The organism is Kocuria sp. CPCC 204721, from assembly GCF_040980945.1.
Lineage (GTDB): Bacteria > Actinomycetota > Actinomycetes > Actinomycetales > Micrococcaceae > Kocuria > Kocuria marina.
Window position 1 is genome coordinate 171,703 of the sequence record NZ_JAVKPO010000001.1, and the last position, 388,421, is coordinate 560,123.

Genomic DNA, 388,421 nt, shown 5'->3' on the forward strand with positions numbered 1-388,421 from the left:
GCAGTGCGGCGAGCGAGTGCACGAAACGCTTCTTGGCCTCCTGCCCGGGCACGGTGTGCAGGTCGGAGATGTGCAGGATCCGCACGGGCCGGGAGCCCTCCGGGAGCACACGCACCGTCTCCTGGCGCAGTTGGAATCGACGCCGCTCCCCGAGTGAGGCCCACGCGAGCGTCCCGGCGCCAGCGGCGAACAAGCCCGCTCCGGCCGCGGCGAGGGAGCGGGCGACCGGGGCGGATGCGGTGGAGTCCGCCACTACTTGCGCGCCGACATCACGCTGGGCGTCGGCGAGGAGAACCGGGAGGTGTCGTAGTCGGGGGCCACGGTGCGCATGTAGTTCTGCCACTGGCCACCCGCGTACGTGGCACCGTCCACCCACTCGGTACCCGAACCGCCGGTCCGCCCGCCGATGCTCAGGCCGTTGAGGGAGCGGGAACCGAACTCGTAGTTACCCACCCACGAGGCGGTCGCGAGGCCCTTGGTGTAGCCGAGCATCCAGGTCTGGGTCGAGTTGTCGGTGGTGCCGGTCTTGGCGGCGGAGGCATCCGGCAGCCCGATCGAGCGCTGGTACCCGGAACCGCGCACGAGCACCTGCTTGAGCACCTCGTTCACGCCCTGGGCCACCTCCTTCTTGATCACCTGCTGGCAGCTGTCACCGGGGACGTCGTAGTTCTTCCCGGTGTAGTCCACGACCTTGGTGACAGCGCGGGGCTCGCACATCACGCCGTCGTTCGCAAAGCCGGAGAAGGCACGCGCCATTGTCATGGGGGAGATGTCCACCGAACCACCCAACAGGGAGGACAGGACGGTGGTGTCCACGGGATCACCGGTCTTACCGTCGTGGATGCCCATGGCCTTGGTTAACTCACCGATCTCGCACAGGTCCAGGTCCGCGGCCATGGCGTACAGCGCCGAGTTGATGGAGTTGTAGATGCCGTAGTCCACGTCCATGACCCGGGCGTATCCCTCGGTCGCGTTCTGGAAGCTGAACCCGTTGCCGTCATCACCCGGTTCGATCTTGTACCCGTTGGGCAGGCACGAGGCCTTCCAGCGGAAGTCCGCGGGGTAGTGCAGACGACGCGCGTCCACGCTCGCCTTGATGCCCTTGCCCGCGTTGATCCACTGGGCCAGGGTGAACGGCTTGAACGTGGAGCCCACCTGGAACCCACCGGCACCGCCCATGGAGCTGTCCACGTTGAAGTTGTACGTGGTGTTGGAGGTGCCCTCCGCGGCGGAGTAGTTGGTGTTCTGCGCCATGGACACGATGTGACCGTTGCGGGGCTCCAGGGAGACCAACGCCGTGGAGACGTTGTCCGGGTTGTCGTCCTTGGGCTGGGTCGCGTTCACCTGGGTGTCCGCGGCCCGCTGGGCCTTGGGGTCCAGGGTGGTGGTGATCGTCAGACCACCGCGCTGCAGCGTGGCCAGGCGCTCCTCCGGCGTGGCACCGAACGAGTTGGACTGCATGACCTGGTTCTCCACGTAGTCACAGAAGTAGGGAGCGGTCCGCGCGGCCGAGCACCCGGAACTCGTGGGGTGGATGTCCAGGTTCAGGGGCTCGCGGGCCGCCTGGTCCGCTTGCTGCTGCGTGATCGCGCCGGTCTGCACCATGGTGTCCAGCACCACGTTGCGCCGCTGCACCGAGGCCTCCGGGTTGACCTGCGGATCGTAGTAGTTGGGGGACTGCACCATGCCCGCGAGCGTGGCGGCCTGCGCGATGCTCAGCTGGGAGGCCGGGATGCCCCAGTAGTACTCGGAGGCCGCCTGCACACCGTAGTTCTGCCCGCCGAAGAGCACGATGTTGAGGTAGCCCTCCAGGATCTCGTCCTTGGACTTCTCCTGCTCCATGGACAGCGCGAGCTTGATTTCCTTGATCTTATCCACGATGCCCTTGTCCGCGCCGATGGTGCTGGCCTGCTCGCCGGCCCGGACCTGCTGATCGATGATCAGGTTGTTCACGTACTGCTGCGTGACGGTGGAGGCACCCTGGCGGTTGCTGGGGCGCAACACGTTATTGCCCATGGCGCGCACGATGCCCCAGGGGTCCACACCGCCGTGGTCGTAGAAGTCGCGGTCCTCGATGGACAGCAGCGCCTTCTTCATGTTGGGGGAGATCTGGTTCAGGGAGACCGGTTCCCGGTTCTGCGCGAAGAACGTGGCGATCTCGGAACCGTCCTTGGCCACCACGGTGGAGGAACGGGAGAGGGGGCCCATTTCCATGTCCGCGGGAAGGGACTTGAACCAGCCGATGGACGCGTTGGCGGCCAGTCCGGCGGCCGCGGCGGGGGGAACGAGGAGTCCGGCTGCCACCACCCCGGCAACCACCGACACGGCGATGAACGCCACGATGTTGCCCAGTACCGAGGTGGGCTCGGAGCCCGAGTTGTTGCGTGATGCCATTGGGCCAGTCTATAGGCCGGGTCCTGTGCGAATCGTGTACCGGAGAGGGGGGGGCACACGGCCCGCGAACCTCGTGCGGGAGCGCTCCCGGCGCGCTGCGGGGGCGGGACCAGTAGGGTGGTGGCCATGACCACATGGGAATACGCCACCGTTCCGTTGATGATCCACGCCACCAAGCAGATCTTGGACAACTGGGGTGAGGACGGCTGGGAGCTCGTGACCGTCCTGCCCGGCACGCAGGCCGCGGACACCCCCGCGGGCAACGTGAACGCCCCCGTCCAGACCAACCCGATCGCCTACTTCAAGCGGCCCAAGAACTGACCCGCGGGGAAGAGGACATCATGGACAAGAGCTACGAAGACCGGCTCGCGCAGCTGGGTCTGGAACTGCCGGGCGTGGCCCGGCCGCTCGCGGCCTACGCCCCGGCCGTGGTGAGCGGGAAGCACGTCTACACCGCAGGCCAGCTGCCGCTGGTGTCCGGGTCACTACTCGAGACCGGCGTGGTGAGCGAATCCGGCGCCGAGGGGACCGTGTCCCCGGAACGGGCCGCCGAGCTCGCCGAACGCTGCGCGCTCAACGCCCTGGCCGCGGTGAAGTCCCAGATCGAGGACCTGGACCGGATCCAACGCATCGTCAAGGTCACGGGTTTCGTGGCCTCCGCGACCGACTTCTACGGTCAGCCCGCCGTGGTGGACGGCGCGTCCACCCTGCTGGGCCGGGTGTTCGGGGACGCCGGCGTGCATGCCCGCTCCGCCGTGGGTGTCAGCGTGTTGCCGCTGAACTCCCCGGTGGAGGTCGAACTGGTCGTCGAGTTCCACTGACGATGAGCGGGGGCCGCGGGAACGAACGCATCTTCGCGGTGCCCCGCGCCTATTCCACAGCCGCCCGGGCCTGGATGGAACGGGGGTTGGGGTTGCACGGTTCCGCCCCCCGCCACGGCGCCGCCACAGTGTTCGTGCGGGACGGCGAGCACGGCGTGGAGACTCTCATGCTCCACCGCCCGGGCCGCCAGTCCATGGGCACGCTCTCGTTCCCCGGCGGGGTGTGCGAGACCAGCGACGACGAACCCCTGGACTGGCACGGCCCCACCCCCGCGCAGTGGGCCGACAAGGTGCTCTCGGAGGACATCGGCCGCACGCGCCGCAGCGTGGTGGCCGCCGCGCGCAAGGTGTTCGTGGAGACCGGGATCCTGCTCGCGGGAACCCCGGGTCACGGTGTCGCCGAGAGCGTGGACGGCGCGGACTGGATGACCTCGCGGGAACGGTTGGCTGCAGAGGAGTTCTCCTTCGCGGACCTGCTGGCCAAGCGCAGTCTCACGTTCCACAGCGAATGCCTCCGGCCGCTGTCCCACTGGATCACCTCGGACTTCATCCACCAGCGCGTGGACCTGCAGTTTTATTCGGCGGCCGTTCCCGTGGGCCAGCGCCCCGTGCCGCTGGCCACGCAGCGCGGTGTGGCGTGGCTCGATTGGGTGGACGCGCGCGCCCTGTTCGAGGACCCGTGGTCCACACCGGTGCCGGAGCTGTTCCGGCGCCAGTCGGAGGAAGCCAGCCTCACCGACGACCCCTGGCACTTCGACCTCAACGAGCTCACGACCCCCGGGGTGCAGTGCGCCCTCGAGGCGGTTGCGCACGCCAGCTCGGCGGTGGCGTTCCTCGCGGCCCGGCGGGACCTGCGGGTGAAGAGTCCCCGACTGGATCTGCGCGACGGCGAACCTGTCCTCGTCCTGGACGAGTGACCTCCCGGGTGGGTCGCATCCCGCGCGCCCTCACGCACCCCGTACGCATCCCGTGTGAAAGGCGACGGCGCCCGTGGCGGGTGCCACGAGCGCCGTCGGCGGAAGAACCGGCGTCAGCGGGAGCGCTGCTTGAGGCGCTGCAGGTCCAGGATGACCACGGCGCGCGCCTCGAGGCGGATCCAACCGCGCTGGACGAACTCGGCCAGGGCCTTGTTCACGGTCTCGCGGGAGGCACCCACGAGCTGGGCGAGTTCCTCCTGGGTGAGCTCGTGCGCCACCAGGATGCCGTCCGTGGCGGGGCGGCCGAACCGGTCCGCGAGGTCCAGCAGGGCCTTGGCCACGCGGCCGGGGACGTCCGAGAACACGAGGTCCGCGAGGTTCTCGTTGGTGCGGCGCAGGCGCCGGGCGAGCGCCTGCAGCAGCTGCGCGGAGACCTCGGGGGAGCGCTGGATGACCTTGCGCAGGTTCTCGTGCTTGAGCCCGTCCAGGCGGGTCTCGGACACGGCGGTCGCGGAGGTCGAGCGGGGGCTGGGGTCGAACAGGGCCATCTCGCCGAAGATCTCACCGGGACCCATGACGGCCACGAGGTTCTCGCGACCGTCGCTCGCAGTGCGCCCAAGCTTCATCTTGCCGGAGACGATGAAGTAGAGCTGGTCCCCCGGATCACCCTCGTAGAACAGGGTGGCACCGCGGGAGAGGTTCACCTCGGTGATCTCCTCGGTCAGAGCGGCGAACGCCTCATCGTCCAAGGAAGCGAACAGCGGAGCGCGGCGTAGGACGTCTGTATCCAAGGTAAAACTCCTCACGGATTGCGGATGAGCCCGGACAGGGGCACATGATCTGAGTACGTTCCATCGTAACGAATTTCACACCGCCCGGGTCCACCCCGGTGGTTATGCCCGGTGTGAACGCGCCGCGAATTCCGGGTGTTCCCGCTCGTGTTCATCCATTGTTCACGATCCACGATTTACCCAGCCCCCCACCGTATGCTCGGCTGAGCACGCACCCGATCCCCGCGTGTTCCCCCTCCGTGAGGACTTCGATGACCCTGTCCCTGAACATCCTGGACGTGCTGCTGATCGTGGCGCTGGTGGCGTATCTCGTCGCAGGGCTGAGCCGAGGGTTCTTCCGCTCGTTCGCGTCCCTCGTGGGGCTAGTGCTCGGCGCCGTGGTGGCGTTCTGGGCCGGCCCCGTGGTGTCCGCGTACGTCTCGGACGAATGGCGGATCCCGGCCGTGCTGCTCACCGTCCTCGTGGCCCTGGCCCTGGGTCAGTGGCTGGGGTCGATCGCGGGTAACGCCCTCGCGCGGATCACCGAGAGGACGGGACTGGGGATCCTGGACCGCGTGGGCGGCGGGGTGCTCAACGTGGTCGTGGCCGCCCTGGTCATGGGGCTCGTGGGTTCGCTCGTGGGTCAGCTGGGCCTTCCCGCGCTGTCCCAACAGGTCGCGTCCTCGCAGGTGTTGCGCGGTATCGAGCGGGTCACCCCGGAGCCCGTGCGCCAGGCCATGACACAGACCCGCAACGCGATCAGCGGCGCCCAGGGCATCCGGCAGCTGGACGAACTACTCTTCCCGTCCCAGGCCGCCCCGGACCCCACGGACACCCCGGACACCCAGAGCGTCGCGGACGCGGGCCAGTCCGTGGTCCAGGTCTACGGTACGGCGGCCCAGTGCGCCCAGAACCAGACGGGTTCGGGATTCGTGGCGCAGCCCGGCACGGTGGTGACCAACGCCCACGTGGTCGCGGGCGTGGACCAGCCCGTGGTCCAGACGCGCGACGGTCGCGTCTACCGTGCGCAGGCCGTGCAGTACGACGCCGCGTCCGACCTCGCGGTGCTGCGCGTCCCCGATCTGCCCGAGGCACCCCTGGCCCTGCAGAGTTCGGTGACGAGCGGACAGACCGTGTCCTTCGCGGGCTACCCGCTGGGCGGTCCCTATACGCTGCGCCCGGCCACGATCCAGGGTCAGGCGGTGGCCCCCGTGCAGAACGTGACCACGGGGCAGACCCAGACCCGCAGCATTATCCAGATCGCGGGCAACGTGGAGCAGGGCAACTCGGGCGGTCCGCTGCTCAACGCGGACGGTGAGGTCGTGGGCGTGGTCTTCGCCAAGGCCGTCACGGACCAGGTGGGGTATGCGATCCCCGTGGCTCGTGTCACCGAGATCCTCGCCGCGGCGGGGGACTCCACGGAGTCCGTCCCCACGGGTCAGTGCGTGGTGTCCTGAGCGGACATCCTGTCGGTAGCAGCTGAACACCGACAAGCAGCGGCTGAGCACCGATGACCGGCGGTCGAGCACGGACGAGCGGTGGCCGGGTGCCGAGTGCGCCAGCAGGGAGGCGCGGTCCGGGGCCAAGGACGCATTCAGGGGATCACGCAGCGGGCGCAGGTCGTACACGTCGTTGAGGTACTGCGGTTGCCACAGGGCAGTGACGAACCAGTCCTCGTCCGCCATGCGCCGGTCGACCGTGCCGATGATGGCCCGCGGGTCACCGATCTCCTGGCGCCACCTCAGTACACCTCATGGCCGCCGGGCAACCACGCATCGGCGAACAGCTCCACGTCCTCGGCGGCGGCCACCTGGTGGAAGGACTCGTCGATGTGCCTGTACACCAGGGGCACACCGGACCGTGGATCTGCTGCGGTCAGGGTGCGTCCTAACTCTCGATGTTCTTACCCAGTTCGTTGGCGATCACCTGCACGCCCAGTTCGTACCCCAGGACACCGGCACCGGCGATCACGGCCGTGGCCTGCGGTGACACGAAGGACGTGTGCCGGAAGGCCTCCCGGCGGTGCACGTTGGAGATGTGCACCTCCACGATCGGCATCTCGCACATCTCCAGGGCGTCGTGCAGGGCCACGGAGTAGTGGGTCAGCGCCGCGGGATTGATCACGATCCCGCACGCCTCGGTGCGCGCCCGCTGGATCCAGTCCACGAGCTGCCCCTCATAGTTGGACTGCTCGAACACCACGTCCAGCCCGTACGACTGCGCGCGGACGCGCACATTGCGTTCGACGTCCGCAAGGGTCGTGTGCCCGTAGATCTCGGGCTTGCGGGTGCCCAGGGTGTTGAGATTGGGCCCATTCAGGACGTGGATCGGCAGCTCAATCATGGCTCCATTCAACAACACGGTCACGTGGAGCGACACGGCACCTCCGAACAAGGCGGCGCCGACCAACAGTGCGGCACCGACGAACAGTGCGGCGTCGTCGAACACCCTGACAACACCGGACGACGCCGCCACGATGACCTCTTCACGCGAGGCACCGCAGCGGCGTCGTGCGCCGGGGCCGGGGTTACTTTTGGCCGAGCGAGTCCACGATCTGCTGCATGACCGTCTGGTCCGCGAGCGTGGAGACGTCACCCACGGGGCGGTCCTCGGCGACGTCCTTGAGCAGACGGCGCATGATCTTGCCCGAGCGGGTCTTGGGCAGCTCGGGGACGATCAAGACCTTCTTGGGCTTGGCGATCGGGGAGATCTCCCGGCCCACGTGCGCGCGGATCTCCTCGGCGAGCTCGGCGGCGTCCCGGTTCTCGGCGGTGGCCTGGTCCGAGAGGATCACGAAGGCGAAAACCGCCTGGCCCGTGGTCTCGTCCTGGGCGCCCACCACGGCGGCCTCGGCCACGGACGGGTGGGAGACCAGCGCGGACTCGATCTCGGGGGTGGACAGGCGGTGGCCGGAGACGTTCATGACGTCGTCCACGCGACCCAGGATCCAGACGTCCGCGTCCGCGTCCCGCTTGGCACCGTCGCCGGCGAAGTACTTGTCACCGAACTGGCCCCAGTAGGTGTTGACGAAACGGTCGTCGTCCCCCCAGATGGTGCGCAGCATGGACGGCCACGGCTTGCGGACCACCAGGAAACCGTCGGTCTCGTTGGGCAGGGAGTTGCCGGCGTCGTCCACGACGTCCACCGCGATCCCCGGCAGCGGGACCTGCGCGGAACCGGGCTTGGCGTGGGTGACCCCGGGCAGCGGGGAGATCATGATCGCGCCGGTCTCGGTCTGCCACCACGTGTCCACGATGGGGCAACGCTCGCCGCCGATCACACGGTGGAACCAGGTCCAGGCCTCGGGATTGATGGCCTCGCCCACGGTGCCCAGCAAGCGCAGCGAGCTGAGGTCCCACTCGCCGGGGATCTCCTCGCCCCACTTCATCATGGTGCGGATGGCGGTGGGGGACGTGTAGAGGATGCTCACGCCGTACTTCTGCACGATCTCCCAGAACCGGCCGCGGTGCGGGGAGTCCGGGGTGCCCTCGTAGATCACCTGGGTGGCGCCGTTCACGAGCGGCCCGTAAGTGATGTAGGTGTGGCCCGTGACCCACCCGACGTCCGCGGTGCACCAGTAGACGTCCGTCTCCGGCTTGAGGTCGAACACGTTCTTGTGGGTGAACGCCGCCTGGGTGAGGTAGCCGCCGGTGGTGTGCAGGATGCCCTTGGGCTTGCCGGTGGTGCCGGAGGTGTAGAGGATGAACAGCGGATCCTCGGCGTTCTGCTCCGAGGGCGTGTGCTCGGTGGAGGCGTTCTCGGTGACCTCGTGCCACCACACGTCACGGCCGTCCTGGAACGCGACGTCCTCGCCGTTGCGCTTGACCACCACCACGTGTTGGACGGAGCTCCCGCCCTTCTCCAGGGCGGCGTCCACGGCGGGCTTGAGCGTCGTGGGCTTGCCGCGGCGGTAGGAGCCGTCCGCGGTGACCACGAGCTTGGCCTCGCCGTCCTCGATGCGCGAGCGCAGGGCGTCCGCGGAGAAGCCGCCGAAGACCACCGAGTGGATCGCTCCGATGCGCGCGCACGCGAGCATGGTGACCACGGCCTCCGCGATCATGGGCAGGTACACGGCCACGCGGTCGCCCTTGCCCACGCCGAGCGCCTCGAACGCGTTCGCGGCCTTGGAGACCTCGTCCTTGAGCTGCGCGTACGTGTAGGACGCACTGTCCCCGGGCTCGCCCTCGAAGTACAGGGCCACGCGGTCCCCGTTGCCGGCCTCCACGTGGCGGTCCACGGCGTTGTACGCGGCGTTCAGGGTGCCGTCCTGGAACCACTTGGCGAACGGCGGGTTGGACCAGTCCAATACCTCGGTGAACGGGGTGGACCACGTCAGCAGCTCGCGGGCCTGGTCCGCCCAGAACTCCTCACCCTGCTCCTCGGCCCGCGTGTACAGCTCCGCGGTGGCGTTGGCCTGGGCGGTGAACTCCTCGCTGGGTGCGTAGGTCTTCGACTGGGATGCTGCGGATTCCGGGGACATGGTGCTCCTTACTTGGGCCGTGTCGTGCCGCTCGCGGGCACGTGGTGCAGTTCACATTCTTGTTCTCCAGCCTAGTCGAGGTTCCCGCCCGTGCTCGATCCATGGCGGCCGGTGTCGCGCGCACCGTCACGGCGGCCGCGCGGTTTGACCCCCGCCACGGCGGCCACCATGATCGAGGACATGGACTCCCCGGCCGCCGCTGCCCACGTGCGCTTCGTGCCCCCGCGCCAGGCCGAGCAGGCGGCCGCGCGGCGTCGTCGTACCGGGGGCGAAACGCGGTTGGCGACGACGCGGCGCGCGCGGCGGATCCAGCGCGAGCTCGCGCGCAGCTATCCGTACGCCGTGGCGGAATTGGATTTCGACGACGCGTGGCAGCTGCTCGTGGCCACGGTGCTCTCCGCACAGACCACCGACGTGCGCGTCAACTCGGTAACGCCGGGGCTGTTCGCCGCATATCCCGGGCCTTGGGAGCTGGCCGAGGCGCCGGCCGAGGACGTCGAGGAACGGGTGCGCTCGCTCGGGTTCTACCGGTCCAAGGCGCGTTCCATCCAGGGGCTGGCCACGCGGATCGTGGACGAGTACGACGGCCGTGTCCCGGGTACGCTCGCCGAGCTCGTGACCCTGCCCGGCGTGGGGCGCAAGACCGCGAACGTGGTGCTCGGCAATGCGTTCGGGGTCCCCGGGATCACGGTGGACACGCATTTCGGCAGGCTCGCGCGCCGCTTCGGCTGGACCGACCAGGAGGACCCCGTCAAGGTCGAGACGGACGTGGCCGCCCTGTTCCCGCCCGCGGTGTGGACCGAGCTGTCCCACGAACTGATCTACCACGGGCGGCGGATGTGCCACGCGCGCAAACCGGCGTGTGGAGTGTGTCCGGTCGCGGATCTGTGCCCCTCCTACGGCACGGGCCCCACCGATCCACTGGCCGCCCGGAAACTGTTGGCCTACGAACTCGCCCCGGGCCGCGAGGAGCTGCTCGCGGGCTTCCTGGCCGGGCGCACGCGCCGCGAACTGCGCGCCGACGGACACACCCTCGGCGCGTGAAAGGACTTCGCATGACCCCCTCCGACCCTCACGGTGCCGACCCCCGTGATCAGCTCGTGGAGCTCGCCCGGCACGGTGATTCCGTGATCATGCACGACCGCGAACCGTGGCGGATCGGCGAGCTGGACGAGAACCACCGGCACTCCGCGGTGCTCATCCTCTTCGGCGCGCTGGACGCCGTGCCCTCGCACTACGCCGAGCACACGGACGGGCCGGGACGTGACCTGGACGTGCTGCTCGTCCAGCGCGCCGCGACCCTGCGTGCCCACCCCGGCCAGGTCGCCTTCCCGGGCGGGCGCCTCGATCCGCCCGACGGCGAACCCGGCACCTTCCTGGACGTGCCCGGCGGGCGCGTGAGCGCACCCCATATCCGGGCGGCACTGCGGGAGGCCCACGAGGAGACCGGGGTGGACCCGGACGGCGTGGAGGTCCTCGGTGCACTGCACCCCGTGCCGCTGCCCGTGAGCAACCACCTGGTTACGCCCGTGATCGGCTGGTGGCGCAGCCCGTCCCCCGTGGACGTGGTGGACCACGCCGAGTCCTCCCTGGTGTTCCGGGTGCCGGTGCTGGACCTGATCAACCCCGCCCACCGGTACTACGCGACCGTGACCCGCGGGCAGCACACCTACGAGTCCCCGGCGTTCGACGTGCGCGTGGCGGGCGTGGCCGAGCCCATCACCGTGTGGGGGTTCACCGGCGTCATCATCGACCGCGTGCTCGACTGGCTCGGCTGGTCCGTGGAGTGGGACCGCTCGATCAAGCGCCCCGCGCCGAGGTTCGGGCCGAAGGCGTAACCCTTTCAGCGCCGTTCACCCTCGGTCCCCGTCGAGGCGCATGGTGCGGACGGTCCGCGAGGTCACCAGCAGGACGCTATTCAGGAGCGGGACGTCTCAGCGTAATGCCGGTGCGCGCAGCCGCGGTCACTTCGCATCCGCGTACGACGTCACTACCGTCGTGGCCACCGGGACCGCCACGGGTACCCTGCCGAACACCGTGATCACCGCTTGTTCGGCCGCCTGCGTCACGAGGTCCCGCACCCGGGGCGCATGCTGCTCGGCACAGTGGACCATGACCTCGTCGTGCAGAAAGAACACGAGCTGTGCGTCCAGGCCGGCGTCGTGCAGACCCTGTCGGATGTGTCCCAACCACGCGAGCGCCCACTCGGCGGCCGAGCCCTGGACCACGAAGTTCCGGGAGAACCGGCCGTGACCGCGCGCAGCCTGGGTGGCCCGGCGCTCGCCGGCCTGGGTGGCCGTGGCGCGCTGCACCTCAAACCATTCCGCCCCGGGAACGGGTGACCAGCGGCCCAGGTAGGTGCAGACCTGGTGCCCCAGCTCGCCCACGCGCGCGGCGTGTTCCACGTAACCCACGGCGCGCGGGAACATCCGGGCCAGGTGAGGCATGAACCGCCCGCCGGCCCCGGACGTCGCACCGTACATCGCGCCCAGCAGCGCGAGCTTCGCGTGCGCCCGCTCCTTTAGTTCCGAACCGCGTGCCTCGCCCTGCAGTGCGATGGACTCGTAGAGGTCACGGTCGCGGGACGCCTCGGCCAGAGCGTCGTCGCGCGCGAGGATGGCCAGCACGCGCGGCTCGAGCTGGGCGGCGTCGGCCACGACGAGCGCGCGGCCGGGATCCGCGCGCACGGCGCCGCGGATGTACTTGGGGATCTGCAGCGCACCGCCGCCGCGCGCGGCCCATCGTCCGGTCACGACGCCGCCCACGACGTACTCGGGGTGGAAGCGCTCCTCCCGCACCCATGTGTCCAACCAGTGCCACCCGGTCGCGGAGAAGATCCGGGAGAGTTTCTTGTACTCGAGCACCGGTTCCACGATGGCCACGCGCTGCTCCTGCGGCCGGCCGTTGACGAGGGCCCAGTCCTGCAGTCTCCACGCGCGCGTGGTGTCCACGTCCACCCCGGCGTTGCGCAGGGCCTTGAGCAGCTCCACGGGGGAGTCCGGGTTGAGGGTGGGGGCGTCGAGCACGTCACGTACCCGCCGGGCGAGTTCTTGCATGCGCGCGGGCCGCTCCTCACCGACCGGACGGGGGCCGAGCAGCTCCTCGAGGATCTCCTCGTGGGCCCGGGGGCTCCAGGGGACGCCGTGGTGGCGCATGTCCGCGGCCACCAACGCGCCCTGGGACTCGAGGGCCAGCAGGCGTTCGATCCGCCGGGGATAGCGCGCGGTCTCGCACGCCCGGTTCTGCGCGGCAAGCTCCGCGATCAACTCGTCCGTTCCGGGCCCGCGCTGCTCGACGACGGCGAACAGCGACCCCTGGCTGCTCGGTTCGGCCGGGGCGCGCGGACCGGGCACGCGGCGCGGGTCCGCGGGTTCGATCACGGGACGGTAGTCGAGTGGGCGGGGTTCGTCCGAGGTCGGATCGGGCGCGCCGGATCCGGGGGCGGTCGCAGCCGTGGCAAGGATCGTGGCGCACAGTCCCAGGTCCCGGCAGCGGGTCACCCACACGCCCGCGGCGAGCAGCAGTGCGGCGGGGACGGAGGTCTCGAGCCACGTCCACACGGGAGGCACCACGCCCGCGGCACGTGCCGCGTTCTCGCGCCGGGCGACCTCGAAGGCGAGGCCCTCGTCCGTGACGGTGTGCGGCTCCCCGGCGGGCTTGCCGTTCGCGGAGACCAGCCGCAACACCCAGGACCCGGGCTCTGCGGCGGCCACCACGATGTGCATGCTCCCAGTATGGGGCGTGGATCGGGTACGCACGGGCCCCCCTGGCGGAGCCGCGCGGGATAGGCGTAGCGACCTGCGTCACAGAGACCTAGTGACAATTGAATACGCGTTACTTCGAAGAGCGACATGAACGTTCACAACGAGGTGATGGATCCGGAACGTACGGGACTGGGTGAACCTCATCCCGTGCAGATGATCAGTCCCAGCGGCGAGCGTCTGTCCCCGAACGGATACGAGCTCGATACCCTCGAGATGACCGAGCTGATGACCATGTACCGATCCATGGTCCTGTTACGCAGATCCGACCAGGAGGCCACGGCTCTCCAGCGCCAGGGCGAGCTGGGACCGCGGCCCAGGCGCCCGGGGTCGAGAACACCACCATGACCCTGGCCGCTGCCATCAACCGGGGACTGCACAAGGCCCTCGAGGACGATCCCAGGGTCGTGCTGTTCGGGGAGGACATCGGCGCGCTGGGCGGGGTCTTCCGCATCACGGACGGGCTGCAGAAGGACTTCGGTGACCAGCGGGTCATCGATGCTCCCCTCGTGGAAGCGGGCATCGTGGTGACCTCCGTGCGCAAGACGGGTCGTCTCGTGATCGTCCATGAAGCGCCCACGAGTTTCGGTGAGGGCGCTGAGATCGCCGCGCGGGTCGGGGAGAAATGCTTCTACGACCTCGAGGCACCCGTGATCCGCGTGGGCGGGTTCCACACCCCGTACCCGGCGTCGCGTTCCGAGCACCACGACTTGCCCGACGTGGACAGAATCCTCGACGGGATCGACCGGGCTCTCGAGTATGGAGGAGGAGATCATGAATACAGCCCAGTTCAAGCTCCCGGACGTCGGCGAGGGCCTCACGGAAGCGGACATCCTGACCTGGAAAGTCGCTGCCGATGACGCCGTGAAGGTTAACCAGGTGATCGTGGAGATCGAGACCGCCAAGTCGGTCGTGGAACTGCCGTGTCCCACCGCGGGATCGGTGGCGACGATGCTCGCCCCCGAGGGAGCCACGGTGGAGGTGGGGACGCCCATCATCGACATCGTGGCCGAGGACGCCGGAGTGGATCTCGCCGCGCTGACCGGAACGGGTCCGGCCGGCGAGGTCACCCGCAGGGACCTCGCGCAGCACCTGGTAGGCACCGGTGGTCTCCCGGAGGTCGCGCCGACGACGTCGCCCGGCGCCCCGGAGGGCGACGAGACGTGGACCATCCCGTTGAAGGGCGTCCGCAAGGCCACGGCGCAGGCGATGTGGCTTCTGCGTTCACCGCGCCGCACGTCACCGAGTTCCTGGACGTGGACGTCACGCGCACCATGGAGCTCGTGGCGCGCAGCCGCGGTGCGCCCGGGTCACCCCCCCCTGGCCGTGCTCTCGCGCGCTACGTGCTGGGCCCTGCACCGGACTCCGGAGCTCAACGCCTCGCTGCAGGGTGAGCAGATCACGGTCTGCCGCCGCGTGCACCTGGGGATCGCCACGGCCACGGACCGCGGTCTCATGGTCCCCGTGGTCCCGGACACGCACGCGCTGTCCGTGGGCGAGCTCGCGCTGCGGATCCGCGTGGGAGACTCGGGGCCATGAGTGCTGAGCCGACTGAGACCCACGACGTCCCCTGGGCCATGCAACTGGTGGTGTACCGGGATCGTGGGCGCCCCGCACGGGAGGTGGACGTCGCGGAAGCGGCGGCGCGCGCCGTCGTGATGCTGCTGGGCGACGAACGCAGCGCCCCGGGTAGGCCATGGCACGAGGCCGTGCGGACGTGGCGGGACGTGCAGATCCGCAAACTTGTGCGGCGCGCGGACGGCAAGCGCTGGGAGGACGCGCAGGCGTTACCCGGGGTCACGGTGGCGCAGAAGGCGCCGACTACGGCAGCGGACGAGCACGGCACCGCGGCCGTGAGGGCGTTCGTGCCCGCACCCGTGCAGCCCCTGCCCAAGCAACTGCACAAGCTGCAGGTGTCCGGCACGCAATTCCCCGCCGTCGGGGCCTCCGCCACGCAGAATGCCGTGGTCACCGTGGAGGTGGCCCCGGGACTCGGGATCTCGAGCGGCAAGCTCGCGGCGCAGTGTGGGCACGCCGCGCAGCTCGCGTGGGAGGCCATGCCCGAAACAGTGCGGGAACGCTGGCGCGTGGACGACTACCGGGTGCGCGTGGAGTTCCCCTCGCGGGAGGAGTGGGGCGGGGTCCAGAGGCCGGTCACGGTCACGGACGCGGGGTTGACCGAGCTGGACGGCCCCACCGACACCACCCGGGCGTGGTGGGTGGAACCCGCCTGAGCGGCGACTCAGCTGAGAGCCGGGCCTCATGGGGCATGCACCGCGCCCGGTCGGGCGGTGCTCAGGTCACGCTCGTGTGCGTGCGCTCGGCCTCCCGTGCCACGCCGCGGAACAGCAGGGACAGGTTTGCCTCGCTCCCGGCCAGGCCCCACAGTTCCAGTGGCATCCGAGGACGCGAGGTCGCCACGATCTGCGACGCGGTCTCCGAGACGGGTCGCAAGACGAATCGGACGCGCGCGCCCCACGACGAGAACGTGATTCCCACCGAGATCCGCCCGCCCTGCGCATCGAGTTCTCGCAAGCCCAGTTTCGCGTGCTGGGCGCAGGCACGCTCGACCAGTCTCCGAAGTTCGGAGACGGGCACCGGTACCGTGAGTTGCCCTTGGCTGCGGGCACCGCATGAGGTGATGATGTAGTCCTCGCCCCGCTCGGTCTGCGGGCGCAGAGCGAAGAACCCGGGGATGATGATGACGGCCAGGAGAAGCAGAGCCACCACCATGATGCTGACCCGGCCCCAGTGGAATACCCAGAGCAGCAGGGCGAGCACCAGCAGGCAATAGAGCACATTCAGGATCACCGCCTCGACGGCCGATGTTCGTGTCACAGGGTTGAGGTCCATCAGCTCATGGTGGTGCTTCCCCGGACAACTGTGCACCACCGGTGACCGTTCCGTAATACTCGGCGAGCGCGCACGACGGGAGGGAACCCTCCGTCCCCGCGGCGGGCGATCTGCACAGCACCCGGCACGCCGCGGCGGGTGCCCGCAACGCTGCACAGTGCGGGCCAGCGGGCGCGGAACGTGGGTGTCACCGGCCAGGTTGGTGCCATGAACACCGCATCCATCACGGCTCCCGTCGACCCTCCGGGCGCCTCGCGTCGAGCCCGCCGCGCGGCCAGTCGGTCTTACGCAGCCTTTGACAGTGGCCATGGCGATCAGGGGTGTGGTCCGCTCCCTGCCGGGCCGGTCCCTGCGGATCGCGAGTCCCCGATCGCGGCGCGCTCGCGGGTCAGCGCAGCGGGGGGACGTGCACCGATGGGAAGCACGGCGACGGGCAGCGTGCAGTTGCTCAGCACCACCCCTGACCTCGTGGAGGCCGTTGAGGCCGTGTGTATCGGCGCCGGGGTTGCGCTCAGGGTGACGGACGACGGTGCGGGGGCGCGAGCGGCGCCGTCAGACGTCGTGCTTGTGGATGCCGCCTGGGCCGGGGACGTCGTACCCCGCGGGGCGGTGGTCGTGGCGCTCACCGAACACGCCGACGCGTGGGACACCGCGGTGAGGTTCGGGGCGTCCGCCGTGGTGGTGTTACCGCACGCGGCCGCGTGGCTCGCGGACATGATCTCCCGCTCGTCCGATTCCGAACTGCCACGCACGACCGGGCGGGTGTACGGCGTCGTCGGCGCTACCGGGGGAGTGGGCGCGTCCACGGTGGCGTGCTGGCTCGCGGGGCACTTCGCGGCCCGGGGGGTGGACACCGCGCTCGTGGACGGTGACCCCCTGGGCGCGGGCCTCGATCTCGCGCTGGGGGAGGAAACCACCGACGGGCTGCGGTGGCCCGAGCTCAATCAGTTCTCGGGCACCGTGGCGGCCGATCAACTGTGGGCGGCCATGCCGCGCCTGGATGCCCTGCGGTACCTCTCATGGGATCGCCACGCGAGCCTAGCGCACACCGTTCCGATGGCCACAGTGATCGCCGCGCTGCGTGGCGCCGCTGCGGTCCAGGTGGTGGATCTGTGCCGCTCGGACCTCGAACGGCAAGCGCGCTGGTGCGATGCCGTGCTGGTCCTGGCTTCCCGCACCGTGCGCGGGATCCTGGCCGCGGAACACACGGTGCGGCGTTGCGCACCTGTTCCCGTGGTGAGTGCGGTGTGCGGGGTCAACGTCGCGGACGTGGATCCCCCGGTCGTGGCCGAGGCCACCGGCGTGCCGTGCGTCGCGGCCGTTGCGTTCGACGCTCGCGTGCCCCAGCACCTCGACGATGGCACCGTCCTACGTCGCGGCCGGCACACCCGCCACGCGAAGACCGTGGCGCAGATCGTCCGGGCATTGGAGGAGCTGTCATGACGGTCTCATGCACGGTGTCCCACGATCACGACGCCGCCCGGCCCGGTCCGCGCGATGCGTCGGGGCCGGAAGTAGTCGACCACACCGCAACCCGGTCCGGCCCGTGCGTCACGCCAGGGCCGGAAGCTGCCGCGCACGACGCCGCGTTCGTGGACCAGGTGCGCGAACGCCTCCTGGCCGAGGGCGGTCCGGTCACCGACACCAGGATCGCCAAGGCCGTGCGGGAGACGGGCCGGGTGCTCGGGGCCGTCGGCTCCGTCCGAGCAGCGCAGCACGTCAAGGCGCAATTGACCGGGCTCGGGCCGTTGGAGCCACTACTGCCGGCGACCGGACTGAGCGACGTCTACGTCAACGGCCACGAGAACGTCTTCGTGGAGACCCACGACGGGATCCAGCGTGTCACGAGCCCGTTCACGTCCGAGGCGCACGTGCGCGCGCTCGCGGTGCGGCTCGTGACCGCGGCCGGGCGAAGGCTGGACGACGGCCACCCGTGCGTGGACGTGCAGACCGCCACCGGGCTACGGGTGCATGCCGTGATCCCGCCGGTGTCCACGTCGGGGACACTGCTGTCCATCCGTTTCCGGGCTCCGCAGCGGCTGTCGCTCGCGGATCTGGTGCACTCCGGGACCGTGCACCCGTTCCTCGCGGACGTCCTCACGGATGCCGTGGCCGCACGGGCGAATCTCATGATCAGCGGCGCCACCGGTTCCGGAAAGACCACCGTGCTGTCCGCGCTACTGTCCCAGTGCGCGCCGGGACAGCGCCTCGTGCTCGTGGAGGACGCCGCGGAGCTGAACCCCGATCATCCCCACGTGGTCGGCATGCAGTCCCGGCAGGAGAACGTGGAGGGGGCCGGTTCCGTGGACCTCACGGACCTGGTCCGGCAAGCGTTGCGGATGCGCCCGGATTGGCTCGTGGTGGGGGAATGCCGTGGCGCGGAGGTCCGCGAGTTGCTGACCGCCCTGAACACGGGGCACTCCGGTGCGGGAACCGTGCACGCGAACTCCGCGCGGGCGGTTCCGGCCCGGCTCGCCGCCCTGGGGTCCCTCGCGGGACTCAGCCGTAGCGCCGTGGATCTGCAGGCTGCCAACGCGCTGGACCTCGTGGCCCATGTGAGCCGCACCCCCGCCGGACGCAGGCTGGATTCCCTGTGCACTCTCCACCTCGAGGACGGTGTGCTGAGCACCCGGCCCGCTCTGACCGTGGAGTCCGGGCATCCGGTCGAGGGGCCCGGGTGGCCACAGCTGGCACGGCTGCTGGCCCGAGGGCGTGACGCATCATGATGCTCGCGTTTCTCCTCTTCGTCCTCACCGCGGCCGCGTTGCTCGTCTGGAGCAGTGGCGGCGCGCGCGGGGGCAGCCTCGCAGTACCCGCACACCGCTCGGGTGATGACGACGCCGACGGCGGTGCCGAGCGTTCGGTGGGCCCGGGCGTGTTCGCACGGTGGCGTCGTCGTGATCGTGCCGCGGAAGCGATGCAATGGGTGACCGTGGTGCGCCGACTGGCCGCGCTGCTGCAAGCGGGGCGGGCACCCGCCCGGGTGTTCGGCGAACTGCCCGCGGTCTCCACGGGCTCGGGACCCACGGGGCGGTGGATCGCCCGGATGTGCGGGGACGTCCACGCCGCCGCCCAGGTCGGGATCCCGGTGTCCGCCAGTCTGACGCGCTTCGCGAGTGCTCCCGTGCCCGTGGGTGATCGCGCCCTCGCGGCCACCGCGCGGTCCGTGTGCGCCCAGCTCGCCGCGTGCTGGGAGATCTCGGAGCGTTCCGGGGCGCCCCTGGGGCGCACGCTCTCGGGCGTGGCGGAGTCCCTAGAATCGCAGCTGGACGCGCAGGCCGCCCGGGACAGTGCCCTGGCAGGACCGCGGGTCACGGTGCGGACGCTGTCGTGGCTGCCCGTGCTCGCGCTGGGGCTCGGTGTGCTCATGGGCACGGATCCGATCACCACGCTGCTGACCACGTGGTGGGGTCGGCTCGCGCTCGCGGCGGGTGCCGCCCTCAGCATCGCCGGGCGATTGTGGACCCGGGCCCTGATGCATCGCGCCGAAGTGGAGAGCGCGTCATGATCGGGGCGCTGATGGCGGGTGTTCTCGCGGGATGCGGTGTGCTTGTGTGGCTTTCTCCCGGCTCGCGGCTGCGGATCCCCCGCGGACGACGACGTTCCCCGCGTGAGCTCGGGTCGTCCCGTTCGGGGTTGAATGGTGGGTTTCTTCGTCCTGGCTCAAGGGCCACGTCGACCGTTCACGGCGGATTGGCCCGGGGCAGGGACATCGGATCGACCGGGGTGAACGGGTGGTCGTCTGGGTCATCCACGACCCCGGGAACGACCGGGGATGCTCTGAGTGTGGCGACCTGGGCAATGTCGACGGACGCATCGCTGGGTCCCTCGGCCCGTGCAGCAACTGCGACGGCGGCGTCGATCCCCCCTCTACCCGCCGCGGCACTCGTGGAACTCACGGCATGCCAGCTTGAGACCGGACTGCCCCTCGCGGAGGCCGTGTCCGTCCTCGCGAACAGCTGCGCTGGAGCTGTCCACCAGCAGCTGGGCCGGGTTGCGGCCGCCCTGCGACTCGGGCTCCCGTGGGACGCGGCGTGGCCCGCGGATCAAGAACTGTCCCGGGACATGCGCGACTTCCGCGACGCTCTCGAGTTCACGGCCACCTCCGCCACGGCCTCGGCGTCCGTCCTGCGGGGTCAGGCGGACCTCGTGCGGCGAGCGCAGTACCGTCGCGCCGAACGGGCGGCCGAGGCGCTCGCCGTGAAGCTCGTGCTGCCGCTCGGCCTGTGCTTCCTGCCCGCGTTCATGTGCTGGGGTGTGGTCCCCGTGCTCATGAGTTTGCTGCCCAGGGTCTTCGGATCATGACCGGCCACGCGCGCCTGCACGGCGCTCACGCTGCGGGGAGGGGGAGGGGGCCGCCCGCAGGATGCTGCGCCCCGATCTAGACACGTATTTGCAACCTTCCACTTGTCACGAAGGCGGGTGCGCGACACCGCTGCCATCTCACCCCTCAACACATCACGAACACCCAACGAACAGGAATACCACCATGTCCACGATCACGCTTCCCGCCTGCACCACCGCGTTCGACGATCCCACGGAGATCCCCGTGGAGGATGCGACCCAGTCGATGCCGACCGCCGAGGTGCGGCCCCGCACCGCCGTCGATCCGGACGACCCGGACCTCGGGGCGTCCACGGCGGAGTACGCGGTCATCGTGCTCGCGGCCGCCTCACGGGGTACTAACTGGGTCGGTTCGGTGCCCGGGGACAACACCCCGCGTATCTCCACACGCTGGGCGAACCCCCGGTGTGACTGCACCACCTGCACGTCCAATTGGTAGGCATCCGCCAATGTAGCCATGTCCCGCGGGGTCGAGTTCTCGTCCGGTGGGCCGACCTGCCGCAGCTTCGCGGCCCAGTCCAGCTGTTGGGCGTCGATCTCGGCCTGTTCAGTCTGGGCGGTCTCGATCAGCTCCGCCAGCTCGTCTAACCGGTCCTCCAACTCAACGATCTTGCGGCGCACCGTGGCCGAGTCGGTGTCCATAGCGACCTCCACCAGCCGGTCCAACCGCTGGGTGACCTTCTCGCGCTGGGCGGTAAGCTCCCGCAACCGCTCGGGCTCGGCCTGTTGCCGCAGCGTGTCGAACCACGCGGTGACCGTCGCGGCCATCGCCTGCGGGTCCCAGATCAACGACAACAACCGTCCAAACACGTACTCCTCTAGCGGACCGGCCTGTAACTGGCTGCACGAACACGGATCAGGCGAACGTTTGCCCGAGCAGCGGTAAGCCCGTGCCCCGGTGGTTTTCAGGCTCTTACTCAGGTCTACCCCGTAGGCGTGGCGGCCACACGGCATCGTCAAATGACCACTCAGGGGATGCACGGTGGTGGTGCGGCTGGTCTGGTTCGAGCGGTCGCGACGACGCCGCACGGCTTGCCCGATCGCCTCGAACTCCGCCCGGGTCCAGGGTGGGGAGGGCAGTTGCAGTGTTAGTGGCTCGCCCGCCAGCGGCTCCCCATCCCGGTTGGTCTTGGTCGAGCGGTACCGGTTCTGGCGGGTCTGATCCCGCGGGTGGCCGTACACCAGCTGACCGGACCACATCACCGGGTTTTCCGCCACACGCCGCACGGTCGAGGACTGCCAGGTGGTGCCACCGTGAGGGGCGATACCCGCCGCGTCCAGCCGTTTGGCGATCTCATAGGAGGACACGTCATCCACTAGGTAACCGTGTTTGATGATCTCCAGGGCGCGGCGTTGGTCCGGGTCGGGTTCCAGCTTCCCGTCCCCCACACACCGCCAACCGGTCGGGGGGCGCCCACCGGGCCAGGTGTTGCGGGTCCGGATCGCCTCGCGTTTACCGTCGATAGTGCGTTCACGGGTCTGCTCCACCTCAAGTTCCGCCACCGCCGCCAGCATGGTGCGGATCATCCGACCCATCGGCGTGGATAGGTCGATGCTTTCCTTCAAGGACACGAACGTCACGCCGTGGTCAGTCAGCCGGTCGGTAAGTTCCAAGATCTGGTTCGCGGACCGGGCGCAGCGGCTGAGGCTGGGCACGACCAACACGTCCGCCTCGCCAGCCTCACAGCGTCGGATCACCTCACGCCAACCCGGGCGGTCCCTGCGCCTGCCACTGAGCCCGGCGTCCTGGATGATCTCCAGCTCCAGTCCATGCTGAGTGGCGTAGGCGGTGATCTGCTGGCGCTGCACGTCCAGGGACAGCCCGTCGTTGACCTGACCGGCCGTGCTCACTCGGATATAGCCGATAGCTCGCATAGTGACTCCTAGGTGTTCGGTTACGGGGGTCGGTGCCCGCGGTTAGGGTGATGTTGTGCCGCCGCGGGATGGGCTCGCGGGCAGGCGTAGGGAGGACCCCCAATGAGTGACATGACGATCCGTGATGATCGACCGGCCGTTCTGCGATATGGCGACTACCAATTTGTTATGACCGCCGAGGCCGCACAGGATATTGTCGACCGCCTGCGCTTCTACCTCGAGCGCCCCTCGGACCGGCTCATGCCGGATATCGAGTTTGAGGACCACCAGGGTAACTACCACCGGATCGTCCCGCAGTCGGGCCTGCTGGTAGCTGTGTCAGTTAAGAAGGGTCACTGACGTTAGTGCGGTGTCGTGCGGCTTCGATCCGCTGGCCACGCTCGATCATCCGCTTGGCCTTGGCCTGCAACGCCGGTGACAGTTGCTTGGTGATCGTACGTCGGACCGTCGCACGCTGCTTCGGGTCCTGCGCGGCCAACACAGCGCGAGCCAACTGACCCGCGTGCCGTGCGTCATGACCGGGCAGGTAACGGGCCTTGGTGGTCTTGGTCTGGTCACCGCATCCACAACGGCACAGGTTCGGGGTGGTCACGGCGGCGGTGTCGGTGGTGTTCATCGGTCCGTCCTGTCAGCTTGGCGGTGCATCGGGTTTGTTGTTCTGTACTAGCCATTGTACTATATAGCCTTGCCATGAGACAAGATGTCGATTATAATGAGCGGCTCTTCCTGGCCCTCCGTGACCCTCACGCCACCGTCGGTACCTAAGCGCCCGGGACGGTCTCCGACATCACGTCAGATACCGTCCCGGGGCTGGGTGACCCGTACCCGGGGGGAGTTAGAAGATTGAAAATCAATTGCTTCGGCCCTTCCCCGGGGAGGCTCCGGGCCTCCATCCACTGAATTTAACCCCCTACCCCTGGGGTCAGCTGGCCGTCTTCAAACCTCGGAGTTGGGCCTTCAACGCGGCCGAACCCGTCAGCGGGGTGTCCGACTTGGCCTGGTCGGCCTTCGAGCGGGTGGCCTCGACCCTCGCACGGATCAGGTTGATCTCTTCGCGGCCCGCTTCGTTCAACCCAAGGGTTTTCAGGGCGGCCACGAGGTGGGGTGCCAGGTGCAGGGCTTTGACCTTCTCCCCGTCGGATTGGTCCGGGTCGCTGATGACCGCGTCGATCTGGCGGGCGTAGGCGCGGGCCACCTCGATGGTGGCTTGGTCCTGGCCGCCCAGCCGGTCACCGGCTGCCTTCACGCTCTTGTTGACTGCTGCGAGCAGGACGCCGCGTCGTTGGGTGGTTGCCATGGGGTTCTCCTTAGGGTCAGGCCGCGACTGGTTCGCGGGTCTGGTGTTTGGTTTGGTAACGCTGTTTCATGTATTCACGGTGGCAGGCCAGGCACCGGCCGCGTGATCCGGTGTTGGCCGGGGTCTTGAGGTGTTTACCCTTGCGGCATTTCGGGACGGGCTTAGGTTTGGGTCGCTCGCAATGCCTGCAGTGGAAGGTCCCGGCATCCAGATCCAACCGCACGTTGGTGGGGTCCTCCCGCATCGGGTGGCCCGCCTTACACCGGGCGGGCAACCTAAGTAACCTTTGCTCATCGGCCGACAGCCCTAACGCCGCCTCCATGACTAACAGCGCGCTGTCTTGCCTGCTGTGGCGTTGGCGGTCGGCAAGACTGGCGGGGTGGTCACGGTCCGGCAGTGGGCGGCCGCGCCAGGCCGTGTAGTAGGTGGTCATGCCTGCTCCTCCCTGGTATTTTCCCAGGGAACCACTTCGGGGCGCTGGGCGGAAGATCGCCGGCGAGCGCGCCAAGCCGCCTGGTTTGCCCGACGGCACCGCCTGCACTCACGCCGACCATCGGGGCGTACGTACCGGGTCGCCCCGCCCTGCAGGTGGCCACGGCGGCAGCGGTCGCGCCCGTGGTGGTAGGCGCGCTGGGCGGCTAAGCGGCGCTCGCGGTGTTCCCCCGGTTGGTTCCGGCGCTCGCGCACTGTGGTGTTATACCGGTCGCGGTTCTTCTCGCGCCACCGGCGCTGGGCCTGCACGTAGCACGGCTTGCACTGCCGGGCCAGCCCCCCGCCCGGGGTGGTCTTGTGTCGGACGTTGTCCGGGTCGCTCAGGTCGTGCAGGCCACGACGACACAGGTCTGGCAGCCGGGTGGGGTCTTCGTGATGCTGGTCCGCCTCGGTGTGCCGCTGGTAGGGGGTGAGGTTCTTCGCGTTCACGGCTGGCGCTCCTGGTCCGGCTCGGTCATGCTGGCAATAAGGTCCGCCAACCATCCGGGGTGAACGGTGGCCTCAAACACGATCAACGAGCACGGCCAGTCCTGCTCCCAGGCGACCCGCCCAGACCGGGACGGCGGGCGGGACGGACCGAAGTAACCGCGGGCGGCTTGGGCCACCGTCTCACGGGCTCGGGTCATCCGGTGCCCGGGCTCGCACCACAGCACCCCGATGTGTCCTTCCCCGGGGCTGGGGTACTCCACGAACACTGACAGCGGCAGACCACCCGGGGCGTTTGCCCACAACTCCAGGTCATCCACCCGGCACAGGGTCCAGCCCCAGCCCGCCAGCTCCTGGGCGATGTGGGTGGTCAGTGTGACGGGCAGGCCAGCGCGATGCGAGACCAGGTGGTCTTGGGGGTTGTTGGTCTTAGTCATCTGGGGTGCCTCCTCGGGGCTGGTGTTGCTGGGTGATTGATTGTTTTTTTGCTTAGATAGGGGGCGGCAGAAGTCCACGTCCACCCCCTTTCAGGGGGGGGTGGACGCGTGGACTCTTCGGTGGGGTGCCCCGCGTGGACCCGCCGTGGACCTGCGCGTGGACCGTTCCCCCGCGTCACGACGGGGCGAAGCGGTAGTGGCGTGGACTTGCGTGGATTTCTGCGTGGACCTAGGGTCCGGGAATACCGCGTGGACCTGTGCGTGGACTTCTGCGTGGACTTCGTGGACCCGTTGTGAATAGTTCACAGGACCATCCCCGCGTTCTTCGTGGCAACCATCCGGCCGTGGTCCGTGACCCGGTAGACCGTGGTGCTCTGGTTGGCCCGCGTCTCCTTCTTAGAATCCGCTAGACCCTGTTGGACCAACCGCGACAGGTCCCGCCGCGAGCGCTCGATTTCGGCCTTGTCCGTCCCGCGGCCCATCGCCTCAGCCAGCTCACGGGGTGACATCCCCCGCCCATCCGAGGCCGCGAGGATGGCCAGCGGGTCGGAGTCGTGCACCACGTAAGAGTGACCGTTGGCGTGGTCGTGATGCACCCGCAGCGGGCCTACCAACGCGATCGGCTGCTTTAGGTGCACCAACTCCACCTCGATGTCACCTGCCTCGCCCCACAGCAGCAGCACCGATCCAGCACCGGAGGTCAACCAGGTCGAACCGTAGACAGCTCCCAGGTCGTTGGGCTTCGAGCCCTCGCCGTTGCCGCTCTTCTTCTGGTGGTGCAGCTCCACGACCTCGATACCGTTGGCGATCAGCAGTTGGCGGGCTCGGTTATAGGCCGCGCCAACCTCGTCTTTGGATAGCCCCACCGCCGCATCCTTCAAGCTGTCCACGATGACCGTGTCCGCGCCGTGCTCCTGAGCCATCCACAGCAGGGTCTCCGGCTTCAGGGCGAGGTCAGCGGGTGGCGGGCCTTGGTGGATGGCCAACCGCTGGGTGACGGTCTCGCGCTCGCTGGGGGTGAAGTGGCGGGCCAGTGACCGGGCGATCTGCCTCGGACGGTCCATCGCCAGATACAGGACCTTCGAGCCAGTGGGTTTCACGGGGTAGCCCAACACCTGCCCGTCGCCTAGGCCGATCCGTGCCCGGACCAGCTGGCCGGTCAGGGTGGTTTTGCCGACGCCGGGCGGCCCGACGATCATCAACGCTTCACCCTCGGCCCACAGCACGTGATCACCGGTGCCCCACACCCCACCCGTGGTGTCAGGCAGTTCGAACAGGAACGACCCCGCGTCCACAGCTTGACCGGTCTCGGTCTGGCCTTCCTGGTCGAGGACCCGCTGAGCTTCCCGGGACAGGCGCAGCTGACGGACCCGCTCCTGAAGCTCCCGTTCGTATGCCAGGCGGGTGGCCTCCTCCACCGTCCCGAGTTCGCGGGGTTGACCTGAGCCCGCGGACCAGGCCGAGGCGTAGGTGGCGTTGAAGCCCTCCCACCCGTCATCCGGGATCAACCCGTTAGCGTGACAGGCACGTTCGGCCATGGTGCGCACGTCATCCTGGGTGATTGCCGCGTCCTGTGCACTGGCGATCTGCGCCAGGGACATCACGGACTTGTTGAGCTGGTCGTTACGTCCGCCGCTGGTGGTGTTGGCAAGCCGGTCGTACTCCAGCCACAGCGCGTGCCGCTGGCCCTCGGGGTACAGAGGCAGACTCGAGGGGGTGGTGTCGTGACGCTCGGAACCCTCATTGGTCTTGCTGGGCCGGGTGGCCGCGATCAACTCACGGGAGGCCACGTGCAGGCGGCCCACGGACGGCAGGTCGGTCACCATGTCCGGGTCTGAGTCGCTGGTGTCCAGGTAGTAGAACCCCTCGCCGGTGTGTGACCCGGGGGCGACGACGTAACCGCCGTCCCCGCGTACGTCGATCCCGCTATCACCGTCGGCGCTGTTGCTGACCGGGGCGGCGTCAGGGTCGACCTGGTAGTACAGATGTACGCCGCCGGAGGGGGTGTGGACCACTGCCGGTTCGGGCAGGTCGAGTCTGGCCGTGCGGTGATGCCACGAGCGGAGACCATCGGCCTCGTGCTTGATGTCGAGGTCAACCACCATCAGGCCGGATGTCCCGGTCGCGATCCCGATGTTGGCGTCCGGATGGCTGGCCCACCACCGTTTGATCTGGTCTTGGTCGCGTGTGGCGTCCTTGAACCCGTGGCTACCCGACATCGGGTCTTTACGTCCGGGCTGCAATGGGAACACCGCATAGCCCTTGGTCGCGTAGTCCAGTGCGATTTCGACCAGCGGCACCGGGCCTTGGTCCTTGACCCGCTGGGCCTGTTCTGGTGTCAGCTTCGGCATCACCGATCACCACCGTTCAGGCGGGTGATGGCCTCGCGCAATGCAGCGTTCTCGGCCCGCAGGCGGATCAGCTCTTCACGTTCGGCGCGGCGCTTTGCGGCCGCCTCGCGGCTACGTTGGCCTATCTCAGCGCGGCGCTGCGGGTCCGCGTACTTGGTTTTGATGGCCGCGCTGATTCGCGCTTTGTGTTCTGGGGTGAGTGCCATGTCATTCACCCCCACCCGTGGTCTGGTCGGTGGTGACGGGCTGGCCGCCGAAGATGATAGCCAGCAGCCGCTGGTAGCGGTCCTGCTGATTCGCGCTGGGTGCCATCGGGCTCTCCTCTTGGGGGTGCATAGGTTGACCCCCCGTCTTTCGTGGCCATAGCCACTGAAACGAGGGTCCCCCGCACTCCCTGAGGGGCGGCTCTCCCGGCGTCTTACCGTTCGAAGGATCGCGGCGCGTCTCGCGCTGACAGGACAGAGGACCCAGATAACCAGCCTGTCGGGCGGTCCGTGGTGGCCCCGCCTGCTAATTACAACGAAATCACTTCTGTAAGACTCGTGTCAATACTCCTATTCTTGCCACTTGTCAACCCGACTTCGGATATGACAAGACCCCCTGGCGGGCTCTACGCCAGGGGGTCTTGTCCCCGATGACACCGCACGCGAGAGCGGATACAACCAGGAAAACACGGCCCTAACCGTGGGCACAATATGGGCTCAGCCCTTGATCGTGACCTCCGTGGCAAAGATGTCCACCAGCCCCGCAGGGGCGAACAACGGCGGGGACTTCACGGGCGGAAGCTTTGCCACCGAGTAAGCCCGGGTCTCGGCGGTCACCCCGTCAGTGTTCGTGAACCCCGTCGGGACGATGAACACGTCCCTCTGGTGTACCGCCGTGCCCGGGGGCAGGTAGATGATCCCAACCGACAGGTTGGTGGCCAGCGACTGGGCTGAGCTGAACTCACTGTTAGTGATGTCGTCGATCCCAGCCTCGATCTCGTACTCGGTGTAGGTGTAGATCACCTGGTTCTGACTGTTCTTGTACGACCCGGTGACCTTCTTGTACACGATCCGGGTTTTGTTCATCGCTTCCCAGAGCACCTCACACCCCCCAGCTCAGTTGGTACGGCTGCAGGGTGCGGCGCTCGTCCGCGAACAATGGCACCGAACCTGCGCGCATGTTCTGACCCTGGGTGCCCGCCTGGTAGGAGGTCACGTTGCCGCCTGGGTTCATCCGGATCCGCGCCTCGACCGCCTTCGCAACCGCCAGCATATCACCGACCTCCTCCGGTTCGTATCCGTGGCGCAGGTGTAATGTCACCCCGCGCAGTGAGGGTGCCCAGGGTTGCCCGGACTCCTTGCGGAGGATACCCGACGCGGACCAGTGCACCTGCACGGGGGTACCGTTCTCGGTCACCCCCGAGACATCCAACACGTGCTTGGACGGCAACAACAGCGACAAGGACCCGGACCCGTCCAAGATCAGGTCTTGTTCTATGACCGGTGCGACGTGCCAACCACAGAAACTACGGACGGTGGCCATCGCGGCCTCTAGCGGATCAACCGCCGTTTGACCGGTGGGAAACATTGAAGGGTAAACCATGGTATGTCCTTAGTGTTTGGACCCGGTAAGCCAGTGGGCACCGGCTGGCGAACCAACCGATGCCCACTGATCAGACCCGGATCAGGCGGAAGCCAAAGCGATCTTGACCACACCCATCGGGCGGGTCACGGCCGGGGCCAGACGCCACTCGACGCGGGTGCGCAACTGGTTGCGGGCGAAGTCGTCCGCGTGGGTAGTCGAGGCCTCGACCCGCATACCCTCCTTGTAGACCAGGTGAACCGAGCCATCCGCCAGCGCGATGCCCTGACCGGCCGGGATCTCGGTGGAGACCACCACCGGCACACCCCAGACCCGACGCTGGGCGCGGTTCACGGGGTTGTCCTGCAACTCCAGGTCACCGGCCGAAGTGCGGGCCAGCTCGATCCGCTCCCAGTCCAGCGGGTTCAGCGCGAACACCGAAGCCGGGAGACGCAGGGTCTCCAGCGCGGTGATGGCCTTGCGCAACGTGGTGATCTCGTCACCCGCGTAGCTCACGACCTGCACCCCGGAGGTGTTCAGGACACCGGTCTGGTTGGTCGAACCTGCACCCGTGTCTCCGTGCAGGATCAGGTCTTCGATGGCGGGCTGCAGACCCTCCACCAGCTCCTGATGCACCGCGTTCATCACCTCGGGGTGGTCTTCCCCGTCGAACGTGCCGTAGGGCTGGCTCAGGTGCGCGATCGTCACCAGCTGCCCCTCCACCTTCGTGAACGCGTAGCTCGACTCGGGCTTGACCGCACCGGGGCGGACGATCGCGGCGTTGTGGTTGCGCGTGGTCTGGCGCGCGTACTCGAACACCGGGCTGGTGACCGGCTTGGTCGGGATGACCTGCGACAGCCCGACCACGTCACCCTGATCCAGGCGGACCGGGGCTCCGTTGAACAGGTCCACCGGCTGGGCCTCGATCCCGAATGCCTTGGCCCGGACGACCTCGGTGAGCTTGTCCGCGGTGGGTGCGATCCCCTTGGTGTTCAGGTAGCCCACCGTCTCACCCCGAGCGTTGGTGCCCTTCGCACCGGGTCCGGCATGCAGGGTGGCTACCAGCTGGTCGCCCTGCTGCGCGCGCTCGATGCGCTCGTTCAGGGACTTGATCTCGGCGTCCTTCGCCTCGATCTGGTCGACCTCCTGCGGGGTGAACTCCCGGTTCTGGTCCTGGGCGGCCTTGGCCAGCGCGCGGACCTCGGAGATCAGGGCGTCTCGTTGCTGCTTGAGATTCATCAGTGTTACCTCGTTCGGTATTGCGACCGTGGTGGTCGCTGCCAGAACGAGTGCTTGAGTGGCTTGGGCCTTGCCGGTCCCTGCGGCCTCGCGTCCCCGGTTCGGGTGGTCCGTCCGACGCTTACCGTGTGGTCCCGGTCCTCGGTGTTGGCCGAGCACTCGACGGCCGTTGGCCGCAACACCATGAAACTACAACTTATGCCGCGTCAACAATGCCCCCGATAGCGAATGGCACCCAAGTACCTCGTGATGCAGTCGTGCTCGCGGCCGCCGCGTTCGGCGGCGTCATGGCCGCGGTGCTGTCCTCGGACTCCGTGTCGGGCATGTTGCTCGGCATCATCCAGAAGGCCCTGGCCGTCTGAACCGCGCACCCACCGGGCCCGGGCCGTGGGAGGGCCGCGTAGGACCGGCCACCCTGCGGCCCGGGCCCGGTGCCAGAACCGCATACACCCGAACCACTCCGAGCCCCCGGGCCTGCCGCGCTTCTGTTCCGGCGGACCCGTTCGTCGGAGTGGGGCCACCACCACGCCGCCCGGAACTGCCACGGTCCCCAGTTACACCGTGGTTCGAACACCGTGGAGTGCCGGTGAGCGAGCGCGTGGCCGTCGGTAGAAGGAGGACTCCCATGAGAAGGTCAAGAACCGTGCCGGCGCACGATCGCGCCGAAGCCTCACCGGGACAGCCGGAGCACCCACCACGACATCCGGATGCCGGAGCGGTCACGGTGGAAACGGCCGTGATTATGCCCGGTCTCGTCCTGCTCCTGGCCGTTCTGCTCGCGGCCGCAGCTGCCGGGATGACGACCGTGCGCTACGAGGAAGCCGCCCGGGCCTCCGCGCGCGCCGCCGCCCGGGGAGAAACCGGCGAGGTCGTGGAACGCACGGCGCGTGAGATCGCCGGGGACACCGCCGTCGTCCGGGTGAGCGTCGCGGACGACCGGGTCACGGTCGCGGTGAACGGCCCCGCCCCGGGGATCCTGGGGACGTGGAGTGATTGGCGCTTGCAGGCCACGGGCAGCGCGGCCGTGGACACCGCTCTCGGAACCACCGGGGGTCCGAGCGCCGGGCCGGGGACGCTTGATCATGCGAGGCCGTGACATGACGTCGGACGAGGTGCACGAGCGTCGCCGGACTCGAGCAGTGGGCGCGGGAGATCATCGCGACGAGGGGTCCGGCACGGTGCACGGTCTGACACTGGCCGTGATGCTCTGCTTTGTCCTCGTGGTGGTCCTGCTCGTCGGGCAGGCCGCGATCCTCACGCACCGTGCGGCCAAGGCGGCGGATTTGGCAGCACTCGCCGCGGCCGACGTCGCTCGCGGCCTGAGCCCCGGCGTCCCGTGCGATGTGGCTGCGCGGGTGGCCGCCGACAACGGGGCGCAGTTGTCCGAGTGCGCGGTGGTGGCCCCTGAGAACACGATCGTGGACGTCACCGCGGTGATCGAGTTGCCGCAACCCCTCGCGTCACTGGGCCCGGCCACCGGGGTGTCCCGGGCCGGACCGCCGCCGGGGGAGCCGTGAGCTCCGGGAACTTCACCCCCGGAGCAGCCATCAGCCCCGCAGCAGGCGCCCGCCCCGGAGTGGTCCCCCACCTCGGAGTAGTCAGCCATTGCGGGACGGCCACCCGCCGCGTGGCAGCCGCGAGCGCATCACGGCGCGAAGGACAGTACCCCGTTGAGCACTTTGAGCGCCCCCGCCTTGTCGAGTGGATTGTTGCGGTTGCCGCACTTGGGGGACTGCACGCACGAGGGGCAACCGGACTCGCATTCGCACTGCGCGATCGCGTCCCGGGTGGCGGTGATCCAGTGCCGGAACATGTCGTACCCGCGCTCAGAGAAGCCCGCACCGCCGGGGTGGCCGTCGTGCACGAAGATCGTGGGCAGTTCGGTGTCCACGTGCAGGGCGGTCGAGAGCCCGCCCACGTCCCACCGGTCACAGGAGGCCAACAGTGGCAGGAGCCCGATCATCGCGTGTTCCGCGGCGTGCAGGGAGCCGGGGATGTCCGGTTCCTCGATCCCCATCGCGGCCAGCTGACCCCCGGAGACCGTGAACCATGTGGCCGTGGTGGACAACTGGCGGGGCGGCAGATCCAGGGGTTCCTCACCCGCCACCTCGTTGGACGCCACCAGTTTGCGTTGATAGCTGACCACCTGGGTGGTCACGTCCACGGCCCCGCGGTGAATGCTCACGGGACCCCACTGCATCGAATCGCGCACGTCCCGCACGCGGACCTCGGTGATGTCCCGCGCGACCGTGTAGAAGTCCGGGAACGCGCGGCGCACCGCCGCCACGTGCAGTTCCTCGTCCAGTTCCTCCACCAGATAGGTTCGGCCCTGATGCACGTAGACCGCGCCCGGGTGGGCTTGGTAATGCGATTGCGGAGCGCCCATGGTGCCGAGCACCGAGCCGGTCTCCGAGTCGATGATCTGCACGGGACCGCCGTCCCCGGAACGGATCGACACCATGGTGGCGGGCTGTTCGGACCGGGTCCAGAACCACCCGCTCGGGCGTCGGCGCAGGTGCCCCGCGTCCGTGAGGGAGTCGACGACGTCGCGCGCGGTGGGCCCGAACAGCTCGAGTTCGTCGGGGCGCAGGGGCAGTTCTGCGGCGGCCGCGCACAGGTGCGGTGCGAGCACGTAGGGGTTGGAGGCCTCGAACACCGTGGCCTCCACGGGGACGTCGAAGATTGCCTCGGGGTGGTTGACCAAGTAGCCGTCCAGGGGATCGTCACCGGCGATCAGCGCCGCCAAGGCGTGCTGGCCCGCCCGCCCGGCGCGGCCGATCTGTTGCAGGAAGGACGCGCGGGTGCCGGGCCACCCGGCGACCAGGACGGCGTCGAGCCCCGCGATGTCGATCCCGAGCTCGAGTGCGGACGTGCTCGCGACCCCCAGCAACCGCCCGTCCCGCAACTGCTGTTCCAGCTCGCGGCGTTCCTCCGGCAGGAATCCGGAACGGTAGGCGGCCACGCGATGACCGAGCGAGGGGTCCACCTCCTCGAGCTGCCGGTGGGCCGCCTGTGCGATGGTCTCCGCGCCGCGGCGGGAACGGATGAACGCGATCGTGCGGATCTGACGCAGCACCAGGTCGGTGAGCATGTCGGAGGCCTCGGCTGTGACCGTGCGGCGACGGGGCGCGCCGTTGTCCGAACCGCCGGGCGACTGTTCCGGCTCCCACAGCACCACGGTGCGCGAACCGTGGGGCGAGGTGTCACGGGTCACCGCCGTCACGTCCTGTTCGGACGCGCCGATGAGTTTGGCGAATGACTGCTGCGGGGACGCACTCGTGGCGGACGCCCCCACGAACACGGGGGAGGCCCCATAATGCGCCGCGACCCGGACAAGTCGGCGCAACAGGACGGCCACGTGCGAACCGAACACCCCCCGATAGGAATGTGCCTCGTCCACGATCACGAACCGCAGCCGCCGGAAGAACCGAGACCAGCCGATGTGATGCGGCAGGATCCCGTGGTGGAGCATGTCCGGGTTGCACAGGATCACGTCCGCGTGCTCCCGGATCCAACGGCGCTCGCCGGGATCGGTGTCCCCGTCGTAGGTCGCCGCGCGCACGTCCGCGAAACCGAGTGCACGCAGGGACGTGAGCTGGTCCGCGGCCAGGGCCTTGGTGGGCGAGATGTAGAGGGCCGTGGCCTCGTCCGGATGGTGCAGCAGGCCGGGGCGTTCGGCCACCGCGAGTTTGCCCCGGTGCACGGCGTCGAGCACGAGGGACTGGTAGACCAGGGACTTCCCCGAAGCGGTGCCCGTGGCCACGATCGCGTGTCGCGGAGCGGTCAGCGCAGCGATCTGGTGCGCGTACGGTTCATGGATACCCAGCCGTTCATATGCGCTGACCACGTCCGGGTGCAGCCATTCGGGCCAGGGCGCGTGGGTGGGTTCGCGTTCCGGGATCTCGCGCACATGACGTACCTGCTCGGGGCGGGGTCCGCGTCCGAGCAGGTCCACCATCTCCTGCGAAGTCGTCACCGTGACATTGTGGCCCACACCGGGCGGGGACGACGCCGCCCGGCCACCAATGCGCGGGGCCCGCCACGCGTCGTCGGCTCCCTGCCTGTGCGGGGACCCGGTGCCGGAATCCGATGCGGGGACGACACCGCCACCTGGCCCACGTCCCGCACCCGCATGGAATCATGGGGGTATGAGCAACGCTGAGCACCCGCACCCCATGAACATCGCCCACGAGCACGATGACGCGTCCCAGGTCCCGCCCATCACCGAGCTGAGCGAACAGGAGAGCTGGGAGCTGCTGAAGCAGGCACGCTTCGCGCGGCTGGCGACTCGCGACGGCGACGAGATCGACATCACCCCGCTGAACATCGTGACCGACGGCGAGAAGATCTTCTTCCGCTCCGCCAAGGGCACCAAGGTCCTGCACCTGCAACTGAACCCGAACGTGACGGTCGAGATCGACCGCGCCGCCGGTTCACAAGCGCACTCCGTGGTGGTGCGCGGCACGGCCGAGATGATCACGGACACGGACCGGATCGCGTACGTGGAAGAGCTTGGTCTGCGACCGTGGTTGGAGACGGAGAAGATCGAGTTCGTGGAGATCACGCCCACGCGCATCACGGGTCGCGCCTTCCGGTTGGGTCACTGACGGGTGGTCTCTTCCTGTCCCAACGACGCCGCTCCCGGGCCCGCGTTCAGCGTGGTCCCGGATGCCCCGCGCTCCGATGACCCGGCGCTGATCGCCCGCCTCCACGACGACCTCGTGGCCGCGGGGTTCACGGTGGACGGGGTCACGGACCTCGTGGGCGAGCAGGCCATGTCCGCGTGGTCGCGGGACCAGGCGGTCCCTGCCCGTCGCGCCCTGCAACGGCGCTCGCAGGACCTCCGTTCGGTGCCGGGCGGTGCGGAAGATACTCACTCCTCACCGCGCGGCGTCGGCAACGCTGCGGATTCCGCGGGCCATGACGTCGCCGCGTTGATCACCCTCGCCGCGTTCTTCCTGCTCGGGGACCCCGTAACGGCCACATCGCTCGACGCCGCGCTGCCCTCCGTGGGCGCTTCCGGCCTACAACGGTTGGGTCTGGTCGAGGCCGGCGTTGAGCCGGCCGATGGTGCCGCCGATGCCGCCACCGAGTCGGCCGAAGGCGCCGTCGACGCCGCTGCGCGCGGGCTCGGTGAGAACTGCCCGTCCCACGCGAACCCGGACGAGAGCGCAGCGGCGGATACCCCCGCGCCCTCCGTCACAGTGCGTTCCGCGGTGGATCTGCGGCCCTACGCCACGGATTCCTCGGCCGAGCTGTACGTCGCGAGCGACCTGGGTGCGTTCCAGCGACCGGGCGTGCTGCGCCATGACCACGTGCTGGGCATCGGGGGTGCATCGCTGACCCTTGTGCAGTCCACACCGCGCCGGCCCGTGGACACCGCCCTGGATCTGGGGACCGGATGCGGGACCCAGACCTTTCACCTCTTGGCCCACGCGCGCCACGTCACGGCCACGGACATCTCCGAGCGCGCCCTGGCCACCGCGCGGTTCAACCTGATCCTCAACGCCGAGGCACTGGACGTGGACCCGTGGGACTTGCCCGCCCGGGTGAGCCTGGAACGGGGGAACCTGGTGGAGCCCGTGGCGGATCGCCGGTTCGACATGGTCGTGTCCAACCCGCCCTTCGTGATCACGCCGCGCAGCCCGGACGAACACGCCGGGGACCGCTTCACCTACCGGGACGGCGGTCTGCCGGGGGACCGGCTCGTGCGGGAATTATTGGGCGCGCTGCCCACCGTGTTGAACCCGGGGGCCACCGCGCACCTGCTCGCGAACTGGGAGATCCCGCGTGATCCGCACGAGGAGCCCTCGACCACGTGGTCCCGCGGGCCGGCGTCGTGGGTGCCGCCGGGAACCGGCGCGTGGCTCGTCCAACGTGAAGTGCAGGACCCGTGCGAGTACGCCGAGACCTGGTTGCGGGACGCGTCCCAGCAGCGTGACGTCGCCGACTACGAACGTGCCTACGCGGCCTACCTGGACGACTTCGACTCCCGGGATGTGGCCGCGGTGGGCTTCGGCATGGTGTGGTTGTACCGCCCGGGTGAGGAAACACCGGATATCGCACCGCGGATCTTCGAGACCGTCCCGCACCCGATCCAGCAACCCATCGCCCCGGCGCTCGCCGCGGAGTGGGAGCGCATGCTGCGCATGGCGCGCGACGAGGCGGACCACGGCGCTCGCGGCCCGGCAGCGGCGTCGGGCACCGATCCCGCATGGCTCGCGCGGCACTACACCGTGGCGCAGGACGTGACCGAGGAACGCCACGGCACACCCGGGGCCCCGGACCCGGCCCTGATCCTGTTGCGGCAGGGGGCGGGACTGCGTCGGAGCGTAATCCTCTCGAGCGAGGCGGCGGGCTTCGCGGGCGTATGCGACGGCGAGCTCAGCGCGGGGCAGATCCTCACGGCCCTCGGATCGCTGCTGGGGTGGCAGGACGGCCCGGCACCCCAGCTGCTGCGTGAAATCAAAGGCCTGATCACACATGGCTTCCTGACGGAGGTGTAAGACTAAACCCATGAGCGAGAACCTGAATCCCTTCCGGGTCATGGATTCCCAGCGGGTCTGGGAGTTGTTGGGCGACATGCCGTACGGCCGCCTTGCCGTCCAGGGCGCGGGCCTCGTGGACATCTTCCCGGTCAATCACGTGGTCAATCAGCGCAAGATCTATTTCCGCACGTCACAGGGCACCAAGCTGGCCAGCCTGGTGGTGAACAACCACGTGGCGTTCGAGGTGGACAAGGTCGAGGGCACCCACGTTGAATCTGCGGTGGTCCACGGCCGGGCGCGCCGGTTGGAGACCCGGGCGGAGGTGGAGGCGGCAGAACAATTGCCGCTGACCTCGTGGGCACCGAACTACAAGTTCCACTACGTGGTCCTGGAGCCGGACGACGCCACCGGACGCGAATTCACCATGGGTGAGGAACCGGATCACGACCTGTGGTGATCCAGCGTGTCGTACGCTGACGTCCCGGGCACGGAGTGAACGCGGCGCGCGGAGGAATCGAGCGCCGTCGCCCACGCCCACCGGCCGATCAGCATGAACGGCCAGCATTGAACACAGACCCGCCCCGCAACCACGGGTCATGACGAGGAGCACCTTTGGCATCCAAGGCCACCAAGAACGCCGGTACGGGCAAGAGCCTGCTGATCGTGGAGTCACCGTCCAAGGTGAAGACGATCGCGGGGTACCTGGGGGACGCCTATGAAGTGGAGTCCTCCATGGGCCACATCCGTGACCTGCCGCAGCCCTCCGAGCTGCCGACGGACATGAAGAAGGGCCCGTACGGCAAGTTCGCGGTGGACGTGGAGCACGAGTTCGACCCGTACTACGTGGTCAACCCGGACAAGAAGAAGAAGGTCACGGAGCTCAAGCGCAAGCTCAAGGACGCGGACGCCCTGTACCTGGCCACGGATGGTGATCGCGAGGGTGAGGCGATCGCGTGGCACCTGTTGCAGGTGCTCAAGCCCAAGGTCCCCGTGTACCGCTTGACGTTCCCGGAGATCACCCGGGAGGCCATCGAGCGCGGGTTCGCGCAGTTGCGGGAGATCGACCAGGACCTCGTGGACGCCCAGGAGACCCGCCGCATCCTGGACCGGCTCTACGGCTACGAGATCTCCCCTGTGCTGTGGCGCAAGGTCTCCTCGGGGCTCTCCGCCGGGCGCGTGCAGTCCGTGGCCACCCGCCTGGTGGTCCAGCGCGAACGGGAGCGGATCGCGTTCGTGCCCGCCGACTACTGGGACCTCACCGGCACCTTCTCCCGGCCCGAGGGGCAGGACACCGGGCGGGCCTTCACCGCGCGGTTGAGCTCCCTGAACGGCCGCCGCGTGGCCACCGGCAAGGACTTCACGGACCGCGGCGAGCTCAAGGCCTCCGGGCAGAACGCCCCCGCCGCGCTGGACGAGACCGTGGCCACGGCGCTCGCGGCCGGATTGCAGGACGCCGAGTTCTCGGTCCGTTCGCTCGAGACCAAGCCCTACACGCGCCGTCCCGCCGCACCGTTCACCACCTCCACGTTGCAGCAGGAGGCCGCTCGCAAGCTGCGTTTCACCTCGCGCACCACCATGCGGGTCGCGCAGCGGTTGTACGAGAACGGCTACATCACGTACATGCGTACCGACTCGGTCGCGCTGTCCGATCAGGCGGTCAACGCCGCGCGCTCGCAGGCCAAGGAGCTCTACGGCGCGGAGTTCGTCCCCGCCTCCAAGCGCGTGTACGCGTCCAAGTCCAAGAACGCGCAGGAGGCCCACGAGGCCGTGCGTCCCGCGGGGGACACCTTCCGCACCCCGTCGCAGGTGCGCTCGCAGCTGTCCGTGGACGAATTCAAGCTCTACGAGCTGATTTGGAAGCGCACCGTGGCCTCCCAGATGGAGGACGCCAAGGGCAGCACCGCGACCGTCCGCCTGGGCGCCACGGCCACCTCCGCCGCCGGTGAGCATTCCGGGGCCGACGCCGAGTTCTCGGCTTCCGGGACCGTCATCACCTTCCGGGGGTTCCTGGCCGCGTACGAGGAAGGCCGGGACGTGAACCCGGATCTCGCCCATGAGAACTCGAAGCAGTCCGAGAAGTCCGAGGACAAGCGGCTGCCCGTGATGGCCGAGGGTGACGCCCTGGACGCCTCCGAGGTCACCGCGGACGGGCACACCACCACGCCCCCCGCCCGCTACACCGAGGCCTCCCTCGTGAAGACCCTGGATGAACTGGGGATCGGGCGGCCCTCCACGTACGCCGCGACCATCTCCACGATCATGGACCGCGGTTACGTGCAGGTGCGCGGCTCGGCGTTGATCCCGTCCTGGCTCGCGTTCTCCGTGGTGCGGTTGTTGGAGGAGCATTTCTCCGACTACGTGGACTACGACTTCACGGCGGAGCTCGAGGAGGACCTGGACCGGATCGCCCGTGGCGAGGCCGAGCGGGTCAAGTGGCTCGAGGGGTTCTACTTCGGTGACACCGCCTCCGAACCAGGACTCAAGCCGCTCGTGGACGACCTCGGGGAGATCGACGCCCGCGCCGTGAACTCGATCCCCGTCACGGACGAGATCACGTTGCGCGTGGGCAAGTTCGGTCCGTACCTCGAGACCGGTGGCACGGTGGATCCGGAGACGGGGGAACTGACCGACCCGGTGCGCGCGAACGTCCCGCTGGACCTCGCCCCGGATGAGCTCACGCCCGAGAAGGCGCGGGAACTCATGGAGATCGGCAAGGCGGACGGCCGTGAGCTGGGCGTGAACCCGGACACCGGTCGGATGATTGTGGCCAAGGACGGCCGTTACGGTCCCTACGTCACGGAGGTGATCCCGGAGCCCACGCAGGAGGAACTGGACGCGATCCCCACCGAGTACTACAAGAACGGCAAGCCCAAGCCCAAGAAGGTCGAGCGGCCCAAGCCCAACACGGCATCCCTGTTCTCGTCCATGAACCTGCAGGACATCACCCTGGACGACGCCCTCAAGCTGCTGTCTCTTCCCCGGGTGCTGGGTGAGGACACCGACGGTGAGACCATCACGGTGCAGAACGGGCGTTACGGCCCGTACCTGAAGAAGGGCTCCGACTCCCGGTCGATCGGTTCCGAGGACCAGATCTTCACGATCACCCTGGACGAGGCCAAGACCATTTACGCGCAGCCCAAGCAGCGCGGTCGCCAGGCCGCCAAGCCCCCACTCGCGGATCTGGGTGCGGATCCCCTGACCGAGAAGCGCATGGTCATTAAGGAAGGCCGCTTCGGCGCGTACATCACGGACGGGGAGACCAACGTGACGGTCCCGCGTGCCGAGGCGATCGAGCAGATCACCGCGGCCCGCGCGTCCCAGTTGCTCGCCGAGAAGCGGGCGAAGGGCCCGGCGCCCGCCAAGACGACGTCGCGCTCTCGCAGCTCGGCCAAGAGCGGCACGGCCAAAAGCGGGACGGCGAAACGTTCCACGGCCAAGGGTGCGACTACCAAGAGTGGCGCGGCCAGGAAGAGCACGCGCAAGACCGCCGGCGCGGGGCGTTCCGCGAGCAAGTAGGACCGGTTCGTGCGGCGGCGTCCCGGCGGCGTCGTCCCCGCGGTCGTCCCGAAGCCCCGCGATCCGGTCCGGCCCAACGGCCCCCACCCAACGCCTCCACCCAGCGAGCGAAGGAACTCACATGCGGCTCTCCGTCCTGGACGTCGGCTCCAACACGGTGCACCTGCTCCTGCTGGACGTCTACCCGGGGTCGCGGCCGGAACCGTACGCGTCCCACAAGATGGCGCTACGGCTCGTGGACTACCAGGACGACGACGGTCGGATCACGGACGAGGGCCGGGACCTGCTCACCGGGTTTGTGGTGGAGGCGCGTGACTTTGCCGTGGAGCACCGCGCGGAGGACCTGCTCGCGTTCGCGACCTCCGCGATCCGGGAGGCCACCAACGGCAACGCCGTGCTGGACCACGTCCAGTCCACGTCCGGGGTCACGCTCACGGAACTGTCCGGGGACCAGGAGGCGGCCGTGACGTTCTCCGCGGTGCGCCGCTGGTTCGGCTGGGGCGCCGGGCGCGTCCTGGATTTCGACATCGGCGGAGGGTCCTTCGAGATGGCGATCGGCACCAACGCGTTGCCCACGGTCGCCACGTCCGTCCCGCTCGGTGCGGGTCGGCTGTACCGGGCTTATCTCGCGGGGTACGACGTCGCACCCCCGGCCCGCTTCAAGGCCTTGCGCAAGCACGTGCGCACCACGCTGCGTCCCGCCGTGGACCGGATCGCCGCCGGGGGACAACCGAATCTGGTCGCGGGCACGTCCAAGACGTTCCGCTCGCTCGCGCGGATCTGCGGGGCGGCGCCGTCGGGCCAGGGACCGTACGTGCAACGCGTCATGCACCTGGAGGACCTACGCTTGTGGACGCGGCGCATGGAGGCCATGACCGTGGCCGAACGCGCGGACCTGCCCGGTGTCTCCGAACACCGTGCCGCGCAGGTGGTGGCCGGGGCGATCGTCGCGGAGACCGCCATGGACCTGCTCAAGGTTGAGTCGCTGCGGATCTCCCCGTGGGCCCTGCGGGAAGGACTCATCCTGCGACGCATGGACCGGCTGCTGCGGGACTCCACGAGCTCGACCGTCGATCCCAAGGACCTGGTGACCAGCTCATGACCGACACACCCGTCTACCGCCCGCACGTGGCCCTGTCCACGAGTTCGCTGTACCCGCAGGGTGTCCCCGAGACGTTCGACGCCGCCCAGCGCCTGGGCTACGACAGCGTGGAAGTGCTCGTGACTCACGAGCGCATGAGTCAGCTGACCCACCAACTGCTGGACAACATCCAGAAGTACCAGCTGCCCATCTCCACGATCCACGCGCCCACGCTGCTGTTCACGCAACAGGTGTGGGGCAAGGCGTGGACCAAGATCCAGATGGCCGCCAAGCTCACGCACCAGGTGGGCGCGGAAGTCGTGGTGGCCCACCCGCCGTTCCGGTGGCAGCGCAAGTACGCGCGCAACTTCGTGGCCGGTGTGCGTGAGGTCTCCCGGATGACCGACACCAAGATCTCCGTGGAGAACATGTACCCGTGGCGCGTGGGCGGGCGTGAGGCCGTCGTCTACTCGCCGCATTACAGCCCCCTGGGTCAGGACTACGACTGGGTCACGTGGGACTTCTCCCACGCGGCCACCGCCAAGATGGATTCGCTCGCGGCCGTCAAGGAACTCGGTTCCCGGTTGGGCCACGTGCACCTCACGGACGGTTCGGGTCAGACCATGGCGGACGAGCACCTCCTGCCGGGGCGGGGCGTACAACCGGTCGCCGAGACCCTCGAGTACCTGCGTGAACAGCGCTGGCAGGGTGTGGTGGGGGTCGAAGTTTCTACACGCAAGACCAAGGACGCGGACGAGCGGGACGAGTGGCTCGCCGAAGCCCTGTCTTTCGCGCGCCGCCACATGACGGTGGAGGGCTAGCCCGTCGGACCCCGGACCCGGCGCACCGCGGCGGGCCGTTGCCGCCACCCCTTCCGCCTCACACCGCCTTGCACCGCCACCCCTTTCCTCCACCACCCGTCCATGGTGGCGCGCACATCTGCGCTGCGATACGCACGGTTTCGGCCCCGAATCCGCGCATTCTGCAGCGAGGATGTCCCGGGCCGCACCGGCGTGGGAGCGGGCTGAGGTTGCCGCTTCCGCCCGGTCACCAGGGGCGGATACACACAAGTCCCGGAACAGCCGTCTGGACACGGGATCCGTGTCTTTTCGGGCCATGAATGTTCGCAGCCGCGGGGCGCGGTGCTTCCCCGGCCCCGTATGGAGTGCTCCCCGCCGACCCCCACGGCACGGAGTCCCATCCGGCGCGCTCGCGGGGACCGTCCGCCGCGCGATACCGTTCAAGGAGAGTTCCGTGACCGCAACAACACCCCGTGAGCCCTACTGCGCGGCAACAGCACGAGAAGGCCCCCGGGCGGGTGTGAAAGGACTGATGGCATGAGCGAGCTGACCCTGGCGTTCCTGGGAACCGGTTCCATGAACGGTGCGATCCTGCGAGGGGTCCTGGCGGGCGGCACCGAGAAGGGGGCGGTGCGCGCGACGACCCGATCGGCGTCGTCGGGGGAGGAGCTGCGTGACGAGACCGGCGTGACCGTGTTCGCGGGCGAGGAGGACGCGGAGGCGAACCGCACTGCTGTGAAGGGCGCGGACGTCGTGCTGCTGGGGGTCAAGCCGTACGCGATCCTGGACCTGGCGCGCGAGATCGCACCCGCTCTGGACCCCGGGACCGTGGTGGTGTCCGTGGCCGCCGGTGTCACGCTGGACGCCCTGCAGAAGGCCCTGCCGCAGGGGCAGCCGGTAGTGCGCTCGATGCCCAATACGCCGTCGAGCGTGGGCCGTGGCGTGCTGTCCGTGACCCCGGGTGAGCACGTGTCCCGCGAGCAGCTGGACGCGGTGAAGGACGTGCTGGCCGCCGTGGGCACGGTCGTGGAGGTGCCCGAGAACCTGATCCGCGCGGTCACGGGTGTGTCCGGCTCGGGCCCCGCGTACGTGTTCTACCTGGCCGAGGCCATGCAGCACGCGGGGGAGCAGCTGGGCCTGGACCCGGAGACGGCGCGCGTGCTCGCGAAGGAGACGGTCTCCGGCGCGGGCGTCCTGCTCGCTCCCGACGACGCTGATCCCGCCGCCCTGCGCAAGGCCGTCACCAGCCCGGGCGGCACCACGGAGCAGGCGATCACCACGTTCGACGAGAAGGGCCTGCGCGAGATCATCGCGGCCGGCGCGGAGGCGTCCGCGACGAAGGGTGACCACATGGAGAAGGAATACGGCGGCGAATGACGTGAACCGCCCGGCCCACCACACGAGACCACGCAAGGCGGTAGCACCATGAGCACGTTCGGCATCGAGGAAGAGTTCCTGCTGGTGGACCGCGGGGACAACCTCCCCGCACGGCCCACGCCGGAACAGTCGGCGCAACTGACGTCGCTGACCGCTGGCGGCGGTGCGGCCACCCCGGAATGGCTCTCGTGTCAGGTCGAGGAGACCTCCCCGGTGTTCCGCGACGCCGCCACGGCAGTGGACTCGCTCGTGGAGTTCCGCACGGCGCTGCGCGAGGCCACGAACGCCATGGGCATGGACGTGGTGGGCGTCGCCGCAGCCCCGGACGTGCGGCCCGAACCCGCGCAGATCACCCACGACGCCCGCTACCAGCGACTTGCCGGCCAGACCCCGGCCATCGCGGCGGACCAGTACATCAGCGGGATGCACGTGCACCTGGGGTTCCCGGACCTGGAGGTCGCGGTGCGCGCCCTGAACGGGCTGCGGGGCTGGTTGCCCGTGCTCGTGGCCATCGGTGCGAACTCGCCCGTGTGGCGGGGCGTGGAATCCGGGTTCGAGAGCTGGCGTTCCATCCACTATCGCCGCTGGATGACCAACGGCGTGCCGCCCCACTTCCAGGACCTGCACGACTACGACTCACGCGTGGCCATGCTCACCGCGTTCGACGCCGTGGAGAGCCCCGCGAGTCTCAGCTGGCTCGCCCGGTTGTCCCACCGCCACGACACCCTGGAGATCCGCGCGTGCGACGTCCAGTTGGAGGCCCAGGACTCGGTGGCCATCGCGGTGCTCACGCGCGCCCTCGCGAACTACGCGCTCGAGACACCGCCCGCGGTCGCGTTCACCCAGGAGTACCTGGACATCGCACTGTGGCAGTCCGCCCGGTGGGGGCTGAGCGGCCGGCTCCTGGATCCCGTCACGGCCACCCTGGTCCCAGCCGAGGAACTCGTGAGCACCCTGCTGGAACGGGTGAGCGGGCACTACACCTCGCAGGAGGACCGCCGCTTCGCCGAGGCGGGGGTGCACCATATCCTCGAGCGCGGTAATGGGGCGAGCCGTCAGCGCCGGGCGTTCGGCCGCGCCGGCGTCCCCGGGATCATGGCGCTCGCCACGCGGGCCATGACGGCCGCGCCGTCGGATGCTGAGTAACGCGGGGTAGCGTCACGCGCGTGCGCCGTAGCGGGGGACGACGTCGCTCGCGGGCGTCGGTCACGCCGGTCACCGAGGAGCGCGTGCCGGTCGACGCTGACCGACGCTGACCGGCGCCGACCGGCGTCGGGCCGTGATGCCGGACCACAACGGCCCGCCGAGACGCAACCGGGTCAGGGGCGTGCGGCGAACCGTTCGATCAGGTCAACGTGCCCGGACACGATGAGCAGGTCCCGCGAGCTGACCGTGGTGTCCGGGCGGGCGTAGGTGAAGTCCTCGCCCGGGGACTTCACACCCACCACGGTCACGCCGTACTTGGAGCGGATGTCGGACTCGCCCAGCGTGAACCCCTGCGTCTCCCGGGGCGGGTACATCTTGACGATCGCGAAGTCGTCGTCGAACTCGATGTAGTCCAGGAGCCGCCCGGAGACCAGGTGGGCGGTGCGGCGCCCGGCGTCGGCCTCGGGGAAGATCACGTGGTGGGCGCCGATGCGCGCGAGGATCTTGCCGTGGGCGGGGGAGATGGCCTTGGCCCAGATCCGGTCGATCCCCAGGTCCACGAGGTTCGCGGTGGTCAGCACCGAGGACTCGATAGACGTGCCCACACCCACCACGGCGGAGGAGAACTCGGCCGCGCCGAGCTGGCGCAGGGCGTCGATGTCCGTGGCATCGGCCTCGACTACGTGGGTGAGCTGGCCGGACATCTTCTGCACGAGGGCGGCGTCGCGTTCCACGCCGAGGACCTCGCGCCCCTGCTGGATCAGCTGCAGGGCCGTGGCAGAGCCGAAGCGCCCGAGGCCCACCACCAGGACGGGGACGGAGTGGGAGGAGTTCTTAGCCAATGATGGGCCTCTCTTCCGGGTACGTGTAGAGCCGGCGCCGCGAGCGCAGGGCCAGGGCCGTGGCCACGGTGTTGGTACCGATGCGGCCGATGAGCATGATGACGGACAGCACGTACTTCCCGGCGTCCGGGGCGCCCGCGGACACACCGGTGCTGAGACCGCACGTGGCGTACGCGGAGATGACCTCGAACAGTACGTGGTCCAGGGGCATGTGGGTCAGGGCGACCATGATGCTTGAACCCAGCAGCACCACGGAGGCGCCCATCATGATCACGGAGATCGCGATGCGCAGCACGGAGTCAGGGATGGTGCGGAAGAACGCGATCACGGACTGGTCGCCGCGGGCCTCCGCGAGGATGGCCAGGAAGACGACGGCGAGTGTGGTCACCTTGATCCCACCGGCCGTGGACGCGGAACCGCCGCCGGCGAACATCATGGCGTCCGTGAGTAACAGCGTGACCTGGGACGTGTCGGTCATGTCCACCAGGTTGAAACCGCCCGAGCGCATCATCACGGACGCGAAGAACCCCTGGAAGATCCGTTCGGGGACGGACTGTCCGCCCAGGGTGTCCGGGTTGGCCCACTCGATGGCCGTGAACAGCACCCACGCCAGCAGCAACAGTGCGGCGGTGGTGACCACGGTGAGTTTGGCGTTGAGGTTCCACCGGGTGAACCGGAACCCCACCTGACGCAGCACCAAGATCACGGGGAAGCCCAGGGACCCCACGATCACCCCGATGCACACGGGCAGCAGGATGAGCCACGCGGTGGGCCCGGCGTGGTCGTAGGGCACGAGCCCGTCCGTGTGGGGCGTGAACCCGGCGTTGTTGAAGCTCGAGATCGCGTAGAACACCCCGTGCCACAGGGCCGTTCCCAGGGGTTCTCCTTCGGCGAGGAACCCCACGGAGAGCACGAGCGCCAGGGCGGCCTCGATGCTCACGGAGGTGATCACAATGATCTGCAGCAGCGAGCCGACCTCACCCAAGCGCCCGATGTTGAGGGCCTCCTGAGTGATGAGCTTGGACTTGAGCCCGAGCTTGCGCCCGATGGCCAGCGCCAGGATGGACGTGAGCGTCAGGGTGCCCAGACCGCCCACTTGAATGGCGATCAGGATGACTACCTGGCCGAACACGGACCACTGCGCGGCCGTGGACACCGTGGTCAGTCCGGTCACGGTCACGGCGGAGGTCGCGGTGAACACGGCGTCCACGAACCGGGTCTCCTGACCGGGATTGGCGGACAAGGGCAGCCACAACAGGGCCGCGAAGCCCAGGTCCACGATCACGAACACGATCACCGCGAGCCGCGCGGGCGAGGAACTCGCGATCTGGTCCACGAAGTCCCGGATGCCTCGCGCCGTGCGTGTGGTCAGCGGTTCATCGGAGGGCGCGGGGGATGCAGGCTCCTCGACGGCGTTGGGTTGTTCGAGCTCGCTCACGGCACCTCCTCGCGGGATCCGATGGACGGTCGGGTCACGCGGAATCCTACGGTCCCGCGGGGGTGGATCGGCGCAACGACCCCTAGTATCCCCCGTCACAGTGCGCTGCAGCGACTGCCGTACGCGCGTGAGTGTTCTAATGGAGGTGTGAGCTCCGCGACAACGGGCAAGGATGCCGTCTACCCCACCAGTGTCTACTGGGATCCCCGGTTGCTCCAGTACAACTTCGGGGACTACCACCCCATGAGCCCCACCCGCCTGGACGCGACCATGCGGTTGGTGCAGAACCTGGGCCTGGACACCGCGCCCAACGTGCGGGTCACCGTCCCCGAGGTCCCGGACGACTCCGTCCTGGAACTCGTGCACACCAAGACCTACGTGCAGTCCGTGCGCGCCGTCTCGGAGGACCCCACGCGGCAGATCCCCGAATGCGGTTTGGGCACCGAGGACACTCCCGGCTACGAGGGCATCCACGAATCGAGTGCGCGCCTGGTGGGCGGCAGCTACCAGGGTGCCGTGGACCTGATGAGCGGTTCCGTGGTCCACGCCGTGAACTTCGGCGGTGGCATGCACCATGCCGCGGCGGACAAGGCCTCAGGTTTTTGCGTGTACAACGACTGCGCCGTGGCCATCCAGCATCTCTTGAACAACGGAGTGCAGCGCGTGCTCTACGTGGACGTGGACGGCCACCACGGGGACGGCACCCAGTCGATTTTCTACGACGAGCCCCGCGTGATGACCGTGTCCCTGCACGAGACGGGCCTGTCCCTGTTCCCGGGCACGGGCTTCGCCAACGAGATCGGCTCCGGGGCGGCGGCCGGCACCGCGGTCAACGTGGCCATGCCCACGCGCGCGGACGACTCCCAGTGGCTTCGAGCGTACGACGCCGTGGTCCCCCCGATCGCGCGCGAGTTCCGTCCCGAGGTGATCGTCTCCCAGCACGGCTGTGACTCCCACTTCCAGGACGAATTGACCCATTTACGCATGAGCGTGGACGGGCAGCGTCAGATCGCGTTGGCGGTGTCCGAGCTCGCGGCGGAATTATGTGAGGGCCGGTGGATCGCCACGGGTGGCGGCGGGTACGACTGCCACGACGCCGTTCCCCGCTCGTGGGCGCACCTCGTGGGGGTCGCCTCGGGATACCCCGTGGACGTGAACACGCCGGTCCCGCAGGCGTGGCGCAGCTACATGGCCGAAAAGTACGGCGGGCGCCCGCCCGAGCGCATGGGCGACGACGTCGACATCTGGTGGCGCTCGTGGGAGATCGGCTACGACCCCAGTGACGAGACCGACCGCAGCATCATGGCCACGCGCAAGGAGGTCTTTCCCCAGTGGGGACTGGACCCCTGGTACGACTGACCCTGGCAGGGCTGACGCTGGTGGGACCGACCCGTGACGGGAAGGTCTGATTGGGTCGGGGTGGGCAGCCCGTCTAAGGTGAATCCCATGTCCCACGACGCATATTCCGCCTTGTCCGACCCCACCCGACGCCGCATCCTCACGGCCCTGTGCGGCGGGCCCCGGCCGGTGGGCGAACTGGTCACCGCGCTCGAGGTCTCCCAGCCCACGGTGTCCAAGCACCTCAAGGTCCTGCGCGACGCCGGGATGGTCACCACGCGCGCCCAGGGACAGAAGCGCTTCTACAACCTCACCGCCGAGCCCTTCGTGGCCGTGCTCGACTGGGTGAACGAGCTGGTCGCCGCCGCGAACGAGGCGGACACTCCCGTGACGGATACGCGCGAGTCCGCCCCGGCCGAGGGCGATGAGCCCGCCATGGCGAACGACGTCGCTGCGCAGCTGGCCGTCGACGACGCTGCGCAGCTGACCACGGACGCCTCCGCCGAGTCGACCGACCATGACGCCGCACCGTCGCCCGAGGACGCCCCGCGCCCGGAGCCCGTACGTGTCGAGGCCGCTGACCTCGACGCCGCCCAGGAACCTGTGCGCGAACCCGAGCGGTCCCTGCCGTGGTTCACGGCGGAGGTCACCGACGTCACGACGGAGGCCGCGGAGGCCACCAACACCTCGGACGATCCCGAGGTCCTGGACATCCCCGCTCCCACGGTCACCCCCGGATCCCCGGTCGATGATCCCCGTCCGGAAGAAAATTCAGGCGAAACAGAGACGCCCGCAGAAGCCGAGTTTTTCGACGAATCATCCCAGGAGTCCGAGAAAGTCGTGCAGTTCAGCTCGGGAGTCACCGGAGAAGCTATCAATTCCGCTGATCCGGAGGGCCTGGCCAGCGAACGGGAGGCCCAGGTCACAGGGGATAGTCTGGACGACGGTGCCCACACCGAGCCCGTTGCGCAGCCCCGTGCCGCGCATGATGCCGAGCCCCACGATGCAGAGCCCCGCGCTGTCTCCCCGGAGACGAACTCGCCCGAGATCGCGGAGCTCATCCGACCTCGCGGGGCCGCGCATCGCCGTCAGAGTGGTCTGCTGTCCACTCTGACGGGTTTCCGGCGCCGCAACCGCGGTTCACGCCGCGGTTGAGTGGGAGCCGCAGACCTTTCAAGAGGGCAGGAGAGACATGCACGAGAAACTGATCCCCATCCGACAGATCGTCACGGCGCGCAACCCGGGTGAGTCCGAGTTCCACCAGGCCGTGGACGAGGTCTTCGAGTCGTTGGGTCCCGTGGTGGCTCGCCATCCGGATCTGTTGGACTCCGCGATCGTGGAGCGTATCTGCGAACCCGAACGTCAGATCATTTTCCGTGTGCCGTGGATGGACGACCAGGGCCAGGTGCACATCAACCGCGGGTTCCGGGTGGAGTTCAACTCCGCGCTGGGTCCTTACAAGGGTGGCTTGCGGTTCCACCCGTCGGTGTACCTGGGCATCGTGAAGTTCCTGGGTTTCGAGCAGATCTTCAAGAATGCGCTGACCGGCATGCCCATCGGCGGCGGCAAGGGTGGATCGGACTTTGACCCGTCCGGGCGCAGTGACGCGGAGATCATGCGGTTCTGCCAGTCCTTCATGACCGAGCTGTACCGCCACATCGGTGAGTACACGGACGTCCCCGCCGGTGACATCGGCGTGGGCGGGCGTGAGATCGGGTACCTCTTCGGTCAGTACAAGCGCATCACCAACCGCTACGAGTCCGGTGTGCTCACGGGCAAGGGCCTGTCCTGGGGCGGTTCGCTCGTGCGCACCGAGGCCACGGGCTACGGTGCGGTGATGTTCGCGGAGGAGATGCTCAAGACCCGCAGGTTGGACCTCGAGGGCCGGGACGTGATCGTCTCCGGTTCGGGCAACGTGGCGATCTACGCGATCGAGCGGGCCCAGTCGCTCGGCGCCAAGGCGCTCACGGCGTCGGACTCGAGCGGTTACGTGGTGGACAGCAATGGCATCGACCTCGAGCTGCTCAAGCAGGTCAAGGAGGTTGAGCGGGCCCGGATCAGCGAGTACGCCGAACGGCGCGGCTCGAGCGCCCGATTCGTCTCCGACGGTTCGGTGTGGGACGTCCCCGGCACGGTCGCGCTGCCGTGTGCCACGCAGAACGAGCTCAACGGCCGTCAGGCCAAGACCCTGCTCGAGAACGGGATCTTGGCCGTCGCCGAGGGTGCCAACATGCCGTGCACCACCGAGGCCGTGCGTCGGTTCCAGGAATCGGACGTGCTGTTCGCGCCGGGTAAGGCCGCCAACGCCGGCGGTGTGGCCACGTCCGCGCTCGAGATGCAGCAGAACGCGTCCCGCGACTCGTGGAGCTTCGACTACACGCAGCAACGCCTGCGGGAGATCATGCGCGGGATCCACGATCGCTGCGCGGAGACCGCCGAGGAGTTCGGGATGCCGGGCAACTACGTGGCCGGTGCGAACATCGCGGGGTTCCTCAAGGTCGCCCGGGCCATGGTGGCCCAGGGCATCATCTGAGCACGGCCGCGTCCGGAGAGCGGCGCGCCGGGCGCCCGACCGTGCCATACGGCGGTCGGGCGCCGTACGACGTTTAGGGTGGGATATATGGCAACGCATCGAGAGGTTCTGCAATGGCTCGAGAACGAGCTGTTCGACGCAAACCTGGTGCTGGGTCAACGACTGCCCACCGACAAGGACCTGGCCGCGATCTTCCGGGTGTCCCGCAACTCCATGCGTGAGACCCTCAAGATCCTGGAGGCCCAGGGCATCGTCAAACTCTTCGAGGGCCCGCACCGCAGCATTCTCCCCATCCTGGTGCGCGAACCGGCCGCGTCCGCGGGTCCCGCACTGCAGTTGCACATAGCGACGTCGCAGCACCCGTTGCGTGACATCGTCCAGACTCGCGTGATGCTCGAGACCTCGGCCCTCGAGAACGCCGAGAAGCACAGCATCCCGCGCGAGGAACTGCACGCGATCATGGCGCAGATGGACGAGGACCTGGGGCTCAAGCAGTTCCACCACCTCTACGTGAGCTTCCACATCGCGCTGGTCAAGGCGGGCGGCAACGCGGTGAACGCGGCATTGTTCACCGCCCTGCGGGACTCGATCTACGAGTACACCCTGGCACTCGTGGGTCATGTGCCGCTGTGGAGCACCACGTCCAGCCGCATCCGCGCCGAACACCGGGCCATCGTGGGCGCCCTCGAAGCGGGGGACCACAACCTGGCCGCCCGCCTCGTGGCCGAACACATCACCTACCAGTACGAGGAAGCCGGCGTGGACCCGGACGACTCCCGCGCCTCGGTCGCGGAACCACGCTCGCTGGACCGTGTGGCGTCGTCCCGGGACAAGCGCACGGCCACGCCGCGGGGGCGTTCCGTCACGGAGCAGGACGGGCGGCCAGAACAGGACGAGGAACTCGACGCCGATCGCCGCGCGAGCGCCTGAGCGCCCGTTTTCGGGCCCGGCGGGGTCGCACGGTAAGGTAGGCCAGTAGTTTGCCGTTAAACGTATGTTGCCCCCGCGTTAGCAGGGGCGGGGCGGTGTTCACCCGCGGCCCCCAGCAAATACCACTGTCCAGAGAACTGTGAGGGATCCTATGGGTTCGGTCATCAAGAAGCGCCGCAAGCGCATGTCCAAGAAGAAGCACCGCAAGCTGCTTCGCAAGACTCGTCACCAGCGCCGTAACAAGAAGTAAGCGCGCCCGTGATAGGCCCCGTTCCCGCTATGGGAACGGGGCCTTCACCGTGTGCGCAGTGTCCGTGTGCGTAGCATGGGCCGCATGACGCAGCAGCCCGTGAGCCCCGACCGTCTCGATCCCGCCCGTCCGGCCGAACCGGGCCCCGCCGTGCAGGCGGAACCCGCAGCGGCGACGACGCGCGGGACGACGACGGCTCCCGCAACGGCGACGGCGCGTGGAACCGGCGCGGGCGCCGGTGCCGCGGGGCGGCAGGACGGGCGCGAGCGACGTCGTACGCCACTGCTCTCCGGCGCGGACTGGACCCGCCCGCGCCCGGCGCACACAGTGACGCTGCTGACCAAACCGGGATGCCATCTGTGCGAGGACGCGCGCGAGGTCGTGACCGGGGTGTGCGAGCAGACGGGCAGCGAGTACCGCGAGCGGGACATCACGGGCGATCCGCAGCTGCTGCGCGACTACGCCGAGTACATCCCCGTGGTCTTCGTGGACGGAGCCCCGTGGGACCGGTTGCGCATCGACGCCGCCCGGTTGCGCGCCGTGCTGTCCTGACGGGGTCAGTTCCGTGCCGACCGGGCCGATTGGGGGCTGACAGCGGGGTTTGAGACACTGGGGGCATGCCTTCAGCAACCGTTCACCTCTTGCGCCACGGCGAGGTCCACAACCCCGCGCACGTGGTCTACGGGCGGCTCCCGGACTACCACCTGTCCGAGAAGGGCGCTCGGATGGCCGAGGCGGCCGCGGCGGACCTGGCCCGGCGGGTCCAGGATGGCGATCGGATCGTTCTGCTGGCGTGCTCGCCGCTGACCCGCACGCGGGAGACTGCCGCACCCGTGGCCCGCGAGCTGGGGCTCGAGGTGCGCACGGACGAGCGGTTGATCGAACCGGCCAACCACTTCCAGGGTCTGCACGTGACCGGGCGTGAGCTCGCCAAGCCCAAGCACTGGCCCTACATGCTCAACCCCTTGCGGCCCTCGTGGGGTGAGCCCTACAAAGCGCAGGTCGAGCGCATGGCACAGGCCGTGCGGGAACTCGCCCGGGACGCGGTGCGCCGTGGTGGCGACGGCGCCCAGGCCGTGGCCGTGTCCCACCAGTTGCCGATCTGGCTCACGCGGTTGTCCGCGCAGGGCCGTCCGTTGCCGCACGACCCGCGGCGGCGTGAGTGCAACCTCGCGTCCCTGACGTCCTTAACGTTCGAGGACGTGGACGCCGCGCAGGTCCCGGAGGTCTCCTACCGGGAACCCGCCGCCCACCTCTATCCAGGCGTCAATCAGCTTCCCGGCTCATAATTGATCTCTCACCCCACGACCTCTTCCCAGGAGTTCTCCCCGTGACTTCTCCGCGTTGTTCATCCGCCCGTTCCCTGCCTGCCCGTGCCCGAGTGCGCACGGGAGCGGTCGCCGTGGTGGTGTGTCTGGGGCTCGCGCTCGCGGGGTGCTCGTCCTCGGGCAACGACAGCCTCGCCCAGCAGGCCAACGCCGGCGGCGAGAAGGGCTACGTGGCCGGTGACGGTTCCGTGAGCGAGTACGCGCCGGAGCAGCGCGGGGAGCCCGTGCAGTTCGAGGCCGAGATGTTCGACGGCAGCACCGTGAGCGCCGAGAGCCTGCGCGGCAAGCCCGCCGTCGTGAACTTCTGGTACGCAGGGTGCGCGCCGTGCCGCGCGGAGGCCCCGGACCTCGTGGCCCTGCACCACGAGTACCAGGACCGCGCGCAGTTCCTGGGCGTGAACCTGCGCGACCAGCAGCCCACCGCGGAGGCGTTCGAACGCAACTACGGGGTGGACTACCCCTCCGCGTCCGATCTCAACGGGGCCGTGCTGCTCGCACTGAGCGACTACATCCCGCCGCAGGCCGTCCCCACGACCCTCGTTCTGGACGAGCAGGGTCGCGTGGCCGCCCGCGTGCTGGGCAAAGCGGACAAATCCACCCTGGACGCCCTGATCAAGGACACGGTGGCTGAGTCCGCATGAACGGCAATCCCTTCGCCGAGGTCGTCCTCGACGGTTCACTGATTGCCGCGCTGCCCGTGGCGCTGCTCGCGGGATTCGTCTCCTTCGCCTCACCGTGCGTCCTGCCACTAGTGCCCGGGTACCTGGGCTACATCACCGGGCTCACCGGGGTGGACCTGCGGGAACAACGGCGCGGGCGGATCCTCACGGGCGTGGTGCTGTTCGTCCTGGGGTTCTCCGCGGTGTTCGTGCTGATGTCCGTGGTGCTCGCGCAGCTCGGCGCGTTCGCGTGGTTGTTGGGCCAGCAGTGGATCATGGTGGTGCTCGGGATCCTGGTGATGCTCATGGGCGTGGTCTTCATGGGTGGTTTCTCGTGGTTCCAGCGTGACCGCAAGATCGAGCGCCGCCCGCCCCCGGGGCTGTGGGGTGCGCCCCTCCTGGGGATGGCCTTCGGTTTGGGATGGGCCCCGTGCATCGGCCCGACCTTCGCCGCGGTGCAGGCGCTCGTCTACGTGGACGGCGCGTCCACCGGCAAGGCCGTGGTGCTCACCACCGCCTACTGCCTGGGACTGGGCGTCCCGTTCGTGCTGATCGCCCTGGCGTTGCGCCGGGGCATGGGGGCCATGTCCTTCTTCCGCAGGCACCGTCTCACGCTGCAGCGCGTGGGCGGTGCCGTGCTCGTGCTCATCGGGGCCGCCATGGCCACGGGCGTGTGGTCCGCACTGGTCTCGTGGGTCCAGTCCGAATTCGTAACCGATTGGGTGATGCCGATATGACCGAGACGCGCACGCCACGCCCGAAGAAGGCGCAGCGTTCCGACGTGGAGGTCCCCTCACTGGGTCCCCTCGGCATGGCCCGGTGGGCCTGGCGGCAACTGACCAAGATGTCCACGGCCCTCGTGCTGTTGTTGTTGCTCGCGATCGCCGCGGTCCCGGGATCCCTGTTCCCCCAGCGGGTCCAGGACCCGGACGCGGTGACCAGCTACATCGAGGCGAACCCCACCATGGGTCCGTGGCTGGACCGCCTGCAGCTGTTCGACGTCTTCTCCTCCTACTGGTTCTCCGCGATCTACCTCCTGCTGTTCATCTCGCTCGTGGGCTGCGTGCTCCCGCGCGCCGTCCAGCACTTCAAGGCGTGGCGTTCCAAGCCGCCGCGCACCCCGCGCCGGATCTCCCGGTTGCCGCAGTACCGCAAGGTCATGCTGGGCGGGCGCGACGGCGCTGCCGCACCTTCCCCGGACGACGCCGTCGAGCAGGCCGCCGCCGCCCTGAAGAAGCGCGGCTACCGGGTGCAGACACAGGACCTGGGCTCCGCGGCGCCGTCGGTCGCGGCCGAGCGCGGGATGCTCAAGGAAGTGGGCAACATCCTCTTCCACGTAGCGCTGCTGGGCGTGCTGGTCTCCGTGGCGATCGGTGCCCTGTTCGGGTACAAGGGGCAGAAGATCATCGTGGAGGAGGAGTCCTTCGTGAACACCCTCGTGGACTACGACTCCTTCAACCCGGGGACCAATTTCGACCCGGACTGGCTCAACCCCTTCTCGGTGCGGCTCAACAACTTCCAGGCCACGTTCAACCGGGACACCTCCGATCCCCGGAACTACGGTCAGCCCACCGACTTCAACGCGGACCTGACTGTCACGGACGAACCCGGGGCCACACCCCAGGACGTGAACCTCGCGGTCAACAAGCCCCTCAACGTCAACGGCACCAAGGTGTACCTGGTAGGCAACGGTTACGCGCCCGTGATCCGCGTGACGGATGGGGAAGGCAACGTGGCCTACGAGGGCCCCGTGGTCACGGTCCCCTCGGACTCCGTGTACACGTCCTCGCTGACCCTCAAGGTCCCGGACGCCCGCCCCGATCAGCTCGGGTTCGTGGGGTTGTTGTTGCCCACGGCCGTCTCGGAGCCGGGGGAGATCCCGCGCTCCGCGGACCCCGCGCTGAACAACCCCGCGCTGATCCTGTCCTCGTTCTACGGGGACCTGGGCCTGGACAGCGGGCAACCGCAGAACGTGTACGTGCTCAACACCGAGAACCTCACGGAACTGAACTCCATGACTTCGGCCAACGGCCCGATCCTGCTGGACGGTCAACACCGCGAGGTGCAGTTGCCCAACGGCAAGGGCAGCGTGGAGTTCCTGGACGTGAAGCGCTACGTGGGTCTGGACGTGCACAGCGACCCCGGGCGGATCCCCGCGTTCATCTTCTTCGTGCTCGCGTTCATCGGGCTCATCATGAGCCTGTTCATCGCGCGCCGGAGGGCGTGGGTGCGGGCCACCACCACGGAGGACGCCAACGGGGTGCGGTGTACTGTTCTGGAGTACGGACTGTTGGCGCGTGGCGAGGACCACCGCTTGGGCGCGGAAGCGGAAAAACTGACAGCTCTGTGGACGTCATTGTGGGAGGACCGCGGCGTGCGGGAGTTCCACCTGAATTCGAAGGCGTGAACTAATGGGTAGCAACATCAACGTGACCTTGGGCAACTGGAGCGAATGGTTCATGCTCCTGGCCGCCATGACCTACCTGGTGGTGTTCGTGGCCTTCGTGTGGGACATGGCCTCCCACTCCAAGACCCTCGGCCTGACTGAACGTGCCCGGCGTGACACCGCCGAGGGCGAGGCCAAGGAACTCGTGGGCGCCACGGCCGCGCATTCCGGGGCCCGGGCGGCGGGTTCCGCCACGGTCGGTTCCACGGTGTCGCGTTCCGCGTTCACTCGCTCTTCCACCGGGGGTGCGTCCGGCGACGGCGCGGGGACCGGTGAGTCCGTCGCGGATGAGTTCCGGACCTCGGCGGACGGCGCCAAAGGCGTGAACGAGTTCGAGGCGCTGGACTACCAGCACAACAGCCGCCGCCCGGCTGCCCGCGTGGCCGTGACCCTCATGGTCATCGCGTTCCTGCTGCACGCGTTCGCGGTGGTCTCCCGCGGTGTCGCCGCGGACCGTGTGCCGTGGGCCAACATGTACGAGTTCTGCACCACGGGCGCCCTGGTGGTGGCCGGCGTGTACCTCGTGACGCTGTTCTTCAAGGACCTGCGCTTCGTGGGACCCATGGTCTCCGGCCTCGTGCTCATCATGCTGTGTCTGGCCACGATCGCGTTCCCGACCCCCGTGTCCCCCTTGCAGCCCGCACTGCAGTCCTACTGGCTCATCATCCACGTGTCCATCGCGGTCGCGGCCTCCGGGATCTTCACCATCACGTTCGCGATGGCCGTGCTGCAGTTGCTGCAGTCCCGCCGCGAGAAGAAGCTGGCCACCGGCGAGGACGCCCGTCTGGGCTTCCTGCGGGCCGTGCCCACATCCGTGACCCTCGAGAACTTCTCGTTCCGGCTCAACTCCGTGGGATTCGTGTTCTGGACCTTCACCCTGGCCGCCGGTGCCATCTGGGCGGATCAGGCCTGGGGTCGGTTCTGGGGCTGGGACACCAAGGAGGTCTGGACCTTCGTGGTGTGGACCGTCTACGCCGCCTACATGCACGCGCGCGTGACCCGCGGCTGGAACGGCAATCGTTCCGCGTGGCTGTCGATCGCGGGCTACCTGTGCGTGGTGTTCAACTTCGCGGTGGTCAACACGCTGTTCCCGGGCCTGCACTCGTACTCGGGCCTGTGAGTCCTCCGCGGGCATGAGCCCGTGACATGAGTTCGCGAAACAGGTGAGCCCCGTCCCTCATGGGGCGGGGCTCACGTCATGTTCAGTGGGTATCTCGGGCTCGTTAGCGGGGAGTGGAACCACCGGGACGCGAGTCGTCGCCGCGCGGATCGTCGGGGTCCAGGCCGTCCGCGTCGGGATCGTCCCGGGGGGCGTCTGAGTCTTCCGAGTGGGAGCCGCTGCGGGGGGCGGCGTCGTCCGGGTCGTCCGCGCGGACATCATCCGCCGGGTGGTCGGGGGAGGGAGCAGCGAGGCGCGGGTCGGAGGGATCCAACACCGGTTCCTCGGCGTCGGGGCGTTCGCCCGGGGCGCGACCGGTGCGCTTGAGTTCGTTCTCCCATTCCTGGAGCTTGCGAGCGCGTTCCTGTTGCTTGCGCCGCTCCTCGAGGTTGCGCAGGAACTGGGGGTCGTCGTCCGGGCCGCGGCCGCGCTGGGGTTCGCGGGCGGCGTCGTCCTTGCGGGGGCGGCCGAAGAAGAGCCACAGCACCGCCCCGACCACCGGCAACAGCAGGATCACCAACAGCCAACCCCACTTGGGAATGGCCCGCACGGCGTACTTGTCCGACTGCGCGCACTCGATGAGCGCGTAAATGATGACGCCCACAGCGAGGGCGCCTGCTCCGATGATCAGGATCGCTCTGCCCATGCGGATCATCCTAGGGGAGTGGACTGGGCAGTTCCTCTTCGGGTCAGCGCGGCGGGTGGGGGAGCGCGTCCCGTCCGGATCGGGCCCGGGCAGGAAGGCGCCCTGACCAGGGCCGGGGCCTTGAGCGGGGAGGGCGTCCGAGGCAGATGCCCCGCACGGGCAACGTCCTGTCCAGATCGGGGCTTCTCGCAGGCAACCACGGTGCCCGGGAAGCACCCAGGGCGGGCCCGTAGAATGGTTGGGTGAACTTCGTGAAGTATTCCCTGCTGCGCCTGGGCATCCTGGTGGTGCTCTTCCTGCTGTGCATGTACCTGGGGCTGGGGTTGGTCTTCTCCGGGATCGCGGCCGTGGTGGCGGCCTTCGCGATCTGCTACATCTTCTTCCCCAAGCTGCATTACGCCGCGGGCCAGGACTTCCACCGATGGATCTCACGCACCCCCAAGCCCACCAACCGGGTGGCCCTGGAGGACCAGGAGATCGAGGACTCCTACACGGACCGCGAGGCTCGCAAGGACGTCTGAGCGTCCGCCCGCGGGGTTCTGGCCCGGGGCACTTCAGCGGTCGCGATGGCGCACACCCGGAGCACGACGCCATGATTCAAGCGGCGGGGAGTGTCAGCCCAGGTACTGGTGCACCAGCACTGCGATCGCGTAGAGCACGGTCACTCCCAGGTTGATGAAACCGCACTGCTTGAGCACGGGGATCAGCTCGCGCCGGTCGGTGGTCCTGAGCACGGTCACGGCCGCGCCGATGGCCAGTGGCGTCACGGCATAAATCAGGAGCACCCACGGGTTGTGGGGCACGAGCAGCAACGGCAGGACCATCCCCACGAACAGCTCCGTGGTGAACGTGAGCCGGGCCTTCGGATCGCCCAGACGCACGGCCAAGGTCTTCTTGCCCACGGCGCGGTCCCCGGGGATGTCCCGGACATTGTTGGCCATGAGCAGCGCGCACGCGAACAGCCCGGTGGAGATCGCCAGGACCCACGACTCCAGGTTGAGCCGCCCGGCCTGGGTGATCGTAGTACCCAGGGTGGCCACGAGGCCGAAGAAGATGAACACGAAGAGATCGCCGAGTCCCATGTACCCGTAGGGCTTCTTGCCACCCGTGTAGCCCCATGCCGCGAGGATCGCCAGGACACCCACCGCGGCGAGCCACCACTGGTGGGAGACCACCACGAGCGCGATGCCCGCGAGCGCGGCCAGCCCGAAGCACACGAACGCCGCGGTCTTGACCTCGCGGGGGGATGCCGCACCGGAGCCGGTCAGACGCAACGGGCCCACGCGATCGTCGTCCGTCCCGCGCACGCCGTCCGAGTAGTCGTTGGCGTAGTTCACCCCGATCTGCAGGAACAGCGCGACCAGCAGCGCGAGGACCGCGGGGCCCAACCGTGCGGCAGCCATCCACTGGGCGGCGGCGGTGCCGGCGATCACGGGGGCCGCGGCCATGGGAAGCGTACGCAGACGTGCTCCCTCGACCCACTGAGCTGGTGTGGCCACGGTGCAACCTTTCGAGAACGGGGACGGGTTCGTGTCATTGTTTCACGCGCTGTGCACGTGCACACGTTCCGGGGACACGATGAGCCCAGGCGGTCTCAGCGGCCCGGCCGTGGAGGCGGTCGCGGATTCCGGTCGGGCGCTGGGGCGCCTGAGTGCGTCAGACATGCGCGGTCTCGCCGAGCCCAAGGGATGACGACGGCGCGAACGCGGTAAGCCGCCCGGTCCGGTTCAGCCCACCACCATGGCGGTGACGCGCTGGTCGGGATCCCACCGTCGCAGGCCCGTGATCTCGACCGCGCGCGGTGCGGGCACGTCTGCGAGTACTTCCAAGGCCTTACCCACCTGAGACGCGGTGAGTCGCTTACCCAGGGTCAGGTGCGGAACCCACGGGCGCGCCGGGGGTCGGGACTCCGCCGCGATCCGTTCCAGCTCGCGGACGGCCTCCGTGACCCCGGGTGGCACAATCACCGACTCCGCGAGCACGAACGGCCCGTGCCCCACAGCGAGCAACCCAGGGATGTCCACGGAACACGGCAACAATGCGGAGAACACCTCCCGTGCTCGGGCCAGGACGTGTTCGGGCATCGAGGGCGCGGACAGTGCGGTGATGTGCGGGGCGTTGGACGCACCGCGATGCGTGGCGAGGCTCGGTAGACCGGCCCCGTGCAGTGCCGCCCACCGCGAGCGGATCAGATCATCTGAGGCGGGGGAGAGCACCAGGTCGAGGGAGTGCGCGGGCATGATGTCACCTCGTCCCGTCCGTGGGGTCGTCGCGAAGGACCGCCCGGCCTGTCGCGGTCGGCAGCCACACCCCGGCCCCGTGGAACGCCGGCGCGCTATACATCGGGGCTCGCGAACAACGCTTCGGCGGAACGGCGGTCGGGTTTCCCCGTGGCCAGCATGGGCAGTTGCGCCACGTGACGCCACAGCTTGGGCACCGCGGGGGCTCCGAGCCCGTCCCGGATCGCCGAGGACAGTTCATGCTCCACGGCCTTGAGGTCCGAGCCCTCCCGCAGCGCGATCAACGCCGCGACCGCCTGCCCCCACTCCGGGTGCGGCACCGCGAGCACGAGTGCCTGGCGGACCCGCTCATCACGCTGCAGTTCGGCCGCGACCAGTCCCGCGGAGACCTTCACACCGCCGGTGTTGATGACGTCGTCCGTGCGGCCCAGCACCCTGAGCGTCCCGTCCTCCCGCAGCACACCGAGGTCGTCCGTGCGGTACCAGCGCACGCCGCCGATCACACGGAAGTGGTCCGCGGTCTGGGCGGGATCGTCCAGGTAGCCGTCGGCCACGGCCGCCCCGCCCAGCCAGATCCGGCCCTCCCGGCGCTCGTTCGGGTCGGGTACGGCGCTGGATGGTGCGCCGTCGGGGACGATCCCGGCGGTGACGGCGTCGAGCGCGGCGTCGTCGTACACGCAGCCCCCGCACGTCTCCGACATCCCGTATGTGCGCACCACGTGCACGCCCTCGTCCGCGGCGCGCGCGGCGAGGTCGGGGTACAGCGCGGAGCCGCCCACGAGGACGGCATCGAAGCGGGCGAGGGCGGCGACGGCGCGCGGGTCGGGTGCGCCGTCGCGCGGGTCCAGAATGCGTTGCAGCTGCGTAGGCACCACCGAGACGTAGCGCACCGGATGGGTGAGACGCTGCGCGGCGTCCGCGAACGCGGCGGGGGTGAAATGCTCGGTGGGCATCGCGACCGGGCGCGTGCCCGCAAGCACCGAGCGCGCCAGCACCTGGATGCCCGCGACGTAGTGCGCCGGTAGGCACAGCAACCATTGACCGGGGCCTGCCGTGGCACGCTCGGTGGCGCGACCGGAGGCCGTGAGAGCTTGCGTGCTCAGCACGGTCTTCTTGGGGCGCCCGGTGGAGCCGGACGTCGCCACGACCACCGCAGGGCCCGGTCGGGACAGGGCTGCGGTCAGGCGCGGTACGAGCTCGAGTGGATCCCCGGGGACGGGCCCGTCCAGGGTGACGACGTCGCTCGGCAGCGCCCGCGCCTCGGGTGCCGGCACGGGCTCACCCGGCAACGCGGGATCATTCGGATAATCCGACATGCCGTGATGTTCAGAAGTAGTAGGGGAACGCGGACCAGTCGGGGTCGCGCTTCTGGAGGAAGGCGTCCCGGCCCTCGACGGCCTCGTCGGTCATGTAGCCCATGCGGGTGGCCTCGCCCGCGAAGACCTGCTGGCCCACCATGCCGTCGTCCGGGAGATTGAACGCGTACTTGAGCATCCGCACGGCCTGCGGGGACTGGGCGGTGATCTTGCGGGCCCACTCGACGCTCGTCGTCTCGAGGTCCGCGTGCGGGACCACCCGGTTGACCGCGCCCATCCGGTGCATGTCCTCGGCGGAATATTCATCCGCGAGGAAGAAGATCTCTCGTGCGAACTTCTGGCCCACCTGGCGGGCCAGCAAGGCGGAACCGTAGCCGGCGTCGAACGAACCCACGGTCGCGTCCGTCTGCTTGAACTTGCCGTGCTCGCTCGACGCGATGGTGAGGTCGCACACCACGTGCAGCGAGTGGCCGCCGCCAGCGGCCCAACCGGAGACCGCGGCGATCACGACTTTGGGCATCGTGCGGATCAGGCGCTGGACCTCCAGGATATGCAGGCGTCCGGCGCGGGCCGGGTCGATGGAGTCCGCGGTCTCACCCTCGGCGTAGTGGTAGCCGTCCCGGCCGCGGATGCGCTGATCGCCGCCCGAGCAGAACGCCCACCCGCCGTCCTTGGCGGAGGGGCCGTTGCCCGTGAGGATCACGGCGCCAACGTCCGAGGACATCCGGGCGTGATCCAGGCTGCGGTACAGCTCGTCCACGGTCCCGGGACGGAATGCGTTGCGCACCTCGGGCCGGTCGAACGCGATCCGCACCCACGGCAGATCCCTGACCACGTCCCCGTCCCGTTCCACCCCGCGGTGGTAGGTGATGTCCTGCAGGTCCTCGAAGCCCTGCACCGGACGCCACTGCTGCGGGTCGAAGATCTCGGATACCTGCTCGGGAAGCTGCGCTTTGGTCATGGGTACCACTCTAGGCAGGTGGCCGGGGCGCCGTCCCACTCGGCGTCGGGTCCGTTGACGTCGCTGTGCCCGCCGACGCTGCTCGGTCGTGGCCGTTCGAGCGGCCCGCCACCGCGACCGCGCCCGCTCCGACGACCACGGCCACGAACGTCGAGGTGAGGAACGTGAAGGTGAGCATTCCCGTCACCGCTGTCACCACCAACAGGATGACACCGGCGACGATCGCGCCGACGCCCAGTGCGCGGCCACGTTTCGCGGTCGAGTCCATGCCCACCTCTCCGTCGGGGGCTGCCCACCTTAACAACCGCGTCCGAGGGCTCGGCCATACTGGAACCCATGAGTGCCGCCCCGTTCGACGTCCGCCGGATCGGCCGGGGCCTGCCGTTCGCAGAGTCCGTGCCGGCTCTGCAGGAGGCGCTGCGCGGGGGCGCGGCCGTGGTGCAGGCCCCGCCCGGGACGGGCAAAACCACTCTCGTGCCGCCGATGGTGTCCAACGCGGTCCGGGAAAACCTCGTAGGGGCGTCCGGTGCGGATGCTGATCCCGTCACCGGCCGCGTCGTCGTCGTCCAGCCCCGCCGGGTGGCCGCTCGGGCCGCCGCGCGCCGGCTGGCCGCGCTCACGGTGACGGAGCCGGGCGGCGTCGTCGGCTGGAGCGTGCGGGGCGAGCGCAGGACGTCGAAGGCCACTCGGGTGGAGTTCGTGACCCCCGGCATCCTGCTGCGCCGACTGCTGCAGAACCCGGAACTGGCCGGGACCGCGGCCGTGGTGCTGGACGAGGTGCATGAGCGGGGCGTGGAGTCGGACCTGCTCGTGGGGATGCTCGCGGAGCTGCGGCAGCTGCGGGAGGACCTCGTGCTCGTGGCCATGTCCGCCACGGTGGAGGCGAAACGGTTTGCGGCCCTGCTGGGAGGGGACGCGCCCGCTCCGGTGGTGGACTGCCCGTCCGCGCTGCATCCGCTCACAGTGGAGTGGGCGCCGGGCCCGCAGCGCCTCGACGAACGGGGTGTCACCCCCGCGTTCCTGGCTCATGTGGCCCGCACCGCCGCGGCGGCTCATGCCCGCGCCGTGGCCACCGACCCGACCGTGGACGCCCTCGTGTTTCTCCCCGGCGCCCGGGAGGTCTCCCATGTGGCGGCCGAGCTGCGCGCCCTCACCGACGCCGAGGTCCTGGAATTGCACGGTCAGCTCAGCCCGCGCGAGCAGGACCGCGCCGTCGCGGGCCGCGCGCCGGGGGAGCGCCCGCGCATCGTGGTCACCACGTCCCTCGCAGAGTCCTCGCTCACCGTCAACGGCGTGCGCCTCGTGATGGACTCTGGTCTGGCCCGCCAGCCCCGCCGGGACGCCGGGCGCGGGATCTCCGGGCTCGTCACGGTCTCGGCGTCCAAGGCGTCGGCCGAGCAGCGCGCCGGCCGCGCCGCTCGCCAGGGCCCGGGCACGGTGGTGCGCTGCTACGACGACGCCGCCTGGGGCGCCATGCCCGCCCACTCCGTTCCCGAGGTGCGCACGGCGGACCTCACCGCCGCGTGCCTCGCGCTCGCCGTGTGGGGCTCACCGGGAGGTGAGGGGATGGCCCTGCCGGACCCGCTGCCGCCCCGTGCCCGCGCGGACGCCGAAGCCGAGCTGACGCGCCTCGGCGCGGTAGCCGAGGACGGCCGCGCCACCGGCCTCGGACGCCTGCTGGTCTCCCTGCCGGTGAAACCCCGCTGGGGTCGCGCCCTGTTGGACGGAGCGGACCTCGTGGGTGCTAGAACGGCGGCGGAGGTCATCGCCGCCGTCTCCGACGGCGTCCGCGTGCCCGCCGCGGACGTCCCCGCGCTGGTGCGCGGGCTGCGCTCCTCCCGCGGTGACGAGTCCGCTCGGTGGCGCCGCGAGGCGCAGCGGTTGGAGCGGATGGCGGCGCACCCCGCGCTGGCGGGCGACGGTGCGGCGGAGGGGGCCGAGGAGAACACGGAAGCGCCGCCCCGCGGGCCGGAATCGGACGTGCCCGACGACGTCCGGGAGGGTGTCGTCGTGGCCCTGGCGCGGCCCGAGTGGATTGCCCGGCGGATGGACGCCCACGGGGACCAATGGCTGCTCGCCTCCGGAACACGCGCGGGGCTGGAGGCCGGGAGCCCGCTGCGTCACCACGAGTGGTTGGCCGTCGCCGAACTGACGCGCGCCGCGGGCAGGGTTGCCGCGGGCACCGGCGCGGTGATCCGTGCGGCGGCACCCCTGGACCTGGCGCACGCGCAGCTCGCCGCCGGTCCGCTTGCCCGCACTGAGACGCGCGCGAGCTTCTCGAACGGTCGCGTGAGCACCCGCGAGGTGCGTGCGGTGGGCGCGATCGAGCTCTCCGCCACGCCCGTCCGCGCGGATCCGGACACCGCCGTGCCCGCCATCCGCGCCGCGCTCGCCGCCGAGGGCCTGGACCTGCTGCCGTGGGACGACGCCGCCCGCGGCCTGCGCGCCCGGCTCGCGCTGCTGCGTCGTCACCTGGGGGAGCCGTGGCCCGCGGTCGACGACGCCGCCCTGGTCGAGCGCGTGACCGAATGGCTCGCCCCCGAACTGCGGGACGTGGCGCGTGGCGGGTCGCTGCGGTCGATCCGCGTGGTCGATGCGCTGCGCAGGCTGCTGCCCTGGCCGGAGGCGGCGCGCTTGGACGAGCTGGTCCCCCAGCGGCTCACGGTTCCCAGCGGGAACACCGCCCGGATCGACTACCCGGCGGTCTTCTCGGAGGACGAACCCGCCCGTCCGGCGGTGGTCGCGGTGAAACTGCAGGAGTGCTTCGGGTGGGCGCAGACGCCGCGCGTCGTGGCCGGGCGTGTGCCCGTGCAGTTCCACCTGCTCTCCCCGGGGCGGGCCACGCTGGCCATCACGGAGGACCTCGCGTCCTTCTGGTCGGGGCCCTACGCCCAGGTGCGCGCGGAGATGCGTGGCCGCTACCCCAAACACCCCTGGCCCGAGGACCCGTGGAACGCGGTGGCCACAGCCAAGACCTCCCGCGCGCTGCGGCGGGACGGCTGAGCGGGGGCCCGTGCGCGGGCGGACAGCGCGGGCCCGGTGTGCGAGCGCGGCCCGGGCGGTGGGGTCTGGACGGTTGCGCCGGGCCGGGCCGGGGCGGTGCAGGTGGGTGGAGGCTGCTGAAGCCTGACCACGGAGGTGGTGCGGTGCGGACGGGACGGCCGTGGACACCCCGTTTGAGATCCGCTGTGAGCTGCGTTACGGTGAAGTTTCGCCCCACCCCGGAGTGCATCACCACGTGCGCCCTGGGTCCGACCGTTCACCTCACGGCGCGGAAGCACCGGGCAGCACGACTGGCAGACGACCCGCACCGGCCCCTCATCGTCCAGGCCGGTCCGTGTGATCGGCTTGCCCGCGCTACCCCACCTCACCCGTCACGCCGCACGGGAGGGCCGGAGAGCACCCGCGCAGCCGCGGCTCACCGCCCGCACGTGCCCGGACACCGAGGTCAGAGGGGGCGTGTCCGTTCTCAGACACAGATCGCGAAGTGACTCTCATGACCACCACCACTGCGGAAACCACCATGACCATCGATCCCACCGAGACCCCCGCCGTGGGCCCGGAGCTGGCCCGTTCGTGGCTGCTTGTCAACGGCTCCCACACGTCCCGTTTCGACCAGGCCGCGCAGAGTGCCGCGGACGCCGTGGTGCTGGACGTCGAGGACTCCGTGGCACCCGCGGACAAGGCCCAGGCCCGCGAGAACGTGATCGCGTGGCTCGGCTCCCGCAACCAGGAGGGTCAGGTCAACCGCGCGTGGGTGCGCGTCAACGGCTTCGGCACCGCCTGGTGGGAGGACGACCTCCTGGCGCTGAGGGACGTCCCCGGCCTGGACGGCGTGATGCTGGCCATGACCGAGTCCCCCGAGCACGTGACCCGCACCGCAGAGATACTGCGCGGCACCCGCATCGTGGCCCTGGTGGAGACCGCCCGCGGGGTGCAGAACCTGCAGGACATCGCCACCGCGCGCTCCACGTATCGCTTGGCGTTCGGGATCGGCGATTACCGCCGTGATACGGGCTTCGGCGAGAACCCGATGGCGCTGGCGTACACGCGCTCGCAGTTCACCATCGCCTCCCGCGCCGCGAACCTCCCGGGTCCCATCGACGGCCCGGCGGTGGGCGCGCTGGGTGCCAAGCTCGCCGAGGCCACCGGCGTCACGGACGAGTTCGGCATGACCGGCAAGCTGTGCCTCATGCCCGAGCAGACCGCCACGGTCAACGAGGGCCTGTCCCCGTCCCTGAGCGAGCTGTCCTGGGCCACCGAGTTCCTGGGGGAGTTCGAGGCCGAGGGCGGTCAGATCCGCAACGGTTCCGACCTGCCCCGACTGGCCCGGGCCCGCAAGGTGTTGGGGCTGGCGTCGGCATTCGGGATGCGCTTGCCGGAGGGCTACGACATGCACTTCGAGGCCCCCACCGACACCTACCACTGCTGACCTGGGCAGGGCGTGTGGCCCGGACCCGGGAGCGCCTTCAAACGTGGCCGTGGCTTGGGAGTGTCTGGAAAGTCGGCCGTGGCCTCCGCGTTGAAGCACACTCGAAGAGCGCAGCCCACGACGGCGCGGGACACCCCCGCCCCGACGTGGGCTGCTCATTGCCAGGCATCGCCGTCGCGGCCGAAAATGGGGTGGGGACCGCGCGGTGCCCACCGCGCGGGACGCCACCGAACGGCGTCGCCGTCCCCGTCAGCTGATCCGGGTTCGCGGGTCCCCCGCGGGCTCGGTCGGACCGAGCGCGTCGAATGGAGAATGAGCCGTGAGCCCGTCAAACGAAACTACCGTGCGCCGCACCAAGATCGGGATCGTGGGGGCGGGATCCGTGGGGACATCCCTGGCCTACGCCGCGATGATCCGGGGCACGTCCACGGACATCGCCCTCTACGACCTGCAGACCGCCAAGGTGGAGGCCGAGGCACTGGACCTCTCCCACGGCCAGATGTTCGCCCCGGGCATCCGGGTGGAGGGCTCGGACGACGTCGCCGTGCTCAAGGACGCGGACATCGTCTTCGTGACCGCCGGCGCCAAGCAGCGCCCCGGGCAGACCCGCCTGGATTTGGCCGGTGCGAACACCGCGATCCTCAAGTCGCTCATGCCGCAACTGGTGGAGCAGGCGCCGCAGGCAGTCTTCGTGCTGGTGACCAACCCGTGCGACGTGCTCACCGTGGTGGCCCAGCAGATCACCGGGCTTCCCCACCAGCGGATCATGAGCTCCGGAACCGTGCTGGACACCTCCCGGCTGCGCTGGTTGATCGGCAGCGAGGCGCAGGTGAACACCAGCAGCGTGCACGCCTACATCATCGGTGAGCACGGGGACAGCGAGTTCCCCGTGTGGTCCTCCGCGAGCATCGGTCAGGTACCGCTCGGCGAGTGGGAGGTGGACGGGCGCCGGCCCTTCACCACCGAGCGCCTGGACGAGCTCAAGGACCAGGTGGTCAACGCCGCCTACCGCGTGATCGAGGGCAAGGGCGCCACCAACTACGCGATCGGCCTGGCCGGGGTGCGTATCGCGGAGGCCGTGCTCAAGGACCAGCAGTCGGTGCTGTCCGTGTCCACCGTGCTGGAGGACTACTACGGCGTGAGCGGTGTGGCCCTGTCCGTGCCGTCCGTGGTGGGGGGCGCCGGTGTGGGCCAGCAGCTGCGCATTCCCATGGGCGAGCCCGAGAAGCAGCAGCTGCGCGCGTCAGCGGGGACCATGCGGTCCTCGCTGCACGACCTCGGCTTCTGAGCCCGCGCGCCCCGGCGGAACGGGTTTCGCAGGAATGAACGACGCCCTCGCACCGTGCGGTGCGAGGGCGTCGTCCGTCTGCGCCGCGGCGCAGGCCGTGGAACTCAGACGGTCCCGGGGGTGGTGCCACCGGCGGCCGCCTTGGCCGCGGCGGCGGGATCGGCTTGCTCGGGGTGGTGGACCAGGCGGAGGGTCTCGTCGAACTCGCGCTGGATCTCGGGGTTCTCCCGGTGAGTGGCCAGCGAGACGATGATGCCCACCAGACCGCCCAGGATGAAGCCCGGGATGATCTCGTAGAGGTCGCTCCACGGGGTGTACTGCCACAGGAACACGGTCGCGGCACCCACGACCATGGCGCTGATGGCGCCCGCGTTGGTGAGCTTGCGCCAGAACAGGCTCATGAGCACCACGGGGCCGAAGGCGGCACCGAAGCCGGCCCACGCGAAGCCCACGAGGTCCAGGATGGTGGAGTTCTGCTCCCACGCGAGAGCGGCCGCCACGAGGGCCACGAGCAGCACGCCACCGCGGCCCAGCCACACCTGCGCCCTGGGGGACGGGGTGCGCTTGGCGGCCAGGTTGTAGAGGTCCTCCACCAGCGCGGAGGAGGAGACGATCAGCTGCGAGGAGATCGTGGACATCACGGCCGCCAGGACGGCGGCGAGCACGAGGCCCGCGATCAGCGGGTGGAAGAGCACCTGGGACATGTCCAGGAAGATGGCCTCCGGGTCCGTGGGCTCCTGGCCCGGGCGGTTGCCGTAGTAGGCCATGCCCACCAGGGCGGTGCCGATGGCACCCAGCACCGTGAGGATCATCCAGCCGATGCCGATCCGGCGCCCGGACTTGGCGTCCGCGGGGGTGCGCAGCGCCATGAAGCGCACGATGATGTGGGGCTGGCCGAAGTAGCCCAGGCCCCACGCGAGCGAGGAAATGATGCCCACCGCAGTGCCGCCCGCGAACAGGGACAGCGCGTCGGGGTTCACGTTCTCGATCCGGGTGGCCATCTCACCGGGCCCGCCCACCAGGAAGATGCCCACGATCGGCACGAGCAGCAGCGCGCCCAGCATCAGCAGACCCTGGAACAGGTCCGTGTAGGACGCCCCCAGGAAGCCTCCGAAGAATGTGTAGAGCACGGTCACCCCGGCCACCAGGAGCATGCCCGTGAGGTAGCTGGTGCCGAACGAGGACTGGAAGAACACACCCCCGGCCACCATGCCGGAGGAGACATAGAACGTGAAGAACACCAGGATGATCACACCGGAGATCACGCGCAGGATCCGGGTGTTGCCCTTGAGCCGGTTGTCCAGGAAGGACGGGATGGTGATCGAGTTGTGGGAGACCTCGGTGTAGGCCCGCAACCGGGGAGCCACGATCTTCCAGTTGATCCACGCACCGATGGTCAGCCCGATCGCGAGCCACGCCTCCACGAGACCCGAGAGATACACGGCACCGGGCAGACCCATCAGCAGCCATCCGGACATGTCCGACGCGCCGGCCGACAGCGCAGCCACGCCGGGCTTGAGGTTGCGCCCGCCCAGCATGTAGTCGTCGAGGTTCTTGGTCTTGCTGTTGGCCCACAGGCCAATGCAGATCATGGCGATGAAATACGCCAGGATCGCCAGGAGTTGGTACGCCTGATCGGACATACTCGTGCCTTCCGGTACGGGGTCGTTGGACTGCGTCCACTGTATAGGGGAGGTGACGCAGATCCCATGTGAGCCGTGTGAGACGGTTCACAACCCTACCGCTCCGGAGGCCCTACGGACGCGTCACCGGCCACGGTGTGAAGGTCGCGGGTTCGCGCCGCCATGAGCTCGGGTCCCAGGAGTCCAGCACGTCCGCGGTGGTGCGCACGGGGTGGATGATCCCCAGAGAGCCGGCGAGCCACGCGAGCACGTCCTGCGCCGTGTACCCGATGTCCTCGAGCTCCCCGAGCGTGACGGCGCCGTCCCGCTTGGCGAGCCGCGCCCCGGCGGGACCGAGCACCAGCGGCACGTGGGCGTACTCGGGCACCCGGTGCCCCAGCAGCCCCGCGAGATACGCCTGTCGCGGAGCGGACGGCAACAAGTCGTCCCCGCGCACCACCTGGTCCACACCCTGTTCGGCGTCGTCCACGACCACGGCCAGGTTGTACGCCGGCGTCCCGTCGTTGCGCACGAGCACCATGTCGTCCACGGCTCCCGTGTACTCGCCCACGAAGTGGTCGTGCACCGTGAACTCCCGCGTCTGCGCCCTCAGCCGGATGGCGGGGGGTCGCTGGGTACGACGTCGCGCGCGCTCGGTCGCACTCAGGTTCCGGCACGTGCCGGGGTACGCGCCCGGGATGCCGTGGGGAGCGGAGGCCGCCGCGTGGATCTCCTTGCGCGTGCAGAAGCACTCGTACGTGAGGCCCGCCTCGGTGAGGTCCTGTACGCGGTCCAGGAATCGGGGAATGCGTTCGGACTGGTAGTCCACGGGGCCGTCCCAGTCGAGGCCGATCGCCCGCAGATCCGCCACGTTGCGCTGTGCTGCCCCTTTCTTGACCCGGTCCAGGTCCTCCACGCGCAACAGGAAGCGGCGCCCCGTGGCCCGCGCGAATCCCCACGCGGCCAGGGCCGTGCGCAGGTTTCCCAGGTGCAGGTCCCCCGACGGCGACGGCGCGAAGCGGCCCGCCGGGGTCACGGGGGTGTCGGGGTTGGTCGAAAACACGCGGCACACAGTAGCACCGCCCCGCCGTGGGTTCCCGTCGCGCGGGGCGGCCGGAGCGGCGTCGTGCCCCATGCCCGGTGGCTTGCGGCGATACGTAGAGGGTGCGGGGTTGCCGATAGAGTGAGCCCCATGGCACGCACCCAGGAGTTGCGCCCCGGCGTCTATGTGATCGGCACCGAGAACTGGAGGTTGAACTCCGGTCTGGTGCTGGGCACTCAGCGCGCCCTGGTGATCGACACGGGTGCGGGGCCTCGCCAGGGCCGGGAGATCCTGACCGCGGTGCGTGAGCTCACGGAGCTACCGCTCACCGTGGTGAACACGCACGCGCACTACGACCACTACATGGGTAACGCGGTGTTCACGCGCGCCGGGGCCACCGAGTTCTGGGCGCACAAGGCGTGCGCGGCCGCGATGGCGGAGGTCGGCGAATACCAGCGCAGTTTCGTGAGCACGCAGGAACCCGAGATGGGTGAGGGCCAGGGCATGGACACCCAGCTCGTTATGCCCACCAACACTCTTCCGGGGGACGGTCGCAGGCCTTCCCTGACCCGGATCGACCTGGGGGAACGCCCCGTCACCCTGTTCTTCCTGGGCCCCGGTCATACGGACAACGACGTGTGCGTGGGCGTGGACGACGTCGTCTTCTGCGGTGATCTCGTGGAGGAGGGGGCGGACCCCAACTTCGAGGACGCCTACCCCCAGCGCTGGGTGGAGTCCTTGCGCGCGCTCGCGACTCTGGAACGCTACCGGGTGTTCGTGCCGGGCCACGGCTCGCCCGTGACCGGCAACTTCGTGTCCCAGCAGGCGGACACCATGGAGCTGGCCATCCGGCGCGCGCGGGACGTGGGCCTCTCCGGTGAGGGCCCGTCCACCGCCTCGATGTACCGCTTGCCGTACCAGGCCGGCGTGGCCAGGGTTTTCCTGGACCGATTGGCGGCGATCTAGCCGGTCGTCACTCCCGGACGTCCGATAGCAGTTGCGTTCGTTGTCACCGGGTCGCCGTCACCGGGTCGTGTCGCGCACTCGCCGCGCCACGAGCGACCACCCCAGGGCCGCGGCCGCCGCGATGCCCACGTACCCCGCCGTGAGCGTGACCCGCCCGGCGAGCGTGCCCGCCACGGTCGGGGAGGGCCACCAGATTGCTGCCGCGAGCAATGCCGCGGCCACCACGGTCAGGGTGATCGCGGTGCCCAGCCGGGGTCGCGCGGGGAATTGCGGGCGGTACACGGGCGCTCCGTAGGGAGCGGGCTGCGACCACGTCGGCCGGGGCTGCTGGTGCCCGTACTGCGCGTGCGGGTACCCCTGCTGAGCCTGCGGGTACGATGCCGCCCGCTCCTGCTCACCACGCTGCTGTTCCGCGAACTGCCGCTCGGCGCGCTCGTGGGCCGGCGGAAGAAAGGCACTCTCGCCCCGGTCCTCGCTCCATTCGATGTCCTGGCGTCTACGCGAACGGTTCTTCCGGAACTGCCGGTAGAACTGGAGCGATGCCGCTCCGGGGCGGGCGTCGGTACGGGAGAGAGCGGCGTCGACGGCGCGTGCCACGAGGGTTGCCACGACGCCCCACCCGCCCACGATGAGCAGCGCGGCCGCGGCGTCCGTGGGACGGTGCCAACCGTTGAGGATGGTGAGCATGCCAGTGACCGCCGCTATCAGGGCTCCCCAGCGCCCCGCCCTGGCCCGCAGGTGGGGAGGCGCCACGAGCAGCACGGCCATGAGCGCGGAGGCCGCCGCGGTCGTGTGACCGGACGGGAACGAGTTGGACGCGATCTGCTGGATCCCCCAATCGGGTTTGTCGAGCACCCCGTGCTTGAGGAACTGGGTGGTCACGTTCGCAGCGAACGCCGCCCCCGCGGCACATACGGCGGCCGTCCAACGGCGGTAGCGCACGGCCCACACGAGCGCGAGGACACCGGCGGCCACCGCCCCGAGCTCCGGGACGTACTGCGCGAGGACGAGGGCCGCGCCGGGGAAGTAGACATTGCGGTCGGCCTTGGCCTGGGCCAGGGCGACCTCGTCGAGTGCCTGACCCGTGACCGTGTGCAGACTGCCGTACGCGATGAGCATGACCAGACTCCACAGCACCGCGAGCGCCAGGAAGGCACCGACCACGGTCCGGGTGGTCACCGAGCGGGCGGAGGTCCCGGCCGGTGGGCCGGCGAACTGCGGGTAGGAGGCCTCGGGGCCGCGGGGGGAGGGGGCGTGGGACACGGAAGACTTACCTCACCGATAGAAGGACAGGTGGGCCCACCCGGGTGTGGCGGGCCCGTCCCCATGGTGACACGTTCCGCCCGGACGGTGCTGTGAGTTCCGGGGTGGGCCGCCCGGGCCGGGAGCGCCACCAGGGTGGTCCTCAGTGAGCGAACGAGTTCTGGGGCGACATCCGGACCTAGCGTGCTCATTGGGGCGAGTTCCGAAGGCGAGATCTGCCAGATATCAAAAGCGTTCGGTAACTAATCAATATGGATTTCGTCCGAATGGTCGAATTGCGTAGTCCTACCCTTACGACAACGCCAATTTTATGCTAACCGATCCAGTTTTTGAGGCGGATGTTGTCTGTAGCGGCTGAACTGCTTGTGAGTTACCGAGTGAGATCCATATCGTGTGAGACAAAACACAGAATGTCATTCCATTCCTCCAAGGAGATATCATGCAGTTTCATGTAGATGGCTATCAAACCGGTGATCCCATGACTATGCCCGCTCAGGGCTCGGGGGTGGATCGTCCCGCCGAGTTGCCCGACACCATGGACGTGCTGATCGTGGGGTGCGGTCCCGCCGGGTCGATCACCGCAGCACAGCTGTCCCGGTTCCCGGAGGTCAACACCAGGTTGATCGAACGCCGGGGACACCGATTGCCGTTGGCCAATGCGGATGGCGTGCACTCCCGGACCATGGAGACGTTCCAGGCGTTCGGCTTCGCCCACGAGATCTACGAGGAAGCGCACACCATCACGGACATGGCGTTCTGGAAGCCTGATCCCCAGGACCCGGAACGTATCATCCGCGAGATGAGCACCCGCGAATTGCCGGAAGAATTCAGCGAATGGCCCATGATGCTGATCACCCAGGTGCGCATCATCGATCATTTCAATCGGTTCATGAAGAACGCGCCCACTCGGATGGAACCGGATTACGGCTACGAATTCGTGGACATGGAAGTCGCCCCCGAGGAAGAGAACCGCGAATACCCGATCACGGTGACCCTGCGCCGCACGGCCGGACCCGACGAGGGCCAAGAGCTTCAGGTGCGTACCAAGTATGTGGTGGGGGCGGACGGCGCTCGGAGCAATGTGCGCAAGTCCCTGGGGTATCGACTGCATGGCAAGCAGGCCAACCATGCGTGGGGCGTGATGGACATCTACGCGGACACCAACTTCCCGGACGTTCGCAAGAAGTGCACCATCAAGTCCTCGACCGGTCGCACCATCCTGCTCATCCCGCGCGAGGGCGGGTTCCTCTTCCGGCTCTACGTGGATCTGGGTGAAGTGGCGGAGGGTGATCGCTCCGTGCGTGAGACTCCACTCGAGGACGTGATCGCCACTGCGCAGCAGATCATGAGCCCGTACAAGCTGGATGTGAAGAACGTGGTGTGGCACTCGATCTACGAGGTGGGTCACCGCGTTTCCGACCATTTCGATGACCGCGCCTCGGAGAAGACCTCCAGCCAGGACCCCCGCGTGTTCATCACCGGGGATGCGTGCCACACGCACTCGGCCAAGGCGGGGCAGGGTATGAACGTGTCCATGCAGGACGGGTTTAACCTGGGGTGGAAACTGGGCCACGTGCTCTCCGGAAACAGCCCCGTGGAACTGCTGCGCACCTACGCGGAGGAGCGCAAGGACATCGCCCATCGTCTGATCGAGTTCGACAAGGCATGGTCCACCCTCATGGCGCAGCCGAGTGACCAGTTCGAGAACCCCAACGAACTGGAGGATTTCTACACGAAGAACGCCGAGTTCAACGCGGGCTACCTCACCAAGTACGAGCCATCGATGATCACGGCGGACACCAAGCACCAGGAACTCGCTGAGGGATACCCGCTCGGTAGGCGTTTCAAGTCCGCCATGGCGGGCCGTGTGTGCGATCTGGTGCCCATGCACATCGGGCACGATCACTTCGCGGACGGTCGGTGGCGTGTCTACGTTTTCGCTGACGACGCAGCTCCGGGAGTTTCCCAGACCCTCCAGGATTGGGCCCACTGGGCTGAAGGATCGCTGTCGCCCGATCTGTTCGACACCAAGTTGATCCACCGCCAGCGGCACACCGAATTCGATGTCTCGGACGTGCCGGAGGCGTTCAAGCCCAAAACCGGCACGTTCCGACTGACGGACATGGAGAAGGTGTTTGGCACATTGGAGGGACACGACATCTTCGAAGAGCGCGGTATTAGCGCGGACGGTGCGGTGGTAGTGGTCCGCCCCGAACAGTACGTGGCCGGCATCTTCCCGCTGGGGGACACGGCGGAGATCGAGGAGTTCCTCTCAGGCGTATTTCCTTCGGTGCGCTCCGCGGCAATGATCACCGTCTGAGTCCCAGCCGCACCAGCGTTTCTTCACGCGCTGACCGGCTGACACTGGCGCCTCGGACCTCTCGATCCGGGGCGCCAGTGCATCAGGCTGACCCAGGCGACCACCCACAACGCGGATCCTCGTTCGTGTCGTTCCGGGGCGTCGTCGTACTCGCCCAGGACACGATCGAGCCAGAAACGTCCTTCGCTGAGGTAACCGTCCGACACCCAGTGGTGACGCAACGCCACCGCCAGGCGTGCAGCAGCGTTGATCTCACCGGGGGTGGCTACGGACCACTGCAATGCCGCCATGGAATTGGGGCGTTCCGTGCGAGCGCGCAGGATGAACTCCCCCTGGCGCGGAGTAGACCACTGTTCGACCATGGTTTCCGCCCGGCGAAGAAAGCAATCCCGGTGACGACGGCGCAGCTCAGTGGCCGCGCCGTCGTTCAGCCGGTCGGCGCCGTATTCACGCACGGTCATGAGCTGGCGGTAGCGCACTGCCTCCCCGTTGCGTTCGGTGAGCAGGATGGACTTGGCCACGAGGCGATCCAACAAGTCCAGAACGAGATCCGGGACGAGACCATCGAAACTGCAGATCTCCTCGGCGGCTTCCAGATCGAAACTGCTGGGGAAGACTGACAGCCGTTGCCACAGCACCTGCTCCTCCGGGGTGCAGAGCTCGTAACTCCAGTCGATCAACGCTTGGAGTGTCCGGTGCCGGGGCTGAGCAGTGCGAGACCCGCGGCTCAACAATCGGAAGCGCTGGTCCAGGCGATCGAGCAACTGGGTCACGGACATGCTCTGCAACCGCGCAACGGCGAATTCGATGGCCAGTGGCATGCCGTCGAGGCGCGTGCACAACTCGATCACGGCCCTCTGGTTCTCGGGAGTGATCGCGAAGTCACCCACCACGTTCCGTGCACGGTCCACGAACAAGGCAATCGATTCGAAGCGTTCAAGGTCCTGAACCGCATGGTCGTCCTCCACGGAGGGTGTCGCCAAGGGAGGCACGGGATAGATCGCCTCGCCGGCCATGCTCAGGGGCTCACGGCTGGTGGTGAGGATCCTCACCCCCGGGGCCGTGGCCAGGACACGGTCCACCAACTCCCCGGCCCCGGACAGCACGTGTTCACAGTTGTCGAGGAACAGCAACAACTCCTTGTCCTGCAGGTAGTCCGTCACTCGTTCCAGCGCCCCGCGATTCGACTGGTCTTGAATGGCCAGGGCGGAGGCGACTATCGGGCTGATGGGGGCACCGGGGTTGAGGGATCCCAGATCCACCATCCACGCACCGTCGCGAAAATGGGCCTGCAAGCGCTGACCGACTTCCATCCCCAGGCGGGTTTTGCCCACGCCTCCGGGACCCGTGAGGGTCGTCAACCGCGAGCGGGACACCGTGGCCCGCGCTTCCTTCAGTTCCCTGCGACGTCCCACGAATGAGGTCGAAGCGGTACTGCTCGTCGCAAAGGACTGACTACCTACGCGGTTGACCATGCCCATCATCTTCTCGCGGCGAGGCCCGGAACAGAACTCACGAACCCTTACGGCGTACCCACCAGCCCGGACCCGTCAGCTGCGCGTGCGCGTGAAGGACGAGATCCGGGTGATCTCCCGGCCCACGATGAGCGCCTGCATCGAGTCGGTGCCCTCGTACGTGGAGACCACTTCCATGTCGGTGAGGTGACGGCCGATGTGGTACTCCAGCAACAGCCCGTTGCCGCCCAGCATGTCCCGGGCGGTGCGGCACATGGCCAGGGCTTTGCGGGAAGTGGTCATCTTGACCATGGAGGCCATGGCGTCCGTGAGTTGGTCGCGCTCCTGCAACTGCGCCATGCGGGTGCACAGCAGCTGCATGGAGGTCAGGTCCGAGAGCATGGTGGCCAGCCGCTCCTGCACCAGCTGGTAGCTGGCGATCGGCATCCCGAACTGTTCGCGCTCCAGGGCGTAGTTCGCGGCGATCTCGAACGCCGCCATGCCGTGCCCCACGGCCTCCCACGAGGCACCGCCGCGGGTGGCCTTGAGCACCTTGTTGACGTCCTTGAAGCTGTGGCAGTTCTCCAGCCGGTTCTCCTCGGGGATCCGCAGGTCCTCGATCACGATGTCCGCCTGGTTGATGGCGCGCTTGCCGATCTTGCCGTCGATCACGGTGGGGAGGTAGCCCTGCGGGTACTCGCCGTCCTCCTGTTTCTCCACCACGAAGCATTTGACCTGTCCGTCCGCCTCGTCCCGGGCATAGAGCACGATCACGTCCGCGGCGTGGCCGTTGCCGATCCACCGCTTGTGCCCGTTGAGCACCCAGTGGTCCCCGTCCCGGCGCGCGGAGGTCTCCAGGGACACCGAGTCCGAGCCGTGGGTGGGCTCGGTGAGCGCGAACGCACCGGTCGTCTCGATCTTCGCCATGGTGGGCAGCCACCGCTGGCGCTGCTCCTCATTGCCCAGCATGTAGATGCTGCCCATGCACAGGTTGGAGTGCACGCCGAAGAACGTGTTCACGGAGCCGTCGATCCGGCCCATCTCACGGGCCACCAGCCCGGCGGCCTGGCGGGAGAGTCCGGGGCAGCCGTAGCCCTCGATGAACGTTCCCACGACCCCCAGGTCGGCGAGGCCCTTGAACGCGGGGAGGGGGTGCTCGCCGCGCTCCCAGAACGCGTTGATCGCGGGCAGCACGTGCTCCTGACCGTAGGCGCGCACGCGGTCGCGCAGGGCGATCTCCTCGGCGGAGAGTTCCTGGTCCAGCAGGAAGAAGTCGGGGTTCTCGAGCAGTTCGCTCATCACGGGTCCTTTCGGTGGCCGGGAGGCGGGGCTCCGCCTCGCTGCGGCGCGAGATTCTGGTGTGGGGAGGGGCTACGCGCGGTTCGGGGCCGCGCCCGGGGAACCGGCGGCGCCGTCGTGCGCGGCGGCGGGCACTGCACCGACGGCCGCGCGGTCCGGTGCGGGGGCGTCGTCGTGGGCGGCGCGACGGGAACGCAGCCAGGCCATGACATCGGTGCCGTCCGCACCGAGGGCGGGCGGGGCCTTGTCGTAGCGCACCGGGGTGCGACTGAAGGTCACGGGGTTCTTGATCAGGGGCACGGCCTCGTCGCCCTCGCCCACCTGCACCACGGGGTCCAGGCCCAGGGAGGCCGCGTACTCCACGCCCTCGGGGATGGTGAGGATGGGGGCGCACGGCAGGCCCTCCGCCTGCAACCGGGACGCCCACACCTCGGCGGTGTCCGAGGACAGCGCCTTGTTGAGCAGCGGGCGCAGCTCCTCACGGTGTTGGTTGCGGTTCTCCACGGTGTCGAAGCGCGGGTCCTCCGCGAGCTCGGGCAGGCCCAGCACCGTGACGAAACGCCGGAACTGGGGGTTGTTGCCCACCGTGATGATGAGGTCCTTGTCCGCGGTGGGGAACGGTCCGTACGGGAACAGACTGGGGTGGTCGTTGCCCATGCGCTGGGGGTCGTTGCCGCACGCCGCGTAGCCCGTGGTCTGGTTGACCAGGGAGGACAGCGCGCAGGAGAGCAGATCCAGGTGGATGTGTTGGCCCCTGCCGGAGACGTCCCGCTCGTGCAGGGCGCCCAGGATGGCCACTGCGGCGTGCAGCCCGGTGAGGACGTCGAACATCGCCACGCCCGCCCGCTGGGGTGGGCCGTCCGCGGAGCCGGTCACGGACATGAAGCCCGAGACGCCCTGGACCAGCAGGTCGTAGCCCGGCAGGTGTGCGCCGCGGTCCGTGCCGAATCCGGTGATGCTCGTGTGGATGAGCCCGGGCCACCGCTCGGCCACGGCTTCGGGATCCAACCCGTAGCGGGCCAGCCCGCCGGGCTTGAAGTTCTCTATGAACACGTCCGCGGCGTCGATGATCTCGTAGGCGGTCTCCAGGTCCGCCGGATCGCGCAGGTCCAGCACGATGGAGTGCTTGTTGCGGTTCACGGAGAGGTAGTAGGTGCCCACCCCGTCCCGGCTAGGCGGCTTGTACCCGCGGGTGTCGTCCCCGGTGGGGCTCTCCACCTTGACCACGGTGGCGCCCATGTCCGCGAGCAGCATGGTGCAGTAAGGCCCCGCGAGCACGCGGGAGAAGTCCGCGACGACCACTCCGCTGAGCGGCCCGGAGGTCGCAGGATCCTGGGTGAGGGACATGAACGCTCCACTGGGACGGGGAATGTGTTTCATCCCACACAATCACCGTCATTAGGTTCTGTCCAATACAAGAAGAGCGATGGACTGATGCGCGTGTGGCAACAATCGCGTAGGCTCCGCCCATGGAAGTCCACGAAGCCAAGGCGTTCCTGGCGGTTGCCGAGGAACTGCACTTCGGGCGCGCCGCCGCCAACCTGCGGATCGCGCAACCACCCCTGAGCCGGCTCATCAAGAGCATCGAGAAGTCCCTGGGTGCTCAGCTGTTCGAGCGCAGCACTCGGCAGGTCTCGCTCACCCCGGCCGGGGCGGCCCTCCTGGAGCCCGCGCGCGAGCTGGTAGCGGCCTCGGAACAGGCCCGCACCGCGGTGGCCAAGTCCATGACCGGAGAGACCGGGCGCGTGCGCCTCGGGTTCGCGGGAGCGTCCATCAACCGGCAGGTGGGGGAGCTGGCCCGCCACGTGCGCACCCACCGCCCCGGGGTACACCTGGAGCTGCACGGCTCGCAGTTCTCCCACACCGCCATGCAGAAGGTGCTGGGCGGCTCCCTGGACGTGGCCATCGGGCGGTGGGACTTCATCCCCTCGGAGCTGCGCTCGTCCGTGCTGGGCCACGAGGAGGTCATGGTGGTGCTGCCCAGCAACCACCCGCTGGCGGACGCGCCCCGGGTGGAGATGTCACAGCTGGCCGAGGAGTCCTGGGTGATCCTGCCCTCGGGTCCGGGGGCCGCACTGCAGAACCGGCTGACCTCCCTCGCCACAGCAGCGGGCTTCGTGCCACGCGTGGCCCAGGTGGCGCCGGACTCGTGGACCCTGGTGGTGCTCGTGGCCGCCCAGATCGGCTGCGCCCTGAGCCTCGACACCGTGCGGGACAACGTCGCCTCGGACGGCGTGGTGTTCCGGCCCCTCGCCCAGCCGCAGCGCCCCCTGGACGTGCAGCTCATGTGGCGCGCGGCGGACCCCAACCCCGCGCTGTGTGCCGTGGTGCGCCTGGCCCAGAACCTCTACGGGGACCCCCGCGGCCAGGCCGCAGAGGTCCCCGGAACCTAGCGGGTCCTACTCGTAGTCGTACCAGCCGTGGCCGGTCTTTCGGCCGTAGTCACCGGCCTCGTACTTCGCCTTGATGGACTCGGCCGGCAGGGACGCGGGGTCACCGGTCTGCTCGTACTCGGCCAGCCGGATCAGGTAGACCACGTCGATGCCCACCATGTCCATGAGCTCGAAGGGGCCCATGGGGTGGTTCAGGGCGGTCTTGGCGGCCACGTCGATGTCCTTGTAGTCCGCCACCCCGTCCTCGTAGAGCTTCAGCGCCTCCGTGCGCAGGGCGCCGAGCAGGCGGTTGGCCACGAAGCCCGGAACCTCCTTCTTGAGCTCCACGGGGGCCTTGCCGATCGAGCGGGCCAGCTCCATGGCGGTCTCCACGGTCTCACGGGAGGTGCCCTCGTGGGGGACCACCTCCACGCACTTCATCACCAGCGCGGGGTTGAAGAAGTGCACGTTGCACACCTTCTCCGGGCGGTGGGTGGCGTCCGCCACACGCGAGGACACGATGTTCGAGGAGTTGGTGGCCAGGATGGTGTGCTCGGGGCACACCGCGTCCAGCTCCGCGAAGACCTGACGCTTGATGGTCAGGTCCTCCACGGCGGCCTCGATCACGAAGTCCGCCTGCGCGGCGCACGCGTCCCGGTCCGTGGAGAACGTCAGGCGCCCGAACGCGGCGTCCACGTCCTGCTGGGTGCGCCGGCCCTTGCTGACGTCACGGTCCATGCGGGAGTGCAGCTGCTCGGAGGCCTTGTCCACGGCCTCCTGCTTGATGTCCACCACGTCCGTGTCGTACCCGGCGAGGGCGCAGACCATGGCGATCTGGGAGCCCATGGCCCCGGCACCGATCACGGTGATGTGCTGGATCTCCTTCAGGGGGTTCTCGCTCACTTGCTCACGTCCTTCTGTGCTGCACTGTGGAAATCGGGGGTCCGCTTCTCCAGGAACGCAGTGGTTCCCTCGGCCTTCTCGGCGCTGCTGTAGAGCACGGACTGGGCCAGGCGTTCCAACAGGATCCCGGTCTGGTGGTCCACGTCGAAGCCGTGGCGGATCACGGTCTTGGCCAGCTGGATGGCCAGCGGGCCCTTGGCCATGATGGCCTGCGCCGTCTCGCGGGCGGTAACCAGCAGCTCGTCCGGCTCCACCACCTCGGTCACCAGCCCCATGTCCAGGGCCTCGTCCGCCTTCACACGTCGCCCGGTGAGCACGATCTCGGTGGCCCGGCCGAGGCCCACGAGCTTGGCCAGGCGCTGCGTGCCGCCCGCGGCGGGCATGATGCCCAGCCCGGTCTCGGGCAGCGCGAACTGCGCATTCGTGGAGGCCACGCGGATGTCGCATGCCAGGGCGAGCTCGTGGCCGCCGCCGAACGCGTAGCCGTTCACCGCTGCAATGGTGGGCTTGGGGAACTGCTCCACCTTCTCGTACACACCCTGCATGGTGGCCTTCAGCCCGTCCTTGGGCGTGCGTACGGCGAGCTCGTTGATGTCCGCGCCCGCCACGAACGCCTTGTCCCCGGCGCCGGTGAAGATCAGCACCTGCACGTCATCGTTCTCGGCCAGCTGCGAGAGGGTCTCGGTGATGGCTCGCAGCACGGTCGCATTGATCGCGTTGCGCACCTCCGGCCGGTTCACGGTGACCAGGGCGATCCCGTCCGTGACGTCCACGGTCAGGACGTCGGTGTTCTCTGCGCTCATGATGCGTTCTCCTTCGTGTTCTCGTGCGGGGGGTGCGCACCCGCGGGGGCACCGCCGGTGCCGTGCGCGCCGTGCGTGCCGCGGGCGGCGTCGGGAACCTCGGCTCCCTCCGGCACCCGGGTGATCTGCCCGGTCTCGGGGTCGACGACGGCGCGCGGCCGGCGCAGGCGCGCGAGCACCGCGGCCGCGACCACCAGCGCCAGACCGATGAGCGTGACCGGGGCCCCAGGCAAGAACATCATGAATCCGCCCACCGCGAGAACCACCCGCAGATACAGGGGCAGCTGGCGTTCCACGAACGTGAGCCAGCCGCCCATGGCCGCGGCGATCGCGTAGACCGCCACGAGGCTGGAGAGGAAAGCCAGCCCGATGTGCACGGGCTCGCCCTGGGCCACCAGTGCGGGGTTGAGCGCGAAGCCGAACGGCACCACGTACTTCACGGCGCCGAGCTTCATCGCGGAGAAGCACGTGGCCATGGGCGAGGCCTTGGAGATGCCGGCCGCCGCGAAGGCCGCGAGCCCCACGGGCGGGGTGATGTAGGAGACCGACGCCCAGTAGATGACGAACAGGTGTGCGGCGATCGGGTCCACGCCCAGGGCCGTGACGGCCGGGACCATCACGATGGCCAGGAACACGTACGCGGCGGAGATCGTCAGGCCCATGCCCAGGATGAAGCACACCACGGCGCCGGCGATCAGGATGAGCACCACGTTGTCGCCCACCAGGGCCACCAGGTCGCGGGACAGGGACAGGGCCACGCCCGTGGCGGTCAGCCCACCCAGGATCAGGCCCACGCCCGCGATGATGCCCACGATCTGCGCCAGCGTCTTGCCCACGTCCACGCCCATGTCCACCCACTGGCGGGGGCCGAACGTGACGCTGGGCTTGACCAGGGCGATCAGCAGCAGGATGGCCACCACCCAGTACGGCACCCGGGCCTCGGAGTCCGTGGTGAACAGCAGCGCCGTGAGCACGGCCAGGGCGCCGAGGTAGGGCCAGCCCATGGCCAGGGCGTGGCGGGCGCGCGGCAGCAGGTTCTTGGGCGTGCCGCGCAGGCCACGCTGGGCGGCGTAGCCGTCGATCTGCAGGAAGATGCCCAGGTAGTAGAGGATCGCGGGGATGGTGGCCGCCACCAGGATGGACGTGTACGGCACGCCCACGAAGGAGACCATCAGGAACGCCGCGGTGCCCATGATGGGCGGGGTGATGGAGCCGCCGGAGGATGCGGTGGCCTCCACGGCCCCGGCCACCCGGGCGCTGAACCCGGAGCGCTTCATGGCCGGGATGGTCATGGGCCCCGTGGTCAGCACGTTGGACACCGCCGAGCCGCTCATCATGCCCATGGCCGCGGAGCTCGCCACGGCCACCTTGGCGGAGCCGCCGCGGTAGCGGCCGAACACGGCCATGGACAGCTCGTGGAAGAAGTCCGCACCGCCGGTGTGCTGCAGCACCACGCCGAACAGCAGGAAGCCCACCAGGATGGTGCCCGCGGTCTGCAGGGGCAGGCCCAGTACGCTGTCCACGCCCATGGTGTGCACCTGGGCCAGGGTGGGCAGGTCGTAGGAGATGCCCTGCAGGAAGGACAGCGGGATGATCCCCGCGAACAGCGGGTACACGGAGAACAGGAACGCGATCACGAGCACCACCAGACCGGCGGCCCGGCGCAGGGTCTCCAGGATCAGGGCCCAGAACACGAAGCTCAGCACGGTGGCCAGGGTGGGGGCCATGTACTGCCAGCCGTACTCCTGGATCTCAATGCCATGCACCGCGAAGTACGCGCTGGTGCCCACCACGGCCAGCAGCAGCAGGACGTCGTACCACGGCACGCCCCGCCGCTGCCGAGCCGCGGCCCCGGGGGCGTGCTTGCGGATGGGCGTCACGATGAACACGATCGGCACGAACACCGCGATCAGCAGGTACAGGAACGAGTTGGTGGGGATGGTCACCCCGCCCACGTTCCAGAAGAACACCTGGTTCATGGTCAACAGCACGCCCACCACGGTCAGCACGATCACCAGGCTGCGCCAGAACGGCGTCAGTCGGGGGCTCGCGTCGTGCAGGGAGACGTCCGAGGGCATGGTGGGCTGGGCGGCGTCGTCGCCCCCGTGCGGGTGCGTGGCGGTGATCTCAGCGCCGGTGCGGGGGTCGATGGCCGGCCCGGGGGTGGTGATGGGGCCGACGGTGCCAGCGGGAGCCGAGGCACTGGCGGGGCCGGCGGCGTCGCCGGTCTGGTACGGGGTGCTCATGCGTGGCCTCCGGAGGGTGCGGTGGTGGACGAGGCGCCGGGCAAGGTGCCGGGGGTGTCCGGGAGCTCGGGAAGGTTGGCCTTCTTCCAGTCCACCCACTCCTTGCGCGCGGACTTGGGGTCCTCACGGTCCTTGTGGTCCTGCCAGAACGCGGGCCAGGCCTCGTGCATGCGGCGCTCGCGCTCCAGCAGGGCGTCCTGGCGGGTCTGCAGGTCCTTGCTCCAGCGGCCCTTGCGGGTGAGGAACTCCACCATGGCGTCGTGGAACGGGATCACCAGGGGCGTGAGCTGGATCTGCTCCGTGCCGAAGCGGTGGGCGTCCGGGGTGGTGTCCTTGTAGTCCGGGTAGTAGCGGTCCATGTCCGCGACCAGTGCGGCGACCTCGTCCGCGGGGCGGTCCGCGCGGGCGACCACCGGGATGGTGTACTGCATGTTCACCGCCGTCTCCCCCTTGGCCAGGCCCGCACCCTTGGAGAACTCGCCGGGTTTGACCATCGGCGCCAGCTCCTTCCACGTGGAGTACTGGGAGGGCGTGCCGCCGCCCAGGCCCAGCCAGCGGATGGGGTACTGGGAGGCCAGCTCGGAGACGTTGGCGCCCACCACGTTCTGGTAGAGGGTGTCGATCTGACCGGTCTTCAGCGCCTCGATCTGGCCGCTGTAGGTGACGTCCACCATCTGGACGTCCTTGCCGGTGAGGCCGCCGTAGTTGAGGATCGCCTCCATCTTGCGGTTGATGGACGTGCTCGCGATCAGCTTGGGGAACTTGCGGCCCTTGAGGTCCGCCACGGTCTCGATGCCACTGTCCTTGCGCACCAGCACCCCGTAGTTGCCCGGGGGAGTCCACACGAGGCGCAGCGCCTGCGGGCCCCACTGCTCGGAGCAGTACTCGTCATTGCCCTCGAACGCGTAGTAGTACTCGTCCCCGGTGCGCGAGTACTGGGCCGTGCCGTTGATCAGCGGGGCCAGGCGCCCGATGCCGGTGTCCGAGGTCATCAACCGGATCTGCCGTCCCGTGCGCTGGGTCAGGGTGTTCGCGACCGCCGCGAGGTCGTTGTACGTCCCGGTGCCCACGCCGTAGGTGGACCACACCAGCTGATGCGTGCGGTCGGTCGCGCGCGGGCCTCCCGCGCAGGCCGACAGGCCCCCGATCACGGGCAACGACGCCGCTGCGGCTAGCAACGATCGTCGGCTGAGGGTTCGTGTCATGGTGCCTCCACGGGAGTGATGCGATGGACCCACCGGCCCAACGCCGCCGCAGGGTGCGCGGGGGCCGGTTCGGCCGGTGGGTACATTCATACCGTCAATTGCGTGACCCACGACACTTTCCGGTCGATTGATGCCTAACCAGTATCGCCGAGGGTCAGGTGGGGCAATGCGTCACGGTGACGGCGGCGGGTCCCTGCCAGTCCTCGAACTCTGGAGCACGTTTGGGCCAACGTGCGCATTTTGAGGCACGTTCTGGCCAGCCCCCGGACTGTGAGGCACGTTGAAGCCACGAACAGCGGGTATTCCTGGCCTCGACGCGCCTGAAAGTGCACCCGGTGGCTCGAGAGTGCCTCAAATGTCAGGCAGTGGGCGGGGTGTCGCTCTCGCGACGTCGCATCGCGGCCAGGTGGACACGCAGGTCCGCGAGGAGACGACGCCGCTGCAGCTCCACCGTGCGACCGTCACCTCGGTCGGTCCGAGGGTTCGATCGTCCGCCGGGCCGGCGTCGGAACGTGGTCGCACCGCGGGCAACTCTGGCCGACTGGCCAATCGACCCGTGCGGCGCGCTCCCCGATAGGCTCCGGCCATGGACACTTCCGCTCTGGACTACGTCGTGACCGAGTGCAAGGCACTACTCGAAACCCGGTTTCCGGACGGGTCGGAGCACGGTGCGGCGGTGGCGGGCCGGGACGATCCCACGGCGGTCGTGTGGAAGCGATTGGCGGACCTGCTGCCGGACTACTGGCTGACCGCGCTGACGGGTGACGCTCGCCCCGGCTGGCTGTTGTGACGGGATGCCCCGCGGGGAAGTGGGCCCGGCATAGGGTTCCCTCATGAGCACTCGAGGAATGAGCGTGGGGGAGCGAGCGGCGTCGTCGGCGGTGGCGCCCGAGGAGGACATCGACCGTTTCGACGCGGAGGCCCGGCGATGGTGCGCCGAGGCCGTGGCGAAGGTGCGGGCGGAGGGCAACCGGTCGTCGGACACGCACCTGCTATCGGTGCCGCTGCCCGAGGAGTGGGGCGTGGACCTGTACCTCAAGGACGAGTCCACGCATCCCACGGGCTCGCTCAAGCACCGCCTGGCGCGCTCGCTGTTCCTGCACGCGCTGTGCAACGGATGGGTGCGCAGGGGGCGGCCGGTGATCGAGGCGTCGAGCGGGTCCACGGCGGTGTCCGAGGCGTACTTTGCACGGCTGATCGGGGTGCCGTTCATCGCCGTCATGGCCCAGGGGACCAGCCGTGACAAGATCCGCCTGATCGAGCTGCACGGCGGTCGCTGCCATTTCGTGGAGCGCCCGGACCAGGTGTACGACGTCGCTGCGGGCCTCGCGCGCGAGACCGGCGGTCACTACATGGACCAGTTCGCGTTCGCCGAACGGGCCACGGATTGGCGCGGGAACAACAACATCGCGGAGTCGCTGTTCGCGCAGATGTCCCAGGAGCGCTATCCGGATCCCGCGTGGATCGTGGCCACGGCAGGCACCGGCGGGACCTCCGCGACGATCGCCCGCTACGTGCGCTACACCGGCCGGCAGACGGGGGTGTGCGTGGCGGACCCGGAGAACTCGGCCTTCCTCCCGGCCTGGCGCGAGCAGGACCCCTCGGTGACGACGCCGCTCGGGTCCCGGATCGAGGGCATCGGCCGGCAGCGCGTGGAGCCGAGCTTCATGGGCTCGGCGATCGACCGGATGATCCGCGTTCCCGACGCCGCCGCGGTCGCCGCGATCCGCCACCTGGACACCCTGATCGGTCGCAAGGCCGGGGCCTCCACGGGCACGGGGCTGTGGGCGGCGTTCCGCATCATCTCCGATATGGTCCGGGCGGGGGAGCGGGGCAGCGTGATCGCGCTGCTGTGCGACCCCGGGGACCGCTATCTGGACAAGTACTACTCGGACGAGTGGCTCGCGGGGGAGGGGCTGGACATCGCCCCGTACCTGGAGCGGTTGGAGGGCTTCATGGGGAGCGGGGAACTGGGGTGAGCGCCGGCGTAGCGACGGCCGGGACGATGAGGATGGGCAGTCAGCGTTGTGGGGTGCCCCTTGGAACTGGCTTCTAGCCGACTCCTACGGTCCGCTTTTCGAGTTCCGTAGCACATAGGGGCAAGCCGACGCGAGCGAGACCCTCGAGGTACCCATTCCACGTGATCTTCGGATTCCGCATGTCAACCACCACTTCTGTGGCGATGCGGACCACGGTTGAAGGGTCCAAATCCAACTGGTCGAGTAAGAAGTCATCCGGAGACCGCACCGAGTTCCGGCACGGAACAACCTGTGCGAGTGCACACCTCGTGGACAACGTCAGGCCATCTTGTCGCAGCCTACTGGCAGCACTCATCAGCATCCACGAGCGCAGATGTTGAGGCACCTCTCGGTTGGTAGGTAGACTGGTCTACCTACCAACCGAGGGGTGCGACATGAGTCAAGGATCAGCGCGGGAGCGGTTGCTCGATGCTGCGGCGAGACGCTTCTACGAGGACGGCGTGCACGCAACAGGGATCGACACGATCACCTCTGAGGCCGGTGTCGCGAAGAAGAGCCTCTACAACAACTTCTCGTCCAAGGAGGAGCTCGTCCGCGCCTACATCAACGCCCGCCACGAGGAGTGGCTCGACCTCCATCGGCAACGCTCTGCGAAAGCTTCGACAGCCGCGGACCGGGTCGTGGCAGTCTTCGACGCCTACATCGACCACGCGGACGACGCCCACAGCAAAGGCTTTCGAGGATGCGGGCTGCTCAACGCGGCGGCCGAGTTTCCGGCCGGACACCCCGCCCGCTCGTCCGTACGCGCGCACAAGGAGCAGGTGGAGAAGATTCTCGCCGAGAACCTGGAATCCATGACCACCGAAGCCGAGGCACTGGAGCTGGCCGAGCACTTCAGCTTCCTTCTCGAAGGAGCCGTCGCACGGTCGGGCCTCGAAGGAACCCCTGCGCGCCTGGAGCACGCCCGGGCCATCGCATCGCGGATGCTGGCCGCGCTGTGAGGCGAGGCTCCCCCACCGGCATCATCGCGGTGCTCGCCGCCGCCTTCCTGTGGGGCACCACGGGGACTGCGGCGACGTTCGCACCGTCAGTCGGGCCGCTGGCCATGGGCGCGGCAGCGCTCGGCATCGGCGGCATCCTGCAGGCAGCCATCGCCGCTCCCTCGCTCCGCCGGGAACGGCCCGCACTGTCTTCGCAACGTGGGACTGTGCTCGCCGGGGCCGGAGCCGTGCTGATCTACCCGCTGGCCTTCTACAGCTCGATGCATCTGGCCGGTGTCGCGGTCGGCACGGTCGTGTCCCTCGGCTCTGCCCCGATCGCCTCGGGCCTCCTGGAGCGGGCGATCGAGCGACGCAGACTCAGCGGCTGGTGGATGCTTGCCGCAGCGCTCGGCATCGCTGGCAGCGCAGTACTGTGCGCTGCGAAGATGCACGACGCGCCAAGCGAGACGCTCCCCACGGTCGCCGGCGTCATCCTCGGCCTGGTTGCTGGCGCGACCTACGCCATGTACTCGTGGAGCGCTCACCGCCTCATGAACCGCGGCGTCGGGCGCGCCGCAGCGATGGGCGCTGTCTTCGGCCTGGGCGGCATTGCCCTCATGCCCGTACTCCTGCTGACCGGCGCACCGCTCATCGCTTCCGCCCAACCGATGATGGTCGGAATCTACATGGCACTGGTCCCGATGTTCCTGGGTTATCTGCTCTTCGGGTACGGCCTCACGCGCGTCACCCCAAGCGCCGCGACAACGCTCACGCTCGCTGAACCCGCGATCGCCGCCCTCCTGGCCGTGGTCATCGTCGGTGAGCGCCTCCCCGCCATCGGATGGGCTGGACTCGCAGGCATCTGCGCCTCGCTCCTGGTCCTCTCGCTCGCACCTGCGACACAGGCGCGTGCCGCCGAACCGTCGCGTTCGCGCGAGCTCCCGATAAGTCAGGAAGCTTGAATCAGTCCGCCCGAGATAGACATCGGGCAAGACCTCGAGATGCGCCCCCGGGTCAGGCTCCTACTCGTCCACCGGCTTACCGGAGCGGTAGAAGTGGTTGTCCCAACAGATGTAGCGGTGGAGACCGCCACCCATTCCCGAGGACGAGCGCACACGCGCCCCACAGGACCCGCAGTAGTAGACGCCAGAGCCGATGTGCTTCCGGGCGGTGTCGGCACGGTTGACCGTGCGGCGGGGGTCGGTCAGCCAGGACTGCACGGCGTCGAACTGCGCCTCGCCGACCAAGGCGGGCCAGGCGGCCGTTCCCATCTGCTGCCCCTTGTAGACGGACCGGCCCGCGTACCGTGTGTTGCGCAGGATGGTCGAGACGGACGAGGACGACCAGCCCCCGCCGCGCCTGGTCTTGATGCGGTCCTCCTCCAGGCCCCGGGCGATGCCCTTCAGGGTGTCCCCAGTGGAGAAGCGCTTGAAGATCCGACGGATGACCTCCGCCTCCTCCGGGATGACCTCGCCAGCCAGGGTGTAGCTAGTCAGCCGCACGCCCTTGGGCGGCTTCCCGTGCTCGGCCCTCTGGCGCTGGGCACGCGACTGGCGGGCACCCTTGCGCTCCACCTCCGCCCGGGCCACAGCGGCCTTGATCCGGGCGTACATGAATCCGCCGTCGGTAGTCAGGTCGGCCTCACCGTTGGCCGTGACCAGCTTGAGCCCGTGCTTCGCTGCACGGTCAATCCAGTCTTCAAGCTGTCGCGGCTGGCGCGTGAGGCGGTCCAGGTCCCAGCACACCAGGGCCTCGAACTGGCCCGCGTCGTAGTCCTCGCAGAGCTGGTCGTAGCCGGGGCGCTTCTTACGAGCGTCGGAAGCGGAGATGGAGTTGTCCACGTACTCGCCAGCCAGGGTCCAACCCCGGTCCTGGACGATCTCGAGGCAGTCCTTCCGTTGACGCTCGACGGCCAACCGTTCGCCAGTGGCGTCGAGGGAGATACGGAGATATAGGGCGCAAGTCACCATGCAGTAATTTTTTGGCTTTACATGCCTTTCTGCAATGGAACTACAGCCGCCCCGCAGTCAATCACCCAAAGTGTTCAGCGAAGAATCCTGGGAGGACGGTGACATCTTCGACCATCCTTGTGGACACAGACACGCCCAGCTTGTATTCCTTCAACAAATGGCAAAGCCGCTTCCCATCGATGAGGTCCAGCGGAGGAGCGCCGTCCCGCGTGGATTCGTTCTTTGCCTCGGCAGTGAACGTGCCCGTCGTGATCAACAGTCCCTTTTCTCCACGACCGGCCATAGCACCCCGGAAGTCCCGCACTGCCCCAGCGCCGACACTGCCTACATACCTCTTGCACTGGAAGAAAACAGGGAACGACAACAGCGACAGGCGATAAACACCCTGACCGTCTATTCCACCATCGCCAGAGCGGCCGGTCACCTGGGTATTGACGAAGCCCGCTTCGCGCAATAACCGTTGAGCCAGGCGTTCGAAGGCTCCGGGAGACAGCTTCATCACTTCATCCAGCAGCTCGTCCTGCCACGTGATTTCCTCCCGTTCCCCGTCAGTGGAAGGCAAAGGCGACTCGTCGCTGGAGTCAGATTTGCGCTTGTTCCGGTAGGCGGACAGGTACGTCTTCCGCAGTGGTTCGAGTTGGCTCTCGGCTACTACACGGCCGTCGTCGGTCAGGCTCCAAACTCCGCGTTCGGAGTTTATGGCCAGACCCATCCCCTTCAGGTATGTTCGTGCCCACGCTAAGCGATATTCGATCTCTGTCGAGGGACCGTCCTTATGGAGGACGGACTGCTGAGCCTCTGTGAAACCACCGTCCGCAATCACCTTGTCATTGAGTTCTTCGATGGTCGCGGATCCGCCCAGCTCGCGCAGAGCCACGACGGCAGGCCAATGGAACTCGTGATACTTCGGGATCTCAATTTCACTCATAGTGCTTGCAGCCTATATCGGCCAAGCAAGCGCTCCGCCAATCAGGCGTGGAAGCCACGCACGATGTCACTTGCCCTTGGTGGCAGACACGTTTCCGTGACGGAGCTCTACCGCGGCCTAGTCCGCCAGCTCTATGCCAATCACGGATTCGCTCCCGGATTGGGACGCACTTTCAGACCCATTGCGTAGCTGATTTCCTCGTCGATGAGCTCTTCAATCGCGGAAAGTTCGGATGCCAATGTGGCCAAGCCGGTGTCCATCCACCCCTTGATGCTGTACTGAGGCGGATTCGACCGGCCGAGCTGCCTCTTCATCGTGGCCAAGGTCGGCGTTTCACTCGATTCCGCGGGGCCAAACACCTCGCCGCCAACGAACACCCCGTGAACGACGTCATTGCGAAGTTCAAGGGCCTTCTCCAGTCGCTCCGCTAACTGCTCATCAGCTACCTTCTTGAACTCGGTCACTAGTTGCCCACCAGATGCCGCCCATCCCTTCGTCGGGATGTTGGGATCACCGCCCTGCACCATTGTCGTGAGGTGGACCAGTTCGCCAGCTTTGTCCTCTAGCCACGCTGCGGACATCACGACGTGTCCGACTGACTGGATGAGTTCCGGGGGATAGAGGCTCTCAACCGTTGTCGCCATTACTTGCCCTTGGTGGCAGACACGTTTCCGTGACGGAACTCCATCGCAACGTCATAGGGCTTGAGGGCGGTCGCCGGGAAGTCCTTCTGGTTGGATGTCACGATGAGCTCGGCTCTTGAACGGACCGCTGCCGCCAGCACATGTCTGTCCTTGGGGTCATTGGTCATGGCAGGCACGAGGCTCTCGTAGTTCTCGACCAGAGCGTCGGGGAAGAAGCCCCGCATGGCGTTCACGCGTCTGCGAGCGCTGTGCGGGTCCTTGTGAAGCTTCTTCACCAGATTGCGCTCTACCTCGTTCAGAATCTCATCCGACCAAAGCGGCCTGAATTGCTTGGCCGTGGCCAGACGCAGTAATAGATCTGCGATAGGCATGGGAATCAATACGCATGCATCGAGAACCACCGGGAACGACATGGGGATTTACCGGGTGGCCGGGTCTGTCGGGATGTCGAAGTATGTGCCGTGGTTCGCTGCCTCGTGAGTTGCCTGTCGGAGACCTTCGCGGCGTGTCTTCTCGAGGTGTTCTTCGTAGGCAATGAGATCAGTCAGCAGGACTCTGCGGTGCCTTCCGACCTTGGTGAATGGGATATCACCTTGCTCCAGCAGCTTGACCAGTGTTGGCCGGGAGATTCCCAGATGATCAGCAGCCCTCGCTCTGCCGCAGCCGCTCCCATAGGTCGAACGCCAGAGCGGGTACCGCTGGACAAGGTTGGCGCCAGTTAGGAGTTGCGGGTCTTTCCAGGAGTGGCATTTCCGCCCCGCCCGGCGACGAGGCGGCGCGTCCCCTTCGCGCAGTAGGCGACCACCCGCTCGAGAGGTCCCTGCCCAAGAGTCCGCTGCCAGATGACGGCGAAGACGACGGCCACCAGTACGTGCACGAGGTACCAGAGGTAGGGGGAGTCGTAATGCAACTCGAGGGACAGCGCCAGCAGGTGCGCCGAGTACAGCGTAAGGGTCATCGATCCCATCGCGGCGAATGGCACGAGCCAGTCCCCGATCTTCTGGCTGATGAGCAGGAACACCCCCAGCACCGCCAGACTCAGTCCAAGGCTGGTCGCAATGGCCAGCGGCGTGTTGGAATGCGGGGTCGTGATGGCCAGCCACCACCCGGTGTCGGTTGGTAGCGAGTCGGTACCCCACACCAGGATCTCGTCGAGCGTGGACTCGCTTAAACGCGATGCCTCCTGCAATACGGAGTAGCCCCCGAGGCCGTAGAGGAGCACGGCGGACACGAGCTGGGCCAACACGGTGAGCGCGACGCCCACGATCACCAAGCGGACCTGGGTGCGCACTGCTCGCAGATCCAAGCGGCCCAGCCCCATCCCGACCAGCAGATACGTCATGTACGGCAGCGCCGGGTAGTTGCCGGTCAGCAGAAGCTGAGACAGCGTGCCCGCGGGGTTGCTGAGGACATTGGGCAGCGTGGGGTTGTAATACCACCACTCCGGCAGGACATCCAGCATGCGCTGCATCAGCAGGGGCGAGAGGATCCCGAACCCGGCGGCCCAGATGAACAGCGTCTTGGGGCGGGCATGCAGGAAGGGGATGGCCAGGATGAAGAACATGCCGTAGTAGAACAGGATGTTGTAGGCGGGAGGGTCCTCCGGCATCGCGGCGTTGACGGTCATACCCACCGTGACGATCAGCAGGGCGCGGACCAGGACACTCACCCGGTCAGCGGTCAGGGCTCGCCCCTCGCGTGGTTGCCGGGCGCCGGAGCCCAGCGCCAGGCCCACTCCGGCCAACAGCGCGAACAGGGCCGCCGAGTGCCCGGAGAACAACCGCCAGGACCAGCTGGCCTCCCCGGTCTGTTCGTTCCACGCGGGCAGCAGGTGGATGGCCATGAGCCCGATCAGTGCCAGCCCCCGGGCGGCATCGATCCCCACCAGTCGCCGCTTGCGCGGCGCCCCGTCCGTTGCGGTTGCCACGTCCCCCGTGCCCCCGCGTCGTGTCGTATTCACTCGTACTCCTGAGTTCTCCCCGGCCTCGCGGCCCCCTAACACGTGCTTTCAGGGATAAGCCCTACCCTGCCCGCGACCGTTCCCACAAATCGAACGCCATGGCCAGTTCCACCAGATCGGTGGGCGGGAGCTCCTGGAGCCGTTTGGCGATCGCCTCGGACTGGCGGTTCTGATTCCATACGGAATCCTCCAGCACAAGACGCACCTGCGGGGAATGCGAGAAGTCCGCCCTGGTGTTGTTGCGCGCCTGTTGCTGCAGGTCCGTGTTCTCGGCGGCTTCGCGGACCAGTAGTTCCACGGTGCTCACCTTGTGCTCGTCGCTGGCATCCAGGCCTCCGAGGAATCTGTTGACCTTCTCCACCAGCTCGGCCTTGGCCGCCCGCTCGCGTTCCTGCTGGCGGGCCATGCCGGCTTCGGTCATGCCTTGCAGACCCCGTGCTTCGCCGTCTTCCAGTTGCAGGTCCTCGTCCCGCTGCTTCTCGAGCCGGTAGTGGGTGAGGACGACATCGTCCGCCGTCACAGTCTCGCGCTCGCCGCCGTCTAGCTGTTCCCGGAGCAGGCGTGCCAGCAGATCCGCGAACACGGAGAGCTTGAGGTAGTACGTGTCCCCGAAGTTGAGGATCTGGGAGAAGAACGCGTAGGACGTCGTGTACTGGCCCAGCAGGGAACGGAACTCGTCGAGCTCGTCGCGCGCTGCGGCGTCGTCGTCGTACACGGCACGGGACCAGCGGTTGGTGAATCGCTCGACCGCCGGGGCGAGCGCAGAGGTCAGCGTGCCGCGCTTGCTGCGCGTGTTCGACCACGCCGCCCACACCCGGTCGACCTCCGCGGGTGTGTAGATGTTGGCGGCATCCAGCTTGGTCATCTGTTTGGCCACGAGGTCCGGGTCCGAATCGGTTTCGATGCGCGCGTCCTCGTAGTAGTCCTGGAACGCCGCCAGAATCTGGGCGGGGTCGTTGACGAAGTCCAGCACGTACGTGTTCTTCTTGCCGTCCGCGCGCCGGTTGAGCCGTGACAGCGTCTGCACCGCGGCGATCCCGGAGAGCTGCTTGTCCACGTACATGGCGGTGAGCAGCGGCTGGTCGAAGCCCGTCTGGTACTTGTTCGCCACGATCAGGATGTTCTGGTCCTCCTGGCTAAACACCCCGGCCAGGTCCCTCCCGCGCAGTTCCGGGTTCATGGACGCCTCGGTCACCTCCGGCACGGCCGCATTACCGATCGCGGTAACATCCGGATCCGGCAGCGAGCCCGAGAATGCCACGAGGGTTTGCAGCGGCAGCTTTTCGCGTTCGATGTGCTTCTGGAACGCCCGCTGGTACTTCACCGCGGACGCACGCGACCCCGTCACCACCATGGCCTTCGCGCGCCCGCCCAGCTCCTTCTTCACGGTGTGCTGATAGTGCTTGAGGATCACGTCCACCTTGGAATCCACGTTCGTGGGGTGCAGCTCCACGAACCCGATGTACGCGCGCGTCCCCTTGCGCACGTCCACCTCGTCCTCGGTCGACGACGCCGCAGTCCCCGTCCTGCCCTCGGGCACCGTCTCGGGGTCCGCGCCCTTGAGGGCGATCCGGGCGGCCATCTCGTACGTGGTGTAGTTCTTGAGCACATCCAGGATGAACCCCTCCTGAATGGCCTGCTTCATGGAGTACAGGTCGAAGGCCTGTCGCTTACCGTCCGGACCCGGGGTGCCGAACAGATCCAGGGTCTTGGCCTTGGGGGTTGCGGTGAACGCGAAATAGCTGATCCGACGACCGTCGTCCGCCTGTGCGGCCATCTGGACCAGGGCGTCCTGGTCCGCGCCCGGCTCCAGCTCGGTCTCCTCGCCCGTCTGCGCCACGGTCGGGTCGTTGCGGTACAGCAGGTCCTTGACCGACGACGCCGCCGCGCCGGTCTGCGACGAATGCGCCTCGTCCGCGATCACCGCGAAGCGCTTGCCCTCGAATGTCCCGCCCTTTTCCCGGATCTTGGCGAGGGCGTGCGGGAAGGTCTGCAGGGTCACGCCGATGATCTGCGTGCCCGCCCGCAACGCTTCCAGCAGGCGCTCGGTCTTGGAGCCCTCGGAACCGGAGGTGATGGGTTCGAAGGTTCCCGTGGTCACGACCAGCTGATCCACCGCGTCCTGGAGCTGGCGGTCCAGCACCTGCCGGTCCGCAATGACGAACACGGTGTCGAAGACCTTCTCGCCCTCCGGAGTGTGCAGGGAGGCCATGCGGTGGGCGGTCCACGCGATGGAGTCCGTCTTGCCCGAACCCGCTGAATGCTGGATCAGGTACTTCTGCCCCGGGCCCTCAGTCCGGGCCGCCTCGGTCAGCTTGGTGACCGCGCGCCACTGGTGGAAGCGGGGGAAGCGGATTTGGCTGGACTCCGTGATCCGCCCGGTCCGGGGATCGGTTTTCTTCTCGTGGTTCACGTAGACGAACTTGGTGAGAATCGTGATCCACGTGTCCTTGTCCAGGATGTGCTCCCAGAAGTAGGACGTGGCCACGCCGTCCTGCGACGGCGGGTTGCCAGCTCCGTTGTCATGCCCCTGGTTGAAGGGCAGGAAGAACGTGTCCGCGCCCCTGAGCTGGGTGGTCATGTAGACGTCGTTCTCGGTGAGTGCGAAGTGCACCAGTGCACCTCGATGCGGGGTCAGCAGCGGTTCACCGGCTGGCGTGCGGTCCGTCTTGTACTGCTCGATGGCCGCCTGCAGCGACTGCGTGAAGTTCGTCTTGATCTCGACGGTCGCCACGGGCAGCCCGTTGAGGAACAGCACCAGGTCGATGCGGTCGCTCTTCCGCGTGGAGTAGCCGACCTCCTGCACCACCCGCACCCGGTTCTTCGCGTAGCGCTCCGTGATCCGAGGATTGCGGTCGTCCGCCGGGGGAGCCGTGAGCATGCTGAACCGCTGCGCCCCGGGGACCGAGAAGCCGCGACGAAGCGTATTGAGGGTGCCACCGCCGGCCTTTTCTAACTGCTCCAGCTGAGATGCCAGGCGATCCAGAATCCGGCGCTCGCCCTTGGCCCGCGCGGCGTCATCCCCGTGCTCGGGCACGATCCGCGCGTACTGCTCCGGCTGGGTGTCTTGCAGCCACCCGAGAACGTCCTCGGGGAACATCGCCCGTTCTTTGTCGTAGCCCTGGGAATTGGGGGAGTGGGACCACCCGTGCCCCTCCAAGTACTCCGCGATCTCCTTCTGGAACGGCTTTTCCTGATGCGGTGCGCTCATGCGTACTCCCTGTGCAGGCCCTGCGCAACGTCGTCCTCGATCTGTTCCGCCGCGGGCTTGTTCTTAGCAGTGACGTCGATTTGCCCGGTCACCGCGGCGGTGATGAGGGCAGCACGGCGCTCGCGGGCTAGGTCAATGAGTATTTTGGCCTCGCGTGCAAGTTGTGTTGCGTCACGGAGCGATTTGTCGAGGGAACGTACAATGTCAGTTTGCTCATGCTCTGGGGGGATGGGAATTCGGAGTGAGCGAAGCTTGTCTTGATTGATGTTCGGTTGGCCACCACCAGAAGCAAGTGTAAGAAGGTGCCGGCGAGCAGCCAGAAGAGCAAAAAACGGATACTTGGACGGGCCTTTACGGTAATCTGAAAACACACAAATTGCCTGGTTGACAGTTGCAGGAACTTCGAGCCACCCGAGCCGTCCAATCGTAGCTCCGTACATTGCGATCATTAAGGAACCTGCAGGATGAACCCGAAGTGCAGAATACTTATTTACCGCCTCATCCGACACTAATTTATTCGTGACTGAAACACCAGTCTCTCGCAGTTCGCTGCTGGTCACCCAGGGAATTGTCCCATTAAAGGAATCCACGTCATCCGATGCCGGAGTGGTGCCTGACCCAACGTTTGAGAAGAGCCAGCTAATCCGCTCCATCTCCCAGTGGTTGGGAATATCACCGACCCAATCGGACCCAGAATTTTTGCGAGGGGTGACACCTGCTTGCCTGCCGGTGATGGTCGTCTCGATAAGTACAGACTCTCGCTCCTCAACTAGGTCTATAAATTGAGATTGATCAGCAATAAATGCATCGATTTCGGCGGTCTCGTGGTCGAGGTAGTCCGCGATATGCCGCTGCTCTGTGATCCTCGGGGCAGGCACCTTGATTCGTTTGAGGCTGTCCCACTCAGTTCGTGGCATTTTGGAGCCAACGGATTCCGCAGATGCTTTCGAGGTAAAGTACGGCGTAAGGATGACATATTTTAAAAACTGGTTATTAAACGAGCTTCGAGGAGTAATACGAACAAAATCACCGACGTAGTTACCAGAGCGATCCGCAACCCATACTTTTGCCAGATAAGGTCTAAGTTTCCCATAAAGGATATCGCCTGGCATGTAAAGATTACCTGGGCCTGAAGAATCTACCCAGGGCTCATCCACTAATTGGCCGGTTCCTGAAACAATGGATTCCAACGCTACTGTGAATCGGGAGGGTCCTTCAACGGGCACCACACGCTGTGCGGCTGAGGCGAATCGAACGGTTGGGAATCTTGCTGAAGTCATTGGGTGTTTCACCGCTTCACCTCTTCCAAGCGCGCTCGAATGCGGCCGAGGACCTCGTCGAGGTCGCGGTCGATCTCCTCCAGGGGCCTGGGTGGGACGTACTCGTAGAAGTGGCGGGTGAAGGGGATCTCCGCGCCCTCCTTGGTCTTGGATTCGTCGATCCAGGCGTCGGGGACGAAGGGCTTGACCTCGCGCTCCAGGTACTCGTGGATGTCCTGATCCCAGGGGACGTTCTCGGTGTCACGCAGGGTGGGGTCCGGTTCCGGGTCCTTCACGCGATTGGTTTGCAGCTCCCCGTTCTCGTCCCGCTCACTCAGCTCGGTCACGATGGCCTTGAGTACCGCGGGCTTCACCTGCAGCCCGGCCTCGACCAGGACCTCGAGTAGCTCCGAGGTGAACGCGCTCTTGTTGGTACCGACCTCGCCGCCCGCGCGCTGGGACCGGTCGTGGAGGGCGGAACGAAGCGCGGCGGCGTCGTCGTCGGGGAGCTTGGCAACGGGCCGGGAGGCCATAACGCGCTCGATGCGCTCGGCGGTGAACGCGAAGTTGAGCTTCAGCGGGCGCTCCACCGTGATGGTGCGGTAGAAGAAGTCCTCGGTGCGGAAGATCTTGGAGTGCTGGGACTCGGTGAACTCGTCGTAGATCCGGCTGATCTCCGCGATGTTCTCCCGCGAGAGCTCCTTGCGCTTGGAGCCCACGGATTTGCGCATCTTCACGAACATGCCGGTCGCGTCGATCAGCTGGACCTTGCCGCGGCGCTGCGGGGCCTTGTCCTTGGACAGCACCCAGACGTAGGTGGAGATGCCGGTGTTGTAGAACATGTCCGTGGGCAGGCCGATGATGGCTTCGAGGTAGTCGTTGTCGAGCACCCACTTGCGGATGTTGGACTCCCCGGAGCCGGCGCCGCCCGTGAACAGAGGGGAGCCGTTGAGCACGATGGCCGCGCGGCCGGCCGACTGGTTCTCCTCCGTGGCGCTGGGTTCGCGCATCTTGGAGATCAGGTGCATCAGGAAAAGGAGCGAGCCGTCCGAGACGCGGGGCAGGCCGGGGCCAAAGCGGCCGGCGAACCCTGCGATCTGATGTTCGGTCTCCACGGCCTTGCGGTGCTGCTTCCAATCCACGCCGAAGGGCGGGTTGGACAGGCAGTAGTGGAACGTGCGGTTCTCGAATGCCGGGTTGGTCAGGGTGTTGCCCAGGACGATGTTGTCGATGGGCTGGCCCTTGACCACCATGTCGGCCTTGCAGATCGCGTAGGAGGCGGGGTTGATCTCCTGGCCGAGCAGGTTGACCCAGGCCTCGCTGTTGAACTGCTTGATCTTGTTCTCGGCGGCGGAGAGCATGCCGCCGGTGCCCGCGGTGGGGTCGTAGACGTCGCGGCCGATGCCGGGGGTGGTGAGCTCCTCGTCGTCGTGGAGCAGCAGCGTGACCATGAGGTCGATGACCTCGCGCGGGGTGAAGTGCTCCCCGGCGGTCTCATTGGAGGCCTCCGCGAACTTGCGGATCAGTTCCTCGAAGATGTGACCCATCTGCTCGTTGGACACCGCATCCGGGTGCAGGTTGGCCTTGGTGAAGTGCTGCAGGACCTGCAGGAGCAGATCGTGCTGGGCGAGGCCGGAGATGGTCTGCTCGAACTCGTACTTCTGGAAGATCTCGCGCACGTTCTCCGAGAAGGCGTTGACGTAGTCCCGCAGGTTCTCCTCGAGGTTGTCGGGGTCACCCTGCAAAGTCTTGAGGGTGTGGCGGGAGCGGTTGAAGAAGTTGTACGTGTGCTCGTTGCCTGCCTGCTTGGTGCGGTTGCGGATCATCGCCAGGGGCGGCTCGGTGTCCACGTAGGTGGGGCCGATGGCCTCCAGCACATCCTCCTTGGTGGGGGCGAGCACCGCGTCCAAGCGGAACAGGACGGTGAACGGCAGGATCACATCCCCGTACTGATGTTGCTTGTAGGTGCCGCGCAGGATGTCCGCGGCACCCCAGATGAAGGAGGCGTGGTTGAACACGGTGGGTGGCTGCCTTACTCGGTGGGGCGGGGGTTACCGTGCAGTCTACGAGGGGGGCAATGAGAAGCTGTTCTCTTCGCGGCTTTTTGTGAGCTGAAGGTTCTCGGATCTGGTGCCGGCCAACCAGCGGAACCAAATGGGTCTGTTGCATGAATTGGTGACAGTGTGACCTGCCCCTGTTGGAGACCCTCTGTGGGCTCGCGGGTTTGTACCTTGCCGTGAAGCACCCGGACAGGTAGTACGGCCGCCCGCAGTTCGGCGCCGCGGAGGCCGCGGGCGGCGTCGTCGATGGCCCGCGCGAACGGACGCGCCGCCGGACAGCGGGCAGGAACATCTGTGGTGCAGAACGACCAGAAAACAAGGAAAAACCGTGCGGATCGCGGCATGGATGTAGTGGAGAGCGTTTGCCGCGGCGCCAGAGGGTGAGGAGGGGCAAGCCGCCCTCCCCGAGGGTTCACCCTCCCGTCACCCCTACGTCGTCCGGCACACCCCGCAACCTTTTGATGAGTAACTCAAAACATGACATAGTGAAGTTATGACCTCGACCACTCTCACCGATCAGCCCGGGGGGCGGGAGAACGGCGGCGGCGCCGTCGTGCCCGTGCCGTGGACCGATCGGATCCGGGCGGCCGGACTGCGAGTCACCAAGCCCCGACTGGCGGTGTTGGACGCGCTCGAGCGCCACCAGCACGCCACCGCGGACGAGGTGCTCGCGGACGTGCGCACGGCATTGCCGGAGATCACGGTGCAGTCCATCTACGTGGTGCTGCACTCGCTCACGGACGCCGGACTGTTGCGCCAGCTGGACCTGGCGAACTCCCCGGCACGGTACGAAACCCGGGTCGACGACAACCACCACCATGCCGTGTGCACGGTGTGTGGACGCATCGAGGACGTCGCCTGTGCCGTGGGGCATGCACCGTGCTTGACTCCCAGCGAGACCCACGGGATGAGCATCCACGTGGCCGATGTCGTCTACCAAGGCGTGTGTTCCGACTGCTCGGCCCAGCGGGCCGGTGCGACCGCGGTGCCCGTCTAGACCCCTGAGCTCCGGGAACCCATCTGGGCCACCGGTTCACCCACCCATCCCAACCCCATCAAGGAGTACGCGATGACGGAATTCACCCCGCACGCCACCGGGTCCACGACCCAGGCCGGCATCCCCGCTGTCAGCGACCGCAACTCGCTGACCACGGGCCGCGACGGAGCCATCGTGCTGCACGACCACCACCTGGTGGAGACCCTGCAGCACTTCAACCGGATGAACGTTCCCGAGCGTCGTCCCCACGCCAAGGGCGCGGGCGCGTTCGGCACCCTGGAGATCACCGAGGACGTCTCGCAGTGGACCAAGGCGGACTTCCTGCAGCCGGGCAAGAAGACCGAGATGCTGGCCCGCTTTTCCACCGTCGCCGGCGAGCTGGGATCCCCGGACACCTGGCGTGACGTCCGTGGCTTCGCCCTGAAGTTTTACACCGAAGAAGGCAACTTCGACCTCGTGGGCAACAACACCCCGGTGTTCTTCGTGCGCGACCCCATGAAGTTCCCGCACTTCATCCGCTCCCAGAAGCGCCTGCCGGACTCCGGCCTGCGTGACGGCACCATGCAGTGGGACTTCTGGACCAACAACCCCGAGTCCGCACACCAGGTCACCTATCTCATGGGTGAGCGCGGTCTGCCCAAGACCTGGCGTCACATGAACGGTTACAGCTCGCACACCTACATGCTCGTCAACGAGCAGGGCGAGAAGTTCTGGGTCAAGTGGGCCTTCATCTCCCAGCAGGGTGTGGAGAACCTCTCCAATGAGGAGGCCGAGCGCCTGGCCGGTGCCGACGGTGACGTCCACCGCCGCGACCTCTTCGACGCCATCAAGAACGGCGAGTTCCCCAAGTGGGACCTGTACTGGCAGATCATGCCGTACGAGGAGGCCAAGACCTACCGCTTCAACCCCTTCGACCTGACCAAGGTCTGGCCCCAGAAGGACTACCCGCGGCACAAGGTCGGCACCATGACCCTGAACCGCAACCCGGAGAACTTCTTCGCGGAGATCGAGCAGGCCGCGTTCTCCCCGGCGAACATGGTTCCCGGCACCGGCAACTCCCCGGACAAGATGCTGCTGGGCCGCAACTTCGCGTACGCGGACGCACAGCTCTACCGCATCGGCACCAACTTCCAGCAGCTGCCGGTCAACCGCCCGATCAACGAGGTGCACACCTACAACTTCGAGGGCCACATGTGGTACAACCACTCCGGCGCTCGTCGCGTGTACGCCCCGAACTCCTTCGGTGACTCCTGGTCGGACGAGACCGGTCCCGTGGACAACGGCTGGGAGGACGACGGCGCTCTGGTCCGCGAGGCCTACACCTTGCGTCAGGACGACGACGACTTCGGTCAGCCGGGCACCCTGATCCGCGAGGTCTTCAACGACGCGCAGCGCGCGCAGTTCGTGCAGACCGTGGCCGGCGCCCTCGAAGGTGTCGAGGAGCCGGTGCTCTCCAACGCCTTCCAGTACTGGAAGAACGTGGACGAGAACATCGGTCAGCGTATCGAGGAGGCCGTCAAGTCCAACGCCGCCAACCCCGAGGTTCCGGGCATGGGCGTGGACGAGGACCCCACGAGCAACTCCGAGATCAGCGAGTAACGCTCCGGGGGTGAACGGACCCCGGGTGAGTTCGGTGGGCGCGGCCGCGGTGGGATGACCGCCGTGCGGGGCTCCCGGCCGCCGAAGGCCGCCCACCCCTGACGTTCACACGCGTGCGAACACCCGGTCAGTGATCCTGGCCGGGTGTTCGCGCGTTCTGGGTCCAGGGTGCCCACCCGGGGGCGCCGACCCGGACGCTACTTCAGCTCCGTGACCGGTCGGAACTCGTACCCCAGCTTCTTGATGCCGGTGACCGTCTTCTTGAGGTACTCGATGTCCAGGTACGGGTGGAAGAAGAAGCTCGCGGTGGATTCGCGCACGGTCAGGTTCGCATTGGCCCGTGAGACCAGGAACTCCGGGGTGCGGGCGGCATGGTTGTTCTGCTCGCCCTCGGTGATGTTGCCCAGGTTCTCGGGGTACACCGTTCCGCCGTAGATATCGCTCACCGTGAATGGGAACTGCTGGCTGTAGGACTTACCGGCTTCGGAGGGGTGCCCCGTGAGGATGCCCGCGTAGTAGTCGCCCTGTTCGTAGCGCGCGTCGTACTCCTGGGCCATGGCCACGTACGAGTTTACGGAACCGCCGTAGTGCGGTGTCTCGAAGATCGTGGGCTCACCCAGACCGGCGTGCTCCATCACGGAGCGTCCCGCGTCCAGGCGGTCCTCCCACCCGTCCACGTCGTCCTGGGCCACGCGGCGCAGGTCCTTCGGGTTGGACTCCGGGCCCACGTCCTCCAGGCGCACCGCGGCCTGCTTCACCGCGGGGGCATCCGAACCCACGAGGTCGTAGAAAAGATCCGTGTAGACCAGGTACACGTCGTTCGCGTCGATGTAGTCCAGGGGCACCTCGGCCAAATACGTGAGGTTCGCGGAGCGAATGGCCCAGGGGGCCTCCGGGGAACCGTTCGCCGTGCACGAGGTGGGCTTACCGCGCTCGGTGCACTGCGACGTCGCCAGGACCTCCACCTTGTCGTTCGTGCCCGTGAACGGGACCACGATCTCAGGGGCACCCTGGGTCTCCCGGTGCACCTTCTCGCCCTGGTACTCGACCGAGGTGACCTTGGAACTGTCCACCGTGGTCGCGGCGCGGGGGTCCCAGCCGTACTTGTCCCGGAACTGGGCGTTCTGCGCGTCGTCGGGACCCGCGAGGGCCTCGATGTTGCGGCCCAACCACATCACGGGCTTGTCGGTGGAGCGGACGTCGTCCAGGAAGGCCTGGGGGAGCGGGACGCGGTGGTCTGCGCCGATGTACACCGCGGCGTCGTAGTTCTCGACCATGGCGTCCGTGTAGTCGGCCACCGGCTTGAGTTCGGTCTTCCCGAAGTGTGTGAGCAGGGTGCCCGTGGCGATCGCGTACATGGCGTTGGTGTCCGCGGCGGCACCGGTGTTGTCGAAGAGCACGCCGTGCGCACCCCGCAACCGTCCGCGCCAGCCCGGCGCGGACGATCCCGTCAGCCCTGCCCCATGATCTCGAAATCGTGGAACAGGACCTTGGCGTCCTCCGTGTACAACCCGATCGCGCCACCTCGGTAGGGAGTCTCCTCGTCCGTGACGGTGGCCAGTTCGGTTCCGTCCACTGTGACCGTCATTCTGGGCCAGTCCTGCGTGATCTCCACCCGGTAGTCCCTGCCCACCGGGAAGGTCCGGTCCCCACCGGAGGCGATGAACCGCTGCGCCCCCGGGTAGGCCGGGTCCTGCTTGGAGATCTCCCAGCCGTTGGGTTTGAGCGCCACCGCGTAGAAGTGGTCGTTGTCGCGCAGGTTCCACTGCACCCAGCCCACTTCCCACGCATTGGGTTCGTCATTGCGGCGCAGTTGCTCCTCGGTGCGCACCGTGACGGCGAAGTCGGCGTCGTCGTAGTTCTCCACCGTATGCACGAGCGCCCCGTGGGTCACGATGGCGGCCTCGGCCGTGTGGGGTTCCAGCAGCACCTGCCGGTCGTTGCCCTTCACGGTGCCGTAGCCCGTGTACATGACCTGCCAGCGCCCGTGCACCTCCCCGTCCGCCCACGGCTGCACGCGCCACAGGTTATTCATGACGGCCATCACCGCGAGCACCAGCACGATCGTCGCGACGAGTACGACGACGCCGCGTTTCCTCATGCATGGGCCTCCACCGTGAGCTCCCGGGCCGAGGAGTCCACCTGCTCCTGGTTCTCGACCACGCGTTCCGTCTTGGCCCAGCCGTTGTGGCCGCGCACCGCGCGCCACGCGGCCTTCCAGCCGGCCACATACCACAGCACGGCGTAGAGCACGTAGAGGTGGACCAGGCCCACGGCCTTGACCGGGTTCAGACCGCTGTGACGTTCCTGCGACCAGTACACCAGCCCGTAGAGCAGCGCGGGTCCGAACGCGATCAGGTAGGACGAGAGCCACCACCCGGAAACCACGGCGTGACCCGTGACGATCCCGACTGCGAGGTCCAGCACCCAGAAGGCGAACGCCAGGGACAGGAAGGACGTAAGCAGCAATAGGAACGGGCTCGTCAGGTGGTACAAGAGATCCGCCCGGCGGCTGCCGGTGAGGTCCCGCAGCACCCACGGCACCAGGTTCCAGGACTGCAGGTGGCCCTGGAACCACCGGGTGCGCTGCTTGACCCAGCGCTTGACGTCAACGAGCCCCTGCTGGTGCACGGACGCGGTGGAGACGAACTCGGTCTGCCACCCGTCCATGAGCAGTCGCACGCCCAAATCCAGGTCCTCGGTGAGGCTGCGCGACCACGGGGACACACCCAGCCCGTCGAGTGCGGAGAGCCGGACGAACTGGCCGTTGCCGCCGAGTCCCACGCTGCCCAGGTGTCGGCGGCCCCGCTGGAACACGTGGGTGTAGAGCACGAACTCGAGGTCCTGCACCCGGGCCAGGAGGTTCTGCTGGCGGTTGTTGATCCGCACGCCGATCTGCACCGCGCCCAGGCTGTTGTCCTTGAACAGGGGCATGACGTCGTCCAGGGCGTGTGGGTCCAGACGCCCGTCCGCGTCCATGACGCACACGACCACGTCCGAATGGGGCGTCCCGGCGATCAGATCGCTCGTGCGCAGGTATTGGATGGCGGCGTTGAGCGCCTCGCCCTTCCCCTCGCGGGCGCGGGGCAGGGTGCGCTGGAACAGGTGCACGCGCGGGTCCGGGAACGAGCGCACGATCTCGGCCGTGCCGTCGTCGGAACCGTCGTCGATCACCATGATCTGGACGTCCGGGTGGTCCAAGCCGGCGAGCCGCTCGAGGCTGGGCCGCAGGACGCGTTCCTCGTTGAGGCACGGGATCAGGAAGACCACCTTGTGGTGGCCGGGGACGGTGGCGATCTTCACCCTACGGTGCTGCGAGCGCTGCGGTTCGAAGCGGGAGAGCACCAGGATGAACATGCCGTACAGGACGCTCAGGGCCACGAGGACCACGGCGAGCACCAGGATGAGGTCGATGCGATGACCGAAGACCAGAATCACGGTTCAGCCCTTCACCCTCAGCGCGTGCCGACCGTGCGCGGGCAGCTCCTGGTACGGCTGGTCCTCGGCAGCGGTCACGGGCGCCATCTCCCGCGGATGGGCGGCCTGGCGCGGCCTGCGCCGGATCTGGTGCCACGTGGTGATGGCGCTCGCGATGGACACCGTGCTGAGGAAGAACAGTAGGTACGCCAGGAACAGCACCATGGCGATCATCAGCAGCACACGGCTGCCGCCCTGCAGGAACGCCTGCAGCGTTTCCCCCACGGACGCGATTTCGGACAGCGCAAAGACATGCAACACGAATCCCCCGATTCCCCCTGTGGTGTCGCGATCATCCCCCCGGACTCACGACACCTGTGACCCGGCGTTGCGATCAAGGCGGACACGTACCCTAGGGCCATGCTCTCTTCGGTCACGCCCATACCCCCACTGTCCGATCTGCTCGATACCGCTCGGGTGGTTTCCCTGCCCATGCGCGTGCGGTTCCGGGGGGTCACCGCCCGGGAAACGGTCGTCTTCCACGGCCCGGCGGGTTGGGGCGAGTTCGGTCCTTTCCCCGAGTACGAGGACGCCGAAGCGGCGTCGTGGTTGCGCGCGGGCATCGAGGTGGCATGGACCGGGTTCCCCGACCCCGTGCGCACCCGGGTGCCCGTCAACGCCACGGTCCCGGCCGTCCCCGCCGAGCGCGTCCCGGAGGTCCTGGCGGGGTACGGCGGCGCGGTGCACGCCGTGAAGATCAAGGTCGCCGAACGCGGACAGAGCCTCGCGGACGACGTCGCTCGCGTCGCCGCCGTGCGCGCCGCCCTCCCGGACGCGCAACTGCGCGTGGACGCGAACATGGGCTGGAGCGAGGACGACGCCGTACGCGCACTCACCACCCTGAGCGAGTTCGAGCTCGCGTACGCCGAGCAACCCGTGGCCACCGTGCCGGGGCTGGCCGACGTGCGCCGTCGGCTGCGGGACGCGGGGAACAAATTGTTGATCGCCGCGGACGAATCCGTGCGCAAGGCGCAGGACCCGCTGGCCGTGGCTCGGGCCGACGCGGCGGATCTGATCGTGGTTAAGGTCGCACCCCTGGGCGGGGTACGCCAAGCGCTGGAGATCGTCGCGCAGGCCGGGCTGCCCGCCGTCGTCAGCTCCGCGATCGACAGCTCGGTGGGGATCCGGGCGGGCGTGGCACTCGCCGCGGCGTTACCGGAGTTGCCGTACGCGTGCGGGCTCGGGACGCTGTCCCTGATGACCGCGGACGTCACCGCCGAGCCCCTGCGCCCGGTGGACGGCTACCTCCCGGTGCGGGACGTGGCGGTCTCGGAGGATCTGTTGACGGAACACGCGGTCACGGGCCCGCGCCGTGACTGGTGGCTCGAGCGGATCTCCCGCACGTATGAGGTGCTGCGGGGCGGGGACGTTTAGACGGCGGAAGGGGCCGACACTACGCATGGGTAGGATCGGCCCCTTCTTGGCAAGTCCGGTTCAGCGACGGGCAGCCGGAGTGGGCTCCTCGGTGGCGGATTCAACCAAAGGAGTATCGATATGGGGCTTCAAGCGCGAGGCCGCGAAGGCAGCTAGAGCTACCACGACCGCAACCCCGATGTAGAGCTGGGTCGGTGACCAGCCGCCGTCGAGGAGGGTGCCCACCAGAATGGGTGCCAGAATGGCTCCCACCCGGCCAATTCCGATACCCCATCCGACACCGGTTGCTCGCACCTCCGGCGCATACGTCTGAGGCGCCACGGTGTAGAGTCCCGCAACACAGCCGTTGATGAGCATTCCCACGACAACACCACTCAGGAATGCGAGAGCCGGAATTGATGTAGTAGTAATGAATGCCACCAATAGCACGGCCGCAAGAATAGTGAACACCACGAGCGTGTTGCGCGCGTTACGCCGAATGGTCAGAACACCGTAGATCAGCGAACCGAAGGTTCCACCCATGGTCAGCATCAGGCCCCCCACGATGCCTTGCTGCTCCGTCATCCCGGATTCAACCAGAAGTCTCGGCGTCCACGAATTCGCGAAGTAGAAGCCGAACATGATGACGAAGAACGATACCCATAGCAGGATGGTCGAAACCCGGTACCGGCCACCAAGCAGCTGCGTCACGCTACCCTGTGACGAATTGGTTGTGGTGGGTGCATCCCCCAGGAAAACGTCCCCCTTGAGCCCGATCCGTCGGGCAATTCCAGCCACCTTCTCTTCGGCATTCTTGGGGCGTCGGACACGGTAGTAATCAACAGATTCTGGCAGGATCACCAGGATCAAAACGGCTGCGAACAATGTCACAAGGCCGCCGGCAAGGAACACGGAGCGCCATCCGAAAGCGGGAATCAGCTGGGTGGCGCCCATTCCACCCAGTGTGGCACCCACCCCGTAGCCAGCGGTGTAGATACTGATGGCCATGCCGCGATTCTTCAAATTGGAGTACTCGCTGGTGATGACCGTAACCGTTGCGAGGATGCCGCCCACACCCAGCCCGGTGATGACTCGCCATGCGCCCAGCTCAAGGGCGGAGTTCGCCGTGGCGGAAAGGAACAAACCTACGGCATTGATGCCAACCGCGACCAACAAGATCTTGCGACGTCCGAAGCGATCAGCGAACGGGCCCAGCAAGAGTGATCCAGCAGCCATGCCGATCAGACCGGAACTCAGCAGCCAGCCCAGCTGGGCTCCTGTGAGTTCGAACTCCTTGGAGACGGAGGTCGCGGTGAAGGCCATTGCCAACACGTCGTACCCGTCGAGGGCGTTGAGAAACGCGGCTAGTGCAACAATGACCCATTGATATGCCGACATCTTGGAAATGTCGATCTTACGGCGAATGTCCAAAACATGCCTTTCAGGGAACGTCGATGGTTACGAGGGCTGACTGTGCGGGGTTTCCCGGAGTTGAATCCGGTCGAGTTGCTACTGCGCGGGAGACGCAGCAGCACATTGTGGCGTTCGGGGCCTTCTGGCGGTCGGAATAGAAGACGTCTCGATGATCAACTTCCCCGGAAAGCTCCAGAATCTTCACCTGACAGAGACCACACTCTCCCCGGCGACAATCCGACATGGTGTCCACACCTCCGCGTTCCAGCGCTTCGAGCATCGACTCATCCGAATTCACGGTGGTCCTGAAGTTCAATCGGGGAATATGGACTTCGAAGGGCTCGGCCTCGTACCATCCACTGTTCCCGAACGTCTCGTACCTCAAATTGGTAGGGTCCAGGCCGTTATCGGACCACGCCCTGCGGACAGCATCCATCAAGCGAATGGGTCCGCACATGTACAGCTCGGTGCCATCGGCAACGCTGCTCACGAGATCAGCGACATCCAGAGTTCTCCCCCGATCATCCAGGTGAACCTCGATACGGTCGCCGTGCAGCGCCTTCAAATCCTCCATGTAGGCATGGGCACTGCTGCACGGTGAGGTGACAGTTCTATTGTCAAGCCGCGAGGTCCACGGCTGGGTTCATGATGGTCTCGCATTCCATCGGGGTCAAACGGCCCAGGCGAACCTGTCGGCGGCGCCGGTGGTAGGTCTGTTCGATCCAGGTGATAATCGCGATCCGCAGCTCGTCACGGGTCCGCCAGCGACGGCGATCGAGGACGTTCTTCTGCAGCAACGCGAAGAAGGATTTCCGCGCCGCGTGGCCGCATTGACCAGTGCGTTCACCGCGAGGCGGGCCTTCATCCGGGAATCCATGGAGTAGCCCACGATCCGCCCGCAGAACGCGTCTTTACGAACGACGTCTTCGCGGAACTCTCGGGGATATGCAGCGGGCATGGTGCATATCCTTCCAGGCCGCCCGACGGGCAAGCCAGATCAGATGTCACCTCCCCCGTACAGCAGTTCCGATCCATGATGAGGGGCCGAGGTGGCTCGAACTTGCCCCAGCACGTCAACGGGGGTTGAAACCCGCCCCTGTATGCAGCCCGGGACCCAAAGTCGCCACAATGCGGCACGCGGCGCGCGGGGCCCCGAAGGTGGTCCGTGACGGACGCGCAATTAACCCGTCGTTCGCCCGCTGGTTGCGTGGCGATCACGCCGTGATGGTGGTCTGAGCAGCGGAACCACTCGCTGACATGCGTCAATGCATGTCCCACCCAGGGAGCCACGCCATGACCCAAGCACCCGAACGCCGTCGCCTGTTGCCCATGCTGGGCCACGTCAACGGCAAGCGAAGCCCGCTCACGTGTGAACTCAAGTGCGGTAGCCAGTGCATGACCCCGGACGCGAATACATCCGGCAACGAGTACGTGCACGACGTCATCTCCGCAGCCGTCAGCCGCCGTGCCGCCCTGGGTCTGGGGATGGCCGGGGCCGTGACCGTGGGTGTGGTCGCCGCGACCGCCCAGCCGGCCGAGGCCACCTACGCCTACTGGGGTCAGGGCCGTGCCCGCCTGGACTTCACGCCCATCAAACCCGTGGACATGACCGTGGACGACCTCTCGGTGCCCAAGGGCTACGACTGGTCGCCCATCATCCGCTGGGGTGACCCCCTGTTCTACGACTCCCCGGAGTTCGACCCCAAGAACCAGACCCCCGAAGCGCAAGCCAAGCAGTTCGGGTTCAACTCGGACTATCTGGACATCATCCCGGACCCGAACGGGCTCACGGGCGTGCTGGTGAACAACCACGAGTACACCAACGAGAACACCATGTTCCCGGCGGGCTACGACAAGACCAACCTGGCCAGCATGGTCAAGACCGCGATCCAGGCGCACGGCATGTCGGTCGTGGAGATCTCTCGCACCAAGGTGGGGGAGCCGTGGACCTATGTGCGCGGTGGCGCTCGCAACCGTCGCATCACGCTGACCACCACGTTCGTGATGGACGGGCCCGCCGCGGGGTCCGATCTGCTCAAGACGCAGGACGACCCCACCGGCAAGCGCGTGCTGGGCACCCAGAACAATTGCTCGGGCGGTGTGACACCGTGGGGCACGGTGCTCTCCGGTGAGGAGAACGTGCACCAGTACTTCATCACCTCCGGCACCGCCGAGGAGAAGCGCTACGGCTTCCCCACGACCATGCCGTCCCGCCGCTGGCCCGAGGTGGAGAAGCGCTTCGACGCCCGGATCGAGGGGTACAAGAACGAGCCCAACCGCTTCGGCTGGATCGTGGAGATCGACCCGCAGAACCCCAACTCCGCGCCCATCAAGCACACCGCACTGGGCCGCTTCAAGCACGAGGGTGCGAACGTGCGCGTGGGTGACGACGGCACGGTGGTCGCGTACTCCGGTGACGACGAGAAGTTCGAGTACATCTACAAGTTCGTCTCGTCCCGCAAATACCGCAAGGGCGACAAGGCCCACAATATGAAGTTGCTCTCCGAGGGCGACCTCTACGTGGCCCGGCTGCGCGGCAACTCCCAGGCCCCCGAGATCACTGGGACGGGCCAGCTGCCCCGCGACGGCGAGTTCGACGGCACCGGCGAGTGGCTGCCCCTGCTCAAGGGTGGAAAGTCCATGGTCCGCGGCATGTCCGTGGAGGAGGTCCTGGTCTACACCCGCCTCGCGGCGGACAAGGCCGGCGCCACCAAGATGGACCGCCCGGAGGATGTGGAGCCCAACCCCCACACCGGCAAGGTGTACGCGGCGCTGACCAACAACTCCGATCGCGGCAAGCCCGGCAAGGCGGACGTGGACGAGGCCAATCCCCGCACCGGCAACCGTGACGGGTACATCCTGGAACTGACCGAGCGCAATAACCGGCCCCAGGCCACGCGCTTCGACTGGAACCTGTTGCTCGTGTGCGGTGACCCCACCAAGGATTCGGGGACGTACTTCGGCGGGTTCCCCAAGGAGAAGGTCTCCCCGATCTCGTGCCCCGACAACGTGGCCTTCGACAAGGCGGGCAACCTGTGGATCTCCACGGACGGTGCGCCCTCCAAGATCGGCTACAACGACGGTCTGTTCAAGGTGGACCTCCAGGGTGCCAATCGCGGTCGCGTGCAGCAGTTCCTGGCCGTGCCGCAGGACGCGGAGACGTGCGGTCCCGTGATCCACGACATCGAGGGCATGGTCTACGTGGCCGTGCAGCACCCCGGTGAGGACGGCACGTTCGAGCAGCCCCGCTCGTACTTCCCCGACTACGTGCTGCCCACGCGCGCCGGGGCCGGCGAGTTCTCCATGCCGCGCCCCGCGGTGGTCCAGGTCTTCCACAAGAACCGCGAGGACCAGCCCGAGTTCCCCGGTGGCGTGAGCGACAAGCCGGGTAAGGGCCGCAACCAGGACAAGCGCCGCAAGAACGGCAAGAACGGCCCCAAGTACCGCGGGTACCAAGGCAAGAGCAATGCCGAGCTCAAGCGCCGCGCTCGCCAGGCGCCCAAGTCCTTCGAGGGCTGAGCTCGTAGCACCACCGCACGCGCGGGCGGGATCGCGGGGGACCGCGGTTCCGCCCGGGGCGTCGTGCCCGGAAACAGCGGGCGACGACGCCGCGGTGTCGACCGAGCGACGTCGGCCTGTACTCGCGGGTGACCAGGGGGAATGCCGGCTATGTGACGTGTTTGTGACGGTGAATCGCTGCACTGAAGGCTTGCTCGGTACGTTGGAGCGACTTGCCTCCCCCTCACCCAAGGAGCACCCATGACACCCTCCGCCGACACCCAGGACCAGGCCCCCGCCGCGGCGTCCGGCCGCGTGCGCGGACCCCGCAAGGGCACCGATCTGGGCCAGTGGAAGGTCAGCGGCCGCACGCCGCTGAACCACAACGAGGAGTTCAAAGCGGAGGAGAACTCGCTCAACGTCCGGCAGCGGATCATCGACACGTACTCCAAGACGGGGTACGCCTCGATCCCCGCGGACGACGTCCACGGGCGGTTCCGCTGGTTGGGCCTGTACACGCAGCGCAAGCAGGGCGTGGACGGTGCGTCGACCTCCAAGCTGGACGCCGAATCGCTCTCGGATGAGTACTTCATGCAGCGCATCCGCCTAGACGGCGGACAGCTGACCACGGAGCAGACGCGCGTGCTGGGTGGCATCTCCCGGGATTTCGCGCGCGGCACCGCGGACGTGTCCGACCGGCAGAACATCCAGCTGCACTGGCTGCGCATCGAGGACGTCCCCGAGATGTGGGAACGCCTGGACTCGGTGGGGCTCACGACCCTCGAGGCGTGCGGTGACACCCCCCGCGTGTTCCTGGGCAGCCCCGTGGCGGGCGTCGAGGCGGATCCGATCATCGATCCCACGTCCGAGCTCGAGGCGCTGCGCACAGAGTTCGTGGGCAACCCGGACTACGTGAACCTGCCGCGCAAGTTCAAGACCGCGATCACCGGCAGCCGCACCCTGGACGTGGTGCACGAGATCAACGACGTCAGCTTCGTGGGGGTCAACCACCCGGAACTCGGTCCCGGTTACGACCTGTGGGTGGGTGGTGCACTGTCCGTGTCCCCGCGGTTGGGGGAGCGCCTGGGTGCGTTCGTGGCGCCGGAGGACGTCGTGCCCGTGTGGGCCGGGGTCACTGCGATCTTCCGCGACTACGGCTACCGCAAGCAGCGTACCAAGGCCCGGTTGAAGTTCCTGCTCGCCGAGTGGGGCCCGGAGAAGTTCCGCCAGGTGCTCCAGGATGAGTACCTGGGTCGCGAGCTGCCGGACGGTCCCGCCCCCGAGCGCGCCGTGGGTCACTCGGATCACGTGGGGGTCCACGAGCAGAACGACGGCAAGAAGTACGTGGGCTTCGCGCTGACCGCGGGTCGCCTGAGCGGTGACGCCCTCGTGGCGCTCGCCGACGCCGCCGAGGCCGCCGGTTCCGGCCGGATCCGGTTGACCCCGCACCAGAAGGTCCTGGTGCTGGACGTGGCCCCGGAGAACGTGGATTCCCTGATCGAGGCGCTGCGCCCGTGGGGGATGCACGCCAAGCCCAGCCCGTTCCGTCGGTCCACGATCGCGTGCACCGGGATCGAGTTCTGCAAGCTCGCGTTCGTGGAGACCAAGGGTCTTGCCGCGCGGGTGATCGACGACATGGAGCAGCGCCTCCAGGACGTGGAGATCCCCACCCCCATTTCCCTGCACATCAACGGGTGCCCCAACTCGTGCGCGCGTATCCAGACCGCGGACATCGGCCTCAAGGGCCAGTACATCGGTGAGGAATACGTGTTCCAGGTGCACCTGGGCGGCGGCCTGGCCTCCCCGGACCGTGAGGAGGGCGGTTTGGGTCGCACCGTGCGCGGGCTGAAGATCACCGCAGATGACCTGTCCGACTACGTGGAGCGTGTCACCCGCACGTTCCTCGACGAGCGCGAGGCTCACCAGAGCTTCGCCGAGTGGGCCCTGAACGCCCAGGAGGATTCACTGAAATGACCAGGACCGACACCGCAGGCAACAGTGGCGCGGCGGACGCGTCGTCGTCCGCTCATACCACGACCATCGAGCAGGACCCCGCGGCCGCTTCTCCCGGACGCACCCGCTCCGTCGAGGAGCTCAAGGCGCTCGTCGAGGAGGCGCAGCAGCGCTTCGGACTGCGGGATGCGGACCCGGACGAGGTGCTCGCGTGGGCCGCCGAGACCTTCGGGAAGAAGCTCGCGGTCGCGTGTTCCATGGCCTCCGACACCGTGGTCCCCGCCCTGGTGAGCAATCACGTCAAGGACGTGGACGTGCTCTTCCTGGAGACGGGCTACCACTTCCCGGAGACCCTCGAGACCCGCGATCGCTTCGCCTCGGACTGGCCAGTGAACGTGCGGACCCTGCTGCCCGAGCTGACCGTGCCCGAGCAGGACGCCAAGTACGGTCCCAAGCTCCACGACCGTGACCCGGGCCTGTGCTGCGGGATGCGCAAGGTCGCGCCGCTGGACAAGGCCCTGGCCGGTTACGAGGCCTGGGTGACCGGGCTGCGGCGCGAGGAGACACCCCACCGCGCGAATGCCGCGCCTGTGGAGTGGGACGAGCACCACCAGATGGTCAAGCTCAACCCCGTGGTGGATTGGAGCTTCGACCACGTGGTCGATTACGCCGAGCAGAACCTCGTGGTGGTCAACCCGTTGCTGGGCCAGGGCTACCCGTCCATCGGGTGTGCACCGTGCACGCGCAAGGTCGCGCCCGGAGAAGACCCCCGCGCCGGTCGTTGGTCCGGTGTGGGCAAGACAGAATGCGGGATCCATCTATGACCACGACCACCTCCGAGTCCGTGACACTCTCCCAGCTGCAGCGCCTCGAGGCCGAGTCCATCCACATCTTCCGCGAGACCGCGTCCGAGGGCGAGCGCCCCGTGCTGTTGTTTTCCGGCGGCAAGGACTCGGTGGTCATGCTTCACCTGGCCGCCAAGGCCTTCTGGCCGGCCCCCATCCCGTTCCCCGTGCTGCACGTGGACACCGGGCACAACTTCCCGGAGGTCCTGGAGTTCCGGGACCGCACCGTGGAGCGGTTGAAGATCCGCCTGGAGGTCGCCAAGGTCCAGGACTACATTGACGACGGCCGCCTGGCCGAGCGCCCGGACGGCACCCGCAACCAGTTGCAGACCGTTCCCCTGCTGGACGCGATCGCGGAGGGCAAGCACGACGTCGTCTACGGCGGCGCCCGGCGTGACGAGGAGAAAGCCCGCGCCAAGGAACGCATCATCAGCCTGCGCGATGAGTTCGGCCAGTGGGATCCGCGTAACCAGCGCCCTGAACTGTGGAGCCTGTACAACACGCGCCACCGCCCCGGTGAGCACGTGCGGGTGTTCCCGCTGTCCAACTGGACCGAGTTGGACATCTGGTCCTACATCACCGAGCAGGGCATCGACCTGCCCCCGCTGTACTACGCCCACGAGCGGGACGTGATCAGCCGCGACGGGATGTGGCTCGCCGTGGGTGAGTACGTGAGCCCGCGGGAGAACGAGACCGTGGAGCAGCGCACCGTGCGCTACCGCACCGTGGGTGACATGAGCTGCACGGGTGCCGTGGAGTCCCCGGCCACGACCGCGGAGGAGGTGCTGGCTGAGGTCATGACCAGCACCCTCACCGAACGCGGGGCCACCCGCGCGGACGACCGCGTGTCCGAGGCCGCCATGGAGGACCGCAAACGAGAGGGCTACTTCTAGAGATGAGCACCGAGAACCGAGCAAGCCTGCTGCGGATCGCCACGGCCGGCAGCGTGGACGACGGCAAGTCCACGCTCGTGGGCCGCTTGCTGCACGACACCAAGAACATCCTGGTGGACCAGCTCGACGCGATCGAACGGGTCAGCCAGTCCCGCGGCCTGGACGCCGCGGACCTCGCGCTGCTCACGGACGGGCTGCGGGCCGAACGCGAGCAGGGCATCACGATCGACGTGGCCTACCGCTATTTCGCGACGCCCGCGCGCAGCTTCATCCTCGCGGACTGCCCGGGGCACGTGCAGTACACGCGCAACACCGTCACGGGTGCCTCCACCGCGGACGCGCTGATCGTGCTCGTGGACATCACCCACGGGATCATGGAGCAGACCCGGCGCCACCTGGCTGTCGGGGCCCTGCTGGGAGTGCCGCACCTGATCGTCGCGGTCAACAAGATCGACCTGTTGCCCGATGCGGAAGAAGCGTTCCGGGAACTGAGCGGACAGTTGCACGAACTCGCGGACGAACTGGGTGTGCTGGACCTGCGGATCATCCCGGTCTCCGCGCTGCGCGGCGACAACGTGGTCGAGGCCTCCCAGGACACCCCGTGGTACGACGGTCCGTCCCTGCTGAGCTGGCTCGAGAACCTCCCGGACTCGTCCGAGCTCACCCAGGCGGAACGGTTCGCGCTGCCCGTGCAGTGCGTCATCCGCCCGCAGTCCGCCGCACTGTCCCCGGAGTTCGTGGACTACCGCGGCTACGCGGGCCAGATTGCCTCCGGTTCGGTGGCCGTGGGGGACAAGGTCGCCGTGCAACCGGCCGGGCGCACCACCACGGTCGAGCGCATCGACGTGGCCGGGGCTCCCACCGAGTACGCCGTGGCCGGGCAGTCCGTGACCCTCACGCTCGCGGACCAGATCGACATCACGCGCGGTGACCTGATCGCGGAACCGGCCGGGGCGCCGTCGGGCACCAAGTCGGTGGAGGCCGTGGTGTGCTGGCTCGACGACGAGAAGCCCCTGCGCGAGGGCCAGCGCGTGCTGCTCAAGCACACCACGCGCGTGGTGCGCGGGATCGTGGGTTCGCTCGACGGGCGGCTGAACCTCGAGAGCCTCGCCGCGGAATCGGTGGAGTCGTTCGAGCTCAATGATATCGGCCGGGTGACCGTACGCGTGGCCGAACCGCTGTTCACCACTGCGTACACGCAGTCGCACGCGCTGGGCTCGTTCCTGCTCATCGACCCACAGTCCGGTCGCACGCAGGCCGCGGGCATGGTGCAGGACGACAGCGTCAACACCCCGGGTGTGCTGGGTAACCTCCGCGCGGACGCGGGGGAGTGGGCCATCTGAGCCATCCCTGAGTGACCTTTGCGGCCCCGGTCCACGTCGTCGACGACGGCGCGGCACCGGGGCCGCTGTGCGTGTCGGTGCCGGTCGATACGCTCTGGAGCGTGATTAGCCCCAGCCTCGTCTCGGCCACCGCCGTCCTGCGCGCCCTCGCGATGCGCGGGATGGAACACCTCGTGGTGTCCCCGGGGTCGCGTTCCGCGCCGCTGGCATATGCCGCGGCCGCAGCGCAGGCCAGCGGTGCACTGTCGGTACACGTGCGGATCGACGAGCGCGACGCCGCCTTCACCGCCCTCGGCATCGCCCGCTCCACGGGCCTGCCGTGCGCCGTGGTGACCACGAGCGGGACGGCCGTGGGTGAGCTGCTCCCGGCGGTCATGGAGGCCTCCCACGCGGGGGTCCCCCTGGTGGTGCTCAGCGCGGACCGCCCGCCCGAACTGCGCGGGACCGGCGCGAACCAGACCACGCAGCAACCCGGGATGTTCGCCAACTTCGTGCGCGCGGCCGTGGACCTGCTACCCCCGGACGATCCGCAGTTGTCATGGCCGCAGCAGTGCGAGGACGTGGAATCGTTGCTCGATCACGTCCTGGCCGCCCTTCCCGGCGATGAGCAGGATCCGCCCGGACCCGTGCATGTGAACGTGGCCCTGCGCGATCCGCTGTACCCCGTGTGCGACGATGACCACCGTCACCTGCGCAGCTGGGCCCGCGACCTCGCGAGTGAGGTGCGGCCCGTGCGTTCCGGGGGTGCCGCGCGGATCCGGGTGCACCCGTGGTCGGTGCTCCTGGAGCCGTTCCTCCCGCCCGCCGAGTCGGTGCGAATCGCGGAGTCGGCGCCATGGAACGAGCTCGTGCGTGTGACTTCCGAGGCCGACGGCGCGGATATGCGTTCCAATGCCTCGCGGCGGGTGTCTTCCGACTCTGAGTCTTCGGTGCCCCCGGCACCCTCGGCGACCGCGGGCACCGCACATCCCCTCATCTTTGCCGGCGACGGCGCGGGGCCTACCACCGAGCGTTTCGCGCTGGAGCATTCGTTGCCCCTGCTCGCCGAACCCTCGTCCCAGGCGCGCGCGGGAGAGGCCGCCATCGCGTCCTACGAGAGCGTGCTGGACTCACCCCTCGGTGACCGCGTGGACTCGGTGATCCTCGTGGGCCGCCCGACCCTGAGTCGCCGTGTCTCGGCGCTGCTCAAGCGCCCCGACGTGCGGGTGATCGCCGTGCGACCCGATCCCGCCCCGTGGTTCGAGCACGGCAGGCGCCCCGAGGACGCGGTGGGCTCGTTCGAGGAGGCAGCGAGCGCCGTCGGACCCGCGGAACCCGGGTGGCTCGAGGCGTGGCGCGAGGCGGGAGCCGCCGCCGACGCCGCGGTGCTGCGGTTCGCGGACGACCAACCCTCGCTGACGCGCCTGCACGTAGCTCGGGCGGTGTGGGATGCAGCGTGCGCGGACGGGTCGGTACTCGTGGCGGGGTCCTCCAACATCGTTCGGGACCTGGATCTCGTGGCCCGCGCCCGGGGGCCCCTGGCGGTGATCGCCAACCGCGGGCTCGCGGGGATCGACGGGACCGTGGCCACCGCGCACGGCGTGGGACTGGGGACGGGGCGGCCCGTGCGTGCCGTCATGGGGGACCTGACGTTCCTGCACGACGCCGGGGGACTGCTCCTGGGACCCGGCGAACGCGTTCCGGACCTGCACATGATCGTGGTCAACGACTCCGGCGGCGGGATCTTCCAGACCCTGGAACACGGGGACCTGGGCCGGGACCCGCGTTACACCGCGACCGTGGAGCGCTTCTTCGGAACCCCCCACACGGTGGGGATCGCGGAGCTGTGTGCGGCGTACGGGGTCCAGTACGTGAGCGCGGACACCGCGATCGAACTCGCCGCCGCGCTCGCCGCACCCGTGGCCGGCCGGCGGGTCATCGAGGTCACACTGGACCGGCAGAGCCTGCGGGACTTCAACGTGGCCGCCAGGGACGCCGGTGCGCGAGCGGTGCGGGAGTACCTTGAGGGCGAGCCCTCCGAACGGGAGCATCGCGCGGGGAAGTGAATGCCACTCGGCGCTCACATGTTTTTCACCGTTCGCCGTGCGTACCGTCCCGGGCCGGCCGCGGCCGTATGCGCCGCCCATGGTGTCCGGGGCGCTCGTTAGCATGGCGTCATGACTGAGCAGAGCACTCACACGACCACCGTCCGCACCGCGCTCGTCACGGGCGCCACCCGCGGCATCGGCCGGGCCATCGTGCAGGACCTCGCACGGGACCACATCGTCTTCGTGGGCGGACGTTCCGCCGACGACGTCCAGCGGGTCCGCGACGAACTCGCCGGGCTGGGTCCGGGGACCCGGGCGTTCACCGCGGACGTGAGCTCGGACGAGCAGGTCGCCGAGGCGTGGGAACCCCTGCGGGACGAGTTCGAGGGGCTCAACGTGCTGGTCCACTCGGCCGGGATCGCACCGCAAGCGCGGGTGGAGGAGGCCACGCGGGAGCAGTGGGAGCGGATCTTCGACGTCAACGTGATCTCCGTGGCCCAGCTGACCCGGTTGACCCTGCCCCAGCTGCGCGTGGCTGGCGGTGACGTCGTGGCCATCAACTCGGGCTCGGGGTTCACCTCGGGCCCGTCGGCGGCGCTGTACTCCGGGACCAAGTTCGCCCTGCGCGCCCTGACCGACGCGCTGCGTGAGGAGGAACGCGAGAACGGCGTGCGCGTGAGCTCGGTGCACCCGGGGCGCGTGGCCACGGACATGCAGGAGGAACTGCAGGCGTACATGGGCAACGAGTACCACCCCGAGGACTGGATCCGCCCCGAGCAGATTGCCGCGGCGGTGCGCACGGCAGTGGACGCCACGCGGGATTCTCAGGTCGAGGTGATCTCGGTGCGGCCCTCCGGGATGGTGAACCGGGGCTGACCGCGGTTCATCGCCTCCCGCAGGGGCCGCTCATGACGTCGTGATCGGGTGGGCGCGCTGCATCGGCGCGGGATGCGCGCCCCGAGGGATGCCGGCCGACCCCGCCGGGACCACCGTGAACGCCGGTGAATAGGTGTCCTCACCATAGGGTGCGTGTTTCACTCACGCCGATTCATTCACAATCCGGGAAAGAGGCACCCCTGGTAAAACCCAGGGGGTGCTCCCGGTGCCATGGGTCGCACTCTCGGTCAGGACCGAGGTCGAGTAACGAGCGCCACGTCGGTGCTCAACTCGGGCGCGGTGATCGGCGGCATGCTCGCCTCCAAGCTCGCGGACCGTTCGGGCCCGCAACGCATCGTGGCCACCACGTTCGTGCTCGCGGCCATCCCCCTGGCGCTTATGACCTTCGCGTAACCGCTGCCGGTGCTGTTCATCGTCATCGCGATCGCCAGTGTGGGCACCCTGGGTACCCAGGTGCTGATCTACGGCTTCACGTCCAACTACTACACGACCAACGCCCGTGCCGCCGGCGTGGCCTGGGGACTCCGGCTCCGGCCGCCTGGGCGGGATCTTCGGCCCACTCATCGGCGGGTGGCGCCTGGCCGCCAACCTGGGAGGTGCCACCGCGTTCTACATTTTCGGTGCCGTGGCCCTGTTCGGTGCGCTCGTGACCATCCTCGTGCCGCGTCAGCGCACGGTGGAACAGACCAAGGCCGAGGAGATCCTCGAGACCCAGGACATCCCGGGGTCCGCCACCGACATCCCTGTCACGGATCGCGTCTGATCTGCCGATCCGGTCGGGCACCCGCTCGGCACCCGTGTTCCACCACGACGGCGCCGCTGTTCTTCCCGAATAGCGGCGCCGTCGTCGTGTGCTTCCACGCGGCGTCGAGCGCCCCGCCCATTGCTGCGGGATCACGGGGGCGGGGCCCCCGTTTCACGGGAGTCGGCGGGCGGATTACTCCGGGGTGTCCACCGTGGTGGGGTTGAGGACCCGGGAGAGGAACGTGCGGGTGCGCTCGTGCTGGGGTGAGCCGATGACCTCGCGGGCGGGGCCCTGTTCCACGACCACGCCGCCGTCCATGAACACCACGCGGTCGGCGACGTCGCGTGCGAAGGACATCTCGTGGGTCACCACGAGCATGGTCATCCCGTCATCCGCGAGTTGGCGCATGATCGCGAGGACGTCGCCCACGGTCTCGGGATCGAGAGCGGAGGTGGGCTCGTCGAACAACATCAGATCGGGGTCCATGGACAGCGCCCGGGCGATCGCCACGCGCTGCTGCTGACCGCCGGAGAGCTGGGTGGGCCGCTGGCCGGCCTTTGCCTCCAGACCCACGCGTTCCAGGTTCGCCAGGGCGATGCGCTTGGCCTCCTCCTTGGAGCGCTTGAGCACCTTGACCTGAGACACCGTGCAGTTCTCGAGCACGCTCAGGTGGGGGAACAGGTTGAACTGCTGGAACACCATGCCCACGCGGCGGCGCATGGCGTCCACGTCCAGATCCGGGTCCGTGACCGTGAACCCGCCCACGGAAATGGTCCCGGACTGCGGGGACTCCAGGAGGTTGAGGCAGCGCAACAGGGTGGACTTGCCGGAACCGGAGGGCCCGATCAGACACACGACCTCACCCGTGGCCACGTCCAGATCGATCCCGCGCAGCACCTCGAGGTCCCCGTAGGACTTGTGCAGCTCGCGCACGTGCACCGCGGCGGAACCGGAGTGGCCCCGGTCGGACGCGGCAGCGGCGTCGTCGGAGGACGCGCGAGATACACCCGGGGACCGGGCAGCGGAACGGCCCGGACCGGTCGCGGCAGAGCTGGGACCTGCAGTAGAGGCGGCGTCGTGCTGGGAACCCCGGGCGGGATCCGCCCCGGGGGTCGCCGACGGGTCGGAGGATGCGGGATCGGGGGAGGCTGCGGAAGTGGACACTGGGAGCTCCTAGGACTTCTTGACCCGGTCGGTCTTGGTTTCGAAGTGGCGGGACAGAAGCCCCAGCGGCACGGTGATGATCAGGTAGCAGATGCCGGCCACGACGAGCGGGGTCAGCCCGGCGCCGGCGTCAGAGATGCCTTCGCGGCCGAACTTGGTGAGTTCGTACTGCTGCACGCCCATGCCCAGCAGATAGACCAGGGAGGAGTCCTTGGTCAGCAGGATGACCTCGTTGGTCAGCGGCGGCAGGACGATGCGCAGGGCCTGGGGGATCACGATCGTGACCATGGCGCGGGTGTGGGACATGCCCAGGGAACGGGCAGCCTCATACTGCCCCGGGGGCACGGCCTGCAGACCTGCGCGGAGGGACTCGGCGATGTACGCGGCGGCGACCACGCCGAGCGCGATCATCACGGTCACGTAGTGGTTGAAGCGGAAGCCGAAGGCCAGGGGGATGCCGTAGCCCAGGGCCAGGAACACGAGCAGCGCGGGCACGCCGCGGAAGAACTCAATGTAGAGGGTCGCGATCCACCGGTAGGGCGCCACGGAGGAGAGCTTCATGAGCGCGAGGACCACGCCCAAGGTCAGGCCCACCACGAAGCCCAGGACCGTGTAGATCAGGGTGTTCTTCAGCGCCACGGTGATGATCCCGGGGAACTGGTTCAGTGCGACCTCGGGGTTGAACACGCGCTGGTAGAGCACGTTCCAGTCCGCGAGGAACACGAGTGCTACCAGTACGACGACGAGTACGGCGTACTGGATGCCCCGCGACAGCTTGGCGCGCTGCCGGGTGGTCATGGCCATGGATGTCTCCCTGTCCGTGGGTTGCCCACATATGCGTGCCGGGCGGTGTCACACCGCCCGGCACGGATGTCCTGCTCTCGGGGAGTGGAGCCTACAGGCCCATCCACTCCTTCTTCATCTTGTCCATGGTGCCGTCGCTCGTGATGCGGTCCAGGGTCTTGTTCACGGAGTCGAGGATCTCGGTGTTGCCCTTCTTCACGGCCACGCCCAGGTTCTCGTTGGTGTCCACGGTCTGCACGACCTCGAGGTCCGGGTTGTCCTTCGCGCGCTTGGACAGCGTGGAGATGTTCCCGGACACGGCCTGCACGCCACCGGACTCGAGGGACTGGAACATGAGCTCCACGTCTTCGAACTGCTGGGTCTTCAGGTGCTTGTCCTTGGCGAACTGCTCACCGGAGGTGGCCTGCTGTACGCCCACGGTCTTGTCCCCCACGGAGTCGAAGCCGCGGATCCCGGAATCCTTGGTGGTCAGCAGGGCGATCTGGTCGTTGAAGTACGGCTTGGAGAAGTCCACGGACTGCTTGCGGGCGTCCGTGATGGTGATCCCGGAAATGGCGGCGTCGCACTGGTCGGTGTCCAGCGCCGCTCCGGACTCGAGGGTCTCGAAGTTCGCCTGCACCACGTTCTTCTCCCGGCCCAGGTCCTTGGCGATCTCGTCCCCCAGGGACATGTCGAAGCCCACGATCTTGCCGTCCTTCTCGAACTCGAACGGCGGGTACGGAGAATTGGTGCACACGGTGAACGTGTCGGAGCCACCGGCCTGGGAGCCGCCCCCGGAGGTCGATTCACAACCGGTCAGTGCCAAGCCTGCGGCGGAGAGGACGGCGAGCGCGGGAACGAGTCGGCGCAGGGTTGACATGTGTGCTCCTCGGGGAGATGTGGGGTTCCGGGTGAAACTCGTGGCGATTTTACTACGGGGTGCCCGGATCGGCCCGGAATCCCTTTACTCCCGGTCCCACCGTGCGGGCAGGGACTCGAGCATGGGGCGCAGTTTCGCCCAGGTCTCGGCGAGCTCGGCGCGCGGATCGGATTCGGCCACGATCCCGCAGCCGGCGCTCACGCGCGCCCGGTGCGCGTCCAGCTGCACGGCGCCGCGCAGGGCGATGCCCCACTCGCCGTTACCCGCGCCGTCGAGCCAGCCCACAGGGCCGGCGTAGAGCCCACGGTCCATGCGTTCGAGGTCCTCGATCACGGCCCCGGCGGTCTCGGTGGGCGTCCCGCACACCGCGGCGGTCGGGTGGACGGCCTCCGCGAGTTCGAGGGCCGAGGGCAGGGTCCCGTCCACGCCCGCACGCAATTGCGCGGTGACGTCCGACGCGAGATGCCACACGTTCGGCAGCGCCAGGATGAAGGGGTGCTCGCCGCCGGAGACCTCATCCGCGTACGGGGACAGCCCCGTGATCAGAGAGTCCACGGCGAAGCGGTGTTCGCGCTGTTGCTTCTCGGACCCGCCCAGCTCGGTACCGGCGAAGTCCTCGGGGTTGGCGCCGTCCGGCAGGTCCTGGCGGTCCAGGGTCCCGGCGAGCACACGGGCCGTGGCGGTGCCGCGATGCACCCGGATGAGCATCTCGGGGGTCGCGCCGAGCAACCGGCCCGCACCCTCCCCGTCCTCCAAGCCCTCCTGCTCGGAGCCTTCCTGCTCCGGGCCCAGACGCACGCAGTACGTCCAGCACGTGGCGAAGCGTTCGCTCAACCGCCCCAGCACCGCACCGAGTTCGATGGGCCGCCCGGTGTCCACGACCACGTCCCGCGCGAGCACGAGCTTGTCGAGCTCCCCCGCGCGGATCATCCCCACGCCGTCCGCGACGGCCTCCATCCAGCGCTGTTCGTCCAGGGTCCCGGGCACGGCCGTGGGGTACGACGACGCCGCTGCGTCCGGTTCCTCGGGCCGCGCCACCGCGGGTGCGGCGCGCACGAGGCGACGCCACGCGGCGCCGACGTCCTCGACCGTGGGTTCGGACGGTCCGGTGGAGATCAGGGTGAGCCACGCGCCATGGGCGTCGGTGCCGATCACGAGCTCGGGGACCATGAGCCCGGAGTCCACCGTGGAGGACGGCGCGAACGCGAACGCCCCGAAGGCCAGCAAACCGGTGCCGGGGCGCTGCACGGAGTCATGCACGGTCGCGTCCTGGCGAAGCTCGTCCCACCACACGCGCGCGGAGGTGAACCGGGTCCCGCCCCGCACGCGGTAGGCCGCCACGCGACCGAGGCCGACGATTCCCTTGCCGCGCATGATCCACGTGGCCGGGTCCGCGCTGCCCAGCAACCGCCGGACGTCCGGGTTGCGGGCGAACTCTGCTGCCGCGGGAACCTCGGACAGGGGAAGGGTGAGCGCACTCAGGCGGGGTGCGGGGAACTCGGGTGTCATCGTCCTCAAGCATAGGACGCGCGCGTGGGCGCGGCGGTGTCGGTCGGGTGGGACCGGGACCGGCCCGGCTTCCTGCCGAGTCCGTGGGCGGAGCGACGACGGCGGGCACGGCGTACGTGGCGAGGCCCGCGCCGCCGCACGGATGGCGGCGGCCGCGACGACGGCGGGGACAGCGGCGTCGGCGGGCGATGACACAATGGGCGGGTGGTCCGTCCAGCACGCGGGCGCGCCGACATCACAAGGAAGAACACAGGAAGCGGAGGGCCGCGGCGCAGTGAAGGTCTTGATCAGCGGGGGAGGCCCCGCCGGTGCCACGGCGGCGTACTGGTTGGCGAGCCAGGGGATCGCGGTGACCGTGCTCGAGAAGAGCGGCTACCCGCGGGAGAAGGTGTGCGGGGACGGGCTCACGCCGCGGGCCGTGCGCCAGATGCAGCTCATGGATTTGCCGCACGGCGCCGCGGAGGGTTATAAGGCCAACAAGGGACTGCGACTCGTGGCGTCCGGGCGCACCGTGGAGGTCCCGTGGCCCGAACTGACCGATTTCCCGTCCTACGGACTCGTGCGCACGCGCGCGGGTTTCGACGAGGACCTGGTGCGGCACGCCCGGCGTGCCGGTGCGCACGTGATCGAGCACCGCACGGTGCGGGACGTGCTGTGTGATGACACCGGGCGGATCGTGGGCGTGCAGGCAGCCGTGATGGACCCGGCGACCGGGCGACGCACCTCCGAGACGGAGGAGCACCGCGCGGACCTCGTGCTCGCCGCGGACGGCAACTCGACCCGCACCGCCGTGGCCGCGGGTCTGCACCGGCGCACGGATCGGCCCCTGGGCGTGGCCGTGCGCACGTACTACCGTTCCCCGCGCTCGGAGCTCGACTGGATGGAGGGGTGGCTCGAACTCGCGGACGGCACGGACCCCGAGCGCTCCCTGCTGCCCGGCTACGGCTGGGTCTTCGGCGTGGGGGACGGCACCGCGAACGTGGGCCTGGGCATCCTGGACACCTCGCCCGCGTTCGGTAAGCTCGACTACCGCGCGGTGCTGCGTGACTGGGCCGCGTCCATGCCCGCCGAGTGGACCTTTGACCCGGAGCACCAGGTGGGCCGGGTGGGTTCGGCCGCGCTGCCCATGGCCGGCAACCGCACCCCGCACTACGTTCCCGGGCTCATGCTGCTCGGGGACTCCGCGGGGCTCGTGTCCCCGTTCAACGGGGAGGGGATCTCCAACGCCATGGAGTCCGCGCTGTTCGCGGCGTCGTGCATCGTGGACGCCGCCGAGGCCAACGGGCACCAGCAACGGGAGAACGCGCTCGCCCGCTACCCGCAGCTCGTGCGCGCCGAATGGGGGGCCCATTTCACGCAGGGCCGGGCGCTCGCCGAGCTCATCGGCCACCCGGCGATCCTCACCGCGGCCCTACGGGCGGGGATGAGCGTCCCGGCCATGATGCGCTTCGCGGTGCGGGTCATGACGGAACTGTCGGACCGGCCCGCCCGGACTGTGACCGATCGCGCGATCGCGGTGCTGGACGCACTGACCCCCGCGAGCTGAATTGTCGATAGAGTGGTGGATCGTGACTGACCCCAGCCGCCCGAATGACTCCCTGCGCTTGCCCGAAGGGTTCGAGCTCATCGCCCAGGACTCCCACCTGGGCCCGCTCATGCTGCGCAGCCTCGATCGGATCGAGCAGCGGCTGGCAGAGTCCGTGCACTCCGCGGACCGGATCGCGGACGTCACGGCCCGGCACCTGCTCGACGCCGGCGGTAAACGGGTGCGGCCCCTCCTCACGCTGCTCGCGGCGGAAGTGGCCGGTGAGGTCACGGACGAGGTCATCGAGGCCGCCGCGGTCGTGGAACTGACCCACCTGGCCTCCCTCTACCACGACGACGTCATGGACTCCGCCCCCATGCGCCGGGGCGTGCAGACCGCGCACACGGTGTGGGGCAACACCGTGGCCATCCTCACCGGGGACATGATCTTCGCACGTGCCTCCGCCATGGTCTCCGCCCTGGGCCAGGAACCCCTCATGATCCAGGCGACCACGTTCGAGCGCCTGGTGATCGGGCAGCTGCAGGAGACCACCGGTCCCGCCCCGGACGAGGATCCCGTGGCCCACTACATCAAGGTGCTCTCCGGTAAGACCGGTTCGTTGATCGCCGCGAGCGGTCAGTACGGCGCCCTGCTGGGCGGGGGGCCCCGCTCCGTGGTGGATCTCATGGTCGTCTACGGCGAGAAGGTGGGACTCGCGTTCCAGCTCGCGGACGACATCATCGACCTCACCGGCCACCCGGACGTCTCCGGCAAGATACGCGGTACGGATCTGCGCGAGGGCGTGGACACCCTCCCGGTCCTGCTGTTGCGCCGCGACGCCGCCGGCTCCGACCCGGCCGCCGCGGCCTCCGCGCGCGAGCTGCTCGAGCTCGTGGACGGGGACCTGTCCGACGACGCCGCCCTGGCCCGCGCCGTCGAGGCCGTGTCCGAGCACCCCGCGGCTGCGGAGGCGTGGCAGATCGCCAACGACTGGGCGGACGAGGCCATCGCGGCCCTCGAACCGCTCGACGATTCCGTGGCCAAAGCGGCACTGATCGAATTCGCGCACGGCGTGGTGCATCGCAGGGGCTGAGTTCTCAGTAAGCTTGGCGCATCCGTAATCCACTTGCGCGCCACGAGGGCTTCCGCGTGCGCGCCGATGGGATTCGTCCCGCGTGAGGTTCATCCATGTCCACAGACACGACACGTGGTCGCGCCGCGAAGGAAGCATTTTCCGGGCGCACCATGTTCATCTTCGCCGCCATCGGCTCCGCCGTGGGGCTCGGCAACATCTGGCGGTTCCCGTACGTCGCGTTCGACAACGGCGGCGGCGCCTTCATCATCCCCTACCTGGTGGCCCTGCTGACCGCCGGTATCCCGCTGCTCATGCTCGACTACGCGGTGGGTCACCGCTACCGCGGGTCCGCCCCGCTGTCCTTCCGACGGCTGCACCCCAAACTCGAGACCATCGGGTGGTGGCAGCTGGCCATCTGCGTGGTGATCGCCGTGTACTACGCCCTGATCATCGGATGGGCCATGCAGTACACCGTGTTCTCGTTCAGCAAGGCGTGGGGGGACGATCCCGCGACCTTCTTCATGAGCGACTACATGCGGGTCTCGGATGAGGTCACGATCGGTTTCGACTTCATCTGGCCGGTGTTCATCGCCACGGCCATCGCGTGGCTCGTGCTGCTGATCGTGCTGATGATGGGCGTGCAGAACGGGATCGGGAAGATCAACGTGGTGTTGATCCCGCTGCTCGTGGTCATGTTCTTGATCATGGTGGGCATGGCCCTGACGCTGCCGGGTGCCGCCGCGGGTCTGGATGCCCTGTTCACCCCGTCCTGGTCCGCACTGGGTGATTCCTCCGTGTGGGTCGCGGCCTACGGGCAGATCTTCTTCTCCCTCTCGGTGGGTTTCGGCATCATGGTCACCTACGCGTCCTACCTCAAGCCCCGCTCGGACCTCTCCGGCTCCGCGCTCGTGGTCGGTTTCGCGAACTCGTCCTTCGAGATCCTCGCCGGTATCGGCGTGTTCGCAGCACTCGGCTTCATGGCCTCGGCCTCCGGGACGGAAGTCGCCGACGTCGCGACGTCCGGGATCGGTCTCGCGTTCATCGCCTTCCCGGCCATCATCTCCCAGGCCCCGTTCGGCACGCTGATCGGTGTGCTGTTCTTCGGTGCCCTGTCGTTCGCCGGGTTCACGTCCCTGATCTCCATCGTGGAGGTCATCGTGGCCGGTTTCCGCGACAAGCTCGGGCTCTCGCGCCCCGCGGCCGTGGCCCTCGTGGTCATCCCGCTCGCCGCGATCTCCCTGCTGTTCTTCCCCACGACCACGGGGCTGAACCTGTTGGACGTCGTGGACGCGTTCGTGAACAACTTCGGCATCGTGGCCGCGGCCCTGGTGTCCGTGCTGTTGCTCACCGCGGGCTTCTCGGCGTTGCCCACGCTGCGTGACCACATCAACTCGGTCTCGTCCTTCAAGCTCGGGCGCACGTGGATGATCATGGTGGGCGGTGTGACCCCGGTGATCCTGGGCTACATCCTCATCGACCAGCTCACCGAGACCGTGTCCCAGGGCTACAACGACATGCCGCAGTGGTTCGTGAACACGTTCGGGTGGGGGATGGCCGTGGCCCTGATCGTCTTTGCCTACCTGCTGTCCCGACTGCCCTGGTCCCGGCGCACCGCGGAGGCCCTCACGAGCCCCGCCCCCGCCATCCAGGACGCCTACGTGGACCGCGGCACCCTCGCGCGCCACAAGCCCCTGTCCCACTACCAGGACACCGCGACCCGCACCCCCGCACTGGGCCAGGACTTCTCCCTGCGCGCCATCGAGGACGGGACCGTGGTGCAGCGTCAGGCCCCGTGGGCGCACGCCGGATCGGGTCACACCGACCCTGTCGGCGACGCCGCGGGCCGGTCGTCTGCCCAGGTCCAGCCCCGCCGCTCGGAAGGAGAACTCTCATGAGCACCATGTCCGTCGTCATGATGATCGTGGCCATGGTCACCGTGTGGGGTGGGCTGTTGCTCGCCCTGATCAACATCAAGCGCTCGCCCGAGGAGGTCGACGAGCTCGACACCCCGTCGGAGGGCTCCCATGAGGACGCCGCGCACCGCGCGGCCACCGACGGTGACCCGGGATCCCGGGTGAACGCCGGCGCGGCTCCCGAGTCGCGGATCTGATTCACACGGTCCCATGAGACAAGGCCACCCCTGATCAGGGGTGGCCTTTTCTCGTTCCGGGCCCCGGGTGCGCGTAGCGGCGGGGGATCGGGTGCTGTCAGTGGCGGTGAGACCTGGTGCGCTCAGCGGCGGGGGAGACGGGGCGCGCGAGGTGCGCGGACGGCGTCGAGCACGAGCAGCACCACGGCGAGCCACACGAGGCCGAAACCGACCCAGCGCTCCGGGGGCATCTCCTCGTGGAAGACCAGGACGGCCAGGATGAACTGGCCGATCGGTGCGATGTACTGCAGCATGCCCACGGTGCTCAGGGGCAGCCGGGCGGCGGCGGCGCCGAACAGCAGGAGCGGAACAGCGGTGATCACGCCGGAGGACAGCAGCAACAGGAAATGCCCGGTGCCCCCGGAGGTCAGGGTGATCTGTCCCTGGGCGCCCAGCAGCGCGACCGCCACGAGCGCGAGCGGCGTGATCATGGCGGTCTCCCCGGTGAGGGTGATCAGCGCGGGATAGCGCGAGCCCACGCGGGACTTGACCAGGCCGTAGAAGCCGAACGTGAAGGCGAGGCCCAGTGAGAGCCACGGCACCGCGCCGTAGAACACGGCCATGATCACCACGGCCAGCGCACCCACGGCGATCGCGGTCCACTGCAGGGGGCGCAGCTTCTCGTGCAGCACCAGGACACCCAGCAGGATGGCCACGAGCGGGTTGATGAAGTACCCCAGGGACGCCTCGAGGGTGTGCCCCGTGGTCGTGGCGACCGTGTACAGCAACCAGTTCCCGGCGATCAGCACACCGGCCACCGTGAGCGCGAGCACCGCCGAGCCGTCCCGGAACAACCGGATGAACCGGCCCACGGAGTGGGTCACGGCCAGCATCAGCAGACAGACCACCAGGGAGAAGACAATGCGCAGGGCCACGATCTCGTACGCCGTGGCCGGGGCCAGGACCACGAAGTACAGGGGCAGCAACCCCCAGATCCCGTACGCGGCGAACCCGTAGCCGAAACCGGCCCGGGCCCTCTTCTGCTGGTGAGGGCCCGGGCCGGAAGTCGCGTTGTCAGTCACCGTCCGATCCTATCCCCGGTGACCGCCGCGTCGGTTCGCGATCAGAGGTCAAAGAAACGGCTCAGGAAACCGCGCTTCTTCTTGCCCTTCTTCTCCGCCTGCTCGTTGGTCTTGACCTCCTGGCCGTCCACCACGGCGGGGGCGGAGATGTCGTCCTCAGCAGCGCCGGGGCCGGCGACGGTCTCGCGGGCGACCACCGTCTCCCGCTCGGCCCGCTCGCGGGCCACGGTGTCCTCGGAAACGTCCCGCAGGACTGGCTGCTCCGTCGCGGGTTCGCTCGGTTCCGGCGCAGTGGGTTCGCGCGTGTCCCGCGCCGCGTCCTCGTCCTGCATCCCCGGCTGGGCCGCGGCGAACTCGGGGTCCGGGATCCGGGACATGGCCGTGGTGTTGGGGTGCGGGGAGGCCTGTGGGCCGGCGGTGGCCGCGTCCCCGGAGGGACCGGGCAGCACCGTGGTCTCCACGCGACCCGGCTCGGCGGGTCCGGAGGTGGGTTCCTGGTCGAACGGGCGGTCCGGGTCCCGCACCTCGCTCGCGGGGACGGCCACGTCCCCCTCGGGCTGCTCGGGCTCGGGCGCCTCGATCTCCTCGCGGGACAGCTCGCTGGGCAGCGGCTCCTCCTGCTCGGACGCGGACGACGCCGCTGCGGCGGCTTCTTCACGCTCGCGCCGCTTGCGTTCGGCGGACTCCACGCGCTGCTGCTCACCGAGCTGCTCGGCCTGGGCCACCGCGGCACGGCGGTCCTCGAGCAGGGCCTCGCGGTGGGTCTGCGCCTGGTGTTCGAGCTCGCGCAGTTCGTCCTCGCCCACGGAGGGCTCAGCGGGTTCCACGCCCGTGATCTGGTGGTCGTCGAACCAGAAGCGCTGAGCGCCGTCGTGCACGGTGACCACACAGGTGGCGTCCGTGTCCCACTCCACGTGGGCGCCGCGCAGCTTGGCGTAGCTGGCTACGGCGAGGTTGTGGTCCACGGCGGTGTCCGTGGTCAGGGATTCCCCGATGACCTGCATCATGCGCTGCTCCGTGAGTCGGGGCAGCTCGAACTCGGGGCCGTCCAGCAGCAACCACGCCGTGATGTTGCCACCGGCGCGCGCGGGATAGTGGGCGTAGAGACCCGTGACGGCCTTGGCGGCCAGGGTCAGCCTGCGGGCCAGACCGTCCTCGAGGGGCAGCTCGTCCGTGGTCAGCTCGGAGACCTCGTGACGCTCACCGGCCTGCTTGGCCTGCACGGCGGCGGAGACCACGCGCGGGTTGAAGTGCCCAAGCTCCTGCCACGACCACACGAAGGACCCGCGGGACGCAGATTCGGTGCCCAACAGGTAGGGGGTCAGGGTGACGGGAGGCGTGGTTTGCAGGGTGAACGACGGCGCGGAAAAGTCCACGTCCCACTCCGCGCCCTGGGACAGTTCCGCCAGCACTGCCTGGTATTCGGTGGAAAGGAAGATCGACGCGTCGATCAACTCCTGCAAAGTTTTCGTCATGGGTCCAGGCTAACAACTGGCGCGGACGCCAGCGCGCGCCGGACGGCACGTCGGTGCCTGTGGGGCCCCTGTATCTGCCCGCGGCACGTACCCCACGACGACGCCGCGGCCGCACCGAGCGACGTCGCGCCCCGCGGCCGTGTTGGGACCTCGCACGCGAGCGGTTCGTTAGGCTGGGGGCGCGCGGCGCCCGGCAGCGACCGGGGGAGATCGCGCGAACTTATAGCGAGCGGACCCGTGGCTCACGGGTCGAAGGGACACCACACCATGACCTCTGAGCCTCGGCCCGAATCGACGACCCCCGCACCCAGTGAGCGTGAACTCGTGGCACGGGTGGGCGAATGGGTGATGTCCGTCCTGCGCACGGAACCGGGCTGGGACACCATGCTCGTGGAGTTCAAGCCCCAGGGCGGGCGGGTCCATCTGCGGGTGGTCGAGAACAGGGACGGCTCCGTGATCCCCGGGGCGGCAGGGCCCATCAAGCAGGACAGCCCGGTGCTGGAGACGATCGCGCAACTGCAGCGCAGCTGCGCGGTGCCCGGGCGGGGGAGCTGGTTCACCGCGTCCGTGAGCATCGCCGCGAGCGGGTGGCCCGAGCCCACGCTGCACACGAGCGCGTCCTACAATTTCCGGGAGCTGCCCCGCCCCTACGCGGACGAGGGCGCCTACACGGGCCGGGACGTGCTGGCTCAGCTGACTGAGTTCCCGCGTACCCAGGAGCGCACGCCGCTGTGGGCCTTGGAACTGGCCGATGAGGCCGGGGTCGAGCTGCCGTTCGCACCGACCTCCGAGGACGACTCCCACGGGGACGTGCACCCCCGGTTGCGCGCGGCGGCCGAGGCGTTCACTCGCGAACCCGGGGAGCGGACCCTGGCCGGGGCCCTGCGCGAGGCGTTGGCCGGGACCGTGCTGCTGGACATCTCCGGATCGGACCTGGTCCCGGGGGAGGACGGTCAGCCCGTGGGGCCGCAGTCCCACATCCGGGTCCAGGCGGTCGCCCAGCCCGACGGTGGTCGCGCACTGGCCGTGTATACGACCGCCGAGCAGGCCCGCGAGATGTTCACCCGCAGCAACAAGAACCCGGATCTGGCCGAACCCGTCCTGCTGCGCCAGCGCGCGAGCGCGATGATCGAGATGGTCGCGCAGGACACCCAGTACGACGAGATCGTGGTGGACCCGGCGTCCGAACACGCCCTGCGGATCCCCCGCCAGCAGATCGAGTGGGTGGGCCGCTCACCCCACAACGAGGCACTCAAGCAAGCGCTGCTGGACAATGCCATGGCGGACGTCCTGGGGGCCCTGCTCAACCCGAACGGCCACCTCATGCTCGGCACCCGGGACGAGGGGGAGAACGCGATCCCGGTCATGGTCCAACCCTCCGAGGAGGGCGCCGCACCGGACACCCTGCTGGTCTTCACGTCCGCGGCGGAGGTGGCCGCCCTGGACCCGGCGCTCACGGTGCGCTCGGCCCCGTCCCGGAAGATCCTGGAGTTCGCGCTCGAATCGGGTGCGGCGGCCATCTGCCTCAATGCCATGGCCCCCGTGGCCACCCTGCCCACGGCGCAGCTGCGGGAGATGCTGGAGCTCGTCACGCAGCGCGAACAGGGCGGTACCTCGCAGCCTCGCGACTGAGAGGTCGGTGGGTCGGAATTGCGGCGCATCTCGTCCGCAGTTTCCACACCCGCGGGGCGTGTCCGGGGGGTGCGCCAGGGCTGTATGCCAGGGGCCGCGCGTCAGGGAGCCGGTGTCAGCGTGGCTCAGCGGGCCTCGGTCGCGCTCGCCGCGAGCTCTTCCTGGCAGCGGGGGCACACACCCCGGTAGACGACCTCCGCGGCTAGCAGCTCGAAGCCGTGGTCCTGGGACGGCGTGAGGCACGGGGCATGGCCCACGGCGCACGGCACGTCCTGGACCACTCCGCAGCGCACGCAGTACGCATGGTGGTGGTTGTCCCCGGTGCGGATCTCGTAGCGCGCGGGGGATCCGGGCGGCTCGAACTTGGACACCATCCCGATCGCCGCGAGGTCCGCGAGGACCACGTAGACGGACTGGACGGACATATTGGGCAGCACGGAGCGGACCTGCTGCACGGTGTCCTCGGCGGTAGCGTGCGGGACCGCGGACACGGCGTCCAACACGGCAAGACGTTGTCTGGTGACCCTGCGCCCGTGCGAGCGCAGATGCGAGGTCCACGCATCCCGCGACGGGTGCGGCGCGGCCTGAACGGTGGTCTCCATGGGATGATTCTATTCTTATTCTGAGCCACTCACAATAGTCGCGGTTACGGCGCTCCCACGCTGCCGACGCCGCCGTCCCCGTCGACATGTCCGTCCCCGCCCGCGGCCCCGGGGCACCGCCGTGGTGCGCTCGCGCCCCGCCCGCCGCGTGGGGCCGTCGCGGTCCGGGACGGGCGCGCGGAAGGCCGCGCGCAGCGGCGTCGTCATCCGTGACGGGACGCGCGAAAAAAGTTTTCGGATCTCGCGTCATGATTTCCGATCCCGTGCGTCTACGTAGTGGATCCCGCGCGGGCTGCGCGGGATCCCGGACGGTCCGATCGCTCTGGGACCGGCGAACCGGTGCCGCGATCACCACGGGGACACATCGCGCGGCACGCGGCGGGTGAGAGCGTCTCTTTGCCGGACGGGCTGTCCGGCGCGGGGGAGGGAGATGGCACTAGGAGACGGGGGCGGGACCGGCGTGGGGGCGCCGGTCCCGCCCCCGGCCATGACCGGGCCGGCGCGGTGACAGCGGGAACGCGGGGGGAGGGGCGGGGTCGCGGACTGCCGCGCAGCGCCCGCGGCTGTCACAATGGAGGTACCGAGTTACTTCCAGTGGGCAGAGAGCGCCATGTCACACAGAGCAGTTCCCGGCACCGGGGACCACCCGGGCCAGGGCGGCCAACGCATCAGCGACGAACACCTGTTACGCGCGGTCCGCGAAGGTGACTCGCATGCCTTCGCCACGCTCTACGAACGGCACCGCGGGGCGGCGCTGGCCGTGGCCCGCATGCATTCCCGCAACGAGCCGGAAGCGGAGGACCTCGTCTCCGAGGCGTTCACGCGTGTGTTCGCGCTGCTCAAGGAGGGCAAGGGCCCCCGGGAGTTCCTGCGCGCCTACCTCGTTACGGCCGTGTCCCGGCTCGCTGCGGACCGCGCCAACGAACTCAGCCGCACGCGTCCCGTGGACCCCCAGCCGGACGGGCCGCTGGACCGTGTGCAACTGTTCGAGGACACGGTAGTGCGCCAGGTGGACTCCGTGGTGGTGGCCCGCGCGTTCGCGTCCCTGCCAGAGCGCTGGCAGGAAGTGCTGTGGTACCTCGAGATCGAGGGGCGCAAGCCGCGTCAGGTGGCCTCCGCCGTGGGCATTCAACCCAACGCGGTCTCCGCGCTGGGCACACGCGCACGGGAGGGACTCCGCACCGCCTACATGCAGGAACACGTCTCGGTGCGAGCACTCGAGGACTGCGGCGAGTACTCACGACAGCTCGGTGCGTTCGCGCGCGGTTCCCTGACCCCGTCACGCACCAAGGTCGTGCAGGAACACCTGGACCGGTGTCCCCGCTGCACCGCCGAGTACCTGCAGCTCCAGGACCTCGGGATCGGGATGCGCGGCTGGCTCCTGCCCGTCCTAGCCGGACTTCCGTTGTGGGCCGGCGCGGGCGGTCGGCTCGTGGACGCGCTCGCCGGCACGTCCCTGGCGGGCTTCGGGGCTGCCGCGTCCCAGGCTCCGGGAGTCGCGGGGACCCCGGCTTTCGATGGCGCGGCGGGGAGCGCCATCGCAACCTCCGGGGGTCCGGGTGCCGGCGGCTCCGGGGCCGGCGCGGGCGCCTCGTCCGGGGCTGCAGCCGCAGGGCAGTCCACGGGGATTGCTGCGTTCGCATCGTCCGGTATGGGCCTGGCGATCGCCGCGGTCGGCGTCCTGGTGGCGGCCGCCGCGGCCGTGGGGATCGTGGCCGTGTCCAACTCGCCGGGCGATCCCTCGGGCGGTGCGCCCGCCGTCGCCGCCTCCCCGGATGTGAACTCTTCCGACGGCGACGCCGCTGCGTCCGGCGCCCGCGGTTCTTCCGAGACACCCGCAGCCGGTCGCGACGACGATGCGGACGGCAGTGATTCCCGCGCTGGGGATTCCGCCGGTCGGGACTCGGACGGCGGTGCCGCCGATGGTGGAGATTCCGCGTCCGCGGCTCAGGGGGACTCGGGCGGTTCCGACGGTGGAGGGTCCGTGGCCCTCGGCGGTTCCGACGCGTCCCGCCCCGAGCAGGCCCGCGACGACGTCCCCCAGGGACAAGGCCCGGACGGCCAGACCGGCCGCAATCAGGGTGACTCGCAAGGTCGCTGGCCGGGCGGTGCGCCACTGCCCGGGGACCCGGGTGCGCCGGGCAACGGAGCGGGCGGTGCGATGTCGTCCTCTGCCCCCGACCTCGGCACCGATCCGGACGTCCCGCCCACGCCGTCGCCGAGCCCGTCCCCGGGTGACGCGGACCCGGGAGGGAACCCCGCGGACCCGGGCGAGGGAGCCTCCCCCGCGCCGTCGGACGCTACGCAAACACCGGTCCCGTCCCCCTCGACGGGGGTGGCACCACCGCCCCCGACGACCACGGACCCCGGCTGCGAGGTGTCGCTCGGACTGGGAGGGGGGGAGATCATCTGCCTCGACGGGCCGCCCCCACTGCCCGCGCCGCCGTTGCCGCCGTTGCCGCCGTCCGCATTGGTACCGTCGATATCCCTTAACATTTTCTTGCCCCGCTAGACCCCACAGGAGAACACTGAATGCACCGCCATTACAACGGACTGAAGACCGTGCTGCTGTTGGGCGGTATGTGGGTGGTATTGCTGGCGATCGGCTGGATCATCGCCGGGGCCACGCGCAGCTCGTTCTTCATCATCCTGTTCGCGGTGATCGGGCTGATCGGTACCGCATACAGCTACTGGAACTCGGACAAGCTCGCCATCCGGTCCATGCGGGCGGTGCCCGTGAGCCCGCAACAGGCACCGGCCATGTACCGGATCGTGGAGGAGCTCTCCCGCCGGGCGGAGCAGCCCATGCCGCGGCTGTACATCGCGCCCACCATGAGCCCCAATGCGTTCGCCACCGGACGCAACCCGGACAACGCCGCGGTGTGCTGCACCGAGGGGATCCTGCAGATGCTCGACGAACGCGAGCTGCGCGCGGTGCTCGGCCATGAACTCATGCACGTGTACAACAGGGACATCCTGACCTCGTCCGTGGCGGCCGCGGTGGCGGGACTCATCACGTCCGCCGCGCAGGTGCTGCAGTTCGCGGCCATCTTCGGCGGCGGGCGCGGTGACGACAACCGCGGTGGCAACATGCTCGTGGGGTTGCTCATGGCGTTCCTCGCACCCGTCGCGGCCACCGTGATCCAGCTCGCCATCTCCCGCACGCGCGAGTACGACGCCGACGAGGACGGCGCCAAGCTCACCGGCGACCCCCTTGCGCTCGCCTCGGCACTGCGCAAGATCGAGGGCGGCGCGTCCCAGCGGCCCATGAACCCGGAGGACCAGAAGGTGGTCAACACGTCCCACCTGATGATCGCCAACCCGTTCCGCGGCGGTGCGGTCTCCGGCCTGTTCCGCACCCACCCCTCCACCGACGACCGCGTGCAGCGGCTGCAGAACATGGCACGCAACGGCGGGTTCTACGGCCGCTGACGCGGCGTTCGGGTTTCGACGTCGCGGTGGGCGTCGCATGCGACCGGCCCGTCGCGTTGTCCCACGACTGCGGCCCGCGTGTCCGCCGTGGTGCCCGGGGGGCGAACCCCGTACGGAAGAAGCCGTGATCCCCGCTCGGGGCTCACGGCTTCCTGGTCTGCGGATGCCGACCGGCGTGTGACGGGCGTGGGGCCGACGCGGTGCTGGCGCAGCGCCGGGGCCGGGTCACGTCAGCGGTAGTTCACGAACTGCAGGTCGACCTCCACGTCCGATCCCTTGAGCAGCGCGATCACGTCCTGCAGGTCGTCACGGGACTTGGACGAGACGCGCAGTTCATCACCCTGGATGGTGGCCTTGACACCCTTGGGGCCCTCGTCACGGATGAGCTTGGTGATCTTCTTGGCCTGGTCCTGGGCGATGCCCTCCTTGATAGAGCACTCGATGCGGTACTCCTTGCCGGAGGCGTAGGGCTCGCCGTCGTCCAGGGACTTCAGGGAGATCCCGCGCTTGACCAGCTTGGACTGGAAGACGTCCAGGACGGCCTGGGCACGCTCCTTTGAATTGGCCTTGATCAGGATCTTCTCGCCGGAGAAGTCGATATCCGCGCCCACCCCGCGGAAGTCGTAGCGCTGGGCCACTTCCTTCTGGGCCTGGTTCAGGGCGTTGGACACTTCCTGCTTGTCGACCTTGCTGACCACGTCGAATGATGATTCCGAAGCCACGGTTGTCCTCCTGGGTGTGTTGGGTGCGTGATGTCACCCACCAGCCTAATTGCCCGCGATGAGCGCATTCGTGCCGGAACCGGGCGGATCGGTGGTGATCGGGCTCCCCGCGCAGTTCGCGGTCACCCGCGTGGGGGCACCGATGTCACGCTCCCGGCCGTTCAGGGGTTCTGGGGGCACCCGCGCTGATTTGGGGGACGGGGGGTGTGCTGTGTAATGTTGAGGTGCTCCCGCACGGCGGGGGTGCAATGCGCTCTGTGCGCTCTCGGCAGGTTACCCGAGCGGCCAAAGGGGGCTGACTGTAAATCAGCTGGCACTGCCTACGGGGGTTCGAATCCCTCACCTGCCACCCACGGGGATGAGCGATCATCCCGAAGGGGCTCCCCGGATGAGATGATCCGGGGAGCCCCTTCTTTCGTCCCAGGGCCCTGCTGCAGTCGCGACTTCCCTGCCAAGCTCTGCCGCGCCCTGCTCCGCGGCTCATCCGCCCTCTGTGCCGACCGCATCGAATTCCTAGTGGAGCACCAGCAGCTGAGGGCGCCCGTTTCTGCTTCAGCTCAGTAAAAGCCGCAGGACGGGGCGTGATGTGGCGGGGCGGAGCCCATGGATGTGGGCAGCGGGGTGGGTGGCAGGTGCGGGAGTTCAGAGCAGCGCGGGTGGGCTCAGCGTAGCGCCGGGAGGACCTCTCGACCGAGCAGTTCCACGGTCCGCAGCGCCGCGTCGTGGGGCAGACCGTTCACGTCCACGCGCACGAGCACCCGATCCAGCTCCAACGTCTCGCGCATGGCCCGCAGTGTGGTGACGACGTCGCTCACACCGCCCACGAGCAGCGCACCCTCCGGCCCGCACTGTTCGCGGAACTCCTCCGGTGTCCACGCGGTGTCCACGCGGGGTCGTCGGCGCTTGCGGCGCCGAAGGTTCTCGTGCTGGCGGCGAAGTGTGGATAGGCGAGGGTGAGGGCGTCGGGGGAGCGGGCGGCGTCGTCGTCGGACACCACGAGGCCCGGCAGCAGCAGGCCCACCGCGCCGCGCGTGGAGCGCCTGAAGCCGCGCAGCGCCTCCCGGTACGCCTTGACGTACGGCACGAGCTGGTCCCAGCGGCCTTCCATGACGTTGAGCATCACGCCGATCCCGTGTCCCGCGGCCCGCAGCTGCAACGGATCCGGGTTGACGTGCTCCGCCCCGTGGCCCTCACCGACGGCCACGATGTCCAGGCCCACCCGGTCCGCGGTGCGGGCCAACTCGGTGAGCTGCAGGAACCCCTCCCGCGGACTGGGAAGCTCACCCGTGTCGGGGTGGGGAGCGCGTTCCCCCCCCCATGTGGCGATACCGAGTCTGAAGGTCACGGGTGGCTCCTCACGGATGATTCCTGGGAATGCCGACGGCGCGGCGCCCAGGGCGTTCCTTGTGCCCGCAGTGAACGTTCTGGAGCCCGGCGGAACGGAGTCCTACGCTGGTTTCATGGCTACTGTAGACATCACCCAGGACACCCTGGGCCAGACCATTTCTGACAACGACATCGTGTTGCTGGACTGGTGGGCGGACTGGTGCGGACCGTGCAAGCAGTTCGCACCCACCTACGAGGCCGCCTCCGAGAACAACCCCGAGATCGTATTCGGCAAGGTGGACACCGAGGCCGAGCAGGGCCTGGCCGCCGCCGCCCAGATCTCCTCGATCCCCACGCTTATGGCGTTCCGCGAGGGCATCATGGTGTTCTCGCAGCCCGGCGCGCTTCCCGCATCCTCGCTCGAACAGGTCATCGACGCCGTCAAGAACCTGGACATGAACGAGGTCCGCGCGGAGGTCGAGAAGCAGGCCGCCGAGGCGGAGACCGGCGCCGCGGGGGATCAGCAGAACTGATCCTGAGTTCCACGGCGTATGTAGACCGGGTAGTGGCGCGCACTTCTCGTCATACGCAGATGATGTCATGCCCGCGCCACACGGCACACGCTCATGAAACACGGAGGGCGGCTCCCGAAGGAGCCGCCCTCTCCGTATATCCGGTCCGAATGCCCGGGCCGCTTGTCCGGCGGGATGTGGGACCCCGCCGCCCGTCAGTCGTTCTTCACGCGGCTCGTCACGCCACGGAAACCCCCAGCAGGGAACCGATGAGGAAGGTCGCACCCAGAGCCAGCGCACCGCCCGTCACCACACGGGTCGCGGCGCGGGCCACGTGCGGGGTGTCACCCAACCGGGCACCGAGCGTCCCTGTGAGCGCGAGCGCCACGAGCACGGCCACGAACGTGACGGGGATCCGCCATGGGGCGGGCGGGAGCAGGATGGCCAGCAGCGGCAACAATGAACCCAGCAGGAACGCCACCGCGGAGGAGATCGCGGCACCCCACGGGCTGGGAATGTCATCCGGGTCGATCCCGAGTTCGGCATCCAGATGGGCACGCAACACGTCCTTCTCGGACAGTTCCACCGCGACCTGTCGGGCCGTGGTCTCGCTCAACCCGCGATCCCGGTAGATCTGCGTGAGTTCGTCGAGCTCGGCCTCCGGCATGGCCTGTAGCTCCCACTTCTCCTTCTCGATGAGAGCCTCCTGCGAATCCTTCTGACTCGACACGGACACGTACTCACCCAGCGCCATGGACAGTGCGCCGCCGATCACGGCGGCCGAACCGGCCACGAGCACGGGCGTCGTGGCCGCGGTGGCCCCGGCCACGCCGACGACGGTCGCGGCCACGGACACGATGCCGTCGTTCGCGCCCAGGACCCCGGCGCGCAGCTTGTTCATTTTCTCCCCGGACTTGGTCGCGTGCGGTTCCACCGCGGTGTGCTGTGCCATGCAGATAGTTTGCGTCGCAAATGAAAACCCCGCCAGGCAGGCAAGCCAAACCTCAGTCGGGCTGTCATCCGCGGGAGAGCAGCACGCGCGGCACGCGACATCACGCCCCGCCCGCTCTGTGGGGCGACGCCGCTCTGGAGTAGCCCATTCGCCGCGGCGGCGCCGATCCAGGGTCGGGCCCATCAAACCCCGTCAGTGGTGACGATGATCCTGGGGCGTGAGACGGGGGCCGAACGCGGGTTTGCGGTGCCCACTGGCCTTGATGAGCCGCACGACCCGCTGCCGGTGACCCCGCCACGGTTCGAGCAGTTCGAGCATGCGTTCGTCCGATCCGGGGGCGCCGTCGAAGAACCAGCACACGTAGTCGGCCAGGTGGAAGTCCCGCACGCTCACGCCGTCCGGGTCCGCGTGGGTGCACTGGGTGATCTCCGCGGCCGTCCACACACCGATCCCGCTGATCGATTGCACTGCGGCCCGCACCCGCGCCGGATCCGGCTCCCGGCCAAGGCGCTCCAGGGCCGACGCCCGCTGCACCGTGCGCATGACCGTCGCGGAACGGGCGGGGTCCACGCCCGCCCGGTGCCACTGCCAGGACGGCACCCTGCGCCACTGCTCGGCCGTGGGCGGCACCCGCATCCCGCGCGGAGCGGGTCCGGGTGCCTCCTCACCGATCCAGCGCAGCAGCGCCCGGTACGCCCGCACGGCCTCGATCGCCGTGACGCGCTGTTCCAGGATGGAGACGACGGCGCGGTCCAGGACGGTGCCCGTGGCCGGCAAGCGCATCCCCGGGTGGTCGTGGCGCGCCCTGACGAGCCGGTGCGGCAACTGCGCAAAACCCGCCGAGGACTCGAACTCCTCCCACGAATCGTCGTGGCCCACCCACCGGGGCGCGGACGGCAACCACTGCTGCGCGCCCGGACCCCACGCGTCCACGACGACGTCCCGGTCCAGGGGGTTCTCACCCGCGACGCGAGGTGGGCGGGAGAACCGCGCACTCACCGGCAACCCGCTCGAGCGCGTGGTGATCCACACGCAGTCCTCGTTCAGGATGCGCACCGTGGGATCGTCCGCACCGCGCCCGAGCACCCGCAGGGTCTGGCCCAGGTGCACGGGCCCGGGTGGCGTCCAGCGCAACCGGGCGGGGGAGTCCCCCGAACCGGTGACTCGCGCTGTCCGCACCGTGGTGGTCATGCGCAGATGATGCCACGGGTCTCCGACACCCTCGCGCGCACCCGGCTGGCATACTGGGTCCGACAACCCCGCCGCCCGGCACAGGCACCCCGGAGGGAGGACCGTGGCCCGTTCCCCCGCATCGGCCGACCCCGGGCGGACTCGTCCCGCATGGTTGCTACCCGTCCTCGTGGGAGCGTTCACGACCGCGGTGTACTGCGCCTTCTCCTGGAGCCAGTGGATCCGCTGGGACGTCCCCTCGTGGGACAACGCGATCTTCACGCAGCTGCTCTCCGCGTACGCCTCCGGACACGCACCGATCGTGGACATCAAGGGCCACGGGTTCAATCTCCTGGGGGATCACTTCCACCCGCTGCTGATCGTCCTGGCACCGATCTACGCCGTGCTCCCCTCCGCGCTCACCCTCATGATCCTGCAGGACGTCCTCTTCGGGAGCTCCGCCGCCGTCGTCACGCGGTGTGCCCTGCATGTCCTGCGCCCCGCCCCGGCCGTCGCGATCGGCGTGGCGTACGCGGCGAGCTTCGGACTGCAGAACGCGGTCGCGGTGCAGTTCCACGAGATCGCGCTCGCCGTGCCGCTGCTCGCGCTCGGTTTGTGCGCACTGCGGGAACGGCGGTGGCGCGCGGCCGCCCTGTGGAGCGTGCCCGTGGCCCTCGTCAAGGAAGACCTGGGGGTCACGGTCGCGGTGATCGGAGCGCTCATGCTCGGTCACGCGCTGGTCCCGTTCGCGCGTGGGTGGAACCGTGCGGTACGACGCCGCTGGGCCGAGTTCCGCGCCTACACCCACCGCGGCGCAGGGCGCAGTGCCGTGCACGGGACTGAGGATGGTGTCACCGCGGATGCCCGCCAGGATGGGGACCGCGGCGCCGCACAGACATCGGCGGATCCCGCGAGAGCGGTCCTGCGGGATCCGGCCGCGCGGTGGGGCGCAGCACTCATGGTGTGGGGCATCCTGGCCTCCGCGCTCGCGGTGGGGGTGATCCTGCCCGCGCTCAACCCCGCGGGGGAGTTCGCGTACTCGGACAAGATCGACCTGGCACTGCTGCTGCGCGATCCCACCTCCGTGGTCGTGTTGCAGGTCGTCCCGGTTGAGAAGCTTGTCACGTGGCTGCTCCTGCTGCTGATCGGCGCCGTGGTGGCGGTGCGCTCACCCCTCGCGCTGGTGGCGCTGCCCACGCTCGCGTGGCGCATGCTGTCCCCCAACCACGGCTACTGGGGGCCGGGGTGGCACTACAGCGCGGTGTTGATGCCCGTGGTCTTCGTGGCGCTCGTGGACGCCATCGATCGGCTCCGCAACGATGCGGATCGCGCGCGGAAGGCGGGGAGCGACGTCGTCGTCCGAGACGGCCCGGCGCACCGACGAACCGCGGGGGATCATGCCGGGAGCGGGGCCTCGAACGGACGCCTCACCCGTGACCGCTCACCGTTCCTCCCCGGCGAGGGCGCGGTGCTGCGCACCATGGCGCGCGCGGCCCCGTGGGCGGCGCTGGTCGTCGCGCTCGCGGTGGGCACCCAGCAACCGCTCGCGCAACTGGCCACCGCCGAGGCATGGCAACCCGATCCGCGTCACAACGCCAAGGCCGCCGCGGTGGAGCGCATCCCGCACGGGGCGAGCGTGGCCACGGACCTCTCGCTCATGAACGGGCTCGTGAGCACCACCCGCGTGCACTGGATCGGCAACGGGGACGATCCCGCCCCCGAGTACGTGGTCGTGGACCGGCTCGGCGGGACGTGGAGCGGCGAGCCACCGGCGGACGTCACGGGCTACGCGCGGGACATGTACGGCGCGGGCTACACGGTCGTGAGTGACGAGGCGAACATCGTGGTGGCCCGCAGATCGGCCTGACATGGCCCGGCCGTGCGGTAGGCTAGTGGTTTATCATCCCGGTTTCTTGTCTGTCGTAACCGTTTCGCCGTAGCGGGCATGTCGGTCCAGGACTTCAGCGGTAGTACCGCGCGCACCGGTGACAATCACTCCGTTCCACCGAAGCGAGGTTCTTCCGTGTCCACTGACTCCCTGTCCCAGAACGAAAATCCCCACAACGAGACCCCCGAGCACGACGCCGCTCCCGCCGTGACCGACGCCCCCGACAACCACGACGTCGTCGTCGACGCGCAGCGCACCGACAGCGGCGAGGCAACCGAGCCCGCCGACCAGCCTTCCGAGGCCGAGCAGACCGCCCGGGACGACGACGCCGCCGAGCCGGCCGAGCAGCCCGTCGAGAACGACTCTGCCGAGAAGCGCGCCGAGAACAGCTCCACGGAGAAGCCCGCCGACGCCGAGAAGTCCGAACCGAACCCGCCCACGTTCGCCGAACTGGGCGTGGACGCGCGCGTGCTGGCGGCACTGGACGAGGTGGGCTACGAGTACCCCTCGCCCATCCAGGCCGCGACGATTCCCGCGCTGCTGAGCGGCCGCGACGTCGTCGGGCTCGCGCAGACCGGTACGGGCAAGACCGCCGCGTTCGCGGTGCCCGCACTGTCCAAGCTCGCGGAGCTGTCCGACCTGCACGGCCCGCAGCGCAGCACGCGCGTGCTGGTGCTCGCGCCGACCCGCGAACTCGCGCTGCAGGTCGCCGAGGCCTTCGGCTCCTACGCGACCCACCTGGACGACTTCACCGTGCTGCCCGTGTACGGCGGCTCCTCGTACGGTCCGCAGCTCGCGGGCCTCAAGCGCGGCGCGCAGGTGGTCGTGGGAACCCCGGGGCGCGTGATCGACCACCTGGCCAAGGGCTCGCTCAACCTGGACGACATCGCGTACGTGGTGTTGGACGAGGCGGACGAGATGCTGCGCATGGGCTTCTCCGAGGACGTCGAGAAGATCCTGGCGCAGACCCCCACGGAGAAGCAGGTGGCTCTGTTCTCCGCCACTATGCCCAAGGCCATCCGCCGGATCGCGCAGCAGTACCTGCACGACCCCCAGGAGATCACGGTCAAGGCCAAGACCACTACGGGCAGCAACACCCGGCAGCGGTACATGCAGGTCATGGGCCCGCACAAGCTGGACGCCATGACCCGCGTGCTCGAGGTCGAGGACTACGACGGCGTGATCGTCTTCGTGCGTACCAAGGCCGCCACGGAGGAGATCGCGGACAAGCTCAAGGCCCGCGGCTACACCGCCGCCGCGATCAACGGTGACATCCCACAGAACCTGCGCGAGCGCACCGTGGACTCGCTGCGCGACGGCAAGATCGACATCCTCGTGGCCACGGACGTTGCAGCCCGCGGTCTGGACGTCGAGCGGATCTCCCTGGTGGTCAACTACGACATCCCCCACGACACCGAGTCCTACGTGCACCGCATCGGCCGCACCGGCCGCGCGGGGCGCAAGGGTGAGGCCATCCTGTTCATGACCCCGCGCGAGAAGTACCTGCTGCGCGCGATCGAGAAGGCCACCCGCCAGCCCGTCGAACAGATGCGCGTGCCCTCCACGGACGAGGTCAACCAGACCCGCAAGGAGAACTTCGCGCAGCAGATCGAGGAGACCATCGACTCCGAGGACCTCTCGCTGTTCCGTGAGCTCGTGAAGCAATACGAGTCCGAGCACGACGTCGACGCCGTCGAGGTCGCCGCTGCGCTCGCCGTGATCGCCCAGAACGGCCGCCCGTTCCTCCTGGAGGACCTGCCCGAGCTGCCGCAGCGCAAGCGGGACCGCGAGCGCCGTGACGGCGACGGCCCCCGCAATCGCCGTTCCCCGGGGGACGAGGCCGGGATGAAGACCTACAAGCTGGCCGTGGGGCACCGCGATCGCGTAGTCCCCGGCGCCGTGGTGGGTGCCCTCACGCACGAGGGCGGTCTCAACGGTTCGCAGATCGGTGCGATCGACATCCGCCCCACGTTCACGCTCGTGGGTCTGCCCGAGAACCTCCCCGCGGGAACCCTCGACAAGCTGGCCAACACCCAGATCAACGGTTCGCCCATCCGGATCCAGGAGGATCGCGGACCCGGTGGCGCGCGCGGGGGCAAGCCCTTCCGCGGCGGTGACCGTGACCGTGGGCCCCGCAACGACCGGGGCGGGTACCGCGAGGATCGGGGCCCGCGCAACGACCGCGGGGGCTACCGCGGCGACCGTGGTGACCGCGGGGGATACCGTGAGGACCGGGGCGGCTACCAGGATCGCGGTGGGTACCGCGAGGATCGTGGCGGTTACCGCGACGATCGCGGCGGCGGCCGTTCCCGTGGCGGGTTCTACCAGCAGGACCGGCCGCGTCGGAAGAACCGCCCGGACAACGGCGGCTACTCGGGTCGCTGATTCGTCGGTTCACTGCCTCACCGTGAGCCGCTGACTCGCGGATTCGCCGGTTCGCTGCGAGCCACTGAGCCGGCCGACTGAGCAGGACCGGCTCAGCCGGGATGGTCGCTGACGTGGTCGGTCATCGGCGTGGCCGGTGAGTGAGAGCACAAAGGGCCGTGGCCGGGACGATCGTCCCGGTCGCGGCCCTTTTCTGCTTCTCATGTTCCCGTGAGGTGTGAGGTGCGCTGACGCGTGCGGCTCAGGCCACCGTGATGATCTGCAGGTCCTGCCCCACGGTCACCGGGCCGTCGTAGCCGCGGCTGGCCAGCCGGTGCCACTCCACGGGATCGATGGTGCCGCCCGTGTTCTCGATGTGCGAGAGCACCAGGTGGTCCACATGGGAAGCCTGCGCCACGGGTCCCACGTCCTCAACCATCACGTGGGCGGAGTGCGGGGGCATGATCTCGTTGACGGCCACGAGCGAGTCGTAGTCCCGGACGTCCTCGTCCCGCATGAAGATGTTGTTCGTGTAGGCGAACGCCCGCAGCAGGTGCGCGGTCATGGACTTGGTGCCCGGTGTGGGTTCCTCCGGGCTCGCGATCCCCACCGGCCGACCCCCGAACGGTTCCGGCAGACCGCCCGCGGGCCCGGGACCGTACACCGCGAGCTGGCCGGGGATAACGTCCCCGTTCTTTCGGCCCGTCGTGGACGCCATCATGAAGTAGTTGAAGTAGTCGGCCACGGGATCGGCATGCAGATGGGTCAGGCAGATCCCCCGCAGGGACGCGAAGCTCAGCCCCGCCTTGTGGAACTGGGTCACGCAGGCGCGTCCGCAATCGACCAGGTACGTGTGCCCGTCCACGATCGGTGCGGACGAGATCCCGGCGCGGTCCGCAGCCATGGGCGGGCCCGCCTTGGTCCCCACTTCTCGGGGTCACTCGTGACGCGGTGCGCGAGCTCCGCCTCGGTGATGCTGCAGTGGTGGTCCTCGTGCACCAGCCGAAGAGCAACAGCCCCAGGGCCGGGCGCAGGACCAACAGTCCCAGGGCCATGATCAGGCTCCTTCCGTGAGCAGTTCGCCCCGGGCGGGGGCGTTCTGCGCGTCGGGTACATCCCTTGCGGGGGTGCCCAGGATGCTGTGCAGCGCGGCACGCAGTTCGGCGGTGGGATCCGCGAGGTCCTGTCCCGCACCGATGCCGTGAACGGCGATCTGCAGACCCAGTTCCTCGCCGACGACGCGAACGGCCTCGCGCCACGGCGCCCCGCCGATCCCGGTCAGCAGGGTGAACCCGCCCGCGGCCCACCAGATCAATCGTGGAGACCCGGCGGCCGTCCTGGGTCAGTTCGAGCAGTTCGGTGCCGAACCGGATGCTCGCCCCGTGGCGCTCGCCGGCGGCCGCAGGATGGGTTCCAGATCGTGCTGGCCGATGTTGCACATGGACGTGGGGCTCGCGTTGTCGTACTCGACCCGCAGGTCGTCGCGCCCGCCCCACGCCTTGCGGCGCGCGATCTCGGTGCCCGCGAAGGACGTGGCGCACATGTTGTTGGCCATGAGCTCGTGGGAGGCCCCGGACCCGGTGGCCTTCGTGCGCTCCAACTAGCAGTTGCACGCGAGCATCGCCCGGATCAGTCCCAACGAGCTGCTGCGTTCCATCTACCTGAGCCTGTTGGACGTCGTGGAGGTGCGCACCGTCTCGGTGCAACCATCCCTGGAGATGCCCCCCTGGATGAGTGCATCCGTTCCCGCCTGGACCTGCACAGGGACCTCGTGGAAGCGGTCGGTCGGGAGGATGCCCCCGAAGCCTGCTGGCTCATCAAGGAGCACACCGTGGCGGGTGAATCGGCGCGGCTTGTGGGGTGAGGTGCTCGTTTTTGCGACCCGCTCATCTCCTGTTAGAGTATTCCGCGTTGCCCCGATAGCTCAGTGGTAGAGCGCCATCTTGGTAAGATGGAGGTCCCGGGATCGATTCCCGGTCGGGGCTCTCATGATGAGAACCTGCGGCTCCTTGTGAACCGTGGGTTTCATCCATGATGTGGCGGTGTAGCTCAGCTGGTTAGAGCGCACGACTCATAATCGTGAGGTCGACGGATCGAGCCCGTCCACCGCTACCGTTCAGGCGCCGTTCCCCTCGGGGAGCGGCGTCTTCGTCGTCCCCGGGCACAATTGCTCCGGGACAGCCGGTCCCGCACCACCCGCTGCTGAGCAGTCCGGGAACGGGCGACCCCCTCGCCGATTGCTGAGCCACCCGTCCGTCAGGTCGACTCGCGGAGGAGCCCGATTCACCTCGCGGCCGTTTGGCCCTGTTCCACTCGAGGAACAGGGCGCCGCACTCCGGAGCAGCCTCCGGGGCGGGTGGGCACGATCGGACGTCGGAGGGGCGAGGCACCATGTCGGGTAGCGGATCAACGCTGGCACAGCGACCCAACGAGAAGGGCGCGGCTGGACGAGCGCGTGCACGGCCCCGGTAGTTCGTGCGGGCCCGCTCGCCCAGTACTCTGGGAGAAATTCTTCCCAGCGATCGAGGAGAGTCATGGCCATATCCGCTGACGTGGTGGGCAGGACCTACCCGTCCATCCCCCCGTACCTCGTGGGCCGCGAGAAGATCCGCGAGTTCGCGAGCGCCGTCCACGCCACGGATGCCGCCCACCACGACGTCGCCGCGGCGCGCGCTGCCGGGTACGCGGACCTGGTGGCCCCGCCCACCTTCGCGATCATTGTGTCCCAGCGGGCCGACGCCGCCCTGGTCAACGATCCCGAGGCCGGGATCGACTTCTCGCGCGTAGTACACGCGGACCAGCGGTTCACGCATCACCGCCCCGTGGTCGCCGGGGACGAGCTGACCGCCGCGGTCACGGTGGACAACGTGCGTCCCCTGGGATCCGGGGCCATGGTGACCTCTCGCGTGGAGATCACCACGGTGTCGGGGGAGAAGGTGGCGACCACCGTGTCGTCGTTGTTGGTACGCGGGGAGGACCAGTGAACATCACGTTCGACGAGCTCGAGAAGGGTCAGTCCATCGGGGAGCGCCGCGTGGAGGTCTCGCGCGCGGACCTGGTGCGTTATGCGGGCGCGTCTGGTGACTTCAACCCGATCCACTGGAACCAGGATTTCGCGCAGGGCGTGGGCTTGCCCAACGTGATCGCCCACGGGATGTTCACCATGGGTGCGGCCGTGGCGCTGGTGACCGAGTGGGCCGGCGATCCCGGCGCCGTGGTGGACTACCAGACCCGGTTCAGCAAGCCCGTGGTGGTCCCCAACGCGTTCGAGGACCGCGTGGTCCCGGGCACCGCGCTGACCGTGAGCGGGGTGATCGGAGTCGTGGATCCCGAGGCGCGTACGGTGCGCGTGGACCTGACCGTGACCGCTCCGGACCTTTCCGAACCGGATACGGATCCGGCCGAAGCCAAGGAGCTCAAGGTGCTCGTCAAGGCTCAGGCGGTTGTGCAGTTCCCGCACTAGAGTGGTGCCTCATGAACGCAGCACGCCTGTCCCACCTCACGACCACGGCCGTGGGGGGCCCCGCCGAGAAGGTCGTGGAGGTGACCACGGAAGCGGAACTCGTCGATGCGGTCTCCCACGCCGACGACGCCGGTGAGCGCGTGTTGATCGTGGGCGGCGGCTCCAACATCCTCGCTTCCGATCAGCCGTTCGCAGGAACCGTGGTGCACGTGGCCACGCGCGGGATCACGGTCTCGGACGAGGACGGCTCGGTCGACCGCGACTCGGAGACGGCGCTCGTGGACGTCGCCGCGGGAGAGCCGTGGGAGGACACCGTTCGGGAGACGGTGCAGCGCGGGCTGGCCGGTCTGGAGACCCTGGCCGGGATCCCGGGCACCACAGGTGCCACGCCCGTGCAGAACGTGGGCGCGTACGGCGCGGAGGTCTCCCAGTGCATCGTGCGGGTGCGGGTGTGGGACCGGGAAGCCCGGAAGGAGCTCACGTTCGGTTTCGCGGACCTGGAATTCTCCTACCGTGACTCCCTGCTCAAACGCAGCATGACTCACGGTTCACCGCGCTACGTGGTGTTGTCCGTGACGTTCCGCCTGCGCAGGCAGGAGCAGTCGATGCCCGTGCGCTACGCCCAGTTGGCCGCCGCTCTCGGGGTCGAGACGGGCCAGAGCGCACCGCTCGCGACCGTGTGGGACACCGTGCTGCGACTGCGAGCGGGCAAGGGCATGGTCCTGGACCCGGAGGACAGGGACACGTACAGCACTGGGTCCTTCTTCACCAATCCGGTGGTCCCGGAGGACGAACTCACGGATCGGATCCCCGCGGACGCCCCCCGCTACCCGGTCCTGGACGCCACGGGACGGGAGGTTCCCGGTGCGGTGAAATTCTCCGCGGCATGGTTGATCGACCACGCCGGTTTCGGCAAGGGATTCGGGCTGCCGGGCACCCGAAACGAGCTGTTGGACCTGGACGGCGGGGAGGTCGCCGGAGGACGCGCGGCGCTGTCCGGCAAGCACACGCTGGCCATGACGAACCGGGGCACCGCGTCCGGGGAGGACGTCGCCGCCGTCGCGAGCACGGTACAGCGCGGCGTGGAACAGGTCTTCGGCGTACGACTGGCCCCCGAGCCCGTGCTGATCGGGCTGTCGCTCTGACGAGCGCGACCCATGGGACGAACGGAACAGTTGTGATGATCGGGGCGAGATGCGTCGGCACGGCGCACCGCATGTGCGGGACGCGCGAGCTGAGCTGGGCCGGCAGTACGCCCCGCACTAACGGGACACGCGGGGCAGGTTGCGTCGGCGCGTCGCACCACCTGAGTGGGACGCGCGCATGAGTTCCGAGTTGCACGAGGAGATCGAGCGCGGCGAACGCGGGGGCCGGGTGCACCGGGCGGTGCTGCGGCTGCGCGCGTTGTCCGAGCGCCACCCCGTGCTGCGGGTCCTGCACAAGGCCACCGTGATCGTGCTCGGCGGGGTGTTCGTGCTCGCGGGGATCGTGATGCTCGTGACGCCCGGGCCCGGGTGGCTTGCGATCTTCCTGGGGCTGGGGATCTGGAGCACCGAGTTCGAATGGGCCCACCGGCTGAATCAGCGGATCAAGCAAGTCGCGCTGCGTGCGTGGCGGTGGTGGGCCAACATCATGGCGCAGTGGCGCTACCGGCGTGCCCGGGACAGGCCCCACACCATGGTGCAGGGGCCGCGGCACATGCGGGCCACGACCCCTGATGATCCTCGCTAGGTCCGGGAACCCCACCGAACGCGCGGATCAACGCGCGCACCGAAACGCCCGGATCAGAACCTCATGATCAGAGGGTTCCCGTGGCGATCTTGAGCATGCGCCGCACGGGCTCCGCCGCGCCCCACAGCAACTGGTCGCCCACGGTGAACGCGGAGATGTACTGCGGACCCATGGACATGGTGCGGATACGACCCACCGGGATCTGCAGGGACCCGGAGGCGGCCACCGGCGTGAGGTCCCGCATGGAGTCCTCCTTGGTGTTGGGCACCACGGTGGCCCATTCGTTGTCCGCGTCCAGCAAGCGCTCGATTTCCGCGACGGGGACCTCCTCGCGCAGCTTGACGGTCAGCGCCTGGGAGTGGGAACGCATCGCGGCGATCCGCACGCACAACCCGTCCACCGGGATGGTCCGGTCCCCGGAGCGGCCCAGGATCTTGTTGGTCTCCGCCTCGGCCTTCCACTCCTCGCGGGACTGGCCGTTACCCAGATCGGCGTCGATCCAGGGGATCAGGGACCCGGACAGCGGGACCCCGAACTGGGTGGTGTCCAGCTCACCGCCGCGCTGCTTGGCGAGCACGGCGCGGTCGATCTCCAGGATCGCGGAGGCGGGATCCGCCAACGGGTCGGCGACGCTCGCGTGGATGTCCCCGAACTGCTGGATGACCTCGCGCATGTGGCGCGCACCGCCACCGGAAGCGGCCTGGTACGTCATGGACGTGGCCCATTCCACGAGCTCGTTGCGGAACAGCCCGCCCAGCCCCATGAGCATGCACGAGACGGTGCAGTTGCCTCCCACGAAGTCCTTGACGCCGCGGTCCAGGGCGGCGTCAATGACGTCCCGGTTGACGGGGTCCAGCACGATCACGGCGTCGTCGTTCATGCGCAGCGTGGAGGCGGCGTCGATCCAGATGCCGTCCCAGCCGTTCTTGCGCAGCTCACTGTGCACGGCCTTGGTGTAGTCCCCGCCCTGGGCCGTGACCAGGATGGGCAACTTGGAGAGTGCCTCGAGATCGTGGGCGTCCTGCAGCACACCAGGATCCCCGGCGCTCCCGACCGAGGGGGCCGGACCCCCCGCATTGGAGGTGGAGAAGAACACGGGATCGAGCTGGGCGAAATCGTTCTCGGCGCGCAGGCGGTCCATGAGCACGGAGCCCACCATGCCGCGCCATCCGATGAAACCTACGGCGGCGGGTTGTGAAGTCATGCGCCCCAGTCTAACGAGGCACCGTGTTCAGCCCCGAGTCCGCGGGTCCGGGGTGGTGGCCAGCAGCTCCCGGTAGGACGGGAAGCGACGCATGTAGTCCTGGATGTAACTGCACGTGACCCGGACCTTGCGGCCGCGCTGCCGGTAGTCGTCCAGCACGCGCGTGACCAGTGTCCGCGCGTATCCGCGGCGGCCGAAGGCCTCCGAGATGATCGTGTGCTGCAGGTCCACGGTGCCGTCCTCGAGCACCTCCACGCCCAGGAACCCGATGTACTGCTCCCCGTCCCACAATTCGTAACGTGAAGCGTCGTGGTTGGGGACCACCTTCAGGTCCGGGCTGTTGTTGATCTGCGGTGTGGGTTCAGTCGTCACGGCGGGGACCTCCATCTCGAGCTGTGTGTCCCATCACGCTATCCCATCGCCCCTGGTCACGGTCCCGGTCGCGGCACCGCGCGTGTATTCGTCGATCCGGTAACGGACCCCCTTGGCGGACTCGGCCCAGTCCGCGACCTCGCGCCGCGCCCACTCGTCGTCGAGGTGTGGGGCGTGGGTGTCGCCGGTGACGTCCAGCTCGATGGTGGTCACGAGCGCCCGGGTCAGGGGCAGCGGAGCGTACGCGGCGGCCTCGCGCCACACCCCCGGGCCGCCGATCACCCAGATCTCGCGCGCGGTCCCCGGCACGAGGGATGGCCCGTCCGAGGAGGCAGCGTCGGTGCGCGACGAGGTCCCGACGGGCGCGGCGTCGTCGGCGCCCGGGGCCGGGGGCAGCAGGCGCAGCGCGAGGGCCACGGCGGCGTCGTACGAGTCCACGGCCCACACCTGCGAACCGTCCGCGGGCACCGAGTCCGGACGGGAGGTGATCACGATGTTGGGCCGGCCCGGCAGGGGCCGGAAACGCTCAGGGAAGGACTCCCACGTGCGCCGACCCATGATCACCGGGTGCCCCACGGTGGTGCGGGAGAAGAACCTCAGGTCCTCGGGCACGTGCCACGGGATGCTGCCGTCCGCCCCGATCACGCCGTCCGGGGACTGCGCCCAGATCCCGCCCACGGCGACGTTGCTTCCGCCGTTCGGGCGCCGCTCACCCTTTGCGGGAGCCACGATCGTGGCGAGTGCGTCCGAGCCTTGCCCGTTCACGACGTCCCCGTTCATACCGCCACCGGGGCCTTGATACCGGGGTGGTGCTGGTAGTCGAGCACCTCGAAGTCCTCGAACTCGTAGTCGAAGATCGACTCCGGGTGCCGGCGCAACTGCAATCGGGGGTACGGGTAGGGCTCACGCGCGAGCTGGGTGCGCACCTGCTCCAAATGGTTGGAGTAGATGTGGCAGTCACCCCCGGTCCACACGAACTCACCCGGGACCAGATCGCACTGCTGCGCGACCATCACGGTGAGCAGTGCGTAGGACGCGATGTTGAACGGCACGCCCAGGAACAGGTCCGCCGAACGCTGGTACAGCTGGCAGCTCAGGGCGTCCGGACCGTCCTCGCGCGGCTGCACGTAGAACTGGAATAGCGCGTGGCACGGGGGCAGCGCCATCCGGTCCACCTCCGCGGGGTTCCACGCGGTGACCATGTGCCGGCGCGAGTCCGGAGTGGTGCGGATGGACTCGACCACGCGGGCAATCTGGTCGATCGTCTCCCCATGCCCGGCGGGCCAGCTGCGCCACTGCACGCCGTAGACGGGCCCCAGGTCCCCGTTCTCATCCGCCCACTCGTCCCAGATGCTCACCCCGCGCTCCTGCAGCCAGCGCACGTTGGAGGAGCCAGAGAGGAACCACAGCAGTTCGAGCGCCACCGAGCGGAAGTGCACGCGCTTGGTGGTCAGCAGGGGGAAGGAGCAGCCCAGGTCGTAGCGGATCTGGCGTCCGAACACCGACAGCGTCCCCGTGCCGGTGCGGTCCGTCTTGGGGGTCCCGTTCTCGAGCACGTCCCGCAGGAGGTCCTCGTAGGGAGTGGGGATGGGCATGGGTCTCCTCTCACGACGCCGCTGCGGCGGCCTCCGCGCGGCGCGCACCTCACGAACGGTCGGGGCGCGCCCGGGTGGGGACAGCGGCGTCGGCGTGGGCATGAACGCGGGCCGGGGGCCCGGCGGTCGGGGTGGTGTCAGTCGTCGAACGGGGAAATGATCTCGAAGCCCACGGCGCGGGCGCTCTGCGAGGCCCGGGGCATGTGCAGCACGATCATCTGACCGGGGCTCAGATACGGGTCCGCGTCCGGCAGTTGCGCTGCGAGCGCGGGCGGCAGGTGCTTGGCGAGCACCTTCAACACGGTGGGCAGCACGGGGCGGTGGGTGCACAGCACCACGGGACGCTCGGTGTCGAAGAGCTGCTCGGTGACCTGGGCCGCGCGCTTGGGATGGCGCTTGTGGGCGGCCTCCGTCAGCTGTGAGCGCTCCTTGACCTTGATCCCGTACTTCTTGGCGTAGGGCACCACGGTGGAGATGCAGCGCAACCACGGGGACGTCACCACGCGCTTCGGTTGCCACGCGGCGAGCAACCGGGTCACGGCGAGCGCCTGACGCTTGCCCGTGGCGGCGAGCGGGCGGTCCCCCTCGGCGCGCTGCCAGGAGGAACGCGGCTTGGCCTTGGCGTGGCGGATCACGATCACGGGGCGGGTGGCCAGGGAGGCCCGCGCGTACAGGCGGGCGAGTTCGTCCAGGGGAGCGGTGTCGTCCTCGTTGGTCAGGATCGAGCGGGCCCGGGCCACGGGCAACCAGCTCATCCGGTCCACCTCGTCGTCCTCCGGGGACGTGTGGGCGAACGGGGAGACCTCCGCGGCCCAGTAGCGCACGAGCTTGTCATGACCGCGGACGGTGTACTCGGTGTCCGCGAGGTGGACCCCCAGGGTGATGTGCAACCCCGTCTCCTCGCGCAGCTCGCGCACGGCCGTCTCCGGCAGCGTCTCGCCGTCGTCCTGCTTGCCCTTGGGCCAGGACCAGTCGTCGTAGCGGGGGCGGTGGATGACCAACACCTGGAGTTCGCCGTCCACCACCCGCCAGCACACACAGCCGGCGGCGAGGATGTCGTACTTGCTCAGGGTCTTGTTCTTCGCCATGACCTGCTCTCCGTAGTCGGACGCTCGACTCGACCGCGCGGCGCGGGCGGGGTTCGGTAACGATCGTAGCCGTCGTCAGCTGCGGTACATGACGTCCACGTGCCAGCGCTCGAAGCCCAGGGATTCGTACAGCGCCACGGCCGCGGGGTTGTCCGCGTCCACGTACAGCATGACCTCGTCCAGCCCCTGTTCGGCCAGGTGGTTGATGCCCGCCGCGGTCAGGGCGCGGCCGAGTCCGTGGCCCTGGTGGTCCGGGGCGATCCCCACGGCGTAGACCTCACCGATGGCCGCGGCGTCCCCCGAGGCCGGGTGCACCTTGGTCCAGTGGAAGCCCGCGACGTCGTCCGGGTCGTCCGCGGCGACCGCGAGCAGGAAACCCCGGGGATCGAACCACGACTCGTTCTCGCGTTCCTGCAGATCGGCGAGCGTCATGCGGCCCTGTTCGGGGTGCTCGGCGAACGCCGCGGCGTTGACCCGCAACCACGACTGCTCGTCCCGGCCCACCTCGAACGCCCGGATCTCGAGATGTTCCGGTAGGTCCACGGGCAGGGGGACGTCCTCGGCGCCGGCCACGGCGCGCTTGAGCTGGTAGAGGTCCCGCACGGCCTCGAGGCCGTGGAGCTCGGCGAGGCGTTGCGCGGCCACGTGGTTGCCGTGGGCCCAGGCCTCCACGGTGCCGTCCAGCTGAGCGCGCAGCTGCCCCGCGATCGCCGTGGCCACACCCCGGTTGCGGTGCTCGGGGTCCACCACGAGCTCCACCGTGTACGTGGACGCGCGATCCGGCTGCGGCACGACCACCGCGGCACCCACGAGGCGCTCGCCGTCGGTGGCCGCGACGCACGTGACCCCCGCACGGCCGGAGCGCACGTCCACGAGGGTCTGGTCGGAGAACGGCGGTTCGCCGTCCGCGGCGTGGGCGCGCTCGGCGAGCGCCACGAGATCGTCGGGGAACGGGATGTCGTCGTGGGCGGTCACGGTCACGGACATGGGATGCCTCCTCGGTGGGTTATGGCGCGCGATCAGGGCGTCTGGTCCCTGCCCGCGGTGTAGCTGTACCCCACGTTACGCACCGTGGTGATCAGGTGCTCGTGATCCGCACCCAGTTTGGCTCGCAGCCGACGGATGTGGACGTCCACCGTGCGCGTCCCGCCGTAGTAGTCGTAGCCCCACACCTCGGAGAGCAACTGGTGGCGCGTGAACACCCTGCCCGCGTGCTGGGCCAGGAACTTCAACAGCTCGAATTCCTTGAACGTGAGGTTCAGGGCCCGCCCGCCCAGTTTCACGGTGTAGGAGTTCTCGTCGATCACCACGGCCCCGGCGCGGATCACGGCGTCGTCGTTCTCGAGCGCGTTCGTCCCGGTGTCGGCGAGCGCGAGGCGCAACCGCGCCTCGATCTCGGCGGGTCCCGCGGTGTGCAGCAGGACGTCGCTCACGCACCATGACGGCGCCACGGCCGCCATCCCGCCTTCGGTCACCGTCACGAGCACGGGCAGCGGGCGTTCGAGCCCGGACAGGGAGACGGCCGTGTTGCGCGCCGTCACGAGGTTGCGGGTGCCGTCCACGATCACCACGTCCGGGCGCGCGGACCCGGTCAGTGCACTGCTCTCGTCCGGGGCGTGCACCCGCACCCGGTGCGGCAGCAGCTCGAGCGCGGGCAGCGCGGACTCCACGGCGGGGGATGCGGTGCTGAGCAGGGCGATGTGGGTCACTGTGGGATCCGCTCGGACGCGAGGTGACCGCTCCCGCGCGGGCACGGCCGATGACCGGGCCAGTATAGGCGGGCCCCGTGGACGTGCGGGGGTACACGTGACCCGCCGCGAGGCCCGCGCCGGTTACGCTGAAACGGGTACGCACCACACCGCCCGCCCTCGGCCCCGAAGGAACCCCGCCATGAAGTACGCGCGCATCATCGTCGCCGCCGTGGTGGCGCTCGTCCTCGCGCTCACGGCGGGCGTGATCGGCTCGTGGGCGCCGCTGCTCGTGTCCGTGGCCATGGCCGTGACGATCGGTGTGGGGTGGCCCGCCGCCGCGGGGATCCAGGCGCGGCGCCGGCACAACGTGCTCATCGCGGTGGCCGGCACCCTCGCGTGCCTGCTCGTACAACTCGTCCCGTCCCAGCGCCTCGTGTGGTTGCCCGCGATCATCGGTGTGTCCTTCATGGCCGTGTGCGTGGCCGAACTCGTGCGGGGGGAGGGTGCCAAGTACCGTCTGGAATCCGCGCTGGCCTCCGCGACGGGGGTCCTGGCCGCGGTTGCCGCCTCGGGGTGGATTGCGTTCTCCCGCGTGGCCCACGACCAGGGACTGAGCAGGTGGCTCACCGTCGCGGGCGTGGGCGCCCCGCTGACCATCATCCTGGTGGTCGCCGGTGCCCGCGTGATCTCCGCGGCCCCCGAGAACCTGCGCCGCAGGGGCATGATCACGCTCGGTGTCACACCCGTGGCACTGTTCGGTATGGTGGCCGTTTTCGCGACCCAGCTACTGGCCGCCGTGGTAGCGTGAAGCCATGCTTGCTCTCGAAATCTTCTACCTCGTCCTGCTCGGCCTCGCGGGCCTGTGCATCCTCGGAATCTCCTTGAAGGTCGTGTTCAGCCTCTTCAAGGGCCAGCTGTAACTCGTGCCCGTCGAGATCCCCACGGACCTGACCCCCGAACTCGTTCCCTTCGCATGGCTGTTGGGCACGTGGGAGGGCAACGGCTTCATGGGATACGGCGACGCCGAACAACGTGCCTTCCGGCAACGCGTCACGTTCGAACAGACCGGCTTACCGTTCATGATCTACCGCGCGCAGACCACGCTGCTCAACGAAGAGGGCGAACCCCAGCGCGAGGCCACGTACGAACAAGGGTTCTGGGAGCTCGCCCGTCCTCGTGAGGACGGCGACATCGGACCCGGGATGCTCCCGCCGGACCCCGTGCCCGTGCTCAAGTCCGCACAGGACGTCGAGGACCTGCGCAACGCGGACGGCGGCTTCGACATCTCCGTGACGATCGCCCAGCCCGGCGGCGTCGCCGAGCTGTACCTGGGCCAGATCAAGGGCCCGCGCGTGGACCTCAGCACGGACGCCGTGATCCGCGCCCGCGGTGCCAAGGAGTACGTCTCCGGGACCCGGCTCTACGGGCTCGTCAACAACCACCTCATGTGGGCGTGGGACATGGCCGCGCAGGGCCACGAACTCGCTACGCACGCTTCCGCCGAACTGAACAAGGTCGAACCCCAGAAGTGACTGACACCGCACCCTCATACTCCTCCGTCCTGTTGCACCGCCACGGTGCCGTGACCGCGGAAGCGCTGGACGAGGGGGTCGCAGCGCACTACGGCGCCCCCGTGCACGAACAGCGCGCCCTGGCCCGGGGGAGGGCCGTGGTGGACCAGTCCCAGCGCGGCGTCGTGACCGTGAGTGGCCCCGATCGACTGAGCTGGCTCACCACCTTGTCGTCGCAGGTGCTCACCGGACTGACCCCGGGAGTCAGTACCGAAACCCTCTTCCTGAGCATCCAGGGCCGCGTGGAATTCGCTCCGCACGTGGTCGACGATGGCGGGACCACGTGGTTGATCACCGAGGCCCGGGAGGCCGCAGGGCTCGCCGACTGGCTGACCACCATGCGCTTCGCCCTGCGGGTGGAGATCGAGGACGTCAGTGACCGCTGGGCGGTGCTCGTCGCCACGCGGGACCTTCGTGAGCTGCTTCCCGCCCAGACCAACCCCGTGCTGGTGTGGCACGACCCGTGGCCGGGCGTCGGCGCGGGCGGTCACGCCTACGCCGTGACCGAGGACCACCCGGGTGCCGCGCGCTCGTGGTACGAACACCTGATTCCGCTCGCGTCGTTGGAGACCGCGGTCGCGGGTCTCGAGGAACAGGGGTACTCGCTCGCCGGTTCGTGGGCCGCGGAGGCCCTGCGGATCGAGGCCTGGCGGCCGCGCTGGGGCGCGGACACGGACGAGAAGACCATCCCGCACGAACTGGACTGGATGCGCACCGCCGTGCACCTGGCCAAGGGCTGCTACAAGGGCCAGGAGACCGTGGCCCGCGTGCACAACCTGGGCCACCCGCCGCGCCGGCTCACGTTCCTGGACCTGGACGGTTCCCAGCACACGCTCCCGGGCCCCGGGGCCACGGTCGAGCTGAACGGCAAGGTCGTGGGTCGCGTGACCGCGGCCCAGTTGCACCACGAGGCCGGCCCCATCGCGCTCGCCGTGCTCAAACGCTCGGTCGCCCCGGACGCGGTGCTCACCGTGCGGGACACCGTCGTGCAGGGCTCGGAGGAGGCCGCATCGAACGGCAACGGCGCGTCCGACGACGCCGCGGGCGGCACGTCCGCGGACGCACCCGCCGAACAGTGGGCCGCCGCCCAGACCGTGGTGGTCCCCCCGGATGCCGGGTCCGTGGTGGGCCGGGCCCAGGGGCTCATGCGCGGTCCGCGCGGCGGTGGAATGCGGCTCTGACCTAACACGACTGATATGTGATGGCGCCCCGTTCCCCTCGGAGGGGAATGGGGCGCCACCACGAGTCGGGGCTCAGCGACCGAACAGCACCTTGGCCTCGTCGTAGCGGTCCTGCGGTACCACCTTGAGCCCGTCGAGCGCCTCGGAGAAGTCCACGCGCACCACGTCCGTGCCGCGCAGCGCGCACATCTTGCCCCACTGCTTCTCGGTGGCCATCCCCACGGCGGCGATCCCCAGTCGCGTGGCCAGGACACGGTCGAAGCCGGTGGGCGCGCCACCGCGCTGGATGTGACCCAGGATCGTGTTGCGGGTCTCGATGCCGGTGTTCTCCTCGATCTCCCGCGTCACGAAGTCCCCGATGCCCCCCAGCCGCGGGCGCCCGGACGCCTCGGTGCCCTTGCCCGCGATGGCCTCCTCGCGGTCGTCGGGGATGAAGCCCTCCGCCACGACAACGAGCGGTGAGCGGCCACGCTCGTGGACCTCACGGACCCACTCGGAAACCTGCTCCATGGACTCCCGGAATTCGGGGATCAGGATGGCGTGCGCGCCGGCGGCCATGCCGGAGTGCAGCGCGATCCAGCCCACGTGGCGGCCCATGACCTCCGCGACCATACACCGGTGATGCGATTCGCCGGTGGTGCGCAGCCGGTCCATCGCATCCGTGGCGATCGAGACCGCGGTGTCGAAACCGAACGTGAAGTCGGTGGCCTGCAGGTCGTTGTCGATGGTCTTGGGCACGCCCACCACGGGCAGCCCCGCGTCCGCGAGCCGCTTGGCGCCGGCCAGGGTGCCTTCGCCGCCGATCGCGATCACGGCGTCGATCCCGTGACGCTCCAGGACCTTGGCGATGTTCTCGGGACCGCCCTGGGGGCCGTCGAAGGGGTTGGTGCGCGAGGTGCCCAGGATGGTCCCGCCCTGGCGCGCGAGGCCGCGTACACTCTGCCGCGGCAAGTCGATGATGTCCCCTTCGACGACGCCGCGCCAGCCGTCCCGGAAGCCCACGAACTCGTGATCGAAAGATTTGATGCCGTGTAACACCGCGCCGCGGATCACCGCGTTGAGTCCGGGGCAGTCCCCGCCGCTGGTCATGAGCCCGATTCGCATGTGTGCCTCAGTTCCCCTCTGTCGTGTCGTATCGTTGTTCCCCTTCCATCCTAGTAACGCGCGCTCGGCGTTGCCCGGGACACCGGATAAACGGATGCGCGGCACATGGTGGGTCCCGTCCACCCGTGGTTAATGTGGACAACTAAGATCGGGGGAGGATCTGTGAACACGCCGTTCGCGATGTCAGGCCACCAGGAGGACGTTATGACCGCCCAGCAAGAACCGGCCCGGGAGAACCTGCGCGAGTTTATCGACAAGCTTGTGGACCAGGGTTACACCGTGCGGGACGGGCAGTCCCCGGACCCCGATCTGATCGACCCGGGTGGAAGCGCGGTGGAGACGTGGCGTGAGGGGTACCCGTACGACGAGCGGATGTCCCGCGAGGACTACGAGCTCGAGAAGTACCAGTTGCAGATCGAACTGTTGAAGTTCCAGTACTGGGGTCAGGACAACGACCTCAAACACGTGATCGTGTTCGAGGGTCGGGACGCCGCGGGCAAGGGCGGGACCATCAAGCGTTTCACCGAGCACCTCAACCCCCGCGCCGCCCGCGTGGTGGCCCTGAACAAGCCCTCGGACCGCGAGCAGGGCCAGTGGTACTTCCAGCGCTACATCCAGCACCTGCCCACCAACGGTGAGATCGTGCTGTTCGACCGCTCGTGGTACAACCGCGGCAACGTGGAGCGCGTGATGGGCTTTTGCACGGACGAGCAGTACGAGAGCTTCATGCTGCAGGCGCCCGTGTTCGAGAAGATGCTCGTGGACTCGGGGATCCACCTGACCAAGTTCTGGTTCTCGGTGACGCAGCACGAGCAGCGCACGCGCTTTGCGATCCGCCAGATCGACCCGGTGCGCCGCTGGAAGCTCTCGCCCATGGACCTCGCGTCCCTGGACCGCTGGGAGGACTACACCGTGGCCAAGGAGGAGACCTTCCGCCGCACGGACACGGACCACGCCCCGTGGATCACCATCAAGTCCAACGACAAGAAGCGCGCCCGCCTCAACGCCATGCGTTTCTTCCTCAACCAGTTCGACTACGAGGACAAGGACACCTCCGTGGTGTACCCGCCAGACCCGCTGATCGTGCGCCGCGGCCGCGACGCCGTGGACGACTGACACCCGGCTCCTCCCACCGCCCCCCCGGAAGCGTCCATGGTTGGTTCCACCCCGTGAGCCGCCCGGCCTGATTGATTCGTGGCGGGGCGGCCGCTGGCGTATTCACACTGTGCACGGCCACGTCCCACTACGCGGTGGACCCGAACTCGCCGAACCTGGCCCTCCTGGCGTTGACCCTCTCGATCGCGGGGCTCGTGTGCGTGCTTCTCGCCGGGCGGCGTCTCGGCGCCGTACGAACCGCGTGTGCCGTGGCGCTGAGCCAGGTGCCCTTCCACGCGCCGTTCTCGCTGGGCGGTCATGCCGCGGGGCCGTCCTCCCACGTGATCGGGACGGCCCACGCCCACGGTCACGCCCTGCACGCCCACGCCCCGTCCCCGCACCTCACGGACGCCCAGTCCCTCGTGCCTCCCGATCCGGCGGCCATGGGTCACGACCCCATGGTGAGGGCCCACGTGGCCGCGGCCGCCCTCACCTTCGTGCTCGTGCGGCACGCGGAGGACGGGTGACGGCGGCTCGCGCACGCCGCCGCGCGTATGTTCTTCAGCGTTCTCGCACTCGTGGTCCCGGCGCTCGTGTCGTGTCACGCACTGCGCCCCGTCCCCCTGGCCTACCTCCTGCCCCCGTGCGCGTGGTCACCCGTGCGCGCCCCTCCCACGCCTGGTTCATGGCCCTGCTGCAAAGACTGCACTCTGCCGCTGCGCACCACGATCGACCGGTTGTACCGGGACCTGCTGCTGGGTGAGCCCGGGCGGCTCTACAGCGAACTCGCGGCCTCGTGGCTGGGTGTCATGGCCGTGAGCAGGATCGTGCTCGTGGTGCTGCACCGACGTCGCGTGGGGCGGGGCCGCTGCGCCCGGGTCACCCTGGACCCGCGCCCGGGGGAGGCCAATGCGTATCGCCGGACCCGGTCGTGCCACACGGCCACGGGCGTGTGGCTGGCCCTCGATTTCCTGTTTCTCGCGGCGTCGGGACTCACGTGGTCCGCGCACGCGGGGGAGAACGTCTCGCAACTGCGCAGCGCGTTGCACTGGACCGCCCCCAAGGTGTCCACGGCCCTGCCGGGGTCCGCACAGCGGCAGGGTGTCGGGGACGAGCATGCCGAGCACCGCGGGCGCGGGTTTCGGCCCCGTACCCCCACGGCGGTGCGCGGCGCAGCGCACCGCCGTGGGCGTGGCCGCTGCTGCTCGTGGTGGGTCTCGGCGCGGGGTTGTTCGTGCCGCTGCTGGGCATCTCGCTCGTGGCGTTGCTCGCGGCGGATCTCGTGGTCGCCGTCGTCGCACAACGCCGCTCGGCCCGGGAATCCGCGCACTGATCATTCGTGCGGACGGTGCTCCCCGAACGGGCCGCGCCGTCTGAACGGATGTCGCTCCCTGCACGAACAGCACCCCTGAACGAGCAGCACCCCCGACAGCGGTCATCCGCCGTCGGGGGTGCGTGCGCTGTGGAGGGTGCGTGCGCGGTGAAGGGTGCGTCCGCGCGGGGGCCTCAGTCGGTCTCGCCCCGGAAGTTGTGCCGGTCCACGAGCGCCCACGACGCCGCGGCGTTGACAGCGGCCACGGTGAACACCGAGGGCCACGCGCCGATCTTCTTGGCCAGCGGGTGGGACAGTCCGAACCCGGCGAGGTACAGCACGCTCAGGCCCGCGGTCGTGGCGGGTCCCGCGGAGCGGTACCACGTGCGCCCGGCGACCACGCCCTTCGCGAGCAGCACCGCGCCGCCCAGGGCGCGCACCCCCGTGAAACGGGCCACCGCGTAACCGCCGATCAGTCCGCCGGCCACCACAGCCGAGCTGGGCAGGGCCACGGCGGAGGGCAGCAATTCGTTTAGCTCGTGCAAGGTCTCTTTGACGCTCATTCGGTGCCTCCCAGGAAGTTCTGCAGACGGGACAGGCCCTCGGCGAGATCGTCGTCGCCCAGGGCGTAGGACAGGCGCAGGTACCCGGACGGGCCGAAGGCCTCACCCGGGACCACTGCCACCTCGGCCTTCTCGAGGATCAGTTCCGCGAGCTCCGCGCTCGTGGTGGGCGTGACGCCCGCGAACTCGCGGCCCAACAGCGCCGTGATGTCTGGGTACGCGTAGAACGCACCGGTGGGGGTGGGGCACACCACGCCGTCGATCGCGTTGAGCCCGTCCACGATCGTGCGACGACGCCGGTCGAAGGCCTCGCGCATGCGCTCCACCTGGTCCATGGGCCCGTTCAGGGCGGCCAGGGCCGCGCGCTGGGCCACGTTGTTCACATTGGAACTCAGATGCGACTGCAGGTTGGTCGCGGCCTTCACGACGTCCGCGGGACCGACCAGCCAGCCCACACGCCACCCGGTCATCGCGTAGGTCTTGGCCACGCCGTTGAGCAGGATGAGGTTCTCGTGCAGCTCGGGTACGGCGCGGGCCATGGAGGTGAACTCCACGTCGTCGTACGTGAGGTGCTGGTAAATCTCGTCGCTGATTACGAAGATGCCCTTGGCCGCGGCCCATTCACCCACGGCCCGGGTCTCCTCGGCGGTGTAGACCGCACCCGTGGGGTTGGAGGGCGAGCAGAACAACAGGGCCTTGGTGTGCTCCGTGTATGCGGCCTCAAGTTGTTCGGACGTGACCTTGTACTCCTGGTCCGCACCCGCGAAGACCTCCACGGGGTTGCCGCCGGCCAGTCGGATGGCTTCAGGGTAGGTGGTCCAATATGGGGCGGGCAGGAGGACGTCGTCGCCGTCGTCCACGACCGTCTGGAACGCCTGGTACACGGCCTGCTTGCCGCCGTTGGTCACGAGCACCTGGGAGGGCTCCACGGCCCATCCGCTGTCGCGCTGCGTGGCTTGCGCGATCGCTGAACGCAGCTCGGGCAGTCCCGCGGCGGGGGAGTAGCGGAAGTTCTTGGGGTCCTGGAGGGCCTCGGCGGCGGCATCCACGATGTAGTCGGGGGTCGCGAAGTCCGGTTCACCCGCGCCGAAGCCGATCACCGGCCGCCCCTCGGCCTTGAGGGCCTTGGCCTTGGCGTCCACGGCGAGGGTCGCGGACTCCGCGATCGCCGAGATCCGATGCGAGATGCGCTGCTGCGCTGGTGACATGGTGATCATTTCTCCTGGGCTGACTGGGCTGCTTGGACTGACCGGGTCGTCCCGGCGGGCGGGCCTCTCACTGGCCCGCGCACGGATCCGTACGAGAATCTGACGGGCCCGGGGTCCGACCGGGGACGCGGACACCGCTCCCAGCTTAGGTGGCCGGACCCTTGCTTTGCACGGGACGCGGCGGGCGCGTACCATGGTCTGTTGGTGCCGCCACCAGTGCGGTGCGCTCTGCCCCGGGATGGACTCCCGACGGCGGGATGACGGGCCGATGATAGGCTCGGGCACCGGATTTCGTGTCGCGCATGGCTGCGGCGCGGTGTCGAAGGGCAGTGGCGCAATTGGTAGCGCAGCGGTCTCCAAAACCGCAGGTTGCAGGTTCGAGTCCTGTCTGCCCTGCTTCAGGACCCACAACGGCACGCACACCACCGCCGAGAAGTTGCTTCACGCAGGGGAGAGCCGATGTCGCACACCGTCACAGGACAGACCCCGGGTCAACCTGCCGGTTCCGATCACAAACGTGGGATCTTCGGCCGGATCTGGCTGTTTATCCGTCAGGTCGTGGGAGAACTCAAGAAGGTCGTCGCCCCGTCCCGCCGGGAACTGGTCAACTTCGTCCTGGTCGTGCTGGCGTTCGTGGCGTTCATGATGGTGTTGATCTCCCTGTTGGACCTGGGCTTCGGTCAGGTGGCCATCTGGCTGTTCGGGAACGGCGACCAGGCCCAGTAAGTCCTTCCACCACTTCCAGACGTCCACAGAAAGCAGGAATCCCCGGTGACCGATCACGAGCTCGATAACGACGACACCCAGCCCGCTCAGTTCGACTCCCTGATGGCGGACGCTGCGCGGGACGAGTCGGCGCAGAGCACGTCCGAGACCACCGAGACCACGGATCCGCAGCAGGACTCCGACGAGCGCACCGTGCAGGAAGCCGACCTCGACGCCGCCGAGGGTAACGGCGAGGCCGTGCCCGTCCCCACCGAGGACGCCGCGGCCACGGCGGAAGCCGCCGAGGACGACGTCGACCCCGCGGTAGAATTTAAGGCCAAGCTGCGCCGCCAAGAGGGCGACTGGTTCGTGATCCACACGTACGCGGGGTACGAGAACCGTGTGAAGACCAACCTCGAGACCCGCATCCAGTCCCTCAACATGGAAGAGGACATCTTCCAGATCGAGGTGCCCATGGAAGAGGTCGTGGAGATCAAGAACTCGCAGCGCAAGACCGTGCGCCGCGTGCGGATCCCCGGGTACGTGCTCGTGCGCATGAACCTCACGGATGCCTCCTGGGGCGCTGTGCGCCACACCCCGGGTGTCACGGGCTTCGTGGGCCAGGACGCCTACAACCCGGTGCCGCTGCGCCTGGACGAGGTCTTCGACATGCTCGCCCCCACGTTCGAGACCCCCGAAAAGGCGAAGGGCCTGGGCGAGACCGCCGGTTCCGGCGCGGGTGCCCAGGGCGGCGCCCAGCAGGTCACCGTGGACTTCGAGGTCGGCGAGTCCGTGATCGTGAAGGAGGGCCCCTTCGAGACCCTCCCGGCCACGATCTCCGAGATCAAGGTGGAATCCCAGCAGCTCGTGGTGCTTGTGTCCATCTTCGAACGCGAGACCCCCGTGACCCTCGGTTTCGACCAGGTCACCAAGATTTAGTCCCATCAGGTTTCGGAATCCGGCCTCGGATGTGCTTTGGTCCGGGGTGTTTCCGTTCGGTCGCCGCGCCACGGCGACCACTCGCCGTCGTACGCTCCTGTGCGGCGGTACGCACAGCTAGAAGAAGGACCATCACATGGCTCCCAAGAAGAAGGTCGCAGGCCTGATCAAGCTGCAGATCCAGGCGGGCGCCGCCAACCCGGCTCCCCCGGTGGGTCCCGCGCTGGGTCAGCACGGCGTCAACATCATGGAATTCTGCAAGGCCTATAACGCGGCCACGGAATCCCAGCGCGGCAACATCGTGCCGGTCGAGATCACCGTGTACGAGGACCGCTCGTTCACGTTCGTAACCAAGACCCCGCCGGCCGCGCAGCTGATCAAGAAGGCCGCCGGCGTCGCCAAGGGCTCCGGTGTCCCCCACACCAATAAGGTCGGGAAGATCACCATGGACCAGGTCCGTGAGATCGCCGAGACCAAGAAGGAAGACCTCAACGCCAACGACGTCGAGGCCGCCGCGAAGATCATCGCCGGCACCGCCCGTTCCATGGGCATCGAGGTCAACTGAGCTCTTCCGAGCTCGTACCGAAGACAACCATCGTGGCAGGGCCGAGCGCGGCCCGCTGACCACAACTGCACAAGGAGAACAAGCAGATGGCAAAGCGCAGCAAGGCATACCGGGCAGCTGCCGAGAAGATCGAGGCGGGCAAGTTCTACGCTCCCGCCGAGGCGGTCGCCCTGGCCAAGGAACTGGCCGAGAACAGCAAGTCCGATTCCACCGTCGAGGTGTCCATGCGCCTCGGTGTGGATCCCCGCAAGGCGGACCAGATGGTCCGCGGCACCGTGAACCTGCCCAACGGCACGGGCAAGACCGCTCGCGTGGTCGTGTTCGCAACCGGTGACAAGGCTGCCGCGGCCGAGGCCGCCGGTGCGGACTTCGTGGGTTCCGACGACCTGATCGCCAAGGTCCAGGGCGGTTGGACCGACTTCGACGCCGCCGTGGCCACCCCGGACATGATGGGCAAGGTGGGCCGCCTGGGCAAGATCCTGGGTCCCCGTAACCTCATGCCGAACCCCAAGACCGGCACCGTGACGATGGACGTGGCCAAGGCCGTGTCCGACATCAAGGGCGGTAAGATCGACTTCCGCGTGGATAAGCACTCCAACCTGCACTTCATCATCGGCAAGGCGTCCTTCGACGCCCAGAAGCTCGCCGAGAACTACGGTGCCGCGCTGGAAGAGGTGCTTCGTCTGAAGCCGGCTGCGTCCAAGGGCCGTTACATCACCAAGGCCACCGTGGCCACCACGTTCGGCCCGGGCATCCCTGTGGACCCGAGCGCCACCGAGGTCACCACCCAGGCGTGATCGCGGGTACGTAACGAGGGAACGCTCGCATTCCCTACCGTCGAGGGAAGGGTCCGTGCCGTCACCGGCCGGACCCTTCTTTCGTGGGACGATGGAAACACCGTTACGAATTCTTGATGTACTTGAGGCCGGGTTCCGTGGACGGGGCCCGTCGCCCGGGTGCCGTCCCGGCCGGGCGGCGCGGAAGGAGAGCACTGTGACGGAGCCGTCACCGGTACGCATCGAGTTGTTGTGCATCCCCGACACCTTCGATGACGAGGCGCAGCGGGTCCTGGGGCGCGTGGCCGCGCTCGTGCAGTCCTCCCGGCGACACGTGTGGGGCACCGGTCAGCTCAGCAACGGCGCCCACGACATCTTCCGGGACCTGCACGACCCCTACGAGCGCGTGAACATCCTGTGCGCGTACCTCGACGACCGCCTCGTGGGGCGCGCCGAGGTGCGGATGCCCCTGATCACGGACACCGACATGGCGCAGATCGCGGTGGATGTGGCCCCGGACGAGACCTCCGAGGGGATCGGGCGCGCTCTTCTGAGTGCTGCGGAGCAACTTGCGCGGGGTGAGTCCCGCCGGTTCATCCGCCTCGTGACCGAGCACCCCGCGTCCGAGGCGCGCGATCCCTCCGGCCCCGGGGACGGCAGCGCGGACGGCACGGCCGACGGCGGTGCGAGCCCCGTGGCTCCCGTCCCATGGCTCGACGCCGCCGATGGTTCCGGGCGCCTGCCCGCGAGCCACCGCCAGACCCGCTTCGCCCAGCACGCCGGGTACACCCTGCGCACGGTCAGCAGTTTCGCGCTCCTGCCCGTGCCGCTGGACGAACAGCGCACCGCGCGCATCCACGAATCCCTCGAGGCCGTGCCCTTCGCGGACCACTACCGCCTGCACACGTGGGTGGGGGAGGCCCCGGACGAGCTCCTGGCCCCGCTCGCGCAGCTGCACGCCAAGATCCCCACGGACTCGTTCGTGCGACCGATCGTGGCGGACCCGGACCCGTGGGACGGCGCGCGGGTGCGCCGCACGGAACAGCTGCGTCAGGAGGACGGCGACCGGTCCCTGATGGCCGTGATCCAGGACGTGCGCACGAGCGAGCTCGTGGGGATGACCGAACTGATCCTCGCGCAGCACCGCCCGGCCCTGGCCCTGCAGGACGAGACCCTCGTGGTGCGCACCCACCGCGGGCATCGGTTGGGGATGCGGCTCAAGCTCGCCAACCTCGAGCAGCTCGCGAACGTGGCCCCCGAGGTCCGGACCGTGTACTCGTGGACCCACAGCGGCAACGACCGAATGAACTGGGTCAACGCCCAGCTAGGCTTCCGGGACGCCGGTCAGTCCGCGATCTGGGAGCAGGACTTCAGCATCCACTGACCACCGGGCCGGTCACTCACCACGGCAGGGGCAGCACCACGGTCTCCTGTCCGCGGGCCAGCCCATCCCGGGGCACGGACAGCAGCCCTTGCGCCGCGGCGAGTCCGCGCACCATGTTGGAGCCCACCGCGCGGCACGGCACCCAGCCGTCCTCGTGCCGCCGGGCCGGTAGCAATCGTTCGGAGCGGGCGTCGGCCAGATCCTCCCCGGCAATCGCGGGGGCGAAAGGCTGGGCATCGCGGCCCAAGTGGCCGGCCAGGAACGCCCCACCCAGCAGCAGGAACGCCACCATGGCACCCAGGGGATTGCCGGGCAGCGCGAGCACGGCAGTGTCCCGCGCGGCTGCGAACAATGTGGGGTGACCGGGCATGAGGTCCAGCTGGTCCACGAGCACATGGCACTCGTCCTGCACCAGGGGGCGCACGAAGTCCGCGCGCGAGCGGGACGTGCCACCCGTGGTGACCACGAGGTCGTGCTCGGTACTCAGTTCGCGGAGCAGGGAACGCAGCGCCGCGGCGTCGTCGGGACCGCGGCGCACCGTGACCGTGCGCCCGCCGAAGGCCTTCACCATGGGCGGCAGGGACATGCTGAACGCATCGCGCACGTACCCGGGAGCCGGGAGCCCGCTGGTGCGCACCTCGGAACCCGTGAGCAGCAGGGCCACGCGCGGGACGGTACACACGGGCACGTCGTCCCGTCCGGCCACGGCCAGGAACGCCGCGTGCGCGGGGGAGAGCACGGCGCCCGCCCGCACCACGGTCTCGCCCTCGGCGCATTCCGTTCCGGCCGGGCGAATGTGCCTGCCCGCGAGTTCCGTGCGCGGGCTGTCGGGGGACAGCTCAAGGAGCTCGCCGCGGCGGGTTGCGAATTCCTCGCGGATGACCGTGGTGGTGCTGTCCGGGATCACGCCGCCCGTGACCACCGGGACGGCCGTGCCGGGCGCGAGCGTGACCGCGGACGCGGCACTCGGCAGCGGCGCGGACGTCGCAGCGCCGTCGGCCAGGTGATCATCCAGTCGCCGTCCGTCGGATGCCCCCGCACGGGAGCCCGGGGCGACGACGCGCCACGGTCCCGGTCCGTGGACCGCGTACCCGTCCATCGCGCTCGAGGCGTAGTGCGGGACGGAACATGCCGCGCGGACGTCGTGGGCCGCGGTGCGACCCGCCGCCCGGTCCAGGGGGACGATCTCGATCGCGCCGCCGGGCCGGGAGTCCGCGAGCGCCGAACCGGCCCGGTGTGCGAGGGTCCGGGCGGCGTCACGCGCCGCGTGATGCAGGGGTTCGAGACCGCTGCTCCACGCGGGTGGGGTAGGACCAGGCATCCGATCAACCCCCCGCGAAGGGCGGGAGGACGTCCACCGTGGCGGCCGGGGCCAGCGGGGACTCCTGGTCCCGGGCGGCCACACCGTCCACGAGCCACGAGCATTGCGGCAACACCTGGGCCAACGTGCGTTCGCCCGGTGGGGCCACGGGGTGCAGGGTGACCAACAGTTGCTGCAGCTCGGAGCGGGTCAGCGCCGTGGTGGTCTCCACGTGATCTTCCTCTGTCCCGGCCGCGGCAGCGGCGGCCGCGAAATAACGCACGAGCACGGTCTCAGCCCCCGATCGCACTCATGCTGCGGTCGGGCTGGACGTAGTCCCCGGAGTCGAGGCCCGCGTGGTCCATCCCGTGGGCGCGCGGCTTGACCCACATGGCATCGCGCCAGCGTTGGGCGATGTCCCGGTCGGTCGCGTTCGAGCGCAACAGGTGCATCAGATCCGTCTCGTGGTGGGAGAACAGACACGAGCGCACGTGGCCGTCCGCGGTGATCCGAGTGCGCGTGCAGTCCTCGCAGAACGGTTCCGTGACGGACGCGATGATCCCCACGGTCCCCACCACGGTGTCCTGACCGCGTTCCCGCACGAGGTACTTCTCCGCGGGGGCGCCCGCTCGGGGTGCGGTGTCCGGGGTGATGTCGAAGTCCCGGGACAGGGACTCGCGGATCTCGGTGGCCGTGACCATGTTCTTCCGGGTCCAGCCGTGGTCCGCGTCCAGGGGCATCTGTTCGATGAAGCGCAGGGCGCAGTCGTGGTCCAGGGCCCAGCGCAGCAGCGCGGGCGCCTCGTGGTCGTTGACCCCGCGCATCAGGACGGCATTGAGCTTGACCGGGCTCATGCCCGCGTCCTGGGCAGCAGCCACGCCCTCGAGCGTTTGGGCGAGCCGCCCGCGGCGGGCGAGCTTCTCGTAGGTGTCCGCGCACAGGGTGTCCAGGGAGATGTTCACGCGGGTCATCCCGCCGTCCGCGAGGGCCTGGGCACGCCCGGCGAGTCCGATGCCGTTGCTCGTCATGGACACGGGGATCCCCGGCATGCGCTCGGTCAGGGCGGCCACGAGTTCCTCGAGATCGGGGCGGATGAGCGGTTCCCCGCCCGTGAGCCGGATCTCCCGCACCCCGAAGTCCGAGACGGCGATGGCGGCCAAGCGCACGATCTCCGGGACCGTCAGCAGCGAATCACGCGGCAGCCACTGCATGCCCTCCGCGGGCATGCAGTACGTGCACCGGAGGTTGCACTTGTCCGTGAGGGAGATGCGCAGGTCCGTGGCGGTACGTCCGAAGCGGTCCGTCAACGGCCCCTGCGTGGGCACCCCGCGAACGGGGAGGACATGGGGATTACCAAGGAAAACGGACATACCGTCCAGTGTAGGTGCTGCCCCCAGCACGGGCGGAACCCCCGTCGGGGTGGCTACCCTGGAGCCATGTCCCGCTGTATCGAAACGCACCAGCGCACGCTGGCCGAGTTGCTCAACTCCGCGTCCCACGACGACGCCGCACTCCTGCCCCTCGCTCGCGCCGCGGGACGCGTGCTTGCCCGGGACCTCGTGGCGGAGACGGACCTGCCGCCGTTGGCGAACTCGCAGATGGACGGGTTCGCGGTGCGCGTGGCCGATCTGACCCCCTCCGTCCCGCCCCAGCCAGGGGATGCTGAAGGGATTGAACTGCCCGTCGCGGACGTGCGGCCCGCAGGTGCCGAACCGGCGCGGCACACACCCGGTACCGCGACCGCCGTGATGACCGGGGCCGTGCTCCCCGAGGGCGCGGACGCGGTGATCCCCGTGGAACGGGTGCGTCCCCCGCGCTTCGACGTCCCGGCCGTGACGATCAGCCCCGACGTCGCCCGGTCCGTCACCGAGGGCACCTTCGTGCGCGCGGCCGGGAGCGACGTCGCCCGCGGCGCCGTGGCGCTGCCCGCCGGAACGCGACTGGGGGCTGCGGCGCTCGGTGCGTGCGCCGCGCTCGGACTGGGCCCGGGAACCGAGGTGCCCGTGCGCACCGGACCGCGTGTGGTCGTGGTGAGCGGAGGGGACGAGATCGCGCCCGACGGGCACGCGCCGCGCCCCGGGATGTACCACGACGCCAACGGCCCCTTGCTGGCCGCGTGGTTGTCCGAGGCGGGCGCCGAATCGGTGACCCGGGTCCGTGTGGACGATGACCCGGACGCCTTCGTGCGAGCCCTGGATCACGTTGTCACCGAGGCACGACCCCACCTCGTGATCACGAGCGGCGGGATCAGCGCGGGCGCGTTCGAGGTCGTGCGCCAGGGCCTCGAGCGGGAGGGCCGGGACACGTGGTTCGACCACGTGGCCATGCAACCGGGAGGCCCCCAGGGGCACGGCACGTTCCGTGGCGTGCCCGTGATCTGCCTGCCCGGTAATCCCGTGAGCACGTGGGTCTCGTGCGAGGTCTTCGTGCGTCCCGCGCTCGCGGCCGCGTGGGGGTGTTGCCCGTCGCCGCGGTGGTTCACGGCCGAATTGGGCGAGGCGGTTCGACCGCTGGACACCAGGACCCAGCTGCGCCGCGGGAGTATGGAACACCCGGGGGACGGAACGGTCCCGCGCGTGCGTCTCGTGGGGGGAGCGTCGTCGCACCTGCTGAGCGCCGCCGCCCATGCGGACGTCCTGGTGCGCATCCCGCCCGGGGAGCACGAACTCGCTGCCGGGACGACCGTGGCGGTACTGCCGGTGGACGGCGGCGTGCTGCCCGCGGACGACGACCCGGTGCCCGCGGGCGCAGCAGACGGAACGGAACGAACAGGAGAGCCAGCGTGAGCGAACGAGAGCCGGAGCCCGGACAACAGCACCTGACACACGTGCGGGAGGACGGCACGGCGCACATGGTGGACGTGAGCGAGAAGGCGGTGACCTCGCGCGAGGCCACCGCCCAGGCCGTGCTCATGACCCGCCCGGACGTGATCGACCTGCTGGCCTCGGGGGGGCTGCCCAAGGGGGACGCGCTCGCCGTGGCGCGCGTGGCCGGGATCATGGCCGCCAAGCGCACCCCGGACCTCGTGCCCCTGTGCCACCCGCTGCCCCTGAGCAAGGTGACCGTGGACCTCACCCCGGGCGAGGACCGCGTGGTGATCGAGACGACCGTGCGCACCCGCGGTGTGACCGGCGTGGAGATGGAGGCCCTCACTGCGGCGAGCGTGGCCGCGCTGACCCTGTACGACATGATCAAGGCCGTGGACAAGGCCGCCACGATCACCGACACCCGCGTGCTCGCCAAGTCCGGCGGCAAGAGCGGCGATTGGAGCGCCCGGTGAGTGAGCACGCGGATCCGGCCCACGGCCGTCCCTCCCGTCGACACGAGGTGGGCGACACCCACCTGGAGGGGCGCGGCGCCGTGGTGGTCGTGGTGTCCAGCTCGGCGGCGTCGGGCGCGGCGGAGGACCGTTGTGGGCCGCTACTGCGGGACTGGTTGCGGGGCCGCGGCCTGGACGTGACGCTGCGCGTGATCCCGGACGGTCCCGAGGTCCTCGAGCTGCTGCGCGACCTCACATCGGCGTCCGGGCCTGCCGCCCCGCGGTTCGTGATCACGACCGGGGGCACCGGACTGAACTCGGACGACGTCACGCCCGAGTCCACGGCCCGGGTGCTGGAGCGCGAGTCGCCGGGGATCATGCACGCGCTGTGGAGCGCGGGGCTGCAGAAGACCCCCACGGCCGTGATGAGCCGCGGGGTCGCGGGGCACACCGGCCAGACCTTCATGGTGAACCTCCCGGGCTCGCGCGGGGGCATCAAGGACGGGATGACCGTGCTGGACCCCCTGCTGGACCACATCAGCGCACAGCTCGAGGACGTGCACGGTCACGGGGAGGACCGCTCCGTGACGCGCTCCGCGCAGGGGGAGGTCGTCCCCGCGGCGGTCCCGGACTCCCCGGGCCACGCCGAGCGCACGGACGTGCCCGGCCATGACGCCGCCCCCGCCGCGGGCACGGTCGGCGCGCGGGTGCCCGCAGCGTCGTCGTCGTCCGACGACGACGCCGCGCCGGGCGCCGAGCCCTCGACGGGCGAGGTGCTGCTGGCGCTCGTCACGACCGACCCCCTGGATGCGGCCGAGGCGCAGCGTGCGGTCCAGCATCCGCGGTGCGGGGCGGTCGTCGGGTTCAGCGGCGTGATCCGCGACCACGACGGCGGCAAGGACGGTGTCACGGCGCTTGAGTACAGCGCCCACCCCAGCGCGGGCGAGGTCATGCGGGACGTGGTCGGTGAGATCGCGAGCGCCCACCCGGACGTGCGCTTGTGGGCCGCGCACCGGATCGGCGCGCTCGCCGTGGGGGACAGCGCGCTCGAGGTGGCCGTGGCCGCGGGACACCGTCGCGAGGCGTTCGAGGCGTGCGCGCAGCTCGTGAACCTCATCAAGGAACGCGTGCCCATCTGGAAGCGGCAGAGCTTCGAGGACGGGCAGCACAACTGGGTGGGGCTGGACGCCTGAGATGGCCGCTCGGATCATCGTCCCCGCCCGCGTGCGCACGTTCGACGCCCACGGGGAAGTGCGCGCGGGTCCGGACCGGCTCGCGGGGGAGGAACCCCTGGAGATCCGGCTGAACGGGCAACAGTTCACCGTGACCATGCGCACGCCCGGGGAGGACTTCGAACTCGTGACGGGGCTGCTGCTGAGCGAGGCCGTGATCACGGAGGTCTCGCACATCGTGAAGATGGACTACCGCTCGGGCGTGGACCAGGACGGGCACCGCACGTACAACGTGGTGGACGTCCGGCTCGCACCGGCGGCCCCGGGGCCGCGCGCGGACGCCCAGCGCCAGGTGTTCACATCCTCGTCGTGCGGGGTGTGCGGCACGCCGTCGTTGGACGGGGTGGTCAAGTCCTCCGCGTACCCCGTGGCGCACCCGCGTCCACTCGTCACCGCGGCGCGGCTCGTGTCCCTGCCGGATGAGTTGCGGGAGCACCAGCGGGTCTTCTCCGCCACGGGCGGGGTGCACGCGGCGGCGCTGTTCCCCGTGGGCCGGGACGAACCCCTCGTGGTCCGGGAGGACGTGGGCCGGCACAACGCCGTGGACAAGGTCATCGGGTGGGCGGTGCAGCGAGGACTGCTGCCGCTGCACGAAGCGGTCCTGCAGGTCTCCGCTCGGGCGTCGTTCGAGCTTGTGAGCAAGGCCGCCATGGCCGGGATCCCCGTGCTCTCCGCGGTCAGCGCACCCTCCGCGCTCGCCGTGACCCACGGGCGGGAGCACGGGGTCACGGTCGTGGGGTTCAACCGCAAGGGTCGGTGCAACGTCTACACCCACCCGGAGCGCATCACGAGGGAGTGAACCGGGCCCTGACGATTTGATGGGCACCCGCGCCCCGCTGATTTGGTGGGCACCCGCGCCCTGGGGTACGATGGAGGCACCAAAGACCGCCGGTCATCACGCGTGCCCCGGTACGCGCGATCTAAGAGGTTCTCGGAAACGTGAACCGTCCAGCGCAGGTGAACCAGCACGAATTTCGCTCCTCAACACCGCAGCTTCATGCGTGTGATCAGGGCGTGGTCTCGAGCCCCGGGCATCTGCGCGGGGCTTTTTTCGTGTCCTCGTACGGGACGCGGGCCGGCACCCACATGTAAGGAAGGAGCACCATGGCGAATCCTGAAAAGGCTGCCGCGGTTGCGGAGTTGAAGGAATTCTTCTCCAACTCGCACGCTGCCGTCCTGACGGAGTACCGCGGTCTCACCGTGGCTCAGCTGAAGACGCTGCGCCGTTCCCTCGGTGAGAACGCCGAATACGCCGTGGTGAAGAACACGCTCACCGCCATCGCGGCTCGCGAGTCCGGTATCGACGCGTTCGAGGGCAAGCTCACGGGCCCCTCGGCCATCGCGTTCGTCTCCGGTGACGCCGTCGAGGCCGCCAAGAGTCTGCGTGACTTCGCCAAGGACAACCCCCAGTTGGTCGTCAAGGGCGGTTACCTGGATGGCGTCGCGATGGACGAGTCCGAGATCAAGAAGCTCGCGGACCTCGAGTCCCGCGAGGTTCTGCTGGCCAAGGTCGCCGGCGCCGCCAAGGCGTCGATGTCCAAGGCTGCTGCGCTGTTCCAGGCCCCGCTGTCCAAGACCGTGCGCACCGCCGAGGCCCTGCGCGCCAAGCTGGACGAACAGGGCGAGAACGCCGCCTGATCCCTTCGGGGACCCGGTTGCGGGGTCCCGGGCGAGCGCCCGGGAAACACCCGTGTTCTTCCCACGCACACCTCGCCGGCGCCACCAGCACCGGCACCACGTACAAGTAAGGAGCCAATACCATGGCTAAGCTGACCACCGAAGAACTCATCGAGGCCTTCAAGGAACTGTCCCTCATCGAGCTGTCCGAGTTCGTGAAGGCGTTCGAGGAGACCTTCGACGTCACCGCTGCCGCCCCCGTGGCCGTGGCCGGTGCCGCTCCCGCCGGCGGCGACGCCGGTGGGGCCGAGGAGGAGAAGACCGAGTTCGACGTCATCCTCGAATCCGCCGGTGACAAGAAGATCCAGGTCATCAAGGAAGTTCGCGGCCTGACCTCCCTGGGCCTGAAGGAAGCCAAGGACCTCGTGGACAGCGCTCCCAAGGCCGTCCTCGAAGGCGCCACCAAGGAAGCCGCTGACAAGGCGAAGGAAGCCCTCGAGGGCGCCGGCGCCTCCGTCACTGTCAAGTGATCCACGGCGCCTCGTGCGCCCGCCGTGTCCCGTGACGTGACCCCCGGGTCCGTCCGGCACGACATCCCCGCGAAACCCCGCACCGATCATCGGTGCGGGGTTTCGCGCATTCCCCGCAGCGGTGTGATGTGCGAAACTGTGTGTGACCATCTGGCCGTCACCGTACGGCGGGAGAGCATGGCGGATCCTCGTGAGCCGGAACCACGTGAACCGGTACCGCGGGCATCGCGCCATCGCCGAAGGAGCAAACCCTCCCCGGGAATCTCTCAGGCACCCGTACCGCCGCACCGGGCCACTCTGAAGAGCTCACCCCTGTCACGGGGAGAGCACCGACGGGGCAGGTCGACGGGCGCGAGCTGCTGCGCCCGCCGGCGAAATCTCTCAGGTTGCGATACAGAGCGGGGAGGACTCACCGGGCCCTCGCGCGCCCACAAGCAGCCCAGGAGACCCTCGTATGTCCTTCCTGTCACGCCACATCGGCCCCGACGCCGATGACATGGCCGTCATGCTCCGCACCGTGGGGGTAGCCAGCCTCGACGAACTGATCGACCGCGCCGTCCCCGAGAGCATCCGTGTCCGGGACGCCCTGGACCTGCCGGAACCCCTCGACGAGCCCGAGGCCCTCGCAGCCCTGCGCTCGATCGCTGCGCGCAACACCGTGATGCGCCAGATGATCGGGCAGGGCTACCACGACACCGTGACGCCCGCGGCGGTCCGTCGCAACATCCTGGAGAACCCCGGGTTCTACACGTCCTACACGCCGTACCAGCCCGAGATCTCCCAGGGCCGGCTCGAGCTGCTGCTCACGTTCCAGAACGCGGTGATCGACCTCACCGGCCTCGAGGTGGCCAACGCGTCCCTGCTGGACGAGTCCTCCGCCGTGGCCGAGGCCGTGCTCATGATGCGCCGCGCCAACCGCCGATCCAAGAGCCTGCGCGTGCTCGTGGACAGCCGCAGCCTGCCCCAGACCCTCGCCGTGCTCGCGGGCCGCACCCGTGCCGCGGGTATCGAGCTTGTCATGGCGGACCTCGGTGATCCCGACGCCGCCGCGCGGGCGGTCTCGGAGGGTGACGTCTTCGGCGTCGTCGTCGCGCAGATCGGTGCGGACGGGGACGTCACGGATCCCACCGCGGTGATCGACGCCGCGCACGAGGCGGGCGCGCTCGTGACCGTGAGCACCGACCTGCTCGCCTTGACCATGCTGCGCAGCCCGGGTGAGCTGGGCGCGGACATCGCGGTCGGTTCGGCCCAGCGCTTCGGGGTGCCCCTGTTCTTCGGGGGCCCGCACGCCGCGTTCATGGCGACCCGCAAGGGTACCGAACGCTCCCTGCCGGGGCGCATCGTGGGGGTGTCCACCGATTCCTCGGGCGCACCCGCGTACCGGCTCGCGCTGCAGACACGTGAGCAGCACATCCGCCGCGAGAAGGCGACCTCCAACATCTGCACGGCGCAGGCCCTGCTCGCGATCGTGGCCGCGGCCTACGCGGTGCACCACGGTCCCGTCGCACTGCGTGCCCTCGCCGAGCGGCTGCACGGTCTCGCCACGGAGCTCGCCGCCGGGCTGCGGGAGCGCGGGATCGACGTCGCCCACGAGCGGTTCTTCGACACCGTGACCTTCTCCGCGCCGGGCCGGGCGGACGGCATCGTGGCCGCGGCCGCGGACCGCGGGATCAACCTCCGCCGCATCGACCAGGACACGGTGGGCGTGAGCTTCGGTGAACCCCATACGCAGCGGGACGTCCAGGACGTGCTCACCGCGGTGTCCGAGGCGTGCGGCGCGCGCATCTCGGACTCCGGGGAAGCCGCGAGCGCGGACGCACTGCCGGACGAGTGGCTGCGCACGGACGAGTACATGTCCCACCCGGTCTTCCACACGCACCGCTCCGAGACCTCGCTCATGCGGTGGCTGCGCGAACTCTCCGACAAGGACCTGGCGCTGGACCGCACCATGATCCCGCTGGGCTCGTGCACCATGAAGCTCAACGCGGCGGCGGAGATGGAACCCATCTCGTGGCCCGAGTTCGCGAGTATCCACCCGTTGGCCCCTGCGGATCAGACCCGGGGCTGGACCGAACTGATCGAGCAGTTGCAGACATGGCTCGCGGAGATCACCGGCTACGCGGCGGTGTCCGTGCAGCCCAACGCCGGTTCGCAGGGTGAACTCGCGGGTCTGCTGGCCATCCGGCGGTACCAGCTGGCCCGCGGCGAGGGTCAGCGCAAGACGATCCTCATCCCGTCCTCCGCGCACGGGACCAACGCGGCGTCGGCCGTGCTCGCGGACCTCAAGGTCGTGGTCGTGGCGACCGCCGCGGACGGCACGATCGATCAGGCGGACCTCGCGGCCAAGATCGAGGCGGTGGGGGACGAGCTCGCGGGCATCATGGTCACCTACCCCTCGACCCACGGCGTCTACGACACGGACATCACCGAGGTGTGCGCCGCCGTACACGACGCCGGTGGTCAGGTCTACGTGGACGGCGCGAACCTCAACGCGCTCATGGGGCTGGCACGGCCCGGCCGCTTCGGCGGGGACGTCTCCCACCTGAACCTGCACAAGACCTTCTGCATCCCGCACGGCGGCGGCGGGCCCGGTGTGGGTCCCGTGGCCGTGGCCGAACACCTCGTGCCGTACCTGCCGGGCAACCCGGCGGACGCGGACCTGGACGAGCACGGCGCGGGCTTCCCCGTGGCGCAGGCTCCCTACGGTTCCGCGGGGGTTCTGCCCATCACGTGGATGTACATCGCCATGACGGGCGCGCAGGGGCTGACCGAATCCACGCGCACCGCGGTGCTCGGGGCCAACTACATCTCCCGCGCGCTCGCGGACGTGTTCCCCACGCTGTACACCGGGGACGGCGGGCTCGTGGCCCACGAGTGCATCCTGGACCTGCGGCCCATGACCAAGGCCTCCGGCGTCACGGCCGAGGACGTGTGCAAGCGCCTCGTGGACTTCGGGTTCCACGCGCCCACGCTCGCGTTCCCGGTCGCCGGGACCCTGATGGTCGAGCCCACCGAGTCCGAGGGCCTCGAGGAGCAGGACCGGTTCATCGCCGCGATGCGCACGATCCACGCGGAGATGCGGGAGATCGCGGACGGCACCGTGTCCCTCGAGGACTCCGTGATCCGCAACGCCCCGCACACCGCCCAGGTGCTCACCGCGGACGAGTGGCAGCGCGCCTACCCGCGCTCGCAGGCCGCCTACCCGGTCGCGTCCCTGCGCCGGGTCAAGTACTGGCCCCCCGTGGGCCGGATCGACAACGCCGCGGGGGACCGCAACCTCGTGTGCGAGTGCCCGCCCATCGAGGCGTTCGACGCCGCGTACAACACCGCAGCAGTAGCACAGGAGGAGACTCGATGAGCGAGCAGCGCACCGCACTGTACGAGGCCCACGAGCGGTTGGGGGCGCGGTTCACCGACTTCGGTGGCTGGACCATGCCCGTGCGCTACGCGAGCGACACCGCCGAGCACCACGCGGTGCGCCGCGGCGCCGGGATCTTCGACCTGTCCCACATGGGGGAGGTCTCGGTCTCGGGTCCGCAGGCCGGCGCGTTCCTGGACTACGCCCTCGTGGGTGTACTCTCCGGGGTCACGGTGGGCCGCGCCAAGTACTCGATCATCGTGGACGAACAGGGCAGGATCCTGGACGACCTCATTACCTACCGTACGGACGAGGACGAGTACCTCGTGGTGCCGAACGCGGGCAACCAGGAGACGGTCGTGCGTGCGCTCCAGGAGCGCGCCCAGGGCTTCGACGTGCGCGTCACGGACAACGGTCCGGCGACGTCGCTGATCGCCGTCCAGGGTCCGCGCGCCCTCGAGGTGCTCGAGGCCACGCGTTTGGAACCGGCCGAGGACGTCGCCGCGCTGAAGTACTACGCGTGCGTGCGCGCACGCTGCGCGGACGTGGCCGTGCTCGTGGCCCGCACCGGGTACACGGGCGAGGACGGTTTCGAACTGTACTGCGACAACCAGGACGCGCCCGTGCTGTGGGACGCGCTCCTGGCGACCGCGGCCGAGCTCGGCACGGAGGAGGCTCCCGTGGGAGCGGCGGGTCTCGCGGCGCGCGACTCCCTGCGGCTCGAGGCCGGGATGCCGCTGTACGGTCACGAACTGTCCACGGAGATCACCCCGGTCGAAGCGGGACTCGGCAAGCTCGTGGAGATCGCCCTGCGCAAGAAGGCGGAGGCCGGCACCACCACGGTCGGCGAGGAGGTGCTCGCGGCGATGCTGGAAGGCACGCCCGAACGCACCCTCATCGGTCTGGAGGGCCTGGGTCGCAAACCCGTGCGCGCGGGCTACACCGTGCACGTGGGGGAGCGCACCGTGGGTGAGGTCACGAGCGGGCTGCCCTCGCCCACGCTGGGCAAGCCGGTGGCCATGGCGCTCGTGGCCACGGACGCCGTCGACGGGATCGACGCCGGTGAGGTGAGCGTCCAGGACGCACGCGGGCGCGCCGTGGAGGTCACGCGCACCGCGCTGCCCTTCTACAAGCGGTCCTGAAGGGTGGTGTGGGGAGCGAGCCGCCCGGAGTAGTCTCTAGGCAGGCCCGCTCCGCCGTGCACGTTCCGAGGACCGCGCGGGCCGGTGAGGGTCCCGCCCCGTGTGATCGGGGCGGGACGGACAAGGAGAACGCCGTGTTCCTGCGCGACGTCGCCCCCGGGATCCATATGATCCAGAACCACAACGTGAACTGCTATGTCCTGGAGGACTCGGACGGCCTCACGGTCGTGGACGCCGGTCTGCCCAGGGTGTGGAACGAACTCGGGTGGGCCGTGCGCGAACTCGGCCACGCCCCCGAGGACATCAAAGCGCTCGTGTTGACCCATGCGCACTTCGACCACGTGGGGGTCGCCGCGAAACTCGTGGACCGGCTCGGGATTCCCGTTTACGCCCACCAGCGGGACAAGCACCTCGCGGCACACCCTTACAGCTACGCGCACGAGAACCCCACGGCCGTCTACCCGCTGCGTCACCCGTGCGCCGTGCCGATCCTCGCGTCCATGATCGCCGGTGGCGCCGCGATGGTGCGGGGCGTGACCGTGACCCGCGAGCTGACCGCGGGGGAGACCGTCCCCGTCCCGGGCCGCCCGCGGGTCGTGTTCACCGCGGGCCACACGTACGGGCACTGCGCGCTGTATGTCCCCACAGCGGACGCCGTGATATCGGGGGACGCGCTCGTGACCCTGGACCCCTACTCGGGTCTCACGGGCCCCCGCATCGTGGCCCGCGCCGCCACCGCGGACAGCGCGATGGCCGTGGAATCCCTCGCCGCACTCGAGGTCACGGGAGCCACCCTGGTGCTGCCCGGACACGGCGACCCGTGGCGTGAAGGCGTGGGACGCGCCGTCGAACTGGCCCGGGAGAACGGGGTCGCCTGAGGGGGCGCCGCCCGAGGGGCGGGCATCTTACGGCCCGGACGGGATTTCGTCCAGCACCGGTGTGGACAAACGGGCGCAGTTCGCCTAAGCTAGTACTTTGCGTTGTCCCTTATGCATGCGTGCCTTCATATAGCGGTGGGCGCCGCAGGGGCGGTTGTCGACGAGCATCGAAAGCCGGCCCCTTTTTCTCTCCCCGGGAACCTCGCGTATTCACTGCATGTCTGTGGAAGGATCACATCTTGGTCGCCTCGAGCACCGATACGAACGTCTCCGCCAACCACCCCACGAGTGATAACACTCCTCGCCGCGTTTCCTTCGCGAAGATCCACGAACCGCTGGACGTCCCCAACCTGCTTGCTCTGCAGACCGACAGCTTCGATCGGCTGGTCGGCAACGAGCGCTGGCAGGCACGCGTGGTCGAAGCCCAGGAGACGGGTGACACCAGCGTTCCCACGACCTCCGGTCTGTCCGACATCTTCGAGGAGATCTCCCCGATCGAGGACTTCCAGGGCACCATGTCCCTGTCCTTCTCCGAGCCGGAGTTCTACGACCCCAAGTACACAATGGTCGAGTGCAAGGACCGCGACGCGACCTTCTCGGCCCCGCTGTACGTCAAGGCCGAGTTCATGAACAACAACACGGGCGAGATCAAGCAGCAGACCGTGTTCATGGGCGACTTCCCCCTGATGACCGACAAGGGCACGTTCGTGATCAACGGCTCCGAGCGCGTCGTCGTATCCCAGCTCGTGCGTTCCCCGGGTGCCTACTTCGAGAAGGGCCAGGACCGCACGTCCGACAAGGACATCTACTCCGCCAAGATCATCCCGTCCCGCGGTGCGTGGTTCGAGCTCGAGATCGACAAGCGCGATCAGGTGGGTGTGCGCCTGGACCGCAAGCGCAAGCAGTCCGTGACCGTGCTGCTCAAGGCGCTGGGCTGGACCGAGTCCAAGATCCTCGAGGAGTTCGGCGAGTTCGACTCCATCCGCGCGACGCTGGAGAAGGACACCACGGAGACCCGCGAGGAGGCGCTGCTGGACATCTACCGCAAGTTGCGCCCGGGGGAGCCGCCCACGGTGGACGCCGCCCAGTCCCTGCTGGACAACATGTACTTCAACCCCAAGCGCTACGACCTCGCCAAGGTGGGCCGCTACAAGCTCAACCGCAAGCTCGGTCTGGACAAGCCGTTCACGGACTCGGACGCCTCGGTGCTGTCCCTCGACGACATCGTCGCGATGATCCGCTACCTCGTGACCCTGCACGACGGCGGCTCCACCATGCCCGGTACGCGTGACGGCGAGGCCCGTGAGATCCACGTGGACGTGGACGACATCGATCACTTCGGCAACCGTCGCATCCGCGCGGTGGGCGAGCTGATCGAGAACCAGATCCGCACGGGTCTGTCCCGCATGGAGCGCGTGGTGCGCGAGCGGATGACCACCCAGGACGTCGAGGCGATTACGCCGCAGACCCTGATCAACATCCGCCCGGTCGTGGCCGCGATCAAGGAGTTCTTCGGGACCTCCCAGCTGTCGCAGTTCATGGACCAGAACAACCCGCTCGCGGGCCTCACGCACAAGCGTCGTCTATCCGCGCTGGGTCCCGGTGGCCTCTCCCGCGATCGCGCGGGCATGGAGGTCCGTGACGTGCACCCCTCGCACTACGGCCGCATGTGCCCGATCGAGACGCCGGAAGGCTCGAACATCGGTCTGATCGGTTCGCTCGCGACCTACGCGCGGATCAACCCGTTCGGTTTCATCGAGACGCCCTACCGCCGCGTCGTGGACGGCACCGTAACCAACGACGTCGTCTACCTCACCGCGGACGACGAGCGCGGGCTCACCATTGCGCAGGCCAACGCCCCGTTGACCGACGACGGTCGCTTCGCCGAGGACGCCGTCCTCGCGCGTGCCTCCGACGGCTCGGGTGAAGCGGTGCTCGTGGCCCCCACGGACATCGAGTTCATGGACGTGTCCCCGCGCCAGATGGTGTCGGTGGCCACCGCCCTGATCCCGTACCTCGAGCACGACGACGCCAACCGCGCCCTCATGGGCGCCAACATGCAGCGTCAGGCCGTGCCGCTGCTCACGTCCGAGGCGCCGCTCGTGGGCACCGGTATGGAGCGCTACGCGGCCCTGGACGCCGGCGACTCGGTGCTGGCCACCAAGTCCGGCGTGGTCGAGGAAGTCTCCGCGGACCTCGTGACCGTCCTGAACGACGACGGCACCACCAAGCTCTACCCGATCAACAAGTTCGTGCGCTCGAACCCGGGCAACACGTACAACCAGCGCGTGATCGTCTCCGAGGGCGACCGCGTGGAGCCCCGCACCGTGATCGCGGACGGGCCCTCCACCGACCACGGTGAACTCGCACTGGGCAAGAACCTGCTGATCGCGTACATGTCCTGGGAAGGCCTCAACTACGAGGACGCCATCATCCTGTCCCAGCGCATGGTCTCCGAGGACGTCCTGACGTCCATCCACATCGAGGAGCACGAGATCGACGCCCGCGACACCAAGCTCGGTGCCGAGGAGATCACCCGTGACATCCCCAACGTGTCGGAAGAGGTGCTCTCCGCCCTGGACGAGCGCGGCATCATCCACATCGGTGCCGAGGTCCAGGCCGGTGACATCCTCGTGGGTAAGGTCACGCCCAAGGGCGAGACCGAACTGACCCCGGAGGAGCGGCTGCTGCGCGCGATCTTCGGTGAGAAGTCCCGCGAGGTCCGTGACACCTCCCTCAAGGTTCCCCACGGCGAGTCCGGCACCGTGATCGGTGTGCGCGTGTTCGACCGCGACGACGAGGACGACGACCTCCCGGCCGGCGTCAACCAGGTCGTGCGCGTGTACGTGGCGCAGAAGCGGAAGATCACGGACGGCGACAAGCTCGCCGGTCGTCACGGCAACAAGGGCGTCATCTCCAAGATCCTGCCCATCGAGGACATGCCGTTCATGGAGGACGGCACCCCCGTGGACGTGATCCTGAACCCGCTGGGCGTGCCCGGTCGTATGAACCTGGGCCAGGTGCTCGAGGTCCACACCGGCTGGCTCGCCAAGCAGGGCTGGAACATCGAGGGCGACCCCGAGTGGCTGCACGGTTTGAGCAACTTCCCGAAGTCCACCGGTCCCACTAACGTGGCCACCCCGGTGTTCGACGGCGCTCGCGAGGACGAGATCTTCGACCTGCTGGACCACACCAACCCCACGCGGGACGGTGACCGCTTGATCGGGCGTTCCGGCAAGGCCAAGCTCTACGACGGCCGTTCCGGTCAGCCGTTCCCGGACCCCGTGTCTGTGGGCTACCAGTACATCTTGAAGCTCCACCACCTGGTGGACGACAAGATCCACGCGCGCTCCACCGGCCCGTACTCCATGATCACCCAGCAGCCGCTGGGCGGTAAGGCGCAGTTCGGCGGTCAGCGTTTCGGTGAGATGGAGGTGTGGGCGCTCGAGGCGTACGGCGCGGCCTACACCCTGCAGGAACTGCTCACCGTCAAGTCGGACGACGTCCACGGCCGCGTCAAGGTGTACGAGGCGATCGTCAAGGGCGAGAACATCCCTGAACCGGGTGTGCCCGAATCCTTCAAGGTGCTCATCAAGGAAATGCAGTCCCTGTGCCTGAACGTGGAGGTCCTCTCCGCGGACGGTAACGCGGTGGAAATGCGTGATTCCGAGGACGACAGCTTCCGGGCTGCGGACGAACTCGGTATCGACCTCTCCCACTCCGAGCCCAGCTCGGTCGAAGAGGTCTGAGACCCCTTTCGTTCATCGATCAGCCCGAACACACTTCAGGATTTTAGAAAGAGGGACAGGACCTTATGTCCAACGATTCTTCACTGGGCCTCATGCGTATCGGCCTCGCGACCGCGGATCAGATCCGCGGCTGGTCCTACGGCGAGGTCAAGAAGCCCGAGACCATCAACTACCGCACGCTCAAGCCTGAGAAGGACGGCTTGTTCTGCGAGAAGATCTTCGGCCCCACCCGGGACTGGGAGTGCTACTGCGGTAAGTACAAGCGTGTGCGCTACAAAGGCATCATCTGCGAGCGCTGCGGCGTGGAGGTCACGCGCGCCAAGGTGCGTCGTGAGCGGATGGGTCACATCGAGCTCGCCGCTCCCGTGACCCACATCTGGTACTTCAAGGGCGTGCCCTCGCGCTTGGGATACCTGCTGGACCTCGCCCCGAAGGACCTCGAGAAGGTCATCTACTTCGCGGCGTACATGATCACGTCCGTGGACGAGCAGGCCCGTCACGACGACCTGCCCAACCTACAGGCCGCGATCGACCGTGAGAAGAAGCAGCTTGAGGACACCCGCGACGCGGACATCAACGCGATCGCCCGTGACCTCGAGAACGATCTCGCGCGCGTCGAGGAGGAGGGCGGCAAGGCCGCCGAGAAGCGCAAGCTGCGTGACTCCGCGGACCGTCAGATGGCGAACGTGCGCAAGCGCGCCGATCGTGAGATCGACTACCTCGAGAAGGTCTGGGACCGTTTCAAGAACCTCAAGGTCAACGACCTCGAGGGTGATGAGGCCCTGTACCGCCAGATGGTGGACCGCTACGGCATGTACTTCGAGGGTTCCATGGGCGCCGAGTCCATCAAGAAGCGCCTCGAGACCTTCGATCTCGCCGCGGAGGCCGAGGCCCTGCGCGAGACCATCGCCACGGGCAAGGGTCAGCGCAAGACCCGCGCCCTCAAGCGCCTCAAGGTGGTCAACGCGTTCCTGACCACGAACAACTCGCCGCTCGGCATGGTACTGGACGCCGTCCCGGTGATCCCGCCGGAACTGCGCCCCATGGTGCAGCTGGACGGTGGCCGGTTCGCGACGTCCGATCTCAACGACCTCTACCGTCGTGTGATCAACCGCAACAACCGCCTCAAGCGGCTGTTGGACCTCGGTGCGCCCGAGATCATCGTGAACAACGAGAAGCGCATGCTCCAGGAGGCCGTGGACTCGCTGTTCGACAACGGCCGCCGCGGTCGCCCGGTCACGGGCCCCGGCAACCGTGCGTTGAAGTCGCTGTCCGACATGCTCAAGGGCAAGCAGGGCCGCTTCCGTCAGAACCTGCTGGGCAAACGCGTGGACTACTCCGGTCGTTCCGTGATCGTGGTGGGCCCGCAGCTCAAGCTGCACCAGTGCGGGCTGCCCAAGCAGATGGCGTTGGAGCTGTTCAAGCCCTTCGTGATGAAGCGCCTCGTGGACCTCAACCACGCGCAGAACATCAAGTCCGCCAAGCGGATGGTGGAGCGCTACCGCCCGCAGGTGTGGGACGTGCTGGAAGAGGTCATCACGGAGCACCCCGTGCTGCTCAACCGCGCACCGACCCTGCACCGTCTGGGCATCCAGGCGTTCGAGCCGCAGCTCGTGGAGGGCAAGGCCATCCAGCTGCACCCGCTCGTGTGCGGCGCGTTCAACGCCGACTTCGACGGTGACCAGATGGCCGTGCACCTGCCGCTGTCTCCGGAGGCGCAGGCCGAGGCGCGTGTGCTGATGCTGTCCTCGAACAACATCCTCAAGCCCTCGGACGGCAAGCCGATCGCCCTGCCCTCGCAGGACATGATCATCGGTCTGTACCACCTCACCACCGTGCGTGAGGGTTGGGCCGGGGAGGGCAACAGCTACTCCTCCGTGGCCGAGGCCATCATGGCCGCGGACTCCGGTGAGCTGCACCTGAACTCGCGCTGCAAGATCGAGCTCGAGGACTTCGTGCCGTACGCCGGGTGGGAAGCGCCCGAGGGCTGGGAGCAAGGTCAGCCCGCCGTCGTGGAGACCACGCTTGGTCGCGTGCTGTTCAACGAGACGCTGCCTGCCGACTACCCGTGGGACGAGAACGTCGCGGACAAGAAGCACCTGTCCGCGCTCGTGAACGACCTCGCAGAGCGTTACCCCATGACCCAGGTGGCCAAGACTTTGGACAACCTCAAGGACGCCGGCTTCCACTGGGCCTCCCGATCGGGTGTCACCGTGGCCATCTCGGACATCGCCACCCCGCCGGAGAAGCCCGCCATCATGGAGGGCTACGAGGCGCAGGCCGCGCGGATCCAGGGCCAGTACGACAAGGGGCTGATCGACGACGACGAGCGCCGCTCCGAGCTCATCGACATCTGGTCCAAGGCCACCGATGAGGTCGCCGAGGCCATGCGCAACAACCTGACCGCCGGGAACACGATCAACCGGATGGTCTCCTCCGGTGCACGTGGTAACTGGATGCAGGTGCGTCAGATCGCGGGTATCCGTGGTCTGGTGGCGAACCCCAAGGGCGAGATCATGCCCCGACCGATCAAGTCCTCCTACCGTGAGGGCCTGTCCGTGTTGGAGTACTTCATCGCGACCCACGGTGCGCGTAAGGGCCTCGCGGACACCGCTCTGCGTACCGCCAACTCGGGTTACCTGACCCGTCGACTGGTGGACGTCTCGCAGGACGTGATCGTGCGAGAGTCCGATTGCCAGACGGTGCGCGGGTTGACCCTGCCGCTCGCGGACATCACCGACACCGGTGTGCGCACGCTGCACGAGGACATCGAGAACACGGTGCACGGCCGCGTGCTGGCCAGCGCCGTGGCGGACGAGAACGGCGAAGTGCTTGCCGAGGCGGGCGCGGACATGTCCGACGCCATGATCAACAAGCTCTACAACGCCGGTGTGGACCAGGTGCGCGTGCGCTCGGTCCTCACGTGCGAGTCCGCCGTGGGCGTGTGCGCCGCGTGCTACGGCCGTTCGCTGGCCACCAACCAGTTGGTGGACATCGGCGAGGCCGTGGGCATCGTGGCCGCCCAGTCCATCGGTGAGCCCGGTACCCAGCTGACCATGCGTACGTTCCACACCGGTGGTGTGGCGTCCTCGGACGGTGACATCACGCAGGGTCTGCCCCGTATCCAGGAGCTGTTCGAGGCCCGCACGCCCAAGGGCGTGGCCCCCATCTCCGAGGTGGCCGGCCGGATCCGCATCGAGGACACGGACAAGTCGCTGAAGATCGTGGTGGTCCCGGACAACGGTGACGAGGAGTTCGCCTACCCGGTGCTGCGCCGCGCCAAGCTGCTCGTCGCGGACGGCGATCACGTGGAGGTCGGTCAGCAGCTCGTGACCGGTGCCGTGGACCCCAAGGAGGTACTGCGTATCCGCGGTCCTCGTGAGGCGCAGAAGCACCTCGTGGATGAGGTCCAGGGCGTGTACCGCTCCCAGGGCGTGGGCATCCACGACAAGCACGTGGAGGTCATCGTGCGCCAGATGCTGCGGCGCGTGACCATCATCGAGTCCGGCGACACCTCGTTGCTGCCGGGTGAGCTGGTGGACAACGTGCGCTTCCTCGAGGCCAACCGCGCCGCGGTGGCGGAGGGCAAGCGTCCCGCGGCCGGGCGTCCGGAGCTCATGGGCATCACCAAGGCCTCCCTGGCCACGGACTCGTGGCTGTCCGCCGCGTCCTTCCAGGAGACCACCCGTGTGCTCACGCAGGCCGCCATGGAGGGCAAGTCGGATCCGCTTCTGGGTCTGAAGGAGAACGTGATCATCGGTAAGCTCATCCCCGCCGGTACCGGTCTGGAGCGGTACAACAGCGTGGACGTGGAGCCCACCGAGGAGGCCAAGGCCTCCATGTTCACGGATCCCTCCGCGTTCACCGATTTCAGCTACGCCGAGGAGAACGCCGGGGGGCTCGGTTCCGAGTTCCATGCGATCCCCCTGGACGACTACGATTTCGGCGGTCACTGAGCCGAGTAGGCGTGTGATCTGAGAGCCCGGGTGGGCTTCCCTTCGGGGAGAACCACCCGGGCTCTCGCGTACCCGGACCCGTTCCGGACGACGGCGCGGTACCCGGCCACCGCGCCCCGGTTGCGACCGACCCGAACGCGTTCGTCCCGGTCGCGGCCACCCTCGCCGCGGCCTCGTGCCGGGAGAGGCACGGCCGCGGGGTCGTAGGCTGGAGCGGGCAAGGATCCCGCGGTTCGGCTTTCGCGGGAGCCATGAACGGAGGCGAAGCATGGCCAACTCGGCGTCCGGTGAATCACTGATCACCCGGTTCGATCGCGTCCTGGACGCGTTCGGCCCCGCACGTCCCGAGCTGACCTTCCGCGAGATCTGCGCGGCCACCGGGTTGCCATCCTCCACGGTGCACCGGATCCTGGGGGACATGAAGCGCGCGGGATGGCTCGAGTCCGGTTCCGCGCAGACCTACCGGGTGGGGACCCGGTTATGGGAGCTCGCGTCCCGCGCGGCATCCGCCGAGAACCTCGCGGCGGTCGCGATCCCGTTCATGTCGGACGTGCACGCGGTGCTGCGCCAACACGTGCACGTGGGGGTGATCGAGGGCCACGACGTCCTGTTCGCCGAGCGGATCGCCGCGAATGACTCGGCGGTCCCACTGCGCTCGATCGTCGCCGGACGCCTTCCACTGCACCGCTCGGCCACGGGTCTCGCCCTGTTGTGCCACTGTTCGGACGAGTTCATCGCGCAGTACCATGACGCCGCCGCGGCGCGGGCGGTCGCGGACGAACCGGGCGGTGCCCTCGTGGGCAGGGAACGCTTCGCGGCGGACCTGGGGGTCTTCGCGCAGCGCGGTTATGCGATCCAGCGCGAACGCATCGACGAGGGCAGTGGGGGAGTGGCGGTCCCGCTCAAGGTCCCCCCGGGGCACCGCGCAGCGGCCCTCGGAGCGGTGCTGCCCCTGAGCGACATGCGGGATCCAGATGTCTCGGCCATCGTGCAAACGTTACGGGTTGCTGGCCACGGGATCTCCCGCGCCCTGGGGGCATTCTGACAACCCCGTGTGGGTGATCTTCGCGGAAAACACCTCCGCCCAAGGCGCAACGGGGAGCCGCGTACCGGCCGCAGCGATGTCGTACCCCGCGTCACAGACGCGGCCCCCGTCCCATTGAACGGAATCAATGAGATACGCGCCATATGGCTCCAACATAATGTGACCCACGACGTGCGCAAGGAGGACACATGCTCGAGGAGCGAACGATCATCGACACCCAGGTGGCCATCGTGGGGGCGGGGCCCGCCGGACTGATGCTCTCCCACCTGTTGTACCGGGCCGGGATCGACAACGTGGTCGTGGAGAAACGCAGCCACGACGAGATCGCCAATACCCACCGTGCGGGCATCCTCGAAGCGGGGACCGTGCAGATGCTCGCCGAGACCGGCGTGGACGGGCGCGTGCTGTCGCACGGCCACGAGCACGAGGGCACCGTGCTGCGCTTCGAGGGCGAGAGCCGTCGCATCGACTTCCAAAAGCTCGTGGGTCAGTCCGTGTGGCTGTACCCCCAGAACGAGGTATTCGCGGATCTTGCGGCGGCGCGCGAGCGCGACGGCGGTGACGTGCGCTGGGAAGTCACGGACACCGAGGTCCGGGACCTGACCACGGAGCAGCCCACGGTGCTGTGCACCACCAAGGAGGGCGAGAAGCTCGAGATCCGCAGCCGCCTGCTCGTGGGCGCGGACGGTTCCAAGGGCATCTGCAAGCGTCAGATCCCGCAGGACGTGCGCACGGACAATTTCATCGAGTACCCGTTCGCGTGGTTCGGGATCCTGTGCGAAGCGCCGCCGTCGGCACCCGAGCTGATCTACGCGAACTCGCAGTACGGTTTCGCGTTGATCTCGCAGCGCAGCGACACCGTGCAGCGCATGTACTTCCAGTGCGACCCCAACGAGAACGTGGACGACTGGGACGACGAGCGGATCTGGACCGAGTTGCAGCGGCGCATCGACGGCCCGGACGGGTTGCAGCTGCAGCGCGGGCCCATCTTCGACAAAACCGTGCTGCCGTTCCGCTCGTACGTGTGCGAGCCCCTGCGCTACGGGAACATGTTCCTGGTGGGGGACGCCGGGCACACCGTGCCGCCCACGGGCGCCAAGGGTCTGAACCTCGCGTTCTGCGACGTGCGGGTGCTCGCGCCGGCGATCATCGAGTTCTTCGGTTCCGGTGACGAGCGCGGGTTGGCCGGGTACTCCGCCAAGGCCCTGGACCGGATCTGGAAGGCCCAGAACTTCTCGTACTGGGTCACCAACCTGATGCACATCCAGCCGGGGGAGAACCCCTTCAACATGAAGCGCCGCCGGGGCGAGTTCGAGACCGTCACGAACTCCACGTACGGCTCGGGCTACTTCGCCGAGTCATACACCGGCTGGCAGGACCGCACCTGAGCACACCGGACCCAGACTCCGATCCACTCACCCAAGGAGATGATCATGACCACCGAGAACGACGACACCTTCGACCCGCCGTACGTCAAGGGCGCGGACGACGCCGCCGACACCCAGAACCAACTCAACGACGAGATGGCCGCCATCAGCAAGCAGTACGAGAAGGCTGGCACGGAGGAGACCCAGCCTCGTCTGGACTACGCCCCGTACCGCAGCTCGATCCTGCGTCACCCCACCAAGGACCCCCGTCACGCGGACCCGGAGACCATCGAGCTCTACGCGCCGGCCTTCGGCCAGCGGGACGTGCACGCGCTGGAGTCGGATCTGACAATCCAGGACGGCGGCGAGCCCATCGGTGAGCGGATCCGGATCTCCGGGCGCATCCTGGACGGCGACGGCCGCCCCGTGCGCAACCAGCTCGTGGAGATCTGGCAGGCCAACGCCGCCGGTCGCTACATCCACAAGCGCGATCAGCACCCGGCCCCGATCGACCCGAACTTCACGGGCGTGGGCCGCTGTCTGACGGGTGACGACGGTTCCTACTCGTTCATCACCATCAAGCCGGGCCCGTACCCGTGGAAGAACCACCTCAACGCGTGGCGCCCCGCGCACGTGCACTTCTCGCTGTTCGGCACGGACTTCACGCAGCGCATGATCACCCAGATGTACTTCCCGGGTGACCCGCTGTTCGCGTTGGACCCCATCTACCAGTCGATCGTGGACCCCAAGGCGCGCGAGCGTCTCGTGGCGGACTACGACCACGACATCTCCGAGCACGAATGGCTGCTCGGCTACCGCTGGGACATCGTACTGAGCGGTTCGAACCGAACCTGGACGGAGGACGACAGCAATGTCTGAGAACACTGAGCGCCTGGTGCCCACCCCGGGCCAGACCATCGGACCCTTCTACGGCTACGCGCTGCCCTACGAGGGCGGGGAGTTCCTCGTGGACCGTTCGCACCCGAACGCCGTGCGCCTGCACGGCACGGTGTATGACGGCCACGGCACGCCGGTTCCGGACTCCATGCTCGAGATCTGGCAGGCGGACGAGAACGGCCAGGTCTCGCAGGAGCCCGGTTCGCTCAAGCGGCACGGCTACACCTTCACCGGTTTCGGCCGCGTGGCGGTGGACAACGTGGGGCACTACGACTTCACCACGGTCAACCCCGGCCCCACCGAGGACGGCAAGGCCCCGTTCATCTGCCTCACGGTGTTCGCGCGCGGTCTGCTGAACCGACTGTTCACCCGCGTGTACCTCCCCGAGGATACGGACGCACTGACCAACGATCCGCTGCTGTCCTCGCTGTCCGAGGCCGAACGCGCCACGATGATCGCAGAGCGTCAGTCGGACGGCTCGTTGCACTTCGACGTGCACCTGCAGGGGGACCGCGAGACCGTGTTCCTGGCCTACCCGGGGATCTGATGATCTTCACCGGTCTTCTCACTCCGGGGAGCCACCGAGCCGCAGAGCTCGCCGACGACCGTGCCGTGGCCCGCGCGATCCTCCGTGTGGAGGACGCGTGGGTCGCGGCCCAGTCGCGGTCCGGGCTCGTTGTGCCCGGCGCCGCTCGGGCGGCCCACGCCGCAGCTGAAAGCGTGGCGCTCGACGAAGCGGCCCTGAACGACCTCGCGGTCGCGTCCGAGGGCGGAGGCAATCCCGTGATCCCCCTGCTCGCGGCCTACCGTGCAGCGGTCACCGAGGAGAACGGCGCGCCGATTAGTGCGGTGCACGCCTCGTTGACCAGCCAGGACGTCATGGACACGGCCCTCGCGCTGGTGATGCGTGACGTCCGCTCGAGCATCCTCGCGCACCTCGCTCGCACGGGGGACGCTCTCGCTCGCATCGTGGCTGAGCACCGCGACACCGTGATGGTCGGACGGACCCTCACCCAGCACGCACTCCCCATTTCTTTCGGTCTCAAGGCCGCCTCGTGGCTCGCAGCGGTCGACGACGCCGTGGACGCCGTACTCGCCGCACGGCTTCCCGTGTCGTACGGCGGGGCGTCCGGGAGCCTGGCCGCCACGATGGCCCGCTGCTCCGATGGCGGAACGTCGGAGCAGACCTTCGGGCGGGTCACCGATTTGCTGGGCCACTGGGCGGACGAGCTCGGCCTGGAGCTGCCGAACGGTGTGTGGCACACCGACCGCGTGCCGGTGCTGCGGGTCGCGAGCGGCTACGCGCAGACCACCGCCGCACTGGCCCGCATGGCCAACGACGTCCTCATGATGTCCCGGCCGGAGGTGGGGGAGCTGCGCGAACCCACCGCGGAGGGGCGAGGTGTTTCCTCGGCCATGCCGCAGAAGCAGAACCCCGTGCTGAGCGTGCTGCTCAAGCGCACGGGCATCGCGGCCCCGGGGCTGCTGTCCCAGGTGTTCGCGGGTGCGAGCGCCGCGGACGACGAACGCCCGGACGGCGGCTGGCATGCCGAATGGGCCGCGTTGCGCGAGCTCGCGGTACTGGCGACCGCGGCGTCGTCGCACGCTGCCGAGCTGGCCGGGGGGCTCACGGTGGACACCGAGCGCATGGCGCAGAACCTCGAGCGCGCGGGAACGGGCGTGATGGCGGAACGGCTGGGCGCGGCACTCGCGCCGGTGCTGAGCGAGCGCGAGGGCAAGAACGCGAAGCAGCGCGTGCAGGCCGCGGTGCGCGCTGAGCCGTGGGACGCGGACGCGCTCGCGAGCGCCCTGGCGCGGGAGATCGCGGCGGAAGAGGACCCGACTCTGCCCGAGGGAGTGTCCGTCGGGGATCCGCAATCCGTGACCCGCTGGGTCCGGAGCCTGCTGGACCCGCGCGGTTACCTGGGCGCGTCGGGCGAACTGTGTGACCGGGCCGTGGCCCGGCACGAGGAAAGGACGACGGCATGACGGTTCCCGCACCGGGACTCGTGGAATTCACCCGACCGCAGGACCTCGCGGAGGGTGCGCCCCTCGTGGTGCTCGGCCCCGCACTGGGCACCTCGGTCACCCATCTCTACGCGGCCGTGGCCCCGCTGCTGGCCGAGCGGTTCCACGTGATCGGCTGGGACCTTCCGGGCCACGGGGTCAGCGATCCCGTGCAGGAATTCACGCTCGGAGAACTCGCCCGCGCCGTGGCGGACGCCGTCACCGAGCACACCGGTGCGCGGTCGTGGCACATGGCGGGGACCTCGATCGGGGGGGCGGCGGTGCAGCAATTGCTCGCCCAGGATCCTGAGCGGGTGGCGTCCGCGGCGTTGATCGCCACGAGCAACTACTTCCCGGACCCGCGGATGTGGCACGAGCGCGCCGAGCTCGTTGCGAGTGCCGGCACACCCACCCAGGTGATCGGGTGTGCCAAGGCGTGGTTCGCCCCCGATTTCCTGGCCGAGCACTCGGAACGCGGGACCCCGCTGCTGCACGACCTGCAGGGGACGGACCGGTTCAGTTACGCCGCGGCCTGCCGTGCGCTGGGTGGTTTCGACCTGCGGGAGCGCACGCGCCCCGCGCCCGTCCCCACCGCAGTCGTGGCCGGTGCGCAGGACGTCATGGTGGGGCCCGACGTCGCCCAGGGTCTCGCAGACGCGCTGCATGCGCGCTGCGAGGTCGTCGACGACGCCGCCCACCTCGTACCTGTGGCTGCACCCGAGCTCGTGGCCCACACGATCGCGGAGCTCGTGGCGGCCGCGCGCTGACGCGGTCCCCGCGCGCTCGATCGATCCGCGGCACCCGCGGGGAGCCGCGAGCGCACGAGACACGGATTCACGGGGCGCGGCATGACGGGCCACGACCTCGGGAACGACGACACGAACCAGCACGAGACCAGGAACGAGGAACAAACATGAACCCACGCTCGCAACGCACCGAAGCACAGGCCCTGCAGGACGGGATGACCGTGCGCCGGGAGGTGCTCTCGGACGCCCACGTGGACCGCGCGGAGTCCGGCAAGACCGAGTTCACGGAGGACTTCCAGGACTTCATCTCGCGCTACGCGTGGGGTGAGATCTGGACCCGGCCCGGCCTGGACCGCCGGATGCGCAGCGCGTGCGTGTTGACCGCGCTGATCGCCGCCGGTCACTGGGAGGAGTTCGAGATGCACGTCAAGGCGGCGTTGCGCAACGGGCTGAGCACGGACGAGATCAAGGAGATCCTGCTGCAGTCCGCGGTCTACCTCTCCGTCCCGTCCGCCAATAACGCGTTCAAGCACGCGCAGAAGGCGCTGTCGGAGTACTCGGGCTGACCGGAATTGTTCGTCATGCGAACAAGTGTTCACATGGCGATCACTGCGCTCTAGACTGAACACATGCAACGCGGTGACCGGACACCCGAGCCCGGCGCCGCCCCGGCCGCGGCCGGGTGAGTTACCACGGTGAGGATCCCCATGAACCACGCATACGTCTACGACGCCATCCGTACCCCGTTCGGGAAGGTGGGAGGCGCGCTCGCGAGCCACCGTCCCGACGACCTCGCGGCCCTCGTGGTGCGCACGCTCGTGGAACGCGCACCCGAGCTGGACCCCGCCACGATCGACGAGGTCTACTTAGGCAACGCCAACGGCGCCGGTGAGGAGAACCGCAACGTGGCGCGCATGGCCACGCTGCTCGCGGGTCTGCCCGTGTCCGTTCCCGGCTCCACGATCAACCGGTTGTGCGGTTCGTCCCTGGACGCCGCGATGATGGGCTCCCGTCAGATCGAGGTGGGGGAAGGGGACTTGCTGCTCGTGGGCGGCGTCGAGTCCATGTCCCGCGCGCCGTGGGTGCTGCCCAAGACCGAGCGGCCCTACCCCATGCAGAACCTCGAGCTCGCCAACACGACCCTGGGCTGGCGCCTCGTGAACCCGGACATGCCGAGCGAGTGGACGGTGTCCCTCGGTGAGGCCACCGAGCAGTTGCGCGAGAAGCACGGCATCTCGCGCGAGGACCAGGACGCGTTCGCGGCCACCTCCCACCAGCTCGCGGCCAAGGCGTGGGACGAGGGCAAGTACGACGACATCACGGTCAGCGTGGCACCCAACACCAAGAAGGGCGTGGAGCTCACCCGGGACGAAACCGTGCGCGGGGACTCCACCCCGGAGACGCTCGCCGGTCTGCGCACCGTGTTCCGCAGCGGTGACAACGCGACCGTCACCGCCGGTAACTCCTCTCCCATGAACGACGGCGCGTCCGCCGTGTGGCTCGGCAGCGAGCGCGGTGCGCAGCTGCTCGGTCGAGAGCCCATCGCCCGTATCGCCGGCCGCGGTGCCGCCGCCAACGAACCACAGTTCTTCGGTGAGGCGCCCGTGGAGGCGGCCAACATCGCCGTGCGCCGCGCGGGGATCACGTGGGACGACGTCGCCGCCGTGGAACTCAACGAGGCCTTCGCCGTGCAGTCGCTCGCGTGCCTGCGCCAGTGGGGTGTGGACCAGAGCATCGTCAACCAGTGGGGCGGGGCCATCGCGATCGGCCACCCGCTCGGCGCCTCCGGGACCCGCGTGTTGGGGACCCTGGCCCGCCGGTTGCAGGAGAGCGGGCAGCGCTGGGGTGTGGCCAGCCTGTGCATCGGCGTGGGGCAGGGCCTCGCGGTGGTGCTCGAGAACGAAAACGCCCAGGGCTGAGACCCCTCCAACCTTTTCGAGAAAGGCACACCATGCTCAACATTGCAGACAGCGCCGCGGCGGCCGTGGAGCTCATCCACGACGGTGCGTGCGTGATGATCGGCGGCTTCGGTGTGGCCGGTCAGCCCGTGGAACTCATCGACGCCCTGATCGAACACGGCGCCAAGGACCTCACGGTCGTGAACAACAACGCCGGCAACGGGGACGTGGGTCTCGCCAAGCTGATCCAGCTGGGCCGCGTGCAGAAGATCATCTGCTCGTTCCCGCGCCAGTCGGACTCGTGGCACTTCGATGAGAAGTACCGCGCCGGTGAGATCGAGCTCGAGGTCGTCCCGCAGGGCAATCTCGCCGAGCGGATCCGCGCCGCCGGTGCCGGGATCGGGGCGTTCTTCACGCCCACCGGTTACGGCACGCCCCTGGCCGAGGGCAAGGAGGTGCGCGAGCTGGACGGCAAGCACCAGGTGCTCGAGTACCCCATCCACGCGGACTTCTCCCTGACCAAGGCGTATCGGGCGGACAAGGCCGGCAACCTCGTGTACCGCAAGACGGCGCGCAACTTCGGCCCCATCATGGCTGCGGCGGCCACGCACTCCATCGTGCAGGTCAGCGACATCGTGGAGCGCGGGCAGATCGATCCCGAGGTCGTGGTGACCCCGGGGATCTACGTGGACACCGTGGTGCAGATCAACCGGCCCCAGCAGCAGGACCCGCGAGAGGAAGGTGCGGCATGAGCGTTCCGCAGAACAGTGATCACCCGTTGAGCCCGGAGGAACTCGCGGAGGTCGTGGCGCGGGACATCCCCGCCGGGGCGTACGTGAACCTGGGCATCGGCCAGCCCACCCTGGTCTCCAACTACCTCAGCGCCGAGGACGACGTCACCCTGCACACCGAGAACGGGATGCTCGGGATGGGTGCGGAGGCCCACGGGGACGAGGTGGACCCGGACCTGATCAACGCCGGCAAGATCCCCGTGGTCGAGACCGAGGGCTGCTCGTACTTCCACCACGCAGACTCGTTCGCCATGATGCGCGGCGGTCACCTGGACTGCTGCGTGCTGGGTGCGTTCCAGGTGGACCAGCAAGGCAACCTCGCCAACTGGCACACCGGTAAGCCGGACGCGATCCCCGCCGTGGGCGGTGCCATGGACCTCGCCACCGGCGCCAAGCAGACCTTCGTGATGATGACCCTGAAGGCCAAGAAGGGTCAGTCGAAGCTCGTGAAGGAGTGCACCATGCCGCTCACGGGCGTGGGCTGCGTGTCCCGGATCTACACGGACCTCGGCGTGTTCCTCCTCGAGGACGGCAAGGTCACGGTGCGCGAGACCTTCGGTGTCGGCTTCGACGAACTCGCCCAGCAGGTGGAGGTGGAGCTGACCCCCGCCCAGTGGCCCGCGCGGTAGTCTGCCGGGTAGTGTGCCGATGGTGTCGCGCGGACCGTTCGCGGTGCCATCGCCGTGTCGATCAGTGACCCACGCGGCGTCGTGGGGGAGAGAGGGTGGTCACCACGACCGGTAGCAACGACTCCGCCCCCGGGGACGGTTTCGTGCAGTCGCTCGCGCGCGGGCTCGCCGTGATCGGGGCGTTCGACGCCGAACGCCCCGCCATGAGCCTGTCCGAGGTGGCCCGGCAGACCCAGCTGACCCGCGCGACCGCCCGTCGGTTCCTGCTCACGCTCGAGTCCCTGGGTTACGTGCGCTCGGACGGGCGGCGCTTCGAACTCACGCCCAAGGTACTGAGCCTGGGCTACTCCTATCTCTCCGCGCTGTCGCTGCCGCAACTGGCCCAGCCCCACCTGCGCTCGTTGTCGGAGGAGCTCGGGGAATCCACATCCATGTCCGTGCTCGACGGCGCGGAGATCGTCTACGTCGCGCGCGTGGCCACCCAGCGGATCATGAGCGTGAGCATCTCGCTCGGCACGAGGTTCCCGGCGTACGCAACCTCCATGGGCCGGGTCCTGCTCGCGGCACTGCCCCCCGAGGAGCTCGCGGAACTGCTCGAGCGGGCGCAACCACGCAGCCTGACCCCGCTGACACTCACGGACCACACGCAGCTGCGGGCGCAGATCGCCGCCGTGCGTCGTGCCGGCCACGCCGTGGTGGACCAGGAACTCGAACTCGGGCTGCGCTCCGTGGCCGTGCCGGTGACGGACGGCACGGGAGCGGTGGTGGCCGCGATCAACGTGTCCATGCGCGTGGGCCTCGGATCCGGGGACGTGGAACACCCGGACCGCCGCGTGGTCCCCGCACTGCAACGGTGCGCCGCCGCCCTGTCGGCAGACGTCGTGACCTCCGGCAAAAGCGATTTTTCCTCCTGAGGCGCGAGCTGCTATGCTGAGGAAGAATTGCTCCATTCCGGGCAATCCTCAGATGGCAAATCGGACACCGTCCTGTGGTACGCACCTTGTACCTAGATGCCATCTTTCATCATGCTCGGACACGGTTTCGTCGCAGTCACTACTGCTGATCCGTCCCGGCGGGCCCGGGATTAATATTCCGCCATCAACGGGGGGCGGCCACCGCCGGTCCCGTTCCAACAGGAGGCACTGTGCCAACTATCCAGCAACTGGTCCGCAAGGGCCGGCACTCCAAGGTCGTGAAGACCAAGGCCCCCGCGCTCAAGGGCAATCCCATGAAGCGCGGCGTCTGCACCCGCGTGTTCACCACGACCCCCAAGAAGCCGAACTCGGCGCTGCGCAAGGTGGCCCGTGTGAAGCTCAACGGCGGCGTGGAAGTCACCGCCTACATCCCGGGTGAGGGTCACAACCTTCAGGAACACTCCATCGTGCTCGTGCGCGGTGGTCGTGTGAAGGACCTGCCGGGTGTCCGTTACAAGATCGTGCGCGGCGCGCTCGACACCCAGGGTGTCAAGGGCCGTCAGCAGGCTCGCTCCCGCTACGGCGCGAAGAAGGAGAAGAAGTAATGCCTCGTAAAGGTCCCGCTCCCAAGCGCCCCCTCGTCGTCGATCCCGTCTACGGCTCGCCCGTGGTCACGCAGCTGATCAACAAGGTCCTGCAGGACGGCAAGAAGTCCACCGCCGAGCGCATCGTCTACGGTGCCCTCGAGGGTGTGCGCAACAAGACCAACTCCGATCCCGTGGCCACCCTGAAGAAGGCCCTCGACAACGTCAAGCCGGCCCTCGAGGTCCGCTCCCGTCGTGTTGGTGGCGCCACCTACCAGGTGCCGGTCGAGGTCAAGGCAGGCCGCGCCCAGGCGCTGTCCCTGCGCTGGCTCGTGGGCTACTCCAAGGCGCGTCGTGAGAACACCATGACCGAGCGTCTGCAGAACGAGATCCTCGACGCCTCCAACGGCCTCGGTGCCGCTGTGAAGCGCCGCGAGGACACCCACAAGATGGCCGAATCCAACAAGGCCTTCGCCCACTACCGCTGGTAAAATTCGGTAGTCCTGTCGGCCCCGCCCCGCGCGGGGCCGACACCAGGGCCCGGCACTACCTTTTACGAAGGGAACCATCGTGGCACTCGACGTGCTTACCGACCTCAAGAAGGTCCGCAATATCGGCATCATGGCTCACATCGATGCCGGTAAGACCACGACCACCGAACGAATCCTGTTCTACACGGGCATCAACCACAAGCTCGGCGAAACGCACGACGGTGCATCCACGATGGACTGGATGGCTCAGGAGCAGGAACGCGGCATCACCATCACGTCCGCCGCGACCTCGTGCTACTGGCACGACTACCAGATCAACATCATCGACACCCCGGGTCACGTGGACTTCACGGTCGAGGTCGAGCGCTCCCTGCGCGTGCTCGACGGCGCCGTGGCCGTCTTCGACGGCAAGGAGGGCGTGGAGCCCCAGTCCGAGACCGTGTGGCGCCAGGCCGATAAGTACGAAGTGCCCCGCATCTGCTTCGTCAACAAGATGGACAAGCTGGGCGCCGACTTCTACTTCACCGTGGACACCATCAAGTCCCGCCTGGGCGCGACCCCGCTCGTGCTGCAGCTGCCGATCGGTGCCGAGAACGACTTCGTGGGCGTCGTCGACCTGGTGACCATGAAGGCTCTCGTGTGGGAGGGCGACTCCAAGGGTGACGTCTCCCTGGGTGCCAAGTACGAGACGCGCGAGATCCCCGAGGACCTGAAGGACCGCGCGGATGACTACCGCAACCAGCTCGTCGAGGCCGTCGCGGAGGCGGACGACGAGCTCATGGAGAAGTACCTCGGCGGCGAGGAGCTCACCGAGGACGAGATCAAGGCCGGCATCCGCAAGCTGACGATCACCTCCCAGGCCTACCCCGTGCTGTGTGGCTCGGCGTTCAAGAACCGCGGCGTGCAGCCCATGCTCGACGCCGTGGTGGACTACCTGCCCTCCCCGCTCGACGTGGAGGACGTGCAGGGCCACGCCATCAACGACGAGGAAGAGGTCATGACCCGCACCGCGGACGCCAACGGCCCCTTCGCGGCGCTGGCGTTCAAGGTCGCCTCGCACCCGTTCTACGGCCAGCTCACGTATATCCGCGTGTACTCCGGCAAGGCGAAGGCCGGCGAGCAGGTCATGAACTCCACCAAGGGCAAGCGCGAGCGCATCGGCAAGCTCTTCCAGATGCACTCCAACAAGGAAAACCCGGTGGACGAGATCTCCGCCGGTCACATCTACGCCGCGATCGGTCTGAAGGACACCACCACCGGTGACACCCTCTCGGACCCGAACAACCAGATCGTGCTGGAGTCCATGAGCTTCCCCCAGCCTGTGATCTTCGTGGCCATCGAGCCCAAGACCAAGGGTGACCAGGAGAAGCTGTCCACCGCCATCCAGAAGCTCTCCGCGGAGGATCCCACCTTCACGGTGTCCCTCAACGACGAGACCGGCCAGACCGAGATCGGCGGCATGGGCGAGCTGCACCTGGACATCCTGGTGGACCGCATGAAGCGCGAGTTCAAGGTCGAGGCCAACGTGGGCAAGCCGCAGGTGGCCTACCGCGAGACCATCAAGAAGGCCGTGGACAAGGTCGACTACACCCACAAGAAGCAGACCGGTGGTTCCGGCCAGTTCGCCAAGGTGCAGGTTTCCTTCGAGCCGCTGCCGCTGGACGCGGAGGAGCTGTACGAGTTCGACAATGCCGTGACCGGTGGTCGCGTGCCGCGCGAGTACATCCCCTCGGTGGACCACGGTATCCAGGACGCCATGCAGTTGGGCATCCTCGCGGGCTACCCGGTGGTGGGCGTCAAGGCCACCCTGATCGACGGTGCCTACCACGACGTGGACTCCTCGGAAATGGCGTTCAAGATCGCCGGCTCGATGGTGTTCAAAGAAGGTGCCCGGCGTGCCAACCCGGTCCTTCTCGAGCCGCTCATGGCCGTGGAGGTGCGTACCCCGGAAGAGTACATGGGTGACGTCATCGGTGACCTGAACTCCCGCCGTGGCCAGATCCAGTCCATGGAGGACGTCGCGGGTGTCAAGCTCGTGAAGGCCCTGGTGCCCTTGTCGGAGATGTTCGGCTACATCGGTGACCTGCGGTCCAAGACCCAGGGTCGCGCGGTGTACTCGATGGAGTTCGACAGCTACTCGGAGGTCCCCAAGGCCGTGGCCGAGGAGATCATCCAGAAGAACCGCGGCGAGTGAGCCGGCGGGGCCCACGCCCCGTGATTTCAGTAAATTCGTAATCCAGAAGTAGACTTGCACAGGTTTCGACACGCGCAGCGTCTGAAGCGCTGTGGTCCCACGCTCCGTGGTCCGGAGCAGTCGAGCAAGTCTCACCTCAATGTTCTAGGAGGAACACATCATGGCGAAGGCCAAGTTCGAGCGCACCAAGCCGCACCTCAACATTGGCACCATCGGCCACGTTGACCACGGCAAGACCACGCTCACCGCTGCGATCTCCAAGGTCCTGGCCGACAAGTACCCGGACGTCAACGAGCAGCGTGACTTCGGTGCGATCGACTCCGCCCCGGAGGAGAAGCAGCGCGGCATCACGATCAACATCTCTCACATCGAGTACCAGACCGACAAGCGTCACTACGCCCACGTGGACGCCCCCGGTCACGCCGACTACGTGAAGAACATGATCACCGGTGCTGCTCAGATGGACGGCGCGATCCTCGTGGTCGCCGCGACCGACGGCCCCATGGCCCAGACCCGCGAGCACGTCCTGCTCGCCCGCCAGGTGGGCGTGCCCTACCTGCTGGTGGCGCTGAACAAGTCCGACATGGTCGACGACGAAGAGCTGCTCGACCTCGTCGAGATGGAGGTCCGCGAGCTGCTGTCCGACCAGGGCTTCGACGGCGACAACGCCCCCGTGGTGCGCGTCTCCGCCCTGAAGGCCCTCGAGGGCGACGCCGAGTGGGTCAAGTCCGTCGAGGACCTCATGGAGGCCGTGGACGAGAACGTCCCGGACCCCGTGCGTGACACCGACAAGCCCTTCCTGATGCCCATCGAGGACGTCTTCACGATCACCGGTCGCGGCACCGTGGTGACCGGCCGCGCCGAGCGCGGTACCCTGCCGATCAACTCCGAGGTCGAGATCGTGGGCATCCGCCCCGTGCAGAAGACCACGGTGACCGGTATCGAGATGTTCCACAAGCAGATGGACGAGGCCATGGCCGGCGAGAACTGCGGTCTGCTGCTGCGCGGTCTCAAGCGCGACGACGTCGAGCGTGGCCAGGTCGTGTGCAAGCCGGGTTCCATCACCCCGCACACCGACTTCGAGGCCAACGTCTACATCCTGTCCAAGGAAGAGGGCGGGCGTCACAACCCGTTCTACTCGAACTACCGCCCGCAGTTCTACTTCCGCACCACGGACGTCACCGGCGTCATCACCCTGCCCGAGGGCACCGAGATGGTCATGCCCGGTGACAACACCGAGATGACGGTCGAGCTGATCCAGCCGATCGCCATGGAGGAAGGCCTAGGCTTCGCCATCCGTGAGGGTGGCCGCACCGTGGGCTCCGGTCGTGTGACCAAGATCAACAAGTAAGACCCGTTGATCCGGTGAGGCGCTGAGTCGAACCTTCGAGAACCCCGTGGTCCGTTCAGGACCGCGGGGTTCTCGCATGTCCGGGCGGCGGCGTGCCCGCCGGCCCGGGGGAGTAGGAGCGTGGCCGGTTTGCGCGCTCCCCCGGATCTCTGGCAGAATGGTCGCTGTTGTTCGCTCAGCGACGCGGGATTCCCGTGCGCCGGTCGAGCGCGTGGAGTCCATTGAGAGAACCGGGTGCGGAGCAGTCGCGCAACCGAAGCAAACGCAATGCAGCGAACTTCCACGCAGATATCACCGCGGACAACCATTTTTCAACCGGCACCGCATCATTGTGTGGACCGGGCGGCGCGCTCCTCGCGCGACACGCCCGAGTTCGGGTGCCGGGGCCCCGACAGGGTGAGGAACCCGGAAGTTTCCGGATTCAGTCTGTGCGGGGTGGCGAGCACGATCGCCGAGCACAAGGAGTCCGCGGACTCCATACAGGGAAGTACTTGAAGAAAGAGAGTCACGACGCCATGGCGGGACAAAAAATCCGCATCCGGCTGAAGTCCTATGACCACGAGGTCATCGACGTCTCGGCCCGGAAGATCGTTGAGACGGTGACGCGCGCAGGCGCCACGGTGGTGGGACCCGTCCCGCTGCCCACCGAGAAGAATGTGTACTGCGTGATCCGCTCGCCGCACAAGTACAAGGACAGCCGTGAGCATTTCGAGATGCGCACCCACAAGCGGCTGATCGACATCATCGACCCCACGCCCAAGGCCGTCGACTCGCTCATGCGTCTCGACCTGCCCGCTGACGTGAACATCGAAATCAAGCTGTAAAAAGGATCGCACCCCAATGACTACCACTTTCGAACGCCAGGTGAAGGGCCTGCTGGGCACGAAGCTCGGCATGACCCAGGTCTGGGACGAGAACGGGAAGTTCGTGCCGGTGACCGTGGTCAAGGCCGACTCCAACGTCGTGACGCAGCTGCGCAACGAGGACAAGGACGGCTACAACGCCGTGCAGATCGGCTTCGGTGCGATCGATCCCCGCAAGGTGACCAAGCCACTGGCCGGTCACTTCGCCGCTGCAGGCGTGACGCCCCGTCGTCATGTCGTCGAACTTCGTACTTCCGACGCCGCTGAGTACGAGCTGGGACAGGAACTGTCCGTCGAGCTCTTCGAGGCTGGCGCCAAGGTCGACGTCGTCGGCACCACCAAGGGCAAGGGCACCGCGGGTGTCATGAAGCGCCACGGCTTCGCCGGTGTGGGCGCCTCCCACGGTGCACACAAGAACCACCGCAAGCCGGGTTCCATCGGCGGCGCATCGTACCCCGCTCGCGTGTTCAAGGGCATGCGCATGGCCGGCCGGATGGGCAACGCCCGTCACACGACCATGAACCTGACCGTGCACGCTGTCGACGCCGAGAACTCCCTGCTGCTCATCAAGGGCGCCCTGCCGGGCCCCAAGGGATCGGTCGTCCTCGTCCGTTCCACCGTGAAGGGAGCCTGATACTCATGGCAACTGAAACCGTCAACGTCGAGCTGCCCGCTGAGATCTTCGACGCCCAGACCAACGTGGCGCTGCTGCACCAGGTCGTCGTCGCACAGCTGGCCGCCGCCCGTCAGGGCACGCACAAGACCAAGACCCGCGCGGAGGTCTCCGGCGCCGGTCGCAAGCCGTTCAAGCAGAAGGGCACCGGCCGGGCTCGTCAGGGCTCCATCCGTGCCCCGCACATGACCGGCGGTGGCGTGGTGCACGGCCCCACGCCGCGTGACTACTCCCAGCGCACGCCCAAGAAGATGAAGGCTGCCGCCCTACGCGGTGCCCTCTCGGACAGGGCCCGTAACGGCCGCATCCACGTGGTCGCGGACCTGGTGAGCGGCGAGCAGCCGTCCACGAAGGCCGCCAAGGAGGCGCTGCGTTCGCTCACCGAGCGCAAGAACCTGCTCGTGGTGCTGAACCGTGGCGAGGACAACGCCGCGCTGTCCGTGCGCAACCTGGTCAACGTGCACGCCGTGTACGCCGATCAGCTCAACACGTACGACGTGCTCGTCTCGGACGACGTGGTCTTCACCAAGGCCGCTTACGACTCGTTCGTCGCAGCCGCGTCCGGTAGCAAGCAGGAGGACGCCAAGTGAGCGTTATCTACAACAAGGACCCGCGCGACGTCATCATCCGTCCCGTGGTCTCCGAGAAGTCCTACGGTCTGATCGACGAGGGCAAGTACACCTTCCAGGTGGCCCCCTCCGCCAACAAGACCGAGATCAAGTACGCGATCGAGCACATCTTCGGTGTCAAGGTCGCGTCCGTGAACACCCTCAACCGTCCCGGTAAGCGTAAGCGCACGCGCTTCGGCTGGGGACAGCGTAAGGCCACCAAGCGTGCCATCGTGTCCCTCCGGGAAGGCTCCATCGACATCTTCGGCGGTCCGCTCTCTTGAGCGGAGACCACTTTAACGAGGAACTCAAAACATGGCTATCCGTAAGCACAAGCCGACAACCCCGGGCCGTCGTGGCTCGTCGGTTGCGGACTTCGTAGAAATCACGCGCACCACGCCCGAGAAGTCCCTGGTGCGTCCGCTGCCCAAGAAGGGCGGTCGTAACAACACCGGCCGCATCACCACCCGTCACAAGGGTGGCGGGCACAAGCGCCAGTATCGCGTGATTGACTTCCGTCGTCACGACAAGGACGGCGTGGACGCGAAGGTCGCCCACATCGAGTACGACCCGAACCGTACGGCTCGGATCGCGCTGCTGCACTACGTGGACGGCACCAAGCGCTACATCATCGCGCCGAACCGCCTGCGTCAGGGCGACGTCGTGGAGTCTGGCCCCAACGCCGACATCAAGCCGGGCAACAACCTGCCGCTGCGCAACATCCCCGTGGGTACCGTGCTGCACGCGGTGGAGCTGCGTCCGGGTGGGGGAGCCAAGCTCGCCCGTTCCGCCGGCGCATCCGTGCAGCTGGTCGCCCGTGAGGGCAAGTACGGTCAGCTGCGCCTGCCCTCCGGTGAAATCCGCAACGTGGACGTGCGCTGCCGCGCGACCGTGGGCGAGGTCGGCAACGCCGAGCAGTCCAACATCAACTGGGGCAAGGCCGGACGTAACCGCTGGAAGGGCATCCGCCCGACCGTCCGCGGTGTGGTCATGAACCCCGTGGACCACCCGCACGGTGGTGGCGAGGGCAAGACCTCCGGTGGTCGTCACCCGGTCAACCCCAACGGTAAGCCCGAGGGACGCACCCGTCGCCCCAACAAGGAAAGCGACAAGCTCATCGTGCGTCGTCGTCGTACCGGCAAGAACAAGCGCTAAGGAGCCTGACTAATGCCACGCAGCCTCAAGAAGGGCCCTTTCGTTGATCAGCACCTCTTCGTGAAGGTCGCCAAGGAGAACGAGAAGGGCACCAAGAACGTCATCAAGACGTGGTCCCGCCGCTCGATGATCGTGCCCGACATGCTCGGACACACGATTGCCGTGCACGACGGACGCAAGCATGTCCCGGTGTTCATCACTGAGTCGATGGTCGGGCACAAGCTCGGCGAATTCGCCCCCACCCGCACGTTCCGCGGCCATGTGAAGGACGACAAGAAGGGCAAGCGTCGCTGACCCCTCGGGGTGAGCACGTTGCACTTCTTCGACAAGACGAGAGAAGGAAAGCAATGGAAGCCAAGGCATCTGCGCGCTACATCCGCGTGACGCCTATGAAGGCCCGGCGCGTCGTCAACCTGATTCGTGGCCAGCAGGCGAATGAGGCGTTGGCGATTCTGAAGTTTGCCCCGCAGGCAGCTTCAGAGCCGGTGTTCAAGGTTCTCGAATCCGCCGTGGCCAACGCCCGGCAGAAGGCCGACCGCGAGGGTCTCGCGTTCAAGCCGGAAGACCTCGTGGTCTCCGCGGCCTTCGTGGACGAGGGACCCACCATGAAGCGGTTCCAGCCGCGTGCCCAGGGCCGTGCGTTCCGCATCAACAAGCGCACGAGCCACGTGACCGTGGTCGTGGCGACCCCGGAGAAGGAGGAGGTCCGCTAAGTGGGACAGAAAATCAACCCCAACGGATTCCGTCTGGGTATCACCACCGACCACGTCTCGCACTGGTACGCGGACTCGAACCAGCCGGGTCAGCGCTACAAGGACTACATCCGCGAGGACGTGAAGATCCGCGAGCTCATGTCCACGGGCATGGAGCGCGCCGGCATCGCCAAGGTCGAGATCGAGCGCACCCGTGACCGCGTCCGCGTGGACATCCACACGGCGCGCCCGGGCATCGTGATCGGCCGCCGCGGCGCCGAGGCGGACCGGATCCGCGGTGAGCTCGAGAAGCTCACCGGCAAGCAGATCCAGCTCAACATCCTCGAGGTCAAGAACCCGGAGACCGATGCCCAGCTCGTCGCTCAGGGTGTCGCCGAGCAGCTGGCCTCCCGTGTCGCGTTCCGTCGCGCCATGAAGAAGGCCATCCAGTCCGCGCAGCGCGCCGGTGCCAAGGGCATCCGGATCCAGTGCGCCGGCCGCCTCGGTGGTGCGGAGATGTCCCGTTCGGAGTTCTACCGCGAAGGCCGTGTGCCCCTGCACACCCTGCGCGCGAACATCGACTACGGCTTCTTCGAGGCCAAGACCACCTTCGGCCGCATCGGCGTGAAGGTCTGGATCTACAAGGGCGACCTGACCGACAAGGAACTCGCTGCCCAGCAGGCCGCTGCTCCCTCCTCGCGGGGTCGCAACGACCGTCGCGGTGGCGGCGGGGGCGAGCGTCGTCGTCGCCCGAATGACCGTAACGACCGTGGTGGACGCCGTGAGCGCGACTCCGCCGCAGCCCCGCAGCAGAACACCGCTGCGGAGGCGACCAACGCAGAGGGTGGTAAGTAATGCTCATCCCACGTCGTGTGAAGTTCCGTAAGCAGCACCACCCGCGTCGTCGGGGTCAGGCCAAGGGCGGAACCCAGGTCACGTTCGGCGAGTGGGGCATCCAGGCGATGAGCCCGGCGTACGTCACGAACCGTCAGATCGAGGCCGCGCGTATTGCCATGACCCGTCACATCAAGCGTGGCGGCAAGGTCTGGATCAACATCTACCCGGACCGTCCCCTGACCAAGAAGCCCGCCGAGACCCGCATGGGTTCCGGTAAGGGTTCCCCCGAGTGGTGGATCGCCAACGTCAAGCCCGGACGCGTCATGTTCGAGATCTCGGGCGTGAGCGAGGAAGTGGCGCGTGAGGCGCTGCGCCTGGCCATCCACAAGCTCCCGATGAAGGCACGCATCGTGCGTCGCGAAGGCGGTGAATGATCAATGGCTATTGGATCCAAGGATCTGAACATGGAGAACCTCGCGGCTCTCGACACCGGTGCCCTCACCGACCAGCTGCGCAAGTCCAAGGAAGAGCTGTTCAACCTGCGCTTCCAGGCCGCGACCGGTCAGCTCGAGAGCAACGGGCGTCTCAAGTCCGTCAAGCGCGACATCGCCCGGATCTACACCGTGCTGCGTGAGCGCGAGCTCGGGATCCGCGAGGACGTGGCGCCGGCTGCTGAGAAGACCGAGAAGAAGGCCTCGAAGAAGGCTGCCAAGTCTGAGGATGATGCCAAGTGAGCGAGCAGGTTAACAACGAATCGGCCGCGGTCGAGCGCGGTGACCGCAAGACCCGCCAGGGCTACGTGGTCTCCGACAAGATGGACAAGACCGTGGTCGTCCAGGTCGAGGACCGCGTCAAGCACGCCCTGTACGGCAAGGTGCTGCGCAAGTCCAAGCGTGTGAAGGCCCACGACGAGCAGAACACCTGCGGCGTCGGGGACCTCGTGCGCATCGCCGAGACCCGTCCGCTGTCCGCCACCAAGAACTGGCGGATCGTGGAGATCATCGAGAAGGCCAAGTAAGTTCTCCTCGACAGCGTCAAGGGCCCCCGACCGGTTGCGGTCGGGGGCCCTTGCGCGTGCACGACGGCGCTGCCCGGCGCCGTGCCCGCGTCCACCCGCGCCCCGGCCGCCGGCCTGTCCATCGATTGGCGTTCCCCGCCGGGGCGCGGTAGAGTAGGCCGGTACGCGTGTCGACACACGTGTGCCCACTCTGACTTCGACCCTGCTGAGTCAGAATCCACGTCCGCCCCACGTGCGCTGTGCGCACCGTACCGGGACGGCGGCAAGCCCCACGGTGCGTCCGTGGGCGGCTCCGCGCATTGCACGCCGCGGTTGCTGCGACAACTTGCTCGTTGATTCTGCATTCAGCCACGAATCCGAGCAGGGCAGCACGGCGAACCCGTTCGCCATCCATGTGTGAGCGATCATCGCGTACGAACTCCGCGCACGCCCCGGACCCCTCCTACGGTCACGGGGAACACCGTGGCGTGGAGCGTTCACACGACCACCGTTCCGCAAGGCTCGGCATTCAGCACCATCGGATGAGAACCAGCGCGACGACAGGAGTAAATCAGTGATTCAGCAGGAATCGCGGCTGAGGGTCGCCGACAACACGGGTGCGAAGGAAATTCTCACCATCCGTGTGCTCGGTGGATCCGGACGCCGTTACGCAGGCATTGGCGACATCATTGTCGCCACCGTCAAGGACGCCATCCCCGGCGGCAACGTCAAGAAGGGTGACGTCGTCAAGGCGGTTGTGGTCCGTACCAAGAAGCAGAGGCGCCGTCCCGACGGTTCCTACATCCGTTTCGACGAGAACGCCGCAGTGATCTTGAAGAACGACGGGGACCCCCGCGGCACGCGCATCTTCGGCCCCGTGGGCCGTGAGCTGCGCGACAAGAAGTTCATGAAGATCGTCTCGCTGGCCCCGGAGGTGCTCTGACATGGCGAAATTCAAGATCAAGACCGGCGACCTGGTTCAGGTCATCACCGGTAAGAACAAGGGCGAGCAGGGCAAGGTCCTGCGCGTGATCACCGAGACCTCCCGCGTGGTGGTCGAGGGCGTCAACGTCGTGACCAAGCACAAGCGCGCCAACGCCCAGGGCGAAGCCGGCGGCCTCGTCAAGTCCGAGGCTCCGATCCACATCTCCAACGTGATGCTCGTGGACCCGGAGACCGGCAAGCCGACCCGTGTGGGCTACCGCACCGAGACCGTGGAGCGCAACGGCAAGCAGAAGACCGTCCGCGTTCGCGTGTCCAAGAGCACCGGCAAGGATCTGTGATGAGCGAAACCACCGAAACCAAGTTCACCCCCCGGTTCAAGACCAAGTACCAGGAGACCGTCGTCCCGGCCCTGCAGGAGCAGTTCGGCTACGCGAACGTCATGCAGATGCCGCGCGTCGTCAAGGTCGTGGTCAACATGGGTCTGGGCGAGGCGGCCAAGGACTCCAAGCTGGTGGACAACGCCATCAAGGACCTCACCGCCATCACCGGTCAGAAGCCCGTGGTCAACCGGGCCAAGAAGTCCATCGCGCAGTTCAAGCTGCGTGAGGGAATGCCCATCGGCGCGCACGTCACCATGCGTGGCGAGCGGATGTGGGAATTCCTGGACCGTCTCGTCACGCTCGCGTTGCCGCGTATCCGTGACTTCCGTGGTCTGTCCGACCGTCACTTCGACGGCAACGGCAACTACACCTTCGGTCTGACGGAACAGTCCATGTTCCACGAGATCGATCAGGACAAGATCGATCGCGTGCGCGGTATGGACATCACCGTGGTCACCTCCGCCACGACCGACGACGAGGGTCGCGCGCTGCTCAAGGCGCTCGGTTTCCCGTTCAAAACCAACTGATTCCATCGACGTCAGAAGGTCCCTGCGGGCTGCAACCGGCAGGGAAACCCTGACGAGGAAGGGCTGAAGCCCACATGACAATGACAGATCCCGTCGCAGACATGCTGACGCGGCTGCGCAACGCGAACTCGGCCTACCACGACACCGTGAGCATGCCGTACTCCAAGCTCAAGGCTCGGATCGCGGACATCCTCAAGGCCGAGGGCTACATCGCCGACTGGTCCGAAGAACCCGCACGGGTGGGCAAGACCCTGACCCTGTCGCTGAAGTTCGGTTCCAACCGTGAGCGCTCGATCGCCGGTGTCCGCCGCATCTCCAAGCCGGGCCTGCGCGTGTACGCGAAGTCCACCGAGCTGCCCCGTGTGTTCGGCGGCCTCGGCATCGCGATCCTCTCCACGTCCTCCGGGCTGCTGACCGACAAGCAGGCCGGTAAGAAGGGCGTGGGCGGGGAAGTCCTCGCGTACGTCTGGTAACCGGTAGCACAGAAGAAGAAAGGAAGAAGACATGTCACGTATTGGACGTCTCCCGATCTCTGTGCCCGCCGGTGTGGAGGTCTCAGTGGACGGTTCCGTGGTGCAGGTCAAGGGCCCCAAGGGCGAACTGACCCACACCGTGCCCGCGCCCATCACCGTGGTCGTCGAGGACGGCACCGTGCAGGTGTCCCGCCCCAACGACGAGCGCGAATCCCGTTCCTTGCACGGCCTGACGCGCACCCTGATTTCCAACATGATCCAGGGTGTCTCGCAGGGCTACGCCAAGCAGCTGGAGATCGTGGGCACGGGTTACCGTGTCCAGGCCAGGGGTGCCAACCTGGAGTTCGCTCTGGGTTACAGCCACCCGGTGCCCTTCAACGCTCCGGACGGCATCACGCTGTCCGTCGAGGGCGCCAACAAGGTCACCGTTTCCGGTATCGACAAGCAGCAGGTTGGCCAGGTCGCCGCGAAGATCCGCTCCCTGCGTCTGCCCGATCCCTACAAGGGCAAGGGCGTGCGCTACGCCGGCGAGCAGATCCGCCGCAAGGCCGGAAAGGCTGGTAAGTAATCATGGCTCTCGTAATCAAGGGAAAGTCGAAGGCTGCTCAGCGGGCACGGCGTCACCGCCGCGTGCGCAAGCACATCGCCGGAACCGCGCTGCGCCCCCGTCTGGTGGTCACGCGTTCCACCCGCCATATGGTCGCCCAGGTGATCGACGACGACAAGGGCTTCACCCTGGTCTCGGCGTCCACCATGGAAAGCGATCTGCGTGCGTCGTCCGACGACAAGACCGCCAAGGCCAAGCGCATCGGTGAGCTGATCGCCGAGCGTGCCAAGGCTGCGGGGATCGAGACCGTCGTGTTCGACCGCGGCGGCAACAAGTACCACGGCCGCGTGGCCGCGGTGGCCGAGGGTGCCCGTGAAGGAGGTCTGGCGCTGTGAGCGAGCAGAAGAACGAGAAGGAAACTCAGGTGAGCGAAGCCACCAACGGTTCCAACACGACGACCGAGGCGAACACCTCGGAGCGCCAGGGGACCGACGAGAACCGCGGTGGCCGCGGCGGTCGTAACGACCGTGGCGGTCGCAACGAGCGCGGTGGCCGCAACGACCGTGGTGGTCGTGGGGGCCGCGGCGGGCGCGACGACGACAAGGACAAGTTCCTCGAGCGCGTCGTGACCATCAACCGTGTGTCCAAGGTCGTCAAGGGTGGTCGTCGCTTCAGCTTCACCGCTCTCGTGGTCGTCGGTGACGGCAACGGCATGGTCGGCGTGGGCTACGGCAAGGCCAAGGAAGTTCCCGCCGCGATCTCCAAGGGCGTGGAGGAGGCCAAGAAGAACTTCTTCCGGGTCCCCCGCGTGGAGAACCGCACCATCCCGCACCGTGTGCAGGGTGAGGCCGCGGCTGGCGTCGTCATGCTGCGCCCGGCGACCCCGGGTACCGGTGTGATCGCCGGTGGTCCGGTGCGTGCGGTGCTCGAGTGCGCCGGTATCCACGACGTGCTGTCCAAGTCCCTGGGCTCGTCCAACCAGATCAACATCGTGCACGCGACCATCCAGGCGCTGCGTGAGCTCGAGGAGCCCGCCTCCGTGGCGGCCCGCCGTGGCCTGCCCATGGACGAGGTCGTTCCCGCGCCGTTGCTGCGTGACATCCAGAAGGCAGGTGCCTGATGAACGGAAAGCGCATTCAGGCCACCGGCGCGTCCCTGCGCGTGAAGCAGGTCCGCTCCGTGGTCGGTCAGAAGCAGAACATGCGCGACACGCTGCGTTCGCTCGGTCTCAAGCGTCCGGGCCAGGTCGTGGAGCGCAAGGCCGATGCCGCCACCGTGGGCATGATCAACACGGTGTCGCATCTCGTAGAGGTTGAGGAGGCCTGAGCATGGCTGAAAACACCGAGAGCAAGCGCCACGCTCTGAAGGTCCACCACCTGCGTCCCGCCCCCGGCTCGCACCAGGCCAAGACGCGTCTTGGCCGTGGCGAGGCCTCGAAGGGTAAGACCGCGGGCCGTGGTACCAAGGGCACCAAGGCGCGTTACCAGGTCAAGGCCGGTTTCGCGGGCGGTCAGCTGCCGCTGCACATGCGCCTGCCCAAGCTGCGCGGGTTCAAGAACCCGTTCCGCGTGGAGTACCAGGTCGTGAACTTGGACCGCCTGGGCGAGCTGTTCCCCGAGGGTGGCACGGTCACCGTCGCGGACCTGGTCGCCAAGGGTGCGGTGCGCAAGAACCAGCCCGTGAAGGTGCTCGGTAGCGGGGAGATCTCCGTGGCACTGAACATCACCGCGGACAAGTTCTCCGCGTCCGCGTCGGAGAAGATCGCCGCGGCTGGTGGGTCCACGCAGAACGCATGAACCGATCCCAGTGTTCGGTTGTAGGGTGAATCCCTGAACTGGAACGGGCCCCGCGCCGGATTGCCGGCGCGGGGCCCGTTGCGTTACCCCCACGACGACGCCCGGACCGCGTCGCCCGAATCGCTTTACCAGGATGTCGCAAGACCGACCGCCGGGGTCGCGGCGGATCCTTCGCTAGACTTGCCCGGGGTCGGAACCCACCGGGCCACCACGTTTTTGGAGGAGGACCTGTGCTCAGTGCTTTCGCACGGGCGTTTACCACGCCGGAGCTGCGCAACAAGCTGCTGTTCACACTGGGGATCATTGTGATCTACCGGTTGGGGACGTTCATCCCCGCACCGGGTGTGGACTACGGCAACGTGCAGCAGTGTCTCGCCCTGGGCAACACCACGGGTGGCGCGTACGACCTGGTCAACCTGTTCAGCGGTGGGGCCCTGTTGCAGCTGTCCATCTTCGCGCTGGGTGTGATGCCCTACATCACCGCGAGCATCATCGTGCAGTTGCTGCGCGTGGTGATCCCGCGGTTCCAGGAACTGCACGAGGAGGGTGCGCAGGGGCAGACCAAGCTCACGCAGTACACCCGCTACCTCACGATCGGGCTGGCCGCGTTGAACGCGACCACCGTGATCTCCCTGGCGCGTTCGGGCAACCTGCTCGGCAACTGCCCCCTGCCCGTCATCCCGGACGACTCCCTCTTGGTGCTCGTGATCATGATCCTCACGATGACCGCGGGCACCACCGTGATCATGTGGCTCGGTGAGCGCATCACGGACCGCGGCGTGGGTAACGGCATGTCCCTGCTGATCTTCACCTCCATTGCGGCCACGTTCCCGTCCGCGCTCGGTGACATCCTGCGCACCCGCGGTTGGGGCCTGTTCCTGGGCGTGTGTGCCGTGGGACTGGTGGTCATCACATGCGTGGTGTTCGTGGAGCAGTCGCAGCGCCGGATCCCGGTGCAGTACGCCAAGCGCATGGTGGGCCGCCGCACCATCGGCGGGACCAGCACCTACATCCCGCTCAAGGTCAACATGGCCGGCGTGATCCCCATCATCTTCGCGTCCTCCATGCTCATGCTGCCCACGATGATCGCGCAGTTCGCGATGCCCGACGACGGCAGCCCCGTTCCGGGGTGGGTCAACTGGGTCAACACGTACCTGGCCCGCGGTGACCACCCGATCTATATGACGGTCTACTTCCTGCTGATCGTGGCCTTCACGTACTTCTACGTGTCCATCACGTTCAACCCCGAAGAGGTCTCCGACAACATGAAGCGCTACGGCGGCTTCATCCCGGGGATCCGCGCGGGCCGTCCCACCGAGAACTACCTGCGCTACGTGCTCTCCCGGATTACGCTGCCCGGTGCGCTGTACCTGGGCATCGTGTCCATGATCCCGCTCGTGGCGCTCGTGCTCTTCGACGCGAACCAGAACTTCCCCTTCGGCGGCCCGTCGCTGCTGATCATGGTGGGCGTGGGTCTGGACACCGTCAAGCAGATCGACGCCCAGTTGCAACAGCGCCACTACGAGGGTCTGCTGCGCACCTGAGCCCGTGCACGGCCACGGCAGGCTGGTCCACCGCCCGGTAGAGTGGGGGAGAACCTGACGTTGACGCAAGGAGAGAACATGACCCGCATGTTGATCATTGGACCGCCGGGCGCGGGCAAGGGCACCCAGGCCGCGCGGATCTGCGAGCGACTAGGGGTTCCCGCCATCTCGACCGGTGACATCTTTCGCGCCAACATCAAGGAACAGACCGAACTCGGCAAGGAAGCCCAGCGCTACACGGACGCCGGGAACCTGGTCCCGGATTCCGTGACCAACAACATGGTGCGTGACCGGTTGTCGCACGACGACGTCCGCGACGGCTTCCTGCTGGACGGGTACCCGCGCACCGTGGCCCAGGTCCGTGAACTGGACCGGATCCTCGAGGCCAACGGGGTCTCCCTGGACGTGGTGCTGCTGCTTACCGCGGACAACGAGGAACTCGTCTCCCGGTTGTTGGGCCGCGCCCAGGACCAGGGCCGCACGGACGACACCGAGGACGTCATCCGGCACCGTCTGGACGTCTACGACGAGCAGACCGCACCGGTCGTGGAGCTGTACGAGGACCGGGGCATCGTCACGCGCGTGGACGGACTCGGCGGCATCGACGAGGTCACCGAGCGCATCCTGGCGGCATTGCCCGCCTGAGCCGCAATCCACACGAACGGCGCCGCTCGGCCGCGGCCGGGGGCGCGCCGTCGAACACCAGAACCATCACGAGCCCCCAGATCGGCGCGACGCGTCGGTCCGGGGGCTCGCCCGTCAGACGAACATCAACCATCAGGGGAGGTCCCGAGCACCGTGTTCGGACGCCGCAAGATCCAATTGAAGTCGGACGCCGAGTTGGCGGCCATGTCCCGGGCGGGCGTGGTCACGTCACTCGCGCTCGACGCCGCGGTCGCGGCCGCCGTCCCCGGGGCCACCACCGCGGACCTCGACCGTGCATTCCGCGAGGTCCTGGACGAGTACGACGCGCAGTCCAACTTCCTGGGCTACTACGGCTACCCGGCCACGGTGTGCACCTCCGTCAACGACGAGGTCGTGCACGGAATCCCCGGGCAGCGCGTCTTGGCGGACGGTGACATCGTATCGATCGACGGCGGTGCGATCGTGGCCGGTTGGCACGGGGACTCCGCGCGCACCGTGCTCGTGGGGACGACCCACGACCCCGCCGACCAGGAACTGTCGGACGTCACGCGTGCGGCCATGTGGCGCGGCATCGCCGCGATGGCCACCGGTACCCACGTGGGGGACATCGGCCGCGCGGTCGAGGACCACGTGCGGGACACCGTGGGCGGGCGTCTCGGGATCCTCGAGGACTACGTGGGCCACGGCATCGGCACCGAGATGCACATGGCCCCGGACGTCCCCAACTACGCGGTCAGCAATCGCGGGCCCAAACTCGTCACGGGCATGGCGCTGGCCATCGAACCGATGCTCGTGCGCGGCGGGATCGAGACCCGCGTGCTCGAGGACGAATGGACGGTCGTGACCACGGACGGCTCGCGCGCGAGCCAGTGGGAGCACACCGTGTGCCGCCACAGCCAGGGCGTGTGGGTGCTCACCGCGGAGGACGGTGGCCGCTCCGAACTCGAACCCTTGGGGGTCCGCCCGGTCCCGATCCCCGCCGCCTGACGGCCTGCCGCCGCAGGTCCGATCGTCACAGCTCGTCCCGCAACGTCCACCCGACCCCTGACACCACAGAACCACCCCGAGAACAGGGAGAGGATTCCCATGACGGCACAACCCGTTGAGATCACCCCGAAACCCAAGACCGGCCAGCTCGTGTTCAAGCCCGCGCGGCGCGGCAAGCCCCCGCTGCACCTCGCGGACTTCGACATGGCCGGGCGCAAGCAGTTCCTACAGGACGCGGGCTACCCCGCGTTCCGGGCGTCGCAGCTGTCCAAGCACTACTTCGAGCGCTTCGAGGCGGACCCCGCGGCCATGACGGATCTGCCCGCCGCCCAGCGGGACGAGCTCGCGGCCAAGGCCCTGCCGCCGCTGTTGACCACCGTGCGGCAATTGCGCGCGGACCAGGGGATGACCGTCAAGTCCGTCCACCGGTTGTTCGACGGCGCCATGGTCGAGTCGGTACTCATGCGCTACGACAAGCGCGTGACCATGTGCATTTCGTCCCAGGCGGGGTGCGGGATGAACTGCCCGTTCTGTGCGACCGGCCAGTCCGGCCTCACACGCAACCTCTCCGCCGCCGAGATCGCCGATCAAGTGGTCCAGGGTGTGCGGGCGCTGCGCGACGGCGTGGTGGGGGACCCGGAGGACGTGCCCCAGCGGGTGTCCAACATCGTGTTCATGGGCATGGGGGAGGCCCTGGCCAACTACAAGGCCACCATGGGCGCCGTACATCGGATCATCGACCCCTCCCCGGAAGGACTCGGGATCTCCGCGCGCGGGCTCACCATGTCCACCGTGGGTCTGGTTCCCGGGATCCGCAAGTTCACCCTCGAGAAGCTGCCCATCACGCTGGCGCTGTCCCTGCACGCCCCGGACGACGAACTGCGCGACGAACTGATCCCCATCAACACCCGCTGGAAGGTGGACGAGGCGCTCGACGCCGCGCGCGACTACTACGACGCCACCGGCCGGCGCGTGTCGATCGAGTACGCGCTGATCCGTGACATCAACGACCAGGGCTGGCGGGCGGACCTGCTGGGGGAGAAGCTCAACAAGCGTGGTGCCGGGTGGGTACACGTGAACCCCATCCCGCTCAACCCCACCCCCGGCTCCAAGTGGACGGCCTCGCGCCGTGGCGTGGAGCAGAACTTCGTGGAGCGCCTGCGCGCCCACGGCATCCCCACCACGGTGCGGGACACTCGCGGCTCCGACATCGACGGCGCGTGCGGCCAGTTGGCCACGGACGTCTGAGCCGGCGCGCGCTCACCCGCGTCGTGAGGGGTGGGCCCAGCGAACGGGCGGCCCGGTGTCGGCCGACGGGACCAGGCTCACGGACTATCGGGACCACACTCACGGAAGAGCACCACCGCGGTGCTGGGGGCTGACGGCGGGGCAGCGCGGCGGCGTCGTGGCGCTGCCCTCCAGCTTGCGAAGACGGGCGAAACAGCGTAGTGTCGTGCGTTGGTTGTTTGTGCTCGCAGACCGAGCCGCGCCCACCCATCCCATGACCCCCACTGCGAATCGTAGTGCGGGGTTGTTCGTCTGGGGGGACTACCGGTCCGGGCACCGCCGTCCGGTAGGACAACCGGACCCCTCGAGAAGTTAGCGGAGGATATGGCCAAGAAAGACGGAGTCATCGAGATCGAAGGCACTGTGGTCGAGGCACTGCCCAATGCGTCGTTCCGTGTTGAGCTGACCAACGGTCACAAGGTGCTCGCCCACATCTCTGGCAAGATGCGCCAGCACTACATCCGGATCCTCCCTGAGGACCGCGTCGTGGTGGAGCTCAGCCCCTATGACCTTTCCCGAGGCCGGATCGTCTACCGCTACAAGTAAGACCCAGAACCACCGCGCACGGCCGGTACCCCCGGCCCGGGCGCGGTGTCTCCGGTGCACACGCCATTACTAGTACGCGAAGGAATGCGATGAAGGTCCAACCGAGCGTCAAGCAGATCTGCGACAAGTGCAAGGTGATTCGCCGTAACGGGCGGGTCATGGTGATCTGCGAGAACCCCCGGCACAAGCAGCGCCAGGGCTGACGGGGACGCCCCCACGCAAGTGGATTGACAGAACGGGCACTGCAGCCGGCACCCACGGGTGCGGCAACCCCCGGCACGGAGGCCGGAGACCGGATGTGACGAAACATCCGGGACGCAGTGTTCAAGACCTCCGGACAGTACAAGGAGAACCGCCGACATGGCTCGTCTCGCAGGCGTCGACCTCCCCCGCGAAAAGCGGCTGGAAATCGCGCTGACCTACATCTACGGCGTGGGACGCACGCGCGCTCTCGCAACCCTGGATGCCACCGGCATCTCGGGCGACGTGCGCGTCAAGGATCTCACCGACGCCCAGCTCGTGGAGCTGCGCGACTACATCGAAGGCAACTACAAGGTCGAAGGTGATCTGCGCCGCGAGGTTGCCGCCGACATCCGCCGAAAGGTCGAGATCGGCAGCTACCAGGGACTGCGTCACCGCCGTGGCCTCCCGGTCCACGGCCAGCGCACGAAGACCAACGCTCGCACCCGCAAGGGTCCCAAGCGCACGGTCGCCGGCAAGAAGAAGTAATCGTGGTCGCCACCGCCGCCGGTGGCTGATCTACGTCGAAGATCTTTGTAGGAGAATTCATGGCTCAGAAGACTCGCGCGACGGCTGCTCGCAAGCCGCGTCGCAAGGTTAACAAGAACGTGACGCAGGGTCAGGCCCACATCAAGTCCACGTTCAACAACACCATCGTTTCCATCACCGACCCCTCGGGTGCGGTCCTGTCGTGGGCCTCGGCCGGCGGCATGGGCTTCAAGGGTTCGCGGAAGTCCACCCCGTTCGCCGCGCAGCAGGCCGCCGAGGCCGCTGCCAAGGGCGCGCAGGAGCACGGCATGCGCAAGGTGGACGTGTTCGTCAAGGGCCCCGGTTCGGGCCGCGAGACCGCGATCCGCGCACTGCAGGCCACCGGGTTGGAGGTCGGGTCCATCCAGGACGTCACCCCGTCCGCGCACAACGGCTGCCGGCCCCCCAAGCGCCGCCGCGTCTGACACGTCCCGCGTGGTCGCCCGTGCCCCCTGGGTGCGGGTGACCACGCTTCGACGCGGTGTTTCACGCCTGCTCACCGCGGCACCCACCCATTTTGTTTTCCACCACCTGCGTGCGTCATATGGCGGAGGCACGCTGAAAGGAAACATCAGTGCTCATCGCACAGCGCCCCACCCTCACGGAAGAGGCTGTGGCCGAGAACCGTTCCCGGTTCGTGATCGAACCGCTGGAACCGGGTTTCGGTTACACCCTCGGTAACTCCCTGCGCCGTACGCTCCTGTCCTCCATCCCCGGGGCCTCCGTGACCAGCATCCGCATCGACGGTGTGCTGCACGAGTTCTCCACCGTGGAGGGTGTCAAAGAGGACGTCACCGAGCTCATTCTCAACATCAAGAAACTCTCCCTGTCCTCCGAGGAGGACGAGCCTGTCACCGCGTGGCTGCGCAAGCAGGGCCCGGGCGAGGTCACCGCGGCGGACATCTCCGCCCCGGCCGGTGTCGAGGTCCACAACCCCGATCTGCACATCGCGACCTTGAATTCCAAGGGCCAGCTCGAGATCGAGCTGACCATCGAGCGCGGGCGCGGTTACGTCTCGGCGTCGCAGAACAAGTCGGGTGACGCGGAAGTCGGTCGGATCCCCGTGGATTCCATCTACTCCCCCGTCCTGAAGGTGACCTTCCGCGTGGAGGCCACCCGTGTGGAACAGCGCACCGACTTCGACAAGCTCATCCTGGACGTCGAGACCAAGGAAGCCATCTCCCCGCGTGACGCGGTGGCTTCGGCGGGCACCACGCTGGTCGAGCTGTTCGGCCTGGCGCGCGAGCTGAACTCGGCCGCCGAGGGCATCGAGATCGGGCCTTCGCCCACGGACGCCGCGGCTGCCGCGGACATGGCGTTGCCCATCGAGGACCTCGAGCTGTCCGTGCGTTCGTACAACTGCCTCAAGCGCGAGGGCATCCACAGCGTGGGTGAACTCGTGGGCCGCTCCGAAGCGGACCTCATGGACATCCGCAACTTCGGTGCCAAGTCCATCGATGAAGTCAAGGAGAAGCTCGGTGAGCTCGGTCTGGCCCTGAAGGATTCCCCTCCGGGTTACGACCTCGCCGCCCACGCGGCGTCGCTCGAGGACGAGGACGAGAACAACAACCCGTTCGACGTCGATCTCGACTGACGCCCACACCACTTTCCGTGCCCCGCGGCCGCTGAGCGGACCGCACGGGCCCGATCATCAGGAGACCTACTATGCCTACCCCTACCAAGGGACCCCGTCTCGGCGCCGGGCCGACCCACCAGCGCATGATCCTCTCGAACCTGTCGCAGCAGCTGTTCGAGCACAAGCGCATCACCACCACCGTGACCAAGGCCAAGCGCCTGCGTCCCGTGGCCGAGCGCCTGATCACGTTCGCCAAGCGCGGTGACCTCGCGGCCCGCCGTCGCGTCATGCGTCAGCTGACCGACAAGTCCGTGGTGCACGAGCTGTTCACCAGCATCGCGCCCGCCATGGAAGGCCGCGACGGCGGGTACACCCGCATCACCAAGATCGGCAACCGCAAGGGCGACAACGCCCCCATGGCCGTGATCGAGCTCGTCATGGAGCCCGTGGCCAAGCGGGAGACCGTGGCCGAGGCCGAGCGCGCCACGACCAAGGCCGCCGCCGAGCCCGCCGCTCCCGTGGACACCCCCGCCGGTTCTACCGCCGAGGACGTCAAGAAGAACGAGATCCCCGCCGAAGAGCAGGCTCCGGCCATTGGCTCCGAGGAGGCCGCCGAGGTCGCCGAGGAGAACCAGGACGCCGAGTTCGCCGGTTCCCACGCGCCGCTCGAGTCCGGCGAGGCCCCCGAAGGCTTCACCGTCAAGGGCAACCGCAACTCCATGAAGTACCACGTGCCCGGTTCGCGCTGGTACTCCGGCACGACCGCCGAGATCTGGTTCGACTCCCCGGCCAATGCCGAGGCAGCCGGCTTCCAGCCCGCCGGCGGTGCCGCCGCCCAGAAGATCTCCGAGTGATCGGGACTTCTGAGTAGCACGACCGTCACGACGCCGCCGCAGGTTCCTGCGGCGGCGTCGTCGTCCTCGGGAGGAACGCACAGATGACGGGGGAGACCCTCAGACTGCGGGTGGAACTGGGCTACGACGGCGCCCCGTTCAAGGGCTGGGCCCGGCAACCCGGGCTGCCGAGCGTGCAGGGCGCGCTCGAGGACGCGCTCGAGCTGATCTTCCGCGCGCCGTGCGCCACGGTCGTGGCCGGGCGCACGGACACGGGTGTGCATGCGCGTCGGCAGACCGTCCACGTGGACGTTCCCGCGCCGTTGTGGGCCCGGTTCGCGTGCTCGCGTCCCCGCGGGCCCCTGGCAAGTGATGCCGACACCGGCGATCTCAGCGCAGGCGGTCCCGCCGACGTGCAGGACGTCGCGGCCCGCAATGCCGCCGCCGCGGGGCTCACGCGCAAGCTCAACGGCGCCCTCAACCGGGTCCTGGGTAAGGACCGTGCGGCCCACGGCTGGGACCCCGCCGTGGGTGCGATCGTGGTGCGCGACGTCGCCGTGGCCCCCGAGGGCTTCGACGCCCGGTTCTCCGCGCTCTCCCGCGGCTACACGTACCGCGTGGCGGACGCCGTGACCGGTCACGACCCCCTGACGCGCACGTTCTCGTGGTGGGTCCCCTGGCACCTCGACGTGCCCGCGATGGACCGGGCCGTGCGCGAACTGCTGGGGCTGCACGACTTCCTGAGCTTCTGCAAACCCCGCGAGGGCGCCACCACGATCCGTGACCTGCAGCGCGCGGGCGTGCACCGCGACGAGAGCGGCATGATCACGATCGCCCTGCAGGCGGATGCCTTCTGCCACCACATGGTGCGCTGCATTGTGGGCGCGGTGGTCCGCGTGGGGGAGGGGCGGTACGACGCCGCGTGGCCGGGTCAGCGGCTGCGCGCCCGGGTCCGGGACGCGAACGTCCTCATGGCACCCGCGCACGGTCTCGTCCTTGATGCCGTGCGCTATCCCGACCCATCCCAGCTCGCCGAACGCGCCCGGCTCACGCGCGCTCGGCGCCCCGCCCACCACGACGAATAGCGCCCCACGACTGGCGGGGCGGGCGGTGATCCGGTAATATGGAATGCTGTTGTGCGTGTTCTGCCCCGGTTCACGTGTACCCGCATCGGTCGCTCATGTTGCAGAGCGCAGGGCCGTGCGGTGCACCGGGTTGTGGACGCACGGATGCCGCCCGGATCTCACCCGGGCCCCGAAGCACAGCGGAACCATCGGACACGAGCATTCGTGTCATCAGCAGACAAACGAAGGCAGATCAACGTGCGTACGTACACTCCGAAGCCCGGTGACGTCCAGCGTCAGTGGCACGTCATCGACGCCACCGACGTCGTCCTGGGTCGTCTTGCCAGCCAGACCGCAACACTGCTGCGCGGGAAGCACAAGCCGACCTTCGCTCCCCACGTGGACACCGGCGATTTCGTCATTATCATCAACGCGGAAAAGGTCGCCCTCACGGGTGCCAAGCTCGAGAAGAAGCGCGCCTACCGCCACTCCGGCTACCCGGGTGGGCTCAAGTCCACCAGCTACGCCGAGCTGCTCGCGAAGAACCCCACGCGCGCCGTGGAGAAGGCCGTCAAGGGCATGCTGCCCAAGAACAAGCTGGCCGCCCAGCAGCTGTCCAAGCTGAAGGTCTACGCCGGCGCCGAGCACCCGCACCAGGCCCAGCAGCCCAAGCCCTACGAATTCACCCAGGTCGCCCAGTAATTCGGGCCAACGAATAACACATAAGGAGAATCGTGGCTCAGAACACTGAAGAGCAGATCACCGAGGACGTGGAGCTGACCAGCTACACCTCCGAGTCCACCGAGCCCGTCGCCGGTGCCGCACTGTCCGACCGCCCCGCCCTGACCGTCTCCGGCCAGGCCGTGGGCCGCCGCAAGCAGGCCATCGCCCGCGTGCGCGTGGTCCCCGGTTCCGGGCAGTGGACCGTCAACGGTCGCAGCCTCGAGGAGTACTTCCCCAACAAGCTGCACCAGCAGGAGGTCAACGACCCCTTCCGCCTGCTCGAACTGCAGGGCGCGTACGACGTCATCGCCCGCATCAGCGGCGGCGGCCCCTCCGGCCAGGCCGGTGCGCTGCGCCTCGGCGTGGCCCGCGCGCTCAACGAGATCGACGCCGAGCACAACCGCCCCGCCCTCAAGAAGGCCGGCTTCCTGACTCGTGACGCCCGCGTCATCGAGCGCAAGAAGGCAGGCCTCAAGAAGGCCCGCAAGGCTCCCCAGTACTCCAAGCGCTAAAACGAGGCAGCCCAAGCCTCGGCCGGGCGTTTTCGTGCAGGGTCCCGTTCCTCGGTTTCGGCCGGGGAACGGGACCCTGTTTCGTTGCCCGGGCGTTGCCATGCGGCCACCTGCCGCGGTGACGGACGTAACATGAAGGTGTGGAGCGAGGTCGCTCCCGCCGTACCGTCGAGAGAGGGCCCGTATGAGCAAGCAGTCGGAGCAGAAGTCGGGGAACGCCGTCGTCGAGGAGCAGCAGGCCGAGACGGAACAGCGCACAGAGCAGCGGGTGGCGGTGGACGAGGCCCTCAAGAAGGAACAGCACCGGGTCTCCGTGGTGGAGGACTACGCGGCCGAACTCGACGAGATCGCGGAGCTCGGGAAGAAACTCAGCGACGCGAGCGGGGCGGAACCGTCCACCGCGTGGAAACTGGGCTACCCGTACGACGAGAAGCTGCCTCGCAAGGACTACGAGCGCACCAAGCGGGCCCTGCAGATCGAACTGCTCAAGCTGCAGTTGTGGATCAAGGAGACCGGCCAGAAGCTGCTCATCATCTTCGAGGGCCGGGACGCCGCGGGCAAGGGCGGGGCGATCAAGCGGTTCACGGAGCACCTGAACCCCCGTGGTGCGCGGGTCGTGGCGCTCGAGAAGCCCACGGACATCGAGCAGACGCAATGGTACTTCCAGCGCTACGTCAAGCACCTGCCGTCCGGTGGAGAGATCGTGCTGATGGACCGCTCGTGGTACAACCGGGCGGGTGTGGAACGGGTTATGGGCTACTGCACGTCCCAGCAGTATTACGAGTTCATGCGTCAGGCGCCGGAGTTCGAACGGATGCTCGTGAACTCGGACACGCACCTGATCAAGTTCTGGTTCTCCGTGACGCGCGCGGAGCAGCTCGCGCGGTTCCAGTCCCGCCGGACGGACCCGGTGCGGCAGTGGAAGCTCTCGCCCACGGACGTGGCATCCCTGGACAAGTGGGACGACTACACGGAGGCCAAGGAGGCCATGTTCTTCTACACGGACACGGGGGACGCCCCGTGGACCGTGATCAAGTCCAATGACAAGAAACGCGCGCGGCTCGAGGCCATGCGCTACGTCCTCACGCAGTTCGACTACCCCAACAAGGACCACTCCGTGGTGGGCACGCCGGACACCAAGATCGTGGGTGGGGCGGCGGATCTCACGGAGGACAGCAACGAGAACCCGGACGGTTTCCCGGTGGTCCGGCCTGGAAAGGGCTGAGTCGAATGCGCAGGGTTTGCGCGGGCGTCGGTCGTAAGATGACTCTCGATGTCTAGAATCTTTGGAACGGACGGCGTTCGCGGTCTCGCGAACGGCCTCCTCACAGCAGAACTTGCCATGGAGCTGTCCCAGGCGGCGGCGATCGTCCTGGGCCACGGCCACGCGGAGGCCGGGAAGCGACCCACCGCCGTCGTGGCACGGGACGGGCGCGCGAGCGGGGAGTTCCTCGGCGCGGCCGTGATCGCGGGTCTCGCGAGCTCCGGCGTGGACGTCTACGACGCCGGGATGCTGCCCACGCCGGCAGCCGCCTACCTGGTGGGGGACATCGACGCCGATTTCGGCGTGATGATCTCCGCGTCCCACAACCCCGCGCCGGACAACGGCATTAAGTTCCTGGCGCACGGGGGCAAGAAACTGCCGGACGCGATCGAGGACACTATCCAGGAGGTCTACGAGGCCAAGGATTTCCGCCGCCCCACGGGTGCGGAAGTGGGCCGCGTGACCCGCTTGTCGGACGCCGAGGACCGCTACATCCTGCACCTGGTCGGTGCCATCCCGCACCGTCTGGACGGGCTGTCGATCGTGCTCGACTGCGCGAACGGCGCGGCGTCCGGCGCCTCACCGGACGCGTTCCGCGATGCCGGTGCCAAGGTGCACGTGATCGGTGCGGAACCGGACGGGCTGAACATCAACGACGGCGTGGGCTCCACCCACCTGGGTCCGCTCAAGCAGGCCGTGCGTGAGCTGGGCGCGGATCTGGGCATCGCACACGACGGCGACGCAGATCGCTGCCTGGCCGTGGACCACACCGGCACGGAGGTGGACGGCGACCAGATCATGTGCATCCTTGCCATGGCCATGAAGGACGCGGGCAGGCTCAACCAGAACACGCTCGTGGCCACGGTCATGAGCAACCTGGGTCTGCAACTGGCACTGGACGAGGCCGGGATCCAGCTCGTGCGCGCCTCCGTGGGGGACCGCTACGTCCTGGAATCCATGGTGGCCAACGGCTACAACCTGGGTGGCGAACAGTCCGGGCACGTGATCATGGCGGATTACGCGACCACCGGTGACGGTCTGCTCACGGGTCTGATGCTCGCCTCACGGGTGGCTCAGACGGGCATGCCGTTGCAGGAGCTCGCCAAGTCCATGACGCGCATGCCCCAGGTGATGATCAACGTCAAGGGCGTGGACAAGGCGGCGGCCAAAACGAGCGAACCGGTGCTCGACGCCGTCGCCCGCACGGAGGAGCGGCTCGGCAGCGAGGGCCGGGTGCTGTTACGCCCCTCCGGCACCGAACCCGTGGTACGGGTCATGGTGGAGGCGGCTTCGCAGGACATCGCCCAGCGCGAGGCGGAAGAGCTCGTGTCCGTGGTGGAACAGCACCTCAGCCTGTAGCGTCACCGTACGGACCAACGGCGAGGCCCCGCACCGGAAGTGGTGCGGGGCCTCGCCGTTTCCTGACGTCGAAGGGGCGGTGGGGGTCAGCGGATCGTTCCTCCGGTGGTACCGGGCTGTCCCGAGAGGCCGGTCTGCGTGCCGTCCGTGCGCAGCGCGTCGGCGTTGTGCCCGGTGAGCGCGTCGCGGATCTCGGTGAGCAGCACGGTGTTGGGATCGGCCGGCTCATCGGTGGGCTCGATGCCCAGCCGGCGGTTGCGGCGTTCGATCATCTTGTTCATGGGCAGCACGATGCAGAAGTACACGGCGGCGGCGATGAGCAGGAAGTTCACGATCGCGGTCAGCAGCACACCGAACTTGACCTGGTTGCCGTTGAACGTGAGGGCGGCGAAATTGTCGAAGTTGGGCGAACCGACGAGTCCCGAGATAGCGGGCATGAGGACGTTCTCGACGAGAGCATTGACGATCTTGGAGAAGGCGGCGCCGATGATCACGGCAACGGCCAGATCCATCACGTTGCCCTTCATGATGAATTCTTTGAAACCACTGAGCATGGCGCTCGTCGTACCGTGAAAACGGGCCTGAAAATATCAGTTCTTTCGCAGCAGCACCCTGCGGATCTTGTGATCGTGGTCTTTGGAGAGGATCAGCCGGGCGCGGCCGCGTGTGGGGCGCACGTTCTGCTCCAGGTTAGGTTCGTTGATCCGCCGCCAGATGTCCGTGGCCACGTCCTGTGCCTGCTCGTCCGTGAGGTCCGCGTAGCGGTGGAAGTAGGACTCGGGGTCCGAGAACGCGGAGGAGCGCAGGGCCTGGAAGCGCTCCACGTACCAGCGTTCGATGTCCTGGGTGCGGGCGTCCACGTAGATGCTGAAGTCGAAGAAATCGCTCAGCGCGAGCGCGGTGCGTTTGCCGCTCTCCAGCTTCGCGGGCGCGAGCACGTTCAGGCCTTCCACGATCACGACGTCGGGGCGGGTCACTACCACTTCCTCGTCCGGGAGGATGTCGTAGGTGACGTGGGAGTACTTGGGGGCACGCACCTCGGGGGCGCCGGACTTGATCTCGGAGACGAAGCGCAGCAGCCCGCGCCGGTCGTAGGACTCGGGGAAGCCCTTGCGGTCCATGAGTCCACGCCGTCGTAGTTCGGCGTTGGGGTAGAGGAAACCGTCTGTGGTCACGAGCTGCACGTTCGGGGTGGACGGCCAGCGGGCCAGCATCTCGCGCAGCAAGCGGGCCGTGGTGGACTTACCCGCCGCCACGGACCCGGCGATCCCGATCACGAACGGGGTGCGCGCGTGATGCTCGCCCAGGAACGAGTTGGTGGCGGCATTGAGCTGCGTGGAGGACATGTCGTACAGCGTGAGCAACCGCGAAAGGGGCAGATAGACCTCGCGGACCTCGTCCACGTCCAACCGGTCACCGAGACCGCGCAGGTTCTCGATCTCCTGCGCGGTGAGCGGGACGTCGATCTCGTGCGAAAGCCTGGACCAGGTCTGACGATCCAACTCCACGAAAGGGGAGACGCGGTGGGTTATGGGCTGTGTGCTCATGCTCGGACCAGTGTAGGCCCGGGCCCCCTCCCGCAAGGCATTAGAGCGCGTAGCGTTTCCGGTACAGTATTTTTCATGTGTGGAATTGTGGGATATGTGGGCTCGAATCGTGCTGACGGGCGACAGCACGGTGCGCTCGAGGTGATCCTCGAGGGGCTTCGTCGACTGGAATACCGCGGGTACGACTCCGCGGGCGTCGCAGTGATCGCCGACGGTGCGGTGGAGTACCGCAAGAAGGCCGGGAAGCTGAGCAACCTGATCGGTGAGCTCGAAGCGTACCCCCTGCCGGAATCGAACATCGGGATCGGCCACACCCGCTGGGCCACCCACGGAGGCCCCTCCGACGTCAACGCGCACCCCCACGTGGTCGACGGCGGCAAGCTGGCCATGATCCACAACGGGATCATCGAGAACTTCAGCGAGATCAAGCGCGAACTCAGCGCCCAGGGCGAGAGTTTCACGTCCGAGACGGACACCGAGGTCGCCGCGGTGCTGCTGGCCCGTACGTACAACGCGCAGGGCGCGGACGAGAAGGACCTCACCGTGGCCATGCAGGACACGTGCCGCCGCCTCGAGGGGGCGTTCACGCTGCTGGCCGTTCATGCGGACCACCCGGACCGCGTGGTCGCTGCGCGCCGCAACTCGCCGCTCGTGATCGGGCTGGGCGACGGCGAGAACTTTCTGGGCTCGGACGTCTCCGGTTTCATCGACTACACCAAGCGGGCCGTGGAGATGGGCCAGGACCAGATCGTGACCATCACCGCAGACGACTACACGATCGTGGACTTCCACGGCAACGCCGCCGAGGGCAAGCCCTTCGACATCGAGTGGGACGCCGCCGCCGCGGAGAAGGACGGCTACCCGTCCTTCATGGAGAAGGAGATCCACGACCAGCCCGCCGCCGTGGGCGACACCCTGCTGGGCCGCCTGGACGAGAACGGCCGGCTCACGCTGGACGAGATCAAGATCGACGAGACCGTGCTGCGCTCGATCGACAAGATCGTGGTGATCGCATGCGGTACCGCAGCATACGCCGGGCAGGTCGCGCGCTACGCGATCGAGCACTGGTGCCGGATCCCCACCGAGGTGGAGCTCGCGCACGAGTTCCGTTACCGCGATCCGATCGTGAACGAGAAGACCCTGGTGGTCGCGGTCTCCCAGTCCGGCGAGACCATGGACACCCTCATGGCCGTGCGTCACGCGCAGGAACAGGGCGCCAAGGTCGTGGCGATCTGCAACACGAACGGTTCCACAATCCCGCGCGAGGCGGACGCCGTGCTCTACACGCACGCGGGTCCCGAGATCGCGGTGGCCTCCACCAAGGCGTTCCTCGCCCAGATCACCGCGGCGTACCTGCTGGGCCTGTACCTGGCCCAGTTGCGCGGCAACAAGTTCAAGGACGAGATCTCCACCATGTTGGCCGAGCTTGAGGCCATGCCCGCCAAGATCCAGCGCGTGCTGGACGAGGTGGAGCCGCAGGTCAAGGAACTCGCGACCGGGATGAAGGACGCCGGATCCGTGCTGTTCCTGGGTCGTCACGTGGGCTTCCCCGTGGCCATGGAGGGCGCCCTGAAGCTCAAGGAGATCGCGTACATCCACGCGGAGGGCTTCGCCGCCGGTGAGCTAAAGCACGGGCCGATCGCGCTGATCGACCAGGGCCAGCCCGTGTTCGTGATCGTCCCCTCGCCCAACGGCCGGGACTCGCTGCACGCCAAGGTGGTCTCCAACATCCAGGAGATCCGCGCTCGCGGTGCCGAGACCATCGTGATCGCTGAGGAGGGCGACGACGCTGTGCGCGAGTTCGCCAACCACGTCTTCTACGTCCCCGAGGCGCCCACGCTGCTGCAGCCGTTGCTGGCCACGGTGCCGCTGCAGATCTTCGCGTGCGAACTCGCCGGGGCCAAGGGCTACGACGTGGACCAGCCGCGCAACCTGGCCAAGTCCGTGACCGTGGAGTAATCATCCGGTTCGTCCGTCCGACGGCGGGTGACGCTTCCCACGGGAGCGTCACCCGCCGTCGTCGTACCCGGGCATGCCGCGACGCCCATGGGGCCCGGGCCGTGCCGCGGCGCCCGTGAGGGGTCGGGCGGCGCCGGTAGGCTGGCGACATGATTGTGGGCACCGGCGTGGACATCGTGGACATCGCGCGTTTCGAACGACAGCTGGAGCGCACGCCGCGATTGCGGGAACGCCTGTTCGTTCCGCACGAACGGGAACTGCACCCGCGCTCGCTGGCAGCGCGCTTCGCGGTCAAGGAGGCCGCGGCCAAGGCGCTGCTGGCCCCGCCGGGGATGATCTGGCAGGACTGCTGGATCAGCAACGACGCCCACGGCGCTCCCCGTCTGCACACCGCGGGCACCGTGGCCGAGCAGGCGCGGCGCAGGGGCGTGGAAACATGGCACGTAACGATCTCCCACGACGGCGGCATGGCCGTGGCGTTCGTCGTGGCCGAGGGACAGGGAGGACACCGCGATGATTGAGGCGTACTCGGGTGAGAGCATCCGCGCCGCGGAACAGCCGCTGCTGGACGAGGGCTACGGGGACGTGCTGATGCGTCGTGCGGCCCTGGGACTGGCCCGCGGCTGCGAAGCGCAGTTGCGCCTGGCCAACCGGAGAGGGTTGTTGGGTGGCACCACGGCGGTGCTGCTCGTGGGCTCGGGCAACAACGGCGGGGACGGACTGTGGGCGGGCGCGTTCCTGCGCCGCAGCGGCGTGAAGGTCGTGGCCATCCTGACCGGCACGCGCGTGTACGAACAGGGCCTGCGGGCGCTGCTCGCTCGCGGCGGCACCGCGCTGCGGCTCACCGACCAGGACGGCGAGGAGCGCGAACTCTCGGACGCCGTGGCCGCCGCGCACCCGGTGGAGGTGTCCCGCGCGGTCTCCCTCATGGCCGACGCCCACCTGATCGTGGACGCCGTGCTCGGCACCGGTGCGCAGGGCGGGCTGCGGGGTACGGCCGCCGAGCTCGTGCGGGCGTTCACCGAACGGCAGCGGGATCCCGCCGCCGCGCGTGAACGGCGCTTCCCACGGATCGTGGCGTGCGACCTCGTCTCCGGCGTCAGCACGGATACCGGCGAGGCTCCCGAGCCGGTCCTGCATGCCCACGCGACCATCACGTTCGGCGGGGCCAAGACGGGCCACGTGGTGTCCCCGGGGGAGCAGGCCACGGGGGCGCTCACGGTGGTGCCCATCGGGATCGAGGACCGGCTGAGCGACCCCGCCGTGCACCGGCTCGAACCGCGTGACGTGCTCGCCGCGTGGCCGCGTCCCGGTGCGACCGACACTAAGTACACCCGAGGTGTGCTGGGCGTCGTGGCCGGCGCGTCGAGCTATCCGGGCGCGGCGATCATGTGCACCCAGGCGGCGGTCAACGCTGGCGCGGGGATGGTCCGCTTCCTGGGGGATTCGACCACGCGCGGCATGGTGCTCGCGCGCAGTCCGGAGGTCGTGTGCTCGGACGACCAGCCGTGGGACGTCCACGTCCAGGCGTGGCTCGCGGGCCCCGGCGTGGTGGGGGACGAGTCCCAGGCCGCGCGCGTGCAGGCAATCATCGAGGCCCAGGAGCCGGCTGTGCTGGACGCAGGTGCGCTCGACGCCGCTGCGCGATCCGTGGTCGACGCCGCTCTGGGCCCCCATAAGATCCTCACGCCCCACGCGGGGGAGCTGTCCCAGGTCTTCGAGTGGCTCCACGGTTTCGGGGTGTGCGATTCCACGGTGGAGCGCTCCGAGATCGAGGCCAACCCCGTGCACTGGGCCGGTGAAGCCGCGCGCCTCACGGGCGCCACGGTGTTGCTCAAGGGCGCGTCCACCGTGATCGCGTCCCCCGTGGGACGGAACGGGGACGCATGCGAGGACGGGAACGCTTCCGGGCGCGACGAATGCCTGTGCCTGAGCATCGGCCACGCGAGCCCCTGGCTGGCCACGGCGGGTTCGGGGGACACCCTCGCCGGGATCCTGGGCACGGTCGTGGCCCACGTGGCCGAGCACCCGGACGCGCTCGCGGTCCTGGGCGACTGGGCCCGCGGGGACGGTCGCTGGGCGGCCGCCGCGGCCCTCGGGGCCGGTCTGCACGCGGTGGCCTCACGGGCGGATGGGGAGGGCCCCGTCCCGCCGTCGGTGCTCGCGGAGAACGTGCGCGCGGTGCTGACCCGTCCGTGAGCCGCGACCCGAACGACTATTGTTAGTGGCTGGCTGTGAGCGGGGATCCGCTCACAGCCCCACGACACGCTGAGGAGAAGTACATGGAAGTTTGGCCAGGACAACCGTACCCGTTGGGCGCCACGTTCGACGGCACGGGGACCAATTTCGCGCTCTTCTCCGAGGTCGCGGACCGTGTGGAACTGTGCCTGTTCGAGGAGGACGGCACGGAGACGCGCGTGGAGGTCACCGCCGTGGACAGCTACGTGTGGCACTGCTACCTCCCCCAGGTGCAGCCCGGTCAGCGCTACGGGTACCGGGTGCACGGGCCGTGGGATCCGTCCCAGGGGTTGCGGTGCAACCCGGACAAGTTGCTCCTGGACCCCTACGCCAAGGCCGTGGAGGGCGGGATCGACTGGGACGAGTCCCTGTTCTCCTACAACTTCGGCGACGAGGACTCCGAGAACCACCAGGACTCCGCGGAACACATGATGAAGGGCGTGGTGATCAACCCGTTCTTCGACTGGGAGGGTGACCGCACCCCGCGCACCCCGTACCACAAGTCCGTGATCTACGAGGCCCACGTCAAGGGCCTCACCATGCAGCACCCGGAGGTCCCGGAGGAACAGCGCGGCACATACGCCGGTGTGTCCCACCCCGCGGTCATCGAACACCTGCAGAAGCTGGGTGTCACCGCGATCGAACTGATGCCCGTGCACCAGTTCGTCCAGGACTCCACGCTGCTCGAGAAGGGGCTGCGCAACTACTGGGGTTACAACACCATCGCGTTCTTCGCGCCCCACAACGAGTACAGCGCGGCCTCCCACCTGGGCAGCCAGGTCCAGGAGTTCAAGGCCATGGTGCGCGCACTGCACCAAGCGGACATCGAGGTCATCCTGGACGTGGTGTACAACCACACGGCCGAGGGCAACCACATGGGCCCCACACTGTCCATGAAGGGCATCGACAACACCGCGTACTACCGCACCGTGGACGACGACCAGAAGTTCTACATGGACTACACGGGTACCGGTAACTCCCTGAACGTGCGTCACCCCCACTCGCTGCAGCTGATCATGGACTCGCTGCGCTACTGGGTCACCGAGATGCACGTGGACGGTTTCCGTTTCGACCTCGCCGCCACGCTGGCCCGTGAGTTCTACGACGTGGACAAGCTCTCCACGTTCTTCGAACTCGTCCAGCAGGACCCTATCGTCTCGCAGGTCAAGCTGATCGCCGAACCCTGGGACATCGGTCCCGGTGGCTACCAGGTGGGCAACTTCCCGCCGCAGTGGACCGAGTGGAACGGCAAGTACCGGGACACCGTGCGTGATTTCTGGCGCGGGGAGCCCTCGACCCTGGGGGAGTTCGCGTCCCGTGTCACCGGTTCCGCGGACCTCTACGAGAACAGCGGCCGGCGCCCCTTCGCCTCGGTGAACTTCGTGACCGCCCACGATGGCTTCACACTGCGGGACCTCGTGTCCTACAACGAGAAGCACAACCAGGAGAACGGCGAGGACAACAACGACGGCGAATCCCACAACCGCTCGTGGAACTGCGGTGAGGAGGGGCCCACGGACGATCCCGAGGTGCTCGCGATGCGTGCGCGTCAGCAGCGCAACTTCATCGCCACGCTCATGCTGTCCCAGGGCACGCCCATGCTGTTGCACGGTGACGAGGCGGGGCGCACCCAGAAGGGCAACAACAACACGTACTGCCAGGACAACGAGCTCACGTGGATCAACTGGGAGAAGGTGGACACTCCGCTCGTGGAGTTCACCTCGGTGATCACCCACCTGCGCCACGAACACCCCACGTTCCGCCGCTCGCAGTTCTTCGACGGGCGTCCCGTGGACATGGGCGAGCGTGCCGAGGGCGATCCCATGCCGGACATTGCGTGGCTCAACACGGACGGCACGCCCATGGTGCCCGCCGACTGGGACGAGCCCTTGGCTCGTGCCGTGGGCATGTGGCTCAACGGTCAGGGCATCACGGGAGTGGATATGCGCGGTCGCCGGATCACGGACGTGAACTTCATCGTGTACTTCAACTCCAACCCCGAGCCCGTGGACGTCACACTGCCCCCGGCCAGCTACGGCATGAAGTGGGAGGAGATCGTGGACACCGCCGGCGAGCATGCGGACGGTGCCGTGCGCGGGCACTCCTCCACGTTGCGGATGGCAGGCAAGTCCACGGTGCTGTTGCGCGCGTGGGAGGCCCCCGAGGAAGAGCCGGACGCCTCCGTGGCCGCGTCCGTCGCGGCAGCGGTGTACGCGGCGTCGTCCGACGACGCCTGAGCGCCCCGCGGTGCGTGACCGGGCAGATCGCCCGCAGCCCGCGCCGCGCTGAACACGACTGCGGACGCGTCACCCCACACGGGTGGCGCGTCCGCCGTTTACGTCACGGTGCTCGTTGAGCGCGGGGTGACTGGCCCGAGCGCGCGCATTCGGCAAGACTGTAGGGGTGCTGACACCCACTTCAACGTACCGGTTGCAAATCACGACCCAGCAGGACCTGCATCGCGCGGCGGAACTGGTCCCCTACATCAAGCGTCTGGGGGCGGGGTGGGTGTACCTCTCGCCCATCCTGCGGGCCACGAGCGGCTCGGACCACGGGTACGACGTCGTAGATCCCACCGAGGTGGATCCCGAACGCGGGGGATCGGAGGGGCTGAAGGCACTGTCCGATGCCGCGCACGAGGCCGGACTGGGCGTCGTCGTGGACATCGTGCCCAACCACCAGGGCGTGGCCGCCCCGCAGGAGAACCCGTGGTGGTGGTCGCTGCTCGAGAAGGGGCAGGACAGCCCCTACGCGGACGCGTTCGACGTGGACTGGCAGGCTGGCGGCGGCAAGATCTTGATCCCGGTGCTCGGCGACGGTGACGAGGACCTCTCCGCGCTCACCGTCCAGGACGGGACGCTGCGCTACTACGACAACGTCTACCCCCTGGCCGAGGGCACGTACCGCGAGGGCGACGATCCCGCCGAGGTGCACGGGCGGCAGCACTACGAACTGATCAACTGGCGCCGCGGTGACTCCGAGCTGAACTACCGCCGGTTCTTCACCGTGGCCACGCTCGCCGGGGTGCGGGTCGAGGACGCCCGTGTCTTCGAGGAGTCCCACGCGGAGGTCGCGCGCTGGTTCCGCGAGGGACTCGTGGACGGGCTGCGCATAGACCACCCGGACGGGGTGCGGGACCCGCAGGACTACCTCGGGAAGCTGGCCGGGCTCACGGACGGCGCGTGGACCGTCGTCGAGAAGATCTTGGAACCGGGGGAGTACCTGCCCGAACAGTGGCGCACGGCCGGGACCACGGGCTACGACTCGTTGGGCTGGATCGACCGGGTGCTCACGGACGCGCGCGGGCACTACGAGCTCGCCTCATTGGACACCAAGCTGCGCGGTGGTCAGCCCGTGCGCTGGGACCCGCTGATCCACGAGACCAAGCGCCGGATGGCGGACGCTGGCCTGGCCGCGGAGGTGCACCGCCTGGTGCGCGAACTGCCGGCCGACTTCCCGCACGGGGCCGCGGCGTCGTACGACGGTCTCGCCGAGATCCTCGCCAACTTCCCGGTGTACCGCACGTACCTGCCCGAGGGTGCGCAGTACCTGCGCGACGCGGTCGCCGCCGCGCGGCGGTGGCGCCCCGAGCTCGCGGACGTGCTCGACGACCTCGCGCGTGAACTCGGCGGGGACGTGAACGGCACCCTGAGCGGAGTGGCGCAGCGTTTCCAGCAGACCTCGGGCATGGTCATGGCCAAGGGCGTGGAAGACACCGCGTTCTACCGATACCCCAAGCTCTCCTCCCTCACCGAGGTGGGCGGTGACCCCTCGGTCTTCTCGCTCACGCCCGAGCAGTTCCACGCGGAGGCGGCGCGGCGGCAGCGTGAATCGCCCTCGACCATGAACGCACTGACCACCCACGACACCAAGCGCTCGGCATCGGTGCGTGCGCGGATCACGGTGCTCTCGGAGCAGCCCAGGGCCTGGTCCGAGACCGTGGCCACGCTCGTCAATCGCGCCAAGGACGCGCAGATCGAGCTGGCGGACGGACCCGCCGTGAACCTCGTCCTGCAGGCCGTGGTGGGTGCGTGGCCGCTCGAGCGCAATCGTGCCGTGGACTACGCGATGAAGGCCGTGCGCGAGGCGTCCGTGTCCACCGCGTGGGTGGACGGGGACGAGCACTTCGAGGCGGAGCTGACCCGGTTCATCGACTTCCTCTTCAGCAACCCGCGCGCCCGCGGCATCGTGGAGGGATGCGTGGAGCGCGTGAGCGCACCGGGGTTCAGCAACGCCCTGGCGGCCACCGCGCTGCAGCTGACCCTGCCGGGCGTCCCGGACGTCTACCAGGGGCAGGAGTTGTGGGAACCGTCGCTCGTGGACCCCGACAACCGTCGGCCCGTGGACTTCGCGGCGCGCGAGCAGATGTTGGCACGGCTCGACGCCGCTCGGCCGGGTTCCGCGGACGCCACCCCGCCCGTGGACGGCACGGGGGCGGCGCGCATGCTGTTGACCTCGCGCGCCCTGCGGCTGCGCGGCGAGCACCCCGAGCTGTTCACGGAGTACATACCGCTGGAGTTCCGGGGCGCGCTCGCCGAGCACGCCCTGGGCTTCGACCGCGGCGGCGTGGCCACCGTGGTCACCCGCTTCCCCGCGACCCTCGCCCCCGAGGGCGGCTTCACGGACGAGACCGTGGTCCTCGCGCCGGGGACGTGGCAGGACGTCCTCACGCACCGCGAGTACACCACGGACCAGGACGGCGCCGTGCGCCTGGCCGACCTCCTCTTCACCTACCCCGTGGCGATCCTGCGCCGGAAGGACGGCTGAGACATGACCCAGGACCATCGTTTCGACGTGTGGGCACCCCACGCCCGCAAGGTCACCGTCCGCATCGACGGTGTGGACCACCCCATGCAGGGCCTGGCCGATCGCCCCGGCTGGTGGACGCTGCCCGACGACGCCGACGTCCCCCGGGGCACCGTGCGCTACGGCTACCTGCTGACCAAGGTCTTCGACGAGGGCACGGACAAGGAACGCACTTCGGTGTCCGAGGTGCTTCCAGACCCGCGCTCACGCCGCCAGCCGCAAGGTGTGCACGATTTGTCCTGCACGTTCGACCCGGACGCCTTCGAATGGCACGACGCCGCGTGGCGGCCGCGTCCGCTGCGGGACTCGGTGCTCTATGAACTGCACCCCGGGACGTTCACCCCGGAGGGCACGCTCGATGCGGCGATCGGCAAGTTGGACCACCTCGTGGACCTCGGCGTGGACGCCGTGGAACTGTTGCCCGTCAATGGGTTCAACGGGGACCACAACTGGGGCTACGACGGCGTCGCCTGGTACACCGTGGATGAGTCCTACGGTGGGCCCGAGGCCTATCAGCGGTTCGTGGACGCGTGCCACACCAAGGGCATCGCCGTGATCCAGGACGTGGTCTACAACCACCTGGGACCCAGCGGGAACTACCTGCCGCTCTTCGCGGAGTACTTCAAGCCCGGGGCCTCCAGCTGGGGGGACCTGATCAACCTGGACGGGTGGGGTTCGGACGGGGTGCGCGAGTACATCCTGGACAACATCACCATGTGGCTGCGCGAGTACCACGTGGACGGGTTCCGCCTGGATGCCGTGCATGCGCTCGCCGATTCCCGCGCCACGCACATCCTGGAGCAGATCGCCCAGCGCATCGCGGCGGAGTCCGAGCGCACGGGCAAGGAGCTCGTGGCCATCGCGGAATCCGACCTCAACGATCCCCGCATGATCGCGGGTACGGAGGGGCACGGTCTGGGCATGGACGCGCAGTGGCTCGACGACGTCCACCACGCCGCGCACGTGGCGTTCACCGGGGAGACCCACGGGTACTACGGGGACTTCGCATCCCTGCACGCCCTGGAGAAGACCATGCACACGGCGTACTTCCACAACGGGACGTACTCCACGTTCCGTGGCCGCTCGCACGGCCGCGAGATCGATCCTGCCGAGCAGCGGCCGTGGCAGTTCGTGACGTTCCTGCAGAACCACGACCAGGTGGGCAACCGCGCGGCCGGGGACCGGATGAACCACGGCATGAGTGTGGACCGGGCGATCGCGGCCGCCACGTGGCTGCTCACCCAGCCCTACACGCCCATGCTGTTCATGGGCGAGGAGTTCGGGGCCAGCACGCCGTGGCAGTTCTTCACTGCCCACCCCGAACCCGAACTGGGGGAGGCCGTGGCCACGGGCCGCAAGGCGGAATTCGCCGCGATGGCCTGGGATCACGCGACCGTCCCGGATCCCCAGGACCCGCAGACGTTCGAACGTTCCAAGCTCGACTGGGGCGAGGTGCACGAGGGTGAGCACCAGCGCATCCTGGACGCCTACCGAGAGCTGATCGCGCTGCGCCACGACACCCCGGAGCTCACCGATCAGAACTGGGCCACCGTGGCCACCCAGGCGAGCGACTCCGAGCAGTGGTTCGTGCTCAAGCGGATGAGCGAGCCGGAGTCCGAACACGGCGTGGTCGTGGCCGTGAACCTCTCGGACTCCGAACGCGAGCTGCCGCTCATGGGCGGTGACGCCCCGCGGGTGCTCTTCGCGAGTGGCACGGACCCTGACATTACGACGACGCCGGGCGCGGTGCGGCTCGCGCCGGAGACGGCGGTGGTGCTGCGCGTGTAGCTATGCGTGTGGCGTCGTTCTGCGCGGCGTCGGTGTGTGCGGCGGGATTCCATGGGGGCCCGCGCGGGCCCCGCCGCGGCGCCGTCGTGCGGGCTGCTGCACCGGGCCCGAGACGTGACCGTTACCTGCTTCGAGTCAGCCCCACCCGCAAGGTGGCACACTGGACCCCATGCTGACTTTTGGTGAGAACACCGTGTGGACCGCGGCCGAGGACCGCTACGAGACCATGCCGTACCGGCGGGTGGGCAACTCCGGGCTGAAGCTGCCCGCGCTGTCCCTGGGGTTGTGGCATAACTTCGGCGATGACACCCCGCTCGCGACCATGCGGGCCACGCTGCGCCGGGCGTTCGACCTGGGGATCACGCACTTCGACCTGGCCAACAACTACGGCCCGCCCGCGGGCTCCGCAGAGCTGAACTTCGGACGCATCCTGCGGGAGGACTTCGCGCGGTACCGCCAGGAACTCGTGATCTCCACGAAGGCCGGGTGGCAGATGTGGCCCGGCCCGTACGGCGGTGTGGGCGGTTCACGCAAGTACCTGCTCGATTCCATCGACCAGTCGCTCGAACGCATGGGCCTGGACCGCGTGGACATCTTCTACCACCACCGCCCGGACCCGGACACTCCCCTCGAGGAGACCATGGGTGCCCTGCACCATATCGTGCGCTCGGGCCGCGCGAGCTACGTGGGGATCTCGTCCTACAGCGCGGACCTCACGCTCGCCGCGCAGGGGATCATGCGGGAGCTGGGCACTCCACTGCTCATCCACCAGCCCTCGTACTCCATGCTCAACCGCTGGATCGAGCAGCCGGACGAGCACGCGGACGGGAAGAACCTGCTGGGCGCGCTCACGGAAGCGGGCATGGGCTCTATCAGCTTCTCCCCGCTGGCCCAGGGCATGCTCACCGACAAGTACCTGAACGGTGTACCCGAGCACTCCCGCGCGGCCGCTGGGAAGTCACTCAACCCGGACTGGTTGAGCGAGAACACCCTGGATCAGATTCGGGAACTGAACGCGATGGCCCGGGACCGCGGGCAGACGTTGGCCCAGATGGCGATCGCGTGGGTGTTGCGTCCGCAGGCGGAGGGTCAGGTCACGACGGCGCTCGTGGGCGCGTCTTCGCCCGAGCAGATCGCCGATTCCGCCCGCGCCGTGCAGAACTTGGACTTCTCCGACGATGAACTGCAGCGGATCGACGAGCTGGTCTCGGACGCGGACATCAACATCTGGGGGGCGGCCACCGAGTCCAAGCACGTATGACCGCGGCGCAGTACGCCGCGCTGCTGGGACTGTGGATCGCGGGGATCATCTCCCCGGGTCCGGACGTCCTGGTGATTCTGCGCAATGCGTTCCTCACCACACGTGGCAAGGCCATGCTCACGGCGGCGGGGGTGATGGTCGGCAACCTCATGTGGATCACGCTTTCGCTCACGGGCGTGACGCTGGTGATCAACAGCAATCATGTGCTCAAACTTGTGATCCAGATCGCCGGTGCCCTGTTCCTGGCGCGCATGGGCTACGGATCCCTGCGCGCCGGGCTGGCCACGCGCGCGCTGAATCGCGGTGGAACGGGTCACGCGGAGACCTCGGATCCCGAGGCACGAGCGGGCCTCGCCGCGCGGGTCTGCACCGACGGGCAGGACGGCCCCGGCGGTTCGGCCGGATTCAGCGGACCAGTGGACCCCGACGTCGCCGCGAGCCCCGCCGCATCCGCGGGCACAATCGGGGGTCCCGCGTTCTCGAAGGCCGGAGGTCTGCTCGGGACCCGCAACCTCACATCGGGCAAGGCCCTGCTCCAGGGGACGATCACCAACCTGGCCAATGCCAAGGCGATCGTCTTCTTCATCGCCCTGTTCGCGACCGTGGTTCCCGCGGACATCCTGTGGTGGGAGGGACTGATCGCCCTGGCGCTGCTCATGGCCGTGGGCTTGGCGTGGTTCCTGGCCGTCGCGTGGTTCGGTTCCGTCCCCGCCTTGGCGCGGCGGTTCCAAACACGCTCAGCCGAGGTCGAGATTGTGGCCGGGGTCGTGTTCTTGCTGGTCGCGGTGTTGTTGCTCGTGGAGGTCGTCCTGGCCGGGTGACCGTGCAGCGCGAGGGCGGCAGCGGCGTCGTCGTCACGGTGGTGCCCGGGCGAGGCACGTCCGAGCGCGTGGCTAGACTGTGGAGTCGGTTGCGTGCGGCGTGGCACGGCGGGATGCGGTGCCCACGCACGAACGCGCGAGGTGCGCGTGGCCGTCATCACCCGAGCTGAGGAGAACCGTGTCCGAAAATCCCATCCGAGTGGCCATTGCCGGTGTGGGCAACTGCGCCACATCGCTCATCCAGGGCGTCCACTTCTACCGGGACGCAGACCCCTCCGAGACCGTGCCCGGGCTCATGCACGTGCGCTTCGGTGACTACCACGTGGGGGACGTGCAGTTCGTGGCCGCGTTCGACGTGGACGCCGCCAAGGTGGGCTTGGACCTCTCCCAGGCGATCCTGGCCTCCGAGAACAACACCATGGAGATCGCAAAGGTCCCCAACCTGGACGTGAACGTGCAGCGCGGACCCACCCTGGACGGGCTGGGCCAGTACTACCGCGAGACCATCACGGAATCGGACGCCGAGCCCGTGGACGTCGCGCAGGTGCTGCGCGAGCGCGAGGTGGACGTGCTCGTCTCCTACCTCCCGGTGGGTTCCGAGGAGGCCGACCGCTACTACGCGCAGGCCGCGATCGACGCCGGTGTGGCGTTCGTCAACGCCCTGCCCGTGTTCATTGCCGGGACCGACGAGTGGGCGCAGAAGTTCACGGACGCCGGCGTGCCGATCGTGGGCGACGACATCAAGTCCCAGGTGGGCGCGACCATCACCCACCGCGTGCTGGCCAAGCTGCTCGAAGACCGTGGCTACGTCCTGGACCGCACGTACCAGCTCAACGTGGGCGGGAATATGGACTTCAAGAACATGCTCGAGCGCTCGCGGCTCGAGTCCAAGAAGATCTCCAAGACCCAGGCCGTGACGTCCAACGTGCCGCACGAGATGCGGGCCAAGGACGTGCACATCGGCCCCTCGGACTACGTGGGGTGGCTTGACGACCGCAAGTTCGCCTTCGTCCGCCTCGAGGGCCACGGCTTCGGCAACGCCCCGATCTCGCTCGAGTACAAGCTCGAGGTGTGGGACTCGCCCAACTCCGCCGGTGTGATCATCGACGCGATCCGCGCTGCGAAGATCGGCCTGGACCGCGGCATCGGGGGACCGCTGACCTCGGCGTCCTCCTACTTCATGAAGTCCCCGCCCGAGCAGTTCGACGACGACACCGCCCGCGAGAACGTGGAGAAGTTCATCCGCGGCGAGGTCGAGCGCTGATCGTCTCGTAGCACCGCACGACGACGCCGCGAGGGCCGTCCGGCACGTACCGGGCGGCCCTCGGTCGCGTCCGGGGGCGCGCGTCCTGCCGCTGGCCCGGGCCCGCGGGTGCGGCGGCCCGGGTCCCTGGGGGGGGGGTGCGGCCCGGCCCTCGCGCGGTGCAGCGAAAGATCGCCGAGCCCTCGGCGGACGCGCGAGCCAGGTCCGCGGCCGCCCGGACCCGCCGGGGCACGGTCACACCCCGCGGCCAGGTCAGCACGACCGATTCCCGTTCGTTCCCCGGGGACACTGGGCGGCACACCACGGGTAGTCCCTCCCGACTCAGCTCCGTCCCCACGCCCAGGAACGTACCCCGCCGCGCTGGACACCTCCCACCCGCACGTCGTGGTGTGTTCCACGTACGGGGGCGGCGAGCTGCCCACGTCCGCGCGGGCCTTCGCGACGGCGGTGGCCGAAGGAGCCGCGGATCTGAGCAGCGTGCGCTACGCGGCGTTCGGCCTCGGGAACCGCACGTACGGGGGGACGTTCTCGCGCGGCGTCGTCGTGCTGGACGAGACCCTCGCGGCAGCGGGCGCATCCCGGTTCGGGGACGTGGGTCGGCACGACGCCGCCGAGGGCCGACCGCCCGCGCGGCAGGCGTGCGAGTGGCTGGACGGGATCGCCGAACTCAGCCGCGTTCCTGCCCTGCGAGCCCCGCACGGGAAATGATGTAGTCCACCACGGGGTCGTAGAGGTGCGGTGGGACGTTGTCGTCCAGCGGGACCACGACCTCCACCTGCCCCTGGGCCTCAGCGACGAAGATCCCGGGGTCGTTGCAGTCGCCCATCGCGATGGTGGACAGCCCCGCCCGCGAGCCCGCGTACCCGGCCATCCCGTGATCGGCGATCACGAGGTCCGGCGCCTCGCGGCCCTGGTCCCGCAGATGATCGAGGACCAGCTGCATGGGCTCGGGGAAGTGGGTGTGGCGCAGGCCGCCGTACTGCTCGACCATCACGACGTCCTCGATCTGGCGGACGTCCCCGTCCTCGAACGGCAGGGCCTCGTCGAAGCGCAGCACGCGCGCCCCGGACTTGCGTGCCACCCGCGCGAGCCGGGCGTACACGGGCGCGAGGCCGGAGGGATGACCAGTCGCGAACAACAACCGCTTGCGGCCTTGCACCGCGCGGCTGAACAGCTCGGCGTAGCGGTCCAGTCCGGCCACACACAGCTGCGCGGAAATGGAGTCCTGGCCCTCGGCGTACTCGGGGTCGTCGTTGATCCCCACGCGGTCGCGCATGAGCTCGAAGACGGAGTCGAAATCCCAGTCCCTGATGTGCTCGACCCCCATGTGCTGGTGCTGGTCCCCGTCCAGGAAACCCTGGATGTTGCGGAGGTTGGCTTCACGGGGGGTCGCGACGGCCCCGGTGATCCGGGAGCGGTCCAGGTAACGGGCAAGGGAATCACGGCTCAGGTACGCGGTGGTCACACGGGAAAGTTTAGGCGTCGTGCTCGCGCGCCGCACAGGCGAGGTAGGCCGCAGCGTGCTGCGCGGCGACGTCGTCCCACGTCAGTTCGCGCGCTCGCAGCCGAGCAGCGTGTGACATTGCTCGCCACGCGCCCGGGTCCCGGGCCGCGCGGTACAGTGCGTCCGCCCAGCTCGCGGGCTCGCGGTCCGGGACGAGCCGGCCGGTCTCACCGTCGCGCACGGCGTAGCACAGTCCGTCCACGTCCGTGGCCAGGACGGGCGTCCCGCACGCCTGGGCCTCGACCGCCACGAGCCCGAACGTTTCCGACGACGACGCCACGGCCACCGCGTCCACCCGGCCCATGAGTCGGGCGAGGTCCTCGCGGGGCAGGGAGCCGCGGAAGTCGACGGCGCTCGCCACGCCCCCCGCGTCCGCCAGCTCGCGCAGGTGGGCCAGGAAGCCGGGGGAGCCCACACCGGCCAGGATCAAGCGAACGGGAACGTCGGGGTGACTGCGGTGCAACTCTCCGAGCGCGCGGACCAGGATCTGCTGTCCCTTGAGGGGTTGCATGCGTCCCGCGGACAGGACGGTGAAGGGCCCGTTCCGTAACTCGTCCCGTTCGTCCGGGACCGGCGGGTGGAAGACCTCGGGGTCCACCCCGGGCGGGATCACGACCACGCTCGCCGGATCCGCGCCGTACAGCTCCACGACCTGCCGCTGTTCCGCGGGGGTGTTCACCACGGTGCGGCAGGCGTGGGCGATCAGTTCTCGTTCGGCGGCCTCCCGCTCGGCCGGTTCGGGGGACTCGTCCGATCCGGCGCGCAGGTTCTTGGCGGCGGCGGAGGTGTGCAGGGTCAGGACGAGGGGAGCCCGGAGGAAGCTGGCCACGTGGAGCCCGGCCACGCCGGAGAGCCAGTAGTGGGCGTGCACGACGGGCGCGGCGTCGTCGGCGTAATGCTGTGCGAGGGCCTCGCCGAAGGCACGAGCAAACCGGGGCAGGCCCTCCTTGGGGACCTCTGCGGCGCCCGCGAGCGCCACGGTGAGCAGCCGCACGGCCGGGGCGAGGTCCGTCGTGCGAATGCCGGGGGAATGGGACGGATCGCGATCGAGGGTGGCCATGTCCACGGCCCAGCCCGCGTGGGCGAGCGCGTGGGCTAGGTGCCACACGTACACGTTCATGCCACCGGCGTCCCCGGTCCCGGGCTGGTCCACGGGGGACGTGTGCATGCTCAGCAGCAGGACACGGGGCCGATCGGGAGAGGACACGCGACCAGCCTACTGGGGCGGCGTACCGGGACCGCCCGCCCGGGAACGAGTGCGCGTGACTCGGGCGGGGCCGGGCGCGCCGGCGGCGCAGGGCACAATGGAATGGTGAGTGCGATGACAGACCGACAGCCCCGGCAACCCAGCGAACGCAGCGCGGTGGTGGACCTCTCCGCCGTGCAGCACAACGTGCGGCGCCTCGCGGAACTCGCCCGGGGGCGCACGCTGATCGCCGTGGTCAAGGCAGATGCGTACGGCCACGGGGCGGTTCCGGTGGCGCGCGCGGTGCTCGCCGCCGGCGCCCATATGCTCGGCACGGCGCACGCGTCCGAGGCGGTGGCCCTGCGCGACGCGGGCATCACCGCCCCCGTGCTCGCGTGGCTGCACACCCCTGCCACGGACTTCGAACAGGCGCTGCGACGCGACGTCCGCCTGGGTCTCAACGGGTGGGAGCTCGACGCCGTTCTGGCCGCCGCCCGCGACACGGGCACCCCGGCCACGGTGCACCTGAAACTCGATTCCGGGCTCGGCCGTAACGGTGCCACGGTGGAGGAGTGGCCCGGGTTCGTCGAGCGCGTGGTGGCCGCTCAGAACGCCGGTCTGCTGAGCGTGGAAGGGATCTTCACGCACCTCGCCGTCGCGGACGAACCGCAGCGCGAGGCCGAGACCGTTGCGCAATTGCACGCACTCAGCGATGCGGTGCGGATCGCGCGCGACGCGGGCCTGGACCCCACCCTGATCCACGCGGCCAACACCCCCGGATTATTCGGGGCACAGGACATGGCGGATCCCGATCTCATGCTCCGCGACGCCGTGCGGGTGGGGCTGGGCCTGTATGGGCTGAGCCCGTTCGCGGATCGCACCCCCGAGGACTTCGGCCTGCGCCCGGCCATGACCCTGCGGGCCCGTGTGGCCAACGTCAAAGCCGTTCCCGCGGGCCACGGGGTCTCGTACGGTTTCGCGTACCGTACCACCGGGCCCACGCACCTTGCGCTGATCCCGCTGGGCTACGCCGACGGCGTTCCCCGGGTAGCCACGGGCACCCCCGTGCGGATCGGGGACCGGGTGTACCCCGTGGTGGGGCGGATCGCGATGGACCAGTGCGTCGTGGACCTGTCGCGGGGCGGGGAGCCCGCGGCGTCGTCGTCCGGATCGGAACCGCCCGGAGTGGACTCGTCCACGGCGGAACCGCCCGTGCGCGTGGGGGACGAGGCCGTGCTGTTCGGGGCGGGGGAGGACCCGTCCGCCACGCGGTGGGCGGATGCCGCGGGGACGATCAACTACGAGATCGTCACGAGGATCTCGCCGCGCGTACCCCGGGAGTACGTGAACGCTCCCGATGCCGACGGCGTCGGAACAGCCGGGAGCGCGACGGACAGTGCCGCCTGGACCGTGACTCGGCATCCCGACACCGCTCATGACACCCGGGTGCTCGCCGAGCGGGTGGCCGAGCACCTGCGGGCCGGGGACCTGGTCATGCTCAACGGTGACCTCGGCGCCGGAAAGACCACGTTCACCCAGGGGCTCGGCCGGGGCCTCGGGGTGCGCGACGGGATCATTTCCCCCACGTTCGTGTTGAGCCGCGTGCACCCCAACGATCCGGACGGGCCCCACCCGGGCGGACCCGATCTCGTGCACGTGGACGCCTATCGCTTGGACTCCGCGGCGGACGTGGACGACATCGACCTCGAGGACACCGTGGACACGTGCGTGACCGTCGTGGAGTGGGGGACCGGCAAGGTGGAACACCTCAGCGATTCCCGGTTGGTGATCGACATCGTCCGGGCGCGGGGTACGCAGGACGGGCCCGGTTCGGCGGATCCGGTGTCGGACGCGACGGGTGCGGAGTCCACCGTGGGGACCACGGACGGTGAGGACCCCGCGGATCTCCGTGGGGCGGTGCTCTCCGGCGGATCAGGTTCCGACGGAGAGGGCCATTCCCCCTCCGCGGCGGACGTGATCCGCGCCCTCAACGACGAGTGGAAATCCGCGGAGCAACTCAGCGATGAACCGCGCGCGGTGATCGTGCGCGGCTACGGACCCCGTTGGGCGGACCCCCTCCAGTTGTGACCTCGCCACGCAGTGCCGGGGTGAGGGGCGGCCGGAGCCCGGAGTGATGGCGGCTGGCGGTCGCCGGGGCCCGGAGCGGTTGCGGGGCCGGGCTTAGACTGTTCGGGTGCTTGTGCTGAGTCTGGATTCCTCGTCGATCGCGTCCGTGGCACTGTCCCGGGACGGTGAGGTCTTGAGCAGGTTCGACACCGTCGACACCCGATCCCACGCCGAGGCCCTGGCTCCCGCCGTGCACGACCTCATGGCGGAGGCGGGCCTCACCGGCACCGACCTGGACGCCGTTCTCGTGGGCACCGGTCCCGGACCGTTCACGGGTCTGCGCGCGGGACTTGTGACCGGTCGCACCTTGGGCTTTGCCTGGGCCCTGCCTGTCCATGGGGTGTGTTCCCTGGACGCGGCGGCGTTCCACGTGGCCCCGGAGGCGCTCGCCGCGGGTCATGCGGAGTTCGTGGTGGTCACCGATGCGCGCCGCAAGGAGCTCTACCGCCGCGACTACCGGGTGCACGAGGACGAGCTCGGACCCGTGATCACCCCGCTGGGCGATCCCCGGGTTGGCCCCCCGGAGGACGTTCCCGCGCTGCCGTGCTACGGCTCCGGTGCGGGGCTCTACTCCGATCGGTTGTCGCACGCGGTCCCGGGATTCTCGGACCTGCACCCCTCCGCCGCGGATCTCGCCCGGGCGGCGTGGGCGATCACGAGCCGCGGTCAGAAACTGAGCACCGACACGTCCCCCCTGTACCTGCGCGATTCCGACGCCAAGGTGCCCGCATCCCCCAAGCGGGCCACCCGGTGACGGGCCACCCCATGACGGGAGGGCACGCGGCTGCGGTGGGAGCGGCGTCGTCGTTACCGGCGGGCTACGCGCTGCGCCCCATGCAACCTGGGGACCTCGACGACGTGTACGCGCTGGAGACCGTCCTGTTCCCCGAGGACGCCTGGCCCCGGCACATGTTCCACGAGGAACTGACCCACCCCACACGGCAGTACTGGGTGCTCACCCGGGACCGGGAGATCGTGGGCTACGCGGGGATGATGAGCATCCCGCCGGTCGCGGATGTGCAGACCATCGCGGTCGCGAAGGACCACGAGGGCAAGGGCCTGGGCAGTGCCCTGCTGCGCGTGCTGCACGAGGCCGCGATTCGCAGCGGCGCCACCGAGATAATGCTCGAGGTGCGGGCGGACAATCCGCGGGCACAAGAGCTGTACCGCCACTTCGGCTATCACCACATCCACACCCGGGCGCACTACTACGGGCCCGGCCACGACGCGCTGATCATGCGCTGCGAACTGGTCCCCGCGAAGGAGCCCACCCGCAGCGCGGACGGAAGGACCATTCATGAACACCGCTGAACCGCTCGTCATGGGCATCGAGTCCTCGTGCGACGAGACGGGTATCGGGATCGTGCGGGGCACCGAGCTGCTCACCAACACGGTGTCCTCGTCCATGGCCGAACACGTGCGCTTCGGCGGCGTGATCCCCGAGATCGCCTCGCGCGCGCACCTCGAGGCGTTCGTCCCCGCGGTGCGTGCTGCGCTCGACGACGCCGGTGTGACCCTGGACCAGCTCGACGCGATCGCCGTGACCTCCGGGCCCGGGCTCGCCGGGGCGCTCATGGTAGGCGTCGCGGCGGCCAAGGCACTCGCGGTGGCCACGGGCAAACCCCTGTACGCGATCAACCACCTCGTGGCCCACGTGGGGGTGGGTCTGCTCGACGACCGCGGTGAGCTGCCCGACGGCCTGGGCGCGCTGCTCGTCTCCGGGGGCCACACCGAGATCCTGGCCGTCCCCGACATCACGAGCGACGTGCGGCTCCTGGGCGCCACGATCGACGACGCCGCCGGCGAGGCCTACGACAAGGTCGCCCGCCTGCTCGGCCTCTCCTACCCCGGTGGGCCAGCGATCGACAAGGCCGCGAAGGACGGCGACCCGACGGCTTTCGCGTTCCCCCGGGGGCTGACGGCGGGTAAGTACATGGGGTCGGCCGAGAATCCCGGTCCGCACCGTTACGACATGTCCTTCTCCGGCTTGAAGACGGCCGTGGCCCGCGTGGTCGAAGCGTTCGACGCCGCCGATCAACCCGTCCCCGTGGCGGACGTGGCCGCAAGCTTCCAGGAGTCGGTCGTGGACGTGATCGCGCGCAAGACCGTGCTGGCGTGCACCGAACACGGGATCACCACGCTTCTCATGGGCGGGGGCGTGGCCGCCAATTCCCGGTTGCGAGAGGTCGTGACCGCGCGGTGCGGTGAGCACGGGATTCCCGTGGTGATCCCGCCGCTGTCCCTGTGCACCGACAACGGGGCGATGGTCGCGGCCCTGGGCTCCCGACTGGTGGCGCAAGGCCGTCAGCCCACCGGGATCTCGTTCACCGCGGACCCCGGCCTGCCGGTGTCCACGGTGTCGATGCCGGCGGCGTAGTCCTGCCGGGCCGTATCCGGATCAGCGTTCCGAGCGGTTGCGCTCCACGATGTCCATGACCACGGCGCGCAGGTCCCCGCCGTTCTCCCGGGCCACGCGCCGTTGGCGCTGATAGCCCACGGCCCCGCTCATCATGGTCTCCACGTGGGCGAGCTCGCGGGCGCAGCCGAGCTCGTCCGCGAGGGGTTCCAGGTCGGTGAGCAGATCCGCGAGGTCCTCCGTGACCAGGCGCTCGCGATTGCGGGTGTCCCGGATCACCACGGCCTCGAGACCGTAGCGCGCGGCGCGCCACTTGTTCTCCTGGTGGTGCCACGGGGGCATCACGGGGATCGTCTCGCCGTCGTTGAGGGAACGGGAGAAGGACTCCACCAGGCACTGCGTCAGTGCGGCGATCGCGCCCACCTCCCGCAGGGTCGAGGGACCGTCGCACACGCGCATCTCCACGGTCCCGAAGCGGGGGACGGGGCGGATGTCCCAGCGGTTCTCGGAGATCTCCTCGATCACGCCGGTCTGGATGAGGTCGTTGACGTAGGACTCGTACTCGCCCCACGTGTCGAAGTGGAAGGGCAGCCCCGCGGTGGACAGCTGCTGGAAGATCAGTGCCCGGTGGGACGCGTACCCCGTGTCCTGGCCGCACCAGTACGGCGAGTTCGCGGACAGCGCGAGCAGGTGGGGGTAGTAGTTGAGCAGGCCCTCCAGGACGGGCAGGGCCTTGTCCCGGTGGTCGATGCCCACGTGCACGTGGGCCCCGAAGATCACCATCTGCCGCCCCCAGTACTGCGCGCGGTCCAGGACCTTGAAGTAGCGTTCCTTGTCCACCACGGGCTGGTCCGCCCACTGGGAGAACGGGTGGGTCCCCGCGCCGAAGATCTCGAGGGACCGAGGATCCGTGATTTCCCGGATCCGGTCCTGGGTGTCCGCGAGCTGGTCCACGGCCTCGCCCACGGTGTCGCACACACCGGTCACCATCTCCACGGTGTTCTGCAGGAACTCGCCCGTGACATGGGGGTGGTCCCCCTCCTCACCGAACTGCGGGTGCTGCGCCACGAGGGCATCGAGGACCTCCTGGCCGCGCGGGGCGAGCTCGCCGCTCTCGCGCTCGACCAGGGCGACCTCCCACTCCACACCCAGGGTGGAACGTTCGGAGCTGTGGAAATCAATCTGCACGGCGTGGTCCTCTCATGGGTGCACCGGGATCGGCGGTCGTGACCTGAACCGGGACGTCGTTGCCGACCACCGGGGTGTCGCGCGCGGTCCGAACACAGGGGTAATCAGTGTACGAGGTTTACGGCGAGCACCACGCGCCGTTCCTTCCCCGCCTGTTCGAGTCGCGTCATGACCAGGGTCGCTCGCTGCGTGCCCCGGGGTGCAAGTTGCTTACGCAGTTGCTCGGGGGTCACGTCCGTGCCGCGTTTCTTGATCTCCAGGGTCCCCACGTCCTGCTCCCGCACCCACTTCTTGAGGGTCTTCACGGTGTGGGGCAGCACCTCGCGCACCTCGTACGCGGTGGCCAGCGGGGTGTGCACGAGCGTGTCCGAGCTCAGGTACGCGATCGCGGGATGGATCAGACGCGCTCCGATGCGCTGCGCGAGATCGGTCACGAGCCCCGCGCGGATCACCGCGCCGTCGGGCTCGTAGAAGTACTGCCCCACCGCGCCCAGCAGTTCCCCTTCCGCCGCGGGCGACTCCCACGTCGCGGAGGTCAGTTCGGCCGCCGACGACGCCGCGGCACCGTCCCGGGATGCGTCACCGCTCCGGCCGTCCCCGGCACCCGGCGCGTCGTCGCCCGGCACGAGCGTGTCGTCGGCGGCGCCGGGAAGGCGGGGTGCGCCGTCGTGTCCGAGGACCAGGGCGGCGCGCGCGACGTCCGGGCGGCGCACGGCGTTGAACCACAGCGCGGCCTCCACCACGTCACCGTGCTGTGAGATCCACTGGGCCTCCGCGGCGCCCGGGACGTGCTCGTGGGGGATGCCGGGACCGAGCTTGGCGCCCACGGAGAGCCCCCGGTCCGCGAGGTCCGTGACGAAGGACAGGGGAGGGGAGAAGGCCTCCGGGTCGAACAACCGCCGCGTGCGCCCGTGACCCGAGACCCGGCGCGCGGGGTCCAGCCACACGCCCTGCGCGGGACCGGACTCGAGGGCGTCCAGGTCCAAGGACTGCGCGTCCGCGCACACGACGCGAGCGCGCGGCCATCCCGTGAGGTTGACGGTCGCCACGGCCGCGGTGACCGGGTCCCGCTCGACCGCGGTGACCGTGCGCTCGAGCGCGGCCAGGGCCAGCGAGTCCGCGCCGATCCCACATCCCAGGTCCACCACGTGCTCGATCCCCGCTTGCGCGAACCGCTGGGCGTGCAGGGCGGCCACCGACCACCGGGTGGCCTGCTCCACACCATCGCGCGTGAAGACCATGTGACGGGCGAAGTCCCCGAACTTGGCGTGGGCCTTGGCGCGCAACCGGGACTGGGTGAGGACCGCGGCCACGAGCTCCGGGTCGTGGCCCTGTGCTCGCAGGGACTGGGAGAGCGAGAGCGTGGCGTCCGGGTCGTAGGGGCCCAGCGAATCCAGCAGCCGCATCCCCTGCGGGGTCAGCAGCTGGGCGAGGCTGCGGGTCTCGGCGTCGTCGGGGGCGGTGGAGGCGTTCACGCGTCCATCACATCACGGCGCGGGGAAGCCGCGGCGAACGCGCGGGCCGCGACGCCCGTCACAGAACCATTTACATTACGATCCGCATCCCTAATTAGGTTAGGCTCACCTAGTGGCTGGCCGCCCGTAACAGACGACCCCGCGAGATTGCGAGAAGATCCATGTCCATGAACCGATTGATCCCCGGTGTGGCGCTGAGTGCCGTGGCGGCACTGGCCCTCGTGGGATGCGGTGCCAACGCCCAGAACGCCTCCGACACCCAGGCGTCCTCGGCCACCGTGACCGTCACGGACAACAAGGGCGAGCAGACCGTTCCCGCACCGCCGCAGTCCGTGGTGGCCACCGACAACCGGGTGTTCGAGACGCTCGCGGACTGGGGCGTACAGCTCAAGGCCGCCCCCAAGCAGCTGATCCCGAACGGCATCTCCTATGCGAACGACGATGCCGTGGTGGACCTGGGTTCGCACCGTGAACCGAATCTCGAGGCGATCGCAGGGGTGGACCCGGACCTCGTGATCAACGGGCAGCGCTTCGCGCAGTACTACGACGACATCAAAAAGCTCGTCCCGGACGCCGCCATGCTGGAACTGGATCCGCGCGACGATCAGCCGCTGGACGAGGAACTCAAGCGCCAGACCACGGCCCTGGGCGAGGTCTTCGGCAAGCAGGAGGAAGCCCGCCGACTCACCGACGGGCTCGACCAGGCCGCCCAGCGCGCCAAGGACGCCTACGACGGCCAGTCCACGATGGGCGTGATCGTCTCCGGTGGTGACATCGGGTACGTGGCACCGAGCAAGGGACGCACGATCGGCCCGCTGTTCGACATGGTGGGGCTGCAGCCCGCGCTGAAGGTCGAGGGCTCCGACAACCACCAGGGGGACGACATCTCTGTGGAGGCCATCGCCCAGTCCCGACCGGAACTGCTCATCGTGCTGGACCGTGACGCGGGCGTGAAGACCTCCGAGGGTGCCAGCCCGGCGTCCGAGGTGATCGAGAAGTCCGAGGCCCTCAAGGACGTCCCCGCGGTGAAGAACGGCAACGTGGTCTACCTGCCCGCGGACACCTACACGAACGAGGGGATCCAGACCTACACCGAGATCCTCGACGACATCGCGGAGAAACTGGGAGGCCGGAGCAACTGATCCCTCCCACCCCGCACGACCACCGACGCCCCGCGGGAGCCTCCCGCGGGGCTTCGGCATGATCCAGGAAGCACACGTGATGGTCTCCACTGCACAACGTCCGACCCGCACGGGGGTGGCCCGGGACTGGAAGTTCTGGCTCGCCCTGCTGGTGGTCCTGGGACTGCTCTGGCTGTCCCTGGTCACGGGGGTCGCGGACCTTTCGGACGCCCAGGGTGAACAGTTCCTGGGTCTGACCCGGATTCCCCGCACGGTGGCACTGGTCCTGGCCGGTGCCGCGATGGCCATGTCCGGGCTGGTCATGCAGTTGCTCACCCAGAACCGGTTCGTGGAACCCACGACCACGGGCACCACCGAGTGGGCCGGGCTGGGGTTGTTGCTCATGATGATCCTGGCCCCGGACGCCGGGTTGAGCGCGCGGATGATCGGCGCGATCGTGGCCGCGTTCGTGGGGACCATGGTGTTCTTCGCGTTCCTGCGCCGGGTTACGCTGCGTTCCTCCCTGATCGTGCCGATCGTGGGGATCATGCTCGGGGCCGTGGTGGGGTCGATCTCCACCTACCTGGCGCTCGTCACGGACCGGTTGCAGAACCTGGGCGTGTGGTTCGCCGGCAGTTTCACGTCCGTGCTGCGCGGCCAGTACGAAACCCTCTGGGTCGTGGCACTCGTGGCGGTGCTCGTGGTCATCACCGCGGACCGGCTCACCGTGGCGGGACTCGGCGAGGACATCGCGACCAACGTGGGATTGAACTACAACCGGATCATCCTGATCGGCACCGGACTCGTGGCCGCGGCCACCGGCGTGGTCACGGTGGTCGTGGGCAACCTGCCGTTCCTGGGGTTGATCGTGCCCAACGTGGTGTCCCTGTTCCGGGGCGACGACCTGCGCTCCAACCTGCCCTGGGTGTGCCTGCTCGGGATCGGCCTGGTCACGGTGTGCGACCTGATCGGGCGCACGATCATCGCGCCGTTCGAGGTCCCCGTGTCCCTGATCCTGGGCATCGTGGGCGCTGCGGTGTTCATCGCCCTGTTGCTGCGAAGCCGGCGCCATGTCTGAGGTGACCGCGCTGCGCCACGACCGGGCGCGCACTGGATCGGGGGCCTTCGTCTCCCCGACCCACCGCCGCCGCTACTGGATCACCGCGCTGTCCCTGCTCGCGGCGGGACTCGTGTTCTGCGCGGGCATCCTCACGTGGGACAACCCCCTGCCGTTCGGCACCCCGGGGTTCTGGCGGATCGCCGAGTCCCGGGCCACGAGCGTGGTGGTGATCCTGATCGTGGCGGTGAGCCAAGCCATGGCCACGGTCGCGTTCCAGACCGCCGCGAACAACCGGATCATCACGCCGTCGATCATGGGTTTCGAGTCCCTGTACGTGCTCATCCAGACCTCGGCGGTCTACTTCCTGGGTGCGGTGGGGGTCAGCGCGGTGCAGGGGCTGCCGCAGTACGCCCTGCAGGTGAGCCTCATGATCGTGTTCGCGCTGGGGCTCTACGGTTGGTTGCTCTCGGGCAAGTACGCCAACGTGCAGGTGATGCTGCTGATCGGCATCGTCCTGGGCGGCGGGCTCGGCGCGGTGTCCACCTTCATGCAGCGCTTGCTCTCACCGAGCGAGTTCGACGTGCTCAGCGCCCGCTTGTTCGGCTCGGTGGCCAACGCGGATCCCGGGTACTTCCCGCTGGCCGTGCCGCTGTGCGTGGTGGCCACGGTGGCCCTGTACGCGCACTCCCGCACGCTCAACGTCATGGCCATGGGGCGGGACGTGGCCACGAACCTGGGAATGGACCACCGCCGGGGGCTGCTGCTCACCCTGTTCTGGGTGTCTATTCTGATGGCGGTCTCTACGTCCCTGATCGGGCCCATGACGTTCCTGGGGTTCCTCGTGGCGATCCTGGCGTACCAGTTCGCGGACACCCACGACCACCGCTACGTGTTCCCCATGGCCGCGCTGATCGGTTTCGCGGTGCTGTCCGGGGCCTATTTCGTCCTGAAGAACGTCTTCTACGCGGAGGGCGCTGTGTCCATCATCATCGAGCTGGTGGGTGGCAGTGTCTTCCTCTTCGTGATCCTGAGGAGGGGCAGACTGTGATCCAGTTGACCGGACTGGTCAAGGAGTACGGCACGGACTTGGCGATCGGGCCGGTGGATCTGCAGATCCCCGCCGGTGGCGTGACCGCGCTCGTGGGGCCCAACGGCGCGGGGAAGTCCACGCTGTTGACCATGATGGGTCACCTGCTGGGTCCCGAGGCCGGCACCGTGGAGATCGGCGGTCACGACGTGAGCAGGACGCCGCCGCGTGAACTCGCCAAGGTGGTCTCCACGCTGCGCCAGGAGAACCACTTCACCGCGCGGCTCACCGTGCGCCAGCTCGTGGCGCTGGGTCGCTTCCCCTACACGCGTGGGCGGATCACCCGGGACGACGAGCGGATCATCTCCGAGTCGATAGACTTCTTCGACCTGGGACCCCTGCAGAACCGCTACCTGGACCAGCTCTCGGGCGGTCAGCGCCAGCGCGCCTACGTGGCCATGGTGCTGTGCCAGGACACCGAGTACCTCCTGCTGGACGAGCCCCTGAACAACCTGGACATGCGCCACTCTGTGCACATGATGCATCACTTGCGCCGCGTCGCGGACGAGCTCGGACGCACCGTGCTGATCGTGCTGCACGACATCAACTTCGCGAGCCACTACTCGGACTGGATCTGCGCCGTGAAGGACGGTCGCGTGGTGGAATTCGGCCCACCCGAGCAGATCATGACGGACGAGACCCTCACGCGCGTGTTCGACACCCCGGTCACGTGCCACGACGGTCCCCACGGACGGCTCGCGGTCTACTACTGACGCGGCACGGACGGCTCGCCGGCCTCGACTGACGCGGCCGCGGGGACGGCGGCGTCGTACCCGCGGATTGTGCCCAGAGACGAGCGCGGCGGGCGCGCCTTGACCGCGCGCGGCCCGTCTCCCTACAGTGATGATTAGCACTCTCATGCTGAGGGTGCTAAAGGCCAGGCGCTCAATCGGCACCGCGACGACGGTTGGCACGCCAACTGGCCTGTGGCGGACGCGGTCATGGGACCCCATGACACGGCGCGTTCGCACACCGTCTCACACGCCTAGAAGAAAGGGAGAGATCGTGTCGGTCTCCATCAAGCCTCTCGAGGATCGCATCGTGGTTCAGCCGCTGGCCGCTGAACAGACCACCGCTTCCGGTCTGGTCATCCCGGACACCGCCAAGGAGAAGCCGCAGGAAGGCACCGTCCTGGCCGTGGGCCCGGGCCGCGTGGACGACAAGGGCAACCGCATCCCCGTGGACGTCAAGGAGGGTGACGTGGTCATCTTCTCCAAGTACGGCGGGACCGAGGTCAAGTACAACGGCGAGGAGTACCTGGTGCTCCCGGCGCGCGACGTGCTGGCCGTCATCGAGAAGTAATCCCCGCAACGACTTTTGTGCGCGGTGCCCGGACGTTCGCCCGAGAACGGGCCACGCGGGCACCGCGCCGTCATTTCCACACCCTTCTCGTTTCGTAAGGAGCACACATGCCCAAGCAGTTGGTGTTCAACGACGCCGCTCGCAAAGCGCTCGAATCCGGTGTCAACCGACTGGCCGACACCGTCAAGGTCACGCTGGGCCCCCGCGGGCGCAACGTGGTCCTGGACAAGAAGTGGGGCGCACCCACCATCACCAACGACGGCGTGACCATCGCCCGTGAGGTGGAGCTCGAGGATCCGTACGAGAACCTCGGCGCCCAGCTGGCCAAGGAAGTGGCCACCAAGACCAACGACGTCGCCGGTGACGGCACCACCACGGCGACCGTCCTCGCGCAGGCCATCGTCAAGGAGGGTCTGCGCAACGTGGCCGCCGGAGCGGCCCCGGGCGACATCAAGCGCGGCGTGGAAGCGGCCGTGGCCACCGTGGCCCAGCGTCTGCTCGACAACGCCCGCCCCGTGGAGGGCAAGGACGTGGCCCACGTGGCCGCGATCTCCGCGCAGTCCATGGAGATCGGCGAACTGATCGCCCGCGCCTTCGAGACCGTGGGCACGGACGGTGTGATCACCATCGAGGACGGTTCCTCCACCGAGGTGGAGCTGGACGTCACCGAGGGAATGCAGTTCGACAAGGGCTACCTGTCCCCGTCCTTCGTCACGGACCCGGAGCGCCAGGAAGCCGTCCTGGACGACACCTTCGTGCTGCTGTTCCAGGGCAAGATCTCCTCGGTCCAGGACCTCATGCCCGTGCTCGAGAAGGTGCTGCAGGCCAAGAAGCCGCTGACCATCATCGCCGAGGACGTCGAGGGCGAGGCCCTGTCCACCCTGGTGGTCAACAAGCTGCGCGGCACGCTCGACGTCGTGGCCCTGAAGGCCCCCGGTTTCGGTGACCGCCGCAAGGCGATCATGCAGGACCTGGCCGTGCTCACGGATGCGACCGTGATCACCCCCGAGCTCGGCATCTCGCTCGAGGGTGTGGACGTGTCCCAGCTGGGCAACGCCCGCCGCATCACCGTGACCAAGAACCAGACCACGCTCGTGGACGGTGCGGGCTCCTCGGAGGCCGTGGCCGAGCGCGTGGCGGAGATCAAGGCGGAGATCGCCCGCACGGACTCCGAGTGGGACCGTGAGAAGCTCCAGGAGCGCCTCGCGCGCCTGGCCGGTGGTATCTCGGTGATCAAGGTCGGTGCCGCGACCGAGGTCGAGCAGAAGGAACGCAAGCACCGCATCGAGGACGCCGTGTCCTCGACCCGCGCGGCCCTCGAGGAGGGCATCGTGGCCGGCGGCGGTTCCGCGCTGGTCCACGCCTCCAAGGCGCTCGACGGCACGGACCTTGGTCTGACCGGGGACGCGGCTACGGCCGTGACCATCGTGCGGCGCGCCCTGACCCAGCCCCTGCGCTGGATCGCGGAGAACGCGGGCCAGGACGGCAACGTCGTGGCGGCGCGCGTGGCGGACCTCGAGCCCGGCAACGGCTACAACGCCCTGACGGACGAGTATGAGGACCTGCTCGCCGCGGGCATCATCGACCCCGTCAAGGTCACCCGTTCCGCGCTGCAGAACGCGGCGTCCATCGCGGCGCTCGTGCTCACCACGGAGACGCTCGTGGCGGAGAAGCAGGACGACGACGAGGACTGAGTCCTCCCGATCCTTCCGGGAATCGCTGAATGGACGGCGGCCCGCCCCTTTCGAGGGGTGGGCCGCCGGTCGTCTGTGGTGCTGCGACCGGCGACGGCGCTCGACCTCTGCCCCCGCGCGACCGGGTGGCTCAACCCGCAGGCCGTGCGCGCTGCCCACCCACGGAGACGGGTCGGGGCGGAACCGGGTGCGATGTGATCGGTGCGCCCCGCTGCGTTTAGGCTGACCAGATGCGCATTCCCCCAGCCTTGGATCCCGTTGCCGGTTCATCCCCGCTCCCGGTGGGGCAGCGACCCCGGTGGGCTGCCGGATCCTCCTCCGCGCAATGGGTGCAGCGGTACTCGGGGTTCCGCCCGGAGGTACAGGGGTTGCGGGCGATCGCGGTGCTGCTCGTGGTCGTCTATCACGTGTTCATGGGCCGGGTCTCCGGTGGTGTGGACGTCTTCCTGTTCATCTCCGCGTTCTTCATGACCCTCTCGTTCGTCCGCAAGCTCGAAGGCGGGCGTCCCCTGGCGCTGGGCCGCTACTGGCTCCACACCTTCAAGCGGCTGCTGCCGCTGGCGACCGTGGTCATCCTGGCCACGCTGTTCCTCGTGTGGTGGCTGTACCCCGCACAGGACGTGGCGGACTTCCGTTTTCAGGGCGTGGCCTCGATCCTGTACTTCGAGAACTGGACGCTCGCTTTCAACGCGGTGGACTACTACGCGGCGGACCACTCCTCGGCCTCGCCGTTCCAGCACTTCTGGTCCCTCTCGGTCCAGGGGCAGGTCTTCCTGCTGTGGCCGCTGATCTTCGGCCTGGCGTGGCTGGACAAGCGCCGGACGGGCCACAGCAGCGTCCCCGTTCTGGCCGCATGCTTCGGGCTGGTGTTCGCGGCCTCGCTGGCCTTCTCGGTGCTCTCCACGGCCACGCACCAGGAGTTCGCGTACTTCGACACCAGGGCCCGGCTGTGGGAGTTCGCCCTGGGGTCCCTGGTGGCGCTCGCCATTCCCTATGTGAAGCTTCCCCGTGCGGTGCGGCTGGTCCTGGGGTGGGGCGGACTCGTGAGCATGGTGTCGGTGGGGATCCTCGTGGACGTGCAGGGCGCGTTCCCGGGCTGGATTGCTTTGTGGCCACTGCTCTCCGCCGCGGCGATCATCGTTGCGGGACAGTCCGGTTCGGCACTCGGGCTCGACCGTTTCCTGTCCTGGGCCCCGGTAATGAAGCTGGGCGACGCCGCCTACGCCCTGTACCTCGTGCACTGGCCCCTGCTGGTCACCTATCTGGTGGTCCGGGACCGGCCGGTGGCCGGGCCACGCTCCGGCGTGGTGATCGTGGTCGTGTCCGTTCTGCTGGCACTGCTCCTGACGAAGATCGTGGAGAACCCGCTCAAACGTTGGAAGTGGCCGGAGGCGAAGAACTGGCGGCTCGCGCTGGTCATCGCTGTCTGCTTGGGGCTGGTGGTTGTTCCTGCGCGGACATGGAGCGGGGTCGAAGCCAAAAAACAGGCACAGATCGAGAGCCAGGCCTTCCGCAACAATCCGGGTGCCACAGTGCTCACGCTCGATGATCTGGAGGAAGGGGATCCGAATGCTCCCTTGCTGCCAGTGATCGAGGGGGCCTATCCCAGGCCGTCCCTGGGGGGATCGTGCCCGGAGGAGATGGGTCTCAAAAAACAGAATCAAATGTGGTGCGGAGTCACAGTCGAGAGTCCTAACGCGTCAAATACGGTTCTCGTCGTGGGCAACAGCCATGCCTTGCAGTGGATTCCGGCTCTTCAGAACGTGGCGGAGGACCAGGACTGGAACATGACCAGCTACGTGCGGGGCAACTGCTTCATCGGTGTGGAGGAGCCGCAGGTTCGAGACGCAGCGGAGTGTGAGTCCTGGCTCGAGGACCTCGACAAGGTGATGGATTCCGTGGAGCCGGATATTGTCGTGATCAACGGCACCCGTAGTACCGAGGAGGGTGGCGAGACTATGTCCTCACAGACCGTTGAACGGATGCACTATTTCACAGATCGTGGGTCTCAGGTCGTGGCCATCCGGGACAATCCTCGCTTTGACTACGCTCCGGGGGTTTGTCTGGAGGGCGATGCGGAGAGGGCTGCCGACTGCATGCCCCCGAAGACATCGATCGTGGGTCAGCCCGATCCCCTAGGAGAAGTCGCAGCGAGGGAGCCTGCGATCACTGAGGTGGACATGAACGATCTCATTTGCCCCGATGGAACGTGCTCCCCTGTCATCGGCAACCTCATCGTGTACTGGGACAATAACCACATCACACCGAACTACATTCGAAGCATGAGCTCGATGCTCCTGGAGCGTGTAACAGCGGGACTCGCGGAGGACGGTTTCTAAGGTCCCGAGGAGCACCTTCCACGAGGAGGAGTTACCACCTCGCCGTGGCTAGACGCTGTCGGCATGAAGGCACGAGGGACGACGCTTTTCTGGGTCCGCTCGTGGTCTCCGGACTCTGCTCCCGTCGGTGCGGCCCGCGGCGAACGGGCGGGGAGCGCGTCGGAGCCGCGCCGTAGACTGGTGGGGACATTCTCGCGTGAAAGGGATTATTCGTGTCTGAACCCGTGCCCACGGCCCTCATGGACGACCCGTTCGGCTTCACCGGACTGACCTACGACGACGTGCTGTTGCTTCCCGGAAACACGGACGTGATCCCGTCGGAGGCCTCCACCAGGACCCGTTTGTCCCGCAGGATCACGCTGGAGGCTCCCGTGCTCTCCGCCGCGATGGACACCGTCACGGAATCGGCCATGGCCATCTCCATGGCCCGCCAGGGCGGGATCGGCGTGATCCACCGCAACCTGTCCATCCAGGACCAGGCGGATCACGTGGACCGCGTGAAGCGCAGCGAGTCAGGGATGATCACCAATCCCGTGACGGTCTCCCCGGACGCCACTTTGGCCGATCTGGACCGGCTCTGCGGCTACTTCAAGGTCTCCGGCCTGCCCGTGGTGGACGAGAACCAGAAGCTGCTGGGCATCATCACCAACCGTGACACCCGCTACCTGCCGGAGAGCGACTTCGAGACCCGGCTCGTCCGCGACGTGATGACCCCCATGCCGCTGGTCACCGGCAAGGTGGGGATGAGCAAGGACGAGGCGCACGCGCTGCTCGCGAAGCACAAGATCGAGAAGCTGCCCCTGGTGGACGAGCAGGACCGGCTGACCGGGCTGATCACCGTCAAGGACTTCACCAAGGCGGAGCAGTACCCCCTGGCCACCAAGGACGACGAGGGCCGGTTGCGCGTGGGTGCCGCCGTGGGCTTCTTCGGCGACGGCTACGAGCGCGCCATGGCGCTCGTGGAGGCCGGGGTGGACGCCCTGTTCATCGACACCGCCAACGGTCACTCCCAGGGCGTGCTGGACATGATCGCCCGGCTCAAGAAGGACTCCGCCGCCGCCCACGTGGACATCATCGGCGGGCAGGCCGCGACTCGCGCGGGCGCCCAGGCGATCGTGGATGCCGGCGCGGACGCCGTGAAGGTGGGCGTGGGCCCGGGTTCCATCTGCACGACCCGCGTGATCGCGGGCGTGGGCGTCCCGCAGATCACCGCGATCAACGAGGCCGCCCAGGTCACCATCCCCGCGGGAGTGCCGCTGATCGCCGACGGCGGGCTGCAGTTCTCCGGCGATATCGGCAAGGCCCTCGTGGCCGGTGCGGACTCCGTGATGCTCGGTTCCCTGCTGGCCGGTTGCGACGAGTCCCCCGGGGAACTCGTGTTCGTGGGCGGCAAGCAGTTCAAGGCGTACCGCGGCATGGGCTCGCTCGGGGCCATGCAGTCGCGCGGCAAGAACACGTCCTACTCCAAGGACCGCTACTTCCAGGCGGACGTGGCCGACGACGAGAAGCTCATCCCCGAGGGCATCGAGGGCCAGGTGCCCTATCGCGGGCCGCTCGCGTCCGTGCTGCACCAGTTGGACGGTGGGCTGCGCCAGACCATGTTCTACGTGGGCGCGCACAGCATCGAGGAGCTCAAGCACAAGGGGCGGTTCGTGCGGATCACGCCGGCCGGGCTCAAGGAGTCCCACCCGCACGACATCACCATGACGGTGGAAGCCCCCAACTACAAGCGCTGATCGCGCCAGCCCCCGCGCTCTCCGCGCGGTGAAAGGATCCCTCGTGAGTTACGACATCGAAATCGGGCGCTCCAAGCGGGCACGCCGCACGTTCAGCCTGGACGAGATCGCCCTGGTTCCCTCCCGACGCACGCGCGACCCGCAGGACGTGAGCACCTCGTGGCAGATCGACGCCTACAACTTCGACATCCCCGTGGTGGGTGCGCCCATGGACTCCGTGATGTCCCCGGCCACAGCGATCGCCCTGGGCCGCTGCGGCGGTCTGGGCGTGCTGGACCTCGAGGGCCTGTGGACCCGCTACGAGGACCCGCAGCCCGTCCTGGACGAGATCGCGGACCTCAGCTCTGAAAACCTGCCGCAGGCCACGCGGCGGATGCAAGAGCTGTACTCCGCCCCGATCCAGCCCGAGTTGATCAAGGCCCGGTTGGCCGAGATCCGCGAGTCCGGGGTGATCGTCTCCGGCTCCCTGTCCCCGCAGCGCGTCGTGGAGCACTACCGCACCGTGCTCGAGGCGGGCGTGGACCTGTTCGTGATCCGCGGCACCACGGTCTCCGCCGAGCACGTCTCGCGCACCCAGGAGCCCCTGGACCTCAAGAAGTTCATCTATGACCTGGACGTTCCCGTGATCGTGGGCGGCGCCGCGGGCTACACCCCGGCCCTGCACCTCATGCGCACGGGTGCGGCGGGCGTGCTCGTGGGCTTCGGGGGCGGCGCGTCCCTGCGCACCGAATCCATCCTGGGCATCCACGCGGCCATGGCCTCGGCCATCTCCGACGTCGCCGCGGCCCGCCGCGACTACCTCGACGAGTCGGGCGGTCGGTACGTCCACGTGATCGCCGACGGCGGTCTGGGCACCTCGGGTGACATCGTCAAGGCCATCGCCATGGGCGCCGACGCCGTGATGCTCGGGACCCTGCTGGCCCGCGCGGAGGAGGCCCCGGGTCAGGGCTGGCTGTGGGGTCCCGAGGCCCATAACCCGCACTCACCCCGCGGTGTGCGCACCCACGTGGGGACCGTGGGTCCTCTGGGCGAGCTGCTCAACGGGCCCTCGCGCCATGTGGACGGCTCCTCTAACGTGATCGGTGCCCTGCGCCGGGCCATGTCCACCACCGGCTACTCCGAGCTCAAGGAGTTCCAGCGCGCGGACGTGGTGATCCGCAGCTGATCCCCCCGTGCCGGGCCGCGGGTGCGCCCGCGCTTCCGGCTCGGGAACCGGTGGCCGTTACGGACCCGTGACCCGTGGCCGTCCCGTGATCGGGGCTGCCCGTACCCCCGCTGATTTGGGAAACGTCCAGCCCGGAGCACTAGGGTTGAGGGGTGCTCAAGACCGCCCTGCGCCCCCGCTCCCTGGCTTTCCTGGCGGTCGCGCTGCTCGTGGCGGCACTGTTCGTGGTGTTGAGCATGTGGCAGTTGAACGCTTCCCTGCAGTCTTCCACGGTGGTGGATCCCGCCAAGGACCGGGTCTCGACCCTTGAAGACGTGGTCTCCCCGGGGGAGGCCACGACCGCTCAGCAAGCCGATCACATGGTATCCGCGGTCGGGCGCTACGTCCCCGATTCCACGGTGCTGGTCCCGGGACGGTTGCAGGACGGCAACCCTGGGTACTGGGTGGTCACCCAACTCGCGATCCCCGATTCGCAACAGCGCTGGGACGCCGCCGATAACGACGTCTCGATCGCGGTGGCCCGGGGCTGGGTCGCTTCCGCCGACCGGGTGCCGCGAGCGCCGTCGGACGAGATCCGGGTGATCGGCAGACTCCTGCCCACGGACTCCCCGCTACCGAGCGAGAACGTGCCGGCCGGGCAAGTCGCGTCCGTGGCGTCCGCGCAGCTGAGCAATCTGTGGGACGCGCCCCTGTACTCGGGGTACGTGGCCGCGTTCGCGGAGAACCCCTCGGCGGAACCGGCGCCCGTGACCCGGGAGGGTACGCTCGCGGTGTCGGCCGGGCTCATGGGGGAGGGGCTGGAACCCCTGCAGATCCAGCAGCAACCCGCGGACACCTCCGTGCACGCCCTGAACCTGTTCTACGCGATCGAGTGGGTCGTGTTCGCGGGCTTCGCGTTCTTCATGTGGTGGCGTTTCGTGCGGGACGACTACCTGCGCCGGCAGGACCCCGAGAAGTACTTCTACTTCGACGGCGACTACTTCTGGGACGAGGCCGAGCAGTCCTACTACTACTGGGACGCCCAGGACCAGTGCTACTACTACTTCGACGACCAACCCGCGGTGCGCACGGAATCGCGCACCCCGCCCACGAGTTCCACCCCGCGATCCCACGGAGCCAGTTATGAGTGATCACACGCCGCAGCCCGATTCCCAGCCCCGCCCGGTGCGCCGCACCGACGGCGTGCGGGTCACCGCGCCCGAGGACGCGAGCCCCGAGCGGGCGACCGTCCCGGACAGTGTGCGCGCCAAGGCCGCCGCGCTGAAACCACGACGGCGCTTCGGCGGGACCGAGGCGCAGATCCGCGGCGCGCTGACCTTCTACAAGGTGTGCGCGTGGATCTCGGGTACCTTCCTGCTGCTGCTCGTCGCGGAGATGATCACCCGCTACGGCTTCGGCTACGACCTGATCGCGGGCGGCACGGACAAGGCCACGGGGCAAAGCGTGGCCCTGGGCTGGCAGGACCTCGAGCTCGAGAACCTGGCCGGGGGCGTGAACATCTCCACGTGGATCCTGATCATCCACGGCTGGTTCTACGTGATCTACCTGCTCTCATGCCTGCGCGTGTGGTCGCTCATGCGCTGGCCGTTCGCGCAGCTGGTCGTGATGGCCCTGGGCGGTGTGGTGCCGTTCCTCTCGTTCATCGTGGAACGCAAGATCCACCGCTCCACGGAGGCCGAACTCGTGGCCAATCCGCGCGCCGCCCGGCGCTACTGAGACCGGGCGAGGGTGTCCGAGCGGTGTTCTAGACTTGTCCGCGTGAGTGAATCCCCTGACAACCTGAGCGAACTGGAGCAACGTCCGGTACTCGTGGTCGACTACGGCGCGCAGTACGCGCAGCTGATCGCCCGCCGGGTACGCGAGGCGAACGTCTACTCCGAGATCGTCCCGCACACCTGGTCCACCGAGAAGATCCTGCAGCGCAACCCCGCCGCACTGATCCTCTCCGGCGGCCCGGCGTCCGTGTACGCGCCCGGTGCGCCGCAACGGGACGCCGAACTGTTCAAAGCCGGCGTGCCCGTGCTGGGGATCTGCTACGGCTTTCAGATCATGGCCAACGCCCTGGGCGGGACCGTTGAGCGCACGGGTGTGCGCGAGTACGGGGCCACCGCCGCCTCGACCTCCGGGGACGGTGTGGGCACCATCCTGGACGGCACCCCGGACGTGCAGACAGTGTGGATGAGTCACGGTGACTCGGTCACCGCCGCGCCCGAGGGTTTCACGACCCTGGCTACTACGGAGGGCGTCCCGGTGGCGGCCTTCGAGAACCGCGAGCGCAGGCTCTACGGCGTGCAGTGGCACCCCGAGGTCAAGCACTCCGCGTACGGGCAGAAGATCCTGGAGAACTTCCTCTTCGAGGGGGCCCAGCTCACGCCCACGTGGTCCACGGGCAACATCATCGAGGAGCAGGTGGCCGCGATCCGCGCCCAGGTGGGTGACGGCAAGGCCCTGTGCGGGCTCTCCGGCGGTGTGGACTCCGCGGTGGCTGCAGCCCTCGTGCAGCGCGCGATCGGGGACCGTCTCACGTGCGTGCTGGTAGATCACGGTCTGATGCGCCAGGACGAGGTCGCGCAGGTCGAGAAGGACTACGTGGCCGCCACGGGCATCAAGCTCCACGTGGCCCGCGAGCAGGGCCGCTTCCTCGCCGCGCTCAAGGGTGTCACCGACCCCGAGACCAAGCGCAAGAACATCGGCCGGGAATTCATTCGCGCGTTCGAGGCCGCCGAGCAAAAGGTGCTCAGCGACGAGGCCCAGGACGGCCAGCCCGTCCGGTTCCTCGTGCAGGGCACGCTGTACCCGGACGTCGTGGAATCCGGCGGCGGCGAGGGTGCCGCCAACATCAAGAGTCATCACAACGTGGGCGGGCTGCCCGAGGACCTGCAGTTCGAACTCGTGGAACCGCTGCGCGCCCTGTTCAAGGACGAGGTCCGCGCCGTGGGCCGCGAACTGGGACTGCCCGAGAACATCGTGGGCCGCCAGCCGTTCCCTGGTCCGGGTCTGGGGATCCGGATCATCGGTGAGGTCACCGAGGAGCGCCTGGACATCCTGCGCCGCGCGGACGCGATCGCCCGCGAGGAGCTCACGCGTGCCGGTCTCGACGACGACGTGTGGCAGATGCCCGTGGTGCTGCTCGCGGATGTGCACTCGGTGGGCGTCCAGGGGGACGGTCGCACGTACGGCCACCCCGTGGTGCTGCGCCCGGTCAGCTCCGAGGACGCCATGACCGCTGACTGGTCCCGCTTGCCCTCCGAGCTGCTCGCCCGGATGTCCAACCGCATCACCAACGAGGTCGAGGAGATCAACCGGGTGGTCCTGGACGTCACGTCAAAGCCGCCGGGAACCATTGAGTGGGAGTGAACCCCACCGCGTAGAGAGCCATCGTCAGTTGCGGTGCGCCGGTCCGCCCCATCCCCCGTGGTGAGCAGACCGGCGCACTCGTGAGTAGGAGCACCATGTCGACACCCGCCCCGGACCGTTCCCGAACAACCCCCCAGGACACGGGCGCCACGGGCGAGCGCGAACACCCCCGCGTGTCCCTGCGTTCCTGGACCCAACAGATGGACGCCTACACGGGCCCGGACACCCTGCTGGACTTCAACCAGGTGGACAACGTCTGCATCGATCTCACCGAGGCCAACTCCTCGGGGCAGGCACAGTTGCTCATGGGCCGTCCCACCCGGCTGTCCACGATGATCCACCAGGACAACCCCGCGTACGAGCGCGCCGTGCGCTCGGCCCGGGCGCTGCGCACCAAGGTCCACGAGCTGTCGGTGATGCACGGTCTGGACGCCTCCTACCTGGCCGCGGGCACGGCGTCGTGGCTCGCCGATCCCGTGGCGGACGGGTTGCGCCGGTTCATCGCCCCGGTCCTGCTCGCCCCGGTCACGGTCAAGTTGCGCCCGGACCACAAGGACTTCGAATTGCACATCGTGGGTCCCGCCCACCTCAACCCGGCACTCGTGCGTCGGCTGCGCGAGGACCACGGCGTGGAACTGGCCACGGCGGAGATGTCCCGGCTCGCGTACGGCACCCGCAAGTTGGACCCCGCGCCCGTGCTGGAGACCCTGCGCCAGCTCGCGGCCCACATCCCGGGCATGCACGTGGAACACCAGTTGCTGGTCTCCACGTTCGCGGATCTGCACGAACGTCCCGCGGACGAGCACGTGGTCGCGCACACCCAGTTGATCGAGGACCTCGCCCGGCTCAAGAACCCCGAGGTCGGCAAACTGCCAGTCGTGCGCCCCCTGACCGATCAGGCACCCGGTCTCGACGAGCGCGACCCCGCCCAGGAGCTGCTGCTCACGGACCTGGACGCCAATCAGCAGGAGATCGTGGACCTCGCCGAACAGGGTGAGAGCTTCGTGGTCGCTACACCCGTGGGCACCGCCGCGGTGGACACCGTGGTCTCCACGGTCGGCGCGCTCGTGCACCGCGGCCGCAGCGTCCTGGTGCTCGGCGAGTCCCGCACCACGCTCGCCGCGTTCAACCGCGCGTGGAACCGCACCGGCCTGGACTCCCTCGTCCTGCCGCTGGGCTCCCACCTGAGCCCGGACGACGTCGCCGAGCGGCTCGTGCGCGCCGTCGCCCGCAACGAACGCGCCGAGCAGCCGCAGCTGGAACAGCACCTGGACGCCCTGCAGCGCAGCCGCGAACAGCTGCGGGTGCACGAGGAATCCCTGCACGCACTGCGTCCCCGCTGGCAGGCCTCGCCCTACGAGGCCATGCAGGCGCTCGCGGAACTGACCGCGCGCACCCCCGGACCGCAGACCGCCGTGCGGTTCCGCCGTTCCGTGCTGGACGCCGTGTCCCACCGCAGCGAGGTGCAGCGTCAGCTCCAGCGCGCCGCGACCCTCGGCGCGTTCGACGCCGCAGCGCTCGCGAGCCCGTGGCACGGTGCGCGGCTCGTCAACGACGACGAGGCCCGTGAGGCCCACGACCTCGCCAAGTCCCTGCTGCTCGAACTGACCACCCTCAAGACGGCCATGCGCCACGTCCTGGGGGTCTCGGGGCTGCGCGTGGGCTCGACCATCGGCGAATGGGAGCAACAGCTCGAACTCGTGATCGAGGTCGGGGAGTCGCTCGAGTACCTCACACCGGACATCTACGACCGGCCCGTGACGGACCTGATCGCCGCGACGGCCTCCGCGTCCTGGCGGCGGGACCACGAGATCGAGCTGAGCGGGCTGCAGCGCTCCCGCCTGCGCAAGGCCGCCAAGGAATACCTCCGACCCGGCGTGCACCTCTCGGACCTGCACTCGGCGCTCGTGAAAGTGCAGTCCGAACGGGACAGGTGGCGCCAATGGGCCACCACGCTCGAACAGCCCGCCGTCTCGGACCGCGCCGGGGAGACCCTGCAGATCCATCGCCGGTTCCGCGAGGACCTCGAGGGGCTCGCGATCGCACTCGAAGGCTCGCGCACTGCCGCGCGCCTGGAGACGGCCGGGGTGGACGAACTCCAGGAAATCCTGGACGAACTGATCAACGACGAGGCCCACCTCGCGACCCTGCCCGAACGCACCGTGTTGCTCGACGACCTGCGGGCGCGCGGGCTGGGGGAGTTCCTGCAGGATCTCGAGACCCGCGCGGTACCCGCCGAGCGCGTGGGCGAGGAACTCGACCTCGCGTGGTGGCAGTCCGTGCTCGAGGCCATGATCAGCGGTGATGACTTCGTGGCCATGCCGGACGGTTCCGAGCTGCGCCGCACGGAATCCGTGTTCCGCCGCGCCGATTCCGCCCACATCGCGGCCGCACCGGCGCGACTCGAGTACGCGCTGGCCGAGCGTTGGGCGCGGGACACCAAGCGCAACCCCGGGGAGGCCCGCGCGCTGCGGGACATGCTGCGCAGCGGTCACGTGCGCACCGAGGAGCTGGACCGGGTCCAGCACCTCACGCCGTCGCTCGTGCCCGTGTGGACCGCGAGTCCGCTCGTGCTCACCGCCACGCTGGGGGAGGAGCAGTCCGTGGACACCGTGGTGGTCCTGGACGCCGAGTCCACCCCGCTCGCGGCCACGCTGCCCGCGCTCGTGCGGGCGGATCAGGTCATCGCGTTCGGTGACCGCAACGCCGCGGGTCCTCAGCCCTTCACGGTGGCCCCGCACGTCGCGGCCCGGGACACTCCGCAACCCGTCGCGGACATCGACTCGGCGTACGACGCACTGACCCGCGTGGTGGACTCCCGGTCCCTGACCTCGGTGCGCCGGCCCATGGACCCCCGCTTGTTCGACTACCTCAACGACGCGTTCTACGACGACACCCTGACCCGCGTGCCGCAGGCCTCGGAACTGACGAGCGTGAGCACGGGGATGTCCGCCGAGTACGTCGTGAACGGCGTGGGCGTGCTCACCGCGGGCAGCGAAGGGGTGCAGGCACCCACCGCAGAGGTCCACCGCACCGTGGACCTGGTCTTCGCCCACGCCGAGCGGCACCCCGAACGGTCCTTGGCCGTGGTCACCGCGAGTGCGATGCATGCCGCCCGCGTGGCCCAGGCCGTGCAGCGTCGACTGCGGGAGACCGGTGAGTCCGCCGAGTTCTTCGCTCCGGGGCGGGAGTCCTTCCGCGTGGTCGAGTTGCACCGGGCCGCGGGGATCGAGCGGGACACCGTGATCTTCTCGCTCGGCTTCGGGCGCACCACGTCCGGGCGCAGCACCCCGCAGTTGGGTGCACTGTCCGAGCGGGACGGGCGCCAGGCGTTCGTGCGCGGGATGACCCGCTCGCGTCGCCATACGCACATCGTCACGTCCATCCACCCCAAGGACACCGAGCCGCGGCGGCTGCAGAACGGCGCCAGGGACATGTACCACATGCTCGAGATCCTCTTTGGGGAGGACACCACGTCGGAGCGCGCGGTGGCTCCCGCCGAGGACACCGACGCCGCCCCGGATGCTTTGGTCGCTGATCTCGCGCGACGGCTGCGGGGCGCCGGAGCCACGGTCCACACCGGCTACGCCCACATGATCGACATGGCCGCGTACGCGGAGACCGAGTCCTTGTCCGCGGGGGCTGTCACCCAGCGTGCGGCCACGGGCGAGCCTGTACGCATCCCGGTGGCGCTGCGCTCCGACGGGTCCGAGCGCAGCCGCGCGCTGAGCGTGCGCGAACGCTCGCGGCTCATCCCGCAACAGCTCGAACGCGCGGGGTGGAACTACGTGAGCCTGTGGTCCGTGGAGGTCTTCACGGACCCGCAGACCGTGGCCGGTCTCGTCCAGCGCTACCTCGGCCTGGGGTCCGACTCGGAGACCGACGCCCGGAGAGTGAGCGGTTCGCGTGACGACTGATCGCCCGGCGGGCCGTTCTGAGTCCTCGCGGGACGGCTCGGACGTCGGGGACGGGCGCTCGCGGGACGAGGCGGCGCCGAAGGAGGTGGCTCCGGATTCTGCGCGGGGCCCAGGGCCCACGGATGGCGCGAATGCCCCGGGCACAGCGGTCACCTCGCCCGAGGGCGCCCCGGATGGCGCCACTTCCGCCCAGCCCGGGGGACGACGCCGCCGCGGCCACCGCCGCGCGACGGGCGGAACCGCGCCGGACGCGGAGTGCGCGCTGCGCACCACTGAGTGGGGTGCGGGCTCCGATGAGCTGGGCGGCGACGCCCCGGACCCCCGGGAGGCTGCCGCGGAGAGCGGCCACGCGCAGTGGTTGAAACAGCAGCGCCCGCCCCACTGGGGGTGAACCGGCTGCCGGAGGGATCCGGTGGTGATTCCACCCGAGTCCGTATGACCTCGACCCGGGGCAGGGTTTTGCATGATCCCGCGTTCCCTCACGACGACACCAGGACGAGGGACACCCGACCCGTCCCGTCGAGCGTGGCCAGTTCCGCGGCGGTCTCACGGGACGCCGCCAGGACCACGAGCCCGGCATCCCCGTCGGTGCCCGACGCGGAGAGCAAGGACGAGGTGTCGGGGGAGCGTGGGGTCGCGGCCCACAGCACGGTGACCGATTGGGCCACGGTGCGACCGCGCCCGTTCGAGGCATCGTCGGTGTGGTGCACCACGTCCACCACGTCACCCGGTCGGACATGTCGTAGCACCGCGGGATCGCTCACCCGCACCGTCGCAGCGGTGGTCCCCTGGGGCTGACCCGTGAGCACCCCGGGGCCCAGCACGGTGGACGGTGTCACGGGTTGCCCCGCGGTCAGGGCGATCGTGGTGGTCTGCCCCGCGGCGTCGTCGGGACTGCTGAAGGCTGACGCGGGGGTGAGGGCGGACGGGAACTCTGCGACCGTGAGGTCACCAGGTGCAAGGGACTGGCCCGCGGGGATCTCCCGGGCCGCCGTGACCACGGGTGTGGTCTGCGCGCTTGGCGGGGCGAGTCGCAGGATCACGAGCGTCAGGGCCAGGGCACACAGCGCGGCGGCCACGAGGCGGTGGCGGCGCCGCACCGCGGTGCGGACGCGCAAGGCCAGCGGATAGTGCGGACGGGATCGGGAGCGCATACCCGGACGCTAGGCGGGCGGCGTCGTCGTCCCGGAGCGGCGTGGTGGATCGGTGGAGACCGGGGGTGGGCTCAGCGCCGAACACTCACCCGTGCAGTGCGCTCGCCGCGGCGAGAATCAGGCATGCGCCGGTCTGTCGACCCGGGTCCCGTCGTGCAGGGACGCCGCGCTGGTCCGGTCAGCAGCGGGCCCGGCGGAAGTGACCGTGGGAGTGACGTCGACTCAGGACGCGGAGGTCGACCCGCTCGCGGTCGAGGCGGAGGATGAGCTCGTGCCGCTGCCGGAGGTGGCGGACGCAGCGGTGCCGGAGTCTTTGCCTGCGCCCTTGTCCGCGGCCGGGGTCGCGGTGGCATCCGCCGATCCCGAGGTGCCGGAGGAACTCCCGCTCGAGGAGGAGTCCGAGCGCGAGTCGTTGCGGTAGAAACCGGAACCCTTGAACACCACGCCCACCGAGTTGAACTTCTTCCGCAACCGGCCGCCGCATTCCGGGCACACCGTCAGGGCGTCGTCGGAGAAGGACTGGCGGATGTCGAAAGCATGGCCGCAATCTTTGCAGGCATAGGCGTAAACGGGCACGGGTGTTCCTTCGAGGGGTGAGGGTGGTTTACCGACCTCACATCCTACTCGCCCGTCCACGGCTGCGATCACTGCCCGGAGGGCCCCAGGGGCACGACGCCGCGTTCCGTGAGGACGCTGCCGAGCACGGCATCGTGCGCTTCGCGGGGGACGGTCCCCGCCGGCAGCACCTCGTCCGCGTAGCAGCAGGCCATGGCCTTCAGCCGGTGCTGGGTCCCCGTAATGCGCGGCAGGAACCGGTCGTAGTACCCGCCCCCGAAGCCCAGCCGCACACCGGCCTCGTCCACTGCGACCACCGGCACGAGCAACACCCGCACCGCCGTGAACACCTCCGCCCCGTGCCGTTCCCCGGCGGGTTCGAGCAGCCCGGGCAACGCCCCCTGGACCAGAGGGGCATCCGGGTGCCACTGCACCCAGCTCAACTGCCGCAGGGGTTCCACCACGGGCAACCAGACCCGGTGGCCGCGGTGATGCGCCTGCGTGAGCGCGGACAGCAGGGGCGGCTCGTCCGGCAGGGGCAAGAACGCAGCCAGGTCACCCGTCCCGGTCCCGGCGAGGACGCGCGCCAGGTGCTCCGCGAACCCCGTCTCCGCCCGGTGCCGTGCGGCCGCCCCACGACGACGCCGCCGCGCCAGGATCCGTGCGCGCAATCGCGCCTTGTCCTCGGGGACCGGGGATGCGTCCGCGGGGGATGCCGTGGGGTCCATGCGTCGTCGACCGTCCTTCCCTGTTCACCGTTGGGAGTACATTTCCCGAGAATTCTCGCATTCCCGGTATCACACGGGCGTTGGAACGCGGGCGTCCGTGTGCGGTCGTTTACCCTGATCCCATGAGTCGTGAAGAGACCAAGCGCGTACACAAGGCCGTCATCCCCGCCGCGGGGTTGGGCACCCGATTCCTGCCCGCCACCAAGGCCATGCCCAAGGAAATGCTGCCCGTGGTGGACCGCCCGGCCATCCAGTACGTGGTGCAGGAAGCCGTGGACGCCGGCCTGGACGACGTCCTTATGATCACCGGCCGCTCCAAGCGCGCCCTCGAGGACCACTTCGACCGCGTCCCCGCGCTCGAGGCGCAACTGGATGCGTCCGGTAAGAAGGCCCTGTTGGCCGAGGTCGAGCACGCGTCGGACCTGGGCGAGATCCACTACCTGCGGCAACAGGACCCCAAGGGGCTGGGACACGCGGTGTTGCGTGCCCAGACCCACGTGGGCGACGACCCGTTCGCGGTGCTGCTGGGCGACGACCTGATCGACGAGAAGGAAGACCTGCTCGCCCGGATGATCCGCGTGCAGGAGCGCACCGGCGGTTCCGTGGTGGCCCTCATGGAGGTGCCCCGCGAGAACATCAGCGCGTACGGCTGCGCGGACGTCACCGCCGTCGAGGGGGAGGACTACGTCCAGGTCAACGGCCTCGTGGAGAAGCCCGCGCCGGAGGACGCCCCGTCCAACCTCGCGATCATCGGCCGCTACGTGCTGCACCCGGAGATCTTCGAGATCCTCGAGAACACGGCCCCCGGTCGCGGTGACGAGATCCAGCTTACGGATGCTATGCAGACCATCGCGGACCGCGGGGATGCTGCCCACGGCATGTACGGCGTGGTCTTCAAGGGCCGCCGCTTCGACACCGGGGACAAGCTGTCCTACCTCAAGGCGAACATCGAGCTCGCGTGCGAACGCGAGGACCTCGGTCCGGGCCTGCGTGCCTGGATCAAGGACTACGCCCGCGACCTCGAAGGCTGAGGTCTCCACCTTCGTGAACACGGCTGCAGAATGGCCGGTCACCCTTCAGTGGGCGCAGCTCGTGCTGCGCCCACTGGCCATGAGTGACCGCGGTGAATGGGACCGGGTGCGCTACCGCAACAAGCAGTGGCTCGAACCATGGGAAGCGAGCAACCCCGAGGCGGACGGCGCGGCGCCGTCGTTTCGTGGCTTCGTGCGCTCCATGACCAAGCAGGCGCGGGAAGGGCAGACCCTGCCGTGGCTGATCACCGAGCAGGACCCCGGGACCCGGCGCCACGAACTCGTGGGGCAACTGACCGTCTCGGGCATCACCCTGGGTTCGTTCCGCTCCGCGACGTTGGGCTACTGGGTGGACGGCGCGCAAGCCGGGCGCGGGATCGCCCCCATGGCGGTGGCCATGGCCACCGACTACTGCTTCGAGCACCTGCGGTTGCACCGGATGGAGATCAACATCCGCCCGGAGAATGCCAAATCACTGCGGGTCGTGGAGAAGCTGGGTTTCCGGGACGAGGGGCTGCGCCCGCGGTTCCTGCACATCGCGGGTGACTGGGCGGACCACCGAAGCTTTGCGCTCACCGCGGAGGAGGTCCCGGAGGGGCTCGTTCGTCGGTTCACGGGCGAGGACCGGGGGATCACCGTCCGGCGCGCGTCTCGCTGACAGCCATGGGAAAAGGCTCCGGACGGCGTCATAACTGCATCGAATTACATTGATGTGAGCAACACGCGTTTGCGTTGCGGGGGATCACGGCGCGGTGTCCTACGCTGAGACGGTGGGATTGTCGTGGGTGAGCAGTTCGGCCGTATTGGCCATTATCATCGTGCTGTGCGTCGTGCGGTTCGCACCGCGCGTGGCTCGGCGCACGAACGCTCCTGTTCGTGCCCAGGTGGAGGCCCCAGAGCTGCAGACCGGTGCCGTGATCCACAGGCAGGAGCGCGTGGGCGCGGAGTCCACTACAGTGCACACAGTAGCCTCATCACACGTCCACGAACGGGAGACGAAAGCCATGGAGACAACGGCACCCGCGCCGGGCGCGACCACAGTCCAGCGCGGTTCCCTGGCGGGGCTGCGGATCAAGTGGGACCGCACCATCATCTTCCTCACCGGGGTGTTGCTGCTCCTGGCCGCCGTGGTGAGCGCTCTCGCCGCACCGCTGACCGCCGTGTCCTGGGCCGTACCCGTGGTCCTGTTCCTGCTGGGCGCCGGGTGCGTGGCCGGTCTGCGCTACCTCGCCGTCACCGATCGTGAACAGCGCGCCGCCGCCCGTCCCGTCACCGCGGACGTCGCCCCCGTGCAGTACGCGATCTTCGACAACGAGGACGAGGACCGCCAGGAAGCCGCTCAGCACGACCGCGAGCTGCACGCGTCCCTGGATCTGCCCGTGGACGGTGAACAGCCCGCCACCGGAACCGCCGAACGTCCCGCGGAACCCGTCTACACCGTCGCCGAGTTGCGCGCCGAGGCCCTCAAGGTAGCCCGCAGTGCGGCACCGGCCGCGTCGAGCGCCACCACGTGGCAGCCGGTCCCGGTGCCCAAGCCGCTCTACACGCAAGCGCCCGTGGTCGAGCGCAGCGAGCCGGAACCCCTCCGCGTGCCAGAGCGCCCGGCAGCCCGTTCAACGTCCCTCAAGGAAGCCATGCGCGCCGGTGAGCAGGAGCCTGCGGCGCTGAACCTCGACGACGTGTTGAAGCGACGTCGGGCCTGAGAGCTCTGCAGAACATTCGTTGACAGCAACGCGCCGCGGCACCCGACCAGGGCCGCGGCGCGTTCCACACAGGGAGCACCATGGTCACCCAACAGGTCGAGATCGAACGCAAGTACGATGTCGCGGGGCAGCGCACCCCCAGGATCAAGCTGCACAAGCTCAAGAACTTCACCGTGGGTGATCCCGTGGAGCACGAGATGAGCGCCACGTACTACGACACCGCCGATCTCGCGCTCGCGCACGCAAAGGTGGCCGTGCGGCGTCGTACGGGCGGCAGCGACGACGGCTGGCACGTCAAGTACCAGGCCGGGCAGGTGCGCGGGGAACTGCACTACGAGCCGCTGAAGACCTCGGTGCAGCGGATCCCCGCTGCGCTGCGCAAGGTCCTTACCGGCCTGACCCTGGGCGAGGAGCTCACCCCGGTCGCGACGATCAACACCCACCGCACGGTGTACCCGGTGCTCGGGGAGGACGGTCAGTACGCGGAGCTGTGCCTGGACGCGGTCAGCGCGCGCGACGAGCGCGGCCGGGTCACGCGGGAATGGTCCGAGTGCGAGGTCGAGCTCACGCGCGACGACCTCACCCAGAAGCAGGCGCGCACGGTGTTCGAGGCCGTGGAGTCCGTGCTGTACGCGGCGGGGGCGGCGCCGTCGTCCTCGGTCGCGAAGATCGCCCGCGCCCTGGGCCAGGACGGTGGCGACTCGGTGCGGGTCGTCGCCCCGGAGCACGCCGCAGAGGCCGGTGCCTCCGACGACGCCGCCCTCCCGGACCACGCCAGTTCCGGCACCGATGACGCCACGTCCTCGGACGGTGGTGTGAACGAAACAGATGCCGCGAAGGCGTCGGCGGAATCGGAGCGGGGTTCGGCCAGGAAGTCCGAGATGACGGGCGATGCGGAGACGGACAAGGACTCCGGCAAGAAGCCGGGCAAGAAGGCCAAGGCCGAGAAGACCGGGAAGAAGTCGAAGAAGAGATCACGGAAGTCCTCGGACAAGGACTCGCAGGCCCCCGCTGCTGCGGAGCCGGAGCCCGAAACGGAGTCCGAGCCGACCGGAGCGGACGTTCTCGCGGCGATGCTCGCCCGCCTGACCGGGGAGCTGCAGCGGTGGGACTTCGCCGTGCGGATCGACGCCCCGGACTCGGTGCACCAGTTGCGGGTGCGCTCGCGGGCGTTGCGGGCCGTACTGCAGGCCGCGCGTGGGTTCGTGACCGAGGACGTCGTCGCGGATCTTGAACAGCGCCTCAAGGGTGTTGCCAGGGTCCTGGGTGATGCCCGCGATCAAGAGGTCGCCCGTCAGCGACTCGACGTGTTGCTCGAGGCCCAGCCCTCCGGCGTGGTGACGGAACAGGCCAAGCAGGAACTGCGTGCCGCGGCCGACCAGCTCGGCGTGGTGGCGGGCCGCACCGTGCGCCGGGAACTCGACGGTGCCGCCTACCTGCAACTCGTGCGGGACCTGCGAGCGCTCGCGGCGGGCCAGGACATCACCGAGGACGCGGCGCAACTTTCGGCCAAGGACTTCGCCAAGACCGTGCTGGGTGCCGCGTTGAACCGTGTGCTCGTCTCCGCCAACGCCAAGGTCCCGGACGCCGATGTCGCGACCGACGTCAGCGACATGGCTGCCGAAGTGGGTCGACGCATCACCCTCCCGGGTCTGGACGCAATGCAGACCGCCGCGGCGTTCGACGTGGTCCACGAGACCCGCAAGGCCGCCAAGTCCGCGCGGTACGTGTCCGAGGCACTGGGGCACGCCCACGCGAAGGCGGGCAAGAAGCGGGTCCGTGCGGCCGTGGTGGCCAAGGACTACCAGGACGATCTGGGCGTGATTACGGACGCCGCCGTCATGGAGGAGTGGTTGGCCCGGGCCAGCCGGTCCTTCCAGCGCACGGGCAAGGACCGCTACGCGGTGGGCCTGCTGCACGGGATGGAGTTGTCCGACCTGCGGGACGGGATGCTCGAGGCGCCGGAGATCCTCGCGGATCTGGTGGAGGACCTGTGCGAGGTACTGCCGTCGGAGGACTGACGAGCACCGCCCCGCCCCTGGGGTGGATCCCAGGGGCGGGGCGGTGCTGTCGCGCGGTTGCGGGCCCGTGATGTCGGGCACTGCATTCGTGGCGGGGCCGTCTCGCCTCAGCGCCCGCCCGGTCAACGCGGAGCGGCTGGTCCCGGGGTGCGAACGGCGTGCATCACTCGGATCCCGGAGCGCTCTTTCAGGCCCGGTGGCGCGGCGCCGGGCGGCCACCGCGTCGGCCTCTGCGCGGCGGGCGGGCCGCGGTCTGCGTGGCTGCCGACGCCTGCGAGGTCTCCCGGGTTCGCGGGAACTCAGAGGCGGCACTGTCCGTCACGGTCCCCGGCTGACGAGGGGATTCTGTGGGGCGGTCCGAGGCGCCCACTGCCGCCTGCGCCTCGGTGGCGGTGGCCTCGACCGTGGAGATCTCGCCCGTGCTCAGGTCCACGCGGGTGGCCAGGGGCTTCTCCTCCACGAACAGCAGCAGCACGAACGCGAGCACCGCGAGCGGGATCATGAACAGGAAGATGGGCAGCAGGGCGTCGTTGTAGGACTGGATCACCGGGTCGCGGAACATGGCCGGCAGCCCGTGCACGCTCTGCGGGGTGAAGGAGTTGGCGTCCATCGCCCCGGCGGACTTGCCCGGGATCTTGGGCAGGTTCTCCGCCAGCAGGTCCTTCAGCCGGGAGATGAACAGCGAGCCCACCACGGCGGAGCCCACGGTGGCTCCCACCTGGCGGAAGAAGTTGCTGGAGGCGGTGGCGGTGCCCACGATCCGGTTGGGCACCGAGTTCTGCACGATGAGCACCAGGATCTGCATGCTCAGCCCGATGCCCGCGCCGAACACGGCGAGGAACACGCACATCCGCACGGTGGAGTCCGAGACCTCCAGGGTGGACAGCAGCCACAGGCCGATGCCCATGATCACCATGCCCACCAGGGGGAACAGCTTGTACCGGCCCGTGCGGGAGACGATCTGGCCCGAGACGATCGAGGTGATCAGCAGGGACGCCATCATGGGGGTCATGAGCAGACCGGCCTGGGTGGCGTCCACGCCCTTGACCATCTGGATGTAGGTGGGCATGTAGCCGATCGCGCCGAACATGGCCACGCCCACCGCGAGCCCGGACACGGTGGTCAGGGTGAAGTTGCGGTCCTTGAACAGGGACAGGGGGATCACGGGGCTGCTCGCGCGGGTCTCGGCGATCACGAAGGCGATGGCCCCGGCCAGGGTGGTGGCGCACAGCAGCAGGATCTGCGGGGAGTTCCAGTCGTACTGGGTCCCGCCCCACGTGCACACCAGGATCAGGCACGTGGTGGCACCAGCCAGCAGGATCATGCCCAAATAGTCGATGCGTTCGCGCTCCTCGCGGGGCCGCCGGGGCAGCTTGAGGAACACGGCCACCGCGATGATGGCCAGGATGCCGAGCGGGATGTTGAAGGAGAACGCCCAGCGCCAGCCGGGACCCTCCGTGATCCAGCCGCCCAGCAGCGGCCCGGCCACCGAGGACACGGCGAACACGGCGCCCATCACGCCCATGTACTTGCCGCGCTCACGGGCGGGGACCACGTCCGCGATGGAGGTCTGGGCGAGGATCATCAGACCACCGCCGCCCAGGCCCTGCACCACGCGGGCGGTGATGAGCCAGCTCATGGTCCCGGCCGCCGCACCCAGGGCGGAGCCCGCGATGAACAGCACGATGGCCGCGATCAGCACGGGCTTGCGGCCGAGGAGATCGGAGATGCGGCCGTAGACCGGCATCATCACGGTGGAAGCCAGGATGAAGCCGGTGATGACCCAGCTCATGTGGTCCACACCGCCCAGGTCTCCCACGATGGTGGGCAGAGCGGTGGAGAGGATGGTCTGGCTGAGGGACGCGAGCAGCATGACGACCATGAGGCTCGCGAACAGCAGTCCGAGGTGGGGTGGTTTCTCGTCCACAGGAGGGCTGGATACAGCCCGGGTGGCGGTGGCGGTCATGAGATCTCCTTGAGAGCGGTGCGGAAGACGCCGATGGCGTGGTCGAGCGCGCGCTGGATGGCGGCGTCGTCGGGTGTGGTGGCCAGATGCGTGTTGGTACGGAACACGAACTTGATGACCGAGCCGGCCAGCAGGACGAACGCGTGGGTCGTCTCCTCCGAGCGGGGAGGGGTGTCGTGCGCGGAGTGTTCGGTGACGGTGGAGACCACGAGGTTCTCCACCGCGGTGATGTGCATCCCGATGCGCCGTTTGAGTTCGGGGTGGGCGCACACCAGTTCGCGACGGCGCGTGGCCAGTTCCGGGGGTCCTGTGGCGTCCCGGAGGACGTCTACGAACAGGCGCACGGTGCGAGCGAACTCGTCCCCGGCGTCAGGATCCGTATAGCGCTCGCGAGCGGCCTCGGACAGTCGCGGCGGGGTGAGCCCCAGCATCGCGTCCTCCTTGGACGAGTAGTAGTTGAAGAACGTCCTGCGGGAGACCCCGGCACGTTCGGCAATGGCTTCCACGGCGGTGTCGGCGTAATTCCCCGACGTCGCGAGCTCCAGCGCGGCGCGATGGATCTCCGCGAGGGTGCGAACACGGTGGCGTTCACGCAGGGAGGGATGGGATTCAGGCACGACGAAAATCCTATGCACGAGTGCAAAGTTGCACAAGTGCAACGAGTGCACGGGTGAAGTGAGTTCCGCCACGACGTGCGGGGTGTGACCGGCAGCCAACCCGGGTCCTTTAAGACGCATGCGATGCCCACCCGGGCCCTCTCGGACGCACCCGGTACCCACCCACCCGCCCGCTCCTGGCCGCCGCGGCAGCCGGACTGCACAACACCTGGGGCCCGAAAATGCACGGATTCTCGAATCCACGTGTTGTTCCGGGACACAGATGTTGGGGGCCGGATGGATGGCCGGGTCGATACAGTGGGGCGGTGACAGTTCCCCTCCTCGCCTGTGTGGGCCCGGCCCAGCACGGTGTCCGCATGCATGCCGAGGCACTCGCGCGGCACACCCCGGAAGCCCGATCGGTGTCCGGCACGGTCGACGAACTCCTGCCCGACCTGCTCCGCGACGACGCCCCCGTGCACCTGCACTTCACCGACCGCGTGTTCGGCGATTCCGCCACGGCCGCCGCGGACACGATCGCCCGGTTGACTCGGGTCCGGCCCGTCTCGGTGACCCTGCACGACATTCCCCAGCCGTCGGACGGCCACGCCTTCGAGGCGCGACGTGCCGCCTATGCGCGCGTCGCGGACCTCGCGCGCACCGTGATCGTGAGCAGCGCGTCGGAACGTCGCCAGCTCGAGCGGTTCGTCGCAGCCGATGTCACCGCCGTTTTCGTGGACCCGCTGCCCATCGATCCGCCGGAGCCGGGGGAGTGGGCGGCCGCGCGACGTCATCCGGCGAACGGCACTCCGAGCGTGGCGATGCTCGGCTTCCTGTATCCGGGCAAGGGCCACGACCGTGTGGTCGCGGCCCTCGAAGGTGTGCGTACCCCGGTTGACGTCGTGGCACTGGGCCGCCCCTCGGACGGTCACGACGACCTCGTCCCGGCCCTGGACGCCGCGGCCCGCGCGCTCGGGCACTCGTTCAGCGCCACGGGATTCCTGCCCGACGCCGCCCTGACCCGCGCCGCGCAAGAGGTTACGGTCCCGGTGGTCGCACCGTCCCACGTCTCGGCCTCCGGATCGGTAGGCCGGTGGATCGCGAGCGGACGCAAACCCCTCGTGACGCCCCACCCGTTCTTCGAGGAACTCGCGGCGCGGGCCCCATGGGCGCTTACGCTCACCGATGACCTCCCGACGGCGCTTGCTCGCGCACTCGAGGATCCCGCCGCCACGTGGATCGATCCCGCCGCGTGGGATGTGACTCAGGTCCCCGGCACGGCTGCTGCCGCCGCAATGCAATGGGAGCGGATCACGGGGGATCGACTCACACCTCGGCGAGGTGCGCTGTGAGCGCGCCGTCGATGAGCGTCATCGTCCCGTACTTCGAGAACCAGCGCGGCCTGGATCGCCTGCTCGCCGCAGTGGCGCAGCAGGACCACCCGGTAGAAGAGTTGGAGGTTGTGGTCGCCGACGACGGCTCCGCAGAGGCCCCCGCGATCCCGCCCGTCCCGTTCACATGCACCGTGGTGCGCCAGGAGGACCGGGGCTTCCGCGCGGGGGCGGCGCGCAATCTCGGGGCGCGCACTGCGCGGGGTGATGTGCTCGTGTTCCTGGACGGGGACATGATCCCCGAGCCGGGGTTCGTCTCCGCGATGCTCACCGGGCTCACCCGTGCGGATGACGGCCACGGCGCGCTCGCGGTGGGCGCTCGCCATCACGCGGCGCTCGACGGCCTCAACGTGCCCGCCGTGCTGCGCTGGGTCGCGGGCGAGGACGTCCCCGGCGCACGTCGGCTGCAGGATCCCGTGTGGCTCGCGGACGGCTACGCCCGCACGGCGGATCTGGCGGACGCGGGGACCGAGGACTTCCGGCTCGTGATCAGCGCGCTGCTCGCAATGGACCGCGCACTCTTCGAGCGCTGCGGTGGCTTCGACGAGACCCTCGTGGGCTACGGCGGCGAGGACTGGGACCTGGCGTACCGCTGCTGGCAAGCGGGGGCGCGCTTCACCCACGTACCGGGGGCCGGGGCGTGGCACGACGGTCCCGACTTCGCCGGCCGCAGTGCCACGCGCGCGGTCAAGGACGCCGAAACCCTCGCCCTCGCCCGGCGGATCCCACTGCGCAGCACGCGCGGGTCGGGCGTCGCGTTCGGCCAACCGTGGGCGGTCGTGCAAGTGCACGGGCACGACGACGCCGCCGAGGCCTACCTCACCGCCGCCCACGTCCTGCGCGACACGGATGCCGGGGTGTGGTTCGTGGACCGCGCGGAGGTCCCGGACGCGCTCGCCGAGGACCCCCGGATCCGGATCGGTGCACCACCGCAGAACGTGCTCGACCGGGCCGTGGTCCTCGCCGATGTCCACGCGCCCCTCACTCTGGACGTGCCCCTGCGTCGGTGGTGCGAGCGCGGGGAAACTCATGTGCCGGGGTTGCTCACGGTGCGTTCCGTGCGTGCCGTGAACCGGGCAGAATCGAATCCGGTGGACGTGGACCCGGACGATCCGCAGGTCCCGGTCCACGCCGCGGACACCGCACGACGACTCGAGGACAGGGTGGGACATGACCACTGAACCGACGAACGACGCACACATCGCGGGCCGCCGGGTGCACTACGGGGACTTCTACGGGCTCAACGAGCTCCCCGACGTCCCGCTGTTCGCGGTGTACGGCAACTGTCAGGCCGAGTCCCTGCGCGTCCTGCTCCACGGCGCCCTGGCCGGTGAGTGGCACGGGGTGCGCTTGCCGCCCGTGCACGAGTTGACCGAGCAGGACCTGCCCCACTTGCATACCCTGCTGCCGCGGCTCTCGCTGTTCGTGACCCAGCCCGTGGCGGCCGGATACCGCGGCCTGCCCCTGGGCAACAACGACGTCCTCCCGCGCTTGGCCGACGACGCCCGGATCGTGCGCATCCCGGTGATGCGCTGGACCGCGCTCATGCCCACGCTCGCGATCGTGCGGGCCCCAGGCGTGGGGGACCCTCCCGTGGCCCCGTACCACGACCTGCGGGTGCTGACCGCCGCGGCCCGGGGTGAGTCCACGGTGGAGCTGACCCGCCCGACCCCGGAGGCAGTGTGGGCGGCACGGGAAGAGTCGCTGCGACAGCTGCGAGTGCGGCAGGACGCGCACCATGCCCTCGATGCCGCCTCGATCCTGGATGCCGCCGGCCCCAATGCCGTGCACGTGATCAATCACCCGGGTAACGGGGTGCTCACGGAGGTCGCTGCGGCGATCCTGGCGGAGGCCGGCCTCAGCGCGACCGTCCCCGATCCCAGGCGGGTGCTGCTGGGCGGGATCCGCGCACCGATCTACGCCAGCACGCTCGAAGTCCTCGGTCACGATCCCGACGACTTGATCGGGGGTCCGCACGACGACTGGATCATCCACGGGGAACACATCCCGGAACAGGACATCGCGGCCGAACACCTGCGCTGGTACGCCCGGAACCCTTCCGTGGTCACGGCCGGTCTGGCGCGCCACGAACAACTCATCTCCCGCCTGGGACTGGATGGGGGGCTGCGCCGATGAGCCCGGAAAAGAAAGACGCGGCGACCGCGGCGTCGTCGGGCCCCGAACGCACTGCGGACGGGCACCACATCGTGGTCAACGGGCGCACATGGCGCGCCACGGACCCGTGCATCCCCGAGAAGTTCCGGGAGGAACTCGTCCGCGAACTCATGAGCGCCCGGCGAGCCGTGAAGTCCAAGGACGAACACGCGCGCGAGCGGGTCCAGGACGCGAAGGTCGCGCTGGGGGAGCGAGGTGACCCGTGGTGGGAGAGCCCCTCGGAGTCCGGGCTGCGGGAACGGCGTGCGGCCACGATCCGTGCGTTGCTGCGGCACCGAGCGGGCACGACGATCTGCCCGTCCGACGTCGCCCGGACCCTGGGTGGGGAAGAATGGCGGGACGACATGCCCGGGGTGCGGGCGGTGGCCCGGGAACTGGCGGACGTGGGGGAGATCACGGTGCAGCAAAAAGGTGAGACAGTGGACATCACCACAGCCCGTGGCCCGGTCCGGCTCGCGCCGGGACCAGAACTCACGGGGATGCCCGCGGACGGGGACTGAAACCGCTCGCCCGGACCGAGGAGGTCGCGTGACGTTCCTGGACGACGCGACATCACTAACGGGAACATGCACGCGTGCGGCCACGACCTGCACACCGCTGGTCTCGTGGGCGCGGCCACACCGCTGAGCGCTCGCCGGGACGACCTGGCGGGCCACGTCGTGTTCATGGTCCAGCCCGGCGAGGAGGGACCCGGCGGAGCGGCGCCCAGGCCGCGGCCCTCGCCGAACTCGCGTGGGAGCGTCTGGCGCGCGCCTGACGTTCCGGTCGGGGGCCGGGGCGGTGCGCCCCGCTCAGCGCACCCGTTCCCCGGCCTGCCACACCCCGCGGACCCGGCCGCGCAGTTGCGTGACGCCCTCGCGGTGGAGATCACCCTGGAGTAGGACCAGATCCGCCGTGGCGCCACGCTCGAGGTTGCCCAGGCACGGTTCCTCGATGAGCTGCGCGGCCGTGGATGTCGCGGCACGCAACGCATGCACCGTGGACATCCCGTTGGCCGCCATGAGCTCGATCTCCTCGAGGTTCTCGCCGTGGGTGCCCACGCCCGCATCCGTGCCCATGGCGATCTTCACGCCAGCGTCGTGGGCCTTGGCCACGGACGCGCTGTGGGCTTGCGCCACGCGGCGGGCCTTCTCGACCACGCCCGGGGGCATGGGCACGCCCGCCTCGTGGGCCGTGATCACCGCGAGCGGGGCCTGCAGCGTGGGGACCAGGAAAGCGTCGTTCTCCAGGAGCAGCTCGATGGCCTCGTCGTCCAGGAAGATCCCGTGTTCCACGGATCGTGCTCCGGCGCGCAGGGCGTTCTTGATCCCGGGGGCACCCTGCGCGTGGGACATCACGTAGGCACCCTGGGCGCGGGCCTCGGCCACGATGACCTCGATCTCGTCCGGGCCGAACTGCGAGTGCTGCGGATCGTCGTCGGGGGACAACACACCGCCCGTGGAGCAGATCTTGATCTGGTCTGCACCGGCCCGCAGGATCTCGCGGGCCTTGCGCCGCACGCCGTCGGGACCGTCGGCCACGCCGTCGGGGCGGCCGGTGTGCGGCGCGAGCATGGGTGAGCACGCACCCGAGAGCAACCAGCTGTCCCCGTGGCCCCCGGTCTGGGACATGATGCTCACCGAGAGTTTCACGCGTGGTCCGCGGACCAGCCCGGTGGCCAGGGAATGCTTGAGGCCGGCGTCCGCACCGCCGGCATCGCGCACGGTGGTCACACCGGCGTCGAGCGTGCGGCGCATGTTGTCCACCGAGCGGTAGAACTGCGTGGAGAACGGTTCCGCGAAACCCGCGAGGGACCCCGCGTTGCTCACGGTCAGGTGTACGTGGCAGTCGATGAACCCCGGGGTGAGCGTGTGTCCCGAACCGTTCACCGTGCGCGTGTCCTGCGAGGCCTGGATCTCACCGTGCGAGGCCACCCGCTCGATGCGTCCTTCGCGCACCAGGACGTCCCTGGTCCCGGAGTGGAAGTCCGTGCCGTCGAAGACGACGACGTCCGTGAACAGCGTGCTGGTGGGTTCCCTCATGGTGTCCTCCCGGGGTGTGGGCGTTGCGGCGGAGTCAGGCGTGCAAAACCTCGTGGGATTCCGAATCGCGAATGTCCGCCGTTTCGATCTGGAACGTGGAGTGGTGTACCGACACATCGAAGTGCTCCGCGACACACGTCTTCACGTCCCGGAGCAAGTCTGCCGCATGCCCATCCTGGAAGCACTCGTCCTCCACGACCACGTGCGCGCTGATGGTGGGAAGGCCCGTGGCGACCGTGGAGGCGTGAACGTCGTGCACGTCCACCACGTGGTGCAGGGCCATGATGTGCTCGCGGAACAGGTCCAGATCCAGGCCGCGCGGCGTGAACTCCATGAGCACCGCTGCGGTCTCGCGCATGATCCGCACGGCGCGGGGGAGGATGAGCGCGGCGATGAACAGTGCCGCCACGGTGTCCGCGCGCTGGAACCCGGTGGTCGCGATCACCACGGCGGCCACGATCACGCCCAGCGAGCCCAGGGCGTCGTTGACGACCTCCAGGAACGCGGCACGCATGTTGAAGTTGCTCTCCCGACTCGAGGACAGCACCAGGATGGCCACCACGTTGCACGCCAACCCCGCGGCGCCGAAGACCAACAGCTCCGTGGGCGGTACCTCGCGCGGTTCCACGAGCCGCCGGACACCCTCCACAGCGGCGAAGATCCCCACGCCCAGCAGGAGGGTGGCCTGGCCGAGGGCCGCGATCACCTCCACGCGCCGGAAGCCCCACGTGTGCTTGGAACTGGCCGGGCGCGTCATCAGGTGCGCCGCGACGAGCGCGACGAGCAGCCCGATCGCATCCGTCAAGGCGTGGACGGTGTCGGTCAGCAGGGCCAAGCTCCCCGTGATCACCGCCCCCGCCGCCTGGGCCACGACCATCCCCGCGGTCAACCCGAAGGCCACCCGCAGTCGCCCCGGGTGTCCCGTGGCCCCCGCGTGGGTGTGCCCGTGTACGTGTCCGGCGCCCATTACTCGGCCTCCCGTCCCGACGACGCCGCCGCCCCGCCCCGCACTGCAGCGGTCCCGGTGGCGGGTCCCTGCGGGGGGTGGCGCAGGTGAGCGCACAGCACCGCGTCGGTGCCGGTGGCGTGCAGGATGCGTTCCGCGGCTGCGATCAGGGCCGCGAGTTCATGGGGGCGGGTGAGCGAGTACCACGTGGCGCGCCCCTCCGGCCGTGCCTGGATCAGGTGGCACTCCACGAGGAAGCTCAGGTGCTTGCTCACCGTGGACTGGGCCAGGCCCATGTGCTCCACGAGGTCCCGGACCCGGTGTTCCCCCGAGGCCAGGTGCTGCACCACGGCCAGCCGGGTCGGTTCACTCAGGGCCTGGAACAGGTGCGCGTACGCGGCGGTGGCTCGTGCATCCAACATGGGGAGCTCACTTACTTCAATCGCCATAGAGCGATGATATCGCTGCACACCGCATGCGGGAAAGCGTGGGACGATGTGTCGCCCTGGCCGCCGCGAACGACGCCCACCCCGCGAGCCTGCCCGGCGTCGTCGAGCTCCAGAATCCTGGCTGAGTCGCGCTTGCTGACCAGGGGAGTGCCCCCGTGGAAGACAACGGACCACGGTGCGTCCAAGTTTTCGGTCACGGTCCGGGGCTCACCCAACGACGACGACGCCGCGGCCGTTTCGCTCGGGTCGGCTCGGACGTCCGGTCGCCGTTGCACGAGGTCAGAAGGAAAAGGCCGGACACAAGGAACGCGGTGGCTGCGGGACGTGATGTGGACACCATGCTGAGGTCCTTTCGGGGCCGTGGCGTGGATCCGGCCTACCGGGGCTGTTCAGGCCGACTGCGATCCTGACTCAAGGGCGACGGCGTGGACAGCGGCCGCCAGCGCGTGTGTAAGGTCGTCGAAACTCAGCGCTGAATCCGCGGGGGTGTGATCCGGGTCGGTCTCGGCACCGATCCCCGCTGATCCTCTCGACCTGACCGCGGGTACGTGGATGAACGCGGCGGGCAGATCCGTGCGGTGCAGCGCGGTCCAGAAGACGGCGTTGCATAGGAAAGCGCCTGCGTCGTCGGAGACCTCGGCCGGGATGCCCGCGTCCCGGACGGCATGGGCGAGCGCGGAAGGTTCAATGCGGGACTCGAGGCGTTCGGGACCCTCGGCCAGAGGAGCGGCGTCGCGGACCCCGCCGTCGTTGTCCGGGATGCGCCCGTGCCCCAGGTTCCTGGCCCACCGCTCAGGGGTGACGGCCGTTCGGCCGCCCGCTTCACCCACGGCCACGACGGCGTCGGGCCGGTGTTCCTCGACGGCCCGCAGCAGCGCGGGACCCGCGCCGGACCACGTGACGGGGAGGATCGCCGTGGCGATGCATACGCCGTCGCTCGGCGCGACCTCGCGGAGCATGTCGACGGCGACGCCGCTCGCGTTCTCCGTCTCTCCACCGAAGGGCTCGAAGCCGGTCACGAGGATCTTCATGGGCTCACAGTATCCGCGCGCGGCGGGTCAGCCTCGGAGGATCTTCTCCATGGCCATGTCCTTGGCGAGCTCGTCGACGAGCTCGTCCAGGTAGCGGATCTCCCGCAGGAGGGGTTCCTCGGCCTCCTCGACGCGCACGCCGCAGACCACACCCGTGATGAGGCAGCGGTTGCTGTCCATGGCAGGGGCGTCGGTGAAGAAGGTCTGGAAATCGACGTCGTTTTCGAGCTGGCTCCGCAGCTGCTCGGGGGAGTATCCGGTGAGCCAGCAGATGATCTGGTTCACCTCGTCCTTGGTGCGGCTCTTCTTCCCCGCCTTGGTCACGTAGTGCGGGTACACGCTGGCGACGCTCGTCGTGTAGCTGCGGTGCTGGGGCATGGGGGCCCTTCTGCCGGGGGCTATGGGTGGCGATGCACGTGTGTCCCGGAAAGACATGTCCTTGGCGAATCGCATGTCTTAACGGGGCACAGATGTTCGCGACGGTCCGGCGGCCGCGCTCCCGACTCCATCGATCGGGAGCGCGGCGCGCGGACAGCAAAGATCCCGTGCCCTTCCGGACACGGGATCTGAGAAAAATGTGGACGCAATGGAACGCTGCGGGAACAGGCGACCACGGGTGGAGAGGCTTGTTTCCGCGTGGAATCAAGGGATTCGCGAGGGGATTGAGGCCGAGGGAGAGGCCGACGACCCGCTCATCGCGGCGGCGGCGGAGGCAAGGAGACTCACTCGAACACGGCTGACGGAGGCGGAAGTGGACGCTATGCGAACAGCCCGCGCCAACGGTGTCAGCGTAAGCGCGCTAGCGAAACGCTTCGGCATCCACCGGGGAACCGTCTGGACGAAGACTCGATAGACGAACGTCACGCAAGTGTTTCCGCTGACGGCGGAGACTCAAGCTGGATGCCTTTGCTTTGTACAAGTACGTCGACCGTTTCTTGGATGGCTCCGGCCTTGTACACGATTCCGAGGTCGATCATGTCGCTGAATGTCGCGGCCGGTGTGCCCTGGGTAAGAATGATCTGGCCAAGCACCTGACGGGTGTGCACAGCAGCGACGACGCCTGCGAGATAGAACCTTGAACCAATGTTCGTCGCCCCGCTACGGGTCATATACATCCCCCTGTCGTAGATCACCACTGGGCTCCCGCTGGATCCCGGAAACACAGATGCGTCGATAAGGAACGACGGTTGGCCCCGATAGTCGTTGTAGATTGGGGTCGCAGTCTGCCCTCGCCGGACGATTGGCATCCAGGACGCAGTATCGAACAGGCCGTTGGGGTATCCCACAAAAAGGACTTGCTCGATACCGTCAAGCTCGTCGGCTTGCTCCTGGGTCAAGAAGTTCTCGGGATCGAACGCCCGAAAATAAGGCGGCGCACCGTTGTTCGCCATGGCCGTCATGACTTCTCCGAACGGCATAACCGCGATGTCCACATTGGGATCAGGGTGCCCGATCCAAGTTTGCCCAGGGACGACACCGGACACTGTGATCTGGGTAGCGTGTTTGCTGGGCGCGCCGGTCTCTGCCGCCACCATCCTGAAGGTGATCTCTGAGAAGTCCCCGAGCACGTGCTTGTTCGTGGTAAGGATCGGAAGGATGCCCTCGGGGGTGTGGTAGCTGACCACGAATCCTGTACCTGTTGAGACGCCTCCTGGCGCGGCAGCCTCAATATAGACCGTCGTGAAGAACAGCTGATCTGCAACCGTTTCAACGGTACGCATGGCCACCCTCTCTACCTGGCATGGGACGCTCCGGCTGCAATTGCGCCGCAACCTGGGCCGCAAACGCTGGATCGGCGTGGATGCGGGCAACGACATCGTCAGCGACCTTGTTCACGTCGATCGGGCCGCCGTACTCGATCTGCACGTGTTCGCCTGGGTAGCTGAAGTCGATGCGGGGCGAATAGGCGCTCTCACCGTTGTCGCCATAGGCGGTGAGGACGTGGTCGAAGACCAACTGCACCTTGGTGTGGAAGATGTCGACGGTGTACGGCACCTCGGGCAGGCTCTGATCGAGGACGCGACGGATCGTACTGTTGACGTCGTTCGTAGTGGCAACTTTGCGCCGCCAGTCCTGCACGAGCTTCTCATTGAGGTGCTCCAGCAGCTGCTTGGCGCTGGCCTTGACGGTCTCCCGCTCTGCGGCGGTCAGGACGGGGTCCGGCTGAGTCAGCAGGTCAAAAATCGCGAGCTCTTCCTCAGTCATGCCCTCTCGAACGGCCCGTTCTTCCTCGGTGGTCAGTGTCTGGGACAGTTCGATGAGACGACGCAGGTACTCGTCGATGTTCACGCTGCCTGCGTTGTAGTCCTCGATGAGCTGTTCAATGCGTTCGACAAGCTCGTAGCGCGTGGGGTTCCGCAGAGCGGCCCCGATCGCCTGCTGCCGGAGCACCTGCGCGAGGCGATCGGTTTCGGCGCGCCGCCGGCCTGCGAATTTGGCGGCGAGTCCGTCGAAGTCGATGAGCGACAGGTCAATCAGCGGGTCGGGGTTGGTGCCTTCGGCTGCGGCCCGGATGACGTACTCCTCCGCACCGACCGAACGGTCGAGTAGCGCGTCAACCGCGTCGGATACTGCCGAGATGTCAGCCTCGGGCGGGCGTGTGACTTCGACGATGCGCTCGTGGAGCACCCGGATCGCGGCGACGGTGCGCTGCTGGGCTCCGGCCTTCGGGTTCGGCAGGAGCGCTTTGAAGACCTTGCGCACTTGCCGCGCCTTACCGGTGAAGTCGTTGCGGGTCTCCTCATCGACCAGCAGCGCCTCGACCGCAGCGTCGCGCTTGGCGATGTGGTCGAAGCCTTCCGCGTCGCGCATCGCCAGGAGGTCAACACCGGCATTCGCACAGAACGAGGTCAGCTCGGCCACCGCAGCGTCCAACTCGCCCGCGAGTGCGTCGATGATCTCGATGGGCGACTCACCCGCACTTGCGGCCCCGTAGATTGCGAGCGCCTTCTCCAGGTTCCTGAAGACGCCGACATAGTCAACGATGAGGCCGTTGTCCTTCTCAGGGAAGACGCGGTTGGCGCGGGCAATGGTCTGCATCAGGGTGTGGTTCTTCATCGGACGGTCGAGATAGACCGTCGAGACGCTCGGGGCATCAAAGCCGGTCATCCACATGGCGCAGACGAAGACGAGCCGCAAAGGGTCGGCGGCGTCTTTGAACTTCTCGGCGAGGTCTTCGCGGTTCATACGCTCGCGATGGGGGCGGATGTCGAGGCCCTGGTCGTCGAGCGTCTTCAGCTCGTTCTGGCTCTGCGAGACGACCACCGCCATATCGGTGGTCTCCATCAACTCGATGCGTGAGGCGAGCCAGGGGCGCTCCAGCTCAGGTAGCGCGTCGTGCTCGGCGCGCAGTTCGGCCAGGTGCTCCGCCCACGCCTCCTGCACCAGGGCAAACATGCGCACGGCGGCGGCCTTGTCGAGGCCGACGTACATCGCCTTGCCCGCGAACCCTCGCCCGACGAAGTGCCGCACCAGATCAGATGCGATGGTCTTCAGTCGCTCTGGGCGGGTCAACAGGGTGTACTGCGTGCTGAACTCGCGCGCCAACGCGCCCTCGGCGTCTTCATCCAACTCGGCTGCTTCGAGGAGTGAGTCAAGTTCGTCGGAGAAGTTCTCGTTAACCAGTTGCAGCTCAGGGATGCGGTTCTCGTAATAGAGCGGCACGGTCGCGCCGTCTTCGATGGCATCGCGGAAGTTGTAGATGCTGACGTACTCGCCGAACTGCTCCCGGGTCGCCTGCTCTTCACCCGCGATCAGCGGCGTGCCGGTGAAGCCCATCATCGACGCGTTCGGCAGTGCCCGGCGCATGTTCAACGCCAGGGTGTCGTATTGACTGCGGTGCGCCTCGTCGGTGATGACGATGATGTCCGAGCGCTCCGAGAGCACAGGCATCTCCCGCTCGCCCGCAGCCTTGGACGGCTGGAACTTCTGGATCAGCGTGAACACGTAGCGGTGATCGGCGGCCAGCAGCTCGCGAAGATGAGCGATGGATGCCGCGTGAACCCGCGCCTCAGGCGGAACTGCCCCGGCATCAGCGAACTCACCGTGAAGCTGGGTATCGAGCTCGGTGCGGTCGGTGACCATCACGAACGTCCACTTGCCAGCGATCTGACGCAGCACCTTCTGCGTGAACCACAGCATCGACAGCGACTTGCCCGAACCCTGGGTGTGCCAAAACACACCGAGTCGCTTGTCCTGCTCGGCACGAGCCCGGCGCAGGTTCTCGATGGCTGCGTTCACACCGAGGTACTGGTGCGAGCGGGCGACGTTCTTGATGAGACCGCCCGGACGCTCCAGGTACGCGAGGAAGTTCTCAAACAGGTCGAGCAGGATCGCAGGGTCACATGTACCCCGGAGTGCGGTCTCCAAAGCGACCGCGCCACGAGTACCCGCGGCGTCGATAACCTTCCAGTCGCCGAAGAACTCCCACGGCGAGTACGTCGCCCCGACCTTCGCCTCACTGCCGTTGGAGAGCAGCACAAAGCAGTTCGGGATGAACAACTGCGGAATGGTGTCGCGGTAGTCGGTCAGGTTGTCGTCGTACGCCGACTTTAACGCGACGCCCGGCTCCTTGAACTCCATCAACACCAAAGGCACACCGTTGACGAACAGAGCGACATCGAGACGGCGGGAGTGCAAGTGGCCCTTGACCCACATCTGCTGTACCGCCAACAGATCGTTATCGGAGGGGTTCTTCAGGTCGAGGTAGCGCAGCGTCTCGGTGCGCTTCTCACCGTGATCATCTGTCCACTCTGCACGGTAGCCGTCACGCAGCAGGTCGTAGACCTCACGGTTCGCACGCACCTGATTCATGACGGAGCGATCCTTGGTGAGCACCTCAATGGCCTCGTTGATCGACGTGTCGGGAACCTGGGCGTCGTTGAGCTTGCGCATCGCGAACCGCAGGCGGTGGGTGAGCACCACGTCGTGCTGGGAGTCACGCCCGAGCGTGCCCTGGGGGCCCAGCGTCTCCTGGAACGCGTCGATCTGCGCCCAGCCGAGTTGCCCCAACAACTCCATGCTGGGCTTCTCAACGTAGGAATACTCAGGGCCGATCGGTGTCATGACGCCACCCGCTCCTCCATCAGTACGTCAAGGTTGAGCGACGATATGTCGATCTGACCGGTGACGAGCTTCGGCAGGAGTAGGTCGCGCAGGCCAGCCAACGCGGAGCATTCAGCGCGCAACTTCCAGCTCAGCTCGTGCATCGGAGCCACCTTCTCGGCGAAGGCTGCGTCAATCGAGGCATTCGGCACGGCGACTGTCGCTTCCTCGAAGTCGACAGCACGAACCGCTGGGTACGCCGAGCCAGTGGCGCGCCCAATGAGCCAGTCAGAGAAGGTCGTCGTCGAGGTTGCCTCGAACAAGAATGCCGAGGAAACAGTCGTCGGGGATAGGACAGCCAGGCCTGTAGAGGCGATCCAGTCCTCTCCCGGGGCAACGACCAAGGCATGGGCTCTGCGATTCGGTCGTACCGTCGCCCAAACGGTGTCACCAGGCTTGATGACTCGCCGCGCTCGACCGGGCGCATCCGCGCCTTCGACCGCGTCCAACTCACCAACCTCGCGTTCCGCGAGCGCCGCTATGTCGAGGTACCGGAACACTTCATCTGGTCTGGGCTTGCGCGACGTCTGGTTGACCTTCGCGATCGCAGCGAGGGGCTGCACCTCCCACCCCTCGGGGATCGGGCCAAGGGCGGAGTCGACCAGGGGGACGTCCTCGTGGCCGGGGTAGCGGAACTTCACGAACCACTCGCGGTAGATGGTCCTCGCCATCTCCTCCAGCACCGCCACCCGCCGCCGGTTGTTCTCGATCAGGTCATCGATCCCGTCGAGTAGCTCAGCGATTACCCGCTGGGTCAGTATGTCGGGAACCTCGACCTGTACGGACTGGATACGTTCCGGGGCAGTGTGTCGTACCTTCGCGCCCGTTGCCGTCGCATAAAGCTGCCGACGCACGACGGCTGCGTTCATTAGGTGATAGACGTACCGGAGGTCGAGCACCTCCGGGTCAGTGATCTCAATCAGCCCAATTCGCTGATTGTGCAGGTAGGTGTCGTCCTTCGGAATGGTTGCCGTGCTCCCCAGGAGGCCCTGCGCCTGCTCAGTCATCGCAGTCACGACATCGCCTCGTTTGAGTAGAAACTGCTCGGGGTAGGTGCCGTCGTAGAACTTCTCAGTGCCGTTCTTCGGCTTGAAGCCACCCCCGTCATGGAAGTTGCCCGGAGTCAGGACGATCTGCTCCCCGGCGTCCCGGAAGTACTCACCCTTGAAGGCCCATCCGTGCTTCACGCGCAGCCCGCGGCCGAGTTCAACTTCTCGCCAGCCGCTCATACGTCGAGAATCCCTTTGAGGGCGGCGTCGACCTTGACCCGGAGGTTATCGGCCTCATTGCTCAGGAGCGTGAACTCCTCATACAACTCTTCGAGCTTGGCCACAAAGTCCTGGTCATCCTCCTCGACCGCGGCTGAGCCGGTGTAGCGGCCGGGGTTGAGGCTCCACCCCTGGGCTTCGATCTCAGCGCGAGTGGTGACTTTGCAGAGCCCCGCGACATCCACGTACCGCCCGATGGGGAAGTTCTCGGCCAGCAGCGCCTCGCTACCCGCTACGGTCTCGACCTCTTCGCCCCGGTAGAGGCGGACGACGTTGGCGAGGAACTCGATCTGTTCGGGTGTGAAGTCCCGGTGAGCGCGGTCGATCTGGTTGTAGATTTGCCGGGCGTCGATGAACAGCACCGTGTCTTCGCGTGGGGTGCCGAGCTTGGCCTTGTCGAGGAACCACAACGTCACCGGCAGGGTGACGGTGTAGAAGAAGTTGGAGCCGATGGCGATCATCACATCGACCGCGCCCGACTCGACGAGCTGCTTGCGCAGGTCCTTCTCGGAGTGTCCGGCATCGCCCGCGCTGTTCGCCATGACGAACCCGGCGCGACCCGTCGGTGCGAGGGCTGCGTAGAACTGCTGAATCCAGAGGTAGTTGCCGTTGTCAGCCTTGGGCAGGCCGAAGGGAAAGCGTCTGTCGCCGGTGAGCTGTTCCTTCTTGATCTTGTCGACGTTGAACGGCGGGTTGGCCATCACGTAGTCGAACGCGCCGACCGCGCGATGGGGGTCTTCGTAGTAGCTGTTTGCCTGGCGGATGTCGCCAGAGAGCCCGTGGAGGGCGAGGTTCATCTTGGCCAGTGGCACGGTGTCTTCGGTCTTCTCGGTTCCGAAGACCGAGAGCTTGCGGGTCGCAGATTCGTGGTGGTGTTCGACGAATTTCGCGCATTGCACGAACATGCCGCCCGAGCCACAGGCCGGGTCGAACACGCGGCCTTGGAAGGGTTCCAGAATCTCGACGATCAGCCGAACGATCGAGTAGGGCGTGAAGTACTCGCCGCCGCCCTTGCCCTCCTGGGCGGCGAAGTTGGAGAGAAAGTCCTCGTAGATGAACCCGAACGCGTCGCCTTCGAGCTGCATCGGCAGTGGTGCGAAGAGGCGGAGCAGCTCGATCAGCGTCGGGCGTTCCAGCTTCTGGTAGCCGCGGGGCAGGATGTCTTTCAGTTCGGGGTTGGTGGCCTCGATGGCCTTGATTGCGTTATCCACGGCCTTGCCGATGTCATCGCCCTCAGGAAGCCCGACCAGGTATGACAGCCTCGACTCGTCTGGAACGTAGAGTACGGACTTCGCCTTGTAGTCGGCGACGGTCGCGGGGTTCCGTGCGGATGCCCGCGACTCGACATCTGCTCGGATCGCTTCGAAGCGGTTCTCGGCGTAGGCGAGAAAGACCAGCCCGAGCACCGGGTCGCGGTACTGCACCGGTGTCAGCTTCGAGTTCGCGCGTAGCTCGTCGGCCGCGGCCCACAGGGTGGCGCGCACCTTGGCGAGGTCTGTCGTTCTCAAACGCGGTTCCGTTCTCTCAGTTCCTGGCGCATCGCGCGGCGGATCATGCTGTGGGACTGCGGGTTCTTCAGCAGCTCCTGATGGGTGGAGCCATCCCGATCGGCGCGCAGCCAATCCATGCAAGCCTGAGTCGCCGCCCGAAGATCGGCGCCGATCGCCTCGTCGCACCACTCCTCAATCAGATCCGTTTCCTCATAGAAAGCAGCGGTCTGCTCGTGGAACGTGTGCGTGGGAACCACGACACGCGAGCTGTAGTGCACCCAACGCTGAAGAAGGAGATTCACTCCGAACGGCGACAGAGAGGCGACTCGCGAGGCCAGCAGGTCAGGCGCCACCGTATAGAGGTTGTCGAAGTTCGCCGCCTGGTGCTGGCTCTGGCTCACTACGTCGGGACGGATATCAGGCAGCGGCATCAGGTTGTAGTTGCCGCCCACCCAACCCGGCTCGTCGATCTCCTTGCGATTTGTCACCTCGGCAACAAGGACCTGCCAGGCAAGGTCGACGCCGTTCGTCCGCATGGAGCAGGGATGTTGGAGGACGACAACGGAACGCGCTTTCGTCCTACCTGTTGACCCCGGGAGTTGCACGCCGGTGAACACGTCACCGGTGAAGATGGGTCGGGTCGTCGAGATCTCGTCGCCACGCGCACGGTAGAGGGCATCCCAGTCCGGGACACCCTCTACGTACGGGGATTCGAGGTCGTGGCTCAAGATCAGCCCTTCATGCGGATCGATCGGTTGCCGTCGCCCGCTTCGAAGACCTCGAAGTCTGATCGGTACCGTTCGCGCCAGTCGGGATCGAACTCCGACAGCAATGCTTCGGGGTCCACGTGACCGGTCGCGAACTCGAACACGAGGTCAGCGCGATTGGCGGCGTAGAGCACGATGGGCGTGACAGGGGCAGACGGGGAGAGCGGCATCTCGAACCAGGAGGCGATCTCGTCGACCATGTAGTGACTTGTGATCAAGTCGCACGCGGCAAGCAGGCTCGCAATCCGAATGCGGCTGTCACCCGACGCCTTCTCTCCCTTTCGCCACTTCTGCACGGCGGGCACGCTCACGCCGACCATCCGTGCGATGTCACGCCACGCGAACCCGAGATCAGCAAGCTCCGTGAGCATCGACATCACACTGGCCCGGCCGCGCTCAGCTGCCGCCGTCCGCCACTCATCCTCGTGAGTACGCTTGTGGAGGTCGTCAACATCATTGTGGAGGGCGCGAGCCACGCTCCGAATCCCACCGACTTCCGTCGTCAGACGGGGAGGCGTGAGTCGAGTCTCCGTCAGATTCCGAGTGAAGGTGGAGTCGCCCGCGGTGGCACGCGTGCCCAGCGCCGACTCGACAGCGGCGTTCCGCACCAAGGTGTCAGTCATTTCGCAACACTTCCTCTCGTAGTCGATCCGTGATCACGCTCTCAAAGACTCCACGCACGGGTTCGTGCAGTGCGTCTGCCTGGCGCAGGATGACCTCTGCGTCGAACTCGGGCACCTCGTCGGCTGCCTGCCAAAAACTGTCGATGTCCAGCTTGAACAGTGGCCCAGGAGGAGGCAACGGACGGCGCAACTCGGGAGTCGATTGCACGGCGTAGTCGCTCTGCGCCCCGTACCTCAGCACCAGCGCATGATCACTGCCACCGGAAAACACGAAGACACCTTCGTTCACCACCGGCGCAAGCCCCAACTCCGCACCGACATGCGCGGGGCCGAGCAGCGAAGCATCCACCCACTGATCCCAGTCTGGCGCGCTGCCACCGTTCTCGGCGGGAACCCTGATCTCGTCGATGTACCGGAGACCGATCCGCTCGACTCCGACCGGGGCCGCAACGGCCAGGCGGGTCTGGAGCACGACATCGAGCAATTCACGCATCCTGTCGTAGCTGCCGTAGTCGGTGGTCTCGATCACGAGGCTGTCCGCGCGGACCGACAATGCAGTCCGTTTGTCGCGGCTCGTCCACCTCGGGAAGCTGCTGACGACCTGCTGCTGCGTGGGCGGACCGTCCGGCCCTGCCTGCACGGTGACGGAGACCTCGTTCATCTCACTCGGCAGGGGAAGCAGCTGCTTGATCCGCGCGGACACCTCCGTGACCTGTTTGCGGTCAAGTGGCTCGCACAGCGGGTGCCGCACCTCGATCGCCATCAGAACGATAGGTGCGCTCGGGTAAATCTCTCGCTCCCTCACACCAACGATCCTACCAGTGCTGAAACCGGAACAGTAACCAAACGTGATCGGTCGTCACGCGCAAGACTACGGCACACGAGGAGGTTCCTCCGGGTCCCGTCGGGTGAAGCGTTGCATGTTGCGTCGGACGTTGGTCGCCAACCAGGGTTCCTCATTAGCTGGCTCGGCAGGGTCGGGTGGCTCGTAGCTTGCAGCACGCTTGACCAGGGCCTCGTAGAGCACTTCGACGTTGTTGTAGAGGTCCCAGAACCTCGGCTGGTCTGGGCTGAAGGCCGGGTCGTCGCCGCCTCGGACAGCTTCGATGAGTGCCCAGATCACGTTCACAAGCGCGTCGTCGTTGGCGAAGACCTCGCGGATGCACTCACTTCGCGGGTGGGGCACATCGATGCGGCGCTCTCTGACCTCAGTGACGACGCGCTCCACGACCTGAACCTGCACTGCACCGTCGCGATGGGCTCGGCGGTCTTCATACGCAGCCTTGCGGCAAGCCGGGGAGCAGTAGATGCGCGGCCTGCCCGCCGGCTTCACAGCCTTGAGCTTGCCGCCGCAGCGGGCGCACTTCGTCGGCAGCTCCACGGAGCGGCCGATTCGGGTCGTGCGGTCAAGACGCCGTTGTCTGGCCTTGTGCAGTTCACGGAGCCGGGCCGCTTCGTGTGGGCGAAGCTCGCTTAGGAGCACGATCAGGCGTTGCTCCATCGCCCTCTGCCCAGGCCTTCCAAGTTCGTCGCTCGGCGCGGCGAAGAACCTGTCGAGTACCTGGCCGTTCAGGGTGGGGATCGCCGCGGTGGCTTCGAGGAGTTCGTCTTCGTCGCCGGATTCGAGGGCGGCGAGCCATCGCTGGTAGCGGGCGTCGAACTCCGCCTCGTCGGGGTCGTAGCGTTTGAGGGCCATGTTCTACGGTACATCGGTTTCGTCACCGACGTAAGTAGCGAATCCTCGATGTGCAAGACGCGTGTCGTCTCTGTGAGGAACGATCGTGGAGCGAGTTTTCGTGCATCGTGCGGGCGGGCGTGCACCTGTCTTTCATGGTTGACGAGGCGAGGAATCGGCGGCTGCGGGTGACGCGGCGGGATGATCCTGACCTGGGCAAGCTCATCGAGTGGGTACTCGGCATCGCCGACGCTCGACATCGAGCCTGGGTCGCTGGCGAAGCCGATCCCTTCGGCCTCCCACCGCCTGACGGCCTCGCGGAGTCACCTTCGGCCTTCGGTTTGTCAGGGGTGCGCGAGAGAATCGAGACCAAGCACCACTCCGGCAAGGAGGCCAACCATGAGCATCGTCACCAGCGTCGCATCCGGGTCGGGTGACGCCACAGTTGAGGCCCCTGCGCTGCTCGCGGTGTCCTACCTGCGTGTCTCGACGCGGGAGCAGGCCGAGCGCGGCGGCACCGACGAGGGCTTTTCGATCCCCGCGCAGCGCGAGGCCAACGCTCGGAAGGCCGCAGAACTGGGTGCGCGGGTCGTGCGGGAGTTCGTGGACGCTGGGGAGTCGGCGCGGTCGGCGGATCGCGACGGGTTGCAGGAGTTGCCCGCGTTCATCACCGCAACCCGGGTGACCTTCTGTATCGTGCACAAGCTTGATCGGCTCGCCCGCAACCGCGCGGATGACGTGAAGATTCACGAAGCTCTCCTCGCCGCAGGCGTCACCTTGGTGTCGGCGACGGAGTCCATCGACCAGACGCCGTCGGGGATGCTGGTGCACGGCATCATGTCGTCCATTGCGGAGTTCTACAGCCGCAACCTCGCCACCGAGGTCACCAAAGAACTGACACAGAAGCTCGCACAAGGCGGCACGCCGATGCGCGCCCCGGTCGGGTACCTCAACGTGCGCCGTACCGACGATCAAGGCCGCGAGATTCGCACCGTCGAGGTCGATCCCGAACGCGCACCGCTGATTCGGTGGGCGTTCGAGACCTACGCCAAGGGAGAGACCTCCGTCACCGGGCTGTTGCGTGACCTCACTGCGCGCGGCCTGACGACCGTGCCGACGCCGAAACGACCGCCAAAGCCGTTGGGGAAGAACACGCTCTACAAGCTGCTCACAAACCCGTACTACGCCGGGGTGATCCGCTACAAGGGAGCATTGCATCCCGGCGCGCATGAGCCGTTGATCGAGCCCGCGCTGTTCCATCAGGTGCAATCGCTGCTGAAGGCGCGCAACGCGAGGATGACGCGGCACGTCCAGCACGCGCACCATCTGAAGAGGTTGCTGCACTGCGGCAGTTGCGGGTCGCGGATGCTGCTCGACTTCGCGACGAACCCGCGCGGCACCACGTACGCCTACTTCATCTGCTCGGGCCGTGCAGCGAAGAAGACGAATTGCACCCGCCGCGCTGTGCCCGTCCAGGTTGCCGAGCGGCTGGTTGAGGACTCCTACCGCGATATCACGATCAGCGAGGCCGACTACCGACACCTCGCCGCCGAAGTCGATGCCGCGTTCGATGAGCAGAGCGCCGGTCGGGATCAGGAGTTCGCCGACCTCACCGCCAACCGGGCACGCCTCGAAGCAGAGAGCGACAAGCTTCTCGCGGCGCACTTCGCCGATGCGAGCGACTTACCGACGTTGAAGCGCCACCAGGACCGTATCCGTGTGGGCCTCGCTGACATCGAGCAGCGCCTCGCCCAGCATGACGAATACCACTCCGGGGCACGGGCGTTCCTCCAGGACTCCCTCCGGCTGCTGACGGACGCTCACCGCGCCTACGCGTATTCGGATGACGGGAACCGGAGACTCGCGAACCAGGCGTTCTACACGCGACTGGAGATCACCGACGACGAGCAGCTACGCCCACGCCTCGCCGAACCGTTCGCCACCATCGTCAACGAGGCGGACACCGCCACGGACAGCAAGAAGCCCAAACGGGAACACTCAACATCTTCCGATGTCGCGTGTTCCCGTAAGACACTTTGGGTGGAGCTTAGGGGAATCGAACCCCTGACCTTTTCATTGCGAACGAAACGCTCTACCAACTGAGCTAAAGCCCCGAACAACAGGGAACACTCTAGCCCTCCGCGCCGGTTTTCGCACATCCACGCGTCACGGACACGTACGCCCCGCCGCGATGGGCCTGGGAGCCCAACTCGGACAGGCCCGGACATGGCGCACGCACGGGTGCACTTAGGGTGGGAGCATGACCGCAGCGGACACCCCGACACCCCCCTCTGAGCCCGCGGAGCCGGGCGCGTTCACCGTGGGGTACGTCCCCGGTGTCATGCCCGGCAAGTGGTTTGGCCGGTGGCGCGAGCGCAGGATGCGCCCCGAGCTGCGGGACGTCCTGGTCCCGGTCGCGGAATGGCGCTCCGCGCTCGACGACGCCGCCGTCACCGCGTGCTTCGTCCGGCTCGGCTGGGCGCCGGGGGATCCCTCGCTCGAGGACCTGCGGGTCACCCACAATGCGGTGCACCTCTATGACGAGCTGCAGGTGGCGGTGCTGAGCACCGACGACCTCCTGACCGTCCTCGACTCCCTCACCCCGGCGCAGCTCACCGAGGAGTCCACCCCGCAAGCGCACGCCGACATCGACGACGCCGCCATGGCCGTCGAACTCGCCGCCGCCGGCGTGGGCCCCGTGGTACTGCCGATGTCCGTGGCGCGCCTGCATGCCCGCAAGGACGTGACCTTGAGAGAACTCACGGACGCCCCCACCGTTCCCGTGGTCCTCGTGTGGCCCCGCGGCCTGGATGACGAGGGCGAGGACACGGTGCAGCGGTTCGTGGGGATCGTGCGTGGCCGTAAGGAGTCCAGTGGCAGGGAAACACCGCGAGACGGCGACCGCACCAAGGATGGGGCCCGTGACAGGGACAGGCGAGCAGCGTCATCGGCGGGGAAGCGTAGCGCAGCGAAACCGGGACGCGGGCGGCCCTCCCGGGGTGGGGGAGTTCGCCGGAAGCGGAGCTGACGGCCCGCGCTCAGCCGTCCCCGCGGCGTTCCGCGGACGTGGTTCCCTCGCCGGACTCGTCGCGGCTGGGGGTGCGGCCGTCCGGGGTGTGGCTGTCCACGTCCACGGGTTCGGGGCGCACCGGGGTGGTGCGCAGCTTGCCGGTCGTAGGCACACGCGGCACGGGGAAGGACGTGGTGGGTGCTTCTCCCTGTGTCTCGGGCTCGGCCCCCGTGCGCACCGTGACCTGGTTGGTCAGCGGGATGCGCAGCCCGTCCCGGTCGAGCATTTTTTTGATCCGCACCCGCATCACGCGGGCCACGTCCCACTGCTCGAGGGGAGCGGTCTTGACGGCCAACCGGATCGTGATGCTCTCACCCGAGATGTTCTCCACACCCCACACCTCGGGGTCCGCGACGATGCTGGGACCCACGTCCGGATCGTCACGCACGAGCCGGGCTTCGTGTTCGATCATGTCCGCGATCAGGTCGATGTTGGTGTCGTAGGGCACGGGGATGTCCAGGACACAGCGGGCCCAGCCCTGGGACTGATTGCCCACGCGCAGGATCTCGCCATTGCGCACGTGCCACAGGGTGCCCTTCACGTCCCGGACCTGGGTCACGCGCAACCCCACGTTCTCCACGGTGCCCACGGCCTCACCAAGATCTACGGAGTCACCGATGCCCAATTGGTCCTCCGCGACCATGAAGATCCCGGAGAGGTAGTCCTTGACCAGGGATTGCGCGCCGAAGGACAGCGCCACGCCCGCGATGCCCGCGGAGGCGAGCACCGGCCCGATGTTGTACCCGAGTTCCGAGATGATCATGAGGATCGCGATCGCCCACACCGCCACGGTGGACACGGACGAGAGCACCGCTCCGATGGTCCTGGCCCGCAGGCTCTGGCGTTCGGATGCCAGCCCCGCGTCCTGCACCCAGCGGGCCTGCCCGTGGTCGAAGCGCTTGATGATCCGCGATTGGGTGCCGCGTGCAATCCCCCGGGTGATCTTGCGGATCAGCAGGCGCACGAGCGCGGAGACCACCACGGCGCCCAGCAACACGAGCACCACGCGGAACGGTTTGTCGAGCCAGAATTCCCAGTTGTCCATCCCCGCCAGGGTAATGGCCCGGGGTGCGTGCCCGCTCAACGCGGAGCGGGAGCGGCCTCCGAGAGGACCGCCGGACGACGTCGCCCGCGGACGTCACCCGCCGACGTCGCCCCCGGACCGTCCTACCGTGCGGCCCGTCCGCGCCCCAGCGAACCGACGTGCTGCGCGCCTCACAACCAGTTCTTGACCTTGAACACCGCGTAGAGCACCACGGCCACGAGCAGCATGAGGCCCAGGGACATGGGGTAACCCAGGCGCCAGTCGAGCTCGGGCATGTGGGTGAAGTTCATGCCGTAGATCGAGCCCACGATGGACGGCGCGAAGAGGATCGCTGCCCACGAGGAGATCTTCTTCATCTGTTCGTTCTGCTGCATGGCGGCCTCGTTCTGCCGCGCCGTGGTGAGGGTGGAATCCACGCTCATGGCGTCGGTGAGCGAGGCCCGCATGGATTCGAGCTTCCCGCTGACCTGGATCACGTGATCCAGCACGTCCCGCAACCGGTGCTGCAGTTCCTCGTGCGTACCGTACTTGGTGAAGCCCGTGAAGTAACGCTGCATCACGTTGCTGAGTGGGGCCACCCCGCGGTGGAAGTCGTTGATCTCCCGGGCGAGCTCATAGATCCGTTGCGAGACGTTCGGCTGCCCGGCGAACAGGGCGTCCTCGATCTCGTCGATGTCGTTCTCGAGACCGTCGAGCACGGGGAAGTAGTCGTCCACGATCTGGTCCAGCAACGCGTACAGCACGCCGTCCGGACCGAAGCACAACAGCTCCCGGTCCTCCTCGACCCGCTTACGCACCCGCCCCACGCCGCTGGACTCGGAGTGGCGGATGGTGATCACGAAATGGGGTCCGGTGAAGATGTGGATCTCACCGATCTCCACGGTCTCGGTCGCGTCCTGGTAGACCGCCGGGCGGATCACGGTGAACAGCGTCTCGCCGTAGCGTTCCATCTTGGGGCGCTGGTGCGCCTGGACGGTGTCCTCGACCGCGAGCTCGTGCAGGTGGAAGTGCTCGGCGAGCGAGCGGGTCTCGTCCGGATCGGGCCGGTACAGCCCGATCCACGCCACGACCGTGTCCCCGCTCTCGGACGCGGAGGGCTCCCCGGGATGCTCCAGCATCCGCTGCAGCAGGTCGTACGTCTCCTCGAGGGACCGGGGCGACTCGACCCTGCGCCCGTTGCGGTAAATGGCGTTCTCCACGATGCTCACCCGGACATTATGGGCCCCGCCCGCGCGCCGCACCGACCGCACCCTGCCGCGCCCGCACCGCCCCGGGGAAACCGGTCCGCTGTCAGGGGTCACCCGGAACGCGTCAGTAGACTGGCGCTCATGAGCAAGCCGTTCGATTCCCGCGTGGGCGCTTATGCCCTGATCACCCGCGACGAGCACGTGCTGTTGACGCACTGGAACCCCCGTCACCCGGGGTTCGACGGCGCGTGGACCCTTCCCGGCGGCGGCATGGAACCGGGGGAGCAACCGGAGCAGACCATGATCCGGGAGGTCTTCGAGGAGACCGGTTTCCACGTGGAATCGGATGGCCTGGTGGGCGTGCACAGCTACTGGATGACCCCCGAGCAGCGCCTGGACGGTCAGCCCCGTGGCAATCACGCGTGCCGCGTCCTGTACACCGCCCACGTCACGGGCGGTGAGCTGGCGGTCGAGCAGAACGGTTCCTCCGACGACGCCGCGTGGTTCCCGATCGCACGCATCGACTCCCTCAAGCGCCTGGACCTCGTGGACCAGGGCCTGCGACTCGCCGGGCTCACGAGCGCCGTCGCGGACCCGGACACCCCACCCGAGGACATCCCCGAGCAGGACGTGGCCACCGAGCCCGGCCGGGACCGGTGAGTCACGGGGTGCGGCTGCGCGCCGTCGTCGCGCTCGCGAGCGGCGCCCTCCTGCTGAGCGCGTGCGGCGAGGGCGGCGGGACCGGCGGGCCGGACACGGAGACGGCGAGCCAGGCGGCGTCGTCGAACGCCACGGGGGAGTCCACCGTCAAGATCGCGACCGGTGTGGACCTGCAGACCCGCGTGCTGGCGCACCTGTATCAACAGCGGCTGGCCGCGGACGGGATCACCGCGAGCGTGGTGGACGTGGGGACCACGCGCGAACAGATCGTGGACGCACTGCAGGCCGGCCGCGCGACCATGGTCCCCGACTTCACCGGTGATTTGTACGTGTACGCGCGGCAGAACGAGCGGCCGGCCTCGCCGCAACCGATTGTGAGCCCCTCGTCCATGCGTTCCCCCGCCCCGGACACGGACACCCCGCGCGGGCTGCTGGACTCGCTCGGGCAGTTGCTCGGCATCACGGGGGAGACCGGGCCGTCCGACGACGACGTGTACCGCGCCCTGCCCGGGGCACTGCCGCGCGGGCTGACCGTGCTCGATTCGTCGTCCGCGCAACGTACGGACCGCGTGGTGGTCACGGCCGCGACGAACGCGCAGTACAACCTGGGGGGCCTGAACACGATCGGGGAGCACTGCCCCGAGATGGCCGTGGGGATGGCCCGTGGCTACGCGGACAGCGCCCAGGGGGAGCGCGGGCTGAAGGCGTATTACGACTGCGCGCCCAAGGGGGCGCCGGAGTTCGCGACCACCGGTGAGCTCGTGAATGCTCTGCTGAGCGACGAGGTGCAGGCCGCGGTGCTGCGTTCCTCCGAACCCGCGATCGACGACGACGGGCTCGTGGAACTGGACGACCCGAACCGACTGTTTCGCCCGGAGCGCGCGGTGGTGCTCAGCTCCGAGGACATGGACGACCGGGCGGTGGCCTCGGCGAACGCGGTCTCGGCAGATCTCACGTCGGAGGACCTGACGACCATCACCCGGCTCGCGGGCGGGTCCGATCCCGCGATGAGCCCCGAACAGACGGCGACGTTCCTACGCGAGCAACCGCGCTGACGTGATCCGAGAAGTGCTGACGTGCGACGGGAGGCAGCGAGCGACGCCGTGGGCCCTTGAGCCGCGGAGCACCGCCGCGTGCCGACCGAATCGGGATGGGGGCGCCGAGTATGGTGACCCCATGGCTAAGGTGAAACAGTCCGACAAACTGAAGAACGTCCTCTATGACATCCGCGGGCCCGTGCTTGAGCAGGCGGAGAAGATGGAGGCCGCGGGTCAGCGCATCCTGCGCCTGAACATCGGCAACCCCGCACCCTTCGGCTTCGAGGCACCGGACGCCATCCTGGTGGACATGATCAAGAACCTGCCGAACGCGCAGGGCTACTCGGACTCCCGGGGCATCTACTCCGCGCGCACCGCGGTGGTGCAGTACTACCAGACGCGCGGGATCATGAACCTGGACACAGACGACGTCTACCTGGGCAACGGTGTCTCCGAGCTGATCACCATGACCTTGCAGGCACTGTGCAATCCGGGCGACGAGATCCTCATCCCCTCACCGGACTACCCCCTGTGGACGGCTTCGGTGGCGCTGTCCGGCGGCACGCCCGTGCATTACACGTGCGACGAGGAGAACGGGTGGAACCCGGATCTCGAGGACATGGAATCCAAGATCACCTCGCGCACCAAGGGCATCGTGATCATCAACCCCAACAACCCCACGGGTGCGGTCTACTCACGCGAGACCCTGCAGAAGATCGTGAACCTGGCCAAGGAACACGAGCTCATCCTGTTCTCGGACGAGATCTACGAGAAGATCACCTACGACGACGCCGAGATGATCAACACCGCGAGCCTCACGGGCGAGGACGTGCTGTGCCTGACGTTCTCGGGCCTGTCCAAGGCGTACCGGGTGGCCGGCTACCGCTCCGGGTGGCTCGCGATCACCGGGCCGAACTGGCGGGCGGAGTCCTACCTGGAGGGCATCAAGCTGCTCGCCAACATGCGCATGTGCGCGAACGTGCCCGCACAGCACGCGATCCAGACGGCGCTGGGTGGATACCAGTCGATCAACGACCTCATCCTCCCCGGCGGGCGGCTCAAGGCCCAGCGGGACATCGCCCACCGCAAGCTCAACGAGATCGACGGCATCACGTGCGAGCAGGCCCACGGTGCGCTCTACCTCTTCCCCAAGCTGGACGTGGAGAAGTTCGGGATCGTGGACGACGAGCGCTTCGCACTAGACCTGCTCAAGGAACAGAAGATCCTGCTCAGCCACGGCACCGCGTTCAACTGGGGCAAGCCGGACCACTTCCGCCTGGTCACGCTGCCCGCGGTGGACATGCTGGACACCGCGCTGGATCGACTCGGCGAGTTCCTCTCCGGGTACCACCAGTAGCCGGTTCCTGACCCCGACCGCGGTCCGGGCGACGTCTCACCACGGGGTGACGTGGCCGGGCCGCTCCAGGGGTTTACTGGTGACCGGACTCCACTGCGTCCACCCGACGACGGCGCGTCAGTCCTCCGACGCCGCCTGCTCCCGGTTCTCCTCGCGCCGGGCGCGGGCGGCGTCGAGGCGTTCGCGGGCGCCGTCGAGCCACTGCTCGCAGCGGGTGGCCAGGGCCTCGCCCCGTTCCCACAGGTGGAGGGACTCCTCCAGGGTGGTGCCGCCCGCTTCGAGCCGGGCCACGGTCTCCACGAGCTGTTCGCGGGCCTGCTCGTAGCTCAGACCGTCCACGTCCGAGAGATCGGGGCGGGTTCCGGCCGAGCCGCCGAGGCGGGAATCGTCCTGTCCGGTGCTGGGCTGCTCGCTGCTGTTCTGCTGTGCCACGGTGTGTCCTTCCGGTGGGGTCGAGGAGATCGAAGGGCGGGGTTCAGTGGTCCCCGGGCTGGCGGTTGGTGCGGGAGGTGACATTCACCCCGAGTTCCCCGGCGGCCAGGCGCACGGTGAGGTCCTGCCCCTCGGAGACGTCGCGTGCATCGGTGAGGACCGAACCGTCCGGGGTCTGCACGACCGCGTAACCGCGCTCCAATGTCTGCTGCGGGGACAGAGCACGCACGCGGGCGCGCATCTGGGCCACCGTGTCCTGCGCTCGCACGGTCTGGGCGTTCACCGCGGACCACGCGCGCGAACGCCAGCGATCCAGGTCCTCCTCACGGACCAGGATCATGGAGTCCGGCTGGGCCAAGGAGGGCCGGGACCGCATGGTCTCGAGCCCCTGGTGTTCGCGCTCGATCATGGTGGCCACGGCACGGTCCAGGGCCCCGCGCGCCTGGGCAATGCGAAGGCGTTCCTCGTGCACGTCCGGGACGATGCGTTTGCCCGCGTCCGTGGGGGTGGAGGCGCGCAGGTCCGCGACGTAATCCAGCAGCGGTTGGTCGTTCTCGTGACCGATCGCGCTGACGACCGGCGTGTGGGCGGCGAACACCGCGCGCAGCACGGATTCGTCGCTGAACGACAACAGGTCCTCGAACGCGCCCCCGCCGCGGGCGATCACGATCACGTCCACGGCATCCATGGCGTCGAGTTCCACGAGGGCTTGGACCACGGCGCGCGCCGAACCGGCTCCCTGGACCGGAACCTCGCGGATCTCGAATTGCACACCCGGCCACCGGTTGGTGGCGTTGCGCACCACGTCCTTCTCGGCATCGGAATTGCGCCCGGTGATCAACCCGACCCGGTGGGGCAGCACCGGGAGGGGTTTCTTGTGGGCGGGATCGAACAGACCCTCTTCCGCGAGCGCTCGCCGCAATCGTTCGAGGCGTTCCAGGAGGTCCCCCAGACCCACGGGGCGGATGTCCCGCCCGATCATGGACAGCCGCCCGGTCTTGACGTACAGATCCGCCTTGAGGTTGACGATCACCCGGGAGCCCCGTTCGAGGGGGCGCTCCAACCGGGACATCTCCGCCTTGAACATGGTGACGCTGACCGAGACCTCGTCGTGGAGGTCGCGCAGCGTCACGTAGGAGACGCGGGCGCGGTGGTTGACCTCGATCACCTGACCCTCGACCCAGGCCGCAGGTGCGCGTTCGATCCACCCATGCAGCCCGTACGACAGCTTGCTGAGCGGCCACGGATTCTCCGGTGTGGTGTCCCGCGCCAACCGGGGCGTCTCGGCGGGGCGTTCCGGTGCGCCGGTGTCTTCGCTCGGGGGCCACGTACTCATGGGACATAAGTATCACCCGACGGGGACACGCACAGCCGGTTCTCCGTACATTGGAGTCGTGAGCTCATCTCCGTCATCCCGTCCCGCGGCGCTGCTGCGCAGCCTGTGCGCCGCCCTGTGCGCGATCCTGGCCGGTGCGGGGTTCGCCGCGTGGCTGGGGCTGACCTGGATCCAGGACCACCTGCTCTCGCCCTCGGGGTTCCAGGACACCGCGGCGGCCGTGGTCACCGAGACGACCTTCCAGGACGAACTCGTGCGCACCGTCCTGGACCGCGCGACGTTCAGCGCCCTGAGCGACGTCGAGATCGGGATCGAACCCGTGGACCAGGCCATCGAGCGGGTCCGGGAAACGGCGATCACCGCCGCACAGTCCTGGCTCACCGCCCCCGAGCAACAGGGGACGTGGATCCAGGTCCTGCAGGACACCCACGACGCGAACGTCCCCCTGAGTGCCGATTCCGCGGACGCGCCCGAACACCTCGTGGTGGACGCCACCGCGTTGGGCGCCGCCGTGGATCACCAGGTCGAGGACGTCATCGGGATCTCCCCGGGGATCGCCCGCAACGATCTGACCATGACGGTCCCCGGTGCCGAGACCGGTCGCGTGCTGGACGCCCTGGTGGGGCTCGCCCCATGGCGGTATGCCCTGCCGTGGCTCGTGGCGCTGCTCGCGGTGCTCGCCGTGGTGGTCAGCCCGCGGCGGTGGCTCGCGATCGCCGGGGTGGGCCTGGCCGGTGTGCTGTTCACCGGTGTCCTGCTCGCCGTGGTGCTGTGGGCCGCGAGCTCCGTGGTGGACGCGTCCGGTGTGGAACCCGTGGCGCACCTGGTCACGGAACAGATCATCACCCTGCTGCGAGAATCCTTCGTGGGACGCAGCGTTACGGGCATGATCGGTGCCGCGTGCGTGGCCCTGGTGGGTGTGATCGGCGCCGTGGTGCGCTCCCGTATGGTCACTTACCATTAAGGACATGTCCACTGTGGTTGACCTGTCCATGCCCACCGTTCCCCGGGTTCGTCGCACCCCCCAGGAAATTGCCGACGCCGCTCCGGTCACCGGAGAGCGCAAGGTCCTGTTGGCCGCGCCGCGCGGATACTGCGCGGGCGTGGATCGCGCGGTGATCGCCGTGGAGAAGGCGCTCGAGCACTACGGTGCTCCGGTGTACGTGCGCAAGGAGATCGTGCACAACAAGCACGTGGTCCAGACCCTCGAGGAGCGCGGTGCGATCTTCGTGGAGGAGACGGACGAGGTGCCTGAGGGCTCCCTGCTGGTGTTCTCCGCCCACGGGGTGTCTCCGGCCGTGGTGCAGTCCGCCCACGACCGCAACCTCCACACCATCGACGCCACGTGCCCGCTCGTGACCAAGGTGCACCGCGAGGCCGTGCGCTTCGCCAAGAGCGACTACGAGATCCTGCTCATCGGCCACGTGGGCCACGAAGAGGTCGAGGGCACGTTCGGGGAGGCCCCCGAACACATCCAGATCGTGAACTCCCCGGAGGACGTGGACAGCATCGAGGTCCAGGACCCGGACAAACTCGTGTGGCTGTCCCAGACCACGTTGAGCGTGGACGAGACCATGGAGACCGTGAACCGGCTGCGCGCCCGGTTCCCCAACATGATCGATCCCCCCAGCGACGACATCTGCTACGCGACCTCCAACCGCCAGGCGGCGATCAAGGAGATCGCCCCGCAAGCGGACCTGGTGATCGTGGTGGGCTCGGCCAACTCGTCGAACTCCGTGCGCCTCAAGGAGGTGGCCCTCGAGTACGGGGCCCGGCGCGCCGAACGCGTGGACTTCGCCCACCAGGTGGACGAGTCCTGGTTCGAGGGTGTCGCAACCGTCGGCGTGACCTCCGGTGCTTCGGTTCCCGAGGTCCTCGTGCGCCAGGTCCTGGACCTGCTCGCGGAGTACGGCTACTCGTCCGTGGACGAAGTGGTCACCGCCCAGGAAGACATTCTGTTCTCCCTGCCCAAGGAATTGCGCGCCAAGCTGGCCCAGGACGGGGACACGTCCCGTCGGTTGGGCGGCCGCGGGGCCAAGCCCACCCGCTGATCCCCGCCGCTCCGTTCGGAGCCGCTCGCGATTGGGGAGGGCTGGCGTGCGGGCTCTGCTCCCGGCGCGATCGCTGCGCAGTGACCCACCGTTCCGGCCGGACCGCTTCCTGCCGCGCTCGCGCCCGGAAGGAACGCCCGCCCGCCTCAGTCCCGCACGAACTCCGTGGCCGTGACCGGACGGGGGACCGAGTCCACGGGTTTGGTGTCCAGGGCATCGGTTCCCGTGCTCGTGGGATCCAGCTCGGCGATCTTCCGGGCAGAGGGCAGCACCCGTGATTCCAGCGACCCCACGAGTTTGTTGTACCCGTCCACGGAGCGCCGCAGTGACCCGCCCATGTCGGCCAGGTGTTTGCCCACCGCACCCATGCGGTCGTACAGCTCCCGCGACAACCGGTAGAGCTCCCGCGCATTGTCCGTGAGGGTGGCCTGACGCCAGCTGAATGCCACGGCCTTGAGGGCGGCCAACAGGGACACGGGGGACACCAACGCCACGTTGTTGCGCGCGGCGTACTCCAACAGGGACGCATCCGCGTCCAGGGCAGCGGCGAGCGCGGACTCGATGGGCACGAAACACATCACGAGCTCGGGGGAGTTCTCCTCCGCGGACCAGTACCTCTTGGTGCCCAGGGTGTTCACGTGGGAGCGCAGTGCTTTGGCGTGGGCCACGAGCAACTGGGCGCGGCGCTGCTCGCTCTCTGCCGCGCCGTCCGACGGGACCGCCTGGGCGTCCAAGTACGAGTTCATGGGGGCCTTGGCATCTACCACCACGGTCTGCGCACCGGGCAGGTTGACCACCATGTCCGGTCGCTGCACGCCGCTGTCCGTGGTACGCACGGACTGCTCGGCGAAATCCACGTGCCGGGTCATGCCGGCGGCCTCCACCACGCGGCGCAGCTGCATCTCGCCCCACGCCCCGCGTGCCGTGGTGGAGCGCAAGGAGGACTCCAATGACCCGGTGGCCTGAAGCAGCTGCTGGTCCGTGGTGCGAGCGGCCTCCAGCGCCTGGGCCACGGCGCCGAACTGCGCGGCGCGGTCCCGCTCCAGCTGGTTCACGTGGCGTCCCACGGAGGAGAGCTGCTCGTTGAGTGGCGCCAGGGCACGCATGACGTCCTGGTCCTGCACGGCGCGGGCCTCGAGGGACTCCACGCGCTCCGCCAGCTGCTCCTGGGCCGAGCGGGCGGCCGCGGCGTCCTGCAGGGCGGCCATCCGCTGGGCCTGGACCTGCTCCAGCTCGTTCTCGAACCGCTTGCCCTTCACAGCCGCCACGACGTACCCGAGCACACTGCCCACCACCAGGGCGAACAGCGCCCACAACCACCACACCTGAGCCATCACGGAAGCGTCCATGCGCTCACTGTGACAAGGCCGTCCGACACGCACAAGCAGCGCGGGGCGGCGCCATGGCCGCTACAGCCACCCGTTGCGGGCGGCCACCGCCGCGGCCTCGGCGCGGTTCGTCGTGGCCGTCTTGCCGATCGCCGACGACAGGTGGTTGCGCACCGTCCCCGCGGAGAGGTGCAGGGCCCGGGCGATCTGCCCCGCCGAGGCACCGTGGGACGCTTCGCGCAGCACGTCCCGCTCCCGCGGGGTCAGGGGGTTCGGCCCGGCCAACAGGGACTTCTCGGCCAGCGCCGGGTCGACCACGCGCAGTCCGGCGTGCACCTTCCGGATGGCCTCCGCGAGCTCCGCAGCGGGGGTGTCCTTGACCACGAAACCGGACGCCCCGGCGTCGAACGCGCGGCGCAGGTAGCCGGGGCGATCGAACGTGGTGACCATCAGGCACCGCGTCCCGCACCCGGCAGCCACGATCCGCTCCGTGGCATCCAGGCCAGTGAGCCCGGGCATCTCAATGTCCAACAGGGCCACGTCCACGGGGAGCTCCCCGGCAAGAGCGACCGCCTCGGCGCCGTCCGCGGCCTGGGCCACCACGGTGATGTCCGGTTCCAGGTCCAGCAGGGCGGCCAGTCCGGCGCGCACGAGGGCCTGGTCGTCCGCGATCAGCACTCGGATCTCGGTCATGCGCGCCTCACCTCCACGATCGTGCCGCCCCGGGGATCCCGCGCCACGGTCACCTCACATCCCGCCGCATGAGCCCGCTCCTTCATGCCGCGGATGCCGTTGCCCTCTCGCAGCTCCGGTTCGGCGGCACCGCCCCCGGTGCTCGCCTCGGGTCCGGAGCGCGACGACGCCGCCTCACCGCGGGCCCCGGCACGCACCGGCCGCTGCGTGTCCGGGCCGACAGGCCCCACACCGTTCCGATAGGGAGCATCCGCCGCGGCGTCGTCGGGGCGCGGGCGGCTCGTTGAGGGCCCCCCGCCGCCCGGACGAGCGGCGGTGTCGGTTCGCGCTGAGTGGTGAGTGGAGGCACCCGCGGCCCGCGCGCCGTCGTCCGCGATGCGCAGCGACGAACCGGTGAGCGTCACGCGGCAGTGCGCCGCGCCCGAGTGGCGGACCACGTTGGTCACGGCCTCGCGCAGGATCCACGCGAACGCGGAACGGGTGGCGGCGTCCAGGGTCGGGGCCGAGGACGGCAGGTGCGGGGTGATGCCGGCGGCGCGCAGGGCGGCGCGTGCCTGGACGAGCTCGACGCCCAGGTCCAGGTCCCGCAGCTTGCCGACCGTGGAGCGCACATCCGTGAGGGCTTCGCGGGACAGGGCCAGGACGTCGTCCAGCTCGGCGACGGCGCGCTGCGGGTCCGTCTCCACGAGACGCTGGGCGAGCTGGGTCTTGACGGTGATGACCGTGAGGGAGTGGCCCAGGATGTCGTGGACGTCCCGGCCCACGGCCTCGCGCTGCCGGGAGACCTCGAGCTCGCGGGCCAGGCGCTCGTGGGTCTCGGAGCGATCCACGGCGAAGCGGGAGAGCAGGATGATCAGCCCGGACGGGACCAGGCCGAACAGCGGCCAGAACCACTGCTCCCGGGGGAGCAGCATGAGCAGCGGAACCAGGGCCGCCACCTCGATCAGGAGCGAGGCCAGGATGCCCTGGCGCAAGGGCAGCCGGAACGCGCACACGGCCACGAAGAACGGGGCCGTGTAGGTCATGCCCCACGGCGAGGCCGGCAGCAACAGGGTGAGCGGCACCAGCAGGACCGCGCACCACAGCACGGCGTTGCCCAACACGCTCAGGCGCGGGACCAGGATCTGCCGGATCCAGGAGAGCGTGTAGAGCCCGGCGAAGAGCACCAGTCCGAGCAGTCCCAGGGCCCTGGCCCAGATCGGCTCGTCACTCTGCAGCAGTGCCGCGGCGGGAATGACGAGGAACACGAGCCAGACGGTGGCAAACAGCAGGTCGGACCAGTCGTGCTCGGGCTCCTCGGTGCGTGGGCGCGGGGCGGTCCGCGTGGCGGCGCTCATCGGCGGGCCGTGGACGTCCGGGCGGCCAGCAGCGCGATGATCCCGAACACGGCGGCCCAGGCCACGGCGTTGACCACGAGCCACAGCAGGCTGTCGGTCTGCGGGGCACCGCCCATGGTGGCCACCTCACCTTCGGTCACGGGATAGCGGGCAATGCCCACGATTCCATACATGGGGGTGAAGCGGGCGACGGCCAGCATCCCGCCGGAGAGCGGCATGAACACGTTGCCGAAGAACGCAAAGACCACCAGTGCGCCGGAGGCGGCCCCCACGGCGGTGTCTGAGCGGAAGATCAGGCCCGCGGCGAGCCCGTAGAGGGCGAACACCACGGAGACCACCACGCACAGCACGGCGGCCAGCGCCCAGCGCCAGAGGTCGTCCATCGAGGCGTTGGTGAACGCTCCCACCAGGAACACGATGACCACGGGCAGCACCGCGATCAGCAGAGCCACCGCCACCTTGGTGACCGCGTAGCCGCCCGTGCCCATGGGGGTCAGGGCGAGCTGTCGACCCCAGCCCTGCAACCGTTCCACGGCCGCGCCGGCGGAGATCGCGGTGGTGGCGGTGACGGCCCCGTACACGGCCATCGACACCATCACGTACGCGGACACGTTGCCCCCAGGCAGGCGGGCATCGGACCAGCCCTGCACCGCGCCGAACAGGATGAACAGCACGGCGGGCAGCAGGGCCACGAAGACGAGGTTGGGGATCGCGCGGACGTTCCGCAGGACGTCGTGGGCGGTGTAGGTCAGGGACATGACGGGCTCCTTGGGGTCTGGGCGCGGTTATGGGCGCACGAGCTGCGGGGCGAGGGGAGGGGCGGGAGAACGGTGCGGTCACCCGCGGTGCGCTGCGCGCGGGTTCACGCGGCCGCGTCGTCTCGATGGATCAACGCCGCGAACGCCTCGTCCAGGCCGCCGCGGGAGATCTCCAGGGCGCTCGCGGGGGTGCGGGTCAGCAGCTCACGCGCGAGGGCGTCCGCGTCCTCGGTGCGCAGGTGCACGCGGGACTCCGAGCGGCGCGAGACGGTGGCGTCCGCGAACTCGGGCAGTGGTTCGCCCGTTGGCCACACGAAAGAGACGGTGTGGTGCCGAGACGTGGAGCGCAGCTCGTCCACGGAGCCGTCGAACGTGACACGCCCGGCATCCATCAGGACGATCCGCTCGGCGACGTCCTCCGCCTCCTGGAGGTAGTGCGTGGCGAACACGACCGTGAGCCCGCGCTCGGTCTCGGCGCGCATCGCGTCCCAGAACTCGGTGCGGGACTGCACGTCCATGCCCGCGGTCGGCTCGTCCAGCACGAGCAGCTCGGGGCGCGGGAGCAGGGCCAGGGCGAAGCGGACGCGCTGCTGCTGCCCGCCCGAGCACTTGGCCACCTTCCGGCGCGCGAACGACGCCGCCCCCGCCCGTTCCAGCGCCTCGTCCACGGGCAGGTGGTCCGGGTAGAGGGACGCGATCATGGTCACGGTCTCGCGCACGCTCAGGTCCGCGAGCAGCCCGCCCACCTGCTGCACCGCACCCACCTTCCCGTGAGCCACGGCGGTGCGCGGGCGCTCGCCGCACACGCTCACCGCGCCGGAGGTGGGCTCGCTCATGCCGAGCACCATGTCCAGCAGGGTCGTCTTCCCGGCGCCGTTCGGCCCCAGCAGGGCGACGACGCCGCCGCGCGGGATCTCCAGCGAGACACCCTGCACGGCGCGGACCGTCTCGGAGCGTGTGCGGAAGGTCTTGACGGCGTCCTGCACCTGGATGACGGGGGAGTGGGGCTGCGGTGGGTGTGTGGTGTTCATGGGTCCAGATTCCCGTGCGGCGTGTCGGCGCTGAACTGCTGATTGTCACGAGCGGGGCGTGACATGTGTCAGGGGTGGGGTGGGCCGCGTAGTCGCGTGGCGGCGTCGTCGGGCGGCCCCGGTAAGATGGCGGACCGTGGCTCTTACTATTGGAATCGTCGGTCTGCCGAACGTCGGAAAATCAACCCTGTTCAACGCGCTCACGCGCAACACGGTGCTCGCCGCGAACTATCCGTTCGCGACCATCGAGCCGAACGTGGGCGTGGTGAACCTGCCGGACGAGCGGCTGGACAAGCTCGCGGAGCTGTTCGACTCGCAGAAGATCGTGCCGGCAACGGTGTCGTTCGTGGACATCGCGGGCATCGTGAAGGGCGCGTCCGAGGGGGAGGGTCTGGGCAACCAGTTCCTGGCCAACATCCGTGAGGCCCACGCGATCGCCCAGGTGGTGCGCGCGTTCGACGACCCGGACGTGATCCACGTGGACGGCAAGATCGATCCCGCCTCCGACATGGAGACCATCAACACCGAGTTGATCCTGGCGGACCTGCAGACGCTGGAGAACGCGATTCCCAAGCTGGAGAAGCAGGTCAAGATCAAGAAGGGCTCGCCCGAGCAGCTCGCGGCGTACCAGGCAGCGGAGAAGGTGCTGGCGGAGGGCCGCACGATCTTCGAGGCCGCCGGGCCCGAGAAGCTCGACACCGACAACCTGCGCGAGCTGAACCTGCTCACCGCCAAGCCGTTCATCTACGTGTTCAACGCGGACGAGGGCGTGCTGTCCTCACCCGAGCGTCAGGCTGAGCTGGAGGCGCTGGTGGCGCCCGCGCAGTGCGTGTTCCTGGACGCCAAGCTGGAAGCGGATCTGGTGGAGCTCTCGGAGGAGGAGGCCCGCGAGATGCTGGAGATGGAGGGCCAGGACGAATCCGGCCTGGACAAACTGGCCCGCGTGGGCTTCTCCACCCTGGGCCTGCAGACCTACCTCACCGCCGGCCCCAAGGAGGCCCGCGCGTGGACCATCAACCAGGGCGACACCGCCCCCAAGGCCGCCGGGGTGATCCACTCGGACTTCGAGCGGGGCTTCATCAAGGCGGAGATCGTCTCCTACGACGACCTCATGGCCGCCGGGTCCATGGCCGACGCGAAGGCCGCGGGCAAGGTGCGCATGGAGGGTAAGGAGTACGTGATGCAGGATGGGGATGTGGTGGAGTTCAGGTTCAACGTGTGAGCTGAACTGTCTTTGGAGCGTAAGCGACTTCCGTTCCAGCGTGAGGACTGTCCCCCGCTGGAGCGTTGCGGGGCTTGCCCCGTCCTTGGCCGGGCGAGTGATGTCGGAGCAGCGGAGCCTGGGTTTGAATTGCTCGAACGACGGGTGTGTGAGCCTCGCCCCCGGCGGGTCAGAGCGCGATGTCCGTCAAGGTGGCCAGTTCAGTGCCAACCTGGCGGCGTTCTGTTGAGTTCAGGCCATGCGTTTTGTCTAGTGCGACACCTGCTAACGGTATGATTAAGCCATGTCGTACACCCGTCGCGTCGTGGACCTCGAGCTGGATGATCTCTTTGGCGAGGTGGCGGCCCTCGCGCTGGACGGCCCCAAGGCCGTAGGCAAGACCACGACGGCGGAACAACGGGCGGCTGGGCTGGTGAAGCTGGACTCCAAAGCCGTTCGGGAGCCTGTCGCAGCGGATCCGCAGATCATTCTCCGCCGCCCGCGTCCGCTCCTCATCGATGAATGGCAGAAGATGCCAGAGGTGTGGGACGTTGTTCGCCGCGCCGTGGATGAGGACGCCGTGGGCGGGCAGTTCCTGTTGACCGGCAGTGCGAGTCCCCAGGACGGAACCGTGCAGCACTCGGGAGCCGGCCGGATCGGTCGCCTGCGCATGCGTCCGATGACGCTCGCCGAGCGTGGTCTGGAAACACCAACCGTGAGCCTCGCCGCTGTTCTGGCCGGACGTGACTCCATCCAGGGCGAGTCAACGATGGGGCTGCCCGAATACGTGGAGGAGATCGTTGCGTCGGGTTTCCCGGGGATGCGCGGCCTGAGCGCCCGCGCCCGGGGCTTCCAGCTCGATTCCTACTTGCGCAACGCGGTGGAGCGTGACGTGCCGGAACAGGGCCTGGCCGTCCGCCGACCGGAAGCCATGATGGCCTGGTTGCGCGCCTACGCTTCCGCGAGTTCGACGACGGCGAGCTACTCCCAGATCCTGGACGCGGCGACCCCTGGTCACAGTGAGAAGCCGGCACGGGCGACCGCCGAGTCCTACCGCCAGGTGCTGGCCTCCTTGTGGCTTCTCGACCCTGTGCCGGCCTGGAGCCCGGTCGGCAGTCCGATGACTCGCCTCGGGCAGGCTCCGAAGCACCACCTGGCCGATCCTGCTCTAGCGGCTCGCCTCCTCGGCCTGGGCGCCGACGCACTGCTGGGCGGCAAAGGGGAGCCACTTCGTCCCCAGGCGGGTTCCATGCTGGGGATGCTCTTCGAATCGTTGGTGACATTGTGCGTCCGTGTCGCTGCCCAGGCCGCGGAGGTCGACATTGCACACCTGCGGACGCGCAACGGCGACCACGAGGTGGACCTCGTGGTCGTGCGGGCCGACGGCGGAGTCGTCGGCATTGAGGTAAAACTCGCGGCAGCTGTCAGCGACTCCGATGGCAAGCACCTGCGCTGGTTGCGCGACCAGCTGGGATCACGTTTTGTGGATGGTCTGATCATCACGACGGGTCCGATCGCCTATCGGCGGCGGGACGGTATCGCCGTGGTGCCCCTGGCCCTGTTTGGCCCCTGAGGAACGAAGCAGCCTGAGCCGTATTGTCTGAGGGCGTCGGCAACGTCCCCAGTGAAGGAAGCCCATGCCTGATCGTCGTCATGCGGACCACGCCAGGAGGTTGACTGGTACCATAAACGGGTACCAGTCAACGTAGGGAAGGTACTCCATGTCCATCAGCGCAAGCGAGGCCCGCAAGACTCTCTTCCCGCTCATCGAGCGCGTGAACGAGGACCAAGAAGCCATCGAGATCGTCTCTCGGAAGGGCAACGCGGTGCTCATGCCCGCCGACGAGTACGCGGCGTGGCAGGAGACCGCCTACCTGTTCCGGTCGCCGTCGAACGCCCGCAGGCTTCTCGACGCCTACGATCGTGCCCGTGTCGGGAAGACCCAGGTCCACGAGCTCGACCGTTCCGACGAGTCGGTCAGCCAGTCTCGGGACGTCTGAATGCGGCTGGTCTGGGACGAGGCCGCCTGGGAGGACTACACGTACTGGCAGACCGCCGACCGGAGAATCCTCAAGCGGATCAACCTGCTCATCGATGCCTGCCTGCGCGAGCCGTTCGAGGGCATCGGCAAGCCGGAGCAGTTGAAGTACGGGGCGCGGGGCTCGTGGTCGCGGCGCATCAACGAGGAGCACCGGCTCGTCTACCTCGTGACTGGTGAGGATCTCGTGATCTTGCAGGCTCGATACCACTACTGAGCCGGGCTGAACTGTCGTTGTTCGGAGCAGCCGTGTCAGGTGACTTTGCTGCCGACGTCTAAGGCGCATCTCTGGGACGCCCGCGAGGCTTCTCCGATCATTGACTGGTGAGGAATGTTGCCGTGCCTGATGAAGCCCTGTTCCTTCGTAGATTGCGACAGGCGGACGCCCATGCTGTTCACCAGGCTTTCGCCTCCAACCCCGACATGGCCCGTCAAGGCGTGGTCACCACGGCCGAGGAGGCCTCGGCGTACGTCGCCCGCCTCGTGAGCCCGGACTCGCCCCACGAGCCCTGGGCCGTCGTCGAGTCCGACGCACTGATCGGCCTGGTCTGCGTCACGGTCGACGAGGACAACAGGAACGGCTGGTTCTGGTACTGGATGACCGACCGGGCGCGCGGCAGGGTAGTCATGAGCCGTGCCGCGGCCACGATCGCGGAGTGGGCCCTCGCGGAGCGCGGACTGGATCGTCTCGAACTTGGCCACCGCGTCAACAACCCGGCCTCCGGCGTCGTCGCGAGAAGAGCTGGTTTCGTCAAGGAAGGCACCCAGCGCCAGAAATTCCTGGTGGACGGAGAACGTCTCGACGTCGACACCTACGGACGGTTGAAAACCGACCCGCATCCGGCCTTTGACCCAGTGACCATAGTCACCCAATGAACGGTGACGAGAATCACCAGACCGGTCGCCTCCGCATGACCAGGGAGCCGTATTTTCGCTGGCCACGGGCCTAAAATTGAGGGAAGAAGAGTCTCACACCGGAGCGACACTCGGAGGCGGAAATGTCCGGCCATCAGGTTGATTCCACTCACGAATCCAGAACCATGAGCCGAGACACTGTCTCGATGCTCTGGAAATTCGGGCTCATGATTCTCATCGGCGCGGTGATCTTCTTCATCCCCGCACCTGAGGGCGTGGACCCCCGCGGCATGCACATGCTCGGCATCTTCGTCGCGACCATCCTGGGGCTCATCCTGCAGCCCCTGCCCACCCCGTCGGTGGCGCTGATCGGACTGGCCACCGCCATGATCACCGGTGCCATGGACGTCAAGAGCGGGGAGGCCCTGAGCGGGTTCTCCAACTCCGCCGTGCTGTTGATCGTCGCGGCGTTCTTCATCGCGGACGGCTTCCTGCTCACCGGGCTGGGACGCCGCGTGGCCCTGATGTTCCTCAGGGTCCTCGGCAAATCGCCCCTGGGCATCGCCTACGGCATGGCCGTCACGGACCTCCTGCTCGCACCGGCCACCCCGTCCAACACGGCCCGCGCGGGTGGTGTGATCTACCCGATCGTCCGCTCCGTCGCGGAGGTGCAGGGCTCCACCCCAAACACCGACGAGTCCCGCAGGAAGCTCGGCTCCTACCTCACGTTCACCGCTGCCCACGTCAACGTGATCACCAGCGCCATGTTCATCACCGCCATGGCCGGCAACCCACTGGCCGTGGCCTCCGCCGAGAAGCTGGGCGTGCACATCTCCTGGGGCCAGTGGGCCCTGGCCGCGCTGATCCCCGGCCTCGTGAGCCTGGCGGTGGTCCCGTGGCTGCTCATGAAGGTCTACCCGCCCACGCTGAAGAGCACTCCGGAAGCACCCACCATGGCGCGCAGCGAGCTGCAGAAGATGGGGTCCATGACCCGCGGTGAGATCGTCATGGCGGCCACGTTCGTGCTGCTCCTGGTGCTGTGGGTCTTTGGCACGGCCATTGGCGTCAACGCCACCACGGCGGCCTTCGTGGGCATTGCGGTGCTGCTCGTGACCAAGGTGCTCACCTGGAACGACATGGCCAAGAACGGCTCCGCCTGGAACACCCTGATCTTCTTCGCGGTCCTGGTGGGCATGGCGGAGAACCTGAACAACCTGGGAGTCATCACCTGGATCGGCTCGGTGGTTTCCGGTGCCGTCGGTGGCATGCCCTGGGCTGTTGCCTTTGCCATCCTGGCGCTCGTCTACTTCTACGCGCACTACATGTTCGCCTCGAACACCGCGCAGATCGTCGCCATGTACGGCGTGTTCCTGGGCGCGGCCATCACCGCCGGTGCCCCGCCGATGTTTGCGGCCCTCGCTCTCGGCTTCATCGGCAACCTCTTCGGCGCCATCAGCCACTACGCGTCCGGCCCGTCCGGCGTGGTCTACGGCTCCGGGTACATCAAGGTCTCCGAGTGGTTCAAGGTCGCCTTCATCATGTCCGTCGCGATCATTGTCATCTGGACCGTCGTGGGCAGCGGCTGGATGTGGATCCTCGGCGACCTCGCCATATAGTCCGCCCGGCGAACCCGCCCGTACGACGACGCTCGGTGCCCTCACAGGGGCACCGAGCGTCGTCGTCTGTCGTCGGGGGAGCGGGTCAGTCGTCCTTGTTGCGCAGCACCTGCCGCAGCTTCTCCCGGTTGAGCCCGGCGATCGCGGTGAGCGGGATGCCCGCGGGGCACACCTCCGCGCACTCGCCGTAGACCGAGCACGGACCGAACTCCTCCTCGGCCGCCCGCGTGATGCCCTTGGCCCGGCGGCCCCGCTCCTTGGAGCTGGAGGGCAGCGTGGCCAGGTGCATGGTCTTGGACCCGGCGAACAGCTGGGCGGAACCGTTGGGGCACGCGGCCACGCACGCACCGCAGCCGATGCACGCCGCCAGGTCCAGCGCCCACTCCGCGGCCTCGTGGGACACCGGGATGGCGTCCGCGTCCGGGGCGGTGCCCACGGAGGTGGAGACGAAACCACCGGCTTCGATCACCCGGTCCAGCGCGCTGCGGTCCACCGCGAGGTCCTTGACCACTGGGAACGCGCCGCTGCGGAACGGTTCGAGCTGCACGGTGGCGCCGTCCTCGAAGGAGCGGAGGTGCTGCCGGCAGGACGGCGTTTTCTCCTGAGGGCCGTGGGGTCTGCCGTCCACGGTCACGCCGCACGCCCCGCAGATGCCCTCGCGGCAGTCCGAGTCGAACGCGATCGGCTCCTCGCCACGGGCAACGAGGTCGTCGTTGAGCTTGTCGAGCGCCTCCAGGAGGGAGAACTCGGGCCCCACGTCCTCCAGCGGGTACTCCTCGAAGTGCCCGTCCTCGGCGCCGGACTCCTGACGCCAGACTTTCAACGTGAGTTTCATGAGGATGGTCCTCTCATCGGTAGTCGCGGGTCTCGGGCGGGACGCTGGGGAACTCCAGGGGCTCCTGGTGCCTGATGTAGCGCGGTCCCGTTTCGCCGGTCTCGCCGGAATCAGCACGCTCCCACGCGGACGCGAACAGCCAGTGCTCGTCGTCGCGCTGGGCCTCGCCGCCCTCGGTCTGGTGCTCCTCGCGGAAGTGCGCGCCGGCGGACTCGTCCCGGTCCAGCGCGTCCAGGCACATGAGCTCGGCCATGTCCAGGTAGTCGGCCACGCGGCCGGCGCGCTCGAGCTCCTGGTTGAAGCCGTCCGGGCGCCCCTGCACCCGCAGGTCGCTCCAGAACTCCCTGCGCAGCTCCCGGATGCCTCGCAGACCCTCGGCCAGCCCCTCGGCGGTGCGCGTCACCCCGCACTTCTCGTACAGCAGGTCGCCCAGCCGGCGGTGGAAGCGCTCCGGGCCCTGCGTGCCGCCGATCGCGACCAGCGCCTGCACCCCGGCCTCGGCCTCGGTAACCGCGGCCCGCACGACGTCGTCGTCCGGCGAGAGCTTCGGCTTGCCCAGCAGCGGTGCCAGGTAGTTGGGCACCGAGTAGGGGAGCGTGAACCACCCGTCCACGCACGCGGACAGCAGCGAGTTGGCCCCGAGGCGGTTGGCGCCGTGGTAACCCCAGCCGGCCTCGCCGCCCACGAACAGCCCGGGGATCGACGTCATCATGTCGTAGTCGCTCCACAGCCCGCCCATGGCGAAGTGCGCGCCGGGCGCAATGCGCATGGGCTCCTCGTACGGGTCCTCGCCGGTGGCGTCCGAGTACATCTCGAAAAGGTTGCCGTAGCGCTCTGCGATCACCTTGCGGCCCAGGCGCTCGATGGCGTCCCGGAAGTCGAGGTAGACGGAGTTCTTCAGCGGCCCGACGCCGCGCCCCGCGTCGATCTCGGTGCGCGCGGCCCGGCTGGCGACGTCGCGCGGTGTGAGGTTGCCGAAGGCCGGGTACCGGCGTTCCAGGTAGTAGTCGCGCTCGTCCTCGGGAATGTCGTTCGGGGGCCGGTGGTCCCCGGCCTTCACGGGAACCCAGATTCGGCCGTCGTTGCGCAGGGACTCGCTCATGAGAGTGGTCTTGGACTGCCACTCGCTGGAGACCGGCAGGGCCGTGGGGTGGAACTGGATGAAGCACGGGTTGGCGAACAGCGCGCCGCGCCGATGAGCCCGGAATGCGGCGGTGACGTTCGAGTTCTTGGCCAGCGTGGAGCGGTAGTAGACGTTGCCGTAGCCGCCGGTGGCGAGCACCACGGCGTCCCCGGTGACCGCCGAGATCTGCCCGGTCACGAGGTCGCGCACCACGATGCCCTGGGCGCGGCCCTCCACGACGATGAGGTCCAGCATCTCCGTGCGAGTGTGCAGGTTCACCTGTCCCGTGGAGACCTGCCGCAGCAGCGCCTGGGCGGCGGCAACCTGCAGCTGCTGACCGGTCTGCCCGCGCGTGTAGTAGGTCCGGGAGACCTGTACGCCGCCGAACGAGCGGGTGGCCAGCCCGCCCCCGTACTCGCGGGCGAAGGGCGCGCCGATCGCGTTCATGTGGTCGATGACCCGGATGCTCTCCTCGGCCAGCCGCCAGGCATCGGCCTCGCGGCCGCGGAAGTCGCCGCCCTTGACGGTGTCCTTCACGAACCGGGCGATCGAGTCGTTGTCCACCGTGCGGGCGCGTGCGGCATTGATGCCGCCCTGGGCGGCCACCGAGTGGGCGCGGCGCGGGGCGTCGTGGAAGGTGAACGACTCCACGTTGTAGCCGAGTTCGCCCAGGGCCGCCGCCGCACCTGCACCGGCGAGTCCGGTGCCCACGACGACCACGGTGAACTTCCGACGGTTGAGCGGGCCCACCATGCGGTAGTGCAGCCGCCGGTCCGCCCACATCTGGGACGGGGGCACGTCCGAGCCCAGGCCAGGGAGGTCCGAGCCCACGGTGCGCAGCTCGTCCAGCAGGGCGTGCGGCTGGGTGGTCGAGGATGCCGTCATCACTGAATCACTCCCAGGAGAACCAAGACGGGGATCGAGATGTTACCCAGGCAGATGACAATGGCGACCAGCCCTGCCACCCACGCGGCGAGCTGCCGCAGCCGCCTGCCGGTGGCGCCGAGGTCGTTGGCGGCGGTCCACGTCCCGTGGGCCACGTGCACGGTGAGCACCAGCATGGTGAGCATGTAGAAGAGGGCCACGAGGGGCCGCTGGAAACTGGCGACCAGATTGGCGTATGCCGATCCGCTCTCGAACGACCCGGATGCGGCCGGCTGGACACCCAGCGTGAGGTCCAGGATGTGGAAGATCACGAACAGCAGGATCACCAGGCCGGTTCCGAGCATCGAGCGCGCCATCAGGGCGTCGCCGCGACGCAACCCGGTGCGTTTGAACGGCCCGCGGGCTCGACGGGCGCGCGTCCACAGCAGGAGCCCGCAGCCCACGTGCAGCACCAGGCTGATCAGCAACACGACGCGCAGCACCCACAGGACACCCTCGTAGGGCATGAGCGGCATCAGGATCTCGCGCAACCAGTGTGCGTAGTGGTCGAACTCCTCCTGGCCGCGGAAGATGTGCAGATTGCCGTACATGTGCACGAACACAAATCCGACGAAAATAAGACCGGTGACGGCCATGGTGGTTTTCGCGGCGAAGTTCGACACCGGCAGCCGTGTGCGCGGCGGGGCTGACGTGCGTTGTTTTCGCTGAATGGTTGCCGTCATCGTTGCCCCTCGTCAGTGGGTGAACCGAGTGCTGAACTCCGGGAGTTCATCACCCTCAATTCTACGCCGGGAGGGGCATTGCAAGACGCGTTCCGGGGCGTTTCCGGTACTGCCGCCAGAAAAGGTTGTGGCGGGTGCCGAGGGCATTGAGAATAACTAAGGTTTGCCGATCGTAATTTCACGGTGTGGGTATTTTTACTGTGTCCCGTTACCACTCACGGGGTTCCGGACCCCCTGGGCGGCTGTGCCGCTCCCCAGGGGGTCCGCAGCCGGGCGTCTTACTACGCACCTGTCACTCTCCGCGGAGGGTTTCCGCCCGAACTGCCCGGTTCAGGACTAGCGTTGACCCTGTGATCAAGGCGTCGCTGCGGCGCGTGGCAGGTGGTGGTACGAGGGTCCGCTGGCTCCCGGAACCCGCCCCGCTACGCGACCGGCGGCTGACGACGGCGCGCACCGCGGCGACGTCGCGAGCCCGCCTTGAGGACTGCTCACCCGCCGGACGTCGTGGAGGCTCCAATGTGGACCCAATCTCTTGACACCCTGGGCAGCCTGCCCCTCACCGCGCTCGTGGCCGCGATCCCGATAGTCGTGTTCCTGGCCTGCATGATGCTGTTCAAGCTCACGGGGCTGACATCGGGGCTCATCGCGCTGGTGGTGCAGATCCTGGTGGCACTGCTCGTGTTCCACATGCCCGTCTCCGCCGCGGCCGGTGCAGGTCTGCTGGGGCTGCTCACCGCGCTGTGGCCCATCGCGTACATCATCGTCATGGCGGTGTGGCTGTACCGGCTGAGCGTGCGCTCGGGCCGCTTCGACGTGATCCGCTCCTCGATCGCCGCGGTCTCCTCTGACCAGCGCGTGCAGGTGCTGCTCATCGCGTTCGCATTCGGCGCGTTCCTGGAAGGCGTGGCCGGCTTCGGCGTGCCCATTGCGATCTGCGCGGCACTGCTCGTGCAGCTGGGGTTCCCGCCCGTGCGCGCCGCAGTGCTGTGCCTCGTGGCCAACGTGGCCGCCGGTGCCTACGGCGCCATTGGCGTGCCCGTGCTCGTGGGCGCGCAGGTCACCGGCATGGAGACGCAGGAACTCTCGCGAGCCCTCGTGCTGCTGCTCCAGCCGCTCACGTTCCTCGTTCCGTTCCTGCTCGTGTGGATGGTCGACGGGGCGCGCGGCCTGCGCGAGGCCTGGCTCCCGGCGCTGGTCTCCTCGGTGGTCTTCTGCGCGGTGCAGGGTGGCCTGCTGTGGTTCATGGGCCCCGAGCTGGCGGATCTCGCGGCCGGCCTGCTGGCCATGGTCGCCCTGTTCGCGGTGTGCCACGTGTGGTCCCCGCGCCGGATCTCGCGTGCCCCGGAGGCCCCCGAGACCGCTGAGGCCAGCCATCCCGCGAGCGAGGTGATCCGCGCGTGGAGCCCCTTCTACATCCTCACCGCCGTGATCCTGCTGTGGTCCGTCCCCGCCGTGCAGAACCTCTTCACCAAGGGTGCGCTGAACTTCACGACCTTCAAGGTGCCCATGCCCGGGCTCACCGGTCACGTGACCACCGCCGCCGGAACGGTCGTCAATGCCACCTGGACCTTCTCGATCCTTGGTGCCACCGGAACGGCCATCCTGATCGCGGTGTTCATCACGTTCTTCACCACCCCGCAGCTGCACGCCAAAGAACTGGGGGAGGAGCTGGCGGGCGCCCTCAAGGCACTGGGCCCGGCCATCCTGCTCATCGCCGTGATCCTGGTGCTCGCGAACATTGCCAACTACTCCGGCGGCTCCACCGCCATGGGCACCGCGCTTGCCGCGGTCGGTCCCATCTTCCCGCTCATCGCCCCGGTGATCGGCTGGATCGGGGTATTCCTCACGGGCTCGGTGGTCAACAACAACACCCTCTTCGCGCCGCTGCAGGTGGCGACGGCGCAGGGCATCGGCGCCGCCCCGTCCCTCCTCGTGGGGACCAACACGGCAGGCGGCACCACCGCAAAGGTCATCTCCCCACAGTCCATCGCGATCGCCGCCGGCGCGGTGGGTCTCAACGGGCGGGAGAGTGAGATCATGCGCGGCTCCATCGCCTACAGCCTGGGCATGCTCGCGGTGGTGTGCGTGTGGACGTTCGTGCTGGCCCTCGTGTGAGCAACCCTCGGGTGAGTGTCTGAGGGGGGCGCGTCCTCAGGCGGGCCACGACCTCCTCGTGGGTGGGCCGTTCGGTGCATCGGGTCAGCTGGGAGGTGCCGCAGGAGGGGAGCGACTGCTCCTCGGCGGTTCCGGCCGGGTGAACCCCCGTTGATTCAATATCTTGCACGCAATATGCTGATTATGTTTCGAACAATTCACGGAGGGGACCTGAGAAGCCATGGCGCACCACTCGTTCGAGCACACCACCCACCACGGCTCCGGGAGTGGAGTCGCCACCCTTTCAGAGCTGGTCGGCCGCAGCGAACCCCGTCCGGGCCGCCCCAGTGCTGCCACGGTGGTGGAGGAGGACGGCGTCAAGGTGGTCGCCTTCGAGTTCCACGAGGGCGACGAGCTCCACGAGCACGCCGCACCGCACCCGGCGTTGATCCAAGTGGTCCGGGGGAGCGTGGACTTCCAGCTCCCGGAGGGTCCCGTGCAGCTGCGGCCGGGCCAGGTACTGCACCTCACGGAGGGGCTGCTGCACGCCGTGAGGGCCCTCGAGCCCACGACGCTGTCCGTCACACTGCTGCTGCACTGATCCCGCTGCTGCCCGTGCCGTTCGGTCTCATCGCCGTGGGGCTCATGCTGACCGTGGCGGTCCTCGTGTGGCGCCAGCCGGCGGACAGGCCCGTGCGCCGACCCGTCAACGCCTGAGCGCCCAAGGCGACGTCGCGGCTGCCCTTCTCCACCCGGCGCGTGCAGTCCCGGGAAGCCGGGGCCGTTCAGCCCTGGGGTGACGGCGCGGTGAGCCAGTCCACGAGGCCCGGCCACACGGCGTCGGCGGCGGAGCGGCGGAACAGGCCGTGGTGGCCGATGCGCGGAACGCCCAGCTGCTCCGGGGTGAACGTGCGGTGCTCCACCGCGGCGGAGGTGAGCCGCCCGGTCAGGGCCCTCATCTGCGCGGGGCTGGCCCAGGGATCGTCGGAGGCGCCGAGCGCGAGCACATCCTGGGTGACCGCGGCCGCGCGAGCCGTCGCGTCCATGGACGGGTCGTCGAAGAAGTAGCCGGGACGCCGTGCCCACGACCCCCACTCGACCATCGCGGCTGTGGGCATGTTTTCTCCGATGCCGAGCCGCTTGCCGGGCATGTACCCCAGGGTCCGGCTCAGTGCCGGGCCCACGACATGCAGCATGGCGGCCACGCGCAGCTGCTCCTTCCGCGGGGCGATCGTGCGGGTGTGCGCCAGGTGGGAGGAGACCACCGCGAACCGGTCGAGGCCCTCGAGCCCGTGGCCGAGGACCATGGCGTGCCCGCCGATGCTGTGACCCACGGCGTGCAGTGAAAACCCGGGGAACCGTGCGCGGGTCCAGGCGGCCACGGCGGGGACGTCCCCGCCCATCCAGTCGCGCATGCGTAGGTGCGGGTTCTTCCGGGGTTCGCCGGAGCGGCCCGTGCCGCGGTAGTCATAGGTCACCGCCGCGAGACCGCGGCCCGTCACGTACTCGGCGAACCCGGCGTAGAACCGTTCGGGCGTTGCGGTGGCGGGGTGGATGACGACGGCGCCGCGCGGCTCGCCCTCGGGCAGCCACAGCGTGCCCGCCACGGCGTCCGAGGCGACGGGAATGCTCAGGTTTTCGCGGCGGATCCCGGCTACGGGGGAGTTCCGGTGGTCAGACATAGAAGTTACTCTAGGGTATTTCCAGCGGCTCAGCCCTGGGCCGTTACGGTGACGGTGGCTTCTGTCGCACGCAGGGACGCCACGTCCGTCTCGGCGGCGGGAGAGTCAGTGACAATCGGGTGGAGCTCCGCGCGAGCGCAGCCTGAAGGACGCGCTCGGCACCTCCGCGGGCACCGCGGCCGTCGCCTGTGGTGCCTTCTCCGCAACCATGACGATCGGCCGTCTGCTGGCAGACCGGGTCGTGGAGTGGCTCGGCTCCGGGGCGGTCATGGAGCCATGCCCAGCCGTAGATTGTGAATTCCCGCGATCATGCAGATTCACAACAGCAGGTCACCGCGCCAGGGCAGTGGCCATGGCCTCGAAACAATTCGGCACGCAGCGTGGGCGGTGGTCAGGTCGTGGTGCGTGGCTCAGCGGATTCCTCCCTGAGCTACCGTGGACCGGGTATGACCTACAAGACCCCCGGCAACTGACAAGGTGCATATCCCCGTGCGACTCATTCTGGTGCGTCATGGCCAGACCTCCTCCAACGTGGGCCATCACTTGGACACCGCCGCACCCGGCGCGGACCTCACCGACCTGGGGCGTGAGCAGGCGCGGGCCCTCGTGCAGGCGCTGGCGGGTGAGCCCATCAGTGCGATCTACGCCTCCAACCTCGTGCGCACCCAGCAGACGGCCGCCCCGCTCGCGGAGGCGCGCGAGTTGTCGACCGAGATCCGTGAGGGTCTGCGTGAGATCGGTGCCGGGGATCTGGAAATGGCCAACGACCACGATTCGATCGAGACCTATCTGGAATCAGCGTTGAGCTGGGCGGATGGTGGCCTCGCTTCGAGGATCCCCGGGTCGGACGAGAACGGCCACGACGTCATGGCGCGCTTCGACGCCGTCGTCGAGGAAGCGTCCACTGCTCTGGCACCGGACCGCGTGGCTGTTCTCGTGTCGCACGGCGCCGTCATTCGTGCGTGGTGTGCGCTGCGGTGCGCCAACCTGGACCGCAAGTTCACGGCGACCAACGGATTGTCGAACACGGGCGTCGTCGTGCTCGACGGCGAGCCCGGCGCATGGCGCGTGCTCACCTGGCAGGACCAGGCCGTGGGCGGGCCCGCACTGCAGGATCCGGAGTCTGACGGCGCCGCCGCCGAGGAACTCGATGGGGCAGAAAGCTCCGGCAGCTGAGAACACACAGCCTCACGGGGCGCGGTGGGAGACCACAATGAAGCATGATGATCGACTCATTGCGCGCCGTTTACGATCGCACCCGGATGGTCGGCTGGGACTTCTCAGGTTGGAAGGCCGACTGACCGCTACTGAGCCACCGTGGGATGTCGAGGCGGACTGTCTCGCGGCCGTGCGCAGTGCGTCCCGATCAGTGGACCTCGGGACCAGGGGTGGCGAACGGTTGGGAACGCTGCTCGCGGGAACCCGCGTCGGAAGCCGAGGTTGCGCATAGAGTTGAAGAAAGTGTCCATGGCCACAACAGCACGCACAGACGCCAGGGCAAGAGCGGCAACCGCCCCGCCCCATGTCACTTTCCCCCGAACTCTCCGCGACCTGCCAGACTTTAACTCCGACCACACGAAGGGAAGATCATGGAAGACACGCCCAAAACTCAGCCCAGCAACCCGCAGAAGGGCACCCCGTGGGGGCTCATTCTGATCGTGCTCGCGTTCCTGCTGGCCACCGCCATGGTGATCGGCGTGGGCGTCGTGTCCCTGGACATCGGCTTCGGAGGCTGACGACCTCGTACTTCGCCTCCCGTTCCCGGGATCCAGGCGGTACATCTGACGACGGCGGACGATCACCTCGAACGCGAAGGTGGCCGTCTACCGTCGTCGTACTGCCGTCACCGACCCGGGGACGCCGTCAACGGCACGGGGGCTTGATGCGGCGGGATTTCTACAACCGCGACAGCTTCTCGCCGAGTTGCTCCTGTTCCTCGGGCGGGACGCTGATCCCGCTGGTCCGCTCGGCCTCCTGGTAGAGGTCCCCACGCAACCCTTCCTCGGCAATGTGGGTGCGCGCGCTGACCAGCCACGTGACCAGTAGGACCGCCACGAAGAGGACACCGAGCCAGCCGATCACGGGGAAGACCTTGGTCACGAGCTCGGTGAACGGCAAGAAACTCAGCCCGAACCTGACCAGCGTGACCGCGATGAACACGAGCCGCCCCCACCGGGCATGCCAATGTAGTACACCGAAGTACTGCACCGAGCGGTGTTCGATCACTTCCGGGGGTCCTCCACGGACAGGGGGGAGGTCAGTTCATCACGGCGGACAATCCGCTCCCGGCCATCCATACCCCGACGATCGCTGCGATCCACAGAAGCGTGACCTTTGCTTCCCGCTCGAGCGTGGGGACGATCCTCTCGAGGCGCGGCCAGATCCGCTGGCCGGCCAATGCTGCAGCCACGATGAGCACGAGCGCGGGCAGGATCATCACGACGCAGTAGGCAGCGAGCAGGGGACTGTCAGAAGAACGGTGTGTGAGGGTCCGGCCTGATCCGAGAGGAGACGGCCGTGGCTGACACGACCGATTTGTTGGACGACGAGATGATTGATCCCGTGACGGGAGAGATCATCGATCAGAAAGACCTCGCCGCGCGCTTACTGGCGCAGGCGAAGGAGCAGGGTGTGAGCCTGGTCGGGCCAGGAGGCCTGCTAAACCAGCTCACGAAAAACGTGCTTGAGACCGCGCTGAACGCTGAGCTGACCGAGCATCTCGGTCACGAGCACGGCGAGACCCCAATGGGGGTGAACATGCGCAATGGGACCCGGACAAAGACGGTGCTCACCGAGATCGGGCCGGTGGAGATCGAGGTTCCTCGGGATCGTGACGGGTCGTTCGAGCCGGTGATCGTGCCCAAGCGCAAGCGCCGGCTGGACGGGATCGATCAGATCGTGCTGTCGCTGACCGCGCGCGGGCTGACGACCGGGGAGATCGCCGCTCACTTCGACGAGGTCTATGGGGCGAAGGTCTCCAAGGACACGATCAGCCAGATTACCGAGAAGGTCACCGGGGAACTCGCGGAGTGGGCTTCCCGCCCGCTGGATGCGATCTATCCGGTGATCTTCGTCGACGCGATCGTGGTGAAGGTTCGTGACGGGCAGGTCCGCAACACCCCGTTCTACGTCGTCATGGGCGTCACGACGAACGGGGAACGCGACATCCTGGGTATCTGGGCCGGCGACGGCGCGGAAGGGGCGAGGTTCTGGCTGCAGGTGTTCAGCGAGCTGAAGAACCGCGGGGTCGAGGACGTGCTGATCGCGGTGTGCGACGGCCTCAAGGGGTTGCCGGAAGCGATCAACACCACCTGGGAGCAGGCGGTCGTGCAGCAGTGCATCGTGCACCTGATCCGCAACTCGTTCCGTTATGCCGGCCGGCAGCACCGGGATGCGATCGTCCGTTCGCTCAAGCCCGTTTACACGGCCCCGTCCGAGCAGGCGGCGAAGGACAGGTTCGAGGAGTTCGCCGCCGAGTGGGGTGAGCGGTATCCAGCGATCGTGCAGCTCTGGCGCAACTCCTGGGCGGAGTTCGTGCCGTTCCTCGAATACGACGTCGAGATCCGTCAAGTGATCTGCACGACCAACGCGATCGAGTCGATCAACGCGAGATACCGGCGGGCCGTCCGAGCCCGCGGACACTTCCCGAACGAGCAAGCGGCGTTGAAGTGCTTGTACCTGGTGACACGCTCGCTTGACCCCACCGGCGGCGGGAGGGCACGCTGGATGATGAGGTGGAAGCCCGCGCTGAACGCGTTCGCGATCACCTTCGCCGGACGGTTCGAAAGAACCACTCACTAATGAGAACCGCCGGACCCCACACACCGTTTAACGGACAGACCCGCGAGCAGGGCCAGTCGCAGCGACCAGCCGATGTCCATACTCGTGATGATCCCGTTGGCCGCGAGATAGGGGACCATCGTGGCGGCTTCCGTGAGAGCAGCGCCGGCACCGAGGGCGACCATGGCACCGGGATGCAGGGACCTGGGCGGTGCGCGGTGCCCCTCGCGCTTCACGGGGTCGGGTGCGAAGATCCCGTACGCGAGCAGACCCAGCCCGGCGACCACCTTGAACCACTGGGCGGGCTCGCTGTCCCAGATCCTCCCGGCCACGTCGGAGAGGAGGTCGAACCCCAGGGCGATCGCGATCCCCAGGAAGAAGTAGAGGAGCACCACGGCCGCGAAGTAGAAGAACAGCGGGACCGCGTCCACGCGCCGCCGGGAGATCACGAGGACCAGGGGGATCACCAGGGTCCCGAGGCTCATGCTGTCGAGAAGAGCTAGTCCGAGCAGTGCGAGAAGGTCACCCATGTGTGCCGCCTTGTCTCGTACGAACGTATGTCATACCGCAACCATACACTTGTATGAGAGGGGGTGGTCAGATGCCACAGGAGAACGAGAGTCGCGGGATGATCCCCGCCCGGGTCATGATCGCGGAAGCGGCGATCCGCGTGATCGCCCAGCAAGGTTTCGACGTGGTGAGCGTGCGCACCGTGGCCCAGGAGTCCGGGATCTCCCCCGGGACCGTTCAATACCACTACAAGACGCGGCGGGATCTGCTGCTCGCCGCCCTCGAGAGGTCCGTGGAGCGACAAACCCAGCGGGTCATGGCTGCGCGCGGTCAGAACGGCTATCGGGCATTCCTCGCTCGCACCCTGCGTGAACTCCTGCCATTGGAGGGCGTGCGGAGGGAGGACGCTGCCGTGTGGGTCAGCTTCGGGGCGGCCGCCTCCACCCGGGACTGGCTCGCGAGCGTGTACTGGCAGAACCTGCAGATCTTCCACGAGGGTGTCCTGAACGTCCTGCGGCGGGCCCAGGAGGACGGGAAGCTACATGAGGGGCTGACCCCGGACACCGCCGCGCCCCTGGTCACGGCACTCGTGAACGGGTTGGCCCTGGATCACCTCAACGCACCCGAATCCGTTCGGGAGGGCACCGAACAGGCCCTCGATCGGGGGCTGTCGTTGATCCTCACGGACTGAGCCTCCTCAACGCCGTCGCGTCCCAACCCACCGTGTCAGGGCCCGTGCGTAGGGTCGGAGGCATGATCCCCCACTACACGAGACTGCGCCGCCATGCCCCCTTGATCGTGCTGGAGGTGCTCCTCGTGGGGACGCTGATCTTCGAGATCGCCCGGGAGAACGGCCCGGCCGTGTTCTTGCTGTCCGCACTCGTCCTCGCGGCGCTCGTCCCGCTCGCCCTGGAGCCGATCGCCCGCGCCACCATCCCCGTGACCCTGCAACTGCTGTACGCGGTGCTGTTGTTCGGCGGGGCGTTCCTGGGAACGTATTTGCACGTCTACGGTGTGTGGACGCCGTGGGACACCGTGGTCCACTTCTTCTCGGGAATCCTGATCGCGCTGGGTGCCGATCACGCATGGCGCATCCTGTCCCGGCGGCATGGTTTCGTCCTGCCCACGTGGCTGTGGGGGCTCGCGATCGTGTCGTTCAGCGCCTTCATCGCGTTCCTGTGGGAGGTCGCCGAGTTCGTCACCGATCTGGTCTCGGACAGCAACGCTCAGGTGAACAACCTGGACACCATGACCGACATGATCGCGGGCACAACGTCCGCGCTGATCGTCGTGGTCGTCCTGGCGCTCACCCGTGCGGGGCGTCGAACGTCCGTGTGACGAGGACGGGTTACTCGATCACACCACACGCCAGGCGGCTGCCGGCGTCACCCGTGGAGCGGGTGTCCTCGTCCGGTCCCTCCGGGGCGTAGCGCTCGGGGATGTTCGCATAGTTGTCCGGGCCGGAGTGGATCATCAGCGCGGAGCCGTTGTCGTCCCGCAGGTTCTCGGCCGTGAGCCGGTCCGTCTCGAACGACATGGCCGCCCGCCCGGATTCCGTCACCAGCAGCGCGGGAAGGTCACCCGCATGCTCCGGATGGCGAGCGTCGTCGCCACCCAGGTGCCCGCCGGCGGACAGGAATGCGCCGGTCTCGGAGGGATCGTCCGGTGCGGAACTCTCCGCCTCGCACACGCCATTGCCGTGCACGTGCAGGCCGTAGTACCCCGGTTCCAGACCGGAGAACTCGACCGAAACCCGCATCGCATCCTGGTCGGCCTCGGTGAACTGCGCGGTGCCGACCTCCATTCCCTCGGCATGACGCACCGTGGCGGTGGCCAGGGGACCCGGGCTCGACGCCGCCGTCGCGGCCCCCTGCCCACCCGTCGGATCCGCGGTGGTGGCGTCATTGCCCTCGCCGCACGCAGCCAGTGTCAGCATGCCCGCGAGCCCCAGGAGAGCCAGTCCGCCGCGGGCTCGGAAGGGGCGATGGGTGGTGGGTGGCTCGTCGGTGGCCGGGGGTGTCATTGCGCTCGCGTTCATGGCATCTCCTCATCGTCGGTCCGCTGGGCCGGCGAGGATCGTGATGCCGACCATGCAACGGAGGTGGCTCTTCCACCGTACACATGACGAGGGTCACAATCAGGAGTATTGCCAGGTGGGAGGCCGGTTCCGCACCGCACTCAGGTGACCCCCGGGCCGACAGCCCGCACCCCGGCGGCTATTGTGAGGGCATGACGGAGTCAGCAACGCAGGAGTCGGTGGACGTGATCGTGATCGGCGGCGGCGCGGTGGGAGAGAACGCCGCGCAGTACGCGATCGAGGGCACAGACCTCACCGCGGTCATCGTGGAGGGTCACCTGCTGGGCGGGGAGTGCTCGTACTACGCGTGCATGCCCAGCAAGGCGCTATTGCGCCCGGTCGACGTGACGGGACTGACGGACAACCTCAAGGGCGTCGTCCCCACGCGGCTCGACCGGGACGGCATGCTCGCGCGGCGCGACTCGTTCGTCTCCGACTACGACGACTCCTCCCAGGTCGAGTGGGCCGAGTCCGCGGGCCTCCGCGTGGTGCGCGGCCACGCCCGCCTCGTGGGCGAGCGCTCGGTGCGCATCGAGGCCCACGACGACGCCGCGCGCACCCTCACCGCGCGGCACGCCGTGATCCTCGCGACCGGCAGCGAGCCGAGCATCCCCTCCGAGTTCGACGGAGCGCACCCGTGGACGTCCGCGGACGCGACCGGCGTGGTCGAGACGCCGGAGAGCATCGCGATCGTGGGCGGGGGAGTCGTGGCATGTGAGGCCGCGGTGTGGCTCAACGCCCTGGGATCCCGAGTGACCCTGCTCGTGCGGGGCTCGGGTTTGCTGTCCGGCAACGAACCGTTCGCGGGGGACACCGTCCTGGACGGGTTGCGCGCCAGCGGCGTGGAAGTGGTGCTCGACGCATCCGTCACCAAGTGCACCCGCAGCGATGCCGAGGACACGGGGCTGGGCCGCGTCCACGGCGGGCCGGTCCACCTGGAGACCTCCGCCGGGACCGTCGACGTGGCCGAGGTGCTCGTGGCCACAGGCCGTACCCCGCGGTTGCGGGACGTGGGACTCGACGCGGTCGGGCTGAGCGCGGACGACGTCCTGCATGAGAAGCTCCCCGCATGGCTGCACGCCGTGGGCGATGCCAGCGGCGATGTGCCCCTGACCCACTGGGGCAAGTACCGCGCCCGGGTCATCGGGGCCAGGATCAAGGCGGCGGCCACGGGGGTGCCCGCGCCGTACGAGGTGGAGAATCCGCCCGTGCCCCAGGTCGTGTTCACGCAACCGCAGGTCGCGCAGACGGGACTGACGGAAGCCTCCGCGCGGGACCGGGGGATCGACGTCGTCACCGCGGAGGTGCCCTACAACGGTGCGGCCGGCGCGGCGCTGCTGCGTGACACCGTCTCCGGAAAGGCCAAGATCGTCGTGGACCGGGAGACCCGGTGCCTCGTGGGTGCCACGTTCGCGGGCCCGGACGCTGGCGAGCAACTGCACGCGGCCACGATCGCGATCACGGGGAAGGTACCGGTGCACGTGCTGCGCCACGCGGTGCCCAGCTATCCCACGGTCTCGGAACTGTGGTTGCGGCTGCTCGAGGAACTGCCCGAGCAACTGCGCCGGGCGCCCGAGTAAAAGGTTCCCGAACAACTGCGCTGGGCCCGGAGCAAGAGGTTCCCGAATCCGCTCGCGACGGCCATACTGGGACCGAATCATCCGGGATGCGTTCGTCGAAGGAGCCTCACATGACCCCCTCACTCGCCACGTACATCGCCCTGCCCGGAACCACCGCCGAAGCCATGGAGCACTGGCACGACGTGTTCGGGGGTGACCTGCACATCCTGCGCTACGGCGACATGGACCTGCAGGGCATGCCGTTCAAACCGGATCCCCAGGCCGTGGACCACCCGAGCCGCCGCCACGGTGGCTGAGTGGGCCCTGGACCACGCCGGACTCGAACGCCTCGAGCTGGGGCACCGGGTCAACAACCCCGCATCGGGAGCGGTGGCGCGGGCCGCCGGTTTCCGCAAGGAGGGGACCGAGCGGGGGAAGTTCCTGATCGCGGGCGAGCGGGTGGACGTGGACACCTATGGACGGCTGCGAACGGATCCCCGGTGGCAGGGCAGCGCGGCGGCGGCCCGGTTGCGGTCCGGCGACCGTCGGCGCTACCGCACGGCCACGGCGTGACCCACGGTCGCGGGGTGTTTCCGGGAGAACTCCACGGGGAAGTCGGTCGTGATCCGATCCACGCCCAGGGCCACCATGCGGTTGAAATTGCGCTCGGCGTTCACCGTGTACACGCTCATGCCCAGCCCTGCCGCACGGACCCGGTCCACCGCGGCCGCATTGAGCCAGCGGTGGTTGGACCCCACCTGCCCCGCGTAGGTGGAGATCCGCGCGAGGGTCTCGGCATCGGGAACCCGGTACACGAGCTGCTGCAGGGGGACCTCCGGGGCCAGCACCGCGAAGCGCTGATTGGAAGCAGCGTCGAACCCCAGGACCTCGATTCGCCCGTCGCGGACCAGACGCTGCCACCGGGGATCCGATCGCAGACGCTCCCCGATGATGTGCTCGATACCGGGGGACGTGACCGGGGACTTGATCTCGATGAACACGCCGATCGCGTCGCGCGCAACCTCCACGGCGTCGTCGAAGTGCGGGATGCGCTCGCCCCGGAACGCGCCGGAGAAGGACGAACCAGTGTCCAGCCGTTGCAATTCGGCCCATGTGAACGACGTGACCGGATCGTTCTCCCGACCCGGGAACACCTCGGCGGCGTTCGTGGTGCGCGCGGGGGTGGGGTCGTGGAACGCGAAGGGCACACCGTCCGCGGAGAGCTGGACGTCGAGCTCGAAAAACTGTGCACCCGAGGAACGGGCCACCTCGAACGCCGCCACCGTGTTCTCGGGTGCGACCCCCGCGGCTCCGCGGTGGCCGATCAACAGGTGGGCCGGCGCAGTGGTCATTCCCGCAGTGTCCTCCCGCCCGCGGGGTGCTGTCAGGAGGGCCGTGGGCCGGATCCAGCGGAGGGGGTCCGTTGCGAGACGGTCGGTCAGGGGGGTCGTGCGGGTGCGCATCCAGAGCCTCTCACGGGTTGCCGTACGGAGATGGCCTTGCCGGTCGCGTGGTGATGACCGGCGAACGGGCCGAACCCATGGTCGCGGGGGGACATGACGGCTGTGGAGCACCCCGATGACCGAGGTGTTAACTCGGCACCACGGATCACACCCGGTGTATTAACCCGGCGTCCGCCGCCGAAGGCCCCTCCGGCGGATCGCACCCGCTCCGTTACTCCAGCGGGTCACCCTTGGTGCGGTCCAGCGCGACCCGGACCAGGGCCGCGGCCAGGATGGGGAGTTTTTCGGGCGGGACGAGGTCCGCGAGGTCGTGGGCGTCGTCGGGCAGGCCGATCCGCCGGGCGCCGTCCAGGGCCTTGGCGTCGAAGAACGGCGCGAGGCCGGGCCAGACACCCTGTACCTCCCGGGCGAAAATCGCGGCGCCCGCGGGGCCGATCCCCGGGAACTGCTGGAGCGCGTCGAGGACGTCGTCGGTACCGTCCGCGCGCTCACGCACGCGGCGCAGATCCCCGCCGTACTCGTCGATCAGGAGGGCGGCGCCGTCGCCGAGCATCGTGGAGGTGCGCTCGTCGTAACGCTTGTAGCCGCCGCGACCCAGCGCCTGAACCCGTTGCCGCCACGACGCCGCGCGCATCCGTTCCGGGGTGCGGTACCCGGCCGTGAACAGCTCGCGCGCGGAGGCGACCGCCACCTTGGCCCCGATGCGCGCGGACAGCAGGTTGGCCAGCACCAGCAGCTGGAACAGGGGAGCGGGTGTGTTCCGCAGCTCGATGCCGGCGTCCTGCGCGTACGTGGTGCCGTGGCGCTCCAACAGCACGTGCACGGTGTCCTCGTGCGATCGCGTCATGCGTCCCTCCCTGCCTGGATGTCTGTGTCCGTGTTGTCCGACATCATGCCGCCCACGGCCGGATCGTTCGGGGCCGTGCTGCTCACGACGGCGTGAATTCCGCTCCCGGCCAACTCTCTCGTGCGCACCGTCACTAGTAAATAAACTGATAATCGACGCCACATCGCGGTGGCAGACCCCACGGTTTGGTGGGCATTCACAGCCTCGACGAAAGGAAGTGCCATGGCGGAGAACACCGACGACATCCAGAAGGTGCGGGACATCATCAAGGGCACCCGCATCGCCATGCTCACCCACATGGACGGGGATGGTCACCTGGTGTCCAAGCCCATGGCCACGCAGGAGGTCGAGTTCGACGGCACCGTGCGGTTCATCGCGGAGCGCGACTCCGAGCAGGCACAGGCCCTGCAGCAGCGCCCCGAGGTGAACGTGGCCTACTCGGGTTCCGGCTCGTGGGTGTCCGTGTGCGGCACCGCGCGCATCGTCAACGACGAGGCCAAGCTCAAGGAACTGTGGAGCAGCTTCACCGGTTCGTGGCTCCAGGGCGGCCCGGAGAACCCCAACAACATCCTCATCGAGATCGACGGCCACAGCGCCGAGTACTGGGACAGCCCGGGTAACAGCAAGGTGACCCAGGTGGCCAACTTGATCAAGTCCAAGGTCAAGGGCGACACCGTGGACGGCGAGAACAAGGTCGTGGATCTCTGATCCGACCCGCCCGTCCGACGGCCGTTCGATCCCCATGGATCGGGCGGCCGTTGCGCATGTCGGGGCTCGTCCGGCAAGGGGCGCCTCGTCCGGGCGGGGGCCCGCGCGCCTACCATGGAGTATGACCGTACGCCTACTGTCGATCGAGACCGCCGTCCCCGACACCGTGATCCGGCAGGAGGACGTGTCCCGGCTGTTCGCCGAGCAGCCGGGGATGACCAGGCTCGGCACGCGCGTGGTGCGTTCCGCCTTCGCAGGCGCCGGGGTGAGCACACGCCACACGGTCCTGCCCGAGCTGGGTGTTGTGGCATCGGGGACCGTTGACGGGGGCGACGCCGCGACGTCGCCGTTCGTGGATCCCACGGCCCGGCACCTGCGCTCGCCGGGAACGCACGCACGCAACCAGCTCTACACCGAGCACGCCAAACGGATGTTCGTGACAGCCGCCCGGGCGGCCCTCGACGCCGCGGCCCCCGGGATCGAGCTCGCGGACGTGACCCACGTGATCACGGTGTCCTGCACCGGGTTCTTCGCGCCGGGCCCGGACGTGCGCGTGACCAAGGACCTGGGGCTACCCGCGGACGTGAAGCGGATGCACCTGGGGTTCATGGGCTGCAATGCCGCGTTCCCCGCCCTGCAAGCCGCGTACACCGCGTGCCGCGCGGATCCGGACGCCGTGGTGCTCGTGGTGTGCGTGGAGCTGTGCACCCTGCACCTGCACGTGCGCAACGATCCCGACACCGTGATGGGCAACGCCCTGTTCGCGGACGGTGCGGCCGCCGCGGTGGTGACGGGGCGCGACGCCGCCGCTCCCGGCGCTACCCTCGAGCTCGTGGACTTCGAGACGACCCTGGCCCCAGTGGGCGAGGAGGAACTCGCGTGGAGCGTGGGGGACGAGGGCTTCGAGATGATCCTGGGGACCTACGTGCCGCGGATCATCGACGACCACGTGACGGACGCCCTCGCACCCCTGCTGGACCGCGCGGGGTTGAGTGCGGACCAGATCCCCCTGTGGGCCGTGCACCCGGGGGGACGCAGCATCCTGGACAAGGTGCAAGGACGGCTCGCGCTCACGGACGAGCAGATGGCCCCCTCTCGGGGAGTGCTCGCGGACGCCGGGAACATGAGCAGCGCGACCATCCTGTTCGTGCTCGAGCGCCTTGTGCGAGCGGGGGACCCGGGCACCGTGGCGGCGCTCGCGTTCGGCCCCGGCCTGAGCATCGAGAGCGCCCTGCTGCGGGTCCGTCCCGCGTCCGAGACGACGTGAGCGATGAAACCTATGCTGCGCAACAACCCTCTGCCGCACGCTGATGTCCTGCGCCGCCGCGACCCCCTGCTCCGCCACCGCAGCGTGGACGAGCCGGAGCTCATGGACGATCCGGCCTGCGATCCGGTGGCCCTGGACAACACCTACCGCTTGTTCGGGGTGATCAACCCGCTCGTTGCATCCTGGCGGCCCGTCTACCGCCGGTATGTACGTCCCGCGTTGCGTGCCGCTGCCCGAGAGGGCCGCCCCGGCACCGTGCTGGACATCGGGTGCGGCGGGGGCGACGTCGCCCGGGCCATCACCCGCTGGGCCGCTCGCGACGGGCTGGACGTGCGGATTACCGGGATCGACCCGGACGCCCGGGCCACACGGTGGGCGGCCGCGCACGACCGCGGAGTGGGCGCCGCCTACCGGACGCTCGCGAGCCACGACCTGGTGGCAGCGGGGGAGCGCTACGACGCCGTGATCTCCAACCACATGCTCCACCACCTGACACGGAAGGAGCTGTCCGCCGTGCTGGCGGACTCACGTCGGCTGACCCGTGGGGTAGCGGTGCACAACGACCTGCGCCGCAGCCGCGCGGCCTGGCTGCTGTACTGGGTGGCCACGCTGCCGCTCGCACGAGCCAGGGTGTTCGTGCGCTTCGACGGTCTGCTGTCCATCCGGCGCAGCTACCGCCCCGGAGAGCTGCGCCAGGCGCTGCCCCCGGGGTGGCGGGCCGTGCAACAGCGGTTCTTCCGGCTGCTGGCGGTGCACACCGGCCAGGACGCGGAGCCGATCCAGGCGGACCGGGATCAGGTGGACACCCCGCAGAAGGACCGGACTCAGTCGGACCCGGGACGCACGTCCTGATCCCAGCCCTGCTGAGGCGTCTCGCACGTCTCCCGGAACACGTACTGGGAGGGGCGTTTGCGTTCGCGGCTGGACCAGTCGATCGCCGGGCGGTGGGTGCGCTCAGGCACGTAGCCCAGCCGGTACACGGCCATGAGCTCCAGATCCTCCGGAACGCGCAGCACGTCCACGATCCGCTGCCACTGGTGCGGTGCCTCCATGGGGAAGGACACGAACTGGATCCCCATGCCCAACTCCACCGTGGTGAGCCACAGGTTTTCCATGGCGGCACCCATGCTGAACACCGAGTAGAACCCGGACAGTTCCTCCGGGCGGTATTCGCCGCGCTCGAGCATCACGCCGATCAGCAGCGGAGACCCCGCCACGAGCTTGCGGTTCTCCTCGCCCAGGGTCTGGGGCACGCGCAGCTTGTTCATGAGGCTCTGCCCGGAGGGCGTGAACGCCTTGGACGTGAACGGGCGCAGCAGCGCGGGCAGTTTGTCGAACAGCATGCCGCTGCGCTGGGCGTCCATCTCCTTCTGGCTGAACCGGAAGTACTTCTTGTACCGGTCGAAGAACGTGCCCGCGCCCATGACCTCGGTCATGCTCTCCCCGCTGATCCGGGCAACGGTCTCGATCGTGTCCCGGTTCTCGATCAGCACGAACCGCCATGGCTGGCTGTTGAACTGGGAGGGAGCCGCGGCCGCCGCGCGGATCAGCAACTGTTGGTGCTCGGGGCTCACAGGATCCGGGCGGAACGGGCCGTTGGTGGTGCGGCGGTTGAACACGGCATCCAGGAATTCCACGATTCACCTCCAGGCCAGCGCGAGGCCGGCCACGTAGCAGGGAGCCGCCGCGAGGGCGTCTCGGGTGTGACGTCGCAGCGGGTGCGCACCGTGGCGCTGCAACAGGAAGAGCGGGACGACCGCCGGTGCGAGGACCGCCGCCACTGGGGAGCGCTCACGCACCGCGGCCACGCATGCCGCCGCGGTCACGGCGGACGTGGTGATGTACAGACCGTGGTGGATCCACCGGACGTTCGAGGTGTTCACCCACCGGGCGGCCACGGACGCCCCCAGCGCGCAATTGGCGGTGTATGCACCGGCGGATGCGGTCACGAGCGTGCGCAGCAGGTTCATGACTCTCCTCGCCAGTGGGGTGCGTCCCGTGCGCTCATCGTGTCACACGTGGCATGCCACGGTGTCCAGCCACGCGGCCGCGCTGCCGTCCCGATGGAGTGCGGGGGGCGACGGCGCGTGGTGGCGTTGTCGAAACCGGGCGCCGGGGCGCGGCTCAGCCGATACCCGGGGGCCACTCGCCCGCGTGGTCCACGGACTCGGTGTTCGGGTTCCAGGAGTACGTGGACACAGCCCGCCCGCTCGCACCGGCATTGCTCTCGCCCTCCTTGGCCCACCGGTAGGTGACCTGGATGGCGGAGTCGGACAGCCGCACGGTCGCGGGCGAGAAGGCGATGCCCTCCTTGGTGGTCGTGCCCAGGTACTCGCCGTCGTGGAAGAGCATCTGCTGCGACGGGGAGGACGCCGTGCCCCTGCGGATCGTCAGCGTGACCCACGACAGGTCCGCGCACGGGTCGTACGTCTCGGTGTCGATCGCCACCCAGTCGGCGTCGGGAACGTTGCCCTTGGGGAACGCCGGGCCCACCTTGTCGATGTTCTCGTTCATGGCCTGCTCCGCGGAGGTGTTCGCGCACGACCCGGACGGTTCGGGGGTCGCAGACGACGCCGCAGTGGTCGCCGCGGGGCTCTGCGACCCGGGCGCGGGGGTGTCGGACGCGGTCATGTGACTCTTGGGCTGCGCGGCGGGCGAGGACACGGGAGCCGCGGCGGTGGCCTGGCCGGTCGCCGCGGCGTCGGCCCCGGCCTGCGGGCTCGCGGCCTGGGAGCGGATGCCGGAGGTGGGCCCGTTGGCGATCTCGGAGGAGGTGGCCATGGACTGTGGCTGTTCCGCGGGCGAGGAGCTGCATCCGGTGAGCCCGCCCAGTGACAGGACCAGGAGGGCGGCTGCCGCGGTCACCGTGCGTGTGCGGTGCATGACGAATCCTCTCGTCTCATCCGTTCCCCGATGTCCACGGGTGGTTCCAGCGTGAGGGCTCGTCTTCACTTAAGCAATACTTCTATGTAAATGCAAAAGAATCAGCCCGCGACCAGGGCATTCGTCCCGAAGACCGTTACGCGTCGTCGTCCGCGAAGCTGTCACCCGACCCACCCCAGGAGCCGTTCCGGGAGCGTGAACGCATGTATTCGCCCAGCACCGCGGCGTCGAGGTCCTCGGGATCCGGGGCGACCACCCGACCGCGCACCCGGCGCGCGAGCGCCGCGATGAAGCGGACGAGTCCGGGGTCGTCCCCCAGCCGGAACAGGGTGATCTCGGTGCCGCGCCGGGCCACGGCGTCCAGCTGCGCCACGGTGAGCCGTAGGGTCTCGGGATCGGGCGGGTACATGAACCATGCCTCGCCGCCGGGTTCCAGGTGGGCGGTGGCCTCACCGTCCGTGACCACAAGCAGCACGGGGTGCATGGTGGGGTGCTTGCGGAAGAAGCGCTGCGCGAGCAGCAGGCCGTGATGCAGGTTGGTGCCCTGTTCGTGCCACGCGGGCAGCGCGGTCAGCTCCCCGATGTCCATCGTCTGGGCGTAGCGGCCGAACGTGATGAGTTCGAGTGCGTCACCCCGGAAGCGGGTGGAGATCAATTGGTGCAAGGCGATCGCCGTGCGCTTCATGGGGACCCAGCGCCCGTTCAACGCCATGGAGAAGGACGTGTCCACGAGCAGAGCCACCGCCGCTTGCGTGCGCGCCTCCGTCTCGCGCACCTCGATGTCCTGGACGTCGATCCGCAGACCCGCACTCGGGTCCGCGCCCGACGCCGCCGTGCGGGTCACCGCGTTGGTCACCGTGCGGGTCACGTCCCACGGTTCCACGTCCCCGAACTGCCACGGGCGGGACGAGCCGGTCTGCTCACCGGCGGCCCCGGCGAGCCGGGTGTCCCGGCGGTCACTGCGACCGGAGAGTCTCCCGGCGGCGTCGCGCAACAGGGATTTGCCGAGCTTGCGCATGGCCCGCGGGGACAACCGCAATTCGCCGTCCGTGCCGCGGCGCAGGTAGCCGCTGTCCCGCATGGCGCGCTCAAGCTCGGTGAGCGTGCGCGCGGCGACGGCGGCGTCGTCGCCCAGTTGCCGGGCCAGCGCGGCCACGTCCAGGTCCGAGAGCGTGGAACCCGCATAGGACTGGGACAGCTGCTCGCTCAGGGCGTCCAGGTCCGCGAGGTCCTGCAGCACACCCGTCCCGTCCCCGAGACCGAGGCCTTGATCGCCCTCGAACTGCTCGGAGCCGGACCAGTCCAACCCGGGACGCAGGCCCTGCAGTGCGGCGTCGAGGCGGTCCAGTTGAGACATCAGTTCGGGGGAGCCGAACGCCTGTGCGGACAGCGCCATGAGCTCCTCGCGCTGCTCCGGGGTCATGGACCGCATCATGCGCTGCGCGGCGGCGGAGCGCTCGGCCAGGGCATCGATGAGCTCGTCGATGTCCTGCGGGTTCTCGGGGAACTGGTCCCCGTGCCGGTTCATGAACCGCTCGAAGTCCTCGGGCGTGTCCTCGCCGCGGGCGTGCTTCTCGAGCAGCTCGTTGAGGTCCTCGAGCATGCGGGAGACCGCGGCGCGGTCCTCGTCCGTGGCGTTCTGCAGCGCGTTCTTCATCCCCGCGAAGCGCTGCTCGAGCAGTTCGCGGCCCAGCAGGTCCTTGATCTGTTCGTAGTTGCGCCGTGCGGCGTCCGACTGCCAGTCGTAGTCGGACAGTTCCGTCACGGCCGCCGCGGTGGAGGACGGCAGGGCGTCCAGGCGCATCTCCCGGAACTGCCGGTCCGTGGGATCCATGCGCGCGTCCCGCAGGAACTGATCGCGTTCCTCGCGCAGCGCGCGGTCGAGCAGTTTCTTGGCCTCCTGCACCGTGCCGTCCAGACGGTGCCGGCTCAGCAGGTCCCGACGCCGCTGATGCACCTGGCGCGCCAGATCGTCCAGTCCGCGCTGGTTGCGCCCGCCGCGGCGCAGGAATTCGCGCAGGGCTTGGTCGGGGGAGTAGCCGGCCATGACGTCCTCGGTCACGGCGTCCAGGACCTCCCCGAGGTCCACGGGTGGGGCCAGGGGATCGGGGCCGCCGGAGTAACGACCGTACCGTGAAGAATGCCGGGGTGTGCGCATGGGAGGCCTATCCGTAGACGGTTTCCCCGTCGCCGGACTCCTTGGAGAGCTTCCGGGTCAGGAACAGCCCCTCGAGGGCGAGTTCGACGGCGGTCGCGCGGTACCCGGGCCCCTCACCGCCCACGCGTTCGGCCAACCGGTCGTAGAGCTCGGAGACCTCGAGGGCGGGCAGGGCGTCGAGGAACTCCTGGGCGCCCACGCGTTCGCCGGTCGTGATGGTGCGCTGACCGTCGAACGCGGCGACCAGGGGAGAGAGATCCAAGCCACGGAAGTGTTCCCGCACGGCCTGGGCGGTCGCGGTACGCAACAAGTGCTCCAGGATGTCGTCCTCGCGGCCTTCCTCACCGGATTCGAACTCGACCTTCCCGCCGAGTACGGCCACCGCGGCGTCCACGTCCACGAGCCGGGCCACGGCGGGGTCACCGGGGCGCACCGTGGCGCGGTGCCGGGCGGCGGCCGCCACGGTTTCAGCTCCCGCGATCGCGAAGCGCGCGGAGACACCCGAGGACTGGTTCACCGCGCTGGATTCACGCAGTTGTCGTGTGAACCGGGCCAGGATCTCCAGGATGATGTCGGGGACCTCGGCGGTGAGTTCGGCCTCCTGGCGGATCACGGCCATCTCGTCCTCGAGTTCGAGCGGGTAGTGGGTGCGGATCTCCGCCCCGAAGCGGTCCTTGAGCGGGGTGATGATCCGGCCGCGGTTGGTGTAGTCCTCCGGGTTGGCGGAGGCCACGACCATGACGTCCAGCGGCAAGCGCAGCACATAGCCGCGGATCTGGATGTCCCGCTCCTCCATGACGTTGAGCAGGGCCACCTGGATGCGCTCGGCCAGGTCAGGTAGTTCGTTGAGCGCCACGATCCCGCGGTTCGCGCGCGGGATCAGCCCGTAGTGGATGGTTTCGGGGTCCCCGAGCCGCCGCCCCTCCGCGACCCGCATGGGGTCCACGTCCCCGATCAGGTCCGCGACGGACGTGTCCGGGGTGGACAGCTTCTCCACGTAACGCTCGTCGCGATGGCGCCACGTGATCGGTAGGTCGTCACCCTCCGCGGCGATCCGCGCGGTGGACTCGGCGGTGAGCGGTTCGTAGGGGTGTTCGTTGAGTTCGGAGCCCGCGATCACGGGCGTCCACTCGTCCAACAGCCGTGGCAGGGTGCGCAGCAAGCGGGTCTTGCCCTGGCCGCGTTCACCCAGCAGCGCGACGTCGTGCCCCGCGATCAGCGCACGCTCGAACTGGGGGATCACGGTGCGCTCGAAGCCGTGCAGTCCCTGCCACGGGTTCTCCCCCGCGGCGAGCGCCGCGAGCAAGTTGTCGCGGATCTCCCGGCGCAGGGATTTCAGCTCATGACCCGACGCGCGCAGGTCACCCAGGGTGCGGATGTCAGGTTGGGCGTTCACGCGCGTCACGCTACGCCCGGCAGGCGGCGGCGTCGAGCCCCCGGGGCGGTTCGGTGACGCCGTGTGACGGGCGGGGAGCCGTGCGGGGCGGGGCCCGTGACGCGAGGGCGGGTGCGTTCTAGGCTGACGAAGCATGAGCGACTCCCGCGGATCGACCACCGTCCTGCTCGTGCGTCACGGCCGCACCCCCACGACGGGTGAGCTATTGCCGGGGCGTTCCCCGGGACTGCACCTGTCCGAGCAGGGGTGGGAGCAGGCGCGCGCCGCGGCCGAGCGGATTGCGGAACTGCCCGTGAGCGCGCTGTACAGCTCGCCGCTCGAACGCGCGCGGGAGACCGCCCAGCCGAGTGCCGAGCTGCTGGGTCTGCCCGTCCGCGAGGACCCCGCGCTCCTGGAGCTCGACGTGGGGCAATGGACGGGGCGCGCGCTCAACGACCTCAACCGGTTGCCCGAGTGGCGCACCGTGCAGCACAACCCCTCCGCGTTCCGGTTCCCGGACGGGGAGAGCTTCCCCGAGATGCAGCAGCGCATGGTCGATGCCGTGCAGCGCCTGTGCACGTTCCACCCCGGTGGGACCGTGGTGTGCTTCTCCCACGCGGACCCCATTCGCGGGTTGCTGGCCCACGCGATGGGCACGCCCCTGGACAACTTCCAGCGGCTCAGCGTGGGGCCGTGCTCGATCTCGGTGCTGTCCTATCCCGCGGCGCCCGACGGTGCGGATGAGCCCTCCGGCGACGACACGAATCCCGTGGTGCTCACGGTCAACTCCACGCGGGATTCCTTGCGGGAGCTGGTGGCGTCGTGACGGGCCGGTCCGGCGCGACCCGGAGCGGGCGCGGGGGCGGCGGGACGGCGTCGTCGTGAGAGCGGCGTCGTGAGGGCCGAACGAGCGGACGAGCTGCTGCGCACGGGGGAGATCACGCTGCTCGGGCAGCTCGCGCGCAGCAGCAATGAGACGTTCCTCGTGGAGGTGCGCGCGCCGGCGTCGCAATCGGCCACCGGCACCGACGGCGACGCTCGTACCGGCGCGGTCCCCGACCCCGCCGCCGCGGCCTGCTCGGCACTCGCGACCGGCGACAACGCCGCTCCGGCCGACGCACCCGTCCCGGCGCCCGACCCCGACCACGCCGCCCACGACGGCGCGTCGTTCGGTCCGCCGGATTCGGACACGGCATGCTGGGCCATCTACAAACCCGAGCTCGGGGAGCGGCCCCTGCACGACTTCCCGCCGGGTCTGTACCGCCGGGAGCGTGCCGCGTACCTGCTCAGCGAGGCGCTCGGATGGGGGATCGTCCCGCTCACCGTGATCCGGGACGACGCCCCGTTCGGGACCGGATCGCTGCAGTTGTTCGTGGCCGCGGACCCCCGGGAGCACTACTTCACGATCGTGGAGGACCACCCGGACACCCATACGGCGCTGCGCACCATGGCCGCGTTCGACGTGATCACCAATAACACGGACCGCAAGTCCGGCCACGTCCTGCGCGGACCGGACGGGTGGATCTGGGGGATCGACCACGGCCTGTGCTTCGCCGCGGCGTTCAAGCTGCGCACCGTGATCTGGGAGTTCGCGCACGACCCGCTGCCCCCGGAACTCGTGTCGGACATCGCGGCGCTCGCCGAGAACGGCGCACCGCCGGAGGTGGCCGAGCTGTTGACGACCGAGGAGACAGGGGCGCTGCGTCGTCGTGCCCGTGCGCTCGCGCTGCTGGGCAGGCTCCCGGAGGACCGCTCCGGCATGCGCTACCCGTGGCCGCTCGTGTGAGCCGCCCCGGAGCGGTCCGCTGCGCGTGAAGCGGCCGGGGGTCCGGTGGAGGCGCGGGGCCGCCGCACCGTAGTCTGACCGTGCGCGTGACAGCGCGCTCGTCGAGAACCTGGCAAGGAGCAACCCATGACGCAGCCCATCCCGGACCCCAACCCGCTCGACAACCCCGAGGCCTCGGACGACACGTTCCGCGAGGACGAACTGATCGGCACCACCGGTGACGAGGACTCCGCGTGGGAGGAGGACGACGCCCAGTGGGGTGCCGACGAGGATCCCCTGACCCACCCCGAGGAAGCCGACGTGGAGCAGGTGGCGCAGGAGGAGACGATCCCCGAGCTCGATACCACCTCCGAGACCCAGGACCCTGAGGTCGAGGCCCTCGTGCAGGACCCGCAGGCCGACCGCGAGGTCAACCGCTCGTTGCGGGACGGCGCGGACCAGACCGTGGACCCCATGGACGAGCGCTGACGCGACACGCCGTCGCAGACCACCGACGACCCGTGGCGTCCGGGTGGCCCGTGTGGCCCCCGGTCGTCGCGGGTCGTCGCCGTGCGGGCCGAATCCCGGCGTGACCCGGACCGATGCCGCCGCGAGGGCCGCGCGGGTCGTCGCCGTCGCGACACACCTGACACCTGGACGCGCGCGGTAAACGGTCTATTCTTGAGGTATGTCCCGATTCAGCCCGCTCGAGTGGCCGGTCATCCGCCAGCTCCGGACCGGGGATCACACCGGCCGCAGTTCCGCGGTGCAATCACAGCGCACGCGTGAGATCACGCCGCGCACCAGCAGCGCGGACCGCGTGGTGCAGAGCGTGTGCCCGTACTGCGCGGTGGGGTGTGGCCAGAAGGTCTACGTCAAGGACGAGCGCGTGGTCCAGATCGAGGGTGATCCGGATTCCCCGATCTCCCGCGGTCGGTTGTGCCCCAAGGGGTCGGCGAGCGAGCAGCTCGTGAACTCCCCGGGCCGTCAGACCCAGGTGCTCTACCGCGCCCCGGGTGCCGCCGAGTGGCAGCCCCTGGACCGGGATACCGCGATCGACATGATCGCCGATCGTTTCCTGGAAGCCCGACGCCGCGGTTGGCAGGACACCGACGAGCAGGGCCGTCCGCTGCGCCGCACCATGGGCATCGCGTCCCTGGGCGGGGCCACGCTGGACAACGAAGAGAACTATCTGATCAAGAAGCTGTTCACCGCAGCGGGTGCCGTACAGATCGAGAACCAAGCCAGGATTTGACACTCCGCCACGGTTCCCAGTCTGGGAACCTCGTACGGCCGCGGCGGCGCCACCCAGTCGCTGCAGGACATGGCGAACGCCGACTGCATCGTGATCCAGGGATCCAACATGGCCGAGTGCCACCCCGTGGGATTCCAGTGGGTCTCCGAGGCGAAGGCGCGCGGCGCCAAGATCATCCACGTGGATCCGCGTTTCACGCGCACCTCTGCGGTCGCGGACAAGCACGTCCCCATCCGGGCGGGCTCGGACATCGCCCTGCTCGGTGCGCTGATCAACTACGTTCTCACGCACGACCTGTGGTTCCACGACTACGTGGTGTCCTACACGAACGCCGCCACGATCATCAACGAGGACTTCGAGGACACCGAGGACCTCGGCGGGATCTTCTCGGGCTACGACGTCGAGAAGGGCGCGTACGACCTCTCGTCGTGGGCCTACGACGACGAGGACGACGACGCCGGTGACGGCACCGACAAGCACGAACAGGGCGACGAGGAACGCGAGGAAGCCGGCGGCGACAAGTTCGGCAGCGGCGGCGCGCCCACGGGTGCGTCCGAACCGCGCTGCGACGAGACCCTGCAGGACCCCCGCACGGTCTTCCAGATCCTGAAGCGCCACTTCTCGCGCTACACGCCGGAGAAGGTTGAGGAGGTGTGCGGCATCTCCGCCGCGGACTTCGAGTACCTGGCCCGTGCCGTGACCGAGAACTCGGGACGCGAGCGCACCACGTGCTTCGCGTACGCCGTGGGGTGGACCCACCACACGCTGGGCGCGCAGTTCATCCGCACGGCCGCGATCCTGCAGTTGCTGCTCGGCAACGTGGGTCGTCCCGGCGGGGGCGTCATGGCACTGCGCGGGCACGCGTCCATCCAGGGCTCCACGGACATCCCCACGCTGTTCAACCTGCTGCCGGGTTACCTGCCCATGCCCTCGGTCGAGTCCGATTCGCTCACCGAGTACCTGGGCACGATCGGGTCCAAGACGCAGAAAGGCTACTGGGCTGACGCGGACGCCTACACCGTGAACCTGCTCAAGGCATGGTGGGGGGACGCCGCGCGCGACGACAACGACTGGGCGTACCACTACATGCCGCGGATCAACGGTCCGCACGGGACGTACCAGACCCTCATGGCCATGCTCGAGGACAAGGTGGACGGGTACTTCCTGCTGGGGCAGAACCCCGCGGTGGGATCGTCCAACGGCCGCATGCAGCGCACCGCCATGTCCCACCTCAAGTGGCTCGTGGTGCGCGATCTGAACATGATCGAATCCGCCACGTGGTGGAAGGACGGACCCGAGATCGAGTCCGGCGAGCTGAAGACGGAGGACATCCAGACCGAGGTGTTCTTCATGCCCGCGGCCACCCACGTGGAGAAGTCGGGATCGTTCACACAGACCCAGCGTCTCGTGCAATGGCGCCACCAGGCGGTCTCCCCGCCGGGTGACGCGCAGAGCGAGCTGGACTTCTTCTACGACCTGGGCCGGCGACTGCGCACCCGGTTGGCGGAGTCCACGGATCCCCGGGACCGGCCCCTGCTGGACCTCACGTGGGACTACCCGCTGACCGAGGAAGGTGAGCCGGATCCCGAGAGCGTGCTCGCGGAGATCAACGGCCGGTTCGAGACCGGCCCCGATGCGGGCAAGCCGCTGTCCTCCTACACCCAGATGAAGGCGGACGGCAGCACGTCCGGCGGGTGCTGGATCTACACCGGGATCTACGCGGACGGCGTGAACCACGCCGCGGACCGGGTTCCCGGGCGCGAGCAGGACGAGATCGCCTCCAAGTGGGCGTGGGCCTGGCCCGCGAACCGACGGATCCTCTACAACCGCGCCTCGGCGGACCCCCAGGGCAAGCCGTGGAGCGAGCGGAAGAAGCTCGTGTGGTGGGACGAGGAGTCCGGGCGCTGGACCGGCAAGGACGTGCCCGACTTCCCGGTGGACAAGGATCCCGGCGCGCGGCCTGACCCGGAGCTCGGTGGCGCGGCCTCGCTGCACGGCGACGACCCGTTCATCATGCAGGCGGACGGCAAGGGGTGGCTGTACGCCCCCAAGGGTCTCGTGGACGGGCCCATGCCCACCCACTACGAGCCCCAGGAGTCGCCGGTGGCCAATGCGCTGTACTCGCAGCAGCAGAACCCGGCCCGCGTGATGTTCCCCCGCAAGGACAACCTCTCCGCACCGAGTGCGGGCGCGCCCGGCAGCGAGGTCTACCCGTACGTGTTCACCACGTACCGGCTGACCGAGCACCACACCGCCGGTGGCATGAGCCGCTGGTTGCCGTACCTGTCCGAACTGCAGCCCGAGGCGTTCTGCGAGATCTCCCCGGAGCTCGCCGAACAGCAAGGGTTGGAGCCCTTTGGATGGGCCACGATCATCTCGCCGCGCTCGGCCATCGAGGTCAAGGTCCTGGTGACCGACCGGATGACGCCGCTGCGGGTGGGCGGGCAGACCGTGCACCAGATCGGGCTGCCCTATCACTGGGCCGTGGGCAAGGACGCCGTGGTCAGCGGTGACGCCGCCAACGACCTGTTGGGGATCACCCTGGACCCGAACGTCCAGATCCAGAACTTCAAGACGGGTTCGTGCGACATCCGCCCCGGCCGCCGGCCGCGCGGTGCCGAACGCATCGCGCTCATCGAGGAGTACCAGGAGCGGGCCGGGCTCACCGTCCGGACCGGCAACGAGCGGATCACCGATCCGCAGCGGGAACTGAACGAGGATCCGAAGCGTCCCCACGGCGAGGGCCAGTCCGCGGGGCGTTCCACGGCCCGAGGAGCCGGCACCGCGGTGCGGGAACGGGAAGAGGACGAGTGAGCACGGATCGGATGACACCCACTGACAGGTTCGCGGACGACTCCCACTGGGATCATCCGCACGAGCGCCGCGGGTTCTTCACGGACACCTCCATCTGCATCGGGTGCAAGGCGTGCGAGGTCGCGTGCAAGGAGTGGAACCGCAACCCCGCGGACTCCGACTACGAGCTGCTGGGTTCCTCGTACGACAACACGGGCGGCCTGGGCGCGGACACGTGGCGGCACGTGGCATTCATCGAGCAGTCGCGGGACCGCATCGAGCAGGCCCGGGAATCCGGGCGGGCGCTCGTGGACCTGGGGATGCCCCGCGTGGGTCCGCCCGCGGCGTCGTCGTCGGCTGAACCCGCGTCCGGTGGCTGCGGGTGCTCGTCCGGGGGAGGGGGGTGCGGGAGCGCGGCCACGACCGGCGGCGCATCCACCGCGCAGGACGGCGACTCCCCGGTCCTGGACACCCCGGACTTCCGGTGGCTCATGTCCTCGGACGTGTGCAAGCACTGCACCCACGCCGGGTGTTTGGACGTGTGCCCCACGGGCGCGTTGTTGCGCACCGAGTACGGCACCGTGGTGGTCCAGGAGGACATCTGCAACGGCTGCGGTACGTGCGTGGCCGGCTGTCCGTTCGGCGTGATCGAGCGCCGCGACGACGGTCTCGTGGAGCCCAAGACCCAGCGCGGTGCGGCACCCATGCCGGACACTGTGAAGGTCCCCCAGGACGGGATCGCCCAGAAGTGCACGCTGTGCTACGACCGTATGAAGGACGACCAGACCCCGGCGTGCGCGCAGGCGTGCCCCACCACGTCCATCAAGTACGGCGAGCGCGAGACCATGCTCGAGTCGGCCCAGAAGCGCGTCGCCCAGTTGCACGAGCAGGGCAAGACCGAGGCGCGGCTCTACGGCGCCAACCCCAAGGACGGCGTGGGCGGAACCGGGTCCATCTTCCTGCTGCTCGACGAGCCCGAGGTGTACGGCCTGCCGCCGGATCCCCGCGTCCCCACGGCGGACCTGCCGCGCATGTTCAAGCGTGCGGGCATGGCCATGGTGGGCATGCTGGCGCTCGGCGCGGTCGCGTTCACGGCGGGTGATCGCTCATGAGCATTTCCCCGTACGACGCCTACCGTCCGCCGCAGGAGCCGCGCGGCAAACGACGCCGCAAGAACCGCACCCCGGGCGGGGGAGCCTTCCGCCGCGGTGGCGGTGACGGTTCCCGCGAAGTGCCCGTGGTGCCGGAGCCCGAGTTCACGTCCTACTACGGCCGCCCGATCGTCAAGGCCCCGCCGTGGGACTCCAAGATCGCGTCCTACCTCTTCCTGGGCGGTCTCGCGGGTGGTTCCGCGCTGCTGTCCCTGGGCGGCTACCTCACGGACCGGCCCGCACTGCGTCGCAACGGTCGCCTGGGTGCACTGGGAGCGGCGAGCCTCGGGACCGTGGCGCTCGTCGCGGACCTCGGGCGCCCCGAACGGTTCCTGCACATGATGCGCACGGTCAAGCCCACCTCGCCCATGAGCCTGGGTTCGTGGTTGCTTGCGGGTTTCGCGACCAACGCGGGCGTGGCCGCCGCGATCGAGGTGGACCGGATGACGGATGAACGCCTCCCGCTCGGCCCCCTGCGCCCGGTGCTGCACGCGCTCGAGCTGCCCACGAGCGTGGCCTCCGGCGTTCTCGGAGCGCCGCTCGCGGCCTACACCGCCGTGCTGCTCGGGGACACCGCAGTGCCCACATGGCACGAGATGCACGCGCACCTGCCGTTCGTGTTCGTCAGCTCGGCGTCCTTGGCGTCCGGGGGCTTTGCGCTCGTGACCACGCCCGTGGCGGAGACCGGTCCCGCGCGGTTCTTCGCGGTGGCCGGGGTCGCGGGGGAGCTCGCGGCCATGCACGTCATGAAGGGTGCCATGGACCCCGTCTCCGTGGAGCCGCTCGAACAGGGCAAGCCCGGTGCGTGGCTCACGTGGAGCGAACGGCTCTCGGTCATCGGTGGCGCGGGCGTTCTGCTTGGCGGACGACGCCGCTGGGTCGCCGCAGCCTCGGGGCTCGCCCTCATGACGTCCTCCGCGCTCACGCGCTGGGGTGTGTTCTGGGCCGGCAAGGAATCCGTGAAGGACCCCCGGTACACCGTGATCCCGCAGCGCAACCGGCTCGAGAAGCGCCGCGCCGCCGGGATCATCGACGATTCGATCACAACCGCCGGTTGAGTCTGCCGTGGCGGGGGGCTGCCCCGCTCACGTGCGAACACATGCCCGGGACGACCGCGCAGGCCGTCTCGCAACCGGTCGGATGAACGGTTCGCGCAATGGGTTGAGTTGAACGACGCGCTCAGCGCACGGTGATGAGCGCGTCACCGTCGGCGGGAACCTCGGTGGTCTCCCCGATCACGGGATAGCCGGGGACCTCCCCGACCACGAGCAGTCCGCCCGAGGTCTGGGCATCCGCGAGCAGGAGCAGCTGGTCCTCCGTGATTCCCGATCCCGCGGACAGGAACGGGCGCACCCAGTCCAGGTTGCGGCGGGTACCACCCGAGACGAAACCGTCCCGCAGGGCGTCCGCGGCGCCGTCGACGAGCGGAACTGCGGAGGCGTCGAGCGTGGCGGCCACCCCGGAGGCCCGGCACATCTTGTACAGGTGGCCCAGCAGACCGAAACCGGTCACGTCCGTGGCCGCACGCACCCCGGCCGCAAGGGCTGCGCGGGAGGCATCCTTATTGAGCGCGGTCATGGTCTCGATCGCGGCAGTAAACACCTCGCCCGTGGTCTTGTGCCGGTTATTGAGCAGTCCCACCCCGATCGGCTTGGTCAGGGTGATGGGCAGACCCGGCCGGGCGGCGTCGTTGCGCATGAGACGTTCGGGATCCGCGGTACCGGTGGCCGCCATGCCATACGTGGGTTCGGGGGAGTCGATCGAGTGCCCACCGATCACGGGGCAGCCCGCGAGCGCGGCCACGTCCAGACCGCCCTGCAGCACCTCGGACATTAGGCTCATGGGCAGCAGTTCACGGGGCCAGCCCACGAGGTTGATCGCGACCACGGGGGCGCCGCCCATCGCGTAGATGTCGGACAGTGCGTTCGCCGCGGCGATCCGGCCCCAGTCGCGGGCGTCGTCCACCACGGGGGTGAAGAAGTCGGCGGTCGAGAGCACCGCGAGGTCGGGGCGCACGAGGACGGCCGCGGCGTCGTCGCCGTCGTCCAGGCCCACGAGGACGTCCGGGGAGTCCTGACCCGTGAGTCCCTTGACGGCGTCCTCGAGCTCGCCCGGCGGGATCTTGCAGGCGCAGCCACCGCCGTGGGCGTAGCTCGTGAGACGGCCGATCCCGGTCCCGGACGGGTGCGAGGTCGTGGACGGGCGGGCGGCTTCGGGAGTCATGCGTCCAGTCTAGGAGTGGGGACGGACAGGCTACTGAGTTATGACGACCGAGGGCGTCCGAGTGCGGTGATACATTCGCTCCCGGAGGCGTACGTGTCCTGGTGGGCGCCCCGGTCTTCAAAACCGGTGAGACCGAGCAGCTCGGTCTGGCGGGTTCGATTCCCGTCCGCCTCCGCCACTTCTTGAGCACTCGCCCGCCACAGATCCCGAGGAGTTGCCGTGAGTGCAGCGGATCCCCGCAGCCGCATCCCCCGCACCGACCGGTTGCTCGCGGATCCTCGCATCGGGTCCGTGGGAGCCGGGCTGGGGGCCGCGGCGGTGCGGGTCGCGATCACGGCCGCGCAGGCCCGGGCACGCGCGGGGGAGATCGCGCCCGAGGACGTCGCGAGCGCCGTCGTCACCGAGCTCTCGGCGCGCGGCGCGTCTTCATTGACCCCGGTGCTCAACGCCACGGGCGTGGTGGTGCACACCAACCTGGGCCGCGCTCCGCTCTCCGATGCCGCCCGCCAGGCCCTGCAGGACGCCTCCGGCTACGTGGACGTGGAACTGGACCTGACCACCGGGCAGCGCTCCGGCCGGGGTGTCGCCGCGCGGCAGGCACTGCTCGACGCGTGCCCCGCCGCCGAGGATGCGCTGATCGTCAACAACGGTGCCGCGGCGTTGGTCCTCGCCACGACCGCGCTGGCCGCTGGGCGCGAGGTCCTGATCAGCCGGGGCGAATTCGTGGAGATCGGTGCCGGGTTCCGCTTGTCCGACCTCATGGAATCCACGGGTGCGCGGCTGCGCGAGGTGGGGACCACCAACCGCACGCACCACGCCGACTACCGGGACGCCATGGGTCCGGAGACCGGGTGCATCCTCAAGGTCCACCCCAGCAACTTCCGGGTGGACGGCTTCACGTCCTCGGTGCCGCTCGGGGAGCTGCGGGCGCTCGCGGACGAGCACGGGGTGCCGCTCGTGGTGGACGTGGGTAGCGGCCTGCTCACGCCGGATCCCGCGCTGCCCCACGAGCCGAGTCTGTCGGAAGCGCTCGAGGCCGGCGCGGACGCCGTGATCGCGAGCGGGGACAAGCTGCTCGGCGGGCCCCAGGCGGGTCTGTTGCTCGGGCGCACCGAGACGATCCGCCACCTTGCGCGCTTCCCACTGGCCCGGGCCGTGCGCGCGGACAAACTGACCCTCGCCGCCCTTGAGGCCACCCTGCGGGGCGGTCCCACCCCCGTCGCGAGCGCCCTGCACGCGGACCCGCAGCGCGTGCGTGAGCGCGCGGAGGCCCTGGCCGCCGCGGTGGGAGCCCGCGTCGTGGAGCACGATGGTCGCGTGGGTGGGGGTGGTGCTCCCGGTGTCCCGCTGCCCGGCTGGGCCGTGCGGCTCCCGGAGGCCGCCGCGCGCCCGTTGCGTCTCGGCACGCCAGCCGTGCTGCCGCGCGTGCACGACGGCGCGTGCCTCGTGGACCCCCGCTGCGTCCCCGAGGAGCGGGACGCTGACCTGCTCGCCGCCGTGCGCGCGGCGCTCGCGGAGGTGGGCTGATGTACGTCGTGGCGACGGCCGGTCACGTGGACCACGGCAAGTCCACCCTGGTCCGAGCACTCACGGGGATCGAACCGGATCGGTGGGACGAGGAGAAGCGACGAGGGCTCACGATCGACCTCGGGTTCGCGTGGACCGAGCTGCCCTCGGGGAGGCATGTGGCGTTCGTGGACGTCCCCGGGCACGAGCGGTTCCTGGGCAACATGCTTGCCGGTGTGGGCCCGGCTCCGGTGGTGTGCTTCGTGGTGGCCGCGGACGAGGGCTGGCAGGCCCAGTCCCGCGACCACCGGGATGCGGTCGCTGCTCTCGGGATCGAGTACGGGATGATCGTGGTGACCAAGGCGGACCGGGCTCCGGAGCGGGTGGCCGACGTCGTGGCGCGGGCGCGCGCGGAGCTCGCCCACACGGGTCTCGCGGACGCTCCCGCCGTGGCCGTCTCGGCGCGGGAGGGAACCGGACTCGACGAGTTCCGGGACACGCTGGACGCGGTGCTCTCCCGCGTGCCCGGCCCGGACCCGGACGCCAGGATCCGGTTGTGGATCGACCGGGCCTTCACGATTTCCGGTGCCGGGACCGTGATCACAGGGACCCTGACCGCCGGGACCCTGCACACGGGTGACCGGTTGACCCTGCGCGGTCGAACGGGAAAGCAAGAGGTCACCGTGCGCTCGATCCAGAGTCAGAATGATTCCGTGGCGCGGATCGGACCCACCCACCGCGTGGCCGTGAACCTGCGGGGCACGAGCAAGGACGCGATCCACCGTGGGGACGTGCTCGTGACCCCGGACGCGTGGCCGAGCGCGGGCGTCATCGAGGTCCGCCGTGAGCGGGGGGCTCCGTTCGACGAACTGCCCGCCGAGATCGTGGTGCACGCGGGAACGGCCGGCGTGGGCGCTCGGTTGCGACCGCTCGATGCCGATCACGCCCGATTGCAGCTGGACCACGAGATGACCCTCGTGCCGGGGGACCGGCTCGTGCTGCGCAGTCCCGGGGCGCAGGTCGCGGTCGGGGGTGCACGTGTGCTCGACGTCGACCCGCCCACCTTGGACCGGCGCGGTGCGGCCGCCCGGGAGGCCGCTCGGCTCGCGGGCATCGCCGACCACGGCGACCCCGTGGCGGAAACCGTCAAGTACGGGGCGGTGAGCACCGAGCGGTTGCGGCTGCTGGGGTTCGCGGCGGACGAGACGCCCTCCGGCGACGTCGTCGTGGCGGACGGATGGTGGATCCACGTGCCCCGGCTCACGGAGTGGGCCACGCAGTTGCGAGCGGCGGTCGAGGCCGCGCACGAGCGCGACCCCCTGGCCCCGGGACTGCCCCGGGGCGCGGCCCGCACAGCGCTCGGCGAACCCGGCGGACGGCTCCTGGACATGCTCGTGGCCCGGGCGCAGCTCACGGAGCAGGACGGATACATCACGGTCCCCGGTCGCGGCGGCGGACTCGGTGCCGCGGAGGCCGCGATCACCGCGCTCGAGAAGCGCTTGCGTGCGGATCCGTTCGCGGCACCGGAGGCGTACGAACTGCAGGAGTTGCGCCTCGGCCCGCGAGAATTGGCGGCGGCGCAGCGGCTCGGTCGGGTGCTGCGGTTACCCGGCGACGTCGTCCTGTTGCCAACCGCGCCCGCGCTCGCGATGCGCGAGCTCGCGCGGCTGCCCCAGCCCTTCACCACGAGCCAGGCGCGGCAGGCGTGGGGCACCACGCGCCGGGTGGCCGTACCGCTGCTCGAACACCTGGACGCCAAGGGCTGGACGCGGCGCGAGGACGGGAGCACCCGCAGCATCGTGCGGTGACCACCCGCTGCGGATCGGTACGAGCGGTGGGACCTTGCGCGCCGTGAGCGAAACATCTTCGCGGGGAGGCGGAGCGGGGGCTAGCGTCGACACCACGACATCCGGTGATCCGGCGCGAGACCCAGCGAAGGAGCAGTCATGACCGAAACCCCCGCACAGGACCCCCAGGGCGGACAGCCCCCGCTCGAGAACGGCACCCCGGACGGTGCCCTGCCCGACCAGGCCGCCAACGGCGTTCCGCAGGGAGAGACCAATGGCGCGCCCCAGGGCGAGACCATCGGTGCGACCGGTGACGCTCAGGACTCGTCCCTCGAGAAGGACCCCTCGACCTGGGTCAGCGGCGATGAGCCCATGACCGCGTCCCAGAAGTCCTACCTGGACACCCTCGCCAAGCAAGCCGGGGAGGAACTGCCCGCGGATCTCACCAAGGCGGAGGCGTCCCAGCACATCGAACGGCTCAAGGGCTCGCAGAACTGATCCGTCCTCATCCGGGACGTCCCGGATCCACCGCCCCGTACCCGGCATCCACGCCGCGTGCGGGGCGGTGTCCGCTTTGGGGCGCGGTGGGCGCGCACAGTAGATTGGGCCCGTGCCCCAGGACCAGAAACCCCTCGTGAAGACCACGCTCGTGGGAGACGGCGAGCATCGCGTCGTGTTCCTGCACGGGCTCTTCGGCCGCGGCAAGAACTTCACGAACATCGCCAAGGGATTGCGACCCGAGTTCCGCAGCTTGCTCGTGGACCTGCCCAACCACGGTGAGTCCGCCTGGACCGAGAGCTTCGGCTACGCAGCCATGGCGGATACCGTGGCCGCCGAGCTGCGTGAGTCCTTCGCCGCGGACGGTCCCGTGGACGTCGTGGGCCACTCGATGGGCGGCAAGGTCGCCATGATCCTGGCCCTGCGTCACCCGGAACTCGTGCGCCGGCTCGTGGTCGTGGACATCTCCCCGGTGGGTGCGCAGGAGTCCGGTGCCGGGCGGGGCGACTTCGAGCACCTGCTGGGCGCCCTGCAGCGCCTGGACCTGAGCGACGTCAGCCACCGCTCCCAGGCGGACGCCGCGCTGCGCCCCGAGATCCCCGAGGACCACGTGCGCGGTTTCCTCCTCCAGAACCTGCGCCACCGGGACGGCGGTTTCGGGTGGCAGCCCAACCTGGGCCTGCTCCATGCCGAGCTCGGCGCCATCGGGGACTGGCCCGCGGACGACGTCGCAGGGCGCACCTTCATGGGGCCCGTGCTGTGGATCGCGGGGGAGCGTTCCGACTACGTCCAGGACAGCGACGTCCCCGCGATGCGCGCGCTGTTCCCGCGCACGGTGCGGACCACGGTGCGCGGTGCGAGCCACTGGGTGCACGCGGACCGCCCGGACGAGGTCATCTCCGCGCTGCGCACGTTCCTGCTCACCGACCGCTGATCCCGCGCGATCCGTAGGGTTGAAACTCCACGACCAAAAGAGCACCCCGGATGCGCTCCGACCTCGGCCGCTGTGTCTTCGTGACCTTAAGCGGGGTGTTCTGCATCGTCGGGACACTCGTGGGCGTCGGAGTGATCGGGACCTCCGTGGCGAACACCGCCGGCGGAGCCCTGGACACGGACGCAACTCTGATCGCTCCCGCGGGCACCGCGTTCTCCATCTGGTCCGTGATCTACGTGGGCCTGTTCCCCTACACCGTGCGGCAATGGCTGTGGAGCGTCGCAACGAACGCGCGGGAGCGCCGGATCGGCTGGCTCGCCGGGGTGTCCATAGTGCTCAACGCCGCATGGCTGCGTGCTCCTCACCGCCGTCTCCGCCCGGCTCCCGGGTCCGCGTTTCACCGTGACCGCGGCCGTGGTGTGGGCGCTCGTGTGGATCGGGGTGGCCCGTACCTCCAGTGGACCCGCGTCCCAGGTGGTGGGAACCGCGGCGTTCGGCCTCGCGGCCGTGACCCTGCTGATCTGGATCATCGCCTTGGCCCGGGATCGCAACCGGGGCACCCGGGCACTCGACACCCGCGCGGGACGCGAGCGCAGCGGCGTCGTCGCGAGCTGACCCGGTACCGCGGGGTACCGCGTAGCGTGGACGCCGTGAATCCCTCGACCTCCCCGACGGCCCGCGAGAGCGGTGGTTCGTCCGCGCAGGGCGTGCTGCTCGTGGTCGCCGCGGCGTTCGTCACGCAGACGGGCGCGGCGATCGCCGTGGGCCTGTTCGACCACGTGGGCGCCACGGGTGCCGTGTTCCTGCGACTGGTCCTTGCCGCGGTGGTGCTGTGCGCCGTCGTGCGACCCTCCCCGGCGGGGCTCACGCGGCACACGATCGGGGTCGTGCTGGCGTTCGGGGTGGCCCTCGGTGGGATGAACCTGTTGATCTACCAGGCGATCGCGCGATTGCCGCTCGGGATCGCGGTGACCATCGAACTGCTCGGACCGCTCGCGCTGTCCGTGGTGCTGTCCCGGAAGTGGAGCGGGGTGCTGTGGGCCGCCCTGTCGCTCGCGGGTGTCGTGCTGCTGAACGGTGTGGGCCCGGGCTCAGGGGTCCCCGACCTCGCGGGTGTGTTCTTTGCCATGGCTGCGGCCGCGATGTGGGCCGTGTACATCCTGATGTCCCGGCAGGCGGGGCGCAGTTTCCCGGGGACCCAGGGGCTCGCATGGGCCATGGTGGTGGGCGCGGTGCTTGCGGCGCCCTTCGGGATCGCGAGCGGTGGAGCGGCGCTGCTCGAGCCGCGCGTGTTGCTCGTGGGGCTCGCGGTGGCGCTGCTGTCCTCGGCGCTGCCCTACGCCCTCGAACTCGCGGCACTGCGTCGGTTGGCCGCCGAGACGTTCTCGATCCTGGTGAGCCTGGCACCGGCCGTCGCCGCTCTGGTGGGCTGGGTGATCCTGGGGCAGGTGCTGGGCCCTGCGGAGATCATCGGGATGGGCCTTGTGATCCTCGCCGGTGCGGCGGCCGTGTGCACGGGGCGTCTGCCATCCACGGGGCCGACGCCGCCGGGGACGTGACGCGCACTGGTTCCGACCCGGCCCGCTCCCGCCGTTCCGGGCTGCGTCGTCGGCGGGGTGGGTTCCCGCAGCGCTGCCTGCTCCGCGTCGTCGAAGGAGCATATTCCCGCCGCGCTGTCGGCTTCGCTGGAGGCGTGGTCAAGCCGCGCCCCCCGACTCGACGGAGGGACGTTCTGCTCCGAGTGCGCCAGCTGTGCTCCGCCATCCATCCGGGCCGTCGGTGCTGCGGCCTAGCATGATCCACCATGGGATTCTCACGCGCCGAACTCGACTCCTACCGGGATCGCACTGTCCCGGATCTGCTGCCCCAGCCGTTGCGGCTGTTGTTCGTGGGAATCAACCCGGGGCTGTGGACCGCCGCGACCGGTGCGCACTTCGCCCGGCCGGGTAACCGGTTCTACCCGGCGCTGCACCGCGCGGGGATCACCCCGACCCTGATCAACGCCGCCGACGGCTACGTCCCGGAGGAGCTGGCGCAACTGACCGACCGGGGGATCGGGATCAGCAACGTGTGTCCCCGGGCCACTGCGCGGGCGGATGAGCTCACCGCGGAGGAGTTCCACGAGGGGGCACAGCGGCTGGACCGACTGGTCCGCGCGGAGCATCCCGCCGTGGTTGCGGTGCTCGGCATCACCGCGTACCGCGCGGCCTTCGACCGCCCCAAGGCCGTCACGGGTCGGCAGGATTCACCGTGGCCGGGCACCGAACTGTTCGTGGCACCCAACCCCAGCGGTCTCAACGCCCACAGCTCCCTGGACGACCTCGCGCGGATCTACGGTGACATCGCCTGCGCCGCGGGCATCGCCGTCGACCCGGAGGACACCCCTCGAAGCGTTGAACCTCGGGATGTCAAACACCCTTGACATCGGGTGTCAAGCACACTTGACTGTAGCCATCGACATTCGGAACGGTATCCCCGCTCCGACCGGGTGAAGGGATCGCAGTCATGACCACTCGAACAGAGCGCCGGATGAAGGCGCCCCCGTCCGCCTATGTCACCATGCTCATCACCGGTGCGCTCGCCGCGGCGGCGCTGGGTGGCGTGGCCGCATGGTTCTTCGACGAGAACCGGCTCATGGCGTTCGGCATCTTCGCGGTGTGCACCGCCGGGCCCATGTTCGCCCTGTCCTGGTTCGTGTTCGTCTCCCGATACACGGTGAAGTCCGATCCCCACGCGGAGGACAACGTGGAGGGCCAGTGGTACGAGAAGGCGGCCTCGGGCGCCTTCCACGACTTCCTGGTGGTGGCCGGGCTGGGCTGCGTCGTCCTGGCCCTCACGCAATTCGAGATCGCGGGATCGACCCTCCTGGTGCTGTTGCTCGTGTTCGTCATGGCTGATGCCGCCATCCGCTACGCGGTACTCAACAGGCGAGGGGCCTAGTGGACAACCGGATCGCGGAGCGGAGGGGAGACCGGTCGTGGTCGCAGGCCCACCTCGCACAATTGCTGGGCGTCTCCCGCCAGACCGTGATCTCGATCGAGCGCGGCCGGTTCGACCCCAGCCTCCCGTTGGCGTTCCGGCTCGCCGCCGTGTTCGAATGTCGGATCGAGGACCTGTTCACGCCCGACGCCGTCGAGTGACCCGTGTTCCCGAGCCACCCTGTTCAGGCGGCACGACCCGTATCCGGCGGGAACACCCGCAGCCCGGCGCGGGAATCACTCGTGACGGGCTCGCCCCGCGCGAAGTCCGCCCACGCGCGACGCAAGCGAGCGCCGTCGGCGAGAACGTCCGCCCACGTGTGTCCCTCGACCATGGGGGTGCGCTCCCATGCCGGGCCAGGGAAGAGCAGGGGCAGCTCGGAAATGTGCGCCGCGGCGATCGGGCTGCGCCCCACACCCCACGAGAACTCGTAGCGTGCGCCCGTGCCACCCGAGCGGACATGGCGTTGCGCGAACCGGCGGGCACCTCGGCCGTAGAGCCGCTGGGTGAACGGGCTGATCAGGATCCGCTCCACGCCGCGGGACTTGCGGGGGTGGTTCATCCGCCGGAGTAGCGGGGGGATGCGCGCGGTGAACAGCGCGGCTTCGCGGGTCGTGTTGCCCACGAGGACCTCCACGTGTGGGGCGGCCTCACACCAGTGGCGGTCCAGGTCGGCCTCGGGTGGCATCGGGTCGTGACCGTACTGCAGTCCGAACGGCATCTGCCCCTTGAGCCCGAACCGCGTAGCGGCCTTGGCCACGCGCTGTTGCATCGTGCGGATGTCATCGAGCGACGCGTCCCGGGCGAGTGCGCTCGCGGTCGTCGCCATAAGCTCGCTCATCGTGGCGCGCCCGGCCAATAGGCCGAACGGCGCGCTCTGGATGACGGCACGGCGGAACAGGCCCCGAGCGCCGTCGGCGATCATGAGGTGCGCGACCGCGTCCCCACCCGCGGACTGACCGAACGCCGTGACGTTGGCGGTGTCGCCGCCGAACGCGGCGATGTTCTCGCGCGTCCAGCGCAGGGCAGTGATCATGTCCAGCAACCCCAGGTTGGCGGGGATGTCCGCGCCGTCGCCCAGGAAACCGAGCAGCCCCAGCCGGTACGTCACGTTCACCACGATCACGCGCTGTTCGCTCACGAGCACGCGCGGGTCGTAGAACGGCGCGTCCCCCGCGCCGGATGCGTACGACCCGCCGTGGATCCACACCATCACGGGCAGCCCGGCGTCCGGCGGCGTGTTCGCGGGCACGGTCACGGAGACGCGCAAGCAGTCCTCGTCCTGGGGCAGCTCTCCGATGTTGCTGCCCACGACGTCGTCCAGGAACGGCATGGGCGGTTGCGGGCACGCGGGCGCCGGCTCGGTCGCGTGGAGCTCCGCCGACGACGCCGCGACGGGCCGCGGTCGCTCGAAACGCCCCGCGCTCGCGTACCGGATTCCGGTGGCCCGGTCCACTGGCCCGTCCCGCCATCCGATGATCCGCCCGCACGGTGCGTCCCACCGGGGTGCGGTGGGTGCGTCGGACGGGGGCGGGGCGGAGCGACCTGACACGGCGTGACCCGGGACGGCGGCGTCGTCGTCCTGTGGGGCGGACCCCGGATTTCCCGGAGCGGGGGGACGCTCAGTCATGCGCGCCGCGATCCATGGACAGGCTCATCCCGATGGTCCGCGGCGCGGGGTCCGCGAACCCGTGCCGCTCGTACAGCGGACGCCCGGGCTCATCCGCCATGAGGGACACGTACGCGCCCGGCGGTGCGTCGCGGCGGATGCGATCCAGCAGCGCGCGCAGGACCGCGGAGCCGATGCCCCTGCCCTGATGCGGCGGCAACACCGCCGTGTCGATGACGTGGAAGTACCACCCGCCGTCCCCGATCACCCGGCCCATGCCCACGGTGTCACCGGACTCGTCGTGGATCGCGTGGATCGCCGCCCACGCGCCGCCGATCCCGGCCGCGGTCTGTTCCTCGGTCTTGCGGCTCATCCCCGCCTCACGGCGCAGCGTCAGGTAGTCCGGGATCGTGGGCGGGCCGTCCAGGACGGTGTAACCGGGCAGGGTGTCGTTCATGCTCCTATCCTGGCGCATCCGTGGACCACGGAACACCACGCCAGCGGGGTGTCCGCTGGTGCCGCGCGGTCACCGCTGCGGGGTGAGCGTGCGGGTGTAGACCGTGGTGCCGTTGGCGTTGATGAGGCGCACCGTGAACGCGCTGCCGTCCCCCGCGACGTTCACGTGTCCGAAGTACTGGTGCTCGCCCGAGCGCGGGGAGCCCATGGGCGGACCGGCCTGTTGGAAGTCCACGCGGGGGCCGAACGTGCGGTCCAGTTGGTTGGGGCCGAAGGAACCGGCGTTGATGGGCCCGGCCACGAACTCCCAGAACGGCGTGAAGTCCTTGAACGCCGCCCGCTCCGGAGAGTAGTGGTGGGCCGCGCAGTAGTGCACGTCCCCGGTGAGGAACACCACGTTCTTGATCCGGTGGTCCTTGATCGCCTTGAGCACGCGGGCCAGCTGCAGCTCACGGCCCAGTGGTGCACCGTGGTTCGCGTTGGAGATGGATTCCTGTCCCTTCCCGTCCGGGACCACCAGACCCAGGGGGAGGTCGTTGCCGATGACCTTCCACGTGGCCCGGGACCGGCACAGCTCGTGGATCAACCACCGGGTCTGTTCCTCGCCCAGGATCTCCGTCTCGTGCGACTCCAGCCCATTGGTGTTCTCGCTCTTGAACGTGCGCATGTCCAGGGCGAAGACGTCCAGATGAGGGCCCCGGGCGATCTTGCGGTGGATGCGCGCGGGCCCGAAACCGGTGCCGCGGCGCAATGCGCGGGAGTCGGCGATGGGCATGTACTCCTGCCACGCCTGCCGACCGCGGGCGGCCAGGGTGTCCACGTCCCGGACCTGCGTGTACCGCGGGTCGTCCAGGACCTCACCGGGCCACCAGTTGTTGGTGGTCTCGTGGTCGTCCCACTGCGCGATCACGGGGACCTCCGCGTACATGGCCCGCAGGTTGGTGTCCATCATGTTGTAGCGGTGGCGGCCCCGGAACTCGGCAAGCGTCTCGGCGACCTTGGAGACCTCCTCCGTGACCTCATTGCGCCACAGCGGTTCACCCGGTACCTGGCGCGTGGGCTCCAGGGGGTTGTCCGCGTAAATCGTGTCCCCAGAGTGCAGGAAGAAATCGGGCCGCGTGGCATGCATTGCCGCATAACCGCGCATGCCTCCGATCTCCGGGTTGATGCCGTAGCCCTGACCGGCGGTGTCAGCGGTCCATACGAAGGACTGGGGAGCGCACTGACCGCGGCGGTTCGTACGCTCCGGGGCGGTCGTGAACGACCCCGTGAGTCGCTCACCCATGCGTCCGGAGCCGTCCTCGAAACGGTAGGTCACGTCGAAGCGGGTTCCGGCGGGAAGCTTCCGGGCCAGGATCTTGGCCGTGTGGTCGGTCCCGGGGTGGGCCCACCCGCTCACGAGGTGCAGCTTGGTGGCGTGGCGCCCGCGCAGGACGGTGCCATCCGCCGCGGTGGCCCGCAGTACGGCGTGCAAGCGTCCCGCGCCGGAGGATCGTGCCCACAGCACGGCGGAGTCGGAGGTGACGTCGCCACTGGCCACCCCGCTCGGGAGGGTGAGGCGCTCGACCACGAGCCCCGGCCCGCGAGAGGGCTTGTCATGGGCGAGCGCGGCGGAGGGGACGGCGGTCACGGCGGCGGCCAGGGCGGCCCCGCTCATGAGCTGACGACGGTTCAAGGGGCCGTTCTGAAGAGTCATGACCTCATGATCGGCGCCGTGGGTGACCCGTGGATTGCTCCCGGGTGAATCTTCGGATCCGCTCTGACGTGCACCGATACTCGCACGGGGTGCACCACGGGCAGCCGGGATTCCCGCCCGCGGAACCGATCGACGTGCCGGTTGCCGCCCGGTGCGCCGATCGGCCCCTATGCTGGTCCCCGTTCACGCAACGGGTCGACGGGAGAACACGCAGTGAGCATCGAGGCGGCATCCGTCTTCAGCGCCGTGGATCTGCTGGGCGTGCTGACCAACGGGATCCTGGGCGGCGTCGTGGCCCGCCAATTGCGCATGGACCTCGTGGGATTCACGGTGCTCGCCATCGTCTCCGGACTGGGCGGCGGCATGCTGCGGGACACGCTGCTGCAACAGGGCTTCCCGGTGGCGCTGACCAACCCCGCCTACCTCACCTCCGCGCTCGCCGGCGCGGTGATCGCCTACCTCATGGTCTTCGGTCACCGCTGGACGATGCGCGCCCTGTTCGTGGCCGACTGTCTCTCGGTGGGGTGCTGGGCCGCCACGGGCACCGTCAAGGCCCTGGGTGCCGGGCTCGCATGGCCACCGGCCATCCTGCTGGGGGTCGTCACCGCCGTGGGCGGGGGGATGATCCGGGACATCGCCGTGGGCCGGTTGCCCGCCATCTTCGGCGGGAACACCCTCTACGCCACGAGCGCCCTGCTCTCGAGCGGCCTCATGGCACTGCTCGCGGGCCTGGGTCACGAGACCGCCGGTATGGCCGGGGCCATCGTCCTCAGCGCCGTGGTCAGCGTCCCCGCGCGCCGTTTCGGGTGGCGCCTGCCCGGCCCCGCGAACCTCGGCCCCGGTGCGCTGGCACGGTTGCGCCGCAGACCCGCCACGGGCAGACGCGTGCGTCGCGAGCGGGGAGGGGTGCGGCGTCGTCGTCGGGTGTGACACCGGCGCGGACCGCGCCGACAGGTCCGGATCCGGGGCTCACGCGAACGGCGGACAACGCCGCTGCGTCCCGGTACGCGGGGAACGGTCAGTCGGCGGGGGAGACGTCCTTCGCGGGCGCCTTGTTGGTCCATGACTTGGGCGCGTTGCGACCCGCCAGCAGGGAGAAGATCACGATGAGCGCTGGGGGCGCCGGCGGAAACGAACGCGGTGGACATGGTGCTCCCTAGAACGATGTGCCGGAGGTTCGGCGCCGGTGGATCATTGGCGGCTCATCAAGTCGGGCGTCTACCGCGCGGAGCACGGATCGCGGGCCCTGTGAGCCCCACACCGCCGGGTCGGTGACAGGTGCGGCCCTCCCCACGGCTGTATCCACTCCAGCGAGGGCCACGCGCACCCGCACCCCGCCCTACATCCCCCGCGTTACACCCCCGCGGCAATCCCACTGCACAACACACATGCCCCGGAACGACCGCGGGATCGGCCGGGAACGGCTTTTTCGGGGCACAGATGTTCGGTCGGAGCGGGGATCTACGCTGGAGTCATGTCCCTCCCCAAGATCGTGCTGTTCTACGTCTTCACACCCCTGCCGGATCCGGAGGCGGTGCGGTTGTGGCAGCTGAACCTGGCGCGGAGCAGCAATGTGACGGGGCGGATCATCGTCTCCGCACAGGGGATCAACGCCACGGTGGGAGGGGACATCCAGGACGTGAAACGGTACGTCCGCGGGCTGCGGGAGTACGTCCCGTTCAAGGATGCGGACGTCAAGTGGTCGGACGGCCGCGGGGACGACTTCCCCCGGTTGAGCGTCAAGGTGCGCCCCGAGCTCGTGTCCTTCCACGCCCCGGACGTCATCACGGTCACGGAGCACGGGGTCCAGGGCGGTGGCACCCACCTGACACCCCGCGAACTGCACCAGCTCGTGGACCGGGGCGGGAAAAACGTGGTGTTCTTCGATGGTCGCAACGAGCTGGAGGCGCGGATTGGGAGGTTCCGGGACGCCGTCGTCCCCGACACGGGCACCACGCGGGACTTCATCCGCGAACTCGACTCCGGGAAGTACGACCACCTCAAGGACAAGCACGTGGTGACCTACTGCACCGGGGGAGTGCGCTGCGAGGTGTTGAGCGTGCTGCTGAAGAACCGGGGATTCCGGGACGTGTACCAGCTGGACGGCGGGATCGTGCGCTACGGCGAACAGTACGGGGACCACGGACTGTGGGACGGCTCCCTCTACGTCTTCGACAAGCGTATGCACATGGAATTCTCCCCTGATGCGCGCTCGCTGGGCCGCTGCGAGGAATGCGGCACGGCGACACCCACGTTCGTGAACTGCGCGGAACCCACATGCCGGCAGCTGTTCCTGTGCTGCGAGGACTGCACGGCCTCCGGGGCCCGGGTGTACTGTCCGGACTGTGTCCCGGCGCACGCATGAATCACAGCGAGCACGGAGCAACGAGCCACGCGCGGCGCACGAAGCAGGACGCGGCAGCGCGAGACGCCGCGGGTCGTGAAGCAACTGACAGGCAGGCGGACCGGCCGGACCGGCCGGACCGCGCGAGCGGCGCCCATACCCCATCCGGTGAGCAGTCCCCGGGATCAGGAGGACCCATGGAGAATCCACAACTGACGGTCACGGATGCCTCGGTGGTCGCACTGCACACCGGCGCGGTGCGGCGGCAGCGCTGGGGCCGCAAGGCCTTCGACACTGCCGCGGACAAGGAGGCCCGCACGGACCGGGTGTTCCTGAGCGCCACGGGATTCATCGGGGACGAACAGGGGGACATCTCGGTGCACGGCGGTCCCGAGAAGGCCGTGTGCTGCTATCCCCATGAGAACTACGACGGGTGGCGGCGCGAGGGCCGCGATCTGGGCCCCGGTGCGTTCTCCGAGAACCTCACGTTGCGCGGCGCCACGGAGGATCAGGTCCACCTGGGGGACGTATACCGGGTGGGCACCGCGGTGGTCCAGGTGACCCAGCCCCGCACGCCGTGCGCCACGGTGTCCCGCAGGTGGCAGGACGCCCAGCTGCCCCGGGACATGGAAGACACCGGCCGCACGGGGTTCTACCTGCGGGTCCTGCGCGAGGGTCACGTGGCCGCGGGGGACACGTTCGAGTTCACGAGCCGGCCGTCGGACGCGGTGTCCGTGAGCGATGTCGTGCGCATCATGAACGCCGGCATGGCGGACCCGGACGCCTACCGTGCGCTGACCCGCGCCCCGGAGTTCCCACAACGCTGGCGCCGGCAGATCCTGCGCCGGCTCGGGGAGGACACCCTGCTCTGAGCCGCGGGCCCGACGTCGCGTGCCCGCCTCGGTCATTCCCTACCTGTTCCGCTCGGGGCGGGGACGACGGCGCTCGCGGCCCGGGCGGCGTCGCCCGCTCCGCCGACGACAGCGTCGGCCGTGCGGACGATGGCGCTCGCGACCGGCGCGGTCCGGCTCGGACGGCCCACCGCTCCGCACCGCACGTCCCCGCATTCCCGCACCCTTCCACACCCACTCGCACCCTTGAGACAGGCACCCAAATGGCCGAGAACCCCCAGACGCTCCTGCCCCACCCGCTCACCGGGCGGCTCTTCCCGTCCCCGGTGCCGCCCGGGACCGGGTGGCCGGAGGACCCCGCGCGAGCGGACACACCCGTGGCCCGCGACGCCGCCCGGGTGCGTGAGCTCGCGGCGGGGGCGAGCGACGTCGAGCAGCTCAACGCCCTGTGCAGCGTGTGTCGCACGTGCGAGCGGCTCGTCGAGTGGCGGGAGGACGTGGCCGAGCACAAGCGGGCGTCGTTCGCGGGGGAACCGTACTGGGGGCGCCCGGTACCGTCCTACGGGGACCCCATGGCGCGGCTCGTGATCGTGGGACTCGCGCCCGCGGCGAACGGCGGCAATCGGACGGGTCGCATGTTCACGGGGGATCGTGCCGGGGACTGGATCTACGCGGCGCTGTACCGCGCGGGGTTCGCGGCGAACGAGACCGTGAGCACCGCGGGGGACGGGCAGACGCTGCGCGGCGTGCGGATGATCGCCCCGGTGCGCTGCGCGCCGCCCGCCAACAAGCCCGCACCGGACGAGAAGGCGGCGTGCAGTGGGTGGTTCGAGCGGGAGATCGCGCTGCTCCCACATCTTGAGAGCATGCTCGCGCTCGGGGGCATCGCGTGGCACACGACCCTGGCTGCCGCGGCGCGCATGGGTTGGGACGTGCCCCGACCGCGCCCGAAGTTCGGCCACGGTGCCGTGGCACGGTTGCGCACGCCGGAAGGCCGCACGGTGCGGCTCGTGGGGTGCTACCACGTGAGCCAGCGCAACACGTTCACGGGCCTGCTCACGCGTGAGATGCTCGACGACGTCATGGCCCTCGCCGCGGCCCCCGCCTCAGGGGAGGAGGAGTCTGGCGAGGCCTGACCCCGGGAACTGCCCCCGCGGGGCCGATTCCGGGGTGCGACGACGCCGCGCGCGTACGGGCCGCTTGAAAATCACCCCCGCGGACACGGGATGCCCGGACGCTGGCGTGCGATCGACACCGAGCGGCGGCGTGCTCATCGCGCAAGAAGTTGCACGAAAAATAAAAGGGGCGGGGTCGCGGTTGCACCGGTCATGAAGGCTTTCGGATTCCTGAGTTTCGGTCATTACGGTTCCGGGCGTGGACATGCGGACCCGGATGCTCGTCAGGCCCTCAAGGACGCGATCGAGATCGCCGAGGGCGCGGACGCGCTGGGCGTCAACGGCGCGTACTTCCGCGTGCATCACTTCGCACGCCAATCCGCGTCCCCCATGCCCCTGTTGAGCGCCATTGCGGCCCGTACCCGCCACATCGAGGTGGGCACCGGCGTGATCGACATGCGCTAGCGCATGTCGCGGTTGCAACACCCGTTCACGTAAGCTTGGTTGCATGGTTGAACTGGTATCGCTGAGGAAGACGAACGAGGTAGCCGCGTACGTCCGTGCCTCGATGGATCGCAAGGGCGACCGGTGGACGGTCGAGACGCAGCTGCGGAAGATCAGGGCGCTGGCCGAGGCCAAGGACTGGAATGTCGTCGAGGTCTACGACGACAACACGGTCTCTGCGACGAAGAAGCGCCGCGCGGGCACCCGATGGGCCGAGATGCTGGACGACGCTCGAGCCGGTCGATTCTCCATGGTCGTCGCCGTGGACATGGACCGTCTCCTGCGCAGCACGAAGGACCTCAACACGCTGATCGACCTCGGCCTCAGAGTCGTCACCGTCGACGGCGAGATCGACCTCTCCACGGCGGACGGTGAGTTCCGGGCGACGATGCTCGCCGCTCTCGCCCGGTTCGAGGCGCGTCGCAAGGCCGAGCGCCAGATCAGGTCGAACGAGCGCCGCCGCACCGAGGGCATACCGGCCTCCACCTGGAAGGCGTTCGGCTGGACGCGGGAGGGCGAGCTGATCGAGGAGGAGGCCGACGCGGTTCGGCGGGCTTTCGACGCGTTCCTCGGCGAGCCGTCGCTGTCGATCCGTCGCATTCGCGAGGACCTGAACTATGCCGGTCATCTGACCGCGCGCGGGTCGGAGTTCTCCGTCGATGCCGTGCGGTACCTGCTGGCGAACCCGCTCTACGCTGGGTACATCAAGCACTACGCCTCGGGCGAGCTGTACCCGGTGCAGGGCGAGGCGTTCCCTCCCATCGTCGGCGAGCAAACGTGGCGGGCCGCGGTGGCGAAGCTGGAGGACAACGTGCGAAGGTCGGCAAGGCAGGGCAACCAGCCGAAGTACCTTCTGTCCACGATCGGGCTGTGCGGGAAGTGCGGCGCGACGCTCGTCTCCGGGACGAACAGTCGCAAGCAGCCGACGTACCGCTGCGGCGAGCAGTTCCACCTCACCCGCCAACGCGAGCCCGTCGATGCGATGGTCACCGAGGCGGTGCTCACCCGCCTGTCCTCGGTGGACGTCCACGACCTCGTGATGCCGCAGGAGGACGATGGGCCGGACCGCGAGGAGCTGCTGACCGAGCGGAACGCCCTGGTCGAGCGCGTGAAAGAGCTGAGCCCTCTGCTCCGTGACATCCACCAGCCCGTCCTGGAGATCACTGCAGCGATCAACGACGTGAAGGCGCGCATCGACGAGATCGACGCGGAGCTGCTCGACCGCTCCGTGTCGGTGGCGGCGAAGCTGCTCGCGGACGTGGACGAGCCGGTCGGCACCGCGGAGCGCCGCGAGGTTGTCGAGGCGAAGTGGAAGGCGTTGGACGTGGACCGCCGCCGGATGCTCGTGGACGAGCTGGTGACGGTGACCATCGAGCCCATCGCGCCGGGTCACGTGAGGTTCGACCCCGACCTCATTCGAATAGAGCCGCGTCGCGACTGACACGCGAGTCGACTCGTCAGTGGACTGGTGAGTCGACTCGTGGGAGAATGATTGCAGACAAGAAGATCCCACCGGGGGCCAGACTTTGAAGCTGGCGGTACTACTCCCGGATGAGTAGCCGGTCAAACAGCCCAATTACCGTGGCGGGGAACCGGAAGCACACTCATGTTTGAGGACTTCCGATGTCTGTCGTTATCGACGCTCCCCGCGCATCTGCGCTGGACTGCCCTGGGCTCGACCAGGATTCGACCCCCGATCCGCAGGCTGATGGGCTCGATCCCGTCATCGCTGCCGCCCTCGCCGCCGGTCGCCGAGCTGGTGAGCGCCTGGCCCGCACGCCGCTGACTCCGCGCCAGCGGGCCGCGGTCGCCGCCGTGATGGGTGGTGATCGCTGATGAGCGCCAACTCCGCCGCCTTCGCCCACGTGAACGGCTTCCGCTGGCGTGTGGGCGACCCCACCCTCGCCGACAGCGAAGCGCACCTCTACGACCTCGGCGTGCTCCGCTCCGTGCTGGAGGAGGCCGTCGAGATGGCCGTCGCCGATGCCCGCGCCGACGGGGTGACCTGGGCCAAGATCGGCGACGCCCTCGGCGTCACGCATCAGGCCGTCATCAAGCGTTACCGCAAGGGTGGTGCCCGATGAACGCCGCCGAACGCACCAGCGCCACCGCTCCCGCTGACCTGACCAGCCCGACCGATGGGCCTGGCCTGGCATCCGCCGGAGGCGGGCTGCCCGTCGTCGTGATGCCCGTCCTCATCCGTGCTCCGCACTCCAAGAGTTCTGGAAGCCTCATCCGTTCCTACGGGCGCGGCAAGGGCTTGTCGATTGCCGCGCCATGCAACAACATGCCTGGTCAGCTGCCGGTTTCGCCTTCGCTCCACCGCGTGACCCCGCAGGATCATTTGGGGGTCAATAGGGGGTCATTTAAGGCGCCGCACGCTCCTTCCGACGTCCTGGGCGGTGGTCGCCGTGGCTAAGCAGGAGAACAACCCGACGAGCATCGGGCTCACGCAGTACCTCGATCCGTCGTACTGGACCTGGGCCGCCGAGGACGCGAACGGGGCCGCGCTGCTCCAGCAGGGAGCCGGGGCGATCCTCGCCTACGTGGTGCAGCGGCTCGAGGCGATCGGCTGTGAGGTCGTCGAGGCCTACGGCATCGTGCACGACAAGGACGAGCGCGAGGTCTGGAGCGACACCGAGAAGACCCTCGTGGTCGAGCCGAAGCCGGATCACCTGCACGCGGTGATCAAGTTCGCCAGCCGCGCGAAGAGCGCGCCTCTGGATCGGCTCGCGTTTGGCATCGGCGTCGAACCGCAGTACGTCGAGAAGCCCGGTCGCGGGCGGTACGCCTTCGACAACATGCTCTCGTACCTGACGCACGTGAAGTACGCGGACAAGCACCAGTACGCGCCTTCGGAGGTCGCCACGGTGCGCGGGCCGGACTACCTCGGCATCGACGCCCAGCGCCGGGAGACGTGGCTCAAGGGTCGCGCCCACGTGAAGAAGAAGGTCGTCGCCGAGAACTTCGAGGACATGCGCGAGCGCGTGCTCCAGGGCGAGATCACGCGCGATCAGATCATGCTTACCGATGAACTGTTCGACATCTACTCGCGGCATCAGCGGGAGATCGACGATGCCCTGTCCGCCTACGGTCAACGCCGCGCGTACCGGGCGGCGGCGAAGCTCCGCGCCGGTGAGTTCTCGACGCACGTGGTATTCGTGCACGGGGATGCCGGTATCGGCAAGACCCGGTTCGCCACGGACTTCATCACCGAGGCGATCAACGCGGCGAACGCCCACGGCGAGCGGTGGCAGGTCTACCGGGCCGCCACGGGGAACCCCCTCGATGACTGGCGCGGGGAGGAAGTGCTGCTGCTCGACGATCTGCGCGCCTCGGCGATGGACGCGAACGACTGGCTGCTGCTGCTCGATCCGTACAACGCCTCCCCGGCGAAGGCGCGCTATAAGAACAAGGGCGAGGTGGCCCCGCGTCTCATCGTCATCACGGCGACGATCGAGCCCGTCGAGTTCTTCTACTACGCCCGTCAGAAGGGCAACGTGGACGAGGCGCTGGACCAGTTCATCCGCCGCCTGGCCTCGGTCGTGAAGGTCTACCGTGCCGACGAGATCAACCGCTACCTCGTGCAGCACATCGGAAGGATCGAGCCCTACGAGTGGCATCAGTGCAGCGTTCCGGCCGCCGCGCACACGCCCGGCATGTACGGGAACGCGTACCACCGGAACGCCGGGTCGCGGGAACTGACCTACGGTCCGGAGACCTCGGCCGACCACGACGCGGACGGCGCGGTCGCGGAGCTGCTGAGCGGGCTCGCCGTGCGGAGTCCGGACGTGCCGCTGGCACTGATCGGAGGTGCCGCATGAGCACCGAACTGGACGCGCTCTTCCAGGGGGTCGAGGGGGCCGGAGGCCCCTCGCAAGCAGGCATGGAGGACACGAGCGTCAGCGATGTGTCCGACATGCCTACTGCTTGCCACTCTGGCGTACAGGTGGAGCAGCAGACCGACTCCCAGGTGAACACGGGTCGGGCTGATGCGGAGGCTGTGCGTCAGAGTCACGGCGGCGCGAAGCGTCGTCGTGGCAGCGGCGGGCGGCTCGATACCCGCTTCGATGACGCCACACTCGGGGCGCTTCGCACTCGTGCGACGCGGCTCGGGCTGGCTCCGAGCACGTGGGTGCGGACCGTCGTGCGCGATGCGCTCCACGCCTCTCGGAGCGAGGAGCTGGACGCCGCCGTGGCCGCGCACCTGCTCGGAGCCGAGTTGCGCGTGCAGGCCTCGGCGGACGCCCGCGAGCTGGCCGCCCAGGTGCGCCCGCTGGCGATCAACGTCAACGACCTGGACCGCCGCGCGCGGGCCGGTGAGGCGGTGGCGCTGTCGGCGGAGGTGCCCGAGCTGATCGAGTTGCTACGCGAGGTCCGGGCGCTGCTCGGGGACCGGACGGCGTCATGAGCACCACGCACTACAGCCCGAGCACGAGCGTCGGAGACACGGAGCGCTACATCCGAGGCAAGGAGGACGAGCGCGGGGCCGCGGTCACGTGCGACGTGCCGGGAGGCCCCGGCGCATTCTCGGCCCGCGCCCGCGCGCTCACGCAAAACACGAAGCGCGGCGTCGAGGCGCTGCACTACCGGCAGTCGTTCAGCGACGAGGAGTTCGACCCGAACAGCCCGGAGGACGTGCAGCGGGTGAATGATCTGGGCTACCTGCTGGCGAAGCGGATGCACCCGGACTCGGACTGCCTCGTGGTGACGCATGTGGATGGACGTGGCCGCAAGCCGCACAACCACATCTTGGTCGTCAACCACAACAACCGCACCGGGAAGGCGCTCTCGGACTACCGCACGTTCCACGACCGCAAGGCAGGGAACCAGCGGGGCGTGCAGTCGGCAAACGACGAGCTGATGCGCGAGCACGGCCTCTCGGTCGTAAAGCGGCTGGAGCACCCGCCGAAGGACTGGGAGCTGCGCCGCGAGGACTTCGCCGAGGGGTCGCTCGACCGGGAGATGGGCGACCGGATGAGCGCCGCTCTGGCCAATCCCCGGTCGATGGACAAGGCCGGTCTCGAATCGGTGATCGCGGAGCAGAACCAGCAGCTTGGCGACGACGGGAAGCAGGTGCCGCGGATGCGCCTGCACACCGCCGTGAGCAAGCGGGGCAAGAACGTCGGCAAGGAGACGTGGACGCTCTACATCGAGGACCGCCGAGGTGAGTCCGGGCGCGCCGCGCGCCGTAAGCGCACCAGCGCCCTCTCGGCGGACTTCACCCCAAAGGGCGCGCAGGCGTTCTTCGACTATCACCAGCAGCAGAAGGAGCAGGACCATGAGCGCAGCGCTCGACAGGCTGAAGCAGCAGAACGCGCAGGACGAGCAGCGGCAGCAGCTCGGCAGTCCGGAGACGATGGAGACGTTGACCTCGATCCTCGCCGCCGTCGAGGCACAGAACGCGCGGCTCGACCGGCTGGCCGAGCAGCAGAAGGAGCTCGCGGGGCTCGTGAAGGTCATGGACGAGGAGACGAGCAAGCGCATCGACCGGGCGTCGACCTCGCAGCCGTCCGTCAGCACGTCACCGCAGATCGAGAGCGTCGAGAGCAGGCTGAGCGAGATCGAGAGCACGCTCAGCGAGTTCGTGCAGAGTCTCGACGGGAAGCGGCTGAGCGCCGCCTCGCAGAGTTTGGTCGCCGAGGCGCAGAAGAACCACGCGGCTACGGCCTCGGCGATTGAGGGACTCAAGGCACAGGCCGCGGCGAACCAGAAGCTCGTGAGCCAGGTCGGCGGGGCCGTGCAGCGGATCGAGAAGCGCTCCGAAGAACGGGTTGAGAAGGCCGTCGAGCAGGTCGCCGGGGAGGCCTCGGCCACGATGACGGCGAACCTCGACGCGTCCAACGAGCGCGCCGAGCGGATCATCGCCGCGACGGCGAAGCTGGAGGCTCGACAGCTCTGGTCGGCTGCCGCTGCGATGTGCCTCGCCCTCTTGCCGGTGGTCGTGGTCGTCGCTGGGCTCTGGATGGGCATCGCTGGGCTCATCACAGGCGCTCAGTGGGCCCTCGACGTGGACGGGAGCCTGTGGCTCGGCATCGGGCGCTGGCTCGTGGTTGCCGTGGGCCTCACCGGGGCCGGCTACGGGCTCTTCGCGTCCGTCCGTTGGGTCGCGTGCCTCGTCGAGACCTGGAGGGGCCGCGGGATGCCGAAGTGGCCCCGCTGGCGCAAGTAGGTGAACCCGGTTCCCGAGGGCAAGCGCGCGGAGCGCGTGCGGCAGCCCTGACGAGTCGACAATGAGTCAGCACACGCTGTATAGTTCAGTGCATGCTGACCATTGCTTCACGCCTCGACGTCATGAACCGGCTTGGCCGGGCCATGGCGGACCCGACGCGATCCCGCATCCTGATGACCCTGCTCGACGGCCCAAGCTACCCGGCTGTGCTTTCGCGCGAGCTGGAGCTGACGCGCTCGAACGTCTCGAACCATCTGACCTGCCTGCGCGACTGCGGGATCGTGGTCGCCGAGCCCGAGGGTCGGCAGACGCGCTACGAGATCGCTGATCCGCATCTCGCGGCGGCGCTCACGGCGCTCGTGGACGTGACGCTGGCCGTCGATGAGCACGCGCCGTGCGTCGACGCCGAGTGCGCCGTGCCCGGCTGCTGCGGGACGGGGGCGGGCGAGTGAGCGCGGCGTGCGGATGCGACGAGACCGAGACCGCGGTCGGTGAAGCAGTCGACGAAGAACAGGAGCGCCCCTGGTGGCGGGACCGCGGGATCATGGTCCCGGTCTTCTCGGGCGTCGCCTTCCTGACCGGTCTGGCGCTGGAGTGGTCCGGGATGGAGATCCCGGCGCAGGTGCTCTTCTGGATCGGCCTGCTGCTGGGAGCGTCGACGTTCACCCCTGGCGCGATCCGGAAGCTGTTCACGGGCAAGTTGGGGATCAGTCTCCTGATGACGATCAGCGCGATCGGTGCGGTGATCCTCGGCTACGTCGAAGAAGCCGCGGCGCTGGCGTTCCTCTACTCGATCGCGGAGGCGCTGGAGGACAAGGCGATGGACCGCGCCCGCGGCGGGCTGCGGGCGCTGCTCAAGCTCGTCCCGGAGACCGCGACCATCCGCCAGGACGGCGCATCGGTCGAGGTCGCCGCGAAAGACCTCGCCGTCGGTCAGCTGATGCTGGTGCGGCCGGGTGAGAAGATCGCGACCGACGGCATCGTAGTCACTGGTCGTTCGAGTTTGGACACCTCCGCGATCACCGGCGAGTCGATCCCGGTCGAGGTCGAGCCCGGCGACACGGTCTCGGCCGGCGCGATCAACACCGCGGGTGCGTTGGAGGTCGAGACGACCGCGGCGGGCACCGATAACTCGCTGACCACCATCGTCGAGCTCGTGGAGGAGGCGCAGGCAGAGAAGGGCGATCGTGCCCGGCTCGCCGACCGCATCGCTCGTCCCCTTGTGCCGGGCGTGCTCATCCTCGCCGTCCTCGTCGCACTCATCGGTTCGCTGTTCGGCGACCCCGAGCTGTGGGTCACCCGCGCCCTCGTCGTGCTGGTGGCTGCGTCGCCGTGCGCACTGGCGATCTCGGTCCCGCTGACCGTGGTGGCCGCGATCGGTTCGGCGAGCAAGTTCGGTGTGATCATCAAGTCAGGGGCTGTATTTGAACGGTTCGGCGTGATCCGCCACGTGGCCGTCGACAAGACCGGCACCCTGACCCGCAACGAGCCCGCCGTCACTGCGGTGCTCACCGCCGACGGGATCACCGAGGCGCAGGCGCTGGCCTGGGCTGCCGCGCTGGAGCAGCACAGCACCCACCCGCTCGCGGCCGCGATCACCGCTGCAGCGCCTGAGGCCCCTGCTGCCGAGGACGTGACCGAACAGGCCGGGCACGGCATCGAAGGCAAGCTCGACGGTGCGCGGATCACGGTCGGCAGTCCCCGCTGGTTGGACGCCGGGCCGCTCGGCGACCAGGTAGCAGGCCTGGAGGAGCAGGGCATGACCGTCGTCATCGTGCACCGCGAGGGCGTCCCGGTCGCCGCGATCGGCGTCCGCGACGAGCTGCGCCCCGAGGTCCCCGAGGTCGTCCGCACCCTTACCGCCCAGGGCGTCGGGATGACCATGCTCACCGGCGACAACGCCCGCACCGCCCGCGCCCTGGCCGCGCAGGCAGGGATCGAGGACGTGCGCGCCGAGTTGCGCCCTGAGGACAAGGCCGCCGCGATCGGCGAGCTCGGCCAGCACGGTTCGGTCGCGATGATCGGCGACGGCATCAACGATGCCCCCGCCCTCGCTGCCGCCGACATCGGCATCGCAATGGGGGCGACCGGCTCCGATGCCGCGATCGAGTCCGCCGACGTGGCCTTCACTGGTCACGATTTGCGGCTGCTGCCGCGCGCGTTCGACCACGCCCGACGCGGACGCCACATCATCAACCAGAACATCATCCTGTCGCTGCTGATCATCACCGCGCTGCTCCCGTTGGCCCTCTTCGGCGTCCTGGGCCTCGCCGCCGTGGTGCTGGTGCACGAGATCGCCGAGGTCGTCGTGATCCTCAACGGCCTGCGCGCCGCCCGGACTCGGAAGGAATCCATCGCATGAAGGTCGAACTGCTGCACATCGTCGACTGCCCGAACACGGCCATCGCCGAAGCCAACGCACGCGCGGCGCTGGACGTTGTCGAGCTCGGGGCCGTTCCTGTCGAGCTGGTGACGATCTGGACCGAGGACGAGGCGGCGAACATTAGGTTCGGAGGCTCGCCCACGATCCTCGTCGACGGCGTCGACCTGTTCCCGACGACACCGGTTCGCTCGCTCGCGTGCCGGGTCTACGCGACGGAGAGCGGGTACGCCGGATCCCCGACTGTGGCACAGATCGATGAGGCGCTTCGCGGCCGTAGGCGAGGCGGCGGAAGCGATCGATAGATCCAGTGTCACAACCAAGGCATGCGCTATGAGAACCCGCTCTACCTCGCGGAGGAAGCGGCCCAGTTGGACCTCATCGCGGACGGCCGCGTGGCCCTCGGCGTGAGCCGCGGTTCACCTGAGCCCGCGCTGCGCGGGTGGGAGGCGTTCGGCTACCTGGGTTCCACGGATCCGCGCGGTGCGGACATCGCCCGGGAGCACTTCGACACGTTCCTGCGGGCCATCAAGGGTGAGCCCATGACCTACGCGGATCCCGCCCAGTACGGCGCGGGAGCACGGCTCGCCATCGAACCGCAATCACCGGGTCTCGCGGAACGCGTGTGGTGGGGTGCCGGTTCGGGCCGGACCGCCGAGTGGGCGGGCGAGCAGGGCGTGAACCTCATGAGTTCCACACTGCTCACGGAGGCCAACGAGGGTACGTTCGCCGCGCAACAGGCCGATCAGTTGCGCCGCTACCGCGAGGCCTTCGCGAAGGCGGGCCACACGCGTACGCCGCGCACGTCCGTGAGCCGCAGCGTGTTCCCGATCGTGGGCCCCGAGGACGAGATCTTCTCCTACATGGGCGCGCGCGAGTCCCGCGACCAGGTGGGCGTGATCGACGGGTTCACCTCCACGTTCGGGCGCACCTACGCCGATTCGCCGGACGTCCTCATCGAGCAGTTGCGCGCCGACGACGCCGTCATGTCCGCCGACACCCTCATGCTCACGATCCCGAGCCAACTGGGCCCCGAGCTGAACCTGCGCATCCTCGAGAACTTCGCCAAGCACGTGGCACCCGCCCTCGGGTGGAAACCCAACACGGAGGGCCCGGTCCAGGGGTACTTGATCGCGGGTCGCTGACCGCCGGAGCCATGGCCGCACGGGGCGGGCCGCGGGATGTGCCCGACGACGATCGTCGGACCCGCGGCCCCCGTGCCGCGAGCTGACGTACCGCCCGGCTGTCATGCGGCCCGACCGGCGAAGGCCACGTGCACGCGCCGGGTAGGGCGACGTCGCACCCCGAGGGGTGGGGGGTGCTTCTATGGTTTTCGTCAAGCGGCTAGAGCCACCGCGGGTGGGGTGGGTTCGGTGTAGAAGGT

Annotated in this window: 369 protein-coding genes, 6 tRNA genes, 5 pseudogenes and 1 riboswitch (1 of these 381 running past the window's edge); of the genes and pseudogenes, 245 read left to right on the forward strand and 135 right to left on the reverse strand. The window is 68.6% G+C overall.

What is annotated here, in order from left to right; genetic code table 11:
* On the reverse strand, window positions 1-253 hold the start of the coding sequence (locus tag RF637_RS00795) for a metallophosphoesterase (RefSeq protein WP_144932590.1). The gene continues 665 nt to the left of window position 1, outside the view; 253 of the gene's 918 nt are visible here — the first part of the coding sequence; its start codon is at window positions 251-253; its stop codon lies off the left edge, out of view.
* On the reverse strand, window positions 253-2,394 hold the full coding sequence (locus tag RF637_RS00800) for a transglycosylase domain-containing protein (protein WP_368843902.1): 2,142 nt from the start codon (window positions 2,392-2,394) through the stop codon (window positions 253-255). Before RF637_RS00800 ends, RF637_RS00795 begins: the two co-directional genes overlap by 1 nt.
* A gap of 126 nt (window positions 2,395-2,520) precedes the next feature.
* On the opposite strand from RF637_RS00800, the gene RF637_RS00805 reads away from it, so the two are divergent.
* From RF637_RS00805 to RF637_RS00815, 3 genes are read left to right on the forward strand one after another with little or no spacing between them, the layout of a single operon-like run.
* Window positions 2,521-2,715, forward strand: coding sequence for a DUF4177 domain-containing protein (locus RF637_RS00805; protein WP_035965209.1), 195 nt, complete (start codon window positions 2,521-2,523; stop codon window positions 2,713-2,715).
* A gap of 20 nt (window positions 2,716-2,735) precedes the next feature.
* The gene (locus RF637_RS00810; RefSeq protein WP_368843903.1) at window positions 2,736-3,215 is read left to right on the forward strand and encodes a RidA family protein; all 480 of its coding nucleotides are present in this window, start codon (window positions 2,736-2,738) and stop codon (window positions 3,213-3,215) included.
* 2 nt (window positions 3,216-3,217) lie between these two features.
* Entirely contained in the window at window positions 3,218-4,132 is a 915-nt protein-coding gene (locus RF637_RS00815) for a hypothetical protein (protein ID WP_368843904.1), read from the forward strand.
* A 113-nt stretch (window positions 4,133-4,245) separates the two neighbouring features.
* Here the strand turns inward: RF637_RS00815 and RF637_RS00820 are convergent, their stop codons facing one another.
* Window positions 4,246-4,923 carry a Crp/Fnr family transcriptional regulator gene (locus RF637_RS00820; RefSeq protein WP_085106205.1) on the reverse strand — a complete coding sequence of 226 codons (678 nt, stop codon included), beginning with the start codon at window positions 4,921-4,923 and terminating at the stop codon, window positions 4,246-4,248.
* Window positions 4,924-5,174: 251 nt separating this feature from the next.
* On the opposite strand from RF637_RS00820, the gene RF637_RS00825 reads away from it, so the two are divergent.
* Entirely contained in the window at window positions 5,175-6,359 is a 1,185-nt protein-coding gene (locus RF637_RS00825) for a MarP family serine protease (protein WP_085106206.1), read from the forward strand.
* Between the two features lie 105 nt (window positions 6,360-6,464).
* Here the strand turns inward: RF637_RS00825 and RF637_RS00830 are convergent.
* The 3 genes and pseudogenes from RF637_RS00830 to acs all read right to left on the reverse strand — a co-directional run.
* Window positions 6,465-6,647, reverse strand: a pseudogene (locus tag RF637_RS00830) (glycine betaine ABC transporter substrate-binding protein); the annotation flags it as partial.
* A 142-nt stretch (window positions 6,648-6,789) separates the two neighbouring features.
* Complete coding sequence (gene aroQ, locus RF637_RS00835; RefSeq protein ID WP_368844085.1) at window positions 6,790-7,245, reverse strand: type II 3-dehydroquinate dehydratase; 456 nt, start codon at window positions 7,243-7,245, stop codon at window positions 6,790-6,792.
* Between the two features lie 184 nt (window positions 7,246-7,429).
* Window positions 7,430-9,382: an acetate--CoA ligase gene (gene acs, locus RF637_RS00840; RefSeq protein ID WP_368843905.1), complete on the reverse strand. Its 1,953-nt coding sequence runs from the start codon at window positions 9,380-9,382 to the stop codon at window positions 7,430-7,432.
* 180 nt (window positions 9,383-9,562) lie between these two features.
* On the opposite strand from acs, the gene nth reads away from it, so the two are divergent.
* Together nth and RF637_RS00850 are read left to right on the forward strand one after the other, a co-directional pair.
* On the forward strand, window positions 9,563-10,426 hold the full coding sequence (gene nth / locus RF637_RS00845) for an endonuclease III (protein WP_064846708.1): 864 nt from the start codon (window positions 9,563-9,565) through the stop codon (window positions 10,424-10,426).
* Between the two features lie 11 nt (window positions 10,427-10,437).
* A complete protein-coding gene (locus RF637_RS00850) occupies window positions 10,438-11,220 on the forward strand; it encodes a CoA pyrophosphatase (RefSeq protein ID WP_206069181.1) in 783 nt (260 codons plus the stop codon).
* Between the two features lie 126 nt (window positions 11,221-11,346).
* On the opposite strand, the gene RF637_RS00855 is transcribed toward RF637_RS00850, so the two are convergent.
* Window positions 11,347-13,107, reverse strand: a complete 1,761-nt coding sequence (locus tag RF637_RS00855; RefSeq protein ID WP_085106209.1) for a bifunctional 3'-5' exonuclease/DNA polymerase — start codon at window positions 13,105-13,107, stop codon at window positions 11,347-11,349.
* A 380-nt stretch (window positions 13,108-13,487) separates the two neighbouring features.
* Here RF637_RS00855 and RF637_RS00860 point away from each other — a divergent pair.
* The 3 genes and pseudogenes from RF637_RS00860 to RF637_RS00870 form a co-directional block, all read left to right on the forward strand.
* A pseudogene (locus RF637_RS00860) lies at window positions 13,488-13,904 on the forward strand (transketolase C-terminal domain-containing protein); the annotation flags it as partial.
* A 13-nt stretch (window positions 13,905-13,917) separates the two neighbouring features.
* Window positions 13,918-14,682 carry a biotin/lipoyl-containing protein gene (locus RF637_RS00865; protein ID WP_368843906.1) on the forward strand — a complete coding sequence of 255 codons (765 nt, stop codon included), beginning with the start codon at window positions 13,918-13,920 and terminating at the stop codon, window positions 14,680-14,682.
* Window positions 14,679-15,377: a peptidyl-tRNA hydrolase gene (locus tag RF637_RS00870; protein WP_368843907.1), complete on the forward strand. Its 699-nt coding sequence runs from the start codon at window positions 14,679-14,681 to the stop codon at window positions 15,375-15,377. Before RF637_RS00865 ends, RF637_RS00870 begins: the two co-directional genes overlap by 4 nt.
* Window positions 15,378-15,438: 61 nt before the next feature.
* Here the strand turns inward: RF637_RS00870 and RF637_RS00875 are convergent, their stop codons facing one another.
* Window positions 15,439-15,996, reverse strand: coding sequence for a hypothetical protein (locus RF637_RS00875; protein ID WP_368843908.1), 558 nt, complete (start codon window positions 15,994-15,996; stop codon window positions 15,439-15,441).
* Between the two features lie 414 nt (window positions 15,997-16,410).
* Here RF637_RS00875 and ssd point away from each other — a divergent pair, with 414 nt between their 5' ends.
* From ssd to RF637_RS00895, 4 genes are all read left to right on the forward strand, one after another.
* On the forward strand, window positions 16,411-17,439 hold the full coding sequence (ssd, locus tag RF637_RS00880; protein ID WP_368843909.1) for a septum site-determining protein Ssd: 1,029 nt from the start codon (window positions 16,411-16,413) through the stop codon (window positions 17,437-17,439).
* Window positions 17,436-18,722 carry a TadA family conjugal transfer-associated ATPase gene (locus RF637_RS00885; RefSeq protein ID WP_368843910.1) on the forward strand — a complete coding sequence of 429 codons (1,287 nt, stop codon included), beginning with the start codon at window positions 17,436-17,438 and terminating at the stop codon, window positions 18,720-18,722. The genes ssd and RF637_RS00885 overlap by 4 nt, the downstream gene beginning before the upstream one ends.
* On the forward strand, window positions 18,719-19,504 hold the full coding sequence (locus tag RF637_RS00890) for a type II secretion system F family protein (RefSeq protein ID WP_312795614.1): 786 nt from the start codon (window positions 18,719-18,721) through the stop codon (window positions 19,502-19,504). Before RF637_RS00885 ends, RF637_RS00890 begins: the two co-directional genes overlap by 4 nt.
* Window positions 19,505-19,884: 380 nt before the next feature.
* On the forward strand, window positions 19,885-20,301 hold the full coding sequence (locus RF637_RS00895; RefSeq protein WP_240505565.1) for a type II secretion system F family protein: 417 nt from the start codon (window positions 19,885-19,887) through the stop codon (window positions 20,299-20,301).
* A gap of 153 nt (window positions 20,302-20,454) precedes the next feature.
* Here the strand turns inward: RF637_RS00895 and RF637_RS00900 are convergent, their stop codons facing one another.
* Window positions 20,455-22,215 carry a recombinase family protein gene (locus tag RF637_RS00900; RefSeq protein WP_368843911.1) on the reverse strand — a complete coding sequence of 587 codons (1,761 nt, stop codon included), beginning with the start codon at window positions 22,213-22,215 and terminating at the stop codon, window positions 20,455-20,457.
* Between the two features lie 102 nt (window positions 22,216-22,317).
* Here RF637_RS00900 and RF637_RS00905 point away from each other — a divergent pair, with 102 nt between their 5' ends.
* Complete coding sequence (locus RF637_RS00905; protein ID WP_368843912.1) at window positions 22,318-22,554, forward strand: hypothetical protein; 237 nt, start codon at window positions 22,318-22,320, stop codon at window positions 22,552-22,554.
* Here the strand turns inward: RF637_RS00905 and RF637_RS00910 are convergent.
* From RF637_RS00910 to RF637_RS00955, 10 genes are all read right to left on the reverse strand, one after another.
* On the reverse strand, window positions 22,538-22,831 hold the full coding sequence (locus RF637_RS00910) for a hypothetical protein (protein WP_368843913.1): 294 nt from the start codon (window positions 22,829-22,831) through the stop codon (window positions 22,538-22,540). The genes RF637_RS00905 and RF637_RS00910 overlap by 17 nt on opposite strands.
* A gap of 306 nt (window positions 22,832-23,137) precedes the next feature.
* On the reverse strand, window positions 23,138-23,512 hold the full coding sequence (locus RF637_RS00915; protein WP_368843914.1) for a hypothetical protein: 375 nt from the start codon (window positions 23,510-23,512) through the stop codon (window positions 23,138-23,140).
* 16 nt (window positions 23,513-23,528) lie between these two features.
* Complete coding sequence (locus RF637_RS00920; protein ID WP_368843915.1) at window positions 23,529-23,945, reverse strand: hypothetical protein; 417 nt, start codon at window positions 23,943-23,945, stop codon at window positions 23,529-23,531.
* Window positions 23,942-24,433, reverse strand: a complete 492-nt coding sequence (locus RF637_RS00925; RefSeq protein WP_368843916.1) for a hypothetical protein — start codon at window positions 24,431-24,433, stop codon at window positions 23,942-23,944. The genes RF637_RS00920 and RF637_RS00925 overlap by 4 nt, the downstream gene beginning before the upstream one ends.
* Complete coding sequence (locus RF637_RS00930; protein ID WP_368843917.1) at window positions 24,430-24,867, reverse strand: hypothetical protein; 438 nt, start codon at window positions 24,865-24,867, stop codon at window positions 24,430-24,432. Before RF637_RS00930 ends, RF637_RS00925 begins: the two co-directional genes overlap by 4 nt.
* 302 nt (window positions 24,868-25,169) lie before the next feature.
* Window positions 25,170-27,218: a bifunctional DNA primase/polymerase gene (locus RF637_RS00935; protein ID WP_368843918.1), complete on the reverse strand. Its 2,049-nt coding sequence runs from the start codon at window positions 27,216-27,218 to the stop codon at window positions 25,170-25,172.
* Window positions 27,218-27,424, reverse strand: a complete 207-nt coding sequence (locus tag RF637_RS00940) for a hypothetical protein (protein ID WP_368843919.1) — start codon at window positions 27,422-27,424, stop codon at window positions 27,218-27,220. Before RF637_RS00940 ends, RF637_RS00935 begins: the two co-directional genes overlap by 1 nt.
* Before the next feature lie 495 nt (window positions 27,425-27,919).
* Window positions 27,920-28,288: a hypothetical protein gene (locus RF637_RS00945; RefSeq protein ID WP_368843920.1), complete on the reverse strand. Its 369-nt coding sequence runs from the start codon at window positions 28,286-28,288 to the stop codon at window positions 27,920-27,922.
* 16 nt (window positions 28,289-28,304) lie between these two features.
* Window positions 28,305-28,682, reverse strand: a complete 378-nt coding sequence (locus RF637_RS00950) for a hypothetical protein (protein WP_368843921.1) — start codon at window positions 28,680-28,682, stop codon at window positions 28,305-28,307.
* Window positions 28,683-28,886: 204 nt separating this feature from the next.
* Window positions 28,887-30,023 (reverse strand): phage major capsid protein, encoded by a 1,137-nt coding sequence (locus RF637_RS00955; protein ID WP_368843922.1) that lies wholly within the window; start codon window positions 30,021-30,023, stop codon window positions 28,887-28,889.
* 257 nt (window positions 30,024-30,280) lie between these two features.
* On the opposite strand from RF637_RS00955, the gene RF637_RS00960 reads away from it, so the two are divergent.
* The 3 genes from RF637_RS00960 (at window position 30,281) to RF637_RS00970 (ending at window position 31,540) form a co-directional block, all read left to right on the forward strand.
* Window positions 30,281-30,385 carry a DUF4244 domain-containing protein gene (locus tag RF637_RS00960; protein ID WP_368843923.1) on the forward strand — a complete coding sequence of 35 codons (105 nt, stop codon included), beginning with the start codon at window positions 30,281-30,283 and terminating at the stop codon, window positions 30,383-30,385.
* A gap of 374 nt (window positions 30,386-30,759) precedes the next feature.
* Complete coding sequence (locus RF637_RS00965) at window positions 30,760-31,119, forward strand: TadE family type IV pilus minor pilin (protein ID WP_305047379.1); 360 nt, start codon at window positions 30,760-30,762, stop codon at window positions 31,117-31,119.
* A gap of 1 nt (window position 31,120) precedes the next feature.
* Entirely contained in the window at window positions 31,121-31,540 is a 420-nt protein-coding gene (locus RF637_RS00970; RefSeq protein WP_312918779.1) for an Rv3654c family TadE-like protein, read from the forward strand.
* Between the two features lie 128 nt (window positions 31,541-31,668).
* Here RF637_RS00970 and RF637_RS00975 read toward each other — a convergent pair whose 3' ends face one another.
* On the reverse strand, window positions 31,669-33,981 hold the full coding sequence (locus tag RF637_RS00975; protein WP_368844086.1) for a DEAD/DEAH box helicase: 2,313 nt from the start codon (window positions 33,979-33,981) through the stop codon (window positions 31,669-31,671).
* Window positions 33,982-34,171: 190 nt separating this feature from the next.
* Between RF637_RS00975 and RF637_RS00980 the strand changes: the two genes are divergently transcribed.
* The 8 genes from RF637_RS00980 (at window position 34,172) to RF637_RS01015 (ending at window position 44,431) form a co-directional block, all read left to right on the forward strand.
* Window positions 34,172-34,630 (forward strand): pyridoxamine 5'-phosphate oxidase family protein, encoded by a 459-nt coding sequence (locus RF637_RS00980; protein WP_082943346.1) that lies wholly within the window; start codon window positions 34,172-34,174, stop codon window positions 34,628-34,630.
* Window positions 34,631-34,633: 3 nt separating this feature from the next.
* A complete protein-coding gene (locus RF637_RS00985; protein WP_368843924.1) occupies window positions 34,634-36,529 on the forward strand; it encodes a methyltransferase in 1,896 nt (631 codons plus the stop codon).
* Window positions 36,530-36,539: 10 nt separating this feature from the next.
* Window positions 36,540-36,968: a pyridoxamine 5'-phosphate oxidase family protein gene (locus tag RF637_RS00990; RefSeq protein ID WP_368843925.1), complete on the forward strand. Its 429-nt coding sequence runs from the start codon at window positions 36,540-36,542 to the stop codon at window positions 36,966-36,968.
* A gap of 155 nt (window positions 36,969-37,123) precedes the next feature.
* Window positions 37,124-40,027, forward strand: a complete 2,904-nt coding sequence (gene topA / locus RF637_RS00995) for a type I DNA topoisomerase (protein WP_368843926.1) — start codon at window positions 37,124-37,126, stop codon at window positions 40,025-40,027.
* Between the two features lie 121 nt (window positions 40,028-40,148).
* Entirely contained in the window at window positions 40,149-41,129 is a 981-nt protein-coding gene (locus RF637_RS01000; protein WP_064846647.1) for an exopolyphosphatase, read from the forward strand.
* Window positions 41,126-41,929 carry a sugar phosphate isomerase/epimerase gene (locus RF637_RS01005; protein WP_144932565.1) on the forward strand — a complete coding sequence of 268 codons (804 nt, stop codon included), beginning with the start codon at window positions 41,126-41,128 and terminating at the stop codon, window positions 41,927-41,929. Before RF637_RS01000 ends, RF637_RS01005 begins: the two co-directional genes overlap by 4 nt.
* A gap of 516 nt (window positions 41,930-42,445) precedes the next feature.
* Window positions 42,446-43,285 carry a pyrroline-5-carboxylate reductase gene (gene proC / locus RF637_RS01010; protein ID WP_064846649.1) on the forward strand — a complete coding sequence of 280 codons (840 nt, stop codon included), beginning with the start codon at window positions 42,446-42,448 and terminating at the stop codon, window positions 43,283-43,285.
* A 48-nt stretch (window positions 43,286-43,333) separates the two neighbouring features.
* A complete protein-coding gene (locus RF637_RS01015; RefSeq protein ID WP_368843927.1) occupies window positions 43,334-44,431 on the forward strand; it encodes a YbdK family carboxylate-amine ligase in 1,098 nt (365 codons plus the stop codon).
* 173 nt (window positions 44,432-44,604) lie between these two features.
* Here the strand turns inward: RF637_RS01015 and RF637_RS01020 are convergent, their stop codons facing one another.
* Both RF637_RS01020 and RF637_RS01025 read right to left on the reverse strand, forming a co-directional pair.
* Entirely contained in the window at window positions 44,605-45,273 is a 669-nt protein-coding gene (locus tag RF637_RS01020; RefSeq protein WP_035965130.1) for a TrkA family potassium uptake protein, read from the reverse strand.
* Window positions 45,266-46,711, reverse strand: a complete 1,446-nt coding sequence (locus RF637_RS01025; RefSeq protein WP_085106228.1) for a TrkH family potassium uptake protein — start codon at window positions 46,709-46,711, stop codon at window positions 45,266-45,268. Before RF637_RS01025 ends, RF637_RS01020 begins: the two co-directional genes overlap by 8 nt.
* 147 nt (window positions 46,712-46,858) lie before the next feature.
* Here RF637_RS01025 and RF637_RS01030 point away from each other — a divergent pair, with 147 nt between their 5' ends.
* From RF637_RS01030 to ccsB, 11 genes are all read left to right on the forward strand, one after another.
* Window positions 46,859-48,070 (forward strand): acetoin utilization protein AcuC, encoded by a 1,212-nt coding sequence (locus RF637_RS01030; protein WP_368843928.1) that lies wholly within the window; start codon window positions 46,859-46,861, stop codon window positions 48,068-48,070.
* Window positions 48,071-48,157: 87 nt separating this feature from the next.
* Window positions 48,158-49,204 (forward strand): metalloregulator ArsR/SmtB family transcription factor, encoded by a 1,047-nt coding sequence (locus RF637_RS01035; RefSeq protein WP_368843929.1) that lies wholly within the window; start codon window positions 48,158-48,160, stop codon window positions 49,202-49,204.
* Window positions 49,205-49,241: 37 nt separating this feature from the next.
* Complete coding sequence (gdhA, locus tag RF637_RS01040) at window positions 49,242-50,582, forward strand: NADP-specific glutamate dehydrogenase (RefSeq protein WP_368843930.1); 1,341 nt, start codon at window positions 49,242-49,244, stop codon at window positions 50,580-50,582.
* A gap of 87 nt (window positions 50,583-50,669) precedes the next feature.
* A complete protein-coding gene (locus RF637_RS01045) occupies window positions 50,670-51,512 on the forward strand; it encodes a FadR/GntR family transcriptional regulator (protein ID WP_085106231.1) in 843 nt (280 codons plus the stop codon).
* Window positions 51,513-51,663: 151 nt separating this feature from the next.
* Complete coding sequence (locus tag RF637_RS01050) at window positions 51,664-51,762, forward strand: AURKAIP1/COX24 domain-containing protein (protein ID WP_005504750.1); 99 nt, start codon at window positions 51,664-51,666, stop codon at window positions 51,760-51,762.
* A gap of 84 nt (window positions 51,763-51,846) precedes the next feature.
* Window positions 51,847-52,314, forward strand: coding sequence for a glutaredoxin family protein (locus RF637_RS01055; RefSeq protein WP_085106232.1), 468 nt, complete (start codon window positions 51,847-51,849; stop codon window positions 52,312-52,314).
* Between the two features lie 65 nt (window positions 52,315-52,379).
* Entirely contained in the window at window positions 52,380-53,051 is a 672-nt protein-coding gene (locus RF637_RS01060; protein ID WP_085106233.1) for a histidine phosphatase family protein, read from the forward strand.
* Between the two features lie 41 nt (window positions 53,052-53,092).
* Complete coding sequence (locus RF637_RS01065) at window positions 53,093-53,731, forward strand: TlpA disulfide reductase family protein (RefSeq protein ID WP_179861282.1); 639 nt, start codon at window positions 53,093-53,095, stop codon at window positions 53,729-53,731.
* Window positions 53,728-54,486 (forward strand): cytochrome c biogenesis CcdA family protein, encoded by a 759-nt coding sequence (locus tag RF637_RS01070; protein ID WP_085106234.1) that lies wholly within the window; start codon window positions 53,728-53,730, stop codon window positions 54,484-54,486. Before RF637_RS01065 ends, RF637_RS01070 begins: the two co-directional genes overlap by 4 nt.
* On the forward strand, window positions 54,483-56,156 hold the full coding sequence (locus RF637_RS01075; protein WP_368843931.1) for a cytochrome c biogenesis protein ResB: 1,674 nt from the start codon (window positions 54,483-54,485) through the stop codon (window positions 56,154-56,156). Before RF637_RS01070 ends, RF637_RS01075 begins: the two co-directional genes overlap by 4 nt.
* Window positions 56,157-56,160: 4 nt before the next feature.
* Window positions 56,161-57,315: a c-type cytochrome biogenesis protein CcsB gene (ccsB, locus tag RF637_RS01080; RefSeq protein ID WP_239319137.1), complete on the forward strand. Its 1,155-nt coding sequence runs from the start codon at window positions 56,161-56,163 to the stop codon at window positions 57,313-57,315.
* Between the two features lie 103 nt (window positions 57,316-57,418).
* On the opposite strand, the gene RF637_RS01085 is transcribed toward ccsB, so the two are convergent.
* On the reverse strand, window positions 57,419-58,000 hold the full coding sequence (locus RF637_RS01085; protein ID WP_368843932.1) for a PLDc N-terminal domain-containing protein: 582 nt from the start codon (window positions 57,998-58,000) through the stop codon (window positions 57,419-57,421).
* Window positions 58,001-58,242: 242 nt separating this feature from the next.
* Here RF637_RS01085 and RF637_RS01090 point away from each other — a divergent pair, with 242 nt between their 5' ends.
* Entirely contained in the window at window positions 58,243-58,521 is a 279-nt protein-coding gene (locus RF637_RS01090) for a DUF4229 domain-containing protein (RefSeq protein WP_035965117.1), read from the forward strand.
* A gap of 93 nt (window positions 58,522-58,614) precedes the next feature.
* On the opposite strand, the gene RF637_RS01095 is transcribed toward RF637_RS01090, so the two are convergent.
* The 5 genes from RF637_RS01095 to RF637_RS01115 all read right to left on the reverse strand — a co-directional run bounded on the left by RF637_RS01095 (window position 58,615) and on the right by RF637_RS01115 (window position 62,785).
* Window positions 58,615-59,499 (reverse strand): 1,4-dihydroxy-2-naphthoate polyprenyltransferase, encoded by an 885-nt coding sequence (locus RF637_RS01095; RefSeq protein ID WP_144997352.1) that lies wholly within the window; start codon window positions 59,497-59,499, stop codon window positions 58,615-58,617.
* Window positions 59,500-59,727: 228 nt separating this feature from the next.
* Complete coding sequence (locus tag RF637_RS01100; protein WP_144997354.1) at window positions 59,728-60,240, reverse strand: 2'-5' RNA ligase family protein; 513 nt, start codon at window positions 60,238-60,240, stop codon at window positions 59,728-59,730.
* A gap of 95 nt (window positions 60,241-60,335) precedes the next feature.
* Window positions 60,336-61,556 (reverse strand): AMP-binding protein, encoded by a 1,221-nt coding sequence (locus RF637_RS01105; protein ID WP_167318114.1) that lies wholly within the window; start codon window positions 61,554-61,556, stop codon window positions 60,336-60,338.
* A gap of 10 nt (window positions 61,557-61,566) precedes the next feature.
* Window positions 61,567-62,517, reverse strand: coding sequence for a 1,4-dihydroxy-2-naphthoyl-CoA synthase (locus RF637_RS01110; RefSeq protein WP_368843933.1), 951 nt, complete (start codon window positions 62,515-62,517; stop codon window positions 61,567-61,569).
* Between the two features lie 10 nt (window positions 62,518-62,527).
* Entirely contained in the window at window positions 62,528-62,785 is a 258-nt protein-coding gene (locus RF637_RS01115; RefSeq protein ID WP_368843934.1) for a hypothetical protein, read from the reverse strand.
* A 68-nt stretch (window positions 62,786-62,853) separates the two neighbouring features.
* On the opposite strand from RF637_RS01115, the gene hrpB reads away from it, so the two are divergent.
* The 3 genes from hrpB (at window position 62,854) to RF637_RS01130 (ending at window position 68,237) form a co-directional block, all read left to right on the forward strand.
* Complete coding sequence (gene hrpB, locus RF637_RS01120; protein ID WP_368843935.1) at window positions 62,854-65,520, forward strand: ATP-dependent helicase HrpB; 2,667 nt, start codon at window positions 62,854-62,856, stop codon at window positions 65,518-65,520.
* A gap of 493 nt (window positions 65,521-66,013) precedes the next feature.
* Window positions 66,014-66,949 carry a CoA ester lyase gene (locus RF637_RS01125; RefSeq protein ID WP_064846664.1) on the forward strand — a complete coding sequence of 312 codons (936 nt, stop codon included), beginning with the start codon at window positions 66,014-66,016 and terminating at the stop codon, window positions 66,947-66,949.
* Between the two features lie 319 nt (window positions 66,950-67,268).
* Window positions 67,269-68,237, forward strand: a complete 969-nt coding sequence (locus RF637_RS01130; RefSeq protein ID WP_368843936.1) for an L-lactate dehydrogenase — start codon at window positions 67,269-67,271, stop codon at window positions 68,235-68,237.
* 104 nt (window positions 68,238-68,341) lie between these two features.
* Here the strand turns inward: RF637_RS01130 and putP are convergent, their stop codons facing one another.
* Together putP and gluQRS are read right to left on the reverse strand one after the other, a co-directional pair.
* On the reverse strand, window positions 68,342-69,880 hold the full coding sequence (gene putP / locus RF637_RS01135) for a sodium/proline symporter PutP (RefSeq protein WP_368843937.1): 1,539 nt from the start codon (window positions 69,878-69,880) through the stop codon (window positions 68,342-68,344).
* A 112-nt stretch (window positions 69,881-69,992) separates the two neighbouring features.
* Complete coding sequence (gene gluQRS, locus RF637_RS01140) at window positions 69,993-70,922, reverse strand: tRNA glutamyl-Q(34) synthetase GluQRS (protein ID WP_368843938.1); 930 nt, start codon at window positions 70,920-70,922, stop codon at window positions 69,993-69,995.
* Window positions 70,923-71,051: 129 nt separating this feature from the next.
* On the opposite strand from gluQRS, the gene RF637_RS01145 reads away from it, so the two are divergent.
* Entirely contained in the window at window positions 71,052-71,867 is an 816-nt protein-coding gene (locus tag RF637_RS01145) for an MBL fold metallo-hydrolase (protein ID WP_035965106.1), read from the forward strand.
* 57 nt (window positions 71,868-71,924) lie between these two features.
* On the opposite strand, the gene RF637_RS01150 is transcribed toward RF637_RS01145, so the two are convergent.
* Window positions 71,925-73,130 carry a phosphatase PAP2 family protein gene (locus RF637_RS01150; protein ID WP_368843939.1) on the reverse strand — a complete coding sequence of 402 codons (1,206 nt, stop codon included), beginning with the start codon at window positions 73,128-73,130 and terminating at the stop codon, window positions 71,925-71,927.
* A 439-nt stretch (window positions 73,131-73,569) separates the two neighbouring features.
* On the opposite strand from RF637_RS01150, the gene RF637_RS01155 reads away from it, so the two are divergent.
* Window positions 73,570-75,450, forward strand: coding sequence for an FAD-dependent monooxygenase (locus RF637_RS01155; RefSeq protein ID WP_368843940.1), 1,881 nt, complete (start codon window positions 73,570-73,572; stop codon window positions 75,448-75,450).
* Between the two features lie 23 nt (window positions 75,451-75,473).
* Here the strand turns inward: RF637_RS01155 and RF637_RS01160 are convergent, their stop codons facing one another.
* From RF637_RS01160 to RF637_RS01170, 3 genes are all read right to left on the reverse strand, one after another.
* Window positions 75,474-76,865, reverse strand: a complete 1,392-nt coding sequence (locus tag RF637_RS01160) for a hypothetical protein (protein ID WP_368843941.1) — start codon at window positions 76,863-76,865, stop codon at window positions 75,474-75,476.
* A 135-nt stretch (window positions 76,866-77,000) separates the two neighbouring features.
* Window positions 77,001-78,203, reverse strand: a complete 1,203-nt coding sequence (locus tag RF637_RS01165; RefSeq protein ID WP_085106248.1) for an acyl-CoA dehydrogenase family protein — start codon at window positions 78,201-78,203, stop codon at window positions 77,001-77,003.
* 72 nt (window positions 78,204-78,275) lie between these two features.
* A complete protein-coding gene (locus RF637_RS01170) occupies window positions 78,276-79,550 on the reverse strand; it encodes a CaiB/BaiF CoA transferase family protein (protein ID WP_368843942.1) in 1,275 nt (424 codons plus the stop codon).
* A gap of 122 nt (window positions 79,551-79,672) precedes the next feature.
* On the opposite strand from RF637_RS01170, the gene RF637_RS01175 reads away from it, so the two are divergent.
* The gene (locus tag RF637_RS01175) at window positions 79,673-80,596 is read left to right on the forward strand and encodes a LysR family transcriptional regulator (protein ID WP_064846670.1); all 924 of its coding nucleotides are present in this window, start codon (window positions 79,673-79,675) and stop codon (window positions 80,594-80,596) included.
* 6 nt (window positions 80,597-80,602) lie between these two features.
* On the opposite strand, the gene RF637_RS01180 is transcribed toward RF637_RS01175, so the two are convergent.
* The 4 genes from RF637_RS01180 to RF637_RS01195 are packed head-to-tail and all read right to left on the reverse strand — an operon-like array spanning window position 80,603 to window position 85,732.
* Window positions 80,603-81,478: a 3-hydroxyacyl-CoA dehydrogenase family protein gene (locus RF637_RS01180; protein WP_085106251.1), complete on the reverse strand. Its 876-nt coding sequence runs from the start codon at window positions 81,476-81,478 to the stop codon at window positions 80,603-80,605.
* Window positions 81,475-82,281, reverse strand: coding sequence for an enoyl-CoA hydratase/isomerase family protein (locus RF637_RS01185; protein ID WP_064846671.1), 807 nt, complete (start codon window positions 82,279-82,281; stop codon window positions 81,475-81,477). Before RF637_RS01185 ends, RF637_RS01180 begins: the two co-directional genes overlap by 4 nt.
* Window positions 82,278-84,527 carry a TRAP transporter permease gene (locus RF637_RS01190; RefSeq protein ID WP_368843943.1) on the reverse strand — a complete coding sequence of 750 codons (2,250 nt, stop codon included), beginning with the start codon at window positions 84,525-84,527 and terminating at the stop codon, window positions 82,278-82,280. Before RF637_RS01190 ends, RF637_RS01185 begins: the two co-directional genes overlap by 4 nt.
* A complete protein-coding gene (locus RF637_RS01195) occupies window positions 84,524-85,732 on the reverse strand; it encodes a TAXI family TRAP transporter solute-binding subunit (RefSeq protein WP_368843944.1) in 1,209 nt (402 codons plus the stop codon). The genes RF637_RS01190 and RF637_RS01195 overlap by 4 nt, the downstream gene beginning before the upstream one ends.
* 586 nt (window positions 85,733-86,318) lie before the next feature.
* Between RF637_RS01195 and RF637_RS01200 the strand changes: the two genes are divergently transcribed.
* The 4 genes from RF637_RS01200 (at window position 86,319) to RF637_RS01215 (ending at window position 89,653) form a co-directional block, all read left to right on the forward strand.
* The gene (locus tag RF637_RS01200) at window positions 86,319-86,522 is read left to right on the forward strand and encodes a hypothetical protein (protein ID WP_368843945.1); all 204 of its coding nucleotides are present in this window, start codon (window positions 86,319-86,321) and stop codon (window positions 86,520-86,522) included.
* A gap of 43 nt (window positions 86,523-86,565) precedes the next feature.
* Entirely contained in the window at window positions 86,566-87,711 is a 1,146-nt protein-coding gene (locus RF637_RS01205) for a PLP-dependent cysteine synthase family protein (protein WP_368843946.1), read from the forward strand.
* A 434-nt stretch (window positions 87,712-88,145) separates the two neighbouring features.
* Window positions 88,146-88,712, forward strand: a complete 567-nt coding sequence (locus RF637_RS01210; RefSeq protein WP_363784211.1) for a TetR/AcrR family transcriptional regulator — start codon at window positions 88,146-88,148, stop codon at window positions 88,710-88,712.
* Window positions 88,709-89,653, forward strand: a complete 945-nt coding sequence (locus RF637_RS01215; protein WP_368843947.1) for an EamA family transporter — start codon at window positions 88,709-88,711, stop codon at window positions 89,651-89,653. Before RF637_RS01210 ends, RF637_RS01215 begins: the two co-directional genes overlap by 4 nt.
* A gap of 60 nt (window positions 89,654-89,713) precedes the next feature.
* On the opposite strand, the gene RF637_RS01220 is transcribed toward RF637_RS01215, so the two are convergent.
* From RF637_RS01220 to RF637_RS01260, 9 genes are all read right to left on the reverse strand, one after another.
* Window positions 89,714-90,661, reverse strand: coding sequence for a recombinase family protein (locus RF637_RS01220; RefSeq protein ID WP_368843948.1), 948 nt, complete (start codon window positions 90,659-90,661; stop codon window positions 89,714-89,716).
* 61 nt (window positions 90,662-90,722) lie between these two features.
* Window positions 90,723-91,589, reverse strand: a complete 867-nt coding sequence (locus tag RF637_RS01225; protein WP_344204815.1) for a restriction endonuclease — start codon at window positions 91,587-91,589, stop codon at window positions 90,723-90,725.
* A 140-nt stretch (window positions 91,590-91,729) separates the two neighbouring features.
* Complete coding sequence (locus RF637_RS01230) at window positions 91,730-92,233, reverse strand: hypothetical protein (protein ID WP_344204813.1); 504 nt, start codon at window positions 92,231-92,233, stop codon at window positions 91,730-91,732.
* A complete protein-coding gene (locus tag RF637_RS01235) occupies window positions 92,233-92,646 on the reverse strand; it encodes a PIN domain-containing protein (RefSeq protein WP_368843949.1) in 414 nt (137 codons plus the stop codon). The genes RF637_RS01230 and RF637_RS01235 overlap by 1 nt, the downstream gene beginning before the upstream one ends.
* A gap of 6 nt (window positions 92,647-92,652) precedes the next feature.
* Window positions 92,653-93,027 carry a helix-turn-helix domain-containing protein gene (locus RF637_RS01240; protein ID WP_368844087.1) on the reverse strand — a complete coding sequence of 125 codons (375 nt, stop codon included), beginning with the start codon at window positions 93,025-93,027 and terminating at the stop codon, window positions 92,653-92,655.
* Window positions 92,952-94,193 (reverse strand): heparan-alpha-glucosaminide N-acetyltransferase domain-containing protein, encoded by a 1,242-nt coding sequence (locus tag RF637_RS01245; protein ID WP_368843950.1) that lies wholly within the window; start codon window positions 94,191-94,193, stop codon window positions 92,952-92,954. Before RF637_RS01245 ends, RF637_RS01240 begins: the two co-directional genes overlap by 76 nt.
* Window positions 94,194-94,254: 61 nt before the next feature.
* On the reverse strand, window positions 94,255-97,404 hold the full coding sequence (locus RF637_RS01250; RefSeq protein WP_368843951.1) for a type I restriction endonuclease subunit R: 3,150 nt from the start codon (window positions 97,402-97,404) through the stop codon (window positions 94,255-94,257).
* Window positions 97,401-98,696, reverse strand: coding sequence for a restriction endonuclease subunit S (locus tag RF637_RS01255; RefSeq protein WP_368843952.1), 1,296 nt, complete (start codon window positions 98,694-98,696; stop codon window positions 97,401-97,403). Before RF637_RS01255 ends, RF637_RS01250 begins: the two co-directional genes overlap by 4 nt.
* Complete coding sequence (locus tag RF637_RS01260; protein ID WP_368843953.1) at window positions 98,693-100,681, reverse strand: N-6 DNA methylase; 1,989 nt, start codon at window positions 100,679-100,681, stop codon at window positions 98,693-98,695. The genes RF637_RS01255 and RF637_RS01260 overlap by 4 nt, the downstream gene beginning before the upstream one ends.
* 535 nt (window positions 100,682-101,216) lie before the next feature.
* Between RF637_RS01260 and RF637_RS01265 the strand changes: the two genes are divergently transcribed.
* Both RF637_RS01265 and RF637_RS01270 read left to right on the forward strand, forming a co-directional pair.
* Complete coding sequence (locus RF637_RS01265) at window positions 101,217-101,720, forward strand: Fur family transcriptional regulator (RefSeq protein WP_231885586.1); 504 nt, start codon at window positions 101,217-101,219, stop codon at window positions 101,718-101,720.
* A gap of 72 nt (window positions 101,721-101,792) precedes the next feature.
* Entirely contained in the window at window positions 101,793-103,319 is a 1,527-nt protein-coding gene (locus RF637_RS01270; RefSeq protein ID WP_368843954.1) for a catalase, read from the forward strand.
* A gap of 197 nt (window positions 103,320-103,516) precedes the next feature.
* Here RF637_RS01270 and RF637_RS01275 read toward each other — a convergent pair whose 3' ends face one another.
* Genes RF637_RS01275 through RF637_RS01290 form a run of 4 tightly spaced genes read right to left on the reverse strand, consistent with a single transcriptional unit; the run spans window position 103,517 to window position 107,057 of the window.
* Window positions 103,517-104,719: a DUF2334 domain-containing protein gene (locus tag RF637_RS01275; protein ID WP_368843955.1), complete on the reverse strand. Its 1,203-nt coding sequence runs from the start codon at window positions 104,717-104,719 to the stop codon at window positions 103,517-103,519.
* A gap of 50 nt (window positions 104,720-104,769) precedes the next feature.
* A complete protein-coding gene (locus tag RF637_RS01280) occupies window positions 104,770-105,420 on the reverse strand; it encodes a family 16 glycoside hydrolase (protein ID WP_064846679.1) in 651 nt (216 codons plus the stop codon).
* The gene (locus RF637_RS01285) at window positions 105,417-106,757 is read right to left on the reverse strand and encodes a glycosyltransferase family 2 protein (protein ID WP_368843956.1); all 1,341 of its coding nucleotides are present in this window, start codon (window positions 106,755-106,757) and stop codon (window positions 105,417-105,419) included. The genes RF637_RS01280 and RF637_RS01285 overlap by 4 nt, the downstream gene beginning before the upstream one ends.
* A 3-nt stretch (window positions 106,758-106,760) precedes the next feature.
* Window positions 106,761-107,057 carry a hypothetical protein gene (locus RF637_RS01290; RefSeq protein WP_368843957.1) on the reverse strand — a complete coding sequence of 99 codons (297 nt, stop codon included), beginning with the start codon at window positions 107,055-107,057 and terminating at the stop codon, window positions 106,761-106,763.
* Between the two features lie 99 nt (window positions 107,058-107,156).
* Here RF637_RS01290 and RF637_RS01295 point away from each other — a divergent pair, with 99 nt between their 5' ends.
* Window positions 107,157-108,170, forward strand: coding sequence for an o-succinylbenzoate synthase (locus tag RF637_RS01295; protein ID WP_368843958.1), 1,014 nt, complete (start codon window positions 107,157-107,159; stop codon window positions 108,168-108,170).
* Window positions 108,171-108,230: 60 nt separating this feature from the next.
* Here RF637_RS01295 and RF637_RS01300 read toward each other — a convergent pair whose 3' ends face one another.
* From RF637_RS01300 to RF637_RS01310, 3 genes and pseudogenes are all read right to left on the reverse strand, one after another.
* Window positions 108,231-109,580 carry an MFS transporter gene (locus tag RF637_RS01300; RefSeq protein WP_368843959.1) on the reverse strand — a complete coding sequence of 450 codons (1,350 nt, stop codon included), beginning with the start codon at window positions 109,578-109,580 and terminating at the stop codon, window positions 108,231-108,233.
* A 10-nt stretch (window positions 109,581-109,590) separates the two neighbouring features.
* Window positions 109,591-110,136 (reverse strand): flavin reductase family protein, encoded by a 546-nt coding sequence (locus RF637_RS01305; protein WP_085108609.1) that lies wholly within the window; start codon window positions 110,134-110,136, stop codon window positions 109,591-109,593.
* Between the two features lie 43 nt (window positions 110,137-110,179).
* Window positions 110,180-110,475: pseudogene (locus RF637_RS01310) on the reverse strand (IS3 family transposase); the annotation flags it as partial.
* 380 nt (window positions 110,476-110,855) lie between these two features.
* On the opposite strand from RF637_RS01310, the gene RF637_RS01315 reads away from it, so the two are divergent.
* The 9 genes from RF637_RS01315 to RF637_RS01355 all read left to right on the forward strand — a co-directional run bounded on the left by RF637_RS01315 (window position 110,856) and on the right by RF637_RS01355 (window position 121,781).
* Entirely contained in the window at window positions 110,856-113,081 is a 2,226-nt protein-coding gene (locus RF637_RS01315; RefSeq protein ID WP_368843960.1) for a PhoX family phosphatase, read from the forward strand.
* 240 nt (window positions 113,082-113,321) lie between these two features.
* A complete protein-coding gene (locus RF637_RS01320) occupies window positions 113,322-115,034 on the forward strand; it encodes a nitrite/sulfite reductase (protein WP_368843961.1) in 1,713 nt (570 codons plus the stop codon).
* Window positions 115,031-115,837: a phosphoadenylyl-sulfate reductase gene (locus RF637_RS01325; protein ID WP_231885587.1), complete on the forward strand. Its 807-nt coding sequence runs from the start codon at window positions 115,031-115,033 to the stop codon at window positions 115,835-115,837. The genes RF637_RS01320 and RF637_RS01325 overlap by 4 nt, the downstream gene beginning before the upstream one ends.
* Window positions 115,834-116,751, forward strand: coding sequence for a sulfate adenylyltransferase subunit CysD (gene cysD, locus RF637_RS01330; RefSeq protein ID WP_239317983.1), 918 nt, complete (start codon window positions 115,834-115,836; stop codon window positions 116,749-116,751). The genes RF637_RS01325 and cysD overlap by 4 nt, the downstream gene beginning before the upstream one ends.
* A 2-nt stretch (window positions 116,752-116,753) precedes the next feature.
* Window positions 116,754-118,094 (forward strand): sulfate adenylyltransferase subunit 1, encoded by a 1,341-nt coding sequence (locus RF637_RS01335; RefSeq protein ID WP_368843962.1) that lies wholly within the window; start codon window positions 116,754-116,756, stop codon window positions 118,092-118,094.
* Window positions 118,095-118,195: 101 nt separating this feature from the next.
* Entirely contained in the window at window positions 118,196-120,139 is a 1,944-nt protein-coding gene (gene menD, locus RF637_RS01340) for a 2-succinyl-5-enolpyruvyl-6-hydroxy-3-cyclohexene-1-carboxylic-acid synthase (protein ID WP_368843963.1), read from the forward strand.
* Window positions 120,140-120,250: 111 nt separating this feature from the next.
* The gene (locus tag RF637_RS01345) at window positions 120,251-120,997 is read left to right on the forward strand and encodes an SDR family oxidoreductase (protein ID WP_368843964.1); all 747 of its coding nucleotides are present in this window, start codon (window positions 120,251-120,253) and stop codon (window positions 120,995-120,997) included.
* Window positions 120,998-121,228: 231 nt separating this feature from the next.
* Window positions 121,229-121,411 carry a hypothetical protein gene (locus RF637_RS01350; protein WP_186317193.1) on the forward strand — a complete coding sequence of 61 codons (183 nt, stop codon included), beginning with the start codon at window positions 121,229-121,231 and terminating at the stop codon, window positions 121,409-121,411.
* Window positions 121,412-121,517: 106 nt separating this feature from the next.
* Entirely contained in the window at window positions 121,518-121,781 is a 264-nt protein-coding gene (locus RF637_RS01355) for a hypothetical protein (RefSeq protein WP_368843965.1), read from the forward strand.
* 174 nt (window positions 121,782-121,955) lie between these two features.
* Here RF637_RS01355 and RF637_RS01360 read toward each other — a convergent pair whose 3' ends face one another.
* The 4 genes from RF637_RS01360 to RF637_RS01375 all read right to left on the reverse strand — a co-directional run bounded on the left by RF637_RS01360 (window position 121,956) and on the right by RF637_RS01375 (window position 126,099).
* Window positions 121,956-122,702: an amino acid ABC transporter ATP-binding protein gene (locus RF637_RS01360; RefSeq protein WP_064846722.1), complete on the reverse strand. Its 747-nt coding sequence runs from the start codon at window positions 122,700-122,702 to the stop codon at window positions 121,956-121,958.
* 234 nt (window positions 122,703-122,936) lie between these two features.
* Entirely contained in the window at window positions 122,937-123,731 is a 795-nt protein-coding gene (locus tag RF637_RS01365; RefSeq protein ID WP_064846689.1) for an amino acid ABC transporter permease, read from the reverse strand.
* Between the two features lie 91 nt (window positions 123,732-123,822).
* Window positions 123,823-124,590, reverse strand: coding sequence for an ABC transporter substrate-binding protein (locus tag RF637_RS01370; protein WP_085108367.1), 768 nt, complete (start codon window positions 124,588-124,590; stop codon window positions 123,823-123,825).
* Window positions 124,591-124,674: 84 nt separating this feature from the next.
* Entirely contained in the window at window positions 124,675-126,099 is a 1,425-nt protein-coding gene (locus tag RF637_RS01375) for an isochorismate synthase MenF (protein ID WP_368843966.1), read from the reverse strand.
* Between the two features lie 274 nt (window positions 126,100-126,373).
* On the opposite strand from RF637_RS01375, the gene RF637_RS01380 reads away from it, so the two are divergent.
* From RF637_RS01380 to RF637_RS01395, 4 genes are all read left to right on the forward strand, one after another.
* A complete protein-coding gene (locus RF637_RS01380) occupies window positions 126,374-127,645 on the forward strand; it encodes a geranylgeranyl reductase family protein (RefSeq protein ID WP_368843967.1) in 1,272 nt (423 codons plus the stop codon).
* Window positions 127,646-127,754: 109 nt separating this feature from the next.
* Window positions 127,755-128,717 (forward strand): polyprenyl synthetase family protein, encoded by a 963-nt coding sequence (locus RF637_RS01385; protein WP_085108442.1) that lies wholly within the window; start codon window positions 127,755-127,757, stop codon window positions 128,715-128,717.
* 95 nt (window positions 128,718-128,812) lie between these two features.
* On the forward strand, window positions 128,813-130,594 hold the full coding sequence (locus RF637_RS01390; protein ID WP_368843968.1) for a sodium-dependent transporter: 1,782 nt from the start codon (window positions 128,813-128,815) through the stop codon (window positions 130,592-130,594).
* Window positions 130,591-130,809, forward strand: a complete 219-nt coding sequence (locus RF637_RS01395) for a methionine/alanine import family NSS transporter small subunit (RefSeq protein ID WP_085108378.1) — start codon at window positions 130,591-130,593, stop codon at window positions 130,807-130,809. The genes RF637_RS01390 and RF637_RS01395 overlap by 4 nt, the downstream gene beginning before the upstream one ends.
* Before the next feature lie 122 nt (window positions 130,810-130,931).
* Here RF637_RS01395 and rarD read toward each other — a convergent pair whose 3' ends face one another.
* Together rarD and RF637_RS01405 are read right to left on the reverse strand one after the other, a co-directional pair.
* Complete coding sequence (gene rarD / locus RF637_RS01400; RefSeq protein ID WP_064846696.1) at window positions 130,932-131,870, reverse strand: EamA family transporter RarD; 939 nt, start codon at window positions 131,868-131,870, stop codon at window positions 130,932-130,934.
* A gap of 41 nt (window positions 131,871-131,911) precedes the next feature.
* Complete coding sequence (locus tag RF637_RS01405) at window positions 131,912-133,345, reverse strand: DUF6882 domain-containing protein (protein WP_368843969.1); 1,434 nt, start codon at window positions 133,343-133,345, stop codon at window positions 131,912-131,914.
* Between the two features lie 267 nt (window positions 133,346-133,612).
* Between RF637_RS01405 and RF637_RS01410 the strand changes: the two genes are divergently transcribed.
* Window positions 133,613-134,977: an SseB family protein gene (locus RF637_RS01410; protein ID WP_368843970.1), complete on the forward strand. Its 1,365-nt coding sequence runs from the start codon at window positions 133,613-133,615 to the stop codon at window positions 134,975-134,977.
* 125 nt (window positions 134,978-135,102) lie between these two features.
* Here the strand turns inward: RF637_RS01410 and RF637_RS01415 are convergent, their stop codons facing one another.
* On the reverse strand, window positions 135,103-135,579 hold the full coding sequence (locus RF637_RS01415; RefSeq protein WP_064846699.1) for a Fur family transcriptional regulator: 477 nt from the start codon (window positions 135,577-135,579) through the stop codon (window positions 135,103-135,105).
* 610 nt (window positions 135,580-136,189) lie between these two features.
* Between RF637_RS01415 and RF637_RS01420 the strand changes: the two genes are divergently transcribed.
* Window positions 136,190-138,091 carry a sigma-70 family RNA polymerase sigma factor gene (locus RF637_RS01420; RefSeq protein ID WP_368843971.1) on the forward strand — a complete coding sequence of 634 codons (1,902 nt, stop codon included), beginning with the start codon at window positions 136,190-136,192 and terminating at the stop codon, window positions 138,089-138,091.
* Window positions 138,092-138,111: 20 nt separating this feature from the next.
* Window positions 138,112-139,011, forward strand: coding sequence for a zinc metalloprotease HtpX (gene htpX / locus RF637_RS01425; protein ID WP_035960103.1), 900 nt, complete (start codon window positions 138,112-138,114; stop codon window positions 139,009-139,011).
* A 230-nt stretch (window positions 139,012-139,241) separates the two neighbouring features.
* On the opposite strand, the gene RF637_RS01430 is transcribed toward htpX, so the two are convergent.
* Entirely contained in the window at window positions 139,242-139,733 is a 492-nt protein-coding gene (locus RF637_RS01430) for a YajQ family cyclic di-GMP-binding protein (RefSeq protein ID WP_368843972.1), read from the reverse strand.
* A 267-nt stretch (window positions 139,734-140,000) separates the two neighbouring features.
* Between RF637_RS01430 and RF637_RS01435 the strand changes: the two genes are divergently transcribed.
* Window positions 140,001-140,082: transfer RNA gene (locus tag RF637_RS01435), tRNA-Tyr, on the forward strand.
* 313 nt (window positions 140,083-140,395) lie between these two features.
* Here RF637_RS01435 and RF637_RS01440 read toward each other — a convergent pair.
* Together RF637_RS01440 and RF637_RS01445 are read right to left on the reverse strand one after the other, a co-directional pair.
* Window positions 140,396-140,518: a hypothetical protein gene (locus RF637_RS01440; protein WP_368843973.1), complete on the reverse strand. Its 123-nt coding sequence runs from the start codon at window positions 140,516-140,518 to the stop codon at window positions 140,396-140,398.
* Between the two features lie 26 nt (window positions 140,519-140,544).
* On the reverse strand, window positions 140,545-141,078 hold the full coding sequence (locus RF637_RS01445) for an LLM class flavin-dependent oxidoreductase (protein WP_368843974.1): 534 nt from the start codon (window positions 141,076-141,078) through the stop codon (window positions 140,545-140,547).
* A gap of 115 nt (window positions 141,079-141,193) precedes the next feature.
* Here RF637_RS01445 and RF637_RS01450 point away from each other — a divergent pair, with 115 nt between their 5' ends.
* Window positions 141,194-141,592, forward strand: coding sequence for a co-chaperone YbbN (locus RF637_RS01450; protein WP_064846723.1), 399 nt, complete (start codon window positions 141,194-141,196; stop codon window positions 141,590-141,592).
* 217 nt (window positions 141,593-141,809) lie between these two features.
* Here the strand turns inward: RF637_RS01450 and RF637_RS01455 are convergent, their stop codons facing one another.
* The gene (locus RF637_RS01455; RefSeq protein WP_368843975.1) at window positions 141,810-142,523 is read right to left on the reverse strand and encodes a VIT family protein; all 714 of its coding nucleotides are present in this window, start codon (window positions 142,521-142,523) and stop codon (window positions 141,810-141,812) included.
* A gap of 192 nt (window positions 142,524-142,715) precedes the next feature.
* A complete protein-coding gene (locus tag RF637_RS01460) occupies window positions 142,716-143,714 on the reverse strand; it encodes a DNA-3-methyladenine glycosylase (protein WP_144931511.1) in 999 nt (332 codons plus the stop codon).
* A gap of 103 nt (window positions 143,715-143,817) precedes the next feature.
* Between RF637_RS01460 and RF637_RS01465 the strand changes: the two genes are divergently transcribed.
* Entirely contained in the window at window positions 143,818-145,560 is a 1,743-nt protein-coding gene (locus RF637_RS01465; RefSeq protein ID WP_368843976.1) for a DUF2079 domain-containing protein, read from the forward strand.
* Between the two features lie 471 nt (window positions 145,561-146,031).
* Window positions 146,032-147,966 carry a DEAD/DEAH box helicase gene (locus tag RF637_RS01470; RefSeq protein WP_368844088.1) on the forward strand — a complete coding sequence of 645 codons (1,935 nt, stop codon included), beginning with the start codon at window positions 146,032-146,034 and terminating at the stop codon, window positions 147,964-147,966.
* Window positions 147,967-148,207: 241 nt separating this feature from the next.
* On the opposite strand, the gene RF637_RS01475 is transcribed toward RF637_RS01470, so the two are convergent.
* From RF637_RS01475 to RF637_RS01485, 3 genes are all read right to left on the reverse strand, one after another.
* Complete coding sequence (locus RF637_RS01475; protein ID WP_368843977.1) at window positions 148,208-148,849, reverse strand: hypothetical protein; 642 nt, start codon at window positions 148,847-148,849, stop codon at window positions 148,208-148,210.
* 153 nt (window positions 148,850-149,002) lie between these two features.
* The gene (locus tag RF637_RS01480) at window positions 149,003-149,260 is read right to left on the reverse strand and encodes a hypothetical protein (protein WP_144998274.1); all 258 of its coding nucleotides are present in this window, start codon (window positions 149,258-149,260) and stop codon (window positions 149,003-149,005) included.
* A 27-nt stretch (window positions 149,261-149,287) separates the two neighbouring features.
* Window positions 149,288-149,545, reverse strand: coding sequence for a hypothetical protein (locus tag RF637_RS01485; protein ID WP_167318163.1), 258 nt, complete (start codon window positions 149,543-149,545; stop codon window positions 149,288-149,290).
* Window positions 149,546-149,858: 313 nt separating this feature from the next.
* On the opposite strand from RF637_RS01485, the gene RF637_RS01490 reads away from it, so the two are divergent.
* From RF637_RS01490 to RF637_RS01515, 6 genes are all read left to right on the forward strand, one after another.
* Window positions 149,859-149,930, forward strand: a tRNA-Thr gene (locus RF637_RS01490).
* A 53-nt stretch (window positions 149,931-149,983) separates the two neighbouring features.
* Window positions 149,984-150,057: transfer RNA gene (locus RF637_RS01495), tRNA-Met, on the forward strand.
* 422 nt (window positions 150,058-150,479) lie between these two features.
* The gene (locus tag RF637_RS01500; protein WP_064845251.1) at window positions 150,480-150,929 is read left to right on the forward strand and encodes a MaoC family dehydratase N-terminal domain-containing protein; all 450 of its coding nucleotides are present in this window, start codon (window positions 150,480-150,482) and stop codon (window positions 150,927-150,929) included.
* The gene (locus RF637_RS01505) at window positions 150,926-151,408 is read left to right on the forward strand and encodes a MaoC family dehydratase (RefSeq protein ID WP_098055971.1); all 483 of its coding nucleotides are present in this window, start codon (window positions 150,926-150,928) and stop codon (window positions 151,406-151,408) included. The genes RF637_RS01500 and RF637_RS01505 overlap by 4 nt, the downstream gene beginning before the upstream one ends.
* Before the next feature lie 11 nt (window positions 151,409-151,419).
* Window positions 151,420-152,553 carry a UDP-N-acetylmuramate dehydrogenase gene (locus RF637_RS01510; RefSeq protein WP_368843978.1) on the forward strand — a complete coding sequence of 378 codons (1,134 nt, stop codon included), beginning with the start codon at window positions 151,420-151,422 and terminating at the stop codon, window positions 152,551-152,553.
* 178 nt (window positions 152,554-152,731) lie between these two features.
* Complete coding sequence (locus RF637_RS01515) at window positions 152,732-153,139, forward strand: PGPGW domain-containing protein (protein ID WP_368835029.1); 408 nt, start codon at window positions 152,732-152,734, stop codon at window positions 153,137-153,139.
* A gap of 67 nt (window positions 153,140-153,206) precedes the next feature.
* Here RF637_RS01515 and asd read toward each other — a convergent pair whose 3' ends face one another.
* From asd to RF637_RS01550, 7 genes are all read right to left on the reverse strand, one after another.
* The gene (gene asd / locus RF637_RS01520; protein WP_144931504.1) at window positions 153,207-154,343 is read right to left on the reverse strand and encodes an aspartate-semialdehyde dehydrogenase; all 1,137 of its coding nucleotides are present in this window, start codon (window positions 154,341-154,343) and stop codon (window positions 153,207-153,209) included.
* A 27-nt stretch (window positions 154,344-154,370) separates the two neighbouring features.
* Complete coding sequence (locus tag RF637_RS01525) at window positions 154,371-154,715, reverse strand: GNAT family N-acetyltransferase (protein WP_368843979.1); 345 nt, start codon at window positions 154,713-154,715, stop codon at window positions 154,371-154,373.
* 33 nt (window positions 154,716-154,748) lie between these two features.
* Complete coding sequence (locus RF637_RS01530; protein ID WP_368843980.1) at window positions 154,749-155,495, reverse strand: dihydrofolate reductase; 747 nt, start codon at window positions 155,493-155,495, stop codon at window positions 154,749-154,751.
* A complete protein-coding gene (locus RF637_RS01535; RefSeq protein ID WP_368843981.1) occupies window positions 155,492-156,310 on the reverse strand; it encodes a thymidylate synthase in 819 nt (272 codons plus the stop codon). The genes RF637_RS01530 and RF637_RS01535 overlap by 4 nt, the downstream gene beginning before the upstream one ends.
* A 137-nt stretch (window positions 156,311-156,447) precedes the next feature.
* Complete coding sequence (locus RF637_RS01540) at window positions 156,448-157,398, reverse strand: NUDIX hydrolase (protein WP_064845244.1); 951 nt, start codon at window positions 157,396-157,398, stop codon at window positions 156,448-156,450.
* Between the two features lie 75 nt (window positions 157,399-157,473).
* Window positions 157,474-158,385, reverse strand: coding sequence for a mycothiol synthase (gene mshD / locus RF637_RS01545; protein WP_085108431.1), 912 nt, complete (start codon window positions 158,383-158,385; stop codon window positions 157,474-157,476).
* A 32-nt stretch (window positions 158,386-158,417) separates the two neighbouring features.
* Window positions 158,418-159,107, reverse strand: coding sequence for a winged-helix domain-containing protein (locus RF637_RS01550; RefSeq protein WP_368843982.1), 690 nt, complete (start codon window positions 159,105-159,107; stop codon window positions 158,418-158,420).
* Between the two features lie 181 nt (window positions 159,108-159,288).
* Between RF637_RS01550 and RF637_RS01555 the strand changes: the two genes are divergently transcribed.
* From RF637_RS01555 to RF637_RS01565, 3 genes are all read left to right on the forward strand, one after another.
* Complete coding sequence (locus RF637_RS01555) at window positions 159,289-159,897, forward strand: hypothetical protein (RefSeq protein WP_035959995.1); 609 nt, start codon at window positions 159,289-159,291, stop codon at window positions 159,895-159,897.
* A gap of 115 nt (window positions 159,898-160,012) precedes the next feature.
* Window positions 160,013-160,621 (forward strand): FABP family protein, encoded by a 609-nt coding sequence (locus RF637_RS01560; protein ID WP_368843983.1) that lies wholly within the window; start codon window positions 160,013-160,015, stop codon window positions 160,619-160,621.
* Window positions 160,618-161,841: a folate-binding protein YgfZ gene (locus RF637_RS01565; RefSeq protein WP_253270427.1), complete on the forward strand. Its 1,224-nt coding sequence runs from the start codon at window positions 160,618-160,620 to the stop codon at window positions 161,839-161,841. Before RF637_RS01560 ends, RF637_RS01565 begins: the two co-directional genes overlap by 4 nt.
* 72 nt (window positions 161,842-161,913) lie before the next feature.
* Here RF637_RS01565 and RF637_RS01570 read toward each other — a convergent pair whose 3' ends face one another.
* On the reverse strand, window positions 161,914-162,945 hold the full coding sequence (locus RF637_RS01570; RefSeq protein WP_035959970.1) for a 6-phosphofructokinase: 1,032 nt from the start codon (window positions 162,943-162,945) through the stop codon (window positions 161,914-161,916).
* 204 nt (window positions 162,946-163,149) lie between these two features.
* On the opposite strand from RF637_RS01570, the gene ppk2 (RF637_RS01575) reads away from it, so the two are divergent.
* The 3 genes from ppk2 (RF637_RS01575) (at window position 163,150) to RF637_RS01585 (ending at window position 165,452) form a co-directional block, all read left to right on the forward strand.
* On the forward strand, window positions 163,150-164,061 hold the full coding sequence (ppk2, locus tag RF637_RS01575; protein ID WP_172644385.1) for a polyphosphate kinase 2: 912 nt from the start codon (window positions 163,150-163,152) through the stop codon (window positions 164,059-164,061).
* Window positions 164,062-164,195: 134 nt separating this feature from the next.
* Complete coding sequence (locus tag RF637_RS01580; protein ID WP_368843984.1) at window positions 164,196-164,567, forward strand: hypothetical protein; 372 nt, start codon at window positions 164,196-164,198, stop codon at window positions 164,565-164,567.
* A 27-nt stretch (window positions 164,568-164,594) separates the two neighbouring features.
* Window positions 164,595-165,452: a PepSY domain-containing protein gene (locus RF637_RS01585; RefSeq protein ID WP_368843985.1), complete on the forward strand. Its 858-nt coding sequence runs from the start codon at window positions 164,595-164,597 to the stop codon at window positions 165,450-165,452.
* Between the two features lie 94 nt (window positions 165,453-165,546).
* Here RF637_RS01585 and RF637_RS01590 read toward each other — a convergent pair whose 3' ends face one another.
* Complete coding sequence (locus RF637_RS01590; RefSeq protein WP_368843986.1) at window positions 165,547-165,915, reverse strand: hypothetical protein; 369 nt, start codon at window positions 165,913-165,915, stop codon at window positions 165,547-165,549.
* Window positions 165,912-167,123, reverse strand: a complete 1,212-nt coding sequence (locus RF637_RS01595) for a pyridoxal phosphate-dependent aminotransferase (protein ID WP_368843987.1) — start codon at window positions 167,121-167,123, stop codon at window positions 165,912-165,914. The genes RF637_RS01590 and RF637_RS01595 overlap by 4 nt, the downstream gene beginning before the upstream one ends.
* Before the next feature lie 323 nt (window positions 167,124-167,446).
* Here RF637_RS01595 and RF637_RS01600 point away from each other — a divergent pair.
* From RF637_RS01600 to RF637_RS01625, 6 genes are all read left to right on the forward strand, one after another.
* Window positions 167,447-167,519 (forward strand) — tRNA-Trp (locus tag RF637_RS01600).
* A gap of 63 nt (window positions 167,520-167,582) precedes the next feature.
* Window positions 167,583-167,849 (forward strand): preprotein translocase subunit SecE, encoded by a 267-nt coding sequence (secE, locus tag RF637_RS01605; protein ID WP_064845237.1) that lies wholly within the window; start codon window positions 167,583-167,585, stop codon window positions 167,847-167,849.
* Between the two features lie 45 nt (window positions 167,850-167,894).
* Window positions 167,895-168,767, forward strand: a complete 873-nt coding sequence (gene nusG / locus RF637_RS01610; protein WP_144931494.1) for a transcription termination/antitermination protein NusG — start codon at window positions 167,895-167,897, stop codon at window positions 168,765-168,767.
* A 136-nt stretch (window positions 168,768-168,903) separates the two neighbouring features.
* Window positions 168,904-169,332 (forward strand): 50S ribosomal protein L11, encoded by a 429-nt coding sequence (gene rplK, locus RF637_RS01615; RefSeq protein WP_035959909.1) that lies wholly within the window; start codon window positions 168,904-168,906, stop codon window positions 169,330-169,332.
* 86 nt (window positions 169,333-169,418) lie between these two features.
* Entirely contained in the window at window positions 169,419-170,129 is a 711-nt protein-coding gene (gene rplA / locus RF637_RS01620; RefSeq protein WP_167318174.1) for a 50S ribosomal protein L1, read from the forward strand.
* Window positions 170,130-170,325: 196 nt separating this feature from the next.
* Window positions 170,326-171,492: a GNAT family N-acetyltransferase gene (locus RF637_RS01625; RefSeq protein ID WP_144998298.1), complete on the forward strand. Its 1,167-nt coding sequence runs from the start codon at window positions 170,326-170,328 to the stop codon at window positions 171,490-171,492.
* A 16-nt stretch (window positions 171,493-171,508) separates the two neighbouring features.
* Here RF637_RS01625 and RF637_RS01630 read toward each other — a convergent pair whose 3' ends face one another.
* From RF637_RS01630 to moaA, 3 genes are read right to left on the reverse strand one after another with little or no spacing between them, the layout of a single operon-like run.
* Entirely contained in the window at window positions 171,509-172,813 is a 1,305-nt protein-coding gene (locus tag RF637_RS01630) for a molybdopterin molybdotransferase MoeA (RefSeq protein ID WP_368843988.1), read from the reverse strand.
* Window positions 172,814-172,817: 4 nt separating this feature from the next.
* Window positions 172,818-173,102 carry a MoaD/ThiS family protein gene (locus tag RF637_RS01635; RefSeq protein ID WP_368843989.1) on the reverse strand — a complete coding sequence of 95 codons (285 nt, stop codon included), beginning with the start codon at window positions 173,100-173,102 and terminating at the stop codon, window positions 172,818-172,820.
* Window positions 173,086-174,162 carry a GTP 3',8-cyclase MoaA gene (moaA, locus tag RF637_RS01640; protein WP_368843990.1) on the reverse strand — a complete coding sequence of 359 codons (1,077 nt, stop codon included), beginning with the start codon at window positions 174,160-174,162 and terminating at the stop codon, window positions 173,086-173,088. The genes RF637_RS01635 and moaA overlap by 17 nt, the downstream gene beginning before the upstream one ends.
* Before the next feature lie 66 nt (window positions 174,163-174,228).
* Between moaA and glp the strand changes: the two genes are divergently transcribed.
* From glp to glmM, 61 genes are all read left to right on the forward strand, one after another.
* On the forward strand, window positions 174,229-175,578 hold the full coding sequence (glp, locus tag RF637_RS01645) for a gephyrin-like molybdotransferase Glp (protein WP_368843991.1): 1,350 nt from the start codon (window positions 174,229-174,231) through the stop codon (window positions 175,576-175,578).
* The gene (moaC, locus tag RF637_RS01650; RefSeq protein WP_331253902.1) at window positions 175,575-176,072 is read left to right on the forward strand and encodes a cyclic pyranopterin monophosphate synthase MoaC; all 498 of its coding nucleotides are present in this window, start codon (window positions 175,575-175,577) and stop codon (window positions 176,070-176,072) included. Before glp ends, moaC begins: the two co-directional genes overlap by 4 nt.
* Complete coding sequence (locus tag RF637_RS01655; protein WP_368843992.1) at window positions 176,069-177,244, forward strand: molybdenum cofactor biosynthesis protein MoaE; 1,176 nt, start codon at window positions 176,069-176,071, stop codon at window positions 177,242-177,244. Before moaC ends, RF637_RS01655 begins: the two co-directional genes overlap by 4 nt.
* 1 nt (window position 177,245) lies before the next feature.
* On the forward strand, window positions 177,246-178,082 hold the full coding sequence (gene fdhD / locus RF637_RS01660) for a formate dehydrogenase accessory sulfurtransferase FdhD (protein ID WP_368843993.1): 837 nt from the start codon (window positions 177,246-177,248) through the stop codon (window positions 178,080-178,082).
* 305 nt (window positions 178,083-178,387) lie between these two features.
* Entirely contained in the window at window positions 178,388-178,921 is a 534-nt protein-coding gene (rplJ, locus tag RF637_RS01665; RefSeq protein ID WP_035959878.1) for a 50S ribosomal protein L10, read from the forward strand.
* Between the two features lie 122 nt (window positions 178,922-179,043).
* Window positions 179,044-179,430, forward strand: a complete 387-nt coding sequence (gene rplL / locus RF637_RS01670; protein ID WP_035959869.1) for a 50S ribosomal protein L7/L12 — start codon at window positions 179,044-179,046, stop codon at window positions 179,428-179,430.
* Window positions 179,431-179,588: 158 nt separating this feature from the next.
* Window positions 179,589-179,722, forward strand: a riboswitch (glycine riboswitch).
* Window positions 179,723-179,884: 162 nt separating this feature from the next.
* Entirely contained in the window at window positions 179,885-182,788 is a 2,904-nt protein-coding gene (gene gcvP / locus RF637_RS01675) for an aminomethyl-transferring glycine dehydrogenase (protein WP_144998313.1), read from the forward strand.
* On the forward strand, window positions 182,785-183,930 hold the full coding sequence (gcvT, locus tag RF637_RS01680; RefSeq protein WP_368843994.1) for a glycine cleavage system aminomethyltransferase GcvT: 1,146 nt from the start codon (window positions 182,785-182,787) through the stop codon (window positions 183,928-183,930). The genes gcvP and gcvT overlap by 4 nt, the downstream gene beginning before the upstream one ends.
* 134 nt (window positions 183,931-184,064) lie before the next feature.
* Complete coding sequence (locus tag RF637_RS01685; RefSeq protein ID WP_368843995.1) at window positions 184,065-184,808, forward strand: MBL fold metallo-hydrolase; 744 nt, start codon at window positions 184,065-184,067, stop codon at window positions 184,806-184,808.
* A gap of 239 nt (window positions 184,809-185,047) precedes the next feature.
* Window positions 185,048-188,557 (forward strand): DNA-directed RNA polymerase subunit beta, encoded by a 3,510-nt coding sequence (gene rpoB, locus RF637_RS01690; RefSeq protein WP_131332461.1) that lies wholly within the window; start codon window positions 185,048-185,050, stop codon window positions 188,555-188,557.
* Window positions 188,558-188,622: 65 nt separating this feature from the next.
* Window positions 188,623-192,513, forward strand: coding sequence for a DNA-directed RNA polymerase subunit beta' (locus tag RF637_RS01695; RefSeq protein WP_368843996.1), 3,891 nt, complete (start codon window positions 188,623-188,625; stop codon window positions 192,511-192,513).
* A gap of 268 nt (window positions 192,514-192,781) precedes the next feature.
* Window positions 192,782-193,558 carry an IclR family transcriptional regulator gene (locus RF637_RS01700; RefSeq protein ID WP_368843997.1) on the forward strand — a complete coding sequence of 259 codons (777 nt, stop codon included), beginning with the start codon at window positions 192,782-192,784 and terminating at the stop codon, window positions 193,556-193,558.
* A gap of 188 nt (window positions 193,559-193,746) precedes the next feature.
* Window positions 193,747-194,946: a 4-hydroxybenzoate 3-monooxygenase gene (locus RF637_RS01705; RefSeq protein WP_368843998.1), complete on the forward strand. Its 1,200-nt coding sequence runs from the start codon at window positions 193,747-193,749 to the stop codon at window positions 194,944-194,946.
* Between the two features lie 45 nt (window positions 194,947-194,991).
* The gene (gene pcaH / locus RF637_RS01710) at window positions 194,992-195,804 is read left to right on the forward strand and encodes a protocatechuate 3,4-dioxygenase subunit beta (RefSeq protein ID WP_085106480.1); all 813 of its coding nucleotides are present in this window, start codon (window positions 194,992-194,994) and stop codon (window positions 195,802-195,804) included.
* On the forward strand, window positions 195,797-196,369 hold the full coding sequence (gene pcaG, locus RF637_RS01715) for a protocatechuate 3,4-dioxygenase subunit alpha (RefSeq protein ID WP_368843999.1): 573 nt from the start codon (window positions 195,797-195,799) through the stop codon (window positions 196,367-196,369). The genes pcaH and pcaG overlap by 8 nt, the downstream gene beginning before the upstream one ends.
* Complete coding sequence (locus RF637_RS01720; RefSeq protein ID WP_368844000.1) at window positions 196,369-197,811, forward strand: lyase family protein; 1,443 nt, start codon at window positions 196,369-196,371, stop codon at window positions 197,809-197,811. The genes pcaG and RF637_RS01720 overlap by 1 nt, the downstream gene beginning before the upstream one ends.
* Entirely contained in the window at window positions 197,808-198,596 is a 789-nt protein-coding gene (locus RF637_RS01725) for an alpha/beta fold hydrolase (protein ID WP_085106402.1), read from the forward strand. Before RF637_RS01720 ends, RF637_RS01725 begins: the two co-directional genes overlap by 4 nt.
* A 146-nt stretch (window positions 198,597-198,742) precedes the next feature.
* Window positions 198,743-199,141: a carboxymuconolactone decarboxylase family protein gene (locus RF637_RS01730; RefSeq protein ID WP_085106403.1), complete on the forward strand. Its 399-nt coding sequence runs from the start codon at window positions 198,743-198,745 to the stop codon at window positions 199,139-199,141.
* A 141-nt stretch (window positions 199,142-199,282) separates the two neighbouring features.
* Window positions 199,283-200,494 (forward strand): thiolase family protein, encoded by a 1,212-nt coding sequence (locus tag RF637_RS01735; protein ID WP_085106404.1) that lies wholly within the window; start codon window positions 199,283-199,285, stop codon window positions 200,492-200,494.
* 32 nt (window positions 200,495-200,526) lie between these two features.
* Window positions 200,527-201,225, forward strand: a complete 699-nt coding sequence (locus RF637_RS01740) for a 3-oxoacid CoA-transferase subunit A (RefSeq protein WP_064845216.1) — start codon at window positions 200,527-200,529, stop codon at window positions 201,223-201,225.
* On the forward strand, window positions 201,222-201,893 hold the full coding sequence (locus RF637_RS01745; RefSeq protein ID WP_368844001.1) for a 3-oxoacid CoA-transferase subunit B: 672 nt from the start codon (window positions 201,222-201,224) through the stop codon (window positions 201,891-201,893). Before RF637_RS01740 ends, RF637_RS01745 begins: the two co-directional genes overlap by 4 nt.
* Before the next feature lie 95 nt (window positions 201,894-201,988).
* Window positions 201,989-202,807, forward strand: a complete 819-nt coding sequence (locus RF637_RS01750) for an IclR family transcriptional regulator C-terminal domain-containing protein (protein ID WP_270258612.1) — start codon at window positions 201,989-201,991, stop codon at window positions 202,805-202,807.
* Window positions 202,808-203,037: 230 nt separating this feature from the next.
* Complete coding sequence (gene rpsL / locus RF637_RS01755) at window positions 203,038-203,412, forward strand: 30S ribosomal protein S12 (protein WP_012397684.1); 375 nt, start codon at window positions 203,038-203,040, stop codon at window positions 203,410-203,412.
* The gene (rpsG, locus tag RF637_RS01760) at window positions 203,412-203,882 is read left to right on the forward strand and encodes a 30S ribosomal protein S7 (protein WP_064845213.1); all 471 of its coding nucleotides are present in this window, start codon (window positions 203,412-203,414) and stop codon (window positions 203,880-203,882) included. Before rpsL ends, rpsG begins: the two co-directional genes overlap by 1 nt.
* Window positions 203,883-203,961: 79 nt before the next feature.
* Complete coding sequence (gene fusA, locus RF637_RS01765) at window positions 203,962-206,076, forward strand: elongation factor G (protein ID WP_368844002.1); 2,115 nt, start codon at window positions 203,962-203,964, stop codon at window positions 206,074-206,076.
* 160 nt (window positions 206,077-206,236) lie between these two features.
* On the forward strand, window positions 206,237-207,427 hold the full coding sequence (gene tuf / locus RF637_RS01770; protein ID WP_064845211.1) for an elongation factor Tu: 1,191 nt from the start codon (window positions 206,237-206,239) through the stop codon (window positions 207,425-207,427).
* 515 nt (window positions 207,428-207,942) lie between these two features.
* The gene (gene rpsJ / locus RF637_RS01775) at window positions 207,943-208,251 is read left to right on the forward strand and encodes a 30S ribosomal protein S10 (protein WP_003803825.1); all 309 of its coding nucleotides are present in this window, start codon (window positions 207,943-207,945) and stop codon (window positions 208,249-208,251) included.
* 16 nt (window positions 208,252-208,267) lie between these two features.
* Entirely contained in the window at window positions 208,268-208,924 is a 657-nt protein-coding gene (gene rplC / locus RF637_RS01780) for a 50S ribosomal protein L3 (protein WP_035959743.1), read from the forward strand.
* Between the two features lie 5 nt (window positions 208,925-208,929).
* Entirely contained in the window at window positions 208,930-209,553 is a 624-nt protein-coding gene (gene rplD, locus RF637_RS01785; RefSeq protein WP_035959733.1) for a 50S ribosomal protein L4, read from the forward strand.
* Window positions 209,550-209,855: a 50S ribosomal protein L23 gene (gene rplW / locus RF637_RS01790; RefSeq protein ID WP_035959727.1), complete on the forward strand. Its 306-nt coding sequence runs from the start codon at window positions 209,550-209,552 to the stop codon at window positions 209,853-209,855. Before rplD ends, rplW begins: the two co-directional genes overlap by 4 nt.
* 31 nt (window positions 209,856-209,886) lie before the next feature.
* Window positions 209,887-210,726, forward strand: coding sequence for a 50S ribosomal protein L2 (gene rplB, locus RF637_RS01795; protein WP_035959718.1), 840 nt, complete (start codon window positions 209,887-209,889; stop codon window positions 210,724-210,726).
* 12 nt (window positions 210,727-210,738) lie between these two features.
* Window positions 210,739-211,020, forward strand: coding sequence for a 30S ribosomal protein S19 (rpsS, locus tag RF637_RS01800; RefSeq protein ID WP_035959716.1), 282 nt, complete (start codon window positions 210,739-210,741; stop codon window positions 211,018-211,020).
* Between the two features lie 53 nt (window positions 211,021-211,073).
* Window positions 211,074-211,439: a 50S ribosomal protein L22 gene (gene rplV / locus RF637_RS01805; protein WP_012397693.1), complete on the forward strand. Its 366-nt coding sequence runs from the start codon at window positions 211,074-211,076 to the stop codon at window positions 211,437-211,439.
* Window positions 211,440-212,273, forward strand: coding sequence for a 30S ribosomal protein S3 (rpsC, locus tag RF637_RS01810; RefSeq protein WP_085106408.1), 834 nt, complete (start codon window positions 211,440-211,442; stop codon window positions 212,271-212,273).
* On the forward strand, window positions 212,273-212,689 hold the full coding sequence (gene rplP / locus RF637_RS01815) for a 50S ribosomal protein L16 (RefSeq protein WP_085106409.1): 417 nt from the start codon (window positions 212,273-212,275) through the stop codon (window positions 212,687-212,689). Before rpsC ends, rplP begins: the two co-directional genes overlap by 1 nt.
* Window positions 212,690-212,692: 3 nt before the next feature.
* Window positions 212,693-212,989 (forward strand): 50S ribosomal protein L29, encoded by a 297-nt coding sequence (gene rpmC / locus RF637_RS01820; protein WP_035959707.1) that lies wholly within the window; start codon window positions 212,693-212,695, stop codon window positions 212,987-212,989.
* The gene (gene rpsQ / locus RF637_RS01825) at window positions 212,986-213,273 is read left to right on the forward strand and encodes a 30S ribosomal protein S17 (protein WP_368844003.1); all 288 of its coding nucleotides are present in this window, start codon (window positions 212,986-212,988) and stop codon (window positions 213,271-213,273) included. The genes rpmC and rpsQ overlap by 4 nt, the downstream gene beginning before the upstream one ends.
* Window positions 213,274-213,826: 553 nt before the next feature.
* Window positions 213,827-214,195, forward strand: coding sequence for a 50S ribosomal protein L14 (gene rplN / locus RF637_RS01830; protein WP_035959693.1), 369 nt, complete (start codon window positions 213,827-213,829; stop codon window positions 214,193-214,195).
* A gap of 1 nt (window position 214,196) precedes the next feature.
* The gene (gene rplX / locus RF637_RS01835; protein WP_035959685.1) at window positions 214,197-214,535 is read left to right on the forward strand and encodes a 50S ribosomal protein L24; all 339 of its coding nucleotides are present in this window, start codon (window positions 214,197-214,199) and stop codon (window positions 214,533-214,535) included.
* On the forward strand, window positions 214,535-215,104 hold the full coding sequence (rplE, locus tag RF637_RS01840) for a 50S ribosomal protein L5 (protein WP_085106411.1): 570 nt from the start codon (window positions 214,535-214,537) through the stop codon (window positions 215,102-215,104). The genes rplX and rplE overlap by 1 nt, the downstream gene beginning before the upstream one ends.
* A 74-nt stretch (window positions 215,105-215,178) precedes the next feature.
* Entirely contained in the window at window positions 215,179-215,577 is a 399-nt protein-coding gene (rpsH, locus tag RF637_RS01845; protein ID WP_035959672.1) for a 30S ribosomal protein S8, read from the forward strand.
* 31 nt (window positions 215,578-215,608) lie between these two features.
* A complete protein-coding gene (gene rplF / locus RF637_RS01850) occupies window positions 215,609-216,145 on the forward strand; it encodes a 50S ribosomal protein L6 (RefSeq protein WP_064845209.1) in 537 nt (178 codons plus the stop codon).
* A 2-nt stretch (window positions 216,146-216,147) separates the two neighbouring features.
* A complete protein-coding gene (gene rplR, locus RF637_RS01855; RefSeq protein WP_035959658.1) occupies window positions 216,148-216,519 on the forward strand; it encodes a 50S ribosomal protein L18 in 372 nt (123 codons plus the stop codon).
* Window positions 216,516-217,244 carry a 30S ribosomal protein S5 gene (gene rpsE / locus RF637_RS01860; RefSeq protein ID WP_064845208.1) on the forward strand — a complete coding sequence of 243 codons (729 nt, stop codon included), beginning with the start codon at window positions 216,516-216,518 and terminating at the stop codon, window positions 217,242-217,244. Before rplR ends, rpsE begins: the two co-directional genes overlap by 4 nt.
* On the forward strand, window positions 217,244-217,450 hold the full coding sequence (rpmD, locus tag RF637_RS01865) for a 50S ribosomal protein L30 (RefSeq protein ID WP_035959642.1): 207 nt from the start codon (window positions 217,244-217,246) through the stop codon (window positions 217,448-217,450). The genes rpsE and rpmD overlap by 1 nt, the downstream gene beginning before the upstream one ends.
* Before the next feature lie 2 nt (window positions 217,451-217,452).
* Window positions 217,453-217,920 carry a 50S ribosomal protein L15 gene (rplO, locus tag RF637_RS01870; protein WP_064845207.1) on the forward strand — a complete coding sequence of 156 codons (468 nt, stop codon included), beginning with the start codon at window positions 217,453-217,455 and terminating at the stop codon, window positions 217,918-217,920.
* Window positions 217,921-218,150: 230 nt separating this feature from the next.
* On the forward strand, window positions 218,151-219,464 hold the full coding sequence (gene secY, locus RF637_RS01875; protein WP_064847281.1) for a preprotein translocase subunit SecY: 1,314 nt from the start codon (window positions 218,151-218,153) through the stop codon (window positions 219,462-219,464).
* A gap of 78 nt (window positions 219,465-219,542) precedes the next feature.
* On the forward strand, window positions 219,543-220,109 hold the full coding sequence (locus tag RF637_RS01880; RefSeq protein ID WP_064847280.1) for an adenylate kinase: 567 nt from the start codon (window positions 219,543-219,545) through the stop codon (window positions 220,107-220,109).
* A gap of 153 nt (window positions 220,110-220,262) precedes the next feature.
* Window positions 220,263-221,096, forward strand: coding sequence for a type I methionyl aminopeptidase (map, locus tag RF637_RS01885; RefSeq protein WP_082943453.1), 834 nt, complete (start codon window positions 220,263-220,265; stop codon window positions 221,094-221,096).
* 99 nt (window positions 221,097-221,195) lie between these two features.
* Window positions 221,196-222,344, forward strand: coding sequence for a 23S rRNA (adenine(2503)-C(2))-methyltransferase RlmN (gene rlmN, locus RF637_RS01890; RefSeq protein WP_064847279.1), 1,149 nt, complete (start codon window positions 221,196-221,198; stop codon window positions 222,342-222,344).
* Between the two features lie 363 nt (window positions 222,345-222,707).
* Entirely contained in the window at window positions 222,708-222,929 is a 222-nt protein-coding gene (gene infA, locus RF637_RS01895) for a translation initiation factor IF-1 (RefSeq protein WP_012397711.1), read from the forward strand.
* A gap of 89 nt (window positions 222,930-223,018) precedes the next feature.
* Window positions 223,019-223,132, forward strand: a complete 114-nt coding sequence (gene rpmJ, locus RF637_RS01900) for a 50S ribosomal protein L36 (protein WP_012397712.1) — start codon at window positions 223,019-223,021, stop codon at window positions 223,130-223,132.
* Window positions 223,133-223,289: 157 nt separating this feature from the next.
* Window positions 223,290-223,658: a 30S ribosomal protein S13 gene (rpsM, locus tag RF637_RS01905; protein ID WP_035959599.1), complete on the forward strand. Its 369-nt coding sequence runs from the start codon at window positions 223,290-223,292 to the stop codon at window positions 223,656-223,658.
* A gap of 59 nt (window positions 223,659-223,717) precedes the next feature.
* Window positions 223,718-224,122: a 30S ribosomal protein S11 gene (rpsK, locus tag RF637_RS01910; RefSeq protein WP_012397714.1), complete on the forward strand. Its 405-nt coding sequence runs from the start codon at window positions 223,718-223,720 to the stop codon at window positions 224,120-224,122.
* 149 nt (window positions 224,123-224,271) lie between these two features.
* Complete coding sequence (locus RF637_RS01915; RefSeq protein ID WP_064847278.1) at window positions 224,272-225,291, forward strand: DNA-directed RNA polymerase subunit alpha; 1,020 nt, start codon at window positions 224,272-224,274, stop codon at window positions 225,289-225,291.
* A gap of 71 nt (window positions 225,292-225,362) precedes the next feature.
* Complete coding sequence (gene rplQ, locus RF637_RS01920) at window positions 225,363-226,127, forward strand: 50S ribosomal protein L17 (protein WP_064847277.1); 765 nt, start codon at window positions 225,363-225,365, stop codon at window positions 226,125-226,127.
* A gap of 83 nt (window positions 226,128-226,210) precedes the next feature.
* The gene (locus RF637_RS01925; RefSeq protein WP_368844004.1) at window positions 226,211-227,191 is read left to right on the forward strand and encodes a tRNA pseudouridine(38-40) synthase TruA; all 981 of its coding nucleotides are present in this window, start codon (window positions 226,211-226,213) and stop codon (window positions 227,189-227,191) included.
* 237 nt (window positions 227,192-227,428) lie between these two features.
* Window positions 227,429-227,872, forward strand: coding sequence for a 50S ribosomal protein L13 (gene rplM, locus RF637_RS01930; RefSeq protein ID WP_368844005.1), 444 nt, complete (start codon window positions 227,429-227,431; stop codon window positions 227,870-227,872).
* Between the two features lie 32 nt (window positions 227,873-227,904).
* On the forward strand, window positions 227,905-228,405 hold the full coding sequence (gene rpsI / locus RF637_RS01935; protein WP_098054376.1) for a 30S ribosomal protein S9: 501 nt from the start codon (window positions 227,905-227,907) through the stop codon (window positions 228,403-228,405).
* Between the two features lie 184 nt (window positions 228,406-228,589).
* The gene (gene ppk2, locus RF637_RS01940; RefSeq protein WP_064847345.1) at window positions 228,590-229,630 is read left to right on the forward strand and encodes a polyphosphate kinase 2; all 1,041 of its coding nucleotides are present in this window, start codon (window positions 228,590-228,592) and stop codon (window positions 229,628-229,630) included.
* A 48-nt stretch (window positions 229,631-229,678) separates the two neighbouring features.
* Window positions 229,679-231,028 carry a phosphoglucosamine mutase gene (gene glmM, locus RF637_RS01945; protein WP_085106414.1) on the forward strand — a complete coding sequence of 450 codons (1,350 nt, stop codon included), beginning with the start codon at window positions 229,679-229,681 and terminating at the stop codon, window positions 231,026-231,028.
* 86 nt (window positions 231,029-231,114) lie between these two features.
* Here the strand turns inward: glmM and mscL are convergent, their stop codons facing one another.
* A complete protein-coding gene (gene mscL / locus RF637_RS01950) occupies window positions 231,115-231,582 on the reverse strand; it encodes a large conductance mechanosensitive channel protein MscL (RefSeq protein WP_368844006.1) in 468 nt (155 codons plus the stop codon).
* Window positions 231,583-231,618: 36 nt separating this feature from the next.
* Window positions 231,619-232,575 (reverse strand): type I pantothenate kinase, encoded by a 957-nt coding sequence (coaA, locus tag RF637_RS01955; RefSeq protein WP_084117926.1) that lies wholly within the window; start codon window positions 232,573-232,575, stop codon window positions 231,619-231,621.
* Between the two features lie 75 nt (window positions 232,576-232,650).
* Here coaA and glmS point away from each other — a divergent pair, with 75 nt between their 5' ends.
* The 10 genes from glmS to RF637_RS02005 all read left to right on the forward strand — a co-directional run bounded on the left by glmS (window position 232,651) and on the right by RF637_RS02005 (window position 247,420).
* Window positions 232,651-234,534, forward strand: a complete 1,884-nt coding sequence (gene glmS / locus RF637_RS01960; RefSeq protein WP_368844007.1) for a glutamine--fructose-6-phosphate transaminase (isomerizing) — start codon at window positions 232,651-232,653, stop codon at window positions 234,532-234,534.
* Between the two features lie 149 nt (window positions 234,535-234,683).
* Window positions 234,684-235,055, forward strand: a complete 372-nt coding sequence (locus tag RF637_RS01965) for a holo-ACP synthase (protein WP_035959524.1) — start codon at window positions 234,684-234,686, stop codon at window positions 235,053-235,055.
* Complete coding sequence (locus RF637_RS01970; protein ID WP_368835004.1) at window positions 235,048-236,733, forward strand: bifunctional ADP-dependent NAD(P)H-hydrate dehydratase/NAD(P)H-hydrate epimerase; 1,686 nt, start codon at window positions 235,048-235,050, stop codon at window positions 236,731-236,733. The genes RF637_RS01965 and RF637_RS01970 overlap by 8 nt, the downstream gene beginning before the upstream one ends.
* An 83-nt stretch (window positions 236,734-236,816) precedes the next feature.
* Window positions 236,817-239,009, forward strand: coding sequence for a glycogen debranching protein GlgX (gene glgX, locus RF637_RS01975; RefSeq protein WP_144998336.1), 2,193 nt, complete (start codon window positions 236,817-236,819; stop codon window positions 239,007-239,009).
* Window positions 239,010-239,175: 166 nt separating this feature from the next.
* Complete coding sequence (gene treY / locus RF637_RS01980) at window positions 239,176-241,539, forward strand: malto-oligosyltrehalose synthase (RefSeq protein WP_144998338.1); 2,364 nt, start codon at window positions 239,176-239,178, stop codon at window positions 241,537-241,539.
* Window positions 241,540-241,542: 3 nt separating this feature from the next.
* Window positions 241,543-243,366 carry a malto-oligosyltrehalose trehalohydrolase gene (gene treZ / locus RF637_RS01985; protein WP_144998340.1) on the forward strand — a complete coding sequence of 608 codons (1,824 nt, stop codon included), beginning with the start codon at window positions 241,543-241,545 and terminating at the stop codon, window positions 243,364-243,366.
* Window positions 243,367-243,535: 169 nt separating this feature from the next.
* Window positions 243,536-244,627 carry an L-glyceraldehyde 3-phosphate reductase gene (mgrA, locus tag RF637_RS01990; protein WP_064847336.1) on the forward strand — a complete coding sequence of 364 codons (1,092 nt, stop codon included), beginning with the start codon at window positions 243,536-243,538 and terminating at the stop codon, window positions 244,625-244,627.
* Window positions 244,624-245,448, forward strand: coding sequence for a LysE family translocator (locus tag RF637_RS01995; protein WP_167318200.1), 825 nt, complete (start codon window positions 244,624-244,626; stop codon window positions 245,446-245,448). The genes mgrA and RF637_RS01995 overlap by 4 nt, the downstream gene beginning before the upstream one ends.
* 178 nt (window positions 245,449-245,626) lie before the next feature.
* A complete protein-coding gene (locus tag RF637_RS02000) occupies window positions 245,627-246,712 on the forward strand; it encodes an inositol-3-phosphate synthase (protein WP_064847334.1) in 1,086 nt (361 codons plus the stop codon).
* Between the two features lie 108 nt (window positions 246,713-246,820).
* A complete protein-coding gene (locus RF637_RS02005; RefSeq protein ID WP_368844008.1) occupies window positions 246,821-247,420 on the forward strand; it encodes a flavodoxin domain-containing protein in 600 nt (199 codons plus the stop codon).
* On the opposite strand, the gene RF637_RS02010 is transcribed toward RF637_RS02005, so the two are convergent.
* Both RF637_RS02010 and RF637_RS02015 read right to left on the reverse strand, forming a co-directional pair.
* Window positions 247,380-248,177, reverse strand: coding sequence for a phosphatase (locus RF637_RS02010; protein ID WP_318541723.1), 798 nt, complete (start codon window positions 248,175-248,177; stop codon window positions 247,380-247,382). The genes RF637_RS02005 and RF637_RS02010 overlap by 41 nt on opposite strands.
* Window positions 248,178-248,187: 10 nt before the next feature.
* On the reverse strand, window positions 248,188-249,423 hold the full coding sequence (locus RF637_RS02015; RefSeq protein WP_368844009.1) for a glycosyltransferase: 1,236 nt from the start codon (window positions 249,421-249,423) through the stop codon (window positions 248,188-248,190).
* 114 nt (window positions 249,424-249,537) lie between these two features.
* On the opposite strand from RF637_RS02015, the gene alr reads away from it, so the two are divergent.
* The 4 genes from alr (at window position 249,538) to tsaD (ending at window position 253,906) form a co-directional block, all read left to right on the forward strand.
* Window positions 249,538-251,490, forward strand: a complete 1,953-nt coding sequence (gene alr / locus RF637_RS02020) for an alanine racemase (RefSeq protein WP_368844010.1) — start codon at window positions 249,538-249,540, stop codon at window positions 251,488-251,490.
* A gap of 106 nt (window positions 251,491-251,596) precedes the next feature.
* Window positions 251,597-252,283 carry a tRNA (adenosine(37)-N6)-threonylcarbamoyltransferase complex dimerization subunit type 1 TsaB gene (gene tsaB / locus RF637_RS02025; protein WP_368834996.1) on the forward strand — a complete coding sequence of 229 codons (687 nt, stop codon included), beginning with the start codon at window positions 251,597-251,599 and terminating at the stop codon, window positions 252,281-252,283.
* Window positions 252,284-252,294: 11 nt separating this feature from the next.
* Entirely contained in the window at window positions 252,295-252,840 is a 546-nt protein-coding gene (rimI, locus tag RF637_RS02030) for a ribosomal protein S18-alanine N-acetyltransferase (RefSeq protein ID WP_368844011.1), read from the forward strand.
* On the forward strand, window positions 252,827-253,906 hold the full coding sequence (gene tsaD / locus RF637_RS02035; protein ID WP_098054353.1) for a tRNA (adenosine(37)-N6)-threonylcarbamoyltransferase complex transferase subunit TsaD: 1,080 nt from the start codon (window positions 252,827-252,829) through the stop codon (window positions 253,904-253,906). The genes rimI and tsaD overlap by 14 nt, the downstream gene beginning before the upstream one ends.
* A gap of 21 nt (window positions 253,907-253,927) precedes the next feature.
* Here the strand turns inward: tsaD and RF637_RS02040 are convergent, their stop codons facing one another.
* Together RF637_RS02040 and RF637_RS02045 are read right to left on the reverse strand one after the other, a co-directional pair.
* The gene (locus RF637_RS02040; protein WP_368844012.1) at window positions 253,928-255,073 is read right to left on the reverse strand and encodes a glutamate--cysteine ligase; all 1,146 of its coding nucleotides are present in this window, start codon (window positions 255,071-255,073) and stop codon (window positions 253,928-253,930) included.
* Between the two features lie 104 nt (window positions 255,074-255,177).
* Complete coding sequence (locus RF637_RS02045; protein WP_368844013.1) at window positions 255,178-256,548, reverse strand: SAM-dependent methyltransferase; 1,371 nt, start codon at window positions 256,546-256,548, stop codon at window positions 255,178-255,180.
* A gap of 161 nt (window positions 256,549-256,709) precedes the next feature.
* Between RF637_RS02045 and RF637_RS02050 the strand changes: the two genes are divergently transcribed.
* The 14 genes from RF637_RS02050 (at window position 256,710) to RF637_RS02115 (ending at window position 275,717) form a co-directional block, all read left to right on the forward strand.
* Window positions 256,710-257,690 (forward strand): siderophore ABC transporter substrate-binding protein, encoded by a 981-nt coding sequence (locus tag RF637_RS02050; protein WP_064847325.1) that lies wholly within the window; start codon window positions 256,710-256,712, stop codon window positions 257,688-257,690.
* A gap of 79 nt (window positions 257,691-257,769) precedes the next feature.
* On the forward strand, window positions 257,770-258,747 hold the full coding sequence (locus tag RF637_RS02055) for an ABC transporter permease (RefSeq protein WP_085106481.1): 978 nt from the start codon (window positions 257,770-257,772) through the stop codon (window positions 258,745-258,747).
* Window positions 258,740-259,777: an iron chelate uptake ABC transporter family permease subunit gene (locus tag RF637_RS02060; protein WP_368844014.1), complete on the forward strand. Its 1,038-nt coding sequence runs from the start codon at window positions 258,740-258,742 to the stop codon at window positions 259,775-259,777. The genes RF637_RS02055 and RF637_RS02060 overlap by 8 nt, the downstream gene beginning before the upstream one ends.
* Window positions 259,774-260,529 carry an ABC transporter ATP-binding protein gene (locus tag RF637_RS02065; RefSeq protein WP_144998357.1) on the forward strand — a complete coding sequence of 252 codons (756 nt, stop codon included), beginning with the start codon at window positions 259,774-259,776 and terminating at the stop codon, window positions 260,527-260,529. The genes RF637_RS02060 and RF637_RS02065 overlap by 4 nt, the downstream gene beginning before the upstream one ends.
* A 292-nt stretch (window positions 260,530-260,821) precedes the next feature.
* Window positions 260,822-261,118 (forward strand): co-chaperone GroES, encoded by a 297-nt coding sequence (gene groES / locus RF637_RS02070; RefSeq protein WP_035959438.1) that lies wholly within the window; start codon window positions 260,822-260,824, stop codon window positions 261,116-261,118.
* 107 nt (window positions 261,119-261,225) lie between these two features.
* Window positions 261,226-262,812, forward strand: coding sequence for a chaperonin GroEL (gene groL, locus RF637_RS02075; RefSeq protein WP_368834993.1), 1,587 nt, complete (start codon window positions 261,226-261,228; stop codon window positions 262,810-262,812).
* Window positions 262,813-263,042: 230 nt separating this feature from the next.
* Window positions 263,043-265,151, forward strand: coding sequence for an acyltransferase family protein (locus tag RF637_RS02080; protein ID WP_368844015.1), 2,109 nt, complete (start codon window positions 263,043-263,045; stop codon window positions 265,149-265,151).
* A 239-nt stretch (window positions 265,152-265,390) separates the two neighbouring features.
* On the forward strand, window positions 265,391-266,887 hold the full coding sequence (gene guaB / locus RF637_RS02085) for an IMP dehydrogenase (protein WP_368844089.1): 1,497 nt from the start codon (window positions 265,391-265,393) through the stop codon (window positions 266,885-266,887).
* A gap of 43 nt (window positions 266,888-266,930) precedes the next feature.
* Window positions 266,931-268,052 carry a GuaB3 family IMP dehydrogenase-related protein gene (locus RF637_RS02090; protein ID WP_144998366.1) on the forward strand — a complete coding sequence of 374 codons (1,122 nt, stop codon included), beginning with the start codon at window positions 266,931-266,933 and terminating at the stop codon, window positions 268,050-268,052.
* 152 nt (window positions 268,053-268,204) lie between these two features.
* On the forward strand, window positions 268,205-269,182 hold the full coding sequence (locus RF637_RS02095) for an SURF1 family protein (protein ID WP_368844016.1): 978 nt from the start codon (window positions 268,205-268,207) through the stop codon (window positions 269,180-269,182).
* Window positions 269,175-269,768 carry a DUF3817 domain-containing protein gene (locus RF637_RS02100; RefSeq protein ID WP_035965872.1) on the forward strand — a complete coding sequence of 198 codons (594 nt, stop codon included), beginning with the start codon at window positions 269,175-269,177 and terminating at the stop codon, window positions 269,766-269,768. Before RF637_RS02095 ends, RF637_RS02100 begins: the two co-directional genes overlap by 8 nt.
* Window positions 269,769-269,810: 42 nt before the next feature.
* Window positions 269,811-271,409: a glutamine-hydrolyzing GMP synthase gene (gene guaA, locus RF637_RS02105; RefSeq protein ID WP_368844017.1), complete on the forward strand. Its 1,599-nt coding sequence runs from the start codon at window positions 269,811-269,813 to the stop codon at window positions 271,407-271,409.
* 95 nt (window positions 271,410-271,504) lie between these two features.
* Complete coding sequence (locus RF637_RS02110) at window positions 271,505-275,326, forward strand: hypothetical protein (RefSeq protein ID WP_368844018.1); 3,822 nt, start codon at window positions 271,505-271,507, stop codon at window positions 275,324-275,326.
* Window positions 275,316-275,717: a hypothetical protein gene (locus RF637_RS02115; protein ID WP_368844019.1), complete on the forward strand. Its 402-nt coding sequence runs from the start codon at window positions 275,316-275,318 to the stop codon at window positions 275,715-275,717. The genes RF637_RS02110 and RF637_RS02115 overlap by 11 nt, the downstream gene beginning before the upstream one ends.
* An 88-nt stretch (window positions 275,718-275,805) precedes the next feature.
* Here RF637_RS02115 and cpaB read toward each other — a convergent pair whose 3' ends face one another.
* The 3 genes from cpaB to RF637_RS02130 form a co-directional block, all read right to left on the reverse strand.
* Window positions 275,806-276,480, reverse strand: a complete 675-nt coding sequence (gene cpaB / locus RF637_RS02120; RefSeq protein ID WP_144998372.1) for a Flp pilus assembly protein CpaB — start codon at window positions 276,478-276,480, stop codon at window positions 275,806-275,808.
* A gap of 222 nt (window positions 276,481-276,702) precedes the next feature.
* On the reverse strand, window positions 276,703-277,056 hold the full coding sequence (locus RF637_RS02125) for an FmdB family zinc ribbon protein (RefSeq protein WP_131332502.1): 354 nt from the start codon (window positions 277,054-277,056) through the stop codon (window positions 276,703-276,705).
* Window positions 277,057-277,124: 68 nt separating this feature from the next.
* The gene (locus tag RF637_RS02130) at window positions 277,125-277,763 is read right to left on the reverse strand and encodes a 5-formyltetrahydrofolate cyclo-ligase (protein ID WP_167318212.1); all 639 of its coding nucleotides are present in this window, start codon (window positions 277,761-277,763) and stop codon (window positions 277,125-277,127) included.
* A gap of 122 nt (window positions 277,764-277,885) precedes the next feature.
* Here RF637_RS02130 and galU point away from each other — a divergent pair, with 122 nt between their 5' ends.
* From galU to RF637_RS02150, 4 genes are all read left to right on the forward strand, one after another.
* Entirely contained in the window at window positions 277,886-278,794 is a 909-nt protein-coding gene (gene galU, locus RF637_RS02135) for a UTP--glucose-1-phosphate uridylyltransferase GalU (protein WP_085106442.1), read from the forward strand.
* Window positions 278,795-278,807: 13 nt separating this feature from the next.
* Window positions 278,808-279,452: a GNAT family N-acetyltransferase gene (locus RF637_RS02140; protein ID WP_085106443.1), complete on the forward strand. Its 645-nt coding sequence runs from the start codon at window positions 278,808-278,810 to the stop codon at window positions 279,450-279,452.
* A 112-nt stretch (window positions 279,453-279,564) separates the two neighbouring features.
* Window positions 279,565-280,497 (forward strand): hypothetical protein, encoded by a 933-nt coding sequence (locus tag RF637_RS02145; protein ID WP_368844020.1) that lies wholly within the window; start codon window positions 279,565-279,567, stop codon window positions 280,495-280,497.
* Between the two features lie 80 nt (window positions 280,498-280,577).
* Complete coding sequence (locus RF637_RS02150) at window positions 280,578-282,518, forward strand: CHAD domain-containing protein (RefSeq protein ID WP_368844021.1); 1,941 nt, start codon at window positions 280,578-280,580, stop codon at window positions 282,516-282,518.
* 187 nt (window positions 282,519-282,705) lie between these two features.
* Here RF637_RS02150 and RF637_RS02155 read toward each other — a convergent pair whose 3' ends face one another.
* Window positions 282,706-284,484, reverse strand: coding sequence for an MDR family MFS transporter (locus tag RF637_RS02155; protein WP_085106446.1), 1,779 nt, complete (start codon window positions 284,482-284,484; stop codon window positions 282,706-282,708).
* Entirely contained in the window at window positions 284,481-285,101 is a 621-nt protein-coding gene (locus RF637_RS02160; protein ID WP_368844022.1) for a TetR/AcrR family transcriptional regulator, read from the reverse strand. Before RF637_RS02160 ends, RF637_RS02155 begins: the two co-directional genes overlap by 4 nt.
* A 305-nt stretch (window positions 285,102-285,406) precedes the next feature.
* On the opposite strand from RF637_RS02160, the gene RF637_RS02165 reads away from it, so the two are divergent.
* The 5 genes and pseudogenes from RF637_RS02165 to RF637_RS02185 form a co-directional block, all read left to right on the forward strand.
* A complete protein-coding gene (locus RF637_RS02165) occupies window positions 285,407-286,432 on the forward strand; it encodes a hypothetical protein (protein WP_368844023.1) in 1,026 nt (341 codons plus the stop codon).
* Window positions 286,429-287,652: a glycosyltransferase family 2 protein gene (locus RF637_RS02170; protein ID WP_368844024.1), complete on the forward strand. Its 1,224-nt coding sequence runs from the start codon at window positions 286,429-286,431 to the stop codon at window positions 287,650-287,652. Before RF637_RS02165 ends, RF637_RS02170 begins: the two co-directional genes overlap by 4 nt.
* A complete protein-coding gene (locus RF637_RS02175; protein ID WP_368844025.1) occupies window positions 287,642-288,607 on the forward strand; it encodes a WcbI family polysaccharide biosynthesis putative acetyltransferase in 966 nt (321 codons plus the stop codon). Before RF637_RS02170 ends, RF637_RS02175 begins: the two co-directional genes overlap by 11 nt.
* Window positions 288,604-289,146: a DUF3253 domain-containing protein gene (locus RF637_RS02180; RefSeq protein ID WP_368844026.1), complete on the forward strand. Its 543-nt coding sequence runs from the start codon at window positions 288,604-288,606 to the stop codon at window positions 289,144-289,146. The genes RF637_RS02175 and RF637_RS02180 overlap by 4 nt, the downstream gene beginning before the upstream one ends.
* Window positions 289,147-289,212: 66 nt before the next feature.
* A pseudogene (locus tag RF637_RS02185) lies at window positions 289,213-289,347 on the forward strand (M20/M25/M40 family metallo-hydrolase); the annotation flags it as partial.
* Between the two features lie 90 nt (window positions 289,348-289,437).
* On the opposite strand, the gene RF637_RS02190 reads toward RF637_RS02185, so the two are convergent.
* The 13 genes from RF637_RS02190 to RF637_RS02250 form a co-directional block, all read right to left on the reverse strand.
* Window positions 289,438-290,667: an amidohydrolase family protein gene (locus RF637_RS02190; RefSeq protein ID WP_368844027.1), complete on the reverse strand. Its 1,230-nt coding sequence runs from the start codon at window positions 290,665-290,667 to the stop codon at window positions 289,438-289,440.
* Between the two features lie 34 nt (window positions 290,668-290,701).
* Window positions 290,702-291,634 (reverse strand): cation diffusion facilitator family transporter, encoded by a 933-nt coding sequence (locus RF637_RS02195; RefSeq protein ID WP_368844028.1) that lies wholly within the window; start codon window positions 291,632-291,634, stop codon window positions 290,702-290,704.
* The gene (locus tag RF637_RS02200) at window positions 291,634-292,062 is read right to left on the reverse strand and encodes an ArsR/SmtB family transcription factor (RefSeq protein WP_368844029.1); all 429 of its coding nucleotides are present in this window, start codon (window positions 292,060-292,062) and stop codon (window positions 291,634-291,636) included. Before RF637_RS02200 ends, RF637_RS02195 begins: the two co-directional genes overlap by 1 nt.
* Window positions 292,063-292,451: 389 nt before the next feature.
* Complete coding sequence (locus tag RF637_RS02205) at window positions 292,452-293,093, reverse strand: pyroglutamyl-peptidase I (RefSeq protein ID WP_368844030.1); 642 nt, start codon at window positions 293,091-293,093, stop codon at window positions 292,452-292,454.
* Window positions 293,094-293,120: 27 nt separating this feature from the next.
* Complete coding sequence (locus RF637_RS02210) at window positions 293,121-293,471, reverse strand: DUF2200 domain-containing protein (RefSeq protein ID WP_368844031.1); 351 nt, start codon at window positions 293,469-293,471, stop codon at window positions 293,121-293,123.
* A 482-nt stretch (window positions 293,472-293,953) separates the two neighbouring features.
* Window positions 293,954-294,814 (reverse strand): serine protease, encoded by an 861-nt coding sequence (locus RF637_RS02215; RefSeq protein WP_368844032.1) that lies wholly within the window; start codon window positions 294,812-294,814, stop codon window positions 293,954-293,956.
* Window positions 294,801-298,157, reverse strand: coding sequence for a type I restriction endonuclease subunit R (locus RF637_RS02220; RefSeq protein WP_368844033.1), 3,357 nt, complete (start codon window positions 298,155-298,157; stop codon window positions 294,801-294,803). The genes RF637_RS02215 and RF637_RS02220 overlap by 14 nt, the downstream gene beginning before the upstream one ends.
* Window positions 298,154-299,425: a restriction endonuclease subunit S gene (locus tag RF637_RS02225; protein WP_368844034.1), complete on the reverse strand. Its 1,272-nt coding sequence runs from the start codon at window positions 299,423-299,425 to the stop codon at window positions 298,154-298,156. The genes RF637_RS02220 and RF637_RS02225 overlap by 4 nt, the downstream gene beginning before the upstream one ends.
* Complete coding sequence (locus RF637_RS02230) at window positions 299,422-300,972, reverse strand: N-6 DNA methylase (protein ID WP_368844035.1); 1,551 nt, start codon at window positions 300,970-300,972, stop codon at window positions 299,422-299,424. The genes RF637_RS02225 and RF637_RS02230 overlap by 4 nt, the downstream gene beginning before the upstream one ends.
* Window positions 300,969-301,682 (reverse strand): hypothetical protein, encoded by a 714-nt coding sequence (locus RF637_RS02235; protein WP_368844036.1) that lies wholly within the window; start codon window positions 301,680-301,682, stop codon window positions 300,969-300,971. The genes RF637_RS02230 and RF637_RS02235 overlap by 4 nt, the downstream gene beginning before the upstream one ends.
* A gap of 2 nt (window positions 301,683-301,684) precedes the next feature.
* Window positions 301,685-302,344 carry a hypothetical protein gene (locus RF637_RS02240; protein WP_368844037.1) on the reverse strand — a complete coding sequence of 220 codons (660 nt, stop codon included), beginning with the start codon at window positions 302,342-302,344 and terminating at the stop codon, window positions 301,685-301,687.
* On the reverse strand, window positions 302,337-303,149 hold the full coding sequence (locus RF637_RS02245; protein ID WP_368844038.1) for a TIGR04255 family protein: 813 nt from the start codon (window positions 303,147-303,149) through the stop codon (window positions 302,337-302,339). Before RF637_RS02245 ends, RF637_RS02240 begins: the two co-directional genes overlap by 8 nt.
* Before the next feature lie 66 nt (window positions 303,150-303,215).
* Window positions 303,216-304,040, reverse strand: a complete 825-nt coding sequence (locus RF637_RS02250; protein WP_368844039.1) for a hypothetical protein — start codon at window positions 304,038-304,040, stop codon at window positions 303,216-303,218.
* Between the two features lie 119 nt (window positions 304,041-304,159).
* Here RF637_RS02250 and RF637_RS02255 point away from each other — a divergent pair, with 119 nt between their 5' ends.
* The gene (locus tag RF637_RS02255; protein ID WP_368844040.1) at window positions 304,160-304,456 is read left to right on the forward strand and encodes a hypothetical protein; all 297 of its coding nucleotides are present in this window, start codon (window positions 304,160-304,162) and stop codon (window positions 304,454-304,456) included.
* Window positions 304,419-305,513: pseudogene (locus tag RF637_RS02260) on the forward strand (recombinase family protein); the annotation flags it as partial. The gene RF637_RS02255 and the pseudogene RF637_RS02260, both read left to right, overlap by 38 nt.
* Window positions 305,514-306,060: 547 nt before the next feature.
* On the opposite strand, the gene RF637_RS02265 reads toward RF637_RS02260, so the two are convergent.
* A tRNA-Ala gene (locus RF637_RS02265) sits at window positions 306,061-306,133 on the reverse strand.
* Between the two features lie 146 nt (window positions 306,134-306,279).
* On the opposite strand from RF637_RS02265, the gene RF637_RS02270 reads away from it, so the two are divergent.
* Window positions 306,280-307,047 carry a LysR substrate-binding domain-containing protein gene (locus tag RF637_RS02270; protein WP_368844041.1) on the forward strand — a complete coding sequence of 256 codons (768 nt, stop codon included), beginning with the start codon at window positions 306,280-306,282 and terminating at the stop codon, window positions 307,045-307,047.
* 10 nt (window positions 307,048-307,057) lie between these two features.
* Here the strand turns inward: RF637_RS02270 and RF637_RS02275 are convergent, their stop codons facing one another.
* Window positions 307,058-308,134 carry a mechanosensitive ion channel family protein gene (locus RF637_RS02275; protein ID WP_085106457.1) on the reverse strand — a complete coding sequence of 359 codons (1,077 nt, stop codon included), beginning with the start codon at window positions 308,132-308,134 and terminating at the stop codon, window positions 307,058-307,060.
* A 170-nt stretch (window positions 308,135-308,304) separates the two neighbouring features.
* Window positions 308,305-309,342 (reverse strand): magnesium/cobalt transporter CorA, encoded by a 1,038-nt coding sequence (gene corA / locus RF637_RS02280; protein WP_085106458.1) that lies wholly within the window; start codon window positions 309,340-309,342, stop codon window positions 308,305-308,307.
* Between the two features lie 120 nt (window positions 309,343-309,462).
* On the opposite strand from corA, the gene RF637_RS02285 reads away from it, so the two are divergent.
* From RF637_RS02285 to RF637_RS02295, 3 genes are all read left to right on the forward strand, one after another.
* Complete coding sequence (locus RF637_RS02285; protein WP_239320782.1) at window positions 309,463-309,981, forward strand: NUDIX hydrolase; 519 nt, start codon at window positions 309,463-309,465, stop codon at window positions 309,979-309,981.
* The gene (locus RF637_RS02290) at window positions 309,978-311,036 is read left to right on the forward strand and encodes a glycine betaine ABC transporter substrate-binding protein (protein ID WP_368844042.1); all 1,059 of its coding nucleotides are present in this window, start codon (window positions 309,978-309,980) and stop codon (window positions 311,034-311,036) included. Before RF637_RS02285 ends, RF637_RS02290 begins: the two co-directional genes overlap by 4 nt.
* Window positions 311,037-311,157: 121 nt before the next feature.
* Entirely contained in the window at window positions 311,158-312,375 is a 1,218-nt protein-coding gene (locus tag RF637_RS02295) for a pyridoxal phosphate-dependent aminotransferase (RefSeq protein ID WP_368844043.1), read from the forward strand.
* 117 nt (window positions 312,376-312,492) lie between these two features.
* Here RF637_RS02295 and RF637_RS02300 read toward each other — a convergent pair whose 3' ends face one another.
* Both RF637_RS02300 and xseA read right to left on the reverse strand, forming a co-directional pair.
* Window positions 312,493-312,714 carry an exodeoxyribonuclease VII small subunit gene (locus RF637_RS02300; protein WP_231885648.1) on the reverse strand — a complete coding sequence of 74 codons (222 nt, stop codon included), beginning with the start codon at window positions 312,712-312,714 and terminating at the stop codon, window positions 312,493-312,495.
* A 136-nt stretch (window positions 312,715-312,850) separates the two neighbouring features.
* A complete protein-coding gene (gene xseA / locus RF637_RS02305; protein WP_368844044.1) occupies window positions 312,851-314,143 on the reverse strand; it encodes an exodeoxyribonuclease VII large subunit in 1,293 nt (430 codons plus the stop codon).
* A 58-nt stretch (window positions 314,144-314,201) separates the two neighbouring features.
* Here xseA and RF637_RS02310 point away from each other — a divergent pair, with 58 nt between their 5' ends.
* Together RF637_RS02310 and RF637_RS02315 are read left to right on the forward strand one after the other, a co-directional pair.
* Window positions 314,202-315,107 (forward strand): hypothetical protein, encoded by a 906-nt coding sequence (locus tag RF637_RS02310; protein WP_368834968.1) that lies wholly within the window; start codon window positions 314,202-314,204, stop codon window positions 315,105-315,107.
* 4 nt (window positions 315,108-315,111) lie between these two features.
* A complete protein-coding gene (locus RF637_RS02315) occupies window positions 315,112-316,194 on the forward strand; it encodes a 4-hydroxy-3-methylbut-2-enyl diphosphate reductase (protein ID WP_162229180.1) in 1,083 nt (360 codons plus the stop codon).
* Between the two features lie 146 nt (window positions 316,195-316,340).
* Here the strand turns inward: RF637_RS02315 and RF637_RS02320 are convergent, their stop codons facing one another.
* From RF637_RS02320 to RF637_RS02340, 5 genes are all read right to left on the reverse strand, one after another.
* Window positions 316,341-317,543 carry a DNA recombination protein RmuC gene (locus RF637_RS02320; protein ID WP_368844045.1) on the reverse strand — a complete coding sequence of 401 codons (1,203 nt, stop codon included), beginning with the start codon at window positions 317,541-317,543 and terminating at the stop codon, window positions 316,341-316,343.
* Between the two features lie 60 nt (window positions 317,544-317,603).
* Entirely contained in the window at window positions 317,604-318,215 is a 612-nt protein-coding gene (locus tag RF637_RS02325; protein ID WP_368844046.1) for a response regulator, read from the reverse strand.
* On the reverse strand, window positions 318,212-319,552 hold the full coding sequence (locus RF637_RS02330) for a sensor histidine kinase (RefSeq protein WP_368844047.1): 1,341 nt from the start codon (window positions 319,550-319,552) through the stop codon (window positions 318,212-318,214). Before RF637_RS02330 ends, RF637_RS02325 begins: the two co-directional genes overlap by 4 nt.
* Window positions 319,549-320,310 (reverse strand): ABC transporter permease, encoded by a 762-nt coding sequence (locus RF637_RS02335; RefSeq protein WP_368844048.1) that lies wholly within the window; start codon window positions 320,308-320,310, stop codon window positions 319,549-319,551. The genes RF637_RS02330 and RF637_RS02335 overlap by 4 nt, the downstream gene beginning before the upstream one ends.
* Window positions 320,311-320,414: 104 nt before the next feature.
* A complete protein-coding gene (locus tag RF637_RS02340) occupies window positions 320,415-321,341 on the reverse strand; it encodes an ABC transporter ATP-binding protein (protein WP_368844050.1) in 927 nt (308 codons plus the stop codon).
* 136 nt (window positions 321,342-321,477) lie between these two features.
* Here RF637_RS02340 and ychF point away from each other — a divergent pair, with 136 nt between their 5' ends.
* From ychF to RF637_RS02370, 6 genes are all read left to right on the forward strand, one after another.
* A complete protein-coding gene (gene ychF, locus RF637_RS02345; RefSeq protein ID WP_368844051.1) occupies window positions 321,478-322,563 on the forward strand; it encodes a redox-regulated ATPase YchF in 1,086 nt (361 codons plus the stop codon).
* A 283-nt stretch (window positions 322,564-322,846) separates the two neighbouring features.
* Window positions 322,847-324,115, forward strand: coding sequence for an ATP-binding protein (locus RF637_RS02350; protein ID WP_193518846.1), 1,269 nt, complete (start codon window positions 322,847-322,849; stop codon window positions 324,113-324,115).
* A 148-nt stretch (window positions 324,116-324,263) separates the two neighbouring features.
* Entirely contained in the window at window positions 324,264-324,542 is a 279-nt protein-coding gene (locus tag RF637_RS02355) for a type II toxin-antitoxin system Phd/YefM family antitoxin (protein WP_239320797.1), read from the forward strand.
* Complete coding sequence (locus RF637_RS02360; RefSeq protein ID WP_035965439.1) at window positions 324,543-324,797, forward strand: Txe/YoeB family addiction module toxin; 255 nt, start codon at window positions 324,543-324,545, stop codon at window positions 324,795-324,797. It begins immediately after the preceding gene.
* Between the two features lie 122 nt (window positions 324,798-324,919).
* Complete coding sequence (locus RF637_RS02365) at window positions 324,920-325,456, forward strand: GNAT family N-acetyltransferase (RefSeq protein ID WP_368844052.1); 537 nt, start codon at window positions 324,920-324,922, stop codon at window positions 325,454-325,456.
* Between the two features lie 164 nt (window positions 325,457-325,620).
* The gene (locus tag RF637_RS02370) at window positions 325,621-327,051 is read left to right on the forward strand and encodes an anion permease (protein ID WP_368834961.1); all 1,431 of its coding nucleotides are present in this window, start codon (window positions 325,621-325,623) and stop codon (window positions 327,049-327,051) included.
* A gap of 85 nt (window positions 327,052-327,136) precedes the next feature.
* Here RF637_RS02370 and RF637_RS02375 read toward each other — a convergent pair whose 3' ends face one another.
* From RF637_RS02375 to RF637_RS02385, 3 genes are read right to left on the reverse strand one after another with little or no spacing between them, the layout of a single operon-like run.
* Window positions 327,137-327,886: a succinate dehydrogenase/fumarate reductase iron-sulfur subunit gene (locus RF637_RS02375; protein WP_368834960.1), complete on the reverse strand. Its 750-nt coding sequence runs from the start codon at window positions 327,884-327,886 to the stop codon at window positions 327,137-327,139.
* Between the two features lie 13 nt (window positions 327,887-327,899).
* Window positions 327,900-329,894, reverse strand: coding sequence for a fumarate reductase/succinate dehydrogenase flavoprotein subunit (locus RF637_RS02380; RefSeq protein ID WP_368834959.1), 1,995 nt, complete (start codon window positions 329,892-329,894; stop codon window positions 327,900-327,902).
* Window positions 329,894-330,616 carry a succinate dehydrogenase cytochrome b subunit gene (locus RF637_RS02385; protein ID WP_368834958.1) on the reverse strand — a complete coding sequence of 241 codons (723 nt, stop codon included), beginning with the start codon at window positions 330,614-330,616 and terminating at the stop codon, window positions 329,894-329,896. Before RF637_RS02385 ends, RF637_RS02380 begins: the two co-directional genes overlap by 1 nt.
* Window positions 330,617-331,132: 516 nt before the next feature.
* On the opposite strand from RF637_RS02385, the gene RF637_RS02390 reads away from it, so the two are divergent.
* Together RF637_RS02390 and RF637_RS02395 are read left to right on the forward strand one after the other, a co-directional pair.
* Window positions 331,133-332,731 carry an L-lactate permease gene (locus RF637_RS02390; protein ID WP_368834957.1) on the forward strand — a complete coding sequence of 533 codons (1,599 nt, stop codon included), beginning with the start codon at window positions 331,133-331,135 and terminating at the stop codon, window positions 332,729-332,731.
* Window positions 332,732-332,951: 220 nt separating this feature from the next.
* Window positions 332,952-333,311, forward strand: coding sequence for a cupin domain-containing protein (locus tag RF637_RS02395; protein ID WP_052160972.1), 360 nt, complete (start codon window positions 332,952-332,954; stop codon window positions 333,309-333,311).
* 184 nt (window positions 333,312-333,495) lie between these two features.
* Here the strand turns inward: RF637_RS02395 and RF637_RS02400 are convergent, their stop codons facing one another.
* Complete coding sequence (locus RF637_RS02400; RefSeq protein ID WP_368834956.1) at window positions 333,496-334,392, reverse strand: alpha/beta hydrolase; 897 nt, start codon at window positions 334,390-334,392, stop codon at window positions 333,496-333,498.
* A gap of 489 nt (window positions 334,393-334,881) precedes the next feature.
* Here RF637_RS02400 and RF637_RS02405 point away from each other — a divergent pair, with 489 nt between their 5' ends.
* Window positions 334,882-335,568, forward strand: a complete 687-nt coding sequence (locus RF637_RS02405; protein ID WP_312793816.1) for a histidine phosphatase family protein — start codon at window positions 334,882-334,884, stop codon at window positions 335,566-335,568.
* A 413-nt stretch (window positions 335,569-335,981) separates the two neighbouring features.
* Window positions 335,982-336,128, forward strand: a complete 147-nt coding sequence (locus RF637_RS02410) for a hypothetical protein (RefSeq protein WP_156523461.1) — start codon at window positions 335,982-335,984, stop codon at window positions 336,126-336,128.
* A 160-nt stretch (window positions 336,129-336,288) separates the two neighbouring features.
* Here the strand turns inward: RF637_RS02410 and RF637_RS02415 are convergent, their stop codons facing one another.
* Window positions 336,289-336,618, reverse strand: coding sequence for a hypothetical protein (locus RF637_RS02415; protein WP_368844053.1), 330 nt, complete (start codon window positions 336,616-336,618; stop codon window positions 336,289-336,291).
* A gap of 31 nt (window positions 336,619-336,649) precedes the next feature.
* On the reverse strand, window positions 336,650-336,853 hold the full coding sequence (locus tag RF637_RS02420; protein ID WP_368844090.1) for a GAP family protein: 204 nt from the start codon (window positions 336,851-336,853) through the stop codon (window positions 336,650-336,652).
* 89 nt (window positions 336,854-336,942) lie between these two features.
* Here RF637_RS02420 and RF637_RS02425 point away from each other — a divergent pair, with 89 nt between their 5' ends.
* Complete coding sequence (locus RF637_RS02425) at window positions 336,943-338,193, forward strand: IS256 family transposase (RefSeq protein WP_129702506.1); 1,251 nt, start codon at window positions 336,943-336,945, stop codon at window positions 338,191-338,193.
* On the opposite strand, the gene RF637_RS02430 is transcribed toward RF637_RS02425, so the two are convergent.
* Window positions 338,190-338,702 (reverse strand): GAP family protein, encoded by a 513-nt coding sequence (locus RF637_RS02430; protein WP_368844054.1) that lies wholly within the window; start codon window positions 338,700-338,702, stop codon window positions 338,190-338,192. The two genes, RF637_RS02425 and RF637_RS02430, sit on opposite strands and share 4 nt — an antisense overlap.
* Before the next feature lie 71 nt (window positions 338,703-338,773).
* Here RF637_RS02430 and RF637_RS02435 point away from each other — a divergent pair, with 71 nt between their 5' ends.
* A complete protein-coding gene (locus RF637_RS02435; protein ID WP_368844055.1) occupies window positions 338,774-339,373 on the forward strand; it encodes a TetR/AcrR family transcriptional regulator in 600 nt (199 codons plus the stop codon).
* A gap of 62 nt (window positions 339,374-339,435) precedes the next feature.
* A complete protein-coding gene (locus tag RF637_RS02440; RefSeq protein WP_368844056.1) occupies window positions 339,436-340,020 on the forward strand; it encodes a hypothetical protein in 585 nt (194 codons plus the stop codon).
* A 10-nt stretch (window positions 340,021-340,030) separates the two neighbouring features.
* Here the strand turns inward: RF637_RS02440 and RF637_RS02445 are convergent, their stop codons facing one another.
* Complete coding sequence (locus RF637_RS02445) at window positions 340,031-340,720, reverse strand: superoxide dismutase family protein (RefSeq protein WP_239320827.1); 690 nt, start codon at window positions 340,718-340,720, stop codon at window positions 340,031-340,033.
* Window positions 340,721-340,911: 191 nt separating this feature from the next.
* On the opposite strand from RF637_RS02445, the gene RF637_RS02450 reads away from it, so the two are divergent.
* The 3 genes from RF637_RS02450 to RF637_RS02460 all read left to right on the forward strand — a co-directional run bounded on the left by RF637_RS02450 (window position 340,912) and on the right by RF637_RS02460 (window position 342,891).
* Complete coding sequence (locus RF637_RS02450) at window positions 340,912-342,339, forward strand: NAD(P)/FAD-dependent oxidoreductase (protein WP_368844057.1); 1,428 nt, start codon at window positions 340,912-340,914, stop codon at window positions 342,337-342,339.
* 110 nt (window positions 342,340-342,449) lie between these two features.
* The gene (locus RF637_RS02455) at window positions 342,450-342,635 is read left to right on the forward strand and encodes a hypothetical protein (protein ID WP_239320833.1); all 186 of its coding nucleotides are present in this window, start codon (window positions 342,450-342,452) and stop codon (window positions 342,633-342,635) included.
* Complete coding sequence (locus RF637_RS02460) at window positions 342,628-342,891, forward strand: GNAT family N-acetyltransferase (RefSeq protein WP_368844058.1); 264 nt, start codon at window positions 342,628-342,630, stop codon at window positions 342,889-342,891. Before RF637_RS02455 ends, RF637_RS02460 begins: the two co-directional genes overlap by 8 nt.
* Here the strand turns inward: RF637_RS02460 and RF637_RS02465 are convergent.
* Together RF637_RS02465 and RF637_RS02470 are read right to left on the reverse strand one after the other, a co-directional pair.
* Window positions 342,870-343,670: a glycerophosphodiester phosphodiesterase gene (locus tag RF637_RS02465; RefSeq protein ID WP_368844059.1), complete on the reverse strand. Its 801-nt coding sequence runs from the start codon at window positions 343,668-343,670 to the stop codon at window positions 342,870-342,872. The genes RF637_RS02460 and RF637_RS02465 overlap by 22 nt on opposite strands.
* A gap of 322 nt (window positions 343,671-343,992) precedes the next feature.
* Window positions 343,993-344,628 (reverse strand): endonuclease, encoded by a 636-nt coding sequence (locus tag RF637_RS02470; RefSeq protein ID WP_368844060.1) that lies wholly within the window; start codon window positions 344,626-344,628, stop codon window positions 343,993-343,995.
* Window positions 344,629-344,850: 222 nt separating this feature from the next.
* Between RF637_RS02470 and RF637_RS02475 the strand changes: the two genes are divergently transcribed.
* The 3 genes from RF637_RS02475 to RF637_RS02485 all read left to right on the forward strand — a co-directional run bounded on the left by RF637_RS02475 (window position 344,851) and on the right by RF637_RS02485 (window position 347,455).
* Window positions 344,851-345,336, forward strand: coding sequence for a pyridoxamine 5'-phosphate oxidase family protein (locus tag RF637_RS02475; protein ID WP_368844061.1), 486 nt, complete (start codon window positions 344,851-344,853; stop codon window positions 345,334-345,336).
* A 121-nt stretch (window positions 345,337-345,457) separates the two neighbouring features.
* Window positions 345,458-346,603, forward strand: coding sequence for a type III polyketide synthase (locus RF637_RS02480; protein WP_368844062.1), 1,146 nt, complete (start codon window positions 345,458-345,460; stop codon window positions 346,601-346,603).
* Between the two features lie 3 nt (window positions 346,604-346,606).
* Window positions 346,607-347,455: a class I SAM-dependent methyltransferase gene (locus tag RF637_RS02485; RefSeq protein ID WP_368844063.1), complete on the forward strand. Its 849-nt coding sequence runs from the start codon at window positions 346,607-346,609 to the stop codon at window positions 347,453-347,455.
* On the opposite strand, the gene RF637_RS02490 is transcribed toward RF637_RS02485, so the two are convergent.
* The 5 genes from RF637_RS02490 to RF637_RS02510 form a co-directional block, all read right to left on the reverse strand.
* Window positions 347,428-348,240: a nitroreductase family protein gene (locus tag RF637_RS02490; RefSeq protein WP_131332553.1), complete on the reverse strand. Its 813-nt coding sequence runs from the start codon at window positions 348,238-348,240 to the stop codon at window positions 347,428-347,430. The genes RF637_RS02485 and RF637_RS02490 overlap by 28 nt on opposite strands.
* Window positions 348,241-348,243: 3 nt before the next feature.
* Window positions 348,244-348,573: a hypothetical protein gene (locus RF637_RS02495; protein ID WP_064846019.1), complete on the reverse strand. Its 330-nt coding sequence runs from the start codon at window positions 348,571-348,573 to the stop codon at window positions 348,244-348,246.
* 154 nt (window positions 348,574-348,727) lie between these two features.
* Window positions 348,728-349,486 (reverse strand): LppP/LprE family lipoprotein, encoded by a 759-nt coding sequence (locus RF637_RS02500; protein WP_368844064.1) that lies wholly within the window; start codon window positions 349,484-349,486, stop codon window positions 348,728-348,730.
* A 136-nt stretch (window positions 349,487-349,622) separates the two neighbouring features.
* On the reverse strand, window positions 349,623-351,644 hold the full coding sequence (locus tag RF637_RS02505; RefSeq protein WP_368844065.1) for a hypothetical protein: 2,022 nt from the start codon (window positions 351,642-351,644) through the stop codon (window positions 349,623-349,625).
* Between the two features lie 7 nt (window positions 351,645-351,651).
* The gene (locus tag RF637_RS02510) at window positions 351,652-353,040 is read right to left on the reverse strand and encodes a sigma 54-interacting transcriptional regulator (protein WP_368844066.1); all 1,389 of its coding nucleotides are present in this window, start codon (window positions 353,038-353,040) and stop codon (window positions 351,652-351,654) included.
* Window positions 353,041-353,173: 133 nt separating this feature from the next.
* Between RF637_RS02510 and RF637_RS02515 the strand changes: the two genes are divergently transcribed.
* From RF637_RS02515 to nrfD, 6 genes are all read left to right on the forward strand, one after another.
* Window positions 353,174-353,845: a histidine phosphatase family protein gene (locus RF637_RS02515; protein WP_368844067.1), complete on the forward strand. Its 672-nt coding sequence runs from the start codon at window positions 353,174-353,176 to the stop codon at window positions 353,843-353,845.
* Window positions 353,846-353,914: 69 nt separating this feature from the next.
* Window positions 353,915-354,805, forward strand: a complete 891-nt coding sequence (locus RF637_RS02520) for an SCO1664 family protein (protein ID WP_368844068.1) — start codon at window positions 353,915-353,917, stop codon at window positions 354,803-354,805.
* A gap of 126 nt (window positions 354,806-354,931) precedes the next feature.
* The gene (locus RF637_RS02525; RefSeq protein WP_035965408.1) at window positions 354,932-355,273 is read left to right on the forward strand and encodes a hypothetical protein; all 342 of its coding nucleotides are present in this window, start codon (window positions 354,932-354,934) and stop codon (window positions 355,271-355,273) included.
* 199 nt (window positions 355,274-355,472) lie between these two features.
* Entirely contained in the window at window positions 355,473-358,853 is a 3,381-nt protein-coding gene (gene fdh, locus RF637_RS02530) for a formate dehydrogenase (RefSeq protein ID WP_231885519.1), read from the forward strand.
* 11 nt (window positions 358,854-358,864) lie between these two features.
* Window positions 358,865-359,944, forward strand: coding sequence for a 4Fe-4S dicluster domain-containing protein (locus tag RF637_RS02535; protein WP_035965484.1), 1,080 nt, complete (start codon window positions 358,865-358,867; stop codon window positions 359,942-359,944).
* A complete protein-coding gene (nrfD, locus tag RF637_RS02540; RefSeq protein ID WP_064846027.1) occupies window positions 359,941-361,041 on the forward strand; it encodes an NrfD/PsrC family molybdoenzyme membrane anchor subunit in 1,101 nt (366 codons plus the stop codon). The genes RF637_RS02535 and nrfD overlap by 4 nt, the downstream gene beginning before the upstream one ends.
* 121 nt (window positions 361,042-361,162) lie before the next feature.
* Here the strand turns inward: nrfD and selD are convergent, their stop codons facing one another.
* Window positions 361,163-362,206: a selenide, water dikinase SelD gene (gene selD, locus RF637_RS02545; RefSeq protein ID WP_368844069.1), complete on the reverse strand. Its 1,044-nt coding sequence runs from the start codon at window positions 362,204-362,206 to the stop codon at window positions 361,163-361,165.
* Between the two features lie 83 nt (window positions 362,207-362,289).
* Between selD and RF637_RS02550 the strand changes: the two genes are divergently transcribed.
* The 10 genes from RF637_RS02550 to RF637_RS02595 all read left to right on the forward strand — a co-directional run bounded on the left by RF637_RS02550 (window position 362,290) and on the right by RF637_RS02595 (window position 370,071).
* Window positions 362,290-362,384, forward strand: a tRNA-Sec gene (locus RF637_RS02550).
* 41 nt (window positions 362,385-362,425) lie between these two features.
* Window positions 362,426-363,733: an L-seryl-tRNA(Sec) selenium transferase gene (gene selA, locus RF637_RS02555; RefSeq protein ID WP_368815010.1), complete on the forward strand. Its 1,308-nt coding sequence runs from the start codon at window positions 362,426-362,428 to the stop codon at window positions 363,731-363,733.
* On the forward strand, window positions 363,733-365,520 hold the full coding sequence (selB, locus tag RF637_RS02560; protein ID WP_368844070.1) for a selenocysteine-specific translation elongation factor: 1,788 nt from the start codon (window positions 363,733-363,735) through the stop codon (window positions 365,518-365,520). The genes selA and selB overlap by 1 nt, the downstream gene beginning before the upstream one ends.
* 276 nt (window positions 365,521-365,796) lie before the next feature.
* Window positions 365,797-365,997, forward strand: coding sequence for a DUF3072 domain-containing protein (locus tag RF637_RS02565; RefSeq protein WP_231885531.1), 201 nt, complete (start codon window positions 365,797-365,799; stop codon window positions 365,995-365,997).
* 112 nt (window positions 365,998-366,109) lie between these two features.
* Window positions 366,110-366,931 (forward strand): alpha/beta fold hydrolase, encoded by an 822-nt coding sequence (locus RF637_RS02570; protein WP_064846031.1) that lies wholly within the window; start codon window positions 366,110-366,112, stop codon window positions 366,929-366,931.
* Window positions 366,932-367,285: 354 nt separating this feature from the next.
* Window positions 367,286-367,546: a hypothetical protein gene (locus RF637_RS02575; protein WP_368844071.1), complete on the forward strand. Its 261-nt coding sequence runs from the start codon at window positions 367,286-367,288 to the stop codon at window positions 367,544-367,546.
* 35 nt (window positions 367,547-367,581) lie between these two features.
* Window positions 367,582-368,490 (forward strand): DMT family transporter, encoded by a 909-nt coding sequence (locus RF637_RS02580; protein ID WP_368844072.1) that lies wholly within the window; start codon window positions 367,582-367,584, stop codon window positions 368,488-368,490.
* A gap of 245 nt (window positions 368,491-368,735) precedes the next feature.
* Complete coding sequence (locus tag RF637_RS02585) at window positions 368,736-369,353, forward strand: mismatch-specific DNA-glycosylase (RefSeq protein ID WP_085107121.1); 618 nt, start codon at window positions 368,736-368,738, stop codon at window positions 369,351-369,353.
* Between the two features lie 83 nt (window positions 369,354-369,436).
* Window positions 369,437-369,871 carry a hypothetical protein gene (locus RF637_RS02590; RefSeq protein ID WP_144997891.1) on the forward strand — a complete coding sequence of 145 codons (435 nt, stop codon included), beginning with the start codon at window positions 369,437-369,439 and terminating at the stop codon, window positions 369,869-369,871.
* Window positions 369,871-370,071 (forward strand): helix-turn-helix transcriptional regulator, encoded by a 201-nt coding sequence (locus tag RF637_RS02595; protein WP_064846036.1) that lies wholly within the window; start codon window positions 369,871-369,873, stop codon window positions 370,069-370,071. The genes RF637_RS02590 and RF637_RS02595 overlap by 1 nt, the downstream gene beginning before the upstream one ends.
* 23 nt (window positions 370,072-370,094) lie before the next feature.
* Here the strand turns inward: RF637_RS02595 and RF637_RS02600 are convergent, their stop codons facing one another.
* The 3 genes from RF637_RS02600 to RF637_RS02610 all read right to left on the reverse strand — a co-directional run bounded on the left by RF637_RS02600 (window position 370,095) and on the right by RF637_RS02610 (window position 373,671).
* On the reverse strand, window positions 370,095-371,540 hold the full coding sequence (locus tag RF637_RS02600) for a carboxylesterase family protein (RefSeq protein WP_368844073.1): 1,446 nt from the start codon (window positions 371,538-371,540) through the stop codon (window positions 370,095-370,097).
* Window positions 371,533-371,976 (reverse strand): GNAT family N-acetyltransferase, encoded by a 444-nt coding sequence (locus tag RF637_RS02605; RefSeq protein ID WP_144997895.1) that lies wholly within the window; start codon window positions 371,974-371,976, stop codon window positions 371,533-371,535. Before RF637_RS02605 ends, RF637_RS02600 begins: the two co-directional genes overlap by 8 nt.
* Window positions 371,977-372,045: 69 nt before the next feature.
* Entirely contained in the window at window positions 372,046-373,671 is a 1,626-nt protein-coding gene (locus RF637_RS02610; RefSeq protein ID WP_167543739.1) for an alkaline phosphatase, read from the reverse strand.
* Window positions 373,672-373,884: 213 nt separating this feature from the next.
* On the opposite strand from RF637_RS02610, the gene RF637_RS02615 reads away from it, so the two are divergent.
* The 16 genes from RF637_RS02615 to RF637_RS02690 all read left to right on the forward strand — a co-directional run bounded on the left by RF637_RS02615 (window position 373,885) and on the right by RF637_RS02690 (window position 388,182).
* Window positions 373,885-374,601, forward strand: coding sequence for a trimeric intracellular cation channel family protein (locus tag RF637_RS02615; RefSeq protein WP_368844074.1), 717 nt, complete (start codon window positions 373,885-373,887; stop codon window positions 374,599-374,601).
* A 544-nt stretch (window positions 374,602-375,145) separates the two neighbouring features.
* Window positions 375,146-376,036, forward strand: coding sequence for a rhodanese-related sulfurtransferase (locus RF637_RS02620; RefSeq protein ID WP_368844075.1), 891 nt, complete (start codon window positions 375,146-375,148; stop codon window positions 376,034-376,036).
* 176 nt (window positions 376,037-376,212) lie between these two features.
* A complete protein-coding gene (locus RF637_RS02625) occupies window positions 376,213-376,887 on the forward strand; it encodes an MOSC domain-containing protein (protein WP_368844076.1) in 675 nt (224 codons plus the stop codon).
* Between the two features lie 242 nt (window positions 376,888-377,129).
* Window positions 377,130-378,002, forward strand: a complete 873-nt coding sequence (locus tag RF637_RS02630; protein ID WP_206399458.1) for a uracil-DNA glycosylase — start codon at window positions 377,130-377,132, stop codon at window positions 378,000-378,002.
* A gap of 192 nt (window positions 378,003-378,194) precedes the next feature.
* Entirely contained in the window at window positions 378,195-378,446 is a 252-nt protein-coding gene (locus RF637_RS02635; RefSeq protein WP_368844077.1) for an LLM class flavin-dependent oxidoreductase, read from the forward strand.
* A 43-nt stretch (window positions 378,447-378,489) separates the two neighbouring features.
* Window positions 378,490-379,926: a recombinase family protein gene (locus RF637_RS02640; RefSeq protein WP_144932251.1), complete on the forward strand. Its 1,437-nt coding sequence runs from the start codon at window positions 378,490-378,492 to the stop codon at window positions 379,924-379,926.
* 182 nt (window positions 379,927-380,108) lie between these two features.
* Window positions 380,109-380,321, forward strand: a complete 213-nt coding sequence (locus tag RF637_RS02645; protein ID WP_053446998.1) for a hypothetical protein — start codon at window positions 380,109-380,111, stop codon at window positions 380,319-380,321.
* Entirely contained in the window at window positions 380,321-380,569 is a 249-nt protein-coding gene (locus RF637_RS02650) for a helix-turn-helix domain-containing protein (RefSeq protein WP_035123395.1), read from the forward strand. The genes RF637_RS02645 and RF637_RS02650 overlap by 1 nt, the downstream gene beginning before the upstream one ends.
* Window positions 380,570-380,887: 318 nt before the next feature.
* Window positions 380,888-382,309 (forward strand): Rep family protein, encoded by a 1,422-nt coding sequence (locus RF637_RS02655; protein WP_053446999.1) that lies wholly within the window; start codon window positions 380,888-380,890, stop codon window positions 382,307-382,309.
* The gene (locus RF637_RS02660; protein WP_144932257.1) at window positions 382,306-382,896 is read left to right on the forward strand and encodes a hypothetical protein; all 591 of its coding nucleotides are present in this window, start codon (window positions 382,306-382,308) and stop codon (window positions 382,894-382,896) included. The genes RF637_RS02655 and RF637_RS02660 overlap by 4 nt, the downstream gene beginning before the upstream one ends.
* The gene (locus tag RF637_RS02665) at window positions 382,893-384,167 is read left to right on the forward strand and encodes a relaxase/mobilization nuclease domain-containing protein (protein WP_144932259.1); all 1,275 of its coding nucleotides are present in this window, start codon (window positions 382,893-382,895) and stop codon (window positions 384,165-384,167) included. Before RF637_RS02660 ends, RF637_RS02665 begins: the two co-directional genes overlap by 4 nt.
* A complete protein-coding gene (locus RF637_RS02670; protein WP_186313817.1) occupies window positions 384,118-384,657 on the forward strand; it encodes a hypothetical protein in 540 nt (179 codons plus the stop codon). The genes RF637_RS02665 and RF637_RS02670 overlap by 50 nt, the downstream gene beginning before the upstream one ends.
* A 92-nt stretch (window positions 384,658-384,749) precedes the next feature.
* On the forward strand, window positions 384,750-385,109 hold the full coding sequence (locus RF637_RS02675) for a helix-turn-helix transcriptional regulator (RefSeq protein WP_144932261.1): 360 nt from the start codon (window positions 384,750-384,752) through the stop codon (window positions 385,107-385,109).
* On the forward strand, window positions 385,106-387,019 hold the full coding sequence (locus RF637_RS02680; RefSeq protein ID WP_222119030.1) for a cation-translocating P-type ATPase: 1,914 nt from the start codon (window positions 385,106-385,108) through the stop codon (window positions 387,017-387,019). The genes RF637_RS02675 and RF637_RS02680 overlap by 4 nt, the downstream gene beginning before the upstream one ends.
* Window positions 387,016-387,342, forward strand: coding sequence for a hypothetical protein (locus tag RF637_RS02685; protein ID WP_144932262.1), 327 nt, complete (start codon window positions 387,016-387,018; stop codon window positions 387,340-387,342). Before RF637_RS02680 ends, RF637_RS02685 begins: the two co-directional genes overlap by 4 nt.
* Before the next feature lie 21 nt (window positions 387,343-387,363).
* Window positions 387,364-388,182 carry an LLM class flavin-dependent oxidoreductase gene (locus RF637_RS02690; protein WP_368844078.1) on the forward strand — a complete coding sequence of 273 codons (819 nt, stop codon included), beginning with the start codon at window positions 387,364-387,366 and terminating at the stop codon, window positions 388,180-388,182.
* Window positions 388,183-388,421: the final 239 nt, after the last annotated feature.

Coding starts and splice junctions, on each gene's coding strand:
- RF637_RS01280 (WP_064846679.1), bottom strand. CDS start 105,420: ATGAGGAAACGCGGCGTCGTCGTACTCGTCGCGACGATCGTGCTGGTG.
- selD (WP_368844069.1), bottom strand. CDS start 362,206: ATGACTCCCGAAGCCGCCCGCCCGTCCACGACCTCGCACCCGTCCGGG.
- RF637_RS01110 (WP_368843933.1), bottom strand. CDS start 62,517: ATGACCAAAGCGCAGCTTCCCGAGCAGGTATCCGAGATCTTCGACCCG.
- mgrA (WP_064847336.1), top strand. CDS start 243,536: ATGCTGACTTTTGGTGAGAACACCGTGTGGACCGCGGCCGAGGACCGC.
- rplX (WP_035959685.1), top strand. CDS start 214,197: ATGGCGAAATTCAAGATCAAGACCGGCGACCTGGTTCAGGTCATCACC.
- RF637_RS01740 (WP_064845216.1), top strand. CDS start 200,527: ATGCTCAACATTGCAGACAGCGCCGCGGCGGCCGTGGAGCTCATCCAC.
- RF637_RS02610 (WP_167543739.1), bottom strand. CDS start 373,671: ATGACTCTTCAGAACGGCCCCTTGAACCGTCGTCAGCTCATGAGCGGG.
- RF637_RS01730 (WP_085106403.1), top strand. CDS start 198,743: ATGAACCCACGCTCGCAACGCACCGAAGCACAGGCCCTGCAGGACGGG.
- cysD (WP_239317983.1), top strand. CDS start 115,834: ATGACCACGACCACCTCCGAGTCCGTGACACTCTCCCAGCTGCAGCGC.
- RF637_RS02690 (WP_368844078.1), top strand. CDS start 387,364: ATGCGCTATGAGAACCCGCTCTACCTCGCGGAGGAAGCGGCCCAGTTG.
- fdhD (WP_368843993.1), top strand. CDS start 177,246: ATGGCCGCTCGGATCATCGTCCCCGCCCGCGTGCGCACGTTCGACGCC.
- RF637_RS01475 (WP_368843977.1), bottom strand. CDS start 148,849: ATGGCTGCGGACCGCGCCGGGATCTCGTCCGCACCGATCGTGGACGGG.
- RF637_RS01880 (WP_064847280.1), top strand. CDS start 219,543: ATGACCCGCATGTTGATCATTGGACCGCCGGGCGCGGGCAAGGGCACC.
- rpmC (WP_035959707.1), top strand. CDS start 212,693: ATGGCTATTGGATCCAAGGATCTGAACATGGAGAACCTCGCGGCTCTC.
- RF637_RS02455 (WP_239320833.1), top strand. CDS start 342,450: ATGACCCCCTCACTCGCCACGTACATCGCCCTGCCCGGAACCACCGCC.
- pcaG (WP_368843999.1), top strand. CDS start 195,797: ATGTCTGAGAACACTGAGCGCCTGGTGCCCACCCCGGGCCAGACCATC.
- rplF (WP_064845209.1), top strand. CDS start 215,609: ATGTCACGTATTGGACGTCTCCCGATCTCTGTGCCCGCCGGTGTGGAG.
- RF637_RS01395 (WP_085108378.1), top strand. CDS start 130,591: ATGAGCACCATGTCCGTCGTCATGATGATCGTGGCCATGGTCACCGTG.
- rplB (WP_035959718.1), top strand. CDS start 209,887: ATGGCTATCCGTAAGCACAAGCCGACAACCCCGGGCCGTCGTGGCTCG.
- RF637_RS01370 (WP_085108367.1), bottom strand. CDS start 124,590: ATGTCAACCCTGCGCCGACTCGTTCCCGCGCTCGCCGTCCTCTCCGCC.
- RF637_RS02055 (WP_085106481.1), top strand. CDS start 257,770: ATGGTCTCCACTGCACAACGTCCGACCCGCACGGGGGTGGCCCGGGAC.
- RF637_RS02205 (WP_368844030.1), bottom strand. CDS start 293,093: ATGAAGATCCTCGTGACCGGCTTCGAGCCCTTCGGTGGAGAGACGGAG.
- RF637_RS00970 (WP_312918779.1), top strand. CDS start 31,121: ATGACGTCGGACGAGGTGCACGAGCGTCGCCGGACTCGAGCAGTGGGC.
- RF637_RS00935 (WP_368843918.1), bottom strand. CDS start 27,218: ATGCCGAAGCTGACACCAGAACAGGCCCAGCGGGTCAAGGACCAAGGC.
- RF637_RS02195 (WP_368844028.1), bottom strand. CDS start 291,634: ATGGGCGCCGGACACGTACACGGGCACACCCACGCGGGGGCCACGGGA.
- groL (WP_368834993.1), top strand. CDS start 261,226: ATGCCCAAGCAGTTGGTGTTCAACGACGCCGCTCGCAAAGCGCTCGAA.
- RF637_RS01220 (WP_368843948.1), bottom strand. CDS start 90,661: ATGGTGACTTGCGCCCTATATCTCCGTATCTCCCTCGACGCCACTGGC.
- RF637_RS02210 (WP_368844031.1), bottom strand. CDS start 293,471: ATGCCCCAGCACCGCAGCTACACGACGAGCGTCGCCAGCGTGTACCCG.
- RF637_RS01450 (WP_064846723.1), top strand. CDS start 141,194: ATGGCTACTGTAGACATCACCCAGGACACCCTGGGCCAGACCATTTCT.
- RF637_RS02650 (WP_035123395.1), top strand. CDS start 380,321: ATGAGCGCCAACTCCGCCGCCTTCGCCCACGTGAACGGCTTCCGCTGG.
- rpsM (WP_035959599.1), top strand. CDS start 223,290: ATGGCTCGTCTCGCAGGCGTCGACCTCCCCCGCGAAAAGCGGCTGGAA.
- RF637_RS01170 (WP_368843942.1), bottom strand. CDS start 79,550: ATGTCCCTCACCCAGGATCCTGCGACCTCCGGGCCGCTCAGCGGAGTG.
- RF637_RS02525 (WP_035965408.1), top strand. CDS start 354,932: ATGACGCAGCCCATCCCGGACCCCAACCCGCTCGACAACCCCGAGGCC.
- RF637_RS00990 (WP_368843925.1), top strand. CDS start 36,540: ATGAGCGAGAACCTGAATCCCTTCCGGGTCATGGATTCCCAGCGGGTC.
- RF637_RS02620 (WP_368844075.1), top strand. CDS start 375,146: ATGTCCCTCCCCAAGATCGTGCTGTTCTACGTCTTCACACCCCTGCCG.
- RF637_RS01175 (WP_064846670.1), top strand. CDS start 79,673: ATGGAAGTCCACGAAGCCAAGGCGTTCCTGGCGGTTGCCGAGGAACTG.
- moaA (WP_368843990.1), bottom strand. CDS start 174,162: ATGTCCGTTTTCCTTGGTAATCCCCATGTCCTCCCCGTTCGCGGGGTG.
- RF637_RS02240 (WP_368844037.1), bottom strand. CDS start 302,344: ATGACTGACACCTTGGTGCGGAACGCCGCTGTCGAGTCGGCGCTGGGC.
- RF637_RS00975 (WP_368844086.1), bottom strand. CDS start 33,981: ATGGTGGACCTGCTCGGACGCGGACCCCGCCCCGAGCAGGTACGTCAT.
- RF637_RS02390 (WP_368834957.1), top strand. CDS start 331,133: ATGTGGACCCAATCTCTTGACACCCTGGGCAGCCTGCCCCTCACCGCG.
- RF637_RS02190 (WP_368844027.1), bottom strand. CDS start 290,667: ATGAGGGAACCCACCAGCACGCTGTTCACGGACGTCGTCGTCTTCGAC.
- RF637_RS02060 (WP_368844014.1), top strand. CDS start 258,740: ATGTCTGAGGTGACCGCGCTGCGCCACGACCGGGCGCGCACTGGATCG.
- RF637_RS02445 (WP_239320827.1), bottom strand. CDS start 340,720: ATGAACGCGAGCGCAATGACACCCCCGGCCACCGACGAGCCACCCACC.
- RF637_RS01970 (WP_368835004.1), top strand. CDS start 235,048: ATGATTGAGGCGTACTCGGGTGAGAGCATCCGCGCCGCGGAACAGCCG.
- RF637_RS02625 (WP_368844076.1), top strand. CDS start 376,213: ATGGAGAATCCACAACTGACGGTCACGGATGCCTCGGTGGTCGCACTG.
- glp (WP_368843991.1), top strand. CDS start 174,229: ATGTCCCGCTGTATCGAAACGCACCAGCGCACGCTGGCCGAGTTGCTC.
- RF637_RS02685 (WP_144932262.1), top strand. CDS start 387,016: ATGAAGGTCGAACTGCTGCACATCGTCGACTGCCCGAACACGGCCATC.
- RF637_RS01000 (WP_064846647.1), top strand. CDS start 40,149: ATGCGGCTCTCCGTCCTGGACGTCGGCTCCAACACGGTGCACCTGCTC.
- RF637_RS02175 (WP_368844025.1), top strand. CDS start 287,642: ATGACCACTGAACCGACGAACGACGCACACATCGCGGGCCGCCGGGTG.
- RF637_RS01535 (WP_368843981.1), bottom strand. CDS start 156,310: ATGCCCATCCCCACTCCCTACGAGGACCTCCTGCGGGACGTGCTCGAG.
- RF637_RS02600 (WP_368844073.1), bottom strand. CDS start 371,540: ATGACTGAGCGTCCCCCCGCTCCGGGAAATCCGGGGTCCGCCCCACAG.
- RF637_RS01270 (WP_368843954.1), top strand. CDS start 101,793: ATGACGGAATTCACCCCGCACGCCACCGGGTCCACGACCCAGGCCGGC.
- RF637_RS01555 (WP_035959995.1), top strand. CDS start 159,289: ATGAAGTACGCGCGCATCATCGTCGCCGCCGTGGTGGCGCTCGTCCTC.
- secE (WP_064845237.1), top strand. CDS start 167,583: ATGTCGCACACCGTCACAGGACAGACCCCGGGTCAACCTGCCGGTTCC.
- RF637_RS01925 (WP_368844004.1), top strand. CDS start 226,211: ATGACGGGGGAGACCCTCAGACTGCGGGTGGAACTGGGCTACGACGGC.
- RF637_RS01725 (WP_085106402.1), top strand. CDS start 197,808: ATGACGGTTCCCGCACCGGGACTCGTGGAATTCACCCGACCGCAGGAC.
- RF637_RS01965 (WP_035959524.1), top strand. CDS start 234,684: ATGATTGTGGGCACCGGCGTGGACATCGTGGACATCGCGCGTTTCGAA.
- RF637_RS00810 (WP_368843903.1), top strand. CDS start 2,736: ATGGACAAGAGCTACGAAGACCGGCTCGCGCAGCTGGGTCTGGAACTG.
- RF637_RS01155 (WP_368843940.1), top strand. CDS start 73,570: ATGCAGTTTCATGTAGATGGCTATCAAACCGGTGATCCCATGACTATG.
- RF637_RS02425 (WP_129702506.1), top strand. CDS start 336,943: ATGATTGATCCCGTGACGGGAGAGATCATCGATCAGAAAGACCTCGCC.
- RF637_RS01145 (WP_035965106.1), top strand. CDS start 71,052: ATGGCACGCACCCAGGAGTTGCGCCCCGGCGTCTATGTGATCGGCACC.
- RF637_RS02470 (WP_368844060.1), bottom strand. CDS start 344,628: ATGACGCGATCGCACGAGGACACCGTGCACGTGCTGTTGGAGCGCCAC.
- RF637_RS02515 (WP_368844067.1), top strand. CDS start 353,174: ATGAGCGACTCCCGCGGATCGACCACCGTCCTGCTCGTGCGTCACGGC.
- RF637_RS02505 (WP_368844065.1), bottom strand. CDS start 351,644: ATGCGCACACCCCGGCATTCTTCACGGTACGGTCGTTACTCCGGCGGC.
- RF637_RS01050 (WP_005504750.1), top strand. CDS start 51,664: ATGGGTTCGGTCATCAAGAAGCGCCGCAAGCGCATGTCCAAGAAGAAG.
- RF637_RS01630 (WP_368843988.1), bottom strand. CDS start 172,813: ATGCCTGGTCCTACCCCACCCGCGTGGAGCAGCGGTCTCGAACCCCTG.
- RF637_RS01210 (WP_363784211.1), top strand. CDS start 88,146: ATGAGTCAAGGATCAGCGCGGGAGCGGTTGCTCGATGCTGCGGCGAGA.
- RF637_RS01700 (WP_368843997.1), top strand. CDS start 192,782: ATGGCCAACTCGGCGTCCGGTGAATCACTGATCACCCGGTTCGATCGC.
- RF637_RS02380 (WP_368834959.1), bottom strand. CDS start 329,894: ATGACGGCATCCTCGACCACCCAGCCGCACGCCCTGCTGGACGAGCTG.
- infA (WP_012397711.1), top strand. CDS start 222,708: ATGGCCAAGAAAGACGGAGTCATCGAGATCGAAGGCACTGTGGTCGAG.
- RF637_RS01405 (WP_368843969.1), bottom strand. CDS start 133,345: ATGACGAAAACTTTGCAGGAGTTGATCGACGCGTCGATCTTCCTTTCC.
- hrpB (WP_368843935.1), top strand. CDS start 62,854: ATGAGTGCCGCCCCGTTCGACGTCCGCCGGATCGGCCGGGGCCTGCCG.
- RF637_RS00980 (WP_082943346.1), top strand. CDS start 34,172: ATGAGCAACGCTGAGCACCCGCACCCCATGAACATCGCCCACGAGCAC.
- nth (WP_064846708.1), top strand. CDS start 9,563: ATGGACTCCCCGGCCGCCGCTGCCCACGTGCGCTTCGTGCCCCCGCGC.
- RF637_RS01530 (WP_368843980.1), bottom strand. CDS start 155,495: ATGAACGGGGACGTCGTGAACGGGCAAGGCTCGGACGCACTCGCCACG.
- RF637_RS02440 (WP_368844056.1), top strand. CDS start 339,436: ATGATCCCCCACTACACGAGACTGCGCCGCCATGCCCCCTTGATCGTG.
- coaA (WP_084117926.1), bottom strand. CDS start 232,575: ATGAGCACACAGCCCATAACCCACCGCGTCTCCCCTTTCGTGGAGTTG.
- RF637_RS01585 (WP_368843985.1), top strand. CDS start 164,595: ATGTTCTTCAGCGTTCTCGCACTCGTGGTCCCGGCGCTCGTGTCGTGT.
- RF637_RS01325 (WP_231885587.1), top strand. CDS start 115,031: ATGACCAGGACCGACACCGCAGGCAACAGTGGCGCGGCGGACGCGTCG.
- RF637_RS01510 (WP_368843978.1), top strand. CDS start 151,420: ATGAACGCAGCACGCCTGTCCCACCTCACGACCACGGCCGTGGGGGGC.
- RF637_RS01440 (WP_368843973.1), bottom strand. CDS start 140,518: ATGCGCGAGACGTTGGAGCTGGATCGGGTGCTCGTGCGCGTGGACGTG.
- RF637_RS01350 (WP_186317193.1), top strand. CDS start 121,229: ATGGGTCGCACTCTCGGTCAGGACCGAGGTCGAGTAACGAGCGCCACG.
- rplQ (WP_064847277.1), top strand. CDS start 225,363: ATGCCTACCCCTACCAAGGGACCCCGTCTCGGCGCCGGGCCGACCCAC.
- ppk2 (WP_064847345.1), top strand. CDS start 228,590: ATGAGCAAGCAGTCGGAGCAGAAGTCGGGGAACGCCGTCGTCGAGGAG.
- gcvP (WP_144998313.1), top strand. CDS start 179,885: ATGTCCTTCCTGTCACGCCACATCGGCCCCGACGCCGATGACATGGCC.
- RF637_RS01455 (WP_368843975.1), bottom strand. CDS start 142,523: ATGGCACAGCACACCGCGGTGGAACCGCACGCGACCAAGTCCGGGGAG.
- rplV (WP_012397693.1), top strand. CDS start 211,074: ATGGAAGCCAAGGCATCTGCGCGCTACATCCGCGTGACGCCTATGAAG.
- RF637_RS01720 (WP_368844000.1), top strand. CDS start 196,369: ATGATCTTCACCGGTCTTCTCACTCCGGGGAGCCACCGAGCCGCAGAG.
- RF637_RS01205 (WP_368843946.1), top strand. CDS start 86,566: ATGAGCACTCGAGGAATGAGCGTGGGGGAGCGAGCGGCGTCGTCGGCG.
- RF637_RS00940 (WP_368843919.1), bottom strand. CDS start 27,424: ATGGCACTCACCCCAGAACACAAAGCGCGAATCAGCGCGGCCATCAAA.
- rpsS (WP_035959716.1), top strand. CDS start 210,739: ATGCCACGCAGCCTCAAGAAGGGCCCTTTCGTTGATCAGCACCTCTTC.
- RF637_RS00930 (WP_368843917.1), bottom strand. CDS start 24,867: ATGACTAAGACCAACAACCCCCAAGACCACCTGGTCTCGCATCGCGCT.
- RF637_RS01060 (WP_085106233.1), top strand. CDS start 52,380: ATGCCTTCAGCAACCGTTCACCTCTTGCGCCACGGCGAGGTCCACAAC.
- alr (WP_368844010.1), top strand. CDS start 249,538: ATGACAGACCGACAGCCCCGGCAACCCAGCGAACGCAGCGCGGTGGTG.
- ccsB (WP_239319137.1), top strand. CDS start 56,161: ATGGGTAGCAACATCAACGTGACCTTGGGCAACTGGAGCGAATGGTTC.
- RF637_RS02250 (WP_368844039.1), bottom strand. CDS start 304,040: ATGGCCCTCAAACGCTACGACCCCGACGAGGCGGAGTTCGACGCCCGC.
- RF637_RS01250 (WP_368843951.1), bottom strand. CDS start 97,404: ATGAGCGCACCGCATCAGGAAAAGCCGTTCCAGAAGGAGATCGCGGAG.
- cpaB (WP_144998372.1), bottom strand. CDS start 276,480: ATGCGCTCCCGATCCCGTCCGCACTATCCGCTGGCCTTGCGCGTCCGC.
- RF637_RS00865 (WP_368843906.1), top strand. CDS start 13,918: ATGAATACAGCCCAGTTCAAGCTCCCGGACGTCGGCGAGGGCCTCACG.
- RF637_RS00915 (WP_368843914.1), bottom strand. CDS start 23,512: ATGGCAACCACCCAACGACGCGGCGTCCTGCTCGCAGCAGTCAACAAG.
- RF637_RS01745 (WP_368844001.1), top strand. CDS start 201,222: ATGAGCGTTCCGCAGAACAGTGATCACCCGTTGAGCCCGGAGGAACTC.
- rpmD (WP_035959642.1), top strand. CDS start 217,244: ATGAACGGAAAGCGCATTCAGGCCACCGGCGCGTCCCTGCGCGTGAAG.
- gcvT (WP_368843994.1), top strand. CDS start 182,785: ATGAGCGAGCAGCGCACCGCACTGTACGAGGCCCACGAGCGGTTGGGG.
- RF637_RS01100 (WP_144997354.1), bottom strand. CDS start 60,240: ATGCCCGCGCACTCCCTCGACCTGGTGCTCTCCCCCGCCTCAGATGAT.
- RF637_RS01460 (WP_144931511.1), bottom strand. CDS start 143,714: ATGACCACCACGGTGCGGACAGCGCGAGTCACCGGTTCGGGGGACTCC.
- RF637_RS00850 (WP_206069181.1), top strand. CDS start 10,438: ATGACCCCCTCCGACCCTCACGGTGCCGACCCCCGTGATCAGCTCGTG.
- RF637_RS01345 (WP_368843964.1), top strand. CDS start 120,251: ATGACTGAGCAGAGCACTCACACGACCACCGTCCGCACCGCGCTCGTC.
- xseA (WP_368844044.1), bottom strand. CDS start 314,143: ATGAGTACGTGGCCCCCGAGCGAAGACACCGGCGCACCGGAACGCCCC.
- RF637_RS02320 (WP_368844045.1), bottom strand. CDS start 317,543: ATGGACGCTTCCGTGATGGCTCAGGTGTGGTGGTTGTGGGCGCTGTTC.
- ssd (WP_368843909.1), top strand. CDS start 16,411: ATGGGAAGCACGGCGACGGGCAGCGTGCAGTTGCTCAGCACCACCCCT.
- RF637_RS02080 (WP_368844015.1), top strand. CDS start 263,043: ATGCGCATTCCCCCAGCCTTGGATCCCGTTGCCGGTTCATCCCCGCTC.
- RF637_RS00875 (WP_368843908.1), bottom strand. CDS start 15,996: ATGGACCTCAACCCTGTGACACGAACATCGGCCGTCGAGGCGGTGATC.
- RF637_RS01265 (WP_231885586.1), top strand. CDS start 101,217: ATGACCTCGACCACTCTCACCGATCAGCCCGGGGGGCGGGAGAACGGC.
- rlmN (WP_064847279.1), top strand. CDS start 221,196: ATGACGGCACAACCCGTTGAGATCACCCCGAAACCCAAGACCGGCCAG.
- RF637_RS02480 (WP_368844062.1), top strand. CDS start 345,458: ATGACCGTACGCCTACTGTCGATCGAGACCGCCGTCCCCGACACCGTG.
- rpmJ (WP_012397712.1), top strand. CDS start 223,019: ATGAAGGTCCAACCGAGCGTCAAGCAGATCTGCGACAAGTGCAAGGTG.
- RF637_RS01230 (WP_344204813.1), bottom strand. CDS start 92,233: ATGGCGACAACGGTTGAGAGCCTCTATCCCCCGGAACTCATCCAGTCA.
- RF637_RS02270 (WP_368844041.1), top strand. CDS start 306,280: ATGACCGCAGCGGACACCCCGACACCCCCCTCTGAGCCCGCGGAGCCG.
- rpsJ (WP_003803825.1), top strand. CDS start 207,943: ATGGCGGGACAAAAAATCCGCATCCGGCTGAAGTCCTATGACCACGAG.
- RF637_RS01420 (WP_368843971.1), top strand. CDS start 136,190: ATGTCACACAGAGCAGTTCCCGGCACCGGGGACCACCCGGGCCAGGGC.
- RF637_RS01515 (WP_368835029.1), top strand. CDS start 152,732: ATGAGTTCCGAGTTGCACGAGGAGATCGAGCGCGGCGAACGCGGGGGC.
- RF637_RS01500 (WP_064845251.1), top strand. CDS start 150,480: ATGGCCATATCCGCTGACGTGGTGGGCAGGACCTACCCGTCCATCCCC.
- RF637_RS02590 (WP_144997891.1), top strand. CDS start 369,437: ATGACCACTCGAACAGAGCGCCGGATGAAGGCGCCCCCGTCCGCCTAT.
- RF637_RS01995 (WP_167318200.1), top strand. CDS start 244,624: ATGACCGCGGCGCAGTACGCCGCGCTGCTGGGACTGTGGATCGCGGGG.
- RF637_RS01105 (WP_167318114.1), bottom strand. CDS start 61,556: ATGTCGGATTATCCGAATGATCCCGCGTTGCCGGGTGAGCCCGTGCCG.
- RF637_RS02495 (WP_064846019.1), bottom strand. CDS start 348,573: ATGAACCTGCTGCGCACGCTCGTGACCGCATCCGCCGGTGCATACACC.
- RF637_RS00900 (WP_368843911.1), bottom strand. CDS start 22,215: ATGCGAGCTATCGGCTATATCCGAGTGAGCACGGCCGGTCAGGTCAAC.
- RF637_RS02325 (WP_368844046.1), bottom strand. CDS start 318,215: ATGACCGAGATCCGAGTGCTGATCGCGGACGACCAGGCCCTCGTGCGC.
- RF637_RS00890 (WP_312795614.1), top strand. CDS start 18,719: ATGATGCTCGCGTTTCTCCTCTTCGTCCTCACCGCGGCCGCGTTGCTC.
- RF637_RS00800 (WP_368843902.1), bottom strand. CDS start 2,394: ATGGCATCACGCAACAACTCGGGCTCCGAGCCCACCTCGGTACTGGGC.
- glmM (WP_085106414.1), top strand. CDS start 229,679: ATGTCTAGAATCTTTGGAACGGACGGCGTTCGCGGTCTCGCGAACGGC.
- RF637_RS02110 (WP_368844018.1), top strand. CDS start 271,505: ATGTCGACACCCGCCCCGGACCGTTCCCGAACAACCCCCCAGGACACG.
- RF637_RS02430 (WP_368844054.1), bottom strand. CDS start 338,702: ATGGGTGACCTTCTCGCACTGCTCGGACTAGCTCTTCTCGACAGCATG.
- RF637_RS01015 (WP_368843927.1), top strand. CDS start 43,334: ATGAGCACGTTCGGCATCGAGGAAGAGTTCCTGCTGGTGGACCGCGGG.
- RF637_RS02355 (WP_239320797.1), top strand. CDS start 324,264: ATGTCCATCAGCGCAAGCGAGGCCCGCAAGACTCTCTTCCCGCTCATC.
- RF637_RS00855 (WP_085106209.1), bottom strand. CDS start 13,107: ATGCACATCGTGGTGGCCGCCGCAGAGCCCGGGTCCTGGGTGTTGCGG.
- asd (WP_144931504.1), bottom strand. CDS start 154,343: ATGACTTCACAACCCGCCGCCGTAGGTTTCATCGGATGGCGCGGCATG.
- RF637_RS01200 (WP_368843945.1), top strand. CDS start 86,319: ATGGACACTTCCGCTCTGGACTACGTCGTGACCGAGTGCAAGGCACTA.
- RF637_RS01115 (WP_368843934.1), bottom strand. CDS start 62,785: ATGGACTCGACCGCGAAACGTGGCCGCGCACTGGGCGTCGGCGCGATC.
- rplK (WP_035959909.1), top strand. CDS start 168,904: ATGGCTCCCAAGAAGAAGGTCGCAGGCCTGATCAAGCTGCAGATCCAG.
- RF637_RS00805 (WP_035965209.1), top strand. CDS start 2,521: ATGACCACATGGGAATACGCCACCGTTCCGTTGATGATCCACGCCACC.
- RF637_RS01035 (WP_368843929.1), top strand. CDS start 48,158: ATGTCCCACGACGCATATTCCGCCTTGTCCGACCCCACCCGACGCCGC.
- RF637_RS02485 (WP_368844063.1), top strand. CDS start 346,607: ATGAAACCTATGCTGCGCAACAACCCTCTGCCGCACGCTGATGTCCTG.
- RF637_RS01570 (WP_035959970.1), bottom strand. CDS start 162,945: ATGCGAATCGGGCTCATGACCAGCGGCGGGGACTGCCCCGGACTCAAC.
- RF637_RS02630 (WP_206399458.1), top strand. CDS start 377,130: ATGGCCGAGAACCCCCAGACGCTCCTGCCCCACCCGCTCACCGGGCGG.
- RF637_RS01055 (WP_085106232.1), top strand. CDS start 51,847: ATGACGCAGCAGCCCGTGAGCCCCGACCGTCTCGATCCCGCCCGTCCG.
- RF637_RS00920 (WP_368843915.1), bottom strand. CDS start 23,945: ATGACCACCTACTACACGGCCTGGCGCGGCCGCCCACTGCCGGACCGT.
- RF637_RS02410 (WP_156523461.1), top strand. CDS start 335,982: ATGGAAGACACGCCCAAAACTCAGCCCAGCAACCCGCAGAAGGGCACC.
- RF637_RS01375 (WP_368843966.1), bottom strand. CDS start 126,099: ATGACACCCGAGTTCCCCGCACCCCGCCTGAGTGCGCTCACCCTTCCC.
- RF637_RS02130 (WP_167318212.1), bottom strand. CDS start 277,763: ATGGACCCCACGGCATCCCCCGCGGACGCATCCCCGGTCCCCGAGGAC.
- rplO (WP_064845207.1), top strand. CDS start 217,453: ATGGCTGAAAACACCGAGAGCAAGCGCCACGCTCTGAAGGTCCACCAC.
- RF637_RS01695 (WP_368843996.1), top strand. CDS start 188,623: ATGTCCAACGATTCTTCACTGGGCCTCATGCGTATCGGCCTCGCGACC.
- RF637_RS01225 (WP_344204815.1), bottom strand. CDS start 91,589: ATGAGTGAAATTGAGATCCCGAAGTATCACGAGTTCCATTGGCCTGCC.
- glmS (WP_368844007.1), top strand. CDS start 232,651: ATGTGTGGAATTGTGGGATATGTGGGCTCGAATCGTGCTGACGGGCGA.
- RF637_RS01365 (WP_064846689.1), bottom strand. CDS start 123,731: ATGGCCATGACCACCCGGCAGCGCGCCAAGCTGTCGCGGGGCATCCAG.
- glgX (WP_144998336.1), top strand. CDS start 236,817: ATGGAAGTTTGGCCAGGACAACCGTACCCGTTGGGCGCCACGTTCGAC.
- RF637_RS01165 (WP_085106248.1), bottom strand. CDS start 78,203: ATGAGCGAACTGCTCGAGAACCCCGACTTCTTCCTGCTGGACCAGGAA.
- RF637_RS02275 (WP_085106457.1), bottom strand. CDS start 308,134: ATGGACAACTGGGAATTCTGGCTCGACAAACCGTTCCGCGTGGTGCTC.
- RF637_RS00870 (WP_368843907.1), top strand. CDS start 14,679: ATGAGTGCTGAGCCGACTGAGACCCACGACGTCCCCTGGGCCATGCAA.
- rimI (WP_368844011.1), top strand. CDS start 252,295: ATGACGGGAGGGCACGCGGCTGCGGTGGGAGCGGCGTCGTCGTTACCG.
- RF637_RS00815 (WP_368843904.1), top strand. CDS start 3,218: ATGAGCGGGGGCCGCGGGAACGAACGCATCTTCGCGGTGCCCCGCGCC.
- RF637_RS01595 (WP_368843987.1), bottom strand. CDS start 167,123: ATGTCACCAGCGCAGCAGCGCATCTCGCATCGGATCTCGGCGATCGCG.
- tsaD (WP_098054353.1), top strand. CDS start 252,827: ATGAACACCGCTGAACCGCTCGTCATGGGCATCGAGTCCTCGTGCGAC.
- RF637_RS02660 (WP_144932257.1), top strand. CDS start 382,306: ATGAGCACCGAACTGGACGCGCTCTTCCAGGGGGTCGAGGGGGCCGGA.
- rplE (WP_085106411.1), top strand. CDS start 214,535: ATGAGCGAAACCACCGAAACCAAGTTCACCCCCCGGTTCAAGACCAAG.
- RF637_RS02200 (WP_368844029.1), bottom strand. CDS start 292,062: ATGGCGATTGAAGTAAGTGAGCTCCCCATGTTGGATGCACGAGCCACC.
- RF637_RS02635 (WP_368844077.1), top strand. CDS start 378,195: ATGAAGGCTTTCGGATTCCTGAGTTTCGGTCATTACGGTTCCGGGCGT.
- RF637_RS02395 (WP_052160972.1), top strand. CDS start 332,952: ATGGCGCACCACTCGTTCGAGCACACCACCCACCACGGCTCCGGGAGT.
- RF637_RS01085 (WP_368843932.1), bottom strand. CDS start 58,000: ATGGGCAGAGCGATCCTGATCATCGGAGCAGGCGCCCTCGCTGTGGGC.
- rpsG (WP_064845213.1), top strand. CDS start 203,412: ATGCCTCGTAAAGGTCCCGCTCCCAAGCGCCCCCTCGTCGTCGATCCC.
- RF637_RS01540 (WP_064845244.1), bottom strand. CDS start 157,398: ATGGCGAAGAACAAGACCCTGAGCAAGTACGACATCCTCGCCGCCGGC.
- RF637_RS02220 (WP_368844033.1), bottom strand. CDS start 298,157: ATGACACCGATCGGCCCTGAGTATTCCTACGTTGAGAAGCCCAGCATG.
- RF637_RS02295 (WP_368844043.1), top strand. CDS start 311,158: ATGGCTAAGGTGAAACAGTCCGACAAACTGAAGAACGTCCTCTATGAC.
- selB (WP_368844070.1), top strand. CDS start 363,733: ATGTACGTCGTGGCGACGGCCGGTCACGTGGACCACGGCAAGTCCACC.
- acs (WP_368843905.1), bottom strand. CDS start 9,382: ATGTCCCCGGAATCCGCAGCATCCCAGTCGAAGACCTACGCACCCAGC.
- rplC (WP_035959743.1), top strand. CDS start 208,268: ATGACTACCACTTTCGAACGCCAGGTGAAGGGCCTGCTGGGCACGAAG.
- RF637_RS01320 (WP_368843961.1), top strand. CDS start 113,322: ATGACACCCTCCGCCGACACCCAGGACCAGGCCCCCGCCGCGGCGTCC.
- RF637_RS02585 (WP_085107121.1), top strand. CDS start 368,736: ATGGGATTCTCACGCGCCGAACTCGACTCCTACCGGGATCGCACTGTC.
- mshD (WP_085108431.1), bottom strand. CDS start 158,385: ATGTCCGTGACCGTGACCGCCCACGACGACATCCCGTTCCCCGACGAT.
- RF637_RS02335 (WP_368844048.1), bottom strand. CDS start 320,310: ATGTCCCTGACCTACACCGCCCACGACGTCCTGCGGAACGTCCGCGCG.
- RF637_RS02605 (WP_144997895.1), bottom strand. CDS start 371,976: ATGAACGACACCCTGCCCGGTTACACCGTCCTGGACGGCCCGCCCACG.
- RF637_RS00905 (WP_368843912.1), top strand. CDS start 22,318: ATGAGTGACATGACGATCCGTGATGATCGACCGGCCGTTCTGCGATAT.
- RF637_RS02150 (WP_368844021.1), top strand. CDS start 280,578: ATGGTCACCCAACAGGTCGAGATCGAACGCAAGTACGATGTCGCGGGG.
- RF637_RS01335 (WP_368843962.1), top strand. CDS start 116,754: ATGAGCACCGAGAACCGAGCAAGCCTGCTGCGGATCGCCACGGCCGGC.
- RF637_RS02285 (WP_239320782.1), top strand. CDS start 309,463: ATGAGCAAGCCGTTCGATTCCCGCGTGGGCGCTTATGCCCTGATCACC.
- rpsK (WP_012397714.1), top strand. CDS start 223,718: ATGGCTCAGAAGACTCGCGCGACGGCTGCTCGCAAGCCGCGTCGCAAG.
- RF637_RS01125 (WP_064846664.1), top strand. CDS start 66,014: ATGACCACCACCACTGCGGAAACCACCATGACCATCGATCCCACCGAG.
- RF637_RS02465 (WP_368844059.1), bottom strand. CDS start 343,670: ATGACCACTGCGCCGGCCCACCTGTTGATCGGCCACCGCGGAGCCGCG.
- tuf (WP_064845211.1), top strand. CDS start 206,237: ATGGCGAAGGCCAAGTTCGAGCGCACCAAGCCGCACCTCAACATTGGC.
- RF637_RS01385 (WP_085108442.1), top strand. CDS start 127,755: ATGCTGCGCAGCCTCGATCGGATCGAGCAGCGGCTGGCAGAGTCCGTG.
- ppk2 (WP_172644385.1), top strand. CDS start 163,150: ATGACCGCCCAGCAAGAACCGGCCCGGGAGAACCTGCGCGAGTTTATC.
- RF637_RS01190 (WP_368843943.1), bottom strand. CDS start 84,527: ATGAGCACCCCGTACCAGACCGGCGACGCCGCCGGCCCCGCCAGTGCC.
- RF637_RS00945 (WP_368843920.1), bottom strand. CDS start 28,288: ATGAACAAAACCCGGATCGTGTACAAGAAGGTCACCGGGTCGTACAAG.
- galU (WP_085106442.1), top strand. CDS start 277,886: ATGAGTCGTGAAGAGACCAAGCGCGTACACAAGGCCGTCATCCCCGCC.
- htpX (WP_035960103.1), top strand. CDS start 138,112: ATGCACCGCCATTACAACGGACTGAAGACCGTGCTGCTGTTGGGCGGT.
- RF637_RS02155 (WP_085106446.1), bottom strand. CDS start 284,484: ATGACCGCCACCGCCACCCGGGCTGTATCCAGCCCTCCTGTGGACGAG.
- rplJ (WP_035959878.1), top strand. CDS start 178,388: ATGGCGAATCCTGAAAAGGCTGCCGCGGTTGCGGAGTTGAAGGAATTC.
- rpsH (WP_035959672.1), top strand. CDS start 215,179: ATGACAATGACAGATCCCGTCGCAGACATGCTGACGCGGCTGCGCAAC.
- putP (WP_368843937.1), bottom strand. CDS start 69,880: ATGTCCGATCAGGCGTACCAACTCCTGGCGATCCTGGCGTATTTCATC.
- RF637_RS01005 (WP_144932565.1), top strand. CDS start 41,126: ATGACCGACACACCCGTCTACCGCCCGCACGTGGCCCTGTCCACGAGT.
- RF637_RS01705 (WP_368843998.1), top strand. CDS start 193,747: ATGCTCGAGGAGCGAACGATCATCGACACCCAGGTGGCCATCGTGGGG.
- RF637_RS01045 (WP_085106231.1), top strand. CDS start 50,670: ATGGCAACGCATCGAGAGGTTCTGCAATGGCTCGAGAACGAGCTGTTC.
- RF637_RS01315 (WP_368843960.1), top strand. CDS start 110,856: ATGACCCAAGCACCCGAACGCCGTCGCCTGTTGCCCATGCTGGGCCAC.
- RF637_RS01590 (WP_368843986.1), bottom strand. CDS start 165,915: ATGAGCGTCAAAGAGACCTTGCACGAGCTAAACGAATTGCTGCCCTCC.
- rplD (WP_035959733.1), top strand. CDS start 208,930: ATGGCAACTGAAACCGTCAACGTCGAGCTGCCCGCTGAGATCTTCGAC.
- RF637_RS02400 (WP_368834956.1), bottom strand. CDS start 334,392: ATGTCTGACCACCGGAACTCCCCCGTAGCCGGGATCCGCCGCGAAAAC.
- RF637_RS01295 (WP_368843958.1), top strand. CDS start 107,157: ATGCTCTCTTCGGTCACGCCCATACCCCCACTGTCCGATCTGCTCGAT.
- rplL (WP_035959869.1), top strand. CDS start 179,044: ATGGCTAAGCTGACCACCGAAGAACTCATCGAGGCCTTCAAGGAACTG.
- RF637_RS02330 (WP_368844047.1), bottom strand. CDS start 319,552: ATGAGCGCCGCCACGCGGACCGCCCCGCGCCCACGCACCGAGGAGCCC.
- RF637_RS02675 (WP_144932261.1), top strand. CDS start 384,750: ATGCTGACCATTGCTTCACGCCTCGACGTCATGAACCGGCTTGGCCGG.
- RF637_RS01390 (WP_368843968.1), top strand. CDS start 128,813: ATGTCCACAGACACGACACGTGGTCGCGCCGCGAAGGAAGCATTTTCC.
- RF637_RS01235 (WP_368843949.1), bottom strand. CDS start 92,646: ATGTCGTTCCCGGTGGTTCTCGATGCATGCGTATTGATTCCCATGCCT.
- aroQ (WP_368844085.1), bottom strand. CDS start 7,245: ATGATTGAGCTGCCGATCCACGTCCTGAATGGGCCCAATCTCAACACC.
- RF637_RS02475 (WP_368844061.1), top strand. CDS start 344,851: ATGGCGGAGAACACCGACGACATCCAGAAGGTGCGGGACATCATCAAG.
- RF637_RS01410 (WP_368843970.1), top strand. CDS start 133,613: ATGACCTCTGAGCCTCGGCCCGAATCGACGACCCCCGCACCCAGTGAG.
- treZ (WP_144998340.1), top strand. CDS start 241,543: ATGACCCAGGACCATCGTTTCGACGTGTGGGCACCCCACGCCCGCAAG.
- RF637_RS02385 (WP_368834958.1), bottom strand. CDS start 330,616: ATGACGGCAACCATTCAGCGAAAACAACGCACGTCAGCCCCGCCGCGC.
- RF637_RS02665 (WP_144932259.1), top strand. CDS start 382,893: ATGAGCACCACGCACTACAGCCCGAGCACGAGCGTCGGAGACACGGAG.
- RF637_RS00885 (WP_368843910.1), top strand. CDS start 17,436: ATGACGGTCTCATGCACGGTGTCCCACGATCACGACGCCGCCCGGCCC.
- pcaH (WP_085106480.1), top strand. CDS start 194,992: ATGACCACCGAGAACGACGACACCTTCGACCCGCCGTACGTCAAGGGC.
- RF637_RS01195 (WP_368843944.1), bottom strand. CDS start 85,732: ATGACACGAACCCTCAGCCGACGATCGTTGCTAGCCGCAGCGGCGTCG.
- proC (WP_064846649.1), top strand. CDS start 42,446: ATGAGCGAGCTGACCCTGGCGTTCCTGGGAACCGGTTCCATGAACGGT.
- RF637_RS02215 (WP_368844032.1), bottom strand. CDS start 294,814: ATGCGTACCGTTGAAACGGTTGCAGATCAGCTGTTCTTCACGACGGTC.
- RF637_RS00955 (WP_368843922.1), bottom strand. CDS start 30,023: ATGAATCTCAAGCAGCAACGAGACGCCCTGATCTCCGAGGTCCGCGCG.
- RF637_RS02450 (WP_368844057.1), top strand. CDS start 340,912: ATGACGGAGTCAGCAACGCAGGAGTCGGTGGACGTGATCGTGATCGGC.
- RF637_RS02645 (WP_053446998.1), top strand. CDS start 380,109: ATGTCTGTCGTTATCGACGCTCCCCGCGCATCTGCGCTGGACTGCCCT.
- RF637_RS02050 (WP_064847325.1), top strand. CDS start 256,710: ATGTCCATGAACCGATTGATCCCCGGTGTGGCGCTGAGTGCCGTGGCG.
- RF637_RS01070 (WP_085106234.1), top strand. CDS start 53,728: ATGAACGGCAATCCCTTCGCCGAGGTCGTCCTCGACGGTTCACTGATT.
- nrfD (WP_064846027.1), top strand. CDS start 359,941: ATGAGCATTTCCCCGTACGACGCCTACCGTCCGCCGCAGGAGCCGCGC.
- RF637_RS00825 (WP_085106206.1), top strand. CDS start 5,175: ATGACCCTGTCCCTGAACATCCTGGACGTGCTGCTGATCGTGGCGCTG.
- RF637_RS02435 (WP_368844055.1), top strand. CDS start 338,774: ATGCCACAGGAGAACGAGAGTCGCGGGATGATCCCCGCCCGGGTCATG.
- RF637_RS01305 (WP_085108609.1), bottom strand. CDS start 110,136: ATGGAGGATTTGAAGGCGCTGCACGGCGACCGTATCGAGGTTCACCTG.
- RF637_RS01415 (WP_064846699.1), bottom strand. CDS start 135,579: ATGGAGACCACCGTTCAGGCCGCGCCGCACCCGTCGCGGGATGCGTGG.
- RF637_RS01185 (WP_064846671.1), bottom strand. CDS start 82,281: ATGAGCGCAGAGAACACCGACGTCCTGACCGTGGACGTCACGGACGGG.
- RF637_RS00910 (WP_368843913.1), bottom strand. CDS start 22,831: ATGAACACCACCGACACCGCCGCCGTGACCACCCCGAACCTGTGCCGT.
- rplR (WP_035959658.1), top strand. CDS start 216,148: ATGGCTCTCGTAATCAAGGGAAAGTCGAAGGCTGCTCAGCGGGCACGG.
- rplA (WP_167318174.1), top strand. CDS start 169,419: ATGGCAAAGCGCAGCAAGGCATACCGGGCAGCTGCCGAGAAGATCGAG.
- RF637_RS02500 (WP_368844064.1), bottom strand. CDS start 349,486: ATGCACCGCACACGCACGGTGACCGCGGCAGCCGCCCTCCTGGTCCTG.
- gdhA (WP_368843930.1), top strand. CDS start 49,242: ATGCACGAGAAACTGATCCCCATCCGACAGATCGTCACGGCGCGCAAC.
- RF637_RS02535 (WP_035965484.1), top strand. CDS start 358,865: ATGACACCCACTGACAGGTTCGCGGACGACTCCCACTGGGATCATCCG.
- RF637_RS02370 (WP_368834961.1), top strand. CDS start 325,621: ATGAGCCGAGACACTGTCTCGATGCTCTGGAAATTCGGGCTCATGATT.
- RF637_RS01735 (WP_085106404.1), top strand. CDS start 199,283: ATGAACCACGCATACGTCTACGACGCCATCCGTACCCCGTTCGGGAAG.
- rplP (WP_085106409.1), top strand. CDS start 212,273: ATGCTCATCCCACGTCGTGTGAAGTTCCGTAAGCAGCACCACCCGCGT.
- RF637_RS02180 (WP_368844026.1), top strand. CDS start 288,604: ATGAGCCCGGAAAAGAAAGACGCGGCGACCGCGGCGTCGTCGGGCCCC.
- RF637_RS02340 (WP_368844050.1), bottom strand. CDS start 321,341: ATGAACACCACACACCCACCGCAGCCCCACTCCCCCGTCATCCAGGTG.
- guaB (WP_368844089.1), top strand. CDS start 265,391: ATGGACGACCCGTTCGGCTTCACCGGACTGACCTACGACGACGTGCTG.
- RF637_RS01075 (WP_368843931.1), top strand. CDS start 54,483: ATGACCGAGACGCGCACGCCACGCCCGAAGAAGGCGCAGCGTTCCGAC.
- RF637_RS02350 (WP_193518846.1), top strand. CDS start 322,847: ATGTCGTACACCCGTCGCGTCGTGGACCTCGAGCTGGATGATCTCTTT.
- RF637_RS02100 (WP_035965872.1), top strand. CDS start 269,175: ATGAGTGATCACACGCCGCAGCCCGATTCCCAGCCCCGCCCGGTGCGC.
- RF637_RS02360 (WP_035965439.1), top strand. CDS start 324,543: ATGCGGCTGGTCTGGGACGAGGCCGCCTGGGAGGACTACACGTACTGG.
- RF637_RS02640 (WP_144932251.1), top strand. CDS start 378,490: ATGGTTGAACTGGTATCGCTGAGGAAGACGAACGAGGTAGCCGCGTAC.
- RF637_RS02225 (WP_368844034.1), bottom strand. CDS start 299,425: ATGAGCGGCTGGCGAGAAGTTGAACTCGGCCGCGGGCTGCGCGTGAAG.
- mscL (WP_368844006.1), bottom strand. CDS start 231,582: ATGCTCAGTGGTTTCAAAGAATTCATCATGAAGGGCAACGTGATGGAT.
- RF637_RS02375 (WP_368834960.1), bottom strand. CDS start 327,886: ATGAAACTCACGTTGAAAGTCTGGCGTCAGGAGTCCGGCGCCGAGGAC.
- RF637_RS02315 (WP_162229180.1), top strand. CDS start 315,112: ATGTCCACTGTGGTTGACCTGTCCATGCCCACCGTTCCCCGGGTTCGT.